Origin of the sequence: Streptomyces sp. NPDC087300 (assembly GCF_044744425.1) — a bacterium.
In the GTDB taxonomy this organism is placed as follows: Bacteria; Actinomycetota; Actinomycetes; order Streptomycetales; family Streptomycetaceae; genus Streptomyces.
This window is the reverse complement of record NZ_JBIUYI010000001.1, coordinates 222,048-677,099: the sequence shown is the minus strand read 5'-3', so window position 1 is coordinate 677,099 and position 455,052 is coordinate 222,048. Positions and strand designations below refer to the sequence as shown.

Sequence of the window (455,052 nt, the reverse complement as noted above, 5' to 3'; positions counted from 1 at the left end):
CCGGCGCACCACGGCCAACTCGCCGCAGATCTGCGGGAGTCCGTAGGCGAGACCGAAGAAGAACGCGCCGAACGCGATCCAGAACAGCACCATCGCGGAGGCGGCGGGCGAGGGATGCACGGGATCGAAGACACCCGGACGGAACAGCAGCGCGAACATCGCGATGATGACCAGCGGCGAGCCGACGGTGATGGCCGCGGTCAGCCGGTCGTGCCGCAGCAGCCGCAGATCGCGGCCGGTCAGCACCGCCCACTGGCGCAGCCGGCCGGTCGCGGGCGCGAAGCGGGCGGCGGCGGTGGGCGCGGCCGGTGACGGCGGCGCGAGCTCGCCGCCCGACGGCGTCTCCACGGAGTACAGCGCCTCGAAGGTGCCGTCGGGGGACAGCTCGGCCAACGCGGCAGGCGTCCCCGACGGGCCGGGGCGGCCGTTCGGTGCGATGAACATGACCTGGTCGCAGTGGTGCAGATCGGCGGGCGTGTGCGTGGTGAAGACGACGGTGACGCCCTTGGCCGCGAGCCCGGTCAGATACCGCGTCAACTGCGCCCCGGCCAGCGGGTCGAGCCCCGAGGTCGGCTCGTCGAGGAAGAGCAGCCCCGGCCGGGAGAGCAGCTCGATCGCGATGCTCGCCCGCTTGCGCTGCCCGCCGCTGAGCGTCCGCACCGGCTGCTCCGCGGCCTCCGAGAGCCCCAACTCTGCCAGCACGAGCGGCACTTCACCGGGGTCGGTGCCGCGCAGCCGGGCCGCGTACTCCAGGGCGACGCGCAGCGGCAGCGCGCGGTGCACGATGTCGTCCTGCGGTACGAAGCCGTAGCGCGGCGCCCGCTCGCCGCCGCCTGCCGCCCGGACCGACACCTGGCCGCGCCGGGGTATCCGGAGCCCGGCGAGCACTTCGAGCAGCAGCGTCTTCCCTGCGCCGCTGCCGCCCGCGATGCCGAGGACCTGCCCCGGGGCGAGCGTCGGCACGTCGATGCCGGACAGCGCCACACCGCCGCCCGGCAGGACCAGTTCGACCCCGCGCGCCGAGAGCTCCACCCCCGGCTGTTCCCCGGTCGTCACCATGTCGCGCCCCTCCCGTCCCCGCCGCCCGTCGGCCCCCTGGACCTGCCCGTGCGCACGGACGCCTACGCCATGGGCCAGGTCATGGTCTCTTGCGCGGCAGGGAACCGCAGGCGATCGCGTACAGCTCCTTGGCCGCGCCCACGAGACGCTGGCCGACGGGCCACACGGCCCGCAGTGCCCGGTGGGCCTCGAAGTCCTGGACCGTGACCGCCGTCAGCGATCCGGCGACCAGTTCACGATGGACCGCGAGCGAGCTCAGCACCGCCGCGCCCGCCCCGCCCGCCACCGCGTTCTTGATGGCGGTGTTCGACGACAGGTCGAGCAGGACGCTGGGCTGCCAGGCGGGCACCCGTGTCACGAGGGCGGACTCGAAGATCGCGCGCGTCCCGGAACCGGCCTCCCGCTGGATCAGCGCGGCCTTCGCCAGCTCGTCCACGGTGATCGCGGACCGTCTGGCCCAGGGATGCTGCGGCGCCACGATGGTCAGCAGCCGGTCCCGCGCCACGACCCGCGTCTCGAACTCCGCGGCGGTCCGCGGCCCTTCGACGAATCCGATGTCCGCGCGTCCGGCGAGCACGGCCTCACCGGCCTCCTGGGAGTTGCACGCCATCAACGTCACGGTGGTGTCCGGACTCTGCTCCCGCAGGGCCGCGAGCCACCGCGGGAACAAGTAGTCGGACACGGTCTGGCTGGCCGCCACCTTCAGGTGCGACTCGCGCTGCGACCGCAGCGCGACGGCCCCCGCGTCCAGACGGTGGGCCGCGTCGACCACGTGCTGGGCCCACGCGGCGATCAGCTTGCCCGCGGGCGTGGGCCGCGAACCGCGCGAGGATCGCTCGAGGACCGGTACGCCGACCAGGCTCTCCAGTAGCCGGATGCGGGCGCTGGCGGAGGGCTGGCTGATGGAGTGGACCTGCGCGGCCCGTCCCAGACTGCCGAGTTCCACGACGCTGAGCAGCAGGTCGAGAGCGGCGAGATCCGGGATGCGAGTGGACAACGGCATGGAGCTTTTCCCAAGGGGTCGAGGTGTGTCGAGGTGTAAGGGCCATCGGCGGCTGCGGGCCGTCAGCGCCGGAGGAGCGCGACGCGGTGCGTGATCGCTTCCATGCCCACATGTTCAAGTCGGTGTCACGCAACCGGTAGTGGGCATTCCGTTTATGGGTCATAGCCGGGGCCTATGGCTCGGGCCGATAGGCGCGGGCTATGCATGCATCGCTTCAGGGTCTCTACCGGTGTGCACCGCCCGGCTGAAGGCTGAGGCCAAGAGCAAGATCACCAAGGCGTCAGTGAGGGAGACCGGACGATGACATCCAAGATCGAAGCGGCGGCAGCGGCAGCGGCGGCGGCACAGGCGGCCGGGGCCCACCTGCCGGCCGGCGTGGCATCGATGGTGAACGATCACCTGGGCGGCTCCGCGGACGCCGAGCGGTCCGGTACGGCCGACGGGCGGGCTGATGAGGGCCGAGCGCATGGCAGGGACCGGACGGCCGGGCAGGACAGTGCGAGCGGGCTGGACCGCGTGAACGACAGTGGCCGCAACGACAGGGGCCGGACGGACGGCGGGGGCCTGATGAATGGCAGGGACGACAGGGACGAGTACGGGAGGGAGGGCCGGCGAGCCTGACGGGCCGACGAACGGAGCGGAGGGGTCGCTGCGCCGTTCCGCGCACCGAGCCCCCGCGCATGGGTCGAACGCCCCTGCGCGGGGGCTTCGTGCCGCGCGGCTGGTCGCGGAGGGGCTCGTCGGCGCGGCGCCGACGAGCGAGATGGTGAGTGAGGAAGAGCGCGGATGCTCGTTTGGTGGGAGACGCTGCCCGACAGCGCACGGCGGCAATGGACCCTGGATCCGTTCGTGAGCGTGGGTCCGCTGCGCTTCGGGATGAGTCCCGAGGAAGTGACCGGGGCCTTGCGGGAGTGCGCGACCGGCGTGCGGCAGTACACGCGGCCCGTGCTGGCCGAGGGCCGGTACGGATCGGTGCGGGGTGACTGCCGGGAGTTCGGGCTGATGCTCTTCTACGGCCCCGGGGGCGGGTTGCAGGGCATCTCGGTCGACGCCCTCAAGGGTCCCCAGGTCGCCGCGGCGGGGCGGGGGTTGGTGGGCCGTGCGCCATCCGGGCTTGAGCAGTGGATGATCAACCGTTCCGAGCGGCGCAAGCCCGATCTGGAGCTCATCTATCTGGAGCCAGGACTCCTCGGATCGCGGACCCTGGGGGTGGTGATCGCCTTGCAGCGTACGGGTGACCGGCTGCTCTCCCGGCCGGTGTTCCTGCCGTCCGAGGCCATGGACGACCCCTACTTCTTCCTCCCGGCGGAGGCGTGGCCCACCCGCTGAACCGGCTCCGGGCGATCCGGTCAAAAGTGCTGCTTATGAGGTCATAGGGGCATAGGTGCTACTCAAGGGTCAGAGCCTCCGGTGAGGGTGGGAGCGTTCCCCATCACTACGGATGAACTGGCAGTTCCTTGAAACGCATGCGCATGGCGGTACTGGCCGCCGTCTCGATAGCCGGTCCCACGATCCTGGCCGCGACGCCCGCGGCGGCGGAGGAGATGAGCCCGCCGTCCCTCTCCCTGCCGGATCCCGACCCGGAGTCCGGGGAGTCCGGAGAGCCCGGGGAGTCCGGGGAGTCCGGAACCTCGACGCGGGAAGCGGCTGCGGAGGAGCCGACGGCGAAGAGGTCGGCCGGGGATCCCTCGGCGACGAAGGTGCCTTCGGCCCCCGCCCTCGCTCCCGTTCACGAGCAGTCTTCCCCCGCGGCGCCCGAGCACCGGGCGTCGCCGACCGAGGGTGCTTCGCCCGACGCGGCTGCGCCCGACGCGGTGCCGACAGATAGGGCCGTCGAGGGCAGACCCAAGACCGCGGGAGCGGGACGGGCCGGGGAGCGGAAGGAGGCCACCCTGCGCACGACGCTGACCGGAGTCCCGGACACCTTCGTGGCGGGTGGCGATTGGGGGGAGTTCACCTTCGTACTGGAGAACCGCACGGGGCGCGACATCAGCGGGACCGAGTTCACCGCGCGGGCCGAGGTGATCACGGCCCACCCGGGTGCGTCCCTCGTCCCTGGGGACATGAGCCTTCAGTTGCTCGTCGGGGGCACGTGGCGCGATGTCAGCCTCGAGATCGCTGGCAGCGTGGATGACGTGTACGGGCTGCTGCCTCTGGACGACCTTCTCCTGCCCCCGGGGCAGACCGACTTCCGGATGCGGCTGCGGTTCGTCTCGGACGCTCCGCTGACGACGTTCTACATCTGTGTGCGGCCGGACACGGACCACGACGATGATCCCATCGACGAATGGGCGGAATCGCAGATCGTACGCCCCGAGAACCCGGACCCGGAGCCCGCGCCTGACCCCGACCCGGAGCCCGCCCCCGACCCGAACCCTGAGCCCGCGCCCGATCCCGCACCCGATCCGGATCCCAAGCCCGCGCCCGACCCTGCGCCGGATCCCGCGCCCGATCCCGAGCCCGCGCCGGTTCCCGACCCCGGGTCCGCACACGTGCCTGCCCCCGTCCCCGGCCCGGGGACTCCCGGCACTGCCCCGGTCTCGGAACACTCCGCGGCCCTGGGAGCACCGCAGGCGCACGCCCCGGCCGGCGCCCCCGCCACGCCCCACGGCCGTGAACTGGCGAGGACCGGCAACGACGCCGCCACGAGCTGGGCCCTCGGCGCGGGCGGCACCCTGCTCGCTCTGGGGGCCACCCTCGCCGTCGCCGGCCGCGCCCGCAGGGGCCGCGAGGAAACGTGACGGGGCCCTGAGGCGGCCAAGGGGGCGTGAGCTCCCGACCTGAGGAAGCGGGTGGCTTCGTACATGCTCGGAGGACATGCTCCGAGGACATCCTCCAAGGAGGACATGGACGAAGCCACCCGCAGGCGGTCGCTCGCCATCGCCTAGAACGTCTGGCCGCCCGGCAGTTGGGGCCGCAGCCGTGCCCTCGGATGCCACTGGACGGGAGTGAACGTGTCGGGGTGCGCGTGGGCCCAGTCGACCACCCAGGAGGCGGGCGGGCTGACGAGGAGTTCTCCGTGGTCGAGCCATTCGTAGAGCTCGAAGTAGGAGCAGGTGATGCCGGTGTCCATGCGGCGCCGGAGCATGCCGGGGTGCAGCTCGTCGGGGTGCTGGATCCCCAGCGTGGCCATGATCTGCTGGGCGCTGCGCGCGGTCGCCTGCTGGTAACGCCGCACGCGCTGCGCCTTGTCGCCCACGTGCAGGGCCCGCGCGCGCCGGGAGTCCTGGGTGGCGACGCCGGTCGGGCAGTCGTTGGAGTGGCACTGCTGGGCCTGGATGCAGCCGATGGCGAGCAGCATCGCGCGTGCCGAGTTGGTGAAGTCGGCCCCCTGGACGAGCCGGCTGACGATGTCGCCGCCCGTGGCGATCTTGCCGCTGGCGCCCACCTTGACGTGTTCGCGCAAGCCGGTGCCCACCAGGGCGTTGTGCAGGGTGATCAGGCCGTCGGTCAGCGGCATGCCCAGCTGGTCGGTGAATTCGAGGGGCGCCGCACCGGTCCCGCCTTCGGCTCCGTCGACCACGATGAAGTCCGGAGCCGATTCTTCCGCCAGCATCGCCTTGCAGAGGGCCAGAACTTGGTGGCGCGACCCGACGCACAGCTTGATGCCGACGGGCTTGCCGAGCGAGAGGGTACGCAAGTAGGCGACGAAGCGGACGAGTTCCCTGGGGGTGCGGCAGTCGGGGTGCCAGGCCGGCGACGCGACGGTCTCCCCGGGGGCTACGCCCCGTGCCCTGGCGACCTCCGCGTTCACCTTGGCGCCGGGCAGCACGCCGCCCATGCCCGGCTTCGCGCCCTGCGACAGTTTCAGCAAGATGCATTTCACGTGGGTCTGGGAGGCGGTCGTCGTGAACTGCGCGGCGTCGAAGCGCCCTTCGGGCGTACGGCAGCCGAAGTAGCCGGTCCCGATCTGCCAGATCAGGTCGCCGCCACCGGCCAGATGATGCTCGGACAGACCGCCCTCACCGGTGTCGTGGGCGAAGCGGCCCTGGCGCGCTCCCTCGTTCAAGGCGCGGACCGCGTTGCCGGAGAGCGCCCCGAAGCTCATCGCGGACACGTTCAGGAGCGCCATGTCGTAGGGCTTCAGGCAGTCCGGACCGCCCACGCGCACGGTGAAGGGTGTTTCGACGACCGGCTCGGGCGCCATCGACGTCACGAAGAACTCGTGGCCGGTGGAGTAGACGTCCCGCTCGGTACCGAAGGCCTTCTGCGCCGATTCGCCCTTGGCCCGCTGGTACACAAGGCTGCGCACATCGCGCGAGAACGGCCGGCCGTCCAGACTCGACTCGATGAAGTACTGCCGGACTCCCGGGCGCAGCCGCTCCATCCAGAAACGCAGATGCCCCAGCAGGGGATAGTTCCGCAGGACCGCGTGGCGCCGCTGGCACATGTCGCGGAGGCCGCGGAGGGAAAGCGCCGAGAAGACCGCAGACGCCGTCCACCACCACGGCGATACGGAAACGGCGAGCAGGCTGCTCAGTACGGCGATGGCGACCACCCCGAGAAGGGCGGAATACCGGACCGTGTAGGGGAAGGGTTTCATGGGTGTGATTCAGTCCTCGTCGGACGGATAGGGACATCCACACCTTTCCGCCGTGCCCGCACGACGCGGAAGACCGCTTCGGGCTATGGGTCCATAGGCGTTTCTCCCGCTTTCCCTTCAGGCGCCGGAAATGATGAGCCGTACGAGGAACGAGGCGACCTCGGCCCGGTCGAGCTGGACGAGGGAGCGGCGGGCGGGCCCGCTGTTCAGGAAGAACAGCAAGGCGAAGCCGAACGGCTGGACGGTGACGCCGCCCCTGGTGACGGAACCGGTCAGGCCGTCGAAGAGCGCACCGCGGGAGAAGCTCCAGGTGTCGATCTCGCGGGCCTGCTCGTCGACGCAGGAAAGACGTATGGACCAAGGCTCGTCGGCACGGCAGGACGCGGTCACCAGGACGTCGACGGGCCGCTTGCCCGGGGCCGTGCGATGGCCGGCGAAGATGGTCTGCGCGCACGCTTTGGGCACGGTGGTTCTCCCTCCACGGGGATGAATGCTCGGTACCGGCAGTTGGTTCGACGGCGGTTGATCCGGCGGCAGTTGATCCGGCGGCAGTTGATCCGATGCCGGCCGGTCTGGCGGCGGTTGATCCGGTGGTGGGTCAATGGAGCGTCCAGGCTTCGGCGGGGAGATACCGCAACGGCGCTTCCATGCCCTCGGCGGGGAGGAACACCGGCCGCGTGAGCAGCCGGTCGCCCGCCCGCTGCACGCAGATCACCACGCCGAGGCTCCGCGACGCGGGCTCACCGAGATTGACGTAGAAGAGCTCGGTGAAGGGCTCGTGGTCCTCGGCGCGCTCGATCATCCATTGCTCGATCACGGAGGGTGTCCGCCCGACCAACGCCATTCCGTCCGCGAGGATCTGAGGGCCTTTCAGGGCGTCGGCCGAGATTCCCCGGAGTCTTTCGTCGAGGCCGTAGTGGAATGTCAGCCCCAGACCCCAGCATTCCCCTCTGACCGTGCCGTACGTGTTCCGTGACAAGGCCGCACGCGTGTGGTGCTGGGGATTCGCCGTGATGCCGCCGAGCGCCGCGGTCACCTCGCCAGGGCGCATGCCGAAACGCAGTGGGCCGACGCGCTCGAACGGTTCCAGCAGCCACTGCCGCCGGTCGCCGTCCGGCACTACGTCCCACACATTCCACCTGTCGAACATGGGCGCAATCCTTAGCATTCGATGCCGTGTGTCCAGCTTTGTGGCCAGCCTTGGGGCGAACGACGTGCCGGGGTAGAGGCATCCTGTTGATGCGCCCATAGCCGGTCCCTATGGCGGCCGTGCCAGGAGAACGCGCGGAGGTATATCCCAGGGTGCAGAAGCGGATCCCTCTGCGGAGCGACGCGGTCACCCGCCACAGTCGGAGAGGCTGTTGAGCAGGCAGGCGGGAAGAAGGAAAGAAGAACGGGAAGGAAGAGAAAGGCCGCATGGAAGCGATCAAGTCGCCGGACTGGAACGTCGTGGGAATTCTGGGGGCCGCGCGGGGCGCGAGGCCGGACGCCGGGGCGGCGACGGGCACCGAGCATCTCCTCGCGGGGCTCACCACGGCCAAGGGGCCCGCCCGCGGAGCACTCGCGGCCCAAGGGGTCACCAGGACCGTGCTGCTCACCGTCCTGCGGGACAGGGCGCACGGGGACGACGCCTGGAGCGCCGACGACGACTCGGCGACGACCGTCGTCTCGAAGGACGTCCTGGGGGAGGACGGCGACGGGCGCAGCCACTTCACGGGCGCCGCGGCCCGAGCGCTGACCTCGGCGATGACGCACGCGCGGCGGGAAGGCGCGAAGAAGTTCGGCGCGGAACATCTGCTGCGGGGGCTGCTGGAGGAGGACAACCGGGCCGTGGAGCTGCTGGCCGCCTGCGGTCTCACCCCGCAGGCCGTGGGCGAGGGGCTAGATGGCGGCCCCGAGGGCGACCCCACGAGTGGCCCCGGCGGCGAGGAGGACAGCCTAGGCCCGCTCCTGCACGCCACCCGCGACATGCTCCTCGGCCGCGACCACTACCGCCGGATGCCGCTCTGGACGCGCTGGACGGTTCGGTTCAGCGGCATCAACTGGGCTTCCCTGCCGTCCAGTTGGGTCAGGCTGGAGACCTACGAGCAGGCGCGGCGGCTCGGTGACGACGTGGTGGGTACGGAGCACGTGCTGCTCGCGGTCCTTGCCACCCACGAGGTCGCGCGCACGTATCCGCATCTGGCGCGCGAGAGCGCCCCTGGCCACGAGGCCCGGTACTCGGGCGGCGAGCGCCTCGCCCGCCTGGGCATCGACCACGCCTCGGTGTACGGCGCGCTGACCGCCGGTGCCGGCGCCCGCCTGACGGCCGACGCGCGGTCGGTCGAGGAGTACGTCGGCGAGGAGCCGGGCCCGAACCTGGAGAGTTCGACGGATCCGGGCACCGGCCCCCTGGTCGAGACCCTCCTGAGCGAGGAGACCCGGGCCCGACAGCTGATCGAAGCGCTGACCGGCACGGGCGGTGCCTGACCCCGGGGCGGCGTGCCTCCCGAGGCGGCCCTACACGTGACCCTTGCGCCACTCCCCGAACAGCAACCGGCCCAGATACAGACCGCCCAGGGCCATGGTCCACACGCCGACCGGCAGTTTCTCGAAGACGGGCGAGTTCTGCGCGGCGACGTCGGCCAGTACGAGCAGCAGCGCCCCGGTCAGCACCGAGAGGGCGAGATGCGGGCCGGTGCCGCGGGTGAGGCGTCTGGCGATCTGCGGTGCCGTGAGCGCGATGAAGGAGATCGGGCCCGCGGCGGTCACCGCACCGGCCGCCAGCGCGATGGAGAGGACCACGCTCCAGGTGTGGGTGCGGCGCGGATCCGCGCCGAGCGAGGTCGCGGCGTCCTGCCCGAGCTCGGCGGCCGCCAGCGGGCGCGACAACGCCAGGGCGAGGGGCGCGCAGACCAGCAGGACCAGTCCCGCCGTGGTGGCATCGCTCCAAGACCGCGCCGTCAGGCTGCCGTTGAGGTAGGAGCTGAGCACGGTGGCCTGATCGCGTTCGATCGCGTACACGATGTACTGGATGAACGCGGTCGCCATCGCGGTCACGGCGACGCCCGCGATGACCAGACGCGTGGGGTTCCTGAAGCCGGTGCCCGTGGAGACGTACACGAGCGCCATGGCCAGGACGGCGCCGCCAAGCGCCCCGAAGGCGATCGGCACGGACGGCATCAGCAGGGCGACCAGCGCCGCACCGGCCCCGGCACCGGGCGCGATGCCGATCACGTCGGGGCTGCCCAGGGGATTGCGCGTCACCGTCTGGAACAGGGCCCCGGACAGACCGAAGGCGCCGCCCGCCGCGAGCGCCACCACGAGTCGCGGGCCGCGCAGCCTGTCCAGTACGAAGGCGTCGATGCCGGCGCCCCGGCCGGTGAGCGTGTCCGGCAGGGCGGCGAGCGGGATCCCCAGACGTCCGACGGTCAGCGAGAGCACGCAGGCGCCCACGAGCAGCACGGCGAGGCACACCCCGGCCCACAACACACGGGCCTGCACCCGCAGATGGACGCGCGTGCCGAGCTTGAGGTGGCGCCGGCCCGGGGCAAGGCGGGGCGCGTGGCGCGACGGGACGACACTCACGAGACGGACCTCATCCGACGAACGGCCAGCAGCAGCACGGGGGCACCGGCGAAGGCCGTGACCACGCCCACCATCAACTCCTGCGGGCGGACCAGAACGCGGCCGACGACATCGGTGAAGAGCAGGAGGACGGGGCCGATCAGGGCGCCGCAGGCGAGTTGCTTGCGCAGATCGACGCCGACCAGGGCGCGGGCCAGATGCGGAACCGCGAGCCCGACGAAGGCGATGGGCCCGGCGGCCGCCGTGGCGGCGGCGCTCAGCAGCGTGGCGGTGAGGAGGCCGGCGGCCTTGACGCGCACGGGGTGCGCGCCGAGCGCGGCCGCGGTGTCCTCGCCGAGCGCCACCACGTTCAGGCTCCGCGCCAGGAGGGCCGCGACGGCCAGGCCGAGGGCGGTGAGCGGGACGACGGTCCACACCGCCTCCCAGGTCCTGCCCGTGAGCGCCCCGACGACCCAGAACCGGTAGTTGTCGAAGGTCTGCGGGCGGCTCAGGGTGACCGCCTGGATGAACGCGGTGAGCACCGCGGTCAGGACCGCGCCGCCGAGCACGAGCCGCACCGGGCTCACCCGGCCGCCGACCATGCCGATCAGGTAGACGAAGCACCCCGTCAGCAGGGCGCCGGGGAGCGACCAGAACAGGATCTGCATCTGGCCGCTCGCCCCGAGGAACGCGGTGGCGGCGACGACACCGGCGGCGGCGCCGGTGTTGACGCCGAGCAGGCCGGGCTCGGCGAGCGGATTGCGGGTCACGGCCTGCATGAGGGACCCGGCCACGGCCAGCGCGCAGCCGACCACGATGCCAAGGACCGTACGCGGGTACCGGCTCTCCACCACGGTGGTGGCGTAGTCGGACCCGCCCACGGTCACGGCGTGCCACACCTGGCCGAACTCCAGGGTCTTGCTGCCCACGGCGACACTGGCGAAGCACGCCGCGGCGAGCGCGGCGGCCAGCACGAGGAACAGCACGGGCAGCGGAAGCCGTGCGTGCCTCGCGCGCTCCCGGCCGGCAGGACCGCGGCCGGGGCCGCGTCCTGCCGTGGCGCCGCCCGGAAGGCGGCGCGTCGTCTCGACGTCTCCCACCGCGCTGCTACTTACCGGCCTTCGGGAGCACCTTGTCGATGAGCGGCAGGTACCGCTCGATGCTCCACGGGACCGTCAGCGGGTTGAGCATGGAGGAGGCCGTCACGAACGAGTTGTCCGCGCTGTACACCAGGGCGCCCTTCTTCACCGCGGGCATCGCCGCGTACAGCGGCTGGGACTCGATCTCCTTGCGGTTCTTGGGGTCGCTGTAGAAGGTGAACAGCAGATCGCTCTTGTTGAGCTTGTCCGCGTTCTCGAGACCGATCAGCGACGAGTCCGTCCCCTTGGTCTCCTTGAACGTCTTGACCACCGGATCGACCTTCAGGCCGAGGGACTTGACCATCTCCACGCGCTGCTCGGTCGGGCTGAACACGCCGAGGGTGCCGGGGCCGGAGTTGTAGATGTAGGAGAACTGGTACTTGGCGTACTGCGGACGCTTCTTGGCCGCGGCGGCGAGCTGATCCTTGATGGTGCCGATCAGTTCGGTGCCCTTGTCGGGCTGGCCGAGCGCCTTCGAGATCAGGTTGATCTGCTGGTCCCAGTCGGTGCTCCACGCCTTGTCGGGATAGGCGACGGTGGGGGCGATGTCCTTGAGCACGTCGTACTGCTTGGCCGTGATCCCGGACCAGGGCGCCAGGATGACGTCGGGGCGCAGCTCGGTGATGGCCTCGATGTCCAGCTGCTCGCCGCCCTTGAACTGCTTGGGCAGCTTGTCGCCCTTCTTCTTCACCGCCTCGTGGACCCAGGGCAGGTAGCCGCTCTTGTCGCTGCCCCAGGCGTACTCCTCGACGCCGACCGGGGTGGTGCCCAGCGCGATCGCGGTCTCCGCCGAGCCCTGGCCCAGCGTCACGATCCGCTTGGGCTCGCTCTTGATGGTCGCGGTGCCGAGCGCGCTCTTGATGGACACCGGGTAGGCGCCGTCGGCGGATTTGCCTGCGGACTCGTCCTCTTCGGCGCTGTTGCCGCACGCACCGGCCAGAAGCACCAGGCACAGGGCGGCGGGGACGGCGACGAGGCGTCGCGTGGAGAAGCGGCGCGCAACAGACATGCTGAGTCCTTCGGCTTCGAGGGCAGGGCAAGCAGGTGCCGGTGGCGTGGTAAGGAGCCGTTCCGGCACAAGGAGGTTAGGTTAACCTATCCTAAGAATTATTGGATCTTCTTCGGGTGGTGCACTCACCGGCCATCCGGCGGTTCGCTCAGACGCCGGCGGGCGCCAAGTCGGCGCCGTCGAAAGGCGGGTAGCTCTCGGCGCCCGTACGCTCCGCCGCGCTGATGTAGGTGGTGAGGGCGTCGCGGGACTGGGTGAGCGTGGCCATCTGATCGTTCAGCCGCTGCAGCCGTGACCGCATCGCGGCCAGCAACTCGGGGCACCCGGGCAGCTCCGGGGCCTCGCCGAGCGCACACGGCAGGACGTACGCGATGTCCTCGGACGACAGTCCCGCACCGAGCAGGTGCCGGATCTGCCGCACGCGCAGCACCGCGCTCTCGTCGTACTCGCGATAGCCGTTGGAGCCGCGGTCCGCGTCCAGCAGCCCCTGGGCCCCGTAGTAGCGCAGTTGATGAGTGTGGACTCCCGTCCGACGACTCAGTTCCCCGATCCGCATCGCACCTCGCTTGACCTTCACACCGGTATGAACGTTGACGATGTTGCCATGACCGACAGCGACGAAACACCCGTGACCATCATTGGACTCGGCCTGATGGGCCAGGCGCTCGCCGGCGCGTTCCTGAAAGCCGGACATCCCACCACCGTGTGGAACAGGACCTCCGCCAAGGCCGACCAACTGGTCGCCGACGGAGCTCAATTGGCCCCGACCGTGGGCGCCGCCCTCAAGGCGGGCGAACTGACGGTCATCTGCGTGACCGATTACCCGGCCCTGTACGAGCTGCTCGGCGCGCACGAGGCCGAGTTGGCCGGCGCGACGCTGATCAATCTGACCTCGGGCAGCTCGGAACAGGCCAGAGAGGCCGCCGCATGGACCGGGCGGCGCGGCGCCCGCTATCTGGACGGCGCCATCATGGCCATCCCTTCGGTCATCGGCACCGCCGACGCGATGATCCTGCACAGCGGCCCGCAGCCGGACTTCGAGAGCCACGCGACGACGCTCGGAGCGCTCGGCACGGTCACCTACCTGGGCGCGGACCACGGGCTCGCCTCGCTGTACGACGTGGCGGGCCTGGCCATGATGTGGAGCGTCCTGAACGCCTGGCTCCAGGGCACGGCCCTGCTCGCGACGGCCGGTGTCGACGCCGCGACGTACGCACCCTTCGCACGCGAGATCGCCACCGGCGTCGCCGCGTGGCTGCCCGGATACGCCGAGCAGATCGACGCCGGAGCCTTCCCCGCCGAGGTCTCCGCCCTGGAGACCGACGCACGGGCGATGGAGCACCTGATCGAGGAGAGCGAGGCGGTGGGTGTGAACGCCGACCTGCCGAAACTGCTCAAGACCATGGCCGACCGGGCCATCGCGGCGGGACACGGCGGTGAGCAATACCCCGTACTGATAAAGGAGTTCAGCAAGCCGTAGCGTGACGGGCCGAGGGCCCGGCGGCGCCCGCCCTGCCCCCGGGACTCACCAGGGCAGGGCGCGCGCCAACAGCTCGACCAGGTCGTTGGTGGCGTCGGCGGCGCCGAGGGCCGCGGATGCGCCGAGTGCGAGGACCAGCGCGGCGATCACTCGGAGGTTCGGTGGCGGGGACGTCCTGAGCGCCGCTATGCGCCGGGTGACGGTGTGGTCGGTGAAGGCCAGCCTGTCGGCCGGGCGCGTGCTGTGGGCCGTGAGGGCCGCCCTGGCCAGGGCGCGCGCGGCGGTGCCCCGGTCGCCGACGGCGTGCGCGGCGTGCTCGTCCGCCCAGCGCTCGATGAGGAACGCGACCGTCGTGTGCAGGCGCTTCAGCAAGGGGTTCGCCGCGGAGGCGAGTGCGGTGGCCACCGACAGGAGCGCGTGGTGGTGGGTGAGATGGGCGCGCTCATGGGCCAACAGGACGCGGCGCTCGGCGGGTTCGAGCGCGTTGAGCATCGCGGAGCTGGCGAGGATGCGGCCCGGGGCGCCGGGAACGGCGAAGGCCTCGGCGACGGCCGAGTCCACGACGATCAGTTCGGCGTCGGACGGATGGCTCTCGCACAGCCGCCGCTGGGCGCGCCGCAGGGCGTGCTGGGCGCGCAGGACCCGCTGGAGGCGGTACGCGACGAGGGCGAGGACCAGGACGGCGGCGTACGCGACGGTCTCGGGGACCGGCTCGGCCAGGCGCCGGCCGTCCTGGCGGGCCTGCGCCTCGACGGGCGGGGTCTCGGTGATGAGCGTCGCCGAGAGCAGCAGCAGCGCCCACGTGGTGGACGCCGCGGAGAGGACGGCGGCGAGCGTGAGCGCGCGCGTGGCGGGTGCGGGCGCCAGGTACCTGCCGATGGCGGGGCTGATCGCGGCGAGCAGCGCGGACAGGACGAGAGGCACGTACACGTCGATCCTCATGGGCGGCTCCCGTCGAGGAAGTCGCGCAGCGCGCGCTCCTCGTCCGCGCTGAGTCCGGTGACGAACTGCTGGAGCGCGGCGATGGGGTCAGGGCCGCGGTCCAGGGCCTGGTGCATGGCCTCCGCCGTGCTCTCGGCGGCGTTCTTCGCCGGGCGGTAGGCGCCCCGACGGCCGTGGGCGTCGCGGATGACGAGACCTTTGTCGTAGAGGCGCCGGAGAATGGTGTGCACCGTGTTGTACGCGAGGCCGTCGCCGAGCTCGGCCTGGACCTCGCCCGGCGTCAGAGGCGCGTCGGTGGCCCACAGGGTGGCCAGGACCTCGCTCTCCAGCTCGCCGGCGCTGCGTCGTTCGGGTCTGCCTCGGGGGACCGTGCCTGCCATGGCTCCACCTTACGGCGCGTAGGGTCGGATGCGGCCCGGCCGACGGCGCGAAGTGCGGTGGCCCGGCGGAAGCGCGGGTGGCAGCGGATCGAGAGGTTCTCCCCGACCGTGAAGTACGGCTTCACCCAGACGTCTTCGGCGCGCTGCGGCGGATAGGCGTAGCTGGCCTTCCTGCCTCTCGCACCGCCGAAGTGCCTGCCCAGACGCAGCCGGTCGCCGCCGGCGTCGGGGGAGAGGTGGAGATCCCAGATCCACTCGCGTGCGACACCGGGAATGCCCGCGCACTCGATGCCGGGGCGGGCGGCCAGGGGGCGCAACGGGATGCCCACCTCGAAGCGGGTGCCGAACCCGCGCGCGGGCAGGCGGAGTTCGGTGCCGCCGCCCCTGATCTCCAGTACGAGGTCGGCCTGTTCGGCCTCGGTGCCGGTGAGGGACATCCGCAGCAGGATCTGTCCGTCGCCCGGCCGGATCTCCATGACCTCCGCGCGATGAGGCCCCGGCGTGCAGGGCACGGCATGCGGAAGCGTTTCGCGCATGACCGCCCCTCCTTTCGCTCTCCCGGCCTACCCCTACGCCTTGTAGGGTGAGGGAACCCTACAGCTTGTGGGGTGAGGGGGTGGGTGGTGATGGCCGCATTCACCGGCGCGGTGTTCTCCCGGACCGCGGTGTTCTCGCGGGGCGGACGGCGGCAAGCGCCCGATACGGGGTCCGCGGGTGACGGGGGAGAGGAGCACGGGGGCGGGCTCATGTGGGTGGTGAGCGCGTTCGTCGTAGCCCAACTGCTTTTGGTCGCGCACGGGTTGGGCCTCGGCTGGGATGAGACGGTCTACGTCAGCCAGGTCGGCCCGCAGGCACCGGCGGCGTACTTCAGCGCACCGCGCGCTCGCGGCGTCTCCCTGCTGGTGGCCCCGGTCGCCTCCTGGTCCACCTCCACCACGCTGTTGCGGGTGTATCTGGCGCTGCTGTCCGGACTCGGCCTGTATCTCGCCCTGCGGGTCTGGCGCGGCCTCCTCGCGCCACGGACACTCGCGCTGGCCGCCGCCCTCTTCGCCTCGCTGTGGGTGACGGTCTTCTACGGCCCGCAGGCGATGCCGAACTACTGGGTCGCGGTAGGTGCGTTGGTGACGGTCGGCTGCTTCCTGCGGGCTCAGCGCGACCGCCACGGCCGGGGTGACCGCCACGAGCAGGCTGACCGCCATGGCCAGGCCGGCCGGGGCGGCTCCGCGGCCGAGTGGGGGATGGCGGCGGGCGCGGCTCTGATGGCGCTGATGCGGCCGACCGACGCGGTGTGGGTCTGCCTGCCCCTGGGCATCGCCCTGGTCGGCGTACGCCGCTGGCGCTCGTGGCGCCTCCTCGCGGCGTTGGCCGGGGGCCTCGCGGCGGGGGCCGCGCAGTGGATCGTCGAGGCCTATCTCCACTACGGCGGCCCGATGGCCCGGCTGGCCGCGGGGTCCCGGATCCAGGGCGGCCTCGGGTGGCACCTCGCGGTGGACGACCAACTGCGCGGCCTCGGCGGTCGCCCCCTGTGCCGCCCCTGCACCGGGCCCCTGCCCGATGTGCCCCTGGTCGCCTGGTGGTTGGCTATCCCGGCCCTCGCGGCGTGCGCCGTCGTCGTGGCGCTGAGGCGGCGACGCGCGGCGGCGCCGGTCCTGACGCTGCTCTGCGCGGGCTCGGCCGCGGTGCCCTACCTGTTCCTCATCGGCTACGCGGCGCCCCGCTTCCTGCTCCCCGCCTACGCGCTGCTCGCCGTGCCGATCGCGGACGTGCTCAGTCACCTGGTGGGCGGCGCGAGCGAGGCCCGGCGCCCGCTCGTCGTGCTGCTGGTGGCCCTTGGCCTCGCCGGTCATCTCGCCGTGCAGTACGCGGTGTTGGAGGACGTCGTGGACCGCACCGACGCCGCCGGCAGCGGCTACGCCCGAGCCGCCGCCGAGCTGCACCGCCTCGGCGTACGACCCCCGTGCCTGCTCACCGGGCACGACGCCATCCCGATCGCGTACTACGCCGGATGCGCGTCAGGCCACACGCACGGGCACAACGCCAACATGACGCGCGCGGCCGTCATCCGCGCCGCGCGGCACACCCCCGTGGCCGCCCTCGCCGAACAGGGCGGCGACCCACCCGGCTACGCCAAGCACTGGCGGCAGCACGGCCTCGGCCCGCTGACGGCCTCGGTCGCTCCACCGCGGTAGCGGCCGTACGGGAGGGTGTCCGGCCGGAGGGTACTCAGGTCAGTCCGCGACCCACCAGCCGGAGAGCTTCGCGGGGAGGGCCGAGCGTGTGGCTCCGCCCACCCCGTGTACTCGCACTCGGACGTCGGAGTCAGCGTCAGGGTCACGGTGCCCTGGTCGGGGTGGACCCAACTGTTCTCCACCGACCCGCGGCCCGGCCGGTTCCAGCCGAACGAGCGACGTGCGGCTACGCCTCCCGTGTGGGGAGCACCGAGATCTGGGACAGGTTGACGTGGCGCGGGCGTCCGACGGCGAAGGCGATGAGTTCGGCGACGTCCTGTCCGGAGGGGATGGCTTCGATGGAGCCGATGGCCTCCTTGACGGCGGCGCTGATGGCCGGGTCGTCGATGTGGTCGCGGAACTCGGTGTCGACGGCGCCGGGTTCGATGTTCGTCACGCGTACGTCGGCGGGGCTCAACTGGGCCCGCAGATTGCGGGAGAGGTGGCTGAAGGCGGCCTTGGAGGCGGCGTACCCCGCGAAGCCGGGCAGGACGGACCGGGCGGCCGCGGAGGAGATGTTGACCAGGTCCGCGTGGCCGCGCTCGGCCGCCGCCGCGAGCAGGTCGGGGACGAACGCCTCCACGACGGCGAACGCGCCGGTGACGTTCACGTCGATCATCCGCTGCCAGTTGGCGCCCGCGGACCCGTCCAGGAGGTCGGGCAGGGCGAGCCCGGCGTTGTTGACGACGAGGTCGACGCGGCCGAGGCGGGCGCGGATGCCGACGGCGGCCGCGGCGAGGGACGCGGGGTCGGTCACGTCGGTCGGCAGGGCCAGGGCGGTGCCGCCGGCCGCCTCGATCCGGGCCACGTGCTCCGCCAGGCGGTCGGCGCGCCGGGCCAGCAGAGCGACGTGCGCACCGTGGGCGGCCAGTTCGCGCGCGGTGGCCTCGCCGATACCGCTGGAGGCTCCGGTCACGACGGCCACCCGGCCGCTGAGGGGGCGGGCGGGGGAACAGGTCTGTCCGGTGGTGTCGGTCTGGCCGGTGGTGACGGTCGGCGTGGTCATGGTGATCTCCCCAGAGTGCGGGTGTGGTCAGGAATACGAGTGCAAGTACGGGTGTAAGCGCGAGTACGAGTACCGACGTCTGTCGCCGGTCCCGCGACGTCTTGCGTCACCGACTCTGCGAGAGATCCACGCGCCCACCCAGGGCCCGGCTCGACCCTGGGTCCGGCAGAACCACCCTGTGGCGGACACTTGATCCATGGACTTCCGCACCGAGCTCTCCGCGTTCCTCCGCTCCCGCCGCGCCCGGCTGCGGCCGGAGGACCTCGGCGTACGTCCGTTCGGCGGCCGCCGACGCGTGCCGGGCCTGCGCCGGGAGGAGCTGGCGGACCTGGCGGGGGTCAGCGTCGACTACTACGTACGGCTCGAACAGGGCCGCACCCACAACGTCTCCGACAACGTCCTGGACGCCGTCGCCAGGGCCCTGCGCCTGGATGAGGCCGAACGCGCGCATCTGGGCCACCTCACCCGCGCCCTGCACCACCCGGCCTCGACGCCACCGCTCCCGCAGACGGTCAGGACGGGCGTACGGGTCCTGCTCACGGCGCTCGGCGAGGTACCCGCGTACGTGCTGGGCCGCCGACTCGACGTCCTGGGCGCCAACCCGGCGGCCCGAGCGCTCTTCACCGACGTCGACGCCCTGCCGCCCGGACAGCGCAACGTGGCCTGGCTGACCTTCCTCGACCCGGCCGTACGTGGCCTGTACGCGGACCGCGAGGCGTGGGAGGAGACCGCGCGCGGCACCGTCGCCGCCCTGCGCGTGGACCTGGGCCGGCACCCCTGCGACGACCGGCTCTGCGAGCTGCTCGGCGAACTGTCGGTGCGCAGCGAGGACTTCCGCACCCTCTGGGCCGAACACCACGTGGGCGAGCACGCCCACGGCGTCGAACGGCTGCGCCATCCCACGGCCGGTGTGCTGACCCTGCGCCGCGAAACGCTGCGCCTGCCCGGCCAGGACGGACAGTCCCTGGTCACGTACGCGGCCGAACAGGACACCCCTTCCCAGCTGGCCCTCGCCACCCTGACGGCGTCTCAGCGCGCGGGTACCCCCAAGAGGGCGTTGTCCTTGGACAGTTCGACGGTGTGAGGCAGTCGCCGCCCGGCATGGTGTGGGCGCGACGGCGGGGGCGAGTCATCCGGCCCCGTGCTGGCGTTCCGCCATCTCACGGTGGCGATGTCGCCATACTGGCCCTGTGCGGGTAGCGATCATGACTGTGGGTTCCCGAGGCGACGTGGCTCCGTTCACCGGGCTCGGGGCGGGCCTCGCCGCGGCCGGGCACGACGTGACCCTGGTGACGCACGACCGGTTCGCGCGGTTGGCGGCCGACGCGGGCATCGGCTTCCACGCCCTGCCCGTCGACCCGCACGCGGTCCTGCACTCGGAGTGGGGGCAGGGCCTGCACCGCAGCCGCACCGGCCCCGGCAAGCTCCTGCACGTCCTGTCGATGGCCAAGGACGCGGCGGCACAGGTGGCGCCCGCGTTCCTCCGGGCCGCCGAGGACAGCGACGCCCTCGTACTGGCCGGAGCGGTGGCGCCGCTCGGCTGCACCATCGCCGAAGGCCTCAGCCTGCCGAGCATCGGCGTGAATCTCCAGCCCTTCTACCCCAGCGCCGCCTTCCCGCCGCCCATGGCGGCCACGCGCTCCCTCGGAGGCACCGGCAACCGCCTCGCCGGACAGGTCGCCCTCAACGTCATCGAGCGGATCTTCAACGACACCGTCCGCGACCTCAGGAAGCAGCTCGGCCTGCCGCCGCGCAGCCTCGCCGCCGCGCGCCGCGCCTACGAACAACGCGGCTGGCCAGTCCTGCACGGCTTCAGCCCGCACATCGTGCCCCGCCCCCACGACTGGCGCTCTGCCCCGTCATCGTGGTCCGGGGCGGTGAGGCGAGCCGCGGGGGCGAGCACGGACGCATCGTGCCCGGGGTGGGCGAAGCGGCGAACAGCTTCGCGGCGGTCCGGTTCGCGTTCCGGGAAGCCGAGGCACGGCACGGCGCACTCGATGCCGTACGTGCCTGGCGTTGCCCCGCCCACGAGACGACGGACCCTCCGCTCATGGCGGTAGAACCCGCCCGCTACCACCAGGACCGCGCCTCATCCGTACTTGAGGATGCGCTGCGTACCCCCACAGACGACCACCCCGCTGTACGTGTGCTGCGCTCCGTCGTGGAGGGCCCTGCGCACAAGGTCCTGGTCGACCGTACCGGCACGGCGGACCTGCTCGTGCTCGGTGCGCGGCGGTGCCACAGCCATGTCGGCCTCCAACTCGGCCGGGTGGCGCATGCGTTGCTGCACCATGCGGACTGCCCGGTCGCCGTCGTACCGCAGTGGGGGTGACGGTGAGGGTCCGCAGTGCGTCCTGATCACCGGTCCATCCCCGCGGCGTGATCGGGAACGTAAGACTGCAGGTCGCGTGGCGGCCGTTGGTATCCCGTGGGCGCGGGCCGGGGCGGAAGGCTGAGCTCCGGGGGCGGCACGTCGTGGTAAGGGACGGTCGAGAGAAGGTGGGCGATCATGTTCAGCCGCGCGCTGCGCTTGTCGTCGCTCTCGACGACGTGCCAAGGGGCCTCGGGGATGTCCGTGTGGACGAACATCTCGTCCTTGGCCCGGGAGTACGCTTCCCACCGGGTGATCGACTCCAGGTCCATGGCAGAGAGTTTCCAGCGCCGCGTAGGGTCATCGAGGCGGCGGCGGAAGCGCTGTTCCTGCACCGTGTCGCTCACTGAGAACCAGTACTTGCGCAGCAGCAGGCCGTCCTCCACCAGCAGGCGTTCGTAGAGGGGGCACTGGTGCAGGAAGCGCTGGTGCTCGGCCTTGGTGCAGAAGCCCATGACGTGCTCGACGCCTGCGCGGTTGTACCAGCTCCGGTCGAAGAGGGCGATCTCTCCCGCCGCGGGCAGGTGCTCGACGTACCGCTGGAAGTACCACTGGGTGCGTTCACGTTCGGTGGGCGCGGGCAGCGCGACAATGCGCGCGACGCGCGGGTTGAGGTGTTCCGCCACCCGCTTGATGGTGCTGCCCTTGCCCGCCGCGTCGCGTCCCTCGAACACCACCACGAGCCGCGCCCGCGAGGCCCGCACCCACTCCTGCATTTTCACCAGCTCCGTCTGCAGGCGGTACAACTCGCGCTCGTAGGGCTCCCTCTTCATGGTCACGCACCCGCCTTCAGCAGCCGAACGCCCGTGCCCCACAACGACATTACGGAGAAGTCCAGCGGTGTGAACCCAGCCGTACACAACTCGCCGCTGCCGCGGGGCGGGTGCTCCCCGAATTGGGTCCCGATCGGCCCCTGCACCACGTGGCCCGACGGTGGGAGCGTGACGCGAAGGGTAGGGCGGCCACCCCGCCCGCCGCGAGGAGGGAGTCACTCATGACCATCCGTGTGGGGATCAATGGATTCGGCCGTATCGGCCGCAACTTCCTGCGCGCCGCACTGGCCAGGGACGAAGGCGATGATGCCATCGAGGTAGTCGCGGTCAATGACATCGCATCGACAGCGACGCTGGCGCACCTGCTGGAGTACGACTCGACGTACGGCAGGATCGACCGGGACGTCTCCCACGACGACGCGTCGATCACCGTGGGCGGCCGACGCATCGCCGTCTCGGCGCAACGCGACCCCGCCGCCCTCGACTGGAGCGGGCACCGCGCCGACGTCGTGATCGAGTCGACCGGCCGTTTCCGTGACCGGGACGCCGCCGCACTGCACCTCAAGGCGGGCGCCCGCAAAGTCCTGCTCTCCGCGCCGGGCAAGAACGCCGACGCGACGATCGTGATGGGCGTCAACCACGACACGTACGACGCGGACCGGCACCACGTGGTCTCCGCCGCTTCCTGCACCACCAACTGCGTCGTACCGATGGTCAGCGTCCTGCACGAGAGCTTCGGCATCGCCAAGGGCCTGATGACCACCATCCACGGCTACACCAACGACCAGGCGCTGCTCGACGGGCCGCACAAGGACCTGCGCCGGGCGCGCTCGGCAGCGCTGAACATCATCCCGACCAGCACCGGGGCCGCCCGGGCCGTCGGCCTGGTCGTCCCCGAACTCGACGGTGCCCTTGACGGGCTGGCGGTGCGAGTGCCGGTGGAGGACGGATCGCTCACCGATCTGACCGTGCTCCTGCGGCGCGAGACCACCGCCGAGGAGATCGACGCCGCGTTCGAGGCGGCAGCGGAAGGCAGGCTGCGGGGCATCCTGCGGGTGTCGCACGCCCCGATCGTCTCCCGTGACGTCATCGGAGACCCGGCCTCCTGCGTCTTCGACTCGGCGCTCACCCAGGTGCACGGTGACCTGGTCAAGGTCTTTGGCTGGTACGACAACGAATGGGCGTACTGCCACAGGCTGTTGGACCTGACCGCCCATCTCGCCGCACGATGATGATCCCCGCGGCACTGCGGGGGGTACGAGGCGTGGTGCTCGACACCGACGGAGTGATCACCGACTCGGCAAGGCCGCATGCCGAGGCATGGAAGCGGGCCTTCGACGCCTTTCTGGCGGAGCATCCGCCCGCACGTCCCGAACAGCGCAGGCCGTTCGACGTGCGTGCGGACTATCTGCGCTACGTCGACGGCAAGTCGCGCCTGGACGGTGCGGCCTCCTTCCTCGCCTCGCGCGGCCTTGACCTGCCTGCGCGAACGGTGGCGGCGGTGGCCGCCGACAAGGAGCGGATCTTCACCGACCGGTTGCGCGAGGGCGGCATCGACGCTTATCCGGGCACCGTCCGACTGCTGCACGCCTTGCGCGAGGACGCCATTCCGCTGGCGGCGGCCTCCGCCTCCCGGCACGCTCGTGAACTCCTGCTCCATGCCGGTGTGTTGCCGCTCTTCGACGCGCTCGTCGATGGAGCAGAGGTGGCCCGTCTCGGGCTCGTGGGCAAGCCGGATCCCGCGCTCTTCGTGGAAGCGGCGCGCCGCCTGGGCGTGACCGCGGCGGACGCCGCCGTCGTCGAGGACGCGCTGGCCGGTGTCGAGGCGGGGCGTCGCGGAGGGTTCCGGGTGGTGATCGGCGTGGACCGGAACGCGACGGACGGCACGAGGGCGGACCTGCTGCGGCACGGTGCGGACATCGTCGTGGAGGACCTCGGGGAACTGCTGGTCGAGGACGGTAAGTCATGAACGAGAGGATCGCGGACTGGATCTGGGAGTACGAGGGGTACGACCCGGCGGAAGAGCGACTCCGGGAGTCGCTGTGCACACTGGGTAACGGCTACTTCGCCACTCGGGGCGCCGCCCCCGAATGCCCTGCCGACGACGAGCACTATCCGGGGACGTACGCGGCGGGCTGTTACAACCGGCTCACCTCGCACATCGCGGACCGGCGGGTCGAGAACGAGGACATGGTCAACCTGCCCGACTGGCTGCCCCTGCGCTACCGGCTGAAGGACCGGGGAGAGACGGCGGAGTGGCTCACTCCGGACTCCGGCGCGCTCGCCGCGCTGCGCCAGACCTTGGACCTGCAGTCCGGTGTCCTGGAACGCGATCTGCGGTACGACGTCGGGCGTAGGCGTGTGCTGACCGTGCGGCAATGGCGCGTCGTCCACATGGGGGACCCTCATCTCGCCCTATTGCGCACTGAGTTCGGCGTTCAGGGGCCGCCGGTGTCCTTGGAGATCCAGGCGGGCCTCGACGGGACCGTCACCAACGCGGGAGTGCCGCGCTACCGGCAGCTGAACTCCCGGCACCTCACGCACGTCCACACCGGAGACGGCGACGACGCCGACACCGTGTGGCTGCGCTGCCGCACCAACACGTCCGATGTGCGGGTGGGAATGGCGGCCCGTACGACGGCAGGTTCCGTGAGGCCCGTGACGCGGCATGCGGCGGGGCGGGTCGTCCAGTGCTTCGCATGCACCCTCGAAGCCGGACACACCGTCACCGTCGACAAGACCGTCGCCCTGCACACCTCGCGCGACTCCGCGATCAGCGACCCCCTGCGGGCCGCCGTGGACCGGGTCGGGAGGGCGCCCGGCTTCGACGAGCTCCTGGACTCGCACATCACGGCCTGGGACCAGCTGTGGCGCAGGGCCGCACTCGACGTACCGGGAGAGGCAGGTCGCATCCTGCGCCTGCACCACTTCCATGTCCTGCAGACGCTCTCGCCGCACACCGCCGACCTCGACGTCGGCGTCCCCGCCCGCGGTTTGCACGGCGAGGCGTATCGAGGCCATGTCTTCTGGGACGAGCTGTTCGTCCTGCCCTACCTGAACCTGCACTTTCCCGAGGTCTCCCGCGCACTGCTCACCTACCGCCACCGACGGCTGGAGCAGGCGTGCACAGCGGCACGCGACGCCGGGCACGCGGGGGCGATGTACCCGTGGCAGAGCGGCAGCGACGGCAGGGAGGAGACACAGGAACTGCACCTCAACCCGCGTTCGGGCCGCTGGCTGCCGGACCTCTCCCGGCTCCAGCACCACGTCGGCTCGGCTGTCGCGTACAACGTGTGGCGGTACTGCGAGGCGAGTGGTGACGCCGAGTTCCTGCACACCAAGGGTGCCGAGATGCTGCTGCAGATCGCCCGTTTCTGGGCGGACACGACGACATACGACGAGGGACTGGGCCGGCACCGCATCCGTGGGGTGGTCGGCCCTGACGAGTATCACGATGCCTACCCGGGGGCCTCAGCGCCGGGGCTCGACGACAACGCGTACACCAACGTCACCGCGGCCTGGGTCCTCACGCGCGCGCTGCATGTCCTGCGCACCCTGCCCGAGCCGCGACGGCGGGAACTCGTGGAGCGGATCAGGCTCGACGGCGGGGAGACCGAAGCGTGGGAGGACGTGTCCCGCACCCTGTACGTGCCGTTCCACGACGGGGTGATCAGCCAGTTCGAGGGATACGGCGAACTTGAGGAGCTGGACTGGGACGGTTACCGCGCCCGGTACAGCGACATCCGCCGCCTCGACAGGATCCTGGAGGCAGAGGGCGACACGGTCAATCGCTACCAGGCGTCCAAGCAGGCCGATGTCCTGATGCTCGGTTACCTCTTCTCCCCGGCCGAACTGCGGACGCTCTTCGACCGTTTGGGCTACCGGCTGGAGGCGGACACCTGGCAGCGCACCGTCGACCACTATCTGCGGCGTACCAGCCACGGCTCCACGCTCAGCGGCCTCGTGCACGGCTGGGTCCTCGCCAGGGTGCGGCGCACGGGCGCCTGGAAGTTCGTCCAGGAGGCGCTGGAGGGCGACATCGCCGACCTGCAGGGCGGCACCACGGGAGAGGGCATCCACCTCGGTGCCATGGCGGGGACGCTCGACCTCGTACAGCGGGGCCTCACCGGCCTCGAAACGCGGGGCGGCGCGCTGTGGCTGGACCCGGTGCCGCTGCCGGGACTCTCCGAGTTCGGCTTCGCGCTGCGCTACCAGGGCCACTGGGGTGTACGGCTACACATGCGGCCGGGCCTGCTGCACATCCGCGTTCCCGCCTCGGACCGCTCGCCGATCCGCGTCGAACTGCCGGGGCGGGCCGTGTCCGTCGCCCCGGGGGAGTCGTGCGATCTGACGGTGTCCGGCTAGCGGCCCTCACCGGAGGCGCGTTGCCGCCCGTCCGGAGGTCACCCGGGCACCACGGCCACCGGGCACCGGGTGTGGTGGACGAGGGCATGCGCGGCGTGGCCGAGCCGTGTGCCGCGTCGGCCCGCCACGATCAGCTCGGCCGATGCGGAGGCGCGGACCAGAGCCTCGGCCGGGGTGTGAAGCACGACGTCTCGGAGCACCCGGACCCGCGGATACTTCTCCTGCCACGGCCGCAGCGCATCGGCGAGGAGCTGCTCCTCCTGGTCCTCCCAGCGGGCGCGGTCCTTCTCGGGTACGGCGAGCGGCATCCAGTGGGCCATCGGCGTGGGCAACGCCCAGGCGTGCACGGCGTGCAGACGCACGTTCGCGCGCTGTGCGGCGTCGAATGCGAAGTCGGTTGCGGCGTCGGCCGGTTCACGCGCGTCGATGCCGAGCGTGACCTTGTCCGGCCGGGCGCCCGCGCGCCCGCACATGAGTCCGCTCGGCGTCAGGACCACCGGGCGGTCGCAGACTTCAGCGGCGCCCAGGGACGTCGCCCCGAGCCTCAGCCCGGCGAAGCCGCCGGCCCCACGGGTGCCGAGCACCAGCAGTTCCGCTGATGGGGCCAGGCCCAGCAGGGAAGGAACGACAGAACCCGTCAGCCGTACGCCCTGGACTTCCAACTGAGGGTGACGGTTGGCGAGTTCCGTCACGACCGGGCCGGGCAGTGGCAGGTCGCGATAGGGCCACAGGTCCACGAGTTCGTCCGGGGAGAGCGCGGACACATGCACCACCTTCAGCGGCAGACCGCGTCGCAGGGCTTCGCGGGCAGCCCAGTCGGCGGCCGCGCGGCTGCGGGCGGAGCGGTCGACGCCCACGATCACTGACCGATACATGACGGCCCCCTGTCTCTGGTGGAGCGGGACTCTCCTTCCCTTCCACACTGGTGCCGGCGCCTGGTCGGTGGCCAGTGCCGACCGGGCGCGACAAGGGACCGGACGGCACTGGCCGAAGCCTGGCGGCGGAGTGACGCTGGAAGGGAGGAAGACCGCAACCAGTTGCCAAGGAGGGCGAGATGAGCGGCATGATCGACAGGCTTCCGCACTGGCCCCAGACGCTGCCGGACCTGTTCGGCTGGATCGAGGCAGGGATTCCGGGGCTGCACGCGGCGCCCGGGGTGTACGGGATCCGGATCGAGGAGTCCTGCGTGGACGGGACGTACTCACTGCGTGCCGAACTTCCTGGCATCGACCCCGTCAAGAATGTGGACATCACGGTGACGGACGGCGTTCTGATGCTGTGCGCCGAGCGCAGTGCCGAATCCGTCGGCAAGGGACACTCGGAGTTCCGTTACGGCAGCTTCGCCCGAGCCGTACGGCTGCCGGCAGGCGCACGCGGCGACGAAGCGACCGCGGACTACGCGGACGGTGTTCTGACCATCACGGTCCCGGTGCCGGAGGCGAAATCGGCCACCAGGACCATCCCGGTGCGGCACACCTGAGCGCGATGTGCGACGCGCTCGTGCCGCACTCGCCCGCGCGACCGCCCGGCTCGGCCGCGCGGGCGGTTCGTGCACCCGTACGTCCCCTTGCGTGCGTTCGAACAGTTCCCCTGGGTGCGGAGGGGTCTGTCAGGTGTGCGGAACGATCGCGACCGGGCTCTTGGCGTGGTGGATCACCGAGTGCGCCGTCGGCCCGAGGCGGTCTCCGGCGGGGACCCAGCGGCCGATGACGAGCAGGGCGGCGTTCGTCGCCTCCTTGACCAGATGGTGCCCGGCCAGGCCGCGTACGAGCCGCTCGGTGACCTGCTCCCCAGGGAACTTGTGCCGCCAGGGGGTGAGCGTGGCCCCGAGGAGGTGCGACTCTGCCACCTCGGGGTTGGTGGCGTCGGCGGTGGGGACCAGCGGAACTTTCCAGGCGTGCATGGCCCGGAGGGGCGCGTGCCGGGCGGCCGCGGTGAGGAAGGCGAACTCCAGTAACTCGTCGCAGGGTCGGTCCAGGTCGAGGCCCAGTACGACCGGACGGTGGCCCGCCGCCTGGCCCTCGGGCTCGTCATCAGGATGTTCTCCCGCCCGTACCAGGACGACGGGGCAGGTGGCCCGGGCCGCGACGGACAGGGCCACGGATCCGACCAGGACGCCGGTGAGCGCCCCGAAGCCGCGTGAACCGAGTACCAGCAGGGCCGAGGATTCGGCTGCCGCAAGGAGTGACTCCACCGGTGGACCGGTGACCTGCTCGTCCAGGATCCCGAGTGCGGGATGCGCGGCGGCGAGCCGCAGCACGGCGCGGTCGAGTGCGTCACTCTCGCGGTGGAAAGGCACCTCGATCTCCGGCAGGCTGCTTCGCTTGGAGGGCTGGTCGAAGGCGTGGACGAGACGGAGGGGCAGGTCGCGGCGCAGGGCCTCGCGGGCCGCCCAGCCCGCCGCGGCCAGGCTCTCGGGCGAGCCGTCGATTCCGGCGGTGATGGTCTGCTGTGGGGTCATGGGGTGTACCTCCACGGTGCGGTCGGAGGGTCAGCTGGTCCAGGTCCAGTCGGCGACCTCGGGGAGGTCGGTGCCGTGTTCGCGGATCCAGGAGTGGTGGCGTGTGCGTGCGTCGGCCATGGCCTGGCGGACGTGGGCCGCGCGTACGGCGAGGCCGGGGACGCGGTCGATGACGTCCATGACGAGCCGGTAGCGGTCGAGGTCGTTGCGGACGACCATGTCGAACGGTGTGGTCGTGGTGCCCGCTTCCTTGTAGCCGCGCACGTGGAGATGGGTGTGGCCGGTGCGGCGGTAGGCGAGACGGTGCACCAGCCAGGGGTAGCCGTGGTACGCGAAGATCACTGGGCGCTCCGGCGTGAAGAGCGCGTCGTACTCGAAGTCGGCCATGCCGTGCGGGTGTTCCTCATGAGGCAGCAGCCGGGTCATGTCGACCACGTTCACGACGCGGACGGCGAGCTCAGGCAGGTGATGGCGCAGCAGTCCCGCCGCCGCGAGGACTTCCTGGGTGGGGACGTCTCCCGCGCAGGCCAGGACAACGTCCGGGTCGCGTGTGCCGTCGTCGGTGCCCGCCCACTCCCAGACGCCCGCCCCGCGTGCGCAGTGTGCGCGGGCCTCGTTCAGGGAGAGCCAGTCGAAGCAGGGCTGCTTGCCCGCGACGATCACGTTCACGTAGTCCCGCGAGCCGAGGGCGTGTTCGGCCACGGAGAGCAGGGTGTTGGCGTCCGGCGGCAGATACACGCGTACGACGTCGGGGCTCTTGTTGAGGACGTGGTCGACGAAGCCGGGGTCCTGGTGCGAGAAGCCGTTGTGGTCCTGGCGCCAGACGTGCGAGGTCAGCAGGTAGTTGAGGGAGGGCACCGGGGCGCGCCAGGGCAGCGAGCGCGCGGTCTTGAGCCACTTGATGTGCTGGTTGACCATCGAGTCGACGATGTGCACGAACGCCTCGTAGCAGGAGAAGAGGCCGTGCCTGCCGGTGAGGTTGTAGCCCTCCAGCCAGCCCTGGCAGAGGTGTTCGGAGAGGACCTCCATGACGCGGCCCTGGCGCGACAGGTGCTCGTCGGTGTCCAGGGTCTGTGCCTGCCAGGCCTTGCCGGTCACTTCGTAGAGCGCGTCGAGCCGGTTGGAGGCGGTCTCGTCCGGGCCGACGACCCGGAAGTCGCGCCGCCCGGCGGTGTCGGTCATGATCCGGGCGAGCAGAGCGCCGAGCACCCGGGTCGGCTCGTGCAGGGTGGCGCCCGGCTTGTCGACGGGGACGGCGAAGCGCTCCAGCGGCACAGAGGGCAGAGGGCGGGTGAGCAGGCCGCCGTTCGTGTGCGGATTCGATCCCAGGCGTCGGTGGACCTCGGGGACGCAGTCGAGGACCTCCGCGGTGGGGCGGCCGTCCGCGTCGAAGAGTTCCTGGGGCCGGTAGGAACGCAGCCAGGTCTCCAACTGGGCCAGGTGTTCCGGGTTCTCGCGCACTGTGGCCAGCGGGACCTGGTGCGAGCGCCAGGTGCCCTCGACCGGTGTGCCGTCCACCGTCGCGGGTCCTGTCCAGCCTTTGGGGGTGCGCAGCACGATCATCGGCCAGCGCGCACGTCCGTGTGCTCCGTCGGTCCGGGCGGTCTGCTGGATGGCGGTGATGCGGTCGAGCGCCTGGTCCATGGCCTTGGCCATGGCCTGGTGGACCTTGCCAGGGTCGTCGCCGGAGACGTGGAGCGGTTCGTGGCCGTATCCCTTGAGCAGCGCGTCTAGTTCGGCCTCGGGGAGCCGGGCGAGGACGGTCGGGTTGGCGATCTTGTAGCCGTTGAGGTGGAGGATCGGCAGCACGGCGCCGTCGTGGACGGGGTCGAGGAACTTGTTGGAGTGCCAGGAGGCCGCGAGCGGTCCGGTCTCCGCCTCGCCGTCGCCGATCACGCAGGCGACGAGGAGGTCCGGGTTGTCGAAGGCGGCTCCGTAGGCGTGCGCGAGGGAGTAGCCGAGTTCGCCGCCCTCGTGGATCGAGCCGGGGGTCTCGGGGGCCACGTGGCTGGGCACGCCGCCGGGGAAGGAGAACTGGCGGAACAGCTTCGCCATGCCCTCCGCGTCCCGGGTGACGTCCGGATACGTCTGCGTATAGCTGCCATCGAGCCAGGAGTTGGCCAGGACGGCGGGGCCGCCGTGCCCGGGACCCCACACGCAGAGCGCGTCGAGGCCGCGCTCGGTGATGACGCGGTTGAGGTGCGTGTGGACGAGGTTGAGCCCGGGTGAGGTGCCCCAGTGCCCGAGCAGGCGCGGCTTGATGTGCTCGGGGCGCAGCGGCTCGGTGAGGAGAGGGTTGCTCATCAGGTAGATCTGGCCGACGGCGAGATAGTTGGCGGCTCGCCAGTGGGCGTCCAGAGTTGCCAGGCGGACGGGTGCCACGAGTGTCTCCTGCCTCTCGGCGATACGGATGTGTTGTCAGGCGATCGGGCGCATGAGTGCTGGGGCGCTGGTGTGCTCAGGCGTGCGGGACGACGGCCACCGGGCATTCCGCGTGGTGCAGCACCGCGTGGTTGACCGGGCCGAGCTGCATGCCGACATGTCCTTTCCTGCGACGGGCGCCGACCACCAGGAGGTCTGCCGTGCGGGAGGCGCCAAGGAGCACGGCGCGCGGGTGGCCCTCGACGATCTCGTGACGGACCGAGATCTCGGGATGGGCTGCCGTCGCCTCCCGTACGGCCTCGTCGACCTGAGCCGCGGCGCGCCGCTGATGTTCGTCGTGGACCATCGTGGGAAAGTCGGGGACTTCGCGGGCGGGGCAGCGCCAGGCGTGGAACGCGGTGAGCGAAGCATTCAGAGTCTGCGCTTCGTGAAAGGCGAACTCCACTGCGGGAGCTGATGTTTCGGGGTCGTCGATGCCGAGGGCCACGGTGCGGGTGCCGCCCGGCGGGTTCTCCTCGCGGCCGCGTACGACGATCACCGGCGACGCGGAGTGCGCGGCGACGGACAGACTGACGGAGCCGAGCAGCAGCTCGGCGAGCTCGCCGCGCCCCCGGCTGCCGACCACGATCGCCCCGGCCTCCGGGCTGAGCCGCACGAGTGCGAGGGCCGGATCCTCGGACAGCACCTCGCTCGTCACCTTCACAGCGCTGGTGCGGCGCAGCGCGCGCTCGACCGCCGAGGCCGCGATGTGGTCCGAAAGGAGCTGTACGGACGGCCGATTGATGCCGAAGGACGGCTCGTGCCCCTCGTACCACTCCCACCTGGACGCATGGACGACACGCAGCGGCACACCGTGCGCCACCGCCGCGTCCACCGCCCAGTCCAGTGCGCGCAGGCTCGGATCCGAACCGTCGACTCCGACGATCAGGGGCTTGTCCACGGTGCCACCACCTTCCGGTGTGCCCCTGGCAGGGGCACTGATGGGGACGGTTCCACCGAGGAGGCGGACCGGGGAGGGGCGAACCGGCCCCAGTGGGGGACCTTCGGCCCCTGGCAAGGGGGCGGACGCGTTCGCACAGTGGCAGCACGGCCCGGCGGAAGGAGGCGTGATGCCCATCCGGACGCGTATCGCGGTGATCGGCGTCGGCAACGAGTTCCGGCGTGACGACGGCGTGGGCTTGGCGGTGGTCGCCCGGCTGCGCGAGCGAGCCGCTGACCGTGACCGGCCGCTGCCCACGGGGATGCTCCTTGCCACCTGCGACGGCGATCCCGCCCGCCTGATCGGTCTATGGGAGGGGACGGATCTCGCGGTGGTCGTGGACGCCGCGCACGCGCATCCCGCCCGCCCCGGACACGTGCACCGGCTGGCACTCGAAGCCGGTGAGCTGGACCGGCCGCCGACGACCAGTTCGCACGGGCTCGGACTCGGCGAGGGCGTCGAGCTCGCCCGGGTCCTCGGCCGGTTGCCGGGCCGACTGGTCGTCTACGCGGTCGAGGGCGCCGACACCGCGCTGGGCACCGGCCTTTCGCCGCGGGTCGGGGCCGTGGTGGAACCGCTCGCCGCCGACATCGAGGACGAGATCGTGCGACACGGTGACGCCGCCGCGCGCGGTTGAGCTGAGAGGAGGGGTCATGCCGGAGCGCAGCGCACTCCGCTTCGAGGTGTTCGGCACCGTGCAGGGAGTGGGCTTCAGGCCCTTCGTGTACCGGCTAGCGAGCAGCCTGGGCCTGGACGGTTGGGCCGCCAACACCGAGGGTCACGTGCGGGGCGAGGTCGCCGGATCGCCGCGCGCCGTCCTGGAGTTCACCGCACGGCTGCGTACCGGTGCTCCCGCGTTGGCGCGGGTGCGGCAGGTTCGGGTGACCGCCGTGCGCGGGCGACCACCGATTCCCGCGTCGGGCTTCGTCATCCGGCGCAGCGACACCGACCGTGCCGTGCCCCCGGGAAGCCCGCGAGAGATCCCGCCCGACGCCGCCATCTGTGCCGCCTGTCTGAGCGAGCTCCTGGACCCCGACGATCGCCGGTTCCGCTACCCGTTCATCAACTGCACCGACTGCGGCCCGCGTGCCACCGTCATCGAGGACCTCCCGTACGACCGGATCCGCACCACGATGCGGCGCTTCCCGCTCTGCGCCGACTGCGCGGCGGAGTACGGCGACCCCACAGACCGGCGCTTCCACGCCGAACCCTTGGCCTGTCCCGCCTGCGGGCCGCAGCTCTCCTGGGGTGCGCTGGGCGGGGAGGCCGCGCTGCGCGCCGCGGTCAAGGCCGTGGAGAGCGGGGACATCGTCGCCGTCAAGGGGCTCGGCGGCTATCAGCTGGTGTGCGACGCCACCGACCAGGCGGCGGTCGAGGCGCTGCGGGAGCGCAAGCACCGGCCGGTCAAGCCTTTCGCCGTCATGGTCCAGGACCTGGGCGCCGTAGGGGAGTTGGCGCGCATGTCGCGGACCGAGCGGTCCGTGCTCGGTTCGGCGGTACGCCCCGTGGTGCTGCTCGAAGCGCGACACCCGGGCCTCGCGCCCGCGGTACATCCCGGGATCCGGCGGGTCGGTCTGTTCCTGCCCACCACCGGGCTGCACCACCTCCTGCTCCGCGAGCTCGCCCGCCCACTGGTCGTCACCAGTGGCAACCTCGCCGGCGAACCGATCGCCACCGACGACGCCGAGGCCCATCGCACACTGGCCACGGTCGCCGACGGCTTCCTCGCCCACGACCGGCCGATCCGCGCCCGCTACGACGACTCGGTCGTCCACGCCGTCGGACGCTCCGTGCTCACCGTCCGCAGGGCGCGGGGCCTGGCACCGGCACCGCTGCCCCTGCCAGTCGCCACCCCCACACCGCTGGTAGGGGCCGGAGCCCAGCTCAAGCACACGTTCACCCTCGCGGCCGGGCAGGGCGCTCAGCTCTCCCCGCACGGCGGCGACCTGGCGGACGTGACGGCGATGGACGCCTTCACGCACGCGTACGACGATCTCGTCCGGCTCGCTGACGTCACTCCGCGCGTCGTGGCGCACGACCTGCATCCCGGCTATCTCTCGACCCAATGGGCGCGGTCCCAGCCGTTGCCCCGCATCCCTGTCCAGCATCACCACGCCCATGTGGCGGCGTGCGCGGCCGAGCACGGACTGAGCACCCCCTTCGTCGGGGTCGCCTATGACGGCCTGGGGCTCGGCGACGACGGCACGCTCTGGGGAGGCGAGATCCTCGTCGCCGATCTGACCGGCTACCGGCGGGTGGGACGGTTCGCGACCGCGCCGCTGCCGGGTGGTGAGGCCGCGGTCCGTCATCCGCACCGGATGGCGCTCGGCTACCTCCACGGCACGGAGCTGCTCGGCAGCCCTCGCCCGTATCCCTGGCTGACCAAGCCCTTCACCGACCGCCTCGATCCGGATGAAGCCGCCGTCGTGCGCGCCATGGTGGCCCGGGGCATCAACTCCCCGCGCGCTTCCAGCGCAGGACGGCTCTTCGACGCGGTGGCGAGCCTGCTCGGCCTCGCCGACTCCGTCAGCTACGAGGGCGAGGCCGCCGCGGCCCTGGAGGACGCCGCGGGGACCGTGCGCGCCCTGCCGCTCGACCACCGGCTGGTGCGGGTGGACGGCCTGTGGGTCTACGATCCGGCGCCGACCCTGATCGACCTCCTGGACCGGCAGCACAGCGGTGAGGGCGTCCCCGCGCTCGCCGCGGCGTTCCACGTCACCCTCGCCCTCGTCACGGTGGAACAGGTCGCACGGGCGGTGGCGGACGGAGCGCCGCCCACGGTCTGTCTCGCAGGCGGCTGCTTCCTCAACCGCCGCCTGCTCACCGAGGTCAGCCGCCGACTGCGCGCGCAGGGGCTGCGGGTACTGACCGGTGAGGCCGTGCCGGTCGGTGACGGTGGTATCAGCTACGGGCAGGCGGCGGTCGCCGCGGCCCGGCTCGCGAGGGAGTGAGTGCGATGTGCCTGGGCATTCCAGGCCGGGTCCTGGAGATCAGGGAAGATGCCGGACTTCGCATGGCCACCGTCGACTTCGGCGGCGTACGCCGCGAGGCGTGCCTCGCCTACACGCCGGATGCCTCGGTCGGCACGTACGTCATCGTGCACGTCGGCTTCGCGATCACCGAGGTCGACGAGCCCGAGGCCGAGCGGACCCTGGACGTCCTGCGGGCGATGGCCGGAGCGGTGGAGGCCGAAATCGGCGAGCCGCTGCCAGGACCGCCCATGTAGGGCCGAACGGCCCTGTGGCCTGCCCGGCCAGCCCCTGGGGAGCTGCCTGTCCCCGTCCGATCCTCGAAGGGTCAACCTGCCCTCAGGAGGCCCGAGATGACGCACGACGAGCGAAGCCGACCTCCGGTCCACGCCCTGCTCGCCGACGGGACGACCACACGCATACGCACGGTGGATCCCGACGACCGCACCCAACTCCAGGGCCTCTACGAGGAGATGTCGCCTGAAAGCCTGCGGCTGCGGTTCTTCGCCGTCAGCCGCCGCTCCGCCGCACAGGCAGCGGACCGGGCCTGTGCCGCTCCCCGTCCCGGATACCGAGCCCTGCTCGCCGAGACCAAGGGCCAGATCATCGGCCTGGCCGAGTACGAGAGCACGGACGAGCCCGGCACCGCCGAGATCTCCCTCGCCGTCGCGGAAGGGCTGCACCACCGAGGCATCGGCACCCTGCTCCTGGAGCACCTGGTCTCGGCCGCCCGCGCGGACGGCATCACCGCCTTCACCGCCGACGCGCTCGCCGAGAACCACGAGGTGCTGAAGGTCTTCGCCGACCTGGGACTGCGCACCGCCCGCCGTTTCGAGGGACCCGAAGTGCGGTGCACCATCCAGCTGGCGGACGACGAGACCTACCTGACAGCGGTCGAGGAGCGCGGCAGCGCATCCGATGTGGCCAGCCTCGTACCGTTGCTGCGGCCCCACTCGATCGCCGTGGTCGGAGCGGGCCGCAGGGCCGGTTCCGTCGGCCGCGCAGTCCTGCGTAACCTGCGCACCGGCGGTTTCACGCGGCAGCTCCTCGCCGTCAATCCGAGCGTGTCGTCGCTGATGAGCGTGCCCGCCTACCCGTCCGTCGCCGCGCTGCCCGAGACCCCCGACCTGGCGGTTCTCGCGGTGCCCGCGCCTGCCCTGCCCGCCACGGCGGAGGAGTGCGGCAAGGCGGGTGTGCGTGCTCTGGTGGTCGTCACCGCCGGTCTCGACGCCGAACAGGCGGCAGCCCTGCTGGCCATCTGCCGGGCGTACGGAATGCGTCTGGTGGGTCCGAACTGCCTTGGCATCTCCAACACGGACAAGGCGCTGTCCCTCGACTCGACCTTCGCCGCCCGGCATCCGCGCCGCGGCACCGTCGGTGTCGCCGTGCAGTCCGGGGGAGTGGGGATCGCCCTGCTCGACGGCGTGGCCCGCCTCGGTCTCGGTGTCTCCAGCTTCGTCTCGCTGGGCGACAAGTACGACGTGAGCGGCAACGACCTGCTCCAGTGGTGGGAGCGCGACGGAGTCACGGACCTGGCCCTGCTGCACCTGGAGTCCTTCGGGAACCCGCGGGCGTTCTCGCGCACCGGGCGGCGGGTGAGCAGGCGCATGCCCGTCCTCACCGTCGACGCGGGCCGCACCGACGCGGGCCGCAGGGCGGCCGCCTCGCACACCGCCGCGGCCGCGACGCGGACCATGACCCGGCAGGCCCTGTTCACCCAGGCGGGCATCACCGCCGCCCGCACCGTCGGTGAACTCCTCGAAACCGCCGCTCTGTTGCACTCCCAGCCCGCGCCCGCCGGGCGCCGGATCGCCGTCGTCACCAACGCGGGCGGCGCGGGCGTCCTCGCGGCTGACGCCTGCGCCGAGGCCGGACTCGTACTGCCGCCGCTCCCGGCCGACCTCATCGACGAGCTGCGTGACGTCCTGCCCCAGGGCGCCGTGACGGGCAACCCGGTCGACGCCACGGCCGCCGTCACCGAGGAGCAGCTCAAGAATGGTGTGGACCGGCTGGTGCGGCACGGCGGCGTCGACGCCGTGCTGCTGGTCCTCGTCCCCACCGCGGTCGCCGCGGCGACCGGCGACGTTCTCGTCCGGGCCCTCACCGGCGCCCCCGGCCGTCGCTCCCGAACGGTCGCCGCGGCCCGCCTCGACCAGGCGCTGCCCGTGCGGCTGCTGTCGGCCGCCGGAGGGGGCTCCATCCCCTCCTACGCCGATCCGGCAGCAGCCGCACGGGCCCTGGCGCACGCGGCCCGCCGCGCGCAGTGGCTGGCCCGCCCGCCCGGCACCGTCCCGGACCTCGCCGGGGTGGAGACACGACGCGCCCACGCCGTGGCCGATACCTGGCTGACCGCCCACCCCGAAGGCGGCTGGCTGGACCCGCGCGCCTGCGCCGAGCTCCTCGCCTGCTACGACATCCCGCAACTGCCGTGGGCCTGGGCCGAGACGGAGGACGAGGCCGTCAGCGCCGCCGAGCGACTGCGCGGCCCGGACGGCCGAGTCGTGCTGAAGGCGCACTGGCCCGGTCTGCTGCACAAGAGCGAACAGCGCGCCGTCCACCTCGATCTGCGGGGGGACGCCCAAGTGCGAGCCGCCTTCCGGGACTTCGCGACCCGGTTCGCCGGTCTGCTGAGCGGGGTGGTGGTGCAGCCGCTCGCCGAGCGCGGCACGGAACTGTTCGCGGGCGTCGTCCAGGACGAGGTGTTCGGCCCGCTGGTCCTCTTCGGGCTCGGCGGCACCGCGACCGAGCTCCTTGCCGATCAAGCGGCCCGTCTGGCCCCGCTCACCGACTTCGACGTGCACGATCTGATCACGGCGCCGCGCTGCGCCCCGCTGCTCTTCGGGCACGGCGGCAGCGGCCCGGTCGACCTCGAAGGTCTTGAGCAACTGCTGCACAGGCTGTCCCGGATGGCCAGTGACCTGCCGCAGCTCGCAGAGGCCGACTTCAACCCCGTCCTGGCATGGTCCGGAGGCGTCACGGCACTCGACGTACGCATACGTCTGCTGCCCCGGACCGCCCAGGACCCGTACCTGCGTCGACTGCGCTGAGGAGGAGACAGAGATGAAGCACAGCAAGATCGGCTCCGTGATGACGAACGAGGTCATCAGCGCCCGGTACGCCACCCCGTTCAAGCAGGTGGCCGAGCTGCTGGCCGAGCACCGGATCAGCGGACTGCCGGTGATCGACCCCGACGACAAGGTGATCGGAGTGATCTCGGAGACGGACCTGCTGGTGCGTGAGTCCCAGGCACCCGATCCGTACCAGCCGCGGCGCCGCTTCCGGTTGCCTCGGATCAGCAGCACGGCACGGAAGGTCCGGGGGAAGGCCACGGCACGGACGGCGGGTCAGCTGATGTCCACGCCTCCCGTGTGCGTGCACGCCGAGAACACCATTGCCGAAGGCGCCCGCCGCATGGCCCAGCACAAGGTGGAGCGGCTGCCCGTCATCGACCACGAGGACCGCCTCGTCGGCATCGTCACCCGCCGCGACCTGCTCCAGGTCTTCCTGCGCACCGACGACGAGATCCGCCACGAGGTGATCGAACAGGTCCTGGTGCGCACCCTGTGGCTGGCACCGCAGACGATCACCATCGACGTGCACGACGGTGTGGTGACGCTCGAAGGGCAGCTGGAGCGCCGCACGGAGATACCCATCGCACTGCACATGGCGCGTGCGATCGACGGCGTCGTCGCGGTCATCGACAAGCTCACCTACCACGTGGACGACTCCCACCTGCAGCCGACCGACCAGGCGCTGCGGGGCGTCGCCGACGACTGGCTGCGCAAACTCTGAGGAGGAAACGGACGTCATGACCACCAAAGTGCTCGTCGCCTACGCAACGAAAAACTGGTCCACGGCGGAGATCGCCCGCACCATTACGGAGGCCCTGCGCGCCGAGGGCCTGGAGCCCGAGATGCGGCTGGTGTCCGAGGTCGGCGACATCCAGGCGTACGACGCCGTCGTGCTCGGCAGCCCGCTCTACGCGGGGCGCTGGCACAAGGACGCCCGCCGGTTCGTCCGGCGCAGCGCCCAGGCACTGGCGAAGCGGCCGGTGTGGCTGTTCAGCAGCGGCCCCCTCGACGCATCGGCCAGTGAGCGGGACATCCCGCCGGTGCCCGCCGTGCGCCGAGCGCTCATCCGGCTCGACGCCCGGAGCCACGTCACCTTCGGCGGCTGCCTGGAGGAAGGCGCGAAGGGGCGCGTGGCCCACATGATCCTCAAGTCCGGGAAGGGCGGTGACTACCGGGACTTCGGGCAGATCGCCGCTTGGGCACATCGCGTCGGTGCCACGCTCGGAGGAGAGGTCGTGGTGGCGCGGGAGGAGCACTGACGTCATGAGCGCCCCGACGCAGCAGCACCCGCGGGCCGTGGCGTGGCGGTGGCGCAGGAACACGCTGCGTCGCCACAGTGACGTCGTCGAGGCGTGGACCGTGCTCCTGCTGGGAGTCGCGATGCTGATCGTCGCGCCTCTGGCCGGGGCGTTCGCGGGATCCTTCACGTACGGCACCGCGCATGCGAGGGCAGAACGGCAACGGGCCGAGGGCCACGTCGTCCGCGCCACGCTCATCGAGGACGCTCCGGCGGCCACCAGCGCGGAGTCCCGGATACGCCATGCGGTCAGGGTGCGCTGGACCGGGCGCGATGGCAGCACGCACACGGCCGTCGCCAAGGTCGCGGCAGGCACCACGTCGGGAAGCCGGATCGACGTCTGGCTCGACGACCAAGGAAGGGTCACCACCGCCCCGATGGCCGACGACGTGCAGTGGGGCACCGCCATTGGCGTGGGGGGAGCGACGGCCTTCGCGGTCTGGGTGCTCGCTGGGGGTGCCTGGTGCACCGTACGCGTCGTGTCCCACCGGCATCGGATGGCCGAGTGGGAGCAGGCGTGGGCACGCACAGGACCGAAGTGGACCGGCAGCCAGACCTGAATCTGGACCGGACGGGCCGGAACAGGGCCGCTCGGCCCCTGCCCCGGAGACGGCTCCTCTTCGAGCCTGGTGAGCAGAGAACCACCCAGATGTGTGGGAGGGCGAACATGACGACGACACCCGGAGCCACGGCAGTCCTCGACCGCGACGGGCTCAGTGCCCTCGTCGCGGCTTTGGCCGCCGACGGCCGCACCGTCGTGGGACCCACCGTCCGCGACGGCGCGATCGTTCTGGCCGAACTTGATTCGGCCGACCAACTCCCGTATGGCTGGGGCGTAGAGCTGGAGGCCGGTCACTACCGGCTGCGGCGCCGCGAGGACGGCGCTGCCTTCGCGCACTCGGCGGGCCCCCAGTCCTGGAAGAACTTCCTCCACCCACAGCGCGAGAAGCTGTGGAGCGCTGACCGACAGCCCGACGGGACGGTGGAGATCAGCGCCGAGACCGCTGGCCGGCCGTCGTACGCCTTCCTCGGAGTCCGCCCCTGCGACCTGCGGGCCATCGCGATCCAGGACCGGGTGCTGACGGGCGGCGCCTTCAAGGACGGCGGCTATCAGGAACGCCGGAGGGGAGCATTCCTGATAGCCGCTGAGTGCGCTGAACCGGGTGCGACCTGCTTCTGCGTCTCCATGGGCAGCGGTCCCGGCGTCGACACCGGCTTCGACCTCGCCCTCACCGAGGTCGTCGACGGCACGGGACACCGTTTCTTCGTACGCGTCGGCAGCGCGGCGGGTGCGGCACTACTCGCCAAGATCCCGCACCACGAGGCCGATGACGACACGAGGGATGCGGCGGTCGGTGCGGTCTCCGAGGCCGTCGACAAGATGGGCCGGGCCATGCCGCCGGTGAGCCTGCGGCAGCTGATGGGCGAGAGCCTGGAGGCCGAACGCTGGGACGACGTCGCTTCGCGCTGTCTGACCTGCGGCAACTGCACGATGGTCTGCCCGACCTGTTTCTGCACCACCACCGAGGAGGTCACCGACCTCACCGGGGACCACGCGGAGCGCTGGCAGCGCTGGGACTCCTGCTTCGACCTTGACTTCTCCTACGTCCACGGCGGGCCCGTGCGCTCCTCGGGCCGCAGCCGCTACCGCCAGTGGCTCACCCACAAACTCGGCACCTGGCACGACCAGTTCGACAGCTCGGGCTGTGTGGGCTGCGGCCGCTGCATCGTCTGGTGCCCCGTCGGCATCGACATCACCGAAGAGGTCGAGGCCCTGAGAGAGGAATCGGAACGATGAGCAACACCACGACCATGTTGAACGCTTCCGGCCGAGCACCGCAAGCGGCTGATGCACATCGCTCGCCAGGTGTCCTTCTCGGCCGGAACGCGGATCTTCGAGGAGGGCGGGCACGCCGACCGGTTCTGGATCATCCGCACCGGTTCGGTCGTCCTGGACATGCACGTCCCCGGCCGCCGTTCGCCCGCGATCGAGACACTCGGCCACGGTGAACTGGTCGGCTGGTCCTGGCTGTTCCCGCCCTACGTCTGGCAGCTCGGTGCCGTGGCGCAGAGCCCGGTGCGGGCCGACGAGTTCGATGCCCTCGCGGTCCGGCTGATGTGCGAGGACGACCCGGCCCTCGGCGCGGTCGTCGGCAAGTGGGTCGGCCGCGTGCTCGCCCACCGGCTGCAAGCGGCCAGGACGCGCCTTCTGGACCTGTACGCCCCCTACGGCAGTGGAAACGGTGCGCGGGGATGACCGCCGTGCCGGTGCCGTACCGGGTCGTCGCCCGATGGGCGGAGACCCCGGACACGGCCACGCTGCGCCTGGAGCCGGTCGGGGAGTCGCTGCCTGCCTTCGTGCCGGGGCAGTTCGCGATGGTCTGGGCGTTCGGCCGGGGCGAGATCCCGCTGTCGGTCAGCGCCATCCCCACCACCGGCGGCCTCGCGCACACGGTACGCCGCGTCGGCGCGGTCTCCGACGGGCTGTATGCCGCCGAGGTCGGCGACGTCCTGGGTCTGCGTGGCCCGTACGGAACCGGCTGGGAACTGGAGAAGGCCGCCGGACAGGACCTGTTGGTCGTGGCCGGGGGCATCGGGCTCGCCCCGCTCCGCCCTCTGGTGCGGGACGCGGTCGCCTGCCCGAAACCGTACGGACGCCTGAACGTCCTGGTGGGCGCGCGGACTCCGGACGATCTCATGGCGAAGATCGAGACGCGGCAGTGGGCGACGGCGTTCACCGGAGTGACCGTCGACCGAGCGGCCACGGGCTGGGCGGGCCGGGTCGGCGTGGTCACCCAGCTGTTGGACGAGGCCCGCTTCACGCCCGACAACACGACGGCGTTCGTCTGCGGCCCCGAGCCCATGATTCGGGCCACCGCGCGCGACCTGCTCCATCGAGGCGTGCCCGCGGACCGCGTCCGGGTCTCTCTGGAACGCAACATGCGCTGCGCGACCGGACACTGCGGCCACTGCCAGCTCGGCCCGCTGCTGCTGTGCAGGGACGGCCCCGTGGTCACCTGGGACCGTGCCGAACCCCTGCTCTACGTAAGGGAGCTGTGAGATGAGCCCACCAACGCTCGCCGTGTTCAAGCTCGCCTCCTGCGACGGCTGCCAGCTCACCCTGCTCGACTGCGAGGACGAACTCCTCGGCCTCGCCGGGCAGGTGGAGATCGCCCACTTCCTGGAGGCGAGCAGTGCGGTGGCTGCCGGTCCCTACGACCTCACCCTCGTCGAAGGGTCCGTCACCACACCGGCCGACGCGGAGCGTGTCCGCGAGATCCGGGCCGCCTCCCGCCACCTGGTGACGATCGGGGCCTGCGCGACGGCCGGTGGCGTCCAGGCGCTGCGGAACTTCGCCGATGTCGAGGAGTTCACCCGCACCGTCTACGCGCGCCCCGACTACATCGACACGCTCGCCACCTCCACCCCCGTCTCCGCCCACGTGGACGTTGACTTCGAACTGCGCGGCTGCCCCATCGATCGCCGTCAGCTCCTCGAAGTCATCACCGCCTACCTGGCGGGCCGCAGGCCCGACATCCCGAACAACAGCGTCTGCTTCGAGTGCAAGCGGCGCGGCACGGTCTGCGTCACCGTCGCCCACGGCACGCCCTGCCTCGGCCCCGTCACCCACGCCGGATGCGGGGCGATCTGCCCGGCCTACGGACGTGGCTGCTACGGCTGCTTCGGCCCCTCGGGGTCGGTGAACCTGCCCGCGCTGATCCCGGTGCTGCACCGCGACGGCATGGACGACCGCGACACCGAACGCTTCCTGCACACCTTCAACACCGCCGCTTTCGAAGAGGAGTTACGCCGATGACGCACCGCGGCAGCCGCGTCCTGCATGTCGGCTCCCTCTCCCGGGTCGAGGGCGAAGGCGCCCTGCACCTGAGCGTGCACGACGGGACGGTCACCGAGGCGCGACTGCGGATCTACGAGCCGCCGCGGTTCTTCGAGGCGTTCCTGCGCGGCAGGGCGTACACCGAACCGCCCGACATCACGGCGCGGGTGTGCGGCATCTGCCCGGTCGCCTACCAGATGAGCGCCTGCGCCGCCATCGAAGACGCGTGCGGGGTCACCGTCGACCCGGCCCTGCGTGAGCTGCGCCGGCTCCTGTACTGCGGCGAATGGATCGAGAGCCAGACCCTGCACATCTACCTCCTGCACGCCCCCGACTTCCTCGGCTGCGACAGCGCCATCGACCTGGCCCGCACGGCCCGCGCACACGTCGAGCGGGGCCTGCGCCTGAAACAGGCGGGCAACGCGGTCCTCGACCTCCTCGGCGGCCGTGCCATCCACCCCGTCAACGTCCGCATCGGCGGCTTCCACCGCACACCGACACCCAGGGAACTCAAGCCGTTGGAGCGCCAGTTGACGCGAGCCCTTGACGATGCCTGGCGCACCGTCGAGTGGGTGTCCGGCTTCGACTTCCCCGACGCGGAGACCGACGCCGACCTGTTCGCGCTGGCCGCCCCGGGAACGTACGCCATCGAGACCGGCACTCCCACCGTCCTGCGCACCGACGGCGGCACGCCGAACGCCTTTCCGCTCCATGCCTTCCTCGACCACGTCCGTGAGGAACACCTCCCGCATTCCACCGCCCTGCACTCCACCCTCGACGGCCGCCGCCACCTCACCGGCTCCCTGGCCCGGTTCGCGATCAGCGGCCGGTGGCTGCCACGTACGGCCGCGGAAGCAGCCCGCGCCGCCGGACTCGGCGATCCGCACGAAGGCGCGGTCTGCCGCAACCCGTACCGGTCGATCCTGGTCCGGGCCGTCGAGGTCGTGTACGCGGTCGACGAGGCGCTGCGGATCATCGCGGAGTACGAGCCGCCGCGGTGGCCGTACGCCGAGGTGCCGGCGGTCGCCGGGACCGGGCACGGTGCGACGGAGGCTCCCCGAGGACTGCTCTACCACCGGTACGTCCTGGCTGCCGACGGCACCGTCACCGACGCCTGCCTCGTGCCGCCCACCGCGCAGAACCAGGGCGCCATCGAAGACGACCTGCGCCGCACCGCCCAGCACGCGATGACCCAGAACACGATGACCCAGAACGGCGCGGCGGACGACGAGCTGACGCTCCTGTGCGAGCGCGCCATCCGCAACCACGACCCGTGCATCTCGTGCTCCACGCACTTCCTCGACCTGACCATCGACCACACCTGACCGTCCGGGAGGACACCGTGCTCCACTCGCCGCGCACAGTGAGCGACGTGATGACCCACACCGTCATCGCCGTGGGCCAAGAGGCCCCCTTCAAGGAGATCGTCGCGCTGATGCAGCAGTGGAAGATCAGCGCGCTGCCCGTCCTGGCGGGCGAGGGCCGGGTGATCGGCGTGGTCTCCGAAGCGGACCTGCTGCCCAAGGAGGAGTTCCGCGACAGCGACCCCTCACACTTCGACCAGCTGCGGCGTCTGTCCGATCTGGCCAAGGCGGGCGGCATGGACGCGGGCGACGTGATGAGCACCCCCGCCGCCACCGTTCATCCGGACACCACCCTCCCGCAGGCCGCACGCATCATGGCTCTGCGGCACGTCAAGCGACTCCCGGTCGTAGACGTCCACGGTCTGCTGCAGGGCGTGGTCAGCCGCAGCGATCTCCTCAAGGTCTTCCTGCGCACCGACGAGGAGCTCGCCGATGAAGTGAGGCGCACCGTGACCGCCTTCCTCTTCCCGGACCGGGCCGTCACCGTGACCGTCGAGGGCGGCGTGGTCACCCTCGGCGGGGAGATCCGCGACAGGACCCTCGTCCCGGTCGCCGCCCGTCTCATCCGGGCCGTCGAAGGCGTCGTCGACGTACACATGGACCTCACCGAGCCCGACCAGGGGCCGCCCCGATGAAGTTCCTGGACGAGTACCGCGACCCCGCGCTGGCGCGGGAGCTGCTTGCGGAACTGCGGCGCACCGCGACGCACCCCTGGCAGATCATGGAGGTGTGCGGCGGCCAGACACACACCTTGGTCCGCCAGGGCATCGACGAGCTGCTCCCCGTGGGCATCCGCATGATCCACGGCCCCGGCTGCCCGGTCTGCGTCACCCCGTTGGAGACCCTCGATCGCGCCATGGCCATCGCCGCCCGACCCGGCGTGATCCTCACGAGCTTCGGCGACATGCTGCGCGTGCCCGGCACCACCACCGACCTCCTCGACCTGCGCGCCCGCGGCGCGGACGTACGAGTGATCTACTCGCCGATGGACGCGGTGCGCACCGCCGAGGAGAACCCCGGCCGCGAAGTCGTCTTCCTCGCCGTCGGGTTCGAGACCACCGCGCCCGCCAACGCGATGACCGTGCTGCACGCTGCCCGCCTGGGGTTGCGCAACTTCTCGCTGCTGGTCAGCCACGTCCTCGTACCGCCCGCCATGACCGCGCTCCTGGACGACCCGGACTGCGAGGTCGAGGCGTTCCTGGCCGCAGGGCACGTGTGTGCGGTCATGGGGTGGACGGAGTACGAGCCGATAGCCGCACGGTACGAGGTGCCCGTGGTGGTCACCGGTTTCGAGCCGCTCGACCTGCTGGAAGGGATCCTGATGGCGGTCACCCAGCTCGAAGAGGGCCGACACGATGTGGAGAACCAGTACGCCCGCGCCGTGCACCGCACGGGCAACACCACGGCCCAGGACGTCCTCGCCCGCGTCTTCCGGATCACCGACAGGGCCTGGCGCGGCATCGGGACGCTCCCCGCGAGCGGACTCGAACTCGCCCCGGAATACGCCGCCTTCGACGCGGCCCGCCGATTCGACGTGAGCGGCCTGCACTCCGTCGAGGACCCCGACTGCATCGCGGGGGACATCCTCACCGGAGCCCGGCTGCCCACCGACTGCCGTGCCTACGGGACGCGTTGCACACCCCGCACCCCGCTCGGCGCCCCCATGGTGTCCAGCGAGGGCACCTGTGCCGCTTTCCACGCCGCAGGACGAACCAGGAGCGCCCGCACATGAGCCTCGACTGCCCCCTCCCGTATGGTGCGCACGAACTCGTCCAGCTGGGCCACGGCGCGGGCGGCAGGCTCACCGCCGAACTGCTCGACAGGCTCGTCCTGCCCGCCCTCGGCGGGCCACCGGAAGGACCGCTCGAAGACGCGTCCCTTCTCCCCAGGGAGGGCGAACTCGTCGTCTCCACGGACTCGTTCGTGGTCAGCCCGCTGACCTTCCCCGGCGGGGACATCGGCTCCCTGGCCGTGCACGGGACGGTCAACGACCTGGCCATGCGCGGCGCCCTGCCGGTGGCGCTGACCCTTGCCGTGATCGCCGAAGAGGGACTCCCGTTAGGGGAACTCCGCTCCGTGCTCGGCTCCGCGGGGAAGGCCGCACACCAGGCAGGCGTCCCGATCATCACCGGAGACACCAAGGTCGTCGGACGCGGAGCCGCCGACCGCCTCTTCCTCAACACGACTGGCATCGGCCGCCGCGTCCCCGGCCTGACCCCCTCCGCCGCCCGTGCCCGACCCGGCGACGCGGTCCTGCTCTCCGGCCCGATCGGCCTGCACGGCACCGCCGTCCTCTCCACCCGCGAAGGGCTCGGCTTCGAGGCGGACATCGTCTCCGACACCCGCCCCCTGCACCGACTCGTCCAGGCCCTCGCGCCGTTCGGCGGCGCCGTCCACAGCCTGCGCGACCCCACCCGGGGCGGCTTGGCGGCCTCGCTGAACGAGATCGCGTGCGCCTCCGGCATCGTCGTGGAGATCGAAGAAGCGGCCGTGCCCGTGCCGTCGGCCGTGGCGGCCGCCTGCGACCTGCTCGGGCTCGACCCGCTGGTCGTCGCGAACGAGGGCTGTCTGGTCGCCTTCGTGGCAGCGGACGCGACGGACGCCATCCTCGGCGCGCTCCGCGCGTACCCCGAGGCAGAGCAGGCCGTCCGCATCGGGCACTGCGGCGAAGCCGCCGCTGCCCGGGTCGAGTTGCGCACGCTGATCGGCGCACGACGGGTGGTCGACATGCCGCTCGGCGAGCAACTGCCGCGCATCTGCTGAGAGTGCGGACAACTAGCGTGGATCTGCTGAGAGGTGGCGCCAAGGAGGCGGTGCTGTGGCCCACTCGGCCCTGTCGCACATGCCCTGGCCCCGAGATGATCTGAACGGACACCCGACGCCCGGGGGGCAGCCATGACCGAACGTTCTCACTCTCCCGAACACCCGATTCGAGTCTTCCTTCTCGACGACCACGAGGTCGTCCGCAGGGGTGTCCACGACCTGCTCGACTCCGAGCCCGACATCTCGGTCGTGGGCGAGGCGGGCACGAGCGAAGAGGCGTTGGTCCGTGGTCCGGCGCTGCGCCCGGACGTGGCTGTCCTCGACATCCGGCTGCCGGACAGCGACGGCATCACGGTCTGCCGTGAACTGCGGTCGAAGATGCCGGACCTCGCCTGCCTGATGCTGACCTCCTTCGATGACGACGACGCGCTCCTGGACGCGATCATGGCGGGCGCGGCGGGCTACGTCCTGAAGCAGATCAAGGGCACCGACCTGGTCGGCGCCGTCCGTACCGTCGCCGCGGGCCAGTCCCTGCTCGACCCGGCCACCACGACCCGTCTGATGAGCACTCTGCGAGGGCCTGACGAGGTGACCGCACCGCAAGACGACAGGCTGGTCGGCCTTACGGAGCGGGAACGCGGCATCCTCGCCCTGATCGGCGAGGGGCTCACCAACCGCCAGATCGGCAAACAGCTCTACCTCTCGGAGAAGACCGTCAAGAACCACATCTCCCGGCTCCTGGCGAAGCTGGGCGTGGAACGGCGCATCCAGGCCGCCGTGATCGCGGCGCACTTCGAGTCGGACCAGCCACGCTGAAGCGGCACCACCTACCTGCCCCGCAGTGGAACCTGCCACTCCAGGTGGGTGCCGCCCTCAGGGCCGCGCCGCAAGGACAGCGTGCCGCCCAGCCTCTCCGCCCGCTCGGCGAGGTTGCGCAGCCCGCTGCGTCGCCCGCTCGGGCCCATGCCGACGCCGTTGTCCGTCACGGTGAGCGCCAACTGTCCCTTGCGTATGACTATGGAGATCTCCGCGGCCGATGCCCGGGCATGCCGGGTGATGTTGGAGAGGGCCTCGCTCAACACAGCCACCGCGTCGTCGGCGACTTCGGCCGGAACATCGGTGTCGATCAGTCCCTCCATGCGTAGTGCGGGCGTGAAACCGAGCGCCGCGACCGCTTCTTCCACCGTTCGTGCGGTCCGTACGCGCAGCCCGGGGCCGACCGTCGTGCTCGCGTCGTGGACGCGCAGGCCGAAGATGGTCGACCGGATGATCTTGATGGTGGTGTCGAGGTCGTCCACCGCCCGCATCAAGCGTTCGGAAGCCTCGGGGTGCTGGACGAACCGCTGGGCACTCTGCAGCGTCATGCCGGTCGCGAACAGCCGCTGGATCGCCAGGTCATGCAGGTCCCGGGCGATCCGGTCCCGATCCTCGAGCAGACTCAGCTGCTCGGCATCGCGCCGCCGCTCCGCCAGCTCCATGGCCAGCGCGGCCTGTCCGGCGAAACCGGGCAGCGGAGCGGTCTCGGCCGCGCTGAAGGCCGGCCGGCCGGTCCGCCGCGCCAGGACCAGCGTGCCGCGCAACCGGTCGGCTGTTCCCATGGGGACGGCGACCGCAGGGCCCATTCCCTTCCACCTCTCGGGGGTGAAGGTGACACGGGGGTCATCGGTCACGTCCCCGGTCACCACGAGGCCGCCTTCGTGCAACGCGGCCCCGGCCAGGGTTCCTTGCCGGGGGATGCGTTGGCCTTGGTGTATCTCCGAGCCTTCGCCGAGGGCGAGGGCGCCCTGTAATTCCGCCCGCTCCGCCACCACCAGATCGACCACGCCGATATCGGCCGAGGTGATCTCCATGGCGCGCTCGACCATCAACTCCAGTACCTGGGACTCGGACGTACCGGACAGCAGGGCGTTGGTCAACTCGGCGCCTGCTGCCAGCCACCGCTCGCGCAGCCGTGCCTCCTCGTAGAGTCGCGCGTTCTCGATGGCTACGCCCGCGGCCACGGCGAGCGTCGACAGGACCGCCTCGTCCTCGGCGTCGAAGGCGTTCCCGTCACGCTTCTCAGTGAGGTAGAGGTTCCCGAACACCTCCTCGCGCACCCGGATGGGCACACCGAGGAACGAGTGCATCGGCGGATGGTGGGCCGGAAACCCGGACGAGGCCGAGTGCTCGGACAGCTCCCGCAACCGTAACGGCTCGGGATGCCGGATCAACTCGCCGAGCAGGCCGTGTCCCGACGGCAAGTCGCCGATCTGCGACCGCAGTTGCTCGTCCATCCCGACGGGCAGGAACTCATCCAGCTTGCTGCCCATGCCGATGACGCCCAGCGCCCCGTACTCGGCGTCCACCAGCACGACCGCGGTCTCGACGATCCGACGGAGCACTTGCGGAAGATCCAGCTCCCGCCCGACCGAAAGGACCGCCTCCAGCAGTCCGTGCAGCCGATCCCGCGTCCCGCGCACGGCGTCGATCCGCACCTGGAGCTCTTCGAGCAGCTCATCCAGTCGCAGCCGCGGCAACTGACGTGATCCGAAGTGCTCTTCCCCACCCATGTGCTGCCTCCGCCGGACTCCGAGAGACAAGGCGTTGTTCCATCCTCACGTTAGCCGTACGACCAGGGCGCGGGAGTAGGGGCGAGCGTGATTCCTACGAGTGGCCACAGGCCAGGGGTCCCAGTCGAACAGCCCGTGAGGCTCGGGGCTCGGGGCTCGCGGGCGGCCCCGCATGGCTTTCCCGGGCATGCCGCGCCTGCAACAACGGTGCGCACTTCCCGACGGACGCGTTTTGAGGCGGTGCTGCGCGGGGTGCGTTCTGAAAGGTCGTTCTCGCACAGGTCGGCCATTGACCGCGCCGGACCCCCCGAGTCAGGCCAAGTATCCACCTACAGGGCATAAGCCTGGGCTATTAGTACATAAGATGGAAATCCTTACAATAATGCGCTGACTGCGTCGAGGCTGGGACCCGCAGCACCGGTCCACACAGAGGAATTGACGCAGTGAAACTCACGTACATGGCCGCCGCGATCGCCACGATTGCTCCGACGTTTCTCGGTGTCACTCCCGCGAGGGCGGCCGAGGCGCCGGACACAGCGGTGACCGTCCCCGACCGGCTCCCGCCCGAGGGCTCGGAGGAGGACGGGGCCGGGCCGGCGGACGACGGGAACGAGACCGGCCCGACGGCAGCGCCCACCTTGCAGCTGACGGCCTCCGCAGCGCCCCACGCCAAGCCCGGAGGGAAGAGCCGGGAGGCCGTCGACGCGCCGGATCTCAGGCTGGCGAACGTCCCGGACGCCATCGTGGCGGGCGGTGACTGGCGGGACTTCTCGATCGTGATCGACAACCCCAACGGCACCCTGGAGAACTGGGGACTGGACATGTCCCTCAACGGCATCGAGGGTGTCATCCACGGCGAGACCCTGCGGGTCCAGGTCCACGTCGACGGCGGGTGGCGCGACGCGAGGCTCATGAGCCCGCCCGATGATCCCGACAAGGATTTCGCTCTCCTGGAGACGTTCACGATTCCGACCGGGCGGACGACCGTCCCCGTCCGCATCCGCGCGGCAGCGGACGCCCCGCTCGTCGACTTCTTCATCAACGCGGTTGTTTTCGACGACGACGAAGCCCAGTCCGACGGAAACTACTGGGAGCCGTCGAAGATCGTGGCTCCTTCCGAGGAGGGCGAGGAGCCCGGCGAAGGGGAGGCTCCGGGCGGAGAGGAGAAGCCCGGCGGCGGCGAGCGGCCTGGTGGGGGCCAGGAGTCCGGCGGCGGCAGCCGGCTGGGCAAGGGGAGCAGCGGCAGTACGGCTCCGGTGGCCTCCGGCTCCTCGGCGGACGGGAGCGGTGACCGGTCCGCCCCCGGACACTCCGACGGAGTCCGTGACACCGCACACAAGAGCCCTTCGCGCGATGCTTCCCTGGCCGCGACGGGCAGCCACGCCTCCGATTGGATACTCGGCGCCGGCGGCGCCTCGGTCGCGCTGGGCACGGTCCTGGCCGCGGCGGCCCGTCGGCGTCGACGCGTAGCTCCCTGAGTACGCGGGCGCCGGGTACCACAGCTGGCACGCGGTCGGCATGCTGCGCTCCGCCGTCGCGCTATGGCGCTCGCGGCGCAGGAGGCCTTGGAGACGGCGTGCGGCGCGGTCGAGCGGACCCGGCAGACCGCCGAGAGGCAATCACGATCTGGGCGGCGACGTTTCCGGGAAAACGGCACCTAAGCGGACAGGCTAGCGATCACACCCACTGAGATCACTTCTTAGGCCCTGACCGTGCCGGGCTTTCGACCCTCGGGGATGTCTAGCTAGCTGACGTATCCGCAGGTAGCAATCAATGGCGATATGCAGGTAATTGGAGGTCACGAATGCGTAAGCGACTGGCCACAGTGGCAGTCTCGGGCAGCATTGCTCTTGCCGTCGCCGCCCCGGCCGCGTTGGCTGTGGCGGCCGACGAGCCGCTGGCGGCTTGGGCGCTTCCTTTGGGTCACCTTGCTGACCAGATGAAGATGGCGGCGATGTGGAGTCCAGCGAGGTAGTTGGTGGCGGTCTTGTCGTAGCGGGCGGCCGGGCCGCGCCACTGCTTGGGCTTGTTGATGCACCGCTCGACGGTGTTGCGCTGCTTGTATGCCTGGCGGTCGAAGGCTGGTGGGCGGCCGCTGGATCGTCCTCTCTTCTTGCGTTTGGCGACCTGGTCGGAGGGCTGAGGGATCACCGCCCGGATCCCGCGTCTGCTGATGACCCCGCCGATCAGCGCCTTCGGCACACCCGGCACGCCAGCATTCCCACGACGGGCCGGTGGGCAGGGCGCCGATCGGCTCGGTCCCGGTCAGCAACGTCGAGTAGAGCGCACCCAGTTCCTCGCGGCGGGCCGCGGACGCTCGCTGCCAGTGCCCACCGAGACCGGGGGTGGCCAGGTCGGTGTGGAATCCGACCAGACCTGTGCGCGCGTAGAGCACCAGGTGTAGCAGCGAGATGTCGCTGTAGCCGAGGATCGGCTTGGGGTCGGCCCTGACCGCGTCGAAGTCGATCAGGTCGAGGTAGCCGAACACCGTATGGCCGCCGTCGTGCGCGACGATCGCGCGCACCTCGGGATCACGCAGCAGACCGTTGAGCTCCGCGACGATCTCGTCCGGCCGCGCCGCGCTCCACCAGCGGTGTCGCCCGGCTTCGAGGAGCGGCGCGAGGCGCACCCGGAAGCCCATCCCTTCGATCTCGGCCACCGCCCGGTCGAGATCGGGTACGTAGCGGTCGTGCAGTGGCCCGGACAGTGCCGCGACGACGACGAGATCTCCGCGCACGAGGGCGCGGGGGCGCAGCAGTTGAGGCGGTACGTCAGCGTTGGTCACCGAGGCAGTCTTCGCACACCCGTAGCGTCGCGCCACTCATTTACCGGCCCTGCCCGTAGCTTCTTCTGGCAGCACCGTACGGCGCCTGCCGCCCCCGGGCGCCGTACGGTGGGAGCGCGGCGGCCCGCCTTTCCGAAGCTGGAAGACGGGCCGTAGCGATGAGTTCGACGGGGTGGGTCCGGGGTTCAGCGCGTGAGTTGGCCGGTCTCCGGTTCGGCTTCGCGTGGGATCGCGGGCCGCTCGGACGGGATCAGCAGCGTGGCCAGGACGCCCAGGGCCAGGAGGCCGGCGGCGAGGCAGGCGCTCAGTGCCACGCCGCTCGCCATGGCCTCGCGGAAGGCGTGGGCGACGCTCTCGGTGGCGGGTTCGCGGCGAGCGGTGCGATGGCGGCCTCCGCGCTGTCGGTGATCGCCGCGGCGTAGTGGTCGGCTTGCCCGGCGGGCATGTGCGCGTCGGTGAGGGTGGAGCGCGGCGAGGACGACGTTGGTGACCTGTGCCGTCGCGAAGCCCACGCCGATGCCGTAGGCGAACATGGTGAGGATGATCGCCCACCAGGGCGCCGATGTGGTGGCGGCGACAACGCCGAGCGCGGCCAGGGCGACGGCCTCCAGGGCGAGCCCCGTACGGACCAGGACGACCACGGACACCTTCTGGGCCAGGCCGAAGCTCATGCCGCTGGCGAAGAAGCTGCCCACGGCGAGCGGCAGCAGTGCCGCTCCGGCCTGGAGGGCGGAGCAGCCGAGGGTGAACTGCAGCCACAGCGGGAGCACGGCGATGATGCCGAACTCGCCCAGGCCGATGACCAGAGTCGCGATGTTGCCGTTGCGGAACGAGGAGATCGAGTACAGCCGTGTGTTCATCAGCGGCTCGACGTCGCTCCCGGCTCGGTTGAGCCGCACCTGGCGTCGTACGAACCAGGCCAGCAGCAGCGCCGCCACGGCGAGCGCCACGAACGCAGGCGACAGCCCGCCGTCCCAGGAGAGGCCGAGCCCGTCGAAGGGCCTGATGCTGGTCACCCAGCCGTACGTGCGGCCCTCCACCCTGCCGAAGGCCAGGGCCGCCAAGCCCAGGGCGGACGCGGATGCCGCGGGGCGGTCGCGGAGCGCCGATGCGTGGCTGCAGAGGATTTCACTTCCCGCCGGCGGTTGAAGCGAGACGGTTCGTCTTGTTAAGGTGTGCGCATGGCTTTCCTCTTCTTCGTCTGAGTCCGGGCACGGCCCCTGCCGCCGTTTCTGCTGCCCGTAGACCCTTCTCATGCCCAGGGAAAAGCCTCATGCGCGACCGCGCCCCTACCCCCCTGCCCACCGCCGTCCCCGTGGTGGCACAGCTGTCCGTCAAGTCCGTCACCAAGTCGTACGGCACCCGGACCGTCCTCGACCAGGTCTCCTTCACCGTCCGGCCGGGCGAGAAGGCCGCCGTCATCGGGGAGAACGGCTCCGGCAAGTCCACCTTGCTGCGCCTGATGGCCACGGCCGAGATGCCGGACTCCGGGGACATCACCGTCCGCTTCCCCGGCGGCACCGGCCACCTCGCCCAGACCCTCGGCCTCGACGCGGACCGCACCGTTCAGCACGCCGTCGACCTCGCACTCAGCGACCTCCGTGACATGGAGCGCGGACTCCGTACGGCCGAGGAGTCCCTCGCGGACGCCTCGGAGGCGGAGCTCGCCGACTATGGAGAGCTGCTCATCGCCTACGAGGAGCGCGGCGGCTACGAGGCGGATGCCCGCGTCGACGCGGCGATGCACGGGCTCGGGCTCGCCGGGATCACCCGGGAGCGCCCGCTCGGCTCGCTGTCCGGCGGCGAGCAGTCGCGCCTCGCGCTCGCCTGCGTCCTGGCCGCAGCCCCCGAACTGCTGCTCCTCGACGAGCCGACCAACCACCTCGACGCGGCGGCCGTGCGCTGGCTGGAGGAACACCTGCGCGCACACCGCGGCACCGTCGTCGCGGTCACCCACGACCGCGGCTTCCTGGAACGCATCGCCACCACGATCCTCGAGGTCGACCGGGACGAGCACACCGTGCGCCGGTACGGCGACGGCTGGGCCGGCTACCGCGCCGCGAAGGCCGCCGCCCGGCGCGGAGCGGAGCAGCGGTACGCCGACTGGGTCGAGGAGTTGGCCCGCGCGGAGGAACTCCTTGAGGCGGCCGGAAGGCGGCTGGCCACCACCGGCCGCGACCCGAAGCAGGGTTTCGGCAAGCACCGCCGTTCGAGCGAGGCCAAGCTCGGCGGGCAGGTGCGCTCGGTGCGGGAGCGCCTGGACCAGTTGCGGCGCAACCCTGTAGCGGAGCCGCCGATACCGCTCCGGTTCACGACGGCGCTGCCGTCGGCGGCCGGCGGCCCGGTCCAGGGCGCGCTCGCCGAGCTCGACAATGTAAGGGTCGGGCAACGGCTAAGCCTGGACGGGCTCTTGACCATCGAGCCCGGCGGGCGCCTCCTCGTCACGGGCGAGAACGGCGCGGGCAAGACGACGCTGCTGCGCGTCCTTGCGGGCGACCTGCACCCGGACGCGGGCACGGCGCACCGCCCCGCCCGGACCGGCTACCTCGCCCAGGAACTGCCCGCGCACGCCACGCGACTGCCCCTGCTCGCCGCGTTCGCCGCCGGACGACCCGGCCTGCCGGACGAGTACGCCGAACAGCTCCTGTCCCTGGGCCTGTTCCGCGAACAGGACCTGCACGTTCCCGTCGCCGACCTGTCCGTGGGCCAGCGGCGGCGACTCCAGATCGCGACCCTCGTGACGCGACCCGCGAACCTCCTCGTCCTCGACGAGCCGACCAACCACATCGCACTCGACCTGGTCGAGGACATGCAGGCGGCGCTCGCGGCGTACCCAGGTGCGGTGGTGGCGGTCTCGCACGACCGGGACTTCCGCGCGGGCTTCGAAGCCGAGCGGCTGGAACTGCACGCGGGCCGCAGGCGCTGAGCGACACCTGAAGCAACTGGATCAACCCAACCAACTCGTCCAGCTCAACCAACTGAAGTCGCTGCAAGAAGGGATGACCCATGGCCACCCTCCTGACACCACGACAGTGCGCCGACCGCACCGCCGCCGCCGTCGATGCGGCCGTCGTGGCCGGGCGCGGGCTCGGCCTGACCGTCGCCGAGCCCAGGGTGCTCCACGACGTCTTCTCGGTCGCCGTCCACCTCGCCCCCGCACCGGTCGTGGCCCGGATTCCCACCGTCCTGCCCCGCCCCGACGATCTGGCCACCCTCGCGTGCCGCCAGCAGGACGAGCTGGACGTCACCCGGTGGCTCGCCGACCGGGGAGTCCCCGTGATGGCGCCCAGCCCGCTCGTGCCGCACGAACCCGTGCAGCGCGACGGGTTCTCGATGACGTTCTGGCCGTACGTCGAGGAGGCCAGGGACAAGGAACCCGACTACGTGGCGAACGCCGAGAGCGTCGCCGATCTGCACGTTGCACTGCGCGCCTACCCGGGCCGCCTGGAGTTCCTGTCCGCGGCCGACCCGGATTTCATCGCGGACAGCCTCACCCTGCTCGACCAGCACCCCGACCTGATCGGCAGGGCCGAACTCGACCGCGCCCGCCGCGAATGGCGGCTCCTCGAACCCCTCGTACGCTCACGCGCCGCCTTCGAGGCCCGCTTCCCCGCCGTCGACCTCCAGCCCATCCACGGCGACTCCCCGCCCGCGAACATCTTCCACGCGCTCGACGGCGACCTCTACGCCGACTTCGAACTGGTCACGCTGGGCCCCGTCGAGTGGGACCTGGCCGCGCTCGGACCCGAGCACGAGGCCGCCTACAACCACGGCGCACGACGCAACGGCACGAGGCCGCTAGACGAGGACGCACTCGCATTCGCCAACGCCCTGGGCATGGTGAGGATCATCGCCACGCTCACTCTGGTCCCGCAGCTTCCCGAACTGATGGAGTACCTCAAGCCCGCGGTCGACCACTGGCAGACGACGCCCTTCGCTTTCGACTTGGGCAGCTGAAACCGACCGCCAGGCGCGAGTCGTTCGTGGTCGGCCGCATCGTCCAACAGCCGTGTCGCGAGGCCCCCGGATCCGGATCGAGGTGGCTTGCTCATCAGGATCGCGCGGGAAAGGATCTACGGTCTGTGCGGGCGAGCGGCCGGTGACGTGCGGGAATGACAAGGTGGGGCGGGATGAGCGAGCACGGTCGGCGGCGGGGGCACCGTACGGTGGACCGGGTCGCAGGGATCCTGGAGGCCGCCGCGCGGGCGCCCGGCGGGGTGACCGTGGCCGAGTTGGCGCGGACGCTCGAGGCACCGGCGAGTTCGGTGCAGGACTTGGTCAACGGCCTTGTCGCGACCGGTTTTCTGCTGGAACAGCACCGGCGCTTCCGGCTCGGCCCCGCCCCGCACGTCCTCAATCTCATCGCGGGCCGGGTCGTCCCTCGGATCAGTCAGGCCGAGTTGGACGAGCTGAGCCGCGTAGCGGGAACCCCCGTGTTGCTCACGGTGCGGGTCGGGCTCGATGCCGTATACGTCGCCCGTGGTGGCGAGGAGCACATTCCCCGCCTCGTACCGCTCGCCGACCAGCACGTCGCCCGGCCGCTGCTGCGCACGGCCGCGGGCCGGCTGCTCCTCGCCCTCACCGACGAGGCGGAGCGCCGCGAACTGCTCGACGAACTCGCCCGCCACGACCTCGACGCGGTCACTGAGTTCCGCCGCGCCCTGCCGGGGATCCGTGCATCGCGGATCAGCCGCAGCGAGGGGCTCGCGGACCCCGAGGTCAGCGCGCTGGCGATCCCCGTCACCGACGGCGGCGTCGTCACGGGGGCCCTCGCCCTCATGCACCGGCGGCGCGGCCGCTCGGAGCGGCCGCGCCTGGACCGGGCGGCGGCCCGGCTGCTCGCGCACGTCCAGGAGGGGCGGACGTGACCTCCGCATCGATTCACGGATATCCGTGATTCCGGGCGCTCGTGTGCCGCTGGAACGAGCATCCCGGCATGACATCGCACACGCTGAACACGACCGGGACGACCACGACCGACACGAGCACTAGCACGACCGAGACGATCTCGCCGCCTTCTGCCGGTGAGATCGTCTCCGGGCTCCTGCACACCCTCGGCGGTCTCGATCCGGCCCGGGGAGCCGAGGACATCACCGTCGTCGGGGCCGATCCCCTGGTGCCTTCGGTGCACCGCCTGGCTGATGCCATGTCGGCCGCGATCGGCGTCTTCGGGCGGCAGACGGCTGCGGTCGGCGAACTGCGCGGCCATGCGCACCAGAAGGTGGAGGTGCGGGCCGAGGCCGCGATCGACCAGCTCATGGCGACGTATCACACGACGGTCTCGGGGCGTCCGGTCGGCGCTCTCCTCGACGATCCGACGCTGCTCGGCAACAACGACTTCTACCGGGCGCGGGACGGCCGGTGGATCTTCGTCATCACCACCTATCCGCAGCTGCGGGACGCCGTCCACTCCGTGCTGCACTGTCCGCTCGACAAGGTGGGGATCGCGCGGGCCGTGGCCGACTGGGACGCCTGCACGCTGGAGGAGGCCATCTGTACGCGGGGCGGCGTCGCCTGCGTCGTGCGCAGCAGGGACGAGTGGCTCGCGCACCCCGCCGGGCGGTACGTGGCCCAGCGTCCGGTCGTCGAGATCGAACGTGTCGGTGACGGACCCCGTCGGCCGCTGGAGCCCATCGGTGCGGCCGACGAGGCGCTCGCGGGCGTACGGGTGCTCGATCTGACCCATGTCATCGCGGGCCCTGTCGCGACGCGACTGCTCGCGCAGTTCGGCGCCGACGTGCTGCACCTGTCGCGCCCCGACCGCCCCGACCCGATCCCGATGATCGCGATGACCGGCGGCGGCAAGCGCAACGCCTACTGCGACCTGCGCGACGCCCAGGACCGTGCGGCCTTCTACGACGCGCTCCAGGACGCGGACGTCTTCGCGCACGCCTACCGGGGACTCGCCCGGTACGGGGCGTCGACCGAGGAACTCGTCCGGCGTCGCCCCGGACTCATCACCCTCGAATACCACGCCTGGGGCGCCGAAGGACCCTGGAGCGAACGCGGCGGTTTCGACCAACTGGCCTGCTCGGCGACCGGATTCGCCGACGAGGAGCGGACCGACCGGCCGTCGCTGCCGCCGACGTACCTGGTCAACGACTATCTCGCCGCCTACCTCGGTGCCGCCGCCGTCGCGACGGTCCTGCGTCGACGTGCGACCGAGGGCGGCTCCTGGCGGATCCGCGTGACCTTGGCCGGAGTGTGCCACTGGGTGCGGGAACTCGGCCTCTTCGCGTGGGAGGACGTGCGTGACCTGCCCCGCCCCGGGCGTGCGCCCCTCGCCGAACTGTCCACCACTGAAACGGACTTCGGCCCGCTCACCGAACCGGCGACACCGTTCTCGTACAGCGGGCGCCCGGTCCCGCAGCCCGGCCGGCGCTCCCCGCTCGGGTCCGCCGCTCTCCAGTGGCGTTGAGCGAGCCGTGCACCCGTCCCACCCCCCCCATTCCTCAGGAGGCACCGCAAGATGTCCGAGAAGACGCATGTCCCGACCGGCCGCGGACTCCTCGCCGGAGTCCGCGTCATCGAACTCGCCAGCGTCATCATGGCTCCGTACGCCGCCCAACAACTCGGCGACCTGGGCGCGGACGTGATCAAGGTCGAGCCGCCCACCGGCGACATGACACGCCACTACCCGCCCCGACGCCACCCCGGCATGGGCGGCCCGGCGCTCAACCTGAACCGCAACAAGCGCAGCGCCGCCATCGACCTCAAGGCCCCGCACGGCCGCGACGCCCTGCTCGCCCTGCTGCGCACCGCCGACGTCCTCATCACCAACCTGCGCCCGCAGGCCCTGGAGAAGCTCCGCCTCGGCTACGACGAGGTCGCGGCCGTCAATCCCGGCCTCATCTACGCGAGTGCCCAGGGCTTCCGCAGCGACAGCCGCTTCGGCGCCCGCGCCGCCTACGACGACATCATCCAGGCGGCCAGCGGTCTGGTCTGGCTCAACCACCAGGTCTCCGGTCGGCCCCACTACGTGCCGACGGTCCTCGCCGACAAGATCTGCGGCATGCAGATCGCCCAGTCGGTCCTGGCCGCGCTGCACTACCGGGAACACGGCGGCACCGGACAGCACATCGAGGTCCCCATGGCCGACACCATGCTCGCCTTCAACCTGGTCGAGCATCTGGGAGCGGCCGCCCTGGAGGCCGACGGGGAGTTCGGCTCGGCCCGCTCACTCAGTCCAGAGCGCCGCGCGTTGCGCACCGCCGACGGCTGGATGTGCATCCTGCCGCACAGCGACCGCAACTGGCGGGACTTCACCGCTTTCGTCGGCAGCCCCGAACTGGCCGCAGACCCGCGCTTCGCCACCGCACCCGAACGGGCCCGCAACGCCGACGTGTTCTATCCACTGCTCGCGGACCTTGCGCTCCGGCACACCAGCGCCGACTGGCAGGAGTTCTGCGACCGGGCGGGCATCGCCGCCGCCCCGGTGCTCGACCTGGAGTCCGCAGCCACCACCGACTACGCCCAGGAGGGCGGTCTGCTGCGCCATGCCGAGCACCCCACCGAGGGCCCCTACCGGGTCATCGGCCGCCCGGTCCGCTACTCGGCCGACCCGGAACCGGAACTTCGGCCCTGCCCGCGCATCGGCCAGCACACCGACCAGGTGCTCCGCGAAGTCGACTTCGACCCCGCCTTGCTGCACTCCGCGAACTGACAGGGTTCCGGTACCGGATTCGCGTATCGGCTTCCCGTACCGGATGCGCGTACGGCGTCCCCGTACTGAATGCGCGCATCGACAAGAAACGCACCGTCCACTCACCAACTCCGGGAGCGGAGAATCATGTCTCCTTCGACTTCGACGCCTTCACCGATCGCATTCCCCGATGTCGTCCTGCCCGAATCGGCCCGCCGGCTGCGCCGCGAAGTCCGCGTCTTTCTCGACGAGGAGCGCGCCCGCGGCACCGTCCTCGGCCGCCCCGATTCCTGGCTGGCCGGCTGGGACCCCGGCTTCAGCCGCCGTCTCGCCGAGCGCGGCTGGGTCGGCATGGCCCTGCCCACCGAGTACGGCGGTGCGGGCCGCGGCTTCCTGGAACGTTACGTGGTGATCGAGGAACTGCTCGCGGCCGGCGCCCCGGTCAGCGCCCACTGGGTCTCCGACCGGCAGGCAGGCCCTTCCGTCCTTCGGCACGGCACCGAGGAGCAGCGTCGCTTCTTCCTGCCGCGGATCGCCGCCGGGCGCTGCTTCTTCTCCATCGGCATGAGCGAGAAGAGCAGCGGCTCCGACCTGGCATCGGTCGCGACCCGCGCCGAACGCACGGCTGACGGCTGGCGGTTGACCGGCACCAAGATGTGGACCGGCGGCGCTCACGTCAACGACTACGCCATCGTCCTGGCCCGCACCGACGACACCGAGGACAAGCACGCGGGGCTCAGCCAGTTCATCGTCGACCTGCGCGCGTCGGGCGTACGGATCGAGCCGATCCGGCTCATGAGCGGCGAGCACCGCTTCAACGCCTTCCATCTCGAAGGCGTCGACGTTCCCGACGGCATGCTGCTCGGGCAGCGGGGCGACGGCTGGAAGCAGGTCACCGGCGAACTCGCCTTCGAGCGCAGCGGCCCGGAACGCTACCTGTCCACCTTTCCCCTCCTCGTCTCCCTGCTCCGCGAACTGGAGAAGGGCTCGCCCACGGCCCAACAGCTCACCCAGGTCGGCATCCTGACAGCCCGTCTGCACAGTGTCCGCCGACTGTCCCTCGGGGTGGCGGCAGCACTGGACGCGGGTGCCTCGCCCGACATCCAGGCCGCCCTGGTCAAGGACCTCGGCACCCGCCTGGAGGGCACGCTGGTCGACACCGTCCGCAGCGTCCTGCCGACCCCGGCCGATCCGCACGCCACTCCCGGCAGCCACGCCGAACTGCTCGCCTTCGCCCTGCTGCACGGCCCCGGCTACACCCTGCGCGGCGGCACCAACGAAATCCTTCGCGGCATCATCACCCGAGGTCTGGAGCAGCACTGATGAACACCCACACGATCGACACCAGCGCCCCCGTCATCTCCGCCGACGCCTACGACACCGCCGGCTTCCACGCCGCTGCGGGTGCCATCGCCGTCGTCACCAACACCACCGCTCCCGACGCCGTGGCCCTCCCCTCCGAGGACGCCTCCACCGCCGAACTCCTCGCCGCCGCCCAGGAGGCAGGGCGCCGTGCCGTCCCCGCGCCGCTCGCCGAGACCGCTCTGGTCGTCCGCCCCCTGCTGCGCCGCGCCGGACTTCCCGTCCCCGAAGGACCCCTCAGTTACGCGATCGCTCCCGAGCTGACGATCCGGTACGCGCGTCCGGCCGCCTCTGCCGTCGGTTCGGCCGGTTGCCTCGGCGACGACGACACCCTGCTGGTCACCGGTACTCTTCGCCGCGTTCCCTGGGCCCGCGCCGTCACCTCCGTGGTCGTCCTGGCCACCGCCCCCTTCGGCCCCGTCCTGTTCACCCTCGCCCCTGACCAGACCGTCCTCACCCCCGGCGGCAACCTCGCCGAGGAACCCCGCGACGACCTGCACCTCGCAGCCCTGGAGATCCCCGCGTCGCAGGTCCGCCGGATCGCCCCCGAACTGCTCGACGAGGCAGGGGTCCGCGCGGCCCTGGCCCGCTCCGCCCTGATCGCCGGTGCCGCTGAACGCTGCGTCGAGCTGACGGTCGCCCACACCACCGCACGCACCCAGTTCGGCCGTCCGCTCAGCCGCTTCCAAGCCGTCAAGCAGGAAGAGGCGCGGCTGATCGAGGAGACCGCGCTGGTCCGCGCCGTGGTCAGGGCCGCCGCCGCCCCGCTGGACGGCGGCGGCCCTGCCGCGCGGCTCGCCGTCGCCGCGGCCAAGACCCAGGCATCCGCATCGGCTGCCGAGATCACCCGCATCGCCCACCAACTGCACGGCGCCGTCGGCATCACCCGGCTCAGCCCGCTCCACCTCGCCACCACCCGACTGTGGTCCTGGCGCGACGAAGACGGTGACGAGACCCACTGGGCCCGCTGCCTGGCCCGCTCCCTCACCGCCACCACACTCTGGCCGTCCCTGACCACCGCCAAACCATCACAAAATATCCCAACTCACCGTTAACTCTTGGCGATACCCTCGTTGTTCCCGTCCCTTTGTTTCCGTCGGCCCGCCTGGAGAGTGCACGTACATGGAGTTCCAGCTCCTCGGAACCGTGGCGATCAACGGAGGGACGGGGCCCGTGCCGCTCGGGCCCGTCAAACGGCGGAGCCTGCTCGCCATGCTGTTGCTGCACGCCCCGGCAGCCGTATCCATCGACACGCTCACCGAGGCGCTGTGGGAGGACGAGCCGCCACAGCACGCGCGCACCGTCATCCAGGGGCACGTCTCACGGCTGCGCGCACTGATCGCCGAGGCGGGCCTGGACGCGTACGGCGTCGAACTGACCACACAAGGGCGGGCGTACGCGCTGCGACTGCCCGAGACGCTTCTCGACGTACGCCGTTTCGAGGACCTGGCCGCGCTGGCCCGGCGGCAGCGCGAACCGGCCGACGCGGCGCTGATGCTGCGCGAGGCGCTCGCCCTGTGGCAGGGGCCGGCGCTCGGCGGGATCAACGGCACGGCCCCGCTGCTCGCCGCCGCGAACGCGCTGGAGGAGAGCAGGATCGCCGCGGTCGAGCAACTGGCGGCCACCTGCGCGGTGCTCGGCGAGCACGACCGCGCGGTGGCGCTGCTCGGCAAGGAGGCCGCGACGCATCCGCTGCGCGAGCCGCTGATCGCCTCGCTGATCCGGGTGCTGTACCGCGCGGGCCGCCAGTCCGACGCCCTGGAGCAGTACCACCGCACCCGCAGGGAACTCGCCGACACGATGGGCGTCGACCCGGGGCCCATGCTGCGGGAGGCGTACGAGGAGGTGCTCGACGGGACGGCCGGTTCGGGGTGGGAAGAGGGGGGCGCGGCGGAACCGGCACCCGGAAGGGCCCTCACGCGGGCCCCCGAGGCCGCCGTCGACCTGCTGCCGCGCCCGACCCGCGGATTCCACGGGCGCGCGCCCGAGCTCGCCGCGCTGACCGCCACCGCCACCGCCTCCGAGGCGCCCATCGCCCTGGTCGCCGGGCCCGCCGGGGTCGGCAAGACCTCGCTGGTCGTGCACTGGGCGTACGCCCACGCAGACAACTACCCCGACGGCAGGCTGTTCGCCGATCTGCGCGGATACAGCGGCACCGAGCCCGCCCAACCGGCCGATGTCCTCAGGGAGTTCCTGCTCGCTCTCGGAGTGCGGGCCCCGGCCGTGCCCGAGTCGCTCGACGCCGCGGCGGCACTGTTCCGGTCCACGGTCAAGGACCGGCGGCTCCTCGTCGTCCTGGACAACGCCAAGGACTCCGCCCAGGTCCGTCCGCTGCTGCCCGGCGGCCCCGGCTGCGCCACCGTCGTCACCGGCCGGACCCGGCTCGACGCCGTCATCGCGTCGGACTGTGCCACGCCGATCCCCGTCGGGGTGCTCGACGAGGACGACGCGGCCCTGCTGCTCACCGAGGCGCTCGGCCCCGATGCCTCCGACGAGCGCGGCGTGCGCGAGGTGGCCCGACTGTGCGACGGCCTGCCGCTCGCCCTGCGCATCGCCGCGGCCCGGCTCAAGGGCCGTCGGCACTGGACGGTCGCCGACCTGGCCGCCGAGCTGGCCGACGAGGGGGCCCGGTTGACGCTTCTGTCCGCCGAGGACACCGGGGTCGAGGCCGCCCTCCGTGCCTCCGTCGCCTGCCTCGATGCCGCAGATGCCGCGCTGCTCGGCGCGCTCGGGCACTCCTTCGCCCGGCAGAGCGACGCCTACGCCGCCGCGGCCGCGGCAGGGATCGGGCTCGCCGAGGCCCGAGCGGGACTCGACCGGCTCGCCGCGGCGCACCTGGTCCAGGAGGCGGGACCGGGCCGCTACAGCCTGCACGACCTCGTACGGATCTACGCGCGCGGACTGCCCCGCGCGGAAGCGCCCGACGCGGTCACCCGACGCCTGGTCGACCACTGGCTGCGCGCCCAGCACGCCGCCGTGGACGTGTTCGACCCCACCGGTTCACGGACCGTGCCGCTGCCCGAAGGACTCGAAGCAGGGCCACCCGTACCGCGGTTCGCCGACTGCGATGCCGTGTTCGGCTGGTTCCTCAAGGAGCAGGAGTCACTGATGGCCGCCGTCTCGGCGGCCGCCAGGCTCGACGACGAGGACCGCACCTGGCGGATCGCCGCCCTGTTGTGGCCACTCGTCCACGGGCGGCCGTACCCCGGCTGGCAGCAGCCGCTGCACACGGCGCTCGCCGCCGCGGAGCGGATCGGCAGCACTGAGGGCATCGGCTGGCTGCGGGCCGTCACAGGCATGCTGTTCGTGGAGACCGGGCAGTTCGCGCGCGCCGAGACCCTGCTGGCCGGCGCGGTGGCTCCGCTGCGCAGTTTCGCACCCGAGGTCTCCTGCCAGGTCCTCGTCCTGCTCGCCATCGCCCGCCACCGGCACGGAAACCCGGTCGGCGTGCTCGACGCGCTGGCGGACGCCGCGCGCGACGCCCGTACGGCCGACCACCCGATCGCTGTCACCCTGGAGCGCTACCACGCCGCCCATGTCGCCCTGACTCAGGGCGACTTCGCGGCGGCGGCCGAACACACGGCCCGCTGTATCGACGCCATCCCCGAGAGCGAGATCGTCGGCTGGCGGCCGCTCATCTGGGAGTCGTACGGCATCGCACTGCACGACAGCGGGCTGCACCAGGAGGCCCGCGAGGCGTTGCTCGCCGCTGTCGCCGCCAACGAGGAGGAGGGCCTCCCGGCCCGTACGGTACGGGCGCTGACCCGGCTCGGGGAGGTCGCCGCAGTGCTTGACGAGCCGCTCTCGGAAGCCGCGTACCGGGCCAGAGCGGAACAGGTCGGGAAGTCCCTGGTGCGACCCCATTGACCTGCGACAACGGTGCGTTAGCCAGGTGTTAGTGGAACGGCAGCGCGACGCGGCAGCCTGGGGTCGTACACCACGCACACCACCATCGGGGGAGCACCACCATGCGTACAGCCCTGCGTAAGAAGTCCACGCTCGCCATTGCCGCCTTCGCGGCCCTCACCCTCTCGCTGACCGCCTGCAACGACGGCAGCGGTACGGAGGACAGCGGTGCCGCCGATTCGTCGACCACCTCGACGGCGCCGGACAACTCGTCCGAACCGAGCGGCAGTTCGGCATCCACCGGCGGCAAGCCCGCGGCCGAAGGCGACAAGGGCGACACCGGCTCATCCGACTCCGGGGGCGCCTCCCAGCAGGACGGCACCAGTACCGGCGCCGACGGAGAGGGCGTCAACACCGGAGGCGGCGAGGGGACGTACACCGGCACGCTCACCTACCTCGCCGACCACAAGCTGATGGTCGACGACCAGGCATTCCTCGTCGACGACAGCACCGCCATCCTCGGCGCCGCGGCGATCTGCGGAGCCCCGGACGGCAGCGTCTCCGCCGACGACTCCGGCGCGGGCACCCTCAAGTGCACCTACGACGACCTGGTGAAGGCGGCCAAGACGGGCTCCGTCAAGGTGAAGGTCCTCAAGGACTCGGACGGCATCGCGGTGAGGGTCGCCGAGATCTACCACCCATAACGGGCATCGATGTTCCGGGCCGCTGTTGGCCGCCACTCGGTCAGGCGGCCGACAGCGGCACCCTCTGGGCCATCGCCCCAGCCATGGATGCTCGCTGACGGGTGGAGACTGGAGTCCTGTCGCCGTCGTACGCCGAGGAGCTCTCATGCAGGTAGCCGTGGTCACCTTCGACGGGTTCAACGAGGTGGACAGCTTTGTGGCGTCCTCGCTGATCAACCGGTGCCGCGAGGACGGCCTGGAGGCGTTCATCACGACGCCGACCTCGCACGTCACGTCGATGAACGGGGTCGAGGTGGCAGGGCAGCGCCCGATGGAGTTCCTGACCGAGGCCGACGTCGTCCTGATCGGCAGCGGTGTACGCACCCGGGACGTGATCGCCGACGACAAGCTGGTGGACCGGATCACTCTCGACCCCGCCCGGCAACTGATCGGTTCCCAGTGTTCGGGAGCGCTGGTGCTCGCCCGCCTGGGCCTGCTGGACGGCCGTCCCGCCTGCACCGACCAGAAGACCCGTCGCTTCGCCGAAGCCATGGGCCTGAGCGTGCTCGACACTCCGTTCCACGCGGACGGCAACATCGCCACGGCGGGCGGATGCCTGGCCTCCCAGTACCTCGCCGCCTGGGTGATCACTCGCACCCTCGGCGAGGAAGCGGCCCGCGCCGTCCTCGACTACGTGGCCCCCGTCGGAGAGAACGCGGACACTGTCGAGCGCGCCCTGAGCCACGTACGCACAGCCGACGCCCTCCGGACCGGCACCGCGTACCACCCCGCGGAAGCGTGACCAGACCACCGATCTGGACAGGAGGCCGTCCGAGTCGGACCGGCCTGACCGGTGCGGCACGCCGTCTGGCATCCTCGGGCGATGCAGAAGCCTGCTCCCGTCGCCCCGCGCCCGCCGGACACGACCGTCTCGCCGGACGCGCCGACCGACATTCGTTTCCCGCTGCTCACCCAGCAGTGGCTGGACCTGACGTTCATCCACTGGGCCGTCGAACCGGCCACGGTGGCGGGGCTGCTGCCGCCGGGGACCACGCCCGATGTCCATGACGGAGTCACCTACGTCGGACTGGTCGCCTTCCGCATGCACAAGGTCGGCTGGTTCCGGCTGCCGGGAGTGCCCTACCTCGGCTCGTTCCCGGAGACCAACGTACGTCTGTACTCGGTGGACGCGCACGGCCGCCGCGGTGTCGTGTTCCGCTCGATGGACGCCTCACGGCTGCTCCCGGTGGTGCTGGGCCGCGTCGGGTTCCGGCTTCCCTATCTGTGGTCCCGGATGGCGGTGCGCGCGGACGGCGGCACGGTGACGTACAGCAGCGAACGCCGCAGGCCCGGCGGCCGGGGCGCGTACAGCCGGGTCACCGTACGCACCGGTGAACGCATCGACGAACCCAGCGAGCTGGAACACTTCCTCACCGCCCGTTGGGGCCTGCACAACTCCTTCGGCGGGGGAACGGCGTATCTGCCCAACCATCACCCGCGCTGGCCCCTGTACCGCGCCGAACTGGTCGAGTGCGACGAGAACCTGGTCACCGCGGCCGGACTGGCCGCGCCGAGCGCCGCACCGGTCAGCGTGCTGTACACACCGGGCGTCCCGGTACGTCTGGGGCGCCCCACCCGCCGACCGGAGAACTGAAGCGCGGGCGGTCCTCAACCAACGATCGGTGTTTCGGTGGTGTAGAGGAAGCGGGTCAGGGAGCGGTCGAGGAAGTTCTCCTCGTCGGCGGCGACGGTCGTGGTGAAGGTGTCGGAGGTGAACCAGCGGGTCGCATCGGCGATGTCGTCGAACCAGACCTCGACGACTCCGTCGTAGTAGGTGTGGCATACGCCGGGGATCTCGTCGTCGGTGGGCAGGAGCAGGACATGGCGCCGGACCGGCACCGCCCCGTCCGTCACGGTCGCGATCAGCGGCAGGTGCTTGTGCGTCCAGTACTCCACGAACTCTTCGTGAGTGAGGTCCGCGCGCCGAGTCAGGAAGATACTGATCTTGATCACGGAACTCCTCGTGACAGGTCGGCTCTACTGGGTAACTCCCATGCTGCCCAGGCGACTTGAGCGGCGGCCGAGACCACGGTGGGGAGTCGAGACGCAAGGCCACTGGGTCGGCAGGATGTCTGTCGCGACGCCGCGCACCGCGCGGGGGCGGTCGCGTCCCGCCGCCCGGGTCGAGATCTCTGAGACAGGACTCGGACATTCTCAGGATCACTTAAGGATCAACGCGGCCCTAGTGTCCTCGGTGTCAGCAGAAGACACCGCTACCGACAGGTCCTTGAGTTCCTCCTCCGGCTCCGGCGCCGAGGCCGGTGCCGGTAAGGGTGGCGACGGCAAGAAGGACGGTTACGGGCAGTCGTGTGGGACCAACGATGTGAGTCTCACGCTGACGTCCCAGTCGCAGGCGGGTGGCTACTACCTGGTCACGGCCAAGGCGAAGTCCGGGATCACCTGCTACCTGGATGTCAACACGCCGAGTGTGTCGTTCGGTTCCGGTGCGGAGGGCGTGGCGTCCCCGGTCGGGCAGGGTGGTGAGGACCCGATCAAGCTCGGTGGTTCCGCGGTCGCGTACACCGATACCAGCCCCAAGTCGACGGACGCGGACGGTGGTGTCGAGTTCAACAGCGTGATAGTCGCCCTGACCGAGGACGACTCGAACCCCGCCGAGCTGAAGCTGCCCGAGCCGGCCACCGTCGACAAGCCCATCGTCACCAACTGGTCGACCAACAGCGCCGAGACCGTCCCCGTCATCCCGTAGCCCGACAGCGGTGCACTGACTCCGGCGGCACCTCTGGGCACGGCAACTCTGTACGGTGCAGTGCTACTTAATGAAGCGGGGTGACGCCTATGCCGTCTGCGGCGTACAGCGGGATGGCCCCGGGGTCGGTGCGGCGGGACGGGTTCGGGACCCATTGCTCGGCCCCCAAGCGACATCGTCGGCCGTCAGGCCCCAACTCGTGCCCTTCGACCGCGCGCTGGGGCAGGAGAGAGTCAGATCGGTGTTGGGGTACACCAAGATCTGGGCAACCGGCAGCGGTCCTCCTTCATCACGCAGGCGCAGGCAGGTCAGCGCGGCGAGGTTCCCGCCGGAACTGTCACCCATGACGACGTTAGAGACCGGGCCCCACGTCAGCCGAGCCGACCACCAGGTCCTCGACATGGTCGATCTCGGGGCCCGGCGGCCGGGCTTCAGCGCGGAGCCGCTGCGCACGCCGCAACTCCACCGCGCCCACGGCACGGGCGGGTGGCCCGGGGTCCTGTCGAACAGCCCTGATGAAGGCGGCCAGTTCGGCATCGGCGAACGAGGGGTCGATCGGTTCGGCCACGGGCGCTAGGATGCCACCTTGATCTGAACGGGCCCGGTCCGGAGACAGCCACACTTGAGGAACGGGGAGTTGGAAGACAGAGGTCGCTTGGGTTCGTCGGCCCGCCTCGCGCCCAACAGCTGAGCCCGGCCCAGGGGAGCCAGCTACTCGCGCTGCACCCCGGTAAGACCTCGGCAACGACTGGCCGCCGGATCCACCGGGCCGTGCCCGAGCGCCTTGGAGGAACCCAGCAGCCGGGCCGGTTCGGCAGGGGTGAGCTCGCCCACGCAGCGGCGCGCCAGCGTCGGCGACCTCGTATGTGTGGCCACCGGACGATGGAGACCTGTACGTGTCGAGGTGAATCTTTCGAGGGGCGGCGCTCCACCGCGCCTCGCTGCGGCACGCTGGTGTCCTTGTGCACCGACGCCCGTTCACCCGCTCGGCCGGAGCACCGCTGTGCACGCGTGTGCCCGTGTAGAAAATGATCTCCAGCGGACGGTTCCGCCGAGCCCAGCGCAACTACCAAGGAGACCTGCGTTCATGAACACCAGCGATACCGGTGGCGACACCGATGGGGCCAGGGCCGCAGGGGCTCACCCGACGCCGCCCGCTTCGCCTGCGGCCACCGGGAAGGAGGCGCCGGGCCTGCCGAGCGAGCGGCTGCTGCTGTTCACCGACGCGGTGACCGCCATCTCCCTCACCCTGCTGGTCCTGCCGTTGGTCGACCTCGTTCCCGAGGCCGCGTCCGCCCACGAGCACGCCCGGGACGTCATCTTCGATCACCTCGACCAGATCTGGAGCTTCCTGCTGAGCTTCGTCGTGGTGGCCAGGCTCTGGTTCGCCCACCACCGGGCCTTCTCCGCGGTCGGTTCGCTCAACCGCTCCCTGTCGGTGTGGAACATGGGCTGGCTGCTGTGCATCGTGGTCCTGCCTCTGCCGACGGAGATGATCGGGTCCTTCGGGGGCGATCAATTCGCGTCGACGTTCTACTACCTCACGCTCCTGGCGAGCATGGTGTGCCACATGGCGTTGCTGAGGGTGCTGAAGGGGCACTCCGAACTGCTGGCCGATGACGGGGAGAAGTCTCGCGCCCTGGTTGCCGACTCTTACGCCGAGTCCGTCCGCAACATCGTGGCGATGGTCCTGGCTCTCGTGATCGCACTCGCCGTACCGCCCCTGCGGTACTACAGCCTCCTGCTGCTCGCCTCCACCCCGTGGATGGAGCGCCTGGGCGCGTGGTACCGCTCACGCTGAGCGCCTGAGCGCCTGAGCGCCTGAGCGCCTGAGCGCCTGAGCGCCTGAGCGCCTGAGCGCCTGAGCGCCTGAGAGGCGCATATCGTCGGCGTATCGAAAAGCCGATACGCGTCGGCAACACCGGGCCGACTTGGCTGGCGTCATGTCCTACCGCGAACCAGCACTCCTGCCCGTCCCCGTGACCCTCCCCCTGCCCCTCTCCGTGACACTCACCGTCGCGGCGATCAGCGACGCCGAGCATCTGGCCTTCGTGCGGGCGCGGCGGTCGGTGAACTTCGCGCAGACCCCGGCGTGGGGGCGGGTGAAGACGGAGTGGCGCAGCGAGTCGCTCGGATGGTTCGACGGCGGGCGGCTCGTGGGGGCGGGGCTCGTCCTGCACCGTCCGGTGCCGGGACTTTCGCGGTTCACGCTCGCGTATCTGCCGTGGGGACCTGACATCGACTGGACCGGGGACATCGGTGCGTGGCTCGACCCGCTGGCGGCACACCTCAAGGCCCGCGGCGCGTTCGCGATCCGGCTGTGCCCGCCGGTGCGCACGCACACCTGGACCGCGGCGCAGGTCAAGCACGGCGTGGCCGACCCGGGGACGCGACGGCTCACCGAACTCCCCGACGGGCTCATGGATCCGGTGGGTGCCGAGGTGAGCCGACAGCTCCGGGCGGCCCGCTGGCTGCCGCAGAGTCCTGAGGACGGGTTCGGGGCCGGTCAGCCACAGTTCACGTACGAGGTGCCGCTGGCGGGAAGGTCCGAGGACGACGTCCTGAAGGCCATGAATCAGCAGTGGCGCCGCAACGTCAACAAGGCCGCGAAGGCAGGGGTCGAGGTCACGGTCGGTGCCGCGTCGGACCTCGCGGCGTTCCACGAGCTCTACGTGCACACCGCCGCGCGCGACGGATTCACGCCGCGGCCCGCTGCGTACTTCGAGACGATGTTCGCGGAGTTGAGCGCCGAGGATCCCGGGCGGATCGCGCTCTATCTGGCGCGCCACGAGGGCGAGTTGGTGGCCGCGACGATCCTGGTGCGGGTGGGCGGGCACGCCTGGTACGTGTACGGCGCCTCCTCGACGGCCAAGCGCGAGGTGCGGGGCTCCAACGCGTGCCAGTGGGCGATGATCCGTGCCGCCCTGGCGGCGGGCTGCGACGTCTACGACCTGCGGGGCATCACGCCGACGCTCGATGCCGCCGATCCGCAGGTGGGCCTGATCCGGTTCAAGGTTGGCACCGGGGGGCGTGCGGTGCGGTACGTGGGGGAGTGGGATCTCCCGCTGCGACCGCTGGTCTACCGCGCCTTCGACCTGTACATGCGGCGGCGCGGGCGCTGAGCCCGCGCCGCCCGGTCACTGGAGTGCGGCGGCCACCTCGTCGAGGCGGGCGCCGCGCGACGCCTTGACGAGGACGACGTCGCCATCGGTGAGGATCTCGCGCAGCCAGGCGACGGCCGCTTGGTTGTCGGTGAACGCGACCGCCCGTTCCCCCGCGGCGTCGGCGAGGGGGCGGGCGGCTTCGCCGACGACGGCCACCAGATCGGCGCGCGCGGCCGCGTACTCGCCCACCGCTCGGTGTTCTGCCTCGCTGTGGGCGCCGAGTTCGAGCATCGCGCCGAGTACGGCGATGCGGCGCCGGGCCGCGATCGCGGCGAGCGTGTCCAGGGCGGCTCGGGTGGAGTCGGGGTTGGCGTTGTAGGAGTCGTTGAGCAGGGTCGCGCCGCAGGCCAGGGTGCGTGGCTCCATGCGCCACCTGGACAGGGCGACGGTGCTGAGGGCCACCGCCGAGGTGATCAGGGGGATGCCTGCCGCGAGTCCCGCCGTGGCGGCGGCCGCCGCGTTGAGTGCCTGGTGGGCGCCCACGATGGGCAGCGCGACACGGGCCGAGGCGCCGGAGGTGCGCAGCGTGAAGGCCGCCCGGCCCAGGCGGTCGAGGATCAGGTCCGTGACACGGACGTCGGCGTGCTCGGCGCGGCCGAAGGTCAAGGCCGGCCCGTCGGTCAGCGCGCGCATCGCGACGACGCTGGGGTCGTCGGCGTTGAGGACGGCGGTGCCGCCGGGTACGAGGCCGCGTACGAGTTCGCCCTTGGTCCGTGCGATGGCCGCACGCGAGCCGAACTCCCCGATGTGGGCCTGGCCGACGTTGAGCACGACCGCGATGTCGGGCGCGACCAGCTCGGTGAGGTGGGCTATGTCGCCGATGTGGCGGGCGCCCATTTCGAGGGCGAGGAAGCGGGTGCGTGCGTCGGCGCGGAGCATGGTCAGGGGCACGCCGAGTTCGTTGTTGTACGAACCGTGGGTGGCGACGGTCGGCCCGGCGCCCGAAAGAATCACGGACAGCATGTCCTTGGTGCTCGTCTTGCCCTGCGAGCCGGTCACCGCAACGACGGTCAGCCGCTCGCGCAGCCGGGCCACGGAGTGGGCGGCGAGTGTCTGAAGTGCGGCAGGTACGTCGCCGACGACGACGGTGGGCAGTGATGTCGGCCGCGAGCCGAGCACGGCGGTCGCACGGGTGCGGTCGGCGTAGTCGTGGCCGTCGACGCGCTCACCGGCCATGGCGACGAAGAGACCGCCCGGTTCGCCGTACCGGCTGTCGAGTACGGCCGGCGCACTCACCGTGACGGTCGCATCCCCCGTGACCCGGCCGCCGACGAGCGCGGCGATGTGGGCGAGGGAGAGGGGGCGCGGGGCGGGGGTCGGCTGGCTCCGAGTCATGACGTCAGTGAAGGCGGCGGGGTGTTGCCGGGGCGTATGCGGTTCTCGATACGCCGGCGATACGTGGGCAGGGGCAGGGGCAGGGGCAGGGGCACGGGCGGGTGCAGGGACTGTGGCTCCGGCCGGACCACCGGAGCCACGCCGGGTTCATCCCAGACTCACCTGTGTGATGGGGAAGTCGAAATAGGTGTCCGGGTAGGGCTCGTCCGTGAGCGTGTAATGCCACCATTCACAGGCGTAGGAGCGGAATCCGCTGGACTCCATGACGGAGCGAAGACGCCCGCGGCTTTCCATCGCGACCTGCGGTATCCCTTCCGCTCCGTGATGCGAGACCGAGTCCATCAGGTCGTGGCCGCCGCCCATGGCGGCGAGGTCGCCGCTGTCCAGGTGATACAGCGTCAAGTCGACGGTACTGCCGCGGCTGTGGCCCGATTTGGCGGCCACATATCCGTTCTCGAACATCTCGGGCCGGTCGATACGGGGGTAATGGCGCTGCTTGGTGCGGCCGTCCTCCGGCTGCCTGGACCAGCGCAGGAAAGAGTCCACGGCGCGTTGCGGGCGGTAGGCGTCCCAGAGAAGCAGGCCGAATCCGTGCGTGGCCGCCTCTTCCCGCGCGCTCTGCAAGGCCGCACACAGAGCCCTGGTGCCGACGATGCGATTGGCCAGATAGCCGGTGACCGGCCGTCCGGTGAAGTTGTCCCAGGTGGCGTACTTCGCGTCCCAGCGGACCCCGGGCATGAACTCGTCGATGAAGACGAAGTCGTCACGCATCGGCCTGCTCCGTCGGAGGCAGGGGCCGGGCGAGGGCCTCGGCCACCAGGCGGTCGATCACTTCGGACAGCGGAACTCCGGCGGCGGCCATCATCCTGGGATAGCGGCTGTACGAGGTCATACCGGGGAACGTGTTGACCTCGTTGAGGACGACCTGTCCGTCGTCCTTGAGGAACAGGTCCACGCGCGCGAGTCCACGGCAGCCCAGGGCGCGGTAGACGGCCTTCGCCACGTCCTGGACACGGGCCCGGGACGCAGCCGGAATATCGGCGGGGACGATCGGCGTCGAATTGTCGGAGCCGGTCTCGGGCGTGTCCTCCTGGTGGATCCGGAAGAATCCGTGGGACAGAGAGATGCGGTCAACTTCCCCTGCGGTCAGATCCGTTCCGGCGCCCAGGATGGCGCATCCCACCTCGCTGCCGACGACCGCCTCCTCGACCAGGACTTTCGTGTCGTACCGCCGGGCGACCGCCAGAGCGGCCGGCAGTTCCTCCGCGTGCGCCACCTTGCTGACCCCGAAGGAAGACCCCGAGCGGGCCGGCTTCACGAAGACGGGATAGGTGAGCCGGTCGGCGTCGACGTCGTCGTCCGCCGTGACCGTCCAGAATTTCGGCGTGGCGATTCCGGCGCGGGCAGCGACGACGTAGGTGAGGGACTTGTCCATGCCCAGGGCGGAACTCTGCACGTCGCAGCCCACGTACGGGATTCCGGACAGCTCCAGGAGGCCCTGGACCGCGCCGTCCTCCCCGAGCTTGCCGTGCAGCACGGGCATCACGACGTCCAGGCCGACCGTGTCGTACTTCCCCTGATCGAGGACGAGCAGTCCGCGCACATCGCGGTCCGTGGACAGCACGGCGGACCGGTGAGCGCCGCTCTCCCAGTCCGTGGCGGGGCCCTCGCAGAACTTCCAGGCGCCGTCGCGTGTGATCCCGATGAAGTACGGCTCGTACGTGTCCGGGTCGAGGTTGCGTGCGACCTCCCGCGCGGACTTGATGGAGATGGAGTGTTCCTCCGAGCTGCCTCCGAAGAGGATTCCGACCTGAATCTTGGTCTTAGGCATGCTGATTCCTGCTCTCGAATTCCAGGCAGTTGGTGATCGAACTCTCGACCGCTTCGCGCAGGGCGCGGTCCGTGTAATACGCGGTGTGCGGGCTGATGAACGCGTTCGGCATTTCCTGCAGCCGCAGCAGTGGCTTGCTGTCGACGGGCGCGTTCCGTCGGTTGGCGTAGAACACGCCTTCCTCGCCCTCGACGACATCAAGGGCGACACCGCCCAGATGCCCGTCCTCCAGCGCCTCGACCAGCGCGGCCGTGTCGATGAGGGCGCCACGCCCGGTGTTGACCACGAACGCGCCGGGTTTCATCCGCTGGATGCGCTCACGGTCGAGGAGGTGGTGCGTCTCTGCGTTGAGCGGCGCGTGGAGCGTGACGACGTCGCTCGATCTCAGCAGTTCATCGAGCGACACCTCGTCGCCAGGATCACCGGATGCGCCAGCGTGATTTCCGTACGCCAACATCGGGCAGCGGAAGGCGCGCAGCCTTTCCATCACGGCCGTACCGATGCGCCCCGTTCCGACCACACCGACGGTCAGGTCGCGCAGTTCCTTCCCCCGTACGTCGTGCAGCCGGTAGTCGTGCACATCCGCGCGGCGGACCGTGGACTTGGCGTGGCGCACCGCCATCAGCAACATCATCACCGTGTAGTCGGCGACGCCGTCGGGGGAGTAGCAGACGTTCCCCACGGAAATGCCGACACGGCCCGCATAATCCACGTCGATGTGGTCGCAGCCGATGCTTCGTGTGGAGAGGTAGGAGACACCGACTCGGCTCAGGGCGCGAAGTGTTGCCGGGGTGATCCGGCTCTTGTGTCCGACGCTGACACACCGGTTTCCGGACGCCAGGTGGACGTTGTCCTCCGACACCGCGGACTCTGTGATCGTCGGCGTCATTCCGAAGCGCGGTGCCAGCTCACGGAATCGAGCCGCTTCATCCCGCCCGCATCCGAATGCAGTGATTCCCACTGGTTCGCTGTAGGTCATGCCCCTATTCAAGGAAACGGGGTGTTGCCGACGCGTATGCAGTTTTCAATACACTGCCGATACGTTCTCGTTTCCGCATTGCCGGCACGCGCATGAGTACGGCCAGGAGAGCACGTCAAGGCGACGGGCGCGCGGGCAGTTCCACCGTGATGCGCAGGCCGCCGGTATCGCGCGGGATGAGGGTGAGGATGCCGTCGTGTGCGCGAGTGATGGTGGTGACGATGGCCAAGCCGAGGCCGACGCCCGTCTGGTGGGCGTGGATACGCTCGGTGCCCCTTTGGAAGGGTTCGGTGAGCGTCGAGATCAGGTGCGGAGGCAGTTTCTCGCCGGTGTTTTCGACCGTGAGCATCACAGTGCCGGGGCGGGCACTGGTGGTAACCCATACCCGCCCTTGTTCGGGCAGATTGTGAACGATCGCGTTGTGCACGAGGTTCATCACCAGTTGCAGCAGCAGCGCAGGCGATCCGCTCGCGGGGGTGATGTCGCCGCGGGTCTCGATGGTGACGCCGTTCTTTTCCGCGAGGGGGAGCAGAGTTTCGGTGGCTTCCTCCGCCATGAGGGACAGGTCGACCTGTTCGCGGGTGAAGGATCGCTGTTCGGCCCGGCTGAGCAGGAGCAATGCTTCAGTGAGGTCGATCGCACGGGTATTGACGGCTTGGAGGCGGTCGAGGACTTCCCCGGTGTCGTGTGAGGGATCGGTGCGGGCCACGTCGAGAAGCGACTTCGAGATGGCCAGCGGCGTGCGAAGTTCGTGCGAGGCGTTCGCCGCGAATCTCTGCTGCTCGGCGACGTGTGATTCAAGCCGTGCGAGCATCGCGTCGAAGGTGTCGGCGAGTTCTCGGAACTCGTCCTGGCGGCCCGGCATTTGGATACGGTGCGAGAGGGATCCCGTGGCGGCGGTGCGCGTGGCGCTGGTGATGCGAGCCAGAGGGGCGAGCATACGACCGGCGAGCATCCATCCTCCCAGGAGGCCGAACACGAGGAGGAACACCATGACCGCGGCTGCCGTTGGCGCGAATCCCTGCACGAATTCGACGACCGGGTTTCTTTTCCATGCCCCTTCCTCGTTGGTCTGCAACCACCCCTGTCGTAGGAGGAACACTCCTACGGCGGCGAGCGCCAAGGCACCGGCGAGCATGAGGAATCCGGCGTAGCTGAGGGTGAGCTTGAGCCGGACACTCAAGCCTGGCGCTCTCTCCACGGTGCTCTCCCTCGTCGTATGACGCTCGCCCTCGACGATCAACACGCGCATGGTCTCGATGTTATGAGCGGACACATATTGTCCGCGTATCAAAAACCGCAGGTACCCGGACAACACCCGCCACCGAAGCCCACGCCACTGAAGACTGACCGTGCAAGTCGCTGCGCTGCACGGCTGTTACGGTCCAGTAGCCAGTCGGTCCGCCTGGCACGCGACGATGCCCAGGCCGGGTGGCGGCGTTGCGCGGCGGACCCAAGCTCCGCCAGGAAAGATGATCTGTGAACGAACGAATAACGGCGCCTGCCTTGTCCCCGATCCGGGGAGCGGCCCGCCTCGCCGTAGCCGCCCTTGTCCTCGCCGGCACGGCCTGGGCGGCCCGAGCCCTGTGGCAGATCCGACTCGCCGCGGCCGGGCAGCCGCCCTCCGGACCGCCGGACCAAGGAGACGGCCAACACCGCCCGTTGACGGCTTTGGAGAACACCTACCACTTCGTCAGTACCTTGGGCGACGTGACCACGGTGCTGTGCGCCATCGCCTTCCTCGCTTGGCTGTGGCGCGCCAGAGACAACGCTCTGGCCTTCTCCGGAAGGCCTCTGCGCGACGCCGGGCCGTGGGTCTACGCAGGCTGGATCGTCCCCATCGTCAACCTGTGGATACCCCGAAGGATCATCGCGGACGTCCACCGCGCCAGCGCCCCCGATGACCGCTTGCCCTGGGTCGTGAACTGGTGGTGGGGCCTCTGGCTGGTGAGCATCCTGAGCGGGACGGGCCTGATGTTCACCGATACCAGCACGGACGCTGTCATCGCCCGTGCCTATACGAACGTCTCCCCGCTGTTGTTGGTCGACGCGGCGGTCGTCGGCGCGGCCGCGACCGGTGTCATGGTCGTCCGTGCGCTCACAGCGGCGCAGCAGAAGCGCATGCGCTAGACCCCGCGGTCCTGGGCCGGTCCGGCATCCGGAGTGGCCTGGGCGCGGAGAGGGCACGGAAAGCAGGCGAGGCTGCTGACGTGCTGACGTGCTGATGCGCTGAACGCGACAGGGGCGGCGTCCGTTTCGGACGCCGCCCCTTAAGTGGCTGATCGAGGGTTACTTGACGTTGACGCCGGTCCAGGCGGCGGCCACGCCCTTGTACTCGGCCGAGTTTGCGCCGTACAGGTCCTTCGCGGCGCTCAGCGTGCCCTTGCGGGCCGCCTTGTAGTCGGTGGTCGACGTGAAGTACGTCGTCAGGGCCTTGAACCAGATCTTCTCGGCCTTGCCGCGGCCGATGCCGAGCACCTTCGAGCCGTCAGCAGTCGGCGAGTTGTAGTCGACGCCGTTGATCCGCTTCTTACCGCTGCCCTCGGACAGCAGGTAGAAGAAGTGGTTGGCGATGCCCGAGGAGTAGTGGACGTCGACGTTGCCGGCGTTGGCGCTCCACTTGTCCAGGGAGGCGCCGTCCTTGCTCGGCTTGTCCATGTAGCGCAGCGGGGTGCCGTCGCCGTTGATGTCGATCTTCTCGCCGACGAGGTAGTCGCCGACGTCCTTGGGGTTCTTGGCCTTGAACTCCACGGCAGCGGCGAAGATGTCGGAGGTGGCCTCGTTCAGGCCGCCGGACTCACCGCTGTACTCCATGTTGCCGGTGGCCGAGGTGACGCCGTGCGTCATCTCGTGGGCGGCGACGTCGATCGAGGTGAGGGGCTTCTTGTTGCCCTCGCCGTCGCCGTACGTCATGCAGAAGCAGCTGTCGTCCCAGAACGCGTTGACGTAGTTGTTGCTGAAGTGGACCCGCGAGGTCGCGCCCTTGCCGTCACCGTTGATGCCGGTGCGGCCGTGCACCGACTTGTAGTAGTCCCAGGTGAGCTGCGCGCCGTAGGCGGCGTCGACGGCGGCGGTCTGCGCGCTCGTGGGCTTGCCGTTGCCCCAAACGTCGTTGGCATCCTTGAACAGCTTGCCGGTGCCGCTCTCCGCGTGGTTCAGGTCGAAGGTGCGGTGGCCGCCTCGGGCCTTGTCGGTCAACTCGTAGCCGCTCGTGGCCTTCTTGGAGCCGACCGTGACCTTGCCGCTGTACTGGCTGTTGCCCGTGCCGTTCTCGATGGCCTGGTACTGGTACAGCTTCTTCCCGGTCGCGGCGTCCGTGATGACGTGGAGCCTGCTGGGCGTACCGTCCTTCTGCACACCGGTGACGACCGTCTCGTACGCGAGGACGGGCTTGCCGGAGGCGGCCCAGATCACCTTGCGCGGAGCCTGCGCGTCGGCCTGCGCGGTCTTCGCCTTCGCGGCGGTCGACTCGGCGGACTCGGCGACGGAGGACTTGCCGAGCTTCGCGTCGGTGGAGGCCACCTTCACCGCGGCCTCGGTCGCCTTGGTGACGCCCTTCAGTTCACCGCTCTTGGCGGTGTGCACGACGAGGTCGCCGCCGAGGACGGGCAGGCCGTCGTAGGTGCGCTCGTAGCGGGTGTGCGTGGTGCCGTCGGCGTCCTTGACGACATCGCGGACGACGAGCTTCTCCTTGGCACCGAGACCGATCCGCTCGGCGGTCGCCGCTCTCTCAGCACTCGCGTCCTGGAGGAGATCCGCTCGGGTCGACACCGAGAGGGCGACAGGAGAGCCGGAAGGCTCGTTGCCCTTGTCCGGCTGGGCCGAGGCGCCGGTGGTCAGTCCGGCGGTGAGCAGCGCTCCGGCGGCGACGGCGGTGGCGATCGCGAGCGTCGAACGCTTACGGGATATGTCAGAGGTCACGCGGGCTCCATCTGTGGGGGCCCGGGAGGCATGGAGGGCCGCCCGGAGCAGAAGAAAGACGCGATGCGGGCGTGCAGCGTGTTGTCGTACGTGCAGCGCGTTGCGGGGAAGAGTGTCATTCCAACCAGGTACATGTCAGCATTTTGACTCGATGTTGGCCGGATGTTGTCCGTTGTGTGATGGTCCACATACGCAATGCGAACAAATCATGAACGTGGGCGGCATCGGCAACGTGCTTTGCGTGCGCAGGAGTTGATCGACGGCTGTGGCGATTCGCGCCGCTGCCGGGTGCGGTGACCGCGCCGGCGACCGCGCCCGCGAGGCAGGCAGGCCCGCTCCTTCAGCAGCCGTGGTGGTGCTGCGGTTTGAAACCGCAGAGGCTGCCGCACCCGACTAGTGCGCCCGCTCGTCGGTGAGCAGCCCACGGTGCGACCGAGGTGGCCTCGGACCAACGCAGCACTGTCAGGTTCGTGGGGGAGCCGACGCCTATGCCGAGGTCGTTCAGTACGAGTCCGTCGCTCTGGCTCAGCAAGCCGGGCGCCGGCTGAACGAGGGTGGGCCAAGGCCGGTCCTGATGACAGCGGCGGCGCGGCCCGCACGGGTGGCGTCTTGTCGGCTGCCCGCTGGGGTGGGCGCATCGGCTCCGTGGCCGCTGTTTCCGTGGCCGCTGTTTCTGTGAGGTCGATCCGGTCGACGCAGATGCTGAGCAACTGCTCGGGCGTGGGCTGCAGTTCCGGCTTTTTGCGCAGACAGGCGACCACGACGGGGCTGAGCGCCCCAGGTATGGCACTGACGTCCGCCTCTTCGTGGACCGCCCGGTACAGCAGTCCGTAAGACTGGCCGTCCCCGAACGCGATTCCGCCGGCCGCCGCGACCAGTACCGCCCGCAGCGCGAACACATCGCACGCGCCCGTGACTTCGAGCCCTTGGGCCTGCTCGCGTGCGATGAAGCCGGGCGTTCCGATGGCGGCTCGTTCGGCGGTCACGCGGGTGCCGTCAGCGGCGTTCTCGTCCAGTGGCCCGCGCCGGGCGAATTCCTCCGCGAGCGTCGGGCCCTCGACGTAGGCACTGGCCATCCACGGCTGCGCGGCAGGGATCGGCGTCCACGACCGCCGCGGTATGGAAACCACCCACCTTGCGGGCGGCCTCAACCTCTTTAGGGAGAGAGCAGACATGGAACCTGACGATGAGGCTCCGATGCCTTGGCTCCGAGGCGGACGTGCACGACCGGCTCGGCGGCGGGGCTCACCGGGCGGGGACGGCTGATCAGCGGTGGGGCCGGGGGACGGGCCCGCGCCGGGTCGCGTGGATGGAGCCGAGCAGGGTGAGGGACTGGGCATTGGGGCTGCCCGGTTCGGCGTGGTAGATGACGAGTTGCTGGCCGGGGGCGTCGCGTACGTCGAAGGCCTGGTAGGTGAGGGTGAGGGGGCCGACGTCCGGGTGGAGGAGGTGTTTGGCGTCCTGGGTCTTGCCGCGTACGACGTGAGCGTTCCAGAGGCGGGTGAAGTCCGCGCTGCGCTCGGTGAGGGTGTGGACGAGTGCGCGCAGCCGTGGGTTGTCCGGGTCGAATCCGGTTGCCTCGCGCAGGTTGGCGACGGTGGCGTGTGCCGCCCGGTCCCAGTCCGTGTAGAAGCTGCGGCCCGCGGGGTCGAGGAAGGTCATGCGGGCCAGGTTGTCCGCCGGTTCGAACGGGGCGTAGAGGGCTTCGGCCAGCGCGTTGACGGCGAGGAGGTCCAGGGTCCTGCTCATGACGAACGCCGGGGTGTTCGGGTAGCCGTCCATCAGCTGTCGCAGTGTAGGGCTGACCCGCTCGGCGGCGTGGACGGAGGACCGGTCGTTCGGCGTGGCGCCGGCCAGCCGGTACAGGTGCGCGCGGGCCTCCGCGTCGAGGAGTAGCGCGCGGCTGAGCGCGTCGACCACCTGGGGTGAGGGGTTGCGCTCGCGGCCCTGTTCCAGGCGGGTGTAGTAGTCGGCGTTCACCCCGGCCAGGACGGCGACCTCCTCGCGGCGCAGTCCGGCGACCCTGCGGACTCCGTGGCTCGCCATCCCGACGTCCTCCGGCCGCAGACCGGCACGGCGTGTGCGCAGGAACTCTCCCAGGTGGTTGTCGTCCATGTGTGCAGGCTAGGCGGCGGCCGGGTGTGCTGCCTGGGTGTGCCGCACCCAGGCAGCACACGTCCTGGTTGATACCCACTGACCTGCGCAGACTCGGTGGAGGTGGTGCGGGAGGACCGCACCGTTCGAGGAGAGGAGTCCGCCATGGCCACGGCCGGGAACGTTGAGGGCGACCACGTCGACGTGGTCGGGATGTGGGTGACCGCGGACGGTCACATCCGTCAGGAGCTGCTGCCGGACGGACGTTACGACGAGGCCCGCGGCGAGCGGCGCAGCGCGTACACCGGCCGGTACACGGTGACCGGCAGCCACCTGGAGTACGTCGACGACACCGGGTTCACCGCGACGGGCGACATCCGGGACGGAGTGCTCTACCACGAGCACCTCGTGCTCTACCGGGAGCAGGAGCCGACGTAACGGAAGCCGTGGTAACGGATGCCGTCGTCAATATCCCCATGACTCAACGAGAATCAAGGACCATATCCATGACAGGACGTCGACTTGACGGCAAGGTCGCGCTGATCACGGGCGCCACCGGCGGCCTCGGCACCGCGACCGCCGAACTCTTCGCCCGCGAAGGCGCCCGGCTGGTGCTCACCGATATCGCCGAAGGCCCCCTACAGGACTTGTCCCACCGGATCGCGGCACGCGGCGCGGACGTCGTCGCCGCCCGCCTCGACGTCTCCTCCGCGCGGGAGTGGGACGAGGTGATCACCGTCGTACGCGACCGGTTCGGAGCGCTGGACGTGCTCGTGAACCTCGCCGGCATCCTGGACTGGCCGGGTATCGAGGACACGCGGGAAGAGGCGTGGGACCGCGTCATCGACGTGAACCAGAAGGGCACTTGGCTCGGCATGAGGGCGGCGATGCCGCTCCTGCGTGCGAGCGGCGACGCGTCGGTGATCAATACGTCGTCCGTACTCGGCCTGGTGGGAAGCGGTGCGGCCGCGGCCTACCAGGCGTCCAAGGGGGCCGTACGCCTGTTGAGCAAGACAGCGGCGGTCGAGTACGCCCGGCAGGGAGTGCGGATCAACTCCGTGCATCCCGGGGTGATCGCCACGCCGATGATCCAGGAACTCCTCGACGACCAGGGCGACCAGCAGCCGGACATCCGACGCACCCCCATGCGCCGGGCCGGCCGCGCCGACGAGGTCGCACCCGCGATCCTCTTCCTGGCCTGCGCCGACTCCTCGTTCGTCACCGGCTCGGAGTTGGTGGTCGACGGCGGGCTCACCGCGCACTGAACGCACACTCACCTTCTCCAGGGACCGCACCATGACACCTGCGACCGCAGCCGCCGCACCATCCGCATCCACCGAGTTCGCCGGGAAGATCGCCCTCGTCACGGGAGCCGCGCGAGGGGTGGGCCGGGAGACCGTGGCGCTCCTCCACGCCCGCGGCGCCCGGGTCGTCGCCCTCGACCTCCGCCCCGACGTCACGAACCTGGCGGAAGAATTTCCCGGCGTCGTCGCGACCAACGGCGACATCACCCAGGAGGAGACCGCCCACCGCGCGGTGGCAACGGCCCTGGACGCCTTCGGTGGACTGGACATCCTCGTGAACAATGCCGGGCGTACCCAGAACAAACCCGTCACCGAAACCACGGCCGAGGACTGGGACACCGTGATGGCGGTCAACGCCCGCGGCTCCTTCTTCTGCGCCCGCGAGGCGTTCCGGGCCATGAAGAGCCGCGGCGGCGGCGCCATCGTCAGCACCGGCTCGTACGCCTCCACCGTCGCTCTGCCCGAAGGCGTCGCCTACAGTGCGTCGAAGGGCGCTCTGGCCCAACTGACCAAGGTGCTCGCCGTCGAGGGCGGCCCGCTGGGCATCCGCGCCAACCTCGTGGCCGCGGGCGTCATCGAGACGGACTTCCTCGACACGATTCGCCCCGACAGCCGCGCCTACCTGGCGTCCTTCGCCGCCGCGCAGCCCATGGGACGTGTGGCGCAGCCCGAGGAGATCGCCGAGGTCCTGTGCTTCCTCGTCTCGCCTCGCTCCAGTTTCGTCACGGGAGCCGTGGTCGCCGCTGACGGCGGTTTCACCGCCGTCTAGCGACGCATCGGACAGCCCATATCGGGCGACCACGGCCGGTCGTGACCTGCGAGGTCACCGGTGGGCGCGACGCGAATGACGGCAACGACGTCGTCGAACGAACGTCGTGCGCGTCGAGCCCACCAGCTAACCCCGAGCGACCTCAGCGGTGTGCGCGGGGGAGTGAGGGCGTCGAGCCCCAGCAGCCGGGCCGGGGCGTCCGTCCAGGGCAGCCGGTGCCCGAGCATGGCTGCGCTGAACAGGGCGCTTTCCAGGGGCCGGGCGGCGAGTGGCCGCCGTCCCTTCGACATGGACGGGGCGGCCTGAACGGCCTCGGCGTCGAAGCTGGGGTTGTTCATGGGAGGCATCCTCAAGGGGGTCACTTGTCGCGCAGCATGTAGGGCTGGTTCGCCGTGATGGCTCCGTCGTAGGGCCGCAACAGCGCGTTGACCCGCTCGCGCAAAGGGGCCTGGGCGCCACGGAGGCTGTCCGAGTACGCCTGCGGGGCGTGCGAGAGCGGGTAGTCGTACGTCTCGTCCAGCCAGGCGAGTTCGAGCCAGTGCTCGGGGATGTCGTTGGGAGAGGCGGGGCCCCGTCCGTCCAAGGTCGGGATCACGTCATGCTCGTTGAGCAGGCTCACGACTTGCGTCGTGTGGTCGGCGGGCCGTTTGGCGTCGATGGGCGAGCCGAGCGCGATGACATGGGTGATCCGGTACTCGGAGGCGACGCCGATGTCCGAGGCCAGGTTCATGGCGGTCAGCCCGCCGAGGCTGTGCCCGATGAGCATCAGCTCGGCTCCGGCCGGCACCCCCGCGCGTGTCAGGAGCGCCTTCACCGCCCTGGTGTAGGTGGTGTCGATGCGGAGCAGACCGTCGAAGGCGCCGACCACGTCCTGCGGCGTGCTGTTGCTGAGCAGCCCGAAGCTCGTCCCGGGCAGCAGCAGGACGAACCGGACGGCGCCGTCCGCGCAGGCGACCCGCCGCAGCAGTACGAGGCCGTGGTTGCCGAGTGCGCCGATGTCGTTGACGTAGCTGACGATGTCGTTGTCGGAACCCGCGAGCATCGCGGCGAGGATCGGGTCGGCGTCCGTGCGTTCCGCCCGGCCCGCACCGGAGTTGAGGTGCTTCAGCAGCGAGCTGGGCAGGCCGAGGAAGGGGTCGGTGGCCGGAATCCCACCGGCGAGGGTCACCCAGGAGAAGTCGTCGTTGACCGGGTTCTCGTCGAGGAGGCCGGTCAGCGCCAGCAGCTCCATGATGACCGGGCTGATGGTGGTGAGGGCACGCGTCACACCCAACCGCTCGACCAGCGCGGACAGCGCCCGCAAGGTCTCCAGACGGTCGCCGCGCACCATCGCGTCGGTGAGCCGCCGGGCACAGGGGGTGTCCAGATTGGGGTGGGCGGCGGCGGCCGCGGCGATGCGCATGGCGAAGGCGTCCACGGCCATCGTGACCGCGGCCGGCCGACGGTAGGTGAGGTTCCCGACGGCACGGGCCAGTTCACCCGCGATGCCTCCGTTGGCACCGAAACCGAGTCCGCGCGGCGAGGTCAGGGCGCGGGCGCAGGACAGCGCGCTGCCCAACGCCCAGGCAGGGTCACGCAGCGCGCGCAGGCCGGTGCGCCAGCTGCTGAGTGCTCCGGTGAGCTCGGCACTGGCCTGCCGGGCGGTCAACGCGGCGTCTGCCAGCAGCACCGACGCCGCCACCAGGAGCTCGGTCTCGGTCGCTTGCCCCTTCTCGGTGCGGGGCCGATGGTCGATCGCCGATGCGCCGGCTGCCGAGCTCTGCTCGGTGACGCTCTGAGGCTTCGAAGGGGCGGTTGCCTGGGGTGTCACGTTGCAACCTCTCGTCACTGAAGGCGCGGCGCTCACCGTCCGCTGCCGATTTCGCGACACATGGTTACAGGAGTTGTGGAGGCAAGACCGTCGCAACGAGTGAAGCGTGTCTGCCGACGGCTGATCAGCCATGGAGCAAACAGGGTTGACGATCCGTGTGCCCCTTGGGAGCGGTGGAAGAGCCACCGGTGAAGGGCGGTGTGCCGGAGGGCATCAGCCGGGATGGATGAATCGGCGGACCGCCATTGACGCCGGCTCCAACGCGGGTGCCACTGGTGGTCTTCTGACTGGTGCCGTGTACACCAACAGCCTTCACCAGTCCCTGTGATCCGGCTGAGCTGCGTATGCCGCAGTGTCTTCGGGGTGCGGGACAACCGGATCGCCGAGTTCAGTCAGGACCGTGCCTGGGCTCGGGGTTGTCTGCCCGCGGGGCGGGTCTCGTAGTCGCGTACATGCCGGCGGGCGTCTCCGGACGGCCTGACTGTAGTTGCTGGGGGCAGGGCTGGCCCGAATTGGCTTGTGCCACCAAATCGACGCGTCCTAGGGTGAGATCACTTCGATGAGACGTTCCCCAGAAGCACGCCGCAGGGCGGGAGCGTTCCACCTCGCTGAGGTGCCGGAGGGGCGGCAGCGGTTTTTGTCGACCCTTCCCTTCGGAGGTCTCCTTCATGAACGTCGGTATCGGTCTGCCCATCGGCGACCCTGCCACCTTGCTCACCTGGGCCCAGCGCGCCGACGCCGGGCCCTTCAGTACGCTCGGCCTGCTCGACCGGCTCGTCTACGACAACCCCGAACCGCTGGTCGCACTCGCCGTCCTCGCGGGCGCCACCTCCCGTATCCGCGTCCAGACCGAGGTACTGCTCGCCCCGCTGCGCGACACCGCGCTCCTCGCCAAGCAGGCCGCCACCGTGGATCGGATGACCGGTGGTCGCCTGGTCCTCGGCTTGGGCGTCGGCGGCCGGGAGGACGACCACCAGGTCACCGGCATCGACAAACGCACCCGGGGCCGACGCCTCGACGAGCAGATGGCGGTCATGCGCCGCCTGTGGTCCGGCGAGCCGTACGGCGACGACGTCGGCCCGATCGGTCCCGCGCCCGCCCGGCCCGGTGGCCCCGAGGTGCTTTTCGGAGGCTTCAAGCCCGCCGCGATCGAACGCGTCGCGCGCTGGGGAGACGGCTTCCTCGCCGCCGCGGCGCCCTCCTGGGCAGGCGACCTGTTCGACACCGCCCGCAAGTTCTGGAAGGAGTACGACCGCGTCGGCGAACCGCGCATTGTCGCGCAGGTCAACGTCGCGCTCGGCCCTCAAGACGTGGTCCACGACGCACAGGCCAATATGCACGCGTACTACACCTTCACCGGCATGGCCGACCGGATGGTAGGCGGAATGCTCACCACGCCGGCCGAGATCCGCGACGCGATCACCGGCTTCACCGACCTCGGCGCCGACGAGGTCATGCTCTACTGCTACGGCCTCGACCCAGACCAGGTAGACCGCCTCACCGATGTCCTATGACGGCGGCCCCTGCTGCGCCCGCTCCCGGGCAGCCTGGGTCTTGAGCCGCGATTCGATACGAGAGGGCGCCCGAGCACCGGCCGCGGGGCTCTGGTGTGGCGCGGCCGGTGAGGTGGCGCCGTCGGCGTCGTGGGGGAAGGGCGGGCCGCGCGAACCTGACCGGAACTGGTCCACGGACATGCCGTAGGCGCCGCCCGACGGCCGTGCGACCGCGTCGCCGTCGGACTCGACCGCGCTCCCGAAGGCGGGCTCGGCTCACGGTCCGCGCCAGAGGTTGGCGAAGGCGGCGTTCTCGATGGTCCGCCTCTGGCGTACGGCCTCCAGCTCCATCACCGCGTCGTGGACGGCGGCCAGCACGGTCGTCACCGCCTCGTCATCGAGGCCGGGCTCATCGTCGGATCGTTCGTCGTCGATGCCCACGACCGAGGCGAGGGAGGCCAGGACGGGTTCTTTCTCTTTCCAGCGGTCGGCTGCACGGCGGCGCGCGGGCGTATCGACCAGTTCCACGCGCTGCGAGCCGAAGGGCAACCGGCCGCTGCGCTGCGGCTTCAGCTCATCGTTCTCCTCCATGGCGGCCTGGTACGCGGCCGAGAGGTCTCGGCCCCGGCGCCACAGCCAGTCCTCGATCCGCTCGTAGGGCGCCTGCTGAGTGAGCCCTGACGCAGCCTCGCCCATGAACCGATCGTCCAGCGTCGGCTGTCCACCCGGCACGATGCGGTCGGCGTCCACGGCGACCGCCCCCGCACCGATGAGATCGATCAGCTCGGCTCCCGCGAGTGCGAGGGACAGGTCGCCCTGTCCCACGGAATGCTTCAGGTCCATGGCGATGATGAACAGATCTTTCGCCGTGGTCATGAGCGGTTCCCCTCGGAGACTTCGACAAAGGTGCGTCCCCACCCACCGGGCCCGTGTCCGAGGCCAGCGCGGCGGCGGGACGACTGTCCCCACCAGTATCGCCCCGCCTGTCGCTCGAGCGGCTGCGAACGGTCGATGAGAAAAAGATCATCAGGCGCGGCGTCTTCGTACGAGTCCTGCCGCACGGAGGGATGAGACATGTTGAAGCATCTGGAGAAGCGTCGAACTTCGGCTCATACCGTGAAGTCCGCGAGCTGACGGCCGACGCGTTCCATGCTGTTGAGTACGGGGACAGCAATCCGCCACATGAACGCACAGGCCCCCTCCTGTTCGCGTCGGCGGCCGGGAATAGGCCTAGTCACACCACTGAGGCGCATTTACCGTGCGCCTATGGGCGAGCTGCGCACACGCAAGTACGAGCGGTGGTTCCGCGCCGCGGACGTCGACGGCGACGGCGCGATAACGCGGCAGGACGTCGTCACGATGAGCGAGCGCTACGTCCGGGCCAGGGGTATCGCCCCCGACTCCCCTCAGGCGCGACAGATGTACGAGACCCTGCACGGGTTCTGGGAGTCCGTGATCGCCCCCGCCGACGCCGACAAGGACGACAGGGTGACCTTGGCGGAGGTCACACAGGCGTTCGCCGCCACTTTCGCCGATCGCACCCGCTACTCCGAGGAACTTGCGCCGGTCGCCGACCGCTTCTTTGACCTCGCCGACGGCGATGGCGACGGTGCGATCAGCCGCACCGAGTTCACACACATCTTCGGAAGCACTGGACGGGCCGCCGACGACGAGTGCGCCGAGGTGTTCAACGCACTCGACCTTGACGCATCCGGAGCCCTCTCGCGGGTCGAATATCACAAAGCCGTCTCCGAGTTCTTCTACGGAGACGATCCCGCCTCGCCGGCCAACCACATCTTCGGCCGTCTCACATAAGGGAATCGGGCTCGCTCCCTTACGCACATCGAGACCTGAAGCTCCGATGGCACCCCGGGAAGTGCCGACTCCAGGTTCCAAGGGTGGGCCGACCAGCTTCAGCGCCCAGACCAACCGCTCCGTTCAAGGAGGCCGCCATGGCGCAGAACAGCACCGAGCAGAAGTTCACCTTCCTGTTCACTTGGTTCGACCGCACTAGCGACGGCTACCTCACCCGCGATGACTTCCAGCAGATCGGTGAGGTGTTCGCCGCGGTAGCGCCGGACGAGAGCAACAAGAGCGCGCTGCGCGAGGCATTCATGCTGTGGTGGGACGTCCTGGGCGAGGCCGGTGCTCCGGACGGTCAGGGCCGCATCGGGCGCCAACAGTTCATCACCGCCATGCGCTCCCACATCGCCGCCGATGCCCAGACCGTCGAACGCCTGGTGACGCCCATCATCGACGCCCTCATGCGCGCCCTGGACACCGACAAGAGCGGCATGCTCACCGCTGATGAGTACGTCCGCATGTACGAGGCCCTCGGTATCGACCCGGCCACCTCCAGCGCGGCCTTCCAGCGCCTCGACCGCGACGGCAGCGGCACCATCACCCACGACGAGTTCCGCACCGCCATCGAGGAGTTCTACCTCAGCACCGACACCGAGGCACCCGGCAACTGGCTGCTCGGCTCGCCACTATCGAGCAACTGATTGGTCCCGATGAGCTCAGGCGCCCTGTGCCCGCAGCCAGCGAACGTGAGGCGCCGGCCGTCCGCCCGCAGGTGATCCGCTCGGGTCGGAGGGCGCAGGCCGGACAGTGCGGCAGCGGTACTGGGCGCTGCTTGGAGGGGAACTGATTCTGCTGCGCTTCGCGTTGAACGACTCGGCGATGGTGCCGCGGGTTCGCTCGGCTGCTTTGAGGGCGTCGACGACGAGATCGGCGCGCATGTGGTCGGCGATCGCCCACCCGGCGGATCCAGTTCCGCAAAGATCCTGAAGTCCACTATCTCAAGTGTCCAAGATCAGGGGTGCGGGTCCAACCGGGGGTATACGAGCCCTTTGCCGGCAACCCATTGAGCCAGCCCCAGACGGTCCCCTTCGAGCGAGGGCGCGTCAGGGCTGAATGTTCTCCAGGTCCTTGAAGAGGCTGGGGTGGGTCGGCTGCCAGCCAAGGGCATCGCGGGTGTGGGCGCTGGACGCCGGCTGGTCCATGGCGAAAATCGGGCCGAACGGGCCGAAGCTCTCCTGCGGAACCTCCTCGACCGACAGGCCCAGTCGCCGGCCGATAATCGCGGCGATGTCCCGCACGGTGTCGCCCTCGTCGGCGACGGCATGCCAGGCCGTCCCGGCCGGTGCCGACTCCAGGACCAGACGGAACAGGACCGCTGCGTCGAACGTATGCACGGCCGGCCAGCGCTGGGTGCCGTCGCCCGGGTAGCCCGCCACCCCGGTGCGGCGCGCCGCGTCAGCCAACAGGCCGGCGAATCCGCCCTGACCCTCATTGTGGACCGTGCGCGGCATGCGGACAGCCATGCTGCGCAGACCGCGCGAGGCGAGATCCAGCAGCGCTGTGACCGAACGGCCTCGACCGCCCACCGGCCCGTCGGTCGGCAGCGGATCGGCCTCGGTGGAGGCGCGTCCCGGCACCCACGGCGTACCCGAGACCGTGACGATCGGGCGGTCGCTTCCGATGAGTTCCTGCCCCAGCGCGGTGAGAGCGGCGCTCTCCTTGGCGATGGCCTGCGCGAGCGCATCCGGACTGCCGTAGTCGCGTCCGAACGCCAGACTGATCACGCCGTCGGACTGCGCGGCGCCGGACCGCAGGACGTCGAGGTCCGCCAGATCCCCTCGCAACACCGTGGCACCAGCGTTCTCGAGGAGCTGCGCGGAGCCGTCCGAGCGAGCCAGCGCGAGAACGGTGTGACCGTTGCCGAGCAGTTCGGTGACGACAGCGGATCCGATGGTTCCGGTACCGCCGGTGACGAAGACGTGCATGAGCCCTCCTCGAAAGTGATGGGACCGTTGTCCCATCACTGACCATACATGGTGATGGGACAACGGTCCCATCACCTATCCTGGTCTCATGGCTAGATGGCAACCAGGGGCGACCCAGCGACTCGTCGTCGCGGCCGTCGACCTGTTCACCGAGCAGGGTTACGACGCCACCACGGTGGCGCAGATCGCCGAGCGCGCCGGCGTCACCAAGAGCACCTTCTTCCGGCACTTTTCAGACAAGCGCGAGCTACTAGTCGCTGGTCAGGAGACGCTCAGCAGGCTGCTTGCCGACGGCATCACCGAGGCTCCGGCGGACGCCAGCCCGCTTCAGGCGGTGGCAGCCGGCCTCGAGCGCGCATCGAGCGCCATGGGACCGACGAACCGCGAACTCGGCCCCCGCCTCAAAGCAGCGGTGGCAGCCAGCACCGAACTTCAGGAGCGTGACGCCCTCAAGAGCATCGGTCTCGCGGCCGCCATGACGGCCGCGCTCATCGCCCGCGGTGTCCCCGAATCGACCGCGCATGTCGCGGGCGAGCTGGGAGTCCTCGCGTTCAAGCGAGGCTATGCCCAGTGGTCCGAGAGCCATCGTGATGACGCAGAAGGACTCGCGCCACATGCACTGGCAGCCTTGGAAGACCTGCGTGCGGCAACTGCATCGCTGGGCTGACCGATGCCGCCGGCCGGGCCCTGTCGGCGCCATGGGTACTGCGCCACCTACGAGTCCTGCTCGTCCTGACAAACCTCGAAGTCAACCAAGGTGGCGGAGGCTCAGTGGATGAATCTGCGGGCGAGGGCCGTCACGCCCTCGTCCGCAGACGTTTCTGGGCCGTGCCTCTTGCGGGAGGCTGGTCCGCCGGGCGATAAGGGCCGAAAACGGCTGCAACTCCGGACGTGCCTCGCCGGTCGGGCTTCTGCCGTGCCAGATGTCCACATGGACCTCGTTCTGGCTGGAGCCCTGTGGTGTCGGCGTACACCCGAATGTGGTCAGTGACGATGGGGGTGCGGGATCTTGGAAGATTTCCGTGAAGAGGTGACGGGGCGTCACGCCGGTGCCACCGTCATTCGTGTGTGCTGGCCTGCTGGGGATCGTGTCTCCGCATCTGGATGTGGTCTTGATGGAGCGGGTCTGAATGCGGTCCCTGTGGAGCGGGTGTGGGTGGAGGGTGGGACGGTGCGTGTCGTTGCCCGTACCCGTGACGGAGTAGGGATGATCTGCATCGGCCCCGCCCCCGACGGGCTTCCCCAGGCTCTGTCTGGACGCGGACGCGCTCGTGGACGGTCGAAGTGCGCGTCAGACGTTCCGAAGACTGACCGCCAGCGTCAGTTCCAGGACCCGGTGTGGCGATGCGAGATCCGGAAACAGCTCCCGCAGCTGTGACATCCGGTACCGGACGGTCTGGGGATGGACGAACAACGCCGCCGCCACCTCCTCCCGCCGGCCCTGGTGCAGCAGCCACGCCCGCAACGTCTCCTCAAGGCGTCGCGCGGTCGCGACAGGCAACGTCCGCAAAGGTGCGAGGGCTCGGGCACGCAGGTCTGCGAACGCGTCCGCGTCGGCGCTCAGTACCAACTCGGGCAGGTGGTTCTCGGTGTCGCGAATGTCAGAGGAGAGGGAGCGCGCGCGTACGGCTCGTGTGTAGGAAGCGGACGCGCGAGTCCACGGACGGGCCGGGCCGACCACGGCGGTGCGGTCGGTCAGCTGCCGCAAGAGACGTGATCGGTCGGCATCGGGGACGAGCAGCAAGCCTGTGGCGTCCGGGAGATCGTCGAGGACGAGGGTGCTCGGGTCGAGCGTGCGGTAGGCAGGCCGGGCCTGGGCCGCGGGGAGCAGGACCGCGGTCAGTGAAACGGGAGGCTGCCACCCGGCCCGTTGAACAGAGGCCAGCAGCACGTCCGGGCTCGCGCCGGCGAGGAGGTCGCGGGCCAGGTGTTCCAGGTGGAGCTCATGAGCCCGGCCCCTGGCGGCCAGCTCGTCGGCGTGACCCGCGGCGCTCGCGGCGGAGAGCTCGTCGATGTAGGCGAAGGTCAGCTCGGCGAACTTGGCTACCTCGGCGGCGGGCAGACCTGCGGGTACGGCACCCGCTGCCAGGCACCGCCAGGCCACGCGGGCGCCGACGCGGTAGGCGCCGAGGAGGGCGTCCATCGAACGGCCGTCACGTACCTCACCGCGGCCCAGCTCGTAGGCCGCGTCACCGGCGTCGCCGCCTGTGGCCTGACCGCTCGCGAGGTCCAGGTAGTGCCCCAGGGCGGTGCGGACGGCTCGACGGATGGTGCCGCCCATGCGGCCCGAAAGGGCACCTGCGTAAGGAGGGACCTCGTCGATGATCGCCTGGACGACCTCGTCGGCAGTGGCCTTCAGTGTGGCCCGAAGCGCGTTGACCGTCGTCTCGTCCAGGGCCAACTCGCTGGCCCTCTGGATTGCATGGCTCACGTTTTTGTTCCCTGCGAACAATTCAGTCGACCAGATTTACGCCTTACGGTCAGGACTTTACGCCTTGAGGCGCAGCAAGCTGAAGCCATGACGAGTACAGCCGTCCGCAGCAGGGCGTGGAAACTGCTGGAGATGGTCACGACGCCGCTGCTGCCGTCGGACTACCTCGACCTGGTCAGCCCGCTGCGGGCTGGCGCAGACCTGCGTGGGCGCATCGAGGCCGTGCGCCCCGAGACGGGTGACGCCGCGACCATCGTGATCAGGCCGGGACGGGGCTGGCGCGGGCACACAGCCGGTCAGTACGTGCGGATCGGGGTGGATGTCGACGGGGTGCGCCTGTGGCGTGCCTACTCCATCACCTCGCCGACGCACCGCCAGGACGGCCGCATCACGATCACCGTGAAGGCGATCCCGAACGGCAAGGTCAGCAACCATCTGGTCCGCAGGGCGCAACCGGGGACGCTCATCCAGCTCGACCAGCCGACCGGTGACTTCGTGCTGCCGCAGGCCAAGCCCGCCAAGGTGCTCTACCTGACGGCCGGCAGCGGCATCACTCCCGTGATGGGCATGCTGCGCGACACCGAGTTCGACGACGTCGTCATGGTCCACTGCGCGCCGCAGCCGCAAGACGTGATCTTCCGCGACGAACTGCACGGCCTGGTCGCGGACAAGAAGCTCCGGCTCACCGAGGTGCACACCGACACGGACGGCATGCTCGACATCGCCCGTCTCGCCGAGCTCGTGCCCGACTGGGCCGAGCGCGAGACCTGGGCTTGCGGGCCCGCTGGCCTGCTGGACGCCGCCGAAGAGTACTGGCGCGGGCACGGCGTGCCAGAGCGCCTGCACACCGAACGTTTCCGCCCCGGCGTCGTCGTCGCCGGTGAAGGCGGCGAGGTCACGTTCAGCGCGACCGGCAAGACCGTCGACGCGGACGGCGCCACGCCGTTGCTGGACATCGGCGAGCAGGTCGGCGTGCTCATGCCGTCCGGGTGCCGCATGGGCATCTGCTTCGGCTGCGTCACGCCGCTCAAGGCGGGCGCCGTCCGCGATCTGCGCACCGGCGAGATCACCGAGGCCGAGCCGGGCGTCCTCATCCAGACCTGCGTGTCCGCCGCTGCGGGCCCCTGCGACATCGAACGGTAGGAGCACCTTGACCGCCATCGACCCCACCGCCCACCTGACCGCGGAGCAGATCGAGGAGCTGGGCCGCGAGCTGGACGCGATCCGCGACGAGGTGATCGCCGACCGCGGCGAGAAGGACGCCGCCTACATCCGCAAGGTCATCTCGGCACAGCGCAAGCTTGAGCTGGTCAGCAGGGGCGTACTGCTGTTCTCGATCTTCCCGCCCGCGTGGGTGGTCGGCACTGCGGGGCTGTCCGTGGCGAAGATCATGGACAACATGGAGATCGGCCACAACATCCTGCACGGCCAGTGGGACTGGATGCGGGACCCGAAGATCCACTCCACCACCTGGGAGTGGGACCACGTCTCGCCGTCCGACCAGTGGAAGCACTCGCACAACGAGCTGCACCACACGTACACCAACGTGATCGGCAAGGACAACGACCTCGGCTACGGCATCATGCGCGTCGACGAGGACCAGAAGTGGCACCCGTTCCACCTCGGCCAGCCGCTGTGGAACTTCCTCAACGCCTGCTTCTTCGAGTACGGCATCGCGGCGTACGACCTGGAGCTCGGCAAGAACCTGCACAAGCGTCGTCGCAAAAGCCCGGAGTTCCGCGCGCGGGCCAAGGCCGTGGGCCGCAAGATCCGCAAGCAGGTGCTCAAGGACTACGTGATCCACCCGCTGCTCTCGGGCCCCTCTTTCCTCCCCACGCTCGCCGCCACGTTCACCGCGAACATGGTCCGCAACCTCTGGACCCACTCGGTCATCATGTGCGGGCACTTCCCCGAGGGCGTGCAGGTCTTCGAGCGCCGGTCGATCAACGGCGAGACGCGCGGCCAGTGGTACCTGCGCCAGATGATGGGCTCGGCGAACATCAGCGGCAGCAAGGCCATGCACTTCATGACCGGCAACCTGTCGCACCAGATCGAGCACCACCTGTTCCCGGACCTGCCGAGCAACCGGTACGCCGAAGTCGCGGTGAAGGTGCGCGCGCTGTTCGAGAAGTACGAGCTGGAGTACGTCACCGGGCCGCTGCCCAAGCAGGTGTTCTCCGCGTGGCACAAGGTCTTCCGGCTCTCGCTGCCGAACAAGAAGCCCAAGGTCAAAACGCCGGACCGCGAGCAGGCTCTCGTCGCGGCCTGATTGCCGGCATTGGCTCAGATCTTTGGCTCTGTCGCTGTGGCAGTGGCCGCATCGCGGGGCCGGAGCCTCGCTCGGGTGGTCCTCACCGGTAGCTCGTGGTGTGCGGGAGTTGACCCCAGGCAGGCGACGGCTGCGGGGGCGAGCTGGACGGCTCGTGACCGTGGAGATGCGGAGCGGCGCGCCAGCGGTGCGTACTGCTGTTGGTCGTGCCGCAAGCCAGGGTCAGTGACGAGGCCGCGGGGGCATCCAGGCGCAGCGCATGGGCCGCGACGCGGGTCGAGACGGGCGATAAACTCCACCCCTTCCGTGGTACTGCACAAGTTGCAGTCTCCGTGCGAGTAAACCCCCGTGGTACTTACAGCTCAACCCGTCGTGGGACGTGCCCTGGGCGCACTCCGCATAGCCTTTTCGGCGCAACGCAAACCGAACATTGCGGGGGAATCGATGCGAGTGTGTTCCATTGCTGAGCTCAATTACGCGAAGGCTCTCTCAACTGGTCACTCGCGAGCAGATTGAACATCCTTCCGAACGCGCCCATGTCACTCACCCCTCTCGCCGAAATTGGTCGTGGTCGTCCGGCTCACCGGCCGGATCCCCCTTTTGAGGCACCGACGGCGTGCTGGTGGGCGCGAACGATCGTGGGATCGACCCCAACAAGCCAGTCGAGATCACCATCCATGTCCGCGTCGGCGTGCAAAGCGACGAGGACTCGGTGCCAGGTGCCATCGCGGGCCCAACGGGTGAACCGGTCAAACACCGTCTGCCACGGAGGACACTCGTCCGGCAAGTCACGCCAGGCGAGGTAGTCGTGGTACTTGAACGCCACCGCGTCGATCACCCGCCGGACCTGCCCCCTCGCGTCAAGACGGACCTGCGGTACGGCGCACGCGCGGGGCCCTCTCAGCCGGGGGACCGGGATTGTTCCGCGCACCGGTTCGGGGATGCGGAACAAACAACCGACCCGAAGACTCCACCCCGCGGCCGACGGATTCAGGCAACCAGTTCCGTGACCTGCCGCCCGTCGTGGGCGCAGAACCGGGCACGTCGAACAGGGGTGAGGATGTGCGTATCAACATGACGAGTGACGACCTGCTGTGCATCCGGATGGCGTCCACGCCCGATCCGATGTGGGAGCTGGTCCTGAGCGTCCAGCGATTACGCGACGGTGCTCCCGCCTCCCGCCATGGCATCTGGCGACAACGGGTGCGCCACCAGGCGATGAACAGGGGCGATCTCCTGGGACGTGTGCGCCGGGTCCTCATGCCGCTACTGCCCAGCTCCGGGGTCGTACCGGACTTCCTGGTCCCGGACGGCGACGCGCGGGACGGCGTCGGCGTCCGGATCGCGGCGATCGCCCCTGCGCCCGTCGACGGGCTCCTGGGGCAGCCGGGTCGGGAGCGAGTCACCTCTCGCATGACGCGTCAGGAACGGCCGCAGCACAAGGAGAGGAGGCCGGGCCGAGACGACCTGCGGTCACTCCTGTGGGACTACTACGCGTGCGCGATCAGGCCGCACTGGGAGGAGATCCGAAGCAGCGTGGAGAGCGACCGGCTGCTGCGTGCCCGCTCCTTCCTGGACGGCGGCATCCACGGGCACCTGCGTAGCTACGCACCGTTCATGCGCTGGGAGCCGCCGGTGTTGCACGTTCCGGGGGACGCGGGCCGGGACCTGTACCTGGACGGAAGAGGCTTGCTCCTGGTCCCTTCGCACTTCTGCGGTGGCAGAGCCTACTTGCGTTGCGGTCCCGGCAGGCCCGCCGTCCTCATCCACCCCGCTGCACAGTCAACCCCCGGAGCAGCAGCAGCGAACAGAGCACTGGCCCGGGTGCTGGGGAGTACACGTGCCGCCATCCTCGTCGCGGCGGGAACCGCCACCACCTCCGGTGAACTGGGCCGTTGCGCAGGGGTATCGGCGCCCGCGGTCAGCCATCACCTCTCGGCCCTGCGCAACTGCGGACTACTGCGGTCCTTCCGGCACGGGTCGGTCGTGCTGCACGTCCGCACGCCGACCGGCTCCTCGCTGGTCAGGTCGGCCGTCGTCGAAACCTCCACCCCGACCCCCGCGGGCGTCCATTGACCGACTCCAGCCATGGGCCTGGGACTTACCTGGGCGTTTCGATGCTGCTGGAAGACGGTTCCCGGCGCCCAAGGGCCCCCAGCACGATAGCCGAGGGCGGCAGGACGGCCGCTCTCACACAACGGGAGGACCCATGTACCTCAAGCGCTCCATGGTCGCCGCAGTCGTGGCGCTGGCCGCCGCGGGCAGCGGGCTGGCGTTGTCGGCGCCCGCTTCCGCCGCAACCGCCGCGCCTACCGCAGCCAGCTGCTCCTCAGGCTACGCCTGCCTTTTCTACCACCCCGGCTACACCGGAGCCGTCTACAAGCAGTACAACAACGACACGAACTACGGCAATAACCACTTCGTCACCAGCACGTCCTCTCACGGAAGCGAAGGGGCCGGCCAAGTAGTGCGAAACAACGCCGGCTCGGTCGACAACTGGGACTTCAACAACTCCATCACCATCTACTACAGCCCGGGCTACGGGGGAGCCCACCAGACCATCTCCGCCGGCGGGCGGGCGAACCTCAACTCGTCCTTGCACAACAACAACGCGTCCGGAAAGTTCAGTTGACCCAGCCAGGTGTCCCAGGTGCGCCGTTCGCCATCGCGGACGGCGCACCACCCATCGCACTCGAGAAGGGCCGTACCTCATGACGCTGATCGGCGCCGCCCTCAGAACGCGGGGAACGGCCGTGGCAGGGCTGGTCGTGCTGGTGCTCACCGCCGGATGCGCCTGCGGGGGCCCCGGGCATCCCTCCGGTGGCGCGCGTCCCACCGCCGCCGCGCCGAAGGTCGCCGCGATCCCGCGGCTCGTGTCTGCGGCAGACAAACAGCTGCCGGTCCAGGGTTTTCTCCTGACCAACGCGCAACAGGACCGCCTCGACCTGGCCAAGGCGGTGCTCGTCCAGCGGTGCATGGCCCGCTTCGGCTTCGCCTACCGGGCCCCGGTCGTGCCGCAGCAGTTCAGGCCCCGCACGCTCACCCAGCTGCGGTACGGCATCACCGATGCCGCCGCCGCGGCCCGCCACGGGTACACCCCGGCCGGCGCCGGCCGGCAGCAGCCGCACCGGGTGCCGGCCGAGTCTCTGCCCGCCCAGGAGACCCTCGTGCTGAACGGCTCGAACGACCCCCACGTCAAGCCGGGTTCAACGAGTGCCCACAGCGGTACGCGGGTTGCCGGTCGGACGGTGCCAGCGGGCGGGTGCCGGGGCGAGGCGCTGCGGGGGCTGCGCTCCGACAACCGTCAGGCGGGTGGTGACGCCCCGCTCGTCGACCGCATCAACGTCGAGACGTTTCAGGCATCCCGGCGGGACGACCGCGTGTTGAGGGCGTACGGCAGGTGGTCTGGCTGCATGAAGAGACACGGTTACCGCTACGCGAGCCCGGACGAAGCCGCGGGCGATCCTGCCTGGCGTACGGCGACGGCCTCGGCCCGCGAACGTTCCGTGGCCGCCACCGATGCGCGCTGCAAGGCCCAGACCAATCTGGTGGGTGTGTGGTACGCCGTGGAACTCGCTTACCAGCTTCGTGTGGTCAAGCAGCACGCTGACGAGCTGGCGCGGGTCAGGGCGGATGCGCTCCTGCGGCAGCGTCTCGCTGCTGCGGTGCTGAAGGAGCGCCCTTAGGCCGCTTAGTCGAGAAACTGGTCCGCGGCATGGACCACATTCACGCCTGGCGGCCGAAGCCGGCCAGGTGGCCGGCGGGCAGCCAGGGCCAGCGTGCCGCACGGCACTCGGGGCTTCCGTGGAGCTTGCCCTTGCCCGTTGCCGAGGCGTGGCAGGTGCTGGGGTGTCCCGGGTCGGTCCGAGGGGGAACCTCGGGCCTGAAGATCGGGCCGAGCATGACGTGGCGGAGCTCACCGGTAGCCGAGGGCATACCGGCAGGCTAGGTCGACGGTCGACCTGGTGCAGCCCGTTGCTTACCCGGAGTGACTCCCGTGTCGGACTGCCTGGAGGGCAACGGCGTCTCCAGGCAACCGACTTCAGGCTCTAGAAGAACCCAAGTTTCTTTGGACTGTACGAAACAAGAAGGTTCTTCGTCTGCTGGTAGTGCTCCAGCATCATCTTGTGCGTCTCACGGCCGATGCCGGACTGCTTGTAACCGCCGAAGGCCGCGTGCGCGGGGTACGCGTGGTAACAGTTCGTCCAGACCCGCCCCGCCTGGATCGAACGGCCCGCTCGATAGGCCGTGTTGATGTCCCGCGTCCACACCCCGGCGCCCAGGCCGTAGAGCGTGTCATTGGCGATTTTGATCGCGTCGTCGAAGTCGTTGAACGACGAGACGGACACGACGGGGCCGAAGATCTCCTCCTGGAAGATCCGCATGCGGTTGTCGCCCTCGAAGATGGTCGGCTGAACGTAATAGCCGCCGGCCAGTTCGCCGTCGTGCTCGATGCGCTGACCGCCCGTCAGGACCTTCGCGCCTTCCTGCTGGCCGATGTCCAGGTAGGAGAGGATCTTCTCCAGCTGGTCGTTGGAGGCCTGCGCGCCGATCATCGTGTCGGTGTCTAGCGGATGCCCGCCCTTGATCTGCTCCGTGCGGGCGATCGCCGCCTCGATGAACTCACTGTAGTGGCCGCGCTGCACGAGCGCCCTCGACGGGCAGGTGCAGACCTCACCCTGGTTGAGCGCGAACATCGTGAAGCCTTCGAGTGCCTTGTCCCGGAAGTCGTCGTTCGCGGCCCACACGTCGTCGAAGAAGATGTTCGGCGACTTGCCGCCCAGCTCCAGCGTGACCGGCTTGATGTTCTCCGAGGCGTACTGCATGATCAACCGCCCCGTCGTCGTCTCCCCGGTGAAGGCGACCTTGGCGACGCGCGGACTCGACGCGAGCGGCTTGCCCGCCTCGACGCCGAACCCGTTGACGATGTTGACGACACCGGCGGGCAGCAGATCCGCCACCAGGCTCATCCAGTAGTGGATCGAGGCCGGGGTCTGCTCCGCGGGCTTCAGGACGACGGCGTTTCCGGCCGCGAGCGCCGGCGCCATTTTCCAGGTCGCCATGAGGATCGGGAAGTTCCACGGAATGATCTGCGCGACGACGCCCAGCGGCTCATGGAAGTGGTACGCGATGGTGTCCTCGTCGACCTCGCTCAGCGACCCCTCCTGCGCGCGGATGACACCCGCGAAGTACCGGAAGTGATCGATGGCGAGCGGTATGTCGGCGGCCAGCGTCTCGCGGATCGGCTTGCCGTTCTCCCAGCTCTCGGCGACCGCCAGCTTTTCGAGGTTGGCCTCCATCCGGTCGGCGATCTTGCGCAGGACGTCCGCACGCTCGGTGACGGACGTACGCCCCCACGCCGGCGCGGCCGCGTGCGCCGCGTCGAGGGCACGCTCGACGTCCTCCGCCGTGCCACGGGCGATCTCGGTGAAGGCCTGACCGTTGACCGGACTCGGGTTCTCGAAGTACTGGCCGCGGGCGGGCGCCACGTACTCGCCGCCGATGAAGTGGTCGTACCTCGACTGGTAGGAGACGATCGCGCCCTCGGCGCCGGGCGCTGCGTAACGGGTCATCTTGGCTGGCCTCCCGGGGAAGGCTGCCCGCCGTTGGGCAGCTCTCGCCCGGAGGCTAGGAGCGCGGACGTTGCATCTACGTTGCGGTGCTCACCTCGTATCGGGGGGGGGCTTGACGGGGCAGAGTCGTAGGCGGCGGTGGGGGCTGGTTGCCCCGGGTGACCCGGGCGAGTGGGTCACGCCCGGCCGTACCCGGGCGCCGCCAGCTCCGCGTCGAGTTCGTGCAAGCGGGCCAGGACAGGGGCCGTCGGACGCAGCGCCGCCAGCGCCCGCCATACCAGCAGATCGTCCTCGCCCCACGGAGCATGCGCCCAATCGGCCAGCAGATCCGGATCGTTGCGGTCGACCAACGCCGTACGAAGCTGATCAGCGAGCCTGCGCCGGAGCCGGACCAGCGCCGGTGCCTGCGACCCCGGCAGCAGCGGACCGGCGTACGCGGCGGCGGCCGCCGTCACCGCACCCGCCCCCAGCCGACGCTCGACCGTGTCGACGTCACATTCCACGGGCGCCGCGAGCCGGTACGGACGCGACCGCAACAGCTCCGCCCCGAGGACCCGCCGCAGTCGTGCCATCTCCGCCCGCAACGTCACCTGCGGCACCGAATCGTTCTCGTACAGCGCATACAGCAGCTCATCACCGGTCAGCCCCTCCGGATGGCGCGCGAGCAACACCACGATCTCGCTGTGCCTGCGGCTGAGACGTACCTTCCTGCCGCCTGCCAGCAGCAGCGCCTCGTCGCGCCCCAACGCGGTCAGATCCACCGTGTCCTCGGCGCGCATCGGCGGTGCCATCAGGGCCAGTTGGGACTCCGCCGCCCGTGCCACGGCCTGCACGAAGGCGAGGCTGTGCGGGTGCGCGAGCCCGTCCCCGCCGGTGATGTCGACCGCGCCGATCAGCCGCCCGGTACGCGGATCGTGCACCGGAGCCGCGGCGCACGTCCACGGCTGCACTCGCCGCATGAAGTGCTCGGCGGCGAACACCTGCACAGGACGGTCGACGGCGACCGCTGTCCCCGGCGCGTTCGTGCCCATGGCGGACTCGGCCCACCGCGCGCCCGGAACGAAGTTCATCCGCCCCGCACGCTGCCGTGTCGCCGCGTGCCCCTCGACCCACAACAGCCTGCCCTGCGCGTCGCACACGGCCAGGAGATGCTCGCCGTCCGCGGCGAAGGTGCCCATCAACTCACGGAACAGCGGCATCACCCGTGCCAACGGATGCTCCGCGCGATACGCGCCGAGGTCACCATCCATCAGCTCGACCGCCGCACCCGTGGCCTCCGGACTGACCCGTGCCCTGGCCGACCGCCGCCATGAGTCGGCCACGACCGAGCGCACCGGACGCGCCACCGTGCCCTCGGCGGTGAAGTCCTCGTGCGCCCGGCGCAGCTCCCGTGCCTGCTCGGCGGGATCGGTACCCGGCTTCAGAGCGACCCACGGATCGGTCAACTCGGCCTCCTGGGACGGCGATGGGGGTAGCTGCCATCGTCGCCCCGGGAACGGAAGCCGACAAGCGGCCCGGGTGCCTCAGACGAAGTTGACGAGGCGGATGTAGCGGGACCAGTCCCAGTACGGACCGGGGTCCGTGTGGTCGGCACCGGGAACTTCGGAGTGGCCGATGATGTGCTCGCGGTCCTTGGGGATGCCGTACTTCGTACAGATGGCCGAGGTCAGTGCGGCGGACTGCTGGTACATCGCGTCGGTGAAGTACTCGGGCTTGTCGACCCAGCCCTCGTGCTCGATGCCGATGCTGTGGGTGTTGTAGCTCCAATTGCCCGCATGCCAGCCGACGTTGCGATCGCGGACGCACTGGGCGACGTGGCCGTCCTTGGAGCGCACCACGTAGTGCGCGGACACCTGTTTCGCCGGGTTCTGGAAGATCGCGAGAGCGTCCGCGAACGTCTCCTGCGTGACGTGGATGATCACGTAGTCGATGGAGTAGGTGCTCGGCCGGTTGGCCGCCGTGTAGTTGGAGCTGCTGGCCGGCACCCATTCGGCCGGTGGGTAGTCGCCGGCACGGTCCTGGGCGCTCGCGTGGCCGACGGGCAGCAGCGTCGCGGGAACGGCCGCGGCGACCGCGCCCTGCAACAGTCGGCGCCTGCTGGGGAAGCGTCTTGCTCGATCCATGGCTGGCCTGCCTCTCGGTAGAGGGTGGGGGGAACGGCTGGACTGGCGCTGCACTTGAGGTGGGGGGGAATTGCGGTCGGTAGATCGGTGGATGGGGATAAGGCCACGGTCACTTCAGGAGGTCATCCCTCGGGAGGTTCCTGAGAGCTTTCTGGGAGGTCCCTCGGATTCCGCTAGGGGGCTGCTGGCGGTCCGTCACGAGGAGCGGAGGCTCCCGTGCGGCAGCGTCGCGGCGATCTCGCGCAGCCGCGCGTGGAGACCGCGATGCGTCTCACGAGCAGGCAGCCAGTCCTTACGGAGCTTGGCCACACACGTGTAGTTGGTGTCGCAGACATTGGCGAGCGGCGATTCGACGGTCTGCGTCGCGAACTGGTAGGCGTCCAGTTCGCTGAATCCGTAGTCCCGCACCAGCCACTGGACCAGGTCCAGCTGGGATATTCGGAACGCGTCCTCCAGCGGCCGGGCGGATCCGGTCGAGATGATGTGCGTATCGGATTCCAGGCGCGGCCACGGGGTGGATACCCCCTTCAGGAGCTCGACGATCACCACGGTGTTCATGGCGCACTCGACGGCCACCCCGCAGGTCTCTCCCTCACCCTGCCGTGCGTGTCCATCGCCGAGGCTCAGCAGCGCGCCCTCGACGTTCACCCCGAGATAGCAGGTGACTCCGGCTCGCATCTCGGGTGTGTCCATGTTTCCGCCGTGGGCATCGGGGACGAGCGCCGAGCGAACCTCAAGGTTGGCGGGCGCGACACCGACCGTGCCGTGCATGGGGTCCATCGGCAGGTCGGTCTCGAAGTCGCTGTCCCGCGCTATGAAGCGCGCCGTGCGGCGGTCCCGGTCCAACTGCCAGATCCAGACGGCCTCGGGAAGTGGCGGCTGGAGGGAGGCGGTGGCATGCGTGGACGTCAGGGCGCCGAACAAGGGGACCGTCGTCGACGCCGCCCAGTCGCGGGCCGGCTCGATCGACACGAAGTGGACGGCGACGGTGTCGCCCGGCTCCGCTCCCTCCACGTGGAAGGGGCCCGTCTGAGGATTGAGGTAAGGGAACTGGCAGACCTCAGAGACGAGGTCCTTCTCCGAGCGCACGTTCCCCGCGAAGCAGTCCTCCGTGAAGAGATCGAGGACGGTGCCGGGCGTGATGCGAGCGACGGGTGGGGCTCCGCCGAACGTCCACGCGTACTCGCCCGGTTCGGGCCGCACGGTCAGGATGCGAGGGTCGCTCATTGCTGGACTGCTCCACTCTGGCCGGAGAGGCCATTCTCGTCGAACGCGCCGAACTGGTCCGGAAACGGCGCGGGCTCGTCGCCGAGATGCCTTGAAATCCTCCGACGAGGCACGTCACGGAGCCCGATGACCTCACGGCCTGGCTTAGGACTGGATCGTCCGGGGCCGGCTAGCCCCGAACCGCCCGGACCCGAACTGTATGGCCCTGAACCGGATGGCCCTGGCCTTGTTTCCTCCGACACGTGAATCCCCCGATCCGCGGGGACGACCGCCGCTGAATGGGCAGCTGCGCCTCGCACGAATTACGTTACGGCGCTTGATGGTTGAGGTGGAAGGGCATGCCTCGGATCTGTGTACAGCCGAGGGATTGTGGATAACTCAGCCACTCGAATGAGCGAGTCCGGGCGTCAGACTCCTCACGGTCGCGCTCATCCGGCGTTGCGAACCGCCACCAACCGCTTCGGTCCCGCCCCCACCGGCTCTGCCTCCGCGCCCGTCGTCTCCGCCTATCCGCCGCCGGTACCTGCCACTGCCGCCATCGGATCATCGAGCACCGACCGCACTACCGAATGCGCCGCCCCCAACAGGGGACCGTCTGGCCCGAGTGCGGAAACGGTGACACCGCACGCTCGCCCTGCCGTCCGCCCGGCCAACTCCTCCTCCAGCGACGGCATCAGCCACGGCGCGAGACGTGACAGAGCGCCGCCGAGCACCACGGCTCGCGGATCGAGAAGATTGACCGCGCCTGTGAGCGCGATGCCCAAAGCAGTCCCCGCGCCGCGCAGAGCGCGCCGTACCTCCGCGTCTCCCTCGGCGGCGCGACCGGCGAGCAGGCTGACACGACCCTCGCCCGCGTCCAGGCCTGCCGCGCGCAACACGGCCGCCTCACCGGCGTACTGCTCAAGGCAGCCTCGTCCGCCACAGGGGCAGGACGGGCCCTCGGGGTGCACCGGCACATGCCCCAGTTCGCCCGCGAATCCCTGTGCACCGCGCAGCAGTCGTCCGTCGACGACCAGGGCGGCTCCGATGCCGATCTCCGCCGAGACATGGAGGAAGTCCTCCGGCGTGCCCGCGCCGAGCCACAGCTCCGCGAGGGCTCCGAAGTTGGCCTCGTTGTCCACGGTCAGCGGTGTCAGGGAAGGCAGGAGCGGGCCGAGGTCGACGTCGCGCCAGCCGAGGTTGGGAGCGCGAACCACGGTCAGTGAGTCCCGGGTGACAAGACCCGGCACGGCCACGGCGAGCCCCGCGGGGGACAGGCCCGCCTGCCGTGCCTCGGAGCTCAGCCGCTCGACCATGGCGGAGAGTTCTTGGAGCACCAGCTCGGGCGCGCGGTGGTGGTTGCTGACCTGCCGCACCGTGCGCGCCCGTATCTCGCCACGGAGGTCGACAGCGCATACGGCGAGATGGTCCACGCCCACCTCGGCGCCGATGCCGACCGGCCCGCGGCCGCTGACCGCGAGGGCCGATCCGGGGCGGCCCACACGGCCGGGACGCTCGGGGCCCAGCTCGTCCAGGAGGCCGGCGCGGATCAATTCCTCGACAAGCGTGGAGACGGCGGCCCTGGTCAGCCCGATCTGGGAGGCCACGGTGGCCCGTGACAGGGGGCCGTGCGCGGCCACCGAGTGCATCACACGGGACAGGTTGCGGCGGCGCATGCCCTGCTGAGTGTCGGGCAGCCGGGCGCCGGTCGTGCCCCGGCGTTCCTCGTGCAGCGGTGCGGTCATGCCTCCGTCAGCCCTCACTCCCATGGGGCGCCCTGTCGAGCAGGGGCGCAGCGTCGGAGAGTACCTCGGAGATCCGCGCGAACGTCTCCTCGTCCCGTTCCACGGGGTCGAGCACAGGGCCCTCGGCCGTGCCCCAACGCCGTGCGATCGAGGCCGGGTCCTCGCCGGTGAGCACGCCGGCGGCTTGAGCGGCGGCGCCGAGCGCGACCAGCTCTTTCGCCTCGGGTACCTGCACGGGGCGGCCGGACAGGCGACGGACGGTTTGCTGCCACGCCGTGCCGCGCGCGCCGCCCCCGATGAGCAGGAGGGGGGAGGAGCGGTCGGCGTCCGCGTCAAGGACTCGGTCGAGAGCGCCGAGGAGCGAGTGGACGGCCCCGTCGTACGCGGACTGCAGGAGCTGACCGGGCGTGGTGTCGTGCCGCAGGCCGTGCAGCATCCCGGCAGCGTGCGGGAGGTTCGGTGTGCGCTCGCCGTCGAGGTAGGGCAGGAGCGTGGCGGTGCCGCCCGACTCCACCGCTTCGCGGTCGAGGCTCAGGAGCGCTGCCACCTTGTCGACGGCCAGGGTGCAGTTGAGCGTGCAGGCCAGGGGCAGCCATGCGCCACGCGCGTCGGCGAACCCCGCGACGGTTCCCGTGGCATCCGCGGGCCGGTGCTCGGAGACCGCGTAGACGGTGCCCGAGGTACCGAGGCTCAGCACCGGTGTGCCGGGCAAGAGTCCGAGCCCGAGCGCGGCGGCCGCGTTGTCACCGGTTCCGGGGGCGACCAGTGTGCCCTGGGAGAAGGGCAGTTCACCGCTGCCACGTACGGTGCCGACGACCTCTCCGGGGTGTGCCACCCGGGGCAGCAATGCCGGGTCGAGCCCCACCATGCCGAGGATTTCCTCGTCGTACGTCTCCGAAGCCGAAGCCCACCACCCGGTGCCCGAGACATCGCCGCGGTCGGTCGTGGCGTATCCGGTGAGGCGCTCCGTGAGGTAGTCGTGGGGGAGTCGAACCGCCGTCGTGGCGCCGGCGGCCGAGGGCTCGTTCTCAGCGAGCCAGGCCCATTTCGTGACGGTGAAGGAGGGCCCCGGGACACTGCCCACGCGATCGGCCCACACCTTGGAGCCGCCGAGCCGCTCGACCAGGTCCCGGGCCTGCGAGGCCGAACGAACGTCGTTCCACAGCAGGGCGGGCCGTACAGGCGTGCCGTTCACGTCGAGTGCGACAAGGCCGTGCTGCTGTCCGCCGATCGACACCGCCGACGCTTCACGCGCGGCGTTCCCGCACTGGTGGAGCGCCGCGCACAGGGCGTCCCACCACTCCTGGGGATCACTCTCGCGGCCCTCACCCGTGCTGACCCGGTGCGGGGCCTGGCCGCTCGCGACGACCTGTCCCGTCGCGGCGTCGACGACCAGCGCCTTGGTGGACTGAGTGGAGCTGTCCACACCGACGACGAGGGGCCCCTGGGCTGCTGGCGATGATGACATTGAGGTCTCCGTTCCTGCGGCTCTCCCGGGACGCGGCCCCGGACTTCCCTCCCCGACCTTCCCAGCGGAGCCCTCGGATACTAATTTGTAAATCGCCATGACGAAATAGTCGAGGGAGTCGCACATGAACTACCAGCCCACTCCTGAGGACAAGTTCAGCTTCGGACTGTGGACCGTCGGCTGGCAGGGCAGGGACCCGTTCGGTGACGCCACCAGGGCTCCGCTCGACCCGGCCGACTCGGTACGGCGCCTCGCTGAACTGGGTGCCTACGGAGTGACGTTCCACGACGACGACCTGATCCCGTTCGGCTCGTCGGACATCGAGCGCGAGTCCCACATCAAGCGCTTCCGGCAGGCACTGGACGCGACCGGTCTGGTCGTGCCGATGGCCACCACGAACCTGTTCACCCACCCCGTCTTCAAGGACGGTGCGTTCACGGCCAACGACCGCGACGTACGCCGCTACGCGCTGCGCAAGACGATCCGCAACATCGATCTCGCGGTGGAGCTGGGCGCGCACACCTACGTGGCATGGGGCGGCAGAGAAGGTGCGGAGTCCGGCGCCGCGAAGGACGTGCGCTGCGCCCTGGACCGCATGAAGGAGGCGTTCGACCTGCTCGGCGAGTATGTGCTCGAACAGGGCTACTACCTGCGGTTCGCGATCGAGCCGAAGCCCAACGAGCCGCGTGGTGACATCCTGCTGCCCACCGTCGGACACGCCCTCGCGTTCATCGAACGCCTGGAGAGGCCCGACATGTACGGCGTCAACCCCGAAGTGGGCCATGAGCAGATGGCGGGCCTGAACTTCCAGCACTCCATCGCGCAGGCGCTGTGGGCGGGCAAGCTCTTCCACATCGACCTCAACGGGCAGACCGGCATCAAGTACGACCAGGACCTGAGGTTCGGCGCGGGCGACCTGCGCAGTGCGTTCTGGCTGGTCGACCTCCTGGAGAGGGGCGGTTACGACGGGCCGCGCCACTTCGACTTCAAGCCGCCCCGGACCGAGGACTACGAAGGGGTGTGGGACTCGGCCGCCGGCTGCATGCGCAACTACCTGATCCTGCGCGAGCGTTCGGCCGCCTTCCGGGCCGACCCGGAGGTCCAGGAAGCCCTGCGGGCCTCGCGTCTGGACGAACTGGCGTTGCCCACGGCTGACGACGGCCTCTCGGGCCTGCTCGCCGATCGTGGCGCATACGAGGCGTTCGACGTGGAGAGCGCTGCCGCGCGCGGGATGGCCTTCGAGCGTCTCGACCAGTTGGCCATGGATCACTTGCTGGGCGCTCGGGGCTGAGAGACCCCCGCTCTCCGGAGTGCGCGCCGCCTCGCTTCGTCACCACGGTCGGTCGTGCGATCCCCTCATCGACTTCGGCTTGGTAGGTCGCCAACTTCGGCATAGGGGTCGCTAGATGACCGGTTCGAGGCGACTCTTGTCGGTATGGCCATGCCACCGGTACCGCCGCAGCCCCCTCCACCTCCTAGTGGCCCGCCGCCGACCGGCGGTGGCGGCTTCGGCCCGCCCTCGCAGGGCGGGTTCGGGCCGCCTCCTGGCGGCGGTGGCTGGCCGCCACCGCCCCCACCACCGGGAGGGCCCCGAGGGCGCCGAAGTGGGCTGTACGCCCTGCTTGCCGTCATCGTGGCCGCGGGGGCGATCGCCGCCATCGTCCTGGTGGTCACCCGCGATGACGGATCGGACAAGAAGAGCCCTACGGAGTCGAGCAGGAGCACGAGCCGCACGCCGACACCCTCGCTGAGCATCCCCTCACAGGTCCCGTCGGGCCTGCCGACCGAAGTGCCCAGCGGCATCCCGTCTTTGCCCACCGGTTTCCCGAGCGACCTGGACTCTCTGATTCCGTCACCCGCGGGAAACGAAGTCCCGTACTACCTGTTGAAGACCGGTGACTGTTTCAACACCAACAGCAGCAGGCCGGGCCAGGCGGCGAGGAAGTCGTGCGACGCGCCGCACGACGCCGAGGTCGTCAAGCGCGCCGAACTGAACGGCTCCTACACGACCGACGCCGCGCTCAAGAAGGCGGCAGCCGCCCTGTGCGAGCAGCCCCTGCAGCGCAAGGCGCGCAGCCAGCCCGCCGGTACCGTGCGCGGCACGCTGGTGCAGTATCCGGACGCCTCGGGCTACAAGCTGGGCATCGACAGCGTCGCGTGCAGCCTCGCGGGGGACAGCGGCTCGGGAAAGCACAAACTCACCAAGCCGCTGTCCTGAACTCAATTCCCTTGCACCGAGAGGAAGGGTGCGTCCCTCAGAACTTCCGCGGCAGCTTCACGTACGTGACCGTCGTCTCCACGTCGCTGTCCACCAGGCGGCCGTTCTTGTCGAAGGCTTCCGGGCCGTCGGTCATCCCGAAGTCGTTGTCATTGATGAGCGCCAGGGTGCGATCGCCGACCTTGGAGACGCCTTCGATCTTGCCGGGGACACCGTCGACCGTCCCCAGGTCGACCACCAGCCGCTTACGGAGGACGGGCACTCCGGAGGCGGCCGGGTCGTCGAGCTGCTCCAGGGAGGGCTTGGTGGTGTCCCTGTCCCACTTGTCGCCGAGGATGTTCGACCGTCGGTCCAGTGTGACGCTGTGCAGCCGCGCGGCCTTGTCGGTGCGCTCCTGGACGAGCAGCTGGTCACGCCCGACGGCGACCACGGAGGAGATCTTCAGCTCGGAGGTGTCGTCCTCGCCCGGGTCGACGACGCCCACGGGGTCGAAGCGATAGGCGTACTCGGCGGTGACCGCCTGCTTCTTCGGCGAGAAGCGCAGGAGTCGTGTCGTGCGCGAGGCGTCACCCGCGTCCTCGTCCGGAAGGGACAGGGGGCTCTGCACCGCCATCACCAGGTCGCCGCCGGGGAGCAGCGCGAGCCCTTCGAAGCCGCGGTTCGTCTTGCGGTGCGACAGGATGCCGGGCAGTGCTTCGGCCACCGGGTAGTCCGCGCCCTTAAGGCCGAGGCCTTCGGGGACGTACCGCTTGAGTACCTTCCCGCGCGCGGAGACGTGGACCAACGAAGGACCGTACTCGTCGACCAGCCAGAAGGTGCCGTCGGCCGCCCGGACGATGCCCTCGGTGTCCAGACCGTTCGGGTCGTACGGCAGGGGCTTCTGCGCGTCGTACGTGTAAGGCGCTTCGTCACGCCCCTTCTGGTTCGGCAGTCCGGTGACGGGCTTTCCGGAGGAGGTCGTGATCGGCACCGCGGACAGGACCTTGACGGCCTTTCCGGAGACCCGGATCTTCACGATCGCGGGGTCGAAGCCGGGCACGGGGAAGGTGCGGCGCTTCTTGCCGTCCACCTTGATCTGGCCGTTGGGCCCGCGGTCGGTCACCGTCCAGAACTCGCCCTTGCGTCCCGCGGGGTAGAGATCGCTGCCGATGCCACCGAGATCCACACCGCGGTCGTCGTCCACGCTGCCCGGCAGGAGGGAATTGCTGAACGTGCCGAGCGGGATGTCCCCCAGAGTGGCCGTGTGGGTGACGCGCGCCTTCTTGTGGGCTCCGCGCTTCTGGTCTGCGCTCTGCTGGCTGCCCATCGCGGTGCCGGTCACCAACATCGCGGTGGCCACGGCGAGCGGCACGCCGACAGCCAGGGAACGGCGGACACGGCGCTTGCGGGCGGCGTGCGGGGACATCGGGGCCTCCTGGGGCACGAGTTCGGTCACAGCGGCCAGACTTCGCCGCCGCCACGAACACCAAGAAGCCAACAGGTGAACGGCTGGAGTCGCGTCGACGGCGCCTCCCGCGAGGGGCAGGAGGCGCCTCCTTCAACCATCGGTCCGCTCAGTGGCCGTGTGGCCCAGTGCCCTGATCACTCCCTTCGGATGGGTCACACGCACGGAGCTGGTGAAGCCGATGCCCCCGCTGTTGAGCCTGGGGCGGCTCCTGTTGCGGTCGGACCTCCCTGAACCGACGCGCTCCACGCTCGCGGATGTCATGCCCTTGCTCAATCGCTGGCCAGGGCGAGTGCGTGCGCCGGTGTTCCCGGCGCACGGGTGCCCCGCGTGGATGCGCCGGTGGGCGCCGCGTGCGTTTCGGCCACGCGCCATGTCGTACGCCCGTCGCGCCCTGGCCCGCGATTCCGGCCCTGATTCCGGCCCTTGATTCCGGCTCCGGATCGTGGCTCGGACCTCAGCCCCGAGCCACCCGGACCAGCGGCACCGGCTACTCGCTCCCGGTCGCCACCGCCAGTGCCGTCGCCGGATCCTGCGCCGCCGGTCCGGCCGGGGTCCAACGGCCGCGCTCCTTGCGGTAGGGCCACCAGCGGCCGTCCTTGCTGTGCCGCACCTGGGCATCGGTTCCGACCAGGGTCCAGCGATTGCCGGACGCGCGCAGCTGGGGCTGTTCGTCCTCGTCCCAGGCCGCGTTCAACGCGGCACGCGCGCGTGCCAGCGATTCTTCTCGTGGAGTCCACTCCTCATCGAGTACGGAGAGCGCCGCACGCCCGCCGTACTCCCAGGCCAGGACGGCGAGCGCGAGACCGTCCCGGCCGCGGCCGGATCCGGCCGCGAGCCGTGCCTCGATCTCCGTACCCGGGGCTCCGGACGCCAGCCGAACGGCGTCCTCGCTCTCGGTCAACTCGACTCCCACAGGCAGTCGTTCATGGCCGGAAGTGAGCGCCTCGGCCAGGGTCCGGTACGCCTCGCCGGCGGCCCGCGCCGCCAGGAACTCGAGCGCCGGCACGTCGAGGCCCTCGGCCGGCTCCGTCTCGGTGTCGAGCGCGGGCGGCAGACCGGGCTCCGACGGCAGTTCGGGAAGCGGGGGCAGCGGAGGGAGCACGGCGCCCTCCGCGTACGCCTGAGCGGCGCTCACGCCTTCTGGAGCCGTATCCTGCGGCTTCTCCGGAGTCGGCCGCGCATCCGCTCGTGCCACGCTGCGGACCTGAAGCTCGTCGAGGAGCGCGCGTTCCCCGCGGCCCCGCATCAGCAACAGGACGAAGGGGTCCTGATCCAGCAGCCGCGCCATCTGGTAGCTGAGCGCGGCCGTGTGCCCGCAGTGATCCCACGCGTCACAGTCGCACTCCGGTTCCAGATCGCCTATGCCGGGCAGGAGTTCGACCCCCGCCGCGGCCGCGTCCTCCACTAGGTGCGGCGGCATCTCGCGGTCCAGGAGCGCCGCGATGTGCCCGGCCCGTTCGACGGCCATCCCCAGGAAGCGGTCCCACTCGTCCTCGGTCAGCTCCTGCAGCAGGACGTCGGAGCGGTGCGGGGTGCCGTCACGGCCCTGGACGACCGCCGTGATCCGGCCGGGGCGCACCGACACCGCGCCCACGGATCCCGCACGCGCGAGCCTGCGCCCCGCCTTCAGCTGCTGCAGGTCGAGGGCGGTGTCCTCCAACGCCTTCAGCCAGGCCTGGCCCCACCAGCTCTGCGCGAAGCCCTTCCCGTGCGCGGGCGGCAGTGCGGCGAACGTCCGTTCGTCCGCGCGCGGTCCTTCGTCGTTCGCGCCGCCGTGCTCGACGTCGCCGTATTCCTCGTCGTACAGGTCACTCATCGCGCGCCCCCTCGCAGCTCGACCAGATCGGACAGTTCGGTGTCGGTCAGCTCGGTGAGTCCGGCCTCACCGGTGCCGAGCACGGAGTCCGCCAACTCCCGCTTGCGCAGGAGCATGTCGGCGATGCGGTCCTCGATGGTCCCCTCCGCGATCAGCCGGTGCACCTGCACGGGCCGCGTCTGACCGATGCGGTACGCGCGGTCGGTGGCCTGCGCCTCGACCGCCGGATTCCACCAGCGGTCGTAGTGCACGACGTGTTCGGCACGCGTCAGGTTCAACCCCGTCCCCGCCGCCTTCAACGACAGCAGGAAGACTGGGACAGCACCTTCCTGGAAGCGCTCCACCATCTGCTCGCGCGTCGCGACGGGCGTGCCGCCGTGCAGGAACTGGGACGGGATGCCGCGAGCCGACAGATGCTGCTCGATGAGCCGGGCCATCTGGACGTACTGCGTGAAGACGAGCACGCTCGCGTCCTCGGAGAGGATCGTGTCGAGCAGTTCGTCGAGCAGTTCCAGCTTTCCGGAGCGACCCGAAATCTTGGGCTCGTCCTCCTTGAGGTACTGCGCCGGGTGATTGCAGATCTGCTTGAGCCCGGTGAGGAGCTTGACGATCAGTCCCCGGCGCTCGAAACCGTCGGCGCCGGAGATCTCCGCGAGCGTCTCCCGCACCACCGCTTCGTAGAGTCCTGCTTGTTCCGTGCTGAGCGACACGGCACGGTCGGTCTCCGTCTTTGGCGGAAGCTCGGGCGCGATGCCCGGATCGGACTTGCGCCGCCGCAGCAGGAACGGACGGACGAGCTGACCGAGCCGCTCGGCCGCGCCCGGGTCCGTACCGCCCTCGACGGCCTGCGCGTATCGGGTACGGAAGGTGCCGAGCTTCCCGAGCAGCCCTGGCGTCGTCCAGTCGAGAATGGCCCACAGTTCGGAGAGGTTGTTCTCCACCGGGGTGCCGGTGAGGGCGACACGCGCGCGTGCCCCGATGGTGCGCAGCTGCTTGGCCGTCGCGGAGTACGGGTTCTTGACGTGCTGTGCCTCGTCGGCCACGACCATGCCCCAGGAGGCCTGCGCGAGCGTCTCCGCGTCGAGTCGCATCGTTCCGTAGGTGGTGAGCACGAACTCGCCGTCGGCCAGGTCCTCCAGGCTGCGGCGGGCGCCGTGGAAGCGGCGCACGGCGGTGCCCGGTGCGAACTTCTCGATCTCGCGCTGCCAGTTGCCCATCAGGGACGTCGGACAGACGACCAGCGTGGGACCCGCGGATTCCTGATCCGTCTGGCGGTGCAGGTGGAGCGAGATCAGCGTGATTGTCTTGCCGAGGCCCATGTCGTCGGCGAGACAGCCGCCGAGGCCCAGCGAGGTCATCCGGGCCAGCCAGTTCAGGCCGCGCAGCTGGTAGTCGCGCAGCTGTGCGGCGAGCGCGGTGGGCTGCCCGACGGGATCCATGCCCTCCGGGTCCGCCAGGCGCTCACGAAGGGTGGCGAGCCAGCCCGTCGGCTGCACGTCGACGCGTTGACCACCGACTTCGGTGGTGCCGGTCAGGGCGGCACCGAGGGCGTCGATCGGGGTGACCTTGCGGTCATGGCGCTCACGGGCGCGACGCGCCTCGTCAGGGTCGATGAGCACCCACTGGTCCCGCAGGCGCACCACTGGGCGGTTGGACTCGGCGAGGCGGTCCAGCTCCTCGCGGGTCAGCTGCTGGTCGCCCAGCGCGAAGCGCCAGTTGAAGGCCAGGAGAGCGTCGGCCGAGAGGAAGGAGGGGGTGTCCGAGGACAGCTTCTGCGGGCCCTGCTCCTCGTCGTCCGGCGGGCCGATGACCGCGCGTGCCGTCAGATTGCGCATCAACTCCTTGGGCCAGTGCACATCGACGCCCGCGACCGCGAGCATCCGGGCGCCCTCTCCAAGGAGGTCGGTTACTTCCTCGTCGGCGAGTTCAATGGCGTCGGGCACGGTGGCGGCGAGTAGTGGGGCGAGCGGCGGCCACGCGCGCGTGGCGCGACGCAGCGCGAGCAGGGAGTCCATCCGCGCGCGCGACCCGAAGGCCTGCGCCGAGGCGCCGGATCCGACCCACACTTCGGCAGCGTCCGCGACAAGGGAGGGGTCGCTCACACTGTGCAACTGCAGTACGGCTCGGAAGGGCAGCCGGGTGCCGCCTTCGGTCTCCGAGATGAGGCCTGGAATCTCCACGCGCAGCGAGATCCGCACGCCCGCGTCGTGACCGGCCGCCACGTCCAGGGCCCAGGCGCGTTGCGCGGGAACGTGCTGCGGTTCCGCGGCGGCGAACGCAGGACCGCCAGCGGCCATCGTGGCGGCGGGGGAGCGCGGCAGCGTATCGGCCACGGCGTCGAGGAACTGGCGCAGCAGCCGTTCCGGTTCGGGCAGCCGAGGGGGCGAGGTGTGGGCCAGCGGATGCGCGTGCGCGGCGGGTGGCATCGCGGCGGCGAGGTCGCGCAGCTGCTGGACGTCATCGGCCCCCAGAGGGCCGGCACGCCAGGCGTCGTGATCGCTGGTGGTGAGTCCGGGCAGCAGCAGCCCGCGCGCTGCCAGTTGCAGGGCGAGCACACCCGCCGTACCCCAGAAGGCCGCCGTGGGATGCGTGCCCGATGCGGCACGCGCGCGTGTGAGGACGGGCAGTGCGACCCGTACCGGGAGCAGCAACGCCGGCACGTCGGCGAGCTCGATCCCGTCGTCCCCAGGCACGGCGACGGTCAGTTCCTCGGGAGTGCCCGACACGATCGAAGGGAGCTCGGTGCCATCGGGGTGCCAGAAGGCCACGTGTCCACCGCGTGCCGGGTCACCCGGCACGAACAGCACGGAGCAGCGGGACAGTTCGGAGATCTCGGAGGGGGATACGGCAGGAAGTCCGTGCACAGCGATGGCGCATTCCTCAAGTTTGACTACTGAACCTGGAGCGGCCGAGGGTACAACACACTCCCCGCTCCGCGGATGTCTCGTTGCGGTGATTCACGTCACTCGACCCTTCGAGGGTGTGGACAGCCCCCCTGTGGGGCGGTGCTGACCCCCGTCTCGACACGGGTGGTGGCGCCATGGTCGCCGAAGGTCACTGGTCCGTACGTTCTTACAGGTCAGCCCGTTGTTACGGAGACCGGAGACCCAGCATGCCCCAGGCCGCCGCAGTCGCGGAACGCCCCCCAGTCAGTACTGGCAGGCAGCACGTCGGAAGTGATTTCGCACCCCTTCTGCGCACCGTCAAGGAGCAGGGGCTCCTGGACCGTCGCATCGGCTGGTACACACGAACCGTCGCAATCAACGCCCTGGCGTTGGTGGTGGTGGGATTCGGGATGTTCCTCCTGGGGACTTCCTGGTGGGTACTGCTCCTCGCGCCCGTGCTCTCCGTCCTGTGTGCCCGCACGGCCTTCATCGGCCACGACGCGGGCCACTCGCAGATATCCGGCAACCGCACCGTCGGGCGTGCCATGGGGCTCATCCACGGCAACCTCCTGCTCGGCATGAGCTCGGCCTGGTGGAACGACAAGCACAACCGTCACCACGCCAACCCCAACCACACCGAAAAGGACCCCGACGTCGCCGCCGACGTCATGGTGTGGACGAGCCGGCAGGCCAAGGCCCGCGTGGGATTCCGGCGCTGGCTCACCCGCAACCAGGCCTGGCTCTTCTTCCCTCTGACGCTGCTCCAGGGCGTCGCCATGAAGCTCTACGGATTCCAGGATCTGCGTCGGCAGGATCCTAGGGAGCGCGTCGTGGAAGGGCTCCTCCTGGTAGCCCATCTCATCGGCTACGTGACACTGCTGCTCACCGCCATGCCCCTTGGCCACGCCATCGCCTTCGCCGCCATCCACCAGGCACTGTTCGGCCTGCACCTCGGGCTCGCCTTCGCGCCCAACCACAAGGGCATGGAGATGCCCGATCCGGACGGGGAGCGCTGGGGGCATCTGCGCCGTCAGGTCCTGACCTCGCGCAACATTCGCGGTGGTCTGGCGACCGACTGGTTCCTCGGCGGGCTCAACTATCAGATCGAGCACCACTTGTTCCCGAGCATGCCCCGCCCCCACCTGCGGCTCGCCCAGCCTCTCGTGCGCGCCCACTGCGCCTCGGTGGGCATGTCCTACACCGAGGCGGGATTCGTCGACTCCTACCGACAGGTCCTGCGCCACATGTACGAGGTCGGGGAGCCCCTCCGCGTCGAATAGGGCGAAGCTGCTGGATGGCGGGCAGGCGGGCGCGAACCAGTAGGGGGCGCGACTCAGGGGTCTCTCAGGGTCGTGGGCAGGAACTGTGGGAGTCCCGATCACGTTTTCCAAGGCAGAGAGCGGCAGGAGCCGCGAAGGAGGCGACACACATGTCGAAGAACGCGAAGATCGCCGCAGGAGGCGTGGCGGCCGGGCTCATTCTGCTGATCTGGCTGCCGTGGTGGGCCGCATTCCTGATCGTGCTCGGAGTCCCGGCGGCGGCCTATCTGACACTTGACCCCAGCCAGCGGCGCAGGCTGCGCCGTGTCACGCGCAAGGAAATAGGTCACTGAGACGACCGGTGATGCAAGCATCTCCGTCCGCTCGCGGGCCTGCCCACGGTGGGTTCCGCGAGCCGATCGGAAAATGCGTTGCGACATCGGCACCTCGCCCGTGACCATGGCGCCATGACTTTCCGAAAGGAGGCCCAGCGATCCCTCGGTGATCGCTGATGGCCGGACACGAAGCGTCTCAGACGCCGCTCTCATTGCCCCAGACTCAGAACCAGCCCTCGCCCGCGCCGCTGACACCGGCCTGGCTGAAGGCCCACTTCGACCCTCTGCCTTTCCCGGCCCGCATGAGTGCGCTGGCCCGCTACGGCCGCACCCTTACGCCCACCGCGTACGCAACCCTCCATCAGGCCCTGGATGCCGGTGATGGGGACGAACGGCACACCGCCCTCTTCCTCGCCGTCGCCAGACGCGATCTCGCCGCCGTCGCCGAAGCGCTCTCCGACCCACTATTGCGCCGCCGCGCCCTCTCGGCCGCCATCAGGCTGCCGGTTCCTGAACCGGCCCTGGAAGAGCTCGCGTTGAGCGAGACCCGAGCGACACGCCGAGAGACATACCGCGTCCTGCGACTCAGCGGTCGCCACGCGCTCGCCGAGCGCCTTCTCCCCGAGGCGTACGCGCGGCACGGCGGCTTCGACGCGTCCCTCCTCCTGCCCGCGTGTCCACCGGCGACCGTCGCCGACTGGATCACCCGACTCGATCCACCCACAGGCGTGCTGAATGCCCTGGCCCGCACTGCTCCGCTCGCCGTGGCGAACCATCTGGCCACTCAGAGCCGGAACCAGGAACGAGACGCCCGGTATTCCTTCGTGCGTCAACACCGCGCTGTGGCAAGCCTCGCTGCGGAGCGAGACCCGGAAGCCGGACTCATCCTCCTGGCGCGAGCCCGTTCACTGCTCACCAGCCGAGCTGCCCGCTCCCTGCTGCGCCACCCGGACCGTGTCCTCGAGATCCTGCGGGCCACCGCGCCCGAGGCAGACAGCTCGCTCCGCGAACTCGGCCTGCCCGCCGGACCCTTGCCGCCTTCGGTGCGCCGCGCCGTTCTGCGGCTGAGCCTCGAAGATCGGAAGGATCTGGCCCGCCTCTGCCCGGCGGAGCGTCCACGGGCACGGTTCCCCGAACGTCGGGAAGTAGCCCCGGACGAGCTGTTGGCCATGCTGCCCGCACCGGCACGCCGACGGCTGGTAGAAGAGCACGCCGGGCGGTCGAACAACGCAAGGACACTCCCTGTGACCACTCTTGCGGCGCTCGAGCCCACGGACAGGGCGGAGCTCGTCCTGCCCTGGGCGGAGCGATGGTCGGGTCGGAGCCGGACAGTGAGCCACCTCGCCGTCGCTCTGCCCCTCGCCGTCGGCGAACCGCTGCTGCGCGACATCGCCGGCCACCACCGCATCCACCAGCGTCTGATGGGCTGGCCCTCGCTGCTTGCCTGCGCGGAACTGGAAGGTGATCCACGTGAGTTCGCGCGCATTGCCGTGGACTGTGAGCGGGCCTGGCACGACCAGGAGGAGGTGCGATACCGCACCCTGCGTCAGCTCGGCGGTGCGCCGCCCCACCTGCTGGCCGCGTTGCCTGAGCGCGTACTGCGCGACGCGGTGCTGACCACCGTCCAGTCCGGCGACTCCACGAGCCGCACGCTCACCGCAGCCGAGGAACTGCTCCGCCGCACTACGGAGAGCGCCGCGTCACACGGCGACTTCGGACGCGCCGCATACGTGACCGAACTGCTCTGCCAGGTCTTGGCCGACCCTCGACGGCGTGGCCCGGTCGCCACGCTGCACATGGACCAGGACGCGGTCCGGGCCATCTGGACGTTGCTCGCCGAACGGGCGGCCACACATCCCGACATCGGTATCCACCTCGCCGAACTGTTCGCACTCCACCTCACCGCCCTGCCGGAACTGGACGCCCTGGCACGCCGCACGGCACTGGAGGACCACGACCCTGGCACGGTGGCCCGTGCGGCGAATGCATGGGTGACCCCGGCACCAGTGCGCGAGGCACGCTGCGCCGAACTGATCGCCCTGGACGCCTCATTCGCTGCGCTGCCTCTCGTCCTGGACACCGTCGCTACCCGCCGCACGGACCTGCTGGATATCGTCCTGACCGCTGCGGAGAGCGGCCTGAAGGGCCAAGTACGTCCCCGGGCCGGAGCCTGGGTGCCTCAGCTGAGGCGTGGCGTCACATTGCGCTGGCTGCCCGGACAGCGCAGGCGCTGGAACGAGCACCACGCACGCGTGGCTGTCGATGAGGCGGCCCCGCTGCGCATCAGGGCCGATGCGGCGGCGCGTCTGCGCGACCCGGTGTTGATCGCGGATCTGGCGGACGACGCGCCGCAGCCCGTCGCCGCTGCCGCGCTGGCAGCGCTGGGTGACCTCTTCACCCCCGGCGCCACCGATGTACAGCCTGCGGGCACGCCTCACTTGGATCTGTTGCTGCGGCACGCCGCGACCGGCGGTGTGCGGGGACGCGCCGCCATGGGAGCCGTCCGAAGGCTCCTGGAAGCAGTGCCGGACCGTCACGCGGTCGCCTTGCTCGCCCCCGTGGTCCGCACCGTGGACGTTCCGGTCGGAACCCGCAAAGAGGCAGCCCGCGAACTCGGGGCGCTCCCCGGCGCCGAAGCCCAGGACGCCCTGCTGGCAGCCTGGGACGCCCCGCACCAGCACCGGGACGTACGGGCAGTCTTGGCCCGTAGCCTCCTCGCCGCGATCGACCGGCCGGACGTCGCCGACCGCCTGGCGCGGTGCGAGGGCGACATTTCCCTGCGCGATGCAGTGATCCACTCAGGCGGTGCGCCGGTACCCCGCTCCTTGGCCGGTCCCTACCGGAGCTTTCTGACGCGACTGGTCAGGGAGGGAGATGCGGACACTGTCATCGACGCGTGCCAGGCGCTGCCCGGGTGGCTCACCCCGGACGCGGATGAGGCGATGCGTGCCGTGGCCGACGTCGCCGTGGACCGGCGACGGACGTGCCGTGAAGGGGACGCTGCGGTGCGTCAGTTGGTGCGCTTCCCGTCCGGGCCCACCGCCAGAGGCGTCCTGAGGGATGCGTTTTGGCACCTGCGTGACCGCGCGGGGGCAGCGGACCCACAGGAAAGGACCGATGCACTGCGCCGCCTCGTGGTGCTCTGCGACGTGGCGCAGATCGGACGAGGAGGCGCGATGACCCTCCGGATCGCCGACACTCTCGCAAAGACCCTGGAGAGCGTAGGGCTACGTCAGCAGGCGGCGCTGTTGACGTGGGAGACGGCACTCGCGGACACGGAGCGCGGCCGGTACGACGCACAGCGGTGGCAGCGGCTTGTCGACCTGCTCGAGGAACGCCCAGGCCGCCTGGCCGCCGCGCAGCACGGGCGCTACTTGGACATGACGAGGCCACGCGCGCGTGAGGCGCTGTTGGAGGTTGCCCGCATGCTCCGGGGGCGCGGCACTTCTGGCACTGGAGTCGTGGCCCTGGAAGTGGTGCGTGCGGGTGGCAGGGACAGCTCGTGGGCCGAGGTGTGGCGGGAAGAACTGGCGCTGTTGCGTGATCACCAGGACCATGACACGGCCATGGCCGCCCTTCTGGTCGATCCCGACACGGCGCGCTGACCGGGGCCACGAGCTGGCGCCCGATCTCGCTCAGACGGGACGTACCGCCATCTTGTCGAGCGCCTCCAGGAGACCTGGAAGCTCCGGCCCGCGGCCGACGGGCAGCACCTCGCCCGGCTCCTCGTCGAGCAGCACGAACGCGATGTCGTCGGTCCTGGCGACCATGGACCAGCCAGGACCGTCGGCGCGCAGGGTGCGTGCGTCACCCGAGGCGAAGGAGGACCGCACCCTGCCCAAGGGCGGCGGGTTGGTCACATAGGCCCGCGCTTCCGCGAGCACGCGCCGCACCCCGGTGAGCGGCTCCGACGGCTCGGCCGACGTCGGGACGTCCTGCGACGCACCGTCCTCCGCGAAGTCGGCGTCGTCGATCTGCTCGCGCCAGGTCGCCCACTGGAGCGCTATCTCGTCGGCGCCCAGGCGCCGTTGGGCCGGGCCCCAGGTGTCGGACTCCGGCGGCGCGAGCGGCGGCCGCTCCTCGTCGTCCGACGGCTCAGGATCGTGCGGAGCGGGCACACCGGGGGCGGCGACCGCGACGGCCAGCGGCCAGCCCGGCAGCGCGGTGACCACGGTGCGCTCGTCCGGCGAGAGGTCGTACTCCATGCCGCAGTCCCAGGAGGCGATCGCCACGGCCACGAGAGACACGTCGTCGACGACGACCGTCCACCTCGCACCGTCGCCGTCCTGGCCGAGCACGAGGCCGTAACCGGCGGCGAGGGGCGCGAGACCGAGACGGGCACACGCCTCGGGGTAGTCGTCGCCCAGCACGCTGGGGAACTTCGCGGGTGTCAGCAGCACCGCCGTGAGTACGTACAGCGCGTCGTCATCGGCGGCGACAGCGTCGTCCGTCCCGGCCATGCAAGCCTCCCCATCGCTTCATCCGTCGGCGCACCCTAACCACTCGCCCCGGAGATCGTCGAGGGTCGATGACCAGGAAATTCGTCAACGAGGTGCCGTGTTCGACGCACGTGCGGGGGAGGCCGGCTCAGGCGGCGGGCAACCCGAGGAGCGTGCGGGCCACGTCGCGCGGCGACTCGTCGCGTTCCCTGGCGAGCGCGATGACGGCACGACAGGCGAGCTCACTGACGCCGAACGACAGGGCCTCCGGAGACACCCATTCCGTGGCTTCGTCCATCGTGTCCTGATCGTCCTCGACGCTGGCCGCCACATAGACGGCGGCCGCTTCGAACAGGTTGTGCGTGCGCTTGGTCTTGGTACGCACGGGCTTGCCGGTGTCTGCCGTTCCGTCCTTGTTCCAGATCTTGCGGAGCCAGTCGAACATCTGCGCCATCTTCCCCCGAAGCGGCTTCCACCGCTGATCCTTCGTCTGCCGCTTCCCAACGTAGAGTTAGAGCTCCGGTGACAGAAGGGGGACCGCGCGGTGAAGCGTTATGAGCGGCTCCACCAGATCCGGCGCATGGACCCGGAGAAGGACTTCCTCGCGATCTACCGACTCAGCGCGGCATACGAGTTCCCGTGGGACTTCACCCGCGCACTCGAACTGGCCCTCTACCGCACCTACGCGGTGCCGAGTATCGGTCGACTCCTGGCGCGAACGGCTGAGCTGACGGACCGTACGCAAAAGCGCTACGACGACACGGCGCTGCTCCTCGACACCGTCGTGGAGCACGGCTTCGGCGACGACGAGGGTCGCACGGCCATCCGCCGCATCAACCAGATGCACCACAGTTACGACATCAGCAACGACGACATGCGCTACGTCCTGTGCACGTTCGTGGTCATCCCGAAGCGGTGGATCGACGCTTATGGCTGGCGCAGGTTCTCGCGCCACGAGACGGTCGCCGCCGCCGCGTACTACCGGACGTTCGGCCAGCACATGGGCATCAAGGGGATTCCCGGCTCCTACGAAGAGTTCGAAAACTGTCTCGACGCCTACGAAGAGGCCAACTTCGGCTGGGACGAAGGCGCGCGCGAGGTGTCGGACGCGACGCTGGACCTGATGGCCTCCTGGTATCCGCGTGCCGTTGCGCCCTTGCTGCGCACCGCGACCCTGGCCCTGCTCGACGACCCATTGCTGAAGGCGTTCCGCTACGAGAAGCCGGGCGCCGTGACCCGCTCGCTAGTCAACCGCGCGGTGCGCCTGCGCGGTCGTGCCGTACGTCTGATGCCCCCACGCAAGACACCGCACTACGCGCGGCAGAACTGGGAGATCAAGGGCTACCCCGACGGCTACGAGGTGCCCGAGCTCGGCACGTTCCCGACTCCCGGTGTACGAGGGTGCCCCGTGTCGCACCAGGGCCGGTCAGTGGGTACGTCCGCCGAGTGACGTCAATGTCGCGCGCAGCCAGGCGAGTTCGGCCCGGCTCGTCGCACGGGCGATGGTGAGCATGCCGCGCCGGAAGGGGTCGTCGAGTTCTTCCGCGCGAAGCGGGTTTCCGCTGTCGTCGTAGAAGAAGCTCGCCGGTTCCTCCAAGAAGGCGAGCCGACGCTCGAGCACCGCGGCCTGTGCCTTCTCGTCCTCCAGGTGGCGCAGGAAGGCGAGAAGTGTGAACCAGCGGTTCTCGTCGGTGATGTCTCCCCGGGCGGGCTCCGAGAGGCGCTCACGGAGCTCCTGCCTGCCCTCTGGAGTGATGCTGAGGACGTGCCGCGGGGCCGCACCTGATCCGGGCTGCGTCTCGCGGGCGACGAGCCCGGCCTTCTCGAGCCGCTTGATGGCGGGGTACAGCGTGCTTTCCGCGACGGGCCGTACATGACCGGTCAGTGCGGTGATGCGCTTGCGCAGCTCGTAGCCGTGCAAGGGGGCGTCGTAGAGGAATCCGAGGATGGCCAGTTCGAGCATGCCGTGCATTCTGCCGCACCGGGAGGGAGCGGCGGTGTACATCGTTGACGCAATACATCGGTCACGATGTATTGTCAGTGCACGGCTCGCGGCCTGCGGGGCGGCGGATACGACGGACGGGGTACGCGATGCGTGAGGCAGGCTTCGACGCGCGGGGCAGTCAGGTGCGATGGACTGAGGTCGACGGGGTCGGACCGGCACGGGTGTACGTCCACGGGCTCGGCGCCGCGTCGACCGTCTACCACGCACACATCGCCGCGCGTCCAGAACTGACGGGCCGGCGCTCGCTGTTCGTGGATCTCCCGGGGCACGGCATCAGTGATCGCCCAGCCGACTTCAGGTACACCCTGGAGGATCACGCCGACGCTCTGGCCGCGGCGCTCGACGCGGCGCGCGTGACAGGAGCCGAGATCGTCGGGCACAGCATGGGCGGCTCCGTCGCCATCGTGCTCGCGCACCGGAGGCCCGACCTGGTGTCACGTCTCGTGCTCACGGAGGCCAACCTCGACCCGATGCCACCGGTGACGGCGGGCAGTCTTGGCATCGCCAGCTACGAGGAGGAGGACTTCGTCAACGGCGGCCACGCGCGCGTGCTGGGAAAAGTGGGCTCTACGTGGGCGGCGACCATGCGTCTCGCCGATCCACTGGCCCTGCACCGAAGCGCGACCGGGCTCATCGAGGGATCACACCCCACGATGCGCCGCATGCTCGTCGATCTGGCGATCGATCGCGTCTACATACAGGGCGCACTCAGCGGTGAGCTACCTGGAGAGGACGGCTTGGTGGCGGCCGGCGTGCGGGTGGTCACCGTCCCGGACGCGGGACACAACGTCATGTTCGACCGTCCGGAGGCGTTCGCCGCTGTGATCGCCGGACGGTCCTGACCGCTGGAACGGACGTCCGGCGATCGCTGGCGGTCCCCGCCCCAGGTCTGAATTCTCAGGCCTCAGTCCTGGCGTACGGCCAGGGCGAGGAACCGGGCGTCCTCGTCGACATAGGTGGTCATGTTCCAGCCGGAACCGGCGAGCAGAGGGCCCAGGTTCGCCTCGGCTCGCAGATCGCCCGGGGTGATCTGCCGTCCCTGCCGTGCGGCGAGCGCCGCCCGGCCGATGGGGTGGAACAGGGCGAGGAGCCCTCCCGGGCGTGTCACCCGCCTCAACTCCCGCAGATTCTCCTCAGGGTCGGGCAGATGGGCGATCAGGCCGGCGCCGAACACCGCGTCGACCGATCCTGTGCGCAGCGGCAGGTGGGCCACGTCGGCCAGCAGAAGCTGTCCGTCACCGTCCCTGCCGGCCCGTTTCGCGGCCTCAAGCATCGCGGGCGTCAGATCCGCTCCGAGCACTACCCCCGAGGGTCCCGCGGCCTCTCGGAGGGCGGGGAGCGCCCGTCCGGTGCCGCAGCCCGCGTCGAGCACCCGCGAGCCTGGCCGCAGCGCGAGTTCGGCGACCGCGGCCCGATAGGCGGGACCGTCGTCGGGAAAACGCGCGTCCCAGTCGGCGGCGCGTGCCGTGAAGAATTCCTGGACCCGTGTGCGCTCCTCGTTCATGCACCCATGATCCCGCAAGAACCGCACGCGCGTTGGGCGCACTCGTTCGAGCGTGACGCGATCGTTCAGGGGCGCCTCTCTGTCAGATTGCAGCACCTTTCGAAATGCGCCCCCGTAGTGCGCCCGCGGCAGGACTAGCGTCCCGGAGCCATGGGACACCTGGACCACGCCACATTCGGTTGGCTGACCCCCGTGCTGTCGTACGCGATGGCCTGCATCGGCTCCGCCTTAGGGCTGTGCTGTACCGTCCGCGCGCTGGGCGCCTCGGGTCGCTCACGCCGAAACTGGCTCATCACCGCGGCCTCCGCCATCGGCACCGGCATCTGGACGATGCACTTCGTCGCGATGCTCGGCTTCGGAGTCACCGGCACGGAGATCCACTACAACGTGCCGCTCACCATGCTCAGCCTCCTCGGCGCGATGGTCGTCGTCGGCGCCGGAGTCTTCGCCGTCGGATACGGCCGTGACCGGGGCAGGTCACTCGCGATCGGCGGGCTCACCACAGGGCTGGGCGTCGCGAGCATGCACTACATCGGCATGGCGGCACTGCGTCTGCACGGCGAGGTCCGGTATGACCCGGTGCTCGTCGGCCTCTCCGTAGTGATCGCCATCATCGCGGCGACCGCGGCCTTGTGGGCGGGCCTCAACATCAAGTCGCCGCTCGCGGTGGCCGGCGCGTCACTCGTCATGGGCGGCGCGGTGAGCAGCATGCACTACACCGGAATGCTCGCGGTGAGCGTGCGGGTCACTCCCTCCGACGTCGCACTGCCCGGAGCGACGACGATGCAGTTCATCTTCCCGCTCGCCGTCGGGCTCGGCTCCTATCTCTTCTTGACCTGCGCCTTCGTCGCTCTCTCCCCGACGGAGGGTGAGCGCGAGGCCTCCGTGTCGGCGCAGCGACCGGCCGAGACGGCCGCGTCCGCCGCCCGATAGCGGGCTGCGCCGAGGCCGGTGACGGTCCGGGCGGCACGCACCGAACCCATCCGAGCGAGGAGGCCATGCGCACACCCCGAAGCACCTCCGATCCTACCGACGGCGCCCTATCGCCAGAGGTGGTGCCCCCGGCGCGCGGCCGTCGTGCCCATGCGGGCCGGCCTGCCGACGAACGCGACGAACTCTTCTACGGAGACGAACACCTCTACGGAGAGGGCGACATCGCCGAACCCTTGGGGAATGGGACACCCACGCACGCGGGCCATTGGCGGCTGCGCCCCCGCACCGTGCGTGCCAAGATCGTTTGCCTGCTGATGGTGCCCGTCATCTCCCTGCTCGCCCTCTGGGGCTACGCGACGGTCAGCACGGCCCAGGACGTGGCCCGCCTGCGGCAACTGCAGCGCGTCGACACCGCCATCCGCACCCCCGTGGAAACGGCGATCACCTCCCTCCAGGCCGAACGGGTCGCCGCTGTGCGCTACGCCACGAAAGCGGACACTGGCCGTGGGGACGCTCTGAAGAAGCAGGGCGAGCGCACCGACCGGGCTGTGGCCAAGCTCCGGATCGGTGATGGCTCGACCGTCGCCGACGGAGCAGGGCTTCCCTCGCGCGTGGCCGACCGGCTGGACACGTTCCTCCATGCGGCGAGCGGAGTGCGAGCCCTGCGGAACGAGGTGCTCGACCGCCGTGTCGGCTGGGACACGGCGTACGGCCAGTACACCAAGACGATCACCCAGGCTTTTGGCGTCGGCGGCGCGCTCACCGGCATGCAGGACACCTCGGCAGGCTCCAACGCGCGCGTGTTGCTCGAATTCTCAAGGGCCGGAGAAATGCTGGCACGCGAGGACGCCGTGCTCGCCGGGGCCCGGCTCGACGGTTCCCTCGCGGGGCAGCGACTGCGGCTCTTCACTGGAGCCGTGGACACCCGAAGGACGCTGACGGAAACGTCGGTCGCGGACCTGCGCGGTCCGCAGCGGGCGGCTTGGCACAGCCTCGAAGCGAGGAGTGCGTACGACGACGTGCGCACCGTCGAGGACAAGGTACTGGTGGCACAGGCCGGCCCGAAGGCGCTCGGAGCGGCGCCGGCGAACACCTGGGACGACGCCTACGGAGAGGTGCGGAACAAGCTCAACGCGGTCGTGGACGACGCGCACCACGATGCCGCGAACCAGGCTGACCCGCTCACCCACGCGGTGCTCACACCCGCGGGTGCCGCCGTTCTCCTGGGACTCTTCGCCGTGGCCGCGTCCTTGGTCGTCTCCGTACGTATCGGCCGCGGACTGGTCGTCGAACTGGTCGGCCTGCGCAACGGCGCCCTGGAGATCGCTCGGCGCAAACTCCCCAACGCCATGCGGCGACTGCGCGCGGGGGAGGAGCTCGACGTCGATGCCGAGGCGCCTCCCGGACCACCGGCGGAGGACGAGACCGGACAGGTCGCCGAGGCGCTCGGCACCGTCCACCGGGCCGCTCTGCGCGCGGCGGTCGAGCGCGCCGAGCTGGCCAGCGGGATCTCTGGAGTCTTCGTCAACCTCGCCCGCAGGAGCCAGGTCCTCGTCCACCGCCAACTCAGCCTCCTGGACACCATGGAGCGCCGTGCCGAGGATCCCAACGAGCTCAGCGACCTCTTCCGTCTCGACCACCTGACCACCAGGATGCGGCGGCACGCGGAGAGCCTGATCATCCTCTCCGGAGCCGCACCTGGCCGGGCCTGGCGCATGCCGGTGTCCCTGACGAACGTGGTCCGCGCGGCGGTCTCCGAAGTCGAGGACTACGCGCGCGTGGAGGTACGCCAACTTCCCGGAGCCTCGGTCCTCGGCACGGCCGTCGCCGACCTGACCCACCTGCTTGCCGAACTCGTCGAGAACGCCGCGCAGTTCTCACCGCCGCACACCAAGGTGCGCGTCAACGGAGAACCGGTCGGCAACGGCTACGCCCTGGAGATCGAGGACCGCGGGCTCGGCATGGGGTCGGAGATGCTCGCCGAGGCCAACCGGCGCATTGAGCAGTCCGAGGCGCTCGACCTGTTCGACAGCGACCAACTCGGACTCTTCGTGGTCAGCAGGCTCGCGGCACGACACCACATCAAGGTGCATCTGCGGACATCTCCCTACGGAGGGACCACCGCGGTGGTGCTGCTTCCCACCGCGCTCCTGCACAGCGGCACGGCGGAGAGCACGCGGTCCGCCACGGTGGAGCGCGGGCGCTTCCCCGGAAGCCCCGGAAGCGAGCACGCACGCGTGGAAGGCGGTTCGGAACCCCGTGTGAACGGCAACTCCGTTCACGCCTCGGCGTCCCGCCCGGCGCTCGCCGCCGCCGTGGAGGCACCTCCACCGCCCGGTGTCACCACACTGCGGCCACACCGGGCGCGGAGCACCGCCTCCCCTGACGCGGGATCGTACGGGGGAGGGTCCCTCGACGTGGCGGGTGCCGACGCGCAAGCCTCCGACGCGCAAGTCGACGGTGCGCGAGCCGCCGATCCCCATGTCGCCGATGAACTGCGGGTCTCCAGAGTCCTCGACAGTCAAGGCGCGGACGCAGTCGGCCCCGCGCCAGGCACCGACGCCCCGGCCGACTCGGACACACTGCCCCGCCGGGTGCGGCAGGCGAGCCTCGCCCCCCAACTGCGCGAGCGCCGACCGGCGGAGGAGGCTCCCGCGGCGGTCCCGGGGGAGGAGGGCGAGCGCAGTCCGGAGCAGGTGCGAGCCCGCATGACCGCCTACCGCGACGGCTGGGCTCGCGGCGGCGGCCCGCTCCCGGGCATCGTCGGCTCGGTCCCCGACACCTCAGGGCCCGCACCGGGTCGAGACAGTAGTGAAGGAGACCGCGCATGATCCAGGATCAGAGCATCACCGCCGGACGGACCGGCGAACTCGACTGGTTGTTGGACGACTTGGTGCTGCGCGTCAGTGAGGTGCGGCATGCCGTGGTGTTGTCCAACGACGGCCTGCCCGTCGGCGCGTCGACCGCCCTCACCCGCGAGGACGCCGAGCACCTGGCCGCCGTCGCATCGGGGTTCCACAGCCTCGCCAAGGGGGCGGGCCGCCACTTCGGCGCAGGGGGCGTGCGCCAGACCATGGTCGAGATGGACGACGCCTTCCTGTTCGTGGCGGCCGCGGGCGACGGCTCCTGTCTCACGGTCCTGAGTTCCGTGACGGCCGACATCGGACTCGTGGCGTACGAGATGGCGCGGCTTGTCAAGCGGGTGGGCGAACACCTCTACACCCCGGCGCGGTTCGCCGCGCGACCGCCGGCCGCCGGATGATCGAGGGCGGTCGGACGCCATGACCGAGGAATCGAGCGGGCTCCCGCACCTGCCGGGCAGCCAGTGGTACGACAACGAAGCCGGACCCCTAGTCCGTCCCTACGCGATGACGGGTGGGCGCACCAAGCCCGGGCCGAGCGGCGTGCGCTTCGACCTGATCGCGCTCGTCACTCTCGACGGGAGCGCGCCAGGCCCAGACGACGACAACGCGCTCGGTCCCGAACACCGGGCGATCATCGAACTGTGCCGCACCGAGACGCAGTCCGTCGCCGAGCTCGCCGCGGGTGCCGATCTGCCCGTGGGCGTCGTCCGAGTGCTCCTGGGCGACTTGCTGGAGAGCGGCTGCGTCAAGGTCAGCCGCCCGGTGCCGCCCGCACAGCTACCCGACGAAAAGATCCTCCGTGAGGTGATCGATGGTCTCCGAGCACTCTGACGCCACCGGCGGCGACACCACCGCCATGGCGCTGAAGATCCTGGTCGCGGGCGGCTTCGGGGTGGGCAAGACCACCCTGGTCGGCGCGGTCAGTGAAATCCGTCCCCTGCGCACCGAGGAACTGCTCAGCGAGGTGGGCCAGTCGGTGGACGACACCGATGGCGTCGACCGCAAGACGACGACGACCGTGGCCATGGACTTTGGCCGCATCACCATCAGGTCGGGACTGTCGCTGTACCTGTTCGGCACACCAGGACAGGACCGTTTCTGGTTCCTGTGGGACGAGCTGTCACAGGGCGCCCTCGGAGCCGTCGTCCTCGCGGACACCCGACGGCTCGAGGACTGCTTCCCCGCCGTGGACTACTTCGAGCACCGTCGCATCCCGTTCGTCGTGGCAGTCAACTGCTTCGTGAACGCGCGTACGTACGGCGCGCACGAGGTGTCACGAGCCCTGGACCTCGACCGCGGAACCCCGGTGGTGCTGTGCGACGCACGGGATCGCGATTCAGGGAAGGAGGTGCTGATCCGGCTGGTCGAGTACGCCGGGCGGATGCATACCGCCCGGCTGCTCGACACGGTGGGCGGCTGAGACCTCAGTCGGAGACCGCTGCGTAGGCGAGCACCTTGTCGATCCGCACGCGCACCAGCAGTTCCCCCGGGACGCCGTTGCGTCGGCCGAACTCCTCGGCACGTTCCTCGCCCATGTAGCGCGCGCCGAGCCGGGCCGCCCAGTGACGGACCTGCTCGATGTCCTCACTGATCTCGGCGTGGCCTTGCAGGACGACGAAGGCGAACGGCGGCCGGTCGTCGTCCACGCACAGGGCCACGCGCCCGTCGCGGGCGATGTTGCGGCCCTTCACGGTCTCCTTCCCGGTGTTGAACACCAGGTCGTCCCCGTCGAGCAGGAACCAGATCGGGGCGATGTGCGGGCTGCCGTCGGCCCGGACGGTCGAGAGCTTGCCGGTGCGGGTCCCTTCGGAGACGAAGGCGTGCCACTGGTCATCAGTCATCTTCTGTGCCATGTCCTCATCATGCTTGCCGGGGCGCCGGTCGTGGGGAAGGCTGGCAGGTCAGATCCTCCAGCCAGGGGGAGCGGACTCGGGGAGACGGGAACATGGGGCAGAGCACGGGGCTCGGTTGGCTGCTGGACGACCTGACGCAGCGGATGGAACACGTACGGCACGCACTGGTCCTTTCGAATGACGGCCTCGTGACGGCCGCGAGCTCGGAGCTGAAGCGGGAGGACGCGGAGCATCTGGCGGCCGTCTCCTCGGGGCTGCACAGCTTGGCCAAGGGCTCAGGACGCCAGTTCAACGCGGGAAACGTGCGTCAGACGATGATCGAGTTCGATGACGCGGTTCTCTTCGTCACGGCGGCGGGCGACGGCAGTTGCCTCTGCGTCCTGAGTTCGGCCGAGGCCGACATCGGCCAGGTCGCGTACGAGATGACACTGCTGGTGAACCGGGTCGGCGAGCATCTGGGCGTGGGCGCGAGGCAGCCGGAACGCACGCCCATAGTGGACCTCTGACCTGCGCTGACACTGCCCCGTCAAGAGTTATCCACAGGCCGAGCGGAGATCGCGGTGATCGGGCTACGGTTTTTCCCGAGAGCAATCACGCCTCACGGGGGAGAACCACCATGACAAGCGACATCATCACGCCGTCCACCACCACGAAGCCCGCGCAGCAGTCGGCCGCGCCGAGTCGTGCCGCACGGGAACTGGAGCTGAAACGCGGCGAGTTCGAACTCGCCGTGATGCTGGGGCGGGTGCACACCATCGGTGACGCGGTCGGCGGTCAGCGCCGCGTCACCCGCGAGGAGATCGACCGCGTGCGCGGGAGCGAAGGATTTCCCGAGGCGCTGCGGGAGAGCGTCAGAGCCGTGGGCACCACGGAAGGCGCGGCGCTGATGGACATCACCACGGCCCGCTTCACCCGACTCGCCCGGGCTGGCGCGCTGACGCCGGTGAAGTGGTACTTGAACAGGTATCGCGCCGTCGTCTGGCTCTATCTGGCCGAAGAGCTCAAGCAGTTCGCCCAGACCGAGGAGAACGCCTGTCTGCTCACCGGGCGCGCCCCGGAGCCGATGCGCACCCGACTCGGAGAGGGCCAAGACCTGCGGGCGCGCAACTGGCGCGGTAGGCACACCGGCTTCCTGCTCCGACAGGCCGAGGATCCATGGGAGCGCGCCGCCGTCATGGCATCGCTGCTCGACCCGGTGCAGATCGCAGAGATCGTCAGGGATCCCTACGAACGTGCCTACTTGAACCGGCTCAAGCCCTTGCCGCGCACGCACAGCGCACCGGACTCGCCCGCCGCGCTGATCGCCGAAAGGATCACGACCGCCGACGATCCCGACGAGATCCGATGGCTCCGCTCCAGCCTGCTGATCGGCCTCATCCAGGCACGCGGACAGCGACCGGCGCCACGCCCCGCACCGCGGCGGCCTGTACCCCCACCTGCGGATCATGTCGCGAGTTCGGGGGTACGCCGGGACACGGCCGCCGAAGCCGAAGCTGCGGGAGAGGTGACGGCCGGGTCGGACGAGTCACGCGGCTTGCGCAAATGGCTGCGCCGAAGGCGGGCGTAGGACGCGGCCGGCCTCACGTCGTCGCGTCGAGGTCCTTGGCGTAGAACTCGATGGCGGGCCGATAGCCCACGATCTCCGGAGCACTGCTCGTGGCGGCTAGCAGCGTCAGGAGCATCTGCATCGCTTCATGGGCCCGGTCGGTGTTGTACAAAGCCATCGCCAGGAACGTCTTCAGCGCGGCGTCATCGGGGAACTCGGCGGCAGCGTCGGTGAGGGTGACGACGGCGTCCTCGTAGCGCCCCAGGGTGCGATAGGTGCTGCCCAGGCCCAGGAGGGCGCCCCGGCGATCATCCTCGGTCAGGCCCGGTGCTTCGAGGGCGCGCTCGTAGTACGGGACGGCCTCTGCCTCCAGGCCGAGCGTGTCGTGGACCCACGCGGTCTGATAGGCCACTTCCGCATCGTCGGGGAAGCGGGCGGCCAGAGCGACGAGTTGCTCCTTGGCCTCCTCGCGCCGACCGGCTTCGCGGAGCCGTGTGGACTCCGCGAGTACCTCATCTCTGTCCACGTTTCCTACGTTGCCCACGCCGCCGACCCCGTCCATACCTGTTTCCCGGCCTTCCCATTTTTCATTTTCGCGCGCCGCGTCACCGTGGTGCGCGCTGAATGCGCTGGCCCGCCCCGTCGGCTTCGTCTCTGGGGCGGCCGGTGCGGAGAACGCGACGCAGAACGGAGGCACACATGTCCTTGCAAACCTGGCCGAGGCCCGCCGCGCGGGCGTCAGCCGGCAAGTTCCTCTTCGAGCTGGGTGCGGCGCCGAGCGCGAGCGGTGAGCCGTACGCCGCCCAGGCGCGAGGCGAGACGCTCGGCCTCGATCGCGACCGCGTCCCGGGCGTCCGCTCCTACGTCTTCCAGGAACCGGCAGACGATCTCACCGTCACCGCTCTGGGTCCAGCCGCCCACGATGCGGCCGTTCCACCACAGGGACGGGCCGATGTTGCCGGTGCGGTCGAAGAGCCGAGGGCCGTGTTCGCCGAGGAACCAGCCGCGGTTCTGCCAGCCCATCGGGGTGGAGTCGAGCGAGGGCAGCAGGGCCGCCCAAGGTTCGGGCGCGGGCGTCTCGGCCAGGTCGTCCGGGAGGACCAGTCCCGGGGTTCCGTCCAAGTCGACCTCGACGGGGTGCAGTTCGGTCAGCGCCCGTTTCGTCTGGGTCTTGGTCCAGCCGGCCCACCAACGGAGGTCGTCGGCCGGTGCCGGGCCGAAGACGCGCAGCCAGTGCCGCGCGACCTCCGTCTCCGCATCCTGGACGTCCCAGTCCGCGAGGCCACCGGAGATCCAATCGGTGAGATGCGCCCAGCGGTACTGGTGCGACGTCCACGAGCCACGCGGGCGGGCACGCACCACACGGCCCTCCGCCGCCAGCAGCAGGAGCAGCCTGCTGGCCAGCCGCTGCTTGCTCTCGTAGCTCTTACCGGGTGCCATGAGCAGTTCGAGGCTCAACCGCGGATCATCGCCCGCCATCTCGGTAGCCGTCGCCTCGCCTCGCTCCTTGAGGGCCCGCAGGGCTACTTCCTCGGTCTCGGCAAGCCAAGCCGCGGTTCCTGCGGCGTCGGAGGCGACCCCGGTCTCGGCCAGCATGCGCAGCAGCAGGCGGCGCTCGCGCGCGGCGACGGGATGGGAACAGGCGGCCTGCAACATGGGAGCGATGTCCAAGGACGCCACAAAGACCGTACGCCGCATGCCCATGAAGCGGATCAGCGAGCGGTCCTCGTACAGAGCACGTTCCACATCGGCGACGCAGCCGTCCTTCATGCGCGCCCACGCACCCACATACACCGACGACGGGTCGCTGCCGTGCAGCGCGAGCATCGAGCGCGCCACATCGGTCGGATCGTCCGCTCTGGTGTCCTTGGTCAGCCGGTGGCGCAGCGCCAGACGCGCCCGCCGCTCCGCCACGTCGATTCGTCGCACCATGCCTCCTACAGGAACTCCGTGTTCCTCACGTGGCGGTCGGGGCGTCCATGTGTCGTTCCCCGTAGGGCCGGAAGAGCCCTTCTTGCACGACCGACACCAACAGCCTGCCCTCAGTGTCGTAGATGCGGCCTCGCGCGAGCCCACGGCCCCCCGTCGCGATGGGGGACTCCTGGTCATAGAGGAACCACTCGTCCGCACGGAAGGGGCGGTGGAACCACATGGCGTGATCGAGTGACGCCATGTCGAAGCCGCGCCGACCCCAGAGCGGCTCCACCGGGATGCGGACGGCGTCCAGGAGGGTCATGTCGCTCGCGTACGTGAGGGCGCAGGTGTGCACGAGCGGGTCGTCGCCCAGTGGTCCGACGGCACGCATCCACACGGCGCTGCGCGGCTCGGCGTCCTTGATCTCCTCGTCGGACCAGCGCAACCGGTCCACATAGCGGATGTCGAAGGGCTGACGCCGGGCCATGCGCTCCAACTGCTCGGGAAGCGCGCCGAGGTGCTCCTTGATCTCCTCGGCGACTGTCGGCAGCGACTCCGGGGAAGGAGCCGCGATGCGCGGCGGCAACTGGTGCTCGAAGGCGCCCTGTTCTGGGTGATGAAAGGAGGCGGTCAGGTTGAAGATGGTGCGGCCCTGCTGGACGGCGGTGACGCGGCGCGTGGTGAAGGACCGCCCGTCCCTGACCCGTTCGACCTGGTACACGATGGGCACCCCGGGGCGCCCCGGACGCAGGAAGTACGCGTGCAGCGAGTGCACCGGGCGGTCGCCCTCGGTGGTGCGGCCCGCCGCCACCAGGGCCTGTCCGGCGACCTGCCCGCCGAACACCCGCTGCAGGGATTCCTCCGGGCTGCGGCCACGGAAGATGTTGAGCTCGATCTGCTCCAGGTCCAGCAGATCGACCAAGCGGTCGGCGGGGTTGCTCATGACAGTTCCTCGACTCCTGTCCGGGGCGAACGGATCCTCGGGGCGCTCAGAGCTGGCCGACGTCCGTGACCCGGACGATGGCGCGGCCCTCCTCGTCGGAAGCCGCGAGATCGACTTCCGCGCTGATGCCCCAGTCATGGTCGCCGTTCGGGTCGGCGAACGTCTGGCGGACGCGCCACAGGCCGTGCTCGGAATCCTCCTCGATGAGCAACAGCTTCGGGCCACGCGCGTCCGGGCCGGTGCCGAGATCTTCGTACTCGTCCCAGTACTTGTCCATGGCCTCGCCCCAGGCGTCGGCGTCCCAGCCGGACTCGCCGTCCAGCTCACCCAGCTCCTGCACGTGGTCGAGGGCGGCCAGCTCCACCCGGCGGAACAGCGCGTTGCGCACCAGGACACGGAAGGCGCGGGCGTTGGCCGTGACCGGCTTGACCTGGTCGGCCCTCTCCTGCGCCTCCTCGGCCGTCATGACCTCCGGATTGGCGAGCTGCTCCCACTCGTCCAGCAGGCTGGAGTCGACCTGGCGGACCATCTCGCCGAGCCAGGCGATGAGGTCCTCGAGGTCCTCGGACTTCAGGTCGTCGGGGATGGTGTGCTCAAGAGCCTTGTACGCGCTCGCGAGGTAACGCAGCACGATGCCCTCGGTGCGGGCGAGCTCGTAGAAGGACGTGAACTCCGTGAAGGAGAGCGCCCGTTCGTACATGTCGCGGATGACGGACTTCGGGGAGAGCGGGTGGTCGCCGACCCACGGGTGGCTCGTGCGGTACGTGTTGTACGCGTGGAAGAGCAGCTCCTCCAGGGGCTTCGGGTACGTGATGTCCTGGAGCCGCTCCATGCGGTCCTCGTACTCGACGCCGTCCGCCTTCATCAGCGCCACGGCCTCGCCACGCGCCTTGTTCTGCTGGGCGGCGAGGATCTGGCGCGGGTCGTCGAGCGTGGACTCCACGACGGACACCATGTCCAGGGCGTACGAGGGGGACTCGGGGTCGAGGACCTCGAAGGAGGCGAGGGCGAACGTGGACAGCGGCTGGTTCAGCGCGAAGTCCTGCTGCAGGTCGACGGTCAGACGCACGATGCGACCGGTGGAGTCCGGCTCGTCCAGCTTCTCCACCACGCCGCCGTCGAGAAGCGAGCGGTAGATCGCGATGGCCCTGCGGATGTGCCGCAACTGCTGCTTGCGGGGCTCGTGGTTGTCCTCGAGGAGATGTCGCATCGCCTCGAAGGCGTTGCCGGGGCGGGCGATCACCGAGAGCAGCATGGTGTGGGTGACCCGGAAGCGGGACGTCAGCGGTTCCGGCTCGGAGCCGATCAGCTTCTCGAAGGTGCTCTCGGACCAGGCGACGAAGCCGTCGGGAGCCTTCTTGCGGACCACCTTGCGGCGCTTCTTCGCGTCATCGCCGGCCTTGGCGAGCGCCTTCTCGTTCTCGATCACGTGCTCGGGAGCCTGAGCCACCACGAGCCCCGCCGTGTCGAACCCCGCTCGACCGGCACGTCCGGCGATCTGGTGGAACTCCCGCGCGCGCAGCGTGCGGACACGATTGCCGTCGTACTTGGTGAGCGCGGTGAACAGCACCGTGCGGATCGGGACGTTGACTCCGACGCCCAGCGTGTCCGTCCCGCAGATGACCTTCAGGAGACCCGCCTGGGCGAGCTTCTCCACCAGGCGCCGGTACTTGGGCAGCATGCCGGCGTGGTGCACGCCGATTCCGTGGCGCACGTAGCGGGAGAGGTTGCGGCCGAACTTGGTGGTGAAGCGGAAGCTGCCGATCAAGTCGGCGATCTTGTCCTTCTCCTCACGCGTACACATGTTGATGCTCATCAGCGACTGCGCGCGCTCGACGGCCTGCGCCTGCGTGAAGTGCACGATGTAGACCGGTGCCTGCTTGGTCTCCAGGAGCTCGGTGATCGTCTCCGTGATGGGCGTCAGCCGGTACTCGTACGACAGAGGGACCGGGCGCGTCGCCGAGCGGACGACCGAGGTGGGGCGGCCGGTGCGGCGCGTCAGGTCCTTCTCGAACATGGCGACGTCGCCGAGGGTCGCCGACATGAGGATGAACTGCGCCTGGGGCAGTTCGAGCAGCGGGATCTGCCAGGCCCAGCCGCGGTCCGGCTCGGCGTAGAAGTGGAACTCGTCCATCACGACCTGGCCGATGTCGGCTTGCTTGCCGTCACGCAGTGCGATGGAGGCGAGGACCTCGGCCGTGCAGCAGATGACGGGGGCGTCCGCGTTGACGGAGGCGTCACCGGTGAGCATGCCGACGTTCTCGGTGCCGAACAGCTTGCACAGGTCGAAGAACTTCTCCGAGACCAGTGCCTTGATGGGGGCCGTGTAGAAGGTGACCTTGTCCTGGGCCAAGGCCGTGAAGTGGGCGCCGGCGGCGACCAGACTCTTGCCGGAGCCCGTGGGCGTGGACAAGATCACGTTGGCCCCGGAGACCACCTCGATCAGCGCCTCCTCCTGGGCCGGGTAGAGAGTGATCCCCTGGTCCTCGGCCCACGACGAGAAGGCTTCGAAGAGGGCATCGGGGTCGGCATCCGGCGGCAGCTGATCGATAAGGGTCACACCCCCATCTTGCCTTCCTTCTCACTCGATCAGGGAACCGGAGGTCCCCACGAAGATCACGAACGCTACGCTGTGTCGCCAACGGGGCGTCAGTTCAACGGAAATGGGGCGGGCAACAAAAATGATGGGACCGGCACACTCACTGTCGGGGGCGGCGGCCTGGCTCGGTGTCGGAGCGGCCGCGGCGGCCGCCGGACACACGATGCCCTGGCCGGTCCTGCTGGTGGGAGCACTGATCTGCGCCGGGGCGGCCCTCGCGCCCGACCTCGACCACAAGTCGGCCACCATCTCGCGTGCCTTCGGCCCCGTCTCCAAGGGTCTGTGCGAGATCGTCGACAAGCTCTCGTACGCCGTCTACAAGGCGACCCGCAAGCAGGGCGACCCGCGCCGTTCGGGCGGGCACCGCACGCTCACGCACACCTGGCTGTGGGCGGTGCTGATAGGAGCGGGCGCCTCGGCCCTGGCGATCTTCGGCGGCCGCTGGGCGGTCCTCGGCATCCTCTTCGTCCACATGGTGCTGGCCATCGAAGGCCTGCTGTGGCGGGCGGCGCGCGGGTCGAGCAGCGATGTGCTGGTGTGGCTGCTCGCGGCGACGAGCGCGTGGATCCTCGCCGGAGTGCTCGACAAGCCGGGCAATGGCGCGGACTGGCTGTTCACGGCGCCGGGCCAGGAGTACCTGTGGCTGGGGCTGCCGATCGTGCTCGGCGCCCTCGTGCACGATTTCGGGGACGCGCTGACGGTCTCCGGGTGCCCGGTCCTGTGGCCCATCCCCATCGGCCGCAAGCGCTGGTACCCGATCGGGCCGCCGAAGATGATGCGCTTCCGGGCCGGGAGCTGGATCGAGCTCAAGGTGCTGATGCCGGTGTTCATGCTCCTCGGCGGAGTCGGCGGAGCGGCCGCGCTCAACTTCATCTGAGGGGCCGCCGACTTCATTCAGGGGAGCGCCGTTATCCGGGGGAGCGCCTTTTTCCGGGAGACCGTCGCGCCTGGCGCGGTTCAGTCGGCTGCCGGGCGCTCCTCGGGCCGGGAATGCCAGGAGTGCCAGAGCTCGGCGTAGGCGCCGTCGGCCGCCACCAGATCGTCGTGGGTGCCCAGCTCGGTGACCCGGCCGTCCTCCATCACCGCGACGCGATCCGCGTCATGGGCCGTCTGCAGGCGGTGGGCGATGGCGATGACGGTCCGGCCGTGGAGCACGGCGGCGAGCGCCCGCTCCGTGTGGCGAGCCGTCGTCGGGTCCAGGAGCGCGGTTGCCTCGTCGAGGATCAGGGTGTGCGGGTCGGCGAGGACGACACGGGCGAGCGCCAACTGCTGGGCCTCGGCACCGTGCAGCAGACGGCCGCCGGGGCCGAGCCCGGCGTCGAGCCCGTGCTCGAGCCCTTGTGCCCAGTCGGCGCCGACCGCGGTGAGGGCGGCCCACAGCTCGGTGTCGGTCGCGGATTCCGCGGCGATCCGCAGATTGTCACGGACGGTGCCGAGGAACACATGGTGCTCCTGCGTGACCAGGACGACCTGGCGGCGCAGCCGGTCGGGCGACAGCTCGGCGATCGGCGTCCGGCCCACGGTCACCGTGCCCTTCACCGGTGCGTCGATGCCCGCGAGCAACCGGCTCAGGGTGGTCTTGCCCGCGCCGGAGGGCCCGACGATGGCGAGACGCTCACCGGGGCGGACCGTCAGGTCCACATTCCGCAGGACTTCGGGGCCGTCGCCGTAGGCGAAGGAGACACCGTCGACGTCGATCCGGTCGTCGGCCGGAACGCCGGCCTCTCCAGCCTCTCCGACCCCCTTCACCGCGCGTCGGGCGTCCGGCACCTCCGCGGAAGTGGAGCCGGAGCTTACGGACGCCCCCGTTTTCTCTCCGGTCGTCCCGGCCAGTCCCTCGACCCGGGCGAAGGACGCACTGCTGCTCTGCAACTGCTCGACCTGCTGCAGGATCGTGTCCAACGGCTGGGAGAGCTGCCGCAGGTACAGGGCGCAGGCCACGACCGAGCCCAGGCTCACCGAGCCGTGGTCGTGCAGTACGCCGCCGATGAGCAGAACGGCGACCACGGGCACGGCGTACGAGATGTCGATGCAGGGGAACAGGACGCTGCGCAGGTGGAGCGTCCGCTCACGCGCGGTGATGCATCGCACGATCTGCTTCTCGCTCTCCGCGACACGGCGCTCCCGCAGGCCGAAGGCCTCCACGGTGCGGGCTCCGGACGCGGTGGCGGCGAGCACCTCGGCGAGGGTGGAGTGGGCCGCGCCCTCTTCGAGGTAGGCGGCATGCGCACGGCGCAGGTACCAGCGGGTGGCGAACCAGATCCCGACGAGGCCGAGCAGGCCGCAGGCGCCGAGCAGCGGATCGAGGAGGAAGACCGCGCCGAGGATGAAGAGGGCCTGGACCGCCGCCACGAAGACGTCGGGGCCTGTGTCGCGCAGTGTCTGGCCGGCCGTCGCGACATCGGTGGTGCCGCGTGCTGTCAGATCTCCTGCTCCGGCGCGTTCCACGACCGAGGCGGGCAGGGCCAGAGCCCGGTCGACGAACTGCTCGCGGATGCGGGCCAGGGTGCGTTCGCCGAAGCGGTGGCCGAGGTAGCGGGCGTGCCGGGACAGGAGGAGTTGTGCGACGGCCCCGGCGAGGATGCCGAGGGCGAGGCGGTCCACGGTGGCGACGCTTCCACCGTCCTTGACGGTATTGATGATGCGCCCCAGGAGCCAGGGCCCGACCAGCCCCGCCGCGGCGGCAAGCGCGTTGAAGATGATCATGGCGCTGAACGCGCGGCGGTCCTGCCGGATGAGGCGCAGCGCGGCGCGGCGGACCTGGCGGGGCTCCGCGACGGGCAGGTGGCCCGGCGGCTGGGGGCGGGGCTCGGACCTGACCGACCGGGCCTGGAGCCGGGGGCGCTTCGTTCGAGGGCGCTGTGTCGTCGGAGTCACCGGAGGACCTCGTGAGTGGAATCGGAAGGAACATCGCGTTCCGTGGGCAACTCCTGCTCGCCTCGCTGCTCGGTGCCGTCGGGCGACTCAGCCTCCGTGCCGTCCGTGCTCTCGGCGTCGCGCGAGACCAGGTGCCGGTAGCCGGGCTCATCGGCCAGCAGGTCCGTGTGCCGGCCGACGGCGGCGACGCGGCCGTCGACGAGGTACTGCACGACATCGGCCTGGTCGAGGAGCAGGGGAGAGGTGCTGGTGATGACGGTGGCGCTACCGGCGCGAGCGGTACGCAGCCGGGCCGCCATCTTCGCCTCGGTGTGGGCGTCGACGGCGGAGGTGGGTTCGATCGCCAGCAACACCTCCGGACCGGCGAGCAGGGCCCGTGCCAGGCGGAGGCGCTGCCGCTGGCCTCCGGAGAGATTGCGGGCATGAGCGTCCAGGGGTGCGTCGAGCCCCTCTGGCAGGCCGAGCACGACGTCGCGGGCCATGGCCGCGTCGATGGCGTCCGCCAGGGCCTCATCGTCGGGATCGCGGCGGCCGGAGACAGCCGAGCGGAGCGTCCCCGCGAACAGATCGGCCTCGTTGTCCGCGACGAGGATCCGCGCACGGACCTGGTCCAGCGCGACGGCATCGAGCCGCCGCGTGCCCCAAGTGGCGTCGGACGGAGTGAAACGGGCGAGTCGGTCGACGACATCCGCGCATTCCGCGGGTCGGGCGCTGACCAGGGCCGTCAGAAGGCCGGGCGCGACCTCGACACCGGACTGCGGGTCACGCAGCACGGACGGTGCTTCGGGCCCGTCCACGCCCTCGGTGTTCCAGCCGCGCGTCTCCGGATCCGGTTCCAGGTTCAAGAACCCCACGACCCGCCGCGCCGACACCAGGCCACGGCTGATGTCGTAGCCGGCTTCGATCAGGAAGGACACCGGGAGCACGAGGACGGCGACGTACCCGTACACGGCGACCAACTCGCCGACGGTGATCGTCCCTTGAGCCGCCATGCGGGCGGCGAGCCAGGTCACGGCCGCGAGGAACAGGGTGGGGAGGCCGAGGCCGAAGGCTTGGATCCAGCTCATCGTGGAGCCGACGCGGTAGCCCTCGTCGCGCAGTTTCTGCGAGCCCTCGCGGTAGCGGGCCGCGAACACGCCCTTGCCGCCGAGGCCGTTGAGGATCCGCAGTCCGCCCGCGAGGTCGGCGAGTACGGCTGCGAGGGAGCCCTGCCGTTCCCGGTACGCCGTCTCGGCGCCCTGCAAGCGGCCGAGGAGAGGTCCGATCAGCGCGGCGATCAGTGGCACGCCGACGAGGACCACCACGGCGAGGAGCGTGGAGACGGACAGGAGCAGGGCGGCCACCACGATGTACGCGATCACCGCGCCCACTCCGGGGCCAGTCGCGGTGAGGGTCTGGCTGATCACGCCCACGTCGGAGTGCCCGATCGTGACGACCTCGCCGGTCGAGACGCGGCGGGAGAGTCCCGCGCCGAGCCGGGTCGCGTGGTCGACGATGACCCGGACCGTACGGAAGTAGGCGTCGAGGCGGACCCGGGTCATGGTCCGATGCCGCATGATCGCCAGCCAGGCGTTGAGGACGCCGATGCCGAGCAGCGCCACGCTCCACCCCACCAGGGTGCCCCGGTCGCCCGGACGCAGGCCGTCGTCGATGGCGCGCGACAGGACGTAAGGGGGCAAGGTGAGACAGACCATCCACACGGTGCCGAACAAGGCGCCAGCGGCGATCCGCCCCGGCTGGGCGGCGATCACCCACCAGAGGTAGCGGGCGGGGCCGCGACGGTCGGGGGCGCCGGGATCCGTGGACGATGCAGACATCCCCGAACCCTAGCCACAGGAGTCACGGCGGCACCAGGGTGTACTGCACCGACACCGTCCCCGACGCCGTCTCCCATGCCATCCGGGGCGCCCCCAGCCCCCGCTCCCCTACCCGTGCCAGGACCGCCACAGAGCCGCGTACGCTCCGTCGGCCGCGACCAGTTGGTCGTGGGCGCCCAGTTCGCTGATCCGGCCGTTCTCGACCACCGCGATGACGTCCGCGTCGTGCGCGGTGTGCAGCCGGTGGGCGATCGCCACGACGGTGCGGCCGTCGAGGACCCGGGCGAGCGAGCGCTCCAAGTGACGTGCCGCGCGCGGGTCGAGGAGAGAGGTGGCCTCGTCGAGGACGAGTGTGTGCGGGTCGGCCAGGACGAGCCGGGCCAGCGCGATCTGCTGCGCCTGCGCGGGAGTCAGCGCGAAACCGCCCGAGCCGACCTCGGTGTCGAGCCCTTCGTCGAGGGCCCGCGCCCAGTCGGCCGCGTCGACCGCGCCGAGTGCCGCCCACAGTTCGGCGTCCCGTGCCCCGGTCCGCGCGAGCAGGAGGTTGTCGCGCAGGGAGCCCACGAAGACGTGGTGTTCCTGGTTGACCAAGGCCACATGCGCGCGGACCTCCTCGGCGGGCATGTCCGACAACTCGGCGCCGCCCAGGGTGATGCGGCCGGTGCGTGGTCCGTAGATCCCCGCGAGCAGCCTGCCCAGCGTCGACTTGCCCGCGCCGGACGGGCCGACCAGGGCGACACGCGAGCCGGGCTCGACGGACAGGGACACCTCGCGCAGCACGTCGACGCCCGCGCGGTAGCCGAAGTGCACGTCGTCCGCGAGGACTTCGCGTCCCTTCGGTGTCACGGAGGGGTCGCCGGCGTCGGGTTCGATGTCGCGGACGCCGACGAGCCGGGCCAGCGACACCTGGGCGACTTGGAGCTCGTCGTACCAGCGCAGGATGATGCCCAGCGGGTCGACGAGCATCTGCGAGATCAGCACGCCGGTGGTCAGCTGTCCGACGCCGATCCAGCCCTGGAGGACGAACACGCCGCCGATCATCAGGGTCGAGCAGAGCACGATGGTGTGGGTGAAGTTGACCACGGGGAAGAGCACGGACCGCAGATAGAGCGTGTACCGCTCCCAGGCGGTCCACTCCTTGATGCGGCGCTCCGACAGGTCGATGCGGCGCTGGTCGAGGCGGTGGGCCTCGATGGTGCGGCCCGCGTCCACGGTCTCGGCGAGGGCCGCGGCCACCGCCGCGTAACCGGCGGCTTCCGAGCGGTAGGCGGCAGGCGCCCGCTTGAAGTACCAGCGGCAGCCCACGACCAGCAGCGGCACGGCGATGAGGACGGCGGGCGCCAGCGGCGGCGCGGTCACGGCGAGACCGCCGAGGAGCAGCGCCACCCAGACCACGCCGATCGCGAGCTGCGGCACGGCCTCGCGCATGGCGTTGGCGAGTCGGTCGATGTCCGTGGTGATCCTGGAGAGCAGGTCACCCGTACCGGCTCGCTCCAGGACGCCCGGCGGCAGGCCGACGGACCGTACGAGGAAGTCCTCGCGCAGGTCCGCCAGCATGCGCTCGCCGAGCATCGCGCCGCGCAGCCGTACCTGGCGCACGAAGAAGGCCTGCACGAGCAGCGCGAGGGCGAACAGGCCGATGACGAGCTCCAGATGGAGATCCCTGGCATCGTCCGAGACCTTCTCGACCAGGTCGCCGAGCAGATAGGGGCCGACCATGGAGGCGATCACGGCGAGCGTGTTCACCGCCATGAGTAGGATGAAGGCCCGGCGGTGGCGCTGGAACAGCTCGCGCACATAGCCGCGCACGGTCGCGGGGGCGCCGATGGGCAGCGTCTCCGCCGTCGTGGGGGCCGCCGGGTCGTACTCCGGTGGCGCCAGGCCGATCATGCCGTCTCCTCGATGTCGAGATCTGTCAGGGTGTTCACGGAGACCCGTTCGTCGTCCGTCTCCCGGGTCACGACGGTGCGGTACCGGGGCTCGCTGTGCACGAGCTCGCGGTGTTCGCCCACCGCGATGACCTCGCCGTCGTCCAGGAAGACGACGCGCTCGGCGCGGTCCAGGATCAGCGGCGACGAGGTCAGGACCACGGTCGTACGGCCTTGGCGCAGCTTGCGGATGCCGTCGGCGACCCGGGCCTCGGTGTGCGAGTCGACGGCGGACGTGGGCTCGTCGAGGACCAGTGCCTCGGGGTCGGTGACCAGGGAGCGCGCCAGGGCGAGCCGCTGGCGCTGGCCTCCGGAGAGGGAGCGGCCGCGCTCGGTGAGGTGGGCGGCCATCGGGTCGTCGTCCACCGATGCCTGCGCCAGCGCGTCGAGGACGTCCGAGCACTGGGCCGCGGCGAGTGCCTCCGTCGCGCTGACGGCACCCGACGAGGGGACGTCGAGCAGCGTGCTGAGCGTTCCGGACAGCAGGACGGGGTCCTTGTCCTGGACGAGCACGGCGGTGCGGGCCGCGGCCAGCGGGAGTGCGTCGAGGGGGACGTCACCGAGACGTACCGAGGGGAGGTCGGCCGCGTCGTCGAACGCCGGGTGGCCACCGAGACGTTCGGCGAGCCGTCCCGCCGCGTCGGGGTCGCCGCAGACCACGGCGGTGAACCGTCCGGCAGGGGCGAGGAGCCCGGTGGCGGGGTCGTACAGGTCACCTGTGGGGACCGTGCTCAGGTCACCCGCGGACACGGCGCTCGTATGCTCCGCGCTCACGTCGGGACTCTCCGTGCTCCCGTCGGTCTCGTCCGCTGTCTGCTTGCCCGTGGGCGAGGTCCGCTCCAGGGACAGGACGCGTGCGGCGCGCTTGGCGGAGGGGCGGGAGAAGGAGTACGCCATGGCGATCTCCTCGAAGTGCCGGAGCGGGTAGTTGAGCATCATGACCGCGCTGTAGACCGTGACGAGCTCGCCGACCGTGATCCGGCCCTCGCGGGCGAGATGCACGCCGTGCCAGACGACCGCGATCATCAGGAGGCCCGGCATGAGCACCTGGATGGCCGAGATCGCCGCCCACATCCGGGCGCTGCGCACCGCGGCCGTGCGGACCTCTTGGGAGGCGCGGCGGTAGCGGTCGAGGAAGAGTTCCTCGCCGCCGATGCCGCGCAGCACGCGCAGGCCCGCGACGGTGTCGGAGGCCAGTTCGGTGGCGCGGCCCGCCTTCTCCCGCTGGAAGTCCGCCCGGCGGGTGGCGCGGGGCAGCAAGGGGAGCACGGCGATCGCAAGGACCGGGATGCCCACCGCGACGACCACGCCGAGCGCGGGCTGGTAGACGACGAGGCCGATGGTGACCAGGACGACCGTGAGCGCGGCGGCCGCGAAGCGCGAGAGGGCCTCCACGAACCAGCCGATCTTCTCGACGTCACCGGTGGAGACCGCGACGACCTCACCGGCGGCCACGCGTCGGGTGAGCGCGGAGCCGAGGAGCGCGGTCTTGCGGGCGAGGAGCTGCTGTACGCGGGCGGCGGCGGTGATCCAGTTGGTGACCGCCGTGCGGTGCAGCATCGTGTCGCCCAGCGCGATGGCGATGCCGAGCACGACGATCAGCGCGCCCGCGAGCGCGAGCCGACCGCCGGAGCGGTCCAGCACGGCCTCGACGGCGACGCCGACCATGTAGGGCAGGCCAGCGATGGAGCCGAAGTGCAGCAGGCCCCAGGCGAGGGACTTGAGCTGGCCGCCGAGCTGGTTCCGGCCGAGCCACAGCAGGAAGCGCGGCCCCGACCGGGCATCCGGAACGCCAGGGTCTGAGTACGGAAGGTCGCGAATCTGCATGAGGTCCCAGAGCTCGGCGCGGCGAAGCGGGTGGTGGGCGGATGGTTTCGGGTGGCGGTCCGCTCCTCGGAAGCGGAGCAGACGGCGGTGACAAGCCGTGAAAGGTTCGCCTCGCAGGGTGGGCGGAAGCAAACGATTTTCCGTCCGACGGTAAAGAATCAGCCCGTTCTCCGTGCCCCGGGAGGCTCCGGACAGATGCACCGCACACCGGGTGCGACCATGGGCGGATGCGTAGAGGCGGTGCGGTGCGAGCGGCGGTCGTGATGGCGGCCTGTGGTGTCCTTGTCACGTCCTGCGGAAGCGGGGACGACGCGGCGAAGAAGAACGACGACGCCGGGCGGGGAGGGGCCAACGCGCCTGCGCGGGCGGACGATTCGAAGCGCATCCCCGACGTGGGGGACCGGTTGCAGTCGAAGATCCCCAAGAACTCGCGTCAGGTCGTCGCGGTGTACGGCGACGGCGAGGACTGGGTGAAGTCGACCGTCGTCCTGTACACGAAGTCCGGGCCGTCGGACGACACCTGGGAGAAGGTGCGCAGCTGGCCGGGGCACAACGGGAAGAAGGGCTGGACCACCGACCACCGCGAGAACGACAAGCGCAGTCCGGTCGGCGTGTTCACGCTCACCGACGCGGGCGGCGTCCTCGCGGACCCGGGTGCCAAGCTGCCGTACACGCAGTCGTCGTCCATGCAAGCACCGCATTATTGGCCGAAGACCCACTGGCACGACTTCGACTACGTCATCGCCATCGACTACAACCGCGCCAAGGGCACCCCGCCCAACGACCCGACGCGTCCGCAGGGCCAGACCAAGGGCGGCAGCATCTGGCTGCACATGGATCACGGCAGCGGCACGTCGGGCTGCGTGAGCCTGTCCAAGTCGGGCATGCGGTACCTGCTCCGTACGCTCGACCCGAAGCAGCACCCCGTCGTGGTGATGGGGGACAGGATGAACCTCAAGAAATGAGGTCCGGCGGCACGGAGCCGCTGGAAGGGATGGGGTTCGGCGGCACGGAGCCGCTGGTCGGGCGGCGCCATTGCGGTGATCGGTGGCTGCCCATAGAAATCCCCCATGAGAAGACGCGTCATGTCCATGCTCGTCGGGGTCTCCCTCGCAGTGAGCACCCTCCTCGGCGCGGGCCCCGCCACGGCCAAGGCGACCCGTGCGGCCGACACGCCCAGCGCAGCCGAGACGCCCAGCGCGGCCGACAAGCCTCCGGCGGAGTTCGGCACCGACTGGCACGACCCGATCACCGCCGGGCCTCCGGTCCCCAAACCCCACACCACGTCCTGCGAAGTGACCGTCGCCGAGGCGCAGTTCAAGGACTTCACGCCCTACAAGGGTGAGTACTCGCCGCCCGCCCGGTGCGGTAAGGGCCGCTGGGCCAAGGTGGTCCTGCGGCTCGACGGAAAGGTGAAGGGAAGGCAGTACGACCGCCTCGGTTATCTGCGCATAGGCGGCGTAGAGATCCTCCGTACGTCCACTCCGGAGCCGTCGGCCGACGGCATCACCTGGTCCGTGGAGAAGGACGTCACCCGCTACAGCGACACGCTGGGCCGCGACCAGCAGGTCGAGATGCTCATCGGGAACGTCGTCAACGAGACGTATACCGGGATCATCGACGTCAAGGCGACGCTGACGTTCTACGCGCCGGAGAAGCGCGCGCCCGCCGCGAAGGAGCGCGCGCCCGCGTCGAAGGCGACGCCCGACCGCGTCCTCCCGCTCGGGGACGGCGCCACCGGTACCACCCTCACCACCCCGCGCAACAGCGAACGCGTCGTCGCCGAGGTGTACGCCACCGGCTCCGGCGGCGGATGCGAGGAGTACTGGTATCTGACCGTGCCGGACGCGGCGCCGTACTCGTGCAAGGCGGACGGCGGGCCCTATCGCGAGGTGCAGGTCAAGGTGGACGGGCGGCTCGCCGGGATCGCCGCGCCCTTCCCGACCGTATGGACCGGCGGCTGGTCCAACCCCTTTCTCTGGTACGTGATTCCGGGTCCCCGCGCTTTCGACATCAAGCCCCTGGAGTACGACCTCACGCCCTTCGCGGGCATCCTCAACGACGGGCGGCCGCATGACGTGGAGGTCTCCGTCGTCGGCGTGCCCAAGGGGCAGACGGGATGGAGCACCCCCACCAACGTCCTGGTCTGGCAGGACGAGAAGAGCGACCGCGTGACGGGCGAGGTCACCCGGCACCAGGAGGGTGAGCTCGCCAACGAGGCGACGTACACGCCCGGTTCGCCCACGAGGGAGCACCGGCTCGACACCGAGGGCGGCCACCGGCTCAGCGTCTCCGGCTATCTGAACACCTCGCACGGCCGCGTCTCCACCACCGTGACGCGCACCCTCGCGAACACCTCGGTCCACCGTTGGACGGAGGGCGAGTCGATGGACGCGCTCAAGGCCACCTGGACCGATGACGAGACCGTCACGACGGGCGGCCGCGCCGAGCACACCGACCGGACGTACACGATGGACGGCACCACGACGCTCGGTGCGGGTGACCGGCTGCGCACCGAGATCTCGCTCGGTGACCGTGCCGAGAGCGTCACGCACCAGGGCGGGCGGCGCGGCAACTGGTCGGTGATGGAGGACCGTTACGACGGTGACGCGACGTACACCGCGAACGTTCCGCGTGAGGAGCGGCATGCGGTGGGCACCTCGCGCGAGCGGTATCGGCTGATCGGCGACGGCGGGTGTCACGACCGCACGCTGGCCACCGTCCAGGGAACCCTCACGCAGGACAAGCGGCGCTGCTGAGACCGCCCACGCGGGCTCACCCCCGGCACGCTCCGGGCTCATCCCACGCTCACCCCGGGCTCACTCCACGCCCACCCCCGGGTCTCCTCGGAGCACCTCTTTGGAGCAAGATCCAAGATTTGCGCCGATGTGACTCCGGGGTCTTCTACGGAGGCGGGCACTCCGCAATAGTGACGGCTCGCGGAAGATGGAAGTCAACTTCCGCATGACAGAAGTCACTTACGCCTCTTCACAGGAGTGCCCGTGCCGCAGTCCGTACCGTCCCTGCCGCGACGCGTAGCACGCACCATGCGTACCTCGCTGTTCGCGCAGGTCGCCTGCGCGTTGGTGATCGGAGTCCTCGTCGGACGGCTGTGGCCCCATGTGGGCACAGCCGTCCAACCGCTCGGCGACGGCTTCGTACGCCTCATCAAGGCCATGATCGCGCCGCTCGTCTTCTGCGTGGTCGTCGCCGGAATCACCAAGGCCGGAGACCTCAAGGCCTTCGGCCGCATCGGGCTCAAGGCCCTCATATGGTTCGAGGTCGCGACCACGGTCGCCCTCGTCGTCGGCCTGCTCGCGGGCAACCTCGCGAGCCCGGGTGCGGGCATGAACGTCGACCCCGCCACGCTCGACGCGTCCGCCGTCGACGAGAAGACCGGCGGCGGAGAGCTCCCCTCGACCAGCGAGTTCATCCTGCACTCGCTGCCCGACAGCGCGATCGGCGCCTTCGCGGAGAACTCGCTGCTCCAAGTCCTCGTGCTGTCCTGCCTGGTGGGTGCGGCGCTGCTGCACCTCGGCCACACCAAGGTGCCCGCGATCCTGCCCGCCATCGAGCAGGGCCAGGAGATCGTCTTCGCGATCGTCGGCTTCATCATGAAGCTGGCGCCGCTCGCCGTGTTCGGCGCGACCGCGCATCTGGTGGGGGAGTACGGTCTCGGCGCCCTGTCGACGTACGGCAAGCTCATCGGTGTCTGCTATGCCGTGGCGTTCATCTTCCTCGTCCTGCTCGGCGTCGCACTGAAGGCGCTGACCGGTCTGAGCCTGTGGAAGTTCATCCGCTACACCCGCGAGGAGATGCTGCTCGCGCTCGGCACCGCGTCCAGCGAGTCCGTGATGCCGCGCATGATGCAGAAGCTGCGCCAGGCGGGCTGCCGGGACGACGCCGTCGGCCTCGTCCTGCCGACCGGCTACTCCTTCAACCTCGACGGCGCCTCGATCTACCTCTCCGTAGGCACGCTGTTCATCGCCCAGGCCGTCGGCGTGGACCTGACCATCGGCCAGCAGATCACCGTCGTCCTGGTGCTCATGCTCACCAGCAAGGGCATGGCGGGGGTACCGGGTTCGGCGTTCCTCGCGCTGTCGGCTACGGCCTCAGCGCTCGGTGTCATCCCGGCCGGTGCGGTCGCCCTGCTGCTCGGCGTGGACCGGATCATGGACGCCATGCGCGTCGCCACGAACCTGCTCGGCAACTGCGTGGCCGTCTTCGTGGTCTCCCGCTGGGAGGGCGCGCTGGACACGGCACGGGCCAAGAAGGTCCTGGACGGCGAGATCGCGTTCGTACCCGAGCAGGTGACGGAGCCCCGCGGTGCCGGTGTCGAGGGGGCGGGGGAGCCCCGCGGCGCCGATGACGGCACCGCGGAGCCCACGGCGGCCAGGTCCCTCGAACCCACCGCGGCCAAATCCCTCGAACCCGCCGCGGTCAAGTCGCCTGCGCCCGCTACGCCTTCGGCTTCTCCGAGTCCATTCCAGGACGGGCCTTCTTCCACAGCCCGCGAGTGAAGTCGGGGATCGCCTGCGGCGCACCCTTCGCCTTGATCGAGAGATGACTCAGCGGCACGGGTGACGTCCACGTCGCCGCGTCGTACACGTCGAAGTCGGGAACGAGGCCGAGCTGCATGGTCTGCATCAGGCGGAAGATCATGATGTAGTCCATGCCGCCGTGCCCGCCCGGCGGGTTGGCGTGCTCCTTCCACAGCCAGTGGTCGAAGTCGTCCGCGTACTTGGCGAAGTCGCCCCACTCGTCGTTCGTGTGGTCGGGCTCGATGTAGATGCGCTCGGGGTAGTCCTCGAAGACGCCCGCCGTGCCGCCCAGGCTGTTGATGCGGCTGTAGGGATGGGGCGTGGAGACATCGTGTTCGAGCCGGATCACCCGGCCCTTCGCCGTCTGGACGAGGCTGATCGTGCGGTCGCTCTCGATGTAGGTCTCCTTCCAGCTGGGGTCGCCCGCCGGCATGTGCTTCTTGCGGTACGCGGCGAGGCCGAGGGCGGGCGTGCCGAAGCTGGAGATGTGGGTGACGCGGTCGCCGCGGTTGACGTCCATGTAGTTGGCGACCGGGCCGAACCCGTGGTTGGGGTAGAGGTCGCCGCGCAGCCGGGTGTGCCACAGGCGGCGCCACGGACCCTCGTAGTAGTCGGGGTCGAACATCAGGCCGCGCAGGTCGTGGTTGTAGGCACCGGCGCCGTGCAACAGGTCACCGAACTTGCCCGCGTGCGCCATGCGCAGCACACGCATCTCGTTCTTGCCGTAGCAGCAGTTCTCCAACTGCATGCAGTGTCTGCGGGTCCGCTCGGACAGGTCGACCAGTTCCCAGAGCTGGTCGAGCCGCAGGGCGATCGGACACTCCACACCGACGTGCTTGCCGTTCAGCATCGCCGACTTGGCCATGTCGAAGTGGAAGTCCCAGGGCGTCGCCACGTACACGAAGTCGATGTCCCCGCGCTTGCACAGGTTCTCGTAGTCGTGCTCGCCCTTGGTGTACGTGGCGGGGGCCGGCTGGCCCGCGGCGGTGACCTTCTTCGCGGCGGCGGCCGTCTTCTCCTTGACCGGGTCGCAGAGCGCGACGACGCGGACGCCGGGGATCGCGAGGAACAGGTCGATCATGCTGCCGCCGCGGTTGCCGAGCCCGACGATGCCGACCCGCACCGTGGAGCGCCGCTGGAACGGCACACCGATCATGGTGTCGCCCTTGCGGGCGGGAGCGGCGTCGGTCGCCGCGGCGGCACTCTCCGGCGCGGCACTCCCCGCAGCGGCGCTCTCCGGCGCGTCCGCTCGGGCCGTACCGCCGGTGAAGGCGCCGATCCCCAGCCCCGCGCCCGCGAGACCCGCGGTGCGCAGCACCGCACGCCTCGACTGGCCTTCGGCGGTGGCGTCGGTGGAATCGTCCGGGACCGGTGTCGCGTTCTCGTCGTGCATCGGACCTCCGTCGTCGTGGTCTCTACCACTGGGCGGAAGCCACCTTGATGGCGGTACGGACGAGAAGCAAGAGGCTGTAGTGATCGAGGAGTTGGACTTCTCGCACTACGGACACATGGCGCGCTCCAGCTCACGGACGCGTGGCACGCTCTAACTCACGGACGCGTGGCGCGCTCCAGCTCAAGGAGTACGGAGTAATAGCCGCGGCCCGTGGCGTGGTCCATGCCGACCTCGCACATGCGGTTCGCCGAGAGGTGCGCGTCGAAGGGGCGGGCGGTGACCTCGGCGGCCTCCTTGCGCGTGGCCGACTCGGTGAGCTCCTTGTGGAGCATGCCCCGGTCGCCCGCGAAGGCGCAGCAGCCCGCGTCGTCGGGCACGACGACCTCGTCCGCGCAGGCCTCGGCGACGGCGCGCAACTGCGCCTCGTCGCCCAGATGCCGCATGGAGCAGGTGGGGTGCAGCACGGCCGAGCCGACGGTGCGGTGCACGGTCAGGTGGGGGAGGAGTTCGTCGGCGGCCCAGACGATCGAGTCGACGACCGTCAGCTCCTTGTGCAACTGGCGGTTGTCGTCGGTCAGATAGGGCACCACCTCGTGCGCGATGCCCAGCGTGCAGGAGGAGGCGTCGACGACCAGCGGGAGCCGCCCGCCCGCCGTCCAGCCCCAGGCCGCCTCGACGATGCGGTTGGCCATCACCGCGTTCCCCGCGTCGTACCCCTTGGAGTGCCAGATCGTCGCGCAGCACGTCCCCGCGACGTCGTCCGGAATCCAGACCGGCTTCCCCGCGCGCGTGGAGACCGCCACGACGGCCTCGGCGAGGGCGTGGTCGCCGGGCCCGCCGAAGATGCGGTTGACGCACGCCGGGTAGTAGACCGCCGAGGCGCCCACCCGCGCGGTGCGCGGCAGCTTGCGGGCGGCGGCCCCCGGAATCTGCGGGAGCCACTCCGGTACGAGATCCGGGCGCACGGCCTTGCGCGCGGTGCGGGTCACCGAGGTGAGCAGCCGGTCGCTGATCCGGTCCGCGGCGGCCACCGCCAACCGCGCGGACGCCTCGACCGCCTTGAAGTTCCGTGCGGCCAGCGCCGCGACCTTCTCCTCGCGGGGCGAGTGACGGGCGCGGCGGAAGTCCTTCATCAGGGCGCCCGTGTCGATGCCGACCGGGCAGGCCAGCTTGCAGGTCGAGTCGCCCGCGCAGGTGTCCACGGCGTCGTAGCCGTACGCCTCGACGAGTCCGTCCTCCACGGGGGATCCCGCGGGCTGGCGCATCATCTCGCGGCGCAGCACGATGCGCTGGCGCGGTGTCGTGGTCAGGTCCTCGCTGGGGCACGTCGGCTCGCAGAAACCGCACTCGATGCACGGGTCGGCAATCGGCTCCACCGTGGGGATGGTCTTCAGGCCGCGCAGATGGGCCTTCGGGTCCCGGTCCAGGACGATGCGCGGCGCGAGCACCCCGTCCGGGTCGATGACCTGTTTGGTGCGCCACATCAGCTCGGTCGCCTTGGGGCCCCATTCGAGTTCGAGGAAGGGGGCGATGTTGCGGCCCGTGGCGTGCTCGGCCTTCAGGGAGCCGTCGAAGCGTTCGACGGTCAGGCGGCAGAAGTCGTCCATGAAGGCGGCGTACCGGTCCACGTCGGTGGGCTTCGCCGCGTCGAACGCGAGCAGGAAGTGGAGGTTCCCGTGCGCCGCGTGGCCCGCCACCGCGGCGTCGAAGCCGTGCCGCGTCTGGAGGTCGAGGAGGGCTTCGCACGCCGCGGCGAGCCTGCCCGGGGGCACCGCGAAGTCCTCGGTGATCAGAGTCGTCCCCGAGGGGCGCGAGCCGCCGACGGCCGTGACGAACGCCTTGCGCGCCTTCCAGTAGCCGCCGATCGTCCCGGCGTCACGGGTGAAGGCATTGCTGACCGAGGCGACGGGCGCGACCAGTTCGAGCCCTTCGAGGGCCTTGGCCGCGGCCGCTTCGTACGCCTCCTGGGCCGTCTCGTCCGGTGCGCGGAACTCCACCAGGAGCGCGGCGGTCGACTTCGGCAGCTCGGCCCAGTCCGCGGGCACCCCCTGCACGCTCACCGAGGCGCGCAGCGTATTGCCGTCCATCAGTTCCACGGCGAGCGCGCCCGCGGCGTTGAACAGCGGCACCGCCGCGGCGGCCGCGGGCAGCGAGGGGAAGAAGAGCAGGGCGCTCGTCGTGTGCCGGTCCAGCGGCAGCGTGTCGAACACGACCTCGGAGATGAAGCCGAAGGTGCCCTCGGACCCGACCATCAGGCCGCGCAGGATCTGCACGGGGGTGGTCCCGTCGAGGAAGGCGTCGAGGCGGTAGCCGTTGGTGTTCTTGATCTCGTACTTGGCGCGGATGCGGGCGGCGAGCTCCGCGTCCGCCTCGATCTCCCGCTTGATGGCCAGGAGGCCCTCGCAGAGGGCGGGTTCCGCGTGGGCCAGCTGCTCGTCGGCGTCCGGCTCCGCCGTGTCCACGACCGTCCCCGAGGGCAGCACGAAGGTCAGCGAGGCGACCATGCGGTAGGAGTTGCGGGTGGTGCCCGCGGTCATGCCCGACGCGTTGTTCGCCACGACGCCGCCGATGGTGCAGGCGATGGCGCTCGCCGGGTCGGGCCCGAGCACCCGGCCGAACCGGGAGAGCGTGGTGTTGGCCCGCACCACGGTGGTGCCGGGGCCGATGCGGGCGCGCTCGCCGTCGCCGATGACCTCGATGCCCGACCAGTGCTTGCGCACGTCGACCAGGATGTCCTCGCCCTGGGCCTGGCCGTTCAGCGAGGTGCCCGCCGCACGGAAGACGACTTCGCGGCCCTTGCCGTGCGCGTACGAGAGGACCGCCGACACGTCGTCGATGTCCTCGGGGACGACCACGACCTGCGGCAGGAACCGGTAGGGACTCGCGTCCGACGCGTACCGCACCAGGTCGGAGACCTTCGTCAGGACCTTGTCGGCGCCGAGCAGCGCGGACAGCTCGCTGCGCAGCGGTTCCGGTGTGCCGGCGGCCCGCACGTCCGCCACCCGGTCGGGTGACGGCTCGGGGGCGCGCGACGTGGGGCGCAGGGCGTCCGGCTCGGGCTCCAGCAGCGGCATGAGCTCTCCTCGGCGGTGGTCAGCGACGTCCGGGGTCGTCGAGCAGGGCGGACAGCAGGCCGCCGAGCACCTCGCGCTGTTCGGCGGTCAGTGGGGCCAGGATGTCCTCTGCGGCGGCTCTGCGCGCGCTGCGCAGCTTCTTGAGGGCGTCCTGTCCAGCGTCCGTGAGTTCGATCCGGATGACACGGCGATTGCTCAGATCCGGCGCGCGGCGCACCAGACCGCCCGACTCCAGGCCGTCGACGAGGCTCGTCACCGCGCGCGGCACCACTTCGAGGCGCTGTGCCAGGTCGGCCATGCGCGGCGGTGTCTCGTAGTGCGCGAGGGTGCGCAGCAGCCGGGACTGGGCCGGGGTGATGCCCACCGGCTCCAGATGGTGCTTCTGGATGCGGTGCAGCCTGCGGGTGAGCCGCAGCAACTGCTCGGCGAGAGGGCCGTCGGTGTCCGGGGTGCTCATGACGGGAACATTATCAGGACCTATTGCATTGTGAGTATAGGTAACAGTGAGCTATCCTCCATAAAACTTACCGTCCGAGATCCCGTAGGAGCCCATGCGTCACGACGAACCCTCCTGGACGCCGCCACCCCAGGCCCCCGGCCAGGAACCGCCGCGCCAGATGCGCCGCATCCTTCGCCTCTTCCGCCCGTACCGAGGCCGCCTCGCGATCGTGGGCCTGCTGGTCTGCGCCGCCTCCCTCGTATCGGTCGCGACCCCCTTCCTGCTCAAGGAGATCCTCGACACCGCGATCCCGCAGGGGCGCACGGGTCTGCTGAGCCTGCTGGCGCTCGGCATGATCGTCAGCGCGGTCGTCACGAGCGTCTTCGGGGTCCTGCAGACCCTGATCAGTACGTCCGTCGGGCAGCGCGTCATGCACGACCTGCGCACCGCCGTCTACGGCCGGCTGCAGAGCATGTCCCTGGCCTTCTTCACCCGCACCCGCACGGGCGAGGTGCAGTCCCGGATAGCCAACGACATCGGTGGCATGCAGGCGACCGTCACCTCCACCGCCACATCGCTGGTCTCGAACCTCACGAGCGTGATCGCGACCGTCGTCGCCATGCTCGCTCTGGACTGGCGACTGACCGTCGTCTCGCTGCTGCTGCTCCCGGTGTTCGTGTGGATCAGCCGCCGCGTCGGCCGCGAGCGCAAGAAGATCGCCACGCAGCGCCAGAAGCAGATGGCCGCGATGGCCGCGACGGTCACCGAGTCCCTCTCCGTGAGCGGCATCGTCCTCGGCCGCACGATGGGCCGCGCCGACTCCCTGACCAAGTCCTTCTCGGACGAGTCCGAGCAACTGGTCGACCTGGAGGTCCGGTCGAACATGGCGGGGCGCTGGCGCATGTCCGTCATCTCGATCGTGATGGCCGCCATGCCCGCCGTCATCTACTGGAGCGCGGGCCTCGCCTTCCAGATGGGCGGCCCGACCGTCTCGATCGGCACGCTCGTCGCCTTCGTCTCGCTCCAGCAGGGCCTGTTCCGGCCGACCGTCAGCCTGCTCTCCACCGGAGTCCAGATCCAGACCTCGCTCGCGCTCTTCCAGCGCATCTTCGAGTACCTGGACCTGCCCGTCGACATCACCGAGCCCGAGCACCCCGTCCGCCTGGACAAGATCAGGGGCGAGGTCCGCTTCGAGGACGTCGAGTTCCGCTACGACGAGAAGTCGGGGCCCACGCTCCAGGGCATCGACATCGCGATACCCGCCGGCGGCAGCCTCGCCGTGGTCGGCCCCACGGGATCCGGCAAGTCGACCCTGAGCCACCTCGTGCCCCGGCTGTACGACGTGACGGGCGGGCGCGTCACGCTCGACGGCGTCGACGTGCGGGACCTGGACTTCGACACCCTCGCGCGCGCCGTCGGCGTGGTCTCCCAGGAGACCTACCTCTTCCACGCCTCGGTCGCCGAGAACCTGCGCTTCGCCAAGCCCGACGCGACGGAGGATGAGCTGATCGCCGCGGCCCGCGCGGCCCAGATCCACGACCACATCGCGTCCCTGCCCGACGGGTACGACACGGTGGTCGGCGAGCGCGGCCACCGCTTCTCCGGCGGCGAGAAGCAGCGCCTGGCGATCGCCCGGACGATCCTGCGGGACCCGCCCGTCCTGATCCTGGACGAGGCGACGAGCGCGCTGGACACCCGCACCGAGCGGGCCGTCCAGGAGGCCATCGACGCCCTGTCCGCGAACCGGACGACGCTCACCATCGCCCACCGGCTCTCCACGGTCCGCGGTGCCGACCAGATCGTGGTCCTGGACGGCGGGCGCACCGCCGAGCGCGGCAGCCACGAACAGCTTCTGGCCCGCGACGGGCGTTACGCCGCCCTCGTCCGCAGAGACGCCCAACTGGAGCCAGCGACATGAAGATATGCCAGGAATGTCACCATTTGCGGGTTACCGTGCCCGCATGCAGACCAAGACTCCGCGACGGGGCACGATTCGACTGACGCGGCGGGGCCGGATCGCCCTGATCGCGACCGGAGCCGTCGCCGCGGCCACCGCCGTGGCGGTGCCGCTGATGCTTCCGGACGACAACGCGCGGCCCGAGTCGCTGACCATCCCCGAAGGCTGGCGGTCGGGTCAGGTGTACGCGGCCGTGGACAAGGCACTCGACGTTCCCGCGGGCAGCACGAAGAAGGCCGTTCCCCAGGCCGGGCTCAAGCTCCCCGGCGACGCCGGAGGCAACCCCGAGGGTTACCTCTTCCCCGCCACCTATCCGATCAGCTCCCAGTCGACCCCGGCCTCCGTCCTGTCGTACATGGTCAACACGGCGGCGAAGAAGTTCGGCGGCAGCCAGGTCACCGCGGGCGCCGACCGCAACGCGGTGAACGTCTACCAGACCGTCACCATCGCCAGCATGATCGAGGCCGAGGCCGGTTCCAAGGCGGACATGGGCAAGGTGGCCCGGGTCATCTACAACCGGCTCGACCAGGGCATGCCGCTGCAGATGGACTCCACCATCAACTACGCCCTGAACCGCTCCACGCTGGCCACCACCGACCACGACACCAAGACGAACAGCCCGTACAACACCTATGCGCGCATGGGCCTGCCGCCCACGCCGATCGGCAACCCGGGCGAAGAGGCGATGCGCGCGGCGACCAGCCCGACGCGGGGGGACTGGCTGTACTTCGTCACGGTGAAGCCGGGCGACACCCGGTTCACGTCGAGCTTCGAGGCGCATCAGAAGAACGTCGCGGAGTTCAACAAGAACGGGAAGGGCTAGCACCCAGAACGGGAAGGGCCAGCACTCCCGGCCTCGGCTCCCGGCCCCGGTCCTGACTCTTGTGCCGCGCCGGGCGGCGCGAGATTCTGGCATGCGCTCCGCGCCGCACCACCGGCAACGACCGTGCCACGCACCGCACATGACCCGACCCCACCTCTGGCCGACCGGCCCCCAGGCCCACCGGCCCACTGGTCAACGAAAGGTTCAGGTGCACCGGGAATGAGAATGCCCTCGCGTCGGCGGACGGCAGCGGTGCTGCTGCCCGCCGCGCTCATAGCCGCAGGACTCCAGCTCGGCGTCACACCAGCGGGCCATGCCTCGTCCGGCCCCTCCGCCGGGGAGCTACGGCTCGCGCGTGGCGCCGAGGTCGCCGTGCCGGGCAGCTGGATCGTCGTACTGAAGGAACGCGTGAACCCCACCACGGCCGCCGTGCCCGACGTGGCGCGCGAGCTGGTGGGCCGGGCCGAAGGGGCGCGGCTCGGCCATGTGTACCGGGCCGCGCTGCACGGCTTCTCGGCGCGGATGAGCCGCGCGGAGGCGGCCCGGATGACCGCCGACCCTCGCGTCGCGTACATCCGCCAGGACACCCGGGTGAGCGTGGCCGACACGGCGGTGGACACCACGGCGCCCGGTACGGCCGTGGACACCACGTCGGCCGATACGACCCAGCCGAACGCGCCCTGGGGCCTGGACCGGATCGACCAGCGGCGCCTGCCGCTCTCCACCACGTACACGTACCGCACGACCGCCCCCGGCGTGAGCGTGTACGTCATCGACACGGGCCTGCGGACCACGCACAAGGAGTTCGGCGGCCGTGCGTCGGTCGGCGTCGACACGGTGGGCGACGGGCAGAACGGCAACGACTGCAACGGCCACGGCACCCACGTCGGCGGCGTCGCGGCGGGCACCACGTACGGAGTGGCCAAGAAGGCCAGGCTGGTGGCGGTGCGGGTGCTCGACTGCCAGGGCTCGGGCTCCACGTCGGGCGTGATCGCGGGCGTCGACTGGGTGACCGCGAAGGCGGCGCGGCCGGCGGTGGCGAACATGAGCCTGGGCGGCAGCGCCAACGAGGCCCTCGACACGGCGGTGCGCAACTCGATCCGTTCCGGGGTCACGTACACCGTCGCGGCGGGCGGCTCGGGACAGCCGGGCGGCGCGTGCGGCACCTCGCCCTCGCGGGTGCCCGAGACCATCAGCGTCGGCGCCAGCGACCGCACCGACCGCAGGTCCGCCTCCTCCAACAGCGGCGACTGCGTGTCCCTGTACGCGCCGGGAGCGCAGATCCCCTCGGCGTGGAACGGCAGCGACAGCGCGACGGCGACCCTCAGCGGCACCTCGATGGCCACGGCGCACGCCGCCGGGGCCGCGGCGCTCCACCTAGGGTTCCGGCCCACGGACACCCCGGCGCAGGTCAAGCGCGGCCTCGTCGACAACGCCACCACGGGCGCCCTCCAGGGGACGCCACCGGTCGTCCCGGACAAGCTGCTCTACACCCTGTACCTGCCCTAGACGCCCTAGACGTCTGCCCTGGAGCGCGGGCTCGGCGCCGGTCGCGTCAGACCGCGGCCGGTTCCTGTGCCAGGAGCCGCTGGATCTCCCGCACCGCCGCACGGCCCGCGCGGTTGGCGCCGATGGTGCTCGCCGAAGGCCCGTATCCGACCAGGTGGACGCGGGGGTCGGCGGTGGCGCGGGTGCCCTCCATGCGGATGCCGCCGCCCGCCTCGCGCAGCCGCAGCGGGGCCAGGTGCTCGATCGCGGGCCGGAAGCCCGTCGCCCAGAGGATGACGTCAGCGTCGACGTGGCGTCCGTCGGCCCAGGCGACGCCGCTCGGCGTGATCCGGTCGAACATCGGCAGCCGGTCGAGCACCCCGTCGGCCCGCGCCTGCCGGATGGCGTCGTTCACGGGCAGCCCCGTCACCGACACCACGCTGCGCGGCGGGAGCCCCTGGCGTACGCGTTCCTCGACCATGGCGACGGCCGAGCGTCCCCAGTTCTCGTCGAAGGGGCCTTCGCGGAAGACCGGCGGACGGCGGGTGACCCAGGTGGTCGCGGCCGCGTAGGGGGCGATCTCCATCAGGTGCTGCGTCCCGGAGGCGCCGCCGCCCACGACGACGACGCGCTGACCCGCGAAGGCCTCGGGCCCCGGGTAGATCGCCGTGTGCAACTGCCGCCCGCGGAACGTCTCCTGGCCCGGGTAGCGCGGCCAGAACGGCCGGTCCCAGGTGCCCGTCGCGCTGATCACGGCGCGGGTCGACCACGTGCCCGCCGAGGTCTCGACGAGCAGCCGGCCCGCCTCGCCCTCGCGGACCTCCCGCACGTCGACGGGGCGCCGGACCCGCAGGTCGAAGCGGCGCTCGTACGCCTCGAAGTACTCCCCGATGACCTCGGAGGAGGGACGCGCGGGGTCCGCGTCCGTCAGCTCCATGCCGGGGAGCGAGTGCATCCCGTGCACTTTCGCGTACGTCAGGGAGGGCCAGCGGAACTGCCAGGCGCCGCCGGGCCGGGGTGCGTGGTCGAGCACCACGAAGTCCCGGTCCGGCTCAAGACCGACCCGTCGCAGGTGGTGGGCGCTGGACAGGCCCGCCTGTCCAGCGCCGATGACGACCACGTCCACCTGCTGTACCGCCGCGAGGGCGGCCGCGTCTCGTACCCCGATGTCGTTCACGTTTCTACTAACTGCGCCGGGGTCGGAGATCTTCCCGCGGTCTGTCCGCGATCGCTCAAGAGGTCTTCGTCTCGACCGTCAGGAACGACAGGGGCTCGTCCCCGATGTTCTTGAGGTCGTGCAGGTGGTGGTGTCCTTCGTCGATGCGGAAGTGGAGCGTCTGGCCGCGGACGAAGGTGATCTCGCGGCTCGCGCCGTCGCCGGAGTGCTGGCGGGCGTGGCCGTCGGTCAGCGCGATCCAGGTGTAGTCCTGCTCGTGCCGGTGGACGGGGAGGCGCTCGCCCGGTTCGAGGCGGGTCTCCCAGACGCTCACCAGGCCGGTCTCCTTCAGGAGGTTCTGGCCCAGCTGGTCGTTGCGGACGTTGGCGTCGAACTCCTTGTGCAGGGGCGGGCTCCAGCGGTCGAACCCTTCGGCTACGACAGTGCTGGTGAAGGGCGGTTCGGGGCGGGAATCGTGACCCACGAAGTGGTCCTTTCGGTCGTGGCGCTCACACCGCGGAGGAGAGCGCGGCGAGCAGCGTGTCGTTCGCGCGGCGGTCGCCGATCGAGATGCGGCAGGTGTGGGGGATGACGAAGCCGGTGTCGGCGACGACGATCCCCGCCGCGCCGAACCGCTCCATCACCTGTTCGTGCTTGTGCAGGCGGACCAGCAGGAAGTTGGTCTCCGAGGGGAACACCCGCTCGACCGAGGGGTGCTCGGCGAGCGCGGCGGCCAGCCGGGCGCGCTCGGCGCGGATGCGCCGGACGCTGTCGAGCGCCTCGTGGGAGTTGGTCAGCCGGTGGCGCGCCGCGCGCTGGGACGCGTCGGTGAACCCGAAGGGCACCTGCACCCGTCGCAGCGCGTCGACGAGACCGGGCTGTGCCAGCGCGATCCCGCAGCGCGCGCCCGCGAGGCCCCAGGCCTTGGAGAGGGTCCTGAGCACGATGAGGTTGTCGTGTTCCGCGACCAGACCCGCGTACGAAGGGGTGTCGCTGAACTCGGCGTAGGCCTCGTCGATCACCACGATGCCGCGCGTGCGCGTCACCAGGTCGAGCACCTGTGCCCGGTCGAGCCTGGTACCGACCGGGTTGTTCGGGTCGCACAGGAACGTCACCCGGGGGTCGGTGGCCAGGATCTCCTCGGTGTCGAGTTCGGACAGGTCGTCGCCGCGCAACGGGCTGTCGACGACGGGCAGCCGCAGGACACGCGCGAAATGGGCGTAGAGCGGGAACGTGGGCGGCGTGACGCAGACGGTCTCGCCGGGCGACGCAAGCGCCGCTAGCAGCAGCATGGCGCCGTCGACCGACCCGCTGGAGAACAGCACGTGCTCGGGGCTCAGCGCGTCGACACCCTGGTGGCCCGGCAGCTTCGCGATCGTCGTCAGGTACGTGCTGGCGAGTTCCGTGGTGTCGAGGTGCGGGTAGACGGCGTCGGCGCCGAGGAACGGATTGGTGTTGCTCGACAGGTCGATCGTGTCGAAGCGCGGCTGGCGGCGGAACCGGGCGGGGCCGGGGACGGGGACCGTGGCGACGGGCTCGGTCGCGAACCGTGACAGGGCGGTCCCGGCCTCCCCGTCGGTGGTGGGCGGCAGGTCCGGGGCGCGCAGCCAGTGGTCGAGGGGGATGAACAGGTCGGCGCCCAGGCCCCGTTCGCGCTCGGGGTCCCCGGGGCCGAGGTGGACCCACTCCAGTCCTGCCCGCCGCGCGTCGAGGAAGAGCCGGTACAGGGTCGCCTCTTCGAGGTGGTCGCGTGCGACGGGGGCGTCGTCCGCGACGGCCCCCGCGAGGTGGTAGATCCCGCGCCCGGTGTGCGACTCGACCAGGAGCGCGACCTGGACGACCGCCTCCTTGGCGTCCGCGACCTCCTTGCGGCGCCGCACGAGCAGTTCGGTGCGGTCGGCCGGCGCGGCCTGCGCGAGCGCGTCGAGGGCCTCGGCGTCATGCAGCCGCCGCCCGCTTCCTCGCCGCTCGGCGGCCCGCCCGTGGAGCGCCTCGAAGGCGTCCCTGGCCCAGCCGTGCGCGCCCAGTTCGCTCAGCCTGACGCGCTCCCAAGTGACGTCCTGGGACACCGTCTTGTGCTGCTCACGCAGTGCGCGGAGCCGGTCGGCCCCGACCCGGCCGCGCAGCAGATCGTCCACGTCCTCGGTCAGCCGTACGACGCATTCGCTGCCGGCGGCGACGGGGACGAACCCCGCCGCCCGCAGCGCACCGGGGTCGTCGGTGCGCCGCACGTGGGGTACGAGGAGTTGGTCCACGCCGAGGGAGCGCGCGCGCTCGGTCAGCGCGTCGAGGGCCTCCGGCGTGGGGGCGGGGCTCGTCGGGGCGTACGGTGCCGCGCCGCCGACGAGGGTGGGACGATCGGCCACCGCGGCGCCCAGCGCCGCGAACGGGCCCGTGTCGAGGCCGAGTTGGGCCGGTGTGCACACCGGTGCGGCGGAGCCGAGAGCGGCACACAGCACCTGCTGGAGCGCGTCGATGTCGATGGGCCTGCGCATGCTGATCCCTAACCCCGATCGCCGAAGGACGGGCCTGCGGACGCCCCGATGCCGTGCGCGGTGACGTACTCCTGGATGCGGTCGCGGTACTCCTCGAACAACTCGGCCATGGTGCGGGCGATTCCGGCCCGCCAGTCGACCGTGCAGTCGCCGATCAGCGCGCGGCGGGCCTCGTGGTCGAAGACCGCCGTCTCCCGGCTGAGGTCGCCGCGGTCCAGCAGGACGGGCACGCCCGTGAGGTCGGACATGTACTGGAGAAGGTCGGTCATGCCGACCTGTTCGTCACCGCCCCAGTTGAGCACGCGCGCGGGCGTCCGCGCCGCCTCCCACAGCAGCGGCACCTGGCGCACGAGATCGTCGACGTGCAGGAGGTTGCAGTAGTTCTGCCCCTCGCGCGGCACCGCGCAGGCGCGGCCCGCCCGCAACTGGTTGAACAGGATCATCGGTACGCCGCCGTGGCCGTGCACGCCGTAGGCGATGTTGAGCCGGGCGATCACGGACGGCAGCGCGAGCGCCTCGCTCAGGCCGCGCACCACGCCCTCCGCGGACAGCTTCGCGATCGGATACGTCGGCAGCCAGGGCGCGGCACCGCCCAGCGGGTCGCTCTCGCGGTAACGGTGGGTGCGGTCGGCCCGGTTGTAGACCACTCCCGACGACACGTAGAGGAACGCCTCCGCGGTCGAGCAGTGCGTCATCAGCTGGGCGGTGCCCGCGGCGTTGACGCGTGCCGTCTCGTCGAAGTCCTTGCCGTCGCCCCGGTGCACCGCGGAGTGCAGCACATGGGTGAAGTCGTCCGGCAGGTCCGCCGGTTCGCCCGCGGCCATGTCCCAGGTGAACGTGTGGGCGCCGCGCTCCTCCAGGGCCTTGCGCGCGGCCAGGTCGCCGAACCTGCCCAGGCACCACACCTCGTTGTCCGCCGCGAGGGCCTCGGCGACGGGCCGCGCGACCTGCCCGGTCCCGCCGGTCACCAGAATCTTCTTGCCTTGCATGACTTGTCCGTCCTTAGCCGAGCGCACGGGCCAGTTCGCGGCGCAGTGTGGTCTGGAAGGTCTGCACGTGCTGAGGGCTCATCAGGGTGTAGTGCTCCCCGTCGACCTCGATGAACGTGGTGGGGCGGCGGGTGAAGTCGTCCCAGTGGCGCAGCTGGCCGTCCAGCCACTCCTGCTTGGTGCCCTTGAGCGGGGTGCAGTAGAAGACGTGGGCCTGTCCGACGGACCCCGAGGGCTCGTAGTCGCGGCCGAGGTGCACCATGCTCTGCGCCAGCTGCACCCAGGCGGTGAACCGCTCGACGGTCAGGTCCAGTTCGGTGAGGCGCCGCTTCGGTGCCCCGTCGATCAGCCGGGCCAGCTGGTCGGCCTCGGGCAGCGGGCGCAGCCGGGCGGTGAGGTCCGGGATGTCGGCCGCGTCGATCAGTTCGAGGAACAGCGCGAGGTTGATCGCGCCGTCTGTGAACGTGATCTCGTTCATGCGGCCCGAGATGCTCGGCGGCAGGTTGAAGACGCCGACGAACTTGACCTCGTCCCCTTCGGCCTCCAGCCGCTTGGCGATCTCGAAGGCGACCGCGCCCCCGTAGGAGTACCCGGCGACGGCGTAGGGACCGCTCGGCTGCGCGCGGCGGATCGCCGCCACATAGGTGGCGACCATCTCGTCGAAGGAGCCGAAGTGGGTCTCGCCCTCACCGAACCCGCGGGCCCGCAGCGCGTAGAAGGGCCGCTCCCCGGTGAAGTACTTGGCGAGGTTGATGAACACGAGGACTTCGCCGAGGCCGGGGTGGACGCAGAACAACGGCGTGCCGTCCCCGGTGACCTGGAGCGGCACCAGCGGATCGTACGCGGAGTCCCCGCCGGTGCCCTGACCGCCGGTGAGCCGCCCGGCCAGCGCCCTGACGGACGGCGCCTGGAGCAGGGTCGACATGGGTACGTCGGTGATGCCGAACTCGTTCTGGATCTCCAGCTTGAGCCGCAGCACGTCGAGGGAGGTGCCGCCGAGGTCGAAGAAGCTGGCGGTCGCCGGGACCTTCGCGATGCCGAGCGCGCGGGCGTAGATGGCGGCGAGCGCGGTCTCCGTCGTGCCCTCCGAGGCCACGTAACCGCCCAGGAACCGGGTGCTCACCTCGTCCGCGCGGCGGGCCGCCCCGTCGAGTGCGCCGCTCTCCACGGCGGTGCGCAGCCGGGAGCGCTGGACCTTGCCGAGGTTGCCGCGGGGGATGTCGGAGACGGCGACCGGCAGGATGAGCTGGGGCCGGAAGCCCCAGTGCATGACCGTGGAGCTGCGGATGGCCACGATCGCCTGGTACACGGCCGTGTCGTCGGCGAGGTCCCCCTCGGGGACGAAGGCGATGGCGAGCTGCTCGGAGTCGGCGCCGTCGGGCCGGATCGGGAAGGCCGCGACCTGTCCGCGCCGCACCTCTCCCAGCTCGTCGAGAACGGTCTCCAGGTCATGGCTGTAGTAGTTGACGCCGTTGACGATGATGGAGTCCTTGGTGCGGCCCACCAGCATCAGCCGTCCGTCGGCGTCGAGCTGTCCCAGGTCGCCGGTGCGGAACCAGCCGTCGGCGGTGAACGCCTGGGTGGTGGCCCGCTCGTCGGCGAAGTACCCGGCGGTGACCATCGTGCCGCGCAGCTGCACCTCGCCCGGTTCGGTGACTCCCGGCCGGTCGGTGGAGGCGAGGACGGTGCCGCCGTCGTCGGCGATGCGGATGCGCAGGCCCTGGACCGGGCGGCCAAGCGGCGGGAATTCGGTGTCCTGGTCGCGGTCGGCGAAGTCGCGGTTGAAGACGCTGCCCGCGCAGGTCTCGGTCATTCCGAAGGCGGGGACGACGACGTCGTCGCGCAGCCCGTACGGGGCGAGGCCGGCCAGGAATTCCCGCACGGTCGCGGTCACCGTGGCCTCACCGCCGGAAATGACGTGCCGCACCTCGGAAAGGTCCACTTCCCGCCGCTCGGGCGGCCGCTGCGCGAGTGCCTGATTGATCTGCCCGAACAGGAAGTTGGGGGTGAACGTCACCCTGACGCGGTGTGCCGTGAGCAGCCTGAGGAACTCCACGGGGTCGGCGAGCACGGTCGAGGGGACCGTCATGACCTGGTCGGCGCCGTTGAGCATCGGCAGCAGGTGTGCCTCGATCGCGGCGATGTGGTCGGTCGATATCCAGTTCAATATCGTGTCGGCGGGCCCCAGTTCGAGCGCACCGGCCTTTCCGGCCTGCGCCGCGAGCAGATTGGCGTGGGTGAGCCTGACCGCCTTGCTCGATCCGGTGGAGCCGGAGGTGAGCATCAGCAGGGCGAGATCGTCGGGGGCTGCCGCGGTGGTACGGACGGGCGCGGGCGCGGCGTGGCTCAGCTCCTCCACGGTCGCCGTACGGAGCTCGACGTCGGGCAGGTCGGCGTGGGACGCCTTGGACACGAGCACCAGCGGGTCGCTCAACAGGCCGCGCAGATGCGCCAGTTGGGCCTGCCAGCGGGCCGGGTCGGCGGGCGGTGCGACGGGGCACGGGACGACGCCGGCGAGGAGGCATCCCCAGAAGGCGCGGAAGAAGGTCTCGGGCTCGTCGGCGACGATCAGGACGCGGTCGCCGGGTGAGGTGCCGTGGTCGTGCAGCCCTTGAGCGATCCGCTGTGCGCACTCCCGCAGTTCGGCGTAGGTCAGGAAGGGACCGCCGATGAAAGTGATGCCTCGTGAGGTGTCACGGGCCGCGCTCTCTAGCAGATGCGGAAGCGTGGAAGGAGAACGGTGATCCGGCATGGGGCGAAGACCTCCGATCGAAAGGAATGGAGAGAGTGAATCCAATGAGAGGGAGACAGCAGAGACAGGAAGTCAGAGAGGCAGAAAGCGGAAAAGGAGGAGCGGAGAAAGTGAAGGAGGGATGGATGTGGCGTCAGCCGAATGCCGTGGACATGCTCAAGGGCTCGCTGTCCGGGCGAAGCGCCGGGCGGAGCCGGGATATCTGGATCGGCGACGTGACGGGGACGAGGCACGCGATTCCGGGGCGCGGCGAAATGCGAAGCGGGCCGGGCACGGCTCGGTTTCCGAAGAACGCGTGATAGGGACGACGGGGACCGGCGAGGCGCCCGACGCATCGGAACGGTCCGGTGTCGGAGCTCCGTCAGAGGCCGACCTTCTCAGCTGGCCTCGTTGAATCTCACGATTTCCTCGATCTTCTTCTGAAGCGTCGGTTCGTCCGCGTCGGAGACGATCGCATAGCCGACCATCCCGTAGGGACCCACGCGCGCACCAGGTGCCGAGGGATAGGAGATCTCGTCGAGCTCGAAGGTGCGCTCGTAATCGGCCTGCGTCACCGTGCCATTGGCCGAGGGGCGCAGCAGAATGTGCGCGTGGAAACGTTCCGGATTCTCCACGGACTCGATCCGCGGGACCCCTTCGCCGAGCGCCAGACTGATCTCGACGTCGAACAGGTTGACACCGTAGGTCAGTTCGTCGCAGCGCGGGGAAAGGCCGCCGGGGAGGCGTAGCGCGCACTCGCCGAACGTCAGCCCGTCGGCGTCCTCGAACATTTCGAGGTGGAAGACGCAGTCGGGCGTCTCAAGGCTGGACAGGGCGTCGGTGGCGAGGGCCTCGGCCTGCTCGTACAGCTCCGTGTGCAGCCGCCTGTCCATGACGTACGCGGCCATGACGCCGCCCTGTGCGGCGCTGAGGGGTGAGGCGTGATAGCCCACCAGGGTCCACCAGCGCAGGCCGCCGTCGCCCCAGACGCCGTCGATGTAGATCTCCGGGGCGTCGTGGAAGGACTCGGCGACGACCGCGACGTCCGAGCGGTCGGGGAACGGGTTCAGGGCCAGTTCATAATCAGCAGGGGAGCGCACGATCTTCGTACGAAGGGAACCGCCTCCGTTCGCCGGCTTGATGACAAAGGGATCGCCGAGCTCGGTCGCGAGCTCTTCGAACGAGGTGCCGCTCGGTACGTACCGGCAGCGCGCCCGCCTGACACGGGACGGCAGACCGTTCTTCTGGAGGTACTTGTCCCGGAAATCGAGCACTTTGCGTGAATCCGTGTTTCCGGGGAGACCGAGCTGTTGTCGCAGATAGGCGGCCCCGAAGACGCCCATTTCATGGCAGCTGAGGACCCCCGCGACATCGTCGATGCGCGCCGCGAGAACCGCGCGCAGAATCTCATGGGCGTTTTCGATGTCGGAGACGACGGTGAAATCAATGCCCTGGGGCGGGAGCGCGGGCCGCTGCGCGATATAGAAGGGGCTCAATCCCCTGTTCCGTAGCGCCCGGTCGAGGTCGTCCCGGTAACCTATGACAATCATTGCGGGCATTCTTGTTTCCCCCGAATTACGGCTAGCCAAAAACTTTAGAAAAGCCACTTGCCGTACTGCTACCACCCGAGAGGGGCGGTCAGTGCCAACGCATTGGCATCGTGTCACAGGGAAACAGGGATGTGGATATGCGCAATCAAGATCTTTTACAGCTGTTGGTGTGAGCTGGGTCACAACTTACGCTTTGTGATGACCGAGTTCGTATTTGTATACGGCGTTTCCGCTCATCACGGTGTATTCGCCATGCTGTTCCCGCATGGCGGCACATGGGGAATATCGACCGGACCCCGGACGGACGGAACCCGCCCGGGGCCGAAGGGCTCAGCGGCCGCCGGCCACCAGCAGTGGCGCGCCGCCGGGGGCGGACGCGGGACGGCCGTTCGCCGCGGGCACCCCGCCCAGGGGCGAGGCGGGAATGCGCGGCAGCAGACCGCGGTGCGCGAGATCGGGGATCACGCCCTCGCCGAACCAGTACGCCTCCTCCAGATGCGGATAGCCGGACAGCACGAAGTGCTCGACGCCCAGGGCGTGATACTCCTCGATGCGGTCGGCGACGTCCGCGTGGCTGCCGACGAGCGCCGTGCCCGCGCCGCCGCGCACCAGGCCCACGCCCGCCCACAGGTTGGGGGAGATCTCCAGCTCGTCCCGCGAGCCGCCGTGCAGCGCCAGCATCCGCTGCTGACCCACCGACTCGCTGCGGCCGAGGGCCTCCTGGGCCGCGGCGACGGTGTCCGGGTCGAGGTCGGCGAGCAGCCGGTCGGCCGTCGCCCACGCCTCGGCCGACGAATCGCGCGAGATGGTGTGCAGCCGGATGCCGAAGCGGACCGTGCGCCCCTCGCGCTCGGCGAGCCCGCGGATCCAGTCGATCTTCTGCTTGACCTGCTCGGGCGGTTCGCCCCAGGTCAGATAGACATCGCTGTGCCGCGCGGCGACGGGCCCCGCGGCCGCCGAGGAACCGCCGAAGAAGATCTCGGGCAGCGGGTCGGGCGGCAGCGCGGTCAGCCCGCCGTCGATCCGGTAGTGCTCGCCGCCGAAGTCGTACGGCTTGCCGCTCCACACCCCGCGCACGACCGAGAGGAACTCGTCGGTGCGGGCGTAGCGGCGGTCGTGGTCCAAGTGGTCGCCGAAGCGCCGCTGTTCGGTCGAGTCGCCGCCGGTGACCACGTTCAGGAGCAGCCGGCCGCGCGTGATGCGCTGGTACGTCGCCGCCATCTGCGCGGCGAGCACCGGGGAGATGACGCCGGGGCGGAACGCGACGAGGAACTTGAGCCGCTCGGTGTGCTGGGCCAGCGCGACCGTCGTCAGCCAGGCGTCCTCGCACCACGTCCCGGTCGGCGTGAGCACCGCCTCGAAGCCCAACTGCTCGGCGGCCTTGGCGATCTGCGCCAGGTACTCGATGTCGGGCGCCCGCACCCCGCTGACCGGAGTGACGCGGGAACGCGTGATGCCGCCGTCGGTGTAGGCGTGCCGGTCGACGAGGGTACGGCCGTCGCCGCCGGTCGGCAGGAACCAGTGCAGGTGGACGGTCATCGTCAGTTCTCCTTGCGGTAGGTGCGCGGCGGGGTGGTGGAGGGCGGCAGCTCGCCGTTGAAGCGGGTGTCGACGAAGTCGCCGAAGTCGATGCGGCGGGGGATCAGTTTCAGATCGGTGAAGGTGTCCGCGATCTTCTGTTCGGAGGCGACCACGTTCTTGTCCACGGCGACCGGGACCCGGGTGCCGTTGCTGCGCTTGACCGACGCGAGCGCGACCTCGTACGGCAGGCCCGTGTCCTTCGCCCAGACCTTCGCCCACGCCTCGGGATGCTTGTAGACCCAGGCCTGGGCCCTGTGCAGCCGTTCGAGGTAGTCGTCGATCGCCGCGGACTTCTTCTTGTCCTTGAGCGCGCCGGGCGCCGCGACCTGGAAGCTGAGACCGTTCACCACGCCCTCGCCGTCGGTCAGGACGCGGCCCTTGCCCGGCTGGAGGATCTGCGAGGTGTACGGGTCCCAGACCGCCCAGGCGTCGACCTTGCCGCTGGTGAACGCGGCCAGTGCGTCGGCGGGCTGCAGGTACTTGACCTGGATGTCCTTGAAGTCGAGCCCGGCCTTCTTGAGGGAGGCGACGAGCTGGTAGTGCGCCGAGGAACCCTGCGCCACCGCGACCGACTTGCCCTTGAGGTCCCCGGTCCGCTTCAGCGGCGAGTCGTTCGGCACGAGGATCGCCTCGCCGCTCGCGGTGCCGTGGCTCGCGGCGATCACGGAGATCTTCGATTTCGCCCCGGCCGCGAAGATGGGCGGCGTGTTGCCCACCGCGCCGATGTCGACGGCCTTGGCGTTGATCGCTTCGAGCAGCGGGGGCCCGGAGGTGAAGGTCGACCAGCGGATCTTGTACGTGAGGTCGTCGAGCTCGCCGGCCGCGCGCAACACCGCTTCCGAACCTCCCCTCTGGTCACCGACGTTGAGGGTGAGCGAACCCTTCCCGTCGACCGATCCGCCCGCGCCGCCGGAGGAGGTGTCGGCGGACGAGGTGCCGGAGCAGGCGGCGAGCAGCAGGGCCAGGGGGAGGAGCAGGGCGGCTGGGGCGAGGCGTGGTCGTCGTCGCATGGCTGTGGTGTGCGATCCGTTCGTGAGAGGGGAGGGAGGTGAGGTGGGGGGCGGGGACGGTCAGGCGGCGGAGGGTGCGGGCGCATCGGCGGTGTCGGGATGCTCCACGCCGAGTCGCCGCAGCAGTTCCGCGCGGATCTCCGCGAACCGGGGGTCGGCGATCCCGCGCGGCCGGTCGAGATCGATCTCCCTCTCGTACGCGATGACGCCCTCGTCCATGACGAGCACCCGGTCGGCGAGCAGGACGGCCTCCTCGACGTCGTGCGTGACGAGCAGCACCGCGCAGCCGCGGCGCTGCCACAGCTCGTCGACGAGGCGCTGCGCCTTGATCCTGGTCAGCGCGTCGAGCGCGCCGAAGGGCTCGTCGAGCAGCAGCAGATCGGGTTCGCGCACCAGGGCGCGGGCCAGCGAGGCGCGCTGGGCCTCACCGCCGGAGAGCGTCTTGGGCCAGGCGTTCGTGCGGTGCTTGAGACCGACCTCGGTCAACGCCTGCTCGGCGACCTCGCGCCGCGGCTTCCCGGGCAGGCCGAGCAGTACGTTGCGCCACACCCGCTTCCACGGCATCAGGCGCGGCGACTGGAAGGCGACAGCCTTGCGGCGCGGTACGAGGACGGTGCCCTCGATGTCCCGGTCGAGCCCGGCGAGGATGCGCAGGAGAGTGGACTTGCCGCAGCCGCTGCGCCCGAGCAGGGCCACGAACTCGCCCGGCTTGACGTCGAGTTGGAGCCGGTCGATCACGGCACGCCCGTCGAAGGAGCGGGTCAGACCGTCGACGCGTACGGCGGAGTGGGTGGTTGTCGTGGTCGGTGCCGTGGGGGTGTCGGCGGAGGTGTCCTCGGGGGTGGTCACCGGCCGGTGAACGTCGGTCGCCATTGCAGCAGCAGCCTTTCGAGGGTGCGGACGATGAAGTCGGCGATCAGGCCGAGGAAGGCGTAGACGATCAGGCAGACGACGATCACGTCGGTGCGCAGGAAGTCGCGGGCCTGGACCATCACGAAGCCGATGCCCGCGTCGGCGTTGACCTGCTCGGCGAAGACCAGGGCGAGCCAGGCGATGCCCAGCGAGTAGCGCAGCCCGGTCATGGCGCCGGGCAGCGCTCCGGGCAGGATGACGTGGCGCACGAGCCCCCAGCGGGAGAGCCCGAGCGACTCCCCGGCCTCGATCAACTGGGAGTCCACGCCCCGGATCCCGGCGTACACGTTGAGGTACAGGGGGAACGAGACGCCCAGCGTGATGATGGCGACCTTGGGCGCCTCGCCGATGCCGAACCAGATGATGAACAGCGGGATGAGCCCCACGAACGGCACGGTCCGCAGCATCTGGACGCTGGCGTCCACGAGGTCCTCGCCGATCCGGAAGAGCCCGGAGACCAGGGCGAGCGCCGTGCCCACGACGGTGCCGAACAGCAGCCCGACGGCGACGCGCTGGAGCGAGACGCCCATGGCGGACGGCAGCGACCCGTCGGCGATCATGTCGCCCGCGAGACGCGCGATGGTGACCGGCGGGGCGAGCACGTCAGCCGTCAACACACCCGTGGAGCTGAGGAGTTGCCACAGGGCGAGCAGGAGCACGGGCCCGGAGGTGCGGCGCAGCCAGCGGGGGACGTAGGTGCGGCGGCTGGAGGCGGGGACGAGGGGGACGAGTTCGGGGCCGGTCGTCGGCCCCGCAGGGGGTGTCGATGCGGAGTCGGGCCCGTCATCCGGGTTCGGGTTCTTCGGATTCTTCGATACTCCGGAAATGTCGGTCGAGGTGTGCGGCGGCGCATGGCTGATGCTCATGGGTGCTCCACGGCAGGGGAGAGGGGTGGCCCGGCCGGGACGGCGTGCGTCAGCCGCGCTCGGACACGCGTGCCCGACGTACGCGAAGGGCGCACACGGAGATCACGCGGGAGCGGCGGACGACGGCAGGCCGACCGGGCGGGGCGAAGGGGAGAAGAGCGGGTGAGAGGGCGTCAGCAGCCGCGACGACACGCGGAGGAGGCCACCCGCAGCAGGTCGATGTGACCGCGCGTGGTGAGCAAGGCTGAACGCAACATGCCGCAGAACGTAGCCAGATCGCGCACACAGGGTCAATGCCGTCTCGAAAGGCGGACGTCGCGTATCACCGTTCGGAAGGTGTCGTGGGGGAGGATGGGCCTATGTCCGATGCCTTCACCACCCGGATCCTGCACATCGCCACCGGCTCGGCCGAGACGGTCGTCGACCTCACCCAGGACTGCGAGAGTTTCCTGCGGGAGGCGGCGGCGGGCCGCGACGGCCTCCTCAACGTCTTCGTCCCGCACGCCACCGCGGGCATCGCCGTCCTGGAGACGGGCGCGGGCAGCGACGACGACCTCCTCGCCGCGCTGCACACCCTGCTCCCGGCCGACGACCGCTGGCAGCACCGCCACGGCAGCCCCGGCCACGGCCGCGACCACGTCCTGCCGGCCCTGGTCCCGCCCCATGCGACGCTGCCGGTGGTCGGCGGCAGCCTGGAACTCGGCACCTGGCAGTCGGTGTGCCTGGTCGACACGAACAGGGACAACCCCCACCGGCAGGTCAGGCTGTCGTTCCTGGGCTGAGGAGCCGGCCGCGCACGCGGAGACCGGGGCCGGCCTGAGCCGTCCCGGGTCCGGTACGCGGGTAGGGGTCAGCCCGCCGGATGGCAGACGTGCAACCAGCCCTCCGGGTCCGCCAGTTCACCGTGGTGCAGGTCTACCAGGGACCGGCGCAGGGCGAGGGAGACCGGGCCCGCCGTGCCGTCGCCGATGATCCAGTCGCCGCCGACCGGGTCGCACACGCCCACGACGGGCGTGACCACCGCCGCCGTGCCACAGGCGAAGACCTCCGAGACGGTGCCGTCCGCGCACTCGGCGCGCCACTGGTCCAGGGAGATCCGCTCGGTGCGCGGCTTGTGGCCGAGGCGCTCCGCGAGATTGAGGACGGTGTCCCGGGTGATGCCGGGCAGGAGCGTGCCGGTGAGTTCGGGAGTGACCACTTCGGCGCCGGGGCCGCTGCCCCGTACGAGGAACATGTTCATCCCGCCCATCTCCTCGATGTAGCGGTGCTCTGCGGCGTCGAGCCAGATCGCCTGCCGGCAGCCCGCCGCCTCGGCCTGACGCTGTGCCAGGAAGGTGGGTGCGTAGTTGCCCGCGATCTTGACGTCGCCGGTGCCGCCGGGGAAGGCCCGTGCGTGGTCGTGGCTGATCCAGACCTTGACCGACTCCACGTCGTCGCCGAAGAAGCCGCCCGCGACGAAGGCCATCAGCGCGAAACGGTAGGTGCGCGAGGGCCGCAGCATCAGCGAGACGTCGGTGGCGAACATCAGCGGACGCAGATAGATGCTGTGGGACGGATCGTCCGAGAGGCTGTCCTGATCCAGGCCGAGCAGCAGTCCGATGGCGTCGACGAACGCCTGCTCGGGCAGTTCCGGCATGGCGAGGCGCCGGGTGGAGCGCTGGAAGCGGCGCGCGTGGTCCCAGGGGCGGAAGGCGGCCACGGACCCGTCGGTGCGGCGGTGGGCCTTGAGCCCCTCGAACGCGACCTGGCCGTAGTGCAGCCCGATCATGCCGGGGTGGATTGAGAAGTCCGCCAGGGGCGCCACCTCGGGCCGCGTCCAGCCGCCGGCCTCCGACCAGTCCATGAGGATCATGTGGTCGGTGAACGCCTCGCCGTGTCCGGGGTCGGCCACGGCCTTGGTGCGGCTCGGCTCGGTGACAGAGGTCATGGGTGAGCTCCTTCAGGCGAGGGGGGCGAAGAAGTAGGTGTCCCGGCGGGCGAACAGGCCGTCGTGACGGAAGCCGAAGTAGTCGGCGAACTCCAGGTCGACCGGGTTGCCGTCGTGCAGCACGCCGTGGAACGCGCCGAAGACGGCCACGTCGTCACCGTTCTCGACGACCCGTTCGATGACGTGGCCGCCCTCGCGGATCGTGCGTTCCCGCGTGTAGAAGTGCAGCAGGCCCTCCGGGCCGATCCGCGGGCCGTAGCCGGGCCGCCGGTAGACGGCGTCCGGTGCGAAGAGCGCGGCCATGGCCGGGGCGTCGCCCGCGTCGACCAGGGCGTAGAAGCGCATCACCTGACGGGTGCGGGACGCGCGCGTCACCGTTTCTTGCGTCATGCCGGCTGCCTCCTGGGTGAGGGGGTCATGGACCGCTCGGGACCCGGGTCGGGGTCCGTCGCGGGACGCTCCGCGGCTTGTTCCGTACGCCACCGCACCAGGTCACCGGTGCGGTACATGCGCTCGCCGGGGGCGCCGAAGGGGCAGGCCACGAACCGGGCGGCGGTCAGCCCCGGCTGGCCGGTGTAACCGTGGGCGAGGCCGATCCCCGCCATGTAGAGCTCGCCGACGACGCCCGGGGCGACGGGGTGCAACTGGTCGTCCAGGACGTACAGGCGCTTGCCGGGGACGGCACCGCCGACCGGGATGGTGCCGTGCTCGGCGTCGGCCGCGGTGATGTGGTGCGTGACCGTGAAGATCATGCTCTCCGCGGGGGAGTAGCCGTTGACCAGGCGCAGTCGGGGGAAGTCACGGATGAGGCGCATGACGTGTGGCACGGACGCGGCCTCGCCGCCGGTCATCACCTGGCGCAACCCGGCGAAGACCTCCGGGTACTCGTCGACGAGGAGGTTCAGCAGGCTCGCGGAGACGTGCATCGTGTCGACGCCGTGCCGCACCACCAGGTCGACGATGGCGTCGGCCTCCGGGCGCTGACCCGGCTGGAGCACACAGGCCGCCCCGGACATCAGCGGTCCGAACAGTTCGAGGGCGAACGCGTCCCAGGGGACCGGGGCGCACTGCAGCCAGACCCGGTCCGCGCCGAAGTCCACGTACCGCTGCCCGATCAGCGTGCCGACCACGGAGCGGTGCGGCGAGACGATGCCCTTGGGCAGGCCCGTGGAGCCGGACGTGAACATCACGCAGGCCGGGTCCTCGGGGCCCGCGACGCGCCCAAGCCCCTCGGAGGACCGCCCGGCGACGGCGGCCGCTTCCCGGTCCAGGTCGATCTCGGTGTGCTCCTGGCCGAGCCGTCCCGCGAGTTCCCCCGCGGTGATGACGCACGAGGCGCCGGTGCGGCGCAGGATGCCGGTGGCCCGCTCCTCGGGGAAGTCGGGGTCGAGCATGGTGTAGACGCCGCCGGCCTTGAGCGTCGCGAGGACCGCCACGACGAGGTCGACCCCGCGCGGCAGATGGACCGCGACCACGCTGCCGCGGACGACGCCCCGGTCCACCAGATGCCGGGCGAGCCGGTTCGCGCGGGCGTCCAGCTCCGCGTACGACACCCGCTGCTCCTCGAAGAGGAGGGCGGGCGCGTCAGGGGTGGCCGCCGCGCGCCGCTCCACGTGCTCGTGGACGCAGGTGTCACCGTCGGGGCGGTGACCGGGGTGCTCGTTCCACCGCTCAAGAACGGTCCGCCGCTCGTGCTCCGAGAGGACGGCCAACTCGCCGATGGGCACGTCGGGTTGGCCGAGCGCCCCGTCGAGGAGGCGGATGAGGCGCTCGGCCAGCCGGTCCACCACCGCACGGTCCAGGACGTCCGTCGCGTACTTCAGGTGCACGCGGATTCCGGCGGGCCGCCCCTGACCGTCGTGGCGCTCGGCGAACTCCACGGTGAGGTCGTGCGCCGCACCGCGCCCGGCGTGCGGGACCGCGTCCACCACGCCGTCCGCGACCCAGACCTCCGCGTCGAGACCGGTGAAGCGGACCCCCGGGGCGTTATGGCCCGGCACCAGCAGCACCTGGAAGAGAGGGGTGTCGGGGAGTGCCCCGTCGGCGGCCAGCCCCGCGACCACCTGGTCGAAGGGCAGGTCGGCGTGGTCGTGTGCCTCCTGCCCCGCCGTACGGGCCCGGTTCACCAGCTCCCGGAAACAGGGGTTGCCCGACACGTCGGTGCGCAGCACGACGGTGTCGGCGAAGCGCCCCACCAGATCGGGCACGCTCCCCGCGGAGCCACCCGCATCGGCCCCGTTCGCCTCCGGCGCGCGGCGACCCGGCGTGAGGGTCCCCAGCGGGATGTCCGTACCGGCGCCTAGCCGGTTCAGCAGGGCCGCGACGGCGGCCTGCATCAGCGTGCACACCGAGGTCCGCTGCTCCCCGGCGAACGCCAGGACACCTTCATGCAGGGGCCGTTCGAGATCCGCGGTCACCACGTCGTACCGCGGAGGACGACCGGTGGGGGCGCGGCGCGGCCTGGCGACCGGCAGCGTGGGATCCTTCGGCAGGTCCTCCAACGCTTTCCGCCAGTAGGTGAGTTGCCGCGCCGCGAGCCCGCTCGGTTCGTCGGGGGTGCGCAGCCGCTCGTGCTTGCCCGCCACGTTTTCGGCGTACGGGAGCGGCAGCGGCGGCCAGTCGGGGGCGGTGGCGCGGCACCGGGCGTCGTACGCGGCCGCCAGGTCACGCACCAGCGGCGGCACGGACCAGCCGTCGGCCGCTAGGGCGTGCACGACGACCAGCAACAGGTGCTCACCGGGGGCGACTTCGAAGAGTTCGGCGCGCAGCGGGATCCCCTGGGCGAGGTCGAAGGCGCGTCCTGCGGCACGGGCCACATCGGCGCGCAAAGCATCGGGCGTGCTCGCGGTGACCGACCAGGGAACGACCGCGTCGGCCACGTCGAGCACCCGCTGGCACGGCTGCCCCGCTCGCTCCGCGTAGACCGTGCGCAGCGCCTCGTGCCGGCCGACCACGTCGCCGACCGCTTCGCGCAGCGCTCCGGCGTCGAGGGGGCCGCGCAACCGGACGCCGAGCGAGAGGTGGTGGGCGCCGTCCGGCCCTCCGGACCGCCGGAGCGACCACAGCCGTGATTGTGCGGACGAAAGCGGAATCACCGGTCACTCGCCTCTCGGGTTCACGGAATCCAGGAACACGCCTTGCTTTCGCGGAACGGGCTTTTCCAGTGATGTCGGCAACGGCCGAAATACCATTCCCGGGTGCGGGATCCAGGGGAAAGGAAAGCCTCGGACAAACCGTAGTCTCAGGCGATCCGCGTGGTCGGCAGGTCCACCGGCAGTTTCCCCGGCACGGCACGCGGGAACGGCGACGGGCGGGCTTTGTCGCGGAAACTGCCCGCCACCTGCCCGGACAACTGCCGGACCGAACCCGCACCCCTTTGTACGCTCGACGCGACCGAGCGGCCGCGGCCCTCACGAGAGAGAAGGACAGAGCCCATGGCGAATCCCTTCGAAAACGAAGAGGGCCGGTATCTGGTCCTCGTCAACGACGAGGAGCAGCACTCCCTGTGGCCCGCCGCGATCGAGGTCCCCGCGGGCTGGCGCACGGCGTACGGCGAGGACAGCCGCGCCGCGTGCCTCGCCCACATAGAGGAGACCTGGACGGACATGCGTCCCGCGGGCCTGCGGCGTGAGATGGACGAGGTGGCCTCCTAGCCATGACCGACCAGGTGCTTCAGGACGCGTCGGTCGTACGGCCGGAGCCCAGGCCCGCCGCGGCGCACAGGATCGTCTGCCTCGGCTTCTGCGGTGGAGGGACGGGACCGTACCGGGACTGGCCGGGACTGCTGGCCGATGACACCGAACTCGCCCTGGTCTGCTACCCGGGCCGCGAGGGCCGGTTCGCCGAGGAGTTCGCCACCAGCTGGGACGAACTCGCCGCGGACGCCACGGAGTCGGTGGTGCGGGCCGCGGGCGGACTCCCGTACACGCTGTTCGGACACAGCATGGGCGGCTGGATGGCCTTCGACGTCGCCGCCCGCCTCGAAGCGCGCGGCGGGCACGCCCCCGAGCGGCTGATCGTCTCCTCCTGCAACGCCCCGGACCGCGGCGTCACCGAACGCGACCGCTTCCCCCGCATCGAGGACGCCGACGGTCAACTCCTGGACTGGATGCAGGAGATCGGCCTGCTTCCCCCCTACGTCGTGGAGGACGCGGACCTCAGCGAGATGGCGGTCGAGCTGATGCGCGCCGACATCCTCGTACGCGACTCCTACCGGCCCGCGCCCGGTGCCTCCGTCACCCTGCCCGTGCAGGTCCTGTACGGCGCGGACGACGCGGTCATCGAACCCGCGGTCGCCGAACAGTGGGCTCGGGTGGCCCGCGGCGAGCTGCGTGTGGACGCGCTTCCCGGCGGCCACTTCTACACGAAGCCGCTGTGGAAGGCCCTGCCCGAGCACTTCGCGCCGCGAGAGGAACTCTGATGACGCTCCAATGGACCGAGGAGCCCGGCACCCCGGCGACGACCGTGGTCGAGGGCGTGGCCACCCTCGACGAGGCACACGCCTGGGTGCGCGCCCACCACACCGCACTGCGCGAGGCGCTCGACCGGTACGGCGCGCTCTACGTGCGGGGCCTGCCGATCGCGGACGCCGGGGACTTCGCGGCGGTGCGCGACAGCTTGTTCGCGGCGCGCGCCAAGTACCAGGAGAAGGCCACCCCGCGCAGCGACTTCGGCGACGACGTGTTCTCCTCCACGGACCTGCCGCCGTCGCAGGCCATCCGGATGCACAACGAGAACAGCTACACCCTCACCTTCCCCGGGCTGCTCCTCTTCTGCTGCCTCGTCGCCCCGGAACAAGGCGGCGCCACGCCCGTCGCGGACGTCCGACGGGTCCTCGCCGAGCTGCCGCCCGAGCTGGTGGAGCGCTTCCGTACGCATGGATGGGAGCTGACCCGCAACTACGCCGAACACATCTCGCTGGACTGGCGCACCGCCTTCGCCACCGAGTCCCGCGCGGACGTCGAGCGCTACTGCACCGAGAACCGGATCAGCTGGGAGTGGGGCGCGGACGACACCCTGCGGACGCGGCAGTCGCGCGCGGCCCTGATCCGGCATCCGCGCACCGGCGACGAGGTGTGGTTCAACCACGTGGCCTTCTGGAGCGAGTGGGCCCTCGACCCGGACATCCGCGACGTCCTGGTCGGCGAGTTCGGCCCCGACGGACTGCCCTTCACCACGGCCCTCGGCGACGGGACCCCGCTGACCGCCGAAGAGGTCGCCGTCCTCGACGCGGCCTACGAGCGCGCGACGGTCCGGCGTACCTGGCAGCCGGGTGACCTGCTCCTGGTCGACAACGTCCTCGCCGCACACGGCCGCGACCCCTTCCGGGGCGACCGCAGGATCGTCGTCGCGATGGGGGAGCCGGTGGCGGTCGCTGACTGCAATCCGGTGGGGCCCACGGGAGAGGCGAGCGCGTCGGGGGCGGAGGGCCGGGCGGCCGTCGTGAGCTGAGGGGTGGCCGCCCCGAAGACCCCGTCTCCGCATATCCGGGTGGAGCCCTCGCGGGTTCCCTCTCCGCGGACCCGCCGCCCCACCTCCGCACCCGCCGGACGTCCTGTTCAGACGAAGGAGCCTGTGATGCACGCGAGTTCCATCGGCGCGACCGAGGTCGCGCCCGCCGGGCAGGACGGGGCGACCGTCCCGGCCGACCGGGACCGGGGCGGCGCCCCCGACCCGCTCTCCCGCTTCCGGACCGCCGTCACCGCGCACCCCGGTCGCACGGCCGTCGCGACGCCCACCGGTGAGCGGCTCACGTTCGCCCAACTCGACGCGCGGGCACGCTCGTTGGCGGCCGCCCTGACCGGCGCGGGAGTCCGCCCCGGAGCCGTCGTCGGCGTCAGCCTGCCGCGCGGGCCCGCGCTGGTCGCCGCGCTGCTCGCGGCCTGGCGGGCGGGCGCCGCGTACGTGCCGCTCGATCCGGCGTACCCGGGGGAGCGGCTCGACTACATGGCGCGGGACGCGGGCGTCTCGGTGGTGATCGCGGAACCGGGCGGCGACCACACCTGGAGCGAGGACGTACGGGTGCTCGCGCCCGACGCCGCGACGGTCTTCCCGACGCCGGAGGCCACGGTGTCCCCGGGCACGCCCGCGTACGTGATCTACACATCGGGCTCCACGGGCCGGCCCAAGGGCGTCACCGTGACCCGGGGCGGCGTGGCCCACCTGATGGGTTCGCTGGAGCGCGGCGGGATCTACCCGGACACCCCCGGACGAGTCGCGTGGAACGCCAGCGTCTCCTTCGACGCGTCCGTACAGCAGTGGGTCCGGGTCTGCCGAGGCGACACCCTCGTCCTGCTCGCCGAGGAACTGCGCGCCGAACCCGAGGCGCTGGCCGCCCACTTGACGCGGCACGACGTGACCGACCTGGACGCGACGCCCTCGCACTGGATCGCGCTGCGCGACCAGGTGACGGCGGCCGCGGCGACCCTGCCCGACCGTCCGCTGCGCCTGCTCCTGGGCGGCGAACCGGTGCCGCCCGCGATGTGGGCGGACCTGACGGAGCTCGCCGGGCGCGGGATCGTGCGGGCCGTGAACCTCTACGGGCCCACCGAGTGCACCGTCGACGCCACGGCGGCATGGGTCGGCGGGGACGCCGCCCACATCGGCGCGCCGCTGCCCGGCGTCGGCGCGCACGTCCTCGACGACGCGCTCGCGCCGAGCACCGAGGGCGAGCTGTACCTGACCGGCGACGGCCTGGCCCAGGGGTACTGGCGCCGCGCCGCGCTCACCGCCGAGCGTTTCGTCGCCTCGCCGTTCGGGCCCGCGGGCAGCCGCATGTACCGCACCGGCGACCGGGTGCGGCGCAGGGCGGACGGGGGCCTCGACTACCTCGGCCGCGCCGACCAGCAGGTGAAGGTGAACGGCTTCCGCGTCGAACCGGGCGAGATCGAGGCGGCGCTGACGGACCATCCGGACGTCGGCGCCGGCGTGGTCGCCGTACGCCAGGACGCCACCGGCGCCGCGCTCGCCGGATACGTCGTCGCCAGGCCCGGCGCGACCCTCGACCTGACCGGCCTGCGCGCGTGGCTCGGGGAGCGGCTGCCCGCCCACATGGTCCCCTCGCTCACCTCGCTCGCGGAGCTGCCCTACGGGGTGGGCGGCAAGGTCGACCGTGCGGCGCTGCCCGAACCGGCACCCGCGGCCGACGAGGGGCCGGGCGACGGCGCCCTGCCCGAGGGCGAGTTCGAGGTGACCGTGGCCGAGGCGTGGCAGGAGGTGCTCGGCAGGGACCGGGTCCTCGCCACGGACGACTTCTTCGCCATGGGCGGCCATTCGTTGATGGCGCTGCGCGTCGTGGCGAACCTCAAACGACGCCTCGGCGTGGTCATTCCGACCAAGCTCGTCTATCAGTACCCGGCGCTGCGCGACCTGGCCCGCGAGGCGGCCCGCCTGAAGGACGCCTGAGCCGCCCCCGCAAGGCCGCATCGTTTTCCTCATCACCCTTTCCGCATAGGCGCGTTGCTGCCCGAAGCTGCCGCTCTTAGCTGCCGCCCACGCCCTGCGGAAGACATTACCTTCAAGAGATACGTCAAGAGATACGAGAGCCGTCGAAAGGCGGCTCGGAGAACCGTCCGGAAGTCCTTGGGGAACGAACAGAACCGATTTCCCGGAGAAAAGAGGATCCCGACATGCAGCAGGCCCCAGCAGCCGAGATGCCCCGTCCCGAGCGCCTTCCCGACACCCCGCAGAAACACCTCACCTCCGCGACGACCCGCGACGTGCTGAGAATTCAGCACAAGATGCTGATGGCGATCCGCAGGCATCTCGACGCGGAGGGATTCGTGGAGATCAGGGTGCCCATCATCGGGCCCGTGACCGACCCCGGGGCCCGTGGCGCCAAGCAGGTCGACATCGACTACTACGGCCGCCGCTACAAGCTCATGACCAGCGCGATCCTCTACAAGCAGGCGTCGCTGCTCGCGTTCGACAAGATCTTCTGCATCGCGCCCAACGTGCGCCTCGAACCGCTGGAGACCGCGGGCACCAGCCGCCATCTCGCCGAGTTCAACCAGATCGACGTCGAGGCGGCGGGCCACTCCCGCGAGCAGATCATGAAGGTCGCGCAGGAGATCGTGGTGTGCGCGGTGCGCGAGGCCGTCGAGTCGATGCCCGAGGAGCTGGAGCGCCTCGGGCGCGACACCGACCTCTTCGGGGAGCTGCTGCGGCGGCCGTTCGACCGGATCTCGCACGCCGACGCCGTCAGCGAGGTCGGCGGCGACCCGTACGCCGAGATCGACTGGGAGAGCGAGGCCCGCATCTCCAGGAAGGCCACCCGGCCCTTCTTCGTCACCGACTACCCCAAGGGCTCGCGCGGCTTCTACGACCGCGAGAGCCGCGAACTGCCCGGTGTCCTGCGCAACTTCGACCTCCTCGCCCCCGAGGGGTACGGAGAGCTCGCCAGCGGCGGCGAGCGCGAGTTCGAGTACGCGCGGATCGTGACGCGCATGCGGGAGACCGGCGAGAACGCCTCGAAGTACGCCTGGTACCTCGACATGGTCCGCGACGGGATTCCCGACAGCGCGGGCTTCGGCATCGGCCTCGAACGCCTCACCCGGTACATCACCGGCGTCGAGCACATCTGGGAGGCGACCGCGTACCCCAAGCTCCCCGGCGTCTACTCGCCCTGAGCCGCCCCACCCCTGATCCACCCCGGCGCCGAAGCGGCGCCGGAACCGTGTTCTGACCCTTCGGCCCGGCGGACAAGGTGACGGAAACCATGTGGAGCGAGAACGACATGAACTGGCTGCCCCTGACGTCGGTCGAGCTCGACGCCCCCGCGCCGCTGGGCCCGCACGGGCACGTCCGCCTCATCTCCTCGGACACGGTCCTGCGCGCGGACGACGGCGGCACCTCGTCCGTCGGCGTCCTGGAGTTCCTGGGGCGCGCGGACGACCAGGTGAAGGTGCGGGGCTTCCGGGTGGAGCCGCGTGAGGTGGAAGCGGTGGTCGCCGGCTGCCCCGGGGTCGCCCAGTGCGCGGTGGTGGCCCGCGAGGAGGAAACCGGCGGCCGTCGCCTCGTCGCGTACGTGGTGGGCGCGGCCGACGCCTCGGTCGACGCGGAGGCGGTGCGTGCCGCGGTTGGCCTGGTCCTGCCGGACTACATGGTGCCGTCGGCGGTCGTGGTGCTCGACGCGCTGCCGCTGACGGCCAACGGCAAGCTGGACCGGGGCGCCCTGCCCGCCCCGGGGACGGGCGGCGGCGCGGGGCCGGGCCGTTGGCCGCGGACACCTGAAGAGGAGGTGCTGTGCGGGCTGTTCGCCGAGGTCCTGGGACTTCCCCGGGTCGGTGTGGACGACGACTTCTTCTCCATGGGCGGGCACTCGCTGTCGGCGACCCGCCTGGTCTCGCGGGCGCGGTCACGGATGGGCGTCGAGCTGAGCGTGCGCGACCTCTTCGCCGCGCCCTCGGTGGCCGGTCTCGCCGCCCGCTTGCGGGTCGACGAGGAATCCTCGCGTCCCGAACTCCGCGCGGGCGAGCGGCCCGAGGCCGTGCCGCTGTCGTTCGCGCAGCACCGGCTCTGGTTCCTGCGGGAGTGGGAAGAGGGCGGTGTCGCCTACAACATCCCGCTTGCCGTGCGGCTGCGCGGCGCGGTCGACGCGGCCGCCCTGCGCCGCGCGCTCGGCGACGTGGTCGCCCGCCACGAGGTCCTGCGCACCCGCTATCCCGCGACGGACGGCGAGCCGCGGCAGGAGGTCGCAGGCCACGCCGAGATCCCGCTCCTCATCTCCGACCTGGGCGAGAGCACCCTGTCGGAGCGCGTGGACGCCGCCGCCGACCACCGCTTCGACCTGGCCGTCGAGGGCCCGCTGCGGTGTGAGCTGCTCCGGATCGCCGCCGACGACCACGTGCTGCTCCTGGTGCTGCACCACATCGCGGGCGACGGCTGGTCGCTGGCGCCGCTGGCCCGTGACCTCTCGGTGGCGTACGCGGCGCGCAGCGCGGGCACCAGCCCCGGCTGGCCCGCGCTGCCCGTCCAGTACGCGGACTACGCGCTGTGGCAGCGCGAACTGCTCGGCGACGCGGCCGATCCCACGAGCCTCCAGTCCCGCGAAATCGCCTACTGGCGAACCCAGTTGGCGGACGCACCCGCCGAAGTGGAGCTGCCCACCGACCGTCCGCGTCCCGCGGTCGCCTCCTACCAGGGCCGTTCGGTCACCGTCGAGGTGCCCGCCGTGCTGCACGCGGGTCTGGTCGGTCTGGGCCGTGCGTCGGGCGCGACGCTGTTCATGGTGGTGCAGGCGGCCCTGTCCGCACTCTTCTCCCGGCTGGGCGGCGGCACCGACATTCCGCTGGGCACGGCGGTGGCGGGACGCGCGGACGACGCCCTGGACGATCTCGTCGGCTTCTTCGTCAACACGCTGGTGCTGCGCGCCGACGTCTCGGGCGACCCCACCTTCCGCGAGCTGCTCGACCGGGTGCGCGCCACCGACCTGGACGCGTACGCCCATCAGGACCTGCCCTTCGAACGCGTCGTGGAAGCCCTCAACCCGGCTCGCTCCGGCGCCCGGCACCCCCTCTTCCAGCACATGCTCGTCCTCCAGGACAGCGCTGCCCTCGACGTCACCTTCCCCGGCGTCACCTCGAACGCCGTGCCGCTGGACCGCAGGTCGGCCAAGTTCGACCTGACGTTCTTCGTCGAGGAGACCTTCGACGAGGACACGGGCGGCACCGCGAACGGGCTGCGGTGTGACGTCGAGTACGCCACCGACCTCTACGACCGCGCCACCGTGGAGACCCTGACAGGACGGTTCCTGCGGCTGCTCGCATCAGTCGTCGCGGACCCTGACCTGCCGGTCTCCCGCGTCGCACTCCTCGAACCCCAGGAGGAACGGCGCGTCCTCACGGAGTGGAGCGGCGCCCACGCACCTGCGCCGCGGCCCCGGGCCGTGCACGAGGTCTTCGAGGAGCAGGCGCGCACGCACCCCCACCGGACCGCCCTCGTCCACGGCGAGGCCCACGTCACCTACACCGGACTCAACGCGCGGGCCAACCGGATCGCCCGCCACCTCGCCGGACGGGGCGTCGGCCGCGACCAGGTGGTGGGGATCCTCCTGGACCGGGGCACCGACCTGGTGGCCTCGCTCCTCGCCGTTCTCAAGACGGGCGCCGCCTACACGCTCCTGGACCCCTCCTTCCCCCAGGAGCGGCTGCGCACGGTCGTGGACACGGTCCGGGCGCGGGTGATCGTCTCCGACGGCTCCCTGCCCGAGCGCCTCGGCACCGACACGCGCCTGCTGCTCCTCGACGAGGAAGCGGCGGCCGTCGCGGCGCACCCGGCAGGGGACCTGGGCATCGCCTGTCCGCCCGACGCCCCCGCCTGTGTCATGTTCACCTCGGGCTCGACCGGCGTCCCGAAGGGCGTGGTGGCGCCGCACCGCGCGGTGGCGTCGACCTTCCTCGGCCAGGACTATCTGGAGTTCCGCGCCGACGACGTGTACCTCCAGTCGTCGCCGGTCTCGTGGGACGCGTGCGCCCTGGAGATCTTCGGCGCCCTCTTCCACGGCGGGCGCTCGGTGCTGCCGAGGGAGCGCAAGACCGACATCGACGAACTGGCGGAGCTGGCAGGGGCACACGGCGTGACCGTCCTCCAGGTCTCCGCGACCCTGTTCAACCTCTTCGTCGACGAGCGGCCCGAGATCCTCGCCGGCCTGCGCACCGTGATGACCGCGGGCGAGGCGGCATCCGTGGAGCACGTCACGAAGGCCCGGGAGCTGTTCCCCGCCCTCACCGTCGTCAACGGATACGGCCCCGTCGAGTCCATGGGCTTCACCACCAGCCACACCGTGACCGACCTCGCCCCCACCGCCACTTCCGTACCCATCGGCACCCCGTTGGCGGGCAAACGCGCCTACCTGCTCGGGCCGCGGCTCCAGCCGGTCCCGGTCGGCGTGCCCGGCGAACTGTACGTGGCGGGCGCGGGCCTCGCCGACGGCTATGCGCGCAGGCCCGCGCTCACCGCCGAGCGGTTCGTCGCCGACCCGTACGCCCCCGGCCAGCGCATGTACCGCACGGGCGACCGCGCCCGCTGGAACCGCGACGGCGTCCTGGAGTTCCTCGGCCGCGCGGACGACCAGGTGAAGGTGCGCGGCTTCCGGGTGGAACCGCGCGAGGTGGAGGCGGCGCTCGCCGGATGCGCCGGGGTGAACCAGTGCGCGGTGGTGGCCCGCGCGGACGGCGCGGCGGGCCGTCGCCTGGTCGCGTACGTGGTGGGCACGGCCGGGGAGCCGGTCGACGCGGAGGCGGTGCGTGCCGCCGTGGGCCTGGTCCTGCCGGACTACATGGTGCCGTCGGTCGTCATGGTCCTGGACGCGCTGCCCCTGACGGCCAACGGCAAGCTCGACCGGCGCGCCCTGCCGGTCCCCGTGGCGGGCGGTGTCACCGAGGGCGGCCGCGCCCCGCGCACACCGCAGGAGGAGCTGCTGTGCGGGCTGTTCGCCGAGGTGCTCGGGATGGCACGGGTCGGCGTGGACGACGACTTCTTCGCCCTCGGCGGGCATTCGCTCTCGGCGACGCGGCTCGTCTCACGGGTGCGCTCGCGGCTCGGCGCCGAACTGAGCCTGCGCGATCTCTTCGCGGCGCCCACCGCGGCGGGCGTGGCCGCGCTGATCCGCGACGCCGACGCGGCGCGCCCGGCGCTGCGCGCGGGCGAGCGGCCCGAGGTCGTGCCGCTGTCGTTCGCACAGCACCGGCTCTGGTTCATGCGGGAGTGGCAGGAGGGCGGCTCCGCCTACAACATCCCGCTCGCCGTGCGGCTGCGCGGCGCGGTCGACGAAGAGGCGCTGCGGCGCGCGCTCGGGGACGTCGTCGCCCGGCACGAGACGCTGCGGACGAGCTTCCCCGCGACCGGCGGGGAGCCCCGGCAGGAGATCGTCGACGACGTCGAGGTCCCGTTGCTGGTCTCCGAGGTGAGCGAGGACTCCCTGTCGGTACGGGTGGCGGCGGGCGCGGGCCACAACTTCGACCTGGCGGCCGAACCGCCGTTGCGGTGCGAGCTGTTCCGGGTCGCCGCCGACGATCACGTACTGCTCCTGGTGCTGCATCACATCGCGGGCGACGGCTGGTCGCTGGTGCCGCTGGCGCGGGACCTGTCGGTGGCGTACGCGGCGCGCCGCGCGGGCGAGGGCCCGGGGTGGGCCGCGCTGCCGGTCCAGTACGCGGACTACGCGTTGTGGCAGCGCGGGCTGCTCGGCGACGCGGCCGACCCTGCCAGCATCCAGTCCCGTGAACTGGCTTACTGGCGAGCGCAGTTGGCGGGCGCGCCCGACGAACTGACACTGCCGACGGACCGGCGGCGCCCCGAGGCGGCCTCGTACCGAGGACGCACGGCCTCGGTGGATGTGCCCGCGGCGGTGCACGCGGGCCTGGTCGATCTCGGCCGCGCCTCGGGCGCGACGCTGTTCATGGTCCTTCAGACGGCCCTCGCCACGCTGTTCTCCCGGCTGGGCGGCGGCACCGACATTCCGCTCGGTACAGCCGTGGCGGGGCGCACCGACGAGGCGCTCGACCAGCTCGTCGGCTTCTTCGTGAACACCGTGGTGCTGCGGACCGACGTCTCAGGCGATCCGACCTTCCGTGAGCTGCTCGACCGGGTGCGCGCCACCGATCTGGACGCGTACGCCCATCAGGACCTGCCCTTCGAACGCGTGGTGGAAGTGCTCAACCCGGACCGGTCGACCGCCAGGAACCCCCTCTTCCAGCACATGCTCGTCCTCCAGAACAACGACGTCGCCACCTTCGAGTTCACCGGCACCCAGGCGCGGCCGCACCCCATCGAGCACCGCGCCGCCAAGTTCGACCTCACCGTCAGCGTGGCGGAGACGCCCCCGGACGACGGCGGACTCCCGGGCCTGCGCGCCGAGTTCGAGTACGCCGTGGACCTCTACGACCACGAGACCGTCGAGATCATGGCGCGGCGCTTCCTCCGCGTCCTGGAGTCGGCCGTCGCCGACCCCGACGCTCCCGTCGGCGCCGCGGAGATCCTCGACGGCGGGGAGCGCCGCCGGATCCTCGACGCCTGGGGCGCCGGGCTCCCCGCCGAGCTGTGGCGGCGGCTTGCCGCCCCCACCGGTCCGGAGTGCGAGCGCACCGCGTACGTCCTGGATGCCGGGCTCCGGCCCGTACCTGCCGGGGTCACCGGCGACGTGTACCTCGCCGCCGCACCGACCGCCGCGACCGATGACGACCGGCTCGTCGACAGTCCCTTCACGCCCGAAGGCCGGATGTACCGGACCGGGCACAAGGCCCGCTGGCGGCCCGACGGCACCCTCGTACTCACCGAGGCCCCGGAGCAGGGCACCACCAAGACGGACGCAGCTCCCCGCCAGGTCGCGGCCGGGCCGCGCGCCCCGCGCACCCCCCAGGAAGAGGTGCTGTGCGGCCTCTTCGCCGAGGTGCTCGGCGTGCCACGGGTCGGCATGGACGACAACTTCTTCCAGCTCGGCGGCTATTCGCTCATCGCCACCCGGCTCATCAGCCGCATCCGCACGGTGCTCGGCGCCGAAGTGGGCATCCGCCGGCTGTTCTCCGCGCCGACCCCGGCGGGCGTCGCCGGACTGCTGAGGGATGCCGACGAGGCGCGGCCGGTGCTGCGGGCGGGGGAGCGGCCCGCGGTGCTGCCGCTGTCGTTCGCGCAGTACCGCCTGTGGTTCATGCGGGAGTGGGAGGAGGGCGGCGCCGCCTACAACATCCCCCTCGCCGTACGGCTGCGCGGCGCGGTGGACGAGGGGGCCCTGCGGCGCGCGCTCGGCGACGTGGTCGCCCGGCACGAGGCCCTGCGCACCCGTTACCCCGCGACGGGCGGCGAGCCGCGACAGGAGATCGTCGACGACGTCGAGGTCCCGCTGCTGGTCTCCGAGGTGAGCGAGGAGTCGCTCGCGGAGCATGTCGAGTCGGCCGCGGGCCACCGCTTCGACCTGGCGGCCGAGCGTCCCTTGCGCTGCGAGCTCTTCGAGGTGGCCGCCGACGACCACGTCCTCGTCCTGGTGCTCCATCACATCGCGGGCGACGGCTGGTCGTTGGCGCCGCTGGCGCGGGATCTCTCGCTGGCGTACGCGGCACGTCGTGGCGGGTCGGCCCCGGCGTGGACCGAACTGCCCGTGCAGTACGCCGACTACGCCCTGTGGCAGCGCGAGCTGCTCGGCGACGAGAGCGATCCGGCTAGCGTGCACGCCCATCAACTGGCGTATTGGCGAGGCCAGTTGGCCGGTCTGCCCGCCGAGCTCGAACTCCCGCTCGACCATCCGCGCCCCGCGGTCGCCTCCTACCGGGGCAGGACCGTCTCGGTCACCGTGCCCGCAGCGGTGCACGCGCGGCTGATCGGCCTGGGCAGGGACTCCGGCGCGACGCTGTTCATGGTGGTGCAGGCGGCCCTCGCCACGCTGTTCTCGCGGCTGGGCGGCGGCACCGACATTCCGCTCGGGACGGCCGTCGCCGGGCGCACCGACGACGCGCTCGACGACCTCGTCGGCTTCTTCGTGAACACGCTGGTGCTGCGCACCGACCTGTCGGGCGACCCCACCTTCCGTGAGCTGCTCGACCGGGTGCGCGCAACCGACCTGGACGCGTACGCCCATCAGGACCTGCCCTTCGAACGCGTGGTGGAAGCCCTCAACCCCGCCCGCTCCACCTCCCGCAACCCGCTCTTCCAGCACATGCTGATGCTGCGCACCGCGAGCGCGGGCACCTCCCTCGACCTCCCCGGGATCGAGGCGTCGGAGTTCCCCGCGATCGCCCACATCGCCGAGTTCGACACGTTCTTCGCCGCCCAGGAGTGCTTCGACGACGCGGGCGAACCGGCGGGCCTGCGCTGGGACATCGAGTACGCCACCGACCTCTTCGACCACGCCACCGTCGACACCATGGCCGCCCGCCTCGTCAGCCTCCTCACGGGCGTGGCCGAGCACCCCGACGAGCCCCTCAGCCAGGTCGAGTTGCTCGATCCGGAGGAACACCGCCGCATCCTCACCGAGTGGAGCGGCCACACCACCGTGCTCGCCGACGAGCGGCCCGTGCACGAGCTGTTCGAGGAGCAGGCGCGCCTGCGGCCCGACGCCACCGCGCTCGTCCTCGGCAGCCGCCGGCTGACCTTCGGGGAGCTCAACTCCCGTGCGAACTCCCTCGCCTGGGAGCTGGTCCGCCGCTGGATCGGTCCCGAGGACCGCGTCACCGTACTCCTCGAACGCTCCGTCTCGTCCGTGGTCGCGCTGCTCGCCGTGCTCAAGGCCGGCGCCACCTACGTGCCCGTCGACACCGGGCACCCCTCGGACCGCATCGCGTACATCCTCGACGACGCGGAGTCCCGGCTGACCCTGACCAACCTGGCGGCCCTCGCCACCCTGGACGGCCTCGACCCCGGGCCCGTCCTGCTCCTCGACCACCTGGAGGACGGCGCGGAGAGCGGGCCCGAGGACGCGGCCGTCGCAGGTCCTGACTGCCACGTCCTGTCGCAGGACCCCACCGACGCCGAGCGGGTCACCCCGCTCGACCCCGCCCACCCGGCGTACGTCCTCTACACCTCGGGCTCCACCGGGCGGCCCAAGGGCGTCGTCGTGGAGCACCGAAACCTCACCAACATGTGCCACGCGCACCGTGTGTCGCTCTTCACCGAGCACCTGCTGGCCACCGGCCGCGACACCGCGCGGATCGCGTTCACCGCGCCGCTGTCCTTCGACGCCTCCTGGGTGTGGGTCGTCGCCATGTGCCTGGGCCACGAACTCCACCCGCTCACCGAGGCCGACCGGCGCGACCCGGCCGCCGTGGTGCGCTACATCGGACGGCACGGCGTGGACCTCCTGGACACCACCCCCACGTACGGCCTGGAGATGCTGGAGCACGGCCTCCTCTCGACGCCCGAACTCACCCCGCGCAGCATCACGCTGGGCGGCGAGGCCATCCCCGAACCCCTGTGGCGGCGGCTGCTCGAAGAGGAGGGCACCACCGGCTACAACTGCTACGGGCCCACCGAGTGCACCGTCGAGACGCTCACCGCGCCCCTGGAGGGCTCGCCGACACCCGTCCTCGGCCGTCCCATGAGCAACATGCGGGTGTACGTCCTGGACGGGGCGCTGCGGCCGGCACCGCCGGGGGTGACCGGTGAGCTGTACATCGCGGGCCGCGGTCTCGCCCGCGGCTACTCCGGGCGCGCCGCGCTCACCGCGGAACGCTTCGTGGCCTCGCCGTTCGGCCCCGCGGGTACGCGCATGTACCGCTCGGGAGACCTCGCCCGCTGGCGGCAGGACGGCAGTCTCGAATTCTGCGGGCGCGCCGACGACCAGGTGAAGCTCCGCGGATTCCGCATCGAGCTCGGCGAGATCGAGGCGGTACTCAGCGGCCACCCGGGGATCGCGCACACCGCGGTCGTGGTCCGCGAGGACCGGCCGGGCGACCAGCGCCTCGTCGCGTACGTGGTGGCGGCCGGCGACCAGGGCGAGGGCGCCGACGAGGCCGACCGCGCCACCGACCCCGCGGCCCTGCGCCGCTTCCTCTCCGAGTCGCTGCCCGAGTACATGGTCCCCGCCGCCTTCGTGCCGCTGGACGCCCTGCCCGTGACCGGCAACGGCAAGCTGGACCGGCGCGCGCTGCCCGTGCCCGAGTACGGCAGCGTCGGCCGGCGCCCGGACACCGACCTCGAACGGCTCCTCGGCGAGCTGTTCGCCGAGGCGCTCGACGTGCCCGACGTCGGTGTCGACGACAGCTTCTTCAACCTGGGCGGCCACTCGTTCCTGGTCACCCGCCTGGTGAGCCGCATCCACGCGCGGTGCGCGGACCACACCGGTCTCGCCGCTCTCACGCTTCAGGACTTCTTCCAGACGCCGACCGTCGCGGGACTCGCCGCGCGGGCGGGCGGCGGCGCCACCCCGCCGGGCTCCGGCGTGCTCCTGCCGCTGAGCACCACGGGCAGCCTCCCGCCGCTCTTCTGCGTCCACCCCGTGACCGGTCTGAGCTGGTGCTACGGCGGCCTGGCCGGTGAGTTGACCGACCGTCCCGTCTACGGGCTCCAGGCGCGGCGGCCCGCCGAGGGCGCTGCGGCGGACGCTTGGGAGGAGGAGCGGCCCGCCGACCTGGACGCGCTCGCCGACGACTACCTCGCCCACCTCCGCGAGGTGCGGCCGCACGGCCCCTACCACCTGCTCGGCTGGTCCCTCGGCGGGAACATCGCCCACGCGATGGCCTGCCGCCTGCGCGCACAGGGCGAGGAGGTGGCGCTCCTCGCGCTCCTCGACTCCTATCCGATGGACGCCGACGGCACCGCGCCCGCGTTCGACCCGGCCGAGATCGCGGGATTCCTGCGCAGGGAGGGCGGCGACTGGCCGGAACAGCAACCCGCCTTCGTCGCCTCCCTCACCACCGCCGCCGCACACACGGTCAGGCTCGTCGAGGAGGCGGAGCCCGCCGCCTACCCGGGGGACGTCCTCCACTTCACGGCGGCCCTGGGACGGGACGACACCGCGCCGTCGGCCGCGGACTGGCGCGCGTACGTCGAAGGGGACATCGAGACCCACCCGATCGACTGCGAGCACCTGGACATGACACGACCCGCGCCGCTGAAGGACATCGCCGCGGTCCTGAACCGCGCCCTCGCCGGGAGTCCCGCGCAGCGGTGACCCCGCACCCACACCATCCCGCACGCACACCCACACCACCCCGCACCCACGCACGGTCGAAGGAAGGAAGTGCCGGCGCCATGGCCGAAGAGAGCATCCTCCACTACGAGTTGTCCCCCGACGAGGCACGCCGGTTAAGGGACGGGAGCGCCCGGCTCGCCGACAGCCTGCCCGACGCGACGGACCCGGCGGGCTACGACCGCAACCCGTTCGCCGACGCGGGACTCCCTGACGGGCTGCGCACGACCCTGGAGCGGTTCCGCCGCACCGAGGACCACGTGGGGCTCGTCGTGCACGGCTTCCCCGTCGACGACGACGCCGTCGGCGCGACCCCCGAGCACTGGGAGCGCACCGACCCGAGCGGCTCCACCCGCGAGCCCGACCACTTCCTCGCCATGTGCTCGACGGCGCTCGGCGACCCCTACAACTGGCTGACCCTGCAACTCGGCCGCATGGTCCAGGACGTGCTGCCCATCCGCGGCGACGAGGACCGGCCCACCGGGCACGGCAGCGAGGCGCTCCTCGAACTCCACACCGAGGACTGCTTCCACCCCGACCGCTGCGATTACCTGCTGCTCCTCGGCATGCGCAACGACGAACGGGTGCCGACCGCCCTCTCCTCGGTGCGGGACGTGAAACTCAGCGACGAGGACCTCGACGCGCTGATGCGCCCGGACTTCTACAACCTCCCCGACGACGAGCACATCCGGCAGCTGCGCACCCGCTTCCCCGACCACCCGGCGCTGGCCAGGGCGGAGGAGATGGAGCGCAACCCCGAGGCGGTACCGGTCCTCTTCGGCGACCGCGAGCGCCCCTACGTCCGCGTGGACCAGACCTTCACGCGCTGCGTGGCCGACCGGCCGGGCGCCCAGCGGGCCTTCGACAACCTCATCGCCGAACTGGAACGCGTGCAGCAGGCCGTGGTCATCGACCAGGGCACCCTGCTGATCGTCGACAACTACCTGGCCGTGCACGGTCGCAAGCCGTTCCGGCCCAAGTACGACGGCAGGGACCGCTGGCTGAAGCGGATGATCGTCAGCCGCGATCTGCGCAAGGCCAGCGCGAGCATCCTCCCGGACAGCCGCCGGGTCCTGTTCTGAGCGTCCGGCGTCCGTGCAAGTCACTCTGAATACCGAGGAGTCGAACGTGCGCACCATCGTCATATCAGGAGCGTCCAGCGGGATCGGCCGCGCCACCGCGGAGCGGTTCGCCGCGGCGGGCGACCACGTGGTGAATCTGGACGTCAAGGCCCCGGACCCCGGCGGCGCACCCGCCGGCACCTGGACCGAGGTCGACGTGGCCGACTGGACCGCGGTGCAGGAGGCCGTGGCCGGGGCCCACCGGGAGACCGGGCGGCTCGACGTCGTCATCGCCAACGCGGGCATCAGCACCCGGCACGGCGTCCTCGACATGCGGGAGAGCGACGTCCGGCGGCTGCTGAACGTCAACCTGCTCGGCGTGCTCGCGCTCTGGCAGCGGGCCGCCCACATCATGGTCGAGCAGGGGCACGGCACGCTCCTGGCCACCGCGTCCGTCAACGGCACCAGGGGCTACCCGTACTACGCGGACTACAACGCGAGCAAGGCGGGCATCCTCGCCCTCGTCCGTACGTTCGCGCTCGAACTGAGTCCGCACGTCAGGGCCGCCTGCGTCAGCCCCGGCGCGGTGCTCACGCCCATGCAACTCGCCGAGTACACCGACGAGATGCTCAAGGAGACCAACGCCCAGATCCCGGCAGGACGGCACGCCGACCCGTCCGAGATCGCCGCGGCGTTCTACTACCTCGCCTCCGACGACGCGGCCTTCCTCACCGGCCAGGAACTGATCATCGACGGCGGCGAGACCGTCGGCGCGACGACCTCCGCGTACGGCACGGCCGTGCGCAGCGGCCGATGACCGGACTGGGGAGCCCCGGTGTCGTGCCCCGCGACGACGCCGCGCGCGAGGCGGCAGGCCGCCTCGACGTCGTGGTGACCGGCACCTCGTCGGACGCGCACACCTGGAACCTGATCTACCTGGAACTGCTGCTGACCGAGTGGGGGAACCGGGTGACCAACCTGGGCCCCTGCGTCCCCGACGCGCTGCTGATCGAGCGCTGCACGGCGCGGGTCCCCGACCTCATCGTCGTCAGCAGCGTCAACGGGCACGGCGCCAACGACGGGCTGCGGCTGATCGGCGCCGTCCGGGAGACCGCGGAACTCGCGGCGACCCCGGTGGTCATCGGGGGCAAGCTCGGCACCCTCGGCGACGGCTCGGCCGCGTGGGGGCCGCGGCTGCGCGAGGCGGGCTTCGACGCGGTGTTCGACGACAGCGTCGGCGTCCTCCAGTTCCACGGCTTCCTGGAGAAGCTGCGAGCCGAGGCGCGCTGCTGATGACGGAGAGCACCCGTGGCCGCGCGCCCGCGAGCTTCGGCGGATTCGTCCGCGCCGCCGGAGAGCTGGTCGTCCAGCCCCGCATGGGCTTCAGCTCCCCGGCGCGGATGCGCCGGGGCCTGGCGGCCACCCGTGCCGCCGACGCCACCACCGTCGGGACGCTGACCATCGACAGCTACACCCGGGTCGGTGATCTCTCCGCGGCGCGGCGCGCTCTCGACGAGGGGGTGGACCTCAACGGCTTCCCCCTCGTCACACACGGTCCCGGGCGCACCCGAGAGATGCTCGACGGCGTGCTCGGACCGGACTTCCCCGTCCAGGTCCGGCACGGCTCGGCGGCCCCGCAGGACATCGTGCGGGCCCTCACCGCCGCGGGACTGCACGCCACGGAGGGCGGTCCCGTCTCGTATTGCCTGCCCTACGGGCGTACGCCGCTGGAGGACTCGGTCCGCAACTGGGCGGAGTCCTGCCGCCTGCTGGCCGACGGCGTCGGTGACGGCGCCGAACCGCACCTGGAGAGTTTCGGCGGCTGCATGCTGGGCCAGCTGTGCCCGCCGGCGCTGCTGGTCGCGCTGTCGCTCCTGGAGGGCATGTTCTTCGCCCGGCACGGGCTGCGCAGCGTCTCGCTCAGCTACGCCCAGCAGATCGACCCCGAACAGGACGCGGAGGCGGTGCGCGCGCTGCGCGCCCTCGCCGCCGAACTGCTGCCGGGCATCGACCGGCACATCGTCATCTACACGTACATGGGCGTCCACCCGGCCACCGAATCGGGTGCCCGCGCCCTCCAGGAGGCGGCCGTCAGGCTCGCCGTGCGCACCGGCGCCGAGCGGCTCATCGTGAAGACCACGGCGGAGGCGCACCGGATTCCGACGATCGCCCAGAACGTGGCGGCACTTGAGGACTCCGCCGTCACCGCGCGGCACACCGAACCGGATGCGGTGCCTCAGGACGACCGGGGATCGGAGGTGTACGCGGAGGCGCGCGCCCTGATCGACGCCGTCCTGAACCTCGGCTCCGACCTGGGCGAAGCGCTGCTCACGGCGTTCCGCCGCGGCTGGCTCGACGTGCCCTACTGCCTGCACCCCGACAACGCGTCGCGCAGCGCGAGCTTCATCGACGAGCGCGGCAGGCTGGCCTGGAGCTCGATCGGCTCGATGCCCGTCGGGCACGTCGTCACGGCCCGCCCCGCGGCGGCCCTGACCAGCGGCGGACTCCTGGAAGCCCTGCACCACATGGCGGCACGACTTGACCTCGGCGAGCTGGCACGGGCGCCGAGCGGGGAACCGTATCCGATCCGAGACGGGGCGATGTGACGTGACGTCAGGCGAGGCAGTGACAGCACTACGGGCCGACGGCTTTCCGGCGGCGGAGGTACGGGCACGGGCCCGTGAGGGCGCCGCCCGGCTCTTCCCGCCCGCCGCGTCCTACGGGCACGAGCTGTTCGGCGACGCCCCCGGCAGGGCCGATGCGCCGGATCGGGCCGACGCCCTGGACCGGACCCGGCTGGTGCCGCCCGCCTTCATGCCGCGGCGCCTGGAGAAACTCATCGAGCTGGCCCGCGAGCCGCTGCACAGGGACGTGGACCTGACGACCGTGATCGGCGGCTTCGCCGCGACGCTCCCGGTGTACGTCTCGGCGTTCGGCTCCACCGAGGTGGCGAGCCGCGATCTCGGCACCGCCGTGGGACGGCAGGCGGCCGGGCTCGGCATCCCGATGGTCGTCGGCGAGAACATCGGCCCGGTCAACGGCACCGGACGCCTCGACGAGCGCGCGGGCCGGACCCTCCTCGGCAGGATCGCCGCCTACGGCGAAGCACTGACGGGTGACGGCGGCGGCGTCACCGTCCAGCAGTCCACCGAGGACGCCGACGCCGAGATGTGGAACCTCGTCTACAGCGACGTCTCCGCGCGCCCGCTCCTCGAATCGGGCCGGCTCGCCTTCGAGCTGAAGGTCGGGCAGGGCGCGAAGCCCGGTCTCGGCGGGATGACCGTGGTCGGCGAGGAGGCCGCGCACCGCCTGGAGGAGCACTACGCGGTCGAACGGATCCTCGACGAGGGCAGCGGCCTCGCGCTGCGCTGCGGCACCCCCGGCACCTTCACCCGCGAGATCCTCGCCCACCAGGTGCGGCTGATGCGGAACAACTACCCGCGCGCCAAGGTCTGGGTGAAACTGCCGCCGTCACGCGACGTGCGCGAGGCCGCGGCCACCGCATGGGAGGCGGGCGCCCACGCGGTCACCGTGGACGGTGCGGAGGGCGGTTCCGGCTGGGCTCCGACCGCGTTCCTCGACTCGGTGGGCCTGCCGCTCGCGGAGTGCCTGCGCAGGCTCGCGCCGCGCCCCGGGGACTGTCTGCTCGTGAGCGGCCGGATGTGGGAGGGCACCCGGGCCGCCAAGGCGCTCGCCGCCGGAGCCGGCGCCGTGGGCCTGGGCAGGGCGGCGCTGCTCGCCGTCGACGAGGACGGCGACGCGGGCCTCGAACGTCTCGTAGGGGCGCTCGCGCTCGAACTGCGGCTGCTGGTCAGCGCGATGGGCAAGTACCGGGTCGGCGAGCTGGGGCCTGAGGACCTGTGGGACCCGGCGGCGCCGGAACGGTGGGAGACGGCTGCCGAGCGGGCACCGCGTGCCTTGGCGGAGCCGCGGGCCGATGGTGTGACTCTCTGAGCCGGGGCCCCCTTCCCAAGGTTTCTTTCCCAAGACGCCTTTCCCAAGACTTGTTTGCCAAGAGACCTTGGCAAACAAGTCTTGGGACTTCTACAGTCGGGGCATGAGCACGAACGGCGGATCACCCCACGGCGGCAAGGACGACGGGCGCACCCCGCAGGAAACCGAAGTCACCCTGGACGCCAGCTCGTTGCGCGGCCTCGCGCACCCGCTTCGCGTCAAGTTCCTCGACCTGCTGCGCACCGAGGGTCCGGCCACCGTGACCAGGCTCGCGGACCGCACGGGTGTCAGTTCGGCATCGGCCAGCTATCACGTACGCCAACTCGCCCAGTACGGCTTCGTGGAGGAGCAGACGCGGTCGGGCGGCGGACGCGAGCGCTGGTGGAAGGCGGTGCACCGGACGACCCGGGTGCGCCCCGCCGACCTCGTCGGCAGCGACGAGGTGGGCGCGCTCGCCGACACCTATCTGCGCGGCGTCACCGCCCTGTACGCCGAGCAGACCCAGCGCGCCATCGACGAGCTGCCCCAGCTGCCCGCCGAGTGGCGGGCGGCGAGCACCACCAGCGACTTCGAACTCCGGCTCTCCGCCGAGCAGTTGAAGTCCCTGGTCGAGGAGATCTTCCGGACCGTCGAGCGGTATCGCGCCGAAGGCGGACCAGCGGCGGACGGCGTGGGCGAGACGGCGCCGGTCACCCTCCAGATCCAGGCGTTCCCCCGGCCCGGCACGCTGACCGGGAGCGAGCCGCACGAACCTGAATGACGGAAGGACGGTCCATGTCCCGTACGAGCGGCTCCTTGACGCCCGCCCCGATACCCGCCCCGACACCCTCCCGCAGACCCCTGACCGGCCTGCTCGCCTCCTTCACCGTCTCGCTCTTCGGCACCAGGCTGAGCATGATCGCCCTGCCCTGGCTGGTGCTCGACACGAGTGACAGTCCCATCCGCACCGGCCTGATCGTGTTCTGCGAAGCGGTGCCGCTGGTCGTCGGCAAGGCCTTGTCCGGACCCCTCATCGACCGGATGGGAGGGCGGAGTTTCAGCGTCGCGGCCGACCTGATCAGCGCCGCCGTGGTCATCCTGGTCCCGCTCTGCTACTGGCTGGACGTCCTGCCCTTCGGGGTCCTGATGGTCCTGGCCGCCCTGATCGGCCTGGCCCGCGGCCCCGGCGACGTGGCCAAGCGGACCCTGATCCCCACGGTCGCCGAGGACGCCGGGATCTCGCTGGAACGGGCCAGCGGCATGATGGGCACGGTCGAGCGCATCGCGGGCGCCGCGGGACCCGCGGCCGCCGGCGCACTCGTCGCCCTGCTCAGCCCGCTGTGGGCCATGGTCGGCAACTCGTTCTGCTTCGTGCTCTCCGCCGGGCTGATCTCCATCGGCGCCCTGCGCACGGCCCGGCAGCCCGCCGCCGCGAAGACGCAGAGCCAGAACCCCACGGGCATGGAGGCCCAGAACCCGGCCTCGGAAGAGAGCCGTTCCGAGGGCAGCCAGACCGAGGGCAGCCAGACCGAGGACGGCCGGCCCGCAGAGAGCCCCTCCGCAGAGAGCCCGCCCGAAGAGAGCTATGTGGAGCGACTCAAGGCGGGCGCCCGCTTCCTGGCCCGCAACCGCCTGCTGCGTTCCATCGCCATCATGCTCAGCGTCACCAACCTCATCGACGCGGCCTACGGTTCCCTGCTCATCCCCGTCTGGGCCAAGGAGACCGGCGGCGGCCCCGCCGCCATCGGCGCGCTCGGCTCGGCCTTCGGCATCGCGGCCGTCGCGGGTTCCCTGCTGGCCACCGCGTACTCGCACAAGCTGCGCCGCCGCCGTACGTACGTCATCGCCTTCCTGATCGGCGGGCCGCCCCGGTTCGTCGTCATGGCCCTGGACGTGCCGCTGTGGGTCGTCGTCGTGACCGCGGTGGCGGACGGTCTCGCCATCGGCTTCATCAACCCGATCATCAACGCCGTGCAAATGGAGCGCATACCGCGCCACTTGCTGGGCCGCGTCTCCGCGCTCACCGACTCCGTCGGCACGGCGGGCATACCGCTCGGCCCGATCCTGGCCGGTGTCGCCGTGTCCTTCACGGGCCTGGCGCCCGTCCTGCTCGCCTGCGGAGCCGTCTATCTGGCCTGCACGGTGATACCACCGCTGTTCCCGCACTGGCGCGAACTGGATTCCCGGCCGCAGCAACCGGAGGAACCAGAGCCACGCAAGGAGCGCGTGTAGCTCTTCCGGGATCACCGGATTCTGCCGCCTCAATTGCCTCCACAACTTCCGGCCCCGGCACATCACTTGCCGGTAGTTTACGAAGTGCGGAAGACATGAAGTCCGAGAACTGCCGGGTCTCCCGTATTCGGATCACGTACTCAACTCCCACGTACTCAACTCACGGAATAGAGACGTCATCATGTCGAATGCCATGTTCGGCGCCGCACAGCTCGAGGGCGAATTTGACGTGGACCGGCTCGTGGCCGAGCTCGTTCATCTGGAAGCCACGCAATGGGCGAAGCAGCGCACCTTCGGCGAGAGCCTGGAGCCCACGGAGGAGACCGAGGCCGACTGGCGGGTCCTGCCGCTGCGCAGCCCCGAGGGCCGTGTCGACCGGACGGACCCCGGCGGCATGGGCCTGGTCGACTACGCGTCCACGCCCTGGATGGAGCAGGCCCCCTACATCGCGTCCATCGTCGAGGCGCTGCCCACCGACGTGCGCGCCGTGCGGCTGATGGCGCTCGGCCCCGGCGCCGAGGTGTCCGAGCACCGCGACTATCCCTACGGTCTGCCGGCCGGCTGGGTGCGGCTCCACATACCGCTGATCACCAATGAGGAAGCCGTTCTCACGCTGGACGGCGTCGACTACACCTGGCAGCCGGGCACCTTGTGGTTCGGCGACTTCAACCGGTTGCACTCGGTGCGCAACGGCGGCACCGAGCGCCGTGTCCACCTCGTCATCGACAGTTATGTGAGCCGGGAACTCCTGGATCTCTTCCCCGCGGACTTCCGGGAATCCCTCCGCTGGTCGGACGTCCTCGTCGACCGTCCGGAAATGCCCCTTGGCAAGGCGGAACTGCATTCCATGCTCGCCGATTTCGCGCTTCCCGGGCAATTCCTCTACGGCGAGATCGGTGAACTCCACGACGCGGAGACGGCCGATCTCGAAGGCCGGCTGAGGCTCGACGAGGACCGGCTCGTCCTCGACGTCGGCGGCGTTCCCACCGCGTCGCTCGTCCACATCGGCGAGGGCGAGTTCCGCATGACCGGCGGAATGATGGACCGCACCCTCAAGGTCGAGCCCGCCGACGGCGGCCTGCGCGTCCGCTTCCGCAGGCGCCACGGGAGCCGTACCGAGGAGGCCCTGCGCGCCGCGGCACGGCCCGTGGGCTGAGCACCGCCCCGAGGCCGGACCCCGCACGACGGGGGCGCGGGCGCCCCGCGCTCCCGGCGCCGCTCAGCACGCCGCTTGCACCTCAGGCTTCCGATCAGGCTTCCGACATCAGGAGCGAGAATGTTTCTGCAGGAGAGCGAGACCAGTACGACGACCAGGGTGCGCCGTCCGCTCACCACGCCTGACACCGACAGCGGCTCGGCGCCGAACCCGCCCGACAGCGCGTACCGCCTGGCGGTCGCGTCGTTGCAGACGCTGGCCCAGGACATCAAGGACCTGGCCGAGCGCGCGCAGGCGACGCTGCGGGACCCGGCGGCGCACCTGGCCGCCGGGCCTGGCGCGCTGTCCGACATCGCGCTCGCGTCCGTGCCGCGCTGGCACTTCGCGATGCTCAACGACACCGAGCGCAACAGCGCGCTCGTCTCGGCCCTGGAGAGCAGCGTTCCGCCCGGCGCCCACGTGCTGGACATCGGCTCGGGGACCGGGCTGCTGGCCATGGCGGCGGTACGGGCCGGCGCGGGACGCGTGACGACGTGCGAACTCAACCCGCTCCTCGCGGAGGTGGCGCGGCAGATCATCGACGCGCACGGCATGTCCGACACCATCACCGTCATCGGGAAGCCGTCGACGGAGCTGGAGGTCGGCAAGGACATCGACACGCGCGCGGACGTCCTGGTCTCCGAGATCGTCGACTGCGGGCTGATCGGCGAGGGGCTGCTGCCCTCCATCCGCCACGCCCGCGAGCACCTGCTCGCGCCCGACGGCATCATGCTGCCCTCCGCGGCCCGCCTCTACGGGCAGTTGGTGCAGAGCGAGTCCATGGCCCGGCTCAACCGCGTCGACATGGCGAGCGGGTTCGACGTCTCGCTGATGAACTCCCTGGCCACTCCCGGGCACTTCCCCGTGCGCCTCAACACCTGGCCGCATCAGATGCTCTCCGGCGCCTTCCCGCTCGTCGACTTCGATCTGGAGAAGGGCATCCTGGGTCCTGGCGCGCGCTCCCTGCCGGTGGCGGCCGACACCGACGGGCTCGCCCACGCGCTCGTCGTCTGGTTCGAACTCGACCTGGGTGCGAAGACCCTGTGCAACGGTCCCGACAGCAAGGACTCGCACTGGATGCAGGCACTCGTCCCCTTCGACCTGCCCGTCCCCGTCACCGCGGGGGAGAAGGTTCCGCTGCGGCTCAGCTGGACCGACTACCGGCTGAATGTGTCCGTCGGCTGACCCTTCACTAAGGAAAACCGCGGAGCGTCCGCGGGCGTCCTGAAAGCGTCGAGCAAACAGAAGCGCAAGCGATAATTCGGCCCCGATTCAGCGGCCCGGCCGGCCCGTCAGGTGCCGAGGCGAACACATCGCCCCGGTGACGGGCCGACCGGGCCGTTCGCGTGTGCGCGGCGCGATATTCATATGCCGTCTGGCTGGAATCCCCCGTCGCCCGCGAGTCCGGCCTCCGCCGTCGTGCGCGGGAGCCGCCACGGAAGACGATCTCCCGCATCTTCTCGGCCACTTCCTGCTTCGCGTGATGGTCGAAATGCGATGAGTGTGCCGCATCGAATAGGCAGTTCAGACGTGTGTCGAAGTAGTTGGTGGCTGTATCTGTCGGCTGTCCGATAAATGTTAGTTGACGCTTCGTCAGGGGTGTGCAGCTGTTCCGCGTCGGCTAGGTTGGCCAAGATTCACCAAGATTTTCGGCCAGTCCACTCACCGCGGGGAGTGCGGAGGTATGGAAATGCGCCACATCGACCATAAGGTTCAGTGCCGGCGCAAGGCCGCCGGTTCCGGCCGTAGCGGCTCGAAGTCTCCGTAGTTCGCGTTCCGCCTGCCGTCTCCGATGACGGATCCGCTTCCCGTACACCCCGTCGGCGCGCTCACCCGCACGCCGCGAGGGCCTCGCGCGATGAAATGCGCCGTGCGCTCAGCTAAGCCCCACCATGACTGAGGCTGAGGAAAACCTGGATGAACCTACCTACCCCGCAGGGACATCAATCCGGACTCGCGTCTTTCGACGGCTTACAGCTGGACGAGGACGGCAAGGCGGTCTACAAGGCCATCCTCGCCGATTCCCGTGCGGACATCGCGGGACTCTCCGCCCGGCTCGGCATTCCGCGGTGCCGGCTGCGCGAGATCCTGGCGCGACTGGGCGAACTGTCCCTGATACGCGCCACACTCGACGCGCCGGATCGCTATCGCGCGGTCGACCCCAATGTCGCCGCCCATATGCTCATCGCCCACCATCAGGAACGCATCGCGGCCGAACAGCGTCGCGTCGCCCAGATACAGCTGCTCGCCGCCGAGCTGACCTCCGACGTGGTGAACGGCGCCCGGCCCCACGGATATCCCGACGGAGTCGAACAGCTCCATGGGATCGAGGCGATCCGCGACCGCATCGGCACCCTCGTGAAGTCCGTGACCGGCGCCGTGATGACCTTCGCCCCGGGCGGCGCGCAGAGCGAGGCGAGCCTGGAGCGCGCCAAGCCGCAGGACCGCGAACTGCTGCGCAGGGGCGTACGGATGCGCACGCTCTATCTCGACAGCTGCCGCAAGAGCCCCGCCACCATGGAATACGCCCAGTGGCTCACGGAGTTCGGCGGCGAGGTGCGCACCGCGGTGTCGCTCCCCATCCGCCTGATGATCCTCGACCACACGACGGCGATCCTCGCGACCGACGACAAGGACAGTGCGGCCGGGGCCCTGGTGCTCAAGGACGACGGCACGCTCGCCGCGCTCTGCGCCCTGTTCGAACGGTGCTGGGAGACCGCGGTGCCGCTCGGCGCCAAGGTGCGGGGCCGCGACGAGTCGGGGCTGACCGCCCAGGAGACCGAGGCGCTGCGCCTTCTCGGCCAGGGCCTGACCGACGAGGCCGTGGCCGCCCGGCTCGGTGTGTCACCGCGCACGGCACGGCGTATCGCGGCCAACGTCATGGCCCTGCTCGGTGCCCGCAGCCGGTTCCAGGCCGGGGTGCGGGCCGGGGCCCGGGGGTGGCTTTCGGGAGACGAGTGACGAGGTCACCGCCGGTGCGCCGCCGGTCCGCGCGGGTGGGTCCGCGGAGCGGGGGAGCGGGGGAAGAGCCCGGCGGTGACCACCGCCCGTCCGGTACCGGACAGACCCTAGGCGTCGGCCCTGGGGCAGAGCTGGCGTTCGAGGAACGCCACGCCGCGATCGACGGTGACGAGGCGCCAGGACTGCTTCGCCAGGTCGTTGAGTGCCTCGGCCCAGCCGCCCTGGGGATATTCGGCGGTCGGGGATTCCAGGGGCACCGTGGCGTATTCATAGACGTCGCCCATGAAGGGGATGCCGGACAGTTCGGCACCGCCGACCGGTGTCGGCCGGGCCGCCTGCTCGAAGACCTCGCGCCTCTCGGTGTCGAGCCTGAGCGCGTCGGCGAGCAGCCGGACGGTTTCCCGCCGGGGCCGCTTGGCCCGTCCGTGCTCCAGATCCCGTAACGCCCGTACGCTCAGGACGGAAAGGTCGGCGAGCTGCTGCTGGGTGAGCCCCCGCCACGTCCGATAGAACTGCAGAATGGATCCGAACTCGTTTTCCTTCCAGCGCGACTGCACAGCCCCTCCAGTCAACGGGTTTCCGGTCCTTCCGCCATGAGAAGACGCTTATCCGCAAGGGTTGCCGCACGGCGGCGCGGCGGCATGATCAGTCCCAGCCGGTGGTGTCCGATTCACCGGGATCCGGTGCGACCCTCGGGTCGTCCTCCCTTTCCACGGGTGGGGTGGCTCTGAAATCCGCGACGGAAGTTGACGTGCGCAGCGTCACGTGAAGCACGGTTGAGATCTCCTCCTTGTTGCTTCATTCCGATAAGGGTTCAGCGTTTCCTCGGTGACTCCCGACGTGCATGACATGAATACACGGGTAAACAGCCAGCGTCAGCCCCGCGAGCGTGCCCTCATCCGGCACCTGCATAAACCGTCCACGCCCGCGTGCGCCGGGACGGATGCGGCAGCGGGGGAGGTCAGGGGCCGGGGGAGGCCGCCCGGCGGGGGCGCGGGGAGAGGTCATAAGCGAGGCTTATGGGGTCATAGATCGGACCCGCCTACTGACTTAGGCTTGCCTTAGTTTAGGCTTCCCGCTGAGTACCGCCGCTACGAGGCGCGTACCGCCACCGCTCGAAGGGAACCTGAACATGCCTCGCCCTCTGCGGGTAGCCATTGTCGGAGCCGGCCCCGCCGGGATCTACGCCGCCGACGCGTTGCTGAAATCCGCAGTTGCCGTCGAGCCCGGTGTCTCCATCGACCTCTTCGAGCGGATGCCGGCCCCCTTCGGCCTGATCCGCTACGGCGTGGCCCCGGACCACCCGCGCATCAAGGGCATCATCACGGCCCTGCACCAGGTCCTCGACAAGCCCCAGATCCGTCTCTTCGGCAACGTCGACTACCCCGGCGACATCAGCCTGGACGACCTGCACGAGTTCTACGACGGAGTGATCTTCTCCACGGGCGCGACCGCCGACAGGGCGCTGGACATCCCCGGCATCGACCTCGACGGGTCGTACGGCGCCGCGGACTTCGTCTCCTGGTACGACGGACACCCGGACGTCCCGCGCACCTGGCCCCTCGACGCGGAGAAGGTCGCCGTCCTCGGCGTCGGCAACGTGGCCCTCGACGTGGCCCGCGTCCTCGCCAAGACCGCCGAGGAACTGCTGCCGACCGAGATCCCGGCCAACGTCCACGAGGGCCTCAAGGCCAACAAGGCCCTCGAGGTGCACGTCTTCGGGCGCCGCGGTCCCGCGCAGGCCAAGTTCAGCCCGATGGAGCTCAGGGAGCTCGACCACTCGCCGAACATCGAGGTCATCGTCGACCCCGAGGACATCGACTACGACGAAGGGTCGATCGCCACCCGGCGCGGCAACAAGCAGGCCGACATGGTCGCCAAGACCCTGGAGAACTGGGCCATCCGCGACGTCGGTGACCGCCCGCACAAGCTCTTCCTGCACTTCTTCGAGTCGCCCGCCGAGATCCTCGGCGAGGACGGCAAGGTCGTCGGCCTGCGCACCGAGCGCACCGCCCTCGACGGCACCGGCAACGTCAAGGGCACCGGCGAGTTCAAGGACTGGGACCTCGGCGCCGTCTACCGCGCCGTCGGCTACCTCTCGGACGAGCTGCCCAAGCTCCCCTGGGACGTCGCGTCGGGCACCGTGCCCGACGAGGCGGGCCGCGTCATCGAGGAGTCCGGCGAGCACCTCCAGTCCACGTACGTCACCGGCTGGATCCGGCGCGGCCCCGTGGGCCTCATCGGCCACACCAAGGGCGACGCCAACGAGACGGTCGCGAGCCTCCTCGACGACCACGCCAACGGCCGCCTGCACACCCCCACGGCGCCCGCTCCGGAGGCCGTGGACGCCTTCCTGGGTGAGCGGAACGTCCGCTTCACCACGTGGGACGGCTGGTACCGCCTGGACGCCGCGGAGAAGGCGCTCGGCGAGCCGCAGGGCCGCGAGCGCGTCAAGATCGTCGAGCGTGCGGACATGCTCGACGCGAGCGGCGCGTAACCACACGTCCGGACAGCCGAGGAGGCCGCGGCGCACCCTGTGCGCCGCGGCCTCCTCGGCCGTTTCGGGGCCCGCTACTCGAAGGGCGTGGTGTCGCCCGCGCCCCTGCGCACGATCTCGGCCTCGCCGCTGGAGAAGTCGATGACCGTCGTCGGCTCGGTCCCGCAGTCGCCCGAGTCCACGACGGCGTCCACCACGTGGTCGAGCCGCTCCTTGATCTCCCAGCCCTGCGTCAGCGGCTCGTCCTCGTCCGGCAGCAGCAGCGTGCTGGACAGGAGCGGCTCGCCGAGCTCGGCGAGGAGCGCCTGCGTCACCGTGTGGTCCGGGATCCGCACGCCCACCGTCTTCTTCTTCGGGTGCAGCAGCTGGCGCGGCACCTCCCTGGTCGCAGGCAGGATGAACGTGTAACTGCCGGGGGTCGCGGCCTTGATCGCGCGGAACACGTCGTTGTCGACGTACACGAACTGGCCCAGCTGCGCGAAGTTCTCGCAGACCAGCGTGAAGTGATGCCGTTCGTCGAGGTCGCGGATCGAGCGGATGCGGCTCATGCCCTCGCGGTTGCCGATCTGACAGCCCAGCGCGAAACAGGAATCCGTCGGATACGCGACGAGCGCGCCGGACCTGATGCTGTCCACCACGTTGCCGATGATGCGCCGCTGGGGGTTCTCGGGGTGCACGTCGAAGTACTTCGCCATCCGCCGACCCTATGCGATCAGGGCCGCCGGGGCCGGGAGCGGGGCACGGCGCGCTGGCCGGTGGCTTGATTCCCTTTCCGGGTGCGCCAGTTGGGCCCCGACGGACGTAACATGCCAGTCGGCCTGGGGCGGAGGCCGGGAGCGGGGGGCGGCGCGGGGCTCAAGACCCATGGAGATGGGCGTGGACAGGGACACCGACTACCGCTTGCTGGGACCGGTCGAGGCGTGGCGCGCGGGACGGCGCCTGAGCCTGGGCGGCCCCAAGCCGCGCGCGCTGCTCGCCGCGCTGCTCCTGGAACCGGGCCGGGTGGTGTCCGCCGACACCCTGATCGACGTCATCTGGGGCGACCGGCCGCCGGACACGGCACGCTCCCTGATCCAGTCGTACGTCTCCGCGCTGCGCCGCGCGCTGTCCGCCGACGCCATCGAGACCCGGCCGCCCGGCTATCTGATCCACGCGGACGCCTCCCTCGTCGACCGTGCCGCGTTCGAGCGCCTCACGGGCCAGGGCAGGCAGGCGGCCGCGGCGGGCGACCACGCGGGCGCCGCCCGGCTGCTCGGCGAGGCGCTCGACCTGTGGCGCGGACCCGCGCTCGGCGGCATCGGCGAGACGCTGCGTGCCATGGCCGACCAGTTGGAGGAGGCCAGGGAGGCGGCCCTCGAAGAGCGCATCGCGGCGGATCTGGCCCAGAGCGGCCGCGAGACGGAACTCGTCGCCGAACTCACCGCCCTGGTCGCCACGCACCCCACCCGGGAGCGGCTGCGCGGCCAACTGATGCTCGCCCTCTACCGGTTGGGCCGACAGGCGGACGCGCTCGCGGTGTACGGCGAGGGCCGCGACGTGCTCGCCGACGAGCTGGGGATCGATCCGGGCCCCGGGCTCCAGAGCATGTACGAGGCGATCTTGCGGGCGGACGACGGGCTGCTGCCCGACCCGGAGGAGGCCGCGGGTCCGCCCGCGGCCGTCCGGGCCCCCGCCCTGCTGCCGCCCGCCATCGGCGACTTCACCGGGCGCGACGCGCAGGTGCGGGAGATCCGGGCCGCGCTGACCGGACAGCGCGACGCCATGCCCGTCGTCGTCCTCTCGGGCCCCGGCGGCGTCGGCAAGTCCGTGCTCGGCGTCACCGCGGCGCACCGGGTCGCCGACGCCTACCCCGACGGCCAGCTCTACGCCGAGCTGCGCGGCGCCACCGACCCGGTGACGCCCGGCGAGGTCCTCGGGCGGCTGCTGCGCGCGCTCGGCGCCAACCCGCCCGAGGGTGCCGCCGAACGCAGCGACCTGTTCCGCAGCCTGGTCGCGGGACGCCGGATGCTGCTCGTGCTCGACGACGCGGGCAGCGAGTCACAGGTGCGCCCGCTGCTGCCCGGCAGCGCCACCTGCGGCGTGCTCATCACGGCACGCTCCCGCCTCGGCGGCCTGTCCTGCGCCCACCGCACCGACCTCGACGTGCTGGAGACCGACGCGGGCAGCCGTCTGCTCGCCAAGGTCGCGGGGGAGTCGCGGGTGCGCGCCGAACCCGCGGCCGCGCGCCGCATCGTCGAGCTGTGCGGCGGGCTGCCGCTGGCCATCCGCATCGCGGGAGCCCGGCTCGCCACCCGCAGACACTGGACCGCGCGGACCCTCGCGGAACGCCTCGCCGACGAACGCCACCGCCTGGACGAGCTCGCCGTCGGCGACCTGGAGGTACGGGCCGGACTCGGCCTGAGCTTCCGTTCCCTGGACGCCGCGGCCCGCACCGCCCTCCAGCGCATCGGGCTGCTCGCGGCGCCCGACGTCGCCGCCTGGGTGATCGCCGCGCTGCTCGACGTGTCGGAGGCCGCGGCGGACCGCGTCGTCGAGCAGCTCATCGACGCCCAGCTGCTGCACTGCACCGGCGTCGACCGGGCAGGTCAGCCCCGGTTCGGGCCGCACGACCTGGTACGCGTCTACGCGGCCGAGCGAGCCGAGGCCGAGGACCCGCCCGCCGAACGCGCCGCCGCCATCGGCAGGGCCCTCGGCGCCGGGCTCTGGCTCACCGGCCGCGTCGCCTCCGCCACGCCCTCCGGCGCGGTCGAACTGCACCGCGGCTTCCTGGACTCCGGAGGACCCGTCGGCGCGGCCTCCACCGCGCCGCGCCACCTCGTGCGCCCCGTCGGGCCCGAGGCGACCCGGCGGGCGCTCGCCGATCCCGCCGCCTGGTTCGAGGCGGAGGCCGACGCGTTCGCCGCCGCCGTGGAGCGCGCGGCCGCCTACGACCTGCACACCCTGGCCTGCGAGGCCGCGGCGGCGCTGTGCTCGTCCGCGTACGCCGTCGGCAACCGCTTCGAGGCCTGGTGGCGCAGCCACGACGCCGCCCTCGCCGCCGCACGGCGTGCCGAGGACCGCTCCGGCGAGGCCCTGCTGCTCATCGGCCTCGGCCAGCTCCGCTACGAACAGGACCGCTTCGCCGAGTCGCAGGCCTACTTCCGGCAGGCCGCGCGCCTGTGCGCCGAACTCGGTGACACGCGCGGCAGGGCCGCCGCACTCGCGGGCCTGGGCAGCGCCCTGCGCGAGGCCGGGAGCCTGCGCGCCGCGCTCGACGCGCTGAGCCGGGCCGTCGACGGCTTCCGCCTCCTGGGCGACGAGCCGGGTCTCGGCCTCTCCTGCCGCTTCGCGGGCACCGTCCACCTCGAACTCGGCGAGCACGACGCGGCGTTCGCGCTCCTGGACGAGTCCCTGCGGGCCTACCGTGGCCTGGGCAGCCGCAGGGGCGAGGCGCTCACGCTGCGCTCGATCGGCCTCGTGCACCGGGCGCTCGGCGCCTACGCCGCCGCGGAGGACTTCTCCGACCGCGCGGTGCGGCTCCTGGACGCCATCGGGGACCCGCTCATGGCGGCGTACGCGATCCAGGCGCGCGCCAAGTGCCGCTTCCGGATGGGGTACTGGGACGCGGCGGCCGCCGAGCTGCGGTGCGTCCTGGAGACCTGCCGCGCCCACCACGACCGCTTCGGCGAGGCGCTCGTCCTGCGCACGCTCGGCGAGTGCGAGCTCGCCGCGGGCCGTCTCGACACCGCCGAGCGGCACCTCTCCGATGCCGCCATCCGCTGGTCGGCCCTTGAGCTGCCGCTGCCACGCGCCCGCACCCTGCGCGACCTCGCCGCGACCCGCGAGGCGGCGGGCGACCCGGACGGTGCGCGGGCCCTGCGCGCGGAGGCGCGGGAGATCTTCACCGCGTACGAGGCCAGAGAACGGGACGAACCGGGCAACTGACCGGCGGAGGCAAGGGCTCACCGCCGCCCCGGCCCGTGATCCGTCGCCTGCCCGGCCCACTTGGCGTGGAATTGCAGAGAACTTGCAGCGGCCTGCGGCACGCTCACTGTGTCGGCGGCGCCAACGGGCCGACAGCAACGGGGGACATCACGGGGGATAGGCCACTGTTGCCTCGCACGGCCCATACGACCGAGTCAGTCGGCCGTATGGGCCGTACTTCGCGTGGAGCCACTGCCAAAGAAGGGGGACTCCGGGGGCGGGCGGGCAGCCCGCCCCCGGAGCTGTGCCCCACACTCCTGCCCCGAAGGAGCCGAGCTTGTCGCCGATCGTCCTCATGAACGACCCCAGAGTCGTCGACATCCCGGTCAACGAGTGCGGCGAAGCCCTCGTCGACCTGCGCCAACTCCCCTTCGTGGACGTCGACGACCGGCTCGCCGACGCTGCGGGCGCCTATGCGCAACTGCGCGAGGGCGTCGCCTGGCGCCTGGCCCGCGCCGCCCGGCTGCTGCCCGAGGGACTGCGTCTCCTGGTCACCGAGGGCTATCGGCCGCTGTCCCTGCAGATCAAGTACTTCGAGGAGTACGCCGCCGAACTCAGATGCGCCCATCCCCACTGGTCGGACGAGCACCTCCGCCGGCAGACGAGCCGCTCCCTCTCCCCGCCCGAGGTGGGCCCGCACGTCGCGGGCGCCGCCGTCGACGTCACCCTGTGCACCGCCGCGGGCACCGAACTCGACCTGGGCACCCCGGTCAACGCCAGCCCCGAGGAGAGCGACGGCGCCTGCTACACGGACGCCGCCCGGGTCTCCGCCGCCGCCCGCCGCAACCGCCGCACCCTCTCGGCGGCCCTGGCCACCGCGGGCCTGGTCAACTACCCCACCGAGTGGTGGCACTGGTCGTACGGCGACCGCTACTGGGCCTACGCGACCAGCGCCGCCACCGCCCAGTACGGACCGATGGCCTACGACGCCCGGGAGAGCGCGCCGACGTAGGCGCCGCGACGGGGGAGCAGCAAGGGGGTGGCGAGCAGGAGGACACCGGCGGTCGCGATCGCCGCGCGCGGTCCGGTGAGCGCGGCGAGGAGTCCCCACAGGGCCGTCATGGCGGCGGTGGTCAGCTTCCCGGTGACCGACCAGGCGGACAGGGTGCGGGCGACCCGGTCCTTCGACGTCTGTTCGAGGCGCTGGGTGGAGAGCACCGGATTGAACACGCCCGCGCTGAGGATGAGGCCGAACTCGACGGCCATCACGAGCACGAGACCGGCCACGCCGGGCCCGACGAACGCCAGACCGAGGGACCAGCACACCCGCAGCGCACCGGCGACCCGCAGGATCCGGTGCTGCCCGAAGCGCGCCGCGAGGGGGCGGGCGATGCGGGATCCGATGAGACCGCCCAGACAGGGCACCGCGAACGCGAGACCGTACTGCCATGCCGCGAACCCGAGGTCGCCGAGCATGAGCACGGCGAGCAGCGGATGGATCGCCATGATCAGGCCGTTCACCATGAGCGAGTTGAGGAACAGCGGCCGCAGCACGGGGTGGGCCAGGATGTGGCGCCAGCCGGCGAGGAGATCCGCCGCGCGCAGCCTGGGCGCGCCGTCAGCACGCTCGGGGCCCTCGGGGCGCGCTTCGCCGCCGCCGATCGCCCGGATCCCGAGGGCCGAGAGAAGATAGCTGAGCGCGTCGGCCGTCACCGTGAGGACCGGCCCGAAGGCGACGAGCGCGGCTCCGCCGAGCGGCGGTCCGAGCACGCTCGCGGTCCACATGGTCGATTCGAACCGGCTGTTCGCGACGAGCAGGTCCCGCTTCGGCACGAGTGACTTGAGGAAGGCGCCGCTCGCCGCGGTGAACGTGATGTCCGCCGCCACGACCGTCACGGAGACGACCAGGAGCTGGGCGAAGCTGAGCAGGTCGAGCGCGTACGCGGCGGGGACGCTCAGGAGCGCGACGCAGCGGATCAGGTCCATCGCGACCATCACGGGGCGCTTGCGGCGGAACTCCACCCACGGCCCGAGCGGGACCGCCAGCACGGCCCCCACCGCGAGCCCGGCGGCCGCGAGCAGCGACACCTGGGTGGTGCCCGCGTGCAGCGCCAGGATCGCGATGAGGGGGAACGCGTCGAACGCCAGCCAGGTGCCGAACGTGCTGATCGTGAACGCCGCCCACAGCCATCCGAAACGCCGTCCCAGTGACCGCCCGGCCCCCATGTGCAGCCACACCCTTCGCGTCACGCCCGCCGTCCGAAGGCGCACACATTAGCCGGGCGGCGCGCGCCCGGGGCGGCCGGGCGCGACGCGAGGGTGGTGGCCCTCCGGTCAGGCCAGCTTCTGGAGGAGCTCGGTGGCCAGCGGGGCGGCGGACGCGGGGTTCTGGCCGGTGACGAGATTGCGGTCCACGATCACGTACGGCGCCCAGGCCTCGCCCTCCTGGAAGTCCACACCGGCCGCGACGAGACGGTCCTGGAGCAGCCACTTCGCCCGGTCGGCGAAGCCCGCCTGGGCCTCCTCGGTGTTGGTGAACGCGGTGACGCGGTATCCGGCGAAGGAATTGCTGCCGTCCGCCCGCGTCGCGGCGAGCAGCGCGGCCGGGGCGTGGCAGACCACCCCGAGCGGCTTGCCGGAATCCAGCGCGCGGGTGAGCAGGGCGCCGGACTCGGCGGACACGGAGAGGTCCTCCATGGGGCCGTGGCCGCCCGGGTAGAAGACCGCCGCGTAGTCGTCCAGGTTCACCTCGGACAGCTTGATCGGGTGCTGGAGCTCGGTGAACGCCGCGAGCCCGGCCTCGACCCGGTCGGCGCCCTCCTGGCCCCCGTTGAACTCGGGCGCGAGCGAGCCGCGGTCCAGGGTGGGCACGACGCCGCCCGGCGTGGCGACGACGACCTCGTGCCCCGCCGCCTTGAACGCCTCGTACGGGGCGACGGCCTCCTCGGCCCAGAACCCGGTGGGGTGCGCGGAACCGTCCGCCAGCGTCCAGTGGTCGGCGCCGGTCACGACGTAGAGGATCTTCGACATGGTGCTCATCTCTAAGGAGCGGCCCGGTGCGGGCCGGCGGATGGGGCCGGGTCTCGAACGTAGGCCGCCGCGGCGGGTCCGGCCAATGAGCGAGGCGATATCTGGCATACGACATCCGATGGGACATCCGATGGGAGCAGGGCAGGTTTGCCGCCTCGCGGCGGACCGGCGGTCACCAGGTGCGGCCCGCCCGCAGCAGCTCGTCGCGGACCCTGGCCACCCGGGCGGGGACGGGGGAGCCGGGGCGCTGGACCAGGTAGCCGGTGTTGATGGGCGGGTCCTCGGGCTCGTGCAGCGGCACCAGCGCGCCGGAGGCGAGCGCGTCGAGGCAGAGGTAGCGGGGCAGGACGCTGAACCCCGCGCCCGCGACGACCGCGGCGAGGACGCCCCGCAGATCGGGCACGGTCACCGCGGCCCGGCAGCTCAGGCGCCTGCCGAAGACGTGCCGCCAGTAGCGGCGGGCGATGGGCAGGTCCTCGGCGTAGGTGATCAGCGGCACGCCGTGCAGCGCGGCCGGAACGTCGGCCTCCGGCGCCCGCGCCACGCGCCGTGCCCAGGAGGGCGCGGCGACCAGGACGAACTCCTCGTCCATCAGCGGCGTGGCCGAAAGGGACCTGCCGCGCGGGCGCGTGGTGGCCACCACCAGGTCGTGCCGGCCCGCGCGCAGCTCGTCCAGGAGCGGATCGGTCAGGCCCGTGCTCACCCGCAGTCGCACGCCGTCGGCGACGAGCGGGGCGAGGGCGGGCAGGATCCGCGTGCAGAGCAGCTCGGCGGGCCCCGCCAGATGGACCGGCTCGCCGGTGTCGTCATCGGGTGAGTCCTGCCCGGTGGCGGCCGCGAGCGCGTCGAGGGGTCCGGCGACCCGGCCCGCGAGCTCGTCGGCGACCGGCGTGGCCGCGACCCCGCGCGGCAGCCGCTCGAACAGTTCCCGGCCCGACTGCCGTTCCAGGGCGCGGATCTGTGTGGTCACGGTGGGCTGCGAGACGCCGAGGAGCCGGGCCGCCGCGGTGAAGGACCCCGCGCGGTACACGGCGAGGAAGGTGCGGAGCAGATTGAGGTCGGCCGGGTTCGGATCGGCCGCCGCCCGCCCATCGGAATTCTTATGGACCATGGCCCGCATGCTACGTAGCCTTATACGTCGTACGGCGCGCGAGGCGCGGATCGGGGGAGGGACGCGGCATGGCTGTGAGCGCGGAGCACGGCTCGGCCGAGGGCGGGGGCGGGGGCGAGCACGAGGGTGAGGGCGGAGGCGAGGGCAAGGGCGAGTGTGGGGGCGAGTACGGAGGTGAGGGCGAGTGTGGGGGACCGGCCTTGAGTGAGGGCCGGGAGCGGGTCGGCTCCTCGGTCCCCGCCGTCCTGCGCACCCTCGAACGCCTCCTCGCCCTGGACGCCACGCACGGCGCGAGCGCCGCGCTGCCCGCCGTCCGCGACGCCGTACGCCACGTCCCCGAACTCTCCGCCGCCCCCGCCCGCCTGCGCGGTCTGGACCCCGAACTGCTCTCCGCCCTGGCCGAGTTGAGCGAGGTCGCGGGCTGGATCCTCTTCGACGCGGGCCGCTACGCCGCCGCGCGCCGCGCGAACGGCCGGGCGCTCGCCCTCGCCGCGCTCTGCGGCGACACCTGGACGGCCCGCCTCACCCTCCTGAACCACAGCATGCTCCAGGCCCACACCGGCCACGCGCGCGCCGCCCTGGAGTGCGCCTCCCGCGTGGCCGGTACCGGCACCCTGCCCGCCAGGGTCGACGCGCTCGTACTGATCCGCAGGGCGCACGCGGTCGCCCTGCTCGGCGGCGGGCGCGCGGCGGTGGAGCTGATCTCGCGTGCCGGGCACCGCTTCCTGGACGGTGTGTCGCGGCGCGACCCGGCGTGGGCCTGGTGGATCGACGAGACCGAACTCCTCGGCCACCGTGGCTGGGTGCTGGCGCGCACGCGCCGCTGGAGCCCGGCCGTCGATCTGCTGCGGCAGGCCGTCGCGGTACCGGGACCCGCCTACCGGGACCTGTTCACCGCCGTGCTGCTCGACGCCCTGGTGGGTGCGGGGGCGTGGCGCGACGCCGAGGAGCTCATCGCGGACCTCGCGCCGCGTGCCGCCCGCATCGGATCCGTGCGGACGACCGGGACGCTGGCGGCCACGTCCGTACGACTGCGGGACCGCGCCGGCGCACCCGCGGCCCTGCGCGATGCCGCGGTCCACCTGCTGGAACGGCTTCCCCGGTAGACGTCAGCGGCCGGGAGCCCCCACCCGCAGCCCGTCCATGACCAGGTCGATGAGCCGTCCGGCCCGCGCCTGCCAGTCGCTGTGCGGGTCGAGCTGCCACAGGCCCGCGATGGCGAGCAGGAAGTCGTCGGCTGCGACCCCGGGGCGGATGGTGCCCGCCTCCTCGTTCGCCTTGAGGAGCATGGTGACGGCGTCGGACACGGGCTGGTGGCCGATTCCCGCCAGGCTGCCCTGCGCGCTGGTGGCCTTGCGCATCGCGTCGGCCAGGCCCGCCTTGGTCATGGAGAACTGGGCGAGCCGGGTCATCCAGTCGCGCAGCGCCTGGTCCGGGGTGCTGGCGCACAGCAACTGGGCCGCGCAGTCGGCGACCTGCTGCACCTCGTAGCGGTAGACCTCCAGGACGAGCGCCTCGCGGTGGGGGAAGTTGCGGTAGAACGTGCCCTGCCCGACGCCCGCCTTCTTCGCGATGACGCTCAGCGGGGTGTCGCCCGAAGCGGTCAGTTCCACCAGGGCCACCGCCAGGATGCGTTCGCGATTGCGCTGCGCGTCGGAGCGCTGGGGAATGTCCTTGTGATGCCCCACTCGTTCTCCTCCCGTGCGGTTCGGCCCGAACCGACGAGCGGTACGCGCTGGGTCGCCCTTGCCTAAGCGGACAGCTGTCCGTTAAGTTCTGCAGCTAACGGACAGCTGTCCGCTTGAGCCCACCATAGCGGCGCCACGGCCGCCGGGGACAGTGCAACCACCTGCTACGCACAGTGCCACCCCCCTCCGACAGAGCCACGAACTCCCAGCTCGGCGCGGATCCGATATCCCGCTCGCCGCCCCGAGACCCCGCTCACCACACCCCCTCGCCTCCCGAACTCCCCGCCGGGACGGCCTCGTTCGACGTGATTCGCGAAAGAAGGCTGCTCATGGCTCCATCGACGACCAGTGCCGTCATCCTGAACATCAACGGCGAGAAGCACTCGCTGTCCGTCGACCACCGCACCACCCTGCTCGACGCCCTGCGCGAGCGGCTCGACCTCACCGGCACCAAAAAGGGCTGTGATCAGGGCCAGTGCGGCGCCTGCACGGTGCTGATGGACGGCCGGCGCGCCGTCTCCTGTCTGCAACTCGCGGTCGCCGCCGACGGGCGCGAGATCACCACCATCGAGGGCGTGGCGGACGGCGAGGCGCTGCACCCCGTGCAGCAGGCCTTCCTCGACCTCGACGGCTTCCAGTGCGGCTACTGCACGCCGGGGCAGATCTGTTCGGCCCTCGGCGTGATCGCCGAGCACGCCGAGGGCTGGCCGAGCGCCGCCACCGAGGACGTGCGCCCCGAGGCGGGCGTGCCCGAGCTCACCGCGGCGGAGATCCGCGAGCGGATGAGCGGCAACCTCTGCCGCTGCGGCGCCTATGTCTCCATCGTGCAGGCCGTGTCGCGGGCCGCGCGGATCCAGCAGTCCCAGACGATCGAGGAGGGCGTGGCATGAGGGAGTTCGGATACGAGCGCGTCCACGACGTACCCGGCGCGGTCGCCCTGCTCGGCGCCGAGCCCGACGCCCGCCCCCTGGGCGGCGGCACCAACCTCGTCGACCTGATGAAGTCCGGCGTCGAGCGCCCCGGCCTCCTCGTCGACGTGCGCGAACTGCCCCTGGACCACATCGAGCCGACGCCGGACGGCGGCCTGCGCATCGGCGCGACCGTCACCAACAGCGATCTCGCGGCCCACCCCGAGGTGCGCCGCCGCTATCCGGCGCTCGCGCAGGCCGTCCTCGCGGGCGCGTCCGGGCAGTTGCGCAACATGGCCACGGTCGGCGGGAACCTGCTCCAGCGCACTCGCTGCGGCTACTTCACCGACCTGTCCAAGCCGTGCAACAAGCGCACCCCCGGCAGCGGCTGCTCCGCCGTCGAGGGCGAGCACCACAACCACGCCATCCTCGGCGCCACCGAGCACTGCGTGGCGGTGCACCCCTCGGACATGGGCGTGGCGCTCGCCGCCTTCGACGCCGTCGTCACCTACGAGACGGTCGCGGGCCCCGGCGAGCTGCCGATCGCGGAGTTCTATCTGCCCGTCGGCGACACCCCGCACCTGGAGACCGCGCTGCCGCCCGGCGCGCTGATCACCGGCATCACCCTGCCCCCGACGCCGTTCGCCACCGTCTCCCGCTACCGCAAGGTGCGCGAACGCGCCTCGTACGCGTTCGCCATCGGCTCGATCGCCGCCGCCGTCGACGTCGAGGACGGCGTCGTACGCGAGGCTCGCATCGCCTTCGGCGCGGTCGCCTCGCGGCCGTGGCGGGCCCGCGCGGCCGAACGGGCGCTGACCGGGGGCCCGGTGAGCGCCGACGCGTTCGCCGCCGCCGCGGACGCCGAACTGGCCGCCGCGCGGCCGCTGCCCCACAACGGCTACAAGGTGACGCTGCTGCGCAACCTCCTCGTCGCCGTGCTCACCGAACTGACCGAGGAGGCCGCCCGATGACCACGACTACCGGAGTGCCCACGGCGACCAGGTCCGTCGGCACCGCGCACACCCGGCGCGAGGGCGTCGCCAAGGTCACCGGAGAGGCCCGCTACGCCGGGGAGGTGCCGCACGCCGAGCTCGCCCACGGCTGGGTGGTGCTCTCCACCGTCGCGCGCGGGCGGATCGTCGCCGTCGAGGACGGTCCCGTACGCAAGCTGCCCGGAGTCATCCAGGTCCTGCACCACGGGAACGCGCCGCGTCTCCAGGAGGGGTTCGCGGGGACGCTCGGGCCCGACGCGACCGCGCTGATGCTCCAGCACGACCGGGTGCCGCATGCCGGGTGGCCGGTGGCGGTCGTGGTGGCGGAGACCTCGGAACAGGCGAGGGAGGCGGCCGAGGCGCTCGTCGTGCGCTACGAGACGGAGCCGCACGACGTCGACTTCTCCGCCGAACACCCCGACCGCTACACCCCGGAGTCGACGCCGATCGGCCCCCCGACCACGGAGAAGGGGGACGTCGAGAGCGAACTCGACGCCTCCGCCGTGGTCGTCGACGAGCGCTACACCACCCCCGAACAGCACCACAACGCGATGGAGCCGCACGCGGCCATGGCCCGCTGGGACAGCGGCCGCCTGGAGGTCGTCGACTCCAGCCAGGGCACGTTCGTGACGGCGAGCGACCTCGCGAAGCTCTTCTCCCTCGACCCGGCCTCGGTGCGCGTGCGCGCCGAGCACGTCGGCGGTGCCTTCGGTGCCAAGGGGATGATGCGCGCGCACCTCGTCCTCGCCGTGATGGCGACGACCGTCATCGGGCGTCCCGTCAGGATCGCGCTGACCCGGCGTCAGGTGTACTCACTGGTCGGCCACCGCAGCCCGACGGCCCAGCGGGTCAGGCTCGGCGCCGACGCCGACGGACGGCTGCGCGTCCTGGACCACACCTCCCTCTCCCGCACCTCCAGGCTCGACGAGTTCGTCGAGATGGGCGCCAACTTCGGGCGTTCGATGTACGACGCGGGCGCGCACCGCACCGTCAACAGCGTGGTGCCGCTCGACGTGCCCACACCGACGTTCATGCGGGCCCCCGGCGAGGCGCCCGGCTCGTTCGCCCTGGAGTCCGCGGTCGACGAACTCGCCCACAAGTGCGGGATCGACCCGATCGAGCTGCGCGTGCGCAACGAACCGGAGTTCGGCCCCGTCACGGGTCTGCCCGTCGAGGCGCGCGGCCTGCTGCCGTGCTTCCGCGAGGGCGCGCGCCGGTTCGGCTGGGCCGGACGCGATCCGCGCCCCGGCGTCCGCCGCGAGGGCCGGTGGCTGCTCGGGACCGGCACCGCGGGCGCCGGGTTCTTCGTCGGCGCCTTCCCCTCGCAGGCGGCGCTGACCGCCGAGCCCGACGGCACCTTCACGGTGCGGATCGCCGCGTCCGACGTCGGCACCGGCGCGCGGACCGCGCTCACCCAGGTGGCGGCGGACGCCCTCGCGGTCGCACCGGACCGCGTCCGGGTGCGGATCGGGGACAGCGACTTCGGCAACGCCTGGCTCGGCGGCGGCTCCATGGGCACCCGCTCCTGGGCCTGGGCGGTCCTCGCCGCGGCCCGCGAACTGCGGGACGTCATGGTCCCCGGCGCCGAGGTGCCCGCCGAGGGCATCACGGTCCGCTCGGACACCACGGACGAGGTCTCCTCGGTGGCCGCGCGCGAACACCACTCGCACGGGGCGCAGTTCGCCGAGGTCGCCGTGGACGTCGGCACCGGCGAGGTGCGCGTGCGCCGGATGCTCGGGATCTTCTCGGCGGGCCGCATCGTCAACCCGCTGACCGCGCGCAGCCAGTTCGTCGGCGGCATGGTCGGCGGCCTGTCCATGGCCCTGCACGAGGAGGCGATCAGGGACCGCGCGTCGGGCGCCCTGGTCAACCCCGACTTCGCCGGCTACCACTTCGCCGCGCACGCCGACGTGCCGGAGATCGAGGCCGACTGGGTGGACGTGCCCGACCCGAACGACCCCGTCGGCATCAAGGGAATCGGCGAGATCGGCATCGTGGGCGCCGCGGCGGCGATCGCCAACGCGGTCTGGCACGCCACGGGCGTACGTCAGCGGGCCCTGCCGATCCGGCCCGACCGGGTCCTTCGAGGGGACCGGGGAACGGGGGAGAACGCATGAGGAGGCGAGCCACGTGCTCGACATCGCCGAGGAGCTGACCGGCTGGGTCCGCGAGGGCAGGGACTTCGCCGTCGCCACCGTCGTATCGGTCGGCGGCAGCGCACCGCGGGGCATCGGCGCCGCGCTCGCCGTCGACAGCGCGGGCACCGTCATCGGATCGGTCTCCGGCGGCTGTGTGGAAGGGGCCGTGTACGAGCTGTGCGTGCAGGCCCTGCGGGACGGCGAGGCAGCCGTCGAGCGGTTCGGCTACAGCGACGAGGACGCCTTCGCGGTCGGCCTCACCTGCGGCGGCGAGATCGAGGTCCTGGTCACCCCGGTGGCCGCCGACGCGCCGGACAGGGCGGTGTACGCCACCGCACTGGCGGCCGCGGCCCGTGGCGAGGTGGCGGCCCTCGCCCGGGTGTTCAGGGGCCCGGCTGAGCTGCTCGGCAGGCCGCTCCTGGTCGGCGGCGACGGGACGTACGAGGGAAGCCTCGGCGGACACCCGGACCTCGACCGTTCGGCGGCGGCGGAGAGCCGCGCGCTGCTCGCCGCGGGCCGCACAGGCGAGTTCGTCGTCTCGGAGAGCGGCTCGCGCTGCGACAGCGCCCTGACCGTGCTCGTCGAGTCGAGCGTGCCACCGCCCCGGATGATCGTCTTCGGTGCGGTGGACTTCGCCGCGGCCCTGGTCCGCACGGGCAAGTTCCTCGGCTACCGGGTCACGGTGTGCGACGCACGGCCCGTCTTCGCGACACGGGCCCGCTTCCCCGAGGCGGACGAGGTCGTCGTCGAGTGGCCCGACCGCTATCTGCGCGGCACGGACACCGACAGCCGCACGGTCCTGTGCGTGCTCACGCACGACGCCAAGTTCGACGTGCCGCTCCTGGTGGAGGCGCTGCGGCTGCCCGTCGCCTTCGTCGGCGCGATGGGTTCGCGCCGTACGCACGAGGAGCGCGGCCGCAAGCTGCGCGCGGCCGGGCTCGGCCCGGACGAGCTGGCCAGGCTGCGCTCGCCGATAGGACTCGACCTCGGCGCCCGTACGCCGGAGGAGACGGCCCTCTCGATCGCCGCGGAGATCATCGCGGCGCGCCAGGGCGGCTCAGGACTGCCGCTGACCGGCTCGGGGACGCCGATTCACCACGACGTGTCCGGCGGCCGGTCGGCGCGGACCAGCGCGATGGCCTGATCGGCGGTGCGCTCGCGCCCGACGGCCAGGAGCCGGGCGCAGCGCGCCGCGCCGAGGACCTCCGCGAGCCGTCGCTCATGGTGGTCGCGGAAGCCGGTGGCGCGGCCGAGCTCGGGGAGCCCGGCCGCGTGCCACAGCCGCGCGCTCGTGCCCAGGAGCTGCGCGGCCCGCTCGGCCCTGCCCCGGCCCGCCTCCGCGGCGCTGAGCAGATCCATGGCGGCGGCGGTGCCGAGCCGGTCGTGGACGCGCCACTTGGCGGTGAGCGCGCGGCGGGCGTGCACGGCCGCCGCGTCCGCGTCGCCCTGTCCGAGCCGGGCCAGCGCGAGGAAGTAGTCGCCCCACGCCCGCATCCACAGTTCGCCGCACTTGTCGCACTCGGCCCGCAGCCGTCGCGCGACGGCCGCCACCCGGTCGAACGCGCCCTGGGCCGCGAGCAGATACGCCTGCACGGCCAGCGCGGTGAGCCGGAAGAAGACCGCGCCCCCGCCGCCCGCGGGCGCCTGGCCCGAGGGGCCGTGCAGGACCGCCGAGCGCGCGGACTCCCCGCGCACCGCGAGGCTCGCGCCGCCCAGCGGCAACTGGGCCGCGATGTCCGGCAGTTCCCGCCGCGCGGCGAGGCGCGCGTAGGCGGCACCGACCTGCGCGGCCGCTTCCAGGTCGTCGGGGGTGAGGGTGATGAGGCGCTGCGCCCAGAGCGCGCGGACCCGCGCGGGCCCGGTCCCCTCGTCGCGGCGCAGGGCGCGCGCCAGATACCCGCGGCCCTCCTCGGCGTATCCGCAGGCGAACCAGAAGAACCAGAGGGTGCCCGTGAAGTCGAGCGCACACACGGGGTCCTGGTCGGCCAGGCACTCCTCCGCCGCGAGCCGCAGATTGGCGTGCTCGGCGCACATCCGCTCGGCCCAGGCGCGCTGCGCGGAGCCGAGCCACTCGGCCTCGCCGCGCCGGACCAGCCACCGGTAGTAGTCGCGGTGGCGGCGGCGCACCGCCGTCGTCTCGCCGAGCCCGTCGAGCCACTGGGCGCCGAAGTCCCGCAGCGTGTCGAGCATGCGGAACCGCAGCCCCGCGCCGCCCGGCTCCTGGACGACGATGGACTTCTCGGTCAGGCAGGAGAGCAGCGCCAGCACGCTCTCGGCCTCCAAAGGGCCTCCGTGGCAGACGATCTCGGCCGCCTCCAGGTCCCAGCCGCCCGCGAAGACGGACAGCCTGGCCCACAGCAGCCGCTCCAGCGGCGTGCACAGCTCATGGCTCCAGCCGATCGCCGTACGCAGCGTCTGATGCCGGGTGAGCAGCGGCTCCGTACGCGCGGTGAGCAGGTCGAAGCGGGAGTCGAGGCCCTCCAGTAAACGGTCGATGGGCATGCCGCGCAGGCGTACGGCGGCCAGCTCGATGGCGAGCGGGATGCCGTCGAGGCGGGCGCAGATGGCGGCGATCCGCGCCCGGTTGGCTTCGGTGACCCGGAACTCGGGCACCGCCGCGCTCGCCCTGGCCGTGAACAGCTCGACCGCCGCACTGTCCGCGCCGCTCCCCTCGACCGGTTCGAGGGGCAGCGGGCCGAGGGCGAGCACCTGCTCGCCGGGCACGGCCAGCGGCTGCCGGCTGGTGGTCAGGATCCGCAGCTCGGGCACCCGCGCGAGCAGCTCGGAGACCAGTTGGGCGCAGGGCTCCACCAGATGCTCGCAGGTGTCGAGCAGCAGCAGTACGGGGGCGCCGGTCAATTGCTCGACCAGCACGTCCCTCAAAGGGCGTACGGTCTGATCCGGCCGTCGCAGTGCCGCCATGACCGCGTGGGGCAGCAGCGCCGCGTCGGTGAGCGGGGAGAGGTCGACGAGCCAGGCGCCGCCGGGGAATCCGCCGTGTGCCTCGTGCGCGGCGCGCAGCGCGAGCCGTGACTTGCCGACCCCGCCGGGACCGGTCACGGTGACCAGGCGGGAGCTCTTCAACAGGGCCTCGATGCGGGCGAGTTCACCGCCGCGCCCGACGAAGACGTTCGCCTCCGTCGGCAGGTTGCCGCTGCGGGCATGATCCTCGCGCACTGAAGCCGCCATGCTCCCCCCGTGTTCCGCATGTGACGTGGATCACCATAGCCCGTTCCGGCGGGGCCTTCGGATGCGTACGGTGTAGTCGTCCCGCGACGCCGGCAGCGGCGTGGCACGTGTCGGACGCAGAGAGGTGCGTGAGGATGGACACCGCTCCCGCCCTGCTGGCCGTGGGGGAGATGCGGCCCGGGGACCATCTGCTCCTCGGCTACGGCACGGACGAGGAGCGCGAGACGGTGCTCGCCGCCTTCCTCCTCGACGGCCTCGCCAACGGCCACCGCGGTCTCCTCCTCACGGCGTCCGAAGCGCCGCCCCGCGAACTCCTCGGCTTCCTGGAGCGCGAGGGCTGCGACGTGGCCGAGGAACTGGCCGCCTGCCGGCTGAAGGTGAACGCACGGCTCGGCGCGTCGGGCGGCCTGTGGGACGTCGACGAGCTGGTCCGCCGCGAGACCGAACAGGCGGTGGCGGACGGCTACTTGGGGCTGCGGCTCGCCCTCGAGGTCCCGCCCGACCAGCACGACGGCGCCGCCCCCAAGGGTCTGTGCGACACCGAGCGCCTGCTCGACCCCGTCTTCCAGTCGCTCCCCGTGCTCGGCCTCTGCCAGTACGACCGCCGCGCCTACGACCCGCACGAACTGGCCGCGCTGGACGCCCTGCACCACGGCAGGGCCGTCGCCGACCACGTCTGGCAGGACGAACTCCTGCGCATCACCCGCACGTTCACACCGCCCGGCCTCGCGCTCCGCGGCGAGGTGGACGACAGCAACGTCACGGCGGTGGCCCGTGCCCTGCGCGGCGAGGCCGGGCGGGCCGCCGACCGGTCGGCCGCCCCGCACCGCACCCGCCTGGACCTGCGCGACCTGACCTTCATCGACGTGTGCGCGCTGCGCCTGCTCGTCTTCACCGGGCTCGGCCTCTACGCGATGGGCGGCGGCCTGGTGCTCGACGGCGTCGCGCCGCACGTCCGCCGGGTCATGCGCGTCACCGGATGGGACCGCATCCCCGGCCTGGACGTGGGACAGGACGGCGAAGGGGAGGGCGAGGAATCATGACGCGCACCGGCTTCGTCCATCAGGCGCTGTGCTACGAAGCGGACGAGGAATTCCTCGCCGGGACACTCGACTTCGTCCGGGAAGGACTCGCGGCGGACGACGCGGTGCTCGCCGTCGTCGGCCGGGACAACATCGGCCTGCTCCGCGACGCACTCGGCGGCGCGGAGCAGGAGATCGACTACGCCGACGCCCACGACTGGTACGGCTTCCCCTCCCGCACCCTGGGCCGCTACCACGCCTACTGCACCGAGCACGGCCGTGGCGGCACCCGGGGCGTGCGCGTCATCGGCGAACCGGTGTGGACCGGGCGCACCCCCTTCGAAACCCGCGAGTGGATCCGCTACGAGTCGCTGGTGAACGTGGCGTTCGCGGACTCCGGACACCGCATCCTGTGCCCGTACGACACCCGCGCGGTCCCCGCCGACGTGCTGGCCGGCATCCGGCGCACCCATCCTGAGCTGGCGATCGGCTCCGGCGGGCAGCGGCCGAGCGGCCGTTACGCGGACCCCGCCGACTTCGTCGCCGCATGCGACGGGTTCGGCTCCGGCCCCGAGGCACCCGCCGGATCCGTACGTGAAGTCGGCTTCCGCAGGGCCGAGTCGGTGGCCGCGCGCCTGGCCGCCGCCGAGTTCGCGCGCCGCGGCGGCCTCGACGAGGAACGCGCCCGCGACATGGCCGCAGCCGTCCACGAAGTGGCGGTCAACGCCGTGCGTTTCGGTGGCGGCGGTGGAGTGCTGCGGCTGTGGCAGGACGCCGACTGGGTGGTCTGCGAGGTCGCCGACGCCGGTGGCGGTGCGGGGGCCGTCCCCGTGGAGGACGCGGGCTTCGTCGGGCACGTGCCGCCGGACCCCTGCGCCGCCGCAGGCCACGGCCTGTGGGTCGTACGGCAGTTGAGCGACCTGGTCACCGAGCGGATCAGCGCGCGCGGGACGGTCGTACGGCTGTACTTCCGCCGCTGAACCGGGGGATATCCCCCGGCCGGGTGTGGGGGACGCCGGATCGTGCGCGGCCGGAAGCGGACATAGCGTGCGGTCATGACCCGATCCGCGCGCAAGCACCTCGCCCTGGCAGTCGGCATCGCCACGCTGGTCACGGCCGGAGCCACCACCGCCGAGGCCCGCCCCGCCACCGCCGAGGCCCGACCCGCCACCGCCGAGGCCCGACCCGGAACCACCTCACCCGCGAAGCGCTTGCAGCAGGACGTGGAGGCGATCCACGCCCTGGGCATCAGCGGTGTGCAGGCGCGCACCGTCGGGCCCGGCGGGCGCCAGACGGTCGCCACCAGCGGCACCGCCGACCTGAGGACGGGACGCCCGGTCTCGCCCGACGGTTACTTCCGCATGGCCAGCACGGCCAAGACCCTCATCGCCACCGTCGTCCTCCAGCTGGAGGAGGAGGGCGGCCTCTCGCTGGACGACACCGTCGAGCACTGGCTGCCGGGACTGGTGGATGGCAACGGCAACGACGGCCGCCGGATCACCGTCCGCCAGCTGCTCCAGCACACCAGCGGCATCCACGACGACCTGCCCGGATACACCACGCCGGAGGAGTACTACCAGCAGCGTTACGACATCCACAGCTCGCGGGAGCTGGTCGGCCGCGCCATGAGACACGCGCCCGACTTCGAGCCGGGCAAGGGGTGGGGGTACTCCAACACCGGCTACGTCCTGCTCGGCATGATCATCCAGAAGGTCACGGGCCACGCGGCCCACGAGGAGGTCGAGACCCGCGTCCTGCGCCCGCTCGGCCTCGACCAGACGCGGTGGACCGGCGTCTCGCGCACCCTGCCCCGGCCGCACGCCCAGGGCTATCAGTTCTTCGGCCCCGGGGCGCGGGTGGACGTCACGCGCCAGGTGCCGGTGGGCCACGAGGCCCTGTCGTGGGTCACGACCACCCGGGACGAGAACGCCTTGTTCCGCGCGCTGCTCGGCGGCCGGCTGCTGTCGGGGCGTCAGCTGGCCGAGATGAAGCGGACCGTCCCCGTGAGCGAGGACGCCCAGCAGAGCTGGCCCGGCGGCCGCTACGGACTCGGCATCGTCGAACGCCCGTTGAGCTGCGGAGGCACCTACTGGGGCCACGAGGGCGGGGACGGCGGCTACATCACCCTCAACGGCGTCACCGGGGACGGCCGGCGCAGCGCGGTGGTCTCCATGTCCGAGGCACGCGGCGACACCCTGGAGCACATACTGGAGCAGGAGAAGACGGCGAGCGCCCTGATCGACCGCGCACTGTGCGCCGGAGGCCCCGGCGCTCCGTGAACGCGGGCGCCGCCGACCGGCCGTACTCGCCAGGGAGGGCGCACCCGCATGACCGACCTGATCAGGACGGGACCGATCCGCTACGCCACCGCGGCACGCTTCGCCCGGCCACACCCGGTGGCGGCGGGGGACACCCGCCCGTCCAGCGGTGAGATCTGCCCCCAACTGCCGTCCCGGCTCGACGCGGTGATGGGGCCGCCCCGCGACGTCCACCCCCAGGGGGAGGACTGCCTGAACCTCTCGGTCACCACACCGGCCAGGGACGGCGGGGCCAGGCCGGTGCTCGTCTGGCTGCACGGCGGCGGCTTCAGCAGCGGAGCGGGGCTCCTCGACTGGTACGACGGCGGCGCGCTCGCCGCCGAGGGCGATGTCGTCGTGGTCTCGGTCAACTACCGCGTCGGCGCGCTCGGATACCTGTGCCTCGACGGCGTCAGCGAGGGGAACCTCGGCCTGTACGACCAGGTGGAGGCGTTGCGCTGGGTGGCCGCGCACATCGCGGACTACGGCGGGGACCCCGGTGCGGTCACCGTCGCCGGGCAGTCCGCGGGCGGCATCTCCGTGCGGCTCCTGATGGATCTTCCGGAGGTCCGCGGCCTGTTCCGCAGGGCCGTGCTCCAGAGCGCCCCGCTCGCGTTCACCGGGCGCCCCCGCGAGGACTCCCTCGCGATCGGCCGCACCTTCGCCGAGGCCCTCGGGACCGATCCGTCCACGGCCGCGGTCCCCGAGCTGCTCGCCGCGCAGCGCGCGACCGCGCTGGCCCACCTGCGGCGTTCGGAGAACCCGATGGAACCCGCGTTCCTGCCGGTGGCGGGCGCCGATCCGCTGGGCGGGCCCGACACGGCCTTCGAGGAGAACGTACGCGGCCTCGACGTCCTCTACGGCTGGAACGCCGACGACATGACGGCCTTCCCCGGCACGGGTGACGACCCGGCCGCGCTGACCCGCCGCGCCTACGACGAGCCGCTCGCCCGCTTCGGGGCGCGCCTGGCAGGCGCCGGGGCCACGGCCCACACCTACCGCCTCGACTGGCGCCCCGCCGGATCGCCCTTCGGCGCCACGCACTGCCTCGAACTGCCGCTGCTCTTCGGCACGCGGGAGGCCTGGCGCGGATCGCCGATGCTGGGCGACACGTCCTGGGAGGAGACCGACGCACTGGGCAAGGCCACCCGCGAGGCGTGGCTCACCTTCGCCCGCACGGGCACGCCGGGGCCCATGGCGGCACCGCTGCGGAGCGGTCCGGGCCCGAAGGCGGCGTAGGCCGGTTCCGCCGTACCCGGCGGCGGTCCGAACCATTCCGAACCCCTGCCTCCGGCGCTACGGTGCGACCCATGGCCAAGGCGAGCAGTGCCGTCGATGTACGTCCCCGCGTCTGGTACCGCACCATCGAGATCGGCCCGATCGTCTTCGGCAGCACGCCCGAGGCCGATGACATCGTCGAGCGGCACGGCGACGGACTGAGCCTCACGTCCAGCGACAACGACTTCTATCCGCTGGTCCGCCTGGAGACCTGGGAGGGGCCGCCGGCCGACCCGGACGGGCAGTGGGACTACGTCAGGGTGTTCCAGGGCGACCTGGAGGACCGGCTTTGCGTCGTCGACCTGAACGGCAACGAGCACGGCCGCATCGAGGTGCGGCCGGGCCCGTACCGGATCCGGGTGAGCTGCCAAGGCCGCGACCACAAGAGCGCGCTGCTCGCCCTCGACCCGTTCCCGCCGGTCGGTCCGCACGCGGACCCCCTGGAGACCTGGCTGGTCCAACTGTGGCCGGACCGGTGACCTGGGCGTCCGGCCCGCCCGGGTGCCGCGTCCACTACTGCCAGACGCGGATGTAGTCGACGTACATCGTGGAGTTCCAGTCGAAGACCTCGTCGTGCACCGAGCCGTCCGCCCAGTTGTCCAGTACCTCGTGCGACAGGATCGGGAACTCCTTGACCTGGCTGATGAGTTTGGGATCGTTGACGGTGCGCACCACGGTGCCGTCATAGAGGAACTGCATCTGGGTGGGCGTCCACTTCAGGCCGAACGTGTGGTACCAAGTGCCGTGCAGGCCGGGCGCGTTGGCGACGGTTCCCGACGACTGGTGGTCCGCGCCGTAGCCGTCCCAGTGCAGGGTCGCCGAGTACTTGTCGGCCTGGTAGTTGGTCTCGGTGACGTCGATCTCGGCTCCGTCCCGTGCTGTCCCGTCGACCGCTCCGCCCGGGGTGAGACCCGCGTCGGCCTGGAGCCAGACCGCCGCGAGGTGCCCGTTGGTCTTCGCCGGGGTGTGGACGCGGGCCTCCAGCGTGCCGTGCGTGTAGTCGAACTTGCCCTGGCTGTCGATGCGGCCGCCGGAGTACTGGTTCGGGGCGAGCTGTTTCACGTCGATGGCGAGCGCGCCCTTGTTGTCGGTGCGCACGTCGGCGGGCTTGTACCACCACCTGTCGCCCGCCGCCGCGCCCGAACGTTCCTGGTCGCGGGCGGTCCAGCGGGCCGTGCTGACCGTGGCGCCGTCGAACTCGTCGCTGAACACGAGGGCTTGGGCGGCGGCCCGGCCGCCGTCGGCGCCGAGCGGCTGGACCCCCGACGGGGTCGCGGGATCGACGAGGGACGGGCCGGGTGCCCGGACGTCCGCGCTGGCGGGGACGGCCGCGGACAGGGCGCAGGCGCAGAGCAGCGCGAGGGCCGCGCGGCGGCGGGTGCGTACGGGGGTTCGGTCTCGCATGGCGTCACCTCTCGGGGGAGCCGCTTCCGCCGGATCGAAGAGCGGCGAGGGTGCGATAGAAAACGCTTTCTCGACGGGTCATCGTGGAGGGGGCCTGATGAGGCGTCAAGAGGTGGTGCTGAAAGTGTTGTTGAGGATGGGGCGGGTGGTCGTCGCCTCAGACCGGCAGCAGCCGCGCGATCAACCCGCTGAGCTGCACGGCGTTGCGGCACTCATGCATCTCGACGAGGTCCGCGTAGGCGTCCGCCGCCGAGTCGCCGGTCGACCACTGCGCGCGCTGCTCGGGGTTGAGCCAGTACACCCGGCGGGCCCGCTCGGCGATGTGCCGCAGGGCCGGGAGGTTCGGGTCGCTCATGTTCGTCCGGGCGTCGCCGAGGACGAACACCGTGGAGCGCGGGCCGACCGCGTCCAGGTAGCGCTCGGCGAACTCGCCGAGCGAGGTGCCGTAGTCGCTGCTGCCGTGCCGGCCCGTCACCGTTGCCTCGCCGAGAATGCGGCCGCCCAGGCCCGCGGGGTCCGCGACGCCGTGCGAGAGCAGCCCGGTCACCTCGTCGACACGGTTGACGAACGCGAACACGCGCACCTTGCTGAACTGGTCGTGCAGCGCCTGGACAAGCAGCATCGTGAAGTTCGCGAAGCCCGCGACCGACCCCGACACGTCGCAGAGCAGCACAAGCTCCGGCCGCGCGGGCCTGCGCCGCCGCAGCACGGGCCGCATCGGCACCCCGCCCGTGGAGAGCGAGCCGCGCAGGGTGCGGCGCAGGTCGATGCTGCCGTGCGCGGCACGCCGGCGCCGCGCGGCGAGCCGGGTGGCCAGCTTGCGGGCCAGTGGATGCACCGCCCTGCGGAGCTCGTCGAGGTGGGCCCGGCCCGCGAGGAGGAAGTCGACCCGCTCGGCGGAGGGCGCCACGGCACGCCGTGCGATCTCCTCGGTACCGCGCCGCTCGGCGACCCGGCGGCGCGCCTCGGTGCGCACCCGTTCGCGGAAGCCCTCGATGCGCCGCCGGATCTCGTCGGCCTCGAGACGGTCAGTGAAGGAGCCGTCCCCGGCCGAGGGGCCCGCGCGCAGGGCGGCGAGGACGCGCGCGAGCAGCGTCTCGGGCCGCAGCCGGTCCAGGGTCTGGTGCGAGGACCAACCGTCCGAACCTGGCGAAGAGCCGTACCCGCCGAACGCGTCCACCGCCTCCACGGCCAGCTGCCCGATGAGCGCCTGGTCGTCGGCGGCGAGCGCGTCGGCGAGCCGGTCGCGCAGATCGTCCCGGTCGGCGCCGCGCCCGGCGGGCGCCCGGTGGGTGTCGGAGCCGTCGGGGCCGCCGACGCCGAGAGGGAAGTACAGGTCGAAGACGGGGTCGAAGACCGCCCGCTGGCTCTCCTGGTGCAGCAGTGCGGCGGCGAGGCCCTCGCGCACCCGTTCCCGGTCGGCCATGCCGAGCGCCGCGAGGGCGGCCGCGGCGTCGACGGTCTCACCGGTGCCGACGCGGACGCCGTGCGCGCGCAGGGCGTGGACCAGGCCGGTGACCCGGTCGGGGAGCGCCGTCACACGGCGTCCAGGGCCAGCTTGGCGCTCGCCTTGAGGACGTCGTCCTGGTGCTTGAGCACGACACCGAGGCTGTCCCGTACGACGGCCTCGTCCAGGGTGTCGGCGCCGAGCGCGAGCAGCGTGCGCGCCCAGTCGATCGTCTCGGCGACCGAAGGCACCTTGCGCAGGTCCATGGCGCGCAGCGCGCCGACGACGCGGACCACCGAAGCGGCGAGCGCCTCGTCGAGTCCGGGCACCTTCATGCGGACGATCCGGCGCTCCAACTCCTCGTCGGGGAAGCCGATGTGCAGGAACAGACAGCGCCTGCGCAGCGCCTCGGAGAGCTCGCGGCTGGCGTTGGAGGTCAGGACGACGAAGGGGCGCCGCTCCGCGCTGATGGTGCCGAGCTCGGGGACGGTCACCTGGAAGTCGCTGAGCACTTCGAGCAGCAGGCCCTCGACCTCGACGTCCGCCTTGTCGGTCTCGTCGATCAGGAGGACCTTCGGCCCGGCGCCGCGGATCGCCGTCAGGAGCGGACGCGAGAGCAGGAACTCCTCGCTGAAGATGTCCGTGCGGGTCTCGTCCCAGGATTCGCCGCGGCCCGCGGTGATGCGCAGGAGCTGTTTGGCGTGGTTCCACTCGTAGAGAGCGCGGGACTCGTCGACGCCCTCGTAGCACTGGAGCCGCACCAGACGCGCGTCCGCCACCTCCGCGACGGCCTTGGCCAGCTCGGTCTTGCCCACCCCCGCAGGGCCCTCCACCAGCAGCGGCTTGCCGAGCCGGTCGGCGAGGAACACGGTGGTGGCGACCGCGGGCGAGGCCAGGTACCCGGTCTCGGCGAGTCGGGCCGCGACATCGTCGACGGATGTGAAGTACCCGGTCGTCATGGGCGAGTTCTCCTGGTTCCTCGGGCGCGTCCGGCCCTCGTACCCGATCAGTTCCGGGGCCCGCCCACAACACCCGGACGCCGTTTGCGTCGAACGTCACGTGCCCGGACGGCGGCGCCGGTTCCGGCGTCCGGACTGCTGGGTCTCATCGTGAGACCTTCGTATGCTTGCGCCATGAGGCGTACTTCCTTCGCGAACTGGCCGTGCTCCATCGCCCGCACGATGGACCTGCTCGGCGACTGGTGGACGCCCTTGGTCCTGCGGGAGGCGTTCTACGGCATCAAGCGGTTCGACGTCTTCCAGCAGGAGCTGGGGATCGCCAGGAACACCCTGACCGACCGGCTGCGCCGCCTGGTCGACGAGGGACTCCTGGAGAAGCGGCCCTACCAGCGGGACCCGGTGCGCTACGACTACCTGCTCACGGAGAAGGGCAGGGACTTCTTCGGCGTGCTCGCGGCCATGAACAGCTGGGGGGACCGCTGGCTGAGCGGCGAGGAGGGCGCACCCGTCGTCTTCCACCACGACAGCTGCGGTCACGAGAGCCCCGCGGAAGTCGTCTGCGCGCACTGCAAGGAGCCGATGACGGCCGCCAACACCCGCCCGCGCCTGGGCCCCGGCTACCCGCCCCGCCTCGCCGAACGCCCTGACGTCCAGGCACGGTTCGGCGCCTGACCCGGCAGGACCGACTCCTCTCCTGATTCGTACGCAATTCGTGGCCGACCCTTGACGAGTGAGTTCATCTACGCAACTCTCAAGGTCAGCGACCATATGGAGGGCAGTCGACGATGGAGTGGACGGGTGCGCGGTATGCGGAGGGGCCGACGGTCGAGGTGAGCGGGCGGATCGCCGCCTCGCCCGAGCAGGTGTGGGAACTGGTCTCCGACATCGGCCTGATGCCCGAGCTGAGCACGGAGTTGCGGTCGGTGGCGTGGCTGGACGGGGCGTCAGGTCCCGCGTGCGGAGCGCGGTTCACCGGTCGGAGCGGCCATCCCTCGCTCGGGGAATGGGAGACCACGTCGTACGTCGTCGAATGCGCGGCGCCACGGGTGTTCGCCTGGGCGGTCTCGGACCCCGAACAGCCCAGCGCCACCTGGCGGTTCACTCTCACGGCCCGCGCGGACGGCGGCACCGAGCTGACGCAGTGGATGCGGATGGGGCCCGGCCGCTCCGGGCTCTCCCACGCGATCGAGCGGATGCCGGACAAGGAGCAGAAGATCGTGTTCGTACGGCTGCGTGAGTTCGAGCGGAGCATGACCGCCACGGTCGAGGCGATCAAGGAGCTGGCCGAGGGAACGGCGAGTCGGCCCAACGGGCCGGGGGAGAGCGCCTGATGCGTACGTCCACGACGATCGAGGCGTCCGGCGCGGACTGGCGGGAGACGGTGGACTTCGTCACCGAGGCCGAGAAACTCGGCATGGACATCTGCTGGGTGGCCGAGGCCTGGGGCTCCGAAGCGCCGTCCCCACTGGGCTACTTGGCGGCCCGCACCGAGCGGCTGCTGCTCGGCTCGGGGATCATCCAGCTCGCCACCCGGAGCCCCGTCGCCATCGCCCGCGCGGCGATCACCCTGTCGCAGATCTCCGAGGGGCGCTTCCTGCTCGGCCTCGGCCCCTCGGGGCCGCAGGTGATCGAGGGGCTGCACGGAGTGCCCTTCGCGCGGCCGCTGACCCGGATGCGGGAGACGGTGGAGATCGTCCGACGGGCGGTCTCGGGCGAGAAGATCTCCTACGAGGGACGGGAGTTCGTGATCCCGCTGCCCGGCGGCGAAGCGCGCCCCATGCGTCTGTCGATGCGTGCCGAGTACGGCATCCCGGTGTATCTCGCCACCCTGTCGCCCAAGATGCTCCGCTTGACCGGCGAGGTCGCGGACGGCTGGCTGGGCACCAGCTTCGTACCGGAGGGCGCCGGAGCGGCGTACTTCGACCACCTGGACGCGGGCCTCGCAGCGGCGGGGCGGGCTCGCGCCGATCTCGACGTCTGTCAGGGCGCCGAGGTCGCGTTCGCGCGGGACGAGGACGCGCTGCGGGCGATGGTCGCGGGCCGCAAGAAGGAACTCGCCTTCAGCCTCGGCGGGATGGGCTCCGCCACGACGAACTACTACAACAACGCCTACAGCAGGCAGGGTTGGGCCGAAACGGCCGAGGCCGTCCGTGACCGCTGGCAGTCCGGCGACCGCGAGGGGGCCGCCGGTCTCGTCACCGACGAGATGGTCCTCGCCACCACGCTGATCGGCACCGAGGACATGGTCCGCGCCCGGCTGCGGGTCTGGCGCGCCGCGGGCGTCGACACGGTCCGCCTCTACCCGGCGGGCGACACGCTGGACGCGCGCCTCGCGACGTTGGGGCGGGCGATCGAGCTCGTGCGGGAGGTGGAGGCGTAGGGCTAGGGGAGGGGTAACTCCCCTACGGACCACAGTTTCGTTACGGAGCACGGCTCCCCTACGGAGCACGGCTCCCCTACGGAGCACGGCTCCCGTGCCGCCCGACAGGTCCTTCCCTCCCGGTGACCCCGCGGCTCGTCGAGCGCCCCGAGGAACTGGGCGAACGGCACAGGCGCGGGCGGACTGACCGCCCGCGCCACGGTACCGCGATGATCAGGCGTCGAAGGGCGTCAGGATGAACACCGGGATCTCCCGGGTCGTCCTCTTCTGGTAACCGGCGTAGTCCGGCCAGACCGCCACCGCGCGGTCCCACCAGAGCTGGCGCTCGTCACCGGTGGCCACGCGCGCGCGGTAGTCCTTGCGTACCGGGCCGTCCTGCAGTTCGACATGGGGCTGGGTGACGAGGTTGTGGTACCACGACGGGTTCTCCGGTTCGCCGCCCTTCGACGCGATCACCGCGTACTCCCCGTCGTGCTCCACGCGCATCAGGGGGTTCTTGCGCAGCTTGCCGCTCTTGGCGCCCACCGATGTCAGCAGAATGACGGGCTTGTCGCGGTAGGTCGTGCCCTTGGTCCCGCCGGAGCTCTCGATCAGCTCGGCCTGCTCGCTCGCCCAGTCCAACGTCCCGGGCTCGTACTCTCCAGTCAGAGGCATGCCCCGTCCAACGCCGGGTGCCCGCCGGTTGTTCCGCTCAGTCCTCGGGCCGGTAGCCGGTGGCCACGCGCGCGTAGGAGTGCAGCGCGGTGATCACCTCCTGGCGGGTCCTGCGCCCCGCCAGGACGCTCATCTGGTAGCCGTCCTCCAGGGCGACGAAGGTGGCGGCCACCAGGCGCGTCGGATCGTCGAGCGTGAAGTGCCCCTGGGCCTCGCCGAGGACGAGGATGCCCTGGTAGACGGAGATCTGACGCTCCGCAAGGACGCTGTCGAGCGAGGCCGCCTTCGGGTCGCGCAGGGTGCGGGGCCAGTACTCGAAGAGCAGCCGGGGCAGCTGGTCCTGGGGCCCTGTCGCGACCCCATGACGGATGCAGTCGAGCAACTGTTCCCTGGCGTCGTCATGCCGGGCCGCCGCCTCCTCACGGCTGCGGCAGAACCGCTCGATGCCCTGCTGGAACGTCTCGTACATCAGGGCGTCGAGGTCTTCGTAGTAGTACAGGACCGCCGCCGGGGTCACACCCGCCTCCTGCGCCACGTCCCGCAGGCGCAGCCCTTCCAGGCCGCGGCTGAGCAGCGCCCGCTCCGCCGCCTCGCTCAGCTGGGCCCTTCTGGCCTCCTGGTCCTTGCGCCGCGCCACCGTGCTCCCCTCGCCCTCGCCGTCCGGATTCTCTGAACAGGAAGCAAAAGATACCTGCGCGGGGCTTGACGTCGCGAGGCCTGTTTTCTTAAATCTCCGTTTAGCGAAAAGAAGCCGGTGCCGCACTCTCCCCTGGGAGGCCGTCATGACCACCGATGCCGCCGGGGCGCCCCCGGACACCCCCTCGGACAAGGGCCTCAGTCGCGACTCCGTCGGACTGCTCGCCACCGTCGCCCTCGGGCTCGCCTCGGTCGCACCCGCCTACAGCATCGCCGTCACCCTCGGCCTGGTGACGCTGGTCGTCGGGGACCTGGCACCGGCGGCCCTGCTGCTCGGGTTCGTGCCGATCCTGCTCACCGCCTTCGCGTTCCGCGCGCTCAACAGGGAGATGCCGGACTGCGGCACCGTCTTCGTCTGGAACACCCGGGTCTTCGGCCCTGCCGCGGGCTGGCTGATGGGCGGCTGGACGCCGCTCGTCGCCATCGTGCTCGCCATGACGGCGCTCGCGCGGGTCGGCGCGGGCGCGCTGCTCGGCTTCGCCGGCCTGGACGCGGCGGCGGGCAGCAGCTTCGCGGTCACCGCCGTCGCCGTCCTGCTGCTCGCCCTCACCGCCCTGGTCGCCTACCGGGGCGTGCGGCTCGCGGCCCGGGTGCAGTACGCGATGCTGGGCCTCCAACTCGTCGCGCTGCTCGCCTTCGGCGTCGCGGCCCTCGCCAGGGACGGCGCGGCGACCCCCTCCCTGGCGTTCTTCGACCCGCTGGCCTTCGACGGCTTCGGCTCCTGCGCCGAGGCGGTCCTGCTGTGCCTCTACATCTACTGGGGCTGGGACGCGCTCATCACCTTCAACGAGGAGACCGCCGACAGCGGCCGCACCCCCGGTAGGGCCGCGCTGATCGCCACCGTCGTGCTGCTCGTGACGTACCTCTTCACGGCGCTCGCCGCGATCTCCTTCGCGGGGACCGGCGGTTCGGGCCTCGGCCTCGGCAACGCCGCGATCGCGGGCGACGTCCTCACCGGCCTGGGGCCCGCCGTCCTCGGCGACGCGCTCGCCAAGGTCGTCCAGCTCGCGATCGCCGTATCGGCCGTCGGCGCCCTGCTGACCTCCGCCGCGGCGGCCCCGCGCACCGCCCTGTCGATGGCGGCCCACGGCGCGCTGCCCCAGGCCTTCGCCCGGATGCACCCGCGCCACCGCACCCCCGCCTTCGGCACGGTGTTCCTGGGCGGCGCGGCGGCCACCGTGCTCGTCCTGCTGACCGTCGTCTCCACCGAGTTCCTCGGCGACGCGATCCGCTGCGTCGGCCTGCTCATCGCCCTCTACTACGGAGTGACCGGCATCGCCTGCGCCTGGCACTTCCGCGGTCAACTGCGCGGCTCCGCAAGGGATCTGCTGGTCCGCGGCGTCATGCCGGGCATCGGCGGCCTGATGATGCTGGCCGCCTTCGCCCGCAGTGCCTACGACATGTTCGACCCGGCGTACGGCCGTACGTCCCTCGGCGGCGTCGGGGGAGTCTTCCTGCTCGGCGTCGGCTCGGTCCTGGTGGGCGCCGTCGTCATGACCGCGCTCCGCGGCCGCCACATCGGCTTCTTCCGGCACGGCCGCACGGCCGTCACCCGCCTCACCGTCACGGAGAACTGAACCAGCATGCGCACCCTGGCCATCGCCGCAGTCCAGACCACCCCCGTCCCGCACGACCTGCCCGCCAGCCTCGAACGCTGCACGGGCCGGGTCCGCGCCGTGCGGCAGACCTTCCCGCACGTCCAGCTCGTCGTCCTGCCCGAGCTGATGCTCAGCGCCGAGGCCCCGCTCCTCGCGGACGGCGACGGCTGGCTGACCGAGGCGGCCTGCACCGTCCCCGGACCGCTCACCGACCACCTCTGCGCGCTCGCCCGCGAGACCGGGCTGTGGCTGGTCCCCGGCAGCGTGTACGAGCGGGCGGCCGACGGACGCGTCCACAACACGGCGCTCGCGATCTCCCCGGACGGCGAGATCGCCGCGCGCTACCGCAAGGTGTTCCCCTGGCAGCCCTACGAAAGGACCGCGCCCGGCGACGAGTTCGTCGTCTTCGACCTGCCCGGCATCGGCCGCGCGGGCCTCGCCATCTGCTACGACGGCTCCTTCCCCGAGACGGCACGCCAGCTGGCCTGGCTGGGCGCCGAGGTGATCATCCAGCCCACCCTCACCACCACCCGCGACCGCGAGATGGAACTCGTCTGCGCGCGTGCCAACGCCTGGACCAACCAGCTGTACGTCGTCAACGTCAACGCCGCCGACCCGGCGGGCGTCGGCGCCAGCCTGATCGTCGACCCCGAGGGCATCGTGCGCCAGCAGGCGGGCGGCGGCGAGGAGGTCCTCGTCGACGTCCTCGACCTCGACGCCGTCACGCGCGTGCGCGCCTACGGCTCCGCGGGCCTGAACCGGCCCTGGGCGCAACTCGCCCGCTACGGAGAGGGCGTCGAGCTGCCCATGTACGGCGGCACGTTCCGGCAGGCCCCCTGGCAGCAGGCCTGACGCGGTCCCGTCCCCGGACCCGCCCCACGCCGCCGGCGCGCCATGCGTTAGAAAGGCAGCAATGATTCATCGGGACATCGGGGGCAGAACATGACGGGACAGGGCATACCCGAGGAGTATCTCGACGGCTATGCCCGCATCCTCGCCGATGCCTCCGCGACCGGGCGCAGGCTGACCCGCGACGAGCTGGATTCGCGGCGCGCGCTGGGGGAGCGGGCGGCCGACGCGGGCCACGGACTGCGCGCCCTGGTCGGCGCGCACCTGGCGGCGACCCGCGCCCACTGGCCCGCCGCGCACGCGGCCTCCGCCGACAGTGCGCTGGCCGCCGCCGAGCAGGCCGTGGACGCGTTCGCCGAGGGCTACGAGCGGGCCCAGCGGCTCGCCGTACGCCAAGAGGAGGCGGCGCGGCGGGAGTTCATCGACGACCTGCTGTACGGGCGCAGCGACCTCGGGCTGCTCGCCGAGCGCGCGGAACGCTTCGGACTGCGCCTCTCCTACGAACACGCGGTCGCCGTCGCCCAGGGCGCCGACGGCTACGAGGAGGGGCACACCGTGCCCCGCGAGGTCGAGCGCGCCCTGGTCGGACGGTTCGGCGACCGCAGCATCCTGGTCACCACCAAGGACGGCCGTCTGGTGTGCATCGCCCCCGGCGACCAGGACGAGGTGCTCGCCTACTTCGCCAAGCAGGCGTACGCCGCCACCGACGGAGGCCGCGTCGCCATCGGGCGTCCGCAGCCCGGTCCCGGCGGGGTCGTCCAGTCGTACGAGGAAGCGCTCAACGCGCTCGATCTCGCGGCGCGCCTGGAGCTCGACGAGCCCGTGCTGCGCGCCGCCGACCTGCTCGTCTACCCGGTGCTCACCCGGGACCGGCAGGCGATGGCCGACCTGGTGCTCAACACGCTCGGACCGCTGCGGCACGCGCGCGGCGGCGCGCGGCCGCTGCTCGAAACGCTGACGGTGTTCTTCGACGCGGGGTGCGTCGCGGCTGAGGCGGCCCGCCGGCTGGCGCTGAGCGTGCGCGCCCTGACGTACCGCCTCGAACGCATCCACCAGCTGACCGGCGCCGATCCGGCCGATCCCGTGCACCGCTACACGCTCCAGACCGCGGTGATCGGCGCGCGGCTCCTCGACTGGCCGGACAAGGAGTTCTGAGGGCGGGTCCCTGGTACTGGGAGCCGCTGCGAAGGCCGGGCCCGGGTCGCGGTGGACCCGGGCCCACGCCCTACGGCAGCTGCGGAATCTCGATCGCCGGGCAGCGGTTCATCACCATGGCGAGACCCGCAGCGCGCGTACGTTCGTACGCCGCTTCGTCGATCACGCCGAGCTGGAACCACACGGCGTCCGCGCCGACCGACACGGCCTGGTCCGCGACGTCGCCCGCGAGCTCGCTGTTCACGAACACGTCGACCACGTCGACCTTGAACGGCACGGCGGACAGGGACGGATAGCCCTGCTCGCCGTGGACCGTCTCGGCCTTGGGGTGGACCGGCACGACGCGCTTGCCGAAGCGCTGCAGGACGGCGGCGACTCCGTACGCGGCCCGGTCCTGGTTGTTGGACAGGCCGACGACGGCCCAGGTGTCACCGAGCTCCGTCAGGATCTTGCGCACCGTTTCCTGGTCGCCGTACATGACCTGCCTCCTCAAGGTTCGCGCGTGCTCGCGGCCGGGTGCCGCGCGGGCCGCGGGCCCTCGCTCCGACGCGGGCGTCGGTCAGACGTTGACGCCGAAGTCCGAGGCGATGCCGCGCAGCCCACTGGCATAACCCTGGCCGACCGCGCGGAATTTCCACTCGGCACCGTGCCGGTAGAGCTCGCCGAAGACCATCGCGGTCTCGGTCGAGGCGTCCTCGGACAGGTCGTAGCGGGCGATCTCGACGTTGTCCGCCTGGTTCACCACGCGGATGAAGGCGTTGCGGACCTGGCCGAAGCTCTGGCCGCGGTTCTCGGCGTCGTGGATCGACACCGGGAAGACGATCTTCGAGATCTGGGCGGGCACCTGCGCGAGGTTGACCTTGACGGCCTCGTCGTCGCCCTCGCCCTCACCGGTGAGGTTGTCACCGGTGTGCTCGACGGACCCGTCGGGGCTCGTGAGGTTGTTGTAGAAGACGAAGTGCTGGTCGGAGACGACCTTGCCGGACTCGTCGCAGAGCAGTGCGCTGGCGTCGAGGTCGTAGTCCGTGCCGGTCGTGGTGCGCACGTCCCAGCCGAGACCGACAAGGACCGCGGTCAGGCCGGGTGCCTCCTTGCTGAGCGAGACGTTGCCGCCCTTGGCCAGGGAAACTCCCACGATGTCCTCCTGCGTTCCGGGGTCTGTTCCTCCCCGGCCCTTGGTCTCGGCCGGGACTGTAAAAACTACAGGACTGTAGAAGAGGGCGGGACGGCGGTCGCCCGTTACGATGTGGCGCCCGCGGAACGACGCGGAATCCCCCGCGGAGCCGCCGCGGGACACGAGAGGGCGGAGGGGCGCAGGGCATGACGGACCACGAACGCGAAGAGCCGCAGCCGCGGCTGCGGCGGCGCGCGCAGGGCCAGCTGGAGGCGCAGGTGCTCGCCGCGCTGCAGTCCGCGCGCGAGCCGGTCAGCGCCGCCTGGGTGCAGGAGCGCATCGGCGGAGACCTCGCCTACACGACCGTGATGACGATCCTCACGCGCCTGCTCGCCAAGGACGTGGTGACCCGTGAGCGCGCGGGACGCTCGTTCGCCTGGACGTCCGCGTCCGACGAGGCCGGGCTCGCGGCGTTCCGCATGCGCAAGGTGCTCGACGGCGAGAGCGACCGCGAGGCCGTGCTCGCCAGCTTCGTGACGACCCTGTCGCCCGGCGACGAGCAGCTCCTGCGCGAGCTGCTCGGGCGGGCGGACGCAGAGCCCGACGACTGACGCCTGAAGGGATTCCGCCGCTGATGGGCGTCTTCGTCTTCCTGCCCCTCGTCCTGCCGCTGTCCGCGTGGCCGATCGCACGCCTCGCCGAACAGCATCTGCACCCGCGCGCCGCGACCCGGCTGCTCACCGCGGTCGCCGGAGTGATGGCCCTGTGCAGCACGCTCTGCCTGGCGCTCCTCATGGTCGTCGGCACCGCCCAACTGCCCGGCAACCCGCTGCCGGACGCCTGGTCCGACCCCGAGGTGCGGGCGGCCGTGCCCTTCGACGAGTACGCGGGCCGCGCCGCGATCCCCGCGCTGCTTCTGGTGTGCGCGGCCTGCGCCCACACGCTGTGGCGGCACGGCCGGGTGCGCCGCGGCGCGCGCCGCGCCGTCCAGGGGCTGCCGGGATCGTCCGTCGCGGTCCTCGCGGACGAGGTGTCGTACGCGTACGCCCTGCCCTCGCGCGACGGCGGCCGGGTCGTGGTCACCACCGGCATGCTCGGCAAACTCGCCGCACCGGAGCGGCGGGCGCTGTTCGCGCACGAGCGGGCGCATCTGGCCGGGCGGCACCACCGGCACCTGCTGGTCACGCAGTTGGCGGCCCGCGCCAATCCGTTCCTGCGGCCGCTGCGCACCTCCGTCGCCTACACCGCCGAGCGGTGGGCCGACGAGACGGCGGCCGGCGCGGTGGCGGACCGCCGTGCCGTCGCCCGCGCGATCGGCAAGGCCGCGCTGGTCTCGCGCCGGAGCCCGGCACCGACGCTCGCGGGCCTCGCCGCGGCGGGCCCCGTGCCGCGCCGCGTGGCGGCCCTGCTGGGTCCGGCGCCGACCGCCCGGAACCGGCCGCCCTCGGTGTTCACCGGCGTGGGCCTCGCCCTGTGGGGCGCCGCGTTCGGTACCGCCGTCTCCGCGATGTCCTCGGCGAACGCGGCGGTGACGATGGTGCTCATCCTCCGCGCGGCGACCCCGCTCTGACGGCCGCGCGGCGGCACCGCTCACAGCGGTGCCGCCGCGCAGGGCGCTCGTGGCCGGAGACTAGAGGTCGAACTCGTGCGGCGGCAGGTCGAGCGCGAAGCACGCCTCGCGCACGACGGCCTGCTCGTCCTTGTCGAAGTCGCCGTCGGCGCCGCCGATGACGATGCCGATCTGAATCACGGCGCGGGCCTCGGCGGGCTTCTTCTTCGCCTTGGCGACCTCCTGGAGGACGCTCACCTTGCCGAACGCGAAGTCGGCGGTCAGCTTGTCGACGTACTCGTTGAAGCGACGCTGCAGATCGTCCGCGGCGAAGTTCTGGAGCACCTCGTTCGTGCCGATCAGCTGGGCCACGCGCTGGCGCTCGCTGGCATCGACGGAGCCGTCGGCGGCCGCCACCAGGGCGCACATCGCCATACTGGCGTCACGGAAGGCGCCGCTCTTGAGGTCGTTCTTCTTCGCCATCAGCTGGGTCTGCATCGTCGATGCGGATTCCTTGACGCGGTCCCACAGGGCCATGGAGAACTCCATAAAAAATCGATGTATCAGGGGTGTTCGGCGCGGTCCGGTCCGCCGTGCGCGGTTCCGGGGCCTCGCCAATATCTACAGCAGAGTAGAAACTAGCAGTCGGAGCGAGAAGTTCCCGACCGGAAGGCGCGTGCGATGACACCGACGGCATACGAACTCCTGCGCACCACCACCGAACGCCTCGCCCCCGAGGCGGACGCCAACCCGCTCGTCCCCCTCGTCGCGGACGGCACGGCGCATCCCCGCACGCTCGCGGTCCTCGCGCTCGAACAGAGCCATGTCATCCCCGCCGACCAGCGCTCCTTCCGTCATCTCGCCCAGCGTGCCGCCGCATCCGGCGACGCGGAGTCCACCGCCTTCTTCGACGCACTCGCCGACGGTGAGTCACTGGCCGCCGAACGGCTCGCGCCGCTCCTGGACGCCTGCGCGGTGAGCAAGGCGGAGGCCGAGACGTACGAGCCGCAGGCGGGCTGTCAGGCCTACCCGGCGTACGTGGCCTGGCTCGCCCTGAACGGCGAACCGGCCGACGTCGCGCTCGCGCTCACCGCCAACTTCGCCTCCTGGGGCGGCTATTGCGCGACGATCGCCCGTGCGCTGCGTGAACATCGCGGTTTCTCGGACGAGGCCTGCGGCTTCTTCGACCTGTTCGCCGAGCCCGCGCCGGACCTGGACCGGCACGCGCTCGCCGCCGTGCAGGCGGGGCTCGACCGGGGCCGGATCTCCGCGGTGCACCTGCGCTACGGGCGGCTCGTGCAGCGCTACGAGGCGATGTTCTGGCAGACGCTCGCGGACGGTGACGCGGTGGCGCGCGGCCGCTGACCGGCACGCTTTTCTCTCAACTACCCCTGCCGGTGGCCCAGTTCGGCCAACTGGGCCACCAGGCCACGGACGAGGGCGTCGAGTCCCTCGTCGAAGGCGCGTTCCGCGCGGGTGGCCTTGTCCCCGGCCCGCGCGGCGTCCAGGGCCGCCGCGAGCACCGGGACGCGCGGCGCCTGGCCCGAAGCGTCGATCATCAGCGGGGGAGCGACGAGATCCAGCGCGGAGCCGAGCAGGAAGGACTCCACGCCGGTCAGCACCGAGACCAGCCGCTCCGGGGGCCAGCCACCGCGCGCGAGAGCCGTCACGACCGCCTCGTACATGGTGAGCGTCGCCGGCGAACTGATCGTCGTCGTGGCGAGCAGACCGATCGCGTGCGGATGCCGGGCGAACGCGTCGCGGTACGAACGCGCCCAGGCCGCCAGGGCGTCCGGCCACGGCAGCGCGTCGAAGGCGGAGACGTCCATCTCCTCGACGATCAGGCGCCGCACGGCCTCGATGACCGAGGCGCGGCCGTCCAGATGGTTGTAGAGCGAGGCGGTCCGCACGCCGAGCCGCCCCGCCAGGCGCGGCAGGCTGAACGCGCCCTCGCCCTCGGCGTCGATCAGCGCGAGCGCCTCGCGCGCGATCAGCTCCGCGTCGAGCACCGGTCTGCGCGGTCGGCCCCTGCCCGTGGTCATCTCGCCCCGCAACTCCCTTTGCGGAAGGGGGTCTTCCCAGCCGCGTAGGGTGCAGAGTACGGTCCTGCCAGCCAGGACTAAAGGGTTTAGTTTTCCGGGCTTCCCCCGTCGTTCCCGCCGTCCCGGCCCGTCCGGGACCCCGAAACCGGGAGTACGCGCGTGACCGCACCCCACTCCTCCGCACCTCCTCCTGTGCCGGGGCCTGTGTCCGGCGCGCCCGTCTCCGGCGCATCCATGCCCGGTGCGCCCGCGTCCGGTGCGGATGGCCCCGCCGGTTCCGAGACATCGGCGGACGCCTCCGCGGGGGGCCTCAAGGGCGGTGCCGTCGGCACCGGCGACCTGGTGTTCTTCGTGGTGGCGGCCGCCGCGCCACTGACGGTCATGGCCGGTGTCGCCCCGCTGGCCATCGGCATGGCGGGCCGCGCGGCCCCGCTCGGCTATCTCCTCTCGGGGCTTCCGCTCATCGTCTTCGCCGCCGGATTCACCGCGATGAGCCGCTTCGTGCGCAACGCGGGCGCCTTCTACGCCTACATCGGACGGGGCCTCGGCCTGCCGACGGGAGCGGGCTCCGCGTACGTCGCGCTCTTCGCGTACAACGCGATCGAGGTCGGACTGCTCGCCGCCTTCGGCTGGTTCACCGAAGCGGGCTTCGAGGACCTCACCGGCGCCCATGTGCCCTGGTGGATCTGGGCGTTCGGCGGGCTCCTCGCCATCGGTGTACTCGGCTACCTCAAGGTGACGCTCAGCGCCAAGGTGCTCGGCGTCGCGCTCGTGCTCGAAGTCCTCGTGCTGCTCGTCTTCGAGGCGGGCGTCCTCGCGCACGGCGGCGGCCCGCAGGGCTTGGACCCCGGCAGCTTCTCCCCGGCACACCTCGGCGCGTCGGGGGTGGGCGGCATGTTCGTCCTCGCCATCGGCGCCTTCGTGGGCTTCGAGGCGACCGCGATCTACGCGGAGGAGGCGCGGCAGCCGGCCAGGACGGTGCCGCGCGCCACCTACCTGGCCGTGGGGTTCCTCGCGCTCTTCTACACCTTCACCGTCTGGATGATCATCAACGCGTACGGCGCGGGCCGCGCCCAGGACGTCGCGAACGGGGACGGCGGAGCCGACATGGTCTTCTCGGCCACCGAACGCTTCGCGGGCGCGTGGGCCGCCGACTCCATGCACGTACTGATCATCACGAGCGCCTTCGCCGCGACCCTCGCCTTCCACAACGGCGCGGCCCGCTACTTCTACGCGCTCGGCAGGGAGGGCCTGCTCCCCACCCGCCTCGGCACCGTCTCCGCGCGGACCCGGGCGCCCGCCGCCGCGGTGGTCACGCAGTCGGCCGTCGCGCTCGCCGTGATCGTCGTCACCGTGCTCGCCGGAGCCGATCCGTACAACGTCACCTTCCTGTGGAGCAGCGGCTCCGGCATCCTCGGCGTGATGCTGATGCAGGCGCTCGCCGCGCTCGCCGTCCACGGCTTCTTCCGAGGGAACCGGCGCGCGATGCCGGCCTGGCGCGTGACGTGGGCCCCGTTGCTCGCCTGCGCGGGGCTCGTGGTCATGATCGTCCTGGTCTGCGCCAACCTCGATCTGCTCACCGGGGCCTCGGCCGGCGTCAACACGGCCCTGATCGCGCCGCTGCCCCTGCTGTTCGTGGCGGGAGTCGCGGTGGCGCTGCGGATCCGGCGGCGCGACCCGGCGGCGTACGAGCGACTGACGACGGTGGACACGGAACGCGTCTGAGGGGCGGGGCTTCGCGCGGCGGCCGGAGCGGCCGGAGCGGTCGAAGTGGCCTACGCGGCCGATGAGCAACCGACACGTACAGAGCACCCACAGGCACAGAGCAGCCACAGGCACAGAGCACCCCACACGCACAGGGAGAGAACCACAGCATGACGGCGACGACCCTCGTCTTCCTCGGCACGGTCCGCACCGGCTCCGCCCCCGGCGGGGACACCACCGCACTCGCGGTGCGCGACGGCCGGATCCACGCGCTCGGCGACGCGGCCCGCGCCCTGGCCGCGGACGCCGACGAGGTCGTCGAGGTGGGGGACGGACTGCTGATGGCCGCCTTCGGAGACGGTCACGCGCACCCGCTCTTCGGGGGTCTGGAGAGCTTCGGACCGCAGATCAAGGGGCTCGGCTCCGTCGAAAGCGTCGTCTCCGAAGTGGGGCGGTGGGCGAAGGAGCACCCGGAGGCGGAGTGGGTCGTCGGGGCGTCCTACGATCCGGCGCTCGCGCCCGACGGGGAGTTCGACGCACGCTGGCTGGACGAGGCCGTGGCCGACCGGCCCGTGGTGCTGCGCGCCGACGACTACCACACCGTGTGGTGCAACACCGAGGCGCTGCGCAGGGCCGGGGTGACGGAGGCGACTCCGGAGCCGCGCCTCGGCTGGATCGTGCGCCGCCCGGACGGCACACCCCTCGGGACGCTGCGCGAATGGCACGCCTGCGACCTCGTGCTCGATCAGGTGCCCTCGCGCGCCGAGGACGAACTGGTGGAAGCGGTGCGGCGCGCCGGGCACGCGTACGCGCGCGCGGGACTGACCTGGGTCCAGGACGCCTGGGTGGAGCCGGAGATGATCGACGCCTATCTGGCCGCCGCCCGGCGCGGGGCGCTCGGCTTCCGCGTGGACCTGGCCCAGCGAGCGGACCCCGACCACTGGCGCGCACAACGGGAGCGGTTCGCCGCGGCACGCGCGCGTGTGGCCTCAGAGGGCGGCGAACTGCTGACCGCGCGCACCGTGAAGTACTTCAGCGACGGCGTCGTCGAGGGCGGCACGGCCGCGATGCTCGCCCCCTACCTGGACGCGCCGCACAGCTGCGGCATGCCCGTCTGGGAACCGCGGGCCCTCGCCGAGGCCGTCCGCGCCTTCGACGCCGACGGTTTCCAGACGCACATCCACGCCATCGGCGACGCGGGCGTACGAGCGGCGCTCGATGCCGTGGAAGCGGCCGGCGGCGCCAACCCGGTCTGGGACCGGCGCCCGGTGATCACTCATGTCCAGGTCGTGGACCCCGCCGACCTGCCGCGTTTCGCCGCCCTCGGCGTGATCGCCAACTTCGAGCCGCTGTGGGCCCAGCCGGACCCGTTGCAGACCGAGCTGTCCATCCCGCGGATCGGCGCGGAACGGGCGGCCCTTCAGTACCCGATGGGCCACCTCGCCCGCGACGGTGTGCGGCTGTCCTTCGGCAGCGACTGGCCGGTCAGCTCACACGTTCCGCTGGAGGGCATCCAGGTCGCCGTCACCCGGCGCACCTTCGTAGGTGATCCTCCGGAGGGCTGGCTGCCGCACCAGCGGCTCACCGTGGACGAGGCGCTGACGGCGGCCACGGAGGGCGTCGCGCACCAGGCGGGCGCCGACGACCGCATCGCCCTGGTGCCCGGCGCCCCCGCCGACCTCGTCCTGCTCTCCGCCGACCCGCGCGCGGTGGACCCGATGGAGATCCGTCACGCGCGCGTGCTCGGCACCTGGCTGGCGGGCCGCCCCACGTACCGGACGGAGCGGCCGTGACAGGGCGGTTCAGGCGCCGGAGGAAGCGACCGTGAACGGCAGCACGATGGCCGTGGCGGCGATTCCGTCGCCCACCGCCCACTGCCCGGAGAACACCTTCAGCTCGACGCCCTCCACCACGGGCCCCTCGACCAGTAGGCGCGCGCTGAACGTGCCGTCCGGATCGAGCTCGACCCTGGCCTCCTCGAAGCCGAGCCAGCGCCCGGTGAGCGGGAACCACGTCTTGTAGACGGACTCCTTGGCGCTGAAGAGCAGCCGGTCCCAGGGCGTTCCCGGGTGCCGGGCGCCGAGCCTCGCGAGCGCGGCGCGCTCCGTCTCGTCGGCGACCAGCTTCAGTACGTCCGGGTCGCGCAGCGGCTCGGCGGGCTCCGCGTCGATGCCGAGCGAGGCGATGTCGGTGGCTCGTGCCACGACGGCCGCGCGGTACCCGGCGCAGTGCGTCATGCTGCCGACGACGCCGTCGGGCCAGCGCGGCGCGCCCCGCTGCCCCGGCAGGATCGGCGCGGGCGGCACGCCGATGGCGGCCAGTGCCGTACGCGCGCAGTGCCGCACGGTGGTGAACTCGTTCCGCCGCTTGGCCACGGCGTTCGCCACGACGGCCGCCTCCTCGGGGAAGAGGACCGCGTCCGCCGGGTCGTCCCGGGTCTCGACGACGGTGACAGGCACGGCAGCGAGCAGGGATGCCAAGAGGCCCGAGGAGTCCGGAACTTGGCGCACAGGTATCGAGGGTGACGTCACGAGAGATCACCGTACCCGGCACGCGTTACGCGCGCGTGAGTGGTCCGCCCGCACCGCGCCCGCACCGGGCACGGGCCCGCCCGGTTCGGGGCCGCGCCCGCCGAGCGCCTACGCTGGCCCGATGCAGGACGAGTACCGCACGGTGGCCCACGAGGGCGTGCACGAGATCGAGATCAACCGCTCGCGCTTCCTGTGCGCCCTGGCGCCCGCGGCCACCGAGCAGGAGGCCCAGGACTTCGTCGCACGGATCCGCAAGGAGCACCCGACCGCGAGCCACAACTGCTTCGCGTACGTGATCGGCGCCGACGCCGCCGTCCAGAAGGCCAGCGACGACGGTGAGCCGGGCGGTACCGCGGGCGTCCCCATGCTCCAGATGCTGATGCGCCGTGACATGCGGTACGTCGCCGCGGTCGTGACCCGCTACTACGGAGGGGTCAAGCTCGGCGCGGGCGGACTGATCCGCGCCTACGGAGGCGCGGTCGGCGAGGCCCTCGACACCCTCGGCACGGTCACCCGCCGCCGCTTCCGGCTGGCCACGGTCACGGTCGACCACCAGCGCGCGGGCAAACTCCAGAACGACCTGCGGTCGGCCGGGCGCGAGGTGCGCGACGTCCGTTACGGGGAGGCGGTGACGATCGAGATCGGCCTCCCCGACGCCGACGTGGATGCCTTCCGCGGCTGGCTCGCGGACGCCACGGCGGGCAGCGCGGGCTTCGAGCTCGGGGGAGAGGCGTACGGAGACGCGTGACGGGCGGCAAATGTGCAGGTCAAAAGCTTGAGGTTCCTCTGCTACTCATGCCCTGTTGCTTGCCTGTGCTGACTCGGTGCTGACCGGACGGCATCTCTGGTCAACCGAAGGAACCCCCTACCGTGCTGGATCTGTGCTGGGGGCCTTGGGTGCGTGAGGGGCCGTCCGGGTCTGGCGTATCGAAGGCGCTGGGCCCCGCCCCTCGGCGGGGCCCAGCGCCCAAATATCTTTGCGGGAAGGGCCGGTGCAGTGGTGCGGGATCCTTCCGAGGTTGAGGCATGACCTGGGGGGCCTGTTTCCGATGACGCACCACGTGGGGTGTGTTGCCATCCTTGGACCGGCCGCGAAGGGTTCCTGAACTGCGGCTTTGCGCGTGCGTATCATGTGGTGTGGGCGTTACGGGCGATATCTTGACGCTGAAATGATGCTCGTGACGCTCGTTCTGATGGGGTGTCACGGGTACTGGTCCCCGACCTCCCCGGCACGCAAGGCGGCGGAAAACGCACGCTCTACCTCGCACAGGAGGAATTCGGCGTCGTCCTGGGCGTCGAGTTCCTCGCATGCTTCGGTGGCGGGGGCAAAGAAGGCGATCGCCACGAGGTCGATGAGGATGGCCCGCGCCTCGGCATGTGGCTGGCCTGCCACGATCGGGGCCAGGTTGGCAATCATGCTACGGACCCGTTGCTCGTCCTCGTCGCTCCACGCCGGAGGCCGCTGCGTCCAGCGGTCGTACTGCTGCGGGGTGATCGATTTGCAGGAACGAAGCGGCCCTTCGGCCTCTGGGCGCGTGCGCCCGGCGGTGGTCGCTGCGCTCGCGCCGCCGGGACCGAGCGCTGCGCTCTCTGTGTGGTGGCCGGTGGGAGGCGGTCGCGGTGCCGGCGAGTCCGCATGCCATCACGCCGACGGTGGCGGTGCTAGCCATGACGAGAGCGATCCGGTCGTGCATCATCGGGCTGGTCCTTCCGGGGGAGAGAGAAGCAGCGCTTTAAAGCCACAATGCGAAGGGTGCACGCCTAACGCAGCCGGAGGATTACCTTCTGTGGTTGCGTGCCTCTGCTCCTGGCATGCTCCATCACCATCTGGCTGTTCAGGGGCGACGGCGGCACAAAGGCTTGCCCTGGGCCCTGCCCATTGAGGAGGAGGCCGTTCGGGCTCGTGCACGGTGGGATCCGGGCAGAAACGAAGACCGTGAGGAGCAGATGGGCAAGGACACGGAGCGCGAGGAGCACAAGGACAAGGAGCGGAAGAAGCGACGTGAGTCCGAGGGCGCTGAGGTCCTCGAGCGCCTGAAGCACACGGAGTTTGACGGGGCGGTGGACGTCAGTTCGCAGACGTTGTCCGGCCGCGAGGCCCGCCGGGTCATGGACTTCGCCCTTCGATTGGGCCAGGAGTTGTTCCTCTGCGGGTTCGACACGCAGACCATCGAGTCGTCCGTGATCGCGGTCTCGACGGCTCTGGGACTCAACCACCTGGAAGTCGACATCACCGCTCGCACGATCCATCTCCAGTACGCGCCCCCGCACGAGATCCCCGCGTCAATAATGCGCGTCACCCGAACCGCGGAGGATCCCCGTGACCTCCGGCGCATGGCGGCGCTGCACCGCTTGGTGGGCCATGTGGTCGCGGAGCGTCTCGACGTGCGCCAGTCCCTGAAGGCCCTGCGTCGTATCCAGGACACCCCGCCGCACTGGCCCTGGTGGGTGCGTACGGTGGGCGGCGGCGTGCTCGCCGCTTCGGTGACGCTCCAGGTCGGCGGCTCGGCATGGGCAGCTCTGACCGCAGTGGCCGTGCTGATGGCGTGCGACCGGGTGGGCTGGCTGCTACTCCGTGGTGCCATGCCTTTCTTCTTCGCCATCGCTGTCCAGGCGGCGCTGGCCGTGGCCCTGGGGATCGCCCTGTCCAGCACGAGCCTCATCGGCCCTTACAGCACCGCCGTCATGGCGGCGAACCTGGTGGTGCTGTTGCCGATCGTGCCACTGATCGCGCTGCCGCAGGACGGCATCACCGGCTTCTCCCTGATGGCCGCCACTCGGGCGGTCAACGTAACGCTGGCCTTGGCGGGCATGGCTACCGGCGTGCTCGTCGTCGCCCTCCTGGCCGACGAGGCGACAGAGGACATCTACGCGCCGCAGATCGACCACGCCACGCTGCCTGTCTGGGGCGGACTCATCGTCTCGGCGGTGGGTGCGCTCGGCAACTGCTTCTCCATGGGCGGCAATCGACGACTGCTGCCCGTGGCTGTCGCAGCCGGAGTCATGGGTGGAGCGGTGAACATGGCCGTCTCCCATGCTGTTCACGCACCCGCTCTTGCGGTGCTGTGCGCGGCGGCGGCCCTGGGCGCGAGCGCCGCGGTGTGCAGTCCGGCACTGCGTGTCCCGGCCGCAGCCGTCGTCATCCCTGGTACAACGGGTGCCCTCTTGCCCAGTCTTCAGGTGTACGAGAGCCTCACTCAACTCTCGGTGGGGCGCGAAGGAGCCGGTACGGCCGCCCTGCTCGCCCTGCTGTCCACGGCGACCATCGGGGTCGGTGCCGTCGCGGGAAGCCTCATCGGCCATGGACTGATACGCGTCGCGACGCGACTGCGGCTCGTCCCGCAGCCCGACTAGGACACGTATCGAGTAGTGATCAGGGGGCGGCTGCGGCTCTCGTCCGCGTGCGCCTCAGGATCCGCCTAGGCATCGTGGACGCTCGCCCTCTGCATCTCGATCACCCGCTGCCGGGTCCGCCGCAGCCTCCGTCGCACCGTGACCTGCACCGCCCCGAGCAGAGCACTGCTTGCGCCGTCTCAGATCATCCAGCGCACGCACCTCGCGGCCCCCGCTGCTCGGAGCGCTCTTCCACGACCGCGATGGGAACATCCTGCGCACCATGGCACTGGACGTGCTGGACGGGCAGGTCCGCACGTCCACTCCGTCATCAACCCCGACAAGCGCAGCCACCTCGGACCGATGGCCGACGCCTGGGCCATCGACCGGGAAGTGCGGCAAGCGCACCGTCCATCCGCGTGCCCCGGCAGCCCCAGGCGTCGGTCAACGGTCCGAGGCACGAGGTGGCCACGAAGCAGCCGGTTCGACGAGGATGTCGCCGGGGCCCTACCCCTAAGCGTGTAAGGGGTGCCACCACCGCTGCCCGCCGGTCGGGTGACCTGTGTACCGGCCCCTGTGTGCCGCCGCGAGCGCGTTCGGTCCAGGCCTTAAACCGGATGAATGCCCATCCAACGCCCCACCCGTCGCGCCTTCACGAGAACCGTTGCCGGTCTGGCCACGCTCGGCGCACCGACCGTGGCCTCGCTTCCCGGTCATGCCGCGGACAGAAGCGGCAACGTTCCTCCCGAGTCTCCGTCGTCCAAGGACGCGTCCGCGGACGTGGCACGAGCCCTCCTGGTCCTGGACAGAAACGATCAGCCTCTCGTCCCTGCCTACAAGAAGATCTTGCTGGGCGGTGGGCTGCCGCGGGCCGGCGGGGGACCGAAGAAGGTGTTGGTCGTCGGGGCGGGGGCGGCCGGGCTCACCGCGGCGCACCTGCTCAACGAAGCCGGCCACGAGGTCACCGTCATCGAGGCCAACGGAAACCGGGCCGGTGGCCGCATCAAGACGTTCCGGACCGGAGGGCACGAGAAGGCCGAGCAGCCCTTCGCCGACCCGAAGCAGTACGCGGAAGCCGGTGCGATGCGCATTCCGGACGTCCATCCCTTGGTGACCGGCCTCATCGATCAACTCGGCCTGAAGCGGCGCCGCTTCCTCCTGACGGATGTCGGCCGTGACTCCAAGGGCGCGGGCCGGACCTGGCTGTATGTGAACGGCATCCGGGTACGGCGTGCCGAGTACGCCAAGAATCCCAAGCCGGTCAACCGGTCCTTCGGCGTCCCGGAGCACTTGTGGGACGTGCCCGCGGCCCGCATCGTCGACTCGGTCCTGGACCCGGTGCGCGACGAGTTCTCCGTACGGGGACCGGACGGTCAACGCGTCGACAAACCACTGCCGGAGCTCTTGGCCGGGTGGACCCGCGTGGTGGAGCAGTTCGGCGAGTGGTCGATGTACCGGTTCCTGTCCGAGCACGCGGGTCTCGACCACCGGACGATCGAGTTGGTGGGCACCCTGGAGAACCTCACCTCCCGGCTGCCGCTCTCCTTCCTGCACAGCTTCGTCGACGCCTCGCTCATCCACCCCCAGACGCGTTTCTTCGAGATCGAGGGTGGCACCGCCCGCCTGGCCGACGCCCTGCTGGCGCGGGTGCGCCACTTGGTCCGCTTCGACTGCCGTGCCACCCGTATCGCGCACGGCGCGGAGGCTCCCACCGGCAAAGGAGTGTGGGTCGACACCGTCACCGAGTCCGACGGCGGACCCGTGCGGCACGAACAGTTCACCGCCGACGTCGCGATCGTCACCGTGCCCTTCTCCGGGATGCGTCAGCTGCCCGTCGCTCCCCGGCTCTCCTACGGCAAGCGACGGGCCATCATCGAGATGCACTACGACGCCGCCACCAAGGTTCTCCTGGAGTTCTCCCGGCGCTGGTGGGAGTGGACCGAAGCGGAATGGAAGCGCGAACTGGAGACGTTCCGGCCCGGCCTGTACGCCGCATACCGTGACGGCAAGGCACCCACCGACGGGTCCCTGCTGGGCGCCCACCCCTCAGTACCCGAAGGGTGGCTCAAGGACGCGCAACGCGTGCAGTACGCCGCACGTCGTTCGGCCCTGCGCGACCAGCCCGAGGCGACGGCCACCGTGGGCGGCGGTTCCCTCTCGGACAACTCGAACCGCTTCATGTTCCATCCCTCCCACCCCGTCCCGGGCAGCGAGGGCGGCGTGATCCTGGCCTCCTACAGCTGGTCCGACGACGCACTGCGCTGGGACTGCCTGGACGACGACGCCCGCTATCCGCATGCTCTGCGTGGCCTGCAAGACGTGTACGGCCAGCGGATCGAGGTGTTCTACACCGGTGCGGGGCGCACGCAGAGCTGGGTCCGGGATCCCTACGCGTACGGCGAAGCCTCCGTACTCCTGCCCGGCCAGCACACCGCGCTCGTGCCGCACCTGACCTCCCCCGAGGGCCCCCTGCACTTCGCCGGGGACCACACCTCGCTCAAACCCGCCTGGATCGAGGGTGCGCTCGAGTCCGCCGTGCGCGCTGCCCTCGAGGTCCATCACGCCTGAGCCCCAGCTGGACGTCGTCGCGCTGCTGGGCGCCTTCGCCTCAGCAGCGCCCGTCGAGAACGATCACCTTGTCGCCGCCTGTCAGGGACAGCAGTGTGGCCTTGTCCGGGTTGACGACGATGCCGTAGTCCGGCCTGCGCTGAGCGTGGCGCGCGAGCCGGTAGCCGATGGCGATCTGGTCGCGGCGAAGGGCGGCTTCGACCACCGTGTAGAAGCTGACGGTGGCGTGCGGCCGCACGTACTCCTGGGCGGGGCGCAGCCTGATCTGGCATCCCGCGGGATCGAAGAGCTCCTGGAAGAGCCGGTTCAGCTCGGGATTCTCCGCGGTCTGCGCCATCCGCAGGCTGAGCAGGTTGTCGCTCAGGATGAAGTCGTCGGCGTGCGCGGCCTGTGCCAGCGTGCGGTTCCGGTCGTCGGCCATCTCGGTCACCACCGAGAAGCCGTGTCCGTGCTGAACGGCCAGGTCGCGCAGGTGCAGCAGAGTCATGAGCGTGCGCGAGTCCGTCGCGGACTTGTCAGCCGCTCCCGCGTCGCCTACCACCATCACGTGCTGGTAGGCCGCCAGGTCCACTCCCTCAAGGACGACACGGTTGGCGGGGTCGGCCGCTAGGAGGCCCAGTTCGATCTGCGGAAGTCTGGTGCGGAGTCGCTCCACGCGGTCGTCCAGGTCGGGGACGTCGGCGACGATGTCGAGCCGGGAGCCCGCGGGTGCCAGCTGCGCCAACTGGTTCACGGCTTCAGGTGTCCTGGCGTTCCAGCCGAGGAGCAGCACCCGCTCAGGTCGTGGATCCGACGCCGCGTCGGTGGCGATCGCCTCGAACGTGATGGTGGGCACCTCATCGGTGGGGACGACGGTGTCGTCGTCCTCCGAGATGGCGACGATCTGGTCCGTGCCCAGGATCCCGGTGTCAGCCGGAGGGTTGAGCAGGATCTGCCCGTCGAGACGGCGGATCCCGATCACAGTGGAGGTGCGGAAGGTGTACACGGCCTCGCCGAAGGTCTGCCCGGCCAGCTGGGGCTGGGTGGACATGTAGATCTCGTCACCGTCGAATTCGAGAAGTCCCGTGTAGACGATGGACAGCCCGGACTGGAGGCTCGTCTGGACGAGCAGGCGGGCGATGAAACATTGGGCACTGACGACGTGGGTGTGCGCACCACCGGCGATCAGGGCGGCCGGAAGGTTGTGGTCGTTCGCGATGCTGGTCACCACGTGGGGCACTGGCCGCCCCTCGTGACGAGCTTTGGCGAGGGCCCCGCTGGTCACCGCGAGCAGGGACTTGATGACGGAGATGTCCGCGTCGTCGTGTTCAGGGGGCAGGATGAGGATGGACCGTGCCTGCCTGGGATTGACCAGAGCGATGTCGGAGATGCGCGTGGGGTCGCCGGTGCGGCAGACCACCCGCGTCGATGCGGTGTCGCTCACCCGTTCGCGTATCGCGTCGTCCATCTGCGCCTTGTCCTTGGGGGCGAGCACCGTCACGCAGGCGTACTTCTGATTCCGATTGGCCTCGACGAGCTCCGAGATGATCATGTGGACCTGCTCGGACCAGCCGAGGATCACGGTGTGACCGCTCTCGACCACCACGGACCGTCCCTTGCGCAGTTTGGCGAGCTTGCGCTGGATTCCCGCTCCGAGGACTCCGATAAGAGTGCTGAGCAGCAGAATTCCGATGATGGTGATGACGGTCGAGACGATCCGGTACGCGACGCCGACGGGAGGGTCCGAGGGGACGTAGTCGCGCTGGAGCATTCCGGGAGGGTTGAGGACGCGCAGGGCGCTGCGCCACAGGACCGATGCCCCTCCTTCCTTCCGTACGAGGTCCGGCGCGAGTACGAGGAGCGTGATGGCGTTGAGGAAGGCGAGAGCCACCATGGCGGCCGCGATGACACCGATCATCGCGGGGGTGCCGCGCGCCATGGCGTTGTCGAACCGGTAGCGGAAGCGTCGCAGCATGGGCCACCTCCTGGGATGCGGGGCACGTCGTGTGTCGAAACAGGGGCGTCGTGCGGGCAGGCGGTCAATCCCTGGCCGCGCAGGCGTATTCCCAGCTCAGGTGGGTTGTGGACACGCGTTGGGACCTGACGCCCGCCCGCGGAAGGGCGTCGCGTCCACGCGGTCACGTTTCGCCATGGGTCACTCCGTGCGTATCTCAGAATTCATTACAGAGCCACGCTGCGGGCGAAGACCTCCAACGATCACGCACCGCTGCCGCACGTGGCTCTCCGTACCAGACCTCCAAGGGATCACCAGGCCGGACGGACCGCACACCGCTACCGGCCCTCAGGATGGTTCGAAGCTGCCGTGAAGTCCTTGCTGAACGGAGAGCCCGTGCCTCACGAGTGTGTGCATCGGCGTGCTCCGGACGGGTGACTCGCCGTGCTGGGGCACTCGCTGCGCCGAGCGTGCCGACGTTGGCAGCGCGCTGTCTCCTGTCAGGGCCGTACGCTCCGGGCCTGGAAGCGCCCTCCGGTGAATTCCAGGAGGAAGGAAACGTGCTGTTCGCAGGAGAGCACGTGGGTGCCTTCCAACGCGTCGGCCTCGACGTAGACGGTGTCGGTGTCGCCGAAGGGGACGATGAAGCCGAATCCGCGTTCACGGTCCCACCAGTCGACGATTCCCTCGCGCCGTTGCTCCGTCATCGAAAAGACTCCTTCCTCCGCGGCCACGCGCTGTGAACCGTCGTGGTCCGCAGACGCCTGGCCGGGAGGAAGCCAGGTGGGCCGGACCTCGGGTAGTCCCTACTCTGCACGCGGCCCAGTCCGTCCGCATCGTGACGGAACCTGCGCTGCCATCCGTCGTCGCGTACGCCCTTGCTCGCTCCAGGACCGTGCGCGCCATGGGGTCCGAGAGTCAGAAGTGCCGGACGAATGGAGACGGGTCGACGGCGAACAGGCCGCCGAAGGGGCTGTCCAACTGATAGATGAGCAGCGCCGTGAAGGCGATGAGACCGGACAGTCCCATCGCCATCACGACATGAGAGAAGCTGCGTCGGACACCGAACAGGAACATGAAGGCGATGGTCAGGACGCCGCCGCCGATCAGGCCGAACCAGATCACCGGCGAAAGCCTCTGCCCCGCGTCGGTTTCGCGGCCACGCCTGGCCTCGTCCAGAGTGCTGAGTTGTGCCAGCGTCTCCTGTCCGGTGACCTGCTGGGCGGGTGTGGCGTGGTCGGGCAACTGCGCCGACGCGCGCACCTGCTCCAGCAATTGCCAGCCCTTCGGATCTGGTGTCGCGTCGTCGACCAAGGCCGGCCATTCGACGTCAGTGACGTGACGGACGTACGACTCGACCTCCTGGCGCATCCGATCACCCTGTGCGGTGGGCAGCCCGGCGGCCAGGAGATGGATCTGATGCGCCGCACTGGCCTCCGCCGCGACATGATCCTCCGCGCCTGAATGCGTGTCCCACACCGTGACCAGGGCCAGGCCCAGGACGAGGGCGTACAGAACGCCGACCATCATCGAGATGTACTCGGCGACGTCTTCACGGGGCTCGTCGTCCGGCCCCATCGGACGGAAGCGGTGCTTGATCAGGACGACGACGGCAGAGAACAGCGCGACGCCAAGGACGATGGCAATGCTTTCGATCATCAGGGGCCCCGTTGCGGGTCGATGGCGGTATCAACGTCTGCGTGAGCCGAGCACGGCGGCCGCGACCGCCGCGGGCAGCAGGATGAGGAAGAGAGCGGTCCCCACACCGAGCCCGGTCGGAGTGTGGTCTGCGCGGACGAACCGGCCGAGCAGCGAGCGGGTGGGCTGTTCGGGCGGCGTCGGCGGCTGTGGTCTGGTCGGGGGCAGCCCCACCGGTGGGGGCGGCGCGACGGCGTTGGGCCGGGCCTCCGCTTCGCCGGGTTCGGGAAGGCCGGGCGCGACGATGCCGGGTGGGGGAGGTGGCGGTGGTGGCGGGACGATCGGCGCCACGGCTTGTGGCACGGCATCGGGAGGGGCGACCTTGCGGGGAGGCTGCTCCGGCGAGGTGGGGGCAACGCCCGGCGGCCTTCGCCGCGGTGGGGTTCGCGCCACCCGGCCCGGCAGTTCGAAGCTCGCAGAGGCGCGCGCCGTCAGCTGGGGAGGGGGCGTCCATCCGCCCCCGGAGTCGATGGTGCGCAGCCGATCGGTGCCTTCGACGCGGCCTCGGCTCACATAGGAGCCGGGAGGGCGCCGCACCTCGGCGGTGCACGTCGCCGTCCCCTGCGGGGCGAGCGGGGGCATCTCGGAGCGGCCACCCCCGCAGTCGGTACGGTTCTGCCGCACCAAGGGGTCCATGAGGCGGGCGCCCCGCACGGATCGGTTTCCTGTGTTGGTGACGGTGTAGCGGATCCGTGCCCGGTCGGGGCCGAGTACGCGCACCTCCTCCCGCAGGGCAAGTGCGGCGCCGACTCCGGCGTACCCGGAGCGCGCCGTCGCCACGACCCTGGCCCGCAGGTACGGCTGCCATCCGACGGCCCGTGCCACTCCGGCACGCGCGCCGGGCCGCGCGACCCCTGTGGCGGTGCACCGGGCCTCACGCAGTCCGGTCAGCAGAGGAACCTTGTCGTGGCCGCCGGGACAGCGAACGCGGGCGCCAGGCATGGCAGGGTCCTGGACACGCAGGTCGTGCAGGTCGGCGCTACCGCGGTTGACCAGGCGGTACGACGCCACCACCGGTGTGCCTGTGCGGATGCCGGGATGCTGCGCTCCAAGGCCCGGACGGGTGTTGACCGTCACCTGCAGGAGAAGCCCGTCCGCTGACGGGCCGTCTGCGGCGGAGGGCTCGGTCACCGTCCAACTGGCCGTTCCCAGAAGGAGCCCCATCAGCAGCCATCGCATCACCTTTCCCTTGTGCGGACCGATCATCACACCAGAATGCTGGTCGGGGGGCGCGCTGTGGGGGACCGCGACCGCGCACGCTGCGCGATACATCCGAACGGCCCTCGGCCTCCTGCTGTCGGGCGATCCAGCAGCCGTACTTCCAGCGGATGCCGCGCTGGCGGCGCGGAAGGCCGGAGCAGAACTGACTGCGGCCTGCTCCATGAGAAGACTCGGAGTGGAGGCCGTGAGCCGACCGCTGTGAGGGCTCGGTGCCTGGGCATGGGGGCTCCGCACCGAACGTCGCGACCGCGTGTGCGTCTGGCGCCCCAGCCTTCGCCATCGACCTCGTCACCGGGTCAGCTCCCGGACATCCGGAGCACCGACGGTTCAACCGTCCACTGGGAATCGAAATCCTACGGGGAAGAGGCGTGACCGTGCGCATTCCTGATCGGCCTACCCTCCGCTGCACCCGAGTCCGCGGCGCTGCATCATCACTTCATGGACAGACACATGGACACCGCTGATGACGGTGGGCGCGGTGCGGAGGGCTCACGGCCCTGGCGGCGTTCGGCGTGGGCTGTCGCCGCGTTCGGTCTGGCGCTCGCCATCGGCGTGACGTTCCTTCCCGCGGAGGCGGCAAACGCACAGGCCCCGGCCCGGTGCCGGGCGGGCACCGGGCCGTACCAGTGGCAGCTGGAGAAGTACCTGAAGCTCAAGCAGGACGGCGTTCAGTCCGAGGCGGACTGCCGGGCCATCCGTACCTTCCAGCAGCGACACCGCATCAAGCCCGCCACCGGCAAGGCCAACCTCCGCACGTACCGCATGCTGTTGATCGTCCAGGCCGGCAGGGCGCCGAACAAGGCCCGCCGCTGCCCCCAGCGCGCCTTCAGGGTGGTCTGTGTGGACCGCACGCGGCAGCTTCTCTGGGTGCAGCAAGGTGCCAAGGGCAAGCTGGTCATGAAGCCTTCCCCGATCCGCACCGGGGCGCGCGGTGTGGAGACGCGCGGCGGCATGCACCGCATCTTCCGGCGCGTCAGGCACGACCGCTCCCGCGTCTTCAACAACGCCCGCATGCCCTACTCCCAGTACTTCAGCGGCGGTCAGGCGCTGCACGGGACCTACGGCGACATCTACGACGGCGGCGGATCGCACGGCTGTGTGAACTTGCGCCTCAACGACGCCTCCTGGCTGTGGAAGAAGGTCGGCAAGGGCAACCGCGTCTACGTCTTCGGCCGCAAGTCGGGCACCCGCCCGCGCGCCGCCGTCACCGACGACGAGCTGATCGCGACCACGAAGTGGGGCTACGTGGACGGTGCTGGGGCCCCGGGGGAGCCGGTGGCCTGGTAGCCGCGGCCTCAGGCGCGGCGGGCGGGGCGGCCCCACGGGGTGTCCGGCACCTTGGAGCCGGCCTTGCCCGCCACTACCTCGATGCGGACGGGGCCGGGCAGCCCCCGCACGGTCGCCTCGACCCGGCGCAGCTCGCCCGTCGGACCGATCCAGTATCGAAGCGGGGAGCGGGTGCTGCGCACCGCGGGCTTCTCCTTCACGGAGGGGCGCGGCCCGGACATGATGTCGTACCGCGTGCCATCGATCGATTCCCGACCTAGCCAGCGGGGCCCCGATTGGGCGAGCAGCTGGGCGTTGTCGGGGCGGTTCGAGCCCAGCATGTGCGTCATGCGCAGGGCGATGTCGAGCGGGTCGGTGCTGTAAGCGCGGGGCGACCACTGGGGCGCGCGCATGCCCGAAGCGGTCTTGGCGAGGCCCCGGACATCGGCCTTCCACGCATCCGTACCACGCTCCGACTGGTCAGGAGCTACACCCAGGCCGCCCATGTCCCAGGCCAGCATTCCCGATGCACCTCGCGAAGGCTGGTCCGTCACGCGGTAGCTTCCCACGGCGCGGTGGACGCGATAGTCGATGAGGCCGTGGATGACCATGGCCTCCTTCTCGTCCTGCGGGACGGTGATCCGCAGCTCGGCGGGGCTGGCCTCGTACATGCTCATCCGGGCCATGGCGAAGCGCTGGGCCTCAGCGCCCGTGAGAGCACGCTCGGGCTCGGTGTCCGGGCCCTGCACCGTGACGCCGACAGCCAGGGCCGCACCGGCGACGGCCAGGGACGCACAGGCGATCAGGGTGCGGCGGCTCAACCGGCGCAGGGGATTCGAGAGGGGCATAGGTCCGCCTTCCGCGCATGGTCCATGCGACGTCCGTGGGCAAGAAGTCCGTTGAAAAGGGAGGCGGCAGCCCGCCCACGGCCGTGAGGCCGGAGCGGACTGCCGCGGTCAGTCCAAGTCGAGCGCCGGTCTACTTCTTCTTGATCGGCTTCTCGGGCTTGTTCTTGAGCGTCACCCGGAGCGGGTTGAACTCACAGTTCTTCTCGGTGACCTTCAGCGGCCCGGTGATGGCCGCCTTGCCCACGGGCTTGATGAAGCCCTCGGGGGTGGCGGTCTCGACCAGGTAGTAGCTGCCGATCATGATCTTCGGGAAGGTGCACTTGCCCTTGGCGTCGGTGGCGCACTCGCCCAGACGCTTGTCGGCCTTGCCCTTGCGCTGGAGACCCTTGGTGCCGTTGGTCTCCTTCCACAGCTGGAACACCGCACCCATCACCGGCTTGCGGTCCTGGGCGCTGACCTTGGTCAGGATGATGTTCGTCGGCTTGTGGAAGCCGAAGTCCACGTCGTGGTCGTTCTCTCCGGCACCGTCGATCTTGACGTCGGCGGCGGAGAAACCGTTGCCGTAGGGCTTGCCGTTGGAGTCGACGGCCATGTTGCCGCCGTTGCCGAACTGCGCGGGCTTGTAGCCGTACAGGACCCCGCCCTTGGCGTAGTCCGCCGCGTGGTCCATGCGGACGGAGTACTTGCGGCCGTACTTCCAGTCCTCCTCCGCGACGTTCTTGACCAGCGTCGAGTCGAAGTAGTACTCGCCCCGCTTGTTGGTCTTGGCCGTGCCGATCTTCTTGCCCTGGGCGTCGTACAGGTTGACCGTGGCGCCCACGACCGGCTTCTCGTCCGCGTCCTGGATGCCGTTCTTCATCCGCTTGCCGTTGTCGTACCAGACGCGGTTGCCGATCTGGAACGGGGCCTCGTCACACAGCACTTCGAGGTCGGCCATGGCGCCGCCCTTGCCGAAGGTGTTGGTGAGGCGATTGCCCAGGCCGTCGGCGCGGTTCCCGTCGAAGCGGTTGACGAACATCGTGCCGCTGACGAAGACCTCGTCGTTCACGTCGATGCCGGAGGTCGCGATGGTGTCCTCGACCTTGGAGAGCGCGATGCCGGAGAAGGCCGACTCCTTGTGGATCGCGGAGGCCCGGTGGTCGCCCGGGTAGTACTCCTTCACGTCCGCGGGCTGGCCGCCGCTGTTGGCGGGCGTGGCCCGGTTCGGGCAGCCGCCGTTTCCGTCGAGGTAGAACTTGCCGCCCTTCTTGCACGCGCGGTTCAGGTCACCGCCCGTGGACGGCTCGACCAGGATGCCTCCCGGCTTGTTCCGCAGGTCGTGTCCCGTCTGGTCGCCGTAGCGGTCGCGGAATCCGAGGATCAGGTCGCCGTCGGTGTCCACGACGATGTCGCCGAGGATCGGCTGCGGGTAGGCGTGCCGGCGGACGCAGGTCCCGCCGTCCTGCTTGTCGCGCCAGCCGTCCGCCCACGGGAACCAGCCCACGCCCTTGCAGGCGCCGCCGAGGGTGTCGGCGATGCCGCGCGGGAAGTCGAGCTTCTCGTCCATGACCGTGCCGGTGAACGTGCCGCTCTTGGGGCTGAACGTCTGGACGACGGCCCGCATGTCGGACTTCTTCTGGCTCGACTCGGCCGAGCAGACACCGCCGACGTAGACCTTGCCGTCCTGGACCCCGAGACCGTACGGACGCCAGTCACCGGCCGCCGCACAGCCCGGGTTCGGAATCTTGTACGACGCCTTCGGTGCGGACGCCGTCTTCTTGGTGGCGTCGTACCGGTACAGCTTGCGGTCGTTCAGGTTGACGACGAAGAGGTCCTTGCCGTCCTCGGTCACCTCGACGTCACCGAGCGACTCCTTGGCCACCGCCTTGGCGAAGGCGACGTCCATGTCGGGCTGGGACATGTCGTGCGGGGTGTTGCCGACGTTGGGGACCTTCGTGAACAGCGAGGTCTGCTGGGACTCGCGGTCGGTCAGGTAGATGGCGCCGGGGCCTTCCGGGCCGTACTTGGCGGCGCGCCGGGCCATCGCCCCGGAGAAGATCCACTTCTTCTGCTTGCTCCAGCCGATGCCGTAGAGCGCGCCCGTGGTGGCCTTGTCCGACAGGTTCGTGGTCTGGTCGTCGACACCGCGGGCGCTATAGGGAAAACCGACCAGCGTCCGCGTGTCGTCGGGATCCTCGAACCCCTCGATGTCCTTGCCGATACAGGCCGTCACCAGCTCGGCGTTCTTCTGGCAGTAGTCGCCCGGGTTCCAGAAGGATGTGGTGAACTCGGCGTCCTTGCCGCCCTTGAGGTCCACGAACTCCACGTTCGAGGACATGATCTCCGGGTCGCTCAGGTCGTCCTTGGGCTTGGCGAAACCCGAGAAGAGCACGCCCGGCTTGGGGTTCTTGGCTTCGACGCGGTACTTCCCGCCGCGCAGCTTGGTGCCGGGCGTGAGGTTGACGACGCCGTTGGCTCCGGTCTTGCCCTTGATGCTGCGGCCGTCGGCGTCGGTGAGCACGACCTCGACCCCGGACATCCCCGGTTCCAACGCCCGGTCCCACTCGCCGTTGGCGTCGACCGCGCGAACGACACGGACCTTTACGGAGCCGTCACCCGCGTCGCGGACCACAGGGGCCGCCGCGAAGGCCGGTAGCCCGGCGCTGGCGGTGGCCGCAGTGAGGAGCATGGTCATGCCATGCAGCGCACGCCGCCTGATGAGTTGTTCCACGGTTGTCCTTTCTGCGTCTCAAATTGCCGAAACATCTCTAAACTTGCCTATATAGCTAGATAAGTGGCGCATGGCTCGCCCGAGAATGGTCAGTACGGAACATGCCGCACAGCCATCTGGAGGACGTAGAGGGAAGGACCACTTCGGGAGGCCGATGAATCAACCGAGCGTCACGTCTTGGCCCAGCGGCGGCGCAGCTGCCGGAAGAAATAGGCTGCTTCGTTCCCGAAGCTGACTCCTGTCGCCAGCACGACCATCAAGGCGATGGCCTGCACCAGGTGCGTGACGCCGTGGTCCGAGTCCCTGACGGCGAGTTCGCTCAGCGCGCGGTAGAGGACGCTGCCCGGCAGCAGTGGTGTGACGGCAGGGATGACCAGGGGGAGCGCCGACATCCCCGTACGCCGGGCGACGAGGCGTCCCGCCAGGCTGATTCCCACCGTGACGAAACCGGTGGTCAGCATGCGTGAGTAGCCCACGTCGCGCAGCATGACGTACACCATGACGCCGCCTGCCCCGAGCACCATCACGGCCAGCCACTGACGAGGCGGTACGCGCATCCGGGAGGCGATCGCCACGGCGAAGGCGGCGGCACCCACGAAACGCCAGGAGAAGTACTCGATCGTCGTGCCATGTGAAAGAAGCGGCAGGTCCTGTCCGTTCTTGGTCGCGACGACGAGGACTACTCCGATGCCGGCGACGATTGCGACGAACACCAGCGCCGCGTCCATCACCCGGGCGTACGCGGTCAGATAGTGGCCGGTGAGCGCGTCCTGCACGGCACCCACCATGGTGAGGGTCGGCAGCAGCGACAGCACACCACCGACGATGATGGCCGGGCTGATCTCGCCGTGACCGAGGAGTTCGGCCAGATAGGCGAAGATTGCGGCGGGCATGGCGGCCAGCGCGAAACGGTAGAAGGGCAGGACTCCCAGCGCGGACAGGGTGTTGGTGAGGTATCCGGCCAGCGTGGCGGCGACGAAGGACGGGGCGACGACCAGCAGGTCACCGCCTGCGACCAGGCTTCCCGACGCGGCGACGGCCCCGCTGTGCCCCGCGGCAAGCCCCCACCGGGCGGCCCGGCCCCGCTGAACCGCGCCATCCGGCGGCGGGCTCAGCGCGATCGCGCGCTCCCGTGCCTCAGCCGCGGGCATCGTGCGCCGGCTGATGTCTTCGACGAGCCGATGGGTCTGTTCGAGTGCCGTGAAGTCGGTGGTCCTTCGGCGGATCACCCGCTGTTCCACCAGCGGCCGGGCGTCGCCAGGCATCCGGCCGGACAGGGACACCACCCACATCGTCACGTTCGGTTCGCACCAGTGGAGCCCGAACGACTCCGCCGTCGTCATCATTCCCGCGGCCGTCTCCTCGGCGGACGCACCGTTGGCGATCAGAGCCTCACCGATCATCAGCGCGAGGGCGATGACGAATGCCGTGTCGGGGTTCCAGGGGTCGTCGGGGGGCGGCAGCGCCGGATCGGGGTCGGGCTCCAGGCCGCGCATCCTGCACAGCTTCCCCTGCAGCCACGGCAGCGACTCCCTGGCCAATGCGCAGTCCTTTCCTCAGCCACACAGATCTGGCCGGAGCAGCCACATCGTTCCAAGGCCCGGGTCAGGCCAGCAGGTCGCCCAGGTGTTGCCCCGGCGCGGGAGCCGGCAGGACGTAGCCGACGGCCGACGCACGGTGCTCGGTGAAGGCGCTCATGGCGTCCTCGCCCGCCAGCCGTTGCTGGACCCGGATGAAGAGCTGCGGATCCCGCATGTACGCGAGGAACAGCAGCCCCTTGTCATCGCGGCCGTCGTCGTAGGAATAGCCGCGCCGGAGCATCCGGGCACCGCCGTCGAGCCGGGAGTGAGCCAGCCGCACGTGGGCATCGGAGGGAATCACGTAGCGGCCACGGGGGGTCTTGGCGTACAGGTCGACGGCATCGTGTTCCGTTCGGGACCCCAGCGGCGCGCCGCTGGCGCGGTGGCGGCCGATCACGTGCTCCTGCCTGTCCGTGGGCAGTGCGGTGAAACGATCGACGTCCATGTGGATACGGCGGAAGACGAGGTACGTACCGCCCTTGTCGTCCCATACCCAGCGCGAGAGTTCCCGCTGCGGAGGGTTCTCCGTGCCGTCCTTGAAGCCGAAGAGGTTGCGCGGGGTTTCATGGGGAGCGTGCGACGGCAGGAAACCGCTCTGGCGCCAGCGGAGGCCGAGGACGTCGCGTGCCTGGGCGGTCAGCCGGGTCGCGGCCCGTCGGCAGACGAGCGGGTCATCTGCGCACAGTTGGACCAGGAGATCACCTCCGCTGCGCCGCGCCTCAAGACGGTCCCCGGGAAATGTGGGCAAATGACGGAGGGCCTCCGGTGCGGGAAGGCCCAGCTTGCGGTAGAGGTCCGGTCCGGCGGCAACGGTGAGCGTCACCCGTCGTGACGGGTGCCTGGACCACTCGGCCAGCACGCGCCGCACACCGGTCGCGAGCTCTCGCCGCTGGCCCGTGGCCCGCGCGTCGAAGGCAGCCACCAGTACGTGGCGGGGCTGTACTTCAGAGACACCTGCCTGCATCCGGTGCTGCGGACGCTCGTCGTCGCGGCCGGATGGGCGCGACGCGCAGCCGTTCGCTCCTGCCAGGACTGCGGTCGTGGCCGCGAACAGAGAGCGGCGGGGCAGGGGCGGCGGAGAGGTCACCGGTACTCCTCACAGAGTGCGCGCCATGGTGGGCCGGAGAGGCAGGCCTGACGGTACACCTTTGGACATGAAGTCACTTGTCACTAAATGCCGTCTCTTTTCGTCCTGTCGGCGCTGGTCCGCCCGCGTGAGCGCGGCCGTGCTTGCCGGGGCGGTGTGTTCATCCCTGTCCGGCTGCGGTTTTTCGGGCTCCGACGACCGGCCAGGCCCGAGCGGTCCTCCAGCGGTGCTGCGCGTACCGGGGCAGTACACGTCCATCCAAGACGCGGTAGATGTCGCACGATCAGGTGACATGGTGCTGGTCTCTTCGGGGGTTTATCGGGAGGCCGTGGCAGTGCGGCGGCCAGGTGTGACGGTGCGAGGTGTCGACCGGTCGCGGACTGTCATCGATGGGGAGTTCAAGCGGGCCAACGGCATCACTGTGACGGGCAAGTCCTCGGTGGTGGAGAACCTGACGGTGCGCAACCATCTCGCCAACGGCATTCTGTTCACCGGCGTCACCGACAAGCGGCTTCAGGGCTCCGGCGCGGGCGGCGCCGGCTACGACCCGCTGGACACCGTCAAGTTCCCGCCCCTGCACGGGTTTCGGGCGTCGTACGTCACCGCGTACAACAACGCGCTGTACGGAATCTACGCCTTCGACGCCCGCAGCGGAGTCATCGAGAATTCCTACGCCTCGGGACAGTCCGACTCCGGGATCTACGTGGGCCAGTGCGACCCGTGCGACACGGTGGTGCGCAAGAACACGCTGGAACACAATGCCATTGGCATCGAAGTCACCAACGCCTCAAACGACTTGTACTTCCTCGGCAACGTGATGCGGCGCAATCGCGTGGGTGTGACGGTCAACTCCAACAACCTGGAGGCGCTCGGCCCGCAGCACGAAGCTGTTGTCGTCGGCAACACCATCACGGACAACAACGACGACCGCAGCCCCGAACAGGCCGAGGGCGGGTACGGAATCGGCGTCGGAGTAGGTGGGGGCACCCACAACCGTTTCGAGCGCAACCGCGTCGAGGGCCACAAGGCCGCGGCGTTCGTCCTCAGCGACGTCCAGGGGTATCCGGTCAAGGCCAACCGCGTCACCGGAAACGCCATCGGCCTTCGTGACACGGCCCTGGTCCTGGAGGCCCGCCGCACCGGCGGCAACTGCTTTGTGGCCAACGGAGGGACGCTGACGAGCCCGGGGCCGCTGCCTCGTGCCGCGACGGTCTGCCCCGGCCAGGACAGGCCGCTGAGCAAATCGGGCAGGACCCGCCCGATCGACGTCCCCCCGGGAATCTCCTTCAAGGAGGTACCCGCTCCGGCCCCGCAGCCTCCCATGCCCAGTGCGGCGACCGCGCCCGCCCGCCCTGCCTCCAACCTCCCCGGCCCTGTAGACCTTGACGCCTACCGACTGCCCGCCCCCGCCAACAGCTGACCCTGGTGTGACGGAGCTCCTCTGGCGGCGGTCGAGTACTTCCCTTGGAGTGATCCGCCAGTGTGTAGAGGCAGAGGCTCTTGCACAGCGCGTTGGCGAACGCTTCGAAGGCTTCCCCGTTCGGTGGGACGGGTGGAGGGAAAGCTAGGCCGCTGGAGCGTCGGGGCCGGATCCCAACTACCGGCTGGTCCGGTACGCGGACGACTGGTGCCTGATGGTTCACGGCACCAAGGCAGACACCGAAACGCTACGCGACGAGATCGCGGAAGTCCTCACCACGATGGGTCTGCGCCTGTCTCCGGAGAAGACTCTGATCACCCACATCGAGCAGGGCCCGGACTTCCTCGGCTGGCACATCCAGCGCCACCGAAAGCCAGGCACCAACCGGCACTACGTCTACACCTACCCTGCCAAGAAGGCCCTGCGGGCCATCATGGCCAAGGTCAAGACGCTCTGCCGAGAGGTCGGCACGAACCAGCCGCTCGACGCCCTGCTCGTCCGGATCAATCCGGCAGTGCGGGGCTGGTGCGCCTACTTCCGGCCCGGGGTGTCCTTCGCAACCTTCTCCTACCTGCGCAACTACATGTGGCACACGGTCTGGAGATGGGTGCAGCGCAAACACCCCAAGACGGGTCGGAGGAAGATCTTCAACCGCTACTGCGGCCGCAGATCATGGTGGGTCGGGGAGACCCGGGAACTGTTCAACCCGATCACGGTGGGCACCACTCGCTACCGCTACCGGGGCCTGACGATTCCCACGCCCTGGGACGCCACGGGATGAGAACAACCACCACGAACCCCTCCGGGGCTTGTGGAGAGCCGGGTGCGATGCCAAGTCGCATGCCCGGTTCAGGAAGCGGCTCCGGGGAAACGGGCCGGTCGAAAGACCGGAACCGCGCCCCGGGCCGACTTCACCAGGTGACCGAGCGCGGCACTCGGGCCCGGACTGGCAAGTTCGGTGCCCGGGGAACACCTCTGCCGGAATGGGGCAGATCGCGTGTCTGGCCCTCAAGTCCAGGCCCTGCGGCAGACCGTGGTGCAGAGAACTACCACTGTGACGCCGCAGGGCACCTGCGCTGGCGCACCGCCGAGAAAGAAGGCGGAGCCGGGTTGCCGCCCTCGCCCCGGGCGATCGTCTCTCCCTACGACATCGCGGCCCGCTACGCACGGCACGGACACATCATCAGCTGGAAGGGCTTTGCCGCCCATCTCACCGAGACCTGTGCTCCGGACAGCCCCAACGTGATTACGGACGTGGCCACCACGGCGGCAGTCACCCACGACAGTCAGGTCCTTCCCGGCATTCACACCCGCCCGGCCCGCCGCGGACTGCTGCCCGCCGAGCACCTGGTCGACGGCGGCTACACCTCACTGATCCGCCTGGAGCAGGCCGCCCGCGAACACTAGGTCACTGTCAGCGGCGTCCATGCTCAATCAGCCAACTGGAGCACTCACTGGCCAAGAGGAGGGCTCACTCACAACAACGCGATCGGCGGGGCTCGCTGTTCGTGGTCTACAGCTCGAAGTCGAGGTGTTCGATGTCGGTGAAGCGGACCTCTTCCAGGCTTCCGGCTCGGCGGCCGCAGTCCTGGAAGTACACCTCCTTGAGTGCTTCGGCGGCGAACTCCCGCAACTGCTGGTCGCCGGCGCCCCGTTCCTGGGCTTCGAAGAGCTGGGCGGCGTAGCGGGGCGGCAGCGCGACGGTCAGGTGCCGGATGCGGTCCTGGTCCGTCGACCCGATCGGCGCGGTGTAGCCGAGGCGGGTGCAGGTGTCGATGACGATGCCGCCGGTGCTCGCCGCCTTCTCGCGGGCCTTGGCCCGGATCTGCGGCTGCCACCGGGCCTTCACCTCAGTCTCCGGCCGGACGGCGAGGTCCGGGCGGGGCCTTTTGATCTGGTCCTTCACGTACCGCTCGACGGTGCGCTGGGGGATCCGCAACATTCTGGGCGACCGCCTTGGTGCCTTTGAGCTGCTTGGCCAGGTACCGCATCTGCGCCCCGGCCTCATGCTCACCCTCGCGGCCATCACCCTCATGACCCGCCACCTCACGAGGCCACCGGTACGCCCCACAGCGTCGCGTGCAGGGTGAGTGCGAAGTCCTCGGGGAGGAGCCAGCGCATCTGTCTTAGCTCGGCGGGGTGCGGGGTCGAGGACCTCCCCGTCATGTGGGCGGGCGAGGGGGAGACCGCGCGCACTCTTCCTTGGCAGCTGGATCGGGTGAGCCTGGTACCAGGCTCACCGTGGAAGAGCACGACGGCAGCGGTGGGGGCCCTTGGCGGGTCCCACCGCAGGTGCGGCTGGTCGCCGCCGTACGGGGAGGCGTAGTGGGTCCTGGCATCGACGGGGGCGATCACTGGTGGTCCGTTTCATGGGTGGCGGTGCGGTGGTGCATTTGCGCCTGGAGGGCGGCGCTGTCACGGGCGTAGGGCCGGTACAGCAGGGTGACCAGGGCGCCGTTGGCCAGTATGAGGACGACGGTCAGCCACAGGAACGCCGTCTGGAGGCCGTACGCGTCACCGAGGTAGCCGACCAGCAGGGAGGTCAGGGCCCAGCCGGCCGCCTCGACGGAGAGCATCAGCGCGAAGGCGGCGCCGCGCAGCTCCGGCAGGGTCACCGAGGCGATGATCGGCCGGTTGATCGCGGGGTTGGAGCCCTGGACGGCGCCGAGGACGCCGAACAGCACGACGTACGCCCACAGCGGTTCCCAGGCGACCTGGCTGGCGACGTAGGAGAGCAGGCCGTAGACGATGAGGGCGGTCTGCATCATGGCGATCCGGCCGGTGCGCGGCGCACGGCGGTGAACCCGGTCGGCCACCACTCCGGCGAAGACCGTTCCGCCCAGGTAGCAGAGCATGACGGGCAGGGTCACGACCGAGGCCGCGGCGTTGCTGAAGCCGCGCACCTGGACCAGGAAGGTGACCCCGAAGCCGAACAGGATGAACTGACCCGTCGTCAGCCGTTGGGCGCAGATCAGCAGCAGTGTCCGGTTGCGCAGCAGGGCGCCCAGCTGGGCGCGGGTCGGCGGGGGTTTGTCGGCCCGCCGGCCGTCCGTGGCTCCCACCCCGGGGTCGTGCAGGAACAGCAGGACCAGCACCCCGAAGAGCACCTGCACGGCGCCGGAGGCGAAGAAGCCGTACCGCCAGCCGTCCCGGACGTCGGAGAGCAGGCCGAGCAGCGGCCCGGCGACGCCCACGCCGAGACCGGCCAGGCCGTAGAGCAGTCCGGCGGCGCGGCCGCGGGCGCGGTCGTCGAAGAGGTCGGAGAGCATCGCGCTGGTGAGCGGGCCGCCGCCGGCGGCCCCGGCGGCGGCCACCGTGGTCAGGATCAGGAGCTGGGTGAAGTTCTGGGCCAGGCCGGCGGCGGCCGTCCACACGCCCCAGAAGCCGCAGCACACGGCGAGGACCTGCTTGCGGGGCCACCGGCGGGCGACGGCGACCCAGGCCGGTCCGGCGACGACGGCGACGAGCTTGCCTGCGGCGATCAGGCCGCCGAGGGCGGCCATCGGCAGGCCGAGCGCCGCTCGCAGGGCGGGGAAGAGCACCGACAGCACGCTGGCTTCGCCGTTGTCGACGCTCAGCAGGCCGCCGAGCAGGGCGAGTTGGCGCCAGCGGCGCGGTGGTTGGGAGGAGGTCTGTGAGGGAGGGGAAGGAGAGATCGGTGTGGCGGGGGGAACGGCTTCGGTCGGCATCGCGGCTCCTTTGCCGGTGCGTTGGACCTGCGGCGGGTGGGCGTGGGGGCAGCCGTTGGCGCGCGGGGCGCGGGTCAGCCGTCGGTGCGGTCGGCAGGGCGCTGATCACGGGTCTGCAGCAGGTGGATCCAGCGTTCGAGGAGCTCGGTGGTGCGCGGCCGGTCCGGGGCGTGCCAGGAGACCGGCACGTTCAGCGTCGCCAGGCGGTGCTCCAGATCCTCGGCGAGGTGGGCGCGGCCGGTCTCACGCAGGTGCCGGGCGTAGCGGACGGGGTCGTTGTAGTACGTGGGGCCGGTCTGCAGGGTCGCCTGCATGGGGTCGGGCAGGGCGCCGGGCCGGCCCGCGTACTCGTTCCACCACTCGGCGAGGTGCGAGCGCATCCGGGCGGCGAGTTCGGGCTCCTGCGCCAGCAGGTCCCGGGTGAGGTACGGGTCCTCGGTGACGTGGAACAACTGCTCCCATTCGGCACGGAAGCAGCCGGGATGGTAGGTGCGGAGGTAGAGGTGGTCGCGGGTGCGCACGGCACGCTGGTAGGTGTGGGCGCCGTGCCCGAGGACCAGGTACTCGCGGGAGTCGATCCGCTCGCCGCGGACCGCCGCCGCGAAGGACTCGCCCTGCCAGCCCGCCGGGACGTCTATGCCGAGCAGGTCGCACAGGGTCGGGGCGAGGTCGATGTTGTACAGCAGCGCGTCGTTGCGGCGGGCCTCGGGCGGCAGGCGGTCGGTCACCCCCGGCCAGTGGACGATCAGCGGGACGCGCTGGACCGGCTCGCTGGCCATGCCGTGCTCGGCGTAGGAGCCGAGCTCGCCGAAGGACTCGCCATGGTCGGCGCTGACGATCACCGCGGTCTCCTCCGCGATTCCCAACTCCTCCAGTGCGGCCATCAGTTGACCGAAGTAGTGGTCCCAGTAGGAGATCGCGCCGTCGAAGCCGTTGACCAGGTGTTCGAAGTCGGCGCGGGAGCGGATCGCGTCCGGCATGTTGTGCGGGACGGGCGACTTCCCGGGGCCGTGGATCGAGTAGTTGAGGTCGAGGGCGCTGCGCGGTCCGTAGACCTCGGCGTGCGCGGCGATGGTCTCCTCGTCGGGCCACGCCTGGACCGGGCCAGAGGCGGCCATCTTCTCGGTCCACTCGGCGGGCTGGGTGTAGTTGGTGTGCGGCTCCCAGTAGGTGAGGTGCAGGTACCAGTCCTCCTCGTCCGCGTGGCGGCGCAGCCAGTCGATGGCGGCGCGGTTCACGTCGGGGGCCTCCTCGTCGCCCATCCGGTCCGTGGCACGGAGGGACTCGCGGAAGTTGCCGTGGAAGAAGTACGCGCGGTGGCGCTCGGCGAAGACCGAGATCGCGGCGGTGTAGTAGCCGCTCCAGATCAGCCGCTGGCCGAGCAGCGGGCGGTCCGGCTCCGGGCCGTGGCCCGCGTCGAGGCGGTACTGCGCGGCCGGCCCGAAGTGGCCTATCACGCCGTTGCTGATGCCGAACTGACCACTCGTCAGGGCGGTCCGCGACGGCAGGCACGGGGAGTCGGAGCAGTAGTAGCGGTCGAAGACGACGGACTTGTCGGCGAGCTTCTGCAGGTTCGGGGTGGTGGGGCGGTGGTATCCGTAGGGGGTGGTGTGGTCGGCGCGGAGGGTGTCCACGTCGACGTAGATGATGCGCATGCGTGGCTTCCAGGGGTGTGCGGGGTGGATTTCGGGCAGCACTCGTCCGCCGCGCGGCGGTACGGCGCACCGCGCGGTGGGGGAGTGCGGGGAATCAGCGGCTGAGCCGCGCCTCCAGACGCGCCTTGGTCAGCTGGAGCCAGGCGATGTACGAGGCGGTGGACGCGTAACCCTGCTCGCGGGCCGTGGTGTGCACCTCGCGGGCCCAGTCCGCGTCCAGCTCGGGAAGCTGCGGCTCGTAGTCGTCGATGGGCGGGGCGGGCGAGGTCGCGTCGTGCTTGAGCCGGAACTCCAGCTCGGTGCTGACGATGTCCAGGGCGATCTCGGGGCCGAGCTGCCCGGCGAAGAGGAACCGCAGCTTGAACTCGGGGTCCATCGGGCGAGGCGACGGCTCGAACGGGGAGTGGGCCCACTCCAGCAGCGCTGCCCTGCCGTCCTCGGTCAGCCGGTAGACCTTGGCGTCCGGGCGGCCCTCACGGGGGTCCACGTCGAACGCCACCCAGCCGCGATCCACCAGGGAGCCGAGCCGGCGGTAGATCTGCGGCAGCTGCACGCCGTAGCCGAGGTACCGGCCCGGTCCGTCCATCCAGCGGCGCAGGTCGTAGCCGGACGTTCGGCGCAGGGCCAGCACGCCGAGAATCACGTAGTCGAGCTGCATTCGGACCTCATATGTTCGCAAGAATCTATATGCCTCAGATTCACCTGGGGCGGTGGCGGTGTCAAGAGTCCGCCGGAACCAGTCCGCCGGAACCGGGCGCGCGACGTCAGAGGACGCAGCGGAACCCGGCATGGCCGCTGGAGCTGTCGGGGCTGTTGGCGGCTCGGGCGGCCACGCGGTAACGGTTGCAGTACGACACGTGGCACAGGTGCGAGCCGCCGCGGGTGACCTTGTCTGTCCCCCGCTGGGGGCCCTGCGGGTTGACCGGCGCACGATGGGCGCCGTGGTCGGTGCCCCACCAGTCGGCGCACCACTCCCAGATGTTGCCCGCCATGTTGTACAGGCCGAAGCCGTTGGGCTCGAAGGCATCGACGGGCGCGGTGCCCCGGTAGCCGTCGGCGGCGGTGTTCTTCGTCGGGAAGACGCCCCGCCAGATGTTGCAGCGGTACTCGCCCGCCGGGTCCAGTTCATCGCCCCAGGGGTAGCGCCGCTGCTCCAGGCCGCCGCGGGCGGCGTACTCCCACTCCGCCTCGGTCGGCAGCCGCTTGCCCGCCCAGACGGCGTACGCCGCGGCGTCGTTCCAGGAGACGTGCACCACCGGGTGGTCGCCGCGCCCCGCCAGCGTGCTGCCCGGCCCCTCGGGCCGGTCCCAGGCGGCGCCCTGCACCCCGCACCACCACGGGGTGCGCTCGGGCCGGGGTGCACCGCGGCGCAGCGCGGCGGGCAGGAAGGCGGCGAAGACGTACGACCAGCCGAGGCGCTCGGCGTCGGTGCGGTAGCCGGTGGCGGCGACGAAGGCGGCGAACCGGTCGTTGCTGACCGCGCAGGCGTCGATCCGGAACGGGGCGAGGCGCACCCGGCGCACCGGTCCTTCGCCGTCACCGGGGAAGCCCTCGGCGTCCTCGGTACCCATCAGGAACTCGCCGCCGGGCAGATGCACCGTCCCCTGTGCCGAGTACATGGCGGGCGCCCTGCCCACGGAGAGCGGGGGTGCGGGTGCGACGTGGGCGCCTCCGCTAGTGGGCATGCAGCAGCGGGCGGGGCTGCCTTGGCTGTGGGGATCGCTCATCTCGCCTCGGGTCCTTTCGAGCGGCCTGGAGTGCCGGAGCCTCTTCATATGTTCTAACGTACATATGAAGAGGAGGCCGCGACAGAATGGAGCGCCCACGAAGGCGCGCTGTGGCTGCTGACCGGCAAGTTCCTGCACCTCATCGACGACACCCCGCTGAACACCCGCATCGTCGCAGTGGGAACCGCGTCGGTGACCGTGCCCGCCGCCAACGGGAGCCGGTGCACCGGCACCTACGGCCTGGTGTGGCAGGACAGCGGATCCGCGCAACAGCACTCGGGAATACTCGGCCGCATCCCTGCCCCTTTGGCGCGTATCTCGGTCACACGCCGTCACGGACCTGCGGGGTGGCTGCTGTTCGGCGACGCCCTCAGGCCCGGCAGCTGCCCCGACATCACTCAGGTCCAGGCCCGCCGAAGCTCTCCTGGACCGGCGACGTCCCGGCGGGCCGCACCGTCAAGATCACCTACTCGGTGACCGTGAAGCTCGGCGGCGACATGAAGCTCCACAACGTCGTGACCGCCAGCCACGGCAACTGTGCGAAGGACAATGCGGCGAAAGCCAAGGAGTGCCACCGTCACGCTGACCTACACCGTCACGGTGAACGGCCACCGCGACCTCGGCGACTACCTCATGACCAACGCGATGACCACGTCCCTGAATGGACACCGCTCGCTGCGGGACGCCCGACGCCTCCACTCGGTCACCACCAAGGTGGCCACGATGGAGTTCAAGAAGGCGTCGGACGCAGGTTTCCGGGACCGGTGCTCGGCCCCCGGAGTCGGGGTGGGCGAGGGCCCGGGCGGCGGCTCGGTGGGATCGGGCACGACGGCGGCCGGGTCGCTGGAGCAGTCCGGATCGGTTGTGCCCTCAGGGCAGTTGGTGCCCGGGCTGGTGCCGCTCACCTGGTTGGTGAGCTTCCCGTCACCGGAGCCTTCGGGCTTGACGGTCACCGAGTAGGTGATGGTGACCGTGGCGCCAGGTTCGATGTCTCCCTTCCAGGAGAGGGTCGGGGCGTCGTACGAGACGGGGCGAACTTCCGGAGACCTGCCAGGGCACCGACAGGCTGATGTGGATAGCGCTCACGGCAGGGCTTGCCTTCCTGGCCGGTGCGGGACTGATCGTCAGGAGGCGTTTCACAGACGGCGGGAGCCGCTGACCTCGCGGCGGGCACTTCCGGCGCATGACTGAAGGGGCGCCTCGGGCTCAAGCCCGAGGCGCCCCTTCCTCTGGGGGAATACACCAGCGGTCAATACCTCACCCCAGCCGAGACCTGGCAGCGCCACCAACACAATCTCGCGGTACAGAGATCGAGTGTCGAAGGTCACGGGGGAAGCCTCGGCCGCTCAGGTCTCCCCCCTTCCGGACTCGGCGCTGTCTCCCCAGCGACGGTTCCCGGTTCCGATGCCGTCAGTGGCTCCGGGACCACCGTCGCAGTGCTCGACCCGCTGCCACGGCGAGGAGCAGCACCGCAACCGCGGGCAGGCCGTGCCGGTATCGCGCAGCAGGCCCCTCCGCGCGGCGGTCCGGGACCAGCCGGTCCGCGGCTCTGTAGAGGTCCGAGGCCGCTTGGCGGGAGCGGCCGGACTGATCATGCAGCTGCGCTGCAAGGACTGGGTCCGCACTTCCTTCCACCTGGAGCGAGGCGGCCAGGTCCTCCAGCTCCGCTGACAGAACTTCGAGGCGGGCCGCGTCCTCTCGCAGCGTGTTGGCGTGGGCGGCCAGCGGCAGGCGTGGGGGCATGGCGGGCTCCGGTCAGCGGTCGTAGAGGCGGAAGACGAAGGTTTCGGTGACCGGCCCGCGGTAGTGAGCCAACAGGGCGTCGATGCGGTCGCGGGCCTCGGGCACCTGGTGGTCGAGGTTCTCCGCGTAACGTTCCGCGGCGTGGCAGAGAGGAAAGGCGTGGCTGGTGTCGAGCCAGGTGAACTCCAGCCATCCGTCAGGGAGCTGGTAGGGGGAGACTGCGCTGCGGCCGTCGAGGGCGGGCACGATGTCGTGTTCGTTGACCAGGCTGATCACCTGGGTGCGGGGGTCGGCGGGCTTCTTGTAGTCGATGGGCGAGCCGACGGCCACCACATGAGTGACCTCGTAGGTGTCGGTGAACTCGGGGATGCTCGCGAGGTTCATGGCGGCGGCGCCACCCTGGCTGTGTCCGACGATCGCGAGCCGCGCTCCGGCGGGTACGCAGGCGGCGACCGCTTTGCGGGCCGCGCGGGTATAGGGGGTGTCGGTGCGGCCCACGTTGGTGAATCCGCCGACCAGGTCCATGGGGCTGTCGTTGCGGGGGGCGCCTCCGCCCATGCCGGACATCTGCAGGACGTAGCGGTCGGTGCCGTCGGCGCCGGTCACGGTGTGGATCATGATGCGGCCGACGTTGCCGAGGCCCGCGATGTTGCGTACCCACTGGGTGACCGAGCCCCCGGTGCCGAGGCGGGCGAGCAGGTCGGTGTCCTCGGTGAGGAGTTCCGCGCGCCCCGCGCCGCGGTCGAAGAACGCCCAGAAACTGATGGGGATGCCCAGGAGGGGTTCGGCGTCGGGGACTTCGCCGGTGGCGATGGCCCAGGCGCTGCGGTCGTTGAAGGGGTTCTCGTCGATCAGCGCGTTCCAGGCGAGGAGGTCGGCGAAGACGGGGGCGACGGAGGACAGGGAGTAGGAGGTGCCGTCCGCCGCGGACATCTCCCGGAAGATCTTCACGGCCTCGGCCTGCCGGTCCCCTTCGATCGCCCCGATGAGGCGGACGAGTGGCCCGTGCAGGAGTTCCGGGTGGCGCAGGGCTGCGGCTTCGATGCGCAGACGCAGGCCCGTGACGGCCAGATCGCGGGCGAGGCCGGTGCGGTTGAGGAGCAGGCCCGCGTACTCCGCTGCGGTACCGCGCCGGCCTCCGGCAAACCCGTGCCCCAGGCCCCGGCGGTGAGTGAGAGTGTGCAGCAGGGCGCGTGCCGCGGTCAGTCCGGTCCGTGGGTGGCGCAGGGTGGCGGCGAGGAGTTCGGCGGAGCACAGGGCGGCGGTGGCGTCGCGGCCGGCGCGCCGGGTGTCGGCTGCGGCGGTGCCGAGGAGCCGGGATGCCGCGTGCAGAGCCGCGGTGCCGGTGGGGGGCGGGGATGCGTCCGGGGCGGTGGGGGTCATCGGGTGGGCTGCCAGGTGTGGAAGGGGTTGCGGTTTCCTTCGAGGCCGGCGGCGAGTTCGGGGTGGTGGCGCAACAGGAGCTGGTGCATGCCGGTGCGTTCGATCCACTCCATGCCTTCGGGGGTGTAGACCTCGGGGCGGTAGTCGTCGGTGAAGAAGCGGTCGCTGGTCATGCGGCGCACTGCCATGAGGACGAAGACGCGGTACGCGGTCTCGCTGAACCCGAAACCGGGTTTGCGGGGTTCGGCGAGCATGCCGACCATGGCGTCGACCTGGTCGAGGTCGCCCTCGTAGACGTCGCGGATCTGCTGTGCCCACTGGGGGTTGGCGCTGAGTTGGGAGAAGTCGGTGAGGCGGGGTTTGCGGACCTGGGCCCGGAAGTCGTTGTAGCGGGGGATGCCGCGTTCCCGGCCGCGCAGGATGTCCAGGGTGCCGACGTCGAGGACTTCGCCGTCTAGGCGGGTGAGCTGGGACAGCGCGCGGGGGTGGTTGTGCAGGGAGTTGTCGCCGCAGGGCATCGTACCGAAGGAGTACAGAAGGTCGCTGAGCCCGAACCGGTCGACTGCGGTGCGGGTTTCCAGGCCCTGGAGGGCTTCGAAGCCGAGGGTGTCGAGGAGGCGGCCGTCCTGGTGGGCGCGCAGCGGGTAGTCGTCGCGCAGCATGGGGTGCAGGCGGTAGCAGTAGGCGAATTCCTCGGTGAGGGAGAACGGCACGCCTTCGTGGTCGATGGTGGAGCCGAGGGCGCCGGTGAGTTCCACGCTGCGCGACAGGAACCCGCCGTGGCGGGCCCGGGAGGCGAGCCAGCGGGGCAGCCCGCCCCGGCCGACGACCGAGGAGGCGAGGTGCTGGGCGGGGCAGTCGATGATTCCCGGTGTCCATTCCAGCAGGTGGATGCGGGCCATGACGGCGGTGTTGACGAGGCGAGCGGTGTGGAAGAGCCGCTCGTCGTCCCAGGTCGGGTAGGACGCTTTCAGCCGGTCGCAGATGCTGTTGTGCTCCTTGGCGAAGAGCGTGTGCATCAGGGAGAGGCCGAGCCAGTAGTTGTCGTTGAAGCCGGTGCTGTCAATGCCCGTCATGCCCGGAGTGCTCTCGTCGGGCAGCCGTCCCTCGGCCATGATGAGCTTGCCGTCCTCGCCGGTGCGCAGTTGGCGGCAGCGCGCTTCGTCGGCACCGTAGATCTGGGAGCCGTCCCACCAGTGACTGATGTGGTTGGCGAACCCCGGCGCCGCCCCTGCCTCCGCGGAGGGGCGAGGGTCCGCCGGAGTGCGGCGTACACGCATCGGGCACGAGGGCCACGGGTCGTCGTCGGCGAGGCCCACCTCGATCGGGTCGTCCTTGACGGCGTCGCCGTGGCTGACCCAGCCGTGCACCTGGAACTGCAGCCAGGCGGCCGCGAGCATGTTGAGCCGGTCACTGGGCCGGAACACGTCCCGGGTCAGCAGCAGTCGGCTGACGTCACGGGGGCTGGGCGTCAGGAGCTGGGGCAGGGTCTCGGGGATGCTGGTCTCCGGCGGCATGTTGCGGCCGAAGCGGGTACCGGAGCGGCCCATCTCCCTGTCGTGCGGGTCGTAGCCCGATCCGTCGTAGCTGCGGTACGGGGCGAGACGCTCCGGTGCCCGTCCGGCCCGCTCTGCGGGGGTGTAGGCATCGAAGAGGTTGTGCCGGACCATCTGAGTACGCAGGTGAGTGAGCTCGGCGAGCCCGAACACACGCGTTTTGTCGTACCAGGCGCGGCGCTGCCTGGCGGAGGTCCCCGCCGGAGGCGCGGTCTGGGGGGTGTGTGCGGCGGCGGGTTCGCGGGGCGGGGCACTCACGGGGCTCAACTCCAGGGTCGGGGGCATACAGCCATTCGGCTACTCGCGGCCGGACCGGGTGCGGTCCGTAGCACTGCGGGCATGCAGGCGGCTGTTGCGGGCCCGGTGTCTGCTCGTACCGGACGCCGCGCGGTCCGGGTGGCGGCGGGTCTTTCCAGGGAACCCACAGGCGCTGTCCCGCCGCATGGGTATTGACCCGAACGGGTGGGGTGGTTGCGGTAGCAGGTCAGCTGAGGCGGCGGGCGGCGATCCGTTCGGCAGTGGGCCAGCGGACGTCCCGGACCAGGCCCGCCCACTCCAGCACACGGATGAGCCGGGCGGTCGGATCGAGCTGCCCGGGCAGCACACCGTGCCGGGCGCTGGTGGGATCCGCGTGGTGGTAGTTGTGCCAGCCCTCGCCGAGCGTGAGCAGGGCGACCCACGGCACGTTGCGCGACTGGTCGCGGGTGACGAACGCGGTGGTGCCGAAGGTGTGCGCGACGGAGTTCACCGCCCAGGTCGCATGGTGGACCAGCGCGTAGCGCACCAGGGACGCCCAGAAGAAGGCGGTGAACGCCGCCTGCCAGGATCCGGCCCACAGCCCTGCGGCCAGCGGGGGAAGCAGCCACGAGGCGAGCGCGATGAGCGGGTAGAACCGGCAAAGGGCACGCAGGTCGGAATCGGCAAGGACATCGGGGGCCCAGTGGTCGAAGTCCGCGCGCTCCCGGTTCGACCAGAACCAGCCGACCTGCGCATGCGCGAGCCCCCTGAGCAGCGCCCACCCGCTCTCCCCGTAGAGCCAGGGCGAATGCGGGTCGCCGGGAGCATCGGCGTACCGGTGGTGGCGGCGGTGTTCCGCGACCCAGTGGACAACCGAGCCTTCCAGGGCGCATCCGCCCGCCAGGGCCAGCACGATCCGCAGCACACGTCCCGCCTTGAACGACCGGTGGGTGAACAGCCGGTGATAGCCGAGGGTGATGCCGCAGATCCCGATGACGTACATGACGGCGGTCAGGACCAGATCCCGAAAGGTGACACCCCACCCCCAGGCGACGGGCACCGCGGCAAGGAGAGCGGCCAGCGGGGTGATGATCACCCCGATCAGGAGCGCCGAGCGCTTGGCCGCACGGACCGGACGCAGTTCGCCCTCCCCTGGCTCGGAGGCCGCCCGGAGCCGGGGCCGGGCGGGTGTCATCGGGGCGCCGCACGCAGTCCGGCACCGGCCGCGTGCAGATGGCGCAGCACCCGCACGTAGGAGCCGGTCACCGTCTCGGTGACGTACGGAATGCCGCGGCTGCGGCAGAACTCCTCGACCAGAGGGGCCGCCTGGCGCAGGGCCGGGCGGGGCATCGTGGGGAACAGGTGGTGCTCGATTTGGTGGTTGAGCCCGCCGTACAGGAATCCGATGAGCCGCCCGCCGCGGATGTTGCGGGCGGTGACGACCTGTCGGCGGACGGGGTCGCGGGCGTCCTGGGGGATCAGGGGCGGCATGCCTTTGTGGTTGGGGGCGAAGGTGGCGCCGAGGTAGAGGCCCCACAGGGCGTGGTGGACCAGGGCGAACACCACGGCGCGGCCGGTTGGCATGGCTGCCAGGAGCAGCCCGGTGTAGGCAAGCGCGTGCAGGACCAGCCCCGCGATCTCCACCCTTCGCGGGACGGTGTGGCAGGGCAGTTCCGGTCGGCGCAGGGCACGGATGCTGACGTGGTGGAGGTTGGCGCCCTGCAGCAGGGTCGCGGGGAAGTACAGCCAGGCCTGGTGGGCGGCGAGAATCCGTTTCGACCCGCGCCGTGCGGCCGCGCGTTCGCGGCTCAGGCTCAGGACGATCTCAGCGACGTTGGGGTCGCGGTCGGGGTCGTTGGGGTAGCGGTGGTGCCGGTTGTGCTCATCCCTCCACCACGCGGAGCTCGTACCGGTCAGCAGATTCCCCATGAGGTAAGCCGTCCAGGCGTTGGCCCGATGGGAGGCGAAGGCCTGTTCGTGTGCCGCGTCATGGCCCAGAAAGCCGGCCTGGGCGGACAGGAAGGCGAGCACCGCGGCTGCGGCCAGCACCCACCAGCTGTCGCCGAGCTCTCGCAGGGCACACCACAGCACAGCCACCGATGACAGGAGTACACCCATCCGCAGGAGGTACCAGGCGGGTCGGCGCCGCAGCAGGCCGTGCGAGCGCATCTGAGCCAGGAGCAGGGAGTAGTCGTTCCGGGGCGGCTTGGTGGTGTGGGGGCGACCGATGGCAGGTTCGGCGGTCGGCAACGCAAACCCTCCCTCTGCGGATAGGGGGCATCCACCCGGCGGGCGGACCCGAAGTGGGACACCCAGGGACCTACCAGTCAGGATCCGGATGACACCGGCCGGGCACCGGGTTCACCCGAACGGCGCTCGTGAACGTTCGTCACGGTATGCGCCCGTCCGCTCCACCAGGAGGCCTGCCGCGTCGTCGGTTCCTTCCTGCGGTACCACCTGAGGTTTACGGCGAGATCCGTGTGGACGTCGCCTGCGTTCAGTGAAGCCCACTTCCTCGCGCGCTCGGACAGCGGGTGCAACAGGTCCGTGTCGTTGCGGGCCTCGCTGACACCCAGCGGCCGTGACCTGAGCAAGGTGCGGCTGGGTCGGAAGCTGCCCGTCGGCGCGACGGAGGTCACCGCCGAGGGCGACTCGGTCGACAAGAGCGGTGCCATCACCTGGGCGACCGGCAGCCGGCAGGGCGGGCGCGCCGAAGCGATGTCGAGCGCTGTGCTGGCCCGCCCCGACCGTGCCGCGCACCGAGTGGCCAGCACGGTGTGCGGCTATGCGGGCGGCGCGGCGACGCCTGCGGTGTCCGCGAGCGACCTGGACCAGCTGCTGCCCGCAGGAGTAACGGGGCCGCAGGCGGCGGCCGGTATCGCCGACGGCGGCGCGATCATGCCGATGGTGGGGGCGGCGGTCGCTGTGACCGTGGCGGGGCGGCCGTGTGGGTGTGGCGCCGCCACGGCCGCGTCCGCGGTGGCCTGACCGGTCCATGTTGCTCGGCCGTCACGTCCGTACGGTCCGACTCGTGCCGTAAGAGGGGTGCACTCCCTGACCGGTTTCCCCTCTTCGCCTGCTTGGGCGGGCCTTCCCAGGCGGTCCCATCGGCTTCGTGGCCATGGCGGACGGCTACCAGATGGAGGTCCTCGCCGCCGCTTCCGCGCCGAAGGGATCACCGCCCTGGACGCCTACGCCCGCGCGGCGTCGGGGCGTGACGTGGCGTGCCAGGGCTGAGGTGCTACGCAGTGTGTGACGCGGCGGGGTCCGATGGGCCGGGCGCCGCCACGAGCATTCGCCAGACGCGGCGGACCTGGTCCGCCATGTCGATGCCGGGGTCGCTCAGCCACTGGAGTTGGATGCCGTCGGACGCCGCGACGAGGGCCGAGGCGGTGAAGTGCGGGTCGAGCCCGGCACTCGCCCGGCCGGCCCGCTGCTCGGCCGTGAGGTGCTCGGCGATCGTGGCCCGCAGCAGGGCGAAGCGTTCCCTGAAGTACGTGTGGGCCGGGTGCGCGGGGTCGGTCGAGGCCGCGGCGAGGGTGACGTAGAGGCGTACGCGGGCGGAGTTGGCGGCGTTCGCCGTCAGGGCCCGAGCCAGGAACTCGCCCGGATCACGCATGGCGTCCGGGCCGTGGAAGCGGGCTTCGGCCGCGCGGTCGCTGGCGCGCAGAACCTCGGTCAGCAGGTGGTCCTTGGACTCGAAGTAGTGCATCAACCCGGTCAGGCTGATGTCGCTCTCCTTGGCGACCATCCGCAGCGTGGTGTTCCGCTCGCCCTCGCGGCCGAAGATCTCAAGGGTGGCCTTGAGGATCTCCTCGCGCTTGGCGACCCCCTTGGGGTAGGAGCTTCTGGCTTTCACGCGCCCACCCTATTCCGCCTGCGTGAACCCTTGCCCGCAAAAACAGTACGCCGTACTGTTTCTTGCCAGTCGCAGGTGCGGCCCACCGAAAGAAGGTCCCGATGGCGAGACCCCCTGGGGAGCTCCGTGCACGCTCCGCGTTGCCCGCCGATCCGGCGGCAGCGGCCCCGCCGCTCGACGGCCGGGCGCTGCGGCGCCTCATGGCCTGCATCGGCCCCGCCAACCTCGGCATCGCCCTCGTGTGGGGAGCCGTCCCCGGTACCCTCCTCGCCCTCCAGATCCAGCGCACGGTCGGCGAGGAGGCGAAGGTCGGCACGCTCGCGATCGTCACCACGGTGGGCGCGCTCGTCGCGATGGTCGCCCAGCCCGTCGCGGGAGCCGTCTCGGATCGCACCCGCAGCCGCTTCGGGAGGCGCGGGCCCTGGATCGTGGCCGGCACGGCGACCGGTGGCCTGGCCCTGATCGGCATGGCGTTCACCCGTTCCATACCGGCGACGCTGGCCCTCTGGTGCCTGGTGCAGATCGGCTACAACTTTGCGATGGGCCCGCTCTCGGCCGTCATGCCCGACCGGGTGCCGCCGCGGAAGCGGGGCCTGTTCTCCACCGTCTTCGGCCTCGGCGCCATGTGCGGCTCACTGCTCGGCCAGGTATTCGCCGCCGCTTTCGAGGATCGGGTCACCACTGCGTACGTAGTGCTCGCCACGCTCGCGACGACCCTGGCGGTCGTCCTCGTGACCCTCAACCCGGACCGCCCGAGCCGGCACGAGACCCAAGAGCCCTTCCGGGTCCGCGAGTTTTTGGGCGGACTGTTGCCGAACCCGCGCAAACACCCCGACTTCTTCTGGGTGTTCATCGGCAGGCTGTGCACCAACCTGTCGTACTTCCTGGTCATCGGCTACAAGCTCTACATCCTCCAGGACTACGTCGGCCTGCACGACGAAGCCATCGACCACGTCCCCGCCCTCGCGCTGAGCGCCGTGGCGGGGCTGCTCCCGGCCGCCGTCCTCAGCGGACCCCTATCGGACCGGATCGGCAGACGGAAGGTGTTCGTGGTGGCCTCGGCGTCGGTCATCGGCTGCGCCATGCTCATCCCGTTCACTGTCCCCACCATGAGCGGAATGACCGCGATGGCCTTCCTGGTGGGCGTCGGCTTCGGCTGCTTCCAGGGCGTGGACACCGCCCTCATCTCCCAAGTGCTGCCGTCCGAGCGGTCCTTCGCCCGCGACCTCGGCGTCGTGAACGTCGCGGCCACCCTGCCGCAGGTCCTTGCCCCCGCCATCTCCGGAGCCGTCGTCCTTTGGCTCGGCGGGTACCGGACGCTTTTCCCCCTCGCCATGGCCTTCGGGCTGCTCGGCGCTGCGGCGGTCCTGCGAGTGAAGGGGGTCCGCTGACCGCAGCCGACCACCGCAACGTCCGCACCGCGCATCAACCCGCACCACGCTCCAAGGAGAAAGCATGAACAACCCGAATCAGCCGGCGCAGACGCCCGGTGAGACGGTGGCCCGGCTGAGCCTCGCCGAGAAGGCCGATCTGACCACCGGCGCGGGGTGGTGGCACACCATCGCGCACCCGGACGCCGGGATCCCGGAGATCCGCCTCTCGGACGGCCCCCACGGGCTGCGGCTGCAGAACGACACCCAGGCCGACCATCTGGGCATCAACAACAGTGCTCCGGCCACCTGCTTCCCGCCGGCCGTCACCCTGGCGAGCACCTGGGACACCGACCTTGCGGGGCGGGTCGGCGGCGCGCTGGCCCGCGAGTGCCTCGCGCACGGCGTGCACGTGCTGCTCGGACCAGGCGTCAACATCAAGCGCAGCCCGCTGTGCGGCCGGAACTTCGAGTACTTTTCCGAAGATCCGCTGCTCAGTGGGGTGTTGGGGGCGGCCTGGGTCAAGGGCCTGCAGGCGCAGGGGGTCGGCGCCTCGGTCAAGCACTTCGCCGCGAACAATCAGGAGACCGGCCGTATGTCGGTCAGCGCGGACATCGACATACGCGCGCTGCGCGAGATCTATCTTCCGGCCTTCCGCCGCGTGGTGGCAGAGGCCGAGCCCTGGACGGTCATGTGCGCCTACAACCGGGTCAACGGCGTGCACGCGTCGGAGAATCCCTGGCTTCTGACGGACGTCCTGCGAGGCGAGTGGGGTTACGACGGCCTGGTCGTCTCCGACTGGGGCGCCGTCGTCGACCGGGCGCGGGCCCTCGCCGCCGGGCTCGATCTGGAGATGCCGTCCTCGTCAGGCGCCGGCCCTGCCCGTGCCGTCACGGCCGTGGAGTCCGGTGAACTCTCCGAGGAAGCGCTGGACCGCAGTGCAGCGCGGGTTGTGGCACTCGCCCGCAAGGCGGCCACGCACGCGCGCCCCGACGCCGCCTACGACCCGGCCGCCCACCACGACCTGGCCCGCGAGGTCGCCACGCGCGGGGCGGTACTGCTCAAGAACGACGGCGCGCTCCTCCCTCTGGACCCCGACACGCCTCAACGCATCGCGGTCATCGGCGAGTTCGCGCGCACACCCCGCTACCAGGGCGAGGGCAGCTCGCGCGTGACCCCGACCCGGCTGGACGACGCATTGACCTCGATCATCGAGGCCGCGCCCGCGGCACACGTCACCTTCGCTCCCGGCTTTCCCGTCGACGCTCCGGACGTCGACGCGGCCGCGCTGCACGAGGAGGCCGTCCGCACGGCCGAGAGTGCGGACGTGGCCGTGCTCTTCCTCGGTCTCCCGCCGAGCTTCGAGTCCGAGGGCTACGACCGCGAGCACATCGAACTGCCCACCGAGCAGAGCAGGTTGCTCGCCGCTGTCGTCGCGGTGAACCCGAACGCCGTCGTGGTCCTCGCCAACGGTGGCGTGGTCCGCCTGGCCGGGTGGATCGACGACGTACCGGCCGTACTGGAGGGCTGGCTGCTCGGCCAGGCGGGCGGCTCGGCCACCGCCGACCTGCTGTTCGGCCGGGCGAACCCGTCGGGACGCCTCGCGGAGACCATCCCGCAGCGACTCGCCGACACCCCGGCATACCTGGCCTGGCCGGGCGAGAACGGTCATGTCGCGTACAGCGAGGGCCTGTTCGTCGGCTACCGCCACTACGACGCCCGCGACATGCCGGTCTCCTTCCCCTTCGGACACGGCCTCTCGTACACCACCTTCGACTACGCGGACCTGCGGGTCGCATCGGACGCCGCCGGGATCGACGTCACCGTGGCCGTCACCAACACCGGGGAGCGGGCCGGTCACGAGGTCGTCCAGGTGTACGTGGCCGCGCCGGGGGAGCGGGTCCGGCGTCCCGTAAGGGAGTTGAAGGGCTTCGCCACCGTGTGCCTCACGCCGGGCGAGACCCAGAACGTCACCGTCCGCGTCGCCCGCGCCGACCTCGCCTATTTCGACACCGCGGCCGGCACCTGGCTCGTCGAGGGACTCGACCACCGCATCGACGTCGGGTCCTCCAGCCGGGACATCAGGCTGACCGCGACGGTCCCGGTCAAGGGCGACGTGTACGCCGAGGAGCCGGGCGCCGACTCGACCGTCGCGGTATGGCTCGCCCACCCGGTGGGAGGTCCGGCCATCGAGGCACTGCTGCTCAGGGTGCAGAAGTCCATGGGCGACGCCTACCCCAAGGAGAGAAGCCCCCGCCACCGCATGGTGGCCAACATGCGCCTCAGCCAGCTCGCCCAGATCCCGATCGTTCCCCTCGGCTTCGACGACGTACAGCAGCTGGTCGAGAGGGTGCGGTCGGCCGCGGGCACCGGGGGGCAGGCGACACCCTGACCCCCGGAGCCCCTCACGCACCGACGGTCCGGAACCCGCAGTTTCCGCTGCTGGAGGCGGGCGTGTTGGCCGAGCGGGCGGCCACGCGGTAGCGGTGGCAGTAGGTGTGGTGGCACAGGTAGGAGCCGCCGCGCATGACACGGCGCTCGCCGCTCTGCGGCCCCTTGGGGTCGGCGGCGGGGGAGTGGGCGTAGTAGTCGGGGGCGAACCAGTCCGCGCACCACTCCCAGACGTTCCCGGCGACTTCGTGAAGACCGAGGCTGTTGGGCGGGTACGCGCGCACCGGGGCGGTGGCCAGCCAGCCGTCCGCGCCGGTGTTGGCGTACGGGAACGTGCCCTGCCAGATGTTGCACAACCACCGTCCGCCGGGGGTGAGTTCGTCGCCCCAGGCAAAGCGGCGGCCTTCGAGGCCGCCGCGGGCCGCGTACTCCCACTGCGCCTCGGTGGGCAGGCGGCGACCCGCCCACGCGCAGTAGGCCATGGCGTCGTCCCACGCCACGTGCACCACCGGGTGGTCCGACTCCGCGGTGGACAGTGGGCCGTGGGGGTGGCGCCAGTCGGCTCCCCGTATGTCCAGCCACCAGGGGGCGGCCGGGTCGTTCCCGATGATGTCGGCCCGCTCGGCGGCGACGGCCAGGTGGAACACGGCGGAGCTGCCCTCCTGTTCGGCGACGGTCACGTACCCCGTGTCGTCGGCGAAGGCCCGGAACATCTCCACGGTCACCGTCGTGACGTCGATCGCGAACGGCCTCACGCGTACCGCGTGCACGGGCTGTTCGCCGTCCGCCGGATAACCCTCGCCGAAGGCGTCGCCCATCAGGAACTCGCCACCGGGGAGCTCGACTTGGTCGTGTGCGGGCGGCACGCGGGCCGGCGAGGGGAGCGGTCCTGTCGAGCAGATCCGGGTTTCCGGTACGCAACATCCCATTGACGTCTCCATGACGCGAGTATATGAATTCTCACCTAGGTGAAACTGCACATAGCAATCTCGCACACCGCTTCCGCACAAGGGAGTCCACGTCCGTGAAGTTCGAGTACGTCCTGCTCGGCCTGCTGGCCCGTCGCCCCTACAGCGGGTACGACCTGCGCAAATGGCTGGAGACCGAGGGGCAGTTCGTGTGGGCTCGCGCCCACCACAGCCAGATCTACCGGAAGCTCGCACAGATGGAGACCGACGGCTGGATCCGGCACGAGGTCGACGCGCGTGAGGGCCGTCCCGACGCCAAGGTCTACCGCCTCACACCGAGCGGGCACGACGTGCTCCTCGCGTGCGTGCACTCGCCCTACGAGCCGCCCAGCCGCTTCCAGGAGATCGACTTCCTGGCCCGGTTCAGCATCACGGCGCCGCTCGACAAGGAGGCGGCGATCCGAATCGTCGAGACCGAACTCGACCACCGCCGCGCACAGATCGCCAAGAACCGCAACCGCGATCGCACCCTGCACTACGAGGACCCGCTGCCCGAGCTGGACCAGGACCTGGACCGGCAGGTGCACCAGGCACTCCACGAACTCGGCGCGTCCGCCATGGACCGCTGGGTCGCGTGGCTGGAGCGGACCCTGCACCGTCTGACCGAAGGGAAACCCGTCCAATGAGGGCGATTATGGTGATGTTCGACAGCCTCAACCGGCACATGCTGCCGCCCTACGGAGGCGACTGGACCCACGCACCGAACTTCGCACGCCTCGCCGAGCGGGCCGTCACCTTCGACAATGCGTACGCCGGGTCGATGCCCTGCATGCCGGCCCGCCGCGAGATCCACACCGGGCGGCACAACTTCCTGCACCGCAGCTGGGGCCCCCTTGAGCCGTTCGACGACTCGATGCCGGAACTCCTCAAGCAGAACGGCGTGTACACGCACCTGGTCAGCGACCACCCGCACTACTGGGAGGACGGCGGCGCCACCTACCACGGCCGCTACAACACCTGGGAGTTCTTCCGCGGCCAGGAGGGCGACCCGTGGAAGGGGCAGGTGGCCGACCCGGAGATACCCGAGGACCTGAAGCGGATACGGTTCGGCGCCTACCGCCAGGACTGGGTGAACCGCCCCCACATGGCCACGGAGGACCGGCACCCCCAGACCCTCACCTTCGACGCGGGCCTGGAGTTCATTCGCACGAACCAGGAAGCCGACCGATGGTTCGTGCAGATCGAGACGTTCGACCCCCACGAGCCGTTCTTCAGCCACCAGCCCTACAAGGACCTCTATCCGCACGACTACGAAGGGCCGCACTTCGACTGGCCCGACTACAAGCGCGTGGTCGAAACCGACAGCCAGGTGGAGCACGCACGCTTCGAGTACGGGGCGCTCCTGTCGATGTGCGACCACTCCCTGGGGCGGGTCCTCGACACCATGGACGAGCTGGATCTGTGGGACGACACCCTGCTGATCGTCAACACCGACCACGGGCTGCTGCTCGGCGAGAAGGGCTGGTGGGGCAAGAGCGTCCAGCCCTGGTTCAACGAGCTGGTCCATCTGCCGCTGTTCGCCTGGGACCCGCGCGAGAGCATCGCGGGCGAGCGGCGGTCGGCACTGGTGCAGACCGTGGACCTGGCGCCGACCCTCCTGGAGTTCTTCGGCGTCGACCTTCCCGCCGACATGCGGGGCGCGCCGCTCCCAGTCGCCGAGGACACCCCGGTGCGTGAGGCAGGACTGTTCGGCATCCACGGCGGACACGTCAACGTCACGGACGGCCGCTACGTCTACATGCGGGCGCCCGCCTCTCCCGACAACACACCTCTGTACGAACACACCTTGATGCCGACCCATATGCGGGGCCGCTTCTCACCCGCCGAACTCGTGGACCTGGAACTGGCCGAGCCGTTCGGCTTCACCAAGAACGTGCGCACCGTGCGCGTACCGGGCCGCACCCTCGTCAACCCGTACCACCACGGCACGCTCCTGTTCGACCTGGAGAGCGACCCCGAGCAGAACATCCCGCTGCTCGACGACGACGCCGAACTGCGCATGGCCACCCTCCTGGTGGAGCTCATGCGGGCCAACGAGGCACCGCCCAGCCAGTACGAACGCCTCGGCCTGCCCGCCCAGGGGCCGGTCACGGAGCAGCATCTACTGGTCCGGACCCAGCGTGAACAGGCGGACCGGGCGGCCCAACCGCTGCCCCGGGCCGAGGAGTTCGCGGAGGGGCGTCTCTCGCTGCGTACGCCTCTCAAGGCGCTGATCTCCGACCCGGTCGCCGTCGAGGTGCTGCGCAGACACCTGCCCGGCGTCGTCGACTCCGAGCTGCTGCAGATGATCGGCGCCACACCACTCATCGATGTCGCCGCCATGGCGGGTGCGCTCTTCCCGCCCCCGAACCTCCGCCGGGTCGCCGAGGAGCTCGCCCAACTCTGAGACAACAGCGGCCAGTTCGGCCGGTGGCGGAGTTGCCGCCCCGCCACCGGCGTACGCCATCCCCCTCCCGCAGACCTCCCGCGAAGAGAGTCACAGAGAAAAGAGACGGCCCGATGCCCGAGCAACGCCAGAGCACCGTCATGCCCAAATCCGAGGTACGGGTGAAAGGGCGCTGGCGGCAGCTGTCCCTGCTCGGCGGCACCATGCTGGTCGACAGTACCGAGGCGAGCCTGGTAAGTAGCCTCTTCCCACTGATCCGGCAGTCCCTCGGGGTCTCACTGGGCGCGCTCGGCATTCTGACCGCCGCAGGGAAGATAGTGGGTGCCTTCACCGGGCCCCTGTGGGTGTGGGTGGCGGAGCGCTGGTCGCGCAAGAGCGTCCTCGTCGTGGCCACCGGGCTCTGGGGCGTGTGGGGCGTGGCCGCGGGCTTCGCACAGAACTTCGCCCAACTCCTCGTCCTCTACACCGTCCTGGCAGCGGGCTACGCGGCCGCGCACCCCATCATCACCGAACTCATCGGCGACTTCTTCGGGGGATCGACCCGCGGCCGTGCGATCGGTGTGGTCTACGGCGCGGTCGCGCTGGTGAGCGCGGTGATCGGCCCGCTCAAGGGTCAGCTCGCGGGCCTCGACGAGGGCTGGCGCTGGGGCCTGTGGGGCGTCGGCACCTTCAACATCCTGCTCGGCCTCGCCATCTGGCTGTGGTTCCGCGACCCGGGACGGGGCGCGTCCGAGGAACAGCTCGCCGACCTCGATCACGCCACACGCAACGCCCACTCGAAGCTCACCTGGGCCAAGGCGTTCTCGCTTCTCAAGATCCGCAGCCTGGTCGTCCTGCTGATCTCCCGCCTCCTGTCGGGACATCTCCTCGTGGGCGCCTTCGGCGTCGTATACCTGGTGGACGAGTACGGCTTCAGCACGCAGAAGGCGTCCATCGTGCTGTTCCCCTTCGGCATCGGCTACTTCCTGGGCACACTCCTGGGCGGCTTCGCGGCGGACCGGGCCACCCGGCGCAGCCCCCGCCACGGCCTGGTCACGGTCCTTCAGGCGGCCCAGTTCGCCTTTGCGGGCTTCGCCTTCTTCGGCACGCAGTTCGACTACGGCAACATCGCACTGTTCAGCGTCTTCTTCGCCCTCATGGGAGCGGCCCAGGGCGTCAACCCGAGCGTCAACCGCCCGATGGTCATGGCCATCACCCCACCAGAGCTGCGCGGCGCCGCCTTCGCCCTCTACGTATCTGTCTTCGAGGCGATCGCCTGGGCCGCGTACAGCCTCGGCGCCGGTTTCCTCGGCGACGCGATCGGTCTCCGCACCGTCTTCCTGTGGGCGCTCGTCATCCTCATGCTGGCCAACGGCATCTTCCTGACGTTCCTTCACCGCACGTACGCCGAGGACGTGGCCCGTGTCCAGGGCGAACTGCACGCGCGTCGCGAGAAGGCCCACGCCCGCACCACCTGACCCCTCAGGCCCCCCGCGGGCGGACACGCACGTGACCACACAAGAGAGAAGCAACTCATGACGCATGCACGACGTCTGCCCGACGGATTCCTGTGGGGCGCCTCCACCGCCGCCCACCAGATCGAGGGCGGCAACACCAACAGCGACTGGTGGGAGTTCGAGCACAGCGATATCCCTTACGTCAAGGAGCCCAGCGGTGATACCTGCGACAGCTATCACCGCTGGCGCGAGGACATGGACCTGCTGGCCGAACTCGGCTTCACCGACTACCGGTTCAGCATCGAATGGGCTCGCATCGAGCCTGCCCCGGGCGAGTTCTCCCGCGCCGCCATCGCCCACTACCGACGCATGGTCGAGGGCGCCCGCGAACGCGGGCTGCGGCCCATGGTGACCTTGCACCACTTCACCAACCCCCTGTGGTTCGCCCGGCGCGGGGGGTGGGCCGCCGCCGGATCGGACGAACTGTTCGCCCGCTACCTCACCGCGGCCGCACCCATCTTCGCCACGGACGTGGCACACGTGTGCACCATCAACGAGCCCAACATCGTCGCTGTCATGGCCGCCGCGCAGGCGGTCCTCGCCTCCGGTCAGGCCGTGAACTTCGCCGAGGACCCGCCGGCTCCGGACGAGGCCACCACCGATGCGCTGGTACAGGCGCACGCACGCGCCGTCGAAACGGTCAAGTCCCTTGCCCCGCACGTGGGTGCCGGCTGGTCCGTCGCCAACTTGGTGTGCCAAGCCCTGCCCGGATCCGAGGAAGCCGCCGCGGCGTTCCGGCACCCACGTGTGGACGTCTTCCTGGAAGCGGCCCGCGGGGACGACTGGCTCGGTGTGCAGGCGTACACCCGGACTCTCATCGGCCTGAAGGGCCGGCTGCCCGTACCCCAGGACGCGGAACGCACCCTCATGGGCTGGGAGTACTACCCGCAGGCGCTGGGCCACGCCGTGCGGCACAGTGCTTCCGTCTCGGCCGGTACGCCGCTGATCGTCACCGAGAACGGCATCGCGACCGCCGATGACACCCGGCGGATCCAGTACACCACCGGCGCCCTGGACTCCCTCGCCGCCGCCATGAGCGATGGCATCGACGTCCGTGGCTACTTCCACTGGAGCGCCCTGGACAACTACGAATGGGGCCGCTATGAGCCCACCTTCGGATTGATCGCCGTGGACCGCGAGACCTTCGTCCGTACCCCCAAGCCCTCGGCCGCCTGGCTTGGCGCGGTGGGCCGCACTCGCGTGCTGCCCGTGGTGGACTGACGCCTCCTGACGGACCCCGGGCACCCTCTCGGCCGACGTGCAGGGACGCCTGCTACTCCCCCCTACGATCAAGGAGCGACTGTGTCGTACGACAAGCCCCAACCACTGGACGAACGCCATCTGCTGGCTGCGATCGCGCTTGCGGCCGCCGCCCGCGAGAACGGCAACCACCCCTTCGGTGCCCTGCTGACCGATGCCGAGGGCAACGTCGTCCTCGAAGCCGAGAACAGCGTCGTCACCGACTCGGACGTGACCGCCCACGCCGAAACCAACCTGGTGCGCAAGGCATCACGCGCCCTCACCCCAGAGCAACTGGCTGCCTCCACCCTCTACACCAGCACCGAACCGTGTGCGATGTGCGCGGGAGCGATCTACTGGAGCGGCATCCGCCGTGTCGTCTACGCCCTGGGCGAGGACGAGCTGTGCGTCCTCGCGGGCGTCGGCGGCGACCACCCCCTGCTGGCACTGCCCTCCCGTCAGGTCTTCGCCCACGGCAGTCCCGTAGTGGAGGTGTCGGGCCCGTTCCTCCACGAGGAAGCGGCTGCCGTGCACGCCGACTTCTGGTCCTGACCCGGCCCGGCGCGCCGAAGCCACACGCCCGTTGCGGAAGGCTCGACAGTCCTGCCGAATCCGTTGACGGCCCCGTCCTCACCGAGGCGGACCGCATCAGCTGTTCATACGTCCTCGCGGGCTTCCGACCCGACGGGCTGCGGCGGCGCCCCGAGGCCCGCACGCACGCCTTGGGGAGTGTCTTTCCGATCATCGGATCGTTGGTCTGCTCGTGAGGGATGGGGAGATTTCTGATGCCGCCTGGGCGGTGATCGAGCCGTTGCTTCCAGCTTGAACCTGCCGAGCCAGTAGGCGCCGATCTCGTCCACCCGCTCCAGCACGCGGGTGAACGCCGTCCCCGTCGTCCGTGTCGGCGGCCAGCGCAGCCGCTCCAGCTCCGAGAACCGCGCCCTCTGACGACGAGGAACGCCGGGCGGCGATCAAGAATCCGAGGGTCTGGCTCGTAAGACCCGGTTCGCAGGCGTCCGAGCGGTGGGCCGGGGTAGACGACTGACCGGTCCGCGCATCGGCGCGGCCGGAACCCGGGAGAGGACACGATCAGCGTGAGCGACGCCGAGAACCGGAAGCAGACCCCCGACGGAGCGGCCGAACTCCTGGTGCGCTGCCTGGAGAACGAGGGCGTCGAGGTGGTGTTCGGCGTGCCAGGCGAGGAGAACATCCGTTTCACCAACGCCCTCGCCCGCTCGGAGAAGATCCGGTACGTCCTCACCCGGCACGAGCAGGCCGCGTCCTTCATGGCGGAGATGCACGGCCGGCTCACCGGCTCGGCGGGTGTGATGTCGGCGACGCTGGGGCCCGGCGCGATCAACCTGATGCTGGGCGTCGCCGACGCCATGACGAACAGCACGCCCGTCGTCGCGATCTCCGCGCAGGTCGGCAAGGAGCGCAACTACAAGGAGTCCCACCAGTTCGTGGACCTGGTGAGCATGTTCGCCCCGGTCACGAAGTGGTCGGCGGACGTCCCGGCCACCCGGGCCATCCCGGAGATGGTGCGGCGCGCGTTCAAGACCGCGGAGTCCGAGCGGCCCGGCGCCGTCTACCTCGCCGTGCCCGAGGACGTCGACGAGGCGACGGACGGCTCGGACCTGCGCCCGCTGCGCAGGAACGTCGTACAGCCCGAGGCGCCGTCCCCGAATCAGATCAAGCGGGCGGCGGAGCTGCTGCGGGAGGCCCGCCGGCCGGTGATCCTCGCCGGACACGGCGCGGCGCGCGGCGGCGCCGAGGAGTCGCTGTCGGTGTTCGCCACCGCACTCGACGTGTCGACGGCGACCACCTTCCACGGCAAGGGCGTCCTGCCCGACGACCACCCCTGCGCGACCGGCACGTTCGGCTTCATGCGGCGCGACTACACCAACTTCGGGTTCGAGGAGGCCGACGTCATCATCGCCGTCGGCTACGAGCTGCAGGAGTTCGACCCGTCCCGGATCAACCCGGACGGCGACAAGAAGATCATCCACATCCACCGCTTCCCGGCGGAGGTGGACGACAGCTACTCGGTCGACGTCGGCATCATCGGCGACATCTCCGCCTCCCTCGACGCCCTCGCCACCGAACTCGACGGCCTGCGCTGGACCATCGACGACGAGGACACCGCGGCCACCCGCGCACTGCTGGCCAAGGAACTCGAGCAGGGCGCCGCGGACGAGCGCTACCCGCTCGCCCCGCAGCGCGTCATCGCCGACACCCGCGCCGCGCTCGGTCGCGACGACATCGTGCTGGTCGACACCGGCGCGCTGAAGATGTGGATGGCCCGGCTCTACCCGACGTACGCGCCGAACACCTGCCTCATCTCCAACGGCTTGTCCACCATGGGCTTCTCGCTGCCCGGCGCGCTCGCGGTCCAGCTCGCCAGGCCGCAGACGAAGGTGCTGGCGGCGGTCGGCGACGGCTCGTTCCTCATGCACTCCCAGGAGATCGAGACGGCTGTCCGCGAGAACATCCCGCTGACCGTGCTGATCTGGGAGGACAACGGCTACGGGCTCATCAGGTGGAAGATGGACCTGGAGGTGGGGGAGAGCTCCAACACCGACTTCGGCAACCCGGACATCGTCCAGTACGCCCGCAGCTTCGGCGCGAAGGGCTACCACATCGAGTCCGCCGGGGACCTGCTGCCGACGCTCCGAGAGGCCCTGGCGGACCCGGGCGTGTCGATCATCAACTGCCCGGTGGACTACGCCGAGAACATGAACCTCATCGAGCACCTCGGGCACCTCGACTCGGCGCTCTGACCCGCCCGCGCGGCGCGGCCCGACCCCCGTACGGGCCGCGCCGCCCGGGCCGCTGTCACGCCTTGCGCGCAGCGGCCCGCCCCGAGGACCGCTGATCAGGCCGCAGTCGTATCTCCGCGTACCCGACGAGGGGGCAAGGACGTGCTCAGGCAGTGAGCAGCTCGGTGATCTCATCGGAGAGCTTGGGGCCGAGCGAGCCCCAGCCGTCCTTGTAGCCGTAGATGCTCGCCAGGGTGCGGGCGTCGTAGTCGCCGTTGAGGATGTCGATGTCGGTGGGGGTGATGAGCGAGGGATGGGCGACGCCGACGGCGCCCGAGACCCTCAGCAACTCCCTGCGCAGGGTGCGCAGGTAGCCCGCGGCCCGGATGGCCTTCGAGGGTGCGTCGATGCCGCGCGTCAGCCACGGGTTCTGGGTGGCGATGCCGGTGGGGCATGCGTCGGTGTGGCACTTCTGCGCCTGGATGCAGCCGATGGACAGCATCGCCTCACGGCCCACGTTGACCATGTCGACGCCGAGGGCGAACGCGACGACGGCGTTCTCGGGCAGGCCGAGCTTGCCGGAGCCGATGAAGGTGATGTCGTCGGTCAGCCCGCGCTCGGCGAACACGCTGTAGACGCGGGAGAAGCCCATGCGGAACGGCAGGGACACCGAGTCGGCGAAGATCAGGGGAGCGGCCCCGGTGCCGCCCTCGCCTCCGTCGACGGTCACGAAGTCGACCCCTCGATCACCTCGCTCCATCAGGGTGGCGAGTTCCTCCCAGAAGCCCATTTCCCCGATGGCGCTCTTGATCCCGACGGGCAATCCGGTCTCCGTGGCGAGCAGTTCCACGAAGTCGAGCATCGAGTCCACGTCGTGGAACGCGGTGTGCCGCGACGGCGACGCGCAGTCCTTGCCCGCGGGGATGTCGCGGATCCCGGCGATCTCGTCGGTCACCTTCGCACCTGGCAGCATGCCGCCGAGCCCCGGCTTCGCACCCTGCGAGAGCTTGATCTCGATCGCCTTCACGGGCCCGCTCGCGACCACGGACTTGAGGTCGTCGAGGTTGAACGTCCCGTCCTCGTTGCGGCAGCCGAAGTACGACGTACCGATCTGGAGGATGAGTTCCCCACCGTTGAGGTGGTAAGGCGACAGGCCGCCCTCGCCGGTGTTGTGCATCGTCCCGGCCAGCGCCGCGCCCTTGTTGAGTGCCGTGACGGCCGCGCCGGACAGCGAGCCGAAGCTCATCGCCGAGATGTTGACGACACTCGCCGGACGAAACGCCTTCGCGCGGCCTCGTGGTCCGCCGAGCACCTTTGCCGAGGGCAACGGCGCCTGCGCGTCGCGCAGATCGGGCAGTCGACCGGCGAACGTGCGCTGCTTCACGTACGCGTGACCCTGCTCATGCTCGACGTCGTTGTCGGTGCCGAACCCGAAGTAGTTGTTCTCCTCCTTCGCCGACGCGTATATCCAGCTGCGCTGGTCACGGCTGAAGGGCCGTTCCTCGTCGTTGGACGCTACGACGTACTGCCGCAGCTCGGGGCCGATCTTCTCCAGCAAGTACCTGGCGTGCCCCAGCACGGGGAAGGTCCTCAGCAGTGCGTGCTTCTTCTGCACGAGGTCGCGGGCTGCCACCAGCGCCAACGCCGTGGCGGCTGACGCGCCTATGTTCCGAGCACGCATGAAAGACGTTCCTCTCCTCGACTGGCCGAACCTCACCACGACCGGCTACCCCACGCCAGCGAAATGCCACGGGAGGGCGGCGAAGACTCTCCTCTTGCGCGCGGTCGGGGAAGCGGGCGCAGGGGCTGAGGCCGAGGCCGGAGATCTTCTTGAGGGTGGCGTCCCAGCTGACCGTCAGTTGGTAGTCGTCCTTACCGGCGATCACGGAGAAGCTCCGCTTGCCGATGGATTCGCTCAAGTCGACTTCCCCACGGTGTCGGGCGGGGGCCCTGATCCAGGTCGAGTTGAAGTCCCCCACGCAGAGGGCGGGCCGGACACCACCCGTCGTACAGATGGTGCCCTTGAGTTGGAGCGCCTCGTTGTACCGGTAGTCCGGTCGGGGCGCGCCCACCAGCATGCCGCCGGCCGTTGCCGCCCTGGTTCTCGGTGTTGCCGCCGAGCAGGGCCCACTGCCCCGGACGCCGGATCGGGTTGTTCGCCGAGCGCAGGTGGAGCAGGTAGCGGCCGTGATCGTCGGTGAGTACGGCCGCGGTGCTGGGGGTGACCGGCCAGCCGATCGCGACACGGGTGTGCTCCTTGACGAACACGTGCCGGATATCTGCCGTGGCCGTCGACGTGGGATCACCGCCGGCCAGGGGGCGCACGGTGATGCGCGGGCAGAGAGCGGCACGGTGGTTGCGCTGCCAGTGCCGGACTTGGCCGACCATCTCCTGGGCGGCCAGGTGGCTGTGGGGACCGTAGCCCTGGACGACGAACTCGTACACGCCGTGCCCGTCGCCGATGCGGTCGGTGGCCAGCCGCGCGAGGGAGGCTCCACGAACGATCGCGGCACCGGGCCAGTGCTTGGGTGGCGGGTTGAGGACCCCGTTGTCGCCGTCGGGGTCGACCGACAGACGGCAGAACCCGGGCAGGGCGCCGACCAGGTAGAGAGGGAGAGCATCGAAGGGTTCCTGCCCGCCGACGGTGACGTGCGTGTGCACCACGGTGGGCTCACGGGTGTGGGCGGGCGCGAGTTCGTCGACGGGCAGCTGGGCGCCGTTCTCCCAGGAGAGGTGGACACCGGTGCCGGGGACGGTATGCCGGTTCGTGTTCCAGGCGCCGTCACCTTGCATGGCGACGAACCCGCAGACGATGAGCGGCTCGTCGCTGTGCAGGGCCCCGTCGCGCTTGGTGAAGCCGATCGCCCAGTGGCACCCGTGCAGGCGCAGTGGCGCGACGCCCCGACAAGACCTTCATTAGCGTGCTCTTGCCGGAGCCGTTCTCCGCTACCACGGCGGTCACCGACCCCATCGGCAGGGGCAGAGACACCTGCTCCAGGGCAGCCGTGTCCCGGTCGGGGTAGCAGCAGGTGACCCGATCCAGGACGATCTCCTTGACCCGGTTAGGATCCCTCTACATCCGCGACCACGGCCGGTTCCTCACCCAGGCCGCGCAGCGCACCATCCCCACAGGTGGCGAGCCGGTATTCGGCCTGTTCTTCGGTGAGTTGGCCGAGCGCCTGCCCAAGCCCCGGCTCGCCGCGGTCGGTCACGCGGTCCCGGCAGGGAACTGAACCGGCCGCTCCGGCGAGGAGATCAAGCCGACGGCGTCGTAAGAGAGGGGCCACGGAACCATCCCTGGGCCCTCATGCGTTCACCCAGGCACCACTGGTTCGGCGATGAGGCGAGGAGCTGAGCGGGCAGACAACTGCAACCCCAACACATCGTCCTCGGCGGCCGCGAGGTGGTCGCCCTCACCATGGAGGAGTACGAGCACCTACTTGCCGGCCGACGGCAGATCGGCGGCCAGAGCACCAAGGTGTGCGTGCTGGCTCAGCAGGCCAAGCGAACCCGGCGCTTTCTTTTGGAGCTGCAGGAGTTGGTGGTCGACTGCACTCCAGCTGCCTGCGCCGCATCACCCCACGAGGGCCAGGGCGCCGCAGACGCCGACTGCCCGCGCTGCACCCTGGCAGCCCCTGTTGCATGCGTCTGCCGCCTGGAGTCACCGCGACAGGCGCGCGCAGAGGACGGCCATCGACTCCCCGCCTTCGGCGGGGAATTCGGGATCCGACAGCCACTGGGCGATGTCCTATGGGTCCTGCGGCGAGTTCTCGCTCACCTCGGCCAGCATCTTTCAGCGCCAGACTCCTGTGTCGGGTGCGGCCAATTCGTTGAGTGAGACAGGCGAGGTGAGCCCCAGCAGCTCGGCTGTCACACGGCAGAGACGGCTCTCGGGCATGACGGCCAGGCCGGGCTCTGGTAATGACGCGGCGGCGGTTCTCACCCCGAGGGGCGTCGGCGGGCAGGGTACTCAAGCCCGGGTGCTGCCGGAAGAGCTCTTGTACGAAGGCGACCAGTCGCTCGGCGAGATCGGCGCGGGTGTGCTCGTCTGCATCGGCGGACAGCTGGTCGAAGGCCGCGCCGACGGGGTCGATGAGTGGGTCGTTCATCAGGTCGGTCCAGGCGGCCATGCCCTTGGGGCCGAGCACCCTGCCCATCACGGTGACGACCGAGCGGTCCGCCTCGGACATCGGAGTGTCGGCCCCGGCGGTGGCGAACTGCGGCGGCAGGTCGGTCGGCGCCGACTGACGCAGTATGAAGCCGAGTCCCATCCTGGCCCGCTGCAACCGCTCGATGGTGGCCGCCAGTTCGGCGTCGAGCGCACGCAATGCTTCCTCCGGATGGTCGTCGGCCTCGCCCATATCGGCGATCTGGGACAGCGAGAACCCCCAGGTCGACCAGGTGCTTGATGCGCAGCAGCCGGACCAGGCGGGCCACGGTGTACTGCTTGTAGCCGTTGGTGCGACGTTCGGGCTCGTCGAGCAGGCCGACCTCGTGGGAGTGCCGCACCGCCCGCAGGCTGGTGCTCGCCACGAAGGAATCGGTCGTGGGCCTCCCGGGATTCGGCCTCTACGAGCCCGTAACAAGATCATGTTTGCCGACATGGACTCGGCAGCGTGACTCGAGGGCGGGCTCCAGATGTAACGGCCAGCTTGCGCCGGGCGTTGTCAGTGGCATCAGGCACACTGCGCTATATGAACTTGGTGACCGCGCACGACTACGCCTGGATCCGCACCTCGCAGCTCTTCCGCCACATGATGGAAAGTGGATACACCCTGACACTGATACGGGGGCGGGCCCCGCGCGAGGTGCTCCGTGCGATGGAGGCGGAACCGCGCGGCACCGGGCAGGGAACGGCCGGGCTGATCGAGGCGGACGACGCCCACCGCGCCGAGGGGGGCTACGACTACTGGGACGAGTCCTACGTCGCGGGCGCCTTCAACACCCTGGGCGAGAACGGCGACTGGGCACTCGTCCTGGGCTTCGACGGTGGCCTGGGGATCGCGGGCGCGTGCGTGGAGACGCTGTCGAGGGGCGGCCGGGTTGTGGCGCACTCGACCAACGGCGGCAAGCCCATCCACCTCTTCCACTGGTTCGAGGACGGCGAGCTCCGTACGACGTTCGAGGGCCCCTCGTCGCGCGACGGCAACACCCCCGATGAACTGGTCCCCCTGCTGCGGGAGGTCGGCTTCCCTCTGACCCCTGAGGGCGAGCACGACGCGAGCGCCCCGGACGTCGACGGGAAGGCGGCGGTCCTCGCTCTGGCCGAGAGACTCACCGGCATACGCGTTACCGAATCCTTCCTCCAGGACGCCACGTATGAGCTGGGACTCGTCCCCGAACAGCCCGCCGAGGAGTGGACCGGCGTGGGCATCGACATCACCGATGCCCACGGGGAGCACCTGTACAGGGAATGGACCTACGAGGAGATCGCGACGGCGTCGGACCGCGCACGGGCGGAGGCAAACGCGCCGGTCGTGATCACCTACAACAAGCCTCCGACCATGGGTCGTTCGGACCATCAAACGGGTGAGTAGCGAGTGAGCGCGTGGAGGGTGCCGCGGCGCACTCGCCGCCGTCGAAGAGGGACTTTGCCGCTACGGAGGCTGCTGCGATCATGGTCCGGCAGCCTTCTTGAGTCGTCGCCAACAGATCAGGCTGCAGGCCAGCGAGAGGAATGCGTCGTGGAGGTCGAGGCGTCGCTCCCACCGCACGGCCAGGCGCTTGTACTGGTGCAGCAGGGCAAAGGTCTGCTCGACAACGTAGCGGAGCTTGCCGAGGCCCTTGATGATCGGGGCGCTCCTGCGGGAGATCACCGGCAGGATCCGGCGGCGCCGAAGTTCACGGCGCGCAGCGCAGGAGTCGTACGCCTTGTCGCCCAAGACGGCGTCGGGGCGTCGGCGAGGACGGCCCGGGTGGCCAGCCACCGGCGGGATGCCGTCGACCAGGACGAGGGTCTGCGTGACGTCATTGACGTTCGCCGCGGTCGTGGTGACATGCAGCGGGGTGCCGCGCCCGTCGCAGATTGGATGGTGCTTGCTGCCCGTCCTGCGCCGGTCGACCGGTGACGGACCGGTCGCGGCTCCCCCTTTTTTTCGCGCGGACGTGGGAGCCGTCCACACACGCGCGCGATCACGCGCGATCAGTCGAGTTCGCCAGCCGCGTTCAGCTTCGCGAGCAGAGTGCGGTGCAGTTGATCGAAGACCCCTGCCTGCCGCCAGCGATCCAGACGCCGCCAACAGGTCTGCCCGGAGCCGAACCCCAGCTCCAGCGGCAGCAGCTGTCAGGAGATGTCCTGGTACAGGACGTACAAGATGCCCCGCAGGCACAACCGGTCCGAGACCGGCTTCGGCCCTGGCGACCGCTCGGGCCAGGGCGGTAGCAGCGGCTCGATCACTGCCCACAGGTACTTCGATCGGCCCGTGTCACTGCTCCGATCCTCTTGGCGCTCGGCGCCATGAACGTATGGACCGCCCAGACGCAAGCCGACTACGCCGCCCTCTCCACGGCCCTGTGCCTCTGCGTCTGCGCCGCCGGCCTTTTCGGTGAGGACTTGGTGCAGCGCGGGCATCGCCAAGACCTGATGGTGCTCGCGCACGTCGCGGCTCACCCGGGCGCCGAAGCCCGAGGCATCGCCCGAGCCGTCGGCAGCCCCGAACGCGTCGTGGCTCGCAACCTCAGCCGACTCACCGAGAAAGGGCTCCTCGCCCTGGAATAGAGAGGTAGTACCCGGCCCGCCCGCTGCATTCATGCATGCACCTGTCGGCTTCTGCACCAAGCCCCTCATGGCATGGATAGCGCTGTCGGCATTACCCAATCGACCACGCGCCCCAGCAAGCAAGGAACCCCAAAGTGCGCCGATCCGTGATAAGCCCTGCCCAATTTTGCTCAGGTAGCCCTCTCCAGGGCGCCGGTGGCCGGCCAGTCTCCGCTGCCGCTGCGCGGGTGGCCCCGTGAACGCCGGTGGGAGTAATCGCCTGCTGACGCCCGAAGAGGTAGCGGCTTGTTATTTCAATCTGGCTAATGGCTGGTTGTGGTCTTCGTATTGGTGAGGTATTGGCTGCGCGGTACGCAGGCTTCGATAACGGAGTGCTCCGTCTGCGACGTCAATTTGTGAGAGTGAAGCGAGTTGACGGGTATGAGGCGGAGCTTTCTCCTCTTAAATCCCGGGAGGACGGTGAGTGTCGCGACGTTCCAGTCCCGCAAGCCGTTTGGAGGGAGGTTGAGCGGCATGTGGCCGAATACGGCACCGGTCGGGATGGGTACTTGATGCACGCCCATCACGGTGGAGAGGCGCTCGATTCGAACTACCGCGTTGACCTCAAGAATGCCGTCAAGAAGGCGGGTTATGGGGACGAGCCGTGGACGGCGCATACTCTGCGGCATTTCTTTGCGAGCAGCGCTATTGCGGGTGGGGTTTCACTCCTGGAGGTCTCACGCCGGTTGGGGCGCTCGACGATCCAGATCACGGCGGACATCTACGGCCATCTCACCCCAGATGCCGGTGGCAAACTGAGGGTCGTGATGGATGAGGTGCTGACTGGCGCTAGCGTAGTTGGAGATCCTGGCGAGGCCGGTGCTGGGTAGGTGCTGGTTCTGGGGGCTGAGTGAGGGAAAACATGCAGGTCGGAGCGGCACGTTGAGGATTCTGCACACGTCCGACTGGCATCTGGGGCGATCGTTCCACCGCGTGAACATGCTCGATGCCCAAGCCGCGTTCATCGGCCACCTCGTCCGCACCGTCCGGGAGCGGGAGGTGGACGCCGTCGTCGTGTCCGGTGACGTGTACGACAGGGCGGTGCCGCCGCTCGCGGCCGTCGAGCTGTTCGACGACGCGCTGCACCGCCTCGCCGACCTCGGCGTACCGACGGTCATGATCTCCGGCAACCACGACTCCGCGCGGCGCCTCGGCGTCGGGGCCGGACTGATCGACCGCGCGGGCATCCACCTGCGCACCGACCCCGCGGCCTGCGCCGAGCCCGTGGTGCTCGCCGACGCCCACGGGGACGTGGCGTTCTACGGCCTGCCCTATCTCGAACCGGCCCTGGTGAAGGACGAGTTCGGGGTGTCGAAGGCGGGCCACGAGGCGGTCATCGGCGCGGCCATGGAGCGCGTCCGCGCCGACCTCGCCACGCGCGCGCCGGGCACCCGCTCCGTCGTCCTCGCGCACGCGTTCGTCACCGGCGGCCAGGTCAGCGACAGCGAGCGGGACATCACCGTCGGCGGTGTCGCCGCCGTCCCCTCCGCGGTCTTCGACGGCGTCGACTACGCGGCACTCGGCCACCTGCACGGCAGCCAGACGCTCGACGCGCGCGTGCGCTACTCCGGCTCCCCGCTGCCGTACTCGTTCTCCGAGGCCGACCACCGCAAGAGCATGTGGCTCGTCGACCTCGGCCCCGCAGGGGACATCGCCGCCGAGCGCGTCGACTGCCCGGTGCCGCGCGCGCTCGCCCGCCTCAGGGGCACCCTCGACGATCTGCTCGCCGACCCGGATCTCGCCCGGCACGAGGAGGCCTGGGTCGAGGCCACCCTCACCGACGCGGTCCGTCCCGACGACCCCATGGCCCGCCTCTGCGAGCGCTTCCCGCACGCCCTGAGCCTCGTCTTCGACCCGGACCGCGCGCCCGACGACCCGGACGTCTCGTACGCCCAGCGCCTCCAGGGCCGCAGCGACCAGCAGATCGCCGAGGACTTCGTGGTCCACGTGCGCGGCGCGGGGCCAGACGACGAGGAGCAGGCCGTGCTGCGGTCGGCCTTCGACGCCGTCCGCACCGACGACACGCTCCAGGAAGTGGCCCGATGAGACTCCACCGGCTGCGCGTCACCGCCTTCGGCCCCTTCGGCACCACCCAGGACATCGACTTCGACGAGCTCTCCTCCGCCGGGCTCTTCCTGCTGCACGGCCCGACCGGCGCGGGCAAGACCTCCGTCCTGGACGCCGTCTGCTATGCGCTGTACGGCTCGGTGCCAGGACCACGGCAGGGCAGCGCCGGGCAGGGCATGGGCCTGCGCAGCGACCACGCCCAGCAGGGCACGCGCACCGAGGTGTGTCTCGAACTGACCGTCGCGGGACGCCGCATCGAGATCACCCGCCAGCCCCCGTGGGAGCGGCCGAAGAAGCGCGGCACGGGCACCACCACGGAGAAGGCCCAGAGCTGGCTGCGCGCGTACGACCCCGGGGCGGCGGGTGAGACGGGGGAGCCGGGAGAGGGCGGCGCGGGTTCCTGGAAGGACCTCAGCCGTTCCCACCAGGAGATCGGCGAGGAGATCTCGCAACTGCTCGGCATGAGCAAGGAGCAGTTCTGCCAGGTCGTGCTCCTGCCTCAGGGCGAGTTCGCGCGGTTCCTGCGCGCGGACGCCGAGGCGCGCGGCAAGCTCCTGGGCCGCCTCTTCGACACGCGCAGGTTCGCCGCCGTGGAACAGCGGCTCGCCGAGCAGCGGCGCACGACGGAGGCCGCGGTCAAGGAGGGCGACGCGGCGCTCCTCGCCGACGCCCACCGCATGCAGCAGGCCGCCGACGACGGGCGGCACGGCATCGAGCTGCCGCTGCCCGACGTGGCGCCCGGCGATCCTGGCCTCGCCGCCGAGGTGCTCACCTGGGCCGCCGTCGCCCGCACCAGCGCCCGCGAACGCCTCACCGTCGCGCATTGCGCCCTCACGGCCGCCGAATCCGCCCAGGCCGCCGCGGAGCGCTGGCTCGGTGACGTACGCGAACTCGACCGCCTGCAAAGCCGGTTCGCCGAGGCCACGGAGCGCGCCGGGCACCTCGACGCGCGCGCGGACGAACACCGGGAACTCCAGGAGCGCCTCGACCGGGCGCGGAAGGCCGAGCAGGTCGCCCCCGCGCTCGGTCTGCGCGAGTCGGCCGAGGCCGAACACCGCCGCGCCGCTCACGACGAGGCACGCACGCGTGCCCGCCTCCCGGAGACCTTCGCCGGCTCCGACGCCTCGGGGCTGGCCGCCGCCGCGCGCAAGGCCGCCGAGGAACTGGGCGGCCTCGCGGGCGCCCGGCGCGCCGAGCACCGCCTCACCGAGATCAGCGCCGAACGCGCCACTCTGGACCGCCAGGAGCGTGCCGACGACGAGCTGCTCCAGGAGGCTTCCGGCTGGCTCGACGGCTGGGAAGCGACCCGGGCCGCACTCCAGGAACGCATCGAGGCGGCCCAGGAATCCGCGACCCACGCCGAACGCCTGGCGGGCCGCGTCGAACCGGCCCAGACGCGTCTTGACGCCGCACGCCGACGCGACCGGCTCGCCCAGGAAGCGGCGCACGCGCTCGAACGCGCCATGGCCGCGCGCGAACGTTCCACCGCGGCGCACGAACACTGGCTCGCCCTCAAGGAGCAGCGCCTCAACGGCATCGCGGCCGAGCTGGCCACGCATCTGACCGACGGCGCGCCGTGCGCGGTCTGCGGCGCGACCGAACACCCGCAGCCCGCGCGGAAGATCGCGGGCCACGTCGACCGCGGCGCGGAGGAGGCGGCACTCGCCGCCCACCGGCGCGCCGACGAGGAGCGCACCGCCGCCGAACGCGCCCTCGGCGACGTACGCGAGTCGCTGGCGGCGGCGACCGAGGCGGCGCGGGGTGCGGCGACGGCGGAACCCGATGCCACGGAAGCCCCCAACAGTCCGTCCGGGCAAGCGACTTCAGCCGTGAGCGGCGCGGGCGGTGATCGACAGGAACCGGCGGACGAGCCCTTGGTGGCCGAACTCGCCGCGGCCGTCGACGCGTTGCGCCGCGCGCACGCCGAGGCCCGCGACCGTGCCTCCGGGCTGCACGCGGCGCGCGAGGCGCTCGCCCGCGCCGAGCGGGAGTACGACCGCAGGCTCGCGGGACAGCAGGAGGCCGCGACACGCGCCGCGTCGCGGGCCACCCTGCGTGACGCCCTCTCTCGCGAACAGCAGTCCCTGGACACCGAGTTGTCCCGCGCGCGGGGCGTCAGCGGCAGTGTCGCGGCGCGCGCGTCACAGCTGGAGCGGCAGGCGGCCCTGCTCACCGAGGCCGCGGACGCCGCCCGCGCCGCCGCCGACACCGCGGAGCGACGCAAGGACGCCGACGCGCGACTCGCCGACGCCGCCTTCCGCGCCGGGTTCGACACGCCGTCGGGCGCGGCGGCCGCCCTGCTCGACGACGCCAGGTACCGCGAGATCCAGCACCGCATCGACGCCTGGCGCAACGACCGGGCCGCAGTGCGCGCCGTCCTCGCCGAACCGGACACGGCCGCCGCCGCACGGCAGCCCGCCGCCGACCTCGCCCAGGCCCGCACGGCGGCCGAGACCGCGGGGCACCGGCTGCGCGCCGCCGCCTCCGGACGCGACGCGGCGGCCCGCCGCTGCGCCGAACTCGACCGCCTCTCCGGCCGGGCCGCAGCGGAGATGCGCAGGCTGGCACCGCTGCGTGCCGCGTACGACCGGGTCGCCCGGCTGGCCGGCCTTGCCGCGGGCACCTCGGCGGAGAACGAACGCAGGATGCGCCTGGAGTCGTACGTGCTCGCCGCCCGGCTCGAACAGGTCGCCGCGGCCGCGACCGTCCGGCTGCGCAGGATGTCCTCGGGGCGCTACACCCTCGTCCACTCCGACGACCGCACGGGGCGCGGCCGTTCGGGCCTCGGGCTGCACGTGGTCGACGCCTGGACGGGCCGTGAGCGCGACACGGCGACGCTGTCGGGCGGTGAGACGTTCTTCGCCTCGCTCGCGCTCGCCCTCGGCCTCGCGGACGTGGTCACCGACGAGGCGGGCGGCGTCCGGCTCGACACCCTCTTCATCGACGAGGGGTTCGGCAGCCTCGACGACCAGACGCTCGACGAGGTCCTCGACGTCCTGGACTCGCTGCGCGAGCGGGACCGCAGCGTCGGCATCGTCAGCCACGTCGCGGACCTGCGGCGCCGTGTGCACGCGCAGCTGGAGGTCGTGAAGGGACGGGCGGGGTCGGCGGTACGGCAGCGGGGCGGCAGCTGACCGGACGTGCCGCCGGGGCCGCGCCGGTCAGCGGCCGAGCGGGCGGCGCGGCAGGGGAGAGGAGTAGACGACGCTGGTCGTCACCGAACCCAGTGCGCCGATCTTCCCCGACACCTCTTCGAGGTGCTGCATCGACCGCGCGGTGACCTTGATGACGAAGCAGTCGTCACCCGTGACGTGGTGCGCTTCGAGGATCTCGGGGGTCGCGTCCACCAGGTCGTGGAACGGCTTGTAGTTGCCGTTGGGGTAGCGCAGCCGCACGAAGGCCAGGATGGGCAGGCCGAGCCGCTCCGGATCGATCACGGCCGCGTACCCCTGGATCACACCGGCCTCCTCGAGGCGCCGCACGCGCTCGGTCACGGCGCTCGGGGACATCGAGACGGCGCGCGCCAGCTCCGCGTAGCTGGCCCTGCCCTCGCGCTGGAGGACGTCGAGGATGCGCCAGTCGGTGGCGTCCGTGGAATAACCGGTCATGTCCGAGAGGTAACAGGGAAATCCCCGGCCGGACAAGGGGGAAGCCGGGGATCGGTCCCGCTCGTCCGCATTTCGCCCGACGTGACGTGTGCCGCCCCCGCGCGGCGTGAGCGCGGGGGCGACGGTGCGGCCCTGCCGGACGCGTGCGCCCGGTCAGACGCCCGCGACGCTCTGGATCCAGGAGCGGTACGCGGTCACGTTCGTGTACGCGGTCGTGGTCTGGCGGTCACTGGTGGAGGCGACGCCGACCTGCGCGCCGCCCGCCATCATGGGACCGCCGGAGTCGCCGCCCGCGGTGATGCCGTCGCCGCGCCGGGCGCAGATGGCGCGGCCGCCGTACGCGTCCGTGCAGCCGCCGGTCACCACGACGTTGGCGACCTTCAGGCGCTGGGACTGGCAGTTGATCTCCGGGCTGCACTGCGAGGTGGCTCCCCAGCCGTACACCTGCACGGTCTGGCCGACCTGGACCGAACCCGGGTTGCCCAGTTGCGCGTAGCTGCCCGGCACGGAGCGGTCCAGCTGGACGAGGGAGAGGTCGGCGGTCGAGTGGCTCTGGACGCGGACGCCGTTGGCGACCGTGCCGCCGGACGTCTGGTCGAGGCTGCCGATGCGGAACGAGAGGCCGCCGCCGCTGACGCAGTGCTTGGCGGTGAGGATCCAGGTCCGGGCGACGATCGTGGCGCTACAGGTCTGCCGGCCGTTGGAGAAGAGCCTGGCGGCCCAGGGGGCGTTGCTCGCGTAGCCGCCGCCGATGATCGGGTGGGGGGAGTTGACGGATGCCGCGGGGGGAGTCTCCGCGGTCGCCGCGCTCCGGGCGGCCGCGGTGGGGGCCGTGAGGCCGAGGACGGCGAGTGCGGTGGCCGCGATCGCGGGGGCAAGTCTGGGGATTCGCACGTTCGTCTCCATTGTGTGGGGATGAAACGTCCTGGGATGAGGACGAGGCCGCATAGATATGCGGCCTCCAGCGCACGCGCGGACGGCGGGTGTGCCCTGTCGCGTGCATGCCATCTCTGGCTGGGGAGAATCTGACAGAGGAGGCGTCGATGGCGCAAGGGGTGTGCGGCTGCCCGAATTTCGTCGTTCCGCTTGCGGGCCGGCCGCGCTGTCGAGCCCGATCCGCGCTGTGAAGTAGCGGCCGGTGCCGATCTGCGGCAGCACGAAACCGCCGTGTGGGCTTGCGCTTCGACGTATGGCCAATCGCTCCTGGTCTGGACCATTCTTAAGCGGAGGGACGCCCTCCTGGCAACGGTCTTTCGCGACAAACCTGTTGGCCGTCGGGCGTCCGCCTCGGACTCCCGCGCAGGTCCTGAGAGGTTCCGGAGGCACTGCTCGGGCGTCCCTGCGACGGCCTGCCGTGCATCCCACGGGAGGTGGCGGCAACTCGCCGGGAAATCCACGGCCGCACCGCGGGGATGCCGGGGATCACCCCTTCAGGGTTCCGGCCACCGCCCGTAGATTTTTCGCCATGAACAACACGAACGTGCAGCTCAGCAGCCCTTCAGCCACCACTTCCGGCGCCACCAACTCCGTACTGCGGGTGCCCCCGGCGTCCCCGGCCGCTGCCGCCGCGTACTTCGGCGCGAGCCTCGCCTTCCACGCCGATGTCTCCGACGTGGCGTCCGCGCTCGCCGACGGCGGCGACCCGGGCTTCGTCGTGATCGACACCCGGTCCACCGCGTCCTGGGACCAGGGCCACGTCCCCGGCGCCCTGCACCTGCCCACCGCGCTCATCCCCGAGCAGGCGGAGGCGCTGCTCGACAAGTCGGTGCCGGTGGTCACCTACTGCTGGGGCCCCGGCTGCAACGGCGCCACCCGCGCGGCACTCGCCCTCGCGCGACTCGGCTTCCAGGTCAAGGAGATGCTCGGCGGCTTCGAGTACTGGGCGCGCGAGGGCTTCGAGTTCGAGACGTGGGAGGGCCGCGAGCGGCGCGCCCCTGACGCGCTCACCGCGCCGGTCGACGCCGAGGACTGCGGCTGCTGACGCGCGAAATCGCCGTGCGACGCGCCGCCGAGGCGCGCATCATGATCTGCCATGCCCCACCTTCCGCATCCCACGGCCGGCCAACTCCGCCGCGATCCGCTGCCGTTGCGCGGCCGCACCGCGCTCGTCACCGGTGCCAGCAGGCGTGGCGGCATCGGGTACGCCGTCGCACGGCGGCTCGCCGCGTACGGCGCCGGTGTCTATCTGCACCACCACGTTCCGCACGACGCCGCGATGCCCTGGGGCGCCGACCGCCCCGAGGACGTCGTCGAAGGGGTGCGCGAGGTGCTCGGAGATCCGGCGGCGCCGCTCCGCGCGGGGCCCGGTGACCTGGCGGAGGCCGACGCCCCGGCCCGGCTGATCGAGACCGCCGCCGACGCGCTCGGCGGGCGGCTCGACATCCTCGTCGCCAACCACGCGCTGAGCGGCCGCGACGGATCGCTCGACGCGATCGACGCCGCCATGCTCGACGCGCACTGGGCGATCGACACCCGTTCCGTGATCCTGCTCGTGCAGGCGTACGCCAGGCTGCGCGCGAAGCTCCCGTCCCCGGCGCCCGGCGGGCGGATCGTGATGATGACGTCGGGGCAGGACATCGCGGGCGGCATGCCGGGCGAGATCGCCTACAGCCTCCAGAAGGGAGCGCTCGCCTCGGCGACCCGCACCCTCGCGACCGCGCTCGCCGATCTCGCCGTCACGGTGAACTGCGTCAACCCCGGCCCCGTGGACACGGATTACCTCACCGGTGACGACTACGCGGCGGTCGCGGCGCGGTTCCCCGCGGGCCGCTGGGGGATGCCGGACGATCCGGCCCGGCTCATCTCCTGGCTCGCCACCGATGAGGCCGCCTGGATCAGCGGGCAGGTCATCGACTCGGAGGGCGGCTTCCGCCGCTGACGTCCCTCGCCGGGTGGACGAGGGACGTCAGCGCGGCGAGGGACGTCGGCGCGGCCCTCACAGCGCGGAGAGCTCGTCCACCAGGTCGTCGAGGCCCAGCGATCCCTGCGAGAGCGCGGCCATGTGCCAGGCCTTGGCGTCGAACGCGTCGCCGTGCCTGCGCCGCGCGTTCTCGCGCCCGAGCAGCCAGGCCCGCTCGCCCAGCTTGTAGCCGATGGCCTGGCCGGGAATCGTCAGATAGCGGGTCATCTCGCTGGCCACGTACTCCGCGGGACGGCTGCAGTGCGCGGCGTAGAACTCCTGGGCGAGGTCGGGGGTCCAGCGCTCGCCCGGGTGGAAGGGCGAGTCCGCGGGGATCGCCAGCTCCAGGTGCATGCCGATGTCGACGATGACGCGCAGCGCGCGCGTCATCTGCGCGTCGAGGTAACCGAGCCTGCGCTCGGGGTCGGTGAGGAAGCCGAGCTCGTCCATCAGCCGCTCCGCGTACAGCGCCCAGCCCTCCGCGTTGGCGCTGACGATGCCCACGGTCGCCTGGTAGCGGGAGAGGTCCCCGGCGACGTGCGCCCACTGGGCGATCTGCAGATGGTGTCCGGGAACGCCCTCGTGGTACCAGGTGGAGACCAGGTCGTAGACGGGGAACCGGGTCTCGCCCATGGTCGGCAGCCAGGTGCGGCCGGGGCGCGAGAAGTCCTCGGACGGGCCCGTGTAGTACGGGGCGGCCGCGCCGCCGGGCGGGGCGATCCGCGACTCCACCTTCCGTACCCGCTCGGCGAGTTCGAAGTGCGTGCCGTCCAGCTGGCGGATCGCCTCGTCCATCAACTCCTGGAGCCAGACCTTGGTCTCCTCGACGCCCTCGATGTGCGTCCCGTGCTCGTCGAGGTGCGCGAGCGCCACCCACGGCGTCGCCGCGCCGGGCAGGATCTTCTCGGCCTCGCTGCGCATCTCGCCGAGCAGCCGGTGGAACTCCGCCCAGCCGTACGCGTACGCCTCGTCGAGGTCCAGGTCGGCGCCGTTGCACTCGCGGGACAGGCGGGCGTAGCGCTCACGGCCCACGATGTCGGGGGAGCCCTCGATCGCGGGTGCGTAGACGTCCCGCATCCAGTCGCGCAGCGCCACGACCGCCTCGGTGGCCTTCCGCCCGGCCGCGTCGAGTTCGGCGCGCAGCGCGTCGGGGCCCGCGGCCGCGAAGTCCTCGAACCAGCCGCGGCCGTCCGCGCCGCCGGGGCCCGCCCACTGCGTGAGCTGGTCGATGAAGGTGTCGGTGGGCCGGGGCGCCGCGTGCAGTTCGCGTTCGAGGCCGAGCGCCAGCGAGGACCGGTACCCCTCGTACGCGGCGGGCACGGCCCGCAGCCGTTCGGCGACCGCCGCCCAGTCCTCCTCGGTGTCCGTGGGCGTCACGGTGAAGATCTCCCGCACCTGATGCGGCACGGTGTGCAGATTGCCGACCGCCCGCAGCCCCTCCTCGGCCTCGTGCACGGCGAGCTGTGCGGTGAGCCGCTCGCGCAGCAGCCGCCCGCAGCGCCGCTCGATCTCGCTCTCCGCACCCGGCTGCCGCTCCGCCTCGGCCAGCCGCGCCAGGGTCGTCCGCGCCAGGTGCGCCAGCGCCTCCTGGCCCGCGGGGGAGGTGTCGGGGAGCCTGCGGTTGCTCTCCTCGACGCCGAGGAAGGTGCCGGTGATCGGGTCGAGCGCGATGAGTTCGTCGACGTAGGCGTCGGCGACGTCGCGGGGCAGCGGGGCGGTCTTCGCCGGCGGGTTCTTCGTGGCTGACATGCGGACATCCTCGTACGCGGAAGGGGTGCGCGTCACCATGATTGGTCGGAGGAATCACGGGCGCCGACGGCTTCGGCGTCCGGCGGCAGGAGCGGACCGCACGCCCACTGCTGGAAGATCAACCGGGTCTCCACACGGGCCACTTCGCGCCGCGCCGTGAACTCGTCGAGGACGAGCCGCTGGAGATCGGCCGGGTCGGCCACCGCCACGTGCACCAGGAAGTCCTCGGGGCCGGTGAGGTGGAACAGCGAGAGCGCCTCGGGCAGCGCCCTGACGCGGTCCACGAAGGGGCCCACGAGATCACGGCGGTGCGGGCGCACCTGCACCGAGAGCAGCGCTTCGAGGCCGCGGCCGAGCTTCGCCGGGTCGAGCCGCAGCTGATGTCCGAGAATCACTCCCGAACGCCGCAGCCGCGTCACGCGATCCAGACAGGTGGACGGCGCGACACCGACCTGCGCGGCGAGATCCCGGTAGGTGGTCCGGGCGTCGTTCTGCAACAGCCGCAGAATGTGGAGATCCACCGGGTCGAGTGCGACGGATTCGGCCATCGGCCGAACGTAGCACGGCAGTTGGTACTCCGACCCCGGCCGATGTTCAGGCTGTGCGGCATGGACGCGAACACGAACACGGCACGGCGCCCCACCACCCACGGCGGCGACCCGGCGGTGCCGGACGGCGGCGGGGCGGCGACAGCGCCCGGCACCGGGCGGCGGACGGCGGTGGGGGTGGCCGGAAGCACCCGCCCGCCGCGCGCCCTGGCCACCGAGGCGGTGCACGCGGGGCGGGAGGATCTGGCCGAACTCGGCCTGCACGCCCCGCCGATCGACCTCTCCACGACCTACCCCTCCTACGACAGCAGGGGTGAGGCCGCCCGCATCGACGCCTTCGCCACGGACGGCACGGTGGACGGCGGGCCGCCCGTCTACGCCCGCCTCGGCAATCCGACCGTCGCCCGCTTCGAGACCGCGCTCGCCCGGCTCGAAGGCACCGAGAGCGCCGTCGCGTTCGCCAGCGGCATGGCGGCACTGACCGCGGTCGTCCTCGTACGGGCGGCGGCGGGTCTGCGCCATGTCGTCGCGGTCCGGCCGCTGTACGGCTGCAGCGACCACCTGCTCACCGCGGGCCTCGTCGGCACCGAGGTGACCTGGGTGGACCGCTGGGATCTCGTGGGCGCCGGTGAGAGCGGCCCCGCCGACGCCATCGCGGCCGCCATCCGCCCCGACACCGGCCTGGTGATGGTCGAGTCGCCCGCCAACCCGACGCTCGCCGAACTCGACCTGCCCGCCGTCGCCCGCGCCTGCGGCGAGGTCCCGCTGCTCGCCGACAACACCTTCGCCACGCCCGTGCTGCAACGGCCCGCCGAGAGCGGCGCCCGGCTCGTGCTGCACAGCGCGACCAAGTACCTGGGCGGGCACGGCGACGTCATGGGCGGCGTGGTCGCCTGCGACGAGGAGCTCGCGCGCCGGCTGCGCCAGGTGCGGTTCACCACCGGCGGGGTGCTGCACCCGCTCGCCGGCTATCTGCTGCTGCGCGGCCTCGCCACGCTGCCCGTGCGGGTGCGCGCGGCGTCGGCCAACGCGGCCGAGCTGGCGCGCCGCCTGGCCGCCGACCCGCGCGTGGTCCGCGTCCACTACCCCCGGCTCGGCGGCGCGATGGTCGCCTTCGAGGTGCGCGGCGACCCGCACGAGGTGATCGCGGGCGTCCGCCTGATCACCCCGGCGGTCAGCCTCGGCAGTGTCGACACGCTCATCCAGCACCCGGCGTCGATCAGCCACCGGGTCGTCGACCCGGCGGACCGGCGCTCCTCGGGCGTGAGTGACCGGCTGCTGCGCATGTCGGCGGGCCTGGAGGACGTCGAGGACCTGTGGCACGACCTCGACCAGGCGCTCGGCCCCGTCAGCGGTCCGTCCGCTGATGCTCCCCGAGAACGTCGTCGTGCCCCCGCGCAGGGTCGTACGGCAGTCGCGAGCTGACCGGGGTGGCGTCGAGCCGGGCCGTGATCACCAGCGTGCCCTCCTCGATCTGGTAGTCGAGCGGCAGGCCGAGCCCGCGCATCGCCGCGACCATCCCGGTGTTGGACGCCTGCGTCACCGCGTACACGCTCTCGCAGCCCGCCTCCACCGCGAGCGCCACCAGTCGGCCGAGCAGCAGGCTGCCGATGCCGCGCCGCTGCCACTCGTCCTCGACGAGCAGCGCGATCTCGGTCTCGTCGCCGTCCCAGAGCAGATGGCCGACGCCGACGACGCGGCCCGACGCGGTCTGCACCGCGAGGGTGCGGCCGAACCGAGGGCTGAGCAGGTGGTTGAGGTAGCGGTCGGCGTCCTGCACGGGGCCGTGGTAGCGCATCGCGAGCGTGCGGCGCGAGCAGCGGTCGTGCATGGCCTTGGCGGCCTCGACGTCGGCGGTGTCGGCCCTGCGCACCGTGATGGAGTTGCCCTCGGGCAGCGTCAGGACGTCCTGGCTGCGCGGGATGCGCGGACCGAGCCGGGTGTCAAGCTCGACCAGGGCGCGCGCCCGCGCGAACTCGGTGGGCGTGAACGGCAGATACGGCCGCTCGACCGTGATCACCTCGCCCTCGGGCCCCTTGAGCCGCAGCACGGTTCCTTCGAGTACGCCGTCGACGGGCGCGGCGTCGTCCTCGCGCGGCGCGGCCGACCTGCCCGCGGGGAGCGAGCGGATGGTGCAGCGGCCCAGCAAGTGCCGCAGCGCGAGCGGCAGTTCGGCGGCGTCCAGGGCGGTGCGGGTGGCGAGGCCGAGGATGCGGGTGGGCGCGTCGACGAGGTCGTGCGCGTCGGCGCGCTCGATCCAGGTCCCCGTGCCGCCCGCGTGGGCGACCGCCCGGGTGAGCGCGGCGGCGGGCAGCTCATCCGGGGCGCGCAGCAGGAACTCGTCGACGGTGCCTTCGGCCAGCGGGTGCGCCTGGAGGCTGAGGATGTCGACGCGCCGCTCTGCGAACGACACGCACAGCGCGGCGAGCGAACCCGGCTCGTCCCGCACGGTCGTCCGCATCCGCCAGAGTGTCGTGGCCCCCGACGGCTCGCCGGGGCCGCCCGCCGTGGTGGTGGAGGAGGTGCGCCCGGCCTGCTCCGCGCTCGCGGACGGCCGGGCGCCGGTATCGTGCCGGGCCGGCGGGGCATGGCCGTGGCGCCGTGCCCACCAGGTGTGGAACCCGGCCGTGGCGAGCAGCACCACGGCCGAGATCGCGAGCAGGGCGGGCCCGTCGGGCCCGTGCCCCACCAGGTTCGCCACCGCGTCCGCCACCGCGACGGCGGTGAACAGGGCGGCCAGTTCGACCACGTCGCGCCGCCAGTGGTGGACGGGGCGGCCGTGCTTGGTCCGGGTCACATCGGACGGATCAGCTTTCATACGGCCACTGTCGCCGACCGGTGTTGCGTGATCACAAACGCCCTGTGACCGATGGGTAAAGAGGTCTTATGTCTGGTTGCCCGCTATTTGCCCGCTGCGGGAGCGGCTCCCGCGTGCCGCTCCGGCTACTGCCCCACGCGCCCCGGCTGCAGCTCCTGGGTGAACAGCACCCCGCCGCCCTCCTGCCGCAGCCGCACCGTCAGCACACCGCTGTCGCCGTCGATGTCGACCTCGCCGAAGTACTGCGGGGTCTCGGCGGGCGAGGTGTTCGCGCGGCTCGGCGCCTTGATGAACGGCTGGGCGGGCCCGAACGTTCCGTCGAGCTTCGTCGCGGCGAAGCCACCGGCGGCCAGCGGCCCCGACACGAACTCCCAGAACGGCGCGAAATCCTTGAACGCCGCGCGCGAGGGGTCGTAGTGCTGCGCCGAGGTGTAGTGCACGTCGGCGGTCAGCCACAGCGTCCCGGTGATCCTGCGGTGCTTGATGTGCCGCAGCAGCTCGGCGATCTGGAGCTCACGCCCGAGCGGGGCACCCGGATCGCCCTGGGCCACGGCCTCGAAGTTGGTGCTGCCGTCGGGCACGACGAGGCCGAGCGGCATGTCGGAGGCGATCACCTTCCACACCGCGCGGGACCGCGACAACTCCCGCTTCAGCCAGGCGAGCTGGCGCGCGCCGAGGATCCCGGTGGCGTCGTCGGGCTGTCTGCCCGGAGAGTTGGCGTTGCGGTACGAGCGCATGTCGAGCACGAACACGTCGAGCAGCGGCCCGTGCCGCAGCACGCGGTACACCCGGCCGTCCTCGTCGCCGGGCGGCAGCGTCGAGACCGGGAAGTACTCGCTGAACGCCCGCAGGGAGCGGGCCGCGAGCACGTCGACGTTCTTCTCCGTGTAGCGGTCGTCGTTCAGGATCTGGCCGGGGTACCAGTTGTTGTGCACCTCGTGGTCGTCCCACTGGACGATCGAGGGCACCTGGGCGTTGAAGCGGCGCAGGTTCTCGTCGAGCAGGTTGTAGCGGAAGGCGCCGCGGAACTCCGCGAGGGACTCGGCGACCTTGGACTTCTCCTCCGTCGTGACGTTGCGCCACACGGTGCCGTCGGGCAGCGTCACGCTGGGCAGGATCGGCCCGTCGGCGTAGATGTTGTCGCCGCTGCACAGGAAGAAGTCGGGGTCGCGCCGGCGCATGTCCTCGAAGACGCGGTAGCCGCCGCGGTCCGGGTTGATGCCCCAGCCCTGGCCGGCGATGTCACCGGACCACAGGAAGCGCACGCCGTCCTTGCGGCCCTTGGGGGAGGTGCGGAACGTGCCGGTGACCGGTTCGCCCGTGCGCCGCGGATCGTCGGGGTCCGCGAGGCGTACGCGGTAGTGGATCTGCTCACCCGCGGGCAGACCGCGCAGACGCGTGGTGCCCGTGAAGTCCGTGCCGGGGCCGAGCAGCGGGCCGTGCCAGCGGTGCGGGTGGCGGAACGACTCGGTGGCCGAGGTCTCCACGACCATGCGCGCGGGCCGGTCGGAGCGGACCCACACGAGCCCCGAGTGCGCGGTCACGTCCCCGGCCTGCACGCCCCACTGTGCCTTCGGACGTCCCGAGAGGGCGAGCGAAGGGGCCGCCCCGGCCAGCGCGGGCACGGCGAGCGCCGCCGGTAGGGCGAGCGATCCGCGCAGCACGCTGCGGCGACGGGGGGACGGACTCGGCTGACGGTGTGACATGAATGCGCCTCCAGTGACGGGTGCGACCAGTGTGCTGTGGGCCGACAGGTGACGCGCCACAGCGCCCACGCGAAGCACAAGTGAACAACTCGTGGCGGCCGCAGGGGAACCGCCGCGCGGACACTGACTGAACCCGTTGGGGCCGGGTCCCGTCGGCGGCGCGCGGCACGGATGCGAAGGTGTGATCGTCCGCGTCCGTCCAGTGAAGGGGATCACCCGCCATGGCCGTCATCCACCAGACCGTCCTGAAGCCGACGAAGCTGGAACTGCTCACCTCCTGGCTGCCCTCCCGCCCGTGGTACCGGGGCGGCAGCGGCGCACCGCAGCTGGCGAAGGCGGGCGGCTTCCGGCTCGACGACCCGCGGGGCGAGGTCGGCATGGAGTTCATCGTGGCCACCGACGGCGCGGGCCCCGACCCGGTCACCTACCTGGTGCCCCTCACCTATCGCGGTGCCCCGTTGGAGGGCGCGGAACACGCGCTCGTCGGCACGATGGAGCACGGGGTGCTCGGGCGGCGCTGGGCGTACGACGGCTGCTACGACTCCGTGCTCGTCGAACAGTTGTGGGCGCTGGTCGAGGGGCGGGTGCGGGCGCAGGACCAGAACGTCAGCGACGCGCCCGACCGGGAGGTCAGCACCTCCCGGTCGGGCGATGGCCCCATCGCAAGGGATCTCACCGCGATCGTCGCCGAAGGCGCCGAGAGCACCGAGCTGACCGCGGCCCAGGGCACGACCCTCAGCCTGCACAGGATCCTGCGCCCCGCCCCGGACGGTTCGCCGCTCATTCCGCGGGGCGCCGCCGGACACGTCGCGGGCGCCTGGACCGCCCCGGACGGGACCCGCGCACGGGGTTTGTTCGCCACCCTGTACACCGGCAACGGGTCCTGACCTGCATCCGCCGCCTCCTACGCTCCCGTCATGTGCCGGGCCGGCACCTGCGCCGTCCCGGCCCGGCAGGTGTCGAGGATGACGCGGGCGACCAGCGCCGGGTCGTCGTTCATCGGCACGTGCCCGCACCCGGTCAGCCGGACGAGCCGCGCGCCGGGGATGGCGTGCTTGGCGCGGATGCCCTGGCGGCGCAGGAGCAGCCGGTCCTTGGTGCCCCAGGCCACGGTGACCGGGATGTCCGGGACGTCGTCCCGGAAGAGGACGTCGCGCCCTGCGGCCAGCGTCTCGTCGAAGCCCGTCGCGGCCCGCAGCGCGAGCGTCTCGGCGACCACCGCCTCCGGCGAACGGCGCCAGGGCCGGGCGTAGATGGTGCTCGTCAGCGCCGTACGCCCCGCCGCGGTCCTGGAGAGCCGCTCGATGGCGGGCCGGGGCAGCAGGCGCGCGCCCTGGCGCATCGCCTGAAGCGTGCCGAAGGCGTACCGGCGTTCGGCCGGGGTCCAGAAGCCGCCGGGGGAGAGCGCGGTGACCGAGCGGACGAGGTGCTCCCTGCCGAGCTCCAGCGCGAGCAGCCCGCCCAGCGAGTTGCCCGCCACGTGCGGTCGTTCCACTTCAAGCGCCGCGCAGAGCGAGCCGAGTGCCGCCGTCACCGTCGTGAGGTCGTACGGCAGTCCGTCCGGCAGGGCCGCGGACTCGCCGAAGCCCGGCAGGTCCACCGCGATGACGTCGTAGTCGGCGGCCAGGATGTCGAGCACCGGGGCCCAGGCCTGCCAGTGGTGACCGATGCCGTGCAGGAGCAGCAACGGCTCGCCCGTGCCCGCCCGTTCGTAGTGCACGGTCATCTCCCGGGGGCCGCCGGGCGATGCGACGCTGAAGGACACCTGTGCGGCCATGGCTGCTCCTGTCCCCGTCCCTGGGCGACGGTTCCTTAGACTCGATGTCAGCAACAATTACCGCTCAGTAGGCCCTACTTCAAGAGGGCGTCCGGATTGTCGTCGCCGCCGAGGCCCCACGCCGCCCGCCACCGCCCCGAATGTGCTGCGCGCCGCATCGATTCCGCCTGGACAGAGGGTGTTTCGTCGGTTGGGATGGAGGGGTGGCTATGGACAGCATGACCGATGTCTTCGAAGAGCACCGCACCGTCCTGATGGGCGTCGCCTACCGCATGCTCGGCAGGGTGGCCGACGCGGAGGACGTCGTCCAGGACGCCTGGCTCCGCTGGTCGACCGTCGACCGCGGTGAAGTGCGCGAGCCGCGCGCCTATTTGGTGCGCGTCACCACCCGCCTCGCCATCGACCGGCTGCGTCACCTCCAGTCCCGGCGCGAGTCGTACGTGGGGCCCTGGCTCCCCGAGCCGTACGTCACGGACTTCGGCGCCAAGGTCCCCGACACCGCGGAGCGGGCCGTGCTCGCCGAGTCCGTGTCCCTCGCGGTCCTCGTCGTCCTGGAGTCCCTCTCGCCCCTGGAGCGCGCCGTCTTCGTGCTGCGCGAGGCCTTCGGGTTCCCGTTCGCCGAGATCGCGCAGACCCTGGAGCGCAGCGAGGCGGCCGTACGGCAGCTGGCGGGGCGGGCCCGCAAGCACGTCGAGGACGGTACGCCCCGGTACGAGGTGGATCCCGTCGAGCGCCGTGATCTGACCGAGCGGTTCCTGGCGGCGGCGACGGAGGGCGACCTCGACGGGCTGATGTCACTGCTGGCGCCGGACGTCACCCTGGTCGGCGACAGCGGCGGCAAGTCCAAGGCGCCGCTGCGGGTCATCGAGAGCGCGGACAAGGTGGGCCGCTTCGTCCAGGGCGCCGTCCGCAAGGGGTTCGCCGACGGCGGGGTCGCGGAATTCCGCTTCCTGGAAGTCAACGGCGCCGAGGCGCTGCTCGTCACCGTCGACGGCAAGCCGGACAGCGTCCTCCAGTTGGAGGTCGCCGACGGACGGGTGCAGCGCGTGTTCATCGTCCGTAATCCGGACAAGCTCGTGTCGTTCGGTTCGGAGTAACTCCCCGGAATATCGTCCACCTAGGGATCAATCAGTACGAAGTGAGCCCCTGTCGCGTCGGCGGGGGCTCGCTTTTGTGCCCACCGCGCCTGCCTGGCTGATTACGCCCGCTTGGCCGCCCGCGAACAGCGCGTGAATGCTCTGTGGCATCACCCCTGTGCGGGCTGTAACGGATCGAGGATTGGTCTTGACCAAGGGTGGGTGCGGCCCTATGGTCGCAGGGATAGTGCAGGAACCTTTAATAAACAAGGGCGCTTAAACGCCGCCGGTTGCACGGCGATTGCGGAGGACAGGGTGGGGACCACGCAGCTCGAAACGGTGCCGGAGCCGAAGTACTGGCATCTGAAGACCGTGCTCAGTGAGGCGCTCGACTCCGAGTTCGCCGTGGGGGAGATCCTGCCCAACGAGCGTGATCTCGCCGCCCGGTTCGGTGTCGCCCGCGCCACACTGCGCCAAGCACTCGAGCAGCTCGAACTGGAAGGCCGGCTGCAGCGCCGCCGCGGAGTGGGCACGACCGTCGCTCCGCCGCGGATGGGCGTGGCCGTCGGATCCGCGCAGGGCACATGGCCGGGCGCGGTCGGCGACGCCTGGCAGCCCGCGGACTGCGCCCCGGCGGTCCCGTCCGCGGACGTGGCGCGCATGCTGGAGACGCTGCCGGAGGAGCAGGTGCACATGGTGCGCCGCACCCGCGTCTCGCACGGGCAGCCCGTCGCCGCCGAACTGCTCTACATCCCGACGTCCTCGGTGCCCGAACTGACCGGTATCGACGCCCCGTCCGGCGCGGCACGCGCGCGTACGGTGCTGCGCGAGCTGGCCGGGCTCGGACTCGAAGGACAGGACAGGGCCGTCGAGCTCGGCTCGGCCCGCGCGGACGACGCCAGGGCGCTCGACCGGCTGCCCGGGGCACCCGTCCTCGTCGTGACGACCCGCTTCTTCGCCGAGGGCCGCACGGCCGCCGTCTCGGTGGCCACGTACCGGGCCGACACCTGCCGGCTCACCTTCGGTGACTCCGGGGGCGTGGAGATCCACCATGGTCCGGAGCGCCGCGCTTCCTGACGCCACCTGAGCCGATGGCCCACGCGGGCATCGGCCCGACACCTCGCGCCCGGCCCCGTGCCGGGCGCTTCGTGTTTCCCGCGGTCGTGAGGCCCGCCGTTCACCGCGCGGTGCGGCGTCGGTCGGTGGTGCGGCGCGGGTCCGTGGGGTCCGTCGTGCGGCACCCGTCCCTCACCGCCGCGCCGTGACCGTCCCCTCGACCGCGAACAGCTCTTCCTCGACGTGGTCGAGGGCGAGGCGCAGCGCGCCCGTCGCCACCGCCGCCTCGCCGAGGAGCGACAGCGCGACGCGTGGCGGGCGCAGGCAGTAGCGGGCCAACTCGCGGTGCAGCGGCTCCAGTACGCCGTCCAAGCCCGCGGCCCAGCCGCCCACCACGACCAGTTCGGGGTCCAGGGCGAGCACCAGGGCGGCCACGTCGTGCACCAGACGTTGGATGAAGCGTTCCACCGCCGCCTGCGCGCGCTCGTCGCCCTCGCGCGCGTGCGCGAAGACCTCCGCCACGGCCTGCTCGTCCAGCGGGTGCAGCGGCTCGCCCGTCGTCGAGAGCAGCGTCTCCGGAGTGACCTCGCGGCCCAGCAGGTGCAGCGCGCCGATCTCGCCCGCCGCGCCGCCGTAGCCGCGGTGCAGCCGGCCCCCGATCAGCGAACCGGCCCCGGGGCTCAGGCCCGCGAGGACGAACACCATGTCGTCGGTGTCGGTCGCCACGCCCTTCCAGTGCTCGGCGACGGCCGCCGCGTTGGCGTCGTTCTCCACGAGCACCGGGCACTTGAACGACCGGCGCAGCCGCTCGCCCAGTTGCAGCCCCGTCCACTCGGGCAGCGCGGTGCCAAGGCGTACCGTGCCGTCGACCTCGACGATGCCGGGGCTGCCGACCCCGACGGCGCGCAGCGAGCTGCGGGCGATGCCCGCGCGGCGCAGCAGGTCCGCGACGACGGTGCGCAGCCGCTCCAGGCGCTCGTCGGCGCTCGCCGCCTCGGAGACGTCCTTCGACGCCGTGCCGAGGATCTTGCCGTCGAGGTCGGAGAGGGCGGCGGCGACCCGGTGCGGGCCGATCTCCAGGCCGAGCAGATGCCCCGCCTCCGCCCGGAAGCGGAACTTCCGCGCGGGCCGTCCCTGACGTCGCGCGCCGCTCTCCTCGGCGTCGGACTCCACCACGAGCCCGGCCTCGATGAGTCCCTCGACGACTCCCTCGACGGTGGGCCGGGAGAGTCCGGTCACGCGGGTGATCTCCGTGAGCGTGGCCAAGTCCGCGGCGCGCAGTGCGTGCAGCACCACCGCGGAGTTGATCCGCCGCAACAGAGAGGGGTCCCCGCCGGTCAGCCGCCCCAACGTCCGTCCTCCCAGCTCGTGCGCATGATGGCCGGATCGTACTCGCCGGGCGGTGCCGCGGCGAGTGCCGGGCCCGCCTTCGTCCTGTGCGCCGGTCTCGGCCCGACGCGCCGCGCGGCCCTCATCCGGGCGCGACGAATCCGGACTCGTAGGCGGTGATGACCGCCTGCGTCCTGTCCCGTGCCCCCAGCTTGGCGAGGACGGAGCTGACATGGGACTTGACCGTCTCCGTGCCGACGACCAGACCGGAGGCGATCTCGGCGTTCGAGAGGCCGCGGGCCATCAGCCGCAGCACCTCCGCCTCGCGTTCGGTCAGGGCCGCCCTGTCCAGCACGGCCCTGGCCTGCGGATTGCCCCGCTCCGCGCCGTACTCGCCCGCCAGCTGACGCACCGCCGCGGGAAAGAGCAGCGACTCGCCCTCGGCGACGAGACGGACGGCGTGCACGATCTCGGCGGGCCTGGCGCGCTTCAGGAGGAACCCGTCGGCTCCCGCGCGCAGCGCCTCGTAGACGTACTCGTCGTTCTCGAAGGTCGTGATCACCAGGATCTTCGGCGGGTCCTTGACCGTGCGCAGGACGGCTCGGGTGGCCTCGATGCCGTCGAGCAGCGGCATGCGTACGTCCATCGCGACCACGTCGGGCCGCAGCTCGCGGACAAGGGGGATCACCGCGGCGCCGTCCGCCGCCTCGCCGACCACCTCGATGTCGGGCTGTGCCGAGAGGACGGCGCGCAGCCCCGCGCGTACGAGGGGTTCGTCGTCGACCAGGAGCACTGAGACCGGCATCCGGTCAGCCTAGATCACCGCAGGGGCAGCTCGACGTGCACCTGCCATTCACCTTCGTCGGGTCCGGTGGTCGCCCGGCCGCCGAGGAGGGTGGCGCGCTCGCGGATCCCGCGCAGCCCGCTGCCGCCGCGCCCCGTCGCCGTGGTCTGCCGGGGCAGCGCGTTGCGCACGCTCATCACCAGGCGGGCGTCGTCGACCGCTATGCGCAGGCGCACGGGGACCGGGCCCGAGTGGCGCAGCACGTTCGTCAGGGCCTCCTGGAGCATGCGGTAGCCCTCCCGGGAGACCGGTCCCGGCAGGCGCTCCACCGGGCCCGTCACCTCGACGTCGACCTTCGCCCCCGATGCGCGTGCCGAGTCGAGGAGGCGTTCGGCGTCGGTGAGGGTGGGGCGCGCGCTCGCCGGCTTCTCGTCCTCGCGCAGCACGCGCAGGACCCGCTCCAGGTCTTCGAGCGCGGCCCTGCCCGTCTCCTCGACGGCCTCCAGGGCGCGGTCGGTGAACTCGGGGTCGGCGGCCGCCCGCGCCGCGCCCGCCTGGACGACGGCGACGGTCAGCGCGTGTCCGATGGAGTCGTGCAGCTCGCGCGCGATGCGATTGCGTTCGAGGAGCTGCTCGGTGCGCTCCTCCAGGACGGCGAGACGCTCCGCGGGGGAGGGGCCCAGCAGGCGGCGCGCCGCCAGGGTCATGAACCGGCCCGACACCACGGTCAAGGCCAGGGCCGCCAGGGCGGGGACGAGACTCAGGGGCAGATTGGCCCAGCCCGCGGAGGGGGCCGCGAGGAGCAGCCCGTCGGTCTCCGGTGGTTCGTCGATGGCGCCCAGCATCGCGAAGGAGAGCCCGATGAGCTGCCCGATCCCGAGCACCACGCCGCAGCCGACCTCCAGGCGCAGCACCAGCCACAGCGCGGTCCTGCCCCGGTCGCGCCAGGAGACGGACGGGGCCACGGAGATGCCCGGTTCCCCGTCCTCGCCCTTCACGCGCGCGTGCGGACCCGGCAACAGCATCATCCGGGCCTGGAGCCCCTCCGCCCGCCGCATTGCGGGCACCATGGCGGCAAGCACCATCAGCGGGACGGGAAGGGTCAGGATCGCCAGCCAGCCGCCGCGCGTGGGGCTCGCGAGGCCCGGATAGACGGAGGCGGAGACCCAGGCCACGGCCGAGCCCAACAGGATGTGCAGACACCGCGTATAGGTGACCGCCTGCGTCAGGGGTCTCAGGAAGCCGGGCATGGCGACATCCTGCCAGGCGCGTCGCGCGGCCCGGCTCCCCCATGAGGGGGAGACGACCTCCCCGGGCGGGGGAAGACCGGGAAGGGCCTTCGCGGCGAGGCTGATGCCCATGACCAGCATCGACGTCCAAGACCTCACCAAGGAGTACGGCACGACCCGGGCGGTGGACGCCCTCACGTTCAGCGTCCGCCCCGGCCGGGTCACCGGATTCCTCGGCCCCAACGGCGCCGGAAAGTCCACCACCATGCGCCTCGTCCTCGGCCTGGACCGCCCCACCTCGGGCACGGCCACCATCGGCGGTCACGCCTACGCCGCCCTGGCGGACCCGCTGCGCCACGTCGGCGCGCTCCTCGACGCCCAGGCGGCGCACGGATCGCGCACCGCCCGCAGCCATCTGATCGCGCTCGCCGTCAGCAACCGCCTCCCCGCGCGGCGCGTCGACGAGGTCCTCGACGAGGCCGGGCTCACGTCCGTGGCCGGTCGCAGGATCAAGACGTTCTCGCTCGGCATGCGCCAGCGCCTGGGCATCGCGGCCGCACTCCTCGGCGACCCCGGCGTGGTGATGCTCGACGAGCCGTCCAACGGCCTCGACCCCGAAGGCATCATCTGGATCCGCGAGTTGATGCGGCGCCTGGCGGCGGAGGGACGCACGGTCCTGGTCTCCAGCCACCTCATGAACGAGACCGCCACCTTCGCCGACCACCTCGTCGTCCTCGGCAGGGGAAGGCTCCTCGCCGACACCCCGATGCGGGAGTTCATCGAGGGACACAGCCGCCCGCGCGTCCGGGTGCGCACCACGGACCCCGACGCGCTGCGCGGCGTCCTGTCGGGCCAGGGGTACGTCCTGGGGGCGGCGCAGGACGGCAGGTGGACGGTCGAAGGGGCCAGGGCCGAGGAGGTCGGCGCCGTCGCCGCGCGAGCCGGGATCCCCGTCCTCGAACTCGCCGACGAGCAGGCGTCCCTGGAGCAGGCCTACCTCGCTCTCACGGCCGACGAGACGCAGTTCGCGGCCACCGCACCCACGACCCGTCAGGAGGCCTGACCATGGCGAACACCGCCGCACTTCCCGTCGCCCACGCCGAGTGGCTCAAGATCAAGTCCTTGCGGTCCAGCATCGGTTCGCTGCTCGCCGTGTTCCTGGTCAGCGTCGCCATCACGGCACTGGTGTTCGCCACCGTGGGCAAGGCCGAGGCGGACAACGCCGACGCCGAGCCGCTGTTCGGCGCCTTCTACGCCTTCAACTTCGGGCAGATCGCCGCCATCAGCTTCGGCACCACCGCCGTGTCCTCGGAGTACACCGCCGGAGCCCTGCGGATCTCACTGGCCGCCGTACCGCGCCGCGGGCTGTTCTACGGCGCCAAGATGGCGGTCGTCGGCGGCCTCGCCCTGCTCGCGGGGATCGCGGCGAGCTTCGGCACCTTCCTGGTCGGCCAGGCGTTCCTCGGTGAGTACGCCATCGGGCTCGGCCACCCCGGCGCGCTGCGCGCCTGCGTCGGCGGAGGCATCTACCTGGCGCTGATGGCGCTCCTCGCGGCGGGCCTCACCGCCGTGCTGCGCAGCGGAGTCGCCGTCCTGAGCATCCTCATCCCCTTCACGCTGATCGTCTCCTTCGTGGTGGGCGACGTGGCGAGCGGAGCCGCGAGCTTCCTGCCGGACAAGGCGGGCCAGCAGGTGCTGCACGAGAACCCGGCGGGAACCCTCGGCCCCTGGACCGGACTCGCGGTGACGGCGGCCTGGGCGGCCGCCGCGCTGCTCGCCGGCTGGTGGGCGGTGCGGCGCAGGGACGCGTGACCGATTGTCAGTGGCGCCCGCTTTACTGGGAGTCATGAGTACCGCAGAGCATCTCGCCGCGATCGACCTGCTGCGTGCCCGGGAATTCCCCGTGGTGCACGGCAGGTCGGAGCGCGGCTCACAGGGTCCCGGGTACCACATAGCGGAGTTACTGACGAGCGATCCCTTCTGGGACGACGACGGCACGCGCTGGGAGGCCACCGAGGATCAGTACGAGGCCGAGCGCGACGGCCTCGCGGTGCTCCTCGCCGACCGGTGGGGACCGCCCCAGACGTTCAGCCTCCAGAGCCTCTTCGAGCGTGTCGTGGACACGGACTTCGGAGATCTGGCGGACGGGGGAGCGGACGAGGAGATACCGGAGCCGTGGGCGCAGCTGAGCGCGTCGGTGCCGGATCTCCATCTGTGGCGGGTCGAAGGGCGCTGGATAGCCCTCGGCGTCTCGCAGTGGGACAAGGAGCAGCCGTTCCAACTGCTCGCGGTGGTCACCGAGACCGACCCGCCGTGAGGGCCGGTCAGGCCTGCGTGACCGCCCCGGGCTCCTCGAAGAAGCGGGCCACGTCCGCCTCCGTCACCTGGGAGAGCTCCGCGGGGGACCAGCGCGGAGAGCGGTCCTTGTCGACGACCTGGGCGCGGATACCCTCGGGCAGGTCGGGCGAGGCGAGCGCGGCACAGGACACGCGGTACTCCTGCGCGAGCACGGCCTCCAGGGACGGCAGTTCACGTGCCTTGCGCAGGGCGGCGAGGGTGACCTTCAGGGAGGTCGGAGACTTCGCCAGGATCGTCTCCGCTGCCTCCTTCGCGTGCCGGTCGCCGAAGGCGTGCAGCCGGTCGACGATCTCCTCGACGGAGTCGGCCGCGTAGCAGGGGTCGATCCACTCGCGGTGCGCGGCCAGTTCGCCCTCAGGGGCTGCCGTCGCAAACTGCCGTACGGCGTCGGCGGGCGCGGTGTCCGCGAGGGCCGCGGTGAACTCGCCGAGGCGCTCCGACGGCACGTAGTGGTCGGCGAGCCCGCACAGCAGCGCGTCGCCCGCGCCCACGGCCGAGCCGGTCAGCGCCAGATGCGTGCCCAGCTCACCGGGCGTGCGCGTCAGCAGATAGGTGCCGCCCACGTCCGGCACGAAGCCGATGCCGGTCTCCGGCATGGCCACCCGGGAGCGCTCGGTGACGATGCGGACGTCGCCGTGCGCGGAGACGCCGACCCCGCCGCCCATCACGATCCCGTCCATCACCGCGACGTACGGCTTGGGGTAGCGAGCGATCCGGGCGTTGAGCCGGTACTCGTCGTGCCAGAACGCGGCCGACGCCGCGCTGCCGCCCGCCCTGACGTCGTCATGGATGGACCGGATGTCGCCGCCCGCGCACAGCCCGCGCTCACCGGCGCCGGTGAGCACCACGGTGGTGACCGAGTCGTCCCGCTCCCACGCGGTCAGGGCCTCGTCGACCAGGCCGACCATCTCGTGGTTGAGCGCGTTGATGGCTCGAGGCCGGTTCAGGACGATGTGCCCGGCGCGGCCCTCGCGGCGCAGCAGGACGGGGGCTTCGCCGGAAGTGGCGTTCATGGTGCGGGTGGCTCCGTTCCTATGGGGCGTTCCTGTGAGGCGTGCCGATGGGGACCTGGTCAGGGGCGGTCGCTCTGGAACGCGTCGAGGATCCGCTCGGCGGCCGACGTCGCCGTCAACGTGCCCTCGCGGACCCGCTGTTCCAGCTCCGGCGTCACCCGCCGCACCTCCGCGTGCCCGAGCAGCCTGCCGAGCAGTTCGTCACGGACCATCGCCCAGGTCCAGTCGACCTGCTGGTCACGGCGCTTGGCGGCCAGGCGGCCCGTGGAGTCGAGCAGCGCCCGGTGCTGCTCGATCCGCTCCCAGAGGGTGTCGAGGCCGCTCGACTCGCGGGCACTGCACGTCAGCACGGGCGGGGTCCACGCGGCATCAGCAGGGTGCATCAGGCGTAGCGCGCCCGCCAGTTCACGCGCCGCCGAGCGCGCGTCCCGCTCGTGCGGCCCGTCCGCCTTGTTCACGGCGATCACGTCCGCCAGCTCCAGGACACCCTTCTTGATGCCCTGCAACTGGTCGCCCGTGCGCGCGAGGGTGAGCAGCAGGAAGGTGTCGACCATGTTCGCGACGGCCGTCTCCGACTGGCCGACGCCCACGGTCTCCACGAGCACCACGTCGTACCCCGCGGCCTCCATCACCACGATCGACTCGCGCGTCGCCTTGGCGACACCGCCGAGCGTTCCCGCCGAAGGCGAGGGCCGCACGAAGGCGGCCGGGTCGAGGGAGAGCCGCTCCATCCTGGTCTTGTCGCCCAGGATGGAACCGCCCGTGCGGGTGGACGACGGGTCGACGGCGAGCACCGCGACCCGGTGCCCGAGCGCGGTGAGCATCGTGCCGAGCGCGTCGATGAACGTGGACTTGCCCACGCCGGGCACCCCGCTGATGCCGATCCTGCGCGCCCGCCCGCTGTGCGGCAGCAGCTCGGTGAGGAGCCGCTGCGCCAGTTCCCTGTGCTGCGGCCGGGTCGACTCGACGAGGGTGATGGCGCGCGCGACGAACGCGCGCTTCCCGTCGAGGACGCCCTTCACATACGTGTCGATGTCGATCGTCACAGGCATGGGATTGAGGAACTCACCGACTCACAGTTCGTGGCCGAGATCGGCCGCCAGACGGTTCACCAGGTCGAACGCGGCGTCGGGGATGACCGTGCCGGGCGGGAAGACCGCCGTGGCACCCGCCTCGTGGAGCGCCTCGATGTCCTGCGGGGGGATCACCCCGCCCACCACGATCATGATGTCCTCGCGGCCCTCGGCGGCGAGCTCCTCGCGCAGCGCGGGGACGAGGGTGAGGTGCCCCGCCGCCAGCGAGGAGACCCCGACGATGTGCACGTCCGCCTCGACCGCCTGCCGGGCGACCTCCGCGGGGGTCTGGAACAGCGGGCCGACGTCCACGTCGAAGCCCAGGTCGGCGAAGGCGGTGGCGATCACCTTCTGGCCGCGGTCGTGACCGTCCTGGCCCATCTTGGCCACCAGGATGCGGGGCCTGCGGCCCTCGGACTCCTCGAAGGAGTCCACCAGGGCGCGGGTGCGCTCGACGGACGGCGACTGGCCTGCTTCGGTGCGGTACACACCGGAGATCGTACGGATCTGGCCCGCGTGCCGCCCGTACACCTTCTCCAGTGCGTCGGAGATCTCACCGACGGTGGCCTTGGCGCGGGCCGCGTCGACGGCGAGCGCCAGCAGGTTGCCCTCCAGGCCGGGGCCCGAACCGCGCTCGGCGGCCGAGGTGAGCGCGCGCAGGGCGTCCTGACAGGTGTTCTCGTCGCGTTCCTCGCGCAGCCGCCGCAGCTTGGCGATCTGCTGGGCCCGCACCGAGGAGTTGTCGACCGCGCGGACCTCGATCTGCTCGTCGCTGTCCACCCGGTACTTGTTGACGCCGATGACCGGCTGGCGACCGGAGTCGATCCGTGCCTGCGTACGAGCGGCGGCCTCCTCCACGCGCAGCTTGGGGATGCCTGCGTCGATGGCCTGCGCCATGCCGCCCGCCGCCTCGACCTCCTCGATGTGCTGCCAGGCGCGGCGTGCCAGGTCGTACGTCAGCTTCTCGACGTAGGCGCTGCCGCCCCACGGGTCGATCGAGCGCGTGGTGCCCGACTCCTGCTGGATCAGGAGCTGGGTGTTGCGGGCGATGCGCGCGGAGAAGTCGGTGGGCAGCGCGAGCGCCTCGTCCAGGGCGTTGGTGTGCAGCGACTGGGTGTGGCCCTGGGTGGCGGCCATCGCCTCGACACAGGTGCGGGTGACGTTGTTGAACACGTCCTGCGCGGTCAGCGACCAGCCCGAGGTCTGCGAATGGGTGCGCAGCGAGAGCGACTTGGCGTTCTGCGGGTCGAACTGCTTGACGAGCTTCGCCCACAGCAGGCGCGCCGCGCGGAGCTTGGCGACCTCCATGAAGAAGTTCATCCCGATCGCCCAGAAGAACGACAGGCGCGGCGCGAACGCGTCCACGTCGAGCCCGGCCTGCTGCCCGGCCCGCAGGTACTCCACGCCGTCGGCGAGGGTGTACGCGAGCTCCAGGTCGGCCGTCGCGCCCGCCTCCTGGATGTGGTAGCCGGAGATCGAGATGGAGTTGTAGCGCGGCATCTTCTGCGAGGTGTACGCGAAGATGTCGGAGATGATCCGCATCGAGGGCTTCGGCGGATAGATGTAGGTGTTGCGGACCATGAACTCTTTGAGGATGTCGTTCTGGATGGTCCCGGCCAGCTTCTCGGGCGCTACGCCCTGTTCCTCGGCCGCCACGATGTAGAGCGCGAGGATGGGGAGCACCGCGCCGTTCATCGTCATCGACACGGTCATCTTGTCCAGCGGGATGCCGTCGAAGAGCTGCCGCATGTCGTAGATGGAGTCGATGGCGACGCCCGCCATGCCGACGTCGCCGGTCACCCGCGGGTGGTCACTGTCGTAACCGCGGTGCGTGGGCAGGTCGAAGGCGACGGAGAGGCCCTTCTGTCCGGCGGCGAGGTTGCGCCGGTAGAAGGCGTTGGACTCCTCGGCGGTGGAGAAGCCCGCGTACTGCCGGATCGTCCAGGGCTGGTTGACGTACATCGTCGGGTAGGGGCCGCGCAGGTACGGCGCCACGCCCGGGTACGTGCCGAGGAAGTCCAGGCCCTCCAGATCGGCCCCGGTGTACAGCGGCTTGACCGCGATCCCCTCGGGCGTCTCCCAGAGCAGATCGCTCTCGGACCTGCCGGTGGACTCCTTGACGGCGGTGCGCCACTGCTCGTGCGAGCCCGCGGCGCCGTCGCCCGGCGTCAGGTCGATGGAGGAGAAGTCGGGGATCCGCATTACGCCACTCCCATGCGGTCGAGGGTGGAGGAGAGCACGGCCACGGCGTCGCAGCCCGCGAAGACGTATGCGTCGACGTCGGCGTACTCACCGCGCCCGGCGAGGAACACCCGCTCGGCGCCCGCCGACTTGAGGGCCCGCGCGACCGCTTCGGCCTGCTCGGCGTAGAGCGCGTCGCTCGAACACAGGCACGCGACCGCCGCGCCGCTGGCCCGGAAGGCCTCGGCGGCCGACTCCGGGTCCACCGTCGCGGGATCGTGCACGGCCTCGACGCCGCCCGCCTGGAAGAGGTTCGCGGCGAACGTCGCCCGCGCGGTGTGCGCGGCGGCCGGGCCGAGCGCGGCGAGGAACACGCGGGGCCGGGTGCCGGTCTTCGTCAGGTGCGCGTCGGACCGGGCGCGCAGCTCTTCGTACGCCTCGTCGCGGCGCACCCGGGGCAGGCCGCCGGTGGGCGCCTCCGGGGCCGGCTCGCGCTCCACGGCGCGTTCCGTCAGCTGCGGGAACTCGCTGATGCCGGTGATCGGTTCGCGCCGCTTGGCGAGCTTCTTGCCGCGCTCCGCCCAGGTGGCGGCGAGGCGGTCGCCGACGAGACCGGAGCGCAGGGCCGCCCGCTGGCCGCCCGCGCGCTCGATCTCCTGGAAGAACTCCCAGCCCGCGTGGGCCAGTTCGTCGGTGAGGCGCTCCACGTACCAGGAGCCGCCCGCGGGGTCGATCACCCGGGCCAGATGCGACTCGTCGATCAGGATCGTCGAGGTGTTGCGGGCGATGCGGCGCGCGAAGGCGTCGGGCAGGCCCAGCGAATGGTCGAACGGCAGGACGGTCACGGAATCGGCGCCGCCGACCCCCGCGCTCAGACAGGCCACCGTCGTGCGCAGCATGTTCACCCACGGGTCGCGGCGGGTCATCATCACCGGCGAGGTCACCGCGTGCTGGCGCTGGGCACCGGCTGACGCGGCGCCGCACGCCTCGGCGACCCGCGCCCAAAGGCGGCGCGCCGCACGCAACTTGGCGATGGAGAGGAACTGGTCGGCGGTCGCCGCGTAGCGGAACTCCAGCTGTGCGCAGGCCTCTTCGACCGAGAGCCCCGCGGCGGTCAGGTCGCGCAGATGGGCGACGCCGGTGGCGAGCGAGGCGCCCAGCTCCTGTGCGGCGGAACCGCCGGCCTCGTGGTAGGGCAGCGCGTCCACGACGAGGGCCCGCAGCCCCGGGTACTCGCGGCCGCAGAGCTTGGCCAGCTCCGTCGCGGCCGCCGGGTCCAACTCCTCACCCGTGCGCGCCTCGTGGCCGACGACATCGGCGCCGAGGTTGCCGTGCGCGGCCCCCTTGGACACGCCCGCGGCCTCGTACAGACGGAGCAACTCGTGGGCGGCGGCGTCGAATTCGGCGCCCGCGTCCAGCGCGATGGGCGCGAGGTCGAGGAAGACGCCGTCGAGGGCCCGTGCCAGACCGGAGACCGGGATGCCGCGCGCGCCGACACTCAGCCAGAGCGAGGTGACGCCGTTCTCCAGGTCACCGAGTACGGCCTCGTTGGTGCGGGCGGGGTCGGTGCCCGCGTGCCGCTGCCGCACGTCCCAGCCCGTGGCCGCGTTGCCGCCGGCCGTGCCGCCCCGTACGAAGGGGGTGAAGCCGGGGTGGCCCACATCGGGCGCGGCGTCGTGGGAGGTGTACAGGGGGCGGGTGATGAGCCCGTCCTCGAGTGCGGTGGACAGCGCTTCCTCGGCGGCCGTGCCCGATACGTCCTTACCCGACTTGCGCAGCACGCCTTCCACCAGGCGCTGCCACTGCTCATGGGTCGCATCAGGGAACTCGGCGGCCAGGGAAAGCCCGTCGTCAGGCAGGACCGTCATGCCCCGATGCTAGGACCCAACCCCTGGCACGCGGTGCCAAAAGAGGCTGTGACCTTGCCCTCTTCTGAACTCCCTTGATCTCGAACGGGCGGACGGCTATTGCTTGCCGCGGGCACCCATCGGCACATTTCGCCCCAGAGGGTCATGCGGTGACGGGGGCGTCGACGACGTTCCGGGACCTTGAGGGGGCCTTGAGAGTCGCGGGATCACACCGAGGCGTGCGAGGCCGGCCGGGGCAGCCGGGTCGGCCGAACGGCGTAATCCCCGGTGGCGTACTGGACGTACTCCCGGTGCAGCCGGAACCCGGCCGTCCAGGCGAGCAGCCGGCTCGGCCGGTTGTCGCGCCCGCAGGACCAGCTCGCGGTGCGCCCGCGCGCGGTGACGTCCGCGCACAGCGCCGTCACACAGGCCAGCGCGAGCCGCTCCCTGCGGCGCTCGGGCGCGGTGAGCACGGCGACGTCCTCGTACGCGTCGCCGACGAAGTATCCGCAGGCCACCGCCGCGACCCGGCCCGCACGGTCGAACGCGGCCCAGCCGTGCCCCGAGGCCGCGAGCCCCGAAGGCCCGCCCCAACTGTGGTGGATCCAGGCCGAGTCGTCGGTGAGCGAGGTGAGTTCGGTGAGCGCGTCGGCGTCGCGGGGCGCCAGACGGCGCACGATCACCCCGCGCGGCGGGCGCGGCGCGGCCACCGGCTCGCGGTGGACGTAGACCATGCGCTCCACCGGTACGAGGCGGTCGAACGCGGCGCCGAGCACCGGCAGGAAACGCACCGGAGCCTCCACGCGGCTGCGCGCGAACGGCGCGAGCAGGCCCGGGGTGAGGCTGTGCGGATCGCCGCCGAGCAGCACGTGGCCCGCACAGGAGACGGCGGCGACCCGCGGGGTCAGGGCGTGATCCGCCCACCAGTCGCCGACGCCGGTCGTCGCGACGTGCTCGGGCAGGGTGGCGGTCCCGGGTTCCCCCGCGCCGAACCAGCGGTGCACGGCGGGCAGCGGCTGCTGGGGAAGCTGAAGCATGGGGTCCTCCGGAGTGAGACCTTCGAGTGAACCGGGCGTGACACCGGCAGGCCCGTGGACGGCCGGCCCGCGTGGGCGTCAGCGGGTTCCCGTCCCGTCCGTCATCCAACTGGGCGGGAGGCCGCAGCTCAAGAGCGCGGCACCGGCTTTTGACACAGCACTGACGGTCGAAGGGCACGGGCGACAGCATCGCGTCAGGGCGGCGGGCCGTTGCGTCAACGTCGCGTCATGGAGGGTCGGTTGGCAGCTCGTGCCGGGCATAACGTCACCGTATGCCGCGGGAAGCCGAACGGGCCCGCGGTGTCCGACTGCGCGAGGGCGCAGCTGTCTCCATCGGAGGAACCCATGACGGAGCTCCTGTACGGCGAGGACCCCGAGCCCTGTGAACCGGGCCCGGCCGGGCCGCTGTTCGTCCCTGTCCGGCCGGGACCCGCGGGCTGTGTGGCCCGCCTGTTCCGTACACCCGTCGGCGGCCGCACCGCCGTCGCCTTCACCAGCAAGGAGCGCCTCGGCGCCGCCCTCGGCGGCACGCAGCCGTGGATCAGGCTTTCCGAACCGGCCCTGCGGGCACTCGTCCACCCGCTCGGCGTCGGCGGCGTGACCGTCGATCCCCGGCTGGCCGCGCACCCCGTCGGACCCCCGCCGCTGCGCCCCGGTGAGCGGTACGCCGCCGCCTGGCGGGACTGGGACCCACAGGCGGTGGGCGCCCTGCGCGTCACCTGCGCGGCGGGCCTGGTGGGCGCGCTGACGCAGTGGATCGGCTGAGGACGAGGCGAGAGGCGAAAAGAGACCTGTCATGACCACCCTGCACGTACCCCCCTTCCCGTCCCCCGGCCCGGCGACGACGCCGTCGGCTCCATCGGCGCGGACCGAAGCGGCGGCCCCCACGCTCCCTCTCCAGACGGCCCCCGCTCCTTCTCCGCGGACGGCGCCCGCACCCCCCGTCGAGACGGCACCCGACGCCTCCGGGACCGCGTACCCGTCCGACGAGGAGCTCTCCGTCTGGCCCGCCTCCACCGCGCCCCTGGCGCACGGTGACATCGCCGTGGGTGGCGTACCGCTCACCGAGGTCGCCGACCGCTTCGGCACCCCCGCCTACCTCCTGGACGAGGGCGAGGTGCGGGCGCGCTGCCGCGGCTATCTGCGCGCCTTCCCCGAGGCCGAAGTCCTCTACGCCGCCAAGGCGTTCCTGTGCCGCGCCATGGCGCACTGGATGGACGAGGAGGGCCTCGGCCTCGACGTCTGCTCCGCGGGCGAGCTGGAACTCGCCGTCACCACCGGGTTCCCCGCCGAGCGCATCGTGCTGCACGGCAACGCCAAGAGCCCGCACGACCTGGCGGCCGCGCTCCGGCTCGGGGTCGGCCGCATCGTCATCGACAGCGCCTCGGAGATCACCAGGCTCGCCGCCGCGGTGCCGAGCGGCAGCAGGCAGAAGGTGATGGTCCGGGTGGTGCCGGGCATCGCGGCGGGCGGCCACGCCAAGATCCGCACGGGTACGGACGACCAGAAGTTCGGCCTGTCCATCACGGACGGCTCCGCGCAGCACGCCGTCGCCCGCATCCTGGGCCAGCCCGCGCTCGAACTGGTGGGCCTGCACTGCCACCTGGGCTCGCAGATCACCACGGAGAAGCCGTTCCTCGCCGCGGTGCGCAGGCTCGTCGGGCTGATGGCCCGGATCAAGGAGCAGCACGGCGTGACGCTGCCCGAGCTCGACCTCGGCGGCGGCCACGGCATCGCCTACCGCCCCGGCGAGGACGCCCTCGACATCGCCTGCCTCGCCCGCAAGGTGCGGGCCGAGCTGATCGAGAGCTGCGCGGCGGCGGGCCTGACCGTGCCGCACCTCATCGTGGAACCGGGCCGTGCCATCGCGGGCCCCTCCGGGGTGGCGCTCTACCGGGTGCTCGCGGTCAAACGCACCGGCGGGCGGACCTTCGTCGCCGTGGACGGCGGCATGAGCGACAACCCGCGGCCCGCGCTGTACGGGGTGCGGTACGTGCCCCGCCTGGTCGGCCGGCGCTCCACGGCCGACGCCGCGTCCGTGACCGTGGTGGGGCGGCACTGCGAGGCGGGCGACGTCCTCGCGACGGACGTGCCGCTGCCCGGGGACGTACGACCGGGGGACCTGCTCGCCGTCCCGGTCGCCGGGGCCTACCACCTGTCGATGGCCTCCGGCTACAACCTCGTGGGCCGCCCGCCGGTGGTCGCGGTCACCGACGGGCACGCCAGGCTGCTCGTCCGGCGCGAATCCCTGGAGGACTTCCGCAGCAGGGACGTCGGTCTGTAGTCAGGGACGCCGGTCCCCGGCGGGGGAGAACGCGCGAAGGCCCCGGGGCACCATGCCCCGGGGCCTTCGGCGATGCGGTGGGAGAACCGTCAGAGGATCGCGCCCGGCGCGTACGCCGCCGCCTCGGGGTGCTGCTTCAGGAGCGCCTCGATCTGCGCGACGACCGTGGCGACCTGGTCACCCGCGGCACCGGTGAAGGACAGCTTGTCGGCCATCAGCTCGTCGAGCTGCGCGCGGTCCAGCGGGATGCGCGAGTCGGCGGCGAGCTTGTCGAGCAGCTCGTTGCGCTCGGCGCCCTGCTCGCGCATGGCGAGCGCGGAGGCGACCGCGTTCTCCTTGATGGCCTCGTGGGCCTCCTCGCGGCCGACGCCCGCCCGCACCGAGGCCATCAGGACCTTGGTGGTGGCCAGGAAGGGCAGGTAGCGGTCCAGCTCGCGGGCGACGACGGCCGGGAAGGCGCCGAACTCGTCGAGCACCGTCAGGAAGGTCTCCAGGAGACCGTCGAGCGCGAAGAACGCGTCGGGCAGGGCGACCCGGCGTACGACGGAGCAGGAGACGTCGCCCTCGTTCCACTGGTCGCCCGCCAGCTCGCCGGTCATCGAGGCGTAGCCGCGCAGGATGACGGTGAGGCCGTTGACGCGCTCGCAGGAGCGGGTGTTCATCTTGTGCGGCATCGCGGACGAGCCGACCTGGCCCGCCTTGAAGCCCTCGGTCACCAGCTCGTGCCCGGCCATCAGGCGGACGGTCTTGGCGATCGAGGACGGCGCGGCGGCGACCTGCACGAGCGCGGTGACCACGTCGTAGTCGAGCGAGCGCGGGTAGACCTGGCCGACCGAGGTGAACGCCGACTCGAAGCCCAGGTGCGAGGCGATGCGCTGCTCCAGGTCGGCCAGCTTCGCGGCGTCGCCGCCGAGCAGGTCGAGCATGTCCTGGGCGGTGCCGACCGGGCCCTTGATGCCGCGCAGCGGGTAGCGGGCGATCAGCTCGTCGAGGCGGCGGAAGGCGACCAGGAGCTCGTCCGCGCCGGTCGCGAAGCGCTTGCCCAGCGTGGTCGCCTGGGCGGCGACGTTGTGGGAGCGGCCCGCCATGACCAGCTCGGCGTACTCACCGGAGAGCTTGCCGAGCCGGGCGAGGACCGCGACGGTGCGGTTGCGGATGAGCTCCAGGGAGAGCCGGATCTGGAGCTGCTCGACGTTCTCGGTGAGGTCGCGCGAGGTCATGCCCTTGTGCACGTGCTCGTGCCCGGCGAGGGCGTTGAACTCCTCGATGCGGGCCTTCACGTCGTGCCGGGTGACCTTCTCGCGCTCGGCGATGGAGGCCAGGTCGACCTGGTCGAGCACGCGCTCGTAGTCGGCGATGGCGGCGTCCGGAACCTCGATCCCCAGGTCCTTCTGCGCGCGCAGCACGGCAAGCCAGAGCTGACGCTCCAGCTTCACCTTCTGCTCGGGCGACCAGAGGGTGGCGAGCTCGGCGGAGGCATAACGTCCGGCGAGGACGTTCGGGATACGGGGCTTTGCAGGCGCAGCAGTCACGTGCACGGAGTTTACCTGGCCTCCGACCTGCGCTTTGACCGTCCCTACAGCCCGTATGGGCGCGATCGTTGGAGCATCGTCCAGGGGATGTCACGGAGCGTGGACCGTCCGCTACGCGAGTGAGCGGATGCGTGCGGGGCCGCGTTGTCAGTGGCGGGTGCCATGCTGCCGCCATGACTGAAACCGTGAAGGGCCCCGCGAGCTACTTCCCTTCGATCGAGAAGAAGTACGGCAGGCCGGTGGCCGACTGGCAGGACCTCATCCGCACCTCGCCGCTGACCAAGCACATGGAGCTGGTGGCCTGGCTGAAGACCGAGCACGGCATCGGACACGGCCACGCCAACGCCCTGGTGGCGCACACCCTCGCGGAGGACGCGGGCAAGTAGCCGGGGCAAGGAGCCAGGACGCAGGGCCCGGGTGCGGCTCCTCCTACGGCCTCTCGGTCGACCCCTCGTACGGCAGGAGTTCGGGCCGCTTGGGCGGGCGGCCGTCGCCCGAGGAGCGGCCCGTGAGACGGCGGCCGATCCACGGCAGGAGGTGCTGCTTGGCGAACCGGGCGTCGGCGACGCGGCGCGCGGCCCAGCGCGGCGGCACCGCGGCGGGCAGCGGCGTGCGCCAGTCGTCCTCGGGCGCGTAGCCGAGCGCCTGCCAGACGGCCTCGGCGACCCTGCGGTGGCCCTCCGGCGTGGGGTGCAGCCGGTCGACGTCCCACAGGCGCTGGTCGCCGAGCACGTCCGCGCCGTAGAGGTCCACGACCACCGCGCCGTGCCGGTCGGCCAGGCCGTCGATGTGCGCGAAGAGCTCCTCCATGCGCGGCCGGAAGCGGTGCATCACCGGGCCGTTGCGGCCGGGGCTGCGCATCAGGACGAGCTGCTTGCAGGCGGGGGCGAGACGCTCGACGGCCTCGTCGAGCAGTCCGCGCACACGGTCCATGTCGCACTTGGGCCGCAGCGTGTCGTTGAGCCCGCCCACCAGGGTGATCACGTCGGGCTGCATGGCGGCCGCGACGTCCACCTGCTCGTCGACGATCTGGCCGATCAGCTTGCCGCGCACCGCGAGGTTCGCGTAGCGGAAACCGGGCGCCTCGGCGGCCATCCGGCCGGCCAGGAGGTCGGCCCAGCCGCGGTAGCTCCCGTCGGGCAGCAGGTCCGACATGCCTTCGGTGAAGGAGTCGCCCACCGCGACGAGACTGGTGTAGTTGGCATTCATCTGCATGGCGGAAGCGATCGTATCCCGCCGGGGCGCGAGGCGGACGGGGAGTACCGGGTCCGAGCGGGCGCCGGTCCCGACGAGCCCCGCCACCACTGCCTCTCGGCCCGTCGCCACGTGGGACCTGCCGGTGGGGGCGTCGCGGGTGCTCGCGGCCTGAGGCACACGGGGTGGCCGCCTCTCCGCCTGCCGCGACCGCCACTCCGCCCGCCACCGCCGGCTCTCCGCCCGTGACCGCCGCCGCGACCGCCCGCCGAGACGTCGCCGGATCTGGGCAGGACGGTGGGACGGCGGTATGTCATAGGCACGCCGTCGTCACGAGAGAGCGAGCCCGCCATGTGGACCGCAGCCTTCTGGAAGGCCACCGCGGAGCGTGCGATCCGCACCTTCGCGCAGGCGCTCGCCGCCGTCCTGGTCGCCGGGGCGACCAGCCTCCTCGACGTCCCGTGGGGCGCCGCCTTCGCGACGGCGGGCCTCGCGACGCTCCTCGCGGTCCTGACGGCGGTCGGCGCGTCGGAGGCGGGCGCGAAGGGCCCCGGCATCACCGAACGTCCGACGACGGCGAAGAGCAAGGCGGCGACCCCCGAGGCGGCGGACGGAACCGCGGCCGGCGCTTCCTGACAACGGGCCGCGCATCCCCCTCGGTCCTACGGGCCGCACACCCCCTCGCCCACACGGGCCGATCGGTCACACGGGCTGGCCGAACAGCTCCCTGAGCACGTCCTCCATGGTGACCATCCCGGCGAGCCTGCCGTCCGAGCCGAGCACCGCGGCCACGTGCGTCCGGCTGCCGCGCATGGCGGTCAGAACGTCGTCCAGCGGTGTCGTCTCGCGGACCTGGGCGATCTTGCGCATGTCCGGGATCCGGAACGGCAGATCGCGCGGCGACCGGTCAAGGGCGTCCTTGACGTGCAGATAGCCGACGATCCTGCGGCCCTCGTCGACGACGGGGAAACGCGAGAACCCGGACTCGGCCGAGAGCTGCTCCAGCAGTTCCGGGGTGACGCCCACGCGCGCGTAGACCACGTCCTGCAGCGGCAGCACCACGTCCCTGACCGGGCGGCGGCCCAGTTCGAGCGCGTCGTGCAGTCGCTCCTGCGCACGGTCGTCGATGAGGCCCGCGTCACTGGAGTCCTTGACCATGCGGGCCAGCTCGTCGTCGGAGAAGCTCGCGGACACCTCGTCCTTCGCCTCGACGCGCAGCAGCTTCAGGAGCCCGTTGGCGAACGCGTTGATCGCGAAGATCACCGGGCGCAGCGCCCGTGCGACCGCCACGAGCGGCGGACCGAGCAGCAGCGCCGTGCGCACCGGCTCGGCCAGCGAGATGTTCTTGGGGACCATCTCGCCGAGCAGCATGTGCAGATAGGTCGCCACGGTCAGCGCGATCACGAAGGAGATCGGGTGGATCAGGCCGTGCGGGACGCCCGCCGCGTCGAAGGCGGGCTCCAGGAGATGCGCGATGGCCGGTTCCGCGACGATGCCGAGGACGAGGGTGCACAGGGTGATGCCGAGCTGCGCGGCGGCGAGCAGCGCGGAGACGTGCTGAAGGCCCCACATCACGCTCTTCGCGCGCTTGTCGCCCTCCTCGGCGTGCGGCTCGATCTGGCTGCGGCGTACGGAGATGAGCGCGAACTCGGCGCCCACGAAGAAGCCGTTCACGACGAGCGTCGCGAGGCCGATCAGCAACTGGACGGCGATCATCGGGCATCCTCCTCGGACTCGTCCGCGGTCAGGGGGGCGTGCAGCAGCACGCGCGCGGCGCGTCGCCCGGAGGCGTCCACGACGTCCAGGCGCCAGCCGCCGACCTCGACGCCGTCGCCGACGGCAGGGATCCTGCCGAGTTCGGTGGCGACCAGGCCCGCGAGCGTCTCGTAGGGGCCGTCCGGGGCCCGCAGGCCGACCCGCGCGAGCTGGTCGGTGCGCGCGGCGCCGTCGGCGGAGTAGAGCGTCCTGCCGTCGTCGTCGGTGCCCGCGGCGGCGATGTCGGCCGTCTCGTGCGGGTCGTGCTCGTCCCGCACCTCACCGACGACCTCCTCGACGATGTCCTCCAGCGTGGCGACCCCCGCCGTGCCGCCGTACTCGTCGATGACCACCGCCATCGTTCGCTTGCCGGAGAGCCGGTCGAGCAGCCGGTCGACGGTCAGCGTCTCCGGTACGAGCAGCGGCTCGCGCATCAGCTCGGCCACGGGGTAGCGGGCCCTGCGCTCGGCGGGCACGGCGAGGACGTCCTTGATGTGCGCGACGCCGACCACCGAGTCGAGGTTGCCGCGGTAGACGGGGAAGCGGGACAGGCCGGTCGCGCGCGTGGCGTTCGCGACGTCCTCGCAGGTGGCGTGCACGTCGAGGGCCATGACCTGGACGCGCGGCGTCATGACGTTCTCCGCGGTCAGGTCGGCGAGGTTCAGCGTGCGCACGAACAGCTCGGCGGTGTCCGCCTCCAGCGCCCCCTCCTTGGCGGAGTGGCGGGCCAGCGCGACCAGCTCCTTGGGGCCGCGCGCGGAGGCCAGCTCCTCGGCGGGCTCGATGCCGAAGCGGCGCACCGAACGGTTCGCGGTGTTGTTCAGATGCGCGATGAACGGCCGGAAGGCGGCGCTGAACAGGCGCTGCGGCGTCGCCACGCGCTTGGCGACCGCGAGCGGCGAGGAGATCGCCCAGTTCTTGGGCACCAGCTCGCCGATGACCATCAGGAACACGGTCGACAGGGCCGTGCCGATGACCAGGGCCACCGAGGAAGCGGCCGACGCGGGCACGCCCATGCCGCGCAGCGGGCCCGCGATCAGCTTGGCGATGGACGGCTCGGAGAGCATGCCGACGACCAGGTTGGTGACCGTGATGCCGAGCTGGGCGCCGGAGAGCTGGAAGGTGAGGTTCTTGACGGCCTTGAGGGCGCCCGCGGCGCCGCGCTCGCCGCGTTCGACGGCCCGCTCGAGCTCGCTGCGCTCGACCGTCGTGAGGGAGAACTCCGCCGCGACGAAGACCCCGCAGGCCAGACAGAGCAGCACCGCCACGAGGAGCAGGAGCACTTCGGTCATCGGGTCACCTCCGTCCCATGATCGGGCAGGGGCGGGAGGAACGCGCGATGTCGGGTACTGGGAGGCTCGCCCATGGGCGGACGCTCACACCTTTCCGTGGAGACGAGTGGTCCCACCATGTTAATTCCCCGGCAGGACCGCCCCGGCGCCCGGCGGGCCCGCCCCTCAGCCGACGAGCGGTTTGACCCAGCGGCTCCACTGCGGCTCGGGCGCGTAGCCCGCCGCGCGCCAGGCGTGCTGGGCGAGTGCGTTGTCGTCCAGGACCATCGCGTCGCCGCGGCGCCCGCCGAGTCGTACGAAGCGTTCCTCGGCGGCCCCGAGCAGCGCGGCCCCCACGCCCTGGCGCCGCCGTTCGGGGTGCACGGCGAGGCGGTAGAGGTGACAGCGCCAGCCGTCGAAGCCCGCGATCACCGTGCCCACGAGCTCGTCCGCGCGCTCGGCGAGGATCAGCGCCTCGGGGTCCCGGTCGACGAGCCGCTCCACTCCGGAGCGGTCGTCGCTGATGCTGGTGCCCTCGGCGGCCACCTTCCAGAAGGCGAGCACGGCGTCGAGATCGTCGGGCGTCGCGGCCCGAATCCGTAGATCGGTCATGGCGGCATCCCATCACCGGCAGGGGCCGTGCCGCGCGGGATTTTCGGCATGTGGACGCGGGGTACGCCGACGTCGGGCCAGGGAGCCGGAGGCCGCCTTCGACTCCCCTTCAACTTCCCTTCAGTTCCTCGATGACCGGACCGAACGCCTCGAAGTACGGCTCGAGGACCGTGATGTACGAGAAGCCGTACCGCTCGCGCTGGGCGCGCAGCTGATCGGCGATCTGACGCACGGTGCCGATCAGGAGGATCGGGAGTTCCAGCGCGGTCTCCTCGGTGAGGTGGGGGATGTGGTCGACGACCGGGCGGATCGCCGCGCGCCGGTCGTCGGTCACCTCGACCAGCTGGATCAGCAGGTTCAGCTCGGCGGGTGCGGCGCGGCCGGCGGCGAAGCGGTGGTAGGCGGCGATCCGCTCGTCGAGTTCCTCGGCGGTGAGGTGAAGGAGCTTCCCGCTGTCGTCGCCAGGGACCGACCTGGCCCCGGTGAACGCCGCGATGTCGGCGTGTTCCGCGGTGAGCCGCAGCATGCGGTCGCCGTTGCCGCCGATGAGCAGAGGCGGGCGGGGCTTCTGGAGCGTCTGCGGCTGGTGTTCCTCCGAGGCGAGGAGCTTGTCCAACTCCCCGACGGTGCGCCGGAGATGGCCGACCCGTTCGCCCGGCGAGCCCCAGGGCAGACCGGCCGCGTCGTGCTCGGGCTTGACGTAGCCGGTGCCGAGGCCGAGTTCGAGCCGACCGCCGGTGAGGGCGTCCGTGGTGGCCACCTCGCGGGCCAGGAGCATCGGGTTCCAGAAGCCGGTGTTGAGGACGAACGTGCCGACTCTCGGCCGGTCCGTGACCTCCGCGGCGGCCACGAGCGCGGGGAACGGCGCGGGCGCCCCGAGGTGGTCGGGGACGAGGAGCACGTCGTAGCCGAGCGCCTCGGCCTTGCGGCACTTCTCGCGCCAGTCGTCGCCCGTCGTCAGGTGGGTCAGGTTGACGCCGAAACGGAATGGCCGGGTCATGAACTCTCCTCGCGCGTTGTGAACGTGCTTGCTGGTGCGGGCAGTTCATCACCGGGCCGGTCCGGCCGCCAACGAATTCGTACGAAGCCGGCGGCTGCCGCCCCTCGGTGCCTCACTCGTGCGCGATCGCCGCGAGCACGTTCATGCGCGACGCCCGCAACGCGGGCAGCAGCGCGGCCGCGAGGCCCACGACGACCGAGCCGATCACCACCGCGACGATCGTGCTCCACGGGATCGCGAGTTCCTTCATGCCCTGGAGCGCCAGGACTTGCTGCACGGCGACGCCCCAGACCAGGCCGAGCGCGAGCCCGAGCACGGCCCCGAACACCGCGATGACCACTGATTCGAGGCGGATCATCCGGCGCAGCTGGCGCCGCCCGAGGCCGATGGCGCGCAGCAGGCCGATCTCGCGGGTGCGTTCCACGACGGACAGGGCGAGCGTGTTGACCACGCCGAGCACCGCGATGACGATCGCCAGGCCGAGCAGGGCGTACACGAGGTAGAGCAGCACGGCGATCTGCTGGCGGATCAGCTCCTTGTAGTCGGCCTGGTCGCGGACCTGGACCTGCGGATAGGGGTCGAGGGTCTTCTCCAGACGCTCGCGCAGGGTGTCCGCGCCGGTCCCGGAGGCCGCGTTGACGTACAGCGCGGAGTCCTGGCCGTCCGGCACGTACTTCTCGACCGTGCCGAACCCGACGAAGAGACCGCCCTCGACGCCGAAGCCCTCGGCCGTGTCCTGGTCGGTGAGCGCGCCCACGGTCAGCTTCGCCGTACGCCCGCCGGGGAAGGTGGCGGACAGTTCCTGGCCCATGCGGACCTTGTGCTTCGCGGCGAAACCGGCGTCCATGCCGATGTGGTCCGCGGCGAGCGCGGCCCGCGAACTGCCCGCCTTGTAGGGGATGTGGGCGACGTCGTCGAGCTGCGGATCGTAGCCGGAAGCGGTCGTCTTGACGTCCTTGCCGTCGGGCGTCGCGAGCTTGATCGGAGTGAAGCGCTGGCGTACGACGAGGCCCGCGCCCTCGGTGTCCTGGACCTTCTCCGTGATCTCCTGCGGGAACGGCATGAAGTTGCTGTTCTGCACGACGAAGTCCGCGCCGAGCGTCTTGTCGATCTGCCGGTCGAACGACTTGGTCATCGACGCGCTCGCCACCGAGAGGCCGCCCACCAGGGCGAGGCCCACCATCAGCGCGGCGGCGGTGGCGCCGGTGCGGCGCGGATTGCGCAGCGCGTTGCGCTGGCTCATCCGGCCGATCGAACCGAACACCGCGGGGAACGCGCCGCCCAGGACCCGGATCACCGGGCGCACCAGGAGCGGTCCCGCGATGACGGTGGCGATCAGGGTCAGTACGACACCGAGCGCGAGCAGCGACGCCGCCGACGCGGTCTTGTCCGCCGTCGCGCAGCCCACGAGGGCGGAGGCGCCGGCCGCCGCGACGACGGCACCCGCCGCCGCCCGTACCTTCAACGGCCGCCCCACACCGGCGATCTCGGCGTCCGCGAGCGCGGCCATCGGCGAGACGTGCGCGGCCCGGCGCGCCGGCAGATACGCGGCGACGAAGGTGACGCCGACCCCGACGACGTAGGAGATGACGGGCGTCGCCCAGCCGACGACCATCTCCGTGGACTTCAGGTTCATCCCGAGCAGGCTCATGAGGTTGATGAGCCCGAGGGCGAGGCCGATGCCGGCGGCGAGACCGAGCGTCGAGCCGATCAGCCCGAGCAGCAGCGCCTCGATGAGCACCGAGCGGCGCACCTGCCTGCGGTCGGCGCCGAGCGCGCGCAGCAGGCCCAGTTCGCGGGTGCGCTGCGCGATCAGCATCGAGAAGGTGTTGACGATCAGGAAGATGCCCACGAGCACGGCGACCCCGGCGAAGCCGAGCATCACGTACTTGATGACGTCCAGGAAGCTGCCGAACTCGGACGCCGCGGAGTCGGCTTCCTCGGCTGCGGTCTTGACGTCGTAGCCGGTACCGAGGTCGGCGGCGATCCTGCGCTTGAGCGTCGTGTCGCTCACGCCGTCGGCCGCGGTCACTGAGATGCCCGTGGCGCGGTCCGTCGAGCCGAGCAGCTCGCGCTGGGCGGATGCGGTGTCCAGGAAGACGAGGGCGGCACCGGGGTTGGTGGTGGTGAAGGTGGCGATGCCGACGACCTTGACCTTGAACGAACCGGGGCGCGCCAGCACGGTGAGGGTGTCGCCGATCGCCACGTCCTTCTTGTCGGCCGTGTCCGCGTCGAGCATCGCCTGACCCCGGGCGCGCGGCGCGTGGCCCGAGGTGAGCTCCACGGGGCTGCGGTCGGAGGGGTACCAGTTGGTGGCGATGGTGGGCGCGCCGGTGGTCGGCCCCACCGATTCGTTCTCGCGGTCCACGACCGTGATGTTCTGGACCTGCGCGTCGACGCGCGCGTCCGCGACCCCTGCGACCTTCGCGATCCGCTGCCGGAGGCTTGCCGGCACGGTCGCCGTCTGTCCGGAGGGCACCGCCTCGTCGAGGTCCTCCTTGGGGGTGACCGTCACATCGGCCGACGTCGAGGCGAAGAGCCGGTCGAACGTGCGCGTCACGGTGTCCGAGAAGATCAGGCTGCCCGCGACGAACGCGACCGAGAGGATCACGGCGAGGGCGGAGAGCAGCAGCCTGCCCTTATGCGCGAGGAAGCTCCTGAGCGTCGCCTTCAGCACGGCGCGACCGCCTCAGCCCTGCTCGGTCGCGCCGCCGGCGGGACCGCGTGCCCCCGGATCCGGACCGGGACCCGAATCTGGACCCGAATCCGGACCGGGACCGGTGCTCCGATGCGAACCCGCACCCGCACCCGCACCCGGGCCCGGCGTCACGCTGTGCAGCGAGTCGAATCGCTTCATGCGCTCCAGCACGGCGTCCGCGGTCGGCCGGGCCATGTCGTCCACGATCCGCCCGTCGCCGAGGAAGAGGACCAGGTCGGAGTGGGCGGCCGCGCCGGGGTCGTGGGTCACCATCACGACGCTCTGGCCGAGCTGGTCGACCGCCTCGCGCAGGAAGCCGAGCACTTCGAGCCCGGCGCGCGAGTCGAGGTTTCCCGTCGGCTCGTCGGCGAAGATCAGTTCGGGTTTGGAGGCGAGCGCGCGGGCGCAGGCGACGCGCTGCTGCTGTCCGCCGGACAGCTGGGCGGGCCGGTGCTTGAGGCGGTCCCGCAGGCCCAAGGTGTCGATGACGTGCTCGAGCCACTCGCGGTCGGGGCGCTGTCCCGCGATGTCCATCGGGAGCGTCATGTTCTCCAGGGCGTTGAGCGTGGGGATGAGGTTGAAGGACTGGAACATGAAGCCGATGCGGTCCCTGCGCAGCCGGGTCAGCTCGCGTTCCTTGAGGCCGGTGATCTCGGTGTCGCCGAGCCACACCTGGCCCGCCGACACGTTGTCGAGCCCGGCCAGGCAGTGCATCAGTGTGGACTTGCCCGAGCCGGACGGTCCCATGACGGCGGTGAACCGCTCGCGGGCGATGTCCACGTCGACCGAGTCGAGGGCGAGCACCGTCATCTCGCCCGAGCCGTAGGCCTTGGTCAGACCGCGGGCGCGGGCGACGACGGCGGTGGGTCCCGAGTGACCGGTGAGCGGTGCCGAAGCAGGTGTGGACAAGGCCGCCTCCTGGGTTGTGGCCGTCCCAACTCCCGTAATCCCGCCGAGAGTAGTGGGGTATACAGGGTGTCCGGTATCCCTCCGAGGTCGGGCCCCGAAACGCATGTAAGGGACAGGGTTCTGGCACCCTTGCCGGTGCTAGCGTTCCGGCGCTAGCTTGGCAGCATGGCGAAGACTCAGTTGAACGTTCGGGTGGACGAGGACACCGCTCGGGCCGCGCGGGAGCGCGCCCTGGCCCGGGGCATGAGCGTGAACCGCTACATCGAGGAACTGGTCAAACAGGACGCGGGCGAAGTGGGACACACCTTCGTCGAGGCCGCCGCCGATTTCATGAAGCAGTACGAATCCGTCTTCGCCGAGGAGTTCGGCCCCGAGCACGAGGGCAGCCGCCCGGTGCGTGAAGGTCGTCGCTGAACGTTGAACCTCAGAATCGATCTTGCCTGGCTGCTCATGATCGCCGAACACAAGACCCCGGGAGACCCGCAGGTCACCGACTGGGGAGCCCTCGTCGCCGCCGTCAGCAGGCACGAGGCGGAGATATTCGGCATGCCCGTCTACGAGACCCCGCACGACCGCGCGGCGGCCCTGCTCCAGGTGCTGCTGCACATCCCCGCGCTCGAACGCTCCAACGCGCTCTTCGCCTCGTCCGTCGCGTACGCCTATCTCGTCTCCAGCGGACTGAAGGTCGTCACCTCGCCCGAGCAGGTGCGCGACCTGGCCCGTCTGGTGAAGGAGGACGGCGCGAGCGTGCACGCCATCGCGGACCAGCTGCGGCTGTGGAGCCTGTGAGCCGGTGACGGGGCGGGCGCGGCGGGACCGATGAGTTCTCGCCCCGGTACGGGTCAGCACCGATGACCGGCCGCGCGCCCGCACCCGGGCCCGGCACCCGCCCGTCGGAGGAGAACCCGTGCCCGCCACCATCCAGCCGATCATCGTGACGCCCGACGTCGACCACCTCGTGTCTTTCTACCGGGAGCTGCTCGGGGCCGAGGTGGCCGAACGCACCCCGGAGGAAGGCGAGGTCTTCTTCGTCCTGCTGACCTTGGACGGCTCCGAACTGGGCATCGTCGCGAACGCCGCCGCCGCGACCGGCACACCGGGACGGATCCTCCTGAGCGTGCGGGTCGAGGCGGTGGACGACCTGCTCAAGCGCGTGGAGCCGCTGGGCGGCACGGTGCTCGGGGAGCCCAACGACATGCCGTGGGGACAGCGCGTCGCCCACATCAAGGACCCGGACGGCAACGCCGTCAACCTCACCCAGACCATCTGAGACTCTCGCCGAACACGCCCCGCAGGTCAGGAGGCTTCCGGGCGGCGTGCGGTGCCGAGCACGCAGTACGACGAAGGGAGCCGCGGCCCCTTCGCGGGCACCAGGAACCGGCGGTACGAGCCGACCTCGAAACCCGCTGCGCGCAGGGCCGCCAGGGGGTCCCGCCCGACGTGACAGCCGCCGAACAGGGGCGGCCACACCGTGCGGTCGAGGATCCGCTGGGTGGTCGCCATCAGCGTGCCCGGCGCCTTGCCGTGCTCGAAGAAGCGGAGCTGGCCGCCCGGCCTGAGCACCCGGCGGATCTCGGCGAGCGCCCTCGGCACGTCACGCACGCTGCACAGCACGAGCGAGAGGACGGCCGCGTCGAACGCCTCGCTCTTGACCGGCAGCGCCTCCGCGGCACCCGGCACGACGTCGACCGGCACGTCGGCCCGCAGCGCGGCGGAGGCCGCGAGCCGCCGCAGCACGCGCTCCGGCTCGATCGCCACGACCTCGGAGACCGCGCCCGGGTAGTACGGGAAGTTGAGCCCGTTGCCCGCGCCGACCTCGATCACCCGTCCGGACAGGCCGGTGAGCAGCTCCTTGCGGTGGGCGCCGATCACGGGCTCGGCCGCCACGCTCTGCCGGGCGTAGAAGCGGGCGAAAACGGGGTGGTGCACGACGTCCCGTGACACGGGCCTGGGGGAGCGCGGCGACATGAACCCTCCTCGACGGAGCGAGCGGATACCGCAATGGTGCCCCGGCGGCGGGCATTCTTCTCCTGCCGACGGCGTCCCGTTCCCGGGACCGTCCCCCCCCCCCGCGGCCCTCGTCGCTATCGCTCCAGCGCCCTCGGCGCCTCCCGCTCCGTGAACGCCGCCGCGTCCCACGTGCCGCCCAGCTCGGGGGAGAGCCAGCTCCCGGCCGCCGCACGGAACGCGGCGCCCGCGAGGGACCCCGCGCCCTCGGGGAGCGCGCCGAGGAGCGGTGTGCCCGCGTCCTTCGGCAGGTCCGCGAGGTTGCAGCGGGACGCCAGGTCCGGGGCGGCGGGCCAGCTGCCGACCAGCGGGCCCAACTGGCGTACGCCGCGCGCCCGCAGCGCCTCGGCCGTCAGCGCCGTCGAGTTGAGCGTGCCGAGGCCGGCCGTCACGACCATCAGGACCGGCGCGCCGAGCAGCCGCGCGGCGTCCGCGAGGGTGCCGCCCTCGTCGTCCAGGCGTACGAGAAGGCCGCCCGCGCCCTCGACGAGGACCAGGTCGTGCTCGGTCGCCAGCTTGGCCGCCGCGTCGGCCACCTGCTGCGGACGGACCTGCGCGAGACCGGCCCGCCGGGCCGCGACGTCCGGCGCCAACGGCTCGGGATAGCGGGCGAGTTCGAGGGTGGTGATGTCCTCGCCCGCGAGCCGCGTCACCTCCCGCGCGTCGCCGGGATCGCCGGGACCGACGCCGGTCTGCGCAGGTTTGAGCACGGCGACGCTGCGCCCGGCCGCGACGGCGACGGCGGCCACCGCGGCCGTCGTCACCGTCTTGCCGATCTCCGTGCCCGTACCGGACACCACGATGACGGTCATGTCAGCCCTCCTTCGCCGCCGCGCACACCGCGCGCGCGATCCGTGCCACGTCGTCGTCACCCGTGACGAACGGCGGCATCGTGTAGATCAGGTCGCGGAAGGGCCGCACCCACACGCCCGCGCGGACCGCCGCGTCCGTGGCCGCCGCCATGTCCACCGGGTGATCGAGCTGGACCACGCCGATCGCCCCGAGGACGCGCACCTCCTTGACGGCGGGCAGCGCGGTCAGCTCGGCCAGGCCCTCGCGCAGGCCCGACTCGATGCGCTTGACCTCGGTCTTCCAGTCCTGCCCGAGCAGCAGGTCGATCGAGGCACCGGCCACCGCCGCGGCCAGCGGATTGCCCATGAACGTCGGCCCGTGCGCGAGGACGGGCACCTCGCCCCGCGAGATGCCATCGGCGACGCGTGGCGTGCACAGCGTCGCCGCCATCGACAGATAACCGCCGGTCAGCGCCTTGCCGACGCACATCACATCGGGTGTGACACCGGCGTGGTCGGCCGCGAACAGCTCGCCCGTACGGCCGAAGCCCGTTGCGATCTCGTCGAACACCAGCAGGACGTCATGGGCGTCGCACGCCTCGCGCAGCGCGCGGAGGTAGCCGGGGGAGTGGAACCGCATCCCGCCCGCGCCCTGCACCACCGGCTCGACGATCACGCCCGCCAGTTCGTCGGCGTGCGCCCCGATCAGCTCGTGGAGGTGATCGGCGTACGACTCGTCGTACGCGTCGAAGCCGCTCGGTGGCGCGTCCGCGAACACCTGCTGCGGCAGGACGCCCTGCCACAGCTCGTGCATGCCCCCCTCGGGGTCGCACACGGCCATCGGCTGCCAGGTGTCGCCGTGATAGCCGCCGCGCCAGGTGAGCATGCGGCGCTTCTCGGGGCGGCCGAGCGAACGCCAGTGCTGCAAGCACATCTTCACCGCGACCTCGACCGCCACCGAACCGGAGTCGGAGAGGAAGACGTGCTCCAGGCCCGCGGGCGAGATGTCGACGAGCCGCTTGGCCAGCGTGACCGCGGGCTCGTGCGTGAGCCCGCCGAACATCACGTGGCTCATCCGGTCGAGCTGGCCGCGCACCGCGTCGTTGAGGACGGGGTGGTTGTAGCCGTGGATCGCCGACCACCAGGACGACATGCCGTCGATGAGCTCGGTCCCGCCGTCCGCGAGCCGCATCCGTACGCCGCTCGCCGACTCGACGACCAGGGGTTCCTGCCGACCCGGCATCGGCCCGTAGGGGTGCCAGACGTGCTGCCGGTCGAGCGTGAGCAGCTCCGTGGTGGAGAGGTCAGGCATTGGGCGCCAGGTCCGTTCCCGCGCCCCGGCGGCGTACCGCCACCAGATCCGTGCGCGCCTCGTTGGCCCCGGCGGTCGTCGCGGGCTCCGGCGTGGATTCGGTCCGGGGCTCGGCCGTGGCCTCGGAGCTCCCGCAGGGACCGCAGCCACCCGCGTCGTGCGACCCGCACGCCGCGTCCTCGTGCGAACCACAGCCACCCGCACCGTGCGAGCCGCAGCCCGCCGCCGCGGCCGCTGCCGCGTCCACCCGGTGCTTCGGCAGCGTCACCTGGTCGGTGCCCTCCACCTCGAAACCGGCGTCCGCGATCATGTCCAGGTCCGCCTGGCCCGCCTGGCCCTCACTGGTCAGGTAGTCGCCAAGGAAGATGGAGTTGGCGAGGTTCAGGGCGAGCGGCTGCATGGAGCGCAGATGGACCTCGCGGCCGCCCGCGATGCGCACCTCGATGTCCGGGCAGACGAAGCGCGTCATGGCGAGGATGCGCAGGCAGCGCTGCGGCGTGAGGTTCCACTCCTTGGCGAGCGGCGTGCCCTCGAAGGGGATCAGGAAGTTCACGGGCACGGAGTCCGCGTCGAGTTCGCGCAGTGCGTACACCACGTCGACCAGGTCCTCGTCGCGCTCGCCCATGCCCGCGATGAGCCCCGAACAGGCGGAGAGACCCGCCGCGTGCGCCTTCTGGACGGTGTCGACCCGGTCGGCGTACGTATGCGTCTTGGTGATGTCCCCGTACGTGGCCTCGGACGTGTTGAGGTTGTGGTTGTACGCGTCGGCGCCCGCGCCCCGCAGGCGCTCCGCCTGGCCGTCCGAGAGCAGGCCGAGACAGGCGCACACCTCGACGCCCTCGTTCTGCTCCTTGACCGCGGCGATGGTCTGCGCGACCCGGTCGACGTCCCGGTCCGTCGGCCCCCGGCCGCTCGCCACCAGGCAGACCCGCTTGGCGCCGCCCGCGACCCCGGCGGCCGCCGCCTGTGAGGCCTCGTCGGGCTTGAGCCAGGTGTACTTGAGGATCTCGGCCTTGGAGCCGAGCCGCTGCGAACAGTACGAACAGTCCTCGGGGCACAGGCCCGACTTGAGGTTGACCAGATAGTTGAGTTTCACCCGTCGCCCGAACCAGTGCCGCCGCACCTTCCCGGCGGCGGCCACTACGTCCAGGAGATCGTCGTCGGAGCTGGCCAGTACGGCCAGCGCCTCTTCGCGGCTCGGCAGTTCGCGCCGAAGCCCCTTCTCCACCAGCGTGTTCAGCAGATCCATGGCGCTGATCCTTACGTACGGCGACCCCCCTGGCCAAGGAGAGTTCGCACAACAGAAACGGTTTGAGGTGTGGGTATTGCCACACCCTGGCCGGGTGGCCGGGCGACTAGGGTCTGTGCAATGTCTACAAACAGGCCCCGTGTGGCGGAACCGGCGAGCGCACCGTTCGACTGGATCGACGAGCAGGCCAGGCTGCGCTCGGCGGCCGGTCTCGTCCGCACCCTGCGCCCCCGCGCGGCCGACCCGGGCGGCCTCCTCGATCTGGCGAGCAACGACTACCTCGGCCTGACCCGGCACCCCGCGATCGCCGAGGGCGCGGCCGCGGCCGCCCGGCGCTGGGGCGGTGGCGCGACCGGCTCGCGCCTGGTGACGGGCACGACGGAACTGCACACCGAACTGGAGCGTGAACTGGCCGAGTTCTGCGGCTTCGAGGCCGCGCTCGTGTTCTCCTCCGGCTACACGGCGAATCTCGCGGCGGTCACCGCGCTCGCCCCGCACGGCTCCCTGATCGTCTCCGACGCGAGCAACCACGCGTCCCTGATCGACGGCTGCCGACTCGCCCGCGCCGCGACGCAGGTGGTGCCGCACGCGGACCCGGCCGCGGTGCGCAAGACCCTCGACGCCCACGCCGGGCCCGCCGTCCTGGTCACCGACTCGGTGTTCTCGGTGGACGGCGACGCCGCGCCGCTCGGTGAACTGGCCGGTGTCTGCCGTGAGTTCGGTGCCGGTCTCGTCGTCGACGACGCCCACGGGCTCGGCGTGCTGGGGGACGGCGGCCGGGGCGCGGCGCGGGCGGCGGGGCTGGCCGGCGCGCCCGACACCGTGGTCACGCTGACGCTCTCGAAGTCCTTCGGCAGCCAGGGCGGCGCCGTGCTCGGACCCGCCAAGGTCATCGAGCACCTGGTGAACGCGGCCCGCACCTTCATCTTCGACACCGGCCTCGCGCCCGCGTCGGCGGGGGCCGCGCTGGCCGCCCTGCGGCTGCTGCGCGCCGAGCCCGGTCGTGCGGCGCGCGCCCGCGAGGTCGCCGCCGAGCTGTACCGACTGCTCACGGCCGAGGGTCTCGCCGCGGTACGTCCCGAGGCGGCTGTCGTCTCCGTACGGGCGCCGTCACCCGAGGAGGCCGTGCGGTGGGCGGCCGACTGCCGGGCCGCCGGGCTCGCGGTGGGCTGCTTCAGGCCGCCGTCCGTTCCGGACGGCATCTCGCGACTGCGGCTGACCGCTCGCGCGGACCTCACCGGCGCACAGATCGCCGATGCCGTACGAGTGATCAGCCGCAACGCACCCGGATAGAACTGGTCCCGGCCCGCTCGGGGCCGGGGTCCGCTCACCGGAGGCTGTCTACGAATGTCTCCCAGGGGCCGGGGGAGAAGAGCAGGGCGGGCCCTGCCGTGTCCTTCGAGTCGCGCACGGCACGCAGGCCGGTCAGCGAACCCGAGTCGAGCGTGGCCGTCTCGACACAGTTGTTCATTCCATTACTGCGACTGCTGCGCTGCCACCGCGCACCGTGCAGTGTGGTGCTGGAAAGTACGTGTCGAGGCAGTTCGGTCATGGTGCCTCCTTATGCGCCACCGCCTAGCCCGGCGATGAAATCCGTTGAGTCCTCTGGTGATAGCGCCTGTTCCTGAAGGGAGTTGAAGGCCTCCGTGTACGCCTGAAGGTCTTCTTTCCGTTCGAGGTAGAGGCTACTCGTCAAATGGTCGAGAACAACCAGATCCAGATCAGCAATGTTCGGAAATGAAAAAATAACGAAAGGCCCGATCAGGCCCACGTGCTCTCCGGCCGCGAACGGCAGTACCTGGAGGCGCACATGGGGCAGGTGTGCCGTCTCCCGTAACCGCGCGAGCTGTCCCGCGAAGACCGACTCCCCGCCCACCGGACGGCGCAGCACCGCCTCGTCGAGCACCACGCTCAGCCGCAGCGGCGGATCGGCGCGCAGCACGTCCTGACGGGCCAACCGCACCTCCACCAGGGCCTCGACCTGTTCCTCCGGCAGTCCGCCGAGCGCGGCCCTGGTCACCGCGCGGGCGTAGTCAGGGGTCTGCAGCAGGCCCGGCACGACACTGGTCTCCAGGGTGCGCACGTAACTCGCCTGCGATTCCAGGCTGATGAAGTCGCGGTACGTGGCGGGCAGCAGGTCGCGGTAGGCCTTCCACCAGTGGTGGCGCCCCGCGCCCGCGTCCTCGGTGCCGCCCAACGCGGCAAGGCGTTCGATGAGCTGGGGGTCCTTCACGTCGTAGGCCTCGAGCAGCAGGCGCACGTCGCCGGCCTTGACGCCGCTGCGGCCCGTCTCGATGCGGCTGACCTTCGACTGGTGCCAGCCCACTTTGGCCGCGGCCTCACTGCTGGTGAGTCCGGCCAGGCCGCGCAGGGCGCGCAACTCCGCGCCGAGTTGGCGGCGGCGCACCGCGGGCCCGTATTGCATGCCCGTCTCCTTCCGGACCGAACCGTCGGTGTCCCGGCGGCTGAGCGGGGGACAGTAGGCGACAGTAGAGGAAGTGCCGGTCTCCCGCCCAAATACGGTCTGTCGTCGCAGAGTTCACCGCTTCGAGCGACAGATATATGCACATCTCGGTGGATCGCCACCCGTGACCGGCCAAGGAGTGGCAGGCTTGCGCGAAGCACCAGTCCGGGGTTGTCCTCGAGTCATCCGCCACGAGTCGGCGAGACCAGCCCCGGTGGGAAAGGGACAGCGTCGCCATGGCAGATCACCAGGAAGCATCCGTCACCCTGCCGAGCGATCCTGCCTCGGTCTCCGCGGCCAGGAAATACGTCTCACGCGTGCTCATGGAATGGGGCCTGCCGGCAGAGGCAGAAGTGGCCGACACGGTCAGGCTGATCGTCTCCGAACTCGCCACGAACGCCGTGCAGCACACCCTCGGCCAGTCGCCGACCTTCACCGTGGGCCTGGAGCTCGACAGGGACGAACAGCTGCGGATCGGCGTCACCGACAGTCACCCCCGCTACCCCAAGCGGCTGCCCGCCGCCGTCCAGCAGGACAACGGCCGCGGCATGGTCATCATCCGCTGGCTGGCTGCCGAGTGCGGCGGCAGGCTGTCGGTCAGCCCCACGGAGGAGGGCGGCAAGACCGTCTGGATCGCGCTGCCGTGGACGGCCCCGGTCGAGGGCAGGCCCCGCGACCCGGCCCGCTGACCCGGCGGGGATCACCCCGCCGAGCGCCCGTAGGCCCCGCGCAGCAGTGCCCGGAAGGAGTGCGCGGCGGCGCCCGGATCGTCCGTGCGGTGGACGACGGAGATGGTGCGCCTGAGGTCGCCGGGCTCCAGCAGGCGCGTGCCGACCGGGGTCGCGGCCGTACGCGCCACCATCTCCGGCACCACGGCGATGCCGAGACCGGCGCTGACGAGCGCGCAGACCAGGGCGTAGCCCGGCGTCTCGACCACCACCGAGGGCGTCGCACCGGCCCGCGCGAGCGCCCGCTCGACGGCCTGCCGCGGCGGATGCGTCGGCGCCATGCTGATCAGCGGCTGCCCGGCGAGCGCGCTCAGCGGCAGCCGTGCCGTCTGGCTCGCCAGCGCGTGCCCCGGCTGCGTCACCAGGACCAGCTCCTCGACGAGGATCCGCTCGGCCGAGACGGCGGCGGGCAGCGGCGCCGTCTCCGCGGGTTCGTAGGCGTGGGTGAGGGCCAGGTCGACCTCGCCCGCGGCGACCGCCGCGACACCGTGCGGCGGCTCGTGGTCCGCGACGGTCAGCTCCACGTCCGGGTGGGCCCTGCGGAACGCGGTCAGGACGGGCGGCAGCAGATGGATGCCGGCGGTCGTGAAGGTGCCGACGCGGAGCCTGCCGCCGGAGAGGCCCGCGAGCTGCGCCAGTTCGTGCCGGGCGCGCTCCATCTCGTCGAGCACCCGGCGGGCCCTGGCCACCAGGAGCTCGCCCGCGCCGGTCAGCCGCGCCCCGCGGTGATGGCGCACGAGCAGCCCCGTCCCGGCCTCCCGCTCCAGCTTGGCCAATTGCTGGGAGAGGGCGGGCACGGTGTACCCGAGCCGTTCGGCGGCCCGGGTGATCGAACCGGCCTCGGAGACCGCGACGAGCGCGGCGAGCCGCGTGGGGTCGTACATGGCAGCTCCCTGCGGCGCGAAGGACGCGCGTACGGCAGCGGGCGGCAGGCCACCCGGAGCCCGGAGACTAAACGGCTGCTTAAGTCCCCGTCAGGATATTGCACATACCCGTTGAAGGCTCGGAACCGGCAGTCTTGGCGGCATGGACGCACAACTGGTCGCCTTCACCCTGTTCGCCGCGGGCATGGTCGCCATGCCCGGCGCCGACTTCACCGTCGTCGTACGCAACTCCCTCGCCTCCCGGCGGGCGGGCGTGGCCAGTGCGATCGGGGTCGCGGCCGGACTACTGGTGCACACGGCACTGGCGGTCGCGGGCGTCGCCGCGGTGCTCGCCGCGGTCCCCGCGCTCTTTAGGGCGCTCCAACTGATCGGCGCCGCCTATGTGCTGTACCTCGCCTGTCGGGCGCTGCGTTCAGCGGCGCGAGCGCGCGAGCTGACGCAGGACGTGCTCACGGCGCGGGCCGGTGGTCTGCGGGAGGGCTTCCTGACCAACGCCCTCAACCCCAAAGCGTCGATCACGTTCCTGAGCGTGCTGCCCCAGTTCGTGCCCGCGGGCAGTCCCGCGATGCCGAGGACCCTGCTGCTCGCGTCCATCGTGGTGGCGCTCGCCCTGGTGTGGTTCCCGGTGGTGGCGCTGCTCGTCGACCGGCTCGGCAGGTGGCTGCGCAGGCCGCGCACGGCCCGTGCGATCGAGGCGGTGACCGGTGTCGCGCTCGGTGTGCTGGGTCTGGTGCTCCTGGCGGAGCCCGTCCTGGCCTGACCCCCGAGCACTCCGGAGTACTCGGGGGTCAGGACGGTCGCGGCGAGGGTCAGCGGACCCTGCCGTACCAGACGCTCTTGGACCAGATCTTCTCCAGGCGCACCACGGTGTTCCGCTTGGGCGCGTGCCAGATGCGGCCGTTACCCGCGTAGATCCCGACGTGGTAGACGCTCCTGCCGGAGTGGAAGAACACCAGGTCGCCGCGGGTCCGCTGGGACTTGGAGATGTGCTTGGTCTTGTTGTACTGCGCGGCGGCGGTGCGCGGCAGTTTCTTGCCCGTCTTCTTGAACGAGTAGAGCGTCAGGCCCGAGCAGTCGAACCGGGTGGGTCCCGCCGCGCCGTAGCGGTAGGGGGAGCCCTTCTTGGAAGCCGCGATCTTGAGCGCCTTCGTCCCGTGCGTGGCCGCTTGCGCTTCCCCGGTGAGCCCGGGGGCCACCACGGTGCCGCCTACGACGGCGAGCGTGAGGGCCGAAGCGGCCCCCGTCCTGCTGAGCAGCGACGGAACATGATTCAGCGCAGTCATGCGCAACCCTTCGTCAGCCGCCTGTGAAAGATGACCTGTCGGGTTCGGGCAGGCGAAGATGCCCGGCCGCGTCGTGCTCTGCGGCTTCACCCCAAGGGCGCGTCGTCCGGACCTTCCGGACGGGCCCGCCGTGCTTGGGTCCTCCACTCCTGCCGTTGCACCGATGTCGACCGGTCATCCGGGTGGCGGCAGGACTCGGCGTCCGCCCGGACCGCCCCGCCGCTGTGGCGGGGGCTTGTCGTCGGAGAGGATCTTGACCCGACAAGGGCGAAAAAACCGAGCCGAAACGGCGTTTTGTGAGGCTCCTCACGACTGACCCGTTCAGGTGGACACCGCCCGAAAGGGGCAGCCGTCCCGGCGGCCGACGACGGCTCGACCAGCACCGGAATGGTTCATTCCGCACTCCTCGTACACCTCTGGCGCAACTCTCGACCACGCCTTGGCGGACCCTCCGCTACGCCGTTCGGGGTAGCTCGTCTGGTCCGTTTCAACACGCCTCCGGACGTTCCGGCGAGTGCGGCGCGGCGGGTTCCGGGCCTCTCGTGGCGGTCAACGGGCGGACCGCCACGGAGGGCTGGCCGAGGGGCTTGATCAACTCCGTGCTGGAGGTGGCACGGTGACGCGGCCTGCCCTTCGCTCGCCGTCGAGCACGCGCAGCGCCCGGGTCAGCGTCGGCGCGTGCAGCTCGCTCTCGCCGCGGCGGTGCATCAGGGCCAGCGCGTCCCGCAGTGCCGTCGCGCTGCTCACCAGGGCCTGGGCCGCACGCAGCCCGCCGTAGGTGAGTTCGCCCCTGGCCGGGTTGATCCGGCCGACCAGATCGACGACTTCGAGGTAGCGGTCGACCAACTCGGCCTCGGCGCGCGTCAGTGCGGGCAGGGGCGGCAGCTCGGGCAGCATGCCGCTCACCGCCCGTCGCGCGCGGCGAGCGTGCTCTTGCGGCTCGGGATGATCCGGTCCACCAGGCCGTACTCGACGGCGGCGGGGGCGTCGAGGATCGTGTCCCGTTCGATGTCGGCGCTAATCCGCTCGGGGCTCTGTCCGGTGTGCCGCACGAGGAGTTCCTCCAGGAGCCGCCGGGTGCGCACGATCTCGTCGGCCTGGATGGTGAGGTCGCTCGTCTGTCCGTGGATCGGCTCGGCGATGGCCGGCTGTCGGATGAGCACGCGCGCCCCGGGCAGCGCGAACCGCTTGCCCGGCGTGCCCGCGGCGAGCAGCACGGCGGCGGACGCCGACGCCTGCCCCAGGCAGGTCGTCTCCACGTCGCAGCTGACGAACTGGATCGTGTCGTACAGGGCGGTCATCGCGCTGAACGAGCCGCCGGGGGAATTGATGTAGAGCGAGATGTCGCGCTCCGGCGCCTGGTATTCGAGGTGCATGAACTGCGCCATCACGTCGTTGGCCGACGTCTCGTCGATGGGGGTGCCGAGGAAGACGATCCGCTCTTCGAGGAGCTTGGAGTACGGGTCCAGGGTCCGCGTCCCCGCACTCGTGCGCTCGGTGAACTCGGGAAGGACATGGCGGGCGGACGGACGGTTCATGGCACGCCTCTTTTCGCGGGGCTCTGTTCTCTTCGCGGGACTCTGTAAAAAATGTACAGGACGTACGTTCAGGTGGGGAGGGGGTTCCGCGATGGGCGGGGGCAGGGGCCCGACCCCGCGTAGCCTCGACGCACCGTGCGGTGTGGAGGTGGTGGGGTGTGACATGGGGAGAGCGGGACCTGCTCGCGCTGGAGGTCGACGTCATCCACTGCCTCGCCCCGGGGCGGGTCGGCGAGCGCGCGAGGGTGGCGGACCCGTCGGTGCGTGCCGTGTGGTGCTGGTCGCCGGGGGCGCGGCTGCTGGCGCTGGGGCCGGGCGTCGACGATCCGGGAGCGGTCGACGACGCGGCACAGCCGTACGCGCCGGGCGAGACACCCGTCGCACTCACCCGTATCGCGGCGGCCTTGGAGGCGCCGGGCGAACCGGCCGGAATCCAGGGCGGCCCGTGCTTCACCTTTCCCGGCCGCCCGGCGGCGCGCCCGCCCGCGAAGCTGCCGCTGCTCGTCTCGGACGCCGAAGGGCGTTGTGCGGCAAGGGAGTTGAGCCGTCCGGACAACTGGCAGCACGGCGAATGGGCGGAGCTGATCGGCGGGTCGGCGGGGGAGTGGGCGATGGCCGTGCGTGACGGCGAGCCCGTGTCGATCTGTCACACCCCGGCCGCGAACGCCCGTGCCGCCGAGGCCGGCATCTGGACCCGGGCCGACCATCGCGGCCAGGGGCTCGCATCGGCCGCGGTCGCCGCCTGGGCGCGCCGCGAGGGCTCACGCAGGGAGGTCCTCTTCTACAGCACCACGATCGACAACCACGCCTCACGCGGTGTGGCCCGAGCCCTCGGCCTCACGCCCCTGGGGTGGATCTGGACGGTGCGTTGAGCGATCGCCCCCCGCCCGGACGGCTGCCCGGCGCGTCCCTCCGACCGTCGCTACCGAGCGGTCCGGGCCCTGGTGGGCCGCGCGTCCGCGCCGGGAACGGGTTCCTGAGGCGGCGTTTAAGCTGGGGTGCATGGCCTACGAGATTCCGGTGACGCAAGCCCGAGCAGAGCTCGCCGAGCTGATCAACCGCGTCGTCTACGGCGGTGAGCGGGTCGTCGTGACCCGGCACGGCAAGCCGCTCGTGGCGCTGGTCTCGGCCGCCGACCTGGAGCGCCTCGAAGGGCTCGCGGAGGAACAGGAGGAGCGCACCATCAGCTCCGTCACCTCCATCGGCGGCTCCACCTCATCAGCTCACGGCGAACCGCGACGCTTCGGCATCGCCGCCGAGCACCGGGGCCCCGAAGTCACCTGACCCGATGCCCGAACCCCCTTGGAGAAGCGGGAGTTCGGGCATCAGGCGAGAAGTCCGGGCGTCAGGTGAGAGGGGCTCTCAGCCGACCGGTGCCGCCTCGGGCCGTACCGCGGGCCGCTCGGCCGTCGCCGGTGCCCGCCGTCCCCGCAGTCGCGCGGAGAGCAGGACCGCCGTGAGGCCGAGCACGGCCCACAGGGCGAGGGTGAGGGCGGGGCCGAATGCCCGCGCACCGTCGAAGAAGGAGACCGAGCGCAGCAGGGAACCACCGGCTCCCGGCGGCAGCAACTGGCCGATGAAGCCGACCGGTTCGGGCAGCAGCTGCGGCGCGGAGGTCACCCCGGAGAACGGGTTGCCGAGCAGCACCATCGACAGCGCGCCGACCCCTATTCCGGCAGGGCCGAGCAGGGCCGCGAACCCGGCGACGGCGGCGCTCACCGCGAGCGTGGACAGGCCCAACACGCCTGCTTCCGCCCACCAGTTGCCGGTGAGCACGCCCAGCCAGCTGTGGGTGAGCGCGGCCGCGACCGCCCCGACGAGCGCGGCGGCGGCGACGAGCGCGGCCGCCGCGCGGATGCCGCGCAGACCGCTCAGCGTCACGAGTGCTCCCGCCGCGACCCCGGCGATCGCCAGCGGCAGCACGCTGGAGCCGAGCGCCGCTCCCCGGGGGTCGGCCTCGGGCGCGGGCACCACGTCGACCGTCGGCACCGCCTCCCCCTCCGGGGCCTTGCTCTGCACGGCCTGCTGGAGCAGCTGGGCGACGACCGGGCTCGCGGCCGACGCGGTGAGCAGCTTCGGCCCCTGGGGTGTGGCGACGACCGCGCCGTACACGGCCCGGCCCTCGATGGCGTCGCGGGCCGCGGCCTCGTCGGCGTACCGATGCACCTCGAACGCGCCCCGCTGGGACTGGAGTTGCTCGGCCAGTGGACCCGCGGCGGCGGCCGGTCCCGCGACGCCGAGCGGCAGATCGCGGGGTGCCGTGCGCGCGGCGGGCCAGGCGAAGGCCCAGAGCGCGAGCGTCACGAGGACGGGGACGAGGACGGCCACCATCGCGATCTGGCGCCCCTGCGGGGGTGCGGTGGTGGGTGGCGTGGTCATGGGAGTGCTCCTCCGCGGATGGGTCGCCCGGCACGGGTTCCGGGGCTGCGATGCAAAGAGAAGGATCGTTCGTTTTACGTCAATCACTGTCGTGGGGCGTGGCCCGCTTGTCAAGAATGAATGTTCGTTTTACGTTGATCCCATGGCCCGGGTATCCCAAGAGCACCTCGACGCGCGACGTCGGCAGATCCTCGACGGCGCGGCGCTCTGCTTCGCGCGCAACGGCTTCCACGCCACGTCGATGCAGGACGTGCTGAAGGAGGTGGGCCTCTCGGCGGGCGCGGTCTACCGCTACTTCCGGGGCAAGGACGAGCTGATCGAGGCGATCGTCGCCGAGGTGCTCGACGACATCCGGAGCGTCTTCGAGGCGGCCGGCGCGCAGAGCCCGCCGCCCCCTCCGCACGAGCTGATCGGCGAGGTGTTCGGGAACGTGCTCGAACTCAAGCCGGGCTTCACGGACGGCGCCAAGTCGTACTACCCGCGGCTGATGATCCAGGTGTGGACGGAGACGCTCCGCAACGACGGACTCTCGTCCCTCATCCAGGAGGGGTACGTCGGCATCCGGGCCGCCTGGGTGCGCGTCGTGGAGGGGTACCAGAAGGCCGGAATGATGCCCTCCGACGTGCCGGCCGACCATGTGGCGCGGACCATGATCGCGCTCGCGCAGGGGTTCGCCGCCCAGTATGCCTTGTTCGACGACGTCGACGTCGAGATGCTGCGGAACGGCCTGCGAGTACTGGTTGGTATGGATCTCCCCAGCTGATGGTCATGGGCCGGTCAATGGCTGGTTAACCTCGTTGAAACTCCTCCCAACTACCCTCCCATGCCACGTCACCAGCGGATTTCGTAGCCAGGGTGTGCGGATCATGCGCACTCGCTGTGTGTTACATCTATATCCGTCGCGGTGGCCGCGGCAGCCGGACCCCGCACGGTTCGGAGCTAGGACTGTGAGGTGGGACGCGTGCAACTGACCCCGCACGAGCAGGAGAGACTGCTCATTCATGTGGCTGCGGATGTGGCCGAGAAGCGAAAGGCGCGGGGGCTGCTGCTCAATCACCCCGAGGCGATCGCGCTCATCACCTCCCACATCCTCGAAGGCGCCCGCGACGGCCGTACCGTCGCCGAACTGATGTCCTCCGGACGGGCGGTGCTCACCCGCGACGACGTCATGGAGGGCATCCCCGAGATGATCCACGACGTCCAGGTCGAGGCCACGTTCCCGGACGGCACGAAGCTCGTCACCGTCCACGATCCGATCGTCTGACGGGAGTCCGCGTCTCATGCATGCCGCAGCGCACGCCGGCACGGGCCAGGGAATGATCCCCGGCGAGATCCTCTTCGCCGACGAGCCCGTCCCCTTCAACGAGGGCCGCGAGGTCACCAGCCTCACCGTCCTCAACGCCGCCGACCGCCCCGTCCAGGTCGGCTCCCACTACCACTTCGCCGAGGCCAACCCGGGTCTGGACTTCGACCGCGGCGCCGCGCACGGAAAGCGGCTCAACATCGCCGCGGGAACCGCCGTGCGCTTCGAGCCCGGAATCCCCGTCGACGTCGAACTCGTTCCGCTGGCCGGCAAGCGCATCGTGCCCGGTCTACGCGGAGAGACCGGAGGTGCCCTCGATGCCTGAGCTTTCCCGTGCCGCATACGCCGATCTGTTCGGCCCCACCACCGGCGACCGGATCCGTCTGGCCGACACGGACCTGCTGATCGAGATCGAGGAGGACCGCTCGGGCGGTCCAGGGCGCTCCGGCGACGAGTCCGTGTTCGGCGGCGGCAAGGTCATCCGCGAGTCGATGGGCCAGTCCAGGACGACGCGTGCCGAGGGCGCGCCCGACACCGTCATCACCGGTGCCGTGATCATCGACCACTGGGGCATCGTCAAGGCTGACATCGGTGTCAGGGACGGCCGCATCACCGGCATCGGCAAGTCCGGCAACCCCGACACGATGGACGGCGTCCACCCCGAGCTCGTCATCGGCCCGGAGACCGAGGTCATCGCGGGCAACGGCAAGATCCTCACCGCCGGTGGCATCGACACCCACATCCACTTCATCTCGCCGACCATCGTCGACGAGGCCCTCGCCTCCGGTGTGACCACGCTCTTCGGCGGTGGCACGGGCCCGGCCGAGGGCAGCAAGGCGACCACCATCACGCCGGGCGCCTGGCACCTGGCGCGGATGTTCGCCGCGCTGGAGTCCAGCCCCGTCAACATCGGCCTCCTCGGCAAGGGCAACACCGTCAACGCCGAGTCGATGCACGCCCAGCTCCGCGCGGGCGCCGTCAGCTTCAAGATCCACGAGGACTGGGGCGCGACGCCCGCCACCATCGACGCCTGTCTGAACGTCTGCGAGGAGACCGGCGCCCAGCTCGCCGTCCACACGGACACCCTCAACGAGGCGGGCTTCGTCGACGCCACCTTCGACGCAGTGGCGGGCCGCACCCTGCACGCCTTCCACGTCGAGGGCGCGGGCGGCGGCCACGCCCCCGACATGATCACGGCCGTCTCGCTGCCCAACATGCTGCCGAGCTCGACCAACCCGACCCGGCCGCACACCGTCAACACCGTCGAGGAGCACCTCGACATGCTGATGGTCTGCCACCACCTCAACCCGGCGGTGCCGGAGGACCTGGCCTTCGCCGAGTCCCGCATCCGGCCCACCACCATCGGGGCCGAGGACATCCTGCACGACATAGGCGCCATCTCGATCATGTCGTCGGATTCGCAGGCCATGGGCCGCATCGGCGAAGTGATCATGCGCACCTGGCAGACCGCGCACGCGATGAAGCGCCGCCGCGGCTTCCTGCCGGGGGACGTCCGCGCCGACAACCACCGCGCACGTCGCTATGTCGCCAAGTACACGATCAACGCGGCCGTCGCTCAGGGCATCGACCACGAGATCGGCTCCGTCGAGGCCGGCAAGCTCGCCGACCTGGTGCTGTGGGAGCCGGCGTTCTTCGGCGTCAAGCCGCAGGTGGTCCTCAAGGGCGGACAGATCGCGTACGCGCAGATGGGCGACGCCAACGCGTCCATCCCGACCCCGCAGCCGATCCTGCCGCGCCGCATGTACGGCGCGCACGGCAGGGCCCCCTCGCTCAACTCGATCAATTTCGTCACCCAGTCGGCACTCGACGACGGACTGCCCGAACGCCTCGGCCTCGACAAGCAGTTCGCCGCCATCCGCTCGACGCGTGGCCGCTCGAAGGCGGACATGTACGAGAACGACGCGCTGCCCCGGGTGGAGGTGGCCCCCGACAGCTTCGCCGTCACCATCGACGGTGAGCTGGTCGAGCCGTCGCCCGCCGTGGAACTGCCGCTCGCACAGCGGTACTTCCTGTTCTGACGGCTTCTGACGGCTCCGGCCGTACCGAGGGTTCCGACAGTCTCAACTCACCTGGCGACGATCACATGTCACGAGCAGCACTCCTCGTCCTGGCCGACGGACGCTTCCCCGCCGGCGGGCACGCCCACTCCGGCGGGGCCGAAGAGGCCGTCAAGACCGGCCGCGTCACCGGCGCCGCGAGCCTGGAGGCCTACTGCCGGGGCAGGCTGCACACCAGCGGCCTGGTGTCGGCCGCCCTCGCGGCAGCCGCCGCCCTCGGCGTCGACCCGGCCGACCTGGACGCGGCCGCGGACGCCCGTACGCCGTCCCTGGCGCTGCGCATCGCCGCGCGGCGCCTGGGCCGACAGATGATGCGGGCCGCCCGTGCCACCTGGCCGCACCCGGAACTCGACGCCCTGGCCCGGCAGTTCCCCAAGGGAGCACACCAGCCCGTCGTGCTCGGGCTCACCGCCCGCTCGGCCGGGCTCGGTCCCGAGGACGCGGCCTACTGTTCCGCGTACGAAGGGATCAGCGGGCCCGCGACCGCGACGGTGCGGCTGCTGAGCCTCGACCCCTTCGACGCCACGGCGGTGCTCGCGCGGCTCGCCCCCGACGTCGACCGCGTGGTGTGCCAGGCGGTCGACGCGGCGAGACGCGTGCGGGACGAGGGCGTCGACGCGTTGCCGGCGGGGTCCGCGCCGCTGCTTGAGATCGGGGCGGAGGCGCATGGGGCTTGGCCTGTGCGGTTGTTCGCGTCTTAGCGGTGTGGCGGTTGCCGGGGCCGGTGTCGCGGGGGCCCCGCCCCCGGACCCCGCTGTCGGCCTGGACGGCCTCGTCCGCAAACGCCGGACGGGCTGAGATGCCCAGCGGGCCGAGTCGAAAGGTCCGGCCTGCGATCCACAGGGCTGAGGTGCTTCAGCTGCCCATGCGGCAGGAGCAACTCGGTCCCGATTCACTCGACCTATTGGAGCTGTACCCATGCACCTCGACCACTCCCACGACGGTCCCGCCGCTGTGTCCGCCGATGCTCACCGTCCCGACGGCAGCCGCCGGGCGTTGCGGATCGGGCTCGGTGGGCCCGTCGGGTCCGGCAAGACCGCGACCGTCGCGGCGCTCTGCCGCGAGCTGCGCGACGAGCTGTCCCTCGCCGTGGTCACCAATGACATCTACACCCGCGAGGACGCCGAGTTCCTGCTGCGCGAGGCCGTGCTGCCGCCCGAGCGCATCACCGCGGTGGAGACCGGCGCCTGCCCGCACACCGCCATCCGCGACGACATCTCCGCCAACCTGGAGGCCGTCGAGGACCTGGAGGACGAGATCGGTCCCGTCGACCTGATCCTCGTGGAGTCCGGCGGCGACAACCTCACCGCGACGTTCTCCAAGGGGCTCGTCGACGCGCAGATCTTCGTCATCGACGTCGCGGGCGGCGACGACATCCCGCGCAAGGGCGGCCCCGGCGTCAGCACCGCGGACCTGCTCGTCGTCAACAAGACCGACCTGGCCCCGCACGTCGGCTCCGACCTCGCCCGGATGGCCGCCGACGCGAAGGCGCAGCGTGCCGAACTGCCCGTGGCCTTCCAGTCGTTGAGGTCCGAGGAGGGCGTCGGCCCGGTCGCCGCCTGGGTGCGCGCGCAGTACGCCGCGTGGACCGCGTCGGCGTGACGGTCGATCTCGCCCCCCAGGGCGTCATCCGTACGGGCGGCGGCGCGGGCGTCCGCGGCGTCGCCCGTGTCGAGGCCCGGCCCAACGGGCGTGGCGGCATCGCCTTCCCGGTGCTCGACGGCGAGGGTCCGCTCGCCCTGCGCCGTACCCGCTCGGTGGGCTCGGCGGCGCACATCACGCTCGTCGGCGCGATGAGCGGTCCGCTCGGCGGCGACCATCTGACCGTCGACGCCGTCGTACGCGAAGGTGCCGCCCTGCGCATCGGCTCCGCGGCGGCCACGATGGCGCTGCCGGGCCAGAGCGGCGGTTCGGCGCGCTACGACGTACGCCTCACCGTCGAGGACGGCGCGGAACTGCACTGGCTGCCCGAGCAGTTGATCTCGGTCTGCGGCAGCGACCTGCGTGTCACCACCCGCGCCGAGCTCGCCCCGGGCGCTCGCCTCGTGCTGCGTGAGGAACAGGTCCTGGGCCGGGTGGCCGAGGCGCCGGGCAGGCTCACCAGCCGCCTCACGGTCCGCAGCGCGGGCCGCGCCCTGCTCGACCAGGAACTTTCCTGCGGCCCCGGCGCCCCCGGCGGCTGGGACGGTCCGGCCGTCCTCGCGGGCAACCGTGCCGTGGGCCAACTGGTCGTAGTACGGCCGGAGTTCGCGGACCATGTGCCCTCGGCCACGCCACTGGGGGAGTGGGCCTCGCTCACGCCACTCGCGGGCCCTGCGGTCCTGGTCACCGCCGTCGCCCCGGACGCGCTGCGGGTACGCCGGGCCCTGGACGAGGCACTGCACCGGCTGGGCTGACCTGCGGACGGGCACCGGAGCCGGTCGTGGGAGAGGTGTCAGTCCTCCCTTCGCCTGAGTACGGCGTACCGGGCCGGCCAGTCCGTCACGCCCGCCCGTAGGCCGAAGTCGGCGATGCGGACGTCGAGTACGGTGAACCACGCGGTCACCGCGTCGAGGAACGTCTCCTCCGTGGTCCAGGACGGTCCGCTCGACTGGTGCAGGGCGTCCTCCTCGTCGAGCGCGGCGGCCCCGACGTGCACCCACAGTCCGCCGGGGCGGCACATCCGGGCCATCGCCGCGGCGAACGTCCGGCGCTCGCGGTCGGTGGGGCAGGTGTGCAGTACGCCACGGTCGAGGACCACGGGGAACGGGTCCAGGGGCGGGCGGCCGGTGACGTCGAGCACCTCGTACCGTACGGCGGCGTCGGCCGTCGTGCGGCGCCGCGCCTCGGCGATCGCCCGGGGCGAGAAGTCGCAGGCCGTCACGGTGTACGAGCGGTCGGCGAGCCACCGCGCGGTGGTGCCGAGCCCGCAGCCGACATCCAGGACGTGGGCCGGTGGCGGAGCGTGCCGGGCGAGGAGTTCGCCGAGCACCGGCGGCGGCTCCTCGTCCCATCCAGGGGTCGTGGAGCCGTAAGTGTGGTCCCATTCAGCCGCGTTGAGGGAGCGCAGCGGCGCGGTGGCTTCGCCATGAGGCATGATTCTTGATCCCTTCCGTCAACTCACGACCGGCCAGCGGGAGATGCGGGAGGGCAACCACCACAGAAGATCGCCGACCTGGTGCACGAGGCCCGACTTCAGGAACGCCTCGATCTCCCGCGGCCGGAAGTCCGCCACGGGGGCGCCGTCAAGGAGCGACGCCAGCTTCCCCTTGTTCACCTTGCGCATGATGAGGCGCCGCTGTCGCCCGTGGCGCAGGTCGTTGATCTCGACGAAGCCCATGCCGCGCCGGTAGCCGCACTTGTTCATGTGGAACGTGGTGCGCCACTGGTCGAGGACGGCGGCGCCGTCGGGTCCCGCCAGCGAACTCGGGGGATACAGGTGGCTGAACAGCCGCCATTGTCCGATCTCGGTGCCGAGGTCCAGATCCCAGTCGACGGAGAGACCGTGCCCGGTCATCTCCCGTACGTGGGTGAGCCCGCGGACCGCCTGCTGATCACTGCCGGGATCGCCTTGGCCGAGGACCACCGGCCGGGGGAGGGCGACGTGCTGAGTGCCCCGGGCTACCAGGTCCGACACGGTGTGCACGGCGGTGTCCTCGTACCGCTCCTCTCCCATGTAGATGCCGTCCCTCGCCCGGGTCTCCTCGTCCCGTTCCCGCCAGCACCGGAGCGCCGTCGCCGCAGTCGTCCGCGGCATCCGGCCCACGGGGTCGTGGAGCAGTCCGGGCACCAGCGCCGGACTGCCGTCGTTGGTCACCCAGCGCATCAGGTCCTGGTTGGCGGCGTACGGGACGACGTGCACGGTCTGGCCGCCGTCCTCGAAGAGCAGCCCCAGCGTGCGCCACTCGGCGAGCAGGGCCGACACCTCGTCGGCGGTGACGTGGTGGTCGGCCGCCCGGAGCTTCTTGAGCAGCACCTCGCCGGTGCACGGCTGGTCGAGGAGCCGGAAGGCGGCCATCTCCCAGGGCTCTTCGATGCTCAGGGTCCGCCACGCGAAGCCGGACCGGGTGTTCGTCAGGACGATGGAGTCGGTCAGGTCGCACTGCGTCAGCCGCCCCCGGGGGAACTCGTGGCGCCAGGTCTCGACGGCCTTGTCGAGGCGCTCCGCCTGCGTGGCCGAGATGCCTTGGTGAGCCGCGTCGAACACGTAGGCCATGTCGCGGAGTTCGGATTCCGGGAGGTCGTATATCACCGCGTAATGAGCGGCGGGACTCAGATCGCCGAACCCGAGTTCCGGACGGTTGAAGTAAGGGCTGAAGCGTTCGATCGCTATACGAGTGACGCCGTTCGGCGGGGCGAGGTGATGGACGGCAGGGAACTGGTCGATCACCGGTTCGTAGTCCTCTTCGGTCTCGTCCGGAAATCCGTAGAGGTAGTTCCACACGACGCCGAGGCTCACCGACTCCGCGTCCCTGAGCATGCGGACGTTCTGACAGCCGGTCACCCCTTTGTCCATCAGCTTCAGGACCCGGCCGTTCAGGCTCTCGATGCCGGGTTGTACGTAGTGGATGCCGGCGGCGACGAGCGAGGCGAGCTGCTCGCGGCGCATGTTGGACTTGATCTCATAACTGATGCGCAGATCGCACTCGGACTCCGCGAGTTTCGGGACCACCGACCGCAGATAGGCCATGTCGAGAATGTTGTCGGCGACGGCGACGTTGAGCACCCGGTGACGTTCCGTCATCGCGAGCAGTTCGTCGACGAAGCGGTCCGGGCTCTTGCTGCGGAATTCCATGAACGAACCGTTGAGCCCGCAGAAGGTGCAGTGATGCTTCTGGCCCCACCAGCAGCCGCGCGAGCTCTCCACCACCAGGTGGGGTTCGGCCATGGCCCCGGCGCGGGAGGCCGCGTGCTGCTCGAAGTAGTCCGTGTAGTCCGGTGTGACCAGCGCGGACGCGGGCAGCGGCGCCGCGCTCATGGCATTGGCGTGCGACGTGCCCTCGGCGTCGCGCCAGCAGAGTCCGGGTATCTTCGCGGGGCTCGAACCGTCGCGAAGGCAGGCGAGCAGCCGCGTGAACGACACTTCGCCCTCCCCGCGATTGATGTAGTCGATGAAAGGGAAACCGCGGTGGAGCGCGGCACCTTGGGGGCCGTCGCAATTCCCGCCGCCCAGCACCACGCACACCTCGGGCGCCAGCTTCTTGATGAGCCGGGCCGCGGCGAGCACGGCGCTGTTCTGCGCGAAGGTCGTCGAGAGACCGACGACGTCGGGCCGGTCGGCGAGAATGCGGGTGACGAGGGATTCGATGTACTCGGGGGCGAGCGCGTGCAGTTGCTGCCCCTTGACGAGCATGTCACCCGGCACGGATTCCGCCACGAGGTCCGCGAACTCGGAGTTGCGCCACTGCGGATCGTCGTACAGCGCGGAGGAGAAGATCCATTCGCTGTAGCCGGTGAAGTAGGAGTCCCAGCAGAAGTTGTACTCCTCGCGCGTCAGGCCCGCTCGCTCGGTGATCCAGTCGAGATAGTCGAGATTGGCGTTCACGACGTCGACACGGCTGTCAGGAAACTCGTCCGCGACGCGTTGCTTGAGGATTCCCAGAGCCAAGGAAGGGAAGTCGATAGAGGCCCAGGGCATATTGACCAGCGTGATGTGCACCGTGTGACTCCTTCAGCGTGACGGGCGAATGGCCGGGAGCGGTTCGTCGCACATGACACCGGCATCCGCGACGGCGAGTTTGTCGAGCAGGGACCGGCCCCGCGCACTGGTCGCCGTCAAGGGACCAGCCGGCGCGGCGCTTCGGGTCACGTGGTTCTTCGGCAGCGAGTAGATCTGCTCCCGCACCGGATCGGCCAGCAGAAGGGAACCGCCGCCGGGGCCGCCCGTGCCGCGCGGCGCGAGCCGGTCCGGAGCGCACCGGATCCACGGATGCGGGCGTAGCGCCATGTGCCGCACCGGGGCCCGAGCCCCTGTCTCCGCGGATCCGGCCGGGGCCGCGGAGATCCGGCGCATGCCGTCCTTGAGCCGCCGGAGCATGTCGGGGCGCCCGGGTCCGCCGATGACGGTATGGCGCTTGCCGACCCTGCCGCCCAGGTAGTTGAGTTCGCGGTTGTCGGCGAACGACCCGGAGCCGTCGAGGACCACGCCGAATTCCTGCGGATCGGCCACGAGACGGGTTCCTGGTTCGGCCACCATGAGTTCGAACGCGTCGATGGCGAACTTCTCACGGTTGCGTTCGAGGAAGCGGAGCGAGTCCTCGTACTCCTCCTCGGTCTCGTCCAAGAGGCCGCCCATGACCGAGAGGTTGACCCGGATGTCCGCCGCCGCGAGGTTGTCGAGGACGGCCTGGAAGTCCTCGGCCCTGACACCCTTGTCCAGTCGGTCGAGCAGCCGCTGGGTGACGCCCTCGTACCCGACGGCCATGCCCTCGCAGCCGAGGTCGGCCAGCTCCTGGCAGAAGGCCGGATCGAGCAGGATCGGTTCCAGCCGGTTGCGGGTGTTGAAACGGACACGAAGACCGCTCTCGCGCACCAGGCGCATCGCGCGGGCGAGCAGTCGCAGGTTCGTGTTCTCGTCGACCACGGTGACGAAGTCGATCCCGGTGCTCTCGACGATCCTGCTTACCGTGTCCGCCAGTTGTCTCGGGGAGGCCTGCTGATAGGCCCCGCGTTCGAGAGAGCGGTTTCCATAGGAACAGAAGACGCAGCGACCCCAGTAACAGCCCACGCAGGACACCATGGAGAGGACAACGGTGTCATTGAGATAGGAATGCACCTTCAGTCCGTCGTAGTCGGGCGCGCCCAAGTCCTTGAAGCGGAGAGCGGGCGGTCGGCCCGGCGCTGTCGCGCCTTCCTCACTCAGCCACCTCATTCCCGGCACATCGGAGCGCGGCACGTTTCCGGTGACATGGGCGAGCCACCGTTCGAGGGGTTCCTCGCCCGCCGTGACACAGAGCGCGTCGACCGCTCGGCGCACCGAAGCCATAGCGGCCAATTCGTCGTGGCGCAGCATGACCTGCTGTCCGCCGAGGCAGATGGGAACGCCCGGATGGAGCCGTCGGATCCACTGGGCGATCAGCAGAGCGGGAGCCAACTGGCTGAAGAAGGCGACGGATATGCCGACCGCCCGCGGCGTGGATCTGTCCAGCGCCTCCGTCAGCAATCCGTGCAAGTTCCTGGTCGCGAAGTCGAGGGAGGCGACCTGCGGTTCGGAGAGCCGGAGCACCCCTCGGTCCAGCGCGTCGAAGTCGTCCCACACCTGCGACAACGCCGATTCGCGCAGCATCAGTTGGGCCGCCTGCCGGGCCAGTCGCACCGCACGCACGGGGCCGAGGCGAGGTGCCGGTTTCTTCGCCACGACGAAGTCGCGCATCTCGTCGAAATGCTCCAGTGCGGCATCGGCCACCACCGCTCGGTACCAGGCAGGCAGATCCTGCGCCTCGTCGATGGTGTCGGCCTGCTGTTTGAGAGCCGGGGCGTCCAGAAGTCGATGGACCAATTCGATGCCCAGATCCACTTGATGCGCGCTGTAGCCGAACCGGCGGACGTGACCGGCGAGATAGGGCAAACTCAGATACGGAAAGAGAGTTGCCTCCGTCAGCGGCGGAAAGAGCAACAGAAGATCCATGCCGTCCGTCCTGATCCGGACGGTGGAGCCGACCGGGTACGCGAGGTGCTGAAAGCCGGGTAGCGGTGCGTGGGTAACGGAATTCTCAAGGAGCTCACAAGTGGGCGGAACTCCGCCCTCGCGAAGGTCAGGCACCCGATATCTACCGCGGGACCGCAGCAGCGCCCTTGCCCTTCCGGTATTCCGGCGACGTGCACGACGCCGGAGAATGTGGAAGACCTTGTGAGCTCCTCATCAAGCGATTCGGTCAGACGGTCAGCCCGCGGCTATGTCCGAGGACCTGTCCGCATTCTTGGCGATGTAGTTATAGGCCGTGGACGAGCCGCTGACCTGCAGCTCGTCCATCTCGAGCACCTCGAGTTCGCCAAGGTCGCTGTCGATCTCGGTGTTCATCTCGATGTCCATGGAACCTCCATACGCGAGGGGAACAAGAAACTGGAGTGTGTTTCTGGGACTTCAGTCCTCGAACAGACTCGCTGTGACGTTTCGCCATGGTCAAGGGCGCTATCGAGCCATGGTCGTGGGGCAGACGGGCGTGGTTGACGCGAGTCGTCGGTGCTGCTCCCCGCCTCGAATCCTGTTCGGCAGGGAAGCCCCTGTCGTGGTGGTTCCGGGCAGGCGGGAAGAGCCCGAGAAGCGCGTGAGAACTCGCGGAGATGAGCGAGAACCGCAATTGGACGGCAGGGGAAAACCGGCTCCGACGCCACCCCGTGCGGAGGCCTCGTCGCTGGTCAGAGGTGTCCGTGTTGGGAATCGCGAGTCATCCGCCCCGCAACCTCACGCGACGGCAAGCGTCTTGCACCTCCGAAGACCGACCGGGCCGAAATACGGGCCCGTTCCCACGAGTTCTGTCTCTCAGCCAAGTGTCCGGCGAAGAGCGCTCTCAGCAACGGCCGCCTCTGGACCCCGTGTCCGGATGTCACCGCTCGCCGTCGGCCAGCGGGAGGCGGTCCGGTCGTCGAGGGGGAGCGGAACCCCTGGCCCGACCTACCCGTTGAGCGGTTCAGACGACACCGTTTATCGGATCGGCGATTCAGTCCCACTGCCTGAACTTGGACGAGCAGATAGGGCGCACGAGAGTGGGATGGCTGCGTGGGTGGTCCGGTGCCACCATCGGTCCGGAGTCGCAACGCACAGGAGGTACCGAGGCATGTCCCCATCCGTACTGACCGTCGGACTTGATCCCACGCTGGTGGACGATGCGCCCTCGTCACGGGCGGCGTTCCCCGAGCTCAACGCCGAATTGGTCCGGGCCGGGGTGGCCGCCGAGCGGGCCCGGCTCGAGGAGCTCGGCTTCACTGTGGACCTCTGCCTGCTCGACTACGGCCGCACGGCTGAGGCGGTCTACCGTGCGGCGCTGTCCGCGAAGGACTACGACATCGTGCTGATCGGCGCCGGCATCCGGCTGGACCCGGTACTGACCCCGCTTTTCGAGGTCTTGGTCGACGCCACCCGCGAACTGGCACCCCGCGCGAAGCTCTGCTTCAACGTGAGCCCGACGACGACGGTCGAGGCCGTCCAGCGCTGGTGGCCCGAACGCAAGCCGCTGATCTAGTACGTCATCCGGACGTGCCCGCCAGTGGTGGGCAGGGGGAGGAGCAGCGGCGGACTGGGGTAGGGGCGTGGTCGGTCGGGCGGGCCGTGTCCAGGGGCGACGAAGGGGTGCCGCTGTCGTAGACCGTGTGTTGGAACCTTCGGTCTCCTGCACGAGGGAGGGCGTGCGGGCCCTGGACGTCGCACGGGAGGACGACACCCAGGGCACCACCTCATGGCAGCCCACCACCGCGAACGCGCCGCCGAGCCCGCCATCGCTTCCGTGATCGACGCTCTGGGCCACCTCAAGTAGCGGAACGTCTCGATTCAGTTGTGCGACGTCAAAGAGCCCTGTTCGGAGGCCCGGAGGACCTTGACCGCCTTGTCGAAGGCCGAGTCGCGGTTCTTCTCGAACTCCTTCTGGGTGAACACCGGCGTACGCAGGTGCGGCGGGATGCCGGGGCCGTCGAAGGTCCCGCCCGAGCTGGTCAGGAACTCCTCGTTCGGGAGCCCGACTTTCATGCCGTTGGGAAGCTCGCGCTCCAGTACGTCGGAGAAGACGCCCTGCGTCGCTTCCCCGATGCGGACCGTCCTGCCGGGGCGGTCGATGAGGGCCTGCGTGAAGGTCTCGCCCGCGCTGACCGTCGAGCCGCTCGTGAGGAGGGCGACGGGGCCCGTGTAGCGGGGGGTGTCGCGCGCGGGCCGTACGGGGATCGGCTGCGGGCGGGTGTACTGGGTGCGCTTGCGGTAGGCGAGGTACGGCTTGTCGGTCAGGCGCTCGGCGATGTGCAGGCCGAGGGAGTCGTAGCCGCCGCCGTTGACCCGCACGTCGATGATCAGCCCCTTGAGGGAGGCCGTGCGCGCAGGGGTGAGGGCGGTGTCGAGGGCCTTGTCGAGTGCGGCGAGCTGCGCGGCGTACGTGGGGTCCTTCTTGTCGTAGCCCGCGAATCCGGAGATGCGCAGATAGCCCTGCCCGCCGGGCAGGTCCGCGTAGCTGATCCGGCCGCCCGCGAACTCCTGCGGCTTGTGACCCTTGAGGTCACGCCGCACGATGTGGTCCTTGACCTTGGTGTCCAGCTTCTCGCCGGGCACGGTCGTCCCCGGGCGGACCTGGTAGAACCGGTGATCACCGTCGATGACGCCGACATGCGCGTCGTACAGCGGCCTCACCATCTCGCTGAAGACGGCGAAGAGTTCGTCCCGCGTCGTGTCGGCGTGCACCTTGGGCCGGTAGGTGTCCCGTACAGCATGCCAGTCGATCCCCTTGGCGGCGAAGAAGGGGTAGTTCTCCTCGAAGGACTGCCAGAAGACGTCGAACGCCGTCACCGGGTCCTCGGGCATCGTGTGGTCGCAGCCCGCGGGGAGTTCCGCGACGCGCCGCAGTTGCCGGTCGCCGGCCGATCCGGCCACGTGCAGGGAGCCGCGCCGCGCGCCTTCCTGCCGGACGGTGAGGATCGTCCCGTCGGCGGCGCGGTACTCGCCATGCGCCGTCCGCCGCGCGGAGAAGCCCTTCACGCAACTGACGTCCGTGGTCTGGTACTCCCGCATGCGCCCGCCATCGACGGCCAGGACGGCGCCGTAGCCCTCCATGCGCCAGAGCCCCTCGACGGACGCCGACCGCGGGGCCGCCCGCTCCGTAGCCGAGGCGGGCGCCATCGCGCCGCCCGCCAGGACCAGAGCAACGGCGGCCGTCACGGCCTGGGAACTCCTGTGTCGCACGGCTTCCTCTTTCTGTACGCGATTCTGTACGTGCGTTCTGCGCGCGAGCTGCTTCAGGGATCCACGATCGCCGAGAGACCAGGCCGTGAACATCCGGCGGGCCGGAGGGGCGACAGGGGGATAACCCCCTGGCCGGAAGCCGCCCTCGTACTCGTTGCGGTCGCTCACCTCAGGGCTGCACCGGTGCGGTTCTGTCTGTGCCGCTTGTCGGGGGGGGCGTTGCCCCCGGTGAGGACCAGACTGTATCGTTTCTCGATAACATCGTTTTTCGATAACATCGATGATCGATAGCTAGGGGGCAGTCATGGTCGAAGGTCGCAAGTTGCTCGAACCTCTCTTCAGCACAGTGTCAGTGGCACTTCGTGTGGTGGTCGGCGTCGTGGTGGTGGGCTTCGTCCTGAGCCTGTTCGTCGATGGGGTTCACTTCAGCTGGGTCGGAGGCGACGTATGCGTCACCGCCGAGGGGACATCCGGCAGTTCACGTAGCGCTGACGTCATGTTTGGCGCACGCGAAGGGGTAGATGTCTCCTCAACTCCCAGGTACTGCGCCTCGGACCCGTCAAGTAGCCAAAGAGCCCTCGACGCCCTCCGCACTCTGCCGTCGTTCACCTTGATGATCGGCGGGCTGTTTCTGCTCAACAGGCTGCTCAAGGGGGCGATCCGAGACGGGGTCTACGCCCCCCGGACCGCTTCTCGGCTTCGGGTGCTCGGCTGGTCGCTCCTGCTCGGCAGCCTGGCGGTCGAGGTCACTCAGGCCATCGCTCAATCGGCCCTGCTCGCGACACTTGCCGATTCGGACATGGCCTCGGTCGGCGACATGTGGCAGATCCCCTTCTTCTCCATTTTCACCGCCCTGGGACTGCTCACCTTCGCGAGGATCGTGCGGGCGGGTGTGGTGATGCGCGAGGAAATCGAAGCCACCATCTGATGGACGCGGCAGGTGTCACAGAAGGCCACTCCATCGAAGTGCACCTTGACCGCCTCCTTGCGGAACGGGGGATGACGCTCGCCGATTTGGCGGCCCGGGTCGGCGTGACCAACGTCAACCTCTCCATCCTCAAGAACGGGCGAGCGAAGGCCATCCGCTTCACCACGCTCACCCGCATCTGCGAGGCACTGAGCTGTCAGCCGGGCGACCTGCTCAGCCACAGGCCTGATGACGGCTGACAAGCGAACGACGGAAACCGTGTTCCGCAAGCAGATCCGCCCCGTGGCCCAGACCGGAGTTGGACCTCTGACCTGCACGCACCGGTCACCGGTACCGACCGGACCGTTTATCGGATTGGTAAAGAACCGTCGCCGCACCTGTCGCACGGAACCCCGTGGCGCAAAGATCCCTCGTACTGATCGAACGAGCTCGAACCGATGTGCGGGAGGCCCCACTTGCGACGGACCCCAGGAAACAGACGGACGGCGGTGCTCGGTACCGCGGGCACCCTGGTCACGGCCACGCTCGTCGCGGGTGCCATGGCCGCGCCCTCGGCCAACGCCGACGCGGGTGCCCATTCCGGCAAGGACCGTGAGGCGCGCGGCGTCGCGCTCGCCGCGCAGCGCGCCGCCCAGGCCGGCGTCGACTGGCGGGACTGCCCCGCCGACTGGGGGCTCGAGAAGCCGATCCAGTGCGGCTGGGTCACCGTGCCGCTCGACTACGCGAAGCCCAACGGCAAGAAGATAAAGATAGCCGTCGACCGCATCGGCAACACCGGGACGAAGAAGGAGCGCCAGGGCGCCCTCGTCTATAACCCGGGCGGCCCCGGCGGCTCGGGCATGCGCTTCCCGACGCGCGTGACCAAGAAGAACCCGGTGTGGGCCAAGACGGCCAAGGCGTACGACTTCGTCGGGTTCGACCCGCGCGGCGTCGGCCACTCCACGCCGATCTCCTGTGTCGACCCGCAGGAGTACGTGAAGGCGCCCAAGGCCGACCCGGTGCCGGACTCCGAGGCCGACAAGCGCGCCCAGCGCAAGCTCGCAGCCGAGTACGCGGACGGCTGTGCCGAGCGCAGCGGCTGGATGCTGCCGCACATGACGACGCCGAACACCGCGCGCGACCTCGACGTGGTCCGTGCCGCCCTCGGCGAGAAGAAGCTCAACTACCTGGGCGTCTCCTACGGGACGTACCTGGGCGCCGTCTACGGCACGCTCTTCCCCTCGCACGTCCGCCGCATGGTCGTGGACAGCGTGGTCGACCCCTCCCGCGAGAAGATCTGGTACCAGGCCAACCTGGACCAGGATGTCGCCTTCGAGGGCCGCTGGAAGGACTGGACCGCGTGGGTCGCCAAGAACGACGCCACCTTCCACATCGGTGACACCCAGGCCAAGGTGCAGCAGCAGTGGGAGAAGCTGCGCGCCACCGCCAAGAAGAACCCGATCGGCGGCGTCGTCGGCCCGGCCGAGCTGACCTCCTTCTTCCAGGGCGCGCCCTACTACGACTCGTCGTGGGTGCCGGTCGCGGAGACCTGGAGCAAGTACCTCGCCGGTGACACCAAGACGCTCGTCGACGAGGCGGGCCCCGACATGTCCGACACCGCGGGCAACATCTCGTCGGAGAACGGCAACGCCGTCTACACCGCGGTGGAGTGCGCCGACGCCAAGTGGCCGACCAGCTGGCGCAAGTGGGACCGGGACAACACCCGCCTGCACAAGGAGTACCCGTTCCTGACCTGGTCCAACGCGTGGATGAACCTGCCGTGCGCCACCTGGCCCGCGAAGCAGCAGAACCCGCTGAAGGTCAAGACGGGCAAGGGCCTGCCGGCCGTGCTCATCGTGCAGTCCCAGCGCGACGCGGCCACCCCGTACGCGGGCGCCGTCGAACTACACAAGCGCTTCAAGGGCTCCCGCCTGATCACCGAGAAGGACGCGGGCTCGCACGGCGTCACCGGCCTGACCAACCCGTGCATCAACGACCGGGTGGACAACTACCTGCTCGCGGGCAAGACGGACGCCAAGGACGTGACGTGCGCGCCGCACGCCACGCCCAAGCCGTAACACCCCGCCTCCGGTGGGCCCGTCGGGCCCACCGACCGGCGTAAGGGTGCGCTACTGGGAGATCGCCTCGGTCCTCGGCCCGGCGATCTCCCGGTAGTCCGCCGTCCGCAGCGCCAGCGAACGGTCCAGGCGTGCGGCGTTGAAGAAGATCTCCTCGTGCTCCAACAGCGCCGGATCCACCACGAGTTCGAGCTCGGGGTCGAAGGAGAACGGCAGGATGGTGCCGCTCACGCTGCCCGCGAGCCGCTCCGCCACCTCCTGCGTCGCGAATCCCGCGTACGTCCCGCCGAGCAGCGCCTTGAGCGCGCCCAGGTCGACGCGCCGGTCACCCGGCACCACGGCGAGGACATAGCGCTTCGTCTTCTTGCCGATCTTCACCATCACCACGATGCACTTGGCGGCCTGTTCGAGCGTGTTGCCGCGCAGCGCGCTCACCGCCTCCGTGGCGCCCTCGGCCTCGTGCTCGATGACGCGGTACGTGGCACCCCGCTCGTCGAGGAGACCCACCAGCTTCGTGTACTGCGCGTGCTGCTCGCTCACTCACTTCTCCCGCCGCGCCAACCAGGCGTCTTCCACCGTGTAGTTGAAGAGATCATAGTTCGCGGCCATCTTCGGGAACGCCTCGCGCCAGTCCCGGTCGCGGAGGTGGTCGACCAGCCAACGGATGCTCTCCGCAAGGGATTCGGCGTACGTCGTCACGGGGCGATAGCCCAACTCCCGCTCCGCCGCCCCCATGTCGTACACCACGGGATGCGTGGCGGACCAGGGCGTCACGCCGACGCCGGGCTCCGGCGGCGCGCCCTCCACCAGGACCGTCTCCGACTCGATCCCGAGTACCGCGTCCACGGCGTCGCCGATCTCGGCGACCGTCGGCGCCTCGGGATCGCCCGCGTTCAGCACCCGGGAGCCGGGACGGGCCGCCGCGAGCCGTACGAGCTCCGCGAGCGTGCGCACCCCCACGGGGTGGAAGCGGTTGCGACCACGGTGCGCGAGCACGCGGCGGCGCCTGCCGTCGAGATGGCGTCCCACGAAGTAGAGCTCGCGGGGACCGCGGCAGTACGGCCCGTGGATCGCCCCGGCGCGAAGCAGCGTCACCGGCAGCCGGTCGCCGAGCGCCAGCAGCTCCCGTTCCATCGCGATCTTGCGGGTGCCGTACGTGGCATCGCCCGGCGCCACCGTGGGCTGGCTCTCCGGGAGGGGCACCGGGTACCGGGGAAAGCCGTCGGGTTCCTCCTGGGTGTCGAAACTGCGGCCCTGCCCGTCCGCGTAGACGGCCCCGCTGGAGAGGACCACGGCCGACCCGACACGATCGGTCAGCGCGGCGTACTGCCGGGCATGCGCCGCGGTGAACGCCACCGTGTCGACCACCAGGTCCATGCCGTCGCCGAGCGCGCGGGCGAACTCCGCGTCGTCCTCGCGGTCGAGCCGGACCTCGCGTACGTCCCCCGGCCATCGCTCGTCGCGCCCGCCGCCGCGCGACGCGGCCGTCACCGTCCAGCCGTCCTCGACGAGTGCCTGCACCGTGGGGCGCCCGGTCTGTCCCGTCGCTCCGATCACCAACGCGTTCTTCATGACCGGACCGTATGCCGGGGCCCGCGGCGGGTGAAGGGCGATCTGCTCTCGGCAGAGCGCGGAGCGCGGAGTGCGGAGCGCAGAGCCGGGTCAGCTCAGCGGCATCCGCGGGAACTTGCGCGGCTCCTTGGTGCCCGCCGCCGCGCGCTCGGCCTCCTCCGCCTTCACGACGGCCGCGTACTTGTCGACGTACTCCTGACCGGAGAGGCCGAGGATCGCGTACATGATCTCGTCGGTGACGGCTCGCAGGACCGCCTTCTCGTTGTCCATGCCGGCGTAGCGGGAGAAGTCGAGCGGCGCCCCGAAGCGGATCGTCACCTTGCGGAAATTGGGCACCTTCTGGCCGGGCGGCTGCGCCTCGAACGTGCCGATCATCGCGCAGGGGATCACCGGCACCTGTGCCTTGAGCGCCATCGCGGCGACGCCGACCTTGCCCTTGTAGAGCCGCCCGTCGTGCGAGCGGGTCCCCTCGGGATAGATGCCGAGCAGTTCGCCCTTGCGCAGCACGCCCAGCCCCTCGCGGATCGCCGCTTGGCCCGCCTCCTTGCCGGAGCGGTCCACGGGGATCTGCCCGATGCTGTGGAAGAACGCGGCCGTCAGACGGCCCTTGATCCCGGGGCCGGTGAAGTACTCGGCCTTCGCGAGGAAGGTGATGCGGCGCTTGATGATGGCGGGCATCAGGAAGTGGTCCGAGAAGGACAGGTGATTGCCCGCGACGATCGCCGCGCCGTCCTCCGGTACGTGCTCCAGGCCCTCGATCCTTGGCCGGAACATGAGCCGCAGGAGCGGGCCGAGGATCACGTACTTGAGCAGTAGATAGAACATGACGGCTGCCTTCCCCGTGGACCCGGTGCCGACGCAGAGTAGCCAATGGACGGCGCGGATGCGAGAGCCCGTTCGGGCCCTTGCGCGCGGCCGGGCGGGGGACCGACCGGCGCGGCAGCTGGACGTCCCGTTCCGGCGGAGGGTGCGGTGGCCTCGTCCCGGCGTCCCCGACGCCACAGAACGTCACCGTCCTCCGGAGGATTCGCATGCGCCCGTTCACCGTCGCGGCCGCCGTCCTGATCGCGCTCGGCGCGGCCGTCCCCGCCCATGCCGCGCAGGGCGTCCCCGAGCCGTCGCGCGGTCTCTTCCTGACCGTCTCAGGCTCGGACAACACCTGGATCCGGGGCGTGCTGCTGCGCTGTACGCCGGAGCCCGCGGGCCATCACCCGCAGGCGGCGCAGGCCTGTGCGGCGATCGAGGAGGCCGCGGGGGACTTCGACGCGCTGGCCGGGGATCCGCACGCGTGCACCAAGGAGTTCGACCCGGTGACCGCGAGCGCGACGGGCACCTACGAGGGCCGGGTGATCGGCTGGCAGAAGACGTACCCGAACGCCTGCGCCATGGATGCCGCCACCGGGTACGTCTTCCGTTTCTGACCGGGCGCTTTCCGACCGAGCGGCCGCCGGCCCGGCACCGCGCGGTGCCCGGCTCAGGTGGTGCTGCGGGACAGCACCATCGCGAGCGTGATCAGGCCGAGTACGACCCAGCCGAACCAGAGCCAGCCATTGCTTCCGAGCGCCACCGTGTAGGCCGTCACCATGACGAGGCCTCCGATGGTGAACGCACCCATCGTCTTCGTGGAATCGGGCATCGCACAGCCTCCTCCCGGCAGCCTGGTGCGCCGGGGCGCTGTGGCTGCGGTCCGAAGGCCATCGTCTCCCGCGGAGCCCGTTTGCCGCTAGCGTCCGCGTGCGGCCAGTGAGGCCAGATAGGCGTTGTACTCCTCGAGCTCCTTGTCGCCGTCCCGGTCGGCGGCGCGGTCCTTGCGCCTGGCCTCACGGTCCTCGGACTTGCGCCACTGGAAGAGCAGGGCCACCAGGACCACCACGGACGGGATCTCACTGAACGCCCAGGCGATGCCGCCCGCCGCCTCCTGGTCGGCCAGCGGATCGATGCCGAGCGAGGCGGGCGGGTGCATATAGGTGCCGATCATCGGCTGGGTCGCCATCATCAGCGCGATGCCGAAGAACGCGTGGAACGGCATGCCCGCGAACAGTTCCAGCATCCGGAAGATGTGGCCGGGGCGGTGCGGCCCCGGGTCGACGCCCATGATCGGCCAGAAGAAGACGAGACCCACGGCGAGGAAGTGCACCATCATCCCGATGTGGCCCGCCTTGGAGCCCATCAGGGTGTCGAAGAGCGGCGTGAAGTAGAGCGCGTACAGGCTCGCGATGAACAGCGGGATCGTGAAGGCGGGATGCGTGATGATCTTCACGTACCGGCTCTGGAGCAGCCAGAGCAGCCACTCGCGCGGGCCCTTGTGCCCGCGGGCCGCGACCGGCAGCGCCCGCAGGGCGAGCGTGATCGGCGCGCCGAGCAGCAGCAGGATCGGCGACAGCATGCTGATGATCATGTGCTGCACCATGTGCACGCTGAACATGACCATGCCGTAGTCGTTCAGCTTGGTGCACATCACCAGGAGGACGGTGAGAACGCCGATCACGAAGGAGATCGTGCGGCCCACCGGCCACTTGTCACCGCGCCGCACGAGCCGCAGCACGCCCCACCCGTACAGGGCGAGGGCCAGCAGGCAGCCGATGAGGAAGAAGGGGTCGGCCGACAGTTCGAGGCCTCGCCCCAGCGTGAACGGCGGCAGATCCATGTTCATGCCGTGCCCGCTGTGATCCATCCAGTGGCTCCTGATTCGTGCGGATTGTGCGACGTGTTCGGCACCAGAGTAGAACTGCCCCCGGTCGCTGACGCGACCGGGGGCGGATAGTTCAACAGGTGATGACCTGACCGACGAATGAGGGGACTTAGAGCACGCACTCCGCTTCGGCGTACCGCTCGTCCGGCACGGTCTTCAGCGTCTCGACGGCCTCGGCGAGCGGCACCATCGTGATGTCCGTGCCGCGCAGCGCGGTCATCTTGCCGAACTCGCCGCGGTGCACGGCCTCCACCGCGTGCCAGCCGAACCGGGTCGCGAGGACGCGGTCGTACGCGGTGGGGGTGCCGCCGCGCTGGACATGGCCGAGGATGACCGGACGCGCCTCCTTGCCGAGGCGCTGCTCCAGTTCCAGGGAGAGCTGACGGGCGATGCCGGCGAACCGCTCGTGGCCGTAGACGTCCTTGCCGCCCTCGTCGAACTCCATGGACCCCGCGCGGGGCTTGGCGCCCTCGGCCGCCACCACGATCGCGAACTTCTTGCCCGCGGAGAAGCGTTCGCCGACCTTCGCTGCCAGCTCCTCGATGTCGAAGGGGCGCTCGGGCACGACGATCGCGTGCGCGCCCGCCGCCATCCCGGAGTGCAGCGCGATCCAGCCCGTGTGCCGGCCCATGACCTCGACGATCAGCACGCGCTGGTGTGACTCGGCGGTGGTCTTGAGACGGTCGAGGGCCTCGGTCGCGACGCCGACGGCCGTGTCGAAGCCGAAGGTGACGTCGGTGACCGCGATGTCGTTGTCGATGGTCTTGGGGACGCCGACGATGGGCAGGCCCCCGTCGGAGAGGAGCCGCGCGGCCTTCAGCGTGCCCTCGCCGCCGATCGGGATGATCGCGTCGAGGCCGAGGTCGGCGAGGTGCCCCTTGGCGCGCTCGACGCCGTCACGCAGATGCGCGGGCTGGACGCGCGACGAGCCGAGGATCGTGCCGCCGCGGGCGAGGATGCCGCCCACCGCGTCGAGGTCGAGCTTGCGGTAGTCGCACTCCAGGAGGCCTTTCCAGCCGTCGTGGAAGCCGATGACCTCGTCGCCGTGGTCCACCACCGCGCGATGCACGACGGAGCGGATGACGGCGTTCAGTCCGGGGCAGTCGCCGCCGGAGGTCAGGACACCAATGCGCATAGCCCGGAATACCTTTGCAACGTGGGCCGAGGTCCGGACCACGTCGTCCGGCTGGAATCCCCGCCACCCTATAGGCGTGAGGGGGTTGGTCCGTACCGGGCGTCCGCCTGCTGGACGCCCCCGCTCACATGTGCGGGCGGGGCATCAGGCGGGCTCTTGTGAAGCGCTGTCGCGCGGGCCCGACACGGGCCCGCGCGAGGTTCAGCGGCTCAGGCGGGCTGCTGCTGCGCGGCGTTGATGCGCTCGTTGCGCAGCGCCTCGTACCACCGGTCGTCCGTCGGCGGCAGCGCGTTCACATCGAGGGCCAGCTTCAGGAGCAGGTCCGCGATGAGCGGGTTACGGGCGAGGACCGGGCCGTGCATGTACGTACCGAAGACCGTGCCGTTGTAGGCGCCCTCGGTGCCGTCGCCCGTGCCGTTGCCCCGGCCGAGCCTGACCTGGGCCAGGGGGCGGGCGTTCGGGCCGACGTGCGTGACGCCCTGGTGGTTCTCGAAGCCGGTCAGCTGCGGCAGGCCGAGCTGCGGGTCGATGTCGCCGAGGACGTCACCCACGCACCGGTCGCCCTCGCCGCGCGTGGAGACCACGTCGAGCAGGCCGAGGCCCGGCTCGCGCTGGCCGAGGTCGTTGATGAACTCGTTGCCGATGATCTGGTAGCCGGCGCAGACCGAGAAGACGATCGCGCCGTTGCCCACGGCGCGCTGGAGGCCGCCGTCACGGCGCAGCCGCTCGGCCGCCAGGCGCTGCGGCCTGTCCTCGCCGCCGCCGATCAGGTAGATGTCGCCGGAGGTGGGCACCGGCTGGTCGCTGCGTACGTCGTAGCGCTCGACCTGGAGGCCGCGCTGGCGGGCGCGGCGCTCCACGACCAGGGCATTGCCCTGGTCCCCGTACGTGCTCAGGAGGTCGGGGTAGACCCAGACCAGACGCAGGCTGTTGTCGCTCATGCTCATGTCCTTATCCGGGCGGGTCAGTTGCCGACGCGGCGGCGCAGGTCCTGGAACGCGGTGTAGTTCGCGATGGTCTCGATGCGGCCCGGCGGGGCGAGCTGCACCGCCTCGTCGAGGGACTCGCAGACCCGGAAGTCCAGGCCCGCGACCTCCAGGCGCACCGCGAGGTCCAGCTTGCGGTCGCCGAGCACGAAGATCGGGTGGCCCGCGAGGCGGGTGTAGTCCACGTCCCACAGCCAGGAGGTGTCCGTGCCGTCCGCGCCGCGGGCGTTGACGGAGAGGACCACCGGGGTCGGCGGCGGGTCGATCAGCGAGAACGTCTCGAGCCAGCCCGCGGGGTTCTTCGCGAGCAGCAGCCGCAGATCGCGGCCCTGGAACTGGACGACGTCATAGCGTCCCGCCACGGCCTGCACCTGGTACATGCGCTCGAGGGCCACCTGCGGCGGCACCCCGAAGACGGCGGCGACGGCGGCCGACGAGGCCGCGTTGGCCTTGTTCGCCCGGCCGGGGAGCTGGAGGTGGATCGGCCAGGCCGAGCCGTGCGGGTCCAGGACGTGGTCGCCGGAGAGCACCCAGCTGGGCGCGGGGCGGCGGAAGCCGCACTCGCCGCAGAACCAGTCGTCCCCGGGGCGCTGCATGACGCCGCCGCAGGACGGGCACGACCAGGCGTCGTCCTTCCACTCCTGGCCCGCGGCCACCCACACCACGTTCGGCGAGGAGGAGGACGCCCAGACGACCAGCGGGTCGTCGGCGTTGGCGATGATCACGGCCTTGGAACCGGACAGGCCTTCGCGCCACTTCTCGGCGAGCATGCGGGTCTCCCCGGCGCGGTCCAGCTGGTCGCGCGAGAGGTTGAGCAGCGCGATCACCTTCGGGGAGACGTCACGGGCGACGCCCGCGAGGTACTTCTCGTCGACCTCGATCACGCCGTACTTGGCGTCGGAACCGCCGGCGAGCGCCGAGGTGATTCCGGCGGGCATGTTCGCACCGAGTGCGTTCGAGACGACCGGGCCGCTGGCCCGCAGCGCCTCGGCGATCAGCCGCGTGGTGGTCGTCTTGCCGTTGGTGGCCGACACGAGGACAACGTCCAGGTGAGTGGCGAGCCGACCGAGCAGTTCGGGGTCGAGCTTGAGCGCGACCTTGCCGCCGATCACCGATCCGCTGCCGCGGCCCGCCGCGCGTGACACCGCCGCGGCCGCCTTGCCCGCCGTCACGGCCAGCTTGGCCCGCGGCGACAGCGGGTCCGTGTTGCCTGACATCTGTCGAGATCCTCCTTGCGTACGGCGCCGCGCCTGCCCCCGGCATCGTTTCGACCTCAGCCTATCGAGATCCACTGACAAGCCCGAACCGCGGCACCACCTCGGCACCGCTCCATCCCCTGGACCGTACTCTTGCCGCCATGCGACACGGCTCGATCCCGGGCGCCTTCGGGCGCGTACGACCCCTGACCCTGCTCGGTGACCCCGTGCTGCACACGCCCTGTGAGGAGGTCACCGACTTCGGACCCGAACTGGCGGAGCTCGTCGAGGACATGTTCGCCACGATGTACGCGGCCCAGGGCGTGGGCCTCGCCGCCAATCAGATCGGCGTCGCACGACGGGTGTTCGTCTACGACTGCCCGGACGACGAGGATGTCAGGCACCTGGGGCACGTCGTCAATCCGCGCCTGGTCGAGGCGGACGGCGTGAGCGTGCGCGGCCCCGAGGGCTGTCTCTCGCTGCCCGGACTCGAAGCGGGCACACCGCGTTTCGACCACGCCGTGGTCGAGGGCGTGGACGTGCGCGGGGAGCCGGTGACCGTGCACGGGACCGGCTGGTTCGCGCGCTGTCTCCAGCACGAGTGCGACCACCTGGAGGGCGGCGTCTACACCGACCGCGTCACCGGCTGGCGGCGGCGCAGGGTGCTGCGGGCCGCCGCCAAGGCCTCCTGGAACGCGAACGGGGAGTGACGTGCGGGGCGGGGCCCGGTCAGAAGCCGGGACCGCCCACGCGGTTGCCCGCCGCGGCGAGCCTGCCCCACAGCAGGTCCGCCAGGCTGCTCACCAACTCGGCGCGCGAGCACGGCCGTTCGCCGAGCCACCAGTCGCCCGCCGCGTGCATCATGCCGACGATGCCGTGGCCCCAGACGCGGGAGAGTTCGGCGCCGCGCGGGCCGAGGTCGACGCGTTCCTCGATGACCTCGGCGAGCTCCTCGCCGAGGCGGCGGAGCAGCGGTGCGGAGTGCAGACCGACGTCGAAGCCGGGTTCGCCGGGGGAGGGGGCCTCCGACGGATGCATCAGGAACCGGTAGACCTGCGGGCGGGCCTCGATCGCCGCGAGGTAGGTGTCGAGCGTCGCCTCGACCCGCTCCCTGCGCTCGGCGGGCGCGTCGAGCGCGGCCCGCAGCGCTTCGAGGAGCGCGTCCGTGTGCCGCTTGGCGAGCGCGGCGTAGAGTCCGCCCTTGTCGCCGAAGTGCCGGTAGAGGATCGGCTTGGTGATGCCCGCCTCGGCCGCGATGGCGTTCATCGAGGCGCCGGGGCCTTCGCGGAGCACCACCCGGTCCGCGGCTTCGAGCAGTTCCCGTCGCCGGTGCTCGGCGGACCGCTGCTGATCGGTCCGCTGCGTGGTCTCCATGGCTTCTCCCCGCCCGTGCTGATTCGGTGACGCACGCGCAACGTAACACCCGGCGAGCTGTGCGCATCGAACGGGCTGCCGGGAGTTGACATGGGCTACTGGTCAGTAACAGACTTCGGTTACCGCAAGTAACGCCGCAGTTGATCGCTGGTCCTGGAGGGGTCATGGCCGAGTTCACCATGGAGCTCAACGACGAACAGAAGGAGGTCCGGGACTGGCTCCACGGTTTCGCCGCCGATGTGATCCGCCCCGCGGCCGCCGAGTGGGACGAGCGCGAAGAGACCCCCTGGCCCATCATCCAGGAAGCGGCGAAGCTCGGGATCTACTCCCTGGACTTCTACGCCCAGCAGTTCTTCGACCCGTCGGGCCTCGGCATACCGATGGCGACCGAGGAGATCTTCTGGGGTGACGCGGGCATCGGCCTGTCCATCATGGGCACCGGTCTCGCCGCCGTGGGCGTCCTCGCGAACGGTACCGAGGAGCAGATCGGGACCTGGATCCCGCAGATGTACGGCGACGTGAACGACGTGAAGGTCGCCGCCTTCTGCTCCTCCGAGCCCGACGCCGGTTCCGACGTGGCGGCGATGCGCACCCGCGCCGTCTACGACGAGGCCAAGGACGAGTGGGTGCTCAACGGCACCAAGACCTGGGCGACCAACGGCGGCATAGCCAACGTCCACGTCGTCGTCGCGGTCGTCGACGCCGAGCTCGGCTCGAAGGGGCACGCCTCCTTCATCGTCCCGCCGAACACCCCCGGCCTCGCGCAGGGGCAGAAGTTCAAGAAGCACGGTATCCGCGCCTCGCACACGGCGGAGGTCGTCCTGGAGGACGTCCGCGTCCCCGGGCACTGTCTGCTCGGCGGCAAGGAGAAGCTGGACGAGCGGCTCGCCCGCGCCAGGGAGCGCGCCAAGTCCGGCGGTGAGCGCGTGAAGAACGCGGCGATGGCGACCTTCGAGGCGTCCCGCCCCGCGGTCGGCGCGATGGCCGTGGGCACGGCGCGCGCGGCGTACGAGGAGGCCCTGGAGTACGCCAAGACCCGTACGCAGTTCGGCCGCCCGATCATCGACAACCAGGGCATCGCCTTCCAGCTCGCCGACATGCGCACGCAGATCGACGCGGCCCGCCTGCTCGTGTGGCGTGCCTCGTGGATGGCGAGCACCGGCAAGAAGTTCGAGTCGGCCGAAGGCTCCATGTCGAAGCTGTACGCGAGCGAGGTCGCCAAGAAGGTCACCGCGCAGGCCGTGCAGATCCTCGGCGGCAACGGCTTCACCCGCGAGTACCCGGTGGAACGCATGCACCGGGACGCCGCGATCTACACGATCTTCGAGGGCACGAGCGAGATCCAGCGCCTGGTGATCGCGCGCACCCTGTCGGGGATGCCGATCCGCTAGCGCTCGGCTGGGGCGGCGTTACATCCGCGGGTCGGATGTGGCTGGTCGCGCCGTTCCCCGCGCCCCTCTCGGGGTGCGTGTTGCCCGTGAAGCATCCGCCCCTGTCGCCATGGCGACAGGGGCGGTTTCTGTGTGCGGCGCGCGGGGCGATGGGCGAGGTAGGCAGAGAAGCTTGCAAGTTTACCTGTCTATCTCGTACGGTGCGGAACATGAGCGCACACTCCGGTGAACCCACCCCCGAGCAGCTCGCCGCCGACCTGTCGGACGCCGTCCGACGCCTCGTGCGACGCTTTCGCGGCGTGTCGCCGCAGACCGGCCTCAGCCCCTCGCAGCGTTCCGTGCTCGCCCGCCTCGACGGGGCGGGCCCCGACACCACCGCGGGCCTCGCCCGCGCGGAGCTCGTCCGGCCCCAGTCCATGCGGATGACCGTGGCCGCCCTGGAGGAGCTGGGGCTCGTCGCGCGCGCCCCCGACCCCGACGACGGGCGGCAGTCCGTCGTCTCCGTGACCGATCAGGGGCGGCGCACCCTCGCCGACATGCGGGCCGCCAAGCGCGACTGGCTCGCCGCGGCACTCGCCGACGAGCTCGACCCGGCGGAGCGCCGCCAACTGGCCGACGCCGTCGAGCTGTTGGAGCGGTTGGTGCGCAAGTGAGGACGGCCTCGTCCGCACCGGCCAGGCAGACTGCGGACGACCGCCCCGCCTTCGGCGCCCGGCTCACCGCGCCGCTCCTCCTCGGCTCCCTGCTCAATCCGCTCAACACCACGATGATCTCCACGGGCCTGGTGGCGATCGGGCACGACTTCGGCGTCGGCGCCGCGCAGACCGCCTGGCTCGTCTCCGTCCTCTACCTCGCGAGCGCCGTCGCCCAGCCCGTGCTCGGCAAACTGGCCGACGGCATCGGGCCGCGCCGGGTCTTCCTCGGCGGGCTCGCGGTCGTCGTCGCCTCCGGGCTCGTCGGCACGCTGGCCCCGGGCTTCGGCTGGCTGCTCGTCTCCCGGCTGCTCCTCGGCATCGGCACCTCCGCCGCCTACCCCGCCGCCATGGCCGTGCTGCGCGACGAGTCCCGCAGGCTCGGCACACCGACCCCGCGCCTGGTCCTCGGGCGGCTCTCCTTCGCCGCGCTCGGCAGCGCTGCCGTCGGACCCACGCTCGGCGGTCTCCTCGTCGCGACCGCGGGCTGGCGCGGCATCTTCGCCGTGAACGTCCCCGTCGCGCTCCTCGCGTACGGCGCGACGCTGCGCTGGATCCCCAAGGACGCGCCGCGCGGCGAGCGCGCCGAGGGCGGCGGAGCGGGCGGCCTCGACCCGCTCGGCACCCTGTTCTTCACCGGCGCGCTGACCTGCCTCGTGGTCTTCCTGCTCGACCTCAGCCACCCGCTGTGGTGGCTGCTCGCCCCCGTCGTCCTGCTCGGCGCCGTCCTGACCTGGTGGCAGCTGCGCCATCCGCGGCCCTTCATCGACCTGCGGATGCTGGGCACCAACCACGCGCTCGCCCGCACCTATCTGCGCCACGGGCTCAGCTACCTCGTCGTCTACTGCGTCATGTACGGCTTCACCCAGTGGCTGGAGGAGGCCCGCGGCTACGACTCGCTGCACACCGGGCTCGTCATGCTCCCGATGTCCCTCGCCGCGCTGGGCTGTTCGCTCCTCGGCGCCCGAACCAAGGGCATCCGCGCGCCGCTCACCGTCGCCGCCGTGCTCCTGGCCGTGGGCAGCGGGCTGCTCCTGCTGATGTCGGGCTCCACCCCGCTGGCCGTACTGCTCCTTGCGGGTGCCTGCTTCGGCATTCCGCAGGGGCTCATGGGCACCGGCAACCAGGCGGCCGTGCAGCAGTTCGCGCCCGCCGACGCGATCGGGTCGGCCGCCGGGCTCCAGCGCACCGCCCAGTACATCGGCGCCATCACGGCCGCCGGGATCATCGGCCTCGCCTACGGCCGGCAGGCCGACGACGGCGGGCTGCACCTGATGGCCGTGGCCGGCGGCGTCCTCGCCCTGGCCCTCATCGTCCTCACCGTCACCGACCGCGCCCTGCGCCCCGCAGCGGGCAAGAGCGCCACCTCGCACCAGCGCACCATCCCGCACCAGAAAGGCCCGACCTCATGACCGCCACCGTGCTCGACCCCACCACCGCCCTCGTCCTCGTCGACCTCCAGAAGGGCATCACCGCACTGCCCACGGCCCACCCCGCACAAGAGATCATCGAGCGGGCCGCGCGCCTCGCCGACGCGTTCCGCGCGCACGGGCTGCCCGTGGTCCTGGTGCGGGTGACCGGCGGCGCCCCCGGCCGCACCGAAGGCCCCGCGCGCGGCGCCGAACTGCCCGCGGACTGGGCGGAGCTCGTGCCCGAACTCGGCCGTGTCGAGAGCGACATCGTGGTCACCAAGCAGCAGTGGGGTGCCTTCTACGGTACCGACCTGGACCTGCAACTGCGCCGCAGGGGCGTCACCCAGGTCGTGCTCGCGGGCATCGCGACGAGCATCGGCGTGGAGTCGACGGCGCGCGCCGCGCACGAGCACGGCTATCACGTCACCGTGGCCGTCGACGCCGTGACCGACATGGACGCGGACGCCCACCGCAACAGCGTGGAGAAGATCTTCCCGAGGCTCGGCGAGACCGACACGGCGGACGCCGTCGCCAAGCTCATCGGCCGAACGGACCGCTGAGGCCTGACTGCTGGTACGTGTACGGGCCCTCCGACTGGCACACCTACGGGCCTTACGGCTGGTACACGTACGGGCCTTACGGCTGGTACACGTACGGCGTGGTCGTGCACAGCGTCGCGAAGCCGAGCCTGTCCAGGATGGGGCGGCTGTCGGCGGAGGCGTCGACCTGAAGGTAGCGGTAGCCGCGCTCGGAGGCGATGCGGGCCCGATGGGCCACGAGGGCGCGGTAGATGCCCTTGCCGCGCCACTGCGGCGCGGTGCCGCCGCCCCAGAGTCCGGCGAAGTCGGTACCCGGGCGGAGCTCCATCCGGGCGCCGCACACCGGCAGTTCACCGGCCATGGCGACGACCGCGACGATGTCGTCGGGCGCCTCTTCCAGCTGGGCGAGCACGCGCTTGCCGATCCGTTCGGCGAGGGCCGCGTCGTCCTCGCCGAACGCGGCGAGATGTGCCCGGGACAGCAGTCGCACGCCTTCGGCGTCGGTCACCGGGAGCAGGTGGATGCCCTCGGGCAGCTCCGGGCCCGCGGGCAGGGCGTCGGCCTCGGCGACCATCACGGTCTCGGTGGGTTCGGCCACGAAACCGGCCGCGAGCAGGCGCTGGCCGAGGTCCGCGGGCTCGTCGTGGGAGTGCAGCTTCCACTCGAACTCTCGCCCGGCGGCGGTGTAGTCACGCACTTGCCGGGCGATCACGCCATCGGCCGTGGCCGCGTCGATGTCGGCCCACAGGACGCCGTTCCAGTCGTGCGCGGAGCCGACGTGCCGTACGACGCCGTCGATCCGCTCGATCCGCGCGGTGGCACTGTCGCTGCGCGCGTCGCGCCGCATCTGCCAGTCGTACGCGGCCAGCACTCTCTCTTGATCCATGCGCGTCACTTCAACAGGGCCGCCGCGGTGCGGCAACCCAATATCGGCGGGTGTCAGGGCCCGGCCTACGCGTGCCAGCGGCAGCGCAGCGCGGCGGCGGCGAAGCCGGGGCCGAAGGCGACCGTGGCGCCGTGCGCGCCGGCGGCCGGGGGCTCCGCGTGGGTGCGTTCCAGGACGCGCAGGACGCTCACGCCGCCGAGGTTGCCCTCGTGGGCGAGCGTGTCCAGGGAGTGCCGTGCCGCGTGCTCGTCGAGGCCGAGGCCTGCCGCGGTGTCGGTGATGATGCGGGGGCTGCCCGGGTGGATGACCGCGAAGTCGAGCGCCTGCGGGCCGTACCACTCCCGCAGGCGTGGCAGGACGTCGCCCGCGGCCGCCAGTGCCTTCTTGGTGGAGTCGAAGTGGATGCCCGCCGCGCTGATCCGCCCGCGCTGGCGGTCCAGGCTGTCCGGCAGGACGTACTCGAAGGTGCCCTCGATCGCCAGGCCGGGGCCCAACGGGGTGTCGGTGACGATCGTGGCGGCGGCCGAATCTCCGAAGAGGGCCTTGTAGATCATCGACTCGATCGATGTGTCGCCGTGTTGGTAGATGGCCGAAAGCACCTCCGCGGCGACCACCAGGACCTTGCTGCCGGGACGCGCGGCGATCAGGTCGGCGGCCCGGATGAGGGCCTGTGTGCCGCCGGGGCAGGCCACCGTGGCGAGCGCGACGCGGCGGACGTCGGGGCGCAGCCCGAGGCGTGCGACGAGATGGACGTCCAGGTTGGGGACCGACCAGCTCGTGGTGTGCGTGGTGACGATCGCGTCGATGTCCCGCGCGGCAAGCCCTGCCGAGTCGAGCGCGGTGAGGGCGGCGCGCTCGGCCATGACCAGGGCGTCTCCGAACGCCGTCCGGGCCCGCTCGCCGACGTCGCCGGTCCCCGAGACGGTGGGGGAGTCCAGCGGGCGCGAGAAGTGACGCGTGTCCACGCCGCAGTTGCCGACGACCCGCAGGATCGCGCGCAGCCGGGGGTGGTCGGCGTGGTGGGTGCTGATGTCGTCGGCTATCTCCGCGGTGGTGACCTTGTGGTCCCCGACGACGGTGTGGGGTCTGAGCACATGGGCGGTCACGAGGCGGCTCCCTCAAGGACTGGCAAAGGGCGGGCGGGGTGATGGCCAAATTACTGCACCTCGCCGTACCTGTTACCCATGGTGCCAGTGCCGAAGGAGAACCTCTTTTCGAGCGCGACGGTCCGGGCGCCACACAGGGCCGAGGACCGGCCGGGCGGCCGTCAGGTCGCCCGGAGGATGCCCGCGCGGGTGTGGGTGCGGTGCTCGCCGGGCTGGAACACCAGGATCATCAGCCGGGAGCCGGGGGCCGTCAGGGGCTGCGCCGCGCACATGGTGACCCAGCCGCGCCCCTCCTGGGCGTGGAGCAGCGGGCGTTCGTCACCGTCCGGATGCGGATGGGAGTTGCCCGCGGCGTAGAGGTCCATGGTCCCCGGCTCGGCGAGGACCTCCTTCTCGATCTGCCGCAGGATGTCGTCGTCGGGGCGGGTGGCCAGCGCGGCGCGCAGCTGCGGCAGCACCATCGGGGCCCAGGCCGTGTCCCAGTCGAGGAGGGTCTGGCGGCCGTGCGGGTCCAGGAGCATCCAGCGCAGGGTGTTCGCGGGGACCTTGCCGTTCGGGAACATGGTGGCGAACCGCTGGTTGTAGGCGAGCATCTCCCAGGAGGCGTCGGTCACATAGGCCATGTGCCGTATCCCGTCGACCGCCTCCTGCCACACCCCCGGCACCTCCTTGCCCGACGACAGGTGCAGGGGACCCGGGGGGTCCTGAAGGAGGGCGTACCGGCAAAGGGACACCCATTCCTGTTCGTTGAGACCGAAGAGGCGGGCGACATCGCGCAGGAGCGAGGTCGGGGGGTTGGGGTAACTGCCGGATTCGAGTCGGTGGTACGTGCCGAACGTGCGGTGCAGCAACTGGTCGACCTGGTGCTGCGACAGGCCCGGTGCGCGTCTGCCCTGACCGGTGGGCCTGGCGAAGCCGTGTGATTCGGGGGCTATGAGGGCGCGTCGTTCGCGGAGCAGAGCGCGGAGCGCCGTCTTGTTCATGGTGGGTAATCCCTCTTGATGCACGCCGAGTTGGAGCGTGATCAGTCTAAATATTCACATCAGCTTTGGTAGTAAACATTGCCCGAAGAAAACGATCAGTCCCTACGGCATCATGGAGTGCGCGAGCTCGTCGACCTGCAGCTTCGATCGTCGACGGGCACGCGGGCACAACTGTGGGGCATCTTGTCCGGGGAGCTCGAGAATGGCTGAAATTCCCCGGCATTGGGTACCCCCTAGGCCTACCGGGCCGATGCGGGAAGCGTGTGGGACGGTTGTTCGTATTCCGATCCGTGTGGTCGGAAACAGGGCAACACAGGATCGCACAGCGGTTCTTCCCGGACCGGTTTCGTAGGTCCACCGGCTGCGGTCGGTGCCGTCACTCGCCATTACGTAGCGGCCACGGTACCGGCCGCCCGTGGTTGTCCCCGGGCGGTTCACGCCGGCGCGATCCGCGCCTCGGCCTCCGCCAGGATCTCCGTGACCCGCAGCCCGAACCGGACGTCGCACGCGTGCGGCGTGCCCGTACGGGCAGCCTCGACGAGTCCGTCGACCGCTGTCCTGAACGCTTCGCCGGGTCCGTCCCAGGACGGCAGTACGACCGTGCCTATCTCCCCGCGCAACTCCACGGTGAGGCCCGCGCACTTCACCGGCGCGGTCAGGCTGAGAGCCGCCGTGCTGGAGGCCCCGCCGGTGTGGCGCAGGATCAGATGGGTCGTGTCGCCCGCACCGCGCGCCGCCGTCACCGACGTGACGTCGCCGAGCACCGGTAGCAGGACGGACAGGGCGTGCGGGCCGACGTCCCACAGTCCGCCGCGGCCCGCCCGCCAGGGCGAGGAGAACGCGGGGTCGCCGCCGTCCGGCGCGTAGAACGAGCCGTACCAGTCGGCCCTGCCGGTGAACCAGCCGGGCGCCGCCGCCTGCTGGGCGACCCAGGCCGAGGTGTTGGGGGCGAAGCGGAGTGTGAAGAAGACCACGGACGCCACGCCTGCCCGTTCGGCGGCCGCCGCGAGGTCCCGGGCCGCTTCGAGCGTCGTCGCGACCGGCTTGTCGAGCAGCAGATGGCAGCCCACGGCGGCGGCCCGCGCGGCGAGTCGCGCCTGGACGTCCGGCGGCACCGCGAACGCCACGGCGTCGCTGGCGGCGAAGAGTTCGTCCACGTCCGCGTACGCCGTCGTGGCGTGTGTCGCGGCGAGCGCGGCGGCCGCGTCGGGGCGGCGGCCCCAGACGCCGCTCAGTTCGACGTCGGGGTGCCCGGCCAGTGCGGGGGCGTGCGTGGCGGAGGCCCAGGGGCCGGTGCCGACCAGGCCGATGCGGAGACGGTTCATGGGCGGCAGTATGACCGAGAGTGCCCGAAGGGGACTTGTCCGGGCCGAACTCTGCCCGAACTCCGCCCGTCTTCCTGGCCGATATGTCGACCGAAGTGTCCGCTTCGTAGGGGAAGTTGTGCGCGGGCCGGTCATCACTCGTCGATTCCGGCGATGTTACGCGTGGTGCCGCAGGGGCGCCTGAGCACGCGTTGCCAAAGCTTTGCCCGAAGGTTGACAGGGCTTGGCGTACAGGCTGTTGTCGGACATTCCGTCCCACTGTGTGCATTCCGCATCGGTCGAGCCGTCGCGCACCGCCCGAAAAGGGTCGTAGCGCCCCCGTTCGGAAAGAAGGAGACGCGGCATGTTCTCCAGGCACATGCCAAGTTCTTCATAGTGAATACCCATTCACCCGCTATGGTGAATTTCAATTCACCTCATGCTCGCGGGGGAGTACGCGTGAAATCCGCTCCGATATCCGGGGAGCCGAAGAGCCTGCGGGCCAGGCTCACCGTTCCCGTCCTGGCCTTCGGCGGCATCCTCATGGCCGTCATGCAGACGGTGGTCGTGCCGCTGCTGCCCGATCTGCCCCGGCTGACCGGCAGTTCGGCAGGGGCCGTCTCCTGGCTGGTCACCGCGACCCTGCTCGCGGGCGCGGTCCTCACCCCCGTGCTCGGCAGGGCCGGCGACATGTACGGCAAGCGCCGTGTTCTGCTCATCGCGCTCGGCCTGATGACCGCGGGCTCGGTGCTCTGCGCGCTGACCTCGGACATCCGGCTGCTGATCGCGGCGCGGGCGCTCCAGGGCGCGGCCGCCGCCGTGGTGCCGCTGTCCATCAGCATCCTGCGCGACGAACTCCCCCCGGCGCGCACCGGTTCGGCGGTCGCCCTGATGAGCTCCACGGTCGGCATCGGTGCCGCGCTCGGCCTGCCGCTCGCCGCGCTCGTCGTGCAGTACGCGGACTGGCACGTCATGTTCTGGGCGACCGCGGGCCTCGGTGCCGGCGGGCTCGCGCTCGCCTGGTGGGTCATCAGGGAGTCGCCGGTGCGTTCCCCCGGCCGGTTCGACTCGTGGGGCGCGCTGGGACTCGCGGCGGGCCTCGTCTGTCTGCTGCTCGCGGTGTCTCAGGGTGGTGAGTGGGGGTGGGGGAGCGCTCCTGTGCTCGGGCTCCTGGCGGGCGCGGTCGTCATCCTCGCCGCGTGGTGGCGCCGCCAACTGCGTACCGAGGAACCGCTGGTGGACCTGCGTCTCGCGGCCGGGCGGAGGGTGGCGCTGCCGCATGTCGCCGCGCTGCTCGCCGGGTTCGCCTTCTACGCCAACTCGCTCGTGACGGCGCAACTGGTGCAGGCGCCCGCGGCGAGCGGCTACGGCCTGGAGCTGTCCATCGTGGCGACCGGCCTGTGCCTGCTGCCCAACGGCGTGATCATGTTGGTCCTCTCGCCGGTGTCGGCCCGGATCTCGACCGCGCGGGGGCCCAGGGTGACGCTCGCCATCGGGGCGGCCGTCATCGCCCTCGGCTATGTCGTACGCATCGTGGACAGCAGGGAGTTGTGGGTCATCATGGTGGGCGCGGCGATCGTGTCGACGGGGACCACCTTCGCGTACTCCGCACTGCCGACCCTGATCCTGCGGGCGGTGCCCATCGGCCAGACCGCGTCGGCGAACGGCGTGAACGTCCTGATGCGGACCATCGGGCAGAGCCTGTGCAGCGCGGCGGTGGCCGCCGTGCTGGTGCGGCACACCAACGTGATCGGCGCGGCGCACGTGCCCACCCTGCGCGGCTATCAACTGGCCTTCGCCCTGGCGGGCACGGTCGCGCTCATCGCCTGCGCCGCCGCTCTGGCCATACCCTCGGACACGGCACCGGAGGCCGGTCGACCGCCCGCGGGGCGCGGGGGGCCCGCCCAGGAGACGGCCCTGGAAGGAACGTGACCATGGCGACCACCGCCTCTTCGACTACGGCGGACCCGTCCCCGACGGCGGCGAGGGCCCCGTCCGCGCCCGCCGGCCGCAGGGGCGCGGAGGCGAGCAAGGCCGCCATCATCCGCGCCGCCCGCCACCTCCTGGCGCGGCACGCGCACGGAGACATCACGCTGAAGGCGGTGGCCGAACGCGCCGGGGTGAGTCCGCCCCTGATCCTCAAGTACTTCGGCAACAAGGACGCGCTGTTCTCGCACGTCATGTCGTTCGAGGAGGACGCGGACGCGGTCTTCGACGCGCCCGTTGCCGAGCTCGGCGCGCACATGGTCCGCCATCTCCTGACCAGCCAGGCCGAGCGCGGAGCCGACCCCATCGTGCGGATCGTCTTCGCCCCGCTCCACGGCGAACAGGGCGACATCCTGCGCGCCAACTTCCGTACGCAGGTGGCCCAGCGCCTCGGCGAACGGCTGCAGGGTCCGGACGCGGGCCTGCGCGCCGAACTGGCCGTGGGCATGCTCCTCGGGCTCGGCGTGATGTACGGCATCGCCCGGGGGGCGTGCCTGCGGGCCGCCGAGATCGACGAGATCACCGAGCGGTACGCGCCTTCGGTGCAGGCGTTTCTGACGCCTGGGTGACCGGCTCCCGTGTGGGGAGCGCGGCGTCGGGGCGGTCGCGCCCGCGCCGTACGACCACCACGGCCGCGAGCCCGACCGCGAGGCCCACCGCCGTCTGCACGCCGAAGGGCTCGCCGAACATCAGGGCGCCCCACAGCGCCGTCACGGGGGCCATCAGGAACATGAGCGTGTTGACCTGGGTGACTCCGGAGCGGCGCAGGATCAGCCAGTACAGGCCGTACCCGCCGAACGTCGAGAGCGTCACGAGCCAGCCGATCGCCACCCAGAACGAGGCCTCGGCGGGCGGCACGACCGCACCGGAGGCCGCCGCGAGGGCCGTGAAGATCACGGCACTGGCCGCGCAGTGCACGGTCATCGAGACCGCGGGCCCCACCGGACGCCGCGCCCGCCGGTCCAGGAACGTCGCCGCCACCAGCGACAGCATGCCGAGGAACGGTACGAGGTAGGCCCACCACGGGGCGTCGCCGCCGCCCGCGAAGTCGGCCGCGGTGACGATGACGACGCCGGTGACGCCGAGCCCGAGGCCGACCCACTGGGTGCGGGAGACGTACTGGCCGAGCAGCGGACCGGCCAGCGCGCCCGCGACGAGCGGCTGGGTGCCGTCGATGAGCGCCGTCGTGCCGCTGGAGACGCCGAGCTGGATCGCGTAGTACACGGTGAGCAGATAGCCGCTCTGGGACAGCGCCCCCACGACTGCCTGCCGCCCTACCGCACGCGCGGTCACGCCGCGCCAGGACGCCCTGGTCAAGGTCAGGGCCACCACCGCGAGGACGACGGCGAGCGGCAGGAAGCGCCACATCAGGACCGTCACCGCGGGGGCGCTCCCGGCGCCCATCTTGGCGCCGATGAAGCCGGAACTCCAGGTCAGCACGAAGGCGATCGACAACAGGACGTTCACGGTGGTCCTCCGCGGCGAAGCAGGTATACAGATCGGTCTACCCGACGCGAGTATACAGATCGGTTTACTATGGAGGCATGAGTGATGGCGTCACGGGTGAGGTGTCCATGGATGAGGGCGAGGGCGTGGGCCGGGAGGGCGGCGGTGGGGCGGCGGGCCATGCCCCGCGTCGCATCGTCATGACGCCCGGCGCGCGCCGGGCCCTCGACGCGGCGGCGCGCCTGTTCTACGCGCGCGGGATCCATGCCGTCGGCGTGGACCTGATCGCCGCCGAGGCCGGGGTGACCAAGAAGACGCTCTACGACCGGTTCGGCTCCAAGGAGCAGATCGTCGTCGAGTACCTGGCCGAGCGGGACGAGCGCTGGCGCGCCTTCCTCGACACGTACCTGGCGGAGGCGGGCCCGGCGCGCGACCGGATCCTGGCCGTCTTCGACGCCTCGCGAGACTGGGCGCGGGACCGGATGGCCAAGGGGTGCGGCATGGTCAACGCGCATGCGGAGATCAGCGACCCCGACCACCCGGCGTATCCGCTGATCATCGGTCAGAAGGCGTGGATGCTCGCGCTGTTCACCGGTCTCGCGCGGGAGGCCGTTCTCGCGCGGGAGGTCGTGCCGTACGAGGCCGGGGCGGACGCGAGCGACGCACGCGCCACCGCCGCGCCCGATCCCGAACGCCTGGGCCGGACCTTGATGTTGCTGCATGAGGGGGCTCTCGTCGCGCACGGCCTGCACGTCTTCCCGGACGCCGTCGGGCGGGCGTGCGAGGAGGCGGACGCACTGCTTCTGGCCGCGGGAGTCCGAGGTTCCGCGGGTATCTGACGGATCGTTGACAAGTCTTTGCGCGTGGCCGGAATGCTCTGTTCCGTGACGTGCCGTGCATCCGCCGGAGTGCGGCGACGGGATCGGGGGCCTTCGCGGAAGGTCGTCTGGCCTTGGCAAAGGGCGGCCGAAATGGTGGGGGTGCGCGGCGCGGGACGGCCGGGCGGGCGTTGACCGTACGTCGGCGCAGGAGCACGCTCCTCAGGTAGGTGCTAGATACATCTAGTTCGCCAACCAGGAGGTAGCGCATGTGTGGCATCACCGGCTGGGTCTCCTTCGACCGTGATCTCCAGGCCGCGTCCGGGACGTTGGACGCCATGACGGAGACGATGTCCTGCCGGGGCCCGGACGACCGCGGTGTCTGGTTCGGCGGGCCCGTCGGGCTCGGACACCGCCGCCTCGCGATCATCGACCTGCCCGGCGGACGCCAGCCCATGACCGTCGAGACACCGACCGGCACGGTCGCCCTCGTCTACTCGGGGGAGACGTACAACTTCACCGAACTCCGCCGCGAACTGGCCGCCCGCGGCCACCGGTTCACCACCGAGTCCGACACCGAGGTCGTGCTGCGCGGCTACGTCGAATGGGGCGAGGCGCTCGCCGAGCGGCTCAACGGCATGTACGCCTTCGCGATCTGGGACGGCAGGCACGACAAGCTCGTCATGATCCGCGACCGGATGGGCATCAAGCCCTTCTACTACTACGAGACGTCCGACGGCGTCCTCTTCGGCTCCGAGCCCAAGGCGATCCTCGCCAACCCGCTGGCCCGCGCCCGCGTCGGCATGGACGGGCTGCGTGAGCTGTTCACCATGGTCAAGACGCCCGGCCACGCGGTGTGGGACGGCATGCGCGAGGTCGAGCCCGGCACCGTCGTGACCGTCGACCGCTCGGGGCTGCGCCGGCACGTCTACTGGACGCTCGAGACCCGGCCGCACGGCGACGACCGGGACACGAGCATCGCCAAGGTGCGTGAGCTCCTCGACGACATCGTGCGCCGCCAGCTCGTCTCGGACGTGCCGCGCTGCACCCTGCTCTCCGGCGGCCTCGACTCCTCGGCGATGACGGCGCTCGCCGCCCGCCAGCTCGCCGAGGCGGGCGAGACGGTGCGCAGCTTCGCCGTCGACTTCGTCGGCCAGACCGACAACTTCGTCGCCGACGAGCTGCGCGGCACGCCCGACACCCCGTTCGTGCACGACGTCGCCGAGCTCGCGGGCACCGAACACCGCGACATCGTCCTCGACTCGGACGCGCTCGCCGACCCCGAGGTCCGCGCGAAGATGATCCGCGCGCGGGACATCCCGATGGGCTTCGGCGACATGGACGCCTCCCTCTACCTGCTGTTCCGTGCCATCCGGGAGCACTCCACGGTCGCGCTCTCCGGGGAGTCGGCGGACGAGGTCTTCGGCGGCTATCTGCAGTTCTTCGACGAGCAGGCGCGCACGGCCGACACCTTCCCCTGGCTGGTCAAGTTCGCCGACCACTTCGGCGACGACTCCGGAGTGCTGCGCCCCGACCTGACCGGCGCCCTGGATCTCGACGCCTACGTCAAGGAGGGCTACGGGACCGCCGTCGCGGGCATCCGACGCCTGGACGGGGAGAGCGACTTCGAGTACCGCATGCGCAAGATCAGCCACCTGCACCTGACCCGTTTCGTACGCATCCTGCTCGACCGCAAGGACCGCGCGAGCATGGCCGTCGGCCTTGAGGTGCGCGTGCCGTTCTGCGACCACCGGCTCGTGGAGTACGTCTACAACGCGCCCTGGGCGCTGAAGTCGTTCGACGGCAGGGAGAAGAGCCTGCTGCGCGAGGCGACCGCGGACGTCCTCCCGCGGTCCGTCTACGACAGGGTGAAGAGCCCCTACCCCTCCACCCAGGACCCCAAGTACGCCGTGGCCCTCCAGGGGCACGTCAAGGATCTGCTCGCGAGGCCCGGACATCCGGTCTTCGAACTGGTGGACCGCGAAGGGGCGGCGCGGGCCGCCGGGCACGACGCGCCGCAGATCACCCAGGCCTCGCGGCGCGGCCTCGAACGCACCCTCGACCTCGCGATCTGGCTCGACCTCTACAAGCCGGACCTCGCGCTGTCCTGATCGGCCGGGCTCACCCCGTCACGCGGTTCCCCCGAGGCGGCCAGGGTGTCGAGGAACCGCTGGAGCGCGGGCGTCCCGTCCGCCCCGAGGTCCCGCTTGACCGGGGGCACCGCGGCCCCGCGCCGGGCGTCGGCGCGCGGGCCGGGGTCCGGGTACTCCTCGGGGCGCAGGGTGACGGCACGTCGGATGAACTCGGCTACCGGCACCCCGAGTTGCTCCGCGGTCCGCTCGACCGCGTCGTACTCCTCGGGCGTGAACAAGACCTGCACAGGCTTGGCACCGTCCATGGACGCATGATGCCGGTCGGGCAGGTGTGACGCGCTGCGGTTGGCATATTCGCCCTCGAAGGCGTGAAATCCGCGCGGATCCCGACACAGAGTGAGGGCGGCCTGCACGGGCATGGGTGTGGCCCCGGCCGGACGGGGGAATCGCGGTCGGGGCCACATCATGTTCAACGGTGAACCACTCCGTGGTGTTCCCAGGTGAGCGGCCTGTCGGTGTGACCTGCGTTACGCGGCGAGCACCCCGGAACGATGGGGTGCGCGGACGCGTCACCCCCGTTCCCGGCTCCGCTCCGGGCCTCGTGTCGCCCGGACGTCACCGTGCGTAGCCCGAGGCCCCGGACGGTGTGCGGGCGCCGTCGTGGCGCTCGGTGACCGGCTAGCGCACCAGCATCACCACGGACGCCGTTACGCCGACGACGACGATGAACCCGCGCATCACGGTCGGCGGGAGCCTGCGGCCGTAGCGTGCGCCGACCAGGCCGCCCACCGTGGAACCCGCCGCGATCAGACCGGCCGCCGCCCAGTCGACGTCCGCGACCACGATGAAGATGACCGCGGCGACGCCGTTGACGATCGAGGCGAGGACGTTCTTCACGGCGTTCAGGCGTTGCAGGTCCTCCAGGAGCGAGGCGCCGAACATGCCCATGAGCAGCACCCCTTGGGCCGCCCCGAAGTAGCCGCCGTAGACGCCGGCCGCGAGCACTCCGCACCACAGGGGGATGCCGCCGTCCATCTTCCCGTTGTCCTCGCGGTTCTTGAGGCGCCGGTTCAGCCGAGGCTGGAGCAGCACCAGGACGCAGGCGGTCAGGATCAGCACCGGCACCACCGCCTGGAAGGCGTCGGCGGGCAGTTCGAGCAGGAGCAGCGCGCCGATCAGACCGCCGACCAGGGAGGCGGTCCCGAACCGCACGATGCGCCTGAACTGCCCCTTCATCTCCCGGCGGTAGCCGTACGCGGCGCTCAGCGTGCCCGGCACCAGACCGAGGTTGTTCGACACGTTGGCGAGCACCGGCGGATACCCGAAGGCGAGCAGGGTGGGGAAGGTGATGAGGGTGCCTGACCCGACCACCGCGTTGAGTCCACCGGCCGCGACACCGGCGGCGCCGATGGCCACCATCTCGAGCGCTTCCACAGCACACCTTTCCCGTGGCGTCGACCCGCGCCGGTACGACGGAGGTCATGGCCCGCGCGCCGGATTCCGGTCCGGGCCGGGTTCGATCTTGGTGTACGGCGAAAACCCAAGTCAATCCTCGGGTTTCCTTGCCAGTGCCCAAGCGATACCTTCACCCCTCGTGACCCTCGACGACCTCCGCGTCTTCATCGCGGTATGCCGGGCGGGCAGCCTCAGCGCCGTGGCCCGCGACCTCTCCTGCACGCAGTCCGCCGTGAGCCAGCACGTCAAACGCCTGGAGCGGGAGCTCGGCGTCAGCCTCCTGGAACGGCACGCCCGGGGCGTCGTACCGACCTCCGCGGGCCGTGAGCTGCGGGCCGCCGCGGCCGACGGCATCGGCGCCATCGACCTCGCCGTGCGCCGCCTGCGGGACCTGGCGCGCGGGGACGGCGGCGCCGTACGGGTCACCACCGGCGCCACCTCCGTACGGCACTTCATGGCGGAGGCCGTCGTCGCCTTCCGCGAGCGCAGCCCGCGGGTCACCCTGGAGTTCCAGACCGTGAGCTCCAGCAGCGCCTGCTTCGACGCGCTCGCCGCCGACGACCTCGACCTCGCGTGGATCACCATCGGCGCGCCCGTGCGCGGCATCGAACTGCGGCCCGTCGTCGAGCTGCCCTGGGTGCTCGCCGTCCGCGCCGACGACCCGCTCGCCGCCCGCGAGCGCGCCGAACTCGCCGACCTGGCGGCGGGACAGCTCATCACGCCGCCGGGCAACTCGACCTCGCGCGGACAACTCGACGTACACCTCGGTGAGTCGGGGACGGGGCTGCCGACGGGTACCAGTGTCGCCGACTGGGACACGGCCGTACTGCTCGCCGAACTCGGACTCGGCCATGCCGTGGTGCCCGCGCTGCCCGGCTGGCGCGATCAGGGGCCCGCGGGGGTGTGTCTCGTCCCCGTCCCCGATCTGCCGCCGCTCCAGGTCGGCTGGGCGGTACGCAGATGGGACGCGCTGAGCCCGTCGGCGCGCGCCTTCGCCGACACCGTCGCCGAGCACTGCGCGCCGCTCGGCCCGCCGTCGGCTCAGGACGGCAGCCGGGCCGCGCGCGTCTGAAGGTAGTGCGCCTCGGGGCGGCTGAGCGTGCCCCGGGCCGCCAACTGGTAGGCGGTGCGCGCCCCTTCGATGTCGCCGGCCTTCTCCAGGAGGTGGGCGCGTACGGCATGGAGGCGGTAGTGCCCCTTCAACCGGTCCTCCAGTGCGGTGAGTTCACCGAGTCCGGCCCGCGGTCCGTGCACCATCGCGAAGGCCACCGCACGGCCGAGCTCGGCCATCGGCTCCGGCGCCCGCCGCACGAGCAGGTCGTACAGCGCGAGGATCTGCGGCCAGTCCGTGCTGTCGGCGTCCGCCGCCTCGTCGTGCAGTGCGGCGATCGCCGCCTGCAACTGGTAGGCACCCGCCGGGCCTTGGGAGAGCGCCTCCTCGACCAGCGCGGTGCCCTCGGTGATCGCCGCCCGGTCCCAGCGGCCGCGGTCCTGTTCGTCGAGCGGGATCAGCTCGCCGTGCGGGCCGGTGCGGGCGGCGCTGCGGGCCTCGGTGAGCAGCATCAGCGCGAGCAGGCCCGTCACCGCGCCCTCGACGGGCAGCAGTGCGCGCACCGCGCGGGTCAGCCGGATGGCCTCGCGGGCGAGGTCCGCGCGGTGCAGGGCCGCACCGGACGTCGCCGTGTAGCCCTCGTTGAAGATCAGGTAGAGCACTTGCAGGACGACCGCGAGCCGCCCGTCGCGGTCCTCGGGTCCCGGCTGCCGGAACGGCACACCCTTGATCTTCGCCTTGGCTCTGCTGATCCGCTGCGCCATGGTCGCCTCGGGCACCAGATGGGCACGCGCGATCTCGGCGGTGGTCAGACCGCCGACGGCCCGCAACGTGAGCGCGACCTGCGCGGCGGGGCCGAGCAGCGGGTGACAGCAGAGGAACAGCAGGGTGAGCGTGTCGTCGTCCGAGGGGGCGCGGCCCTCGCCCGGCGGGGGAGTGGTGAACGCGTCGCGCGGCGTGAGCAGCGCCGCCTCCTCCTCGCGGCGCCGCCGCGCCTCGTCCGCGCGCAGCTGGTCCGTCAGACGGCGCGACGCCACCCTGATCAGCCAGCCGCGCGGATTGTCCGGCACGCCCTCGTCGGGCCACTGCCGGGCCGCCGCGAGCAGAGCCTCCTGCACGGCGTCCTCGGCGGCGCCGAAGTGTCCGTACCTGCGTACGAGCGCGCCGAGGACCTGCGGCGCGTGGCGGCGCAGCAGGTCCTCGACCTCGGTCGTACGTCTCAGCACTCGCCTCCCGAGAACTCGGGCACGGGCCGGATCACGACGGGCGGCTCGACGAGACCCTCGGGTCCGGGACACTCGGTGATGCGCTGGGCGATCTCGGTGACCCGCTCCAGGCTCGCGCATTCGAGGAGCCAGTACCCGGCGAGCACTTCCTTCGTCTCGCCGTAGGGGCCGTCGGTGATCACCGGGCGGCCGTCCTTTCCCTTGCTGACGAAGCGGGCCTGCGCGGGTTCCGCGAGGCCCTGCGCGTCGATGAGTTCGCCCGTCTCGGCGAGATCGTTGTTGATCGCGCCCATGAAGGCGTACATCGCCTGCAGTTCCTTCTCGCTCCAGGCCGGGCTGTCGCCGGACGGCTTGCCCGCCATCGCCTCGTAGTCGGCCTGGGAACCCTGGACCATCACCAGATACTTCATGACTTCGCTCCTCGGCTGCGCCGTCGCCCCTCGTGGGCGACGCTCACAGGGAACGTCGGAGCGGGCAGCGCGTTCTCGACACCTCGGGGAAAGAATCTCCGAAGAAATCCTATCGACGGAAGGGCCCGGCTTCCTGGCGAAGCGTCCGGCCGCCGCCGGGGCGGGGTCAGCCCAGGTGGACGGGGGCCGCGGCCTCGTCGGTGCGCTGCTTGCCCGCCGTGACGGCGAGACCGGTCACGACCAGGCCCGCCAGGAACATGGCGCCCGCCCCGACGAAGGCCATCGTGTAGCCGTGGGTCATGGCGTCGGCCGCGCGCGCGAGCAGGCCGTGGTCCTGGGTGGCCGCCGCGCGGTAGAACGAGGCCGCCGCGTCGGGCAGCCGGTCGTTGGCCGCCGAGGTGGAGATCGTGGCCAGGACGGCGAGACCGAGGGCGCCGCCGATCTGCTGCGCGGTGTTCAGGAGCGCGGAGGCGATGCCCGTCTCCTGGTGGCCGACGCCGCTGACCGCGCCCAGGGTCATGGGCACGAAGCTCATCCCGAGGCCGAGCGCGGTCACGAACATCGCGGGCATCAGATGCCCGGCGTACGAGGAATCGGGCGTGAGCGTGGCGAACCAGAACATGCCGACGGCGGCGATGAGCAGGCCGGGCCCGGCGATCAGGCGAGGGGCGAGACGCGTGACGAGCTTGGCGCTGACGGTGGCCGCGACGCCCATGCCGAGGCTGAACGGCAGATTGGCGAAACCGGTCTTGACCGCGCTGTAGCCGAGGATCAGCTGGAGGTAGAGCGTCAGGAAGTAGAACGTGGCCATCATGCCCGCGCCGATGAACAGCATGGTCGCGTAGGAGCCGGAGCGGTTGCGGTCCCTGAAGAGGCCCAGCGGCATCATCGGGTGCGCGGTGCGGCTCTGGACCAGCAGGAACACCACGAGCAGGACGGCGGCCACGGCGAAGCAGGTCAGGGTCAGCGCGTCCGTCCAGCCGTGCTCGCCGCCGCGCGTGATGCCGTAGACCAGGGCGATCAGGCCGCCGGTGCCGGTCACGGTGCCGGGGATGTCGAGGCGCCCGTGGTGGCGTTCGGCCTCGACGAGGGTCCTGGTCCCGGCGAGGACCGCGAGGCCGATGGGGATGTTCACGAAGAACACCCACCGCCAGTCCAGGGCGTCGGTCAGGATGCCGCCGAGCAGCAGTCCGACGGTGGCGCCGATGCCCGCCATGGCGGCGTACACGCCCATCGCCTTGTTGCGGGGCTTGCCCTCGGGGAACGTCGTGGCGATCAGGGCGAGCGCGCTGGGTGCGGCGACGGCGGCGCCGACGCCCTGGAGGACGCGCGCGCCGATCAGCAGGCCCTCGTTCGGGGCGAGACCGCCGAGCAGGGAGGCCAGGGTGAACACCGCGATGCCCAGCTGGAACATCCGGCGTCGCCCGAACAGGTCTCCCGCCCGGCCGCCGAGCAGCAACAGGCCGCCGAAGGCGAGCGCGTAGGAATTGACGATCCACGCGAGGTTGGCGTCGGAGACGTCGAGGGCGGTCTGGATGCTGGGCAGGGCGATGTTGGTGATGGTGCCGTCGAGCACCACCATCAACTGGGCCGCGGCGATCACGAAGAGGGCGAGGCCGAGGTGGCGGCCGCGGGGTGCGGAGTCGGGGGCGCCGGCGGTGTCCGCCGGTGCGGGGGCGGTGACAGCCGTGCTGTCAGCAGACATGAAAGAGCTCCAGGACGAGGCTTGGTCGACGTGGCGTGGACACATGCCGCCGGAACGGGAAGCGGGCGCGGAAGGCTGACTTCCATTTCGGCGTTTCATTACGGCGATAAGGGTGCGGTGACCGGCTTCGGAGGGTCGGATCACCGCAATGCAATCCGAGCGCTGCGCCGACGGAATGTGGCCTGGGCTCGGGACGAATGAAGACTTTAGCACCTGATAGTGCCTGGTAGCGGCCTCATTGAGGGGGAGCGAGGGAGATTTCTATTGGGCTTGACATTTCTCCCCGAAGGGCAGACAGGGGAGTTGTAGGGGACTTATCAATTCCGCTTGCTTTCTCGCCGGAACTGTGAGCAATGGAAGCTCTCCATGCCTGGCGTGGGTCCACACTTTCGCCGTAAGAGCAAATCGATCGGTGTGGTCGATGGTCGCGGAAACTTCCCGGAACGGGCCGCGGACTGCCGCGTTCTGGACCACGCGCCACTCACTCGGCGCTCGTGGAAAACGCCCTTACGGAGCGCGGTCGTTCACGTCTCCGGGCGTCTCTGCGGCCGCCGCCGCGTCGTGTCCGTCGCGCTTCTCGTCGCCGTGCCCCGGCCACCACGCCGCATGCCCGATCAACGCCGTCAGCGCCGGCGTGAAGATCATCGCCATGACGAACGCGGCGATCGCGATGCCGAACGAGAGGGAGAAACCCATCTGCGAGAGCGTCGAGTTGCCCGCGAGCATCAGCGTCGCGAACGTACCGGCGAGGATCACGCCCGCCGAGCCGATCGTGGGCCCGGAGTGGCGCACCGCCGTGCCCGCCGCGTCGTGCGGGGCACGGCCCTCGCGGGCCTCCTCGCGCAGCCGGGAGACCATGAGGATGTTGTAGTCGGTGCCGAGCGCGACCACGAACAAGTACATGATCACGGGCAGCATGAACATCAACCCGGGCTGGCTGCCGATCTGCTGGAAGAGCAGCGAGGTCGCGCCGAGCGTGGCGCCGAAGCCGAGCGCGACGGACAGCATGAGGTACCAGGGCGCCACCAGGCTGCGCAGGAGCAGTCCGAGGATCACCATGATGGCGAGCGCGGCGACCGGGAAGACCACCGAATAGTCGCGGTCCACCGCCTTGTTGATGTCGACGTACACCGCTGTGGTGCCGCCGACGAGCGCCTCCGTCCCGGCCGGAGCGTCCTCGTGGGCGGCGGGCCGCAGCCGGTCCTTCACCGTGGCGAGCGCCTTGTCGGAGGCCGGCGGATCGGCCAGGACCGCGGAGTACGAGGCGGTGGCGCGGTCGGGGCTGAGCCGGGCGGGGGCCACCTCGCCCACGCCGCCGACCTCCGCGAGCCGCCCGCGGAACGCCTTCGTCTCCACCTCGGTGAGGGGCTTGCCCGAGGTCGAGGTGAGGTACACGGACGTCGGGTCGGTGCTGCCCGCGGGGAAGCCCTTCTGGAGGTTGTCGAGGGCGACCATCGACTCCTTGTCCTTGGGCAGCGAGGATCCCGCGAGGTCGAAGTTGGCCTTGTAGCCGAGCGCGCCGAGCGCGAGCGCCCCCATGAACAGGCCGGAGATCACGACCCACACCGCGGGCTTGCGGGCGATGGCGCCGCCGAGCTTGGCGAAACCGGTGCCCTGCGGCTCGTGCTGCCACGACTTCGAGGGCCAGAACACCTTCGTACCGAGCAGCGAGACCACGGCGGGGACCAGGGTGAGTCCGGCGAGCAGCGTCACGAACACGGCGATCGCGAGCGCGGGGCCCATCGAACGCAGCATGCCGAGCGAGGAGAGGGTGAGCGCGGCGAAGGCGACGATGACGGCACCCGCCGCCGATGTGATGGCCTCGCCGACCCGTTCGACGGCGTGCACCATGGCGCCCTTGGGATCCTCGCCCGCGCGCAGCGCCTCCCGGTAGCGGAAGAGCAGGAACAGGATGTAGTCGGTGCCGACGCCGAACAGGACGACGGTGAGCAGCTCCTGGATGGAGGAGTCCGCCTTCATGTCGAAGGCCTTGTTGGCGGAGGCGATCAGGCCCGTCGCCATCGGCGAGATCAGGCCGATGAGGACCACGGGCAGCAGCGCGATGATGGGGCTGCGGAAGATCACGAGCAGCAGCACGATGATGATCACGATGGTGCCGACGCCGACCAGGAGGCCTGCCCGCTGCGACGCGTCGCTCTCGTCCAGCGCCTGCGCCGCGGAGCCGGTGATCCCGGCCGTCAGATCGGTGCCCTTGAGCTCGGGTTTCAGGTCGGTCCGCAGCTGTTTGACCGCGTCCTGCTGGGCGGTGTCCTCGGGGGTGGTGATCTTCGGCATCGCCACGACGGACGTCTGTACGAGTTTGTTGGGCGACACCTCGCCCGGCACGATCGCCCGCACCTCGTCGATCTTCCGGCCTTGGAGGTCCTTGGAGATCCGCACGACGTCCGCGGAGTCGGCGGCGGTCATCTTCTCGCCGTCGGAGCGCTGGAAGACGATGATCGCGCCGATGTTCTGCTGCTTGGGGAACTCCTTCTCCTGTACGTCCGCCGCGCGGATGGACTCGTAGTGGTCGGGAAGGAAGCTCGCCTCGTCGCTGCTGGAGGTGAGTTTCGGCGCCAGTGAGATCACCGCGCCGGCCGCCACCACCCACGCGAGAATGATCCACCAGGGGCGGCGGACCACGAATCGGCCCAGGCCAGAGAACATCTGCTACTGCCTCTCCTCGCCCCCGAGGCACAACAGTCCTGTTCGACAGCATCGGCCGGGCCGGGCGGCCCCGCCACTTGAGGCGACCGTTTTCGGTCACGTGTGCGTGGCGGGGCGCCGGCGTCCGCGGCGGGGTGCCGGGCGGCCGTCAGAAGTTGATCATGTGTCCGGCCAGGCCGTGCACGGCCTCCTTGACGGCCTCGCCCAGCGTCGGGTGCGCGTGGACGTTGCGCGCGACCTCGTGGACGGTGAGGTCCCACTGCTGGGCCAGGGTGAGCTCGGGCAGCAGCTCGGTGACGTCGGGGCCGATCAGGTGCGCGCCGATGATCTCGCCGTGCGTCTGGTCGCTGATGATCTTCACGAAGCCGACGGTGTCGCCGAGGCCGTGCGCCTTGCCGTTGGCCTGGAACGGGAACTTCGCGACCTTGACGTCGAAGCCCTTCTCCTTGGCCTGCGCCTCGGTCCAGCCGAAGCTGGCGATCTGCGGCTGCGAGTAGGTCGCGCGCGGGATCATCGGGTAGTCGAGTTCCATCGTCTCGGCGTCCGCGAGGGTCTCGGCGGCGACCACGCCCATGGCCTCGGCGGTGTGCGCGAGCATCAGCTTCGCGGTGACGTCGCCGATGGCGAAGATGTTCGGGACGTTGGTGCGGCAGCGCCCGTCGACCTCGATCGCGCCGCGCTCGGTGAGCGCCACGCCCGTCGCCTCCAGGCCGTAGCCCGTGACGTTCGGGGCGAAGCCGATGGCCTGGAGGACCTTGTCGGTCTCCAGGATCTCCTGCTTGCCGTCCTTGCCGGTCACGGTGACCTTGACCTGCTGCCCGGACTCGTCGATCGACTCCACCCGGGTCGAGGTGCGCACGTCGATGCCGAGCTTGCGGTACTGCTTGGCGAGCTCCGCCGAGACGTCCGCGTCCTCCAGGGGTGCGACCCGGTCGAGGAACTCGACGATGGTGACCTTCACGCCGTAGTTGTGCAGGACGTACGCGAACTCGATGCCGATGGCACCGGCGCCCGCGATCACGATGGACCCCGGCAGCTCGTCGGCGAGGATCTGCTCCTCGTACGACACCACGCGCTCGCTCAGGCTGGTGCCGGGCAGCAGCCGCGGGGTCGCGCCGGTGGCGATGATGCAGTGCTCGAACGAGATCGTGCTGCTCGTGCCGTCCGACTTGGCGACCTGCAGCGTGTTCGCGTCGAGGAAGGTGCCCCGGCCGTCGAACTCGGTGATCTTGTTCTTCTTCATCAGGAAGTGGACGCCCTTGACCCGGCCCTCCGCGACCCGGCGGCTGCGGCTGAACGCCTCGCCGTAGTCGAAGGACACCTGCCCGTCGACCTTGATGCCGTACGTCTTCTGCTCGTGCGTGAAGAGGTGGGCCAGCTCGGCGTTGCGCAGCAGCGCCTTCGTCGGGATACAGCCGACGTTGAGGCACACACCGCCCCAGTACTTCTCCTCGACGACCGCTACGCGCTTGCCCAGCTGGGCGGCGCGAATGGCGGCCACGTAGCCGCCGGGTCCTGCTCCGAGCACGACGACGTCGAAGCGGTCTTCCATGGGGAGGTCCTCTCTGGGTGGAACGGATCCAGTGGTGCGGATGGCTCTATGTCACGATCATGCGCCATGCGGGGGCCGGGACGGCGATCGGGTGTGACACGCCACAGTCCGCGCCGGGCGCCGGGGCGGTCCCCACCCCGCGCACGGGTGCGTGAACGGGGTCCCGGGCGCCGCCAACCACCTTCTCCCATCAGGGTGTTGGAGATCCCACGCACGGTTCACCCGAACGTGGATCACCGGATAGTCTCACGCCGTAGGAACACGGCAGGTGAACCCCGAGGGAGAGGTGGCGCACGCGCAGTGGGCAGTGACGACCGGCCCGGGACGACGGCCATTCCCCGCGACATCCCCACCTCGGCCCGCTCGGCTTCTCGCAGGCCGTCGCCGACGACCTTGAGCGGGGCGCGGCGATGACCGCGCACATCTCCGCCGAGGGCGTCCCCTGGCAGACCCGCGCGCCCGCCGATGTCGACGTGCTCCTCGACGGCCTGGAGCCACTGGAACCCGGCCTGGTGAACCTCGTCGACTGGCGCCCGGACGCCGACCAGCCGTCGCTCGCACCGGTTCACGACGACCTGCTCCCATACCTCGGCGCCACCGAACTCAACAAGGGGATCTACGAATACGGCGGCGTGCTGCGCAAGCCGTAGCGGGGCGGCCGAGGGGGCGGCGGCGGGCCGGGGTGCGTCCGCCGACCGGAGGCCCGGTTGACCAGGAGCGATGCGCGTCCCACAATGACGACCATGATCCAGCACCTGACCGCCGCCGTACGGACGTTCAACGTCCCGTGGCGGCGCGGGTGCGAGCGATCGGGCCGCTAGCTGCCGGCAGGCATCCGCACACCCGGCCCGCCCGCTCTCGCACCCGAAGGATCAGATCCCCCATGACGGTCACCGAACCGACCTCTCAGCCCGTGTCGCACCCGCAGGAGCCCGCTCTCCGCGAGGCCCGCGTCCCCGCAGACGGCATGTACGAAGGCCGCCGCGTCCTGCGCCGCCTGCCCGACGGCTGGCAGGAGCGGCCGTACGAGCTCGTCGACGTCGTGCCGCAGGGCCGCCTCATCGGCGCCGAGATCCGCGGCGCCGACCTCTCCAAGCCCCTGACGCCCGCACTGCGCGAGGAGTTGAACCGGGCCCTCCTGGAGTGGAAGGTCCTGTTCTTCCGCGGCGCGGACATCACCGCCGAGCAGCAGCGTGCCTTCGCCCTGAACTGGGGCGACCTGGAGACCAACCCGCTGCTCGCGCGCGGCTCCGCCGAGGACGTCGTCCGCTTCGACAAGGGCGGCAGCGCCACACCGACGTATGAGAACGTCTGGCACGCGGACGTCACCTTCCGCGAACGCCCTGCCCTCGGCGCCGTGTTGCAGCTGCGCGAGGTGCCGCCGTACGGCGGCGACACGATGTGGGCCGACATGGCGGCCGCGTACGACAACCTGCCCGACGCGGTGAAGGAACGCATCGAGGGCGCGCGGGCCGTGCACGACTTCATCCCCGGCTTCGCCCGCTTCTACGGTCCCGGCCAACTGGCCCCGCACCAGGACCGCTTCCCGCCCGTCACCCACCCCGTGGTGCGCACCCACCCGGAGACCGGGCGCAAGATGCTCTTCGTCAACACCTCCTTCACCACGCACATCGTGGGCATGGAGCGGGCGGAGAGCGACCGGCTGCTGGGCTTCCTGGTGCGGCAGGCCCATGTGCCGGAGTACCAGGTGCGGTTCCACTGGCAGGCGGGGGACGTCGCGTTCTGGGACAACCGCGCCACGCAGCACTACGCCGTCGACGACTACGCCCCGCAGCGGCGCGTCGCGGAGCGGGTGGCCATCGCGGGCGACCGGCCCTACTGACCCGTCCGGGATCAGCCCTTGGGGGCCGATTCCCAGCGGACCTCGCCGTCCTCGACCACGTCGGTGGCGGCGAGTCCGGCCGCCGCCGCGACGGCCGCGGACGCCTTGTGGTCGGGATGGACATGGGCGACGACCGTCGGCGCGGAATGCTCCCTCAGCCAGTCCACCAGGCCGCACGCCGACTCCGAGGCGAAGCCGCGCCCCTGCCAGGGCGTGCCGATCACCCAGGCGACCTCGGCGGTGGGACCGTCCTCGCCCACGCCGGGCGTGATCGTCGCCTGCACCGTCCCCACCAGGCAGGGCAGCTGCCCGGTCCGGAGCCGGACCACCCAGTTCAGCCAGGCGACGGCGGGGTCGGGCGACCCGGCGAGCATCCGCTCGTAGCGCCCGCGCAGCGCCGTCACGCCGTCGGGGGCACCGCCGATGAAGGTGTGCAGGGCGGGATCGGCGAGCACGGCGGCCATCTCGTCGGCGTGCTCGACGCGCAGCGGCACCAGGTCGAGACGGGCGGTGCGGATGAGGGCGGGCGTGCGCAGGGAGGCGGGGTATGACTCAGGCATGGGCGCATTCTGCCCCGTGCGGGGCCGTGCCGTCCGACGGGTTTCGCGCCGTCCTGGTCGTCACCCTCGTCCTAGTGGCCCCGCCGGTCCGGCGCGCCGAGCCGTGCCGCGACCGAGCCGACCGCGTCGAGGAGCGCGTCCGCGATGTCGGGGAGCCGGTCCGCGGTGCGCGAGGTGGGACCGGCGACCGCGATCACCGCGCGGACCTCCCCGTCCACCAGGACGGGGCGGGCGGCCGCGGTCACGTCCGGGAGCGTCTCGCCGCGGTTGAACGCCACGCCCGTGGCGCGTACTTCGGCCAGATCCGCGCGCGCCGCCGCGTACCGCGCGGGGTCGGGGAGCAGCGCACGGAGGCAGGCGTCGCGCCGGTGCTCCGGGCGATGGGCCAGCAGCACCTTGCCCGCGCTCGGCGGATACAGCGGGCGGCGGGTGCGCAGTGGCGCCGAGTAGCGGATCAGCTGCGGTGACTCCGCGGCGCTCGCGTACACCAGCGAATCGCCCACGGCCGTGCCGAGCATGGCCGTCTCGCCGAAGTGGTCCCGCAGCGCCTCCAGCGTGTGCAGCGCGGCGGCCGCGAGATCCCGCGCGGGCCTCGGCAACAGGCTGCCGAGCGCGGGACCGAGGCGGTAGGAACCGTGCAGCTCGACCAGATACCCGGTCGAGACGAGGCCCTTGACCAGGCCGAACACCGACGACTTGGGGGCGTCGAGGGCATCGGCGAGCTCCTGCATCCGGGCCTCGCCGCGCCGCGATACGTACTCCAGGATCCCCGTCACACGGCTGACGGTCCTGTGTTCCCCGGGCAAGGTCTCGCCGCTCACACCGTCTCCGCTCTCCCCGGTGGCTCTTGACCCGCCGATCACACGGCTCGTAGCCTCACGCATATCCGACTCGGCGATCGTATATACGAACTGGGGCTGGAATCCATGGACTTCGCGCTGTCCGCCGAGCAGGAGGACATCCGGCGCGCCGTCGCCGCGCTCGCCGCCCGGTTCCCCGACTCCTACTGGGCGGACCACGACGAACGGGCCGCGTTCCCGCGGGAGTTCTACGACGCCTTCGCCGAGGCGGGCTGGCTCGGCATGGCGATACCCGAGGAGTACGGCGGCGGTGGGCTCGGCATCCTGGAGGCGTCCCTGCTGCTCCAGGAGGTCGCCGCGTCCGGCGCCGGCATGAACGGGTGCAGCACCATGCACCTGACGATCTTCGGGCTCAACACCCTGGTGAAACACGGCAGCCCGGAGCTGCGCGGGGAGATCCTGCCGCGCGCCGCCGACGGCTCGCTGCACGTCTGTTTCGGCGTCACCGAACCCGACGCGGGCACGGACACCACCCGCATCTCCACCGTCGCCCGGCGCGACGGCGACACGTACGTCGTCAGCGGCCGCAAGGTGTGGATCACCAAGGCGGGCGAGTCCCAGAAGATGGTGCTCATCGCGAGGACGTCGCCGCGCGACGCGGAACGGCCCACGGACGGCATGTCGCTGTTCCTCGTCGACATCGACTCCGACGCCGTACGGCTGCGGGCCATTCCCAAGATGGGCCGCAACGCCGTCGCCTCCTACGAAGTCCTCATCGACGGTCTGCGCGTGCCCGCGGCCCATCGGGTGGGGGAGGAGGGGCAGGGCTTCCGCTACCTCCTCGACGGGCTCAACCCGGAGCGGATCCTGCTCGCCCACGAGGCGCTCGGCATCGGCAGGGCCGCGCTGCGCGGCGCCGTCGACTACGCACGCACGCGTGTCGTCTTCGACCGTCCCATCGGACAGAACCAGGGCATCGCCTTCCCGCTCGCCGAAGCGGCGACCCGGCTGGACGCCGCCGAGCTCATGGCACGCCGCGCGGCCTGGAGCTACGACCAGGGGCTGCCCTGCGGCAAGGAGGCCAACATGGCCAAGTGGCTGTGCGCCGACGCCGGTTACCAGGCCGCCGACCGCGCCGTGCAGACGCTGGGCGGGATGGGCTACGCCAAGGAGTTCCACGTCGAGCGGTACTTCAGGGAGGCGCGGCTGCTGCGCCTCGCGCCGATCAGCCAGGAGATGGTCCTGAACTACGTGGCCGGCCATGTGCTCGGCCTGCCGAAGTCCTACTGACCCCGAGCCGATACCGAGGCCCCAGTGATTCCGAGGTCCTGCCGATGACGAACGCGCCGAGCCGTGCCCTCGACGGGCTCAAGGTGCTCGACCTGTCCCGGGTGCTCGCCGGCCCCTACTGCGCGCAACTGCTCGCCGACCACGGCGCCGACGTCGTCAAGGTCGAGCCGCCGGCCGGTGACGAGACGCGGGGGTGGGGTCCGCCGTTCGTCTCGCCGGGGACGTCCGCGTACTACCGGAACCTCAACCGCGACAAGAAGAACATCGTCGTCGATCTGTCCGTGGCGGCGGGGCGGGACATCCTGGACACCCTGCTGAGCGGGGCCGACGTGCTCGTCGAGAACTTCAAGGCGGGCACCCTCGCCAACTGGGGCTACCCCGACGACGTGCTCCGGAGCCGCTTCCCCGCGCTCATCCACTGCCGCATCACCGGCTTCGGCACGGACGGGCCGCTCGGCGGGCAGCCCGGCTACGACGCCGTACTCCAGGCGTACGGCGGCTTGATGAGCGTCAACGGAGCGGCCGACGGACCGGCGCTGCGGGTCGGTGTACCGGTCGTCGACCAGGTCACGGGGATCCTCGCCTTCTCCGGCATCCTGCTCGCGCTGAACGAACGCCACCGCTCGGGACTCGGCCAACTCGTGGACTGCACCCTCCTGGACACCACGGTCAGCCTCCTCCACCCGCACTCGGCGACCTGGCTCGCCAGCGGCACGGTGCCGCGACGCACCGGCTCCGCGCACCCCACCATCGCGCCCTACGACGCGTTCACCGCTGCCGACGGGCCGGTCTTCGTCGCGGTGGGCAACGACCGCCAGTTCGGCGCGCTCACCGAGGTCCTGGGGATTCCGGAGCTGGCGGAGGATCCGCGCTTTCGCACGAACCCGGACCGCGTACGCCATCAACAGGAGCTGCGCGCCGCCCTGGAGAAGCCCGTGGCGGCCCACTCCCGCGCCCGCCTCACCGAACTGCTCACGGCCCGCGGCATCCCGGCCTCGCCCGTGCACGACGTCGCAGAGGCGCTGACCGCACCGCAGGTCCGCCACCGGGGACTGGTGATCGAGGACGACGGCTACCGGGGGCTCGCCTCGCCCGTCTCCCTGTCCCGCACACCTGCGCGGGCGCACCCCGAGGTACGGGATGCCGGTGCGGACACCCGGGAGGTGCTGGGCGCCGCGGGGTACGACGGGGCGGCCGTCGAGGCGGCGGTGGCGCGGGGCGTCGTGCGGACCACCGAGTCCGATGTGACCTGCGACGACGCCTGATTGTCAGTGGCGGGTGCGAAGGTGATCGGCATGACACCTCTGCTCCTCACCGACATCGAGTCCGCCGTGCGCGCCAGTTGGGGCGCCGACACCTGCATGCTCGACTCCAAGGACCGCTGGCCGCCGGAGAACCCGGCCAGGGACCAGTGCGGCGTCACGGCGCTGGTCCTGCACGACCTGCTGGGCGGCGAGCTCGTACGCGGCGAGGTCCATGTCGACGGCGTCCGCACGGACTATCACTGGTGGAACCGCCTGGGCGCGGGCGTGGAGATCGACCTCACCCGCGAGCAGTTCGCGCCGGAGGAGATCGTCACGGGCGGCACCGTCGTCGCCAGGCCGCCGGAGATAGTGCGCTGCCGGGAGGAGTACGAGCTGCTGCGCTCCCGGGTCCTCGCGAAGCTCGACGGGCCGGCCGCGGAGCGGGCCGTGCGGCCGGTCGCTCACGCCACGTCGTAGACGTCGAGGCGGCCGCACATCCCGAACCTGCCCTGTGTCACGGGTCGTTCGGCCCGCACCGAGGCCCGGCTCAGGTAGTCCGCGGCGCCGCGCTCCAGGTGGTCGAGCTGGGTGCCGGTCGCCTGCGCGGCGGCGGCCGCGCCGTCGCGCCAGCGCCCGCGCCAGGCCGCGGCGAGCGGACGGGCCAGGGCGACTGCTGCCCGGTGGAAGGCCCCCAGCGGCTCGGGGTCACCGGCCTCGGTGGCTTCGCGGAGCGCGGTGAAGCCCTCGACGGCCAGGTCGCGGCGGTGCCGGGCGGCGGCCTCCCGCTCGGCCTCGGTGGCTTCGGCCTCGGTGGGCAGCGTGGCCGCCGCGCGATAGGTCTCGGGGTCCGTCAGCAGGGCAGGAGGCAGGGTGAGGACCGCGTCACCGGCCTCGGGCAGGCCGCAGTTCTGCATGAGCACGGTGATCTCCAACCCGCCTTCGTTGACCAGGCGGTGGATGGTGCCGGGGGTGAACCACACCAGCGCGCCCGGGGCCAGTGGCGTCTGCCGGAAGCCGGACGTGGTGAGGGTCTGTACGGCGCCGCGTCCGCCGGTCACCGCGTACCCCTCCGAACAGGTCAGGTGCAGATGGGGAGTTCCGCCGCGCTGCCCGTCCGCCGCGGGCCAGTCGTACACGCGCAGCCGGGACACCCCGATGCCGCCGGGCAGTCCTTCGTAGGTCTCGCGTGACCGGTTCACCGTGGACTCCTCGCTTCGTGGGGCACGTGGGGGAGAACTCGTGGGGCGCGTACGGGAGAACTCGTGGGGCGAGTATGGGAGAACACTACGGCCCCCGGTGTCCTAGGACACCGGGGGCCGCCCCGCGTCCCGACCGCCTTCCCCCACGAAAGGTGCCGGGACTCCCCTGAGTGTGGTTCAGGGTCGCTCTCGTCAGAAGGTGAGTGCGGCACCCTCCCCGAGACCGGCCTTCATCATGCAGGCGTTGGAGAACGTGGCGGACCACTGCACGTGCTTGCCGCCCCAGACGCCGGCGACCGTCATGACGACCGGCCGCCATTCCTTGGTACATGCCACACTCGACTCGGTGCCGACGAGCTCGGCGAACCGCCCGTCCACCGCCGCGAGTTCGGTACACGCGGCCGCCGCGGACGGGTGGCTGCCCGCGGGGCGCGGCGCACAGGTCAGCGTCACCGCACGCTGCACGGTGGCCGTGGCGGCGTCCTCGCCCTGGCCGACCGTGAGCACGAGGGCGGACGGCGCGTAGAGGCTCGTCGGCCTGGGGGCCTCGGCCTGCGCGATGCCTGCCGTCGTGGTGAGGACGCAGACCGCCGCGGCGGCGGCCGCGGCCGCCGCCTTGAGGGTGCGACGCATGGTGGACTCTCCTTCGATGGATGCGGTTGGTGACTGCGGTGAGGAGTCTTGCCTGTGCGGAGAGTGAGTGCCATATGGATGGTCGATTTCCGGATGTGTGTGTTCGATGACCGGTGACCGTACGCTCGTTCGGGCAGCTCAGGGGCTGTGGCGAGGCCGCGCGCGAGCTGTCCAGCATATGGACTTTTCGCATTGGTATAAGCGCTGACTAACTGCTGACCTGCGTCAACGCGGAATTGGTTCTTTCTTCGACCACCTGCATCGACCGGAAATCATCGCTTTACGGGCTCTTGGGCCGTCTCCTCCCGCAGTTGCGGGTTGGCGGCCGCACCCTCGGTGCTGAGCAGCACGACGACCGGCGAGGCGGAGACGCCGAGTGCGGCGCGGCGCTCGGCGGCTCCTTCGCCGCTCAGTGCGGCCCGCACCCCGGCGAGAGGAGCCGCGCCGCACGGCCCCGAGGAGACGCCGAGGTCCGCGAGGTCCCGCACGGCCGCGGCGCTCGCGGCGTCGGTGACGGCCACCGCCGCGTCGAGGCCGTCGCGCAGCGCGGGCCAGCCGAGCGCGGACGGGGTGCCGCAGTTCAGCCCCGCCATGGCGGTGACCCCGGTCGGCACGCTGGTGAGGCGCCCCGCGCGCAGACTGGCCAGCGCGCAGGCGGCCGCCTCGGGCTCCACGGAGAGCAGCGCGGGAGCGTCGCCGTTCGCCGGGCCGCCCGCAGGCCGCGCCCGGTAGTGCGTGACGGCGGCCTGCATGAGCGCCCCGACGCCGACCGGGACCGCGACGAGGTCGGGCGATTCCACGCCGGATGCGCCCAGTTGGGCGTCGATCTCGGCGAAGAGCGTCGAGTACCCCTCGACGATCAGAGAGGGCACCTCCTCGTAGCCCTCCCATGCGGTGTCCTGGATGAGCACCGCGTCCGGCGCGGCGGCCGCGTCCGCCGCCCCGCGCACCGCGACGTCGTACGATCCGGCCACCTCCGTCACCTCGGCGCCCTCGCCCCGGATGGCGTCGACCGCCACCGGATGCACGCCGTCGGGGACGAAGACGTGGGCGCGCTGCCCGAGTTGGCGCGCCATCCTGGCGACGGCGCGACCGTGGTTGCCGTCCGTCGCGGCGATCAGGTTCAGCGGCTGCCCGCCGGTCTCGGCCGACCCGCCGTTCGCGCGCCGCGCGAGGACCCGGTGGATCGCCCAGGACGCGCCGAGCGCCTTGAAGGCGGGCAGCCCGAGTCGCGCGGACTCGTCCTTGACGAAGACCCGGCCGACACCCAACTGGGCGGATAGTGCGGGCAGTTCATGCAGCGGCGTGTGGGCGTAGCCCGGCAGGGACGCGTGGAAGGCGCGGGCGTCGGACGGGGTGGGGGAGCAGGTCCAGGAGCGCGCCGCGGGGCGCGCGTACCAGGGCAGGGGAGAGGCGGAACCGGTCCGGGAGTCAGTCTCTTGATCCATCACGGGATCAGCCTGCGGCGGACCACGGCCGTTGGTCCAGCGCGCGGGGCGGTCGCCGCGTCAGCCCCGGGAGAACGCCAGGATGGTCGCGAGGTTCATGGGGCGGCGCGTGGAGAGATAGACGTAGGGCGCGCCGCCGTACGCGTTCCGCAACTCGATGCGCAGCGCGGTGGGGACGTAGGAGCGCAGGAGCAGCAGCGCGTACGGGTTCGCCCTGACGGTGCGCCACTCGAAGGCCTCGCGCTCGTCGAGGATCTCCGTCGCGCCGAGCGCCTCGATCGGGATCCTGCGCCCGCCGACGACGAGGGAGCCCGGCGTCACGAGGATGCGCACGCTGCCGTGCGCGTGGACGACGGCGGCGGACACCGCGATGCAGGCCGCGCCCGCCGCGACCGCGGCGAACACCCCGAAGGGGAACGCCCCGAGCCCGAGGCCGACTCCGCCGAGCACGACCAGAGCCCACCAGGAGCGGGGCACGCTGAGCCGCTCTTCGTAGATGTGCATGCCCGCATCCTGGCAGGACCGCCCGCCGCTCTCGTCAGCAGGGCACTTTTGCGCCGTTCCTTCCCCGCCCGCTGTCCGGTTCCGCGCGGAGGCAACGTGAGGCCGTCGATTTCCGTCCTCGAAGGGGCAAGTGGGGCACATGAGTTCGGTTGTGTGTCCTGTGGAGAGTGATGACGAGGAGGACCACTTTGAGACGTGTCTCACGAGTGGTGACCACGGCACTGGCGGCGTTCACGCTCGCCGCGGTGTCACCCGGGGCGGCCCACGCCCTGCCGTCCACCGACGGACCGCCGCCCGCGCCGCCCGCGGTGGCCGGTGAAGCGGACGACGGCCTTCCGGAGGGCTGGCGGCTCTCCGGTGACGGCGGCGGCAAGGAGCTCGTCTGGGATTCGCCCGAGCCCGTCCCCATGGGCGACGCCAGGGTCGAGTTCTACTCCGGGGACCGGCTCCTCGGCAGGCCCACCGCCGCGCAGGACCGGCGGTCGTTCCGGCTGCCGCTGAACGGCACGCGCGTCGGCGCGGCCAAAAAGCTGCGGGTCCTGGCCGGCGGCCGCCGCCTGGACGAGGCGGGCCGAGGAAGCGCGCGGGACGTCGCGCCCCCGGCGGCGCCCACGAAACCCGGCAAGCCGTTGCCCGAGGCCCCGGTCGACCCCGGAAAGCCCGGCAGCTACCGCACCGTCACTGGTGAGTACACGCTGAAGTCCGTACGGCTGCCCGGCTTCCCCGAGCCGGTGGAGATGCGGGCCAACGTGGTCGGCCCCGCCGACGCGCCGGGCGAGCGGCCGCTCGCGCTCTTCCTGCACGGCCGCCACTACACCTGCTACGGCGGGGGCGACGACGGCGAGGGCGGCGGCGAGTGGCCCTGCAAGGGCGGTACCAAGCCGGTGCCGAGCCACGAGGGTTACCTCCGTACGCAGAAGCTCCTCGCCTCCCAGGGGTACGTCACGGTGTCCGTGGCCGCCAACGGCATCAACGGGCAGGACCACCTCGCCGAGGACGGCGGCGCGCAGGCCCGTTCGTCGCTGGTGCGGCTGCACCTCGCCCAGTGGGCGGACTGGGCGAAGAACCGCTCGGCGGCCCCGGCCGCGGTGCGCGCGGTCGCGCCCGCCGACCTCTCCCGCGTCCTGCTCGTCGGCCACTCGCGCGGCGGCGAGGGCGTCAACAGGGCCGCGCTCGACAGCCTTTACCAGCCGCCCGCCGACCAGGACGGCTACCGGGGCCCGGTGCGCTGGAAGATCCGCGGCAACGTCCTGATCGGTCCCACGATCTTCGGCCAGAACCCGGTCCCGGACGTGCCCTCCGCGACGATCCTGCCGGGCTGCGACGGAGACGTGTCCGATCTCCAGGGCGAGATCTACGTCGACGGTACGCGCGGCGTCAGCAGCGGCGACGCCCTGCACAGCGCCGTCTACATGGTCGGCGCCAACCACAACTTCTTCAACAGCGAGTGGACTCCGGGGCAGGCCAAGGCGCCCGCCGCGGACGACTTCGGCTCCGATGCGCCGGACCCGGTGTGCTCGCCGGGCACCAAGACCCGGCTGACCGCGACTCAGCAGCAGGCGGCGGGAGCCACCTACATAGCCGCGGCGGCCCGGCTGTTCGTCGAGGGCGACGACCGGGTGCGCCCCCTCCTGGACGGCTCCGGCCTGCGCGCCCCCTCGGCGGGTCCCGCGCAGGTGCTCACCCACGCCGTCGGCGCGGGACGCACCGCCGCCTTCCTGCCCGACTCCTCGACCAAGGTCAAGGGCGGCCGGGTCTGCGCCCAGGTCGACACGGACGCGGCCCGCGCCTGTCTGCCGCCCGACACGAACGGCGCCTCACCGCACTTCGCCAGCTGGGAGACCTCACCCGAACCGGGCCGTGACGCGGTGGCCATGCGCTGGCCCCGGTCCGGCACGCCGATCCAGGTGACCCCGGCGGAGCCGGTCTCCCTGGCGGGCTCCGACAAGCTCGCGATGCGGGTGATCGTGCCGCCCAACAGCAGGGGCACCGTCCTCGCCGTTGGCATCGTCGACAAGGACGGACACCGCGTCACGCTCGGCCGCGCCCGCGTCGACGGGCTGCCCGGCAGCGACATGACCGCCTCCTACTGGGGGCGTGAGATCCGCGTCCCGCTGTCGGCCGCGGCCCGCGCCGGAGTCGACCTGAAGAGCGTCAAGACCCTGGAGATCACCCCGCTCACCGGCAAGGGCAAGGCCTGGCTGATGGACGCCTGGGGCTGGCGCCCGGGGACGCCCGAGGTGCGGGCCGCAGAGATGCCCCGCGTGGACATCGGCCGCCTCACGGTCAAGGAGGGCGACTCCGGGGTGCGCACCTACCGCGTACCGGTGAACGTCTCCGGCAAGGGCAGCGGCCAGGTCCGGCTCTTCGTGCCCAAGCCCGGCGACGGCACGGGCCAGGCCGAGTCCCGGCTGGTGACGGTGCGGCCCGGCGGGCAGGACATCGACGTGCCGGTCGAGGTGCGCGGCAACACCCGCTACGGCTACGACGCCACGCACGACGCGTTCGTCAAGGCCGTGCGCGGCGCCGTCGTCGGCTCCCACCACGGCGGGGTGACCGCGCAGAACGACGATCCGATGCCCAAGGCCACCATGGTGCCGGTCGCCGACCGGGTCGCCGAGGGCAAGCCGCTGACGTGGCGGATGACGCTGTCCGAGGCGGTCGACGTGGACATCATGGGAGGGATCTCCTTCCAGAAGGTCACCTCGGGCGCCGAACTCTCCACCCTGGACGTGGACCCGCGCTGGCTCGAGGACGAGCTCGCCGAGAAGCCCCGGCCGGGCCGGGCGCTCTCCAAGATGACGGAGGGCACGGCCCTGTACGTCACGGTGCCCGCGGGCAAGAAGAGCGTCGAGGTCCGCGTGCCCACGGTGAAGGACCGCGTCCGTGAGCCCGACGAGTCCCTGAAGGCCCAGCTGTTCCTCTACAACGAGAGGTGGGAGCCGCAGAAGGGACCCGTGTTCAAGGGGACGGTCAAGAAGAACGCGTCGTAGCACGCCACCATCCCTGAAGTAGCACGCCACCACCCTGAAGAGGAGCGGTCAACTCTGCCGAGGACAGGCGGGGTTGGCCGTTCCTCGCGTATGGGCCGGGTGCTCATGCGCCAGGTCGCGCCAGTGCCGGTGCGTGCGGGATGGGGTGACCCGCCGTCGGGTGCCGTCGGCGCGGCTACGTAAAGTCCTCCCATGCCCGCACCCACGACATCCCCCGAACTGCGCCTGCTGCGCCCCGAGCACGCGCCCGCGCTGCGCGCCTTCGAGGAGGCCAACCGAGCGTACTTCGCCGCGACCGTGCCCGACCGGGGTGACGCCTACTTCCGTGACTTCGACGCGCGGCACGCGGCCCTGCTCGCCGAGCAGGCGGAGGGCATCTGCTACTTCCACGTACTCGTGGATGCGGACGGTGAGGTGCTCGGCCGGGTCAACCTGGTCGACGTGGCCGGGGGCAGCGCCGAACTCGGCTACCGGATCGCCGAGCGGGCCACGGGGCGCGGCCTCGCCACCCGCGCCGTGCGCGAGGCCTGTGACCTCGCCGTATCCGCGTACGGCCTGAGCGAACTCCGTGCCGCAACGACGCTCGACAACCCCGGATCACGGACCGTGCTCACCCGCACCGGTTTCGTGCCCACCGGCGAGATCGTGCTCGACGGCAGGCCGGGTACCTCCTTCGTCCTGACGCTCTGAGACTGAGCTTGAGGTGGAGTCCGTGGCTGAGGCTGGGTCTTGGGCGCGTGGTGCCTCCTGCTGCTGGGGCAGGGCCTGTTGGGCGCGTTCCAGGAAGCGGAGCAGTTCGACGGGGAAGGGCAGGACGAGGGTGGAGTTCTTCTCGGTGGCGACCGCCACCACGCTCTGCAACAAACGGAGTTGGAGGGCCGCGGGCTCCTCGGACATCTCGTGCGCGGCCTGGGCGAGCTTCTTGGACGCCTGGAGTTCGGCGTCGGCGTTGATGACCCGGGCCCGCCGCTCCCGGTCCGCCTCGGCCTGCCGGGCCATGGAGCGCTTCATGGTCTCCGGCAGGGAGACGTCCTTGATCTCGACGCGGTCGATCTGCACGCCCCAGCCGATCGCCGGGGAGTCGATCATCAGCTCAAGGCCCTGGTTCAGCTTTTCGCGGTTGGACAGCAGGTCGTCCAGGTCGCTCTTGCCGATGATCGAGCGCAGCGAGGTCTGCGCCATCTGCGAGACCGCGAAGCGGTAGTCCTCGACCTGGATCCCGCGAGCGCTCAGTCCGAGCGCGGCCGGGACTCGTGCAGCCGCGTGTGGTAGCGGCCCTCCGACTCCAGACCGGTCGGGTCCTCGCCGGCCAGGATCACCTGGCGTACGGCGTCACGCCGCTCGTCGGCGCTGGTGAAGAGCCGCTGCGGATACGTCCGCGCGCCGTCCGTGACCGTGCCGAGGCCGTGCGCGTCGAGGGTGGCGGCGATCCGCCGGTAGGGGACGGTCCGCAGTACGAAGGCGCTCACCCACACCGGGAGCCGCGCGCAGTCGAGCAGGGCGTCGAAGGTGCGGTGCGAGATGTAGCCGATGCCCCCGGTCACGGTGATCAGGCCGGTACGGGAGACCGCGCGCCGCAGCGCGGGGCTGGGCGGGTGCCGCTCCAGGTTCTCGGCATACGCCTCGTCCAGCAGACCCACGTCCAGCGCGTAGCGGGTGGCGTTCTCCGCGGTGTCGAGCCCGATCACGGGAGTGGCGTCGGCGCGCCGCCGTGACGCGTAGAACTCCTTGTCGCGCTCGATGAGTTCGGGCCGGGACAGCGCGGCCGCCTCCTCGGAGGTGTAATGCGCGTAGAGGTCGGCGAGCGTGAGGTCGTGGTTGAGCAGCGCCGCGTTGATCCCGTACGAGCAGCACAGGTCGAGGACCGTCACGGGCCCCTCGCCGCCGGGCACCTCGGCGCGCAGCTCGCGCGTGCGGCGGAAGACCGCCTGCGCGTGCTGCGGTATCTCGTACTCGAAGGGCGCGAGCGTCCGGAAGTAGTCGCGCGGGTCCGGCCGGTCGTAGATGTCGTCGAAGCGGGTCTTGCCCGATGCCGTCCGCGTCCTGTGCCGTTCTGTGGCCATGGGGTACCTCCGGGATGGGAAGTCGGGTCTGGGGCAGACGTGCAGCTCTACCCGACCCGTGGCACCCCCGGTAGACCTCGTGGCGGTTACCGGCCACCGTTCCGCCGCGCCGGGGCGCTCCCCGGCCACCCCCTGGCTACCCTGGAGCCGATGTTCACTTCCCAGGGTCCCACGCTGCGTGAGCTGGCCGTTCAGGCGCTCTCCTCCATCGAGCACGGGTACGACCTGCTCGCCCCGAAGTTCGACCACACCCCCTTCCGTACGCCCGGCCGGTTCTTGACGTCGACGGCCGACGCACTTCGGCCGTTCGGGCCCTTCGGCGCGGGGCTCGACGTCTGCTGCGGGACCGGCGCGGGCGTCGAGGCGCTGGTGCCCCTGTGCACCGAGCGGGTCACCGGCGTGGACTTCAGCGCGGGGATGCTGGCCGCGGCGGCGGACGCCGTGCCGGGACCCGAGGCGCGGGCCGCGGAGGGCGCCAGGCAGGGGCCGCCGGGACCCGCGGTCGACTGGGTCAGGGCGGACGCCCGCGCGCTGCCGTTCGACGACGCCTACGACGTGGCGGTGAGCTTCGGGGCGTTCGGTCACTTCCTGCCCGCCGAGCGGCCCGCGCTCTTCGCCGGGGTGTACCGGGCGCTGCGCCCCGGTGGCCTGTTCGCGTTCCCGGTCGGCGCGCCGCAGCCGTTCGGCTCCCGCTGGTACTGGGCGATGCTCGGCTTCGACGGTGCGATGCGGGTACGGAACGCGCTGTGGCGGCCGAGCTTCGTCATGTACTACCGCACCTTCCCGCTGAGCGGCGTGCGCGCGGACCTGGCCGCGGCCGGCTTCGACGTACGGACCCAGCCCCTGGAGGAGTTCGGGCGGCGCCCCGACGGCAGCCCCCGCTGGCGCCTGGTCGTGGCCACGAAGCCGGAGTCGGCGCCGAAGCCGGAGCAGGACCAGGCCGGTCGCGGGGCAGGGGCCTCCGGGGCGTAGGAATGTCGGTCACCCCGGGGAGCTGTCCCGAGGCGCGCCGGTGAGCGATGCTCGGGAGAGGGGCCGCCGAGGACGGCCGCGCAGGGGGTGCCCGATGGACGACGACCACGGCGCGAGGCTGCCCGAGCCCGTGACGGAGCCCGGTCCGCCGGGGCCGGAACAGGCGGCCGATCCACGCGGGGCCGTGGGCGACGAACCCTTCGCCCGCGGAGCCGCCGGTGCCGCGGAGTTCCCGGTCCCCGAACTCCGCGGCACTCACGGAGAGGCCTGGCACAAGCCAGGCGCGGGCGGGTGGGTGGCGCCGGCCCCCGGACCGGAGGGCTGAGACCGTGGGTCTGACGATCAGCAACCAGTACCGGACGCGGGTCTACGTGGCCATCGGCTTCTCCGACAACGGCTGCCCGCACGACACCGGGCCGCACATCATGGGCTGGTGGGGCATCGACCCGGGCCGCAGCGCCCTCGTCTACGCCAACGACGTCAACGAGTACAGCCCGATGTGGTTCTACCTGGCCGAAGCGGTGAACAACGGCCCGGTCTGGGCGGGGCAGCACGTCACCCAGGTCCCCGACCAGGCGTTCAACCGCTGCTGGAGCCCCGGCGTCTCCGGCGGCAGCCCGCGCGGCTTCCGCGAGTTGTACGTGGGCGACCACGAGAACTTCACCCTGCACCTGACCGGGTAGCGCTGGCCGACCGACGTACCGCTGTCAGCGCCCCTGCTTCCCCGCCCGGCACACCCCCTTTACCGCTTCTGCGAGTTGGTCCCGGTGCGGCTGGGCCGCGCGGTCGAGTTCCAGGGCGAACGGCAGCACCGTGCCGTCGGGCCGCGTGACGCGCCGGGGCGGTGCGACGAGCGTGAGTTCCTCGGCGGCGGTGCTGACGACCTCGGCCGCGAAGCCGCAGAAGCGGTTGGTGTCGTCGATGACGACGAGGCGGCCGGTGCGCCCCACGGACGCGGCCAGACCCGCCCAGTCGAACGGGTAGATCGTGCGGGGGTCGAAGACCTCGACCGAGAGGTCCGGCGCCAGTTCGTCGGCGACCGAGACGGCCTCCTGCACCAGATGGCCCACCGCCACCACCGTGACGTCCGCACCCGGGCGCACCACGCGCCCCACGCCGAGCGGGATCGGGCCGAGCCCGGCCGGATCCACGTCCTCGCGGTCCGTCGAGGAGGCGGCCGGGGTCAGCACCACCACCGGGTCGTCGTCCCTGATCGCCGAGACGAGCAGGCCATAGGCGTCGGAGGGGGTGCTGGGCACGACGGTCTTGAGTCCGACATGGGCGAACAGGCCGTACGGCTGGTCCGAGTGCTGCCCCGCCCAGCCGACCCGGGATCCTGACCCGGGCACCAGATAGGTGACGGGCACCTTTGCCTGACCACCCGTCATGAGCGAGAACTTGTGCGCCTGGTTGGCGATCTGCTCGAAGACGAGGAACAACAGGGAAGGGATCTGGAACTCGATCACCGGACGCTGTCCGACGAGCGCGGCGCCGGTCGCGAAACTCGTGAACGCCTGCTCGGACAGCGGCATGTCGACGATCCGCTGCGGACCGAACTGGTCCACCAGGCCCTTGGTGATGTTGGCGACGCCGACCCGCACGTCCTCGCCGAAGACGCAGACCGCGGGGTCGCGGGCCAACTCGTCGGAGAGGGCCCGGGAGAGCGCGCCGAGGTAGGAGAGCTTAGGCATGGGACGTCACCCCCGCCCGCGGGCGCAGACCGGTGGCGTAGAGATGGTCGAGGGCGTCGGCCGGGTCGGGTTTCGGGCTCTCCAGGGCGAACTCGCGCGCCGATTCCAGCACGTCCTCCACCTCACGGTCGATGCGCTCCTGGGCCCCGGCGGGCAGCAGCTCCGCCTGGATGAGCAGGGGGTCACGGGAGCGTCCCTCCGCGACCTCCTCGCGCGTCCGGTAGCGGACGAACGACCGGTGCTCCCAGGTGTGATGGGCGTCGAACCGGTACGCGGTGCACTCCAGGAGCGCGGGGCCGCCGCCCGAACGGGCCCGCTCCCCGTACTCGCGCGTGGCCGTGAGGACGGCCTCGGCGTCCGAACCGTCGACCTGGACGGCGGGAATCCCGAAGGCGGCGGCCCGGCCGACGATCGTGCCCGCCACCGCGTCGTCCACGGTGAGCGTGGAGGCGTATCCGTTGTTCTCGCAGACGAAGAGGACGGGCAACTGCCACAGCGCCGCCAGGTTGAACGATTCGAGGACCACGCCCTGGCTGACCGCGCCGTCCCCGAAGAAGCTGACCGCGATCCGGTCCTCACCGGCCCGGGTCGCGGCCCAGGCGGCACCGGCCGCGATCGGGGCACCGGCCCCCACGATGCCGTTGGCGCCGAGGATGCCGAGGCTGACGTCGGCCGCGTGCATCGAGCCGCCGCGGCCCTTGTTGAGACCGGTGACCCGGCCGGTCAACTCGGCCATCATGCCCGCGGGATCGGCCCCCTTGGCCAGGACGTGGCCGTGGCCCCGGTGAGTGCTGGTGATGTAGTCGTCGGGACGCAGCGCCGCGCACACCCCCGCGGCGATGGCCTCCTGGCCGATGTAGGGATGGATGCCGCCCGCGATCTCCCCGGAGCGCACCAACTTGATGCAGTACTCCTCGAAGCGGCGGATCAACCGCATGGTCCGGTACAGCCGTTCCCTCGTCGAATGCTGCTCACTCGTGGCGTCACTCATGGCGTGCCCCTCGTGGTCGAAACCGACGCCCGAAGACATCGGGGCGGAAAGGGGCGAGCGCCGCCGCGGGCCATCGGATTCCGCATCCGCCCATTTCGCGGAAACGGTCCGTGGCGCGGCACGGAAACCGCCTCATCCGGCCGACGATATTCCGGTCCGAAGACGCATCGTGCAGACATACCTGGCAGAGCCGTGGAACGCCGGGATCGTAACCCGCTCCCCAGAACAGCAGCAAGCATCCGACGACCGCGGCATACGACCCCGTAGCGGCACCCAAACGCCACTGACCGCCCCTATTGGTCGATATGCCAGGCAGGTTGGTGTTTGCCGTGATCTCGACCTCTTCCCAGGCGCTGACCGTGCTTGCTAGAGTCGAATTTCGTTCGCCTCAAGCTCGCCAAGACGTCGAAATCGCGGCCGGTCAACGTCAACGGGTATCTCCGGTCCGTGGCCGCATCGACCGAGCAGAGCTTCGGGTTCCCAGGAAACGTGCCAGGTGTTTCTCATGACCGCATTACGACGAATGCGAGGGACTTCATGCCGGGGCCGCAGGACAAAGTAACTCCGGATCACTCGAGCGAGCTGCTGCCCTTGTTGGCCGCCCAACGGGGAATTTGGTTCGCGCAGGCTCTGGCACCCACCGTCACGCACCACAGCATCGCCGACTGCCTCGACATCGAGGGGCCCGTGGACCCCGCGCTGATCGAGGAGGCCCACCGCCGGGTCGTCACGGAGATGGAGGCGCTGCGCCTGCGGTTCGTGGAGAGCGCCGACGGGCCCGCGCAGTACGTCGACGCGTCGGCGCAGCCGCCGGCCCACTACTTCGACGTCAGCTCCGAGGCCGACCCGGCCGCCGCGGCCGAGGCGTGGATGCGCACCGACATGGCCAAGGAGGTGAAGCTGTCGGAGCCCCCGCCCTTCACCACGGCGCTGTTCAAGCTGGCCGCCGACCGGTTCACGCTCTACCGCCGCGTCCACCATCTGTTGCTCGACGGCGGCAGTTTGGGCGTGCTCCACCGCAGGACCGCGCAGGTGTACACGGCACTCGCGGCGGGCCGCACCGTCGACGACAACCCCTTCAGGCCCTTCCGCATGCTGGTCGAGAGCGAGACGGCCTACCTCGCGTCGACGCGCCGCGAGCGGGACAGGAAGTACTGGCTGGAACGGCTCTCCGACCGGCCCGAGCCGGTGCGCCTGGTCACACGGCGCACGGCGGGCGACGCGGACCGGCTGCTGCGCAGGGCCCCGCTGGCACCGGCACGCCTGGCGAGGCTGCGCGCGGCCGCCGAGCGATTCTCCGTGAGCTGGGTCGAGTTGACGACCGGCATCGCCGCCGCCTACACCGCGCGGATGACCAACTCGCCCGAGGTCACGATCGGCATGCCGGTCGCGGCGCGGCTGACCAAGGTCGAGCGGGACACCCCCGGCATGCTGACCAACCCCGTGCCGCTGCGCATCGCCACCGGCGCGGGCACGACGCTGGACGCCTTCTTCCGGGACACCCGGGCCGAGGCGCGCGCCGCGTTCCAGCGCAGCCGCTACCCCTCGGAGGAGCTCAGCAGGGAGCTGGGCCTGCTCGGCACCGAACGGCGGCTCTGGGGACCGGCGTTGAACGTCATGGGCTTCTCCTACGACCTCGACTTCGCCGGGTCCACGGCACGGCTGCGCACGCTCTCGCACGGCGAGGTCGCCGACCTCATGTTCACCTTCTTCCAGACCTCCGCCGACGGAGCGATGGAGGTCATCGCCGCCGCCAACGCGGACGTCTGCCGGCCGGCCGAACTCGACGCCCACCTCGACCGTTTCCTGCACTTCGCGGACGGCGTAGCCGCCGCGGACGCGGAGACGACGATCGGCGGCCTGCCCCTCCTGCGCGACGAAGAGCGGGAGCAGCTGCTCACCTGGGGCGCCGGGCCCGTCAGGGACATCCCCGAGGTGGGGATGCACACCCTCGTCGAACAGTGGGCACAGCGCACCCCGGACGCTGCGGCGGTCGAGCTGCACGGCGGCGCCACGCACAGCTACCGCGAACTCAACGCGGCGGCCGCCAGGCTCGCGAGGCACCTGGTCTCCCGCGGCATCGGTCCCGGCAGCGTGGTGGGCCTTTCCCTGTCCAGGTCCCCGGAGCTGGTGGTGGCCGTCCTCGGCGTACTGAAGACCGGTGCCGCCTTCCTGCCGCTCGACTCGGCCTACCCGGTGGACCGGCTCGCCTTCATGGTGGCCGACGCCTCGCCCGCGCTGCTGCTCCTGGAGACCTCGACCGCGCACCTCGCCGACGTCCTCGACGCCGAGAGCCTGCTCCTCGACGACCCCGGTCTGCGCCGGACCCTCGCCGGACTGCCCGGGGACGACCTCACGGACGCGGAGCGCACCGGTCCGTTCGAGGCCGGGCTCCCGGCGTACCTGATCTACACCTCCGGCTCCACCGGGCGCCCCAAGGGAGTCGTGGTGCCGCACCGCGGCGTCGTCAACATCACCGGGGCCATGCTGGACCGGCTCGGTTCCGGGCCCGGCGGCCGCACCCTGCAGTTCGCCTCGGCGAGCTTCGACGCGTCCGTGGGCGAGATGACCCAGTCGGTGCTGGTCGGCGGCACGCTGGTGATCGCCGACAGCGACCGTCTGGCGCCGGGACCCGACCTCGCGAGGATCATCGACGAGGCGGGCATCAACGACCTGGTCCTCGCTCCTTCGGTGCTCGAAGTGATGTCACCGGACGACCTGCCCCCGGGCGTCACCATCACCATCGTGGGTGAGGCGTCGTCACCGGACGTCGTCAGGCGCTGGTCGCCGGTCTGCCGGCTGATCAACGGCTACGGCCCCACCGAGGCCACCATCTCCACCGCGATGAGCCTGCCCCTCTCACCGGCCGACGCCGAGGCGCCGCCGATCGGCAAGCCGCTGCGCAACGTCCGCGTCCGCGCCCTCGACGAGCGCCTCGAACTGGTGCCCGTCGGTGCCGTCGGCGAGCTGTACGTGGCGGGCGCCGGGGTGACACAGGGCTACCACGGACGGGACGAACTGACCGCGGAGCGCTTCGTGCAGGACCCCTACGGTCCCGAGGGCACCCGCATGTACCGCACGGGCGACCTGGTCCGCTGGACCCCCGACGGAGACCTGGTCTTCGTCGGCCGCAACGACGACCAGGTCTCGCTGCGCGGCTACCGCGTGGAACTGGGCGAGGTCGAGGCGGCGATCCGCCAGGTCCCCGGCGTCGCCAGGGCCGCGGCCACGGTGATCGAGGACGCGACCGGTGACCGGCGCCTGATCGGATACGCCGTACCCGAGGCGGGCCGACGCCTCGACCCGGCCGCCGTGCGCTCCGAGGTCGGCGACCGCCTGCCCGGCTATCTGACGCCGAGCCAGGTGGTGGCCCTGGACGAACTGCCGCTGACCGCCAGCGGCAAACTGGACCGCAAGGCGCTGCCCGAGCCCACGGCGGCCGCCACGGACCACCATCAGGTGCCGCGCGCCGCGGTCGAGGAGATCCTGGCCGGACTCTTCGCCCGCATCCTGAAGGTCCCCCAGGTCGACGTCGACGACAACTTCTTCGACCTGGGCGGGCATTCGCTCTCCGCCACCCGCCTCCTGGGCAGGATCAGGACCACGCTGGGCCGTGAACTGTCGGTCGGTGAACTGTTCGCGAACCCCACGGTGGCCGGTCTCGCGCGGCAGTTGGGCGGCGGGGCCGTACGCAACCGCGACGACGTCCTTGTGCCGTTGCGGGGGACGGGCAAGAAGCCGCCGGTGTTCTGCGTCCACCCCGCCGACGGGCAGAGCTGGGCGTATCTGCGGCTCGCGGGCCATCTCCCCGCCGACGTACCCCTGTACGGACTCCAGGCGCGCGCCCTCACCGAGGAGGACGGGCTGCCGGGCACCCTGGAGGAGCTCGCGGCGGAGTACGTGGACGCCGTGCGCGCCGTACGACCGGCCGGACCCTACCGCCTCTTGGGCTGGTCCTTCGGCGCGCGGGCAGCCCAGGCGATGGCCGTGAAACTACGGGAGCAGGGCGAGGAGGTGGAATTCCTCGGCCTGCTGGACGGCGATCCGGCGGCGGCCGGGCCGGACCCGGCCGGGCACGGGATGCCGGAACAGGAGGCGCTCCGCGCGGTCCTCGCCAGCTTCGACTGCCCGGTGCCGGACACTTCCGGTGAGCCCTTGACCGTCGCCGGGGTCACCGCGGCCCTGCGGGACTTCTCCGCCGACCTGGCCGACGTGGCGGAGCTCGACGAGGGCAGGGTCGCCGCGCTCGCCCGGACGCTGCGGCACACCGACGCCCTGCTGCGCGGCCACAGCCCCGAACCCTTCGACGGGGACGCGGTGTTCTTCACGGCCACGCGCGGCGCGGCCGGGGCGAGCGCCCGCGCCGACTCCTTGCGCCCGTTCGTGCGGGGACGGCTCGCGCACCACGACATCGACTGCGCCCCCGACGAGTTGCTGCACGCGCCGTCGCTCGCCGTGGTGGCGCAGGTCCTCATCGCGGGACCGGACGCCTGACCGTACGCACGAAGCGGCCCGGTCCACCCCGAGAGGGTGGGCCGGGCCGCTTCGTGCGTAGGGGATCAGTACCGGATCTCCGCCAGCGCCTTGTCCAGCGCGGTCACGATCTCCTCCACGTCGGAGGCGGTGACGACCAACGGCGGGATGATCATGATGGCCGGGACCATGGCGAGCGAGGAGACCAGCACGCCCCGCTCCTCCAGCGCAAGGCGCAGATGGTCCGCCACCGCGCCGCCCGCCAGCGCCCCGTCCTCGGCCACCGCCATCTCGACGGCCTGCATCAGACCCTCGCCGCGCACCGCCGCGACGTGCGGATGGCGTGCCGCCACCTCTTCCAGGCCGGTCCGCAGCAGCGCGCCCATCTCGTCGACGTTCTCTAGCACGCCGCCGTCGGCAAGGGTGTCGATGACGGCCATCGACGCGGCGAGGCCGAGGGGGTGCCCGTCGTTCGTCGAGCCGATCAGGAACTTCTGCTCGAAGTCGAGGTCGAAGAGGCGGGCCGAGATCTCGTCGGAGAGCACCACGGCGGACAGCGGCGCGTATCCGGCGCTCAGGCCCTTGCCCAGGGTGAGGACGTCGGGGCGGATGCCGACCTGTTCGGTACGGGTGAAAGCGCCGGTGCGGCCCATGCCGGTGCTGACCTCGTCGACGATCAGATGGATGCCGTGGCCGCGGCAGAACCGTTCGAGCGAGTGCAGATAGTCGTCGGACAGGACGTGCCCGCCCTCGCCCACGACGAGTTCGAGGACCACCGCGGCCACCCGCTCGGGACCGTACGCGGTGATGGTCTGTTCGAGGCCCGCGCCGGGGGCCGCCGCGCCCTCGAACGGCCCGGCGACGTGGTGGACCTCCGGCAGCAGCGGCCCCGACTGGTCGTGCACGTACGACATGCCGGTCACCGCACCGGCGCCCGAGCCGAGTCCGTGGTAGCCGTGCCACATGCCGAAGACCGCGAGGCGTTCCCGGTCGCCGGCGCTCTGGTGCAGGAAGCGCGAGAGCAGGACGGCCGTCTCCACCGCCTGGGAGCCGTTGCTGCAGTAGCGGATCTTGTTCATGTGCACGGGCAGGTGGGGGAGCAGCGCCTCGGCGGCCTCCACGGCGATCGCCCCCGGCCTGCCGTAGCCGACCATGTTGGCGAACGGCAGCGTGCGCAGCTGCCGTTCGATGGCCTCCGTCACCTGCGGGTGGTCATAGCCGAGGGTGACGTTCCACAGCCCCGAGCGGGCGTCGAGGAACCAGCGGCCCGCCGCGTCGCGCACCCGTACGCCGCGCCCCTCGACCAGCATGTTCTCCTGGGACAAGGTGGTGAGATAGGCGCTCATGCTGGGGCTGTTCCACAGCGGATAGGTGTCTCGATCGATCACGGCCATGCTCCTTGTCCACGGGGTCTGCGGTCCGCTGACGGTGCTGCTGCGCCCACCGCCCTCACGGAGCGGCGAGCGGACGCGCTTCGATGACGCACATCCCGGGCGGGCCCTGCACCACCCGTTCGAGACCCCAGCCAGCGCGCTCCAGGAGCCGCCGGAACTCCGGCAACGTCCGTTCCTTCGCACGGTGGTAGAGGGCGAGCATGGCGACGTCGGCCCAGCCCTGAAGGGCGGAGGGGACGGCGTCGTCGGGCAGGACGTCTTCGAAGATCCGCAGCACGGACGTGTCGTCGCCGCCGCGCCGCACGGCGTCGAGGATCGCGGCCACGCTGTCGTCGTCCCAGTCGTGCAGGACCCGGGAGAGCACGTAGACGTCCGCGCGCGGCGGCGGGACGAACAGATCGCCGGTCCGCACCGTGCAGCGGTCGTCGACGCCCTGCTCCGCGAGATAGGTGCGGGCGCGCCCGAGCACCTCGGGCTGGTCGACGAGAATGCCCTGCGCGTCCGGCACTTCGTCCAGGATGTCGGCGAGCAGCACGCCGATGCCGCCCGCTATGTCGGCCACCATGCCCTCGGCGGGCCAGTCGAGGAGCGGTACGCACGGCAGGGTCAGGAGCCGGGCCTGCTCCGCCATCGCCTCGCCGAAGACGAGTTGCTGGTCGGGGTGCTTGGCCAGGTGGTCCCAGAAGTCGACGCCGAGGGCGTGCCGGGTGGCGGGCCCGCCGTCCTTGAGGGTCGCGGTGAGCGCGTTGCCGACATCGGGGATGCCGAACGTGGCGAACGTCGCCCACAGTGACATCGGGTGGCTGCGGCACAACACCTTGCCCCGCGCGGTGAGTTCGGCGCTGACGCGGCCCGCGTCGAGGTCGACGATCCCGCTGCCCGCGAGGAGCACGAGCACCCGCCGCAGCGCGTCCTCGTCGGTATCCGTCTCCTTCGCGAGGGCGGCGATGTCGCGTCGGCCGTCCGCCATCCGGTCGGGGATGGAGAGCCGGGTCACGGCAACGAGGCTGTGAAAGACGAGCCCTTGCCGGTAGATGTCCAACAAGGCCCCGACGTCGCGTAATGGTTCAGCAGCCAAGAATCCTCCAGCAAGCCGTTGACGTCCGCTTTCGCCTGCATGGCGGCGTAGGACGTCCTTGATGCGGGACCGGTGTCCGCGGATGCGCTTTGCGTGGGAAGAGACGGAACCGTACGAGGTCCCCGTAGGGGGTGTACCGATTCCGTTCGGTATACCGAGAGTGACGAATCTGGCTCGGGCAATCGTAGACTATACATGCCCGAGTGCTTATTTTCGGCGGTCGCAGAAACCTGCCCGAGACACCGGATCGGCCCCGTTTTGCACCGAATTCTGCTGCTGCCCCCGTGACGTACTACCGGAATGTCGGAGTTCGGAAAGGGGGCCTTGACTGCGGATGCCGACCACAATGAAGATGGCATGCGGGTGCGCCACTGGCGTACCGGAGATACAGCTGTCCTGGCCCTAGAGATTCCCGACGCACCACAGATCGAGCGTATTCGGAACGCCGGAGAGATGAAGCAGATCTCCGTCACAGGACCCTGCCTTCAGGCAGTGGCGATTTCCAAGCAGACGGCTGCAGTCGTCCACCGCAGCCCCGCACTTCATTGCTCCCGACAGCTGTCGGTCGAGAAGGGGGATTAATGGGACGCCCAGTGGACGGAGCGGCGGGAAGCGACGCCCGAGTGACGATGGATGCAGTAGCCATCCGTGAAGTGCGAAACGCAATTCGGGGTGAGATACGCGGCCGATTATTCACGTTTAAAGTGCTGGTCTGCGCCGTTCTCACGGCCGCGGGATGCTGGCTGGCGCTCCAGTCGCAGATATCTCTCCGAGTGTGCGGCGTCCTCCTGATCGGGCTCATGTTCGCGCACGCCGCGGAACTCCAGCACGAGACCCTGCACGGCCTCGCCTACCGCAGCCGGCGCGCCAACCGCGTGGTGGGTGTGGTGCTCGGTCTGCCGATGCTGATCTCGTTCACCGCCTACCGCGTGGCCCATATGCGCCACCACCGCGACCTCGGCACCCCGGGCAACCGCGAGTTCTTCGACTACGGCGACCAGTACGGCAAGGGCGAGCGCGGCAGCCGCGTCGGCACCGCGCTGACCTGGTTCGCCCGCTTCACCATGGCCTTCCACTACTGGCAGTTCGCGATCGGCGTCGGGAAGGCGGTGCGCGGCAGCACCTTCGACGGGGAGAGCGCCGTCAACACCCGCCGCATCCGCGCCGAGCACCTGCTGGCCGTCACCGCGCTGCTCGTCGCCGTCGTGCTCTCGGTGGTGTTCGCCAGCCCCGCGGCCCTCTGGCTCTGGCTGCTCCCGATGGTCCTGGTGGCGGCCCCGATGCACGCCCTGATCGAGCTGCCCGAGCACTTCCGCTGCGACACGCTCGACCGCTCGCCGTTCGCCAACACCCGGACCATCAGGTCCAACCGGCTCCTGACCTGGTACACGAACGGCAACAACTTCCACGTCGAGCACCATCTGATGCCCAACCTCCCCATCGAGCGGCTGCCGGACCTCCACGTCGAGGTGCGCGAAAGCCTGCGCCACTACCACCCCGGCTACTTCGCCTACTTCAGGAGCTTCCTCGGCGCCGGCGGCAAGTAGAGCCAGCAGCAAGTAGCACCCGCACGTGCGAGCACGGACTCAAGAACGTGGACGGACGGATCGACGGACGGAAGGAAGGGACCATGCCCGACGACATCACCTTCCGCAGGGCGCGCACACCGGCTCAGGACGCGGATGTGCTGCGGCTGCGGGAAGCGGTGTACGTGCAGGACCAGGAGCGGCTCAGCGACACCTCGCAGACCGCCGACACCTTCGACAAGTTCGACGCCCAGGCGTACTACCTCCTCGCGTACGCCGGAGCCGAAGCGGTCGGCACGATAAAGATCGTCCCGGACTCGCAGGCGGGACTGCCGTGCGAGGACGTCGCCGACATCGGTGCCCTGCGCGCGGGGCACCGCCTCGTGGAGTTCGGCCATCTGATGACGCTGCCGGACGCGCGCAACCAGAAGATCGGCATGCGGCTGATGCGCGAGGCGCTGGTCCACAGCGTCCAGACGCATCAAGTGACGTGCATCCTGGGCGACTTCTTCATCGACGACCTCGACGGCAAGCTGCGTGACTTCTACACCGACATCGGTTTCGTACCGGTCCACGGGCCCTACCAGGACCCGCGCTTCACCGGCGCGCCGCTGAGCATGGTGGCCGCCCTCGACGTGCCGGAGGCGGTGCGCCTGTGCAAGAAGCTGGGCGCCGAGGGCAACGGGCTGCGCAGGTACTTCTTCCAGGACTTCGACGCCTATGCGAGGGGATCCTCCGAGTATGCGGACATACCGGCAGGTACTGGCCGAGGCTAAGGCGGCCCACAACCACCCCACCTACGCCAAGATGGCCTTCGTCATGGGGTGCGGGGTCCAGGGCGTGGGTTCCGGATCCACCGTCCTCGACGACTCCGGACAGTCCTTCCTGGCCATGTTCGACCAGTACGGCAACCAGTCGCTCGGCTACTCCCACCCCCGGATCATCGCCGCGATCCGCGAGCAGCTCGACTCCGGGGTGCTCAACAGCAGCAAGATCATGTTCGAGGAGGTGGGGATCCGCCTCACCGAGCGGCTCGCCGAACTCACCGGCCAGGAGCTGCCGTTCGCCTATCTCGCCAACGGCGGCGGCGAGACCATCGACAACGCGCTGAAACTGGCCAGGGCGGCCACCGGCCGGCCCCGGTTCATCAGCGCGCTCGGCTGCTTCCACGGCAAGACCTTCGCCACCCTCGGCGCGGCCGCCCGGCCCGAACACCAGGCCAGCCTCGGCCCCCTGATGTCAGAGTTCCAGCAGGTGCCCTTCGGGGACCTCGACGCGCTCGCCGAGGCCCTGGACGACACCGTGGCCGCCGTGCTCCTCGAACCCGTCCAGGCGGAGGCCGGAGTCGTCCCGCCGCCGCCCGGCTACCTGCGCGAGGTCCGCCGCCTGTGCACCGAGGCGGGCGCGCTGCTCGTACTCGACGAGATGCAGACCGCGTTCGGCCGGTGCGGCACCTTCTTCGCCTACCAGCGGTACGGCATCACCCCGGACCTGCTCTGCCTCGGCAAGGCGTTCGGCGGCGGCATGCTCGCGCTCTCCGCCGTGGTGGGCACCGAGGCGGTCTGGGAGGTCCTGCGCGAGCTGCCCTCCACCTTCGGCTCCAGCCTCGGCGGCAACCCGCTCGCCTGCCGGGTCGGCCTGGAGACCATCGACATCGCGTCGGACGAGGACTTCCTCGCCGGCATCCGCGCCAAGGGGGACAGGATCGCGGCCCGCCTCTCCGCCGCCGCCGAGCGCTACCCGGAGGTGATCGCGGAGCACCGGGGCGTCGGCATGATGCACGGCATCGAACTGCGCGACGACGCCCTGACCGGGCTGGTCCTCGGCCGGCTCATCGAGGAGGGCGTGACCTCCACGTACTCGCTCTACAACCCCAAGGTGCTGCGCGTCCAGCCGCCGCTTGTCATCTCCGACGAGGACCTCGAACGGGTGCTCAGCGTCCTGGAAGGCGTCCTCGCCGAGGCCGACGCGGCCCGGGGGAGCGTACGTCCGACGGCGGCACTGTCCCCGCTCACCCGCACCGTCACCCTGGCGCGCCCCGCCGACGACGTGCTGCGGCTGCTGCACGAACGGCCGCGGCTCCTCGACCCGTTCGCCCTGGACACCCGGGCCGACCGGCAGGGCTCCGAGGAGGAGTTCAGCGGCCGGATCGGGCAGGACGAGGTGGTCTGGTCCGACCGGGTCGAACGGGGCGAGGACGGCGTCGCGTCGCGGGCGGACCCGTGCTGGCTGTGGCAGGAGCTCGTCCGCACCGCGGTGGTGCGCCCGGCGCCCGACGGCGGCTGCACGGTCGAGATCCGGGTCGCCTGGGACACCGGCAGCGGTGGCTACGAGGAGATGCTCGGCGGCCGGATCGCCCTGTTCGCCGAGGACCGCCTCACCCATCTGCTGGCCCGTCTGGAGAAGGAGTTGGAGAACGCGTGAGCATGACCATCGCGGAGCTCGGCGAGCGCTACCGCGAGCACACCGACGCGCGGCTGACCGAGATCGACCTCTCGGGCAAGCGGCGCGTCCTCACCTACAGCCGGCTTCACGAGCTCGCCACGGAGCGCGCGGAGCGGTTGGCGGCGGCCGGCGTGGAGCCGGGACACGTCGTCGGCATCCGCGCGCCCAGCAGCATCGACTGGGCACTGTGGGACCTCGCGACGCTGATGCGCGGCGCGGTCGTCAAGGCGTTCCCCGACGACACCGAGATAGCGGACCCGGCCGCGTTCGTCGCCCGGCACGAGCTCGCCCTGCTGATCACCGACGTCCCGGCGGCCGACTGCCCCGCGGTGATCGCCCCCGACGCGCTGCCCGGCCCCGACGTCGTGCCCGGCACGGCCGGACGCGTGGACCGCGACCAGGTCCACAGCCTCGTCTACTCCTCGGGCACCTCGGGCAAGCTGAAGGGGCTGAACATCACCGCCCCGGGCTCCGAGTACGTGATCAACCAGTTCATCGAGACGTACCACCTCACCCCGAGCGACAGTCATCTGATCTTCCTGCCGCTCTCCAACTACCAGCAGCGGATGTCCCTCTACTGCTGTCTGTGGCTCGGCGCCGACCTGACGATCGCCCCCTACCAGCGCGTCTTCCAGGCGATCCGCAGCGAACGGCCCACCTTCCTGATCGGCCCGCCGGTCTTCTACGACACGGCGCTCCAGCTGTATCTGAAGTCCGGCGGCACGAGCACGCTCGGCGAGTTCCTGGGCGGCGCCGTCCGCTTTCTGATCACGGGCATGGCCCCCATCAGACGGGAGACGCTCGACGCGTTCTGGGCGAGGGACGTGCCACTCCTGGAGGTCTACGGTCTGAACGAGACCGGCATGGTGGCCTGGAACACCGAGGACGCGCACCGGCTCGGCACCGTCGGCAGGCTCCTGGACACCGGCCACGTCCGGTTCCTCGACGACGGCGAGGTCATCCTGAAGCGCCCCGCGCCCCAGAGCAGCGGCTACTTCGAGCTTCCCGACGACGGGGCCGACGAGACGTACCGCCCCGACGGGAGCATCGCCACCGGCGACTTCGGCGTGCTCGACGACGACGGCTTCCTCACCCTCATCGGACGCAAGAAGGACGTGATCGTCCTGGGCAGCGGGCGCAAGGTGCACCCCGCCCAGATCGAGGACGCCTTCGCCGGGATCGAGGGCATCGCGGAGATCATCGTGGTGCCCACCCCCGAGACCGGCAGGCTCGGCGCCGTCGTCACCACCACCGACCCCGAGGACGCCGCACTGCCCGCCAAGGTGCGCGCGCGGGTCGAGGAGGTCAACCGCGGGCTCGACACCCATCAGCGGGTCGTCTCCGTGATCTTCTCCGCGCGCGAACTGCGCTCCGACGCACGCTTCATGACGGGCAATCTGAAGCTGAGCCGGGCCACCGTGGCGCGGTACTTCGCCGACACCGTGCGCGGCGCCGCCGCCGAAGGGACGGAGGCGCGGTGACCCCGGAGCCCGCGGCGGCCGCCGCCCACCCGATCGTCGACGCACAGGTCAACCTGGGCAGCCTGCTCGCCATCCCGCGTTCCTTCGTCGAGCACCAGGCCGCCAACGTCCACCACCGGCTCGACGCCTACGGACTCGGCGGCCGCCTCAGCCGCGTACGCAACCAGGTCTTCTCCCTGTACGCGGACGACGACGCGGACCAGCTGGTCGCCGAGATGGACGAGGCGGGCGTCGACCAGGCCTTCCTCATCGCGCCCGACTACTCGCACGTGGCCGACTGCGCGCTGTCCCAGCCCGAACTGGCCGCGCTGCACGACCGGGTGAACCGCCGGCACCCCGGCCGCTTCCACGTCTTCTGGGGCGTCGACCCGCGCGGCGGACAGGACGGCATCGACCTCTTCGAGCGGTGCGTGAACGAGTACGGATTCGTCGGGATGAAGCTCTACCCGCCCTGCGGATACGAGCCGAGCGACCCGCGCCTGTACCCGTACTTCGAGCGCTGCGACCACTACGGCATCCCGGTGCTCACCCACACGGGACCCGGCTGGGGGCCGCTGGACTTCACCTTCGGCAGCCCGCTGCTCGTGGACCGGGCGGCCAGGGACTTCCCCGGCGTCGACTTCATCCTCGGGCACGGCGGGGTCACCCACGTCGACGAGGCCGCCTACCTCTGCGCGCACCGGCCCAACGTGCACCTGGACATCAGCCAGTTCCACTCGGTGCTCAGCGCCGACGGCTGGCAGACCCACGTCAACCGGCTCTTCAGGGCCGGGATCTCGCACAAGATCCTCTTCGGCACCTGCTGGCCCTCCTTCCGCCTCTCGGAGTCGCTCGGGGGCCTGGTGAAGGAGTTCTCGCGCGGAGCACCGGCCGTGGCCGGGCTACGGGAGGCCGAGCGAAAAATGATCATGAGCGGCAACAGCCTCCGCCTCATGGGGCGGAAATCCGCGGAGCAAAGGGGTGGTCGACCATGACCGAGGACGTCTCGGCGGTGGAGAAGGATCTCGTCGCGTGGGTGGAGAACTGGAACGAGGGGGAGGTGGACGTCGCCGAGGTCAAGGCCGAGACGGAGCTGACCCACTCCGGGCTGCTCGACTCGATGGCGCTGGTGGGCCTCATCTCCTATCTGGAGGAGCGCAGCGACCGGGAGTTCGACTACGCGACCTTCGAACCGGGTGACGGCGTCAGTATCCGCGGCCTGGTGGAGCACTGCTTGCGGTGATCGTCTACGACGGCCACTGCCATGTGGCATCCACCGACTTCGTCCCCTCGGCCTTCGTCGAAGGGGTGGCGGAGAACGTCCACAGCCGGCTCTCCGCACACGGCCCCGCGCCGGACCCGGGCCGCATCGCGGACAGCTACCAGGCTCAGCACCAGGACCATCTCGCCGACGGCCTGGTCGCCGAGATGGACCGGGCGGGGATCGACCGGTCGGTGCTCCTGGTGCCCGACTTCAGCCACCGGATGGCCTGCCCGCTGACCCCGGAGAAGATGGCGGAGCGCCACCACGAGATCCGGCTCAGACACCCTGAGCGGTTCTGGGTCTACATCGGGATCGACCCCCGGCACGGCCCCGGCAACCTCCGGTTCTTCGAGACGGCCCTCGACGACTACGGCTTCGACGGGATCAAGCTCTACCCGCCGTGCGGATACTCGCCGTCGGACCGGAGCCTGTACCCCTACTACGAGCTGTGCGCGGCCCGTTCGCTGCCGGTCTTCGTGCACACCGGACCCAGCGTGCCGAGCCTGGACACGGAGCTGGCCCATCCGCTCCTCATCGACCAGGCGGCCCGCGACTTCCCCGGCGTCGATTTCGTCCTCGGCCACGCCGGGGTGACCAACGTGGAGACGGGGGCCTATCTCGCGGCGCACCGCCTCAACGTGTACCTGGACATCGGCGGGTTCGCCAGCTCCGCCACCCTGCCGAGCTGGCCGCACCACCTCAACCGGCTGTTCCGGATGGGCATCAACCACAAGGTGATCTTCGGTACGGACTGGCCCCTCGGCCGGATGTCCGGAGGGCTGCGCCGCACGATGAACGAGGTGCTCGACGGGCCGACGGTCTTCGACGGGGTGTCCCGCCGCGACCGCGCGTTGCTCCTGCACGAGAACCTGCTGCGGGTGCTCGCACCCGCGAGCCGCCCGGCCACCGCGGCCACCGCGCGGGCCCCCGGCCGGAGCCGGTCGTGAACCGGCACGACCGGGCCCCGCTGCCGCTGGTGCTGTGCCGCGACGGTCCCGCTACGCCGCGACCAGTTCGCTGTCGTCGTCGATGCTCGTCAGGAAATCGCTCAGGAAGTCCTCGAAATGGTTGAAGGACTCGGCCCTGAACAACACCGGCTGGTATTTCTCCACCAGATAGCCCTGACGTCCCATGGCCGCCGCTTCGAACGGGAAGATGTCCGCCCCGAGGAAGTAGTCCATTTCTCCGCAGGAGGACAGGAGGCTGGCTCCGCAGACCTTGGTTCTGCCGTCCTCCCGCACCAGTCCGTATTCGATGGTGAACCAGAAGACCCGGGACACGAGGCTGACCGCCTCGTCGGACTCGAGACGGCGCACCGTCTTCCCGAGAAGTTCGTACAACGTCGCCCATCGATTACTTGAAAGGTGTGTGCCGTGCCCCACCACCTCATGGATCATGTCCGGTTCAGGCGAAAACCGAGGAAACGAAGGATGGCGAATGTACTGGGTCGCCTGGAACCTACGGTCCGCCAACGAGCCGTAGAAATCGCGCTGTGCCACGAGCCCCGCGGCCGGGCCGAAGGTGAACCCGGTGAGCGGATGCACGCGTGCTGAGACCTCGCTGAGCTGCGGAAGCCTGTCGTGCGGCAGGTCGAGCAGCTCGGTCGCCTCGATGAATTCACGGCAGGCGTGCACACGGTGCTTGGCGGACAATTCCCCGCTGACCGTGCGCCAGGTCTCGTGCTCGGCCTCGGTATAAGGAATGTCCGGTGCCGGTTCGCCCGTCCTGTGCCTTAATGCGAGATCGGCTATGCGGGCCCGGTGCTCCTGATACGGCCGGTCCTCGTATCCGGGGTGGTCCTTCGCGAAGATCACGGACACGCGCCCGTGTTCGTTATTGATGACCGGAGAGTAAAGGGTGGCTTCCTTGAACATCAGAACCGCCTGGTGGATGACGATGGTTGAAGCGCTCAACGTAGGCTAACGGCTCGCTGAGTGAGTGTCACCCCTGGAGGGTTATAGGTAGCCGGTGCCCATTGCGAATAGCCGGAGGCTACGATATGGATTCCAGAAAGGAAACCATGAAAATTCGGACTCCTCGATGGACGGCCGGCCGAGCTGATGCGGACCTCGCCGACCCCTACTTGTACACCGATGAGACCCATCTGGAAATGTGGCGGCGGGCCCGCGCCGAACATCCGGTGGCGTGGACGGAGTCGGAGCTGGCCGGCGGCTTCTGGTCGGTCGTGACCCACGCCGAGGGCTCCGAGGTGATCCGGCGCCCCACGAGCTTCGTCTCGGTCCAGGGGATGCGGTTGCAGGCCAACCCCGCGGGCGTACGGGCCGCGGCGGGGCGCATGCTCGTCGTCTCCGACGGCGTCGAGCACCGGCGGCTTCGCGGGGTGCACCAGGCCTGGTTCAACGCCCGCTCGGTCGCCGCTTTGGTGCCCACGCTCGGCGCCCGCGTCGAAGAGCGCCTCGACGCCCTGCTGGCGCGCGGCACCGCCTTCGACGCGATCGCCGAACTCACCGGGGAGGTACCACGATGGGCCCTCTTCGACCTGCTGGGCGTTCCGGAGGAGGACCAGGACGACCTGGCTCGCACGATGGAGGCCGCCTTCGACGACTCCGACCCCGGACCACGGGGCGAGGCCGCCCGCACCGAGGCGCACACACGGATCTTCGGTCACTTCGGCGATCTGCTCGACCTGCGCAGGGAGGAGCCGGGCGACGACATCGTCTCCGCGCTCGCCGAAGCCGCCCCGGACGGCGTCCCGTTGACCGACGACGAGATCCTGCTCAACTGCGACGGCCTGATGAACGGCGGCCTGGAGACCACCTCGCACGCGCTGGCCGGTGCCCTGCTGATGTTCGCCCGGCGGCCGGAGGTGTGGCGGCGGCTCAGGGACGATCCGGGCCTGGTCGACTCGGCGGTGGAGGAGATCCTGCGGTGGACCTCACCGGCCCTGCACGCCCTGCGCACCGCGGCCGAGGACACGGTGCTCGGTGACGTCAGGATCGCCGAGGGCGACCGGGTCGCCGTCTGGTATCCGTCCTGCAACCGTGACGAACGGGTCTTCGCCGACCCCGACACCTTCCGGATCGACCGCCGTCCCAATCCGCACATCGCCTTCGGCGCGGGGCCCCACTACTGCGTCGGCGCCACGCTGACCCGCCTCGAGGTGAAGTGCGTGCTGGCGGCCGCGATCGAACGGATCGCGGAGTTCGAGGTCGTCGGCGACGCCGTCCGACGCCCTTCCAACTTCCTCCAGGGGCTGTCCCATCTACGGATCGGTCTGACGGCCGACCGACGGCCGGGCCCGCGCCGCGCGGAAGAGAAGACAGGGCAGGACCAGGAACCCGGGCCCGCCCCGGACACACAGCCGGACCTGGGGGCCAGTTCGTCCGACCTGCGCATCGCTCTGCCCGGCGTTGACGCCAAGGCCGTCGAGGTGCACAGCAACCAGGAGGTCACCTTCGGGCGGGGCCTGACCGGGGCCCCGGCCGACATCCGCGTCGACGACCCGACGGGCGAACCCATCGCGGGCCGGATCCGGGCCGCCGAGGACGGACTGTGGTTCATCACCAACCTCAGCAGGGCCCGCACCTACGTGGTGGAGAACGAGGAGGGCGGCGGCGAATACGTCTGCGTGCCGCCGGGCCGCCTCGACATGCCCGTCCCGTTCGCGCACGCCAGGATCAGCCTGCCGTCCGCCACCGGCTCGACGTACCTGTCGGTGAGCGCGCCGACCCCGGCCAACGCGTACGCGACCCAGCCGTACGCCGCCGACGCCGAACCCGGCGAGCAGGTGGACCCGGCGTTCGCCCTCGACCCCCGGTCCAAGTACTTCCTGGTCCTCGTCGCGCTGTGCGAGCCCCAGTTGCGCACGCCCGCCACGGTGGCCATCCCCAGCACCGCGGAGATCGTCCGCAGGCTGAGCCCCCTCGCCTCCTGCCGCAAGATCAGCCCGGCGGCGGTCAACTTCCACATCGAGTACATCGCCGGGCAGAAGCTCGGCGTGCGCAACCAGCAGCCGTCGTCGGGCCGTTCCGGCGGGAACTGGCTGCGCCAGGCGGTCGTCTCCACCGCGCTGCGGTTCCGGCTCGTGTGGACCGAACACCTGGCGCTGCTGCCGGCCGCCGACGCGCGGTGACGGTCAGGGGGTGACGCGCAGTCGCCGGGACACCAGCTCGGCGACCGCGCGGGCGTTGTCGGCCGACAGCAACTGGTGGTGCGTGCAGTCGAGCCGGACGTCCTCGACGGGTCCTTCCACGTAGGGCCCCCAGGCCTCGGCGGCGGACGGCAGTCCGTCGCCCCGGTCGCGGGCCGCGGTCACGAACAGCAGCGGGCCGCGGAACGGCTTGGGGTCGAAGGTCCTCGCGAGTTCGCGGTTGTGCTCGAAGACCTTGACCATGGCGGCGATGCGGGACTCCGTGAGACCGAGGGCCGCGCCGCGCTCCGCGGCGTCCGGCGACGCGACGTCCACGCCGAGGGCCTCTGAGATCGCGGCGAGCGCCTCCTCCTTCCCGGCCGCCGGATCGGAACCGGCGTCCTGCGCGAACAGCTCCACGTCACCGGGGTAGCCGTCCAGCACGCACAGCAACGGCACCTCCTCGCCCTGCTCCTGGAGGAGGACCGCCATCGCATGGGCGACCAGGCCGCCGAACGACCAGCCGAGGAGGTGGTAGGGACCGGCAGGCTGGACCTCGCGCAGCCGCTCCACGTACTCCGCCGCCATCTCCTCGATGTCGGCGGGGAGTTCGGCCTCCGGGGAGATGCCGCGCGCCTGCACCCCATGGATCGGGTGGTCGGGCGCGAGGTGGGCGAGCAGCGCGGAGTAGCACCAGGCGAGGCCGCCGCCGGGGTGGGCGCAGAACAGCGCGGGGCCCTGTCCGGTGGCGCGCAGCGGCAGCACGGTCCGGAAGGCGTCGGACTCACCGGGCTCCTGACGTCCGCTCCCGTCCGTGAGGCGCAGCGCGAGTTCCGCCACGGTGGGCGCCTCGAACAGGGCCCTGATCCCCAGCTGGTGACCGGTGGCGGAGCGGATCCTGCCGACCAGGCGGGCCGCGAGCAGCGAGTGGCCGCCGAGCCGGAAGAAGTTCTCGTCGGCCCCCACGGCCGCTACCCCCAGCTCGGCCGCGAAGAGCCCGGCGAGCAGCTCCTCGGTGGCTCCGTGCGGGGCGCGGGCGGGGGCGGACGTGCCGAACTCCGGTCGGGGCAGGGCCGCGCGGTCGACCTTGCCGTTGGCCGTCAGGGGCACCTCGCCGATCACGATCAGCGCGGCGGGCACCATGTGGCCCGGCAGGGTGCGCTCCGCGAACCGGCGCAGTTCCGCCGGGTCGGGGCGGGTGCCGTCGGCGGGGACGACGTAGCCGACGAGGCGTACGTCCCCGGGGGACGCGGCGCGCGTGGTGACCACCGCACGGGCCACCGCGGGGTGTTCCGTCAACGCGGCCTCGACGTCGCCGAGTTCGATGCGGAAACCGCGGACCTTCACCTGGTCGTCGGTACGGCCCAGGAACTCGATGTCGCCGTCCGCCCGCCACCTGACCACGTCTCCGGTGCGGTACATCCGCGAGCCCGCCGGGCCCCACGGATCGGCCACGAACCGGTGCGCGGTCAGGCCGGGGCGACGCAGATAGCCGCGCGCCACACCGTCCCCGCCCACGTACAACTCGCCCTTCACTCCCACCGGGACGGGACGCAGCCGGTCGTCGAGGACGTAGAGGCGGTTGCCCGGCTGCCGGGCGCCGATCGGCACCTGGCCCGGCGCCAGTCGACGCCCCGGCTCGATGCGGTGCTCGGTGCAGGCGACCGTGATCTCGGTGGGGCCGTACAAGTTGTGGGTCCGGACGCCGGGACGCCTGCGCCGGGACAGTTCGAGCGCCTCCGCGGCGAGCGGCTCACCGGCGAGCAGCAGATCCTCCGTGGGCAGGAACACCGGGGGCAGGGCGTCGAACAGCGCCAGGTGGCTGGGGGTCGCGATGAGCAGGGTGCAGGGGTGCTCCGCCAGCCACGCCTCAAGCCGGGGATCGTGCTCCAGCGGTGCGACGAGGACGCAGCCGCCCAGGATCAGCGGGGTGAACAGGGCGGTGATGGAGATGTCGAAGGAGACCGACGAGTGCTGGAGGGCGACCCCGCGCGCACCGGGGTACTCCTGGGCTATCCAGGCGAGGTAGTCGATCATCGAGCGGTGCGTGACGACGACGCCCTTGGGCCTTCCCGTGGACCCTGAGGTGTAGATGACGTACGCCGGGTGGAGGCCGCTCAGCGGGGTACGTCGGTCGTCGTCCGTGAGGTCGGCGTCGGCGCCGGGCGCCGGGGGAGCGGGCTGGTCGAGGTGCCACACGGGCACGTCGACATCCGGCAGCGCGGACCGCGCCGATGTGGTGGTGAGCAGCAGTGCCGCCCGCGCGTCGGCCAGCATGAAGGAGACGCGCTCGGCCGGATAGTCCGCGTCGACGGGCAGGTAGGCGCCGCCGGCCTTGCCCACGGCGAGCAGGGCGACCAGCAGTTCGGCCGACCTGTCCACGGCGACGGCCACCACGTCCTCCGGACCCACGCCGAACTCCACCAGGCGGCGGGCGAGCCGGTTGGCCCGCGCGTTGAGTTCCGCGTAATCGAGCACCTCATCGCCGCACCGGACCGCGGGCAGCCCGGGAGTGCGCGCGGCCTGTCGCTCCACGAGTGCGGCCACGGAGGCCGCCGCGGCATCGGCGCCGGGACGGGTGTCGTCCCCGACGCCGCCCCGGTCGGCCAGCAGCCCCCTGCGCTCGGCGGCGTCCAGCAGATCGATGCCGTGGACCGGGACGTCCGGGTCGGCCACCACCGTGTTGATGAGCCGGACGAGCCGGGACGCCATGGACTCGACCGTGCCGCGGTCGAACAGCTCGGTGTCGTAGTCGACGACGCAGCGGATGCCCTGCGGCGCGCCGCCCGCCCCGTACTCCTCCTCCAGCTGGAACAGCAGGTCGAACTTGGTGGCGCTGGTCACCGTCTCCACCGGCGTCGCCTCGACGGCGCCGAGGCGCCAGGGCGCGGTGGAGCGGACCTCGAAGGTCAGCATCGTCTGGAAGAGCGGGTGCCTGCCGAGCGACCGGTCGGGGTTGACCGCCTCCACCAGCCGCTCGAACGGCAGGTCCTGGTGCTCGTAGGCCGCGAGGTCGGACGCGCGGACGCGGTCGATCAGCTCCCGGAAGGTCGGGTCCCCCGAGAGGTCGGCACGGAGGACGACGGTGTTCACGAAGAACCCGACGAGCTCGTCGAACTCCTCCTCGGTGCGGCCCGCGACGGCCGAGCCCAGCGGTATGTCCCGGCCCGCGCCGAGCCGGGCGAACAGCGCCGCGACCGCGGCCTGGAGCACCATGAAGAGCGTCGCCCCGCTCTCCTTGGCCAGCGCGACCAGACGGGCCTGCACGGCCGTGCCGAGCCGGA

At 71.1% G+C, this 455,052-nt stretch carries 392 protein-coding genes, 7 pseudogenes and 1 riboswitch (2 of these 400 running past the window's edge); of the genes and pseudogenes, 207 read left to right on the top strand and 192 right to left on the bottom strand.

Features of this window, described 5'->3' with window-relative positions; translation table 11 throughout:
- Together ACIO9J_RS02860 and ACIO9J_RS02855 are read right to left on the bottom strand one after the other, a co-directional pair.
- Positions 1-1,059: the 5' portion of an ABC transporter permease gene (locus tag ACIO9J_RS02860; RefSeq protein ID WP_401991454.1), read on the bottom strand. The gene continues 597 nt to the left of window position 1, outside the view; 1,059 of the gene's 1,656 nt are visible here — the first part of the coding sequence; the start codon lies at positions 1,057-1,059; its stop codon lies off the left edge, out of view.
- A gap of 79 nt (positions 1,060-1,138) precedes the next feature.
- Entirely contained in the window at positions 1,139-2,062 is a 924-nt protein-coding gene (locus ACIO9J_RS02855) for a LysR family transcriptional regulator (protein ID WP_401991451.1), read from the bottom strand.
- Positions 2,063-2,362: 300 nt separating this feature from the next.
- Here ACIO9J_RS02855 and ACIO9J_RS02850 point away from each other — a divergent pair, with 300 nt between their 5' ends.
- From ACIO9J_RS02850 to ACIO9J_RS02840, 3 genes are all read left to right on the top strand, one after another.
- Positions 2,363-2,683 (top strand): hypothetical protein, encoded by a 321-nt coding sequence (locus ACIO9J_RS02850; protein WP_401991449.1) that lies wholly within the window; start codon positions 2,363-2,365, stop codon positions 2,681-2,683.
- Positions 2,684-2,848: 165 nt separating this feature from the next.
- Positions 2,849-3,391: a hypothetical protein gene (locus ACIO9J_RS02845; RefSeq protein ID WP_401991446.1), complete on the top strand. Its 543-nt coding sequence runs from the start codon at positions 2,849-2,851 to the stop codon at positions 3,389-3,391.
- A gap of 137 nt (positions 3,392-3,528) precedes the next feature.
- On the top strand, positions 3,529-4,803 hold the full coding sequence (locus ACIO9J_RS02840) for a hypothetical protein (protein ID WP_401991443.1): 1,275 nt from the start codon (positions 3,529-3,531) through the stop codon (positions 4,801-4,803).
- Positions 4,804-4,946: 143 nt separating this feature from the next.
- Here ACIO9J_RS02840 and ACIO9J_RS02835 read toward each other — a convergent pair whose 3' ends face one another.
- The 3 genes from ACIO9J_RS02835 to ACIO9J_RS02825 all read right to left on the bottom strand — a co-directional run bounded on the left by ACIO9J_RS02835 (position 4,947) and on the right by ACIO9J_RS02825 (position 7,755).
- A complete protein-coding gene (locus ACIO9J_RS02835; protein WP_401991440.1) occupies positions 4,947-6,605 on the bottom strand; it encodes an FMN-binding glutamate synthase family protein in 1,659 nt (552 codons plus the stop codon).
- A 117-nt stretch (positions 6,606-6,722) separates the two neighbouring features.
- Positions 6,723-7,070: an SsgA family sporulation/cell division regulator gene (locus tag ACIO9J_RS02830; RefSeq protein ID WP_401991438.1), complete on the bottom strand. Its 348-nt coding sequence runs from the start codon at positions 7,068-7,070 to the stop codon at positions 6,723-6,725.
- Positions 7,071-7,203: 133 nt separating this feature from the next.
- Positions 7,204-7,755 (bottom strand): hypothetical protein, encoded by a 552-nt coding sequence (locus ACIO9J_RS02825; RefSeq protein ID WP_401991435.1) that lies wholly within the window; start codon positions 7,753-7,755, stop codon positions 7,204-7,206.
- A gap of 266 nt (positions 7,756-8,021) precedes the next feature.
- Between ACIO9J_RS02825 and ACIO9J_RS02820 the strand changes: the two genes are divergently transcribed.
- Positions 8,022-9,074, top strand: coding sequence for a Clp protease N-terminal domain-containing protein (locus ACIO9J_RS02820; RefSeq protein ID WP_401991432.1), 1,053 nt, complete (start codon positions 8,022-8,024; stop codon positions 9,072-9,074).
- A 30-nt stretch (positions 9,075-9,104) separates the two neighbouring features.
- On the opposite strand, the gene ACIO9J_RS02815 is transcribed toward ACIO9J_RS02820, so the two are convergent.
- The 4 genes from ACIO9J_RS02815 to ACIO9J_RS02800 all read right to left on the bottom strand — a co-directional run bounded on the left by ACIO9J_RS02815 (position 9,105) and on the right by ACIO9J_RS02800 (position 12,855).
- On the bottom strand, positions 9,105-10,172 hold the full coding sequence (locus tag ACIO9J_RS02815; protein ID WP_401991429.1) for a FecCD family ABC transporter permease: 1,068 nt from the start codon (positions 10,170-10,172) through the stop codon (positions 9,105-9,107).
- Complete coding sequence (locus ACIO9J_RS02810) at positions 10,169-11,134, bottom strand: FecCD family ABC transporter permease (protein WP_401993021.1); 966 nt, start codon at positions 11,132-11,134, stop codon at positions 10,169-10,171. The genes ACIO9J_RS02815 and ACIO9J_RS02810 overlap by 4 nt, the downstream gene beginning before the upstream one ends.
- 124 nt (positions 11,135-11,258) lie before the next feature.
- A complete protein-coding gene (locus ACIO9J_RS02805) occupies positions 11,259-12,299 on the bottom strand; it encodes an iron-siderophore ABC transporter substrate-binding protein (protein ID WP_401991426.1) in 1,041 nt (346 codons plus the stop codon).
- A 148-nt stretch (positions 12,300-12,447) separates the two neighbouring features.
- Entirely contained in the window at positions 12,448-12,855 is a 408-nt protein-coding gene (locus ACIO9J_RS02800) for a MerR family transcriptional regulator (protein ID WP_401991423.1), read from the bottom strand.
- 48 nt (positions 12,856-12,903) lie between these two features.
- Here ACIO9J_RS02800 and ACIO9J_RS02795 point away from each other — a divergent pair, with 48 nt between their 5' ends.
- Entirely contained in the window at positions 12,904-13,779 is an 876-nt protein-coding gene (locus ACIO9J_RS02795) for an NAD(P)-dependent oxidoreductase (RefSeq protein WP_401991420.1), read from the top strand.
- A gap of 45 nt (positions 13,780-13,824) precedes the next feature.
- Here ACIO9J_RS02795 and ACIO9J_RS02790 read toward each other — a convergent pair whose 3' ends face one another.
- Genes ACIO9J_RS02790 through ACIO9J_RS02780 form a run of 3 tightly spaced genes read right to left on the bottom strand, consistent with a single transcriptional unit; the run spans position 13,825 to position 15,637 of the window.
- Positions 13,825-14,721: a M56 family metallopeptidase gene (locus ACIO9J_RS02790; protein WP_401991417.1), complete on the bottom strand. Its 897-nt coding sequence runs from the start codon at positions 14,719-14,721 to the stop codon at positions 13,825-13,827.
- Entirely contained in the window at positions 14,718-15,101 is a 384-nt protein-coding gene (locus ACIO9J_RS02785; protein ID WP_401991414.1) for a BlaI/MecI/CopY family transcriptional regulator, read from the bottom strand. The genes ACIO9J_RS02790 and ACIO9J_RS02785 overlap by 4 nt, the downstream gene beginning before the upstream one ends.
- Entirely contained in the window at positions 15,002-15,637 is a 636-nt protein-coding gene (locus ACIO9J_RS02780) for a hypothetical protein (protein WP_401991411.1), read from the bottom strand. Before ACIO9J_RS02780 ends, ACIO9J_RS02785 begins: the two co-directional genes overlap by 100 nt.
- A gap of 90 nt (positions 15,638-15,727) precedes the next feature.
- On the opposite strand from ACIO9J_RS02780, the gene ACIO9J_RS02775 reads away from it, so the two are divergent.
- Positions 15,728-17,290: a hypothetical protein gene (locus ACIO9J_RS02775; RefSeq protein ID WP_401991408.1), complete on the top strand. Its 1,563-nt coding sequence runs from the start codon at positions 15,728-15,730 to the stop codon at positions 17,288-17,290.
- A 226-nt stretch (positions 17,291-17,516) separates the two neighbouring features.
- Here ACIO9J_RS02775 and ACIO9J_RS02770 read toward each other — a convergent pair whose 3' ends face one another.
- Positions 17,517-18,335: an SDR family oxidoreductase gene (locus ACIO9J_RS02770; protein ID WP_401991405.1), complete on the bottom strand. Its 819-nt coding sequence runs from the start codon at positions 18,333-18,335 to the stop codon at positions 17,517-17,519.
- A 196-nt stretch (positions 18,336-18,531) separates the two neighbouring features.
- Between ACIO9J_RS02770 and ACIO9J_RS02765 the strand changes: the two genes are divergently transcribed.
- From ACIO9J_RS02765 to ACIO9J_RS02755, 3 genes and pseudogenes are all read left to right on the top strand, one after another.
- Positions 18,532-19,419 carry a helix-turn-helix domain-containing protein gene (locus ACIO9J_RS02765; RefSeq protein WP_401991403.1) on the top strand — a complete coding sequence of 296 codons (888 nt, stop codon included), beginning with the start codon at positions 18,532-18,534 and terminating at the stop codon, positions 19,417-19,419.
- Positions 19,420-19,540: 121 nt separating this feature from the next.
- Positions 19,541-19,918: pseudogene (locus ACIO9J_RS02760) on the top strand (glycosyltransferase); the annotation flags it as partial.
- A gap of 281 nt (positions 19,919-20,199) precedes the next feature.
- The gene (locus tag ACIO9J_RS02755; protein WP_401991400.1) at positions 20,200-20,667 is read left to right on the top strand and encodes a universal stress protein; all 468 of its coding nucleotides are present in this window, start codon (positions 20,200-20,202) and stop codon (positions 20,665-20,667) included.
- A gap of 26 nt (positions 20,668-20,693) precedes the next feature.
- Here ACIO9J_RS02755 and ppk2 read toward each other — a convergent pair whose 3' ends face one another.
- Positions 20,694-21,479 carry a polyphosphate kinase 2 gene (ppk2, locus tag ACIO9J_RS02750; RefSeq protein WP_401993018.1) on the bottom strand — a complete coding sequence of 262 codons (786 nt, stop codon included), beginning with the start codon at positions 21,477-21,479 and terminating at the stop codon, positions 20,694-20,696.
- A gap of 221 nt (positions 21,480-21,700) precedes the next feature.
- Between ppk2 and gap the strand changes: the two genes are divergently transcribed.
- From gap to ACIO9J_RS02735, 3 genes are read left to right on the top strand one after another with little or no spacing between them, the layout of a single operon-like run.
- A complete protein-coding gene (gene gap / locus ACIO9J_RS02745; protein ID WP_401991397.1) occupies positions 21,701-22,711 on the top strand; it encodes a type I glyceraldehyde-3-phosphate dehydrogenase in 1,011 nt (336 codons plus the stop codon).
- Positions 22,708-23,448 carry an HAD family hydrolase gene (locus ACIO9J_RS02740; RefSeq protein ID WP_401991394.1) on the top strand — a complete coding sequence of 247 codons (741 nt, stop codon included), beginning with the start codon at positions 22,708-22,710 and terminating at the stop codon, positions 23,446-23,448. Before gap ends, ACIO9J_RS02740 begins: the two co-directional genes overlap by 4 nt.
- Positions 23,445-25,844, top strand: coding sequence for a glycoside hydrolase family 65 protein (locus ACIO9J_RS02735; RefSeq protein WP_401991391.1), 2,400 nt, complete (start codon positions 23,445-23,447; stop codon positions 25,842-25,844). The genes ACIO9J_RS02740 and ACIO9J_RS02735 overlap by 4 nt, the downstream gene beginning before the upstream one ends.
- A 38-nt stretch (positions 25,845-25,882) precedes the next feature.
- On the opposite strand, the gene ACIO9J_RS02730 is transcribed toward ACIO9J_RS02735, so the two are convergent.
- Positions 25,883-26,719 carry a universal stress protein gene (locus ACIO9J_RS02730; protein WP_401991388.1) on the bottom strand — a complete coding sequence of 279 codons (837 nt, stop codon included), beginning with the start codon at positions 26,717-26,719 and terminating at the stop codon, positions 25,883-25,885.
- 179 nt (positions 26,720-26,898) lie between these two features.
- Here ACIO9J_RS02730 and ACIO9J_RS02725 point away from each other — a divergent pair, with 179 nt between their 5' ends.
- On the top strand, positions 26,899-27,324 hold the full coding sequence (locus ACIO9J_RS02725; RefSeq protein ID WP_401991385.1) for an Hsp20/alpha crystallin family protein: 426 nt from the start codon (positions 26,899-26,901) through the stop codon (positions 27,322-27,324).
- A gap of 129 nt (positions 27,325-27,453) precedes the next feature.
- Here ACIO9J_RS02725 and ACIO9J_RS02720 read toward each other — a convergent pair whose 3' ends face one another.
- The 3 genes from ACIO9J_RS02720 to ACIO9J_RS02710 are packed head-to-tail and all read right to left on the bottom strand — an operon-like array spanning position 27,454 to position 31,627.
- On the bottom strand, positions 27,454-28,305 hold the full coding sequence (locus ACIO9J_RS02720; protein ID WP_401991382.1) for a universal stress protein: 852 nt from the start codon (positions 28,303-28,305) through the stop codon (positions 27,454-27,456).
- Between the two features lie 30 nt (positions 28,306-28,335).
- Positions 28,336-30,717: a phosphoketolase gene (locus ACIO9J_RS02715; RefSeq protein ID WP_401993015.1), complete on the bottom strand. Its 2,382-nt coding sequence runs from the start codon at positions 30,715-30,717 to the stop codon at positions 28,336-28,338.
- A 46-nt stretch (positions 30,718-30,763) separates the two neighbouring features.
- The gene (locus tag ACIO9J_RS02710) at positions 30,764-31,627 is read right to left on the bottom strand and encodes a universal stress protein (RefSeq protein ID WP_401991379.1); all 864 of its coding nucleotides are present in this window, start codon (positions 31,625-31,627) and stop codon (positions 30,764-30,766) included.
- A gap of 169 nt (positions 31,628-31,796) precedes the next feature.
- On the opposite strand from ACIO9J_RS02710, the gene ACIO9J_RS02705 reads away from it, so the two are divergent.
- The 16 genes from ACIO9J_RS02705 (at position 31,797) to ACIO9J_RS02630 (ending at position 47,784) form a co-directional block, all read left to right on the top strand.
- Complete coding sequence (locus ACIO9J_RS02705) at positions 31,797-32,303, top strand: hydrogenase maturation protease (protein ID WP_401991376.1); 507 nt, start codon at positions 31,797-31,799, stop codon at positions 32,301-32,303.
- Positions 32,304-32,319: 16 nt separating this feature from the next.
- On the top strand, positions 32,320-34,617 hold the full coding sequence (hypF, locus tag ACIO9J_RS02700; RefSeq protein WP_401991374.1) for a carbamoyltransferase HypF: 2,298 nt from the start codon (positions 32,320-32,322) through the stop codon (positions 34,615-34,617).
- A gap of 5 nt (positions 34,618-34,622) precedes the next feature.
- Positions 34,623-34,892, top strand: a complete 270-nt coding sequence (locus ACIO9J_RS02695) for a HypC/HybG/HupF family hydrogenase formation chaperone (protein WP_401991371.1) — start codon at positions 34,623-34,625, stop codon at positions 34,890-34,892.
- Between the two features lie 96 nt (positions 34,893-34,988).
- The gene (locus ACIO9J_RS02690) at positions 34,989-37,682 is read left to right on the top strand and encodes a GNAT family N-acetyltransferase (protein WP_401991368.1); all 2,694 of its coding nucleotides are present in this window, start codon (positions 34,989-34,991) and stop codon (positions 37,680-37,682) included.
- Between the two features lie 13 nt (positions 37,683-37,695).
- The gene (locus ACIO9J_RS02685) at positions 37,696-38,427 is read left to right on the top strand and encodes a CBS domain-containing protein (protein ID WP_401991365.1); all 732 of its coding nucleotides are present in this window, start codon (positions 37,696-37,698) and stop codon (positions 38,425-38,427) included.
- Positions 38,428-38,443: 16 nt separating this feature from the next.
- Complete coding sequence (locus ACIO9J_RS02680; RefSeq protein WP_401991362.1) at positions 38,444-38,965, top strand: flavodoxin domain-containing protein; 522 nt, start codon at positions 38,444-38,446, stop codon at positions 38,963-38,965.
- A 4-nt stretch (positions 38,966-38,969) separates the two neighbouring features.
- Positions 38,970-39,563, top strand: a complete 594-nt coding sequence (locus tag ACIO9J_RS02675) for a hypothetical protein (RefSeq protein WP_401991361.1) — start codon at positions 38,970-38,972, stop codon at positions 39,561-39,563.
- Between the two features lie 107 nt (positions 39,564-39,670).
- Positions 39,671-40,801, top strand: a complete 1,131-nt coding sequence (locus ACIO9J_RS02670; protein WP_401991358.1) for a 4Fe-4S dicluster domain-containing protein — start codon at positions 39,671-39,673, stop codon at positions 40,799-40,801.
- Between the two features lie 51 nt (positions 40,802-40,852).
- A complete protein-coding gene (locus tag ACIO9J_RS02665) occupies positions 40,853-41,260 on the top strand; it encodes a Crp/Fnr family transcriptional regulator (protein ID WP_401991355.1) in 408 nt (135 codons plus the stop codon).
- Entirely contained in the window at positions 41,257-42,063 is an 807-nt protein-coding gene (locus ACIO9J_RS02660; RefSeq protein ID WP_401991353.1) for an FAD/NAD(P)-binding protein, read from the top strand. The genes ACIO9J_RS02665 and ACIO9J_RS02660 overlap by 4 nt, the downstream gene beginning before the upstream one ends.
- Before the next feature lies 1 nt (position 42,064).
- Positions 42,065-42,820, top strand: coding sequence for an oxidoreductase (locus tag ACIO9J_RS02655; RefSeq protein ID WP_401991351.1), 756 nt, complete (start codon positions 42,065-42,067; stop codon positions 42,818-42,820).
- Positions 42,817-44,166, top strand: coding sequence for a Ni/Fe hydrogenase subunit alpha (locus ACIO9J_RS02650; protein ID WP_401991348.1), 1,350 nt, complete (start codon positions 42,817-42,819; stop codon positions 44,164-44,166). The genes ACIO9J_RS02655 and ACIO9J_RS02650 overlap by 4 nt, the downstream gene beginning before the upstream one ends.
- 50 nt (positions 44,167-44,216) lie before the next feature.
- The gene (locus ACIO9J_RS02645; protein ID WP_401993012.1) at positions 44,217-44,840 is read left to right on the top strand and encodes a CBS domain-containing protein; all 624 of its coding nucleotides are present in this window, start codon (positions 44,217-44,219) and stop codon (positions 44,838-44,840) included.
- Positions 44,837-45,937 carry a hydrogenase formation protein HypD gene (hypD, locus tag ACIO9J_RS02640; protein WP_401991345.1) on the top strand — a complete coding sequence of 367 codons (1,101 nt, stop codon included), beginning with the start codon at positions 44,837-44,839 and terminating at the stop codon, positions 45,935-45,937. Before ACIO9J_RS02645 ends, hypD begins: the two co-directional genes overlap by 4 nt.
- Positions 45,934-46,968, top strand: coding sequence for a hydrogenase expression/formation protein HypE (gene hypE, locus ACIO9J_RS02635; RefSeq protein WP_401991342.1), 1,035 nt, complete (start codon positions 45,934-45,936; stop codon positions 46,966-46,968). The genes hypD and hypE overlap by 4 nt, the downstream gene beginning before the upstream one ends.
- A 132-nt stretch (positions 46,969-47,100) precedes the next feature.
- The gene (locus tag ACIO9J_RS02630; RefSeq protein WP_401991340.1) at positions 47,101-47,784 is read left to right on the top strand and encodes a response regulator; all 684 of its coding nucleotides are present in this window, start codon (positions 47,101-47,103) and stop codon (positions 47,782-47,784) included.
- Positions 47,785-47,795: 11 nt separating this feature from the next.
- Here the strand turns inward: ACIO9J_RS02630 and ACIO9J_RS02625 are convergent, their stop codons facing one another.
- A complete protein-coding gene (locus tag ACIO9J_RS02625) occupies positions 47,796-49,517 on the bottom strand; it encodes a GAF domain-containing protein (RefSeq protein WP_401991337.1) in 1,722 nt (573 codons plus the stop codon).
- A 443-nt stretch (positions 49,518-49,960) separates the two neighbouring features.
- Here ACIO9J_RS02625 and ACIO9J_RS02620 point away from each other — a divergent pair, with 443 nt between their 5' ends.
- Positions 49,961-50,995 (top strand): hypothetical protein, encoded by a 1,035-nt coding sequence (locus tag ACIO9J_RS02620; protein ID WP_401991334.1) that lies wholly within the window; start codon positions 49,961-49,963, stop codon positions 50,993-50,995.
- A 445-nt stretch (positions 50,996-51,440) separates the two neighbouring features.
- Here ACIO9J_RS02620 and ACIO9J_RS02615 read toward each other — a convergent pair.
- Together ACIO9J_RS02615 and ACIO9J_RS02610 are read right to left on the bottom strand one after the other, a co-directional pair.
- Positions 51,441-52,302 (bottom strand): annotated as a pseudogene (locus tag ACIO9J_RS02615) (LD-carboxypeptidase).
- 185 nt (positions 52,303-52,487) lie between these two features.
- A complete protein-coding gene (locus tag ACIO9J_RS02610; RefSeq protein WP_401991331.1) occupies positions 52,488-53,366 on the bottom strand; it encodes a hypothetical protein in 879 nt (292 codons plus the stop codon).
- A 209-nt stretch (positions 53,367-53,575) separates the two neighbouring features.
- Here ACIO9J_RS02610 and abc-f point away from each other — a divergent pair, with 209 nt between their 5' ends.
- The 11 genes from abc-f (at position 53,576) to ACIO9J_RS02555 (ending at position 67,489) form a co-directional block, all read left to right on the top strand.
- Complete coding sequence (abc-f, locus tag ACIO9J_RS02605) at positions 53,576-55,228, top strand: ribosomal protection-like ABC-F family protein (protein WP_401991328.1); 1,653 nt, start codon at positions 53,576-53,578, stop codon at positions 55,226-55,228.
- 80 nt (positions 55,229-55,308) lie between these two features.
- Positions 55,309-56,259, top strand: coding sequence for an aminoglycoside phosphotransferase family protein (locus tag ACIO9J_RS02600; protein ID WP_401991325.1), 951 nt, complete (start codon positions 55,309-55,311; stop codon positions 56,257-56,259).
- A 173-nt stretch (positions 56,260-56,432) separates the two neighbouring features.
- On the top strand, positions 56,433-57,170 hold the full coding sequence (locus tag ACIO9J_RS02595) for an IclR family transcriptional regulator (protein ID WP_401991322.1): 738 nt from the start codon (positions 56,433-56,435) through the stop codon (positions 57,168-57,170).
- Between the two features lie 68 nt (positions 57,171-57,238).
- The gene (locus ACIO9J_RS02590; RefSeq protein WP_401991319.1) at positions 57,239-58,720 is read left to right on the top strand and encodes a CoA transferase; all 1,482 of its coding nucleotides are present in this window, start codon (positions 57,239-57,241) and stop codon (positions 58,718-58,720) included.
- A 51-nt stretch (positions 58,721-58,771) separates the two neighbouring features.
- Positions 58,772-59,965, top strand: coding sequence for a CaiB/BaiF CoA transferase family protein (locus tag ACIO9J_RS02585; RefSeq protein ID WP_401991316.1), 1,194 nt, complete (start codon positions 58,772-58,774; stop codon positions 59,963-59,965).
- A gap of 126 nt (positions 59,966-60,091) precedes the next feature.
- A complete protein-coding gene (locus tag ACIO9J_RS02580; RefSeq protein WP_401991313.1) occupies positions 60,092-61,267 on the top strand; it encodes an acyl-CoA dehydrogenase family protein in 1,176 nt (391 codons plus the stop codon).
- Positions 61,267-62,361: an acyl-CoA dehydrogenase family protein gene (locus tag ACIO9J_RS02575; RefSeq protein ID WP_401991310.1), complete on the top strand. Its 1,095-nt coding sequence runs from the start codon at positions 61,267-61,269 to the stop codon at positions 62,359-62,361. Before ACIO9J_RS02580 ends, ACIO9J_RS02575 begins: the two co-directional genes overlap by 1 nt.
- A 67-nt stretch (positions 62,362-62,428) precedes the next feature.
- A complete protein-coding gene (locus tag ACIO9J_RS02570; RefSeq protein WP_401991307.1) occupies positions 62,429-65,173 on the top strand; it encodes a BTAD domain-containing putative transcriptional regulator in 2,745 nt (914 codons plus the stop codon).
- A gap of 101 nt (positions 65,174-65,274) precedes the next feature.
- On the top strand, positions 65,275-65,856 hold the full coding sequence (locus ACIO9J_RS02565) for a hypothetical protein (RefSeq protein WP_401991304.1): 582 nt from the start codon (positions 65,275-65,277) through the stop codon (positions 65,854-65,856).
- A 145-nt stretch (positions 65,857-66,001) separates the two neighbouring features.
- Positions 66,002-66,637: a DJ-1/PfpI family protein gene (locus ACIO9J_RS02560; protein WP_401991301.1), complete on the top strand. Its 636-nt coding sequence runs from the start codon at positions 66,002-66,004 to the stop codon at positions 66,635-66,637.
- Positions 66,638-66,718: 81 nt separating this feature from the next.
- Entirely contained in the window at positions 66,719-67,489 is a 771-nt protein-coding gene (locus tag ACIO9J_RS02555; protein WP_401991298.1) for a YqjF family protein, read from the top strand.
- 14 nt (positions 67,490-67,503) lie between these two features.
- Here ACIO9J_RS02555 and ACIO9J_RS02550 read toward each other — a convergent pair whose 3' ends face one another.
- Entirely contained in the window at positions 67,504-67,848 is a 345-nt protein-coding gene (locus ACIO9J_RS02550) for an EthD domain-containing protein (RefSeq protein ID WP_401991295.1), read from the bottom strand.
- A gap of 115 nt (positions 67,849-67,963) precedes the next feature.
- Here ACIO9J_RS02550 and ACIO9J_RS02545 point away from each other — a divergent pair, with 115 nt between their 5' ends.
- Positions 67,964-68,602, top strand: coding sequence for a DUF4232 domain-containing protein (locus tag ACIO9J_RS02545; RefSeq protein ID WP_401991292.1), 639 nt, complete (start codon positions 67,964-67,966; stop codon positions 68,600-68,602).
- 87 nt (positions 68,603-68,689) lie between these two features.
- Here the strand turns inward: ACIO9J_RS02545 and ACIO9J_RS02540 are convergent, their stop codons facing one another.
- Positions 68,690-68,947, bottom strand: a complete 258-nt coding sequence (locus tag ACIO9J_RS02540; protein ID WP_401991289.1) for an alpha/beta hydrolase fold domain-containing protein — start codon at positions 68,945-68,947, stop codon at positions 68,690-68,692.
- A 7-nt stretch (positions 68,948-68,954) separates the two neighbouring features.
- Entirely contained in the window at positions 68,955-69,170 is a 216-nt protein-coding gene (locus ACIO9J_RS02535; protein ID WP_401991286.1) for a hypothetical protein, read from the bottom strand.
- 519 nt (positions 69,171-69,689) lie between these two features.
- On the opposite strand from ACIO9J_RS02535, the gene ACIO9J_RS02530 reads away from it, so the two are divergent.
- On the top strand, positions 69,690-70,403 hold the full coding sequence (locus tag ACIO9J_RS02530; protein WP_401991283.1) for a TMEM175 family protein: 714 nt from the start codon (positions 69,690-69,692) through the stop codon (positions 70,401-70,403).
- A gap of 142 nt (positions 70,404-70,545) precedes the next feature.
- A complete protein-coding gene (locus ACIO9J_RS02525; protein ID WP_401991281.1) occupies positions 70,546-71,724 on the top strand; it encodes a lipid II:glycine glycyltransferase FemX in 1,179 nt (392 codons plus the stop codon).
- A gap of 15 nt (positions 71,725-71,739) precedes the next feature.
- Here ACIO9J_RS02525 and murF read toward each other — a convergent pair whose 3' ends face one another.
- The 5 genes from murF to ACIO9J_RS02500 form a co-directional block, all read right to left on the bottom strand.
- Entirely contained in the window at positions 71,740-73,101 is a 1,362-nt protein-coding gene (gene murF / locus ACIO9J_RS02520; protein WP_401991278.1) for a UDP-N-acetylmuramoyl-tripeptide--D-alanyl-D-alanine ligase, read from the bottom strand.
- A 147-nt stretch (positions 73,102-73,248) separates the two neighbouring features.
- Positions 73,249-73,872: a D-Ala-D-Ala dipeptidase VanX gene (vanX, locus tag ACIO9J_RS02515; protein ID WP_401991276.1), complete on the bottom strand. Its 624-nt coding sequence runs from the start codon at positions 73,870-73,872 to the stop codon at positions 73,249-73,251.
- On the bottom strand, positions 73,865-74,932 hold the full coding sequence (gene vanA, locus ACIO9J_RS02510; protein WP_401991273.1) for a D-alanine--(R)-lactate ligase: 1,068 nt from the start codon (positions 74,930-74,932) through the stop codon (positions 73,865-73,867). Before vanA ends, vanX begins: the two co-directional genes overlap by 8 nt.
- Positions 74,925-75,911: a D-isomer specific 2-hydroxyacid dehydrogenase family protein gene (locus ACIO9J_RS02505; protein ID WP_401991270.1), complete on the bottom strand. Its 987-nt coding sequence runs from the start codon at positions 75,909-75,911 to the stop codon at positions 74,925-74,927. Before ACIO9J_RS02505 ends, vanA begins: the two co-directional genes overlap by 8 nt.
- Before the next feature lie 115 nt (positions 75,912-76,026).
- The gene (locus ACIO9J_RS02500) at positions 76,027-77,112 is read right to left on the bottom strand and encodes a sensor histidine kinase (RefSeq protein WP_401993009.1); all 1,086 of its coding nucleotides are present in this window, start codon (positions 77,110-77,112) and stop codon (positions 76,027-76,029) included.
- A 278-nt stretch (positions 77,113-77,390) separates the two neighbouring features.
- On the opposite strand from ACIO9J_RS02500, the gene ACIO9J_RS02495 reads away from it, so the two are divergent.
- Positions 77,391-78,041 carry a DUF4328 domain-containing protein gene (locus ACIO9J_RS02495; protein WP_401991268.1) on the top strand — a complete coding sequence of 217 codons (651 nt, stop codon included), beginning with the start codon at positions 77,391-77,393 and terminating at the stop codon, positions 78,039-78,041.
- 159 nt (positions 78,042-78,200) lie between these two features.
- Here the strand turns inward: ACIO9J_RS02495 and ACIO9J_RS02490 are convergent, their stop codons facing one another.
- Entirely contained in the window at positions 78,201-79,832 is a 1,632-nt protein-coding gene (locus ACIO9J_RS02490; RefSeq protein ID WP_401991265.1) for a M4 family metallopeptidase, read from the bottom strand.
- Positions 79,833-81,098: 1,266 nt separating this feature from the next.
- The gene (locus ACIO9J_RS02485) at positions 81,099-81,947 is read right to left on the bottom strand and encodes a helix-turn-helix transcriptional regulator (RefSeq protein ID WP_401991262.1); all 849 of its coding nucleotides are present in this window, start codon (positions 81,945-81,947) and stop codon (positions 81,099-81,101) included.
- Positions 81,948-82,091: 144 nt separating this feature from the next.
- On the opposite strand from ACIO9J_RS02485, the gene ACIO9J_RS02480 reads away from it, so the two are divergent.
- The 3 genes from ACIO9J_RS02480 to ACIO9J_RS02470 all read left to right on the top strand — a co-directional run bounded on the left by ACIO9J_RS02480 (position 82,092) and on the right by ACIO9J_RS02470 (position 83,999).
- On the top strand, positions 82,092-82,364 hold the full coding sequence (locus ACIO9J_RS02480) for an Atu4866 domain-containing protein (RefSeq protein ID WP_401991259.1): 273 nt from the start codon (positions 82,092-82,094) through the stop codon (positions 82,362-82,364).
- Positions 82,365-82,432: 68 nt separating this feature from the next.
- Positions 82,433-83,191, top strand: a complete 759-nt coding sequence (locus ACIO9J_RS02475) for an SDR family NAD(P)-dependent oxidoreductase (protein ID WP_401991256.1) — start codon at positions 82,433-82,435, stop codon at positions 83,189-83,191.
- Between the two features lie 31 nt (positions 83,192-83,222).
- Positions 83,223-83,999, top strand: a complete 777-nt coding sequence (locus ACIO9J_RS02470; protein ID WP_401991253.1) for an SDR family NAD(P)-dependent oxidoreductase — start codon at positions 83,223-83,225, stop codon at positions 83,997-83,999.
- Here ACIO9J_RS02470 and ACIO9J_RS02465 read toward each other — a convergent pair.
- Together ACIO9J_RS02465 and ACIO9J_RS02460 are read right to left on the bottom strand one after the other, a co-directional pair.
- Positions 83,996-84,337 (bottom strand): hypothetical protein, encoded by a 342-nt coding sequence (locus tag ACIO9J_RS02465; RefSeq protein WP_401991250.1) that lies wholly within the window; start codon positions 84,335-84,337, stop codon positions 83,996-83,998. The two genes, ACIO9J_RS02470 and ACIO9J_RS02465, sit on opposite strands and share 4 nt — an antisense overlap.
- 20 nt (positions 84,338-84,357) lie before the next feature.
- Positions 84,358-85,809, bottom strand: a complete 1,452-nt coding sequence (locus tag ACIO9J_RS02460) for a hypothetical protein (protein ID WP_401991247.1) — start codon at positions 85,807-85,809, stop codon at positions 84,358-84,360.
- A 668-nt stretch (positions 85,810-86,477) separates the two neighbouring features.
- Here ACIO9J_RS02460 and ACIO9J_RS02455 point away from each other — a divergent pair.
- Positions 86,478-87,323, top strand: coding sequence for an LLM class flavin-dependent oxidoreductase (locus tag ACIO9J_RS02455; protein WP_401991244.1), 846 nt, complete (start codon positions 86,478-86,480; stop codon positions 87,321-87,323).
- Positions 87,324-87,578: 255 nt separating this feature from the next.
- Here the strand turns inward: ACIO9J_RS02455 and ACIO9J_RS02450 are convergent, their stop codons facing one another.
- Positions 87,579-88,178, bottom strand: coding sequence for a GPP34 family phosphoprotein (locus tag ACIO9J_RS02450; RefSeq protein WP_401991241.1), 600 nt, complete (start codon positions 88,176-88,178; stop codon positions 87,579-87,581).
- A 390-nt stretch (positions 88,179-88,568) separates the two neighbouring features.
- Here ACIO9J_RS02450 and ACIO9J_RS02445 point away from each other — a divergent pair, with 390 nt between their 5' ends.
- Positions 88,569-89,117 (top strand): EF-hand domain-containing protein, encoded by a 549-nt coding sequence (locus ACIO9J_RS02445; RefSeq protein WP_401991238.1) that lies wholly within the window; start codon positions 88,569-88,571, stop codon positions 89,115-89,117.
- A 137-nt stretch (positions 89,118-89,254) separates the two neighbouring features.
- Positions 89,255-89,806 carry an EF-hand domain-containing protein gene (locus ACIO9J_RS02440; protein WP_401991235.1) on the top strand — a complete coding sequence of 184 codons (552 nt, stop codon included), beginning with the start codon at positions 89,255-89,257 and terminating at the stop codon, positions 89,804-89,806.
- 402 nt (positions 89,807-90,208) lie between these two features.
- Here the strand turns inward: ACIO9J_RS02440 and ACIO9J_RS02435 are convergent, their stop codons facing one another.
- Positions 90,209-91,090: an SDR family oxidoreductase gene (locus tag ACIO9J_RS02435; protein WP_401991232.1), complete on the bottom strand. Its 882-nt coding sequence runs from the start codon at positions 91,088-91,090 to the stop codon at positions 90,209-90,211.
- A gap of 88 nt (positions 91,091-91,178) precedes the next feature.
- Between ACIO9J_RS02435 and ACIO9J_RS02430 the strand changes: the two genes are divergently transcribed.
- Positions 91,179-91,757 (top strand): TetR/AcrR family transcriptional regulator, encoded by a 579-nt coding sequence (locus ACIO9J_RS02430; RefSeq protein WP_401991229.1) that lies wholly within the window; start codon positions 91,179-91,181, stop codon positions 91,755-91,757.
- Positions 91,758-92,381: 624 nt separating this feature from the next.
- On the opposite strand, the gene ACIO9J_RS02425 is transcribed toward ACIO9J_RS02430, so the two are convergent.
- The gene (locus tag ACIO9J_RS02425; RefSeq protein WP_401991226.1) at positions 92,382-93,521 is read right to left on the bottom strand and encodes a PucR family transcriptional regulator; all 1,140 of its coding nucleotides are present in this window, start codon (positions 93,519-93,521) and stop codon (positions 92,382-92,384) included.
- Between the two features lie 87 nt (positions 93,522-93,608).
- On the opposite strand from ACIO9J_RS02425, the gene ACIO9J_RS02420 reads away from it, so the two are divergent.
- Positions 93,609-94,664 (top strand): ferredoxin reductase, encoded by a 1,056-nt coding sequence (locus ACIO9J_RS02420; RefSeq protein ID WP_401991223.1) that lies wholly within the window; start codon positions 93,609-93,611, stop codon positions 94,662-94,664.
- A 7-nt stretch (positions 94,665-94,671) separates the two neighbouring features.
- Entirely contained in the window at positions 94,672-95,790 is a 1,119-nt protein-coding gene (locus ACIO9J_RS02415) for a fatty acid desaturase family protein (RefSeq protein WP_401991221.1), read from the top strand.
- Positions 95,791-96,370: 580 nt separating this feature from the next.
- Here ACIO9J_RS02415 and ACIO9J_RS02410 read toward each other — a convergent pair.
- Complete coding sequence (locus tag ACIO9J_RS02410) at positions 96,371-96,628, bottom strand: transposase (protein ID WP_401991218.1); 258 nt, start codon at positions 96,626-96,628, stop codon at positions 96,371-96,373.
- A 236-nt stretch (positions 96,629-96,864) separates the two neighbouring features.
- On the opposite strand from ACIO9J_RS02410, the gene ACIO9J_RS02405 reads away from it, so the two are divergent.
- From ACIO9J_RS02405 to ACIO9J_RS02395, 3 genes are all read left to right on the top strand, one after another.
- Positions 96,865-97,866 (top strand): ArsR/SmtB family transcription factor, encoded by a 1,002-nt coding sequence (locus ACIO9J_RS02405; protein ID WP_401991215.1) that lies wholly within the window; start codon positions 96,865-96,867, stop codon positions 97,864-97,866.
- Between the two features lie 133 nt (positions 97,867-97,999).
- Positions 98,000-98,422 (top strand): peptidase inhibitor family I36 protein, encoded by a 423-nt coding sequence (locus ACIO9J_RS02400; protein WP_401991212.1) that lies wholly within the window; start codon positions 98,000-98,002, stop codon positions 98,420-98,422.
- Positions 98,423-98,501: 79 nt separating this feature from the next.
- On the top strand, positions 98,502-99,476 hold the full coding sequence (locus ACIO9J_RS02395; protein ID WP_401991209.1) for a hypothetical protein: 975 nt from the start codon (positions 98,502-98,504) through the stop codon (positions 99,474-99,476).
- Positions 99,477-99,516: 40 nt separating this feature from the next.
- On the opposite strand, the gene ACIO9J_RS02390 is transcribed toward ACIO9J_RS02395, so the two are convergent.
- From ACIO9J_RS02390 to xylB, 7 genes are all read right to left on the bottom strand, one after another.
- Positions 99,517-99,726: a hypothetical protein gene (locus ACIO9J_RS02390; RefSeq protein WP_401991206.1), complete on the bottom strand. Its 210-nt coding sequence runs from the start codon at positions 99,724-99,726 to the stop codon at positions 99,517-99,519.
- A gap of 113 nt (positions 99,727-99,839) precedes the next feature.
- Positions 99,840-101,363, bottom strand: coding sequence for an aldehyde dehydrogenase family protein (locus tag ACIO9J_RS02385; RefSeq protein ID WP_401991203.1), 1,524 nt, complete (start codon positions 101,361-101,363; stop codon positions 99,840-99,842).
- 176 nt (positions 101,364-101,539) lie between these two features.
- Complete coding sequence (locus ACIO9J_RS02380; protein ID WP_401991200.1) at positions 101,540-102,808, bottom strand: GAF domain-containing protein; 1,269 nt, start codon at positions 102,806-102,808, stop codon at positions 101,540-101,542.
- A 78-nt stretch (positions 102,809-102,886) separates the two neighbouring features.
- Positions 102,887-103,486, bottom strand: coding sequence for an N-acetylmuramoyl-L-alanine amidase (locus ACIO9J_RS02375; protein WP_401991197.1), 600 nt, complete (start codon positions 103,484-103,486; stop codon positions 102,887-102,889).
- 195 nt (positions 103,487-103,681) lie between these two features.
- Positions 103,682-104,713 (bottom strand): acetamidase/formamidase family protein, encoded by a 1,032-nt coding sequence (locus ACIO9J_RS02370; protein ID WP_401991194.1) that lies wholly within the window; start codon positions 104,711-104,713, stop codon positions 103,682-103,684.
- A gap of 506 nt (positions 104,714-105,219) precedes the next feature.
- Entirely contained in the window at positions 105,220-106,437 is a 1,218-nt protein-coding gene (locus ACIO9J_RS02365) for an ROK family protein (RefSeq protein WP_401991191.1), read from the bottom strand.
- A 7-nt stretch (positions 106,438-106,444) separates the two neighbouring features.
- A complete protein-coding gene (gene xylB, locus ACIO9J_RS02360) occupies positions 106,445-107,905 on the bottom strand; it encodes a xylulokinase (RefSeq protein ID WP_401991188.1) in 1,461 nt (486 codons plus the stop codon).
- A 124-nt stretch (positions 107,906-108,029) separates the two neighbouring features.
- Between xylB and xylA the strand changes: the two genes are divergently transcribed.
- Entirely contained in the window at positions 108,030-109,196 is a 1,167-nt protein-coding gene (gene xylA, locus ACIO9J_RS02355; protein WP_401991185.1) for a xylose isomerase, read from the top strand.
- A 342-nt stretch (positions 109,197-109,538) separates the two neighbouring features.
- Entirely contained in the window at positions 109,539-110,123 is a 585-nt protein-coding gene (locus tag ACIO9J_RS02350) for a hypothetical protein (protein ID WP_401991182.1), read from the top strand.
- A 37-nt stretch (positions 110,124-110,160) separates the two neighbouring features.
- On the opposite strand, the gene ACIO9J_RS02345 is transcribed toward ACIO9J_RS02350, so the two are convergent.
- The 3 genes from ACIO9J_RS02345 to ACIO9J_RS02335 all read right to left on the bottom strand — a co-directional run bounded on the left by ACIO9J_RS02345 (position 110,161) and on the right by ACIO9J_RS02335 (position 116,250).
- Positions 110,161-111,528, bottom strand: coding sequence for an esterase-like activity of phytase family protein (locus ACIO9J_RS02345; RefSeq protein WP_401993006.1), 1,368 nt, complete (start codon positions 111,526-111,528; stop codon positions 110,161-110,163).
- A 529-nt stretch (positions 111,529-112,057) separates the two neighbouring features.
- Positions 112,058-113,386 carry an SWF or SNF family helicase gene (locus ACIO9J_RS02340; RefSeq protein ID WP_401991180.1) on the bottom strand — a complete coding sequence of 443 codons (1,329 nt, stop codon included), beginning with the start codon at positions 113,384-113,386 and terminating at the stop codon, positions 112,058-112,060.
- A complete protein-coding gene (locus ACIO9J_RS02335) occupies positions 113,383-116,250 on the bottom strand; it encodes a DEAD/DEAH box helicase (RefSeq protein WP_401991178.1) in 2,868 nt (955 codons plus the stop codon). The genes ACIO9J_RS02340 and ACIO9J_RS02335 overlap by 4 nt, the downstream gene beginning before the upstream one ends.
- A gap of 248 nt (positions 116,251-116,498) precedes the next feature.
- Here ACIO9J_RS02335 and ACIO9J_RS02330 point away from each other — a divergent pair, with 248 nt between their 5' ends.
- From ACIO9J_RS02330 to ACIO9J_RS02320, 3 genes are all read left to right on the top strand, one after another.
- Positions 116,499-117,551, top strand: coding sequence for a fatty acid desaturase family protein (locus tag ACIO9J_RS02330; protein WP_401991175.1), 1,053 nt, complete (start codon positions 116,499-116,501; stop codon positions 117,549-117,551).
- 149 nt (positions 117,552-117,700) lie between these two features.
- Positions 117,701-117,883: a hypothetical protein gene (locus ACIO9J_RS02325; protein WP_401991172.1), complete on the top strand. Its 183-nt coding sequence runs from the start codon at positions 117,701-117,703 to the stop codon at positions 117,881-117,883.
- A 158-nt stretch (positions 117,884-118,041) separates the two neighbouring features.
- The gene (locus tag ACIO9J_RS02320; protein WP_401991169.1) at positions 118,042-121,470 is read left to right on the top strand and encodes a hypothetical protein; all 3,429 of its coding nucleotides are present in this window, start codon (positions 118,042-118,044) and stop codon (positions 121,468-121,470) included.
- A 30-nt stretch (positions 121,471-121,500) separates the two neighbouring features.
- On the opposite strand, the gene ACIO9J_RS02315 is transcribed toward ACIO9J_RS02320, so the two are convergent.
- Together ACIO9J_RS02315 and ACIO9J_RS02310 are read right to left on the bottom strand one after the other, a co-directional pair.
- On the bottom strand, positions 121,501-122,325 hold the full coding sequence (locus ACIO9J_RS02315) for a hypothetical protein (RefSeq protein WP_401991166.1): 825 nt from the start codon (positions 122,323-122,325) through the stop codon (positions 121,501-121,503).
- 127 nt (positions 122,326-122,452) lie between these two features.
- The gene (locus ACIO9J_RS02310; protein ID WP_401991163.1) at positions 122,453-122,749 is read right to left on the bottom strand and encodes a hypothetical protein; all 297 of its coding nucleotides are present in this window, start codon (positions 122,747-122,749) and stop codon (positions 122,453-122,455) included.
- Positions 122,750-122,848: 99 nt separating this feature from the next.
- Between ACIO9J_RS02310 and ACIO9J_RS02305 the strand changes: the two genes are divergently transcribed.
- Complete coding sequence (locus ACIO9J_RS02305; RefSeq protein WP_401991161.1) at positions 122,849-123,754, top strand: oxygenase MpaB family protein; 906 nt, start codon at positions 122,849-122,851, stop codon at positions 123,752-123,754.
- Here ACIO9J_RS02305 and ACIO9J_RS02300 read toward each other — a convergent pair.
- Positions 123,731-124,267, bottom strand: coding sequence for a PadR family transcriptional regulator (locus ACIO9J_RS02300; RefSeq protein ID WP_401991158.1), 537 nt, complete (start codon positions 124,265-124,267; stop codon positions 123,731-123,733). The genes ACIO9J_RS02305 and ACIO9J_RS02300 overlap by 24 nt on opposite strands.
- A gap of 128 nt (positions 124,268-124,395) precedes the next feature.
- Here ACIO9J_RS02300 and ACIO9J_RS02295 point away from each other — a divergent pair, with 128 nt between their 5' ends.
- Positions 124,396-125,151: an alpha/beta fold hydrolase gene (locus ACIO9J_RS02295; protein ID WP_401993003.1), complete on the top strand. Its 756-nt coding sequence runs from the start codon at positions 124,396-124,398 to the stop codon at positions 125,149-125,151.
- A 62-nt stretch (positions 125,152-125,213) separates the two neighbouring features.
- Here the strand turns inward: ACIO9J_RS02295 and ACIO9J_RS02290 are convergent, their stop codons facing one another.
- Entirely contained in the window at positions 125,214-125,813 is a 600-nt protein-coding gene (locus tag ACIO9J_RS02290; protein WP_401991156.1) for a class I SAM-dependent methyltransferase, read from the bottom strand.
- Between the two features lie 150 nt (positions 125,814-125,963).
- Here ACIO9J_RS02290 and ACIO9J_RS02285 point away from each other — a divergent pair, with 150 nt between their 5' ends.
- From ACIO9J_RS02285 to ACIO9J_RS02265, 5 genes are all read left to right on the top strand, one after another.
- A complete protein-coding gene (locus ACIO9J_RS02285; RefSeq protein WP_401991153.1) occupies positions 125,964-126,746 on the top strand; it encodes an MHYT domain-containing protein in 783 nt (260 codons plus the stop codon).
- Between the two features lie 65 nt (positions 126,747-126,811).
- Entirely contained in the window at positions 126,812-129,577 is a 2,766-nt protein-coding gene (locus tag ACIO9J_RS02280) for a nitrate- and nitrite sensing domain-containing protein (protein ID WP_401991150.1), read from the top strand.
- The gene (locus tag ACIO9J_RS02275) at positions 129,574-130,008 is read left to right on the top strand and encodes a roadblock/LC7 domain-containing protein (protein WP_401991147.1); all 435 of its coding nucleotides are present in this window, start codon (positions 129,574-129,576) and stop codon (positions 130,006-130,008) included. The genes ACIO9J_RS02280 and ACIO9J_RS02275 overlap by 4 nt, the downstream gene beginning before the upstream one ends.
- Before the next feature lie 19 nt (positions 130,009-130,027).
- Positions 130,028-130,441: a DUF742 domain-containing protein gene (locus ACIO9J_RS02270; RefSeq protein ID WP_401991144.1), complete on the top strand. Its 414-nt coding sequence runs from the start codon at positions 130,028-130,030 to the stop codon at positions 130,439-130,441.
- Positions 130,422-131,030, top strand: a complete 609-nt coding sequence (locus tag ACIO9J_RS02265) for a GTP-binding protein (RefSeq protein WP_401991141.1) — start codon at positions 130,422-130,424, stop codon at positions 131,028-131,030. The genes ACIO9J_RS02270 and ACIO9J_RS02265 overlap by 20 nt, the downstream gene beginning before the upstream one ends.
- A gap of 4 nt (positions 131,031-131,034) precedes the next feature.
- On the opposite strand, the gene ACIO9J_RS02260 is transcribed toward ACIO9J_RS02265, so the two are convergent.
- Positions 131,035-131,463 carry a PPOX class F420-dependent oxidoreductase gene (locus tag ACIO9J_RS02260; protein ID WP_401991138.1) on the bottom strand — a complete coding sequence of 143 codons (429 nt, stop codon included), beginning with the start codon at positions 131,461-131,463 and terminating at the stop codon, positions 131,035-131,037.
- A 92-nt stretch (positions 131,464-131,555) separates the two neighbouring features.
- Here ACIO9J_RS02260 and ACIO9J_RS02255 point away from each other — a divergent pair, with 92 nt between their 5' ends.
- Positions 131,556-131,969, top strand: coding sequence for a roadblock/LC7 domain-containing protein (locus ACIO9J_RS02255; protein WP_401991135.1), 414 nt, complete (start codon positions 131,556-131,558; stop codon positions 131,967-131,969).
- A 110-nt stretch (positions 131,970-132,079) separates the two neighbouring features.
- Complete coding sequence (locus ACIO9J_RS02250) at positions 132,080-133,030, top strand: DUF6397 family protein (protein ID WP_401991132.1); 951 nt, start codon at positions 132,080-132,082, stop codon at positions 133,028-133,030.
- Between the two features lie 13 nt (positions 133,031-133,043).
- On the opposite strand, the gene ACIO9J_RS02245 is transcribed toward ACIO9J_RS02250, so the two are convergent.
- The 4 genes from ACIO9J_RS02245 to ACIO9J_RS02230 form a co-directional block, all read right to left on the bottom strand.
- The gene (locus tag ACIO9J_RS02245; protein WP_401993000.1) at positions 133,044-133,571 is read right to left on the bottom strand and encodes a tetratricopeptide repeat protein; all 528 of its coding nucleotides are present in this window, start codon (positions 133,569-133,571) and stop codon (positions 133,044-133,046) included.
- Positions 133,572-133,747: 176 nt separating this feature from the next.
- Entirely contained in the window at positions 133,748-134,941 is a 1,194-nt protein-coding gene (locus ACIO9J_RS02240; protein ID WP_401991129.1) for a winged helix DNA-binding domain-containing protein, read from the bottom strand.
- Positions 134,942-134,966: 25 nt separating this feature from the next.
- Positions 134,967-135,866 carry an acyl-CoA thioesterase gene (locus ACIO9J_RS02235; RefSeq protein ID WP_401991126.1) on the bottom strand — a complete coding sequence of 300 codons (900 nt, stop codon included), beginning with the start codon at positions 135,864-135,866 and terminating at the stop codon, positions 134,967-134,969.
- A 46-nt stretch (positions 135,867-135,912) separates the two neighbouring features.
- Entirely contained in the window at positions 135,913-138,426 is a 2,514-nt protein-coding gene (locus tag ACIO9J_RS02230; protein WP_401991123.1) for a DEAD/DEAH box helicase, read from the bottom strand.
- 121 nt (positions 138,427-138,547) lie between these two features.
- Between ACIO9J_RS02230 and ACIO9J_RS02225 the strand changes: the two genes are divergently transcribed.
- Positions 138,548-139,342, top strand: a complete 795-nt coding sequence (locus ACIO9J_RS02225; RefSeq protein WP_401991120.1) for a metal-dependent hydrolase — start codon at positions 138,548-138,550, stop codon at positions 139,340-139,342.
- Positions 139,343-139,422: 80 nt separating this feature from the next.
- Here the strand turns inward: ACIO9J_RS02225 and ACIO9J_RS02220 are convergent, their stop codons facing one another.
- From ACIO9J_RS02220 to ACIO9J_RS02205, 4 genes are all read right to left on the bottom strand, one after another.
- Positions 139,423-141,249, bottom strand: a complete 1,827-nt coding sequence (locus tag ACIO9J_RS02220; RefSeq protein WP_401992997.1) for an ABC transporter ATP-binding protein — start codon at positions 141,247-141,249, stop codon at positions 139,423-139,425.
- Between the two features lie 89 nt (positions 141,250-141,338).
- Positions 141,339-143,159 carry an ABC transporter transmembrane domain-containing protein gene (locus tag ACIO9J_RS02215; protein ID WP_401991117.1) on the bottom strand — a complete coding sequence of 607 codons (1,821 nt, stop codon included), beginning with the start codon at positions 143,157-143,159 and terminating at the stop codon, positions 141,339-141,341.
- Between the two features lie 108 nt (positions 143,160-143,267).
- Positions 143,268-145,049, bottom strand: a complete 1,782-nt coding sequence (locus ACIO9J_RS02210; RefSeq protein ID WP_401991114.1) for an ABC transporter ATP-binding protein — start codon at positions 145,047-145,049, stop codon at positions 143,268-143,270.
- Positions 145,046-146,914, bottom strand: a complete 1,869-nt coding sequence (locus ACIO9J_RS02205) for an ABC transporter transmembrane domain-containing protein (protein ID WP_401991112.1) — start codon at positions 146,912-146,914, stop codon at positions 145,046-145,048. The genes ACIO9J_RS02210 and ACIO9J_RS02205 overlap by 4 nt, the downstream gene beginning before the upstream one ends.
- A gap of 227 nt (positions 146,915-147,141) precedes the next feature.
- On the opposite strand from ACIO9J_RS02205, the gene ACIO9J_RS02200 reads away from it, so the two are divergent.
- From ACIO9J_RS02200 to ACIO9J_RS02190, 3 genes are all read left to right on the top strand, one after another.
- Positions 147,142-147,879, top strand: a complete 738-nt coding sequence (locus ACIO9J_RS02200; protein ID WP_401991109.1) for a L,D-transpeptidase family protein — start codon at positions 147,142-147,144, stop codon at positions 147,877-147,879.
- A gap of 105 nt (positions 147,880-147,984) precedes the next feature.
- A complete protein-coding gene (locus ACIO9J_RS02195; RefSeq protein ID WP_401991106.1) occupies positions 147,985-149,673 on the top strand; it encodes a peptide-N4-asparagine amidase in 1,689 nt (562 codons plus the stop codon).
- Positions 149,674-149,961: 288 nt separating this feature from the next.
- Positions 149,962-151,434 (top strand): cation:dicarboxylate symporter family transporter, encoded by a 1,473-nt coding sequence (locus ACIO9J_RS02190; RefSeq protein ID WP_401991103.1) that lies wholly within the window; start codon positions 149,962-149,964, stop codon positions 151,432-151,434.
- On the opposite strand, the gene ACIO9J_RS02185 is transcribed toward ACIO9J_RS02190, so the two are convergent.
- The 3 genes from ACIO9J_RS02185 to ACIO9J_RS02175 form a co-directional block, all read right to left on the bottom strand.
- Positions 151,373-152,848, bottom strand: a complete 1,476-nt coding sequence (locus tag ACIO9J_RS02185; RefSeq protein ID WP_401991101.1) for a Gfo/Idh/MocA family protein — start codon at positions 152,846-152,848, stop codon at positions 151,373-151,375. The two genes, ACIO9J_RS02190 and ACIO9J_RS02185, sit on opposite strands and share 62 nt — an antisense overlap.
- Positions 152,849-153,003: 155 nt before the next feature.
- On the bottom strand, positions 153,004-155,922 hold the full coding sequence (locus ACIO9J_RS02180) for an FAD-binding and (Fe-S)-binding domain-containing protein (RefSeq protein WP_401991098.1): 2,919 nt from the start codon (positions 155,920-155,922) through the stop codon (positions 153,004-153,006).
- Between the two features lie 19 nt (positions 155,923-155,941).
- Positions 155,942-156,379 (bottom strand): MarR family winged helix-turn-helix transcriptional regulator, encoded by a 438-nt coding sequence (locus tag ACIO9J_RS02175; protein WP_401991095.1) that lies wholly within the window; start codon positions 156,377-156,379, stop codon positions 155,942-155,944.
- 94 nt (positions 156,380-156,473) lie between these two features.
- Between ACIO9J_RS02175 and ACIO9J_RS02170 the strand changes: the two genes are divergently transcribed.
- From ACIO9J_RS02170 to ACIO9J_RS02160, 3 genes are all read left to right on the top strand, one after another.
- The gene (locus tag ACIO9J_RS02170) at positions 156,474-158,279 is read left to right on the top strand and encodes an ABC transporter ATP-binding protein (protein WP_401991092.1); all 1,806 of its coding nucleotides are present in this window, start codon (positions 156,474-156,476) and stop codon (positions 158,277-158,279) included.
- 43 nt (positions 158,280-158,322) lie between these two features.
- A complete protein-coding gene (mltG, locus tag ACIO9J_RS02165; protein ID WP_401991089.1) occupies positions 158,323-159,141 on the top strand; it encodes an endolytic transglycosylase MltG in 819 nt (272 codons plus the stop codon).
- 219 nt (positions 159,142-159,360) lie between these two features.
- Positions 159,361-160,650, top strand: coding sequence for a S8 family peptidase (locus tag ACIO9J_RS02160; RefSeq protein WP_401991086.1), 1,290 nt, complete (start codon positions 159,361-159,363; stop codon positions 160,648-160,650).
- A 46-nt stretch (positions 160,651-160,696) separates the two neighbouring features.
- Here the strand turns inward: ACIO9J_RS02160 and ACIO9J_RS02155 are convergent, their stop codons facing one another.
- The 11 genes from ACIO9J_RS02155 to ACIO9J_RS02105 form a co-directional block, all read right to left on the bottom strand.
- Positions 160,697-161,806 carry an NAD(P)-binding domain-containing protein gene (locus tag ACIO9J_RS02155; protein ID WP_401991083.1) on the bottom strand — a complete coding sequence of 370 codons (1,110 nt, stop codon included), beginning with the start codon at positions 161,804-161,806 and terminating at the stop codon, positions 160,697-160,699.
- Positions 161,807-161,861: 55 nt separating this feature from the next.
- A complete protein-coding gene (locus tag ACIO9J_RS02150; RefSeq protein WP_401991080.1) occupies positions 161,862-162,269 on the bottom strand; it encodes a cupin domain-containing protein in 408 nt (135 codons plus the stop codon).
- A 25-nt stretch (positions 162,270-162,294) separates the two neighbouring features.
- On the bottom strand, positions 162,295-164,280 hold the full coding sequence (locus tag ACIO9J_RS02145; protein WP_401991077.1) for an aminotransferase class I/II-fold pyridoxal phosphate-dependent enzyme: 1,986 nt from the start codon (positions 164,278-164,280) through the stop codon (positions 162,295-162,297).
- A gap of 8 nt (positions 164,281-164,288) precedes the next feature.
- Positions 164,289-165,269, bottom strand: coding sequence for an NAD-dependent epimerase/dehydratase family protein (locus tag ACIO9J_RS02140; protein WP_401991074.1), 981 nt, complete (start codon positions 165,267-165,269; stop codon positions 164,289-164,291).
- A 13-nt stretch (positions 165,270-165,282) separates the two neighbouring features.
- Positions 165,283-168,021 carry an alpha/beta fold hydrolase gene (locus ACIO9J_RS02135; RefSeq protein WP_401991072.1) on the bottom strand — a complete coding sequence of 913 codons (2,739 nt, stop codon included), beginning with the start codon at positions 168,019-168,021 and terminating at the stop codon, positions 165,283-165,285.
- Positions 168,022-168,398: 377 nt separating this feature from the next.
- Positions 168,399-169,559 carry an acetyl-CoA carboxylase biotin carboxylase subunit family protein gene (locus ACIO9J_RS02130; RefSeq protein ID WP_401991069.1) on the bottom strand — a complete coding sequence of 387 codons (1,161 nt, stop codon included), beginning with the start codon at positions 169,557-169,559 and terminating at the stop codon, positions 168,399-168,401.
- Between the two features lie 321 nt (positions 169,560-169,880).
- Positions 169,881-171,089 carry an LLM class flavin-dependent oxidoreductase gene (locus ACIO9J_RS02125; RefSeq protein WP_401991066.1) on the bottom strand — a complete coding sequence of 403 codons (1,209 nt, stop codon included), beginning with the start codon at positions 171,087-171,089 and terminating at the stop codon, positions 169,881-169,883.
- 2 nt (positions 171,090-171,091) lie between these two features.
- A complete protein-coding gene (locus tag ACIO9J_RS02120) occupies positions 171,092-172,141 on the bottom strand; it encodes an ABC transporter substrate-binding protein (RefSeq protein ID WP_401991063.1) in 1,050 nt (349 codons plus the stop codon).
- A gap of 60 nt (positions 172,142-172,201) precedes the next feature.
- Positions 172,202-173,014 (bottom strand): ABC transporter ATP-binding protein, encoded by an 813-nt coding sequence (locus ACIO9J_RS02115; protein ID WP_401991060.1) that lies wholly within the window; start codon positions 173,012-173,014, stop codon positions 172,202-172,204.
- Positions 172,987-173,919: an ABC transporter permease gene (locus ACIO9J_RS02110; protein ID WP_401991057.1), complete on the bottom strand. Its 933-nt coding sequence runs from the start codon at positions 173,917-173,919 to the stop codon at positions 172,987-172,989. Before ACIO9J_RS02110 ends, ACIO9J_RS02115 begins: the two co-directional genes overlap by 28 nt.
- 173 nt (positions 173,920-174,092) lie before the next feature.
- Positions 174,093-174,176 carry a putative leader peptide gene (locus ACIO9J_RS02105; RefSeq protein ID WP_355809829.1) on the bottom strand — a complete coding sequence of 28 codons (84 nt, stop codon included), beginning with the start codon at positions 174,174-174,176 and terminating at the stop codon, positions 174,093-174,095.
- A 102-nt stretch (positions 174,177-174,278) separates the two neighbouring features.
- Here ACIO9J_RS02105 and ACIO9J_RS02100 point away from each other — a divergent pair, with 102 nt between their 5' ends.
- A complete protein-coding gene (locus ACIO9J_RS02100; protein ID WP_401991054.1) occupies positions 174,279-174,701 on the top strand; it encodes a secondary thiamine-phosphate synthase enzyme YjbQ in 423 nt (140 codons plus the stop codon).
- Positions 174,702-174,769: 68 nt separating this feature from the next.
- On the opposite strand, the gene ACIO9J_RS02095 is transcribed toward ACIO9J_RS02100, so the two are convergent.
- The 3 genes from ACIO9J_RS02095 to ACIO9J_RS02085 are packed head-to-tail and all read right to left on the bottom strand — an operon-like array spanning position 174,770 to position 178,941.
- On the bottom strand, positions 174,770-175,846 hold the full coding sequence (locus ACIO9J_RS02095) for a branched-chain amino acid aminotransferase (protein WP_401991052.1): 1,077 nt from the start codon (positions 175,844-175,846) through the stop codon (positions 174,770-174,772).
- 12 nt (positions 175,847-175,858) lie between these two features.
- A complete protein-coding gene (locus tag ACIO9J_RS02090) occupies positions 175,859-176,236 on the bottom strand; it encodes a nuclear transport factor 2 family protein (protein ID WP_401991050.1) in 378 nt (125 codons plus the stop codon).
- A complete protein-coding gene (locus tag ACIO9J_RS02085) occupies positions 176,233-178,941 on the bottom strand; it encodes an amino acid adenylation domain-containing protein (protein WP_401991047.1) in 2,709 nt (902 codons plus the stop codon). The genes ACIO9J_RS02090 and ACIO9J_RS02085 overlap by 4 nt, the downstream gene beginning before the upstream one ends.
- Before the next feature lie 339 nt (positions 178,942-179,280).
- Between ACIO9J_RS02085 and ACIO9J_RS02080 the strand changes: the two genes are divergently transcribed.
- The 16 genes from ACIO9J_RS02080 to ACIO9J_RS02005 all read left to right on the top strand — a co-directional run bounded on the left by ACIO9J_RS02080 (position 179,281) and on the right by ACIO9J_RS02005 (position 205,847).
- The gene (locus tag ACIO9J_RS02080; RefSeq protein ID WP_401991044.1) at positions 179,281-179,499 is read left to right on the top strand and encodes an MbtH family protein; all 219 of its coding nucleotides are present in this window, start codon (positions 179,281-179,283) and stop codon (positions 179,497-179,499) included.
- Positions 179,500-179,501: 2 nt separating this feature from the next.
- Positions 179,502-180,266: a thioesterase II family protein gene (locus ACIO9J_RS02075; RefSeq protein WP_401991041.1), complete on the top strand. Its 765-nt coding sequence runs from the start codon at positions 179,502-179,504 to the stop codon at positions 180,264-180,266.
- Positions 180,266-181,297: a TauD/TfdA family dioxygenase gene (locus tag ACIO9J_RS02070; RefSeq protein ID WP_401991038.1), complete on the top strand. Its 1,032-nt coding sequence runs from the start codon at positions 180,266-180,268 to the stop codon at positions 181,295-181,297. Before ACIO9J_RS02075 ends, ACIO9J_RS02070 begins: the two co-directional genes overlap by 1 nt.
- Positions 181,298-181,423: 126 nt before the next feature.
- Positions 181,424-183,250, top strand: coding sequence for a non-ribosomal peptide synthetase (locus tag ACIO9J_RS02065; RefSeq protein ID WP_401991035.1), 1,827 nt, complete (start codon positions 181,424-181,426; stop codon positions 183,248-183,250).
- Between the two features lie 224 nt (positions 183,251-183,474).
- Positions 183,475-184,473: an asparagine synthetase A gene (locus ACIO9J_RS02060; RefSeq protein ID WP_401991032.1), complete on the top strand. Its 999-nt coding sequence runs from the start codon at positions 183,475-183,477 to the stop codon at positions 184,471-184,473.
- 89 nt (positions 184,474-184,562) lie between these two features.
- On the top strand, positions 184,563-194,447 hold the full coding sequence (locus tag ACIO9J_RS02055) for an amino acid adenylation domain-containing protein (RefSeq protein ID WP_401991029.1): 9,885 nt from the start codon (positions 184,563-184,565) through the stop codon (positions 194,445-194,447).
- A gap of 80 nt (positions 194,448-194,527) precedes the next feature.
- A complete protein-coding gene (gene gntD / locus ACIO9J_RS02050) occupies positions 194,528-195,547 on the top strand; it encodes a guanitoxin biosynthesis L-enduracididine beta-hydroxylase GntD (RefSeq protein WP_401991026.1) in 1,020 nt (339 codons plus the stop codon).
- 46 nt (positions 195,548-195,593) lie between these two features.
- The gene (locus tag ACIO9J_RS02045) at positions 195,594-196,343 is read left to right on the top strand and encodes an SDR family NAD(P)-dependent oxidoreductase (protein WP_401991023.1); all 750 of its coding nucleotides are present in this window, start codon (positions 195,594-195,596) and stop codon (positions 196,341-196,343) included.
- On the top strand, positions 196,340-196,819 hold the full coding sequence (locus ACIO9J_RS02040) for a cobalamin B12-binding domain-containing protein (protein ID WP_401991020.1): 480 nt from the start codon (positions 196,340-196,342) through the stop codon (positions 196,817-196,819). Before ACIO9J_RS02045 ends, ACIO9J_RS02040 begins: the two co-directional genes overlap by 4 nt.
- Positions 196,819-198,132 carry a methylaspartate mutase gene (locus ACIO9J_RS02035; protein ID WP_401991017.1) on the top strand — a complete coding sequence of 438 codons (1,314 nt, stop codon included), beginning with the start codon at positions 196,819-196,821 and terminating at the stop codon, positions 198,130-198,132. Before ACIO9J_RS02040 ends, ACIO9J_RS02035 begins: the two co-directional genes overlap by 1 nt.
- A gap of 19 nt (positions 198,133-198,151) precedes the next feature.
- The gene (locus ACIO9J_RS02030) at positions 198,152-199,480 is read left to right on the top strand and encodes a glutamate synthase-related protein (protein ID WP_401991014.1); all 1,329 of its coding nucleotides are present in this window, start codon (positions 198,152-198,154) and stop codon (positions 199,478-199,480) included.
- 103 nt (positions 199,481-199,583) lie between these two features.
- Positions 199,584-200,240, top strand: a complete 657-nt coding sequence (locus tag ACIO9J_RS02025; RefSeq protein ID WP_401991011.1) for an ArsR/SmtB family transcription factor — start codon at positions 199,584-199,586, stop codon at positions 200,238-200,240.
- A 14-nt stretch (positions 200,241-200,254) separates the two neighbouring features.
- A complete protein-coding gene (locus ACIO9J_RS02020; RefSeq protein WP_401991008.1) occupies positions 200,255-201,691 on the top strand; it encodes an MFS transporter in 1,437 nt (478 codons plus the stop codon).
- Positions 201,692-201,872: 181 nt separating this feature from the next.
- On the top strand, positions 201,873-202,847 hold the full coding sequence (locus tag ACIO9J_RS02015) for an aspartyl/asparaginyl beta-hydroxylase domain-containing protein (RefSeq protein WP_401991005.1): 975 nt from the start codon (positions 201,873-201,875) through the stop codon (positions 202,845-202,847).
- Positions 202,848-202,967: 120 nt separating this feature from the next.
- Positions 202,968-204,071 (top strand): 50S ribosomal protein L11 methyltransferase, encoded by a 1,104-nt coding sequence (locus ACIO9J_RS02010; RefSeq protein ID WP_401991002.1) that lies wholly within the window; start codon positions 202,968-202,970, stop codon positions 204,069-204,071.
- A 732-nt stretch (positions 204,072-204,803) separates the two neighbouring features.
- Positions 204,804-205,847, top strand: a complete 1,044-nt coding sequence (locus ACIO9J_RS02005) for a LuxR C-terminal-related transcriptional regulator (protein WP_401990999.1) — start codon at positions 204,804-204,806, stop codon at positions 205,845-205,847.
- Between the two features lie 107 nt (positions 205,848-205,954).
- Here the strand turns inward: ACIO9J_RS02005 and ACIO9J_RS02000 are convergent, their stop codons facing one another.
- Positions 205,955-206,404 carry a helix-turn-helix domain-containing protein gene (locus tag ACIO9J_RS02000; protein ID WP_401990997.1) on the bottom strand — a complete coding sequence of 150 codons (450 nt, stop codon included), beginning with the start codon at positions 206,402-206,404 and terminating at the stop codon, positions 205,955-205,957.
- Between the two features lie 575 nt (positions 206,405-206,979).
- On the opposite strand from ACIO9J_RS02000, the gene ACIO9J_RS01995 reads away from it, so the two are divergent.
- On the top strand, positions 206,980-208,344 hold the full coding sequence (locus ACIO9J_RS01995) for an FAD-dependent oxidoreductase (protein WP_401990994.1): 1,365 nt from the start codon (positions 206,980-206,982) through the stop codon (positions 208,342-208,344).
- A 74-nt stretch (positions 208,345-208,418) separates the two neighbouring features.
- Here the strand turns inward: ACIO9J_RS01995 and ACIO9J_RS01990 are convergent, their stop codons facing one another.
- Positions 208,419-209,039 (bottom strand): L-threonylcarbamoyladenylate synthase, encoded by a 621-nt coding sequence (locus ACIO9J_RS01990; protein WP_401990991.1) that lies wholly within the window; start codon positions 209,037-209,039, stop codon positions 208,419-208,421.
- A gap of 181 nt (positions 209,040-209,220) precedes the next feature.
- Here ACIO9J_RS01990 and ACIO9J_RS01985 point away from each other — a divergent pair, with 181 nt between their 5' ends.
- A complete protein-coding gene (locus ACIO9J_RS01985) occupies positions 209,221-212,268 on the top strand; it encodes a BTAD domain-containing putative transcriptional regulator (RefSeq protein WP_401990989.1) in 3,048 nt (1,015 codons plus the stop codon).
- Positions 212,269-212,584: 316 nt separating this feature from the next.
- Positions 212,585-213,259: a M15 family metallopeptidase gene (locus tag ACIO9J_RS01980; protein WP_401990986.1), complete on the top strand. Its 675-nt coding sequence runs from the start codon at positions 212,585-212,587 to the stop codon at positions 213,257-213,259.
- On the opposite strand, the gene ACIO9J_RS01975 is transcribed toward ACIO9J_RS01980, so the two are convergent.
- The 3 genes from ACIO9J_RS01975 to ACIO9J_RS01965 form a co-directional block, all read right to left on the bottom strand.
- Complete coding sequence (locus ACIO9J_RS01975; RefSeq protein ID WP_401992993.1) at positions 213,229-214,473, bottom strand: MFS transporter; 1,245 nt, start codon at positions 214,471-214,473, stop codon at positions 213,229-213,231. The genes ACIO9J_RS01980 and ACIO9J_RS01975 overlap by 31 nt on opposite strands.
- Positions 214,474-214,581: 108 nt before the next feature.
- Positions 214,582-215,277 (bottom strand): type 1 glutamine amidotransferase domain-containing protein, encoded by a 696-nt coding sequence (locus ACIO9J_RS01970; RefSeq protein ID WP_401990983.1) that lies wholly within the window; start codon positions 215,275-215,277, stop codon positions 214,582-214,584.
- Between the two features lie 172 nt (positions 215,278-215,449).
- A complete protein-coding gene (locus ACIO9J_RS01965; RefSeq protein ID WP_401990980.1) occupies positions 215,450-216,388 on the bottom strand; it encodes a LysR family transcriptional regulator in 939 nt (312 codons plus the stop codon).
- Between the two features lie 68 nt (positions 216,389-216,456).
- On the opposite strand from ACIO9J_RS01965, the gene ACIO9J_RS01960 reads away from it, so the two are divergent.
- Positions 216,457-217,494 carry a DNA-binding protein gene (locus ACIO9J_RS01960; protein WP_401990977.1) on the top strand — a complete coding sequence of 346 codons (1,038 nt, stop codon included), beginning with the start codon at positions 216,457-216,459 and terminating at the stop codon, positions 217,492-217,494.
- Between the two features lie 3 nt (positions 217,495-217,497).
- Here the strand turns inward: ACIO9J_RS01960 and ACIO9J_RS01955 are convergent, their stop codons facing one another.
- Positions 217,498-218,076: a TetR/AcrR family transcriptional regulator gene (locus tag ACIO9J_RS01955; protein WP_401990974.1), complete on the bottom strand. Its 579-nt coding sequence runs from the start codon at positions 218,074-218,076 to the stop codon at positions 217,498-217,500.
- Between the two features lie 329 nt (positions 218,077-218,405).
- Between ACIO9J_RS01955 and ACIO9J_RS01950 the strand changes: the two genes are divergently transcribed.
- From ACIO9J_RS01950 to ACIO9J_RS01935, 4 genes are read left to right on the top strand one after another with little or no spacing between them, the layout of a single operon-like run.
- Positions 218,406-218,966, top strand: coding sequence for a (2Fe-2S)-binding protein (locus tag ACIO9J_RS01950; RefSeq protein WP_401990971.1), 561 nt, complete (start codon positions 218,406-218,408; stop codon positions 218,964-218,966).
- Complete coding sequence (locus ACIO9J_RS01945; protein ID WP_401990968.1) at positions 218,963-219,955, top strand: FAD binding domain-containing protein; 993 nt, start codon at positions 218,963-218,965, stop codon at positions 219,953-219,955. Before ACIO9J_RS01950 ends, ACIO9J_RS01945 begins: the two co-directional genes overlap by 4 nt.
- On the top strand, positions 219,952-222,093 hold the full coding sequence (locus tag ACIO9J_RS01940; RefSeq protein ID WP_401990966.1) for a xanthine dehydrogenase family protein molybdopterin-binding subunit: 2,142 nt from the start codon (positions 219,952-219,954) through the stop codon (positions 222,091-222,093). The genes ACIO9J_RS01945 and ACIO9J_RS01940 overlap by 4 nt, the downstream gene beginning before the upstream one ends.
- A gap of 13 nt (positions 222,094-222,106) precedes the next feature.
- Positions 222,107-223,258: an XdhC family protein gene (locus ACIO9J_RS01935; protein ID WP_401990963.1), complete on the top strand. Its 1,152-nt coding sequence runs from the start codon at positions 222,107-222,109 to the stop codon at positions 223,256-223,258.
- Here ACIO9J_RS01935 and ACIO9J_RS01930 read toward each other — a convergent pair.
- Positions 223,207-225,303, bottom strand: a complete 2,097-nt coding sequence (locus ACIO9J_RS01930; protein WP_401990961.1) for an ATP-binding protein — start codon at positions 225,301-225,303, stop codon at positions 223,207-223,209. The two genes, ACIO9J_RS01935 and ACIO9J_RS01930, sit on opposite strands and share 52 nt — an antisense overlap.
- 134 nt (positions 225,304-225,437) lie before the next feature.
- Between ACIO9J_RS01930 and ACIO9J_RS01925 the strand changes: the two genes are divergently transcribed.
- The 5 genes from ACIO9J_RS01925 (at position 225,438) to ACIO9J_RS01905 (ending at position 230,379) form a co-directional block, all read left to right on the top strand.
- Complete coding sequence (locus ACIO9J_RS01925; RefSeq protein WP_401990958.1) at positions 225,438-226,346, top strand: MEDS domain-containing protein; 909 nt, start codon at positions 225,438-225,440, stop codon at positions 226,344-226,346.
- Entirely contained in the window at positions 226,343-227,305 is a 963-nt protein-coding gene (locus ACIO9J_RS01920) for an anti-sigma factor RsbA family regulatory protein (RefSeq protein WP_401990955.1), read from the top strand. Before ACIO9J_RS01925 ends, ACIO9J_RS01920 begins: the two co-directional genes overlap by 4 nt.
- Positions 227,306-227,380: 75 nt before the next feature.
- Positions 227,381-228,604, top strand: a complete 1,224-nt coding sequence (locus ACIO9J_RS01915; protein ID WP_401990952.1) for a serine hydrolase domain-containing protein — start codon at positions 227,381-227,383, stop codon at positions 228,602-228,604.
- 48 nt (positions 228,605-228,652) lie between these two features.
- On the top strand, positions 228,653-229,861 hold the full coding sequence (locus ACIO9J_RS01910) for a carboxylesterase family protein (protein WP_401990949.1): 1,209 nt from the start codon (positions 228,653-228,655) through the stop codon (positions 229,859-229,861).
- 71 nt (positions 229,862-229,932) lie between these two features.
- Positions 229,933-230,379 (top strand): hypothetical protein, encoded by a 447-nt coding sequence (locus ACIO9J_RS01905; RefSeq protein WP_401990946.1) that lies wholly within the window; start codon positions 229,933-229,935, stop codon positions 230,377-230,379.
- A 34-nt stretch (positions 230,380-230,413) separates the two neighbouring features.
- Here ACIO9J_RS01905 and ACIO9J_RS01900 read toward each other — a convergent pair whose 3' ends face one another.
- From ACIO9J_RS01900 to ACIO9J_RS01890, 3 genes are all read right to left on the bottom strand, one after another.
- Positions 230,414-231,304 carry a family 16 glycosylhydrolase gene (locus ACIO9J_RS01900; RefSeq protein WP_401990943.1) on the bottom strand — a complete coding sequence of 297 codons (891 nt, stop codon included), beginning with the start codon at positions 231,302-231,304 and terminating at the stop codon, positions 230,414-230,416.
- Between the two features lie 157 nt (positions 231,305-231,461).
- On the bottom strand, positions 231,462-232,844 hold the full coding sequence (locus tag ACIO9J_RS01895; RefSeq protein ID WP_401990940.1) for a VWA domain-containing protein: 1,383 nt from the start codon (positions 232,842-232,844) through the stop codon (positions 231,462-231,464).
- Positions 232,841-233,710: an AAA family ATPase gene (locus tag ACIO9J_RS01890; protein WP_401990937.1), complete on the bottom strand. Its 870-nt coding sequence runs from the start codon at positions 233,708-233,710 to the stop codon at positions 232,841-232,843. Before ACIO9J_RS01890 ends, ACIO9J_RS01895 begins: the two co-directional genes overlap by 4 nt.
- A gap of 174 nt (positions 233,711-233,884) precedes the next feature.
- Here ACIO9J_RS01890 and ACIO9J_RS01885 point away from each other — a divergent pair, with 174 nt between their 5' ends.
- The 3 genes from ACIO9J_RS01885 to ACIO9J_RS01875 all read left to right on the top strand — a co-directional run bounded on the left by ACIO9J_RS01885 (position 233,885) and on the right by ACIO9J_RS01875 (position 236,090).
- Positions 233,885-234,382: a winged helix-turn-helix transcriptional regulator gene (locus ACIO9J_RS01885; RefSeq protein WP_401990934.1), complete on the top strand. Its 498-nt coding sequence runs from the start codon at positions 233,885-233,887 to the stop codon at positions 234,380-234,382.
- Positions 234,383-234,495: 113 nt separating this feature from the next.
- The gene (locus ACIO9J_RS01880; RefSeq protein ID WP_401990931.1) at positions 234,496-235,041 is read left to right on the top strand and encodes an SRPBCC family protein; all 546 of its coding nucleotides are present in this window, start codon (positions 234,496-234,498) and stop codon (positions 235,039-235,041) included.
- Complete coding sequence (locus tag ACIO9J_RS01875) at positions 235,041-236,090, top strand: LLM class flavin-dependent oxidoreductase (RefSeq protein WP_401990928.1); 1,050 nt, start codon at positions 235,041-235,043, stop codon at positions 236,088-236,090. Before ACIO9J_RS01880 ends, ACIO9J_RS01875 begins: the two co-directional genes overlap by 1 nt.
- A 213-nt stretch (positions 236,091-236,303) precedes the next feature.
- Here ACIO9J_RS01875 and ACIO9J_RS01870 read toward each other — a convergent pair whose 3' ends face one another.
- Both ACIO9J_RS01870 and ACIO9J_RS01865 read right to left on the bottom strand, forming a co-directional pair.
- Complete coding sequence (locus ACIO9J_RS01870) at positions 236,304-236,744, bottom strand: nitroreductase family deazaflavin-dependent oxidoreductase (protein WP_401990925.1); 441 nt, start codon at positions 236,742-236,744, stop codon at positions 236,304-236,306.
- 37 nt (positions 236,745-236,781) lie between these two features.
- A complete protein-coding gene (locus ACIO9J_RS01865) occupies positions 236,782-237,381 on the bottom strand; it encodes a TetR/AcrR family transcriptional regulator (protein ID WP_401990922.1) in 600 nt (199 codons plus the stop codon).
- Between the two features lie 145 nt (positions 237,382-237,526).
- Between ACIO9J_RS01865 and ACIO9J_RS01860 the strand changes: the two genes are divergently transcribed.
- From ACIO9J_RS01860 to ACIO9J_RS01850, 3 genes are all read left to right on the top strand, one after another.
- Positions 237,527-239,017 carry an APC family permease gene (locus tag ACIO9J_RS01860; RefSeq protein ID WP_401990919.1) on the top strand — a complete coding sequence of 497 codons (1,491 nt, stop codon included), beginning with the start codon at positions 237,527-237,529 and terminating at the stop codon, positions 239,015-239,017.
- Positions 239,018-239,023: 6 nt separating this feature from the next.
- Positions 239,024-239,890: a carbon-nitrogen hydrolase family protein gene (locus ACIO9J_RS01855; RefSeq protein ID WP_401990916.1), complete on the top strand. Its 867-nt coding sequence runs from the start codon at positions 239,024-239,026 to the stop codon at positions 239,888-239,890.
- A gap of 90 nt (positions 239,891-239,980) precedes the next feature.
- The gene (locus ACIO9J_RS01850) at positions 239,981-241,042 is read left to right on the top strand and encodes a PucR family transcriptional regulator (RefSeq protein WP_401990913.1); all 1,062 of its coding nucleotides are present in this window, start codon (positions 239,981-239,983) and stop codon (positions 241,040-241,042) included.
- A 70-nt stretch (positions 241,043-241,112) separates the two neighbouring features.
- On the opposite strand, the gene ACIO9J_RS01845 is transcribed toward ACIO9J_RS01850, so the two are convergent.
- Both ACIO9J_RS01845 and ACIO9J_RS01840 read right to left on the bottom strand, forming a co-directional pair.
- Entirely contained in the window at positions 241,113-241,520 is a 408-nt protein-coding gene (locus tag ACIO9J_RS01845) for a CoA-binding protein (RefSeq protein WP_401990910.1), read from the bottom strand.
- An 81-nt stretch (positions 241,521-241,601) separates the two neighbouring features.
- Complete coding sequence (locus ACIO9J_RS01840) at positions 241,602-242,177, bottom strand: TerD family protein (protein WP_401990907.1); 576 nt, start codon at positions 242,175-242,177, stop codon at positions 241,602-241,604.
- A gap of 185 nt (positions 242,178-242,362) precedes the next feature.
- Here ACIO9J_RS01840 and ACIO9J_RS01835 point away from each other — a divergent pair, with 185 nt between their 5' ends.
- A complete protein-coding gene (locus tag ACIO9J_RS01835; protein WP_401990904.1) occupies positions 242,363-242,767 on the top strand; it encodes a BlaI/MecI/CopY family transcriptional regulator in 405 nt (134 codons plus the stop codon).
- A 23-nt stretch (positions 242,768-242,790) separates the two neighbouring features.
- On the top strand, positions 242,791-243,726 hold the full coding sequence (locus tag ACIO9J_RS01830) for a M56 family metallopeptidase (RefSeq protein WP_401990901.1): 936 nt from the start codon (positions 242,791-242,793) through the stop codon (positions 243,724-243,726).
- A 60-nt stretch (positions 243,727-243,786) separates the two neighbouring features.
- Here the strand turns inward: ACIO9J_RS01830 and ACIO9J_RS01825 are convergent, their stop codons facing one another.
- Positions 243,787-244,242 carry a tellurite resistance TerB family protein gene (locus ACIO9J_RS01825; RefSeq protein WP_055544498.1) on the bottom strand — a complete coding sequence of 152 codons (456 nt, stop codon included), beginning with the start codon at positions 244,240-244,242 and terminating at the stop codon, positions 243,787-243,789.
- A 144-nt stretch (positions 244,243-244,386) separates the two neighbouring features.
- Here ACIO9J_RS01825 and ACIO9J_RS01820 point away from each other — a divergent pair, with 144 nt between their 5' ends.
- Positions 244,387-245,070 carry a transcriptional regulator gene (locus tag ACIO9J_RS01820; RefSeq protein ID WP_401990897.1) on the top strand — a complete coding sequence of 228 codons (684 nt, stop codon included), beginning with the start codon at positions 244,387-244,389 and terminating at the stop codon, positions 245,068-245,070.
- Between the two features lie 20 nt (positions 245,071-245,090).
- Here ACIO9J_RS01820 and ACIO9J_RS01815 read toward each other — a convergent pair whose 3' ends face one another.
- Positions 245,091-245,747, bottom strand: coding sequence for a TetR/AcrR family transcriptional regulator (locus ACIO9J_RS01815; RefSeq protein ID WP_401990894.1), 657 nt, complete (start codon positions 245,745-245,747; stop codon positions 245,091-245,093).
- 234 nt (positions 245,748-245,981) lie between these two features.
- Between ACIO9J_RS01815 and ACIO9J_RS01810 the strand changes: the two genes are divergently transcribed.
- Positions 245,982-247,472 carry an APC family permease gene (locus ACIO9J_RS01810; protein WP_401990891.1) on the top strand — a complete coding sequence of 497 codons (1,491 nt, stop codon included), beginning with the start codon at positions 245,982-245,984 and terminating at the stop codon, positions 247,470-247,472.
- 149 nt (positions 247,473-247,621) lie between these two features.
- Positions 247,622-249,244: an amidohydrolase gene (locus tag ACIO9J_RS01805; RefSeq protein ID WP_401990888.1), complete on the top strand. Its 1,623-nt coding sequence runs from the start codon at positions 247,622-247,624 to the stop codon at positions 249,242-249,244.
- A gap of 9 nt (positions 249,245-249,253) precedes the next feature.
- On the opposite strand, the gene ACIO9J_RS01800 is transcribed toward ACIO9J_RS01805, so the two are convergent.
- Positions 249,254-249,961 (bottom strand): 4'-phosphopantetheinyl transferase, encoded by a 708-nt coding sequence (locus tag ACIO9J_RS01800; RefSeq protein WP_401990885.1) that lies wholly within the window; start codon positions 249,959-249,961, stop codon positions 249,254-249,256.
- A gap of 142 nt (positions 249,962-250,103) precedes the next feature.
- Between ACIO9J_RS01800 and ACIO9J_RS01795 the strand changes: the two genes are divergently transcribed.
- Positions 250,104-250,730, top strand: a complete 627-nt coding sequence (locus ACIO9J_RS01795; RefSeq protein ID WP_401990882.1) for a YigZ family protein — start codon at positions 250,104-250,106, stop codon at positions 250,728-250,730.
- 453 nt (positions 250,731-251,183) lie between these two features.
- Here ACIO9J_RS01795 and ACIO9J_RS01790 read toward each other — a convergent pair whose 3' ends face one another.
- Complete coding sequence (locus tag ACIO9J_RS01790; protein WP_401990879.1) at positions 251,184-251,399, bottom strand: hypothetical protein; 216 nt, start codon at positions 251,397-251,399, stop codon at positions 251,184-251,186.
- A gap of 530 nt (positions 251,400-251,929) precedes the next feature.
- On the opposite strand from ACIO9J_RS01790, the gene ACIO9J_RS01785 reads away from it, so the two are divergent.
- The 3 genes and pseudogenes from ACIO9J_RS01785 to ACIO9J_RS01775 all read left to right on the top strand — a co-directional run bounded on the left by ACIO9J_RS01785 (position 251,930) and on the right by ACIO9J_RS01775 (position 255,883).
- A complete protein-coding gene (locus ACIO9J_RS01785) occupies positions 251,930-253,336 on the top strand; it encodes a threonine/serine exporter ThrE family protein (RefSeq protein ID WP_401990876.1) in 1,407 nt (468 codons plus the stop codon).
- Between the two features lie 220 nt (positions 253,337-253,556).
- A pseudogene (locus tag ACIO9J_RS01780) lies at positions 253,557-253,726 on the top strand (RNA polymerase subunit sigma-24); the annotation flags it as partial.
- 210 nt (positions 253,727-253,936) lie between these two features.
- Entirely contained in the window at positions 253,937-255,883 is a 1,947-nt protein-coding gene (locus ACIO9J_RS01775) for a flavin monoamine oxidase family protein (RefSeq protein ID WP_401990873.1), read from the top strand.
- A gap of 40 nt (positions 255,884-255,923) precedes the next feature.
- Here ACIO9J_RS01775 and ACIO9J_RS01770 read toward each other — a convergent pair whose 3' ends face one another.
- The 4 genes from ACIO9J_RS01770 to ACIO9J_RS01755 form a co-directional block, all read right to left on the bottom strand.
- Positions 255,924-257,837 (bottom strand): potassium transporter TrkA, encoded by a 1,914-nt coding sequence (locus ACIO9J_RS01770; RefSeq protein ID WP_401990870.1) that lies wholly within the window; start codon positions 257,835-257,837, stop codon positions 255,924-255,926.
- Between the two features lie 479 nt (positions 257,838-258,316).
- Positions 258,317-258,523, bottom strand: coding sequence for a cold shock domain-containing protein (locus tag ACIO9J_RS01765; RefSeq protein ID WP_401990867.1), 207 nt, complete (start codon positions 258,521-258,523; stop codon positions 258,317-258,319).
- Positions 258,524-258,734: 211 nt separating this feature from the next.
- Entirely contained in the window at positions 258,735-259,475 is a 741-nt protein-coding gene (locus ACIO9J_RS01760; protein WP_401990865.1) for a hypothetical protein, read from the bottom strand.
- A gap of 30 nt (positions 259,476-259,505) precedes the next feature.
- Positions 259,506-260,720: a hypothetical protein gene (locus tag ACIO9J_RS01755; protein WP_401990863.1), complete on the bottom strand. Its 1,215-nt coding sequence runs from the start codon at positions 260,718-260,720 to the stop codon at positions 259,506-259,508.
- 453 nt (positions 260,721-261,173) lie between these two features.
- Here ACIO9J_RS01755 and ACIO9J_RS01750 point away from each other — a divergent pair, with 453 nt between their 5' ends.
- Positions 261,174-262,022 carry a L,D-transpeptidase family protein gene (locus ACIO9J_RS01750; RefSeq protein ID WP_401990860.1) on the top strand — a complete coding sequence of 283 codons (849 nt, stop codon included), beginning with the start codon at positions 261,174-261,176 and terminating at the stop codon, positions 262,020-262,022.
- An 8-nt stretch (positions 262,023-262,030) separates the two neighbouring features.
- On the opposite strand, the gene ACIO9J_RS01745 is transcribed toward ACIO9J_RS01750, so the two are convergent.
- The 4 genes from ACIO9J_RS01745 to ACIO9J_RS01730 all read right to left on the bottom strand — a co-directional run bounded on the left by ACIO9J_RS01745 (position 262,031) and on the right by ACIO9J_RS01730 (position 268,226).
- Entirely contained in the window at positions 262,031-262,849 is an 819-nt protein-coding gene (locus ACIO9J_RS01745; RefSeq protein ID WP_401990857.1) for a hypothetical protein, read from the bottom strand.
- Positions 262,850-262,979: 130 nt separating this feature from the next.
- Complete coding sequence (locus tag ACIO9J_RS01740) at positions 262,980-265,523, bottom strand: SdrD B-like domain-containing protein (protein WP_401990854.1); 2,544 nt, start codon at positions 265,521-265,523, stop codon at positions 262,980-262,982.
- 206 nt (positions 265,524-265,729) lie between these two features.
- Entirely contained in the window at positions 265,730-267,100 is a 1,371-nt protein-coding gene (locus ACIO9J_RS01735; RefSeq protein WP_401990851.1) for a threonine/serine exporter ThrE family protein, read from the bottom strand.
- Positions 267,101-267,164: 64 nt separating this feature from the next.
- Positions 267,165-268,226, bottom strand: coding sequence for a Dyp-type peroxidase (locus tag ACIO9J_RS01730; protein WP_401990848.1), 1,062 nt, complete (start codon positions 268,224-268,226; stop codon positions 267,165-267,167).
- A gap of 355 nt (positions 268,227-268,581) precedes the next feature.
- Between ACIO9J_RS01730 and ACIO9J_RS01725 the strand changes: the two genes are divergently transcribed.
- From ACIO9J_RS01725 to ACIO9J_RS01715, 3 genes are all read left to right on the top strand, one after another.
- Positions 268,582-269,646 (top strand): right-handed parallel beta-helix repeat-containing protein, encoded by a 1,065-nt coding sequence (locus ACIO9J_RS01725; protein ID WP_401990845.1) that lies wholly within the window; start codon positions 268,582-268,584, stop codon positions 269,644-269,646.
- 214 nt (positions 269,647-269,860) lie between these two features.
- Complete coding sequence (locus ACIO9J_RS01720; protein ID WP_401990842.1) at positions 269,861-270,427, top strand: group II intron maturase-specific domain-containing protein; 567 nt, start codon at positions 269,861-269,863, stop codon at positions 270,425-270,427.
- A gap of 329 nt (positions 270,428-270,756) precedes the next feature.
- Positions 270,757-271,053 (top strand): hypothetical protein, encoded by a 297-nt coding sequence (locus ACIO9J_RS01715; RefSeq protein WP_401990839.1) that lies wholly within the window; start codon positions 270,757-270,759, stop codon positions 271,051-271,053.
- A 106-nt stretch (positions 271,054-271,159) separates the two neighbouring features.
- Here the strand turns inward: ACIO9J_RS01715 and tpg are convergent.
- The 5 genes and pseudogenes from tpg to ACIO9J_RS01690 all read right to left on the bottom strand — a co-directional run bounded on the left by tpg (position 271,160) and on the right by ACIO9J_RS01690 (position 276,717).
- Positions 271,160-271,691 (bottom strand): annotated as a pseudogene (tpg, locus tag ACIO9J_RS01710) (telomere-protecting terminal protein Tpg).
- Between the two features lie 306 nt (positions 271,692-271,997).
- A complete protein-coding gene (locus tag ACIO9J_RS01705) occupies positions 271,998-273,335 on the bottom strand; it encodes an MFS transporter (RefSeq protein WP_401990836.1) in 1,338 nt (445 codons plus the stop codon).
- Positions 273,336-273,409: 74 nt separating this feature from the next.
- Positions 273,410-274,990, bottom strand: coding sequence for a sulfatase (locus ACIO9J_RS01700; protein ID WP_401990834.1), 1,581 nt, complete (start codon positions 274,988-274,990; stop codon positions 273,410-273,412).
- A gap of 94 nt (positions 274,991-275,084) precedes the next feature.
- Entirely contained in the window at positions 275,085-275,648 is a 564-nt protein-coding gene (locus ACIO9J_RS01695) for a PadR family transcriptional regulator (protein WP_401740090.1), read from the bottom strand.
- Between the two features lie 106 nt (positions 275,649-275,754).
- Positions 275,755-276,717, bottom strand: coding sequence for a formylglycine-generating enzyme family protein (locus tag ACIO9J_RS01690; protein ID WP_401990832.1), 963 nt, complete (start codon positions 276,715-276,717; stop codon positions 275,755-275,757).
- A gap of 549 nt (positions 276,718-277,266) precedes the next feature.
- On the opposite strand from ACIO9J_RS01690, the gene ACIO9J_RS01685 reads away from it, so the two are divergent.
- Together ACIO9J_RS01685 and ACIO9J_RS01680 are read left to right on the top strand one after the other, a co-directional pair.
- Positions 277,267-277,677 (top strand): hypothetical protein, encoded by a 411-nt coding sequence (locus ACIO9J_RS01685; RefSeq protein ID WP_401990830.1) that lies wholly within the window; start codon positions 277,267-277,269, stop codon positions 277,675-277,677.
- 453 nt (positions 277,678-278,130) lie between these two features.
- On the top strand, positions 278,131-278,388 hold the full coding sequence (locus ACIO9J_RS01680; protein ID WP_401990827.1) for a hypothetical protein: 258 nt from the start codon (positions 278,131-278,133) through the stop codon (positions 278,386-278,388).
- Positions 278,389-278,472: 84 nt separating this feature from the next.
- Here the strand turns inward: ACIO9J_RS01680 and ACIO9J_RS01675 are convergent, their stop codons facing one another.
- The 4 genes from ACIO9J_RS01675 to ACIO9J_RS01660 form a co-directional block, all read right to left on the bottom strand.
- Positions 278,473-279,843, bottom strand: a complete 1,371-nt coding sequence (locus ACIO9J_RS01675; protein WP_401990824.1) for a hypothetical protein — start codon at positions 279,841-279,843, stop codon at positions 278,473-278,475.
- On the bottom strand, positions 279,840-281,657 hold the full coding sequence (locus ACIO9J_RS01670; RefSeq protein ID WP_401990821.1) for a peroxidase family protein: 1,818 nt from the start codon (positions 281,655-281,657) through the stop codon (positions 279,840-279,842). Before ACIO9J_RS01670 ends, ACIO9J_RS01675 begins: the two co-directional genes overlap by 4 nt.
- Positions 281,658-281,883: 226 nt before the next feature.
- Positions 281,884-282,831 carry an acyl-CoA desaturase gene (locus ACIO9J_RS01665; RefSeq protein WP_401990818.1) on the bottom strand — a complete coding sequence of 316 codons (948 nt, stop codon included), beginning with the start codon at positions 282,829-282,831 and terminating at the stop codon, positions 281,884-281,886.
- Positions 282,828-283,886 carry a fatty acid desaturase family protein gene (locus ACIO9J_RS01660; protein ID WP_401990815.1) on the bottom strand — a complete coding sequence of 353 codons (1,059 nt, stop codon included), beginning with the start codon at positions 283,884-283,886 and terminating at the stop codon, positions 282,828-282,830. The genes ACIO9J_RS01665 and ACIO9J_RS01660 overlap by 4 nt, the downstream gene beginning before the upstream one ends.
- A 228-nt stretch (positions 283,887-284,114) precedes the next feature.
- Between ACIO9J_RS01660 and ACIO9J_RS01655 the strand changes: the two genes are divergently transcribed.
- Entirely contained in the window at positions 284,115-284,624 is a 510-nt protein-coding gene (locus ACIO9J_RS01655; RefSeq protein WP_401990812.1) for a hypothetical protein, read from the top strand.
- A 253-nt stretch (positions 284,625-284,877) separates the two neighbouring features.
- Here the strand turns inward: ACIO9J_RS01655 and ACIO9J_RS01650 are convergent, their stop codons facing one another.
- A complete protein-coding gene (locus tag ACIO9J_RS01650; protein WP_401990809.1) occupies positions 284,878-285,495 on the bottom strand; it encodes a TetR/AcrR family transcriptional regulator in 618 nt (205 codons plus the stop codon).
- Between the two features lie 101 nt (positions 285,496-285,596).
- On the opposite strand from ACIO9J_RS01650, the gene ACIO9J_RS01645 reads away from it, so the two are divergent.
- The gene (locus ACIO9J_RS01645) at positions 285,597-286,886 is read left to right on the top strand and encodes an MFS transporter (protein ID WP_401990806.1); all 1,290 of its coding nucleotides are present in this window, start codon (positions 285,597-285,599) and stop codon (positions 286,884-286,886) included.
- Positions 286,887-286,950: 64 nt separating this feature from the next.
- Positions 286,951-289,257, top strand: coding sequence for a glycoside hydrolase family 3 C-terminal domain-containing protein (locus ACIO9J_RS01640; protein ID WP_401990803.1), 2,307 nt, complete (start codon positions 286,951-286,953; stop codon positions 289,255-289,257).
- Positions 289,258-289,270: 13 nt separating this feature from the next.
- Here ACIO9J_RS01640 and ACIO9J_RS01635 read toward each other — a convergent pair whose 3' ends face one another.
- Entirely contained in the window at positions 289,271-290,197 is a 927-nt protein-coding gene (locus ACIO9J_RS01635) for a formylglycine-generating enzyme family protein (RefSeq protein WP_401990800.1), read from the bottom strand.
- Between the two features lie 83 nt (positions 290,198-290,280).
- Here ACIO9J_RS01635 and ACIO9J_RS01630 point away from each other — a divergent pair, with 83 nt between their 5' ends.
- From ACIO9J_RS01630 to ACIO9J_RS01605, 6 genes are all read left to right on the top strand, one after another.
- Positions 290,281-290,850, top strand: coding sequence for a PadR family transcriptional regulator (locus ACIO9J_RS01630; RefSeq protein WP_401990797.1), 570 nt, complete (start codon positions 290,281-290,283; stop codon positions 290,848-290,850).
- Between the two features lie 8 nt (positions 290,851-290,858).
- A complete protein-coding gene (locus ACIO9J_RS01625) occupies positions 290,859-292,610 on the top strand; it encodes a sulfatase (protein WP_401990795.1) in 1,752 nt (583 codons plus the stop codon).
- Between the two features lie 113 nt (positions 292,611-292,723).
- Complete coding sequence (locus tag ACIO9J_RS01620) at positions 292,724-294,067, top strand: MFS transporter (RefSeq protein ID WP_401990792.1); 1,344 nt, start codon at positions 292,724-292,726, stop codon at positions 294,065-294,067.
- A 57-nt stretch (positions 294,068-294,124) separates the two neighbouring features.
- A complete protein-coding gene (locus ACIO9J_RS01615) occupies positions 294,125-295,327 on the top strand; it encodes a glycoside hydrolase family 1 protein (RefSeq protein ID WP_401990789.1) in 1,203 nt (400 codons plus the stop codon).
- 81 nt (positions 295,328-295,408) lie between these two features.
- Complete coding sequence (locus tag ACIO9J_RS01610) at positions 295,409-295,897, top strand: nucleoside deaminase (protein ID WP_401990786.1); 489 nt, start codon at positions 295,409-295,411, stop codon at positions 295,895-295,897.
- Positions 295,898-296,439: 542 nt separating this feature from the next.
- A complete protein-coding gene (locus ACIO9J_RS01605) occupies positions 296,440-298,125 on the top strand; it encodes an acetolactate synthase large subunit (protein WP_401990783.1) in 1,686 nt (561 codons plus the stop codon).
- A gap of 145 nt (positions 298,126-298,270) precedes the next feature.
- Here ACIO9J_RS01605 and ACIO9J_RS01600 read toward each other — a convergent pair whose 3' ends face one another.
- The 3 genes from ACIO9J_RS01600 to ACIO9J_RS01590 form a co-directional block, all read right to left on the bottom strand.
- Complete coding sequence (locus ACIO9J_RS01600; RefSeq protein WP_401990780.1) at positions 298,271-299,785, bottom strand: glutamate synthase-related protein; 1,515 nt, start codon at positions 299,783-299,785, stop codon at positions 298,271-298,273.
- A 191-nt stretch (positions 299,786-299,976) separates the two neighbouring features.
- On the bottom strand, positions 299,977-300,897 hold the full coding sequence (locus ACIO9J_RS01595; RefSeq protein ID WP_401990777.1) for a hypothetical protein: 921 nt from the start codon (positions 300,895-300,897) through the stop codon (positions 299,977-299,979).
- Positions 300,887-301,093 carry an ATP-binding cassette domain-containing protein gene (locus tag ACIO9J_RS01590; RefSeq protein WP_401990775.1) on the bottom strand — a complete coding sequence of 69 codons (207 nt, stop codon included), beginning with the start codon at positions 301,091-301,093 and terminating at the stop codon, positions 300,887-300,889. Before ACIO9J_RS01590 ends, ACIO9J_RS01595 begins: the two co-directional genes overlap by 11 nt.
- Positions 301,094-301,157: 64 nt before the next feature.
- On the opposite strand from ACIO9J_RS01590, the gene ACIO9J_RS01585 reads away from it, so the two are divergent.
- From ACIO9J_RS01585 to ACIO9J_RS01575, 3 genes are all read left to right on the top strand, one after another.
- The gene (locus tag ACIO9J_RS01585) at positions 301,158-301,337 is read left to right on the top strand and encodes a hypothetical protein (protein ID WP_401990772.1); all 180 of its coding nucleotides are present in this window, start codon (positions 301,158-301,160) and stop codon (positions 301,335-301,337) included.
- A gap of 747 nt (positions 301,338-302,084) precedes the next feature.
- Positions 302,085-302,513 (top strand): hypothetical protein, encoded by a 429-nt coding sequence (locus ACIO9J_RS01580; RefSeq protein WP_401990770.1) that lies wholly within the window; start codon positions 302,085-302,087, stop codon positions 302,511-302,513.
- Between the two features lie 285 nt (positions 302,514-302,798).
- Positions 302,799-303,641, top strand: a complete 843-nt coding sequence (locus tag ACIO9J_RS01575) for a DUF6461 domain-containing protein (protein WP_401990768.1) — start codon at positions 302,799-302,801, stop codon at positions 303,639-303,641.
- A gap of 78 nt (positions 303,642-303,719) precedes the next feature.
- Here the strand turns inward: ACIO9J_RS01575 and ACIO9J_RS01570 are convergent.
- Positions 303,720-304,510: pseudogene (locus tag ACIO9J_RS01570) on the bottom strand (IS5 family transposase).
- Between the two features lie 51 nt (positions 304,511-304,561).
- Here ACIO9J_RS01570 and ACIO9J_RS01565 point away from each other — a divergent pair.
- The 4 genes from ACIO9J_RS01565 to ACIO9J_RS01550 all read left to right on the top strand — a co-directional run bounded on the left by ACIO9J_RS01565 (position 304,562) and on the right by ACIO9J_RS01550 (position 310,062).
- Positions 304,562-304,822, top strand: coding sequence for a winged helix-turn-helix domain-containing protein (locus tag ACIO9J_RS01565; protein WP_401990765.1), 261 nt, complete (start codon positions 304,562-304,564; stop codon positions 304,820-304,822).
- Positions 304,823-305,127: 305 nt separating this feature from the next.
- Positions 305,128-305,691 (top strand): tyrosine-type recombinase/integrase, encoded by a 564-nt coding sequence (locus tag ACIO9J_RS01560; RefSeq protein ID WP_401990764.1) that lies wholly within the window; start codon positions 305,128-305,130, stop codon positions 305,689-305,691.
- Positions 305,692-305,743: 52 nt separating this feature from the next.
- Entirely contained in the window at positions 305,744-306,907 is a 1,164-nt protein-coding gene (locus ACIO9J_RS01555) for an exonuclease SbcCD subunit D (RefSeq protein WP_401990761.1), read from the top strand.
- Entirely contained in the window at positions 306,904-310,062 is a 3,159-nt protein-coding gene (locus ACIO9J_RS01550; RefSeq protein WP_401990759.1) for an AAA family ATPase, read from the top strand. The genes ACIO9J_RS01555 and ACIO9J_RS01550 overlap by 4 nt, the downstream gene beginning before the upstream one ends.
- Before the next feature lie 27 nt (positions 310,063-310,089).
- Here the strand turns inward: ACIO9J_RS01550 and ACIO9J_RS01545 are convergent, their stop codons facing one another.
- A complete protein-coding gene (locus ACIO9J_RS01545) occupies positions 310,090-310,536 on the bottom strand; it encodes an Lrp/AsnC family transcriptional regulator (RefSeq protein ID WP_401990756.1) in 447 nt (148 codons plus the stop codon).
- Positions 310,537-310,689: 153 nt separating this feature from the next.
- Entirely contained in the window at positions 310,690-311,430 is a 741-nt protein-coding gene (locus tag ACIO9J_RS01540; protein ID WP_401990754.1) for a S1 family peptidase, read from the bottom strand.
- Positions 311,431-312,001: 571 nt separating this feature from the next.
- On the opposite strand from ACIO9J_RS01540, the gene ACIO9J_RS01535 reads away from it, so the two are divergent.
- Positions 312,002-312,517 carry a rhodanese-like domain-containing protein gene (locus ACIO9J_RS01535; RefSeq protein WP_401990751.1) on the top strand — a complete coding sequence of 172 codons (516 nt, stop codon included), beginning with the start codon at positions 312,002-312,004 and terminating at the stop codon, positions 312,515-312,517.
- A 51-nt stretch (positions 312,518-312,568) separates the two neighbouring features.
- A complete protein-coding gene (locus ACIO9J_RS01530; RefSeq protein ID WP_401990749.1) occupies positions 312,569-313,414 on the top strand; it encodes an SDR family oxidoreductase in 846 nt (281 codons plus the stop codon).
- 57 nt (positions 313,415-313,471) lie between these two features.
- Here the strand turns inward: ACIO9J_RS01530 and ACIO9J_RS01525 are convergent, their stop codons facing one another.
- Positions 313,472-315,184, bottom strand: a complete 1,713-nt coding sequence (locus ACIO9J_RS01525; RefSeq protein ID WP_401990746.1) for a DUF885 domain-containing protein — start codon at positions 315,182-315,184, stop codon at positions 313,472-313,474.
- Positions 315,185-315,216: 32 nt separating this feature from the next.
- Positions 315,217-315,732: an Lrp/AsnC family transcriptional regulator gene (locus tag ACIO9J_RS01520; protein ID WP_401990744.1), complete on the bottom strand. Its 516-nt coding sequence runs from the start codon at positions 315,730-315,732 to the stop codon at positions 315,217-315,219.
- A 60-nt stretch (positions 315,733-315,792) separates the two neighbouring features.
- Between ACIO9J_RS01520 and ACIO9J_RS01515 the strand changes: the two genes are divergently transcribed.
- A complete protein-coding gene (locus ACIO9J_RS01515; RefSeq protein WP_401990741.1) occupies positions 315,793-317,157 on the top strand; it encodes a trans-sulfuration enzyme family protein in 1,365 nt (454 codons plus the stop codon).
- Here ACIO9J_RS01515 and ACIO9J_RS01510 read toward each other — a convergent pair.
- Positions 317,081-318,550, bottom strand: coding sequence for a GNAT family N-acetyltransferase (locus ACIO9J_RS01510; protein ID WP_401990738.1), 1,470 nt, complete (start codon positions 318,548-318,550; stop codon positions 317,081-317,083). The two genes, ACIO9J_RS01515 and ACIO9J_RS01510, sit on opposite strands and share 77 nt — an antisense overlap.
- A gap of 125 nt (positions 318,551-318,675) precedes the next feature.
- The gene (locus ACIO9J_RS01505) at positions 318,676-320,256 is read right to left on the bottom strand and encodes an alkaline phosphatase D family protein (protein WP_401990735.1); all 1,581 of its coding nucleotides are present in this window, start codon (positions 320,254-320,256) and stop codon (positions 318,676-318,678) included.
- Between the two features lie 221 nt (positions 320,257-320,477).
- On the opposite strand from ACIO9J_RS01505, the gene ACIO9J_RS01500 reads away from it, so the two are divergent.
- Positions 320,478-321,143 carry a 1,4-alpha-glucan branching protein gene (locus ACIO9J_RS01500; protein ID WP_401990733.1) on the top strand — a complete coding sequence of 222 codons (666 nt, stop codon included), beginning with the start codon at positions 320,478-320,480 and terminating at the stop codon, positions 321,141-321,143.
- Between the two features lie 17 nt (positions 321,144-321,160).
- Here the strand turns inward: ACIO9J_RS01500 and ACIO9J_RS01495 are convergent, their stop codons facing one another.
- A complete protein-coding gene (locus tag ACIO9J_RS01495) occupies positions 321,161-322,033 on the bottom strand; it encodes an alpha/beta fold hydrolase (protein ID WP_401990730.1) in 873 nt (290 codons plus the stop codon).
- Between the two features lie 209 nt (positions 322,034-322,242).
- Here ACIO9J_RS01495 and ACIO9J_RS01490 point away from each other — a divergent pair, with 209 nt between their 5' ends.
- Both ACIO9J_RS01490 and ACIO9J_RS01485 read left to right on the top strand, forming a co-directional pair.
- Entirely contained in the window at positions 322,243-323,130 is an 888-nt protein-coding gene (locus tag ACIO9J_RS01490; protein WP_401990727.1) for an RNA polymerase sigma-70 factor, read from the top strand.
- Between the two features lie 294 nt (positions 323,131-323,424).
- Positions 323,425-324,186 carry a GntR family transcriptional regulator gene (locus tag ACIO9J_RS01485; protein WP_401990725.1) on the top strand — a complete coding sequence of 254 codons (762 nt, stop codon included), beginning with the start codon at positions 323,425-323,427 and terminating at the stop codon, positions 324,184-324,186.
- 171 nt (positions 324,187-324,357) lie between these two features.
- On the opposite strand, the gene ACIO9J_RS01480 is transcribed toward ACIO9J_RS01485, so the two are convergent.
- The 3 genes from ACIO9J_RS01480 to ACIO9J_RS01470 form a co-directional block, all read right to left on the bottom strand.
- Positions 324,358-325,515 carry an ROK family transcriptional regulator gene (locus tag ACIO9J_RS01480; RefSeq protein WP_401990722.1) on the bottom strand — a complete coding sequence of 386 codons (1,158 nt, stop codon included), beginning with the start codon at positions 325,513-325,515 and terminating at the stop codon, positions 324,358-324,360.
- A gap of 121 nt (positions 325,516-325,636) precedes the next feature.
- Positions 325,637-326,299, bottom strand: a complete 663-nt coding sequence (locus ACIO9J_RS01475) for a response regulator (RefSeq protein ID WP_401990719.1) — start codon at positions 326,297-326,299, stop codon at positions 325,637-325,639.
- Positions 326,300-326,313: 14 nt separating this feature from the next.
- Positions 326,314-327,528, bottom strand: coding sequence for a sensor histidine kinase (locus tag ACIO9J_RS01470; protein ID WP_401990717.1), 1,215 nt, complete (start codon positions 327,526-327,528; stop codon positions 326,314-326,316).
- 109 nt (positions 327,529-327,637) lie between these two features.
- Here ACIO9J_RS01470 and ACIO9J_RS01465 point away from each other — a divergent pair, with 109 nt between their 5' ends.
- Genes ACIO9J_RS01465 through ACIO9J_RS01455 form a run of 3 tightly spaced genes read left to right on the top strand, consistent with a single transcriptional unit; the run spans position 327,638 to position 329,824 of the window.
- Positions 327,638-328,570, top strand: coding sequence for an ATP-binding cassette domain-containing protein (locus tag ACIO9J_RS01465; protein ID WP_401990714.1), 933 nt, complete (start codon positions 327,638-327,640; stop codon positions 328,568-328,570).
- 2 nt (positions 328,571-328,572) lie between these two features.
- Positions 328,573-329,319 carry an ABC transporter permease gene (locus ACIO9J_RS01460; protein WP_401990711.1) on the top strand — a complete coding sequence of 249 codons (747 nt, stop codon included), beginning with the start codon at positions 328,573-328,575 and terminating at the stop codon, positions 329,317-329,319.
- Between the two features lie 34 nt (positions 329,320-329,353).
- Positions 329,354-329,824, top strand: a complete 471-nt coding sequence (locus tag ACIO9J_RS01455; RefSeq protein WP_401990708.1) for a hypothetical protein — start codon at positions 329,354-329,356, stop codon at positions 329,822-329,824.
- A 7-nt stretch (positions 329,825-329,831) separates the two neighbouring features.
- On the opposite strand, the gene ACIO9J_RS01450 is transcribed toward ACIO9J_RS01455, so the two are convergent.
- The 5 genes from ACIO9J_RS01450 to ACIO9J_RS01430 all read right to left on the bottom strand — a co-directional run bounded on the left by ACIO9J_RS01450 (position 329,832) and on the right by ACIO9J_RS01430 (position 337,016).
- Entirely contained in the window at positions 329,832-330,878 is a 1,047-nt protein-coding gene (locus tag ACIO9J_RS01450) for an enoyl-CoA hydratase/isomerase family protein (protein WP_401990706.1), read from the bottom strand.
- Positions 330,879-330,937: 59 nt separating this feature from the next.
- Complete coding sequence (gene meaB, locus ACIO9J_RS01445; RefSeq protein ID WP_401990703.1) at positions 330,938-331,930, bottom strand: methylmalonyl Co-A mutase-associated GTPase MeaB; 993 nt, start codon at positions 331,928-331,930, stop codon at positions 330,938-330,940.
- Positions 331,931-331,951: 21 nt separating this feature from the next.
- Entirely contained in the window at positions 331,952-334,153 is a 2,202-nt protein-coding gene (gene scpA / locus ACIO9J_RS01440) for a methylmalonyl-CoA mutase (RefSeq protein ID WP_401990700.1), read from the bottom strand.
- The gene (locus tag ACIO9J_RS01435) at positions 334,153-336,000 is read right to left on the bottom strand and encodes a methylmalonyl-CoA mutase family protein (RefSeq protein WP_401990697.1); all 1,848 of its coding nucleotides are present in this window, start codon (positions 335,998-336,000) and stop codon (positions 334,153-334,155) included. The genes scpA and ACIO9J_RS01435 overlap by 1 nt, the downstream gene beginning before the upstream one ends.
- Before the next feature lie 206 nt (positions 336,001-336,206).
- A complete protein-coding gene (locus tag ACIO9J_RS01430; RefSeq protein ID WP_401990695.1) occupies positions 336,207-337,016 on the bottom strand; it encodes a GNAT family N-acetyltransferase in 810 nt (269 codons plus the stop codon).
- 345 nt (positions 337,017-337,361) lie between these two features.
- Between ACIO9J_RS01430 and ACIO9J_RS01425 the strand changes: the two genes are divergently transcribed.
- Both ACIO9J_RS01425 and lysA read left to right on the top strand, forming a co-directional pair.
- The gene (locus ACIO9J_RS01425; protein WP_401990692.1) at positions 337,362-337,781 is read left to right on the top strand and encodes an SAV_915 family protein; all 420 of its coding nucleotides are present in this window, start codon (positions 337,362-337,364) and stop codon (positions 337,779-337,781) included.
- Between the two features lie 31 nt (positions 337,782-337,812).
- Positions 337,813-339,300 (top strand): diaminopimelate decarboxylase, encoded by a 1,488-nt coding sequence (lysA, locus tag ACIO9J_RS01420; RefSeq protein ID WP_401990689.1) that lies wholly within the window; start codon positions 337,813-337,815, stop codon positions 339,298-339,300.
- 89 nt (positions 339,301-339,389) lie between these two features.
- On the opposite strand, the gene purB is transcribed toward lysA, so the two are convergent.
- On the bottom strand, positions 339,390-340,832 hold the full coding sequence (gene purB / locus ACIO9J_RS01415; RefSeq protein ID WP_401990686.1) for an adenylosuccinate lyase: 1,443 nt from the start codon (positions 340,830-340,832) through the stop codon (positions 339,390-339,392).
- Positions 340,833-341,005: 173 nt separating this feature from the next.
- Between purB and ACIO9J_RS01410 the strand changes: the two genes are divergently transcribed.
- Positions 341,006-341,218, top strand: coding sequence for a DUF4287 domain-containing protein (locus ACIO9J_RS01410; RefSeq protein ID WP_401990683.1), 213 nt, complete (start codon positions 341,006-341,008; stop codon positions 341,216-341,218).
- Positions 341,219-341,261: 43 nt separating this feature from the next.
- On the opposite strand, the gene ACIO9J_RS01405 is transcribed toward ACIO9J_RS01410, so the two are convergent.
- A complete protein-coding gene (locus ACIO9J_RS01405; RefSeq protein WP_401990680.1) occupies positions 341,262-342,047 on the bottom strand; it encodes an SGNH/GDSL hydrolase family protein in 786 nt (261 codons plus the stop codon).
- Between the two features lie 330 nt (positions 342,048-342,377).
- On the opposite strand from ACIO9J_RS01405, the gene ACIO9J_RS01400 reads away from it, so the two are divergent.
- The gene (locus ACIO9J_RS01400) at positions 342,378-342,662 is read left to right on the top strand and encodes a holin (RefSeq protein WP_401990677.1); all 285 of its coding nucleotides are present in this window, start codon (positions 342,378-342,380) and stop codon (positions 342,660-342,662) included.
- A gap of 66 nt (positions 342,663-342,728) precedes the next feature.
- Here ACIO9J_RS01400 and ACIO9J_RS01395 read toward each other — a convergent pair whose 3' ends face one another.
- The 6 genes from ACIO9J_RS01395 to ACIO9J_RS01370 form a co-directional block, all read right to left on the bottom strand.
- Positions 342,729-343,742, bottom strand: a complete 1,014-nt coding sequence (locus ACIO9J_RS01395) for a hemolysin family protein (RefSeq protein WP_401990674.1) — start codon at positions 343,740-343,742, stop codon at positions 342,729-342,731.
- The gene (locus ACIO9J_RS01390) at positions 343,739-345,073 is read right to left on the bottom strand and encodes a hemolysin family protein (protein WP_401990672.1); all 1,335 of its coding nucleotides are present in this window, start codon (positions 345,071-345,073) and stop codon (positions 343,739-343,741) included. Before ACIO9J_RS01390 ends, ACIO9J_RS01395 begins: the two co-directional genes overlap by 4 nt.
- A gap of 165 nt (positions 345,074-345,238) precedes the next feature.
- A complete protein-coding gene (locus ACIO9J_RS01385) occupies positions 345,239-345,664 on the bottom strand; it encodes a GNAT family N-acetyltransferase (protein ID WP_401990669.1) in 426 nt (141 codons plus the stop codon).
- Positions 345,665-345,773: 109 nt separating this feature from the next.
- Entirely contained in the window at positions 345,774-346,664 is an 891-nt protein-coding gene (locus ACIO9J_RS01380; RefSeq protein WP_401990666.1) for an LLM class F420-dependent oxidoreductase, read from the bottom strand.
- A 112-nt stretch (positions 346,665-346,776) separates the two neighbouring features.
- Entirely contained in the window at positions 346,777-349,341 is a 2,565-nt protein-coding gene (locus tag ACIO9J_RS01375) for an ABC transporter permease (protein WP_401990663.1), read from the bottom strand.
- Between the two features lie 12 nt (positions 349,342-349,353).
- The gene (locus ACIO9J_RS01370; RefSeq protein ID WP_401990661.1) at positions 349,354-350,271 is read right to left on the bottom strand and encodes an ABC transporter ATP-binding protein; all 918 of its coding nucleotides are present in this window, start codon (positions 350,269-350,271) and stop codon (positions 349,354-349,356) included.
- 165 nt (positions 350,272-350,436) lie between these two features.
- Here ACIO9J_RS01370 and ACIO9J_RS01365 point away from each other — a divergent pair, with 165 nt between their 5' ends.
- The 3 genes from ACIO9J_RS01365 to ACIO9J_RS01355 all read left to right on the top strand — a co-directional run bounded on the left by ACIO9J_RS01365 (position 350,437) and on the right by ACIO9J_RS01355 (position 351,541).
- Positions 350,437-350,685 (top strand): toxin-antitoxin system HicB family antitoxin, encoded by a 249-nt coding sequence (locus ACIO9J_RS01365; protein ID WP_401990658.1) that lies wholly within the window; start codon positions 350,437-350,439, stop codon positions 350,683-350,685.
- A gap of 3 nt (positions 350,686-350,688) precedes the next feature.
- Positions 350,689-351,060, top strand: a complete 372-nt coding sequence (locus ACIO9J_RS01360; RefSeq protein ID WP_401990655.1) for a fic family toxin-antitoxin system, toxin component — start codon at positions 350,689-350,691, stop codon at positions 351,058-351,060.
- Between the two features lie 118 nt (positions 351,061-351,178).
- Complete coding sequence (locus tag ACIO9J_RS01355) at positions 351,179-351,541, top strand: VOC family protein (RefSeq protein ID WP_401990652.1); 363 nt, start codon at positions 351,179-351,181, stop codon at positions 351,539-351,541.
- Between the two features lie 26 nt (positions 351,542-351,567).
- On the opposite strand, the gene ACIO9J_RS01350 is transcribed toward ACIO9J_RS01355, so the two are convergent.
- From ACIO9J_RS01350 to bioB, 4 genes are all read right to left on the bottom strand, one after another.
- Positions 351,568-352,239, bottom strand: coding sequence for a class I SAM-dependent methyltransferase (locus tag ACIO9J_RS01350; protein WP_401990649.1), 672 nt, complete (start codon positions 352,237-352,239; stop codon positions 351,568-351,570).
- 116 nt (positions 352,240-352,355) lie between these two features.
- On the bottom strand, positions 352,356-353,090 hold the full coding sequence (gene bioD / locus ACIO9J_RS01345; RefSeq protein WP_401990646.1) for a dethiobiotin synthase: 735 nt from the start codon (positions 353,088-353,090) through the stop codon (positions 352,356-352,358).
- 1 nt (position 353,091) lies between these two features.
- Complete coding sequence (locus ACIO9J_RS01340) at positions 353,092-354,381, bottom strand: adenosylmethionine--8-amino-7-oxononanoate transaminase (RefSeq protein WP_401990643.1); 1,290 nt, start codon at positions 354,379-354,381, stop codon at positions 353,092-353,094.
- The gene (gene bioB, locus ACIO9J_RS01335; RefSeq protein ID WP_401990641.1) at positions 354,374-355,630 is read right to left on the bottom strand and encodes a biotin synthase BioB; all 1,257 of its coding nucleotides are present in this window, start codon (positions 355,628-355,630) and stop codon (positions 354,374-354,376) included. The genes ACIO9J_RS01340 and bioB overlap by 8 nt, the downstream gene beginning before the upstream one ends.
- 120 nt (positions 355,631-355,750) lie before the next feature.
- Here bioB and ACIO9J_RS01330 point away from each other — a divergent pair, with 120 nt between their 5' ends.
- A complete protein-coding gene (locus tag ACIO9J_RS01330) occupies positions 355,751-356,923 on the top strand; it encodes an 8-amino-7-oxononanoate synthase (RefSeq protein WP_401990638.1) in 1,173 nt (390 codons plus the stop codon).
- A gap of 34 nt (positions 356,924-356,957) precedes the next feature.
- On the opposite strand, the gene ACIO9J_RS01325 is transcribed toward ACIO9J_RS01330, so the two are convergent.
- Both ACIO9J_RS01325 and ACIO9J_RS01320 read right to left on the bottom strand, forming a co-directional pair.
- On the bottom strand, positions 356,958-357,182 hold the full coding sequence (locus ACIO9J_RS01325; RefSeq protein ID WP_401990635.1) for a DUF397 domain-containing protein: 225 nt from the start codon (positions 357,180-357,182) through the stop codon (positions 356,958-356,960).
- A 9-nt stretch (positions 357,183-357,191) separates the two neighbouring features.
- Positions 357,192-358,055: a helix-turn-helix domain-containing protein gene (locus tag ACIO9J_RS01320; protein ID WP_401990632.1), complete on the bottom strand. Its 864-nt coding sequence runs from the start codon at positions 358,053-358,055 to the stop codon at positions 357,192-357,194.
- Between the two features lie 275 nt (positions 358,056-358,330).
- Between ACIO9J_RS01320 and ACIO9J_RS01315 the strand changes: the two genes are divergently transcribed.
- Positions 358,331-358,783, top strand: a complete 453-nt coding sequence (locus tag ACIO9J_RS01315) for an ATP-binding protein (protein ID WP_401990629.1) — start codon at positions 358,331-358,333, stop codon at positions 358,781-358,783.
- 11 nt (positions 358,784-358,794) lie between these two features.
- Here ACIO9J_RS01315 and ACIO9J_RS01310 read toward each other — a convergent pair whose 3' ends face one another.
- A complete protein-coding gene (locus tag ACIO9J_RS01310) occupies positions 358,795-359,706 on the bottom strand; it encodes a LysR family transcriptional regulator (RefSeq protein ID WP_401990626.1) in 912 nt (303 codons plus the stop codon).
- Between the two features lie 142 nt (positions 359,707-359,848).
- Between ACIO9J_RS01310 and ACIO9J_RS01305 the strand changes: the two genes are divergently transcribed.
- Positions 359,849-360,466, top strand: a complete 618-nt coding sequence (locus ACIO9J_RS01305; RefSeq protein WP_401990623.1) for a LysE family translocator — start codon at positions 359,849-359,851, stop codon at positions 360,464-360,466.
- A 49-nt stretch (positions 360,467-360,515) separates the two neighbouring features.
- Here the strand turns inward: ACIO9J_RS01305 and ACIO9J_RS01300 are convergent, their stop codons facing one another.
- From ACIO9J_RS01300 to ACIO9J_RS01290, 3 genes are all read right to left on the bottom strand, one after another.
- Complete coding sequence (locus ACIO9J_RS01300; RefSeq protein WP_401990620.1) at positions 360,516-360,989, bottom strand: C40 family peptidase; 474 nt, start codon at positions 360,987-360,989, stop codon at positions 360,516-360,518.
- Positions 360,990-360,992: 3 nt separating this feature from the next.
- Positions 360,993-361,171: riboswitch (cyclic di-AMP (ydaO/yuaA leader) on the bottom strand.
- Positions 361,172-361,580: 409 nt separating this feature from the next.
- A complete protein-coding gene (locus ACIO9J_RS01295; protein ID WP_401990617.1) occupies positions 361,581-361,886 on the bottom strand; it encodes a hypothetical protein in 306 nt (101 codons plus the stop codon).
- Between the two features lie 5 nt (positions 361,887-361,891).
- The gene (locus tag ACIO9J_RS01290; RefSeq protein WP_401990614.1) at positions 361,892-362,527 is read right to left on the bottom strand and encodes an ATP-dependent Clp protease proteolytic subunit; all 636 of its coding nucleotides are present in this window, start codon (positions 362,525-362,527) and stop codon (positions 361,892-361,894) included.
- Between the two features lie 158 nt (positions 362,528-362,685).
- Between ACIO9J_RS01290 and ACIO9J_RS01285 the strand changes: the two genes are divergently transcribed.
- Positions 362,686-363,399: a GNAT family N-acetyltransferase gene (locus tag ACIO9J_RS01285; protein ID WP_401990611.1), complete on the top strand. Its 714-nt coding sequence runs from the start codon at positions 362,686-362,688 to the stop codon at positions 363,397-363,399.
- Positions 363,400-363,529: 130 nt separating this feature from the next.
- A complete protein-coding gene (locus ACIO9J_RS01280; protein WP_401990608.1) occupies positions 363,530-363,811 on the top strand; it encodes a type II toxin-antitoxin system Phd/YefM family antitoxin in 282 nt (93 codons plus the stop codon).
- Positions 363,812-363,889: 78 nt separating this feature from the next.
- Here ACIO9J_RS01280 and ACIO9J_RS01275 read toward each other — a convergent pair whose 3' ends face one another.
- The gene (locus ACIO9J_RS01275) at positions 363,890-364,906 is read right to left on the bottom strand and encodes an ABC transporter permease (RefSeq protein ID WP_401990605.1); all 1,017 of its coding nucleotides are present in this window, start codon (positions 364,904-364,906) and stop codon (positions 363,890-363,892) included.
- Between the two features lie 142 nt (positions 364,907-365,048).
- Between ACIO9J_RS01275 and ACIO9J_RS01270 the strand changes: the two genes are divergently transcribed.
- The 7 genes from ACIO9J_RS01270 to ACIO9J_RS01240 all read left to right on the top strand — a co-directional run bounded on the left by ACIO9J_RS01270 (position 365,049) and on the right by ACIO9J_RS01240 (position 370,683).
- Positions 365,049-365,669 (top strand): TetR/AcrR family transcriptional regulator, encoded by a 621-nt coding sequence (locus ACIO9J_RS01270; protein ID WP_401990602.1) that lies wholly within the window; start codon positions 365,049-365,051, stop codon positions 365,667-365,669.
- Between the two features lie 198 nt (positions 365,670-365,867).
- The gene (locus ACIO9J_RS01265) at positions 365,868-366,170 is read left to right on the top strand and encodes an urease subunit gamma (protein ID WP_401990599.1); all 303 of its coding nucleotides are present in this window, start codon (positions 365,868-365,870) and stop codon (positions 366,168-366,170) included.
- Between the two features lie 52 nt (positions 366,171-366,222).
- Positions 366,223-366,534, top strand: a complete 312-nt coding sequence (locus tag ACIO9J_RS01260) for an urease subunit beta (RefSeq protein WP_401992990.1) — start codon at positions 366,223-366,225, stop codon at positions 366,532-366,534.
- The gene (locus ACIO9J_RS01255) at positions 366,527-368,248 is read left to right on the top strand and encodes an urease subunit alpha (protein WP_401990596.1); all 1,722 of its coding nucleotides are present in this window, start codon (positions 366,527-366,529) and stop codon (positions 368,246-368,248) included. Before ACIO9J_RS01260 ends, ACIO9J_RS01255 begins: the two co-directional genes overlap by 8 nt.
- Before the next feature lie 65 nt (positions 368,249-368,313).
- Positions 368,314-368,988 (top strand): urease accessory protein UreF, encoded by a 675-nt coding sequence (locus ACIO9J_RS01250; RefSeq protein ID WP_401990593.1) that lies wholly within the window; start codon positions 368,314-368,316, stop codon positions 368,986-368,988.
- A 217-nt stretch (positions 368,989-369,205) separates the two neighbouring features.
- Positions 369,206-369,889: an urease accessory protein UreG gene (ureG, locus tag ACIO9J_RS01245; protein WP_401990590.1), complete on the top strand. Its 684-nt coding sequence runs from the start codon at positions 369,206-369,208 to the stop codon at positions 369,887-369,889.
- A complete protein-coding gene (locus ACIO9J_RS01240) occupies positions 369,886-370,683 on the top strand; it encodes an urease accessory protein UreD (RefSeq protein WP_401992987.1) in 798 nt (265 codons plus the stop codon). Before ureG ends, ACIO9J_RS01240 begins: the two co-directional genes overlap by 4 nt.
- Before the next feature lie 38 nt (positions 370,684-370,721).
- Here ACIO9J_RS01240 and ACIO9J_RS01235 read toward each other — a convergent pair whose 3' ends face one another.
- The 4 genes from ACIO9J_RS01235 to ACIO9J_RS01220 all read right to left on the bottom strand — a co-directional run bounded on the left by ACIO9J_RS01235 (position 370,722) and on the right by ACIO9J_RS01220 (position 376,298).
- Positions 370,722-371,363 carry a class I SAM-dependent methyltransferase gene (locus ACIO9J_RS01235; protein ID WP_401990587.1) on the bottom strand — a complete coding sequence of 214 codons (642 nt, stop codon included), beginning with the start codon at positions 371,361-371,363 and terminating at the stop codon, positions 370,722-370,724.
- Between the two features lie 18 nt (positions 371,364-371,381).
- Positions 371,382-373,904, bottom strand: coding sequence for a RiPP maturation radical SAM C-methyltransferase (locus tag ACIO9J_RS01230; RefSeq protein WP_401990584.1), 2,523 nt, complete (start codon positions 373,902-373,904; stop codon positions 371,382-371,384).
- 33 nt (positions 373,905-373,937) lie between these two features.
- Positions 373,938-376,028 (bottom strand): B12-binding domain-containing radical SAM protein, encoded by a 2,091-nt coding sequence (locus ACIO9J_RS01225; RefSeq protein WP_401990581.1) that lies wholly within the window; start codon positions 376,026-376,028, stop codon positions 373,938-373,940.
- A gap of 120 nt (positions 376,029-376,148) precedes the next feature.
- Entirely contained in the window at positions 376,149-376,298 is a 150-nt protein-coding gene (locus tag ACIO9J_RS01220; RefSeq protein WP_401990578.1) for a hypothetical protein, read from the bottom strand.
- Between the two features lie 745 nt (positions 376,299-377,043).
- Here ACIO9J_RS01220 and ACIO9J_RS01215 point away from each other — a divergent pair.
- Positions 377,044-377,448, top strand: a complete 405-nt coding sequence (locus tag ACIO9J_RS01215) for a hypothetical protein (RefSeq protein WP_401990575.1) — start codon at positions 377,044-377,046, stop codon at positions 377,446-377,448.
- A 305-nt stretch (positions 377,449-377,753) separates the two neighbouring features.
- Here ACIO9J_RS01215 and ACIO9J_RS01210 read toward each other — a convergent pair whose 3' ends face one another.
- Positions 377,754-379,082 (bottom strand): S41 family peptidase, encoded by a 1,329-nt coding sequence (locus ACIO9J_RS01210; protein WP_401992984.1) that lies wholly within the window; start codon positions 379,080-379,082, stop codon positions 377,754-377,756.
- 367 nt (positions 379,083-379,449) lie between these two features.
- On the opposite strand from ACIO9J_RS01210, the gene ACIO9J_RS01205 reads away from it, so the two are divergent.
- From ACIO9J_RS01205 to ACIO9J_RS01195, 3 genes are all read left to right on the top strand, one after another.
- Entirely contained in the window at positions 379,450-380,073 is a 624-nt protein-coding gene (locus ACIO9J_RS01205; protein ID WP_401990572.1) for a DUF2975 domain-containing protein, read from the top strand.
- Positions 380,073-380,312 carry a helix-turn-helix domain-containing protein gene (locus ACIO9J_RS01200; protein WP_401990570.1) on the top strand — a complete coding sequence of 80 codons (240 nt, stop codon included), beginning with the start codon at positions 380,073-380,075 and terminating at the stop codon, positions 380,310-380,312. The genes ACIO9J_RS01205 and ACIO9J_RS01200 overlap by 1 nt, the downstream gene beginning before the upstream one ends.
- A 198-nt stretch (positions 380,313-380,510) precedes the next feature.
- The gene (locus ACIO9J_RS01195; protein ID WP_401990567.1) at positions 380,511-382,130 is read left to right on the top strand and encodes an alpha/beta hydrolase; all 1,620 of its coding nucleotides are present in this window, start codon (positions 380,511-380,513) and stop codon (positions 382,128-382,130) included.
- Positions 382,131-382,181: 51 nt separating this feature from the next.
- Here the strand turns inward: ACIO9J_RS01195 and ACIO9J_RS01190 are convergent, their stop codons facing one another.
- The 3 genes from ACIO9J_RS01190 to ACIO9J_RS01180 form a co-directional block, all read right to left on the bottom strand.
- Positions 382,182-382,670: a YbaK/EbsC family protein gene (locus ACIO9J_RS01190; protein ID WP_401990564.1), complete on the bottom strand. Its 489-nt coding sequence runs from the start codon at positions 382,668-382,670 to the stop codon at positions 382,182-382,184.
- Positions 382,671-383,702 (bottom strand): NAD-dependent epimerase/dehydratase family protein, encoded by a 1,032-nt coding sequence (locus ACIO9J_RS01185; protein WP_401990561.1) that lies wholly within the window; start codon positions 383,700-383,702, stop codon positions 382,671-382,673. It abuts the gene before it with no gap.
- A gap of 90 nt (positions 383,703-383,792) precedes the next feature.
- A complete protein-coding gene (locus tag ACIO9J_RS01180; protein WP_401990558.1) occupies positions 383,793-384,527 on the bottom strand; it encodes a lysophospholipid acyltransferase family protein in 735 nt (244 codons plus the stop codon).
- A gap of 206 nt (positions 384,528-384,733) precedes the next feature.
- On the opposite strand from ACIO9J_RS01180, the gene ACIO9J_RS01175 reads away from it, so the two are divergent.
- Positions 384,734-385,123: an SSI family serine proteinase inhibitor gene (locus ACIO9J_RS01175; RefSeq protein ID WP_401990555.1), complete on the top strand. Its 390-nt coding sequence runs from the start codon at positions 384,734-384,736 to the stop codon at positions 385,121-385,123.
- A gap of 53 nt (positions 385,124-385,176) precedes the next feature.
- On the opposite strand, the gene ACIO9J_RS01170 is transcribed toward ACIO9J_RS01175, so the two are convergent.
- The 5 genes from ACIO9J_RS01170 to ACIO9J_RS01150 all read right to left on the bottom strand — a co-directional run bounded on the left by ACIO9J_RS01170 (position 385,177) and on the right by ACIO9J_RS01150 (position 389,732).
- Positions 385,177-385,338, bottom strand: coding sequence for a hypothetical protein (locus ACIO9J_RS01170; protein ID WP_401990552.1), 162 nt, complete (start codon positions 385,336-385,338; stop codon positions 385,177-385,179).
- A gap of 87 nt (positions 385,339-385,425) precedes the next feature.
- Entirely contained in the window at positions 385,426-386,376 is a 951-nt protein-coding gene (locus tag ACIO9J_RS01165; protein ID WP_401990550.1) for a cytochrome c oxidase assembly protein, read from the bottom strand.
- Positions 386,377-386,503: 127 nt separating this feature from the next.
- Positions 386,504-387,529, bottom strand: a complete 1,026-nt coding sequence (locus ACIO9J_RS01160; protein WP_098240490.1) for a 6-phosphofructokinase — start codon at positions 387,527-387,529, stop codon at positions 386,504-386,506.
- Positions 387,530-387,738: 209 nt separating this feature from the next.
- On the bottom strand, positions 387,739-388,470 hold the full coding sequence (locus ACIO9J_RS01155; protein WP_401990547.1) for a type 1 glutamine amidotransferase: 732 nt from the start codon (positions 388,468-388,470) through the stop codon (positions 387,739-387,741).
- 23 nt (positions 388,471-388,493) lie between these two features.
- Positions 388,494-389,732: a MurT ligase domain-containing protein gene (locus tag ACIO9J_RS01150; RefSeq protein WP_401990544.1), complete on the bottom strand. Its 1,239-nt coding sequence runs from the start codon at positions 389,730-389,732 to the stop codon at positions 388,494-388,496.
- 140 nt (positions 389,733-389,872) lie between these two features.
- Here ACIO9J_RS01150 and def point away from each other — a divergent pair, with 140 nt between their 5' ends.
- Positions 389,873-390,421 (top strand): peptide deformylase, encoded by a 549-nt coding sequence (def, locus tag ACIO9J_RS01145; protein ID WP_401990542.1) that lies wholly within the window; start codon positions 389,873-389,875, stop codon positions 390,419-390,421.
- 19 nt (positions 390,422-390,440) lie between these two features.
- On the opposite strand, the gene ACIO9J_RS01140 is transcribed toward def, so the two are convergent.
- Positions 390,441-391,085: a TetR family transcriptional regulator gene (locus ACIO9J_RS01140; protein ID WP_401990539.1), complete on the bottom strand. Its 645-nt coding sequence runs from the start codon at positions 391,083-391,085 to the stop codon at positions 390,441-390,443.
- Between the two features lie 164 nt (positions 391,086-391,249).
- Between ACIO9J_RS01140 and ACIO9J_RS01135 the strand changes: the two genes are divergently transcribed.
- From ACIO9J_RS01135 to ACIO9J_RS01120, 4 genes are all read left to right on the top strand, one after another.
- A complete protein-coding gene (locus tag ACIO9J_RS01135) occupies positions 391,250-392,476 on the top strand; it encodes an acyl-CoA dehydrogenase family protein (RefSeq protein ID WP_401990537.1) in 1,227 nt (408 codons plus the stop codon).
- A 209-nt stretch (positions 392,477-392,685) separates the two neighbouring features.
- On the top strand, positions 392,686-393,129 hold the full coding sequence (locus ACIO9J_RS01130) for a MarR family winged helix-turn-helix transcriptional regulator (protein ID WP_401990534.1): 444 nt from the start codon (positions 392,686-392,688) through the stop codon (positions 393,127-393,129).
- Positions 393,126-394,580, top strand: a complete 1,455-nt coding sequence (locus tag ACIO9J_RS01125; protein ID WP_401990531.1) for an MFS transporter — start codon at positions 393,126-393,128, stop codon at positions 394,578-394,580. The genes ACIO9J_RS01130 and ACIO9J_RS01125 overlap by 4 nt, the downstream gene beginning before the upstream one ends.
- Entirely contained in the window at positions 394,577-395,140 is a 564-nt protein-coding gene (locus ACIO9J_RS01120) for an isochorismatase family protein (protein WP_401990529.1), read from the top strand. Before ACIO9J_RS01125 ends, ACIO9J_RS01120 begins: the two co-directional genes overlap by 4 nt.
- 76 nt (positions 395,141-395,216) lie before the next feature.
- Here the strand turns inward: ACIO9J_RS01120 and ACIO9J_RS01115 are convergent, their stop codons facing one another.
- The 4 genes from ACIO9J_RS01115 to ACIO9J_RS01100 all read right to left on the bottom strand — a co-directional run bounded on the left by ACIO9J_RS01115 (position 395,217) and on the right by ACIO9J_RS01100 (position 399,419).
- Positions 395,217-396,005: a GNAT family N-acetyltransferase gene (locus ACIO9J_RS01115; RefSeq protein ID WP_401990526.1), complete on the bottom strand. Its 789-nt coding sequence runs from the start codon at positions 396,003-396,005 to the stop codon at positions 395,217-395,219.
- Between the two features lie 65 nt (positions 396,006-396,070).
- Positions 396,071-397,111 carry a PhlD gene (locus tag ACIO9J_RS01110; RefSeq protein WP_401990523.1) on the bottom strand — a complete coding sequence of 347 codons (1,041 nt, stop codon included), beginning with the start codon at positions 397,109-397,111 and terminating at the stop codon, positions 396,071-396,073.
- A 161-nt stretch (positions 397,112-397,272) separates the two neighbouring features.
- Positions 397,273-398,094 (bottom strand): helix-turn-helix domain-containing protein, encoded by an 822-nt coding sequence (locus tag ACIO9J_RS01105; RefSeq protein ID WP_401990521.1) that lies wholly within the window; start codon positions 398,092-398,094, stop codon positions 397,273-397,275.
- A 434-nt stretch (positions 398,095-398,528) separates the two neighbouring features.
- Complete coding sequence (locus tag ACIO9J_RS01100; protein WP_401990518.1) at positions 398,529-399,419, bottom strand: Gfo/Idh/MocA family protein; 891 nt, start codon at positions 399,417-399,419, stop codon at positions 398,529-398,531.
- Positions 399,420-399,815: 396 nt separating this feature from the next.
- Between ACIO9J_RS01100 and ACIO9J_RS01095 the strand changes: the two genes are divergently transcribed.
- On the top strand, positions 399,816-401,330 hold the full coding sequence (locus tag ACIO9J_RS01095; RefSeq protein ID WP_401990515.1) for an MFS transporter: 1,515 nt from the start codon (positions 399,816-399,818) through the stop codon (positions 401,328-401,330).
- Between the two features lie 2 nt (positions 401,331-401,332).
- A complete protein-coding gene (locus tag ACIO9J_RS01090; RefSeq protein ID WP_401990512.1) occupies positions 401,333-401,953 on the top strand; it encodes a TetR family transcriptional regulator in 621 nt (206 codons plus the stop codon).
- On the opposite strand, the gene ACIO9J_RS01085 is transcribed toward ACIO9J_RS01090, so the two are convergent.
- A complete protein-coding gene (locus ACIO9J_RS01085; RefSeq protein WP_401990509.1) occupies positions 401,904-402,851 on the bottom strand; it encodes a DMT family transporter in 948 nt (315 codons plus the stop codon). The genes ACIO9J_RS01090 and ACIO9J_RS01085 overlap by 50 nt on opposite strands.
- Positions 402,852-403,030: 179 nt before the next feature.
- Here ACIO9J_RS01085 and ACIO9J_RS01080 point away from each other — a divergent pair, with 179 nt between their 5' ends.
- Complete coding sequence (locus ACIO9J_RS01080; RefSeq protein WP_401992981.1) at positions 403,031-403,669, top strand: TetR/AcrR family transcriptional regulator; 639 nt, start codon at positions 403,031-403,033, stop codon at positions 403,667-403,669.
- Positions 403,670-403,917: 248 nt separating this feature from the next.
- Positions 403,918-405,759, top strand: coding sequence for an asparagine synthase (glutamine-hydrolyzing) (gene asnB / locus ACIO9J_RS01075; RefSeq protein WP_401990507.1), 1,842 nt, complete (start codon positions 403,918-403,920; stop codon positions 405,757-405,759).
- Here asnB and ACIO9J_RS01070 read toward each other — a convergent pair.
- Positions 405,732-406,046, bottom strand: a complete 315-nt coding sequence (locus ACIO9J_RS01070) for a plasmid mobilization protein (RefSeq protein WP_401990505.1) — start codon at positions 406,044-406,046, stop codon at positions 405,732-405,734. The two genes, asnB and ACIO9J_RS01070, sit on opposite strands and share 28 nt — an antisense overlap.
- A 373-nt stretch (positions 406,047-406,419) precedes the next feature.
- Positions 406,420-407,175, bottom strand: coding sequence for a sulfite exporter TauE/SafE family protein (locus ACIO9J_RS01065; protein WP_401990502.1), 756 nt, complete (start codon positions 407,173-407,175; stop codon positions 406,420-406,422).
- Between the two features lie 160 nt (positions 407,176-407,335).
- Here ACIO9J_RS01065 and ACIO9J_RS01060 point away from each other — a divergent pair, with 160 nt between their 5' ends.
- Positions 407,336-408,268, top strand: a complete 933-nt coding sequence (locus ACIO9J_RS01060) for a LysR family transcriptional regulator (protein ID WP_401990501.1) — start codon at positions 407,336-407,338, stop codon at positions 408,266-408,268.
- Here ACIO9J_RS01060 and ACIO9J_RS01055 read toward each other — a convergent pair.
- The 5 genes from ACIO9J_RS01055 to lpdA all read right to left on the bottom strand — a co-directional run bounded on the left by ACIO9J_RS01055 (position 408,238) and on the right by lpdA (position 415,807).
- Positions 408,238-409,473 (bottom strand): RNA polymerase sigma factor, encoded by a 1,236-nt coding sequence (locus ACIO9J_RS01055; protein ID WP_401990498.1) that lies wholly within the window; start codon positions 409,471-409,473, stop codon positions 408,238-408,240. The genes ACIO9J_RS01060 and ACIO9J_RS01055 overlap by 31 nt on opposite strands.
- Complete coding sequence (locus ACIO9J_RS01050; RefSeq protein WP_401990495.1) at positions 409,467-409,883, bottom strand: YciI family protein; 417 nt, start codon at positions 409,881-409,883, stop codon at positions 409,467-409,469. Before ACIO9J_RS01050 ends, ACIO9J_RS01055 begins: the two co-directional genes overlap by 7 nt.
- Before the next feature lie 166 nt (positions 409,884-410,049).
- Positions 410,050-411,588, bottom strand: coding sequence for an MFS transporter (locus ACIO9J_RS01045; protein ID WP_401990492.1), 1,539 nt, complete (start codon positions 411,586-411,588; stop codon positions 410,050-410,052).
- A gap of 507 nt (positions 411,589-412,095) precedes the next feature.
- Positions 412,096-414,255: an MMPL family transporter gene (locus ACIO9J_RS01040; RefSeq protein ID WP_401990489.1), complete on the bottom strand. Its 2,160-nt coding sequence runs from the start codon at positions 414,253-414,255 to the stop codon at positions 412,096-412,098.
- Positions 414,256-414,403: 148 nt separating this feature from the next.
- Positions 414,404-415,807, bottom strand: a complete 1,404-nt coding sequence (lpdA, locus tag ACIO9J_RS01035) for a dihydrolipoyl dehydrogenase (RefSeq protein ID WP_401990487.1) — start codon at positions 415,805-415,807, stop codon at positions 414,404-414,406.
- A gap of 383 nt (positions 415,808-416,190) precedes the next feature.
- Between lpdA and ACIO9J_RS01030 the strand changes: the two are divergent.
- Positions 416,191-416,457, top strand: a pseudogene (locus ACIO9J_RS01030) (SAM-dependent methyltransferase); the annotation flags it as partial.
- 233 nt (positions 416,458-416,690) lie between these two features.
- Positions 416,691-417,650, top strand: coding sequence for a TauD/TfdA dioxygenase family protein (locus tag ACIO9J_RS01025; RefSeq protein ID WP_401990484.1), 960 nt, complete (start codon positions 416,691-416,693; stop codon positions 417,648-417,650).
- An 11-nt stretch (positions 417,651-417,661) separates the two neighbouring features.
- Here the strand turns inward: ACIO9J_RS01025 and ACIO9J_RS01020 are convergent, their stop codons facing one another.
- Entirely contained in the window at positions 417,662-418,210 is a 549-nt protein-coding gene (locus ACIO9J_RS01020; protein ID WP_401990482.1) for a GNAT family N-acetyltransferase, read from the bottom strand.
- Positions 418,211-418,281: 71 nt separating this feature from the next.
- Entirely contained in the window at positions 418,282-418,986 is a 705-nt protein-coding gene (locus ACIO9J_RS01015) for an IclR family transcriptional regulator (protein WP_401990480.1), read from the bottom strand.
- A gap of 150 nt (positions 418,987-419,136) precedes the next feature.
- Between ACIO9J_RS01015 and ACIO9J_RS01010 the strand changes: the two genes are divergently transcribed.
- From ACIO9J_RS01010 to ACIO9J_RS01000, 3 genes are read left to right on the top strand one after another with little or no spacing between them, the layout of a single operon-like run.
- Positions 419,137-420,300, top strand: coding sequence for an acyl-CoA dehydrogenase family protein (locus ACIO9J_RS01010; protein ID WP_401990477.1), 1,164 nt, complete (start codon positions 419,137-419,139; stop codon positions 420,298-420,300).
- 44 nt (positions 420,301-420,344) lie between these two features.
- Positions 420,345-421,565 (top strand): CaiB/BaiF CoA transferase family protein, encoded by a 1,221-nt coding sequence (locus tag ACIO9J_RS01005; RefSeq protein ID WP_401990474.1) that lies wholly within the window; start codon positions 420,345-420,347, stop codon positions 421,563-421,565.
- A 30-nt stretch (positions 421,566-421,595) separates the two neighbouring features.
- Positions 421,596-422,021 carry a hypothetical protein gene (locus ACIO9J_RS01000; protein WP_401990471.1) on the top strand — a complete coding sequence of 142 codons (426 nt, stop codon included), beginning with the start codon at positions 421,596-421,598 and terminating at the stop codon, positions 422,019-422,021.
- Here the strand turns inward: ACIO9J_RS01000 and ACIO9J_RS00995 are convergent.
- The 4 genes from ACIO9J_RS00995 to ACIO9J_RS00980 form a co-directional block, all read right to left on the bottom strand.
- On the bottom strand, positions 422,006-422,743 hold the full coding sequence (locus ACIO9J_RS00995) for a cupin domain-containing protein (protein ID WP_401990468.1): 738 nt from the start codon (positions 422,741-422,743) through the stop codon (positions 422,006-422,008). The genes ACIO9J_RS01000 and ACIO9J_RS00995 overlap by 16 nt on opposite strands.
- A gap of 192 nt (positions 422,744-422,935) precedes the next feature.
- Entirely contained in the window at positions 422,936-423,376 is a 441-nt protein-coding gene (locus ACIO9J_RS00990; RefSeq protein WP_401990465.1) for an SSI family serine proteinase inhibitor, read from the bottom strand.
- A 272-nt stretch (positions 423,377-423,648) separates the two neighbouring features.
- Positions 423,649-424,824: a diaminopropionate ammonia-lyase gene (locus ACIO9J_RS00985; protein ID WP_401990462.1), complete on the bottom strand. Its 1,176-nt coding sequence runs from the start codon at positions 424,822-424,824 to the stop codon at positions 423,649-423,651.
- A 60-nt stretch (positions 424,825-424,884) separates the two neighbouring features.
- On the bottom strand, positions 424,885-425,328 hold the full coding sequence (locus ACIO9J_RS00980) for a DUF3093 family protein (RefSeq protein WP_401990459.1): 444 nt from the start codon (positions 425,326-425,328) through the stop codon (positions 424,885-424,887).
- Positions 425,329-425,498: 170 nt separating this feature from the next.
- On the opposite strand from ACIO9J_RS00980, the gene ACIO9J_RS00975 reads away from it, so the two are divergent.
- Both ACIO9J_RS00975 and ACIO9J_RS00970 read left to right on the top strand, forming a co-directional pair.
- A complete protein-coding gene (locus ACIO9J_RS00975; RefSeq protein ID WP_401990456.1) occupies positions 425,499-428,321 on the top strand; it encodes a hypothetical protein in 2,823 nt (940 codons plus the stop codon).
- A gap of 192 nt (positions 428,322-428,513) precedes the next feature.
- A complete protein-coding gene (locus ACIO9J_RS00970; RefSeq protein WP_401990453.1) occupies positions 428,514-429,011 on the top strand; it encodes a GNAT family N-acetyltransferase in 498 nt (165 codons plus the stop codon).
- 65 nt (positions 429,012-429,076) lie between these two features.
- Here the strand turns inward: ACIO9J_RS00970 and ACIO9J_RS00965 are convergent.
- Positions 429,077-429,539, bottom strand: a pseudogene (locus ACIO9J_RS00965) (SPFH domain-containing protein); the annotation flags it as partial.
- An 11-nt stretch (positions 429,540-429,550) separates the two neighbouring features.
- Positions 429,551-430,384, bottom strand: coding sequence for a hypothetical protein (locus ACIO9J_RS00960; RefSeq protein ID WP_401990450.1), 834 nt, complete (start codon positions 430,382-430,384; stop codon positions 429,551-429,553).
- A 150-nt stretch (positions 430,385-430,534) separates the two neighbouring features.
- On the opposite strand from ACIO9J_RS00960, the gene ACIO9J_RS00955 reads away from it, so the two are divergent.
- The 3 genes from ACIO9J_RS00955 to ACIO9J_RS00945 all read left to right on the top strand — a co-directional run bounded on the left by ACIO9J_RS00955 (position 430,535) and on the right by ACIO9J_RS00945 (position 432,039).
- Positions 430,535-431,356, top strand: a complete 822-nt coding sequence (locus ACIO9J_RS00955; RefSeq protein ID WP_401990448.1) for a class I SAM-dependent methyltransferase — start codon at positions 430,535-430,537, stop codon at positions 431,354-431,356.
- A gap of 94 nt (positions 431,357-431,450) precedes the next feature.
- On the top strand, positions 431,451-431,681 hold the full coding sequence (locus ACIO9J_RS00950) for a hypothetical protein (protein WP_401990445.1): 231 nt from the start codon (positions 431,451-431,453) through the stop codon (positions 431,679-431,681).
- A 4-nt stretch (positions 431,682-431,685) separates the two neighbouring features.
- On the top strand, positions 431,686-432,039 hold the full coding sequence (locus ACIO9J_RS00945; protein ID WP_401990442.1) for a DUF1036 domain-containing protein: 354 nt from the start codon (positions 431,686-431,688) through the stop codon (positions 432,037-432,039).
- Positions 432,040-432,063: 24 nt separating this feature from the next.
- Here ACIO9J_RS00945 and ACIO9J_RS00940 read toward each other — a convergent pair whose 3' ends face one another.
- Together ACIO9J_RS00940 and ACIO9J_RS00935 are read right to left on the bottom strand one after the other, a co-directional pair.
- Entirely contained in the window at positions 432,064-433,047 is a 984-nt protein-coding gene (locus tag ACIO9J_RS00940; protein WP_401990439.1) for an alpha-ketoacid dehydrogenase subunit beta, read from the bottom strand.
- The gene (locus tag ACIO9J_RS00935) at positions 433,040-434,038 is read right to left on the bottom strand and encodes a thiamine pyrophosphate-dependent dehydrogenase E1 component subunit alpha (protein ID WP_401990436.1); all 999 of its coding nucleotides are present in this window, start codon (positions 434,036-434,038) and stop codon (positions 433,040-433,042) included. Before ACIO9J_RS00935 ends, ACIO9J_RS00940 begins: the two co-directional genes overlap by 8 nt.
- A gap of 594 nt (positions 434,039-434,632) precedes the next feature.
- On the opposite strand from ACIO9J_RS00935, the gene ACIO9J_RS00930 reads away from it, so the two are divergent.
- On the top strand, positions 434,633-438,532 hold the full coding sequence (locus ACIO9J_RS00930; RefSeq protein WP_401990433.1) for an amino acid adenylation domain-containing protein: 3,900 nt from the start codon (positions 434,633-434,635) through the stop codon (positions 438,530-438,532).
- 65 nt (positions 438,533-438,597) lie between these two features.
- Here ACIO9J_RS00930 and ACIO9J_RS00925 read toward each other — a convergent pair whose 3' ends face one another.
- Both ACIO9J_RS00925 and ACIO9J_RS00920 read right to left on the bottom strand, forming a co-directional pair.
- The gene (locus tag ACIO9J_RS00925; RefSeq protein WP_401990430.1) at positions 438,598-439,899 is read right to left on the bottom strand and encodes an aspartate aminotransferase family protein; all 1,302 of its coding nucleotides are present in this window, start codon (positions 439,897-439,899) and stop codon (positions 438,598-438,600) included.
- Positions 439,900-439,960: 61 nt separating this feature from the next.
- Positions 439,961-440,902: a methyltransferase gene (locus ACIO9J_RS00920; protein WP_401990428.1), complete on the bottom strand. Its 942-nt coding sequence runs from the start codon at positions 440,900-440,902 to the stop codon at positions 439,961-439,963.
- Positions 440,903-441,564: 662 nt separating this feature from the next.
- Between ACIO9J_RS00920 and ACIO9J_RS00915 the strand changes: the two genes are divergently transcribed.
- The 7 genes from ACIO9J_RS00915 (at position 441,565) to ACIO9J_RS00885 (ending at position 448,625) form a co-directional block, all read left to right on the top strand.
- Positions 441,565-442,530, top strand: coding sequence for a fatty acid desaturase family protein (locus ACIO9J_RS00915; RefSeq protein WP_401990425.1), 966 nt, complete (start codon positions 441,565-441,567; stop codon positions 442,528-442,530).
- Positions 442,531-442,613: 83 nt separating this feature from the next.
- Entirely contained in the window at positions 442,614-443,285 is a 672-nt protein-coding gene (locus ACIO9J_RS00910) for a GNAT family N-acetyltransferase (protein ID WP_401990422.1), read from the top strand.
- Entirely contained in the window at positions 443,251-444,933 is a 1,683-nt protein-coding gene (locus ACIO9J_RS00905; RefSeq protein WP_401990419.1) for an aspartate aminotransferase family protein, read from the top strand. Before ACIO9J_RS00910 ends, ACIO9J_RS00905 begins: the two co-directional genes overlap by 35 nt.
- 2 nt (positions 444,934-444,935) lie before the next feature.
- Complete coding sequence (locus tag ACIO9J_RS00900; protein ID WP_401992978.1) at positions 444,936-446,435, top strand: AMP-binding protein; 1,500 nt, start codon at positions 444,936-444,938, stop codon at positions 446,433-446,435.
- Positions 446,432-447,409: an amidohydrolase family protein gene (locus ACIO9J_RS00895; RefSeq protein ID WP_401990416.1), complete on the top strand. Its 978-nt coding sequence runs from the start codon at positions 446,432-446,434 to the stop codon at positions 447,407-447,409. Before ACIO9J_RS00900 ends, ACIO9J_RS00895 begins: the two co-directional genes overlap by 4 nt.
- Complete coding sequence (locus ACIO9J_RS00890) at positions 447,406-447,657, top strand: hypothetical protein (protein ID WP_401990413.1); 252 nt, start codon at positions 447,406-447,408, stop codon at positions 447,655-447,657. Before ACIO9J_RS00895 ends, ACIO9J_RS00890 begins: the two co-directional genes overlap by 4 nt.
- The gene (locus tag ACIO9J_RS00885) at positions 447,654-448,625 is read left to right on the top strand and encodes an amidohydrolase family protein (RefSeq protein WP_401990410.1); all 972 of its coding nucleotides are present in this window, start codon (positions 447,654-447,656) and stop codon (positions 448,623-448,625) included. The genes ACIO9J_RS00890 and ACIO9J_RS00885 overlap by 4 nt, the downstream gene beginning before the upstream one ends.
- A gap of 51 nt (positions 448,626-448,676) precedes the next feature.
- Here ACIO9J_RS00885 and ACIO9J_RS00880 read toward each other — a convergent pair whose 3' ends face one another.
- Positions 448,677-449,591, bottom strand: coding sequence for a phenylalanine 4-monooxygenase (locus ACIO9J_RS00880; RefSeq protein ID WP_401990407.1), 915 nt, complete (start codon positions 449,589-449,591; stop codon positions 448,677-448,679).
- Positions 449,592-449,698: 107 nt separating this feature from the next.
- Between ACIO9J_RS00880 and ACIO9J_RS00875 the strand changes: the two genes are divergently transcribed.
- Positions 449,699-451,771 carry a cytochrome P450 gene (locus tag ACIO9J_RS00875; protein ID WP_401990404.1) on the top strand — a complete coding sequence of 691 codons (2,073 nt, stop codon included), beginning with the start codon at positions 449,699-449,701 and terminating at the stop codon, positions 451,769-451,771.
- A 3-nt stretch (positions 451,772-451,774) separates the two neighbouring features.
- Here ACIO9J_RS00875 and ACIO9J_RS00870 read toward each other — a convergent pair whose 3' ends face one another.
- On the bottom strand, positions 451,775-455,052 hold the 3' portion of the coding sequence (locus ACIO9J_RS00870) for an amino acid adenylation domain-containing protein (RefSeq protein ID WP_401990401.1). 682 nt of this gene lie beyond the right edge of the window; only the last 3,278 of its 3,960 coding nucleotides appear in the window; its start codon lies off the right edge, out of view — the gene reads right to left on this strand; the stop codon is at positions 451,775-451,777.

Bases quoted from the DNA above. Each gene is read 5' to 3' on its own strand.
- ACIO9J_RS02855 (WP_401991451.1), bottom strand. From the start codon at position 2,062: ATGCCGTTGTCCACTCGCATCCCGGATCTCGCCGCTCTCGACCTGCTG.
- ACIO9J_RS02850 (WP_401991449.1), top strand. From the start codon at position 2,363: ATGACATCCAAGATCGAAGCGGCGGCAGCGGCAGCGGCGGCGGCACAG.
- ACIO9J_RS02845 (WP_401991446.1), top strand. From the start codon at position 2,849: ATGCTCGTTTGGTGGGAGACGCTGCCCGACAGCGCACGGCGGCAATGG.
- ACIO9J_RS02840 (WP_401991443.1), top strand. From the start codon at position 3,529: ATGCGCATGGCGGTACTGGCCGCCGTCTCGATAGCCGGTCCCACGATC.
- ACIO9J_RS02835 (WP_401991440.1), bottom strand. From the start codon at position 6,605: ATGAAACCCTTCCCCTACACGGTCCGGTATTCCGCCCTTCTCGGGGTG.
- ACIO9J_RS02825 (WP_401991435.1), bottom strand. From the start codon at position 7,755: ATGTTCGACAGGTGGAATGTGTGGGACGTAGTGCCGGACGGCGACCGG.
- ACIO9J_RS02820 (WP_401991432.1), top strand. From the start codon at position 8,022: ATGGAAGCGATCAAGTCGCCGGACTGGAACGTCGTGGGAATTCTGGGG.
- ACIO9J_RS02805 (WP_401991426.1), bottom strand. From the start codon at position 12,299: ATGTCTGTTGCGCGCCGCTTCTCCACGCGACGCCTCGTCGCCGTCCCC.
- ACIO9J_RS02800 (WP_401991423.1), bottom strand. From the start codon at position 12,855: ATGCGGATCGGGGAACTGAGTCGTCGGACGGGAGTCCACACTCATCAA.
- ACIO9J_RS02795 (WP_401991420.1), top strand. From the start codon at position 12,904: ATGACCGACAGCGACGAAACACCCGTGACCATCATTGGACTCGGCCTG.
- ACIO9J_RS02790 (WP_401991417.1), bottom strand. From the start codon at position 14,721: ATGAGGATCGACGTGTACGTGCCTCTCGTCCTGTCCGCGCTGCTCGCC.
- ACIO9J_RS02785 (WP_401991414.1), bottom strand. From the start codon at position 15,101: ATGGCAGGCACGGTCCCCCGAGGCAGACCCGAACGACGCAGCGCCGGC.
- ACIO9J_RS02780 (WP_401991411.1), bottom strand. From the start codon at position 15,637: ATGCGCGAAACGCTTCCGCATGCCGTGCCCTGCACGCCGGGGCCTCAT.
- ACIO9J_RS02775 (WP_401991408.1), top strand. From the start codon at position 15,728: ATGGCCGCATTCACCGGCGCGGTGTTCTCCCGGACCGCGGTGTTCTCG.
- ACIO9J_RS02770 (WP_401991405.1), bottom strand. From the start codon at position 18,335: ATGACCACGCCGACCGTCACCACCGGCCAGACCGACACCACCGGACAG.
- ACIO9J_RS02765 (WP_401991403.1), top strand. From the start codon at position 18,532: ATGGACTTCCGCACCGAGCTCTCCGCGTTCCTCCGCTCCCGCCGCGCC.
- ppk2 (WP_401993018.1), bottom strand. From the start codon at position 21,479: ATGAAGAGGGAGCCCTACGAGCGCGAGTTGTACCGCCTGCAGACGGAG.
- gap (WP_401991397.1), top strand. From the start codon at position 21,701: ATGACCATCCGTGTGGGGATCAATGGATTCGGCCGTATCGGCCGCAAC.
- ACIO9J_RS02740 (WP_401991394.1), top strand. From the start codon at position 22,708: ATGATGATCCCCGCGGCACTGCGGGGGGTACGAGGCGTGGTGCTCGAC.
- ACIO9J_RS02735 (WP_401991391.1), top strand. From the start codon at position 23,445: ATGAACGAGAGGATCGCGGACTGGATCTGGGAGTACGAGGGGTACGAC.
- ACIO9J_RS02730 (WP_401991388.1), bottom strand. From the start codon at position 26,719: ATGTATCGGTCAGTGATCGTGGGCGTCGACCGCTCCGCCCGCAGCCGC.
- ACIO9J_RS02725 (WP_401991385.1), top strand. From the start codon at position 26,899: ATGAGCGGCATGATCGACAGGCTTCCGCACTGGCCCCAGACGCTGCCG.
- ACIO9J_RS02720 (WP_401991382.1), bottom strand. From the start codon at position 28,305: ATGACCCCACAGCAGACCATCACCGCCGGAATCGACGGCTCGCCCGAG.
- ACIO9J_RS02705 (WP_401991376.1), top strand. From the start codon at position 31,797: ATGCCCATCCGGACGCGTATCGCGGTGATCGGCGTCGGCAACGAGTTC.
- hypF (WP_401991374.1), top strand. From the start codon at position 32,320: ATGCCGGAGCGCAGCGCACTCCGCTTCGAGGTGTTCGGCACCGTGCAG.
- ACIO9J_RS02695 (WP_401991371.1), top strand. From the start codon at position 34,623: ATGTGCCTGGGCATTCCAGGCCGGGTCCTGGAGATCAGGGAAGATGCC.
- ACIO9J_RS02690 (WP_401991368.1), top strand. From the start codon at position 34,989: ATGACGCACGACGAGCGAAGCCGACCTCCGGTCCACGCCCTGCTCGCC.
- ACIO9J_RS02685 (WP_401991365.1), top strand. From the start codon at position 37,696: ATGAAGCACAGCAAGATCGGCTCCGTGATGACGAACGAGGTCATCAGC.
- ACIO9J_RS02680 (WP_401991362.1), top strand. From the start codon at position 38,444: ATGACCACCAAAGTGCTCGTCGCCTACGCAACGAAAAACTGGTCCACG.
- ACIO9J_RS02675 (WP_401991361.1), top strand. From the start codon at position 38,970: ATGAGCGCCCCGACGCAGCAGCACCCGCGGGCCGTGGCGTGGCGGTGG.
- ACIO9J_RS02670 (WP_401991358.1), top strand. From the start codon at position 39,671: ATGACGACGACACCCGGAGCCACGGCAGTCCTCGACCGCGACGGGCTC.
- ACIO9J_RS02665 (WP_401991355.1), top strand. From the start codon at position 40,853: ATGCACATCGCTCGCCAGGTGTCCTTCTCGGCCGGAACGCGGATCTTC.
- ACIO9J_RS02660 (WP_401991353.1), top strand. From the start codon at position 41,257: ATGACCGCCGTGCCGGTGCCGTACCGGGTCGTCGCCCGATGGGCGGAG.
- ACIO9J_RS02655 (WP_401991351.1), top strand. From the start codon at position 42,065: ATGAGCCCACCAACGCTCGCCGTGTTCAAGCTCGCCTCCTGCGACGGC.
- ACIO9J_RS02650 (WP_401991348.1), top strand. From the start codon at position 42,817: ATGACGCACCGCGGCAGCCGCGTCCTGCATGTCGGCTCCCTCTCCCGG.
- ACIO9J_RS02645 (WP_401993012.1), top strand. From the start codon at position 44,217: ATGACCCACACCGTCATCGCCGTGGGCCAAGAGGCCCCCTTCAAGGAG.
- hypD (WP_401991345.1), top strand. From the start codon at position 44,837: ATGAAGTTCCTGGACGAGTACCGCGACCCCGCGCTGGCGCGGGAGCTG.
- hypE (WP_401991342.1), top strand. From the start codon at position 45,934: ATGAGCCTCGACTGCCCCCTCCCGTATGGTGCGCACGAACTCGTCCAG.
- ACIO9J_RS02630 (WP_401991340.1), top strand. From the start codon at position 47,101: ATGACCGAACGTTCTCACTCTCCCGAACACCCGATTCGAGTCTTCCTT.
- ACIO9J_RS02625 (WP_401991337.1), bottom strand. From the start codon at position 49,517: ATGGGTGGGGAAGAGCACTTCGGATCACGTCAGTTGCCGCGGCTGCGA.
- abc-f (WP_401991328.1), top strand. From the start codon at position 53,576: ATGCGCGACCGCGCCCCTACCCCCCTGCCCACCGCCGTCCCCGTGGTG.
- ACIO9J_RS02600 (WP_401991325.1), top strand. From the start codon at position 55,309: ATGGCCACCCTCCTGACACCACGACAGTGCGCCGACCGCACCGCCGCC.
- ACIO9J_RS02595 (WP_401991322.1), top strand. From the start codon at position 56,433: ATGAGCGAGCACGGTCGGCGGCGGGGGCACCGTACGGTGGACCGGGTC.
- ACIO9J_RS02590 (WP_401991319.1), top strand. From the start codon at position 57,239: ATGACATCGCACACGCTGAACACGACCGGGACGACCACGACCGACACG.
- ACIO9J_RS02585 (WP_401991316.1), top strand. From the start codon at position 58,772: ATGTCCGAGAAGACGCATGTCCCGACCGGCCGCGGACTCCTCGCCGGA.
- ACIO9J_RS02580 (WP_401991313.1), top strand. From the start codon at position 60,092: ATGTCTCCTTCGACTTCGACGCCTTCACCGATCGCATTCCCCGATGTC.
- ACIO9J_RS02575 (WP_401991310.1), top strand. From the start codon at position 61,267: ATGAACACCCACACGATCGACACCAGCGCCCCCGTCATCTCCGCCGAC.
- ACIO9J_RS02570 (WP_401991307.1), top strand. From the start codon at position 62,429: ATGGAGTTCCAGCTCCTCGGAACCGTGGCGATCAACGGAGGGACGGGG.
- ACIO9J_RS02565 (WP_401991304.1), top strand. From the start codon at position 65,275: ATGCGTACAGCCCTGCGTAAGAAGTCCACGCTCGCCATTGCCGCCTTC.
- ACIO9J_RS02560 (WP_401991301.1), top strand. From the start codon at position 66,002: ATGCAGGTAGCCGTGGTCACCTTCGACGGGTTCAACGAGGTGGACAGC.
- ACIO9J_RS02555 (WP_401991298.1), top strand. From the start codon at position 66,719: ATGCAGAAGCCTGCTCCCGTCGCCCCGCGCCCGCCGGACACGACCGTC.
- ACIO9J_RS02545 (WP_401991292.1), top strand. From the start codon at position 67,964: ATGTCTGTCGCGACGCCGCGCACCGCGCGGGGGCGGTCGCGTCCCGCC.
- ACIO9J_RS02540 (WP_401991289.1), bottom strand. From the start codon at position 68,947: ATGGGTGACAGTTCCGGCGGGAACCTCGCCGCGCTGACCTGCCTGCGC.
- ACIO9J_RS02530 (WP_401991283.1), top strand. From the start codon at position 69,690: ATGAACACCAGCGATACCGGTGGCGACACCGATGGGGCCAGGGCCGCA.
- ACIO9J_RS02525 (WP_401991281.1), top strand. From the start codon at position 70,546: ATGTCCTACCGCGAACCAGCACTCCTGCCCGTCCCCGTGACCCTCCCC.
- murF (WP_401991278.1), bottom strand. From the start codon at position 73,101: ATGACTCGGAGCCAGCCGACCCCCGCCCCGCGCCCCCTCTCCCTCGCC.
- vanX (WP_401991276.1), bottom strand. From the start codon at position 73,872: ATGCGTGACGACTTCGTCTTCATCGACGAGTTCATGCCCGGGGTCCGC.
- vanA (WP_401991273.1), bottom strand. From the start codon at position 74,932: ATGCCTAAGACCAAGATTCAGGTCGGAATCCTCTTCGGAGGCAGCTCG.
- ACIO9J_RS02505 (WP_401991270.1), bottom strand. From the start codon at position 75,911: ATGACCTACAGCGAACCAGTGGGAATCACTGCATTCGGATGCGGGCGG.
- ACIO9J_RS02485 (WP_401991262.1), bottom strand. From the start codon at position 81,947: ATGGACGACAACCACCTGGGAGAGTTCCTGCGCACACGCCGTGCCGGT.
- ACIO9J_RS02480 (WP_401991259.1), top strand. From the start codon at position 82,092: ATGGCCACGGCCGGGAACGTTGAGGGCGACCACGTCGACGTGGTCGGG.
- ACIO9J_RS02475 (WP_401991256.1), top strand. From the start codon at position 82,433: ATGACAGGACGTCGACTTGACGGCAAGGTCGCGCTGATCACGGGCGCC.
- ACIO9J_RS02470 (WP_401991253.1), top strand. From the start codon at position 83,223: ATGACACCTGCGACCGCAGCCGCCGCACCATCCGCATCCACCGAGTTC.
- ACIO9J_RS02465 (WP_401991250.1), bottom strand. From the start codon at position 84,337: ATGAACAACCCCAGCTTCGACGCCGAGGCCGTTCAGGCCGCCCCGTCC.
- ACIO9J_RS02455 (WP_401991244.1), top strand. From the start codon at position 86,478: ATGAACGTCGGTATCGGTCTGCCCATCGGCGACCCTGCCACCTTGCTC.
- ACIO9J_RS02450 (WP_401991241.1), bottom strand. From the start codon at position 88,178: ATGACCACGGCGAAAGATCTGTTCATCATCGCCATGGACCTGAAGCAT.
- ACIO9J_RS02445 (WP_401991238.1), top strand. From the start codon at position 88,569: ATGGGCGAGCTGCGCACACGCAAGTACGAGCGGTGGTTCCGCGCCGCG.
- ACIO9J_RS02440 (WP_401991235.1), top strand. From the start codon at position 89,255: ATGGCGCAGAACAGCACCGAGCAGAAGTTCACCTTCCTGTTCACTTGG.
- ACIO9J_RS02435 (WP_401991232.1), bottom strand. From the start codon at position 91,090: ATGCACGTCTTCGTCACCGGCGGTACCGGAACCATCGGATCCGCTGTC.
- ACIO9J_RS02430 (WP_401991229.1), top strand. From the start codon at position 91,179: ATGGCTAGATGGCAACCAGGGGCGACCCAGCGACTCGTCGTCGCGGCC.
- ACIO9J_RS02420 (WP_401991223.1), top strand. From the start codon at position 93,609: ATGACGAGTACAGCCGTCCGCAGCAGGGCGTGGAAACTGCTGGAGATG.
- ACIO9J_RS02405 (WP_401991215.1), top strand. From the start codon at position 96,865: ATGACGAGTGACGACCTGCTGTGCATCCGGATGGCGTCCACGCCCGAT.
- ACIO9J_RS02400 (WP_401991212.1), top strand. From the start codon at position 98,000: ATGTACCTCAAGCGCTCCATGGTCGCCGCAGTCGTGGCGCTGGCCGCC.
- ACIO9J_RS02395 (WP_401991209.1), top strand. From the start codon at position 98,502: ATGACGCTGATCGGCGCCGCCCTCAGAACGCGGGGAACGGCCGTGGCA.
- ACIO9J_RS02390 (WP_401991206.1), bottom strand. From the start codon at position 99,726: ATGCCCTCGGCTACCGGTGAGCTCCGCCACGTCATGCTCGGCCCGATC.
- ACIO9J_RS02385 (WP_401991203.1), bottom strand. From the start codon at position 101,363: ATGACCCGTTACGCAGCGCCCGGCGCCGAGGGCGCGATCGTCTCCTAC.
- ACIO9J_RS02375 (WP_401991197.1), bottom strand. From the start codon at position 103,486: ATGGATCGAGCAAGACGCTTCCCCAGCAGGCGCCGACTGTTGCAGGGC.
- ACIO9J_RS02370 (WP_401991194.1), bottom strand. From the start codon at position 104,713: ATGAGCGACCCTCGCATCCTGACCGTGCGGCCCGAACCGGGCGAGTAC.
- ACIO9J_RS02365 (WP_401991191.1), bottom strand. From the start codon at position 106,437: ATGACCGCACCGCTGCACGAGGAACGCCGGGGCACGACCGGCGCCCGG.
- xylB (WP_401991188.1), bottom strand. From the start codon at position 107,905: ATGTCATCATCGCCAGCAGCCCAGGGGCCCCTCGTCGTCGGTGTGGAC.
- xylA (WP_401991185.1), top strand. From the start codon at position 108,030: ATGAACTACCAGCCCACTCCTGAGGACAAGTTCAGCTTCGGACTGTGG.
- ACIO9J_RS02345 (WP_401993006.1), bottom strand. From the start codon at position 111,528: ATGTCCCCGCACGCCGCCCGCAAGCGCCGTGTCCGCCGTTCCCTGGCT.
- ACIO9J_RS02340 (WP_401991180.1), bottom strand. From the start codon at position 113,386: ATGAGTGACCTGTACGACGAGGAATACGGCGACGTCGAGCACGGCGGC.
- ACIO9J_RS02330 (WP_401991175.1), top strand. From the start codon at position 116,499: ATGCCCCAGGCCGCCGCAGTCGCGGAACGCCCCCCAGTCAGTACTGGC.
- ACIO9J_RS02325 (WP_401991172.1), top strand. From the start codon at position 117,701: ATGTCGAAGAACGCGAAGATCGCCGCAGGAGGCGTGGCGGCCGGGCTC.
- ACIO9J_RS02320 (WP_401991169.1), top strand. From the start codon at position 118,042: ATGGCCGGACACGAAGCGTCTCAGACGCCGCTCTCATTGCCCCAGACT.
- ACIO9J_RS02315 (WP_401991166.1), bottom strand. From the start codon at position 122,325: ATGGCCGGGACGGACGACGCTGTCGCCGCCGATGACGACGCGCTGTAC.
- ACIO9J_RS02310 (WP_401991163.1), bottom strand. From the start codon at position 122,749: ATGTTCGACTGGCTCCGCAAGATCTGGAACAAGGACGGAACGGCAGAC.
- ACIO9J_RS02300 (WP_401991158.1), bottom strand. From the start codon at position 124,267: ATGCTCGAACTGGCCATCCTCGGATTCCTCTACGACGCCCCCTTGCAC.
- ACIO9J_RS02295 (WP_401993003.1), top strand. From the start codon at position 124,396: ATGCGTGAGGCAGGCTTCGACGCGCGGGGCAGTCAGGTGCGATGGACT.
- ACIO9J_RS02290 (WP_401991156.1), bottom strand. From the start codon at position 125,813: ATGAACGAGGAGCGCACACGGGTCCAGGAATTCTTCACGGCACGCGCC.
- ACIO9J_RS02285 (WP_401991153.1), top strand. From the start codon at position 125,964: ATGGGACACCTGGACCACGCCACATTCGGTTGGCTGACCCCCGTGCTG.
- ACIO9J_RS02280 (WP_401991150.1), top strand. From the start codon at position 126,812: ATGCGCACACCCCGAAGCACCTCCGATCCTACCGACGGCGCCCTATCG.
- ACIO9J_RS02275 (WP_401991147.1), top strand. From the start codon at position 129,574: ATGATCCAGGATCAGAGCATCACCGCCGGACGGACCGGCGAACTCGAC.
- ACIO9J_RS02270 (WP_401991144.1), top strand. From the start codon at position 130,028: ATGACCGAGGAATCGAGCGGGCTCCCGCACCTGCCGGGCAGCCAGTGG.
- ACIO9J_RS02265 (WP_401991141.1), top strand. From the start codon at position 130,422: ATGGTCTCCGAGCACTCTGACGCCACCGGCGGCGACACCACCGCCATG.
- ACIO9J_RS02260 (WP_401991138.1), bottom strand. From the start codon at position 131,463: ATGGCACAGAAGATGACTGATGACCAGTGGCACGCCTTCGTCTCCGAA.
- ACIO9J_RS02255 (WP_401991135.1), top strand. From the start codon at position 131,556: ATGGGGCAGAGCACGGGGCTCGGTTGGCTGCTGGACGACCTGACGCAG.
- ACIO9J_RS02250 (WP_401991132.1), top strand. From the start codon at position 132,080: ATGACAAGCGACATCATCACGCCGTCCACCACCACGAAGCCCGCGCAG.
- ACIO9J_RS02245 (WP_401993000.1), bottom strand. From the start codon at position 133,571: ATGGACGGGGTCGGCGGCGTGGGCAACGTAGGAAACGTGGACAGAGAT.
- ACIO9J_RS02240 (WP_401991129.1), bottom strand. From the start codon at position 134,941: ATGGTGCGACGAATCGACGTGGCGGAGCGGCGGGCGCGTCTGGCGCTG.
- ACIO9J_RS02235 (WP_401991126.1), bottom strand. From the start codon at position 135,866: ATGAGCAACCCCGCCGACCGCTTGGTCGATCTGCTGGACCTGGAGCAG.
- ACIO9J_RS02225 (WP_401991120.1), top strand. From the start codon at position 138,548: ATGATGGGACCGGCACACTCACTGTCGGGGGCGGCGGCCTGGCTCGGT.
- ACIO9J_RS02215 (WP_401991117.1), bottom strand. From the start codon at position 143,159: ATGTCTGCATCGTCCACGGATCCCGGCGCCCCCGACCGTCGCGGCCCC.
- ACIO9J_RS02210 (WP_401991114.1), bottom strand. From the start codon at position 145,049: ATGATCGGCCTGGCGCCACCGGAGTACGACCCGGCGGCCCCCACGACG.
- ACIO9J_RS02205 (WP_401991112.1), bottom strand. From the start codon at position 146,914: ATGCAGATTCGCGACCTTCCGTACTCAGACCCTGGCGTTCCGGATGCC.
- ACIO9J_RS02200 (WP_401991109.1), top strand. From the start codon at position 147,142: ATGCGTAGAGGCGGTGCGGTGCGAGCGGCGGTCGTGATGGCGGCCTGT.
- ACIO9J_RS02195 (WP_401991106.1), top strand. From the start codon at position 147,985: ATGAGAAGACGCGTCATGTCCATGCTCGTCGGGGTCTCCCTCGCAGTG.
- ACIO9J_RS02190 (WP_401991103.1), top strand. From the start codon at position 149,962: ATGCGTACCTCGCTGTTCGCGCAGGTCGCCTGCGCGTTGGTGATCGGA.
- ACIO9J_RS02185 (WP_401991101.1), bottom strand. From the start codon at position 152,848: ATGCACGACGAGAACGCGACACCGGTCCCGGACGATTCCACCGACGCC.
- ACIO9J_RS02180 (WP_401991098.1), bottom strand. From the start codon at position 155,922: ATGCCGCTGCTGGAGCCCGAGCCGGACGCCCTGCGCCCCACGTCGCGC.
- ACIO9J_RS02175 (WP_401991095.1), bottom strand. From the start codon at position 156,379: ATGAGCACCCCGGACACCGACGGCCCTCTCGCCGAGCAGTTGCTGCGG.
- ACIO9J_RS02170 (WP_401991092.1), top strand. From the start codon at position 156,474: ATGCGTCACGACGAACCCTCCTGGACGCCGCCACCCCAGGCCCCCGGC.
- mltG (WP_401991089.1), top strand. From the start codon at position 158,323: ATGCAGACCAAGACTCCGCGACGGGGCACGATTCGACTGACGCGGCGG.
- ACIO9J_RS02160 (WP_401991086.1), top strand. From the start codon at position 159,361: ATGAGAATGCCCTCGCGTCGGCGGACGGCAGCGGTGCTGCTGCCCGCC.
- ACIO9J_RS02145 (WP_401991077.1), bottom strand. From the start codon at position 164,280: ATGCGCAGGCCCATCGACATCGACGCGCTCCAGCAGGTGCTGTGTGCC.
- ACIO9J_RS02140 (WP_401991074.1), bottom strand. From the start codon at position 165,269: ATGCAAGGCAAGAAGATTCTGGTGACCGGCGGGACCGGGCAGGTCGCG.
- ACIO9J_RS02135 (WP_401991072.1), bottom strand. From the start codon at position 168,021: ATGCCGGATCACCGTTCTCCTTCCACGCTTCCGCATCTGCTAGAGAGC.
- ACIO9J_RS02130 (WP_401991069.1), bottom strand. From the start codon at position 169,559: ATGCCCGCAATGATTGTCATAGGTTACCGGGACGACCTCGACCGGGCG.
- ACIO9J_RS02125 (WP_401991066.1), bottom strand. From the start codon at position 171,089: ATGACCGTCCACCTGCACTGGTTCCTGCCGACCGGCGGCGACGGCCGT.
- ACIO9J_RS02120 (WP_401991063.1), bottom strand. From the start codon at position 172,141: ATGCGACGACGACCACGCCTCGCCCCAGCCGCCCTGCTCCTCCCCCTG.
- ACIO9J_RS02115 (WP_401991060.1), bottom strand. From the start codon at position 173,014: ATGGCGACCGACGTTCACCGGCCGGTGACCACCCCCGAGGACACCTCC.
- ACIO9J_RS02110 (WP_401991057.1), bottom strand. From the start codon at position 173,919: ATGAGCATCAGCCATGCGCCGCCGCACACCTCGACCGACATTTCCGGA.
- ACIO9J_RS02105 (WP_355809829.1), bottom strand. From the start codon at position 174,176: ATGTTGCGTTCAGCCTTGCTCACCACGCGCGGTCACATCGACCTGCTG.
- ACIO9J_RS02100 (WP_401991054.1), top strand. From the start codon at position 174,279: ATGTCCGATGCCTTCACCACCCGGATCCTGCACATCGCCACCGGCTCG.
- ACIO9J_RS02095 (WP_401991052.1), bottom strand. From the start codon at position 175,846: ATGACCTCTGTCACCGAGCCGAGCCGCACCAAGGCCGTGGCCGACCCC.
- ACIO9J_RS02090 (WP_401991050.1), bottom strand. From the start codon at position 176,236: ATGACGCAAGAAACGGTGACGCGCGCGTCCCGCACCCGTCAGGTGATG.
- ACIO9J_RS02080 (WP_401991044.1), top strand. From the start codon at position 179,281: ATGGCGAATCCCTTCGAAAACGAAGAGGGCCGGTATCTGGTCCTCGTC.
- ACIO9J_RS02075 (WP_401991041.1), top strand. From the start codon at position 179,502: ATGACCGACCAGGTGCTTCAGGACGCGTCGGTCGTACGGCCGGAGCCC.
- ACIO9J_RS02070 (WP_401991038.1), top strand. From the start codon at position 180,266: ATGACGCTCCAATGGACCGAGGAGCCCGGCACCCCGGCGACGACCGTG.
- ACIO9J_RS02065 (WP_401991035.1), top strand. From the start codon at position 181,424: ATGCACGCGAGTTCCATCGGCGCGACCGAGGTCGCGCCCGCCGGGCAG.
- ACIO9J_RS02060 (WP_401991032.1), top strand. From the start codon at position 183,475: ATGCAGCAGGCCCCAGCAGCCGAGATGCCCCGTCCCGAGCGCCTTCCC.
- ACIO9J_RS02055 (WP_401991029.1), top strand. From the start codon at position 184,563: ATGTGGAGCGAGAACGACATGAACTGGCTGCCCCTGACGTCGGTCGAG.
- gntD (WP_401991026.1), top strand. From the start codon at position 194,528: ATGGCCGAAGAGAGCATCCTCCACTACGAGTTGTCCCCCGACGAGGCA.
- ACIO9J_RS02040 (WP_401991020.1), top strand. From the start codon at position 196,340: ATGACCGGACTGGGGAGCCCCGGTGTCGTGCCCCGCGACGACGCCGCG.
- ACIO9J_RS02035 (WP_401991017.1), top strand. From the start codon at position 196,819: ATGACGGAGAGCACCCGTGGCCGCGCGCCCGCGAGCTTCGGCGGATTC.
- ACIO9J_RS02025 (WP_401991011.1), top strand. From the start codon at position 199,584: ATGAGCACGAACGGCGGATCACCCCACGGCGGCAAGGACGACGGGCGC.
- ACIO9J_RS02020 (WP_401991008.1), top strand. From the start codon at position 200,255: ATGTCCCGTACGAGCGGCTCCTTGACGCCCGCCCCGATACCCGCCCCG.
- ACIO9J_RS02015 (WP_401991005.1), top strand. From the start codon at position 201,873: ATGTCGAATGCCATGTTCGGCGCCGCACAGCTCGAGGGCGAATTTGAC.
- ACIO9J_RS02010 (WP_401991002.1), top strand. From the start codon at position 202,968: ATGTTTCTGCAGGAGAGCGAGACCAGTACGACGACCAGGGTGCGCCGT.
- ACIO9J_RS02005 (WP_401990999.1), top strand. From the start codon at position 204,804: ATGAACCTACCTACCCCGCAGGGACATCAATCCGGACTCGCGTCTTTC.
- ACIO9J_RS01995 (WP_401990994.1), top strand. From the start codon at position 206,980: ATGCCTCGCCCTCTGCGGGTAGCCATTGTCGGAGCCGGCCCCGCCGGG.
- ACIO9J_RS01990 (WP_401990991.1), bottom strand. From the start codon at position 209,039: ATGGCGAAGTACTTCGACGTGCACCCCGAGAACCCCCAGCGGCGCATC.
- ACIO9J_RS01975 (WP_401992993.1), bottom strand. From the start codon at position 214,473: ATGGGGGCCGGGCGGTCACTGGGACGGCGTTTCGGATGGCTGTGGGCG.
- ACIO9J_RS01970 (WP_401990983.1), bottom strand. From the start codon at position 215,277: ATGTCGAAGATCCTCTACGTCGTGACCGGCGCCGACCACTGGACGCTG.
- ACIO9J_RS01965 (WP_401990980.1), bottom strand. From the start codon at position 216,388: ATGGTCCATAAGAATTCCGATGGGCGGGCGGCGGCCGATCCGAACCCG.
- ACIO9J_RS01960 (WP_401990977.1), top strand. From the start codon at position 216,457: ATGGCTGTGAGCGCGGAGCACGGCTCGGCCGAGGGCGGGGGCGGGGGC.
- ACIO9J_RS01950 (WP_401990971.1), top strand. From the start codon at position 218,406: ATGGCTCCATCGACGACCAGTGCCGTCATCCTGAACATCAACGGCGAG.
- ACIO9J_RS01945 (WP_401990968.1), top strand. From the start codon at position 218,963: ATGAGGGAGTTCGGATACGAGCGCGTCCACGACGTACCCGGCGCGGTC.
- ACIO9J_RS01940 (WP_401990966.1), top strand. From the start codon at position 219,952: ATGACCACGACTACCGGAGTGCCCACGGCGACCAGGTCCGTCGGCACC.
- ACIO9J_RS01930 (WP_401990961.1), bottom strand. From the start codon at position 225,303: ATGGCGGCTTCAGTGCGCGAGGATCATGCCCGCAGCGGCAACCTGCCG.
- ACIO9J_RS01925 (WP_401990958.1), top strand. From the start codon at position 225,438: ATGGACACCGCTCCCGCCCTGCTGGCCGTGGGGGAGATGCGGCCCGGG.
- ACIO9J_RS01920 (WP_401990955.1), top strand. From the start codon at position 226,343: ATGACGCGCACCGGCTTCGTCCATCAGGCGCTGTGCTACGAAGCGGAC.
- ACIO9J_RS01915 (WP_401990952.1), top strand. From the start codon at position 227,381: ATGACCCGATCCGCGCGCAAGCACCTCGCCCTGGCAGTCGGCATCGCC.
- ACIO9J_RS01910 (WP_401990949.1), top strand. From the start codon at position 228,653: ATGACCGACCTGATCAGGACGGGACCGATCCGCTACGCCACCGCGGCA.
- ACIO9J_RS01905 (WP_401990946.1), top strand. From the start codon at position 229,933: ATGGCCAAGGCGAGCAGTGCCGTCGATGTACGTCCCCGCGTCTGGTAC.
- ACIO9J_RS01900 (WP_401990943.1), bottom strand. From the start codon at position 231,304: ATGCGAGACCGAACCCCCGTACGCACCCGCCGCCGCGCGGCCCTCGCG.
- ACIO9J_RS01890 (WP_401990937.1), bottom strand. From the start codon at position 233,710: ATGACGACCGGGTACTTCACATCCGTCGACGATGTCGCGGCCCGACTC.
- ACIO9J_RS01885 (WP_401990934.1), top strand. From the start codon at position 233,885: ATGAGGCGTACTTCCTTCGCGAACTGGCCGTGCTCCATCGCCCGCACG.
- ACIO9J_RS01880 (WP_401990931.1), top strand. From the start codon at position 234,496: ATGGAGTGGACGGGTGCGCGGTATGCGGAGGGGCCGACGGTCGAGGTG.
- ACIO9J_RS01875 (WP_401990928.1), top strand. From the start codon at position 235,041: ATGCGTACGTCCACGACGATCGAGGCGTCCGGCGCGGACTGGCGGGAG.
- ACIO9J_RS01870 (WP_401990925.1), bottom strand. From the start codon at position 236,744: ATGCCTCTGACTGGAGAGTACGAGCCCGGGACGTTGGACTGGGCGAGC.
- ACIO9J_RS01860 (WP_401990919.1), top strand. From the start codon at position 237,527: ATGACCACCGATGCCGCCGGGGCGCCCCCGGACACCCCCTCGGACAAG.
- ACIO9J_RS01855 (WP_401990916.1), top strand. From the start codon at position 239,024: ATGCGCACCCTGGCCATCGCCGCAGTCCAGACCACCCCCGTCCCGCAC.
- ACIO9J_RS01850 (WP_401990913.1), top strand. From the start codon at position 239,981: ATGACGGGACAGGGCATACCCGAGGAGTATCTCGACGGCTATGCCCGC.
- ACIO9J_RS01845 (WP_401990910.1), bottom strand. From the start codon at position 241,520: ATGTACGGCGACCAGGAAACGGTGCGCAAGATCCTGACGGAGCTCGGT.
- ACIO9J_RS01835 (WP_401990904.1), top strand. From the start codon at position 242,363: ATGACGGACCACGAACGCGAAGAGCCGCAGCCGCGGCTGCGGCGGCGC.
- ACIO9J_RS01830 (WP_401990901.1), top strand. From the start codon at position 242,791: ATGGGCGTCTTCGTCTTCCTGCCCCTCGTCCTGCCGCTGTCCGCGTGG.
- ACIO9J_RS01825 (WP_055544498.1), bottom strand. From the start codon at position 244,242: ATGGCCCTGTGGGACCGCGTCAAGGAATCCGCATCGACGATGCAGACC.
- ACIO9J_RS01820 (WP_401990897.1), top strand. From the start codon at position 244,387: ATGACACCGACGGCATACGAACTCCTGCGCACCACCACCGAACGCCTC.
- ACIO9J_RS01815 (WP_401990894.1), bottom strand. From the start codon at position 245,747: ATGACCACGGGCAGGGGCCGACCGCGCAGACCGGTGCTCGACGCGGAG.
- ACIO9J_RS01810 (WP_401990891.1), top strand. From the start codon at position 245,982: ATGCCCGGTGCGCCCGCGTCCGGTGCGGATGGCCCCGCCGGTTCCGAG.
- ACIO9J_RS01805 (WP_401990888.1), top strand. From the start codon at position 247,622: ATGACGGCGACGACCCTCGTCTTCCTCGGCACGGTCCGCACCGGCTCC.
- ACIO9J_RS01795 (WP_401990882.1), top strand. From the start codon at position 250,104: ATGCAGGACGAGTACCGCACGGTGGCCCACGAGGGCGTGCACGAGATC.
- ACIO9J_RS01790 (WP_401990879.1), bottom strand. From the start codon at position 251,399: ATGATTGCCAACCTGGCCCCGATCGTGGCAGGCCAGCCACATGCCGAG.
- ACIO9J_RS01785 (WP_401990876.1), top strand. From the start codon at position 251,930: ATGGGCAAGGACACGGAGCGCGAGGAGCACAAGGACAAGGAGCGGAAG.
- ACIO9J_RS01775 (WP_401990873.1), top strand. From the start codon at position 253,937: ATGCCCATCCAACGCCCCACCCGTCGCGCCTTCACGAGAACCGTTGCC.
- ACIO9J_RS01770 (WP_401990870.1), bottom strand. From the start codon at position 257,837: ATGCTGCGACGCTTCCGCTACCGGTTCGACAACGCCATGGCGCGCGGC.
- ACIO9J_RS01765 (WP_401990867.1), bottom strand. From the start codon at position 258,523: ATGACGGAGCAACGGCGCGAGGGAATCGTCGACTGGTGGGACCGTGAA.
- ACIO9J_RS01760 (WP_401990865.1), bottom strand. From the start codon at position 259,475: ATGATCGAAAGCATTGCCATCGTCCTTGGCGTCGCGCTGTTCTCTGCC.
- ACIO9J_RS01755 (WP_401990863.1), bottom strand. From the start codon at position 260,720: ATGATCGGTCCGCACAAGGGAAAGGTGATGCGATGGCTGCTGATGGGG.
- ACIO9J_RS01750 (WP_401990860.1), top strand. From the start codon at position 261,174: ATGGACAGACACATGGACACCGCTGATGACGGTGGGCGCGGTGCGGAG.
- ACIO9J_RS01745 (WP_401990857.1), bottom strand. From the start codon at position 262,849: ATGCCCCTCTCGAATCCCCTGCGCCGGTTGAGCCGCCGCACCCTGATC.
- ACIO9J_RS01740 (WP_401990854.1), bottom strand. From the start codon at position 265,523: ATGACCATGCTCCTCACTGCGGCCACCGCCAGCGCCGGGCTACCGGCC.
- ACIO9J_RS01720 (WP_401990842.1), top strand. From the start codon at position 269,861: ATGGTTCACGGCACCAAGGCAGACACCGAAACGCTACGCGACGAGATC.
- ACIO9J_RS01705 (WP_401990836.1), bottom strand. From the start codon at position 273,335: ATGCCGACCGAAGCCGTTCCCCCCGCCACACCGATCTCTCCTTCCCCT.
- ACIO9J_RS01700 (WP_401990834.1), bottom strand. From the start codon at position 274,990: ATGCGCATCATCTACGTCGACGTGGACACCCTCCGCGCCGACCACACC.
- ACIO9J_RS01695 (WP_401740090.1), bottom strand. From the start codon at position 275,648: ATGCAGCTCGACTACGTGATTCTCGGCGTGCTGGCCCTGCGCCGAACG.
- ACIO9J_RS01690 (WP_401990832.1), bottom strand. From the start codon at position 276,717: ATGAGCGATCCCCACAGCCAAGGCAGCCCCGCCCGCTGCTGCATGCCC.
- ACIO9J_RS01685 (WP_401990830.1), top strand. From the start codon at position 277,267: ATGCGGCGAAAGCCAAGGAGTGCCACCGTCACGCTGACCTACACCGTC.
- ACIO9J_RS01675 (WP_401990824.1), bottom strand. From the start codon at position 279,843: ATGACCCCCACCGCCCCGGACGCATCCCCGCCCCCCACCGGCACCGCG.
- ACIO9J_RS01665 (WP_401990818.1), bottom strand. From the start codon at position 282,831: ATGACACCCGCCCGGCCCCGGCTCCGGGCGGCCTCCGAGCCAGGGGAG.
- ACIO9J_RS01645 (WP_401990806.1), top strand. From the start codon at position 285,597: ATGGCGAGACCCCCTGGGGAGCTCCGTGCACGCTCCGCGTTGCCCGCC.
- ACIO9J_RS01640 (WP_401990803.1), top strand. From the start codon at position 286,951: ATGAACAACCCGAATCAGCCGGCGCAGACGCCCGGTGAGACGGTGGCC.
- ACIO9J_RS01635 (WP_401990800.1), bottom strand. From the start codon at position 290,197: ATGGAGACGTCAATGGGATGTTGCGTACCGGAAACCCGGATCTGCTCG.
- ACIO9J_RS01625 (WP_401990795.1), top strand. From the start codon at position 290,859: ATGGTGATGTTCGACAGCCTCAACCGGCACATGCTGCCGCCCTACGGA.
- ACIO9J_RS01620 (WP_401990792.1), top strand. From the start codon at position 292,724: ATGCCCGAGCAACGCCAGAGCACCGTCATGCCCAAATCCGAGGTACGG.
- ACIO9J_RS01615 (WP_401990789.1), top strand. From the start codon at position 294,125: ATGACGCATGCACGACGTCTGCCCGACGGATTCCTGTGGGGCGCCTCC.
- ACIO9J_RS01600 (WP_401990780.1), bottom strand. From the start codon at position 299,785: ATGCGTGCTCGGAACATAGGCGCGTCAGCCGCCACGGCGTTGGCGCTG.
- ACIO9J_RS01595 (WP_401990777.1), bottom strand. From the start codon at position 300,897: ATGCAAGGTGACGGCGCCTGGAACACGAACCGGCATACCGTCCCCGGC.
- ACIO9J_RS01575 (WP_401990768.1), top strand. From the start codon at position 302,799: ATGAACTTGGTGACCGCGCACGACTACGCCTGGATCCGCACCTCGCAG.
- ACIO9J_RS01565 (WP_401990765.1), top strand. From the start codon at position 304,562: ATGAACGTATGGACCGCCCAGACGCAAGCCGACTACGCCGCCCTCTCC.
- ACIO9J_RS01560 (WP_401990764.1), top strand. From the start codon at position 305,128: ATGGCTGGTTGTGGTCTTCGTATTGGTGAGGTATTGGCTGCGCGGTAC.
- ACIO9J_RS01550 (WP_401990759.1), top strand. From the start codon at position 306,904: ATGAGACTCCACCGGCTGCGCGTCACCGCCTTCGGCCCCTTCGGCACC.
- ACIO9J_RS01545 (WP_401990756.1), bottom strand. From the start codon at position 310,536: ATGACCGGTTATTCCACGGACGCCACCGACTGGCGCATCCTCGACGTC.
- ACIO9J_RS01535 (WP_401990751.1), top strand. From the start codon at position 312,002: ATGAACAACACGAACGTGCAGCTCAGCAGCCCTTCAGCCACCACTTCC.
- ACIO9J_RS01530 (WP_401990749.1), top strand. From the start codon at position 312,569: ATGCCCCACCTTCCGCATCCCACGGCCGGCCAACTCCGCCGCGATCCG.
- ACIO9J_RS01525 (WP_401990746.1), bottom strand. From the start codon at position 315,184: ATGTCAGCCACGAAGAACCCGCCGGCGAAGACCGCCCCGCTGCCCCGC.
- ACIO9J_RS01520 (WP_401990744.1), bottom strand. From the start codon at position 315,732: ATGGCCGAATCCGTCGCACTCGACCCGGTGGATCTCCACATTCTGCGG.
- ACIO9J_RS01515 (WP_401990741.1), top strand. From the start codon at position 315,793: ATGGACGCGAACACGAACACGGCACGGCGCCCCACCACCCACGGCGGC.
- ACIO9J_RS01510 (WP_401990738.1), bottom strand. From the start codon at position 318,550: ATGAAAGCTGATCCGTCCGATGTGACCCGGACCAAGCACGGCCGCCCC.
- ACIO9J_RS01505 (WP_401990735.1), bottom strand. From the start codon at position 320,256: ATGTCACACCGTCAGCCGAGTCCGTCCCCCCGTCGCCGCAGCGTGCTG.
- ACIO9J_RS01500 (WP_401990733.1), top strand. From the start codon at position 320,478: ATGGCCGTCATCCACCAGACCGTCCTGAAGCCGACGAAGCTGGAACTG.
- ACIO9J_RS01495 (WP_401990730.1), bottom strand. From the start codon at position 322,033: ATGGCCGCACAGGTGTCCTTCAGCGTCGCATCGCCCGGCGGCCCCCGG.
- ACIO9J_RS01490 (WP_401990727.1), top strand. From the start codon at position 322,243: ATGGACAGCATGACCGATGTCTTCGAAGAGCACCGCACCGTCCTGATG.
- ACIO9J_RS01475 (WP_401990719.1), bottom strand. From the start codon at position 326,299: ATGCCGGTCTCAGTGCTCCTGGTCGACGACGAACCCCTCGTACGCGCG.
- ACIO9J_RS01470 (WP_401990717.1), bottom strand. From the start codon at position 327,528: ATGCCCGGCTTCCTGAGACCCCTGACGCAGGCGGTCACCTATACGCGG.
- ACIO9J_RS01465 (WP_401990714.1), top strand. From the start codon at position 327,638: ATGACCAGCATCGACGTCCAAGACCTCACCAAGGAGTACGGCACGACC.
- ACIO9J_RS01460 (WP_401990711.1), top strand. From the start codon at position 328,573: ATGGCGAACACCGCCGCACTTCCCGTCGCCCACGCCGAGTGGCTCAAG.
- ACIO9J_RS01455 (WP_401990708.1), top strand. From the start codon at position 329,354: ATGAGTACCGCAGAGCATCTCGCCGCGATCGACCTGCTGCGTGCCCGG.
- ACIO9J_RS01450 (WP_401990706.1), bottom strand. From the start codon at position 330,878: ATGAACGCCACTTCCGGCGAAGCCCCCGTCCTGCTGCGCCGCGAGGGC.
- meaB (WP_401990703.1), bottom strand. From the start codon at position 331,930: ATGCCTGTGACGATCGACATCGACACGTATGTGAAGGGCGTCCTCGAC.
- scpA (WP_401990700.1), bottom strand. From the start codon at position 334,153: ATGCGGATCCCCGACTTCTCCTCCATCGACCTGACGCCGGGCGACGGC.
- ACIO9J_RS01435 (WP_401990697.1), bottom strand. From the start codon at position 336,000: ATGACGGTCCTGCCTGACGACGGGCTTTCCCTGGCCGCCGAGTTCCCT.
- ACIO9J_RS01430 (WP_401990695.1), bottom strand. From the start codon at position 337,016: ATGCTTCAGCTTCCCCAGCAGCCGCTGCCCGCCGTGCACCGCTGGTTC.
- ACIO9J_RS01425 (WP_401990692.1), top strand. From the start codon at position 337,362: ATGACGGAGCTCCTGTACGGCGAGGACCCCGAGCCCTGTGAACCGGGC.
- lysA (WP_401990689.1), top strand. From the start codon at position 337,813: ATGACCACCCTGCACGTACCCCCCTTCCCGTCCCCCGGCCCGGCGACG.
- ACIO9J_RS01410 (WP_401990683.1), top strand. From the start codon at position 341,006: ATGACTGAAACCGTGAAGGGCCCCGCGAGCTACTTCCCTTCGATCGAG.
- ACIO9J_RS01405 (WP_401990680.1), bottom strand. From the start codon at position 342,047: ATGCAGATGAATGCCAACTACACCAGTCTCGTCGCGGTGGGCGACTCC.
- ACIO9J_RS01400 (WP_401990677.1), top strand. From the start codon at position 342,378: ATGTGGACCGCAGCCTTCTGGAAGGCCACCGCGGAGCGTGCGATCCGC.
- ACIO9J_RS01395 (WP_401990674.1), bottom strand. From the start codon at position 343,742: ATGATCGCCGTCCAGTTGCTGATCGGCCTCGCGACGCTCGTCGTGAAC.
- ACIO9J_RS01390 (WP_401990672.1), bottom strand. From the start codon at position 345,073: ATGACCGAAGTGCTCCTGCTCCTCGTGGCGGTGCTGCTCTGTCTGGCC.
- ACIO9J_RS01385 (WP_401990669.1), bottom strand. From the start codon at position 345,664: ATGACCGATCTACGGATTCGGGCCGCGACGCCCGACGATCTCGACGCC.
- ACIO9J_RS01380 (WP_401990666.1), bottom strand. From the start codon at position 346,664: ATGACCCGGCCATTCCGTTTCGGCGTCAACCTGACCCACCTGACGACG.
- ACIO9J_RS01365 (WP_401990658.1), top strand. From the start codon at position 350,437: ATGGCGAAGACTCAGTTGAACGTTCGGGTGGACGAGGACACCGCTCGG.
- ACIO9J_RS01350 (WP_401990649.1), bottom strand. From the start codon at position 352,239: ATGTCGCCGCGCTCCCCCAGGCCCGTGTCACGGGACGTCGTGCACCAC.
- bioD (WP_401990646.1), bottom strand. From the start codon at position 353,090: ATGACCGTCATCGTGGTGTCCGGTACGGGCACGGAGATCGGCAAGACG.
- ACIO9J_RS01340 (WP_401990643.1), bottom strand. From the start codon at position 354,381: ATGCCTGACCTCTCCACCACGGAGCTGCTCACGCTCGACCGGCAGCAC.
- bioB (WP_401990641.1), bottom strand. From the start codon at position 355,630: ATGGATCTGCTGAACACGCTGGTGGAGAAGGGGCTTCGGCGCGAACTG.
- ACIO9J_RS01330 (WP_401990638.1), top strand. From the start codon at position 355,751: ATGTCTACAAACAGGCCCCGTGTGGCGGAACCGGCGAGCGCACCGTTC.
- ACIO9J_RS01325 (WP_401990635.1), bottom strand. From the start codon at position 357,182: ATGACCGAACTGCCTCGACACGTACTTTCCAGCACCACACTGCACGGT.
- ACIO9J_RS01320 (WP_401990632.1), bottom strand. From the start codon at position 358,055: ATGCAATACGGGCCCGCGGTGCGCCGCCGCCAACTCGGCGCGGAGTTG.
- ACIO9J_RS01315 (WP_401990629.1), top strand. From the start codon at position 358,331: ATGGCAGATCACCAGGAAGCATCCGTCACCCTGCCGAGCGATCCTGCC.
- ACIO9J_RS01310 (WP_401990626.1), bottom strand. From the start codon at position 359,706: ATGTACGACCCCACGCGGCTCGCCGCGCTCGTCGCGGTCTCCGAGGCC.
- ACIO9J_RS01305 (WP_401990623.1), top strand. From the start codon at position 359,849: ATGGACGCACAACTGGTCGCCTTCACCCTGTTCGCCGCGGGCATGGTC.
- ACIO9J_RS01300 (WP_401990620.1), bottom strand. From the start codon at position 360,989: ATGACTGCGCTGAATCATGTTCCGTCGCTGCTCAGCAGGACGGGGGCC.
- ACIO9J_RS01295 (WP_401990617.1), bottom strand. From the start codon at position 361,886: ATGCTGCCCGAGCTGCCGCCCCTGCCCGCACTGACGCGCGCCGAGGCC.
- ACIO9J_RS01290 (WP_401990614.1), bottom strand. From the start codon at position 362,527: ATGAACCGTCCGTCCGCCCGCCATGTCCTTCCCGAGTTCACCGAGCGC.
- ACIO9J_RS01280 (WP_401990608.1), top strand. From the start codon at position 363,530: ATGGCCTACGAGATTCCGGTGACGCAAGCCCGAGCAGAGCTCGCCGAG.
- ACIO9J_RS01275 (WP_401990605.1), bottom strand. From the start codon at position 364,906: ATGACCACGCCACCCACCACCGCACCCCCGCAGGGGCGCCAGATCGCG.
- ACIO9J_RS01270 (WP_401990602.1), top strand. From the start codon at position 365,049: ATGGCCCGGGTATCCCAAGAGCACCTCGACGCGCGACGTCGGCAGATC.
- ACIO9J_RS01260 (WP_401992990.1), top strand. From the start codon at position 366,223: ATGATCCCCGGCGAGATCCTCTTCGCCGACGAGCCCGTCCCCTTCAAC.
- ACIO9J_RS01255 (WP_401990596.1), top strand. From the start codon at position 366,527: ATGCCTGAGCTTTCCCGTGCCGCATACGCCGATCTGTTCGGCCCCACC.
- ACIO9J_RS01250 (WP_401990593.1), top strand. From the start codon at position 368,314: ATGTCACGAGCAGCACTCCTCGTCCTGGCCGACGGACGCTTCCCCGCC.
- ureG (WP_401990590.1), top strand. From the start codon at position 369,206: ATGCACCTCGACCACTCCCACGACGGTCCCGCCGCTGTGTCCGCCGAT.
- ACIO9J_RS01235 (WP_401990587.1), bottom strand. From the start codon at position 371,363: ATGCCTCATGGCGAAGCCACCGCGCCGCTGCGCTCCCTCAACGCGGCT.
- ACIO9J_RS01230 (WP_401990584.1), bottom strand. From the start codon at position 373,904: ATGCCCTGGGCCTCTATCGACTTCCCTTCCTTGGCTCTGGGAATCCTC.
- ACIO9J_RS01220 (WP_401990578.1), bottom strand. From the start codon at position 376,298: ATGGACATCGAGATGAACACCGAGATCGACAGCGACCTTGGCGAACTC.
- ACIO9J_RS01215 (WP_401990575.1), top strand. From the start codon at position 377,044: ATGTCCCCATCCGTACTGACCGTCGGACTTGATCCCACGCTGGTGGAC.
- ACIO9J_RS01210 (WP_401992984.1), bottom strand. From the start codon at position 379,082: ATGGCGCCCGCCTCGGCTACGGAGCGGGCGGCCCCGCGGTCGGCGTCC.
- ACIO9J_RS01205 (WP_401990572.1), top strand. From the start codon at position 379,450: ATGGTCGAAGGTCGCAAGTTGCTCGAACCTCTCTTCAGCACAGTGTCA.
- ACIO9J_RS01200 (WP_401990570.1), top strand. From the start codon at position 380,073: ATGGACGCGGCAGGTGTCACAGAAGGCCACTCCATCGAAGTGCACCTT.
- ACIO9J_RS01195 (WP_401990567.1), top strand. From the start codon at position 380,511: ATGTGCGGGAGGCCCCACTTGCGACGGACCCCAGGAAACAGACGGACG.
- ACIO9J_RS01185 (WP_401990561.1), bottom strand. From the start codon at position 383,702: ATGAAGAACGCGTTGGTGATCGGAGCGACGGGACAGACCGGGCGCCCC.
- ACIO9J_RS01180 (WP_401990558.1), bottom strand. From the start codon at position 384,527: ATGTTCTATCTACTGCTCAAGTACGTGATCCTCGGCCCGCTCCTGCGG.
- ACIO9J_RS01175 (WP_401990555.1), top strand. From the start codon at position 384,734: ATGCGCCCGTTCACCGTCGCGGCCGCCGTCCTGATCGCGCTCGGCGCG.
- ACIO9J_RS01170 (WP_401990552.1), bottom strand. From the start codon at position 385,338: ATGCCCGATTCCACGAAGACGATGGGTGCGTTCACCATCGGAGGCCTC.
- ACIO9J_RS01165 (WP_401990550.1), bottom strand. From the start codon at position 386,376: ATGGATCACAGCGGGCACGGCATGAACATGGATCTGCCGCCGTTCACG.
- ACIO9J_RS01160 (WP_098240490.1), bottom strand. From the start codon at position 387,529: ATGCGCATTGGTGTCCTGACCTCCGGCGGCGACTGCCCCGGACTGAAC.
- ACIO9J_RS01155 (WP_401990547.1), bottom strand. From the start codon at position 388,470: ATGAGCGACAACAGCCTGCGTCTGGTCTGGGTCTACCCCGACCTCCTG.
- ACIO9J_RS01150 (WP_401990544.1), bottom strand. From the start codon at position 389,732: ATGTCAGGCAACACGGACCCGCTGTCGCCGCGGGCCAAGCTGGCCGTG.
- def (WP_401990542.1), top strand. From the start codon at position 389,873: ATGCGACACGGCTCGATCCCGGGCGCCTTCGGGCGCGTACGACCCCTG.
- ACIO9J_RS01140 (WP_401990539.1), bottom strand. From the start codon at position 391,085: ATGGAGACCACGCAGCGGACCGATCAGCAGCGGTCCGCCGAGCACCGG.
- ACIO9J_RS01135 (WP_401990537.1), top strand. From the start codon at position 391,250: ATGGCCGAGTTCACCATGGAGCTCAACGACGAACAGAAGGAGGTCCGG.
- ACIO9J_RS01130 (WP_401990534.1), top strand. From the start codon at position 392,686: ATGAGCGCACACTCCGGTGAACCCACCCCCGAGCAGCTCGCCGCCGAC.
- ACIO9J_RS01120 (WP_401990529.1), top strand. From the start codon at position 394,577: ATGACCGCCACCGTGCTCGACCCCACCACCGCCCTCGTCCTCGTCGAC.
- ACIO9J_RS01115 (WP_401990526.1), bottom strand. From the start codon at position 396,005: ATGGATCAAGAGAGAGTGCTGGCCGCGTACGACTGGCAGATGCGGCGC.
- ACIO9J_RS01105 (WP_401990521.1), bottom strand. From the start codon at position 398,094: ATGAACAAGACGGCGCTCCGCGCTCTGCTCCGCGAACGACGCGCCCTC.
- ACIO9J_RS01100 (WP_401990518.1), bottom strand. From the start codon at position 399,419: ATGAACCGTCTCCGCATCGGCCTGGTCGGCACCGGCCCCTGGGCCTCC.
- ACIO9J_RS01095 (WP_401990515.1), top strand. From the start codon at position 399,816: ATGGTGAATTTCAATTCACCTCATGCTCGCGGGGGAGTACGCGTGAAA.
- ACIO9J_RS01090 (WP_401990512.1), top strand. From the start codon at position 401,333: ATGGCGACCACCGCCTCTTCGACTACGGCGGACCCGTCCCCGACGGCG.
- ACIO9J_RS01080 (WP_401992981.1), top strand. From the start codon at position 403,031: ATGACGCCCGGCGCGCGCCGGGCCCTCGACGCGGCGGCGCGCCTGTTC.
- asnB (WP_401990507.1), top strand. From the start codon at position 403,918: ATGTGTGGCATCACCGGCTGGGTCTCCTTCGACCGTGATCTCCAGGCC.
- ACIO9J_RS01070 (WP_401990505.1), bottom strand. From the start codon at position 406,046: ATGGACGGTGCCAAGCCTGTGCAGGTCTTGTTCACGCCCGAGGAGTAC.
- ACIO9J_RS01050 (WP_401990495.1), bottom strand. From the start codon at position 409,883: ATGAAGTATCTGGTGATGGTCCAGGGTTCCCAGGCCGACTACGAGGCG.
- ACIO9J_RS01045 (WP_401990492.1), bottom strand. From the start codon at position 411,588: ATGTCTGCTGACAGCACGGCTGTCACCGCCCCCGCACCGGCGGACACC.
- ACIO9J_RS01040 (WP_401990489.1), bottom strand. From the start codon at position 414,255: ATGTTCTCTGGCCTGGGCCGATTCGTGGTCCGCCGCCCCTGGTGGATC.
- lpdA (WP_401990487.1), bottom strand. From the start codon at position 415,807: ATGGAAGACCGCTTCGACGTCGTCGTGCTCGGAGCAGGACCCGGCGGC.
- ACIO9J_RS01025 (WP_401990484.1), top strand. From the start codon at position 416,691: ATGACGGTCACCGAACCGACCTCTCAGCCCGTGTCGCACCCGCAGGAG.
- ACIO9J_RS01020 (WP_401990482.1), bottom strand. From the start codon at position 418,210: ATGCCTGAGTCATACCCCGCCTCCCTGCGCACGCCCGCCCTCATCCGC.
- ACIO9J_RS01010 (WP_401990477.1), top strand. From the start codon at position 419,137: ATGGACTTCGCGCTGTCCGCCGAGCAGGAGGACATCCGGCGCGCCGTC.
- ACIO9J_RS01005 (WP_401990474.1), top strand. From the start codon at position 420,345: ATGACGAACGCGCCGAGCCGTGCCCTCGACGGGCTCAAGGTGCTCGAC.
- ACIO9J_RS01000 (WP_401990471.1), top strand. From the start codon at position 421,596: ATGACACCTCTGCTCCTCACCGACATCGAGTCCGCCGTGCGCGCCAGT.
- ACIO9J_RS00990 (WP_401990465.1), bottom strand. From the start codon at position 423,376: ATGCGTCGCACCCTCAAGGCGGCGGCCGCGGCCGCCGCCGCGGCGGTC.
- ACIO9J_RS00985 (WP_401990462.1), bottom strand. From the start codon at position 424,824: ATGGATCAAGAGACTGACTCCCGGACCGGTTCCGCCTCTCCCCTGCCC.
- ACIO9J_RS00980 (WP_401990459.1), bottom strand. From the start codon at position 425,328: ATGCACATCTACGAAGAGCGGCTCAGCGTGCCCCGCTCCTGGTGGGCT.
- ACIO9J_RS00975 (WP_401990456.1), top strand. From the start codon at position 425,499: ATGACGAGGAGGACCACTTTGAGACGTGTCTCACGAGTGGTGACCACG.
- ACIO9J_RS00970 (WP_401990453.1), top strand. From the start codon at position 428,514: ATGCCCGCACCCACGACATCCCCCGAACTGCGCCTGCTGCGCCCCGAG.
- ACIO9J_RS00960 (WP_401990450.1), bottom strand. From the start codon at position 430,384: ATGGCCACAGAACGGCACAGGACGCGGACGGCATCGGGCAAGACCCGC.
- ACIO9J_RS00955 (WP_401990448.1), top strand. From the start codon at position 430,535: ATGTTCACTTCCCAGGGTCCCACGCTGCGTGAGCTGGCCGTTCAGGCG.
- ACIO9J_RS00950 (WP_401990445.1), top strand. From the start codon at position 431,451: ATGGACGACGACCACGGCGCGAGGCTGCCCGAGCCCGTGACGGAGCCC.
- ACIO9J_RS00940 (WP_401990439.1), bottom strand. From the start codon at position 433,047: ATGCCTAAGCTCTCCTACCTCGGCGCGCTCTCCCGGGCCCTCTCCGAC.
- ACIO9J_RS00935 (WP_401990436.1), bottom strand. From the start codon at position 434,038: ATGAGTGACGCCACGAGTGAGCAGCATTCGACGAGGGAACGGCTGTAC.
- ACIO9J_RS00915 (WP_401990425.1), top strand. From the start codon at position 441,565: ATGGGACGCCCAGTGGACGGAGCGGCGGGAAGCGACGCCCGAGTGACG.
- ACIO9J_RS00910 (WP_401990422.1), top strand. From the start codon at position 442,614: ATGCCCGACGACATCACCTTCCGCAGGGCGCGCACACCGGCTCAGGAC.
- ACIO9J_RS00905 (WP_401990419.1), top strand. From the start codon at position 443,251: ATGCGGACATACCGGCAGGTACTGGCCGAGGCTAAGGCGGCCCACAAC.
- ACIO9J_RS00900 (WP_401992978.1), top strand. From the start codon at position 444,936: ATGACCATCGCGGAGCTCGGCGAGCGCTACCGCGAGCACACCGACGCG.
- ACIO9J_RS00890 (WP_401990413.1), top strand. From the start codon at position 447,406: ATGACCGAGGACGTCTCGGCGGTGGAGAAGGATCTCGTCGCGTGGGTG.
- ACIO9J_RS00875 (WP_401990404.1), top strand. From the start codon at position 449,699: ATGAAAATTCGGACTCCTCGATGGACGGCCGGCCGAGCTGATGCGGAC.